The sequence below is a fragment of the Gardnerella sp. c10Ua_244 genome, from assembly GCF_055818055.1.
The window spans coordinates 230,686-572,341 of sequence record NZ_JARFVS010000002.1; the positions used below are offsets into that span (position 1 = coordinate 230,686).

The following is a 341,656-nucleotide window of genomic DNA, read 5'->3' on the forward strand; positions in this document are numbered from 1 at the left end:
GTCTTTTGGCGTAGCTTTCAGCAAACCAAGAATCTTTGTTGTATCAAACCCTTCTGCTTTAGTTGGATCGTAACGATAGATGATAGTGGTTTTCTGATCATTACTCCAAGAAATACCCTCGTCGGTGTCGCGACCATCAATTTTGGTTTTAGTCCACGAAACGTCATAATCCTTGCGGATGTCTGGAAGCTTAGTAAGCTTGCTCTCTTTTACATTAGACGTAAACTCAGCAACCGCCTTATCGGTCTTGATCTTAACGGTAATCGTATTTTCCGCCTGACCGTTCGAGATGCCCTGATTAGCTTGACCAGCTTTAGTAAAATCGCCCTTAAGATATTCAAGTGAAATCTGATCTACGCTGGTAAGGTTAAGGTCTTTATTGGTCTTATTAGCATCAAAAATAGCCTGCTTAATGCGCGCAATCTCGTCTTTCGAGTAATCGAGTGGGTTAGCAACAAAGACTGCTTTATCATCGCTTGGAACAACGTACTCGCCAGCTTTGAGATTCTTGAGGACGAGGTCTTTGAGCGCAATCTTAGGAGCGTCCTTTTCATCAACACCATCAAAGTGGATTACAGCTTCGCCTTTGTCGTTGATACTTACCTTGTCTTGGGCAACATTGTTAAGCGCCGCAAGTTTTTTGATGATGTCGGTTTTTACTTCTTGCGAAACGTTAGTTGGATCTTCAACAGTTGGCTTGTCGATACGCGTGTCGTAGCGCGCAACCGTAAGCGGAATAGCTTGCGACTTAAAGCCCAAATCCGTAACCATATAGGTGTTAAGCGTCTTCGCGCCAGCTACGTAAGTCTTATCCGTTGCGCCTTGAGCTGAGGTTTCAGTATTAATAGCATTAAATGTAGTCTTGTCGTAAGCATCATCAGACTTTACGTTAATATTTTGCGTAAACGCTCCAGAAAGCTGATCATTTACCGACTTTTTATCGCTACGCTCAGTATTAACATTGCCAGCTTCAGTAATTGCTGCTTGAACCTTTTCAGGAGTAAGCTCTTGGTTATACTTAAGCACCACAGAGCCAGAAGTCTTTGGCGGAACAAGCGTTACAGCGCGGAATACGTTTGTTTTATATGCAATAGTTTCTGTGCTACTACCATCTTTAGTTACGTACACGAAAATAGAGCGACTGGCTACATACTTCTCAGCGCCGCCATTAAGGTTGCCATCTCTGAAAAGAGTTGTCATCTTAAGATCAGCAGATCCATCGTTATTAGGAGTAAATGTATATTCACCAGAATAAGCTTGGTGTTTGTTTTGATCTTTCGAGTAAAAATCAATACCTTTCTCACTTTTTGCATTATTGAAACCATTTGTCCTAGCAGGGAAAATAGCAATACTGGTAATCTTGCTACCATCTTTTGGTGCTGCAAAGTGGAAAGTAACAGTATGCTTTTCGCCATCTACACTATACGTGTTGTCTGAGCTTCCCCAAGCATACGCATTTGGCATAGTTTCAGCGTTATTCTCGTTAATATCGATTTTGGTATTAGAGGTATCCGTTGTGTCTGGATTAATTTTATTAGGATCTTGACCTGCTGAACCACCAGAAGCGCGATCTTGAACAGTCGCAGTATGTCCAGACGGCGGATTATCTACCGAGCGCTTACCACGAATCTTTACAACAGTCGATTTATTTTCAGTACCATCAGTATTTACAGTATTCTCGGATTTCTGCTCAGCCTGCTTATTGGTATTCTCAGCCTTATACCCAGCCTCTTTATTAGCTTCAGTCTGATTCTTATCGCCAGCTTCAGCCTTCTTACCAGTCCCAGCATTCTCACCAGCAGTCACAGGCGTCTGAGCTACATCCGGCTTAGTATCAGGAGTACCACTCACCTCCGCCGCCATTGCCGGAGTTGCACCAAAAGCGAACGACGCACCAGCTAACACGCCTGCAGCGCCAACCGTAAACGCCGCCACCTTGCGAGCATCCACAGCCTTCGCAATCGCGTTACTTACTGCAGCATCCAATGTAACCTTGCGTGCGTGCTTTCCGGAATTTGAATTTATCATAATGATATCTCCTTAATATCGATTCTCTCTGAATAAGTCTTTATGAATTTATTAGTGAAGAGCTTTATGTAGTAATCAAACGCTGATTGAACTACAATCAGATACATATAAAACTTCCACTCAGCTTTCAAAAGCACGAATCCCTTGTTGAGATTTATGTTCAATAATACCTAATATATGAATATTTTGCAATGTATCTGTTATGATGCATAGCCTACTAACCCCCCCCGCGAGACTTTATTTCAACGTTTTCGGCAGGTTTTTGCAATCAAAATTAATATAGTAAATGTAAGCTAGATTACATTTTTAACGTCGATTCTAAACACATGTTTAGAATAAATTGCATTTATTTTGTGCATATATACATAGATATACATTTATATACACTCACACACTCTATGTTAAATTTCAATACTCACTGCCCTTCAGTCGTGTGGATATTAGTGTGGTAGAGATTTGAGATTTTTCGCACTGAGCGAGGACGCATGCACGTTTATGAAGTTTTGCAGTTGCGCTCTGCGCAGACGCTGATTCCTGTTGATTAGTGAACACTAACATCCGTGCTACTGCATGTGCCACTCCAAGCACTCTTCCCACCACAACAAAAAACAATTGTGAGTGAATTATAACGTGTGAGTGATAGGAATTGCTTGGTCGAGCAATATAAAAGCGGAACGATAGTAATAATATTATTGACGAATACTATTTTTGCAGAAAAAGTAAGTAAAAAAAACTAAACTTAACTACACAACCGCTAAGTCCAAATAAGGTATAAGAGCGTAGCGCTGCGAGACAAGTAATTCCTATCACTCACCTTTGCATAAAATAAAACCGCAAATAAAGAAATCCCCCAAAACTCGCAAACGCTACCACCTACCCAATCTTCGTAAACAGCGGCTTCACATTCGCCCAAATCCTGCGCGCAATGCCCGGGTGATTCATGGTATACAAGTGAATGCCATCCACACCTTCAGCAATTAAATCGTTAATCTGCTGAGAAGCAAAAATACTGCCAGCATCGCGCAAACAATCAGCATTACTCCCCCAACGATCCATCATTGCGGAAACTTGCGAAGTAATGCGAGACGCACACAAACTCGTCATGCGCTTAACTTGCGAAGCGTTCGCAACAGGCATCACGCCAGCTTCAATTGGCACATTAATACCAGCGGCACGCGCCAAATCACGGAAACGCAAAAAATCCTCGTTATCGTAAAAAAGTTGCGAAATTAAATGCGTAACACCCGCATCAACCTTGCGCTTCAAATTATCAATATCCGCTTGCAAACTTTCCGCTTCCGGATGCTTCTCCGGGTAGCAAGCACCCAAAATCGGCAAATCCGGGTGCTTTGAACGAATATAATAAACCAAGTCACTAGCGTGCTCAAAAACGCCTGCCGATTCCTGGCCAGCAATCACATCGCCGCGCAAAGCCAAAACACCGGAAACACCAGCATTATCAAACATTTCCAAAGCTTCATCAACAGCATCATAATCAAGGTATCGAGCAGTCAAATGAGCAACCGCGTCAATACCATATTCGGAGCGAATCGTATGAGCAATACGCGCAGTAGCAGTACGATCCTGCAGCTTTCCAGTGCCGTAAGTAACCGAAATAAAATCCGGGTCAAGGCCTTTCAACCCATCCAAAGTATCATAAATCGTACCGATAGGAGATGTGCGCTTAGGTGGGAAAACTTCCAGCGAAAACTTTGGCTTATATGGCATAACTCACCCCTTGCACTGAGAATTGCACTGCTGATTGCTTAGCTTGTTAGCTTGCAATTGCGCACGAACCTCTTTAGCTGCAGCAACAAGATTCTCCAAGCTTGGCCAAGTTTCAGCGTCACCTCGAGTTTTAAGACCGCAATCCGGGTTAATCCACAGCTTCTCGGCAGGCATCTTGCGCAAAATCTCGTGAATACGCTCCACAAGCTCCGTCTTACTAGGCACGCGAGGAGAATGGATGTCGTAAACGCCAGGGCCAGCCTCAGTCTCAAAATGCGCGTCGTGAATAGCGTCAAGCACAACCAAGTCACCGCGAGAAGCCTCAAAAGAAATCACATCCGCATCCATAGCGTCAATGTCACGAATAATGTCATTAAACTCCGAATAGCACATATGCGTGTGAATTTGCGTAGTCGCAGCCACAGCAGAATGAACCAGGCGGAAAGCAGAAATCGCCCAATCCAAATACTTCTTATGCCAATCAGAACGACGAAGCGGCAACTTTTCGCGCAAAGCAGCCTCATCAATCTGAATCACACGAATACCAGCTCGCTCCAAATCCAACACCTCATCGCGAATAGCAAGAGCCAACTGCTGAGTCTGCTGCTCGTGAGTAATATCCTCGCGAGGCCAAGACCAGTTAAGAATCGTCACCGGACCAGTAAGCATGCCCTTAACAATATGCTTCGTGCAGCTTTGAGCGTAAGCACTCCACTCCACAGTAATTGCAGACTCGCGAGAAACATCCGACCACACGATTGGAGGCTTCACGCAGCGAGTGCCATAAGACTGTACCCAAGCGTTCTTCGTAAACTTAAAGCCGCGCAAATGCTGGCCAAAATATTCAACCATGTCGTTTCGCTCAAACTCGCCGTGAACAAGTACATCCAAGCCAATTTGCTCCTGATGCTCAATGCACTGAGCAATGCGATTGCGCATAAACTCGTCGTAAGCTTCGCGAGTAATTTCACCCTTACGAAGATCAGCACGAGCGTTACGAATATCCTTAGTTTGTGGGAAGGATCCAATAGTTGTCGTTGGCAAATCCGGCAAGCCAAGCGATTCCTTTTGCAGACGCTGACGCTCCGCCCTCTTAGGCAATCGCACAAAATCAGAATCTTTAAGATTCGCAAGACGATTAGCAACAGCAGAATCTGCTTTCACGCGTGAACCGTCAAACAAAGCCTGATTTTTAGCCAAAACGTTACTAGATTTGCGGCTTTCGTCGCCTTCTGCAGAAAGATTGGCAATATCGCGAATCTCTTGCAACTTTTCAACAGCAAAAGCAAAATGTTGCAACACATCCGCACCCAAAGCATCCTCACCAACAGTGCTAAAAGGCACGTGAAGAAGCGAGCAAGCAGTAGAAACAGCTACGCGATCCGTAATATTCTCGCGCAAAGCGTCAACCAAACCAAGGCTTACAGCATAATCGTTGCGCCAAATATTACGGCCGTTCACAACGCCTGCAAAAAGCGTAGTTTTTTCGTTCACACCATAATGCTCAATGGCTGCAAGATTTTCTTCCTTGCCTTCCACTAAATCAACGCCAACGCCGTCAAAACCAAGATTATTCACAGTTTCGTAAGCGTCAGCAATATTGCCAAAATACGTGTTAAGAAGAAGCTTAACTTCCGCACTCCTGACTTCAAGCAAAGGCTTATACAAAGCTTCAAAAAGCTCCAAATCGCCTTGCTCTTTATCCAACGCCAAATAAGGCTCATCAAATTGCAACCAAGTTGCGTGAAGCTCGCCAAAACGCTTAACAATACTCGCATAAGCAAAAGCCAGAGCCGAAATCACAGACTCTGTTACTTCCAACTCCTGAGCTTCAGGAGTACGAGCCAACTTCAAAAAAGTGTACGGACCAATCAGCACAGGCTTCGTTTCCAAACCCTGCGCGCGCGCCTCCAAAAACTCGTCAAAAGGCTTAGTTCCAGCCAAATGCAAGCCTTCCGGATTCTCAACTTCCGGAACAATATAGTGGTAGTTCGTAGTAAACCACTTCTTCATTGGCAAAGCCGTCACATCTCCGCGCTCACCCTGGTAGCCGCGCGCGATGGCAAAAAGCGTATCCTCAGCATGCTCAAAATTCAATTTACGATAACGCTCAGGCACAGCACCAAGCAAAATAGCAGTATCGAGCATTTGGTCATAGTAGCTAAAATCATTACTTGGAATTAAATCAATCCCAGCTTCAGCTTGCAAACGCCAATGCTTAGCTCGCAAAGACTGAGCAACTTCACGCACTTCATCCAAAGAAGCATCCTGCTTCCAGTAACGTTCAATAATCTTCTTCAACTCACGATTAGCGCCAATACGTGGAAAACCGGAAACCGAAGTAAAAACCGTAGACATACATCCTCCAAAAAATTTCTTTGACTCGCTTTAGCCTAGCAAAGAAATGCTTGAATGCGGTCATTCAAGAACTTGGGGTGTCGTTATAAGATTAATTTATATGCTTAATTTCGTGCGCGTTTCTTTTCCTTGGCGAAATGTGAGCAATGGAAATTACCAGCGCGCCGAATTGATTAACGTGGCGCGAGTTTCGGGGGATTTCTTTCCTCGCACGTCCCGTCCTTCAGTCGCTTTGGTTGTTAAAGACTCTCATGTCTACTTCGTTCTCTACGAACGTTGCTCCATCAGTCCTCTTTTAGTGCTCGTAAAGAAATCCCCCAAACTCTGCATGCTAGCCTTTAATAACCGTGTCTATCGCAGAGATTTTTCGATTTTTCTTCTTCGCTTGGCGAATCAGCAGCCTGCGGCTCTGCGCGACGACCTGCCGAAGCGCTTAAAGCGTAGCGCGCGAAGGCAACTCGGAGCGGAAACTCGCTTAAGTTGGAAGTCCAATGGACTTCCAACGCGAGTTTCGTAGCAAGCGCGTTACCCGCGCGAGCGTCCGCGCTCAGTGCGAAAAATCTCAAATCTCTACCACACTGGTATTCGTGCAACTAAAGTCACGAAATTAAGCTACGGGTGGGTGCGCAGCGGGGGGATTATTTTTTGGCGTGGTGTGGGCGGCAGCACTGATGCTAGTGTGCCTTGAACAACAGAAATCAGCGCATTCTTAGCTAGGCAAAGGATTTGGGCGTAAGGATTGCGAGAGCAGTAGCACCGCGCAATCCGCAAGTCGCGAATGGACGATCAGACACAAGCACCACAACCGACGCATTAGCAAGCCCCAAACGCATCGCCCCAAGCACATCCGGATCCGAATCAGGCGAAGAAAGCCACTGCGCAGCCATCGACATCGTCGGCTCATGCCCAACAATCATCGTCGTATGAACATCGCCTCGAATCGCTTGCAACTCGTCCATAACAGATTGCATGCCGCCATCATAAAGACTTTTGCGCGACTCAACCACAGGAGAGTCGCCAAAACGCTTCAACATGCGTTTCAAAGTTTGCTCAGTGCGATTCGCACTAGAACACACAATATAATTCGGCACAAGCTTCAAAGATTCCAAGCCTTTTGCCATAATTTTCGCCTGCTTCAAGCCCTTATCAGTAAGACCACGACCCCAGTCGTCGCCCATTTCAGGAGCTTCAGCCTTCGCATGACGCATCAGCAACAAAACGTACTTACTATGATGTGCTTTCTTCATAAGCTTTTTCATTGGTGATGCCATAATGCTCTCCTACTTAGCTTGATTATGCGCTGATTGTTGTGCAGACTGCGAATCTTGCAAATCTTGCGACTGCGAATCTTCCGGCAATTGCGCAAGCTGCACGTCTAAATCACGTAAAACTTTACGCAATTTACGATCCGAAATATCGCGCAAAGACAAGTCTTCCAACTGTTCAGCGCGCTCTTCTGCTGTCATATCGTCAATATCGCTCACAGTATCTTTAGTACCGTGTTCACGCTTCTTCAAAGCACTAAAACCTTCAGCCATTGCGCGTGAAACAATCAAAAATCCAGTGTGACCAATCATCGCGTGATCCGGGCGCACAGCCAAACCTTGAGCTTTCCAAGTGCGCTCCAATGTTTCTTGAATTTCTGGCTCAGTCCACATGCCACTTTCTCGCAAAGCTTCAGCCATGCGAGACATTTGCGTAGTAGTCGTAACATACGCAATAAGCACGCCTCCAGGCACAATAACGCGATGTGCTTGTTCAAGGCGATTCCAAGGGTCAAGCATGTCTAGCATAATGCGATCCACGCTGTGCGCATCTAAGGTTTTTGCAACAGAATCAAAATCGCCAGTAAGCAAATTCCACCATTCTGGTCGCTTTCCGTAGTACAAAGTTGCGTTAGATTCAGCAATTCGTGCAAAATCCGGGCGAAGCTCAATCGTAGTAAGCTTTCCGCACTCCCCAACTGCGTCCAAAAGGCTTAAGCTCATCGCGCCAGAGCCTGCCCCCGACTCCAAAACGCGCATGCCAGAACGAATATCTCCTAAAGCGATTACTTGCGCAATATCTTTCGGATACATAATTTGCGCACCCCTAGGCATAGAAAGCACGTAGTCAACCATGCGCGGCCGCATAACTACATAATCCCAGCCACCAATAGCGCGCGCCGCCTTCCAAGGTTTGTTGGACGATTTAGAAGGATCAACAATAGTTTGTTGCGTTTCGCGCTTTGCGCTAACAGTAGTAATTACAACGCCTTCGCTTTGACCAATCACGTCGTCGTGACAAATAAGACCGTGCTCAGTTTGCGTAACCCCGCCTGCAACAAGCTGTGCAGTAATTCGCTTACCTTTACGATCGGTGAACTGAATCTTCTCACCTACTCGTAACACTCCACTACGCGAATTAACTGACTGCACAAAACACCTCACTTATTTTTAGAGCACGATTTCTTAGCGCGACTTTTATTATTTCTACTATTATAAGCTCACCGTCGTAAGCGGCATAGCAGAATCGATTGCAAAATCAGGAGCAGAAGGACGAACCCCTGCTTCTACCAAATTCACGCCTAGCATTGCAACCATCGCACCGTTATCCGTGCAAAGCTTAAGCTCTGGCAAACGCACTTCAATTCCATGCTCCTTGCCGCAAGCCAACAAATGCTCGCGAAGCTGCGAATTAGCGGAGAATCCGCCACCAATCATAAGCGTTTTAGAACCGTACTGCTCGCAGCCCATCATAGCTTTTCTAGAAAGCACTTCCGCCACAGAATTAGCCAAAGAAGCACACACGTCATCAACTGGAATTTCAAGACCCTGAGCTTCACGCGCTTCAACCCAACGAGCAACAGCAGTTTTTACACCCGAGAAGCTGAAATCGTACGGATGCTCTTTGCCGGAACGACCTTGCGTTAAACCTTGCGGAACTTTCAAAGTATTCGGATTTCCAAGCCTTCCATGCCTATCAATATGAGGACCACCCGGGTATGGGAATCCAAGCAATCGCGCAACCTTATCAAAGCACTCGCCGGCAGCATCGTCCAAAGTTGTGCCAACAACGTCAATACTTTTAGCAATATCGTTCACGTGAAGAAGCGAAGTGTGACCGCCGGAAACAATTAAAGCAAGTACATCTTCCGGCACATCGCCGAATTGCAATTGCGTTACTGCAATATGCCCAATTACATGATTAATACCATAAATCGGCTTATTTGCAGCCCAAGCTAATGCTTTAGCTCCCGAAACTCCCACAGCTAAGCAGCCAGCAAGACCAGGACCTGCGCTTACTGCAATCGCGTCAACATCGCTTAAATCCATGTTTGCGTCTGCTAAAGCTTTAGAAACAACCGGCACAAAAGCTTCAGCGTGCGCACGAGAAGCAATTTCTGGAATCACACCGCCGTAGCGCGCATGCTCTTGCATTGAAGATGCCACCACATTTGACACCAGCGTGCGTCCGCGCACAATAGCTGCGGCAGTTTCGTCACAAGTTGATTCAATTCCCAATACGATTGCTTCGCTCATTTTATTCCTCGTTATTCCTCGTTATTCCTCAGTTCCGTTATTTTTTGCGGTTAGATCAGCACACATTGTGTACGCATCCACACCTTCCGGCTGATAGTAACGTTTTCGCAAACCCATTTTCTTAAAACCAAAACGTTCATACAACGCGAGCGCAGGAACATTGTCAACTCGCACTTCTAGCAGCATGCGTTTAGCACCAATTTGTTTTGCAGTTTTAATCATTATCAACAAAAGCTTAGAGGCTATGCTTTTTCGTTGATATTGTTTTGCAACGCCAATTGTCATTATTTGCGCGTCATCGCCGTCAAACCAGTAGCCAGCATACCCGCATAACGTATGCGTATTTTCGTCGATTTGAGCGTAATACGCGCGCATAGGAGCTTGTAATTCTTGCGAAATCATGCTCTCATTCCATGAGCCTTTGCCAAACAAGTCAGCTTCAATAGGCGCTATTTTTTGCGCTAACTCATCGCAAGTAAAATCGCACTTTGGAACTATATTGCAATTCTCGGCTACTACTGGAAATTGAGAACGCGTTATATCAACAATCATAATTACTCAAATCGTTAAAACGCTTCTATTTCTCTTTTGCCTTATTCGCTTCGCCAGAGCCAAGCACATGCTTAAGCGGATTTGGCACAGACACGTCCGGACGGCGCAAATACAGCGGTTCAACAGCTTTTACGTACTCATCTTTATTTGCACATTCCAAAGAGCATTGCTCGAAAATTTGCAAACCTTGCACACCCAAGTCAAGCGCGCAAACTTCAGCAATAACGCCAACATTGGCAATATTGCGCCAATCTTCAACGTATTTTTTAGCACCGTGACCGAGCACATACACGCAATAATTTTCGCAATTTTTGCTTGCTAAATACTCATTCACACGAGCCACAACATTTTGCGGATAGTCAATATCCATATTTATCAGCGCATTGCCTTCGCCGTCATACAAGGACATGTACACTTGGCGACGGCGCGCATCATTTAGTGAAAGCACGTAGTGACGAATATTAGAGTCGCAAAAATCCACAGAATCCGGAATATTTAGTAGCAAATCCTTGCAAATAACGCCATTTTTGCGAGCTTTTTCAAACGCACCAGAGCGCATCATCAAACTTTGAGGAAGAAGACTATCACACCCCAAAATTTCAGCATTATTTGCAAACGCGATCGCTTTCGCTGCAACCAATCCCGCGCGAAGACCAGTAAAAGGAGCAGGACCTACTCCCACAACCACGCGATCAATATCCGAAGGCTTAAGTCCCGCGTCCTCCACAACTTTTGCAATATTTACTTGTAAACGCTCCACGTGAGTGCGCGAGTCGGTTTCAACAATCGGCTCATGACCCACAATTCCGACAGTAGAGCCAAATGATGTGTCAATAATCAGCGTATTACTCATATTTATTCCTCGAAATCACGTACCAGACTAGCTTACTCGCTTAGCACAACTTGCGTTATTTACTTATGTATTACTCGCGTATTACTCTGCCTATTTCTTAATTACAATTTTGCAAGTCGATTAAGCCAATCCTTGCCAACAGCTTTTAAAGTTACGATTCGCTCGCCATCGCTAGTAAAATCGTCTACTTGCGAAGAATCAATAGGTCTTGCAATATGAACTTCTAAACGCTCAGCAGCAAGCACTCCAGCCATTTGCTCACCCCACTCCATAAGCACAACAGTGCCGTCTCCCGGCTCTTCCAAAGCTTCGTCAAGCCCCAAAGATTCAAGCTCGTCAAGCAAACGCGAAACAGTATCTTGACCCGGAGCAAAATCTTCGCCACCCAAACGGTAAGCGTCAACGTGAATTAACGTCGCAGGCTTGCCATCCGCAAAAGTGCCATGCAATTCTCGCGCAATCGTAAAAGTTGGAGACACAATCGGCTCACTAATTGAAAGCCCTGCGCCAAAACCTTGCGCAAACGTTGTTTTACCAGCTCCAAGAGGGCCAGAAAGCAGCAGAACGTCGCCTTCTTTAACTAGTTTTGCCACAGCTTTACCAAGTTCGCGCATATTAGTATCCGTAGGCACAGTACAAACTTTTTGCTGTTCTGACACCGTTTCTTCTTTCATACTTAACACAATCTTTCTAATTTGCAGTTATTAATTTGCGATTCTTAATTACGATTCTTAATTTACGCTTTCTAATTTCCTCGAGCCGCAATGAGCATAATACATTTTTCAAGCGCATAATTCGCATCACTAGATCCGCCTTTGCACTGCTCATCCGCCCAAGCTAAAGATTGCAAACATTGAGAAACACCTGCACTATTCCATCCAGCAAGCTGACGCATTGCCATTTTAAGCGCCCACGGGTTTACTTTCGCTTCAGCACTAGAAATCGTGCCGTTGCGAATTGCCATTGCGAGCGCAATTACGCGTACTTTTGCAGCTAAAGCACCTATTAATGCTATGGCGTCAACTCCTTGAGCAATTGCAGTTCTTGCTGCAAGCACAGCAGAACCTGCATGACCTGCAACAGCTTTATCTGCAACAAAAAAGCCGGTAACTTGCGGATCTGCAATCAAGTATCGGTCGACAATATCAAGCGTTATTGGATTATCGTCATAGTCGAAGCATAATTGCGAGCATAATGCTGCAAGCTCCCCTGTTTTACTTCCCAAAACTGACACAAGACGTTGTGCTGCTTGAGGCTCAACGCTTCGATTGTGACGCTCAAATATGCTCATAACGAAGTTGAGCTTGGCATCGTCTTTTTTAAGATCCGGCACTGTAATTGTGTTTGCGCCAGCTTTCGTAAGGCGCGTAATAATAGACTTTCCTTTAAGCCCACCTTCGTGACGTGCAATAACCCAAGTTGCAGAAGAGTCTACAAAATTATTTTCGCTATTTTCACTATTTTGCGTTTGTTTGCAGAAATTTTCGATTGCGTCCACTAAAGACTCGTCTGCTTGTTGCAAATTATTTATTATTACAATCGTTCCGTCACCGAAAAGCGAAGGACCTACAGCTTCGTCAAATGCGTACTGATCCGCAGTTGACACATCAAGTTCAATAATTTCAGCATCCGGAGCACTTTTTTGAACTTTTTCACGCACATTTCGAGCATTTAGCTCGTTTAAGTAAGCGTCACCTCCAATTACCAGCGTAACTGGCATAACGCGTTGCGCGCGCTTATCATTTGCTGCCATAATGCTCCTTAAACCAACCAACTCTTAACCATCATAATATTGCATTCGAATATGCGTGCGTGTTTGCTACTCTTCGAAAATTTTCTCTGCTTCTCGTAACATTCGCTTTGCCGAAGCAGACCACAGTTGACCAATTATGCTAGCTCTTTGAACATAATACTTATTGCGAAAAGCTCGCAAAGCTAGCATAAACAAAGCCAATATCACAAATTCTGCACACAACATTGCCCACGCTCCTGCAGCACCTTTTATCCATGGAAACACGCCAAAAGATACTTCATCGCACCAACACGCGCACTTTTGCATAAAGCTTGTTCCAATTGATGAAGCTCTTGCGAAAATAAGCGATAATCCATCGTTAAAGCTCGCACAAACTAGTGAAATTAAGCCGCACACTGTTGCCCAATCCATAAGAGGAGCGACTATTAGATTAGCTGGCACAGACATAAAAGACACTTCCGGTTGCATAAGAATTTGCACTGGCATAGTCCAAAATTGTGCAGAAAGCGTTATAGCTAGCGCAGAAGCAACACAAGATGGCATATATTTTGCAAGCGTTTTAGAAATCGGCACTCCCATAACAACAATTCCCAAAGTTGCTGCAGAAGAAAGAGCAAAAGCATAATCCCAAGCATACGAAGGGTTTACTAGTAACACTCCAATAACAGTCCAACTTAAAGCACTAACTGACTGGTATGGACGTTTGCAACACCACGCAACAGCGGATATTATTCCCATAATTAACGCTCGAAGCACAGATGCAGAAGGGTAAACTATTGCAGCCAAAGCAATTTGCAACGTAATTTGTATTAAAGATGTAGACCAACGAGGCAACAGTAATCGTGCGCAAAACTTGCGAATAATCATACTAAGTAGCAAAAAGTGCCCACCTGAAACTGCCATAACATGCATGATTCCAGCATGTTGAAAATGTTGACGCGTCATATTCGCATAAGTTTCGTCGACCGGCTCAAGTGAACTTGCATCCTCTACTGGCACATATTCTTGCCCAAGCATGCCAACAGTTACTCCAGGAACCAACATTCTGCCTTGCATATCGAGCTTATTTGTTACGTCATAAAACGATTTCCACAAATTACTAACAGCTTTATGCCAAAAGTCTGAGTCTTGTACAACATGCAAATTTCGTTGAGTTTTTTCTACATGCAATTCAGGCTTACTACTATCAAATCTCGAAGCTTTCACGCTAACAGGAACGCTTAGGCTCGAACCATAGCTAAGTTGCTTGCATATTGGCGAATACGCATACAGTCGCGCTTGAACGTAACTTTTTTGCGCATCAAACTTATGCACTTGAACATTCGCTTGGCAATCTCCTTTAAAACTTCTAGACGAGCGCACAGGAGTAACTACTGTAAATTCTGCAAAATGTGCGCGCCCGGCATTATTTCCTCGAGAATACAGTGCTTTAGTAGGATTATTGCCGCGTATTTCTCGCATAATAACGTCACCAGATATCACATATTGAGTTATGTACGAAAGCATGAACGCAGCTACAAAAGCGTTTATTATCACTAAAACTGTTCTACGCCATATAAAAAACTTAAATTTTTTGCAAAATATAAAAATCGAAACTATAGTTGCATTGAATAAAACTATTGAAATGCAATAAATTATAGTAAAATCGCATAAGAATTTTCCAATTAAGCACCCAGCCCAGCACGCTGCAGCAACAGGAATCATACGAAAGTCACGACTTCCAGAAACGTTTTCTACTTTTTCTACGTTTTCTCGCATAATTCACCTATTTGACGTCAACATTCCCACGGAATTTATTCAAGGTTTTAGGCCCAATTCCTTTAATTTGCATCAAATCTTCTAAACTGCGAAAATAACCAACTCTTTTACGCTGAGCAATAATGCGCGCAGCAGTTTTGGGGCCGATTCCTTTTAAGGTTTGTAGTTGATCAAGCGTTGCAGTGTTTATATTGATTCTGCCAGTGTTACTTTGATGAGAAGCAGTATTCTCGTTGCTTCTGTCGCTTTTGTTGCTATTGTCGCTTTTGTTGCTTCCGTTGTTCCCTTTACTGCCGTTGTTGCCTTTACTCACATCACTTCCATCACTTCCGTTGTTTCCGTCACTTCCGCTGTTTTCGTCACTTTCATTACTTACGCTTTTTTCTTCATCATCATTTTTATTCTTATCTTTTACATTATTAAAAGAAGGCTTTTCGCGACTAGTATCGTCGTTTTCTATTGCAAACGCGTCTGCTTTTTCGTTCTGAACTCGTTGATATGTTAAGGATTGAGAAATGAGCATTGTCAGGCTTGCGCAAAGAGCTGCAACTAGTATCAGCATTAAAGCAAGCGTATGCACAGGCTTCATGTGAAATCTAGGAGAAGTTTTGCTACTTATAATTTCTTCATCAAAAGAATTACAAGCTTTTTCGCAATAATCGTCACTAAAATTTTTACCAAAATTACTGTTAGAAAATTCTTCTAAAGACGTTGCAATTCGTCTCCGAGGCAAATCAGACGCAGGCTTATTAAACCTAAAATTATACGCATAATTCTGCCCAAAATTCTGCCCAAAGTCTTCCATAAATCCCCCAACTCTTAAAGTTCTTAACTTAACTATTGGGCAACTTATAACACTTCGCAACAAAAATACGAGCCTGTGGTTAAAAGCAAAAAATTAGCAACACCGCTATCTTTTACAATCGTATTACTAACGCAGAAACCGCACTTCGCGAGTAACGTATAACCCCACTTATTCGTTACTAACGCAGAAACCTCGAAAAAAATGCTGTGAAGCACGAAAAATCGCTCGCGCGGTTAACGCGCTCGCTACGAAACTCGCGTTGGAAGTCCACTGGACTTCCAACTTAAGCGAGTTTCCGCATTGAAATGCCTACGCGCGCTATGCTTTGAGCGCTCCGGCAAGTCAATGCGCAGCTTAATTAAGCCGACTTTAACCTTGACACTCAGCTTTCATCTGGCACAATAGACACAATCTTCGGAGCCTTCACAATCACCTTGCGCGGAGCCTTACCGCCCAAGCGATCAGCTACAGCTTCTAGCGCAAGCTTTTCAAGCTCAGAAGCATCAATATTTGGATCAACTTCAAGCTTTGCACGAACCTTGCCCTTGATTTGCACAACGGCAGTAACACTATCCTCACCAACGTAGCGAGAATCCGCAACAGGCCAATCTGCGTGAGCAATCGACTTTGTGTGTCCAAGCTTGCTCCACATTTCTTCGCAAATATGCGGCGCAATTGGAGCCAACATAAGAACCAGCGGCTCAACAGCTGCTCTCGGCACGTGAGGAAGCGAAGTCAAGTGGTTGTTAAGCACAATCAGCTTAGCAATTGCAGTATTTGGACGCATTGCTTCCATTTCCACAGTCACTTCTGCAATTGTGTTGTTAAGAATCTTCAACGTCTTCTCATCCAAAGCGTCGTCAGTTACCACGCAAGCTCCGGTTTCTTCGTTCACAACGTTACGCCACAAGCGCTGCAAGAATCGCATACCACCAACAACGTTACGCGTGTTCCACGGACGAGACTCAGAAAGCGGCCCCATGCTCATTTCGTACAAGCGGAACGTATCTGCACCGTAGTTTTCGTACATGTAGTCTGGGGTCACAATATTCTTTAAGCTCTTGCCCATTTTGCCGAACTCGCGGTTCACGCTCTCGCCGTGCCATGTAAAGGTTGGCTCGCCAGCGCCGTTTGAAGCGCCTTCTTCAACCTCGTCAGCAGGAACGTACTGTCCGCGCTCATCCGTATAAGCGTAAGCCTGAATCATGCCCTGGTTAAACAAGCGGTGGAATGGCTCAGCAGAATCCACGTAACCCAAGTCGTAAAGCGCCTTATGCCAGAATCTGGAGTAAAGCAAGTGTAAAACTGCGTGCTCTACACCACCAACATAAAGGTCAACGCCGCCAGAAACATGCTCTTTGCCTGGACGGTTTGTGCCCATCCAGTAGTCATATTCATCGCTGTCAACCATATGCTCAGCGTCGTTTGGATCCAAGTAGCGCATGTAATACCAGCAAGAACCAGCCCAGTTTGGCATAGTGTTGGTGTCGCGATAGTAGGTTTTTACGCCGTCACCAAGGTCGAGCTGAACTTTTACCCAATCCTCGTTTCGGCTCAAAGGTGCTTCAGGCTCAGAATTTGCGTCGTCTGGAGCGTAAGTTTTTGGCTGATAATCAGGAACGTCCGGCAATGCAATTGGAAGCTCACTATCCGGCACTAAGTGAGCAACACCGTCCTCATCGTAAACGATTGGGAATGGTTCACCCCAGTAGCGCTGACGAGAGAACAGCCAGTCGCGAAGTCGGTAAGAAACTCTACCTTTTCCTACGCCTGCAGCTTCAAGCCAAGTCGTCACCTTTTTAATTGCTTCGTCCACACGCAAACCGTTAATAGACAATTCGTCACCGAGCTTGTGCGTATGCTCTACAGAAGAGTTGATAACAATTCCGTCGTGAGAAACAAACGGAGCTTTACCCTCGTAATCCTCCAACTTTTCTTCGGAATCAGGCAAAGGCTCAACAGTGTAAATTACTGGCAAACCGAATGCTTTTGCGAAATCATAATCGCGCTGGTCTCCGCCAGGAACTGCCATAATTGCACCTGTGCCGTAGCCCATAAGCACGTAGTCAGCAGCAAACAGTGGAAGCTTTGCTCCAGTTACAGGATTAATTGCATAAAGACCCGTAAACAAGCCTGTTTTTGCTCCTGCGTCTTCCGTGCGATCTTTAGCAGTCTTCGCGCGAGCTTGAGCTTGATACTCTGCCAAGCCTTCTTTAAGACTTGCGTAACCGCCCTTCCAGCCTTCTGGAACGTCCGCACCCCAAGCTTCTGGAACATGATCAAGAATTGGGTGATCCACAGAAACAACAGCAAAAGTTGTGCCAAAAAGCGTGTCTGGACGAGTAGTGTACACTTCCAAATCGCGCGTTTCGCCATCCGCACATGGCACTTCAAAGTGCACAGATGCACCGTGAGATTCACCAATCCAGTTTCGCTGCATAAGCTTAACTTTTTCTGGCCAATCAATAGTGTTCAAATCTTCCACCAAGCGGTGTCCATAATCGGTAATTCGCATGGACCACTGGCGAAGGTTGCGCTGGAATACTGGGAAGTTTCCGCGTTCAGATTTACCTTCTGCAGTAACTTCTTCGTTTGCGAGCACAGTTCCCAAGCCTGGGCACCAATTTACAGGAGATTTAGAAATATAAGCAATGCGGAAATTGTTTAATACATCCGCTTGCTCTACTTTATTAAGCTCTTCCCACTTTTTGCCTGCAAAACCAGGAATTTCGCGCTTTCCGCTCTTAAACTCATCAACGAGTTCAACAATCGGACGAGCAGAACCCTTTCCGCCGTCTTTGCGCACAAAATCAGTGTCATACCAAGCGTCATAAAGCTTCGAGAAAATCCATTGCGTCCAACGCACATAATTTGTGTCAATCGTTGCAAAAGACCTACGATCGTCAAAGCTCAAGCCCATGCGATGCAACTGTCTGCGCATATTAGCAATATTCGCCTCAGTGGTGATGCGCGGATGCTGACCAGTTTGAACAGCGTACTGTTCCGCCGGCAAACCAAAAGCATCGTAACCCATTGCATGAAGAACATTCTCACCCTTCATGCGATGGTAGCGGCTTACAACATCCGTTGCCAAATATCCAAGAGGATGTCCAACGTGTAAGCCTTTGCCGGAAGGATACGGGAACATGTCCATTGCAAAGAAAGAAGGACGACCGTCAGCAAGCTTGCCTTCGCCATCCTTCAAATCGCCTTTAACATTAGCAGCCCAGAACGTGCCTTGTTCATCCCAGGTTTTTTGCCAGCGCTGCTCAATATCTTGTGCGAGCTGCGCGTTGTAACGAAAAGCTGGCTCAGCAATAGTAGCTTTGTTGTCAGCTGTTGCATACTGTTGATCGTTGTCGTTCATACCCTAGGACTATAGCGTCTAATATCGTCATTACGCAACACTTTTTACAAGTTTTGTTGATATTTTATTAAGAAAATATGTGGTTTTAACGTAAGTTTTCCTAATATGCGCACAAGATTAAGATTTTATGATTATTTCGCAAAATAAATCATTACAATAGTAAATAAACTTTTTGAGCAAATAAAGATTAGAAAATTAGGTAAAATTCAATAAAACTATAAATATTAAAGAGGTTGTGAATTGAAAGTACAAAAAAATACGTTACTTCTTATTGCTTGCTTAGTTTGGGGAGCTGCTGGTTTTAATATTCTTAAGATTGGCTTATTGGCATACCCAAATTATTTGCAGCCACTAAATTACGCTTTATCGTTATTAGTTTTTGCAATATTCCAATTCCTTATTTTTGGAAAACTCGTTAAAAAACATACTCAAAGAATTAACGGCTATGTGGAAGAAAAGCAGTTTTTCCTTAAATTCTTTGACGTTAAATCTTTTATAATCATGGCTTTTATGATGACTTTTGGAATTGTTCTTCGTGCAACAAATATCGCTCCAGAACGCTTTATTGCCGTGTTTTATACGGGATTAGGCTCCGCATTAGCCTTAGCAGGATTGCTTTTTGGATATCAATTTGTTAAAACTGTATGTCCGCATTACAAAAACACTCATACTATGCAATAGTGCTTACAAACACTTGTAACACCAGCAACATTACTAAGGAATATTTGACTATCACTCTACGTAAGGAAGTTACTATGAATCATGTTATGAAACGTTATATTAATACGTCTTTGTTGTATGCTGTCCTCGCCATGATTGGCGGCGTCTTTTATCGCGAATTTACAAAATTTAATGCTTTCCATGCAAAAAGTATGCTTGCTGTAGTTCACACACACTACTTTATGCTTGGCATGGTTGTTTTTCTGTTACTTATACTAGTTGAGAAAAACTTCAGTTTTAGTAACGAAAAAACTACACGAATCTTAGTAACTTATCATATTGGACTCAACCTCACAGCACTAATGATGGTTACTCGTGGAATTGCACAAGTACTACGTCTACATCTCAGTCCATCTATAGATTTTGCCATAACTGGTTTAGCAGGAATCGGACACATCCTACTTGGCGTAAGTATTGTACTAATCTTATTGCAAATTAAACGCAGCATCGCTCATTGTGCTAATACTTCAGTAAAATAGTGAGTTTGGGAATAATTTAATTTATTAATAAATATTTTATTAAGTATGTAGCGCATGTTTCGTATGCACTACTACGATAAGAAGGCTTCTATGAACAACGCTATATATAAGAAAAGTAGATTATACGCGCCTGAGCGTTTCTTTGAATGCGAAGGTAAAGGCTTAAAATGGCTTTCTGAAGCTCACAAATACGGCGGCCCTAGAGTGGCTGAAGTATTTGATTGGGGAAACGGTTACCTTAATATTGAGCGCATTGACACTCACTCAGCAACACCACTTGCTGCATTTGAGTTTGGTGCAGCGCTCGCTCATATGCACGATTACGGTGCAAAATATTTTGGTGAAGCACCAGCAGATTACGATGGCACATGCTATTTTGGACCTTTAAGTGATCCAGTTGAAATGCCAACTGGCACTTGGAGTAACGTTATTGACTACCTTGCGGACGGACGATTGCGCCCTATGGTTGAGCTTGGTATTGCTCGCGGAGAGCTTACTCAAAGCGATTTAGATCTTACAAACGAAGTTATTAACGCGCTGCCTGATTTATTAGGAAAAGCTGCAGAAGATAAGCCTGCTCGAGTTCACGGAGACTTGTGGAGCGGAAACGTGTTATGGACTAAAAGTTCAGACGGCGAACACACTGAAGCTGTTCTTATCGACCCTGCAGCACATGGTGGGCACCGCGAAGAAGATTTAGCTATGCTTCATCTGTTTGGAATCAGCTATTTTAGGCAGATTTTAGACGGCTATCAGTCTGTTCATCCACTTAAAGCAGGTTCTGAGCAGCGCATGATTATTTGGCAGCTCTACCCTATTGCAGGACATTGCGTGTTCTTTGGCGGAGGCTACGTGAGCGAATACCGTAATATGTGCGAAAGTCTTATAAAAAGTTCTATAAGATAATTTTGCTCACTAAAATAGCAATGTAAGTATTTAGCACATGGCTATATACAATGTTAGAAGATAGTTACAAGTAGATCACATATAGACAGCAACAGATAGACCACGAAACGAGAGGTCACTACTATGATTCGTTTGTGCAACAGAACTATGCATCGTTCTTTAGTTATGCTGGCAGCATTAGTTACGATGCTTTTTGTTGTTAGCTCGTGCGCAAGTTCAACAAAAACTTCTTTAAAATCTGAAAATAAAGAACAAGCGAATCACGGTAACGTTATTGTTTTTACTCCATCAGACGGATTAGCAATAACACGCAATAAGCCTCTAAGCACGTGGGACATATTGGTTCCAGAATTAATAAAATCGTTAAAAGATAAGGGATTTGACGATAATTCTATTACTACTAAAACTTCTTCTAGCCTTTCAGAACAAAGCCGCGATGTGCAAGATTATGTAGTAAATTTGCTAAGCTCATTGAACAATGCAAAACAGAATAATTCAGGAAAGCACAATTCTGTTTCTGAAAATTCAAAAATCAAAAAACAATTAAGTAAAACGACAATTGTTATAGCTCCATGGACTAGCAAAAACGGCAATAATAACTATGGAGATTATGCAACGTTGCCTGCGTCTAATTCTGAAAATACACAAAAATCAAATACTCAGGACTTAAATTTACAAAACGACGATAACTCTCAATCATCTAAAGATGAGCTTAATGCAGAAAAACGATTGGCATCCTCACTTCGCCTAGCAAAAAAGGCGGGAATCCACGTTGTTATGCTCTCACGGAATGTTAGCGGTTTCAAACCTGATGTGATGTTCCATTTATCTGACGCAAGAACCATTGGCGAAATTCAAGCAACAACTCTGATACAAAAAATCGCTCTAGATCGTGCAACTAAAGAAAATCCACGCTATATTGAAGTTCTTTTGCCATGTCACAATCAAAAAAATATTAATGCAAACAATAACAATCAACAAAATAACAGCGACGAAGCAAGCGAAGATGATGATTCTAACAACAATACGCATGCAAATAGCGAAACAGCATTCCATGATGATTTTGCTGAAGAAGCATTCGCTGGCATTTGGAAAGTTTTGAGACCATATTTTGCTTCTGGAACATTAATAAGCACTTCTGGAAGATTGAATGTGAATAGTAGCGAAAAAGACTGGACCAATGTTGCTTTCGACGCAGATGTAGCTGACTCTGTGAAAAATGAGTTAACAAAACGAATTACGAAAAGTACAAGTCTTTTTTCACACTCAAGGCATCGCGTTGATGGAATTATTGCGCTCGATGATCAAATTGCTTTACAAGCCGTACAAGCACTAAACAATCTCGGTTATGAAGGAAGCGCAGCAGATATAAACCCATCTTTCAATTTGCCGGACGTTATCGGAAACTTCATAGGGAAACGAGATCTTAATAAAAGACCAGTTCCTGCTCCAAAAGATTCTGCAAAGAAATCCGAAAAAGAATTACGACAACAGCAGAAAAAAGATGAGGAAGAAGAATCAGAAGCAAAGAAATGGCCAGTAATAACTGGTTATGGCGCGTACAAAAATATTATGCCAAACATTGTGAGCGGAAAGCAATGGATGACAACTATAGAAAATCATAAGCAGATTGTTCAAGATCTTACTGCTACTTGTTATTCTTTGAACAGAAACGGTAAACTTGACAAAAAAATCGCTACAGTGCAAACAAAAATTGAACACGGGGAAACTGTCCCTACTGTTAACGAGCGACTAGTGGCAGTAAGCGCAACAAATCTAAAGTCACGTTTAATTGACCCAGGTTACGTATCATTAGCAGACGCAGGCTTGTAAATACAATTTTTGAACGCAAGTTATGGAACGCAAGTTGTGAAATATAAGTTGTGGAACGCAATCTGCAGCTTGAATATAGCTTCAAGCTATAGTCAAGCTATATTCCACGAATTTACACACAGCTAACGTTTGCGTGGAGCATAAATAACGTGTTCGATAAGGTCGTTATAACGCTCTACAACAACTTGACGACGCGCCTTTAAACTTGGCGTAATCAAACCGTTTGCTTGAGTAAACTCATCTGGAACTATTTCGAACTTGCGAATAGACTCAGCTCTAGAAACTAGCTCATTTGCTTTGCTAACAGCACGTTCAACTTCTGCTCGCACAATACCGTTATGTGAAGCTTCTTTTAAAGACCGTACGGGGCATGCACCACGCGAAGAAAGCCAAGTATTTACTTCTGATAAATCGAGCGCAATAATTGCTGAAACAAACGGCTTCCTGTCTCCGATAACAACAGCTTGAGAAATAATAGGTGAAGACATTAATGAAGCTTCTAACGCATTTGGAGATAAGTTCTTACCGCCAGCAGTAATAATAAGATCTTTCTTTCTGCCTGTAATACGCACAAAACCGTCATCGTCTAAAGATCCAAAATCTCCAGTATGCAACCAGCCATTTACAATCTGCTGTTTGGTAAGCTCAGGATTATTATGGTAGCCTCTGCACACTGCAGGACTTTTAATACACAATTCACCATCATCAGCAATAGCAACAGATACACCCTTTACAGGCAAACCAACGGTACCAATGCGATAACCTGTCGTAGGATTCACCATAGAAGGAGCACAAGTTTCTGTCATTCCATAGCCTTCTAGAAGAGGCAAACCAATGCCATTAAAGAAGTGTGCAATCGACAAATCTAAAGGAGCACCGCCCGAAATAGCGTATGAAACAGAGCCTCCAAATACGTGTAGTAGTGGAGCATACACTAATTTTTTACATATTGAATGGCTAAGAGCAAGCATTGGAGGAACCATTGAACTAGACTGTTGAGCGCGAGACCATTCGCGAGCAACCTTAGACGCATAAGCAAAAATAAAACCTTTTACTCCCCTGCCTGCTTTTTGAGAAGCAGCATTGTAAATCTTCTCAAAAATGCGTGGAACCCCAAGAATAAATGTTGGTTTAAAAGTTTGAAAATCAGACAATACAGTTTTCAAATTACTCGTCAAACCAAGAGTTATATTTCCAGCAAAGCAGAACAATTGCATAAACCTAGCAAAAACGTGCGCAAGAGGCAAGAACAGCAAAAGACGCGGGCTGCCTTTTAACGCAATGTCTGGCATAGAAATAACACCTGATTTAGCAATAAAGACAAAATTGCTATGAGTAAGTTCAATTCCTTTTGGCTCACCAGTTGAACCTGAAGTGTACACAATTGTTGCTATGTCACTTCCATTAACAGCGTGCACTCGCTCATAAAATTCAGCATCAGTTACTGCTTTACCGTATTCAATGCACGCGTCGATAGCACCACGATTCATCACATATACGTCGTGAAGAGTAGGACATTCTTCTTGAACAGCCTCTACTTTCGGCAACATTTCAGGAGACTCCACAAATATTGAACATACTTGAGAATCTTGAACAATATGTTGTATTTGCAACGAAGAGCTTGTTTCATAAATTGGCACTGTCAATGCGCCTATAGACATAATAGCCATATCAAGAATTGTCCATTGCCATGAAGTGTGAGCAATAATTGACACAGCGTCACCAGGCATTACCCCTCTAGCAATAAAGCCTTTAGCGACAGCTATTACTTTATCTCTAAATTCTTGAGCAGTATATGACTTCCAAACGCCGTCAGCTCCAACGTATTCAACCAAAGAACCATTAGGATTGCGCTCTGCTCGCTCTTCTAGCAGTGAGAAAACATTAACATCTGTATCAATAGACTCATCAAGTGGACGAGAATATTCTTGCATATTAGCTCCTCTATCTGCTGAATTGATGTATATCTTTACTATACGCGATTTGCAAGCCCTCGCATATGCGAATATCTACAAGATTGTAATAAATTTTGTTCATTTATCTACAAATATCTACGATACAAATATAGTATTTTGCTTATTCCACAGGCTTAAGCACAATGCGACGCTTAACAGTCATTCTTTCAGGATTAGCATATGTACGATTTTTACGTTTTAAACCCCACTGCACACAAGTTGTGCCGCAATGGTCCGAACCTCCTTCGACATGTGCAAAATTCTGGCCTCTTTTCACAAAAACACCAACGCTAAACTTTGTTACAGCAGGCTCAAAAGTGGATGTCAGTTCACCATGCCTAATAGTCACAACTGATTTGCCAGCGACTTTACCAGCAAAACTAATAACGCCATCTGCAGGCGCAAATAAAGGAGTCCCTGTGCTTGCAGCTAAATCTACGCCGCGATGCCCAGCCATCCAAGGTTTAGGCGGAGGATTAAAAGCTTTTACTATTCGTGCAGGTTTTACAGGCCATTGCATAGCTGACTTGCATGTTTTTTCGCTATAAGAGCCTTTAGAAAGAGCACACTTGTGGCAACATGTCACAGCAGATTCTACAACATAATATTTAAGATGATGACTATTTTGCGAAATTTCGGGTTGTAAAAACAGCGTATCTAATAAAATAACTGAGATTATAAAAATCCCCAAACAGGCAGATATTTTGTAATATAATTCATAATTTTTGCGAATACACATATATTCCCCATCCATATTTTTATAAAACGACTTTTATAAAAGTTTTGCAGCTAATTTGCGAAAATCATAAGCTTTTAAAGCATTGTGGATAAAACATATGCTTATAATCACTGTTTCGACACGCCAAAACACGCCATATTTGCATCTTTGAAAATTACGTGTAATATAAATGTCTTGTGCACAGCGCTTAGTTGAGTACAAGATATTCCTGCGTAGCTCAGTTGGCAGAGCGTTCGACTGTTAATCGAATGGTCGCTGGTTCAAGCCCAGCCGCAGGAGCCATGAAGCCACTGGTTTTCCAGTGGCTTTTTGCGTTAAATATTACGACTTGTATCCACAAGCAAAATCTTGATTGTTTAGTGCTCATGAGCGTGGCTAACATAAACATTTTGGCGTATTATATAAACAAGTTGCGTATTTAAATGCGCTAATGTTGAGCAGCAATAGATAACAGAGGACAAATATGAATCAACATAGCTCCGATAGTGTTGAAAAGAGTCAAAAGAAAAAGCTCATTATTCTCATTGTGGGAATTGTTGTGCTAGCTTTAGCTCTTGGCGCAGTTGGCACACTTTGGTATATGAAGCAGACTGAACGCACTAAAGCAGCTCGCAAACAGTGCGAAATAAAAGTTGCACAAGTTTCTAAAGCCAAAGCCGTATGGAAAAGTTTAGTACATAACAGCATAATAACAGATCTCACAAAAGGTGACTCTGATAACGCAAAAGAACTTGCTAAAATCATGAGCGAAAAGGTTCCTGACGCAGTATCTTGCACAGCAAACTCTCCTGAAGAACTTGGTTCCCAAAGCGTAGAAGCTTTAGCTGCTTCTGAATGGTATGCAGTCAAAGCAAAAAGAGTGCGCGAGTTGGCTGTTACATTAATCGATGAAAATAACAAAAAAGATAAAGACAAAGACAAGCAAGACGAAGAAACAAAGAAGCAAGAGATAAATGAGTCAACTGGAATTGTAATTCAGCGTTCAAATGTTGTCCCACCAAAGCCAAAGCCAACCCCAGCGCCGAAGACAAATACTCAAGACACTAAGAAACAGAAAACTGAGAAGAATAAGAATAAAGACAAAGACAAGAACAAAGACAAGGAAAAAGACAAGAAGAAGGAGCAGGAACAGGAAAAGGAAAAAGACAAAGACAAGAACAAGGAACAGGAAAAGAACAAAGAAAAAGATAAGGATCCAAAAGGCAGCGAAGACGGATTTGGCGACGGAAACCCTAAAGGAAATAGTGGTCAAGAAGATCCGAATGATAAAGCAAAAAAGGGCGACCAAGATTCCTCTGCTAAAGCGGACCTAATAGGACCTCCACCATCTTCAGAATCTCCACAAAAACCATAAAACATATTCCTCTGTTATCTAACTCAATAATAAAAGCTCCCAGCGTATATCACTGGGAGCTTTTACATTATCTAACTCTACATCGTAAACGATGTTGAACTTTATAAACTATTCATTCATTTTGCTACTCGAACATGAGTTAAATCGACTTCCTCAAGAGGAATTACTCGAGTATGATTTTTAATCTTATAACCAATGTATAGAACGATAAATAGCGGCACAGACATGTACGTGATTCCAATAGCCTGCCAGTTAAGCGTTGCAAATGAATGCAAATCCTGACCAACAATAACAAGAATACATAAGAAGAACGCAACAATAGGACCAAACGGATACCACTTTGCTCGATAAACTAATTCATCTAAGGAATGACCTTGAGCCAAGTATGCTTTACGGAAGCGATAATGAGCTGCAGCAATACCAGCCCAAGCAATAAAACCAGTCAAACCACTTGCAGCAACCAGGAACATGTAAATTTGCGAACCAAAAATACTCATAAAGAAAGTAAATAAAGCAACTACAAATGTAGCAATCAACGCAGGAACAGGAATACCACGAAGACTTACCTTGCCAAATACTTTTGGAGCATTATCTTCTTTTGCGAGCGAATAAAGCATTCTTGTTGAAGCATACATGCCGGAATTTGCTGCAGAAATAACAGAAGTCAGAATCACTGCATTCATAACTGCCGCTGCAGCTGCAAGCCCTGCACGTTGGAACACAAGCGTAAACGGACTAATAGCAATATCAGTTACATCAGAACCAAGTAAGTTCTTGTCAGTATAAGGAATAATGCAAGCAATAACGAAAATTGCAAGAATGTAGAAGAGAAGAATACGCCAGAACACTTGCTTTACAGCTTTTGGAATACTCTTTTCAGGAGTTGCAGACTCTCCAGCAGTAATACCAATAAGCTCAGTTCCTTGGAAAGAGAAGCCTGCAATAGCGAACGCACACAACACTGCAGGAACACCGCCTGCAAATGGAGCGTCCTTATGAGTGAAGTTTTGCAAGAATGGCGCTTTGCCGCCAACAATGCCAACAATCGTAAGCGAACCGATAACAAGGAATACGATTACTGCCAACACTTTAATAATAGAAAGCCAATACTCAGTTTCTCCAAAGCACTTAACTGTAAGCACATTGATAACCAAAATAAGCATAAGAACCGACAGTGAGAAAATCCATATTGGCACTGTTGGGAACCAATATTGCAGAACTATTGCTGCAGTACTAACGTCCACCGCAACCGTAATAGCCCAATTAAACCAATAGTTCCAGCCCATTGCGAAACCTAGTGCAGGATCAATAAAACGTCCAGAATACGATGCAAACGATCCACTAATAGGCATAAAAGTGGCCATTTCACCAAGGGAAGTCATAAGGAAGTACACCATAATGCCAATCGCACCATAAGCAAGCAAAGCACCACCAGGACCAGCCATATGGATTGTTGCACCACTAGCAACGAATAAGCCGGTACCAATGCTGCCACCTAAAGCAATCATGGAAATATGTCGGGTTTTTAATCCTCGATGAACATCGTTATTTTGCTGAGCATTCTGCTGAGTATTCTGTGCAGCAGTAGATGATAATGAGCTACTCATTTTTCCTCCTTTCATGACAATCAGAGGCAAAAACAAGCAAGCAAAAGCAAGCGTGTCGATAGCTCTCCGCAGCGAATGCCGACTCGCTGCGACAGTCCTTGGTATATTAAGCCAAGTCCCAGCTCACTACTTTTGGGATTAAGCAGTAAACTTCGGCGCTCTCCCCTTTTGTAAGCAATTAACGCTTTCCCTAGCTCATGCTTACTACTCTTGTCGAGCGCGACCTCTGGTCGATGGTGTTCATTATTAGTACGACTTGCAGACAAACAGTAAAAAATACGGCGTGGCGCATAAAAATTAAAAAATAATAACAAAAAACGCCACCCCAAAAAGAGGTGACGTTTAAAATTTGTGGAGCTAGGGGGATTCGAACTTGTTGGGATTCCGCCATTTCTTGTTTTTGTTGGTATTGCAACGATTATCGTTGATATTCCGCCATTCTTACGGCGTGTCACAAGCTTTCTGACTCCGGAAAACACGCGCGGAATGGGTATAATTGGTGTGTCGTTTGGTGTGTCGTTTGTGTTTCGTCGACTCATCAGTGATTAAAAGCAAGGAGCATAAAAATGGTACAAGAATTTGGGACGCTGAGCTATCGTCCCACGAAAGAGAATCCGACTAGAATAGTCGCACGATACCGTACACCAATGTACGCATTCAGCCTGTGGCAAAACTTACCTAAAGTGCAATCCAAGAGTTTCCCTACCCATCAGAAGCGCGCCGCAGAGGACTGGCTGAGAAAAGCAGAGTATGAGATAGAAGAACGAATATGGGTGCCACCTCAAGAGGTAAAAAGACGCGAAATAGCAGAACACACAACGCTAAACGCGTACTTTCCTGAATGGCTTGAAAAACGACGAGTGCGCGGCAAACCGCTTAAAGATAGCACAAAATACGCGACAACGAAAACGTATGAGAATCATATTAAACCGGTGCTTGGTAGTGTTGCGCTCGCAGACTTGAGTACGCAAATGGTAAACGATTTTAGAGACGGCTTGGACGCGGCGCAACCGGACATGGTACGCAACACTATGAAAGTATTGCGTGCTATTGTAAACAGTGCGCTGCGACCGGATATTAACGGCAATCCGCCAATCTTGAAGAATAATCCGTTTACTGTTAGTGAAGCTAAAGTTGAGCGTCGCCATGAGATAACAGTCGCAACACCTGAAGAAGTTAAAACAATATACAGTATGATGCCGGAGGCTTACGCGCCTACTGTTCTGCTAGCTTCGCTCGGAGCGTTTCGTATTGGTGAGATTTGCGCTCTCAAGGTCAGTGATATTGATTTCAAGCATAATACGGTTACTATCAGTAGGACGCGCGCGACTACCCCTAACTCGACTGTGCTGACGACCGCACCGAAAACTGAGCATAGTAATCGTAGTGAGGTGATACCAGTCTCGCTGGTTGATAGTTTGAAAGAGTTCGTGAAAAAGCAAGAGTTAAATCAGGATGATTGGCTGTTTCCTATGAGAACGGATAGGACAACGCCTATCCGTACGAATACTCTACGAGATTACTATGATAAGGCTAGGCTTGCTGCGAACCGTCCTGACTTGCATTTCCATGATTTACGCCATACGTGCTTGACGTGGCTTGCTCAGAGTGGTGCGACTGTTAAGGAACTCATGGATATGGCTGGTCATTCTGACCCGAAAATCGCGATGATATACCAGCACGCGGCGGATGAGAGACGGCGCTCGCAGGCTGAGACACTTGGCGGCAGGTTGTTTGGAGAGTAGTATTAAGTGTAACTCGCCTGCCATGTGTAGGTGGAGACTCTAGGATACGGTGTTAAAACCCGTATCCTATTTTTTTATATAAGTAAAGCGCGTTAGCAGGAAAGTTGATAAAAGACTGTTAGCGCGCTTTGGTGGTTTTGAGAACCTATTCAGTTATGCAGAGAGAAAGAGAGAAACAAGATTGTTTCGTCTTTTATTTTAGCACGAATTCGACAACTACAACAATTCGTACGGCGCGTGCCCGTTAGTCTCTATTGTACCATGCGTCGTGTGGAATTTAAGAGGAATAGTCGCTTAAATTAAGGCACGATCGCGCATATTCTTCTACTCTAATGTTTTCGATAGGCGAACCAATAGTTAGAAGCCATCCTGCATTTCGTCCTGTTCCTGCAGGCTTGATGCATTTAATAAGCTCTTGCTTTTTAAGAAAAGCCCAAGCGTCAGATATCCTCAATTTAGCCGTTGCCGCGCGACGGCGCACTGCTTCTTGCATCTCTTTGTCGTCATCCAAAAAAAGTAGCGACGGAGAGACTTGAAACATTCCAAAAGTTTTAGCTATCCCCTGCCAACCGAGAGCGTAGTAGCGGCATGGTTTGTCTAATTTTTTAGGCTGCTCGGTAGGTTGGTTCGAAGCTGAGTCCCAATCATATGTTGTAAAAGCCATGTAATTCAATACATTAAAAGCAAAGCTGTTGAGAGAAGGTTTACCATCTCGCTCGTGGTTAAGTCTTCCCGCTGAAGACAAAGCATAAACTGCTTTTTGGTTATCGTACCCCATTTGGAGCCCTTTCTGCTCCACGCTTTGCTATAATATAAAGCGTGAGGCTGCTTGTCTCATTATGCGCTCTGCTTTCTTAATCCATACTGCAGAGCGCATTTTTTTTAACTTTTGAGAGGTATATTATTCTATATCCTTGTGATATATAAAAGTATATCTCTCAATCAGTGAGAGGTATATTATTCTATATCCTTGTGATATACCACACTATACCCTGCTGATATACTCTAATATATCTACTGAGATATACTAGAGTATGACATATACAGTAATACAATCTTTTTACAGTAAATATACAATGCGCTAACGCGCTTAAAATTATGCCCCAAACTATTTAATTTCATCAGACATATCCTCTAATAATTGCTTCTGCAATTCTTCCTCCCCTTGCCTTAATAGTTGGTGAGGATACATATTAAAAACAGCTGCAATGCGCGCAAGCTGAGAGACGTTTATGTCAGATTCGCCATTAAGCATACGCAATACTGTGCGCTCGCTAATGTTTAGCTTTTTAGCAAGCTCATTATTGGTAAAGCCTTGCTTTTTCTTCTGCTCTTTTATGGCTACGATTAGTGCCATTTCTATTCTATCCATATTCACATTATATGACAAATTTGGAACAAAAAAAGCATGACAATATTGTCAGTGTGTCGCGTTGACAATGTGACAAAATTGTCATATAGTGAGAACCATGAACGATGAATTATTCGCTAAAAATGTTGCAGAAAACATACGAACTGCACTCCTTGATAAGGATTTAACCGTTACCGGTTTGGCTGACAAAATTGGCATGCCGCGCACTACTTTAGCGTATCGCCTGAATCATCCAGCCGAATCGCCTTTTAATACTCGTGAGCTTGCAAAAATCTCGACTGTTATTAAACGCTCAGTATATTCACTTCTCAAAAACAGTGTTCCAGTAAAGGAATAACAATGAGCGACAAGGAAACAAACACGACAATAATCAATCAACACGCTAAAAACATCATCTACATAACAAGCGTGAAAAACATAAACGAACTCGACAACGAAGAAGCAGAAAAGGAAAACCAATGAACAGCAAAATAAAAGAACTAAGCGAAAGACGCGACCTCGCACTAACTGAAAAATACGGAGCACTAATCGTTAAGCAAAACGCCGAAATAGACTACCGCAGAAAAACAGAAGTCTTCCACAAAATAGACGAACAGTTAAAACAAGCCTTACGAGAGGAAGCAGAAAATGACTCCCGAAATTGAAAAAGCCACACAAGACTTCATAACCGCTACACGCGACTACAACGAAGCCGAACAAGGCTTCAAAGAAATCAAAGACCTACTAACCAGCGAAAACCTAGACTACGACAAAACACAACAAAAACTAGACAAACTCAACAAACAACACGAAGCACTAGAAATGAAATGCTACAAGCTCGAAGAGCAAATAAGCATCGAAGACCGAAAAGCACGCAAAATCTTCGAAACCCTAGAAAGCAACTGGGATTACAAAATGGCGAAAAACAACCTCATAGGCGCACGAGACAAACGCGACAGCGCGCGAAACTACCTAGAACGCCTAATCGAAGAGGAAGCAGAAAAATGACACCACAGAACATTAACCACCTAATCGACGCAATAGCCGCAGTCGTTAGTGGGCTAGGCCTCTCAGGGCTTATCTTATACGTATTCATCACAATCTTCAAACACATGGAATAACCATGACACCGAAACAAAAACTCGCACGCGCAAAACAAATCGACCAACTCGCACAAAAAGAATACGAAAAAGCCGACAAACACTGGCTAACAGCAATAATCAACTACGCGCAAGCAAAAAAAGAATACGCTAACCACCCAAACATAACAAAAAAGAGAAAACTACAAGCCGCTCAAAACAAAAAACAACAAGCACTAGACGAAAAAGAATACGCAATCAACAACGCGTACGAAGCAAGACAAAACCTAATACAAGCAGAAAAGGAAAACGAAAAATGAAACACCCATACACCAAACTACTAGCAAACATAATCACATACGCTGCAAGCATCATCCTATACGCACTCAACGCAGGCAACAACATCAACGGACTCACAATCCTCAGCATCGCGCTCGCAACCATAGCAAGCATCAACATCACACGCGCACACACAACAATCGAAGAAAGAAAACAACAATGAATCGAACAACAGCAACCATAAGCATCATCATCAGCATACTAATCACCCTCAGCGGCATCACACTCATCTTTGAAACCGTAAACAACCAGACCGATAGCATCAACCTACCAATCGGCTTATTCCTCATCCTCATAGGCGTAACAGCAACCCTAAGCGTATGGAACGAGTATATGATCCAGAAAGACATTCAATGTGTGAAAAACAGTACACCATCAAAGACATCATCCACAGACTCGACCGAATCGAACAACAACTCAACAAGCAAACAGTAGTTAAAAAAGCGTACACCATCAGCGAAATAGCCAAAGCCTACAGTATGAGCGAACAAAAAGTCCGAGAACTCATACAACACGGCAAGATAAAAGCCACCAACATTACAAACGGGCGCGGCACACGCTACCTCGTCGACGCAAAAAGCGTCCACGAATGGTGGACGAAACAACTAGGAAAACCAATCAAATAATTCAAGGCGCGTTTAACGGCACTCTAGAAAAGACAGCAACCAGTTTTTGTACCGTTTCTGGTTACTCAAGCCGCTAGAGGTGCGAAGTTCGACTCTTCGCACGCGCACAAAGGGCATGATGAATGGGGGACGCTCCATGTACTTAAACTCGTCAAGCTGCATCATGCCCCCATTATGAAAGGAAAACTAATGCTCATAACACCACAAGAAGTCCGAGACGCGCAAATAAGCACGCGCTTCTTCGGCACAGGATACGACATTGAAGAAACCGACCGGTTGCTCGACAACTGCGAACAAACAATCGAAGCCGTAGGCACGCACCTAGTAGAAATGAAACGCGCCATGCTCAAGCTAACACAGTTGCTTGAAGCACACAACATTCCAATCCCACAAACAATCTGAGAGGTAAAAATGGAAAACCCAACATTCGACAAAGTCCTCGCACGCATAATTTTCGTGCTTATTCCTACTATTTTCTGCGCCATAGTATGCATTAGCACCGCGTTCACTCACGCTTTAGACGGCTGGTTACTCCCATGCGGAATATACATGGTATTCACGGCTATTCTTGAGCTAATTAGCGTGATTCTTAGTGCTGTTGTTGCTTATGTCAATAGTTAGGCATGGTGGTGAAAGTGAGCAACATCATGACAACGGACGAAGCATTAAAAGCATTCGTAGAAACATGTGACACGCCTGGCAAAACACTAGGCGAGATGACAAACGCATTCAAAGAACTAGAAGCAACCATTCCCCACCCTCTACAATGCAACTCAGAATTCGCTTACGCAACATTAAGCAAAAAAATCAGAATGTTTGCCGACTACATGAAAATGGAACGCGTTAAAAAATTCGTTAAATTTATCAACCTAAAACCGGACGAAACAGACGCGCGCGCTGAAACATTGCAAGAGATAAAAGAAACTTGCAAAACCTATCAAATAGCCTTAACGCTGGAAGCGAGTGTTAATCCGAATGAAAAATAAGAAACGCGTTCTCAAAGCGGCGAAGAAAATGCGTAAAGCATTAAAACAGCAGCACCAAAACCAGATAGGCGAAAGCGGCGTAATCGAATACTACACGCAGAAATACCAGAAAGCCTACAACAAACTACTCGACCTACTAATCGACTAAAGGAGGGAACGATGATTAGCACAGAGCTAGATGAAGCGTTAGCACAGCTTAAAAAAACAGACGGAAAACACGCGCAATTACAGAAAGAATACGATTCCGCACGAGCAAAATGTCAGCCACTCACACATGCCCAAGCTGAACTCGACAAAGCCAAACGCAAATACGAAGACGCACTCGACAAGTGGCACGAACTCGATAAACAATTCGATGATGAGCACGCTTGGCTTATAGATGCGATAGATGACGCACTCGACAAGTGGTACGAAGCAAAACAACGCGTCAACGGAATAATCCGCAAACTAACTGGAGCAAACAATGACTAAAGAAATCACAGACTTGGAAGAACAATTAAGCAACCTCAGCGACCACGACTTATACGCGTTAATCGCCACACTAACCAAGTGGGAAAAACGAATCAAAGAAACACTAGACAAAGCCAAAGATGAGTACAAGCGGCAAAGAAACTCAGGCGACAGTGACGAACTACGATTCAACAACAAAACCGTAGGAACAATCAGCATAAGCAAAGGCAGTGAAGGTTACTACATTGTGAAAGACCCGAAAGCCTACGCCGCAATCCTCAAACAAATTCAATGGACTTTAGATGACGGGCGCGACGCATGGTACACAACAATAATGCCATGCCCCGAAGCTTGTACGCCAGACTTTCTCGACGAACTAATTCGCGCTCACGATGGAGAGATCCCTAAAGGTGTCGAATACAAGAATGGTAGAGGCTCAGTCACGACAGTGAAATTAGACCGTGACTATGCTAACTCACCACTCGAACTCAAGGGCATCATAAACCCAGTCACACTACAACTCGAAGCAGGCAAAAATGAGTAGTGAACTTACTATTACTCAAGACCAAACCGACTGGACGCAGCAGCAGGTTGCCGCGCTCAAGACGCTTGGCGTATCAAACGATGTTACGCAGGCTGACCTTGCTATTTTCCTCACGCAGTCCAAGCGCACCGGTTTAGACCCGTTCAGCCGCCAAATCTACATGATAGGGCGCAAACAGAAAACAGCTAACGGTTACGAGACCAAGCAGACGATTCAAGTCGGCATTGACGGTTTGCGTGCAATCGCGCACAGAGTAGCGCAACAATGCCACGAAGTTTTCAGCATGAGTGACACACTGTGGGCTGATAAAACCGGCGTATGGCATGACGTGTGGTTATCCCCCGAACCACCATCAGCCGCAAAAGTAAGCGTCAAGCGCGGCGGCGGAGTATTCAGTGCCGTAGCAATCTTCAAAGAATACGCGCCAATATACAACGGCAAACTCAGCGGCATGTGGTCATCAAAGCCAGCCTTAATGATAGCGAAATGCGCTGAAGCGTTAGCGTTGCGTAAAGCGTTCCCATCAGATATGAGTGGCATTTACACGGACGACGAAATGAGCAGAGCTGAGGATGTGTCCGCGCCAACAGTTGTTGAAACGTCCGCGCAACAGCAAGCAGAAACAATAAGCCACAGAAGACCGCAAATATCGACACAAGAGCAGAGAGAACAGATTTTCGCAATGCTTGCAGAAGCAGGAATCAGCGACAAGCTCAAAGCAATAAACTATTTGAAACACGCAGCTCACATTCCACCGACAAAACAGGAAGCAGAATTCCTAATCGCAAACCGTGAGACTGTAATTAAAAAAGCTAGTGCGTGGGTACGTGAGCAAAGCACGAAACGCACTCAAGAACTAGCCGAACAACAACAAAAAGAAAAGGAACAGTAATGGCTGGAGAAACCACAATAACAATCGTAGGCAACCTAACTTCAGACCCTGAGTTGCGCATGATCCAATCAACCGGCGCATCCGTCGCCACATTCTCAATCGCATCCACCCCACGCACATTCGATAAAAATCAGAATCAGTGGGTAGACGGTGCCGCATTGTTCATGCGATGCCAAGCATGGCGAGACTTGGCAGAACACATTGCCACAAGCCTAGCCAAAGGCATGCGAGTAGTCGCAACCGGTAGGCTCAGTCAGCGCACTTACGATGACCAAACAGGTACGAAGCACACGGTAGTGGAAATGACCGTCGACGAAATCGGAGCAAGCCTACGATACGCCACATGCCAAGTCACAAAAACAAGCACAAGCACAGGCTTTACAGGCTCAACCCCCCAAACGGCACAAGCATCAGCCGCACCACAAGCCAACGCGTGGACGCAAGCCGCACCAAGCAAAGACCCATGGGGGAACCCAGAACCCGACCCGGAATTCTAGGATGCAAAAAATGAAACTCACACTAGGTCAACGATTCAAAATCCTCTTCACCGGCAAAATATCCGTAACGCAACCAACTTTGACACATGATCGTAAGAGTACGAGAGTAAAACGCGCGTGCGGCAAATACGCAGAATTAGCTAAAAAAAGCCGTCAAACACCAACCGAATGGGTTCAAATCGCTGTAATGCCTTTAGGTAGTGCGCACACACTCGCATCAAGAGTAAGACGCGGCGGAGTCGCAGCATTTCGCAAGCCACGCGGAGGAGTTTACGAAGCGCGCATAACACCATGCATGAGCGAATACGTCGTAGAAATGCGTTTTATACCAAACAAAAAGGAGAACAAGAAATGAAAGTAAACGAATACTATATCGATGCCATTAACGCTGACAAAGTACTGGACATACTAAAAACCAGCATAGAGCCAAAAGACAATCCACGACTCAACCTAACAAAAATTCGCTCACCATACAACGTCGCATACAAAATTGACTACACGGCGTACGTTTCAAAAGAAGAGTATAAGCAGATAAAAGCAATCGCAACAAACGAAACCTCCACCGACAACGAAACCAATTCGCCTAACTTTGCCGGGCTGCCAGAAAACGTGAAAGATGCTTTAGAAAAACAGTGCGCAATTTTTTTCGCTATCGCTAATCATGAGGACTGCGAAGAATGAGCAGGCAGAAACAGAAAGGCACGGCGTTTGAAAGCGCAATCGTAGAATACTTGCAAAACAATCTCTGCGATGACACTATCGAACGTCGCGCTTTAAACGGTACGTGCGACCGTGGCGACATCAGCGGCGTAACATTCTGCGGCAGCCGCATGGTACTCGAATGCAAAAACGAAAACCGCATGCGACTAGCCGAATACATGCGCGAAGCTGAAACCGAAGCCACCAACGATAACGCACCCTACTATGCGGTAATACACAAGAAACGCGGCGTAGGCATAAGCACAGCGCAAACCGTCGGGCAACAGTACGTAACAATGCCACTACATATTTTCGCTAGCATAATCGAAAAATCAGGCTGGTACAAAGAGGCACTCAAAAACGAAGCACTCAAAAACAAGGAGAACAAGAAATGAAAAAACAACACCTAACACAAGTAATCACCGGAGGGCACAACACAACCGCAATCCCAATATGGGCAAGGTACGGGCAACCTCACGCAATACCTACAATACCAATGCAAACCTACTTGTGTCAGCGTTTAAGCACAAGTAACGACTTGTACTCAAGCAATGACTTAAAACAGTACATGAACAAATTAACAGGCAGCACACAGCGAGCGAAGGCGAGCAAATGGTAGTAAAAAAGATGACTGATCTAATACGCAAATGGTATGCGGACGGAATGCCACTCAGCTACATATGCAAACAAACAAGATTAACAGAGCAGCAGATAAAAGCAATAATTAAAAACACGACAACCGCAGAAGAATGGAAAAGAACAATATTCAGCAACCACCGCTAGACCTAACGCGAGCATTGCGCGCGCTAGGATACACGCACCCGAGCGACCTAGACGGCGCGAGCGTAATCGCCATACGCACCAACGGTGAAATCGTCCACGACTACCTGCAAGGCGTGACAAACGCGCGCGCACAAGTAGTCACATGGCGGTTGCGCGGCAACGGCGAGCGCATCATGGAAAGCATACGCACAACAAGCGCATGGCGAACCATGCTGGATAGTAGTTGGAAAACAATAAACATACTGGAGAAATGATGAACGCAGTACAAGCTAAATTAACGGACTATGATGGATTTGTTGAAAAATTCAAGCCTAAACTAACCACAGACGACTGTTACACGCCGCCGCAAATCTATGAGATTATTAAGAATTGGGCGGTTGAAAGATACGGTTTGCAGGGGCGTACTATTTTGCGACCTTTTAAGCCCGGTGGTGACTATGAGGCGGAAGAGTATCCGGAAGGTTGTGTGGTTATTGATAATCCGCCGTTTAGTATTCTGAGGAAGATTAAAGATTTTTATATCACGCATAATGTTGATTTTGTGCTTTTCGCGCCAACGCTGACGCTTTTCAGCTCAACGGACAATGTGGTGAACTATGTTGTTGCTGATGCGCGCATTAAGTACCATAATGGCGCAGTTGTGAACACGAGCCTTGTGACTAATCTTGGCGATAATCTTATCGAAACCGCGCCAGACTTAAGACGCAGAATTATGGAGACTCAAAAAAAGTCAGGCACCAAATTAAAGCAGCTTATTAAATACGAGTACCCAGAAAATGTTGCATATACAGCCAGAATAAACATGTGCGTGCGCCATCGTAAAACATTTACATTAAAACGCAGTGAAGCGTGGCATATTAAAACACTAGACGCTCAAGCCACAACTAAAAAAGGTATTTACGGTGGGGGCTTTTTCATTAGCAGTAAAGCCGCGGAAAGACTCAAGCAATGCGAACAAAGCCCTCTAACAGAAGGCTGCACAAGCTCAGAGCACCCAACAAAATGGGAGCTAAGCGAGCGTGAAAAACAAATAATCAAAGTACTAGACGAACAGTCAGAAAAGAAACAACAATAATGGTAGTAAACGTAAGTCAGAAAGATAAGACAATTGAGCGCGTGCGTGAGCGCTTAAGTCAAGCGTACTGTGAGATAGCGCCACGCACGCCAGACAGTGCAATCCAATACTTGGACGCGTACGATGCGCTAATCCGCAAATACCTTACACAAGACTACGGATACAGTAACCCGAACATGCCACTGGAAGAACCAAACCACACGAAATAAGGAGAAGAATTATGACCACGCCAGATTATTACAAGTATGATGACGGTGAAACACATTTTGAATGCTTTGACATTAGCCGCTATTATTCAGGCGACTGGGCGCAAGTCATACAATACGTGTTCCGTTGGCAGAAAAAAGACGGCATCAAAGACCTAGAAAAAGCGTTAGCATGCGCAAAAGACGCACAAGCCAATGGCATAATTCCCAAGCCAATCACAAAAAGCCACATACTTCGCCGAACAATAAAAAGAAAACTTATAATTCTCAGTAAACAAGATTTTAGCAATGCCCACAAAGTGTGGGAAGGCATTATAATGCGCTACGACGCCACAGATGAGATTATTGCCGCGTTAGAAGAAATGATAAGGGACGCAAAAAATGTTGGATGACGATAGGCTGAAAATGCTCAGGGAAGCCATTCAAATCGACCAAAATATTCCCACAATTCTACACAACGAAGCAACAAGCGAATACATAAGCATTCCACTATGCTTAATCTACGGCAATAGCTACGAGAAAGCACTCGATAATCCATGGTGTTGGACATCGCACGCGCTAAAACAATGGCAAGATACAGTAAATAAAAGCATCGAAGAGTACAATAAGAAGAGCATCAATAAACAGAAAGAAAGGAACAGCTCATGATGGGCACAATAATGGTAATCAGCATAATACTATTCATCGCAGTGATGATATTTGGATTCGTTGCTTGGATCTACGACTTGCTCCATTGCAAACCACACAGCGAACTCGGGCAACGTATTCTACGACTCGATGAAAACAATAATCCAATCGAAGATAAGAAAAAATAGTAAAGGAAACGAATGCACGATAGTAGTGAACGCAGACTATGCCGTGAATGCCGTCACACTTACGCGAAAATAATCCGCGCGTTGCCAGCGCAGACTACTATCGTGCGTCAAATCGCTTATAAGCAGGTTAGGCTCACGCACCTTGGTCATACTCCGTCGCGTGGTATTCCACCAATGCCGTTGAACACTCGCGCGTTGAATCTCATTGACCGTATCCATGCACAGTGTTGTGTTGTGCTTGGTCAGATTGATGCGCGTTACGCGCAGTTGCCGCTTAACCCGGTGTTACGGTTGATGGTGCAAAACGTGAAAAAAATTCCGCAGTTGCCGGCGGCAGTCTACGACTTGAAAGAATGGCAAGCCATTGAGCGTGATTATGATACGCTCACGACCCCGGACGAAATTAAACACCCTATAGGGGTATGCCCGAAATGTAACATGCCAGCCGCGGCGCACACATGGGATAGAACCTACACGTGCGCACATTGCGGTTGTAGTAGTATTGTGACGGACATGGTAACAAAAGCTAAAAAAGCACTCAAAAACAATAGGGGGGGTCTTGGAATAAGTCCAAAAAAAGTCAAGAAAAACCCCGGTCATATATACAAGCCATCGAACAATTCACAGTGCTAACACACTACAAACAGCACAAAAACGTTTAAACAACAACCCATTATCAAAACATTAGAAAACTTTAGTCAAAACAATCCTAAACAAACTACTGAATTTTAAACATTCAAAAAATTACATAATTCGCCCACATCACACTCTAAAACAGTGCGCCAATCAGCCAGTAAGCCTTTAACGTATGCGCCACTAGCTTCTAAATGCCACACCAACGCGCCAATACCACCAACGCACCCAACCGTTGGAAACATTAGGGGTTCACTACACCCCACACTCTCCCCCCACCGTCCCCAGCCTTAACATGCGAACGTAGCTTATGATCCCAACAACAAGCAATACTAGAAAACACTTAACAAATACTCTAACTGTTAAAAATGCAACAACTTTTCACGCAAACAAACCAAAGCCATACAAGACAAGACACAATAGTAAAAACAGTACGCTTACCCTAAACTCGCTCGTTTATCAAAAGTACAGCACGACACAGAACGCAGCCATAATAACCAGTCAAAGCATTACGTGGCAAAAGAAAAAGCAAATCAAAATCCAAAATTTTCGCACAAAAATTCGTGAGATTATGCCATATATTTTTTTAATAAATTATGAAGCCCTTCAAAACCCCAAATCCGCCTTATTGTTAATGAGAATCATTATCAATAACTGAAAACGTTTGCAAAAAACATGATTATTGAGAAGATTCTCATTATCAATAAAAGCGAAAAGAGCCATCGGAAAGTCCCCTAATCCTTCGCGTCCTCACTAAGCTCACGCAGCAATGCTAAGCCCTCAACCTCAGACACGGGCAAGCACACGGGCGCATACGGACGGCGCGCCAGCCACTCGCGGATAGTATCATAACGCCATAGTGGTGTCTGACGTTTAAACCCTGCTAAAGCATCTGGTAGCGGCATGTCTGACGGCTTCACCGCGCCGCGCCTGTAATTCATGCGCGCATCAGTCAAATACTGACCAGCAACACGCTGCTTGACATCCATAAAGATAGCAATGTCACGCACGGTTAAATAGCAAGGTGCGTCCTTTTTTGCTCTAAAATCGTAGTTACTCATCGCACATTGGCTCCCAGTACTCTAGCGCGTCCGTCTCTACTTGTGCTTGTATCGCTTTGCGCGCCTTCTCTAGCTCTTCTTGCGCCTTATAGCATCGCTCAAAAGCCGCGCGATTTTCTTCTATGATGCGCTTTTTATGATCCGCATTTTTGCTCTAGCAGACCGCTGCGCGCTCTCTACCTATAGGCAAAATATAAAACGCTACCTCTTTACGACCAAAGACACAATCCCTCCATTCTTGCCGTACGCGCGACATGTCGCTCGTCTCTAAAATCCTTTTGAGTCCTTCCTTATAAGCTGCATTTATCCGCATTTTTTGTCCTTTCTTTTGATATGCTAAAGTGCCGCACGCCTACACGTGCAGCACTTACACTATTTTGCTATTTTAAAAGTTTTTGTAATTCTTCGGCTAGGCTTGTGCGAAAAGCCTTATCAAAAGCGAGCGCGCTATTTTCAGCAAGGCGCGTTTTAAGACTTTGCAAAGTGCTATTGTCTTGCTCTTGCTCTTGTGCCCACTTAATAAAGCTATCAAGCGCGTAGCCTAGTACTTGCGCGGCGTTATCTTCTAAAGAGTGCTTTTCAAGGTCAGCTTTACTGTATACGCGCTCAAAATCATCACCTTGTAAGAAAGACACAAAAGAAGGCAGATTGCCTTTTTTATCGTCCAAATCGTCTACGTCGTCTGCCCACTCGCAATCCTCAAGCCAGTAATATACAATTCTGCGCAGCTCATCGCCCCAGTCGGTCATGTAAAGCACAGGCATGTCATCCCCAGTGTACTTCGTAAAGTACCAGTAGTTACTAAAGCGCATCGCGGCGTTCCACACTTCCTCTTCTGTATATTTGCTCACGAGCTTAATGTCATTTAAAGCCACTGTAATAGTGGTGTCTGCGGATTCCTCACCTAAAGGCAAGGGCGCTAAACGCTCAATTGCGTACCCGACCTCGCGAAGAGCGTTTTTAGTAGTCTTAACTCCAGCTTTTTCCATTTCTTCGTACGTTGCAGGCTTGATATAGCGCAAGTGTTTAGTGTCATCTTCTTCTGCGTAAAGGTGGGACTCTTTGAAAATATCACGAGTCTCACTGATAATCTCATCACGCGCAAGCCAGCAGACGCGCGCGTCAACCTCATCCTCGCGCATCTGATACGCGTCGCTCAAGTCGTTTTGCAACGCCGCGCGCTCCTCGCTGTCGTCGCCATACGCGCTAATATCAACCCCTAAGAAAGCTGCTAAATCCTCTTCACTCAAGCCCTCAGCAGTATAATCAATATTTTCAAGATAAAGACCGTCGGTCGCATTGGTAAGCTTCCAGCTATCTTTAATGACTTTGTAAAAAGCCTTTTCATCAGGTGCGGACTCCAAATCCTTAAGGTCATCTAAAGTAACCATTTTTACTTTAATGCTTGTATCAATCATTTTATGCTCCTTTTTGCTTTACTTTTATACTACTCTGTTAAAAAAGTGCCTTAGCTTCCGCAGCCAGCTCTTCCTCGTCGCCTTCTTCATTAGAAAAAAGACTATCTCCCTTATCTTGTAGCTTCTTATAAAAAGCCTCCACTGCTGCGAGCGCTGCTTTCTCTTCGTCTAATCTTTCGCCTTTTTGTAAAACAACGCCATTGTCTAAAGTAAGGCAATCAGGCGCTACAAAATGGCTACGATGATACAAGCCATGCGCTGCGATTATGTCGCGTAACTCTGCGCACGCTGCTAGTGCGAGTTGTGGCATGATAGCAGCCCATGCGTTGCACACTTGCTCTCTGAGTAAATAACTATAGCCATTGAAGCTGAAGCCGTCCTCAGTCGCGAGCCAATGCTCACCACCGCTACACCTGATATACTCAGGCGGAACATCTACAGGCAACCACTCCGTGACCCTACGTGCAAAGCCTAGCATCTCATAGCCGAATCCATTATGCTCATCGCTCCACGCAAGAGGAAGGCAAGTTTTCATTGGAGGTGCGCCAAGCCATAGAGTATTCTCTAGCTCGTCCTTCATAATATAAGCGTATTCGTATTTGTTCATTAATATCTCCTTGTTTTGAGCTTTCGCTCTTTGTGTTGACGCTTTATACTATACGCACACCCTTGACTATAGTCAACCTCAGCGTGTCGCGTGATAAGGTAGAAAAGCCGTGACGCGAAGGGCGAGCTTTCCTTGTCGTCCTTGTTGACAATGACGCGCCACGGCACTTCTTACATAAGCTCCCACTCGATAGCTTGATACACTTGCGCAACCGCAAAAAGAATCGTGCCCCTTACCTCTTCATCAGCTACACTCTCCGGATGCCTCAAAACCCACCGAGAAAGAAAGAAAAGCTTTTCCCAAATCGGGCGAATCTGCGAATTACGTGAATTTTTTGAAGTCTTAAGAGCGCGCGCCAGCCTTTCCGCATACACGCTCACGCCACTAGCCATCCATTCCAAGCTGTCCGCATCGGTCTCAAATTCACCTTCCATGTAGCGCTCTAAGTCACTGCAATAATCTTCAATCCCTTGCATCTCGCACCCCCTAGCACACAACAGGGCAGTTAACAAAAGCAACAGCCAGAAGAACCATCATCGGCAAATAACGAGCGCAGAAAAGAGAAACAACGCCACGCAAGGCTTTGCGCCAATCGCTCCAGTCTGTCTTAAAAGCATCTGCCATAAAATAAGCAACATTCATCGCAAAAAGAATAGCGCAGAAATCCTGAGCCTGAATCATCAAAACCATTTTTATCTCCTTGTTTTGAGCTTTCGCTCTTTGTGTTGACGCTTTATACTATACGCACACCCTTGACTATAGTCAACCTCAGCGTGTCGCGTTCAAACCCGCCACATGATAGCATAGAGCAAAGCGATAATCATACCTATAACGAACCAACAAAGGGGACGGCTTTTATGCCGTCCCCTTTCTTATACCCATCGACACCCCTAAAAAAGAAAAAGCAGAGCAACGCCGCGCACTCCCACCTATTACAACTCCACTAGCCCCCTAGCCCCCCCTAGCACCACACCCACACACACAAAGCAAAGCAAAGCAAAGCAAAGCGCACACAAGCCACAAAGAAAAAGCTTTATCACCCCAACCCCACTCACTCACACACCCTATATATAGAAAGAGGCACGCCCATGCTCAAGCCATGCCCTACCCCAGGCTGCCCCACCCTCATCCCCCCCACCACCCGAGCATGCCCCAAATGCCTAAAGAAGCTAAGACACACCACCAACGCAAAGCCCTACACTAGTGCAGGACATCGCAAAGCAAGAGCCAAGCTCCTCGCACTTCATCCTTACTGTCAATGCGAAGGATGCAAAGCACACAAAGGATTATGCACACAAGAAGCCACAATCGCTGATCACTATCCTTTAGAGCGTTTCGAGCTTATCGCAGAAGGCAAAAATCCTAATTCTTTGCGCTACATGCGTGCATTGTGCAAAAGATGTCACGACATCAAAACCGCGCGCACAAGACCAGCAGGAGCCGTGCTACAGAAATACCAATAAACACCCCATAAGACATTGCAAACGTTTGCAAAAAACACCCCCCAAATACCCCAAAAATCGGTAGGGGATAGGGGTATTGGGTATCGATTTCCAAAAGCGCTGCCTAACTCTCTTTTTGTTGCGCCGGGTTCAAAAGATTTGGCAAGAATGGCTTATTTTCAACGTTTTCAGCATTTAAGAGAGTGTTACTTTAATAATTACCCCTACCTTTTCTCTAAAAATCCCGGGAGTGTCGCCATCCGGCAAAAATCGTTGGAAACGTTAGCATTTTTGGAGGTTTTATGAGTTCTGGACGTGGTGGAGCTAGAGTTCGCAGTGGTCCCGCGCCTGACCCACATTCGCGCAATAGTTTGCGAAAAGGAGTTAAAGCTCTAGTACTTTCCGCTGATGGTTTTGCTGGCGAAATCCCTAAATTCCCCTTGCCGCAGTTTCGTGTTGTTGATTCTGAAGGAGTTAGGGATACTAATGGAGAAAAGCGTTTTGCTAGTCGCGAGAAGACTGTTTGGAGACATTTGTGGAGTTTGCCACAAGCTGAAGCTTGGAGTATGCCTGAGTATTCTTACATGTTTTTTGAGATTGCTTTATATGCGCGTCAGCTTGTGATTTGTGAGCAGGCTGGCGCGAGTGCTGCTGACCGTGGCTTGTTGCCGCGTTTTGCTGATCGCATTGGTCTTAGTGAAGCTGCTATGGCTGGTTTTGGTTGGAGTATTCGCCGTGATTCCGTTGTTGATTCTGCTCGCGATTTGAGTGTGATTGATGGTGTTCGCGTGTTACCTCGTCGTATGCGTGGTGGTGATGATGCTTAGTTCTGATAATTGGCATGTTGATTTTCCTACTCTTGCTGATGTTATTGATGCGTGGATTCAAGCGCATTGCAAACAACCTGATGGCTTTAATCGCGGTAAGCCATTTGTGCTTGCTGACTGGCAGTTTTGGTTGGCAGCGAACCGTTGGCGTATTCGCGAGGATGCTAAATTCGTGCCGCCTGAAGAGGTCACGACTGATAATCCTATGGTTTTGAATCAAGCGTTTACGTATCGCCAAACATTGTGTGTTGCTCCTCAGAAGACTGGTAAAGGTCCATGCGCAGCGGCATTTGTTGCTGCTGAAGCTGTTGGCCCTACTGTTTTTAACGGTTGGGCGAAAAAGGGAGATGTTTACCGTTGCTCTGATTGGGGTTGTTCTTGTGGTTTTGAGTATGCGTACTTGCCGGGCGAACCTATGGGTAGACCTCAACCATCACCTCTTATTCAGTTGACTGCTAACAGTGAAGACCAGGTACTTAACATGTATCGTCCTTTGAAAGCTATGGTTTTGCTTGGCTCTTTGAAGGAACGTTTGCGTGTGCGTGAGGGTTTTATTCGTGTGCTTAATGGTGATAGTGATGTGAGTGATGCGGCTGACCTTGACCGTATTGATATTGTTACTTCTTCTGCTCGTAGTCGTTTGGGTAATCCTATTACTGACGCTGAACAGGATGAAGCTGGCTTATATACGTCTTCTAATGGCATGGTGCAGGTTGCTCAGACTCAGCGGCGCGGCGCGGCTGGTATGGGTGGGCGCACTCACGCGTGGACGAACGCTTATGACCCTACTGAGAATAGCTACGCTCAGCAGATTGTCGAGAGTGGTGACCCTGACGTTTTTGTGTTTTATCGTAATCCGGATTTGGCTCCTGAGTTGAGACGTGAAGATGGTTCTTTGATGTCTTTTTTGAAGCGTAGTGAACGCCGCAAAATCCTTGAATACGTATATAAGGGTTCGCCTTGGGTTGATTTGGACAGTATTGAAGCTGAAGCAGCTAGCTTGCTTAAGACTGACCCATCGCAAGCGGAACGCTTTTTTGGCAATCGTCTTGTTCAAGGTGCTGGAGCTTGGATTGAGGAAGCACAGTGGGCTGAAGCTTATGGGGGGTATCAAGATTGAGTAAAAAACATGAGTTATGGCTTGAGAACCCCCCAGCAGGCACTAGCGTGTGTGGTGGTTTTGATGGTTCTGAAAATGATGATTTTACGTGTTTTAAGCTCGAAACGTTGAGTGGTTTTATTTTCACACCTCGCTATGGGTATGATCAGCGTCCTACGATTTGGAATCCTAAAGAGTGGGGTGGGCGTATTCCTCGTGGTGAAGTTATTGCTGCTATGGATGAGCTTGCTCACAAGTATAAGTTTGTGCGTATTTATTGTGACCCGGGGTTTAAGGATGAGATGAGTTGGGAATCTCAAATTGATGCTTGGGCGCGCGCGTATGGTGAGCGTGTTTTTGTTCCGTGGGTTATGAACGGTAGTAATCGTATCACGGCTGTTTATAAGGCGTTGCGGCGGTTTGAGGAAGATTTAAGCACACACCGTATTACGCATGATGGTTGTCCTATTACTAACGCTCATATTGTGAACGCGCGGCGTATCCCTAAGACAGCTGAAAGATACGGTCTTGGTAAACCTCAGCAGGATAGAAAGATTGATGCTGCTGTTGCAACGATTCTTGCACATGAAGCAGCGTGTGACGCGCGCATGGATGGTTGGGGTGAAGAAAAGCCGAATCTTATTTATTCGCCGTCTAATATGAGGAGACTTAGATGACACTTAATATTGATGATGTAAATGTGCTTCTTCGTAGGTTGTTGATGCAGGTTATTGGTCGTCAAGCAGATATTACAAAGCATGTTGAGTATTTTCGCGGACGCCGCGGTAAACTGCCGTTTACTAGCCGTGAGTTTAAGAAGTATATGGAGAATCGTTTTAACTCGTTCTCTGATAACTGGTGCTCTACCGTGGCGCAAGCGCCGGTTGAGCGTATTCATTTTCAAGGGTTTATTACGCCTGATAGTAGTGTTGCTCCTGATTCTTTGCATCGCGTGTGGCAGGATTCTGATGCTGACCGTGGTCTTAGTGAAGCGGCACTTATGATGATGGTTGCGCGCCGCTCATATGGGTTGGTTACTCAAATGGCTGACGGTCATGCGCGTATTACTTTTGAGAATCCTGATTCTTGCGCTATGGAGTTTGACCCACGTACAGGCGCGCCTACTGTAGGCTTAACTCTTGGTGGCGAAGGCTCTGACACTGGCGTACTGTATTTTCCTGACTGGTATGTGCTTGTTCGTAAAAATGCTGATATGGCGTTTGGTTCTACTGGCGTGGAGGATTGGGCGATAGACGAGTCTACGATTCAGCCTAATCCGCTTGGTGTTGTTCCTATGGTTGAGTTTCGCAATCAGTGTATGTTGGATCGTTCTCCTATTTCTGATATTGAGCAGGTTGAAGCTATGCAGGATACTGTGAATGTTATTTGGGCTTATCTGCTTAATGCTCTTGATTATGCTTCTATGCCGGCGCGTGTGATTCTTGGTGGGGAACGCTTGCAGGAGGCTGTTTATGATACTGATGGCAATCTTGTTGGTAGTCGCCCGGCTGACCTTGAAAAGCAGATGATGGATAGGATTTATCAGATTACTGGCGAGAATGTGAAGATTGCGGAGTGGCAGCCGGCTAATTTGGACGCGTTTTTGCCGGTTATTAAGAAGGCTGTTGAGCATATTGCGGCTGAGACGCGCACGCCGTCACATTATTTGCTTACGTCTACTGAGGTGCCAGCGACTGGCTATGAGGTTGCTGAAGCAGGTTTAGTCAATAAAATTCTTGACCGTATTTCTTATTTGCGCGCTGGCGTGAAGCAGTTATGTTGGCTCGCAATGCTTACTGAAGGAGATAATGATACTGCTTTGCTTGTGCGTAATAGTACTGTGAAGTTTGCTAATCCTCAGTATCGCAGTGAAGCGCAAATGATGGACGGGCTTATTAAGATGCGCCAAGCTGGTTTCCCGTTTGAATACGTTGCTGAATATGCTGGTTTGAGTCCTCGTGATGTTGAGCGCGTACTTATGATGCGCGAGAAAGAGATGAGTGACCCTACCCTTGAGAAGATTGCAGGTCAGTTGAAGCATGGTGCGTAATCTTCAAGCAGTGGACACGTTCCATAGGCGTGTGGCTGCGCGTGAAGCTGCTGCAGTGCGCGCAGCACGTCACGCGTGGAAGCGTGTGGATAAGAATGATATTCGTGGCTCTTGGGCGCGCATTAAGCAGCCTTTAGTGAACGTGTTAAGCAATGTGCAGGAACAGGCTGTTGATGCTGGCTTGGATGCGAATGTTGACGTAATGGCGGAGATTGCCCAATATTCAACGCCTGAAGCTCTTGTAAATTCTCACGCGTTTTCGAAGTACAGTGCTAGTGGCGTGGCTTTAGACGAGTGGGTTGATCGTCCGGCTATACGCACTCTTGAACTCATTAAAGAGGGTGTCAATGCTGAGGAAGCATTAGAGCGCGTTGGTGGCTTGTTTAGTTCTAGTGTTGCCACGAATCTAGCTGACGTAATAAGGCAAGCTCAGCAAGCGGATATTACTACTCGCAGGCATATGGGGTTTATTCGTTGCTGCAATGCTGATGCGTGTAAATGGTGCATCATACTGAGTGGCAAAATATACCGTTATAACACTGGGTTTGAGCGTCATATGAATTGTCACTGCTATCACTTGCCAGTCAACTTGAATGATGTCGGTTCTGTCATGGATATTGCGCCTACCCCGATAGAAATGTTTAACAGGCTTAGCGAAGAAGAGCAGAATAAAAGATTCGGCATTCTTGGTGCTAAGAGTATTCGTGCTGGTGCTGATATTGGTCAGATTGTTAATAGCAAGCTTGATAAAACTAGTATCACTAGATCCAGTCGGTCTTATTTCGCATTACAACTTAAAGACAAAGGTTTTACTCTCCCCTCTGCTAAAGACAAGTCGCGCAAAGCATTTAGAAGACTAACCGTTGATGAATGTTGGGCATCTGGGAGTCGTAAAGAAGCCATACAGCGACTTAAGGATAACGGTTACATTCTCCCCCGCGATTTTAGGTATGAGCACAGGAAAAACATTGGCGGATTGTGGGAGTTAAACCCAGCTGTTAGACGTGCTGAGCAGATTTATCAAGAAGCTGTTAAGAGTGAAGATTTAGCGCGTATTGCGCAGGCTGAAAAAGGGTTGCGTGAAGCGTATGAAAAGATTTCCGATTCCATGTCAAACGGCATGGGTTATAGGTGACGAAAGGTCAAGGAAAGGAGAAAACCATGCCAGATGGTGAAAATAATAACGATAATAATTCTCAGCAAGATGAGGAGTTGAAGCAGAATCCTCAATTGCTTTCTCAAGAAGAAGCTAATGAGAAATACAGGGCACAACAGCATGTCAATCGTGACCTTGAGCGCAAACTTAAAGATGCGTTGAAGCAAAACGATAAGTACAAGGGCATGGAAGAGCAGTTAGCAAAACTGCAAGGTCGTGAAGCTGAGTATCAGAAGGCTGAAGAGCTTGCGAAACTTCAGCAACAAGCTATTGTAAACGCTAATCAGCGTGTTCTTAAGAGTGAAATTCGTGCCGCCGCTGCTAGTGTGCTAGAGAACCCGGCGGATGCAACACTTTTCCTTGACTTATCAAAATTCACTGTTTCCGATGATGGAGAAACCAACTCAGAGGAAATTAATAATGCTTTGGGCGCGCTTGTTAAAGAGCGTCCATATTTGGCGAAACGCCAACCAAACACTGGTGTCGTGAGTACGCCTCCTAGTGGCGCGCGTGCTCAGACTGTTCAGCAGCTTACGCGTGAGCAGCTTAAAGGCATGACACCAAGTGAGATTGTGAAAGCTGAAGCGGAAGGCAGGCTTGACAACATTCTAGAAGGCAAATAATTACTTAAGGAGAAGATATGGCTATTGATCATTTTGTCCCAGAAATATGGAGTGCTAAGATTCTTAACACTCTTAATAATTCTCTTGTGTTTGCAAACCTTGCAAACCATGATTACGAGGGGGAAATCCGCGCCTACGGCGACACCGTACATATCACTGGTGTTGGTGATATCCAGATTCAGGATTATAAAAAGTATGGCGAGTTGACGATTCAGCCTGTTACTGATGTTGACGCTGGTGTGCTTAAGATTGACCAATCTAAGGCGTTTGCTTTTGAAGTAGACGACTTGGATACTGTTCAGTCACGCAAAGATTTGCGAGGTAAGTTCCAGGAGCGTGCCGCCTATAATCTTGCAGCAGAGGTTGATAAGTATGTTGGCAGCCTTATGGTTACGGCGGCGGCTGGTAAGGCTTTGAAGAAGACTTATACAAAGCCTGAAGACGTGTATGAAAGCATTGTTTCCCTTGGTGCAAGACTGAGCAAGCAGAATATTCCAACCACTGGCAGGTTCCTTGTGGTTGACCCAGATGTTTATGGAATGCTGCTCTTGGATGACCGTTTCGTTAAGAATACTGCTGTTGAGTCTGCAACATTACACAATGGTTTCGTTGGTAATGTGAACGGTTTCACCGTGTATCAGACTAATCTTATGCCAGGCAATACTGATACGAAGCATACTATGCTTGCAGGTTCTACTATTGCTACTACTTTCGCGCAGCAAATCTCTAAGATTGATCCAGCGCGTAGAGAGAAAGGCTTTAGTGACATTGTTAAAGGCTTGCTTGTATACGGTTCTAAGGTGATTCGTCCTGAAGCTTTGGCAACATGCGAACTCACTACAACTGGCTCCGTTTCTAGGACTGCCTGATTATGAGTTTGGCGACAGTTGACGATTGCCGCCGTTTCAAAGTGCAGGTTGACGGGCGAGAAGCCGAAGCTGAAGCACTATTAGAGGTTGCCAGTAGCAGTATTACAGCCGCTGCTGGCTCTCCTATTGTGCGCGGCACTCACACGGTTATATTGCCGGGTGTTGACCGCAAACGCCTACCATTACCGTTCCGTCCGGTTGTTCAAGTTGAATCAGTTCTCATTGATGGCGCGCTTGACACTAATTGGAAGCTTATTGGGGATTCCTTATACCGTGACAATGATTGGGCATCCCCTAATGAGCCAACTAGCGTACAAGTAACATTCACAGCTGGCTTTACGAACATTCCAGAGGATATTAAACGCCTTTGTTGTTCCATGGTTGCAGCAGGCTTAGCTCAAACTGAGAACGGCGGTTTGCAAACACACACAGGCGTAGCGTATGAGCGCATTGACGACTATCAGATTGGTTACACGCAAGGTGAAAACGCTCTAATAGACGCAATGCAACTACCTGAAGCAACATGCAAAATGTTGCGCTCGCGGTTTGGTTCTCCTGGTTTGGCGGTGAGGATTATATGAGTGTTCTTGGTGTTGTTAAGCGTGCTCAACAGGCGGCTGAACGGCTCATGTTTGATACTGTGCTGGTGAAACGGGTAACAGGCTATGTTTTAGATGAGCAAACTGCTTTGCAGAAGCCATCGTATATGAAAGTGTATGAGGGCAAGTGTAAGTTGCAGGCTTACGATTCTAATGGTGCGAATAGTGCTAATAGTGCGAACGGCGTGAGGTTGAGCGATAAGGTGAATTATGGTTCTCCTATGCTTTCTTCTACGCAGGGTATTCACTTTCCTATGAGTGTGTCCGGGCTTGCTCCAGGTGACATTGTGGAAGTTAAGCATAGTGTTAATAAGGCTCTTGAGAATCGCGTGTTTAAGCTGGCTTTGAATACTAGTGCTAAAACGTTTACTTCGGCGCAACGCTGGGTATTGAACGCGAATCTTGAGACTGTAGAGGCGGTGGAGAATAATGTTTCGTCTTGAATCTTCTGAGCTTTCACGGTTCGCAGGTGCTTTGCATACGGCTTTTCGTGTGAAAGATGAGCAGGTTGAAAAAATTGTTGCTCACGCAGCACTCAATGTGAAGAAAGCTGTTAAAGCTGATTTAGCAAAATCAGACTACTGGTATTTTCGCGAAACGCCTATCACGTATGAGATTGAGAAAAAGTTTCATGAAGTTACAGCTACTGTAGCACCATTAAAAGGTAGTCCGGGTAGTGTTATTAACTTCGCTTTTTTTGGCTCTGAGCATGGTGGTGGCACACACAAATTCTACGAGTATGCTCAACCTGAGTTTGACACGATGATTGAAGAAATGAGAAAGGTTGGTGTTGAAATATGACAACTTTTCTTGAAGCTCGAAAAGAGGTTTTAAGCATCATAAAACTACCCGACGGGTGGAAACGTTACGAGGACGGGCAAGCACCGTTGTCGAAAACCACTCTCCCACCGTGGGTAATTTTTACCGTCAAACCACAAAACAGATCCCACTGTGAAGCCGGCGAAACGCGACTACGGTACGCGCTTATAGAAGCACGCATTGTAAACGCTTCACAGTTGAGCGTTGATTTGCTTGCAGAAAAACTCATAGACATGGTTGAAGCTGCAAAACTACAAAACATTGAAGGCATGAGCATCTACAGGGATTCTGGCTCATACCCGGGTGATATGAAGAATCTCAGTCAGAATATGAATTATGTTGTGCGAGTCGTCGAATGGCGGTTCGCATTTAATATTTAGGAGACATTATGACAGTTGAAATTGCTAAAGTTCCAACACATCTTGCTGCCGGCTTACACCGCACTATTTGGGTTCCGGCTGTTAATGGTATTGCTGATATTCATAAGCCTACTGTGGCTGAATTGGAGAAGTCTGGCAATATTGATTTGAGTATTTACTTGGGTTCTCATGATGCGTTTAGTCTTGACCATTCGCAGGAAACTTTTAACGATGAGCGTGAAGCTTATGCTGTAGCTGGCAAGATTAACGGCATGGAAAAGTATGAGAACGGCAAGCTGCATGTTATTGATAACACTAACACTAAGGATGCTGAGAAGTACAACGAAGCTATTAAAACGCTCACTAAGGGTGCTCGTGGTTTCTTTGTGCGCAGGCGTGGTAAGAAAGCGTCTGAGGAGTTCGTGGCAGGTGATGTTGTTAGCGTGTTCCCGGCAACTATTGGTTTGAAAACTGCGTTTAAGGATAATCGACAAATGAGTTTGATTAACTTTGCTGCTGACCCATCTTCTTCTGATGAGGAAAGTGTTGTTGTGGATTCTGCTAGTGCTGTGTCTACATCTTCTACTGTAGTGTCGAACTCAGCACAGTAGTAATAATTCTTTCTTGCCGGTTTTTGTGGTGGATTGGCAAGAAGTATAGGGGAAGCGCGTGCGAGTTTTTGTTCCTTTCCTCGCACGCGCCTTTACTTTCTAACACCACAACATACCCCACCCCCCTATTAATTGGAGTTTTATTATGCCTATTAAATACATTCAACCACAATTAACTGTTGATATCGTAACTGACCTTGTATCATTGCAAAAAACGCTCATGCTTACTCAAGAGCTTGTACTTATGCAGCAGGACGAAACAAACGCTATTCGCGATGGACGCTCAGCTGACGAAGTACTGGAAGAAATACATAAGACAAAAGAACTCGCAGACCGTAGCGTTATTACTATCACTTTACAGGGCTTAAACCACTCTAAGTGGAGTGAATACGTTATTAAAAACACAGAAAACAAAGAGGACGAAGATACTCCAACAATCAACGTTAAACAGGCTGCGCTTGAAGCGTTCCCGGCAATGATTGTTAAAGCGCAATACAAACTGAGTAAACGCAGTGTGAGTAACGATGATGTGAAAGAGTTATTGCCAAAGCTTGCTGACTCGCAGATTACAGACATTGTTACAACTATTCAAAATCTTAACGAACCAACAACCGCATTCCCAAAAGAATTAACGCAGCTTATTTAGAATATTTCCCTAGTCTCGTAGCGCAATTAAAAACTGCACGTAGGCTAGGGATTTCTTATAAGCGATTCTGCGGATGGCAGCCAACTGATGACGACCCTATCGAGTGGGATGAAACAGAACGCGCATGGATGCTCGCACTGGATGAGTATGAGAACACAGTTCTTTGCCCACTGTGCGGAATGCCGTCTAAGTTCTGCCATGATTATTTGAAAGTAAATGACACGTTTGAGCGCGCAAAAATCGAAACATGTTTCGTAAGTGCTATGCGTGAGCAGGCGATGGAAAAGTATTTGAAAGATGACCGTCCGGGCACTACGCGCTCGCAAACTACGAAGCTAGTGCCGTTTGGAGTTGAGGAGGAGTAAATGGCGCAAAACGAGAATATTACTATTCGCATGACCGCGGATATTGCTGACTACTCGGCAAAACTCCAAACGGCAGCACACTTGACTGGAAAGTTTGACAGTTTTGTAAAGAGTGCTGGTACTACTGGGGAAAAGACCGGTCGCATAATGAGGGCACTTGCTATTGGTGCTGGTGCAGTTGCTGTTGCTATTGGTGTTGATGCTACGCGTCGCTTTGCCGAGTTTGACCAAGCTATGGCGGCTGTTAGGGCTAACGTCACTGAGAATGTTGGAGAGTTAAAGAAGCTTGAGACAGCAGCGTTGGATGCTGGGCGTAGTGGCATGTTTTCTGCAACTAAAGCTGCTAATGCTATCAATGAGCTTGGTAAAGCCGGTGTGAGCGTTAAGGATATTATTGGCGGCGGTTTGAAGGGTGCTCTTGATTTGGCAGCTGCTGGTGAGATGAACGCTGCTGATGCTGCTGAATTGACGGCTTCTGCATTGAATCAGTTCGGGCTTGCTGGTTCTAAAGCGTCTCATGTTGCAGATTTGCTTGCAGCTGGTGCAAACATGGCACAGGGTGGTGTGCAAGATATGGGCGAGGCATTGAAGAACGTTGGTGTTAACGCTCACATTCTCGGAATGAGCGTTGAGGAAACTGTTGGCGCTCTAACACTGTTTGCATCTAAAGGTTTGGTTGGTTCTGACGCTGGTACAAAGTTTAATGCTATGCTTCAGAATCTTGTTGCACCGTCTATTCGAGCGCAGGGTACTATTAAGAAGCTTGGATTGCAGATTTATGATTCTCAAGGCAGATTTGTTGGCTTAGCGAGTGTTGCTCAACAGTTGCATGATAAGCTTGGGCATTTAACTCAGGCGCAACGAAATGCTGCTCTTGGACGTATTTTCTCTAACGCAGCATTGACAACCGCTAACACTTTGTATGAGCAGGGCGCAAAGGGTGTTGAAAAGTATACGAAGATGATTAACCAACAGGGGTTCGCGTCAAAAGTTGCTAACACTCAGATGGATAATCTCAAAGGTCAGCTCACTCGCCTTGGCAATGCGTGGGATACCATGCTTATTAAAATCGGCAGCGGCGGCAAAGGTATTATAAGCGGCATGATTGGGGCTGTTACCGGGCTTGTTAACGCATTCGCAGCCTTACCTCCTGAAGTTCAGCAAGCCGTCATTGCAATAACCGCGCTAGTCGGTATTGGTGCTGGACTGTATGACATGTATCGTAAAAGTTCTAGATATGGTGGCGTTGTTGCTAAGAGTTTTGACTTTATAGGCAGTAAAGCAAAGCGGCTATTTACGCTGTTGAAGAGCACAAAACTTGGTGCAGGACTTGAATCAGCCTTTAGGAGCTTAAGCAGTACTGCAACTGATACTTTTTCAAGTATTGGGTACAAGATTGCTGGGGCTAGTTCTGGGTTGAGTGTTTTTAAGGCTGGCGTTCTCGGATTAACTGCTGTCACAACAGGAGTTCTTGTTGCTGCATTAGCGGCAGCAGCGATTGGTTTTGTGATGTGGCAAGCTAAAGCTGATGCTGCCAAAAAGCAGACTGATGCACTAAAAGATACTGTGCGTAATAGTGGTGACGTATATCGTAAGCTTGCTGATGAATTAAAAAACGGCAATGATGGAGTCAGCTGGTTTACAAAAGGCACTCAGAATTTTACTGACGCTCTTAAAACTTGCGGCGTAAGCATGGACACGTTTGTTAGCGCAGTCAAAGGCAGCAAAACCGCTGTCACGTCTTTCAATAAAGCCTTAGATAAGACTTGGAAAAACTCTACTCCAGACAGGTTCGGCGGAATCACAAAACAATCTGTCAACATTCTTAAGGAAGCGTTTGATCAAGCAAAAAAGAGCGTTAAAGACGCACAAAACGCGATGAAAGAGGAACAAGCGCAGCAGAAAGCAAATGCGCTAGCTTCTTCGCAGCACGCGGACGCGCTCATGAAGGGCGCGGAAGCCGCAGCCAAAAACAGTGGTGAAATATTAAAAGTCGCTAAAGTAGAAGACATTCTTATAGCAAAATTCGGTGCTAGTAAAAACGCTATCAACGCTCAAGCAGAAGCCATCAACAATAATGTTGAAGCAATGCAAAAATACTACGGTTTCGCAATGGACGCTGACCAAGCACTCACAAACTTGGATAAAACAATACGCGAAAGTAGTAAAAGCGTTGCAGAAGCCGGTAAACATTGGATGGATAACACTGATGCTGCCGATAAAAACATGAGCGCGCTCACAAGCCTTGCTAAGCAAACATTCGAAACCGCTGAAGCGATGGCTAAAAACGGTGAAAGCGTTGAAAATGTAACCAAAGCATTCGACAAAGGCAGTGCCGCGTTCGTTGACCTTGCTCAAAAAACAGGCATGAGCAAGGATAGAGCAATTGCGCTCGCAAAAGCTTGGGGTATTAGTCATGATGCGCTCATGAAGCTGATTGGGGCTGCGAAACAGTCTAATGTTGAAGCAAAAGTTACCGCAAAAGACAACTTTAGTGAAGTGTTTAAAAAACAGAATCTATCTGTAAAAAACCTTAAAGGCGGTAAGTTTGAGATTACTGGCAACAACAAGAAGGCTCTTGATGCTATTGCTAAAGTATCAAAAGCAAAGCTTGACCCTAAAAAGCTGACTCTTACTCTTGATAAGAAACAGCTTCAGACCGCTCTTGATGCGGTTAAAAAAATGAAGCCGGTTGAAGTTAAGGCAAAAGTTAAAGCTGACACTAAGCAGGCTAAAAAAGCTATTGCGGATGTTAGTAAGGCTAAAGTGCCGGACAAGACTGTCAAACTCAAAGGTGATAAGCGTAATCTTGACTCGACTATGTCTAAAGCTAAAGCAGCTAAAGTGCCGGACAAGACTGTCAAACTCAAAGGTGATAAGCGTAATCTTGACTCGACTATGTCTAAAGCTAAAGCAGCTAAAGTGCCGGACAAGACTGTCAAACTCAAAGGTAATAAAACTGATTTCCAAAACAAGTTTAACAGCGCACAAAGCGCACGGTTAAGAGATAAAACTGTGTATTTTAGAGCGAACGCCAATGAGGTTTGGAGTGCTATAAATGCGATTAATAACGCTAGCGTACACGTCAATGCTCGAGTTCATCGCGCGAATGGTGGTGTCGTGTATGGTGCTGGTACTGGTACATCAGATAGTATTCCAGCGATGCTTTCTAACGGTGAGTACGTTATGACAGCCGCCGCGGTTCAGCGCATTGGCGTGAACATGCTTGACCGTTTAAACTACGGGAACTCTATTGCAGGATCTGAGAAACCAGCATCTAATACTGGTGGGGATATGCTCGTGAACGCTGTGAATGGGTTACGAAACGATATGCGCGCGTTAAACGACAGGCTGGTCGCGTCAGGGTGTGTGGCTAATTCTAACGTTGCTGAAGCAATGCGCAGCGTTTTTGACGATGGAGTAAAACTCAAGCTTGATGCTAACGGTCGTGAAGTAATGGCTGGGCTGCTTGCTACGCCTATGAGCCGAGAACTTTCTCACATGATAGATTTAGGAAGGTGAAAAATGAGTTTTGAAGGCGCAGTTAGAATTAACGGCTCCCCTATTGAAGAACTAGGCTTTTCAGTATGTTATCCGGGCATGCGTGTAAGCGCGCCTGAGCCTATAGTTAAATTTCAGCGCGTACCCGGCAGCAGTATTGCCGTGGACACGACGCTTCGCGACGAGGATGGTAACGCTCCGTTAAAAGAGCGTACTGTTACGCTAACAATGTGCACTATTGGGCATGTTGAAGATATTGCACGTATGCAAGCTAATCTTGCAGCGTTAACCGGAAGTCTTATGACTGTTCAGTGTGGGAGTTCTCCAACTTGGCGAGGGTATGCGACTTTTAAAAACTGGCAGCCAGTGTTCGCATTCGGCAATACGGCAAAGTATAAGTGTGATCTAGTTTTAACGGCTGAGCCGTTCGCGTACGGAGTTCCAACGACTGTGAGTGTTAGTGGTGATGTTCACATTGCTGTTGATGGTGACCGTCCTTGTTTCCCTCATTTTAAGCTCAAAGCAGCTAGTGACGAGGTTATTATTAACTGTTCTAGCTCGTCAAAACTTCTAACGTTTGAGGGGCTTTCTGACGGTGCAACACTAGAGATTGAGTCAACTCCGCAAGCACGAGTTGCAAGAATGAATGGGACTATTGTTGTTCCGACTTTGCAAAGTGACTTTTTCCCCCTCATACCGGGGATTGTGGATTTAAGTGTTACTGGTGCTAGTGGCGTGATGAGTTTCACGCCACTTTTTGTTTATGGAGTGTGATGTATGGAATTTTTCTGCAGCAAGTGTGACGGTACGCTGGTTGGTGTTCTTAATGGTGTAACTATGGCAAAACGGTGTCGTAGTGTTGACGGTTCTGACACTCTTGACATTACTTGCTCTAATTGTCCTGTTACAAAAGGTGACAGGATTGTTTTTACTGACGGTCAAGGCATTGGAGCTGAGTATTTAGTGCAGTCTGTGCAAGCTATTAGGGGTGAAGAACAGCCTACTATTACAATTCAATGCGCGAACAGTATTGCTGAACTTAACAGTGTTTATGTTGAGGATTTGCGTGGAACTGCGGCAACTGCTGAAGGTCGTTTTAAAGATTTATTAGCTGGCACACGGTGGGATGTTAAATATGTTGAAAATGGTGCGACTGAAACCGCTCAGGGGAACTACGCGTTTTATCACACTAATGTTCTTAAAGCATTACAAGCTACTTGTAAGACTTTTAACCTTGAGTTGTATACGAGTGTAGAGCTTGATGGAAATCATGTTGTTTCACGTAGCATTAATGCTGTTGAGCATCGTGGCGGTAAAACACCGGTGAAACGTTTTGAGTATTCGCGCGATTTGAAAAGCATTAAACGCACTATTAATTCTGCGAATGTTATTACACGCTTGTACGTGTGGGGCAAGAGTGTTAGTCAGGTGGAACAGAAAACAGAGAATAGTAAAACAGGTTTTGAGGACAATGAGGGGGTTGAATTATGAGTGGGTTTGATAATTGGAATCCGAATTACGTTCCTTATACTCCTCCAGCACAAGGTGGCGGCAGGAAAGCTAATGGTAGTGGTAAGAATTTTGATGCCGCTAAACGCAGGTCGGCACGGAAAGCACTGATAGCTCAGAATAAGGCTGAGCGTGCAGCACGTAAAGCTGAGAGACAACGGCGCGCTGCAGAACGTAAGGCTGCAGCAATTGTACGACGGCAGCAGGCTGCTATCAGGCGCGCTGAAAGGAAGCGCATATCAGAGCAGAAACGTTTAGAACGTTTACAAAACGCACAAATACGTAAACAAAGGGTTGAGGAGCAGCGGGAAGCTCGGCAGCAAAAACATCAGCTTGTTTTAGAACATAAGATTGAGCGCGAAAAAGCTCATCGCCTTGAGCAGGAGCGCCGCGCCGCATGTAAAGCGTTATCAGAGTTGCGTAAAAAAACTATGGGTGGCGGCGATACTCAATCTCGTGTGAGTATTGTTGATGTTAATAATGATTTACCATACGTTGAAGATGTTGCAGCTACTCGGCTATGGGGAGTTCCTGACGGGCTTGGAGGTATGCTGTCTCTTGATGGTGAAGTTATTTTTGATGATATTTCTGACGCTAACTTGTTATTTAAAAAAGGCAAAGAATGTTTAGATAAGCTGTCAAAACCTCAATTAACTTATGAAGCAGATGTGGTTTCGCTTGGTAAAATTGGGTTTAGTTCTGATGCTGTTGGCGTTGGTGACACAGTGCAAATTGTTGATGCTACGTTCACTCCTCCTATTCGTGTTGAAGGGCGCGTGCTGAAAATTGAGGAAGACTTACTCGATTCGGTTGATGCAACTCGTATTACGCTTGGTAATATTCACGAGTCTTACACACAAAAAAGACGCGCTCAGGAGCAGAAGCTTGATGCGCTTATCGCTCAGTCTAGTGAGTGGAATGCGGTTGCTGAGGGCAACGGCTTATATGTTCGTGATCTTATTGGGCGTTTGAATGAGGTTCTTAATGCTCGTGGCGGTTATACGTATTTTACTCCGGATGAGGGTATTTTTGTTTATGATAAGGGTGAGGATGCTCATCCTACTAACGCTATTCAGATTGGTGGCGGTTTTTGGCGTATAGCGGATTCTTTGAAACCTAATGGCGATTGGGATTGGAAGACTGTTTGTGATGGTCATGGACTGTTTGCTAATCGTATTTACACTGGTATTTTGAGCGATGCAGTTGGTAAGAATTTTTGGAATCTTGACACTGGCGAGTTTTCGTTGCAAGCGTCGGTGAAGATTGGTGGCAAGACGGTTCAGCAGATTGTTGATGATAGTGCTGATGGTGTGATTTCGAAGATGAACGAGTCACTAACCCAGGAAGCTATTTTCAACAAACTCACGAATGGCGGGCAAACGCAGGGTATTTATTTGAGCGGTGGTCAAGTCTATTTGAACGCGTCTTACTTGAAAACTGGCTCGCTCAACGCGGGTTTGATTAAAGCTGGGCGCATTCAGGATTATGCGAATTCGAACTGGTGGGATTTGACAACGTCTACTATTCACATATCTCGTGGTGAGATTGGTGGCATGACGATTGCCAATAATAAGATTCACAATCGCACGCTATCTTTAGAAGAAAATGGCATGCATTTCACTTCAGGCAATAACAAGTATGGTCGAATTGGCATTATCGATTACACAGATTCGCGGCATAAAGTGCTTTTCCTTGGGTCGCGAAGCGATGACTGTTTGATTGGTTTTGGCATACAGTCTAATGGAGCCGGCGCATACAAAGCAGCTTTAACTTACTCACCAACGTCTTTCGGCACCTTGGAACAAGGGCTTAACTTCAGCGCGGATTGTAGTTTTGCGCATCATAAGGTTAGTAAAGCCGGGCTTGCTAGTGACTGTGTTTATGAGGATGGCGCGAATATGGATAGTCGAACTTTTTATTTGCCTACTAGCATGGACAAAGACGGTACAGCTAGAGAATGGGTACCGGTTACTTTTGGCTTTAGAAATGGCTTCGTCATTTAGAAAGGAGGTTGAGTGGTGGATATAAAAATTGTTCCTTCAGAGCCGGCTCCAGTGTTAGCGACACGAACTATTAAGACGGAGACGCATTATGCTATAGCATCTACGGACGAGAGTCCTTGGCAAAAAGAAATGAATTTGAAGCTTGATGTGATTATGAGCGCGTTGGGCGTTGGATTAAATGATAAAGAGAAAGGTAAGTCTGATGAATCCTGAAGTGAAACAAACTATTACGAATTTGCAGTTGATGATTGCGAATTTGAGTTTGGATAATGCGCGCTTACAGGCGCGCGTTTCTATTTTAGAGACTCAAGTTAAAGAAGTGAAAGCTGAGGAGACTGATCATGAGTGATTTTCAGAATGCTACGTGGAGCGTGATCCAATTGGATTATGCGAACGCGTTTATTCCTGACGTTCGTTTGAACGGTGGCGACGAGAATGGGCGTATTATCCGCGTGCAACTTCTTGATAATGGTGTGCCAGTTGACGATTCGACTGTTGAAGTGTTCTTGTGTTGGAATCGTCAGCCGGGTGTTCTTATTGGTGACCGCGTGAAAATGGAAGCGAAGGATTCTGATGATGGTCGCATTTGGCAGGTAGCTGTTCCGGTTGCGGCTTGTCGTATGCCGGGCACGGTGACGCTTGGTTTTGAAGTAAAGCGTGATAAGACGATCGTGTGCTCTCGTAGCTTTACTGCGACGGTTGAGCAGCCGGTGTTTGATGCCGGCTCTGCTGAGGGTAAGTCGTACCGGCAAGAGCTTGAGGACGCGGCACAGGCAGCGAATGATGCCGCTAGTAAAGTCAACGCTTTAACCGACAACGTTTCACACTTAATTGAGCAGAATGAAACAACGTCACGGAATGCTCAAAATGCTACTGATGCCGCTAATAATGCGGCTAGCGCGGCACAACAGGCGGCACAACAAGCAAAGGACGCGGCAAGTGAAGCATCACAAGCTGCTCAAAACACTCAAAACGTGATTAGTCACGCTACTGAAGTTGCCCAACAGTGTGACGCTAGTAAACAGACTGCTGACCAAGCAGCAAAGCGCGCTGATGATGCTGTGAATGGGTTGAAGCAAACTGTGCAGAATGCTGCTGCTGATGCGGCTAGTAAAGTGCAGCAGGCTGTTGAGCGCGCTAACAGTGCGACTCAAGCCGTGGACGCGGTTCGTGAGAAAACAGAAGCCGCAAACAAGCAAACTGAAACCGATTTAGCAGCATTAAGAGAAGAGGTTGTTAAAGCTCAGCGCGCTGGCTTTACCGCGTCATCTAGCGCGCAAAAGTGTGATGAAGCAGCACAAGCTTATAGGAACGTGTCCGGTGAGGTAGCTCAAGCTAAACAGACTAGCGAACAGGCGGTTGAAGCAGCAAACAATGCGCTTCACACGGCTCAGGAGTCTGCTACGGCTGTGGCTCAAGCTCAGAGCGTTCTTGACCAGGTGAAAGAGGTTAGCGAGACTGCTAAGCGAGTAGTTAGTGCGGTTGAGGAGTTGAAGCAGACGAATAATGCGGCATTGGAAGCTACTCGTACGGCTAACGCTCAAGCGTCTGCAGCCGCTGATGCGGCTAGTAAGGCGAATAATGCTACTAGCGCAGCCAACAGTGCGACACAGGCGGCGAATGATGCCACGAGTAAGGCTACGCAGGCTTTGCAAGAGTCTGAAACACGTTTGAAAACTGTCGAACAGACGGCTCAAGATGCTAAAAGCGTGGCTGGTACGGCGAATAGTACGGCTGAAGCGGCGCGCTCTACAGCTGAGCAGGCTCAGAGCAAAGCTAACGACGCGGCGGGATCAGCTCAACGCGCTCAAAACACAGCTAACAGTGCTATTGAAGCTACTGATAACAATAAAAATCGCATTGACTCTATGGAGTCGGAGGTTAGTTCGTTAAAAAACTCTTGTAGCGCAGCACAGAGTAAGGCGAATGATGCGGCTCAGACTGCTAGTAAAGCACAGTCGGTAGCGGATAGTGCTAATAGTGCGGCGCAAGCAGCTGCTAGTAAAGCTGATAGCGCACAACAAGCAGTAAACAACATTCGCACACCAATAGTAAAACCCCAATCATTGACCGGTTACACGAATCCAAGTTCTTGGGATTGGACTCTAACAGATTTAAAAGAATTACCACATGGGGGGCATATTCTCATCTACCCACAAGCTGATGGTATTAAAGAGTATATGAGACAGCAGCCAGAGTTCGAGATTGAAGAACAGAATGGTGTGCGAACAGGAAAAATAACTATAACAACTCACCAGAAGAATGATAACGGTTCTGCTCTAAAGCTTGTTTTTGTTTGGTTTGCGGACTAGGAGACTGGGATGACTGTTTTTCAAATGCCGTTTTATTCTGCGTATGAGAATAAGCGCATCACACCGGATTTTGAACCAATCCCCGGGTGGAAGCCGTTCGCAAACTATGGTTCAAGCCCGGCGCAGATTATTGCTCAGTGTGTGCGTAATAAGGATTTTAGTGTTCTACACGCTGGTGATTACTTTGATGAGACTGTGAATGGTACGACTTACCGTTGGACTATTGCAGAATTTAACCACTACGGGCGCGGTGAAGCGTTGCTCGTGCCGGACAAGCTGATGCCAGACAATATGAAGTTCTCAGACGTAGATAATCTTTATATTGACTCTACATTGGATTGGAAGCTTAAAGATTTTTATCATGCGATGCCTGATTCTTTGAAGCCTTACGTGCTTAAAATGAGATTGCCATGCACGAACGTTAATGGCAAAGTAGACTACTTTGATGAGCATGTTTTCCCACCGTCTGAGATTGAAGCGTTCGGCACAGCGAAGTATTCTAATGAGTCCCCTAGAACTTACACGCAGTGGGCTTGCTTCACTGATAATCGCAGTCGCATACGCTCAAACCGATGGTATTGGTTGCGAAGCACGCACGCCAATAGTTATATCGCGATTCCGGCTGTCAACACTGATGGTTCATACGCGCCCGCTAGAATCAGCGCAGCAGGTGGCGCACTCCCGTGCTTCTGCATCGGGTAGCCGTAGGCTATGCGCATCTTTAATTCTAGGGGTCGCCTTCGTGCGACTCCGAAGCATGAACGCATATTATAAGCAGCTCAAAACAAAAAATGAGACACTTTAGGACAAACTGGACAAAAACTGGACAAAAAAGGCACTAATTTCAGAAAGTTCAGTAAAAGTACAGTAAGAGTCCAGTAAGGGCAAAACTCGGAAAGTATGATACTTTCCATCCGAAACCATCCGAATCCGTCCGAAGAATCCGGTTTTATCCGAAACCACTCGACTATAATACGCACGATTAACTCACGATTAATCGAAGTAGAAACCGCGGAAAATCAACGTTCAGTAAAATTTTTCGCACGATTAACTCACGATTAGATTTTCGAACATGTTCGAAAATTCCGAACAACTCAATTTTTAAGCCACGCAAACAGCGTGGCTTTTTTAGTAACAGGAGGGAAATATGGCATTAAACGGCATTGACATATCAAGCTGGCAAGCAGGAATAAACATTCCTCGAGTACCGGCTGATTTTGTCATAGTAAAAGCCACGGAAGGATCGTGGTATACGAGTCCGTGTTTTCGCGCTCAAGCCGACGCAACACTCAACAGCGGCAAGCTACTAGGCATCTACCATTACATTAGTGGCGGTAACGCTCAGTCTGAGATGCAATACTTTGTGAACGCGGTAAAACCTTACATTGGGCGCGCAATACTCGCACTCGATTTTGAAAGCGGCAACAACAAAGCCTATGACAATACAGCATACTTGCAACAGTGCGCGCAAACAGTCTATAACCTTACTGGCGTGCGTCCTCTTCTTTACGGCAGTCAACGCGACTACAACAGGTTAGCTCGAGTAAGCAAAGCAACAAACTGCGGACTGTGGATAGCACAATACGCTAACTCCGCTCACACAGGATATCAGAGCGAGCCTTGGAACGAAGGATCTTATAGTTGTGCAATACGCCAATATTCTAGTGCTGGAGCGTTGCCAAACTACGGCGGCAACCTTGACCTTAACAAGTTCTACGGTGACCGCACGGCGTGGAATAAATACGCTCAATCAGACCATGCAACTCCTCCACCGGCACCGAAACCAGCACCAAAACCGGACGTGTCACCGATAGAGCACGACGGGGACATTAGCAGCTTTACTATGCACATTCCATGGGGTACGAACCAAGACCAGCGCATGGGGATCACACGATGCGGCAACGTTGTCACAGTGAATGGGTGCGGTTGCGTGGTTTGCGGCGGCGGCTCATGGATACACGCGAGAGAGCAAGTCCCTGAAGGTTTCCGACCAGTTTCTTTGGCAACAATCCGCTTATCCGGCAATGGCACAGGAAGCATCATGGTAAAGCCAGACGGAAGCATCTGCTGGGATGGCGACGGTAAAAACTGTTTCACGCACATCAACGCGACGTGGATAACCAAAGACAACCAGCCAAAATAACAAATAGGAGAAGAAAAGAATGAATGACGTTGAAATATTTTTCCTCGAGCTCGCAGGCGCAGTAGTGTTGCTCGATTTTATCAGCGGATTTGCAAAAGCAGTCTATACTCACAGCGTGGCTAGTAGCAAAATGCGCGACGGATTGTTCCATAAGTTCGCGTACGTGCTAGTTATTGCCGTTTGCATCCTGTTTGACTATGCACAAGCTAAAGTTGACCTCGGTACGCACGTTCCACTTGTGCTGATCGCATGTGCGTATATCGTCATTACAGACACTGTTAGTTTCTTCGAGAATGTTACAGCGTTCAACGTGCAGATTGCGAACATGCGAGTCGTAAAAGTTATCTTATCTGTTCTTGATTGTGTAAAAACTTATGTTGATGGGCAGGCAGACAATGCTATCAACAATGGGAAGCATGCAGCCGCAACCGAAACTGACACCGAGTTGGACGGGCGCGGCAAAGAGATGAACGACACGCCTACTGAAAATAAATAGCGTGCAGTATACTCAAAGTATTCTCTAATTGAGAATACAAGTTGAAAATTAGCAATTACCCCTCGCTTCATGCGGGGGGTAATTTTTTATACTTTTAAAGAATGGTATAATAGTAGTAAGCGTGTTGAAGCTCATTGCTGAGTGGTTTAACTCGCGCTAATTGCCTATAACTATGGTGATTTGGTGTGTCGTTTGGTGTGTCGTCACTGTAAGACACACGCTGAAAACGTTGGAATAAAGCCATTCTTAACAATATTGTGGAGCTAGGGGGATTCGAACCCCCGACCCCCTCCATGCCATGGAGATGCGCTACCAGCTGCGCCATAGCCCCGTTTTTACTTATGCCGTTCAAACGAACCTTTGATAGGTTACAACAAATAGCCGTTCTATCCAAATGCGGCGTGTCGAATTCAACTTACAAATTCTAAAAATCCTGCGAATTCTACTAACAATTTAGTTGCCAATTCGGCAAACCAATTCAAGAACCAATTCGAAAATTAGTTACCATTGGCACTTCCAGATTGATCACCATTACCAGGAGAAGTTACATTGTTTGAAGAACCAGTAGATCCCGAAGATCCAGCACCTGCATCAGAACTATCAGCACCCGATCCACTATTCCCACTAGCAGCATCACCTGAATTCGTTCCTGAATCATTGTTAGTGTCACTACCTAAATCATTATCGGAATGACCACCTGTCGAACTATCTGCATTTTCATTGCCATGCTCATCATTTTCATCTTCATTACCATCTTTACTATCAGAATCATCATGAGACTTCTTATGGTCTTGATTAGTATTCGTATTAAGACGTTGCTTAGGTTGTGGCTGATTTTGCTGCTGCTCATGACTAATTTCTTCATGCTTATCAATATTGTCTGTGCCTTTTCCTTGTGTAAACAAAAGAACAGCACCTGCAGTAACAATAACAGCTATAAGAGCACTTATAACAGCAACAACAATTGTTGTACGATGATCGTTTCTATTTTGGTAAGATCCAGAAGAGTAACCGTAGTTTTCACTAACAACCTTAGATAACGGCACCGGCTCTGGAATTGTGCCTTCCGACAGTTCCATGTCTTCTTCATGCTGTTCACGTAATTTCGACAATTCCAAAATACGCGTATTTTCTAATTCTGGATTACGGACTTGCGAACTAACAGTGCGTCCAAATCTTGCATCTTGAACAGCCATATTTTTGTCATCTGAAGGATCAGTATTACATTGCAACGAATTTGATGAATATTGCATATGAATATCATCTCCAATTCTTTTAGAATCAACATTCTCTAAACCATTTGAACGCACGCTAGAATCTGACACATTACTAAAATTAGACTGTTCTGTAGAAGTATTCGGATTTACTTCCGAAAGTTTACGCGATGAAGCGTGAATAACATTCTGATACAACTGCGATGCTACTGCTGAGACAATAGAACCAATAGCTACGCCAATAACTGAACCAGCAATACCAATTTTCGAAGCAAGTAAAAACGAAGTCACTGCAGCGAGCGATCCAGCTAATACTTGCGTAAACGATATGCCTTTGAAGAAATTCTTCACTTATGCACCTTAACTATTTATGCGAATATAATGCCAAAATGCATGGCAAATATGCAAATTCCACTACCAACATCATTACAACAATGATGGTATCACTCTACGCAAAAATTGCACAGTATTGCCAGAGCATTCTTACAACAAAATCACAAGTCTTATATACATAAAACTTATCTACACAAAACTGAAATGCCTAAGACTTAGCAACCTCAAAATCTCTATCTTTATAAGAAAGCTCACAATTCGCTTTTTTACCACAATAATGCTCACCTAAGCTTGCAGTAATAATTGCAGCAAATATTAAAGCAAATCCCACAAAAGCCATGTTAGAAACATGCTCATGAAAAAGAACAGTAGAGAATAAAAGCGTGAACAAACTTTCAGTGCACATAATCACAGAAGCGTTTGCAGTAGAAAGATTCACCAAACTATAGTTTTGCATAATTTGTGCAACTACTGTTACTACTACTGTAAGGTAGAACATATTAGCAAAAATAGAGAAATGATCAGCAGCGTTAAAGTTTGGCAAAGGCTCACAAATAAGCGCACCAGCTACAAAAAGTACGCCTGAAACAACAAATTGCCCAAAAGTTAACGTAACTGGATTATATTTACGAGAATAATACGCAAGGAACGTAAGATTAAAAGCAAAAACTGCAGCACATAATAGAGTAAGAAAATCTCCATAAGACAATGTGAGCACAAGCATTCCAGGTTTTAATGCCACAAAACCTACTCCAGCAACGCACATAACTGCAGCTACTAATCCTAAAAGAGTTGGCTTTTTCTTGACGATTAACCAAGCAGAAAATGGCGTAATTACGCAATATGCTGCTGTCAAAAACGCGCTACGACCTGGATCAATTGAACGTAACCCTTCAGTTTGCAAAATTAAAGTAGCATAATACGTAATTCCAGTTAGTAAAGAAGGAACAATAAGCTTTTTTGTAAAAGTTTTACGAAGCGTACCGAAAAAAATAACAGCCATAATCATGCAAGCGCCAACCATACGAACACCCATAAGCCATTGCACAGGAAACACTTCAAGAGCATATTTTGAAGAAACATAGCTGCCACCCCAAATAGCAGCACAAATCAACAACATAATCTGAGCAGTATGAACACTTTTGCCTTGAGGCATGCCCGATTTATCCGAAAGCGGTTCAGCTATAGATTTAGCTGTTTCATATTTCACCTTCATAATGTTCCCCTTCAACTATAAAAGTTGATTCTTTAAAATTTTTCTTTTATAAAGCGTTTTAGCTTATAAAATAGACAGAATAGCCATAAAATCGTGAAAAGTACAACTTTCTGGCGTTCCTTCGTAAAATTTCCGATATACGCTTCAGAAAACAGTGGCAATCAAGTATTTTGCTGTATAAATTTCGCCCACGAAACTATTAAAGAATTGGGTGATTTATATCACAACTTACAATTTTTTTACGCTACACGCTCGTATACACTTTTAAATCAGCGTAATGTAGCAATGTAGGCTTATAAATTGCGTACGAAGAAAGTGCGCAATCTTGTTAGGAAAGGAATATTATGGCAACTCTTAGCGCAGATATGAAAGAATTTATTGCGAATAATTTGGCTTGGATTACAACAGTGAGCAAAGATGGCGAGCTTGATTTGGGACCAAAAATGTCTATGTTCGTACTCGACGACAACCATCTTGCCTACCACGAGCGCACTGCAGGTCAGCATTATAAGAACTTGCAAGACGGCAGCCAGCTGGTTGTAGCAGTTGCTAATTTGGCAGAAAAGAAGGGCTATCGCTTCCGCGGAACCGTTACCCTTCACACTGATGACGCGATTTACGAAGAGCAAGTGCGTATGGCTGAAGAAAAAGGTACGAAGAAGCCGGCTGCAGTTCCAGTTATGGAAATCACTGAGATTCAGGACTTGACTTCTGGAGCTACTGCCGGCAAAACTATTGCAAAAGATTAGTGCGTAGTTATTCAGTCGTGTGGATATTAGTGTGGTAGAGATTTGAGATTTTTCGCACTGAACGAAGGACGCTCGCTCGGTTAACGCGCTCGCTACGAAACTCGCGTTGGAAGTCCACTGGACTTCCAACTTTAGCGAGTTTCCGCTCCGACCTGCTTTCGCGCGCTACGCTCTGAGCGCGAAAGCAGGTCGTCGCGCAAAACGCCGAATTAGTACGTCTATAGTAGGCGTCATACAATATCGAGTGGCGTTCGTCCTCAACGGCGAAGATGAACACCACTCAATTCTTTACTTGATTATTTAGTTGTAACTATTTTACTTGCTTTCTTTACGCAATGCTTGCAGTCTAGTGTTCATTTCTTCCGCTTTCTTCTTCTCGAAGTAATAAATTATTGCAGCAATCGCAATCGGGAAAATAACAGTGAACGCAATCCATCCGCAAATCACAGCTGGCTCATCTTTGAACGAAATCCATCCAACAATCACCGATACAATAAATTGAATAGCAATTGGTGGTACTAGTGCAAAAACGAACTTTGCAAGATTTGACATACGCTCATTCGACCAAAAAATAGCGAATACTCCATAGCTTATGCCTATAACAAACGTTGCTACAGCATAAGATGCAATTCTGTTTCCAACCGCAGTATTTGCTAACAAGCTCGACACAAAACTGATTGCAGTAAAAATAGTGCACCCTATGCCAATGCCATTAACAATGTTTTTTACCATTGTTTTACCAAAAGTTGTAACTTGCTTTTCCATAATAATCGTTTCCTTTTTAAGTATTAAAATCTTGTATTAAAAATTAGTATTAAAAATTTTGATAGTTTTATATTCGACTACGCTTAAAACTACATTCCCAAGCGCTTTTTGAACCCAGCTAAGCAGCGGCGACTAATCCACTCAACGCTTCCGTCGTCCATTTTTACGCTCATACTTCCGCCGAATCCTGGATCGACTCGAACAATGCGATTCAAGTTCACGATTGCGGATTTAGATATGCGCACAAACGACGCGAATTGCGGATTGTCGAAATCCATTAGGCGCTTGTAAGAAACGCACTCACCTTTATCACTGTGAATGATTACGCGCGAATTTTCAACGCAAATCATAATCACATCCGGCTCGTGCATAACAATAATCGAATCGTTAATATAACCGTATATGAATGGATTATTATTGCTTAATTTATCTGAAGTATTAATTTCAGTATTATTTTCAGCACTTCTTACATTTGCATCATTTGAGTCAATGCTTTGTAACTGAGCGATAATGCGCTTAAGCTCATCGTCAATATTGTGAATTGACAACTGAACTGACTGCTCTTCCTCAGGCGGAACAATAGCAATAGTTACTTTCATCAAGCCTCCTTTCCGTGCACTACTGTTAGCGTTTGTTAGCTTTTTGTTTTGTAATTTTGACTATACGGCACTGTAAATAGTCTGTCTTTACAAAATCGCTAAACGGTAGCTTTCGGTAATTAAGCGGTAAAAAGGAGATATTACGCAGATTAAGCCGCTCCCCAAATGCGAATAAGACGCTGGCTTGTAGGGTCAGCTGCAGGACCTTGATCATAAGCATCTAAACGCCAATGAATCGAACCATCCGCGTTAAGACTTGGAATTAAGCGCGCCCAGCGACCATTTCCCATGCCGCCAATCGTCTTGTAAGAAGGATCTACTTTATCTAATCCAAGCAGCTTATGAACAGTTTGCGAAAGGCAAGAGCCATGCGAAAACACTAGCAAATCGCGGTCTGCGCCAGTTTTGCGAGTCCAATCTTCTACTGCAGTAGCAGCGCGCTCTCCTACTTCCTGCTTAGGTTCAGCACCATGACGAAGCTCTCCGCCTTTACCTTCAACCCAAGCTTTGAAATCTTCCGGCCACTGCTCGCTAATCTGCTGACGATTCAAACCTTCCCACTCGCCAAAGAAACGCTCGCGCACACCATTTTCAACATGCACATGAAGCCCAATCTTATCTGCAAAAGCATGAGCAGTCTGTTGAGCACGAATAAGTGGAGAAACAATCGCCACAAAACTCGCGTCTGCTTCTTCCGGCGTAATGCGCACGTGTTCAGCGCTGTTCGGGTCCTTTGGATCTTCTAAATCAGAAGCACCAAAAAGCACGCGCAAAGCTTTTCCAGAGCGAGTCACCTGATCCATTCCAGACTCATCCAAAGCAATATCAATCATGCCTTGCAAACGGAACTGTGCATTATACGGAGTTTGACCGTGGCGAATAAGCATAACAGAACGAGCAATTCCTTCATGCGCACTATTAATGGAATTATTTACGTTACTCGCAACATTTTCTACGAAATCAACCATGGTTTGTACCGTACTTTCTCCTTATTATTCAGTTTTGCTAGAATCTTCAGTTTCGATAGCATCTCCAGTTTCGATAGCATCTCCAGTTTCGCTAGCATGCTCTGGCAGTTGCAAATCGATTGCTGGGCAATCATTCCACAGGCGTTCCAAGCGGTAAAATGCTCGTGCTTCCTCATGCATTACATGAACCACAAAATCGCCAAAATCAAGCAAAATCCACTGTGCTAATTCCAAGCCTTCACGAGATAAAGCCTTGCGCTTGTTGTCTTTCAAGTACAAGTCTTTTTCGATTTCTTCTGCAACAGCCAATACTTGACGCTCGTTTGAAGCAGAAACAACTAACATAGCATCCGTAATACCAAGCAAATCGCTTACATCAAAAGCCTGCTCGTTCGTTGCTTTCAAACGGTCTGCAGCAGCGGCAGCAATACGAATTGCACTAATTGAGCTTTCTAAAGCTGTCATAACGTTACTACTCCTTAATTCTCCAACAAACGCTTTTTAGCGTTCCCAAGCTGGCTTCCAATTTTCGACTACATGCTGAGTATTTTCAGAGTACACCATAGAATCAGCCGGAACATCGTGACGTACCACCGATCCAGCGCCGGTAGTAACATCATCTCCCACAGTAACCGGTGCTACAAACAGGTTTCCTGCACCAACGTGAGCACCAGAACCAATCGTAGTATGATTCTTATGCACTCCGTCATAATTTGCAGTAATCGTACCGCCGCCAATATTCGTATGCTCACCCAAATCAGCATCGCCAATATAGCTTAAATGAGGTACTTTAGTGCCATTTCCAATATGAGCTTTCTTCATTTCTACGAAAGCTCCTGCCTTACTTTCCTCACCAAGTACGTTTCCTGCACGCAAATACGTCCAAGGACCAATGTTTGCAGCTCTACAAATATGCGATTCCTGTACGCGCGAACGTTCAACCACAGCATCCTCATCAATTTGCGCATCAATAAGAGTCGTGTAAGGGCCAACTACAGCACCACTTGCAACCGTAGTACGACCTTGAAGGAAGCATCCAGGAAGCACAGTAACATCTTGTGCGAGCGTAACACTATCTTCAATCCAAGTAGTATCAGGGTCGAGAATAGTTACACCTTCAAGCATCCATTTTTCGCACACACGCTTATTATGTGCTTTTGCGAGTGCAGCTAATTGCACACGATTATTTACGCCTTCTACAGTAAGCGGATCTGGAGCAGACATTGCGCCAACATGACCAAACTTTCGAGCATGTTCCAAAGCATCAGTCAAATAGAACTCACCTTGAGCATTTTGAGAGTTAAGATCTGCAATTGCGTCACATAATACAGTCGCATCGAATACATATACAGAAGTGTTCACTTCATGAATAGCAAGCTCTCCAGCATTTGCATCTTTATGCTCAACAATACGCAAAACGTCACCGTTTGCTTCGCGCACAATACGACCGTATCCAGTTGCATCGTCTAATACTGCTGTAAGAACTGTTGCCACATTGTTATTATTATTGTGAAAATCAACTAAAGACTGCAAAGTTTGCGTATCAAGTAGCGGCATATCGCTTGCGGCAATCAGCACAGCTCCTTTTAATGCTTCACCGGTTTCGTTTTTAGCAATTTCGTTAAGATCTTTAATAGCGCATTGCACTGCTCTGCCGGTTCCAGGAGTTTCGTCCTGATTTACAATATGCACATTTTCGTTATAGCTAATAGCAGCAGCAGCTACGCGTTCAGCCTGAGCATGCACAACTACAGCTAGTTTTTTAGGATTTACGCCATTCATGGCATCCATAACACGATTGAGAAATGTTTTACCAGCAAATGGATGTAGTACTTTTGGAGTTTCTGAACGCATACGCGTCCCATCGCCTGCTGCCAAAATTATTGCCGCAGTTACATCATGCTTTTCCACGCATACGCTCCTTATACTATTTCAATAAATTTCGCTGTATGTAATTCTATTACTTATTAGCAGCGTTCAAAACAAAAAACGCCACCCGATTTAACGAGTAGCGCTTCAAGTAAGCTCCCTCACCTGGATTCGAACCAAGACAAAGGGTTCCAAAGACCCGTGTGCTGCCATTACACCATGAGGGAACGGCGGAAAAACCGCCAAGTCACTATTATGCCATAATATCGAAAAACGTCAAATTGGCGTGCCGAAAAGCAAACCGTACGAAATCAATACTTAAGCAAATAAGAATCCTTGTCCGTGATGCTCAGGATAAGTGTCGAAAAGCTTAGCAACCGAACCATCCTCAAACACTGCTTTAATAGCGCTTGCAAGAAGCGGAGCAATTGAAAGAACAGTCAAACCATCCCAACGCTTCTCTTCTGGAATTGGCACAGTATCAGTCAAAACAACTTCCCTAGCACCACAAGACTTCAAACGCTCGACTGCGGGACCAGAAAGCACGCCGTGAGTTGCAACAACTGTAACAGACTTAGCTCCAGCTTCCTTCAACACATTGCAAGCTCCTGCAATAGTTCCTGCAGTATCAATCAAGTCGTCAACCATAACGCAATCGTGTCCAGCAACGTCACCAACGACGCGATTTGCAACCGTCTTATTAGGGCAAGTGATATCGCGAGTTTTGTGCACAAAAGCCAAAGGACCGCCGCCTAAGCGTTGAGCCCACTGTTCTGCTACGCGAATACGACCAGCATCAGGAGACACGACAGTCACATTAGCAAGATCATCGCGGAAACGATCACGTACGTAATCAACCAAAACTGGCATAGCAATCAAGTGATCGACAGGACCGTCGAAGAATCCTTGAGACTGAGCTGCATGCAAATCGACGCTCATAATGCGATCAGCACCAGCAGTCTTTAGCAAATCAAACATCAAGCGGCAAGAAATAGGTTCGCGACCGCGATGCTTTTTATCTTGTCGAGAATAACCAAGCAACGGGCATACTGCAGTAATTGAACGAGCAGAAGCCCTCTTCAAAGCGTCAATCATAATTAACTGTTCCATAATGGACTTGTTAACAGGATCACTGTGGCTTTGAAGCACGAATACATCTGTACCACGCACAGATTGCGTATAGCGAACATACATTTCACCATTAGCAAAATCGTATGCCGTAGTTTCAAGTACATCAATTCCAAGCTGATCAGCTACATCACGAGCAAGCTTCGGATGTGCGCGACCGGTAACGAGAACAAGGTTTTTATCTGGCTTTCCTTCAAGGACGATGCTCACCATATCTCCAAACATTAGTTCGCTTTAATTCGCGAAATGAACATAATCAATACTAACTTTTTGCACAGACGATAAACGACAAGCCTACAAAATCAATAATTACGCACGATATAAACCATGCTTAACTATGTATTGAACTACTCCATCTGGAACTAAATACCACACCGGCTCACCATGCTCAGCTCGACGACGAACATCAGTAGAAGAAATAGACAATGCTGGAATCTCTAAAATATCAACCGGCAAATGCGTAGAATCACAATGAACCATATCGTCACAATTCGCTGCAATACCAGTATCATTCGTATGCATTTGGCGAGGCATTAACGGAGAATTAGAATCTGCTAACTTTTCTGGCCTCGAATAGCCAGGACGAGTAACAGCCACGAATCGAGCCAAATTCCACATTTCGCGCGCATTTTTCCATTGCATTATTTCAGCAATAGCGTCAGCTCCAGTAATAAAGAAAAGTTCCGCATCAGGATGTTGAGCACGTATATCTCGCAAAGTATCGATAGTATAAGTAACTCCAGGGCGATCAATATCAACCCTAGAAACAGTGAACTTTGGATTTGATGCTGTTGCAATAACAGTCATTAAATAACGATCTTCTGCATTCGTAACTTTTTTATCAAGCTTAAAAACAGGCCTACCGGTAGGAACGAAAATAACTTCGTCAAGATCATAAACCCAAGCAACTTCCGAAGCCGCAACCAAGTGACCATTGTGTATTGGATCGAATGTGCCGCCCATAATTCCAATGCGTTGACGTTCATGCACATTGCCACGAGCAGAAGTACGTTTATGAACTGAATTCACAACCGCAGGAGGAGCCGCTTCTTTACCAGTAAACGCGCCATGAAATAGGTCAGACATGCGACGTTCTGCATCTTCGTGAATTTCAGGACTCATTCGCTTCAGATTCCTTGTCTTCCACTTGAGTTTCATTCACTAATCCAGATGCAACATTTGCGCTATCCGGATTAATGTTGCCCATTTCTTCATCCCACTCATCTTTTACGACACGCTGGATTTCGGCAAAAGTTGGAAGAGGGAAATCTGGTTGATATGCACCACGAATTTTCGCTACAGATTCCGAAATTTTAGCAAGCATGGATGTCATGCCATCAATATCATGATCACGTTCTAATTCGCTAAACTTAATAATATTCTTTTCCATATTGCGAACATTTTTAAGAACATTATTAAACGAAGTTTCATCAGGAATAGTCACATCATTCGAATCAGAATCTGGCCAGCCCATCAACACTGCGTCAGCATACTCAAGCGATGAACGTTGCGATGCAGAAGCAATACCATCTTCAATTTGCACCAAAAAAACATATCGCACAATGGACAAACGTTCAGCAGCAATATCAAGCGCCTCAGCTGTACTTAAATTCACGTCATTATTAGGCATACTCTTACCTTACCGCCACGTAACTATTAAAACCAGTACTACTCGCGTATCTGCCCATCTCCGTAGCCGATCCATTTGGTTGTTGTCATTTCAAGCAAACCCATAGGGCCTCTCGCATGCAATTTTTGCGTAGAAATACCAAGTTCTGCGCCGAAACCAAATTCGCCGCCATCTGTAAAGCGCGTTGAAGCATTTACCATAACTACAGCGGAATCAACACTTGCAATAAAACTTTGAATAGTTGAGTAATCTTCAGCAATAATGGTTTCAGTATGGCCAGTAGAATATTTCGCAATATGAGAAGCTGCATCAGTATAATCATCTACAACTTTCACACCCATATTCAGCGACAAATATTCTCGCTTCCAATCTTCCTCAGTGGCACGCTCAAGCTGCAATCTTTGAATATTAGCGGATTGCAAAATATCGTAAGATTTATCGTCTGCATGTAAAATTACATTATGCTCAGCTAAAGCAGCAGCGATTTTTGGCAAAAATTCTTGCGCAACAGCTTTATGCACTAATAATTTTTCAGCAGCGTTGCACACGCCTACTCGTTGCGTTTTTGCATTAATAATAATTGGTATAGCTTTTTTAATATCAGCGCTTTTATCTACATAAATATGTACGTTTCCAGCTCCAGTCTCAATAACAGGAACCGTAGATTCTTGAACAACTGCTGCAATAAGATTTGCGCTACCTCTAGGCACAAGCACATCAATATGACCGTGAGCATGCATCATTGACGTAGCTCCGTCTCTTCCTAAATCATCAACAGATTGAATCAAATCAGCACTAAAGTTAGAATTTTTAAGAACCGATTGTATAATTTCAATACTCGCCTGATTCGTATGGAGAGCCGCGCTTCCGCCTCGCAAAATCGCAGCATTTCCAGATTTAATACACAAAGCAGCTACGTCAATAGTTACGTTTGGACGAGCTTCGTAAATCATTCCCATAACGCCCATTGGAACTCGAATTTGCGAAAGTTTAATTCCATTAGGAAGAGTGTATCCGCGAACTACTTGACCTACAGGATCCTGCAATTGCGCAATTTTTCGCACGCTTTTTGCAGAAGCTTGGATTCGCTCTTCATTAAATTTAAGCCGATCGAGCTTTCCAGCATCCATTCCCTTAGCTTCAGCTTCTTTAAGATCTTTTTTGTTAGCCTCAGCAATATTTGAAGCTGCAAACTCTAAAGCATCTGCCATTTTTTCGAGAAGCGCATTTTTTGCGCGAGTATCTGCATGAGCAAAATTACGCCACGCTTTGCGCGCACAATCAGCACGAGCATCCACTAAATCATCAACAGACAACGTTCCCCCCTATAAATTATTTGCCTAATCGCCAATTAATTAATAGTAAAACAAAAGCATTTATATATATGAGATTAGCACACGCCCATTCGCCCAGCGCTTCAGGTACCATAATTTGATATAAGTTGTGTAAATAATTTACATAAATAATCTACGTAAGTAAAAAATATTCTCTATAAACAGACGGTTACGGAGTTATTATGGCATCAGATACAACTATTTTCCATAGCACTCGTTCGCTTAAGCCAACATGCACATCAAAAGAGGCAATACGTAAAGGAATTGCTGAAGATGGCGGATTATTTGTAGCTGATAGCCTTGGTAGCGAGCGTTACGATATTTCTAAATTGCAAGGCAAATCGTATCAAGAAATTGCGCAGGATATTTTGCAACTGTTACTGCCAGATTATACTTCAGAAGAGCTTTCTTCTTGCATTAAACTGGCATACGGCAATCAATGGGCTAATAACGCTATTACTCCACTCCAGCAGCTTGGAAACACTCGCGATTTTGTGATGGAACTTTTCCATGGTCCTACATGCGCGTTTAAAGACGTTGCTTTGCAAATGTTGCCACAATTAATGTCTCGCACTAAAACTCAACACGAAAACGAATCTGATATTGAAAAAAGCGTTATGATTCTAACTGCAACTTCTGGAGATACAGGTAAAGCTGCTTTGGCTGGTTTTGCTGATGTTCCAGGCACTTCTATGGTTACTTTTTATCCAGAAGGAAAAGTTAGCCGCGTTCAAGAATTGCAAATGACTACGCAGGTGGGCGAAAATGTGAAAGTTTGCGCAGTTCGAGGCAATTTTGACGATGCTCAAACTGGCGTAAAACAGATTTTCACCAATAGTGAGCTTAATAAAAATATTGAAGAATCTGCGAATACTGAATTGTCTTCTGCTAATTCAATAAATGTTGGACGACTCGTGCCGCAAGTCGTGTACTATTTTGCGGCTTATAAGCAACTTGTTGAGCGTAAAGCAATAGCTCTTGGAGACGAAGTTGAGTTTTGCGTACCAACCGGCAATTTTGGCGATATTCTTGCTGGATATTACGCAAAAATGCTTGGTCTTCCTGTAAAACATCTTATTGTTGCAAGCAATAGCAATAATGTTTTGTTTGATTTTTTGGTAAGCGGCACTTATAACCGTCAGCGCTCATTCCATCACACTGTTGCGCCTTCTATGGATATTTTGGTTTCTTCTAATTTGGAACGAATGCTTTATTACATGTGCGATAAAGACACGCGTTTAATACAAATGCTTATGAACGATTTACAGCAGTGGGGCGCTTTTGAGATTCCAGAAAATGTGCTTGCAAAGATTCGCTCACTGTTTGGCTGCGGTTGGGCAAATGAAGATCAAATTCGCGAAGCTATTTATGACTGCTGGAACAAGTACAAGTATGTAATCGATCCACATACTGCTTGCGGATTCTTCGTTATGCAAAATATTCCACACGATGAAAACCTGCCGAGAGTATTGCTAAGCACTGCAAGCCCATACAAATTCCCTCGCGTTGTTGCTGAAGCTTTGAACATTGAGCATGTGCAAGATATGGATGATTTCAAATGCATGGATGCGCTTAGTGAAATCACAGGAACTAAAGCTCCAAGCATGCTTAGGAATCTTGAGCATAAATCTCCACGCTTTAATGATGTTATTAATGTTGAAGATATGCCTGAGTATGTTTTAGCTCAAGCGCATAATTTTGCAAAGTAATCATAAAGTTTTAAGTAAAAGAGACTGGTTTACTTGTATAAGCCAGCCTCTTTTACTATTCACTCGTTATTATTTTCAAATAAGGCTGCATACACTTCATTAATAACGTTTAAATCATGACCTTTCCTTGCAGCTGCTGCGAAAAATCTTCGTCTTCGAACTAAAGGCTCAAGATTTCTCGTGCGTGAAGCCGTTTTGCGACCGAGTTCCCACGCTGCTTCAGTGAATACTCCAGAGTTTTGAGCAGAAGCTACGTTTTGTGAAATAGCAGCAGGATCAACATTTTTACGCTGCAATTCCATTCGAGTAGCTCTAGCACCAAGAAGCCTCACTGCGCAAGAGTGAATCACCATTTGAGCGTATTGATTGTCATCAAGAAGATGCAATTCAAGCAAACGATGAATAACCGCGTCAACAGCAACTTCCGTGTAGCCTTTTTCTTTAAGCCTTTTGCGCATGTTCATCACAGAGCGAGGAGCATAATCTAAAAGCCTTAAAGCAGCTTCCCTGCAATCATCTTCACTACTATTGCAAAGTTCGTCGCTTAAATCACTTACTTTAGCGTTTTTTACATACGGCATGTTTTTTGTATTATTTTTTGCGCTTAAAAGTACTGACTTATGCGATATTTTTTTGCGAGTATGTGTCACTACACTATTACTTTCGTCATTTTCTTCAGCACGCTCTACTGGATGATCGCGAAGAAAACTCTCTACACTAATAGGCATATTGCATTCGCTTTACACTGTAATCTTATTATTACTTTGATTCGGATGACTTTTGTGCAGAATTTTTAGCTACAGAATCATCATCGAATTGATCTAGTTCAGAATCTTCAGCGAATTGATCTTCAGGATGCATTAAACCTAACGAAGCTTTGACTTTTTCGCTAATTTCTTCAGTAATAGCTGGATTATCTTTCAAGAATTTACGGACGTTTTCACGACCTTGTCCAAGCTGCTCACCTTCATAAGTAAACCAAGAACCAGATTTCTTAATAACTTCAGCTTGCAGTCCCATATCGATAACAGAACCTTCAGTCGAGATGCCTTCTCCGTAAAGAACATCAAACTCAGCAGTTTTGAAAGGCGGAGCCATTTTATTCTTGACAATCTTAACTTTAGTTCGGTTACCAACAGCTTCTTCGCCCTCTTTAATAGTAGAAACTCTGCGAATATCCATGCGCACAGACGCATAGAACTTCAAAGCTTTACCACCAGTGGTAGTTTCAGGGTTACCAAAGAATACGCCAATTTTTTCACGAAGCTGATTAATAAAAATAGCAGTAGTGCCAGCTTGTGAAAGAGCACCAGTCATCTTACGCAACGCCTGACTCATTAAGCGAGCTTGTAAGCCCACATGACTATCTCCCATATCGCCATCGATTTCAGCTTTAGGAACTAATGCCGCTACAGAATCAACAACAATAACATCTAACGCACCAGAACGAATAAGCATATCAGCAATTTCCAATGCCTGCTCACCATTATCTGGCTGAGAAACAATAAGAGCATCCGTGTCTACTCCAAGCTTTCGCGCATAGACAGGATCCAACGCATGCTCAGCATCAATAAATGCCGCTACCCCACCATTTTTTTGAGCATTTGCAACAATATGCAAAGCAAGAGTTGTTTTACCAGAAGACTCAGGACCGTAGACTTCAACTATTCGCCCTCTAGGAACACCGCCAATCCCCAAAGCAGTGTCCAACGCTAATGAACCAGTAGGAATAACTTCTACATCTTGCATAGGTCTATCACCTAAGCGCATTGCAGAACCTTTTCCATATTGTCGTTCAACATTGGCTAAAGCAGTTTCTAACGCTGCTTGGCGACGTGGATCTGTTTTATCCGCATCAATAAGGCGATTAATACTGCCTTTACTTTTTGTTTGCGCCATGTATGCTACTCCTTTCGCATGCCGTTATGTATCGAACGACCTTAGTTCCATACTAGATTCAAGTACAAGCATTTTTGTGCAATGTGGATAAAACATTTAATCCAAGCACTTAAACACTTAACTCAGCTTAAATCATCTCGACAAAGATAAGTATACTACATATGCGAACATTTGTTCGATAGCGCGTGTCTTGATTACACCCCAACTACTTACAATCTTCGACATAAGCAATCAAGTCATTAGCTATTCTCAACAACTGAAATACAGTAGATTCGCGAACTTCTTGACGACTGCCAGATAATCTCAATTCAAAAACAAAAGCAGCACTTGATGGCGCAATTTTAGTTACGCTTTGACTTTCAATTTGAGCAAAATCATAATCATAGACGTTACTCACACAGCCATTTTCAAGTTCTTTACGAGCTACATCTTTAACAGAATCCATAACATCACTAACTTGAGGCAAAAATATTCCAACATAAACTAAACCTGCTGGTTTACTACCATCAGGACCAGGACCTGCGACACCAGTTGTAGACAAGCCAATAATAGGAAAATTTGCACAACACTCACAATCTTCCTCATACATCCATCCACTGCCACGATATATTTGAGCAGCTCCAATCGCCATTTGAAAAGCAACATCCTGGTAAACCGCGCCTTCAGATTGTAAAAGATTAGAATTTACGCCAAGAATTTTGGATTTAGCATGAATATCATAAGTGACAGCAGATCCACAAAAAACTCGTGACGCACCAGGAACAGAAACAAAAGCATCAGCCAAAAGCCCACCAGTTAACGACTCTGCTGAAGCAATATGCATTCCTTTAATAAAACTTTTTTCCAATAGATCCGCAGCTAAAGAAACTGTATTAAAATCTGAAGAATTATTCATAATACGCTCGATATGATTGTAGCTTACGATTTTCCAAAACATAAACCCTTTAGGGATAATCTATGAAAAACCGTAAGCTACAAACAAGAAGTTTAACTCGTTATATTTTATTTACTTCACAGGAGACAAAGGCACTGCATTTTTTGCATCATCAACTTGAGATTCGCTATTTGAAGAACCCTCAAAGAAAGCACTATAGACATACAAAACTGCAGAATAGAAAGCAAAGCCCAAAGAAATACCAAGCAAGCCAAAAGCAACTGCATAGTAAGAAACCATCCAAGAAGGCAATGGATTAGCATGAAGAGTTGCAACAAGAGGTGCAATAATCATTGCAATACCAATCGACTGCGTAAGAGTCTTATATTTTCCTGCAGAGGATGCAGCAATTACCCTTCCACGAACATGAACAACATAAATTCGCACAAGAGTAATGGCAATTTCGCGAATCATGAACAAGATGGTTATCCACCAATAAATTTCGCCGAAAACAGAAGCAATAATAAGCGCAGCTAAAATAAGAATTTTATCCGCAATTGGATCAAGCAACTTACCTAATTCTGTAACCTTATGATATTTACGAGCCATCCACCCGTCAAGCTTATCCGTAGAAGCAGCTACAACAAACAGCACAAACGCAGCCCAACGCAACGAAACTGAATCAAAACCCCATATACCTGCTTTCAAATATAAAACAATAAAAACAAGCGAAAGCAAAATACGGATATAAGTCACAATATTCGGAGCATAATTCCAGCCAGCGAAAAATGATGACTTAGCTTTTTTCTTCATACACATAACCTTCATTCTACTGCAAAGTAAAAACTTCTAGCACATCACACAACTTGGTACTGCACATAACAATACAATATCTTATAACGAATCTGACTCACCACGAATAAAAGCCAAAACTTTTGGCAAATCTTCCGGCTGAACCAAAACTTCGCGAGCTTTAGAACCTTCAGAAGGTCCCACTACTCCTCGAGATTCAAGCAAATCCATCAATCGACCTGCCTTTGCAAAGCCAACGCGCAACTTGCGCTGAAGCATTGAAGTAGAGCCAAATTGCGAGCTAACAACAAGCTCAGCAGCCTGGAGCAACTCATCCATATCGTCGCCAATATCGCTAGTTTTAAGCTTGCTTTGAGCTTGAGCATCAGCTTTTTGAGCCATTTGCTCAATATCTTCACGATACTTTGGCTTGCGCTGCGTGTGAACATACTCAACAGCCTTACGGATTTCAGATTCACTCACCCACGAACCCTGCACACGTTGAGGTTTTGCAGCACCCATTGGAAGGAACAAAGCATCACCTTGACCAATCAAAGTCTCTGCGCCAACAGTATCAAGAATAACCCTTGAATCAGTAGCAGACGAAGTAGCAAAAGCCAAACGAGAAGGAATATTTGCTTTAATCAGGCCTGTTACAACATCAACAGACGGACGCTGAGTAGCGAGAACCAAATGCACACCTGCAGCTCGAGCAAGCTGAGTAATACGCTGAATAGAACTTTCCACATCGTTCTTAGCAACCATCATCAAATCAGCCATCTCATCTACAACCACAAGCAAATACGGGTATGGAGCAACTTTTCGCTCAGATCCAGCCGGTGCGTGAACCTTTCCTTCACGAACAGCCTTGTTAAAATCTTTAACATGACGGAAACCAAAGAATTGCAAGTCATCGTAGCGAGCATCCATCTCTTTAACAACCCACTCAAGAGCCTGCGCAGCCTTCTTAGGATCCGTAATAATCGGCGTGAGCAAATGCGGAATGCCAGCATAAGCAGAAAGCTCCACGCGCTTAGGATCGACCATAATCATGCGAACTTGCTCAGGAGTTGCCCTCATAATAATCGAAGTAAGCATTGAGTTAATAAAACTCGACTTACCAGAGCCGGTAGCACCAGCAACAAGCAAATGCGGCATTTTATCGAGAGCTGCCGTTACGAAATGACCTTCAACATCTTTTCCAACGCCTGTAAGCATAGGATTAGGGTCATTCATAGCTTTTTGCGAGCGCAGAACATCTCCCAAATGCACAATTTCGCGGTCGACGTTTGGAATTTCAATACCAATAGCAGACTTTCCTGGAATTGGCGACAAAATACGCACATCCGTGCTAGCTACAGCGTATGCAATATTTTTTTGCAAATTCGTAACTTTTTCAACTTTTACACCAGGACCAAGCTCAACCTCGTACTGCGTAACAGATGGTCCTCTAAGGAATCCAATAACGTGAGCGTCGACGTCAAATTGCTCAAAAGTAGAAGTTAGCGCACGAATAACGTTATCGTTTGCTTGAGTTCTCGCAACATGAGGCTTGCCATGAGCTAAAAGATTCAAATCAGGGAGCTTGTAAGGTTCAGAGGAAGAATCAAAAGAAGGCTCATTATTATTGCCAGCACCATTTTCACTGTCGGTAGCATTTTCATTATCTGAATCTTCCTGATCCCTGCGATATTGATCCATACGTTCAGCTGGAATACTTGACCATGGATCGCTTGCAGATAAAGAGGAATCACTCATAGGAGCTTTTGGCAATATTTCTTCAGGAACAGGCTTTGACGAAGATGAAACACTTCTAGGTGTAAGTTGACTCGAATTATTATCAGCATTTTCAAATTGGGAATTATTTGCAGCATTATTATCGGAAGAGCTGCTCACAGTTCTTGCTTTACGAGGTTCAACTCTTTCAAGATTATCTGCACTATTACCGTGAGAAGCAGCATGCGAAAATGCATCATCGCCAGCGTATTCGTCAAGCAATTCCCCATTATTATTACTGTTTTTACGCTTAAAGAATGATTTAAACAGTTTCAACACAGAAGACATTTGAGAAGATCTGCTATTATTTTTCGGCAATTCTTCATTGTGAGTTGGCACACCATCTGCAAATTCCAAAGAATTGGCTTTGCTGTCAGAATCATCTTCTGCGGAGTTTCCTAAATCTTCAGAAGACTTTTTATTATTATTATACTTAGCAAGAATAGCAGCCACGACTTGAGCTATATCAGTTACATGAAGGCGAGTAATCATTAATATCGAAAAAATAGCAGCCACTACAAAAATAATAATTGCAAAAATACGAGAAAGACCCCACGATAGCGGAGATCCGAGCACAAAACCTAATAACCCACCTGACTTCTGTACAGTGTCTAAATTAAACGCTTTCCCGCGAGGTGCAGAAGAAATATCAAGAATTGAGCAAACAGACAACAATAGAATAATAAATCCGCTAATAACACGAGGATTACCAGAGCCAGCTCCACTGTTACGCATCAACCTAAAAGCAACAACGCTTAACCACACAGGCAGAACAACGCTCATAATCCCAAGCAAACTAGAAGACACAAAATGGAGGCCTACTCCAATAAATCCACTAACTCTAAACCATTCTGATGCGCAGAACAAAATCGCAAGAACAAGCATAACGAAGCACAAACCATCCCTGCGATATGCCTCATCGTATTCTCCAACACCAAAAAACGAGCGCACTAACTTTCCTAAAGTTCTAGGCACAAACAGGAGAATTGTCTCCCACAATGGTTCACTAGGTGAAGCCTTACCAGCCATAAATACTCCTTCTGTGCATTACTTCATTGCGCACGCACAATTTAAGTCGGGAAACACCCTAACCATATCAGTTTACCCTATGTACTGTTCGGCTTGAAGGGTTACAAAACTAACAAAAAACGGCTGGTCAATTACCAGCCGTTTAAGTGGGGTGGCTAACGCGGCTTGAACGCGCGACCTTCTGAACCACAATCAGATGCTCTACCGACTGAGCTATAGCCACCATGCGCGTGAAAACATACATAATCACACAACAAAGGGATACTATACACGATTTTCTAGATTTCCGCCAGAGCAACACACTTCGGCGCGTCGTAGTAACAACATCAATTATTCGACAATGGCAAATGCAACAATGGGTGTATGAGTTTTTCTGAGCAAAATCAGCGCATTTTTGGCGTAACTGAAAACAGTAACAACACAACCGCGCTTCTTCTTGGATCTGGCGAGCTTGGTAAGGAAATTGCGATTGAGCTTATGCGATTAGGCGTGCGAGTATGCGCTGCCGATAGCTACAAAAACGCTCCTGCAATGCAAATAGCTCACGAATACCACGTGCTAGATATGTCGAATCCGCAAGAATTGCAAGAACTTATTTCCAATGTGAATCCTGACATTATTATTCCAGAAGTTGAAGCTATTGCTACTGAAGTTTTGAAAGATGCTGCTAAAAAGAATATTCAAGTTGCTCCTAGCTCAGATATTGCCGCGATTGCAATGGATCGCGAGCGCTTGCGTAGAATTGCGCACGAAGATTTAGGACTGCCTACTACACCGTATTGTTTCGCTTCATCTTATGAAGAGTTAGAGGATGGAGCTAAAAAAGTTGGCTATCCTTGTGTAGTTAAGCCTGTTATGAGCTCTTCTGGTCACGGTCAATCAATAGTTCGTAGTTCTGAAAATTTGCTTGCAGCTTGGAATGAAGCTCAGCATGGCAGGCGTGCAGCAGCTGGGCATGAAAATGAGTGTTCACGCGTTATTGTTGAAGCTTTAGCTCCGCTTGATTATGAGCTTACAGTACTTACAATAAGCTCTTGCGCAGGAATTACTACTTGTGAGCCGATCGCTCAGTGTCAGCAAGACGGGGATTATAGAGAATCTTGGCAGCCTGCAAATATTCCTGAATCGATCCGCACTAATGCGAAAGATATTGCAAAGCGTGCTGTAGAAGGTTTGACTGATATTGCGCAAGAAGCTGGCGAAACAGGTTGGGGCGTTTATGGAGTCGAATTATTTGTGCTTACTGATGGCCCTTTGCTTTTTAATGAATTGTCACCTCGTCCACACGATACTGGCATGGTAACTATGATTTCACAGCACTACAGTGAATTCGCATTACACGCATTGGCTATTTTGGGAGTTCCAGTTACAGCTAGCTATACTGAGCTCTCTTTGAAAAATAATGAAGTTGCAGCAAGTCACGCCATTGTTATTAAAGCGGAAGAATCTGTTGGTTTTACGAATATTGCTCAAGCTTTGCAATCTGGCGAAAATTATCGATGCAACTTGCGTATTTTTGCTAAGCCTTCTGTGCATGGTCACAGACGCATGGCAGTTTCTTTAGCTACTGGATTAACGCAGGAAGAAGCTAGAGAAAATGCGACACGCATCGCTATGTCGCTAAAAACTACACAAACAAATGCTTAGATACATTGAGAATTAAGGCATAAGAGTTAAAAAAGATAATAATTTACGGTATGCACGAAGGGAAATTTTGTAGGTAACAATTGTTACGCTAATCGTGCTGGCAAAGGTCAGGTAAACCTACAAATATTGTTGGTTTGCGCCTACAACTGTGAATGCACATAAGAGAGGGCATATCATGGAAAAACTTGAGAAGTTGTACGAAGGCAAAGCCAAAAAACTGTATGCTACCGATGACACCAATGTGCTATGGGTTGAATACATGAACCAGGCAACAGCTGGTAACGGTCTGAAGAAAGCTCAGATTGCGGGTAAAGGCAGTTTAAATAACCGGATTACTTCGTTACTATTCCATTTACTTGAGGCGCGCGGCGTAAAAAGCCACTTCCTCGGACGAATTTCCGATACTGAACAACTTGTAAAGCGTATGCGCATGTTCCCACTGGAAATTATTATGCGAAATACTGCTGCAGGTTCTTTTGCAAAACGTTATAACGTTAAAGAAGGAACACCTTTAAAGAAGCCATTGTTGGAGTTCTGCGTAAAGTCCGATGAGCTTGGTGATCCATTTATTAATCCTGAAGGCGTTGTCGCTCTTGGATTAGCAACAGATGAAGAAATGGCGGAAGTCACTCGTCAAGCTCATGCTGTTAACAATGCTTTGTTGGATATTTTCTCCAAGATTGATGTTCAGCTTGTTGACTTCAAGATTGAAGAGGGCGTAGACGCGCAAGGTAATATTCTTCTCGCTGACGAAATAACTCCTGATACTTGCAGACTTTGGGATAAGCGCAATGCTGGTACGAACGGAGTAAGTCATTTGGACAAGGACTTGTTCAGGCGCGATTTAGGTGACATCATTCCTGCTTATGAAGAAATTCACGATAGGCTTGCATCTTTAGCTCAAAGCGAAGGTTTGGATGTTTCTGTGCGCAAACCTGACGATTGCGTAGAATGATAATGATTGTTGTGGCTCGTACCTTTAAGGGTGCGAGCCACATGCATTCTTAATGTGATTTTGAATAATTTAATATTTATAATTTAAAACCAATACAACAGTAAACACTGCATTCATACCGCACATTCAACAAGGTAGGTTTCTCGTGGTATTTCGCGTATATGTGGAAAAACGCACTGGTTTTGACGTTCAAGCGCAACAGCTTTTACATGAGCTTAGGGAGATTCTTGGCATAAGCGCGATTACTTCCGCAAGAATTATTAACCGTTATGACGTTGAAGGTATCAGCAAAGATTTGTTCGACAATGCTGTGCAAACAGTATTAAGCGAACCTCCAGTTGATAATACTTACGATTACTTGCCTATTGAAACCGACGAGCACGTATTTGCTGTAGAATTTTTGCCTGGTCAATTCGATCAGCGTGCGCAATCTGCTAGCGAATGCATTCAACTTATTAGTCAAGGCGAACGCCCAACAGTGCGCACTGCTAGAGTAATCGCTTTAAAAGGTAATCTTGACGAAAAAGCACTAAACGATATTAAACACTACGTTATTAATCCTGTTGAAGCGCGAGAAGCTTCACTTGATGAGGTAAAAAGTTTACAGCGAGAAGCAGTTGTACCATCTGATGTAGAAGTAATTAGCTCATTTAACGATTTAGACGAAGCTGGATTACAAGACTTTATTAATACTCGCGGTTTGGCAATGGATTTGGCTGACGCAAAGTTCTGCCAGAAGTATTTCTGTGAAGAACATAGAAATCCTACTATTACAGAAATTCGCGTTATTGATACGTACTGGTCCGACCACTGCCGTCACACGACTTTTGGCACCGAGCTTACAGATATTTCCATTGACGATAACACTGTTCAAGAAGCATTTAGCCGTTATCTTGATTTGCGAAAAGAACTAAATCGCGAAAATAAGCCTATTTGCCTTATGGATATGGCAACTATTGGCGCAAAATACTTAAAGCATACTGGCGAGCTTAAAAATTTGGACGAGTCAGAAGAAATCAACGCTTGCACAGTAAAAGTTAAAGTGGACGTAAACGGTCACGACGAAGATTGGCTATTCCTGTTTAAAAACGAAACACATAATCATCCTACAGAGATTGAGCCTTTCGGTGGAGCTGCAACGTGCATTGGTGGCTGCATCCGCGATCCTCTTTCTGGACGCTCTTACGTGTATCAAGCAATGCGCGTAACTGGTGCTGCAGATCCACGCACGCCTATTAGCGAGACTTTAAACGGTAAGCTTCCACAGCGAAAAATCGTAACTTCTGCCGCCGCAGGATACTCTTCTTACGGAAATCAAATTGGTTTAGCTACTGGCGAAGTGCATGAACTTTATCATCCGGGTTATGTTGCAAAACGTATGGAGGTTGGTGCGGTTGTTGCCGCTACCCCAGCCGACCATGTGCGCAGAGAAACTCCAGCTCCTGGCGATGTGATTATTCTTCTTGGCGGACGCACTGGTAGAGATGGTATTGGAGGCGCTACCGGCGCTTCTAAAGCTCAAGATGTTGAAAGTATTGAAGAGTGCGGAGCTGAAGTTCAAAAAGGTAATGCTCCTATTGAGCGAAAACTCCAACGACTTTTCCGACGCAAGGATGCTTGCCAACTTATTAAGCGTTGCAACGATTTTGGCGCTGGCGGCGTTTCTGTCGCAACTGGCGAAATTGCCGACGGCTTAACTATTAATCTCGACAAAGTTTCTAAAAAGTATGAAGGTCTCGATGGCACTGAGCTTGCTATTTCTGAATCTCAAGAGCGCATGGCTGTCGACGTTGCGTCAAGTGATGCTGAAGAATTTTTGAAGTATGCTCGTGAAGAAAATCTTGAAGCAGAAATAATAGCGACTGTTACTGAAGAAGCGCGAATGCGAATGACTTGGCGTGGAAAAACCATTGTTGACTTAAGCAGAGCATTCTTAGCTTCTAATGGCGCTCCAAAACAGCAGATATTGCATATTGAAAGTGGAGAATCTTACGAAACTCCATGGCAGAATCAGTCAGATTTGCCGTTAGAAAAGCGCATGCATAACTTAGTTTCGGATATTAATATTGCTTCAAATAAAGGCTTATCTGAACGATTTGATTCTACTATTGGCGCTGCTACTGTGCTTATGCCTTTTGGCGGTCGCCGTCAGCTTACTCCTGCTCAAGCTATGGTTGCTAAATTCCCAGTATTTGGCGAAACAAACACAGCTTCCGCAATGGCTTGGGGATTTAATCCGTATTTGATGGAAAAGAATCAGTTTACTGGAGCTTATGTTGCGGTTGTTGAATCATTGGCAAAGCTAGCAGCTAGCGGTTTCACGCGCGAACGCGCTTACTTGAGTTTGCAAGAATATTTTGGCAAGCCTCACGATATTCCAGAGCGTTGGGGAAAGCCAGCTGCAGCAGTTCTTGGTGCTTTAAGTGCACAGCTTGATTTTGGCGTTGGCGCTATTGGCGGCAAAGATTCTATGAGCGGCAGTTTTGAGAATCTGGATGTGCCACCAACTTTGATTTCGTTTGCTGTTTCTACCGGAGACGCACGTTTAACTGTTTCACCTGAATTTAAGGGTGTAAATCATAAAGTTATACGTATTGCTCCGAAGTATAAATCCGACGGAATTACTCCAGAAAAAGAAAGCTTCCTGAAAGCACTAGAAATTGTAGAAAATATTACGAAAAACAAGCAAGCTCTTGCTATATCTACTCCTAGCTACGGTGCTAGTGCAGAAAGCTTATTCAAAATGACGCTTGGAAATCATATTGGTCTTAAATTATTCAACAATTTAAGCGACGATGATTTATTTAAGCCAGCATATGGAAGCTTCTATGTTGAGCTTAAAGAAGACGCTGAAGTTCCGTCTTTAGCTAACACAAGCTTGGTTGACGTTGAGCTTGTTGGCGAAACAACTGAAAATTACGTAATTACTTCATCAAATGGCGAAGAAATTGATTTAAGTGATTTGCAAAAGGTTTGGGAAAGCGAACTTTCCTCAATCTTCCCATATAAAAAGCCTGGCGAGATTGTAGAAACTATTAATAACGAAACTAATGTTCCTACTACAGACCGCATGCACACAGGAAAACTAAAGCCGCTTTCGCATCCTCGCGTTATTATCCCAGTTTTCCCTGGAAATAATTGCGAATACGATACTCAAGCTGCTTTTGAAAAAGCTGGAGCAGACGCTCATACGCTTATTATTAATAATTTAAGCGCAAAAGATATTGCACAATCAGCTGAGAAATTGGTTGAAGAGATTAAAAAGAGTCAAATTGTAATGATTCCAGGAGGCTTCTCTGGAGGGGACGAGCCGGACGGTTCTGCAAAATTCATTACAGCATTCTTTAGGAATCCAGCAGTAACAGACGCAGTTCGTGACTTGCTTAATAATCGTGACGGTTTAATGCTTGGAATTTGCAACGGCTTCCAAGCGCTTATTAAGCTTGGTCTTGTGCCTTTTGGTGACATTATCCCAATAAATTCCGAATGCCCAACTCTTACCTACAACACTATTGGCAGACACCAAAGTAGGATTGTTCGCACTAGAATTGCTTCAAATCTTTCACCATGGTTAGCAAATACGCAAGTTGGAGACATGCATACTGTTGCAATTTCTCATGGAGAAGGTCGTTTTATTGCTACTAACGAAGTTATGGAAAAGCTTATTAACAACGGCCAAGTAGCTACGCAATACGTTGATAGCAATGGCGTTCCAAGCATGAGTTTGAATGTGAATCCAAACGGATCGATTATGTCCGTTGAAGGAATTACCAGCCCAGATGGTCGAGTTTTTGGAAAAATGGGACATTGCGAGCGCGCAGGTCGTGACTTGTATGTCAATATTCCTGATTTCCACGAGCAACCATTGTTTGAAGCTGGCGTTGAATATTTCACTGCATGAGCTTTAGTTTACAGTTGCAAGACTTGTATCAAAATAACTACAAAATTCGACGATTACAATCATCGATTATTAGGGGGGTATGAATGTCTGCAGAACTTGAAGATATTCACGAAGAATGCGGCGTATTTGGTGTGTGGGGTCATCAAGATGCAGCTAGGCTGACATATTTTGGACTTCATGCGCTACAGCATCGAGGACAAGAAGGTGCCGGCATTGTATCTAACGACAATGGCAAACTGCATGGGTATCGCGGATTGGGATTACTAACTCAAGTATTTAGCAATGAACAAGTTATGGATCGTCTTACTGGAAACAGGGCTATCGGTCACGTGCGATATGCTACTGCAGGTTCTGGAAGCGTTGATAACATTCAGCCTTTCCTATTCCGTTTCCACGATGGAGACGTAGCTCTTGCTCATAACGGAAATTTGACAAATTGCACTAGCCTACGTAATTCCTTGGAAGATAAAGGCTCAATATTCCACTCAAATTCTGATACTGAAATATTGATGCATTTAATTCGCCACTCCAGTAAAGCAACTTTTATGGATCGCCTAAAAGAAGCTTTACAAACTGTTCATGGCGGTTTTGCTTACTTATTGCTTACTCAAGATGCACTAATCGGAGCAACTGATCCAAATGGTTTCCGCCCTCTTTCGCTTGGTCGTATGAAGAACGGCGCGTACGTGCTTGCTTCTGAAACTTGTGCGCTTGATATTGTGCGAGCAGAGTTTATTCGCGATATTGAGCCTGGCGAAATCATTGTTATTAATGACGATGGCTACACTATTGAGCAATATACAAAGCACGTGCAGCATGCAGTATGCTCAATGGAATTTATTTATTTCGCTCGCCCAGATTCTAATATTTACGGTATTAATGTTCATTCTGTACGAAAGCGCATGGGTGCACGTTTGGCTAAAGAATCTCCTGTTGAAGCAGATATGGTTATTGGAGTTCCTAATTCTTCACTTTCTGCTGCTGCAGGATACGCTGAAACAAGCGGAATTCCAAACGAAATGGGATTGATTAAAAACCAGTATGTTGCACGCACTTTTATTCAACCGACGCAAGAATTACGCGAGCAAGGCGTTCGTATGAAACTTTCTGCTGTTCGTGGTGTAGTTGCAGGAAAACGCGTTATCGTTATTGACGATTCGATTGTTCGCGGAACTACTTCTAAGCGCATTGTGCAATTGCTTCGAGAAGCTGGCGCTAAAGAAGTGCATATGCGTATTTCTTCCCCTCCGCTTAAATATCCTTGCTTCTACGGTATCGATATTCAAACTACGAAGGAACTTATTGCAGCAAAGCATTCAGTTGAAGAAATTCGCGAGTATATCGATGCTGATTCCTTAGCATTTTTGTCTTTAGATGGATTAGTCGAGTCGATTGGATTAAAAAAGCCTGCTCCTTATGGCGGTTTGTGCGTTGCTTACTTTAATGGCGACTACCCTACTGCACTAGACGATTATGGCGAAGAATTCTTGGCTTCCCTTACTCCTGAAGAACGCGAACATTTGCAAGAAGTAAGGAAGCACAGTAAATATTCACACGAAAATCTTATATAACTTAATAACTTGATTATTTATTAATTAAATTGTTCATTGCAATTTATAAATAAAACTTAAGAAAATACTTATAACATTGTTACGAAAGGAACCAATATGCCACACGCATATGAAGAAGCTGGCGTAAGCGTAGAAGCAGGATACGAAGTAGTACGTCGTATTAAATCTCATGTAAATCGCACAAAGCGCCCAGGCGTTGTAGGCGGCATTGGCGGATTTGGCGGCTTATTTGATTTGGCGTCTCTTGGTTACAAAGAGCCAGTGCTGATTTCTGGCACGGATGGCGTTGGAACCAAGCTTGTGATTGCAAAAATGATGAATAAGCATAACACTATTGGCATTGATTGCGTTGCAATGTGCGTAAACGATATTGCAGCTCAAGGTGCCGAGCCGCTTTTCTTCCTCGATTATATTGCATGCGGAAAAAACAATCCTGAAATACTTGAGCAAGTAGTTTCAGGCGTTGCAGACGGTTGCGTGCAATCAGAAGCAGGTTTAATTGGCGGCGAAACTGCTGAAATGCCTGGAATGTATGACGAAGACGAGTACGATCTTGCAGGTTTTGCAGTAGGCGTTGCAGAACGTTCGAATATTGTTGATGGATCCACTATTACTGCCGGCGACGTGCTTATCGGACTTCCTTCTTCAGGAGTTCATTCAAACGGATTCTCTCTTGTTCGCAAAGCTTTGTTTGAAGAAGCAGGTTTTAGCGTTGACACCAAGCTAGATGAGCTTAATGGCAAAACACTTGGCGAAGTTCTTCTTGAACCTACTCGAATCTACGTAAAAGCTTTAAAGCCACTTTTTGCTGAACATCTTATTAAGGGAGTTGCTCATATTACAGGCGGCGGATTTATTGAAAATGTTCCGCGCATGTACGCAGATGATTTGGCTGCAAAAATTGATACCACTAGCTGGAGCGTTCCACCTATTTTTGGCGTTATTGAACAAGCAGGCAAAGTTGCTCACGCTGAAATGTTCAACGTTTTTAATATGGGCATTGGCATGGTTTTGGCAGTTGATGAAAGCCGAGCAAACGAGGCAATGCGAGTACTAAACGAGCATGACGAAACCGCTTATATTATTGGCAAAATGGCTAAGCGAGAAAACGTTGCAGTTGAGTTGTTGTAAACTACAAAACCGCAAAACCGAAAAATATAAAGCTGCAAAACAGTAGACAGCAAAATCTTAAAGCAATAAAGGATTAAAAATGAAAGTTTTAGTAGTTGGTTCTGGCGCTCGCGAACACGCTATTGCACACGCGTTACTTAAAGAAGAAAGCGTTGAAGAAGTAACTGTTGCTCCTGGAAATCCTGGTATTGCAGCAGATGGAATTCAAACTGTAAACATAAGTCAATCAGATCATGACGCTCTTATTAAGTTCGTTAAAGACAATAACTACGATTTTGCGTTCATTGGTCCTGAAGTTCCCCTTATGAATGGCATTGTTGACGATTTTGAAGCGCATGGAATTGCCGCTTTTGGTCCAAACAAAGCCGCAGCTCAAATTGAAGGCTCTAAAGATTTCGCAAAAAAGCTTATGGCTCGTCACAACGTTCCAACCGCCTCCTACAAAACATTTGACGCTTTGGAACCGGCACGCGCATACGTTCTTGAGCATGGTGCTCCAATTGTTATTAAAGCGGACGGTTTGGCTGCTGGAAAAGGCGTTACTGTTGCTATGGATGAGCAAACAGCAGTTGATGCTTTGGAGGATATTTTCGTAGATCATCGTTTTGGTCAAGCCGGAGCAAAAGTTGTTATTGAAGAATTTTTGCAAGGTCAAGAGTTTTCACTTATGAGTTTTGTAAGCGGAACTGATTTTTGGGTTATGCCTATTTCTCAAGATCACAAGCGTGCTTATGACGGAGACAAAGGGCCGAATACTGGAGGCATGGGAGCTTATAGCCCTGTACCGCAAATTAGCGACGAAACAGTTCAGCGTGCTATCGACGAAATTGTGCGCCCAACTGTTGAAGGACTAGCTAAAGAGGGTACGCCTTTTACTGGCGTGCTTTATGCTGGCTTAATTGATACAGCAACAGGTCCTAAAGTTATTGAGTTTAATGCTCGTTTTGGAGACCCAGAAACAGAAGTTGTGCTTCCTCGCCTTACTTCAGATTTTGGTGCAGCTATATGGAATATTTTGCGACATAAAAGCCCAACTTTTACTTGGAAAAATAGCGGTGTTACGCTCGGCGTGATCATTGCTAGCGAAGGCTACCCTGGCACTTTAGTTACTGGAACTCCTCTTCCTCAAATTCCTGTTGACGAAAATCAAGGTCAGCACGTGTATTATGCAGGAGTAAAAAGCGATGAAGAAAGCGGCGAACTTCTTACTTCTTCAGGTAGAGTAGCTCTTGTGCAAGTGCATGGAGATGACGTAAAAGACGCTCAAAACAACGTCTACAGCATATTAGATAAGGTTAATCTTCCACACATGTTCTTTAGGCATGATATCGCATCTAAAGCTTTAAAATAGTTTGTTAATTGATATAGTTTTCATTAACAAATTGCAAATCAATAAGCCCCTCGCTATTTGAAACATACTATGTATCAAATACAAACGAGGGGCATTGTAATAACCAAACTAGCTTTTAGCGCGGTAATTTCAGAAAATCAGTATTACGCAAATAATGCTTTCCAGCAGTAATATCGTATTGTATTAAGCGATAGTCATGAAGAAGTTGACGTGACTTCTTATCCATCTTAGACAAAATCATAGGATTACCATCGTTATCCAAATAAATTGATTGTCCCTCAGGAATTCTATCCCAGCCTTGAATAGTATTTACAACAGGAGGCTCCATAGCGCTCACATGCTCATGTAAACAAGTTAAGAAAGCAAGATACGGAGAAACTTTAGCGTTCATATGTAAAGCAGCCTGAGAAATAAAGAAGTTAGGCGAAGAATACTTATTAGTATGATCTACATCTTTATTTGTATTAGAATGCTCTACATTTTTGTTTGAAGATTTTTTCTCACTACGCTCTTTACGCTCCAAAGCAACCTTATTTGACCAAATAAAATAATCAGTCAAATGCAAAGACAATGAATTCTTTTCATCTGAACTTGCAGTGCCGTAAATTCCTGGCAAATGGTCACCATAAAACATAACAGTAATAGGCTTATTTAGTTTATCTAAACTCTTCAAAAACGCTTGTGTTGCCTCATCAGTGTGTTGCACACCCTTAGCATACGTTTCAATAGAAGTTTTTTCATCATCACCAAGATCAGCGGCACCATCTTTAGGAGACGCTTCGAATTCATTATTCGCATACCAATCCCTATAAGGCATATGGTTTTGCATAGTAACAATTTGTACGAACCTAGGTTGCTTATGCTCTTTAATCTTTTCTAACGCACTCTTATATGCTGATGCGTCAGAAACATACGGTGATTTATCTATAACATCACGGTGAGCAATAACATCAGGTCCTTGCAATGCGTAAAACTTACTAAATCCAAACTTTTTGTAATTAGTAGCGCGCAAATACATGCTCGGCTCATACGGGTGGAAAGCTATAGATTTAATAGAATTACGAGAATCATCCCAATATTGATTAATAGTTGGAGACCATTGAGCATTAGGAACCAACTGCTGATACGGGCTAGTCATTGAAGGATCAAAATTAGCCATGCTCAAACCAGTTAAAGACATGTACTCTAGATTTGCAGTACCGCCACCATAACCAGAAGAAAGCATCAAACCACTATCCGTATGCTTCTTTAAATTGCTAATAAATGGTATTGGATTCTTGTTCAACTTCAAACCAGGAACACGAGTAGGATCAGAGAACGATTCAGACAAGATAAGAATAAAAGTATTATCGTTCATATTTGTTGTACGAGAACGATTTATACGTTTAGCTTCATCGTTATAACGCTTGTATACAGCCTTCATAGTTTCTTCACTGTAATCAGCCGGTTTATCCATAATTTTAGGATTTACATTACGCAAAAATGCCACAATAGCACCATTGCGTTGAGCGTCATAAACAGAATCCCACATAGCAGGACTGTCACCAAGCATTTTAGAAAAAACATTAGCCGAAGAGTCAACTGTGCCAACGCCGCCAATATACCAGCTTAAATTCCCTATTAAAATCAACGCAATTGCAACACGAATACCAGCAGAATAACGCCAATCTTTAAATCGCACAATCTTTCCATGATTTGTATCAAATATGTGTAAGCAAACAGTTGTAACTAAAAGCAAAATAAAAACGCCTAAAGCAACACCAATGACCATAGGAGCATTATCTGGCAAAAATGAAGCGACATTACCAGTGTTACTTTTTAAAAAGTTTAAGTCCGCAGGAAGAATAGTTTCATAACGAACATTTACTTTCATATATTCAATAACAGCAATAAGCAATGAAACACTTAGAATTATTGCACTTGATATCCAAAATCGGTTACTAATCAAAAGAATTAAACCGTATATCATCGCAACAACGAGCGCACTAAGAACAATAACGAAATTAAGTTCTTTCCAGGTTTTAGTTATTAATCCCCAACGTCCACCAGACATTGCAGAAGTCATCTCAACTCTTCCAGCGCGCTGCACACCCATTTGCACAATAATTACCGACATGCCGTCAATAACAAAGAAAAGAAATGCATACAGCCAATACGGAACTTTCAAGCGCAAAAATGACTTCATACTATCCTCAATAAATCACACACGTACTAATTATTACTAATAATGTGCAAGTTTACTTATTGCTATCGTCATAAATTTTTAACAATGCATTGAAACAAGAAAAAATAGCAATTTTAATACTTAGGACTGATTACAATATATGTTTCGATATTTATTATTTAAATAGAATAAATAATAAAAAATAAAACAAATATTGAGGAAAATTTCAGATACTAGCATTACATTACTAGGTTGGGCAATTACTGTGCGTATATGTCGCTTAGATTAGTAACTGGTACGCAAATTAGACTAGAAAGTATAGGAGTCAAACATGCTGCAATTGGCAAAAGTGAGTCTTTTGCAAGGATGGCTACCAGTAAGCCTTTTTAGCGTAAATGGTATTTCTTTAGTCTTGTTGCTTTTTATGAAAACAAAACGCGGCAAGAAAATGTTCCACTTACTAATACAACTTGCAATAGGTGTCATAACATTTTTTGTCGGTGGAATAATTGCTTGGCTTATTTCTGACGTGTTTCTTGTATTCGAAGTAAGTCTTGGATGGCTCGTTATTTTTTCTATTGCATGCGGCTTCGGGCTTATAGGTTTTGCAGCAACAGCATTTGTTTTCTTACACAAATGGAGAAAACTAGTTGCAGTAATAGCTATTATCTTGACGTTAGCAAGCACAGCTCTTCATGTAGACATGATTTATGGGGAATACACGACAATAGGTTCAATATTTGGAATGGGCGGTTTTCCAAAACTAGAAGTTAATAAGCAAAAATCCGCATCCTCTAGTATTAAACAATGGAGAGAGTTAGCAGCACAACAAAAACTGCCAAAACTGCCTAAAAAAGGTATTGTTCGTTCAGTTTATATCCCTAACACTGCTTCACATTTCAATGCCAGAATAGCAAACGTATACTTGCCACCTGCTGCACTTGTTAAAAAACCACCAAAACTGCCAGTTATGGTCATGTTTGCAGGACAACCTGGTAGCCCTAATCACTTTTTTGCAGCAAGCGATATTGCAAATACTTTAGACAATTACGCGAAAAATCACTACGGTCTTGCACCTATTGTTGTAGCCCCTGACCAAAATGGTAAATCTTCGCATAATTCTCTGTGTGCGGATACACATGTGTTCGGCAAAGCAGAAACATATTTAATTAATGATGTTCCTAAATGGATACGCAAACATTTGCCAGTAAGCAAAGATCCTAAAATGTGGCTTATGGGCGGCTTCTCACAAGGAGGCACTTGCTCAACGCAACTAGTTCCATCTCACCCTGATATATTTGGAAACATTTTTTCTGCCGGAGGGGAACTAGAACCAACATATAAAAATCGCCAAGAAACAATTAATCATTATTTCAATGGAAACACATCAGAATATGAGCGACATATACCTAGCGTGATAATGCGTAAAAATGCTCCTTTGAAACAAAATTATTACGCTATTGCGGGCTCATGGGATACTAAATCTCAAGCGAATCAGGCAACCATCGCACTAAGCGCACATCGCGCTGGAATGAATGTTATAACCATGCTTTCTCAAGGCAATGGTCATGATTGGCACACAGTAAAAGCTGGATTAAAAATAGCAATTGATCAATTCTGCAAAAAAACAGGTATTTCAAGCACTGCACCAAAACTTAATACCTACCAAAATGTACAAATTCTTATCAACCAGCAAGTGAATCGAGACTAATATGATGCTGTCTTTCTTTCATAAACGTTGTAAGAAAAATGATTCTGATTCTAAACATTCAGCAATTCGGCATACAAAAATATTGATGCACGATTTCATAACCTGGATGCAACATAAAGTTTTTGCATTAACGCTTACATGCATTTTTATTGTTATAAATTGCATACACTGGCTCGTATTAGCACTTATGCATTTTTATACTTATGGCACAAGCGCTACTCTTGCACAATTGTTTATGCGACATCATCGTTCAAAAGGTCCAAGCCTATTCTTCGGGCACGGAAACGTCACAGAGCTGCTGATAAAAGTGTGCCATTCGCTTATTTTCGTAAATAATATGCCATCTCTTATGGTTAATTGTTTACTTGTTGCCGTACTTATTGGCGTTGCAGAAACTCGTATAAGTAGACTTAATATTATTTATATTGCAATATTTAGCACACTTGTTGGCATAATTGTAGGATTAACAATCATAGGTAATCTTTCAATCATTATTCGAAACATGCATTGGATTACCAAGATTCCTATTCGACTATCTCCATTCACACTGTTTATTGGCGCTTTTATGGCTTCTGCATCTTACGAATCTATTTTGTGGCGCAGAAGAACTTTAGTAATTGGATACGCTACTACTTCAGCAATGCTTCTTTATAGTGGAAATCCAGGCGATTATTGCACTATTATTGCAGCCCTTACAGGACACATCATCGGCAATATTATGAGCAAAACAAAAGGCGTTAGACGAAGTGTAAACTGGTGGGAAGGTACAGATTACGAAATTCGTAGGCTTTTTGCAGTAGCTCAGAGCATTATTGCATTAGGTCCAGTGTTGGCATTATCTTCACGCTCTCACGCAGGAATTCTTACTACTCTTGGTTTGTTTATGTCACCGCAACTAGGCTCTAAGACATGGCTTACGCGATGCATGACAAATTACAGCACAAATAATTGTTTTCTTCATTCAGGTCTACATCACGCTGCAATTGGCGAATTATGGATTCGCATTCTATTACCAAGCATCACACTGATGATTATTGCGTGGGGAATGTTACGAGGGCGTAGACTAGCTGCATTAACTTCTATATTTATAAACGCACTGACTGTGCTATATGCAGGAATGTATTTCACTGTTTTGCCTTTAATTGCCACAAAACAAAATATTTTGGAACATCAACATAATGCTGTTGCTGTTGCTTTTATGCTTACCGCTCTCCCACCATTATTGCTTACTATTTTGTTGATAATTAATTTAAAGCATTTTTCTGTTCATACGAGCAAACTACAGGCACGTTTGGGACTAATAGCAATTTTTATAGCATTGTATATAACTGGTGCTGGATATGTTGCTTTTGGTCTTATGATACCTGAAGAATTTACTCCATCTGCTGATATTTACCACTTATTGCGAGATTTACCAGGGCGCTGGATGCCTATGGGATTTGGAAACAGATCTAACGCAATGCTTCGCACTGAAACACCCCTATCTTCTTTACTAGCACAAAGCGTGGGCGTGATATTCTGGACAATATTGTTTATTGTCTGCTTTACGTGGTTCCGCAGCAGCATCTCTACAAGCGAAAACGATAGAAAAAAAGCAAGCTCATTAGTAGAACTTGGTGGAAACACAATGAGCTTTATGACGACTTGGGCGAATAACCATTATTGGTTCTCTCAAAGCGGGCAATCTGCAATTGCCTATAGACTAAATTACGGTATTGCGCTCACTCTTACAGAGCCTTTTGGAGATGAAAAAGAGTATTCACAAGATATTCGAGGATTTATTAAATTCTGCGAACAAAATTCGTGGTCTCCAGCATTCTATGCTGTGCACGATAAAACGCGTCAAGAACTAGAAAAACTTGGATTTACTTCTATTAAAGTCGGAACAGACATGCTAGTAGACCCTAATACTTGGCAGACGCGAGGGAAAAAATGGCAAGATATTCGTACAGCTATAAACAAAGCAAAACGAGATGGAATTGCCGACGTACTTACAACTTATAACGAAGCCTCTTGGGACGTACGGCAACAAATTGTAGAAATTTCAGAAGAATGGGCAGAGTTAAAAGCTCTTCCAGAAATGAAATTTACTCTCGGAGGACTTGACGAACTTCAAGATAGCCGCGTCAAAATTTTATACGCTATTAATGAAGACGGCAGAGTACTTGGAGTAACAAGCTGGATGCCAACGTATAGAAATAATCGAATTATTGGTTGGACACTTGATTTTATGCGTCACCGCACAGATAGTCCTAATGGGATTATGGAATTATTAATTGCTAGAATGGCAGAACGTTTAAGAGATGAAGGATTAGAAAACCCAGACTGTTCTGTAGAATTTATGAGCCTTTCTGCAGCACCTCTAGCTGGCATAAACGAAGACATATTGAACGAAAATGGTCAAAAATCTTCTAACGTTATTAATCATGCGCTAGAAATGATGTCTGACATTTTGGAACCAGCTTATGGGTTCAAATCGCTATATTTCTTCAAGAAAAAATTCCAGCCATCCGCAAGTTCCGTATATGTTTGCTATATGGATTCTGCAAAATTAGCTCAGATTTCACTAGCTGTAACTCACGCCTATTTACCGGAAGCTAATCCTAAACAAATACTAGAAATGGTAAAATCGTTGCGACCAAAAAGCAATGAAGCGAACAAATAATTTGTTAAGTTTTAGATAAACTTCGGCGAGTTCTCCCTAGTGTTGCGTAAAGTAACAAGTGCACGTCAGGGAGGTTCATCGTGTCAGAAGTAAAGCCAACCGTCGCTGTCGTAATGGGATCCTCAAGTGATTGGGAAACCATGCGTCATGCTTGTGAAATTCTAGATAAGTTCCAAGTTCCGTATATGAAACGAGTTATTTCCGCACATCGTACACCGGAATTAATGGCAGATTTTGCGCATAATGCTCGCTCAAACGGTTTCCACATTATTATTGCTGGAGCCGGCGGAGCCGCCCACTTGCCTGGCATGATTGCGGCACAAACCACGCTTCCTGTTATTGGAGTGCCAGTACGCTCGCATGCGCTATCAGGCTGGGATTCATTGCTTTCAATAGTACAAATGCCAGGAGGTATTCCTGTTGCAACTACTGCAGTTGGAAACTCTGGTGCGACAAATGCTGGATTGCTTGCTGTAAGCATTTTAAGTACAACTGATAATCGTCTTGCTAAAGAACTAGCAGAATATCGCAATGAACTAAAAGAAAAAGTCGAGGAATCAAATGCCAACCTTATCTGAAGTAACTAATGGCGCTGTTGAACGTTTAATGCCAGGATCCACTATTGGAATTATTGGCGGCGGCCAGTTAGGGCGCATGATGGCTATTGCAGCTCGCCATATGGGTTTTCGTATTGGTGTTCTTGACCCTACGCTTGACTGCCCTGTGTTCCAAGTAGCAGATTTGCAAGTTGAAGCTAATTACGACGATCCTGAAGGCTTGCGTGAGCTTGCTGAACGTTGCGATGTATTAACCTACGAATTTGAAAATGTTAACGCAGACGCACTTGATAAAGTTCGTCATTTAACCGCAATCCCACAAGGAACTGACCTGTTACGCGTAACTCAAGATCGCGTCAGTGAAAAAACGTTCATTAATAGTCATAAAATCGAAACAGCTCCGTGGCGTGAAGTAAATAATTTGGACGACTTAGATGCTGCTATTGACGAAATAGGCTTGCCAGCAATTCTTAAAACTCGTCGCGGCGGCTACGACGGTCATGGTCAAGATGTTTTGCGCACAGAAGAAGACGTTGCTAACATTCACCATCGCTCGGATCGCGGAGGAAAATTCCCTCCTTCAATTCTCGAGGGTTTCGTCGATTTTGCTTTTGAAGCATCAATCCTGGTTTCTGGAAATGGTAAGGATTTCGTAACTTATCCTCTAGTAAAAAACGTGCATCACAATAGTATTTTGCACATGACTTTAGCTCCTGCAGTAGTTGATCCTGAAGTTGAAAAAACAGCTCACGAATTAGCTTTGCGCTTAGCTAAAGGATTCGAACTAGCAGGAACATTAGGAATCGAGCTTTTCATCACTAAAGATAATCGCGTAGTAGTAAACGAACTTGCTCCTCGCCCTCACAATTCCGGGCATTATACGATTGAAGCTTGCGATATGGATCAATTTGAAGCACATATTCGCGGTATTGTTGGTTGGCCTTTAAAGAAGCCTAAGCTACTTTCCCCTGCTGTTATGGTAAATGTTCTTGGGCAACATGTGGCTCCTACACGTTCGCTGATTTTGGAACATCCAGAATGGCATATACATGATTATGGAAAAGCTGAAGTTCGTAAGAATCGCAAAATGGGTCATATTACTGTGCTATGCGATAATCCTGTTGACGCTGCTGCCGCATTAGATGCAACAGGCTGCTGGGACGACGAGCTAGACTAAAAACGACGAAAGGATGCGAGATGTCTAGTGAGCCTATGCGTAGACATACAAAACAAAAAGAAATAGTACTCTCCTACTTACGCGAGTCTCGTAATTTTGTTTCTGCACAAGATTTGCACCGAATACTCGCCAAAGACGGGGAGATTATTGGCTTAGCAACAGTGTATCGTCAACTTAATTCTTTAACTCAAAGCGGCGAAGTAGATACCGTGCGCTTTAATGGACAGCAATTATTCCGTATTTGCGATGAAAATACTCATCACCATCATTTAGTGTGCGAACGTTGCGGAAAAACCGTCGACATTGAGCCACCTGACGACGAAGGATGGATTCATAAAGTAGCTGAATCTCACGGGTACACTGTGGTGGATCATACGCTAGAAGTATTTGGCTTATGCGAAAGCTGCCGCGAAGAAGATAAGTAACCTGTACGCGTCTTTAAGACGCGTACAGGTTGGTTTCTGCGCTAGTAACGCTCAATGACGTTTTTTTCGTTACTGACGCAGTCAGCGTACTGCACAAGTAACACTCAATACCGTTCTTTCGTTACTCCTGCAGATTACGTTCTGCGCGAATAACGTATTTTTACGTTCTTTCGTTACTGGCGCAGATGAGTACTCTCACATCACCCTTTATTCCACATATTCATTTTTTAATTTTATTAATAAACAAATAATCCTCAATTTTATTGAAACTATGCTTTTGTAGCTTATTATATTCTGTTGCATTCAACTTAAATTTTGTATATGACTTTTACTTGCTATTTTTTAAAAATAAACCCTCTCGTTTTCCTATGCGCAAAAGCGTTTTCTTCAAACTTTTTGGAGTAATCTTTTTGATGGAATTAAATAGCAATTCTTTTTCTTCATCACTAATTGTCAAATCCGTACAATCATTTATAAGAGACTTCTTTTTAAAAATAGCTTTCACGATGTTCAAAGTATTATCATTTTTCTTAGCTTCTTCTAAAGATTTATTGACATCTTCATCCCTATAAATGATAGACAATGCACTCAAATCACTTCCTATAGTTCCAACGATTTTAACCATGTGCTCATACTCATCTTTATTGTATGGATATAATCTGCAGAGATACTTACAAGCTCCAATTATTGTTGCGTGATTACCTATAGCCTTAGCTCTTGCCAATAAACTTCTAAGTTTTCTTTTTGCACGTTTCTTTAAAAATGGAATTTTACAGTCTATTGCCAAAGACCTAAGTTCACATTCTTGTGCAATGACTTCGTTACTCTTATACAATTCTTCATCACGAATAAACATGCTATTCACAAGTGCAAAACGAATCCTAACTAAAAGCAATAAACCGTATTTTCTTCTTAATAACGGAACTTTTAAAGAAAGGCTCGATGGAACACGCATTTGCAACGAAGACACATATTCGATTTTTGAATCTGCTAAATATTGGCGCCTGTCTATAGATGACAATCCGTATTTCTTTGCTGTTTTCTTTAGTTCTTTCGCAAGTTGACGATATTTATCAAAATCCGCACTTTCTCTTGCAAGGGAAATCCTCGCTTTTAGCAATATAATTCTTTCTTTACTAGTTAATGAATTACAATCATCATCATCGTATTTTTCAGACAACTTTTCAATCATACATTTCAAATCTTTATTTTGCCCAGTTCTTTGCAAAAGCAACATCCAGAATATTTCTTTATTAAAAGATATATTTTTCGCATCAATGTTTGACTCAATTTCTTTTAAAAATTTTTCTTTTTCTTCTGTAGAAACTGAGCTGTCCTTAGTTAGTTCACGAATATGATCAACAATATCACTGCCGCCATCAAAAGTTGATAACACATTCATCAACTCATCTTTCATATTGGATGGATATCCTGTTATCTTGACTACATTATGCAATGATGAAGCATTTTCTTCTGTTAGCTTATCAATTTCAGATTCTTTAGGATTTCCAACCGTCCAGAAAAATTTTCTGTCCTCATAATGACTATTTCGCAAAATCGGAAAATAATCCACATCTCTTCCGCTATATCCCCAAATACACACGTCATGCGTCTTAATATTACTTTTTACATAATCTGCAAAATCGCTTTTTTTGGAAATACCTGGCATTGTTGTTGCAATATCATCTCTTGTTACTGCATTCCCTGAATTTTCTCTTAAATTTCCATGCAATTTACAGATTACTACTTGTGATTCAAGTGATTCATCAGTTGGACAATCAACATAAACAAGATGGGGCAGTCTAAGCTTTTCGCAAGATGATTCGAACATTTTATCATAATTCATGGTAAAAATTGGAACCTTTGCAAAATATGAATAAGCTACTATGAAATAATGTATTATATTTGGTTGCGGTTCATAGTCCTTCGTGAAATGATCTTTTTTAAGACAATTCCACATCTCTAAAACACGGTCATCCCCTGTACATTCCAGTAGTACTGAATAAAATAGCTCTGGTTGAACTATTTCACAAATATAATCTTTACGAGACATTTCTTTTTGTGGGACACACCAACCACATTTATCAAATTCCATCAAGAATTTATCACAAGTATGTTGTAAGACATCATCAACTTTTGCAACCCCAGATTCAATGCTGATTCCTGATCCAGTAAAAAATAAACCTCTTTCTTTCATCAAACAATCAAGCAATTCTTCTTTATCTTTTTTATTACTATCTTCAAATACGATATCATTCACCATCACAATCTCCTTTGAGAAAATTTTGACAATAATCTAAATATTTTAATTTTTATGAAGAATACAAAATCTATAAAAACTTCAATGTTACATATCTAAAACGTGAATTATACTCACTACTTTATTTTTCGCAAAAGTTTATATATTTATATATGTATTACAACAATGTTTGGGCTGTGCCTTATAACACAGAATATCTAGAAGCTCAGCTTTACACACTTTTGGAGTTATAGCCCAAGCTCGGTTATAAACCAAAGGTGTGTAAAAAATCTTGTCTTAGACCTTGTAATGCAAGCGTTTTGCTGTAATCGAATCTGTTTTCTGCACATTCGCCGCTAGGAAAAATGTTTTCCAAATCTGCGAAAAGCGACAGAAACTTTACAGCGTTGTAAAGAAAAATGTCGGAAAATCCCCGGCAAATGTTCCACAAAATGTCCGATAAGGCAGACTAAGCTTGCGTTGAAAGCACACAGTGCTTTCAACCATAAGCAAGCTCGGCACTCTGAAAAATCTTGAAATACACTATGCTATTTCAAGATTTCATCGTGCCCCCGACGCGACTCGAACGCGCAACCAACGGATTAGAAGGCCGTTGCTCTATCCTTTGAGCTACAGAGGCAAACAAATGGTTATTATACCAAAAAACTGTTATCAACGCGCCATAAAATTATAAATATCAAACGTTTATATAAAAATTGTTATTCAATAATCCACGCAAGTGACATCAACACTGCAAGGAAGAACACATTGACAATAGTATACGTGAGCAAATAACGCCCACGGTAATGCGAATACTGGTGTGTAATTCCCTTATAAGAAATAAGCGAAGCCATAGAAGCAATCAAAGTACCCATTCCACCAAGATTCGTGCCAATAATAAGAAGCTTCCACTGATCACAGAATCCAGAAAGCAGAATCGTCGTTGGTACATTACTAATAAATTGGCTTGAAGCAATAGAAACTTCCATCGGATGCGCACCAACCCACATTTGCGCAAGATCGCTAAATCCAGAAACTCGGCGCATATTGCCAATAAAAACAAAGAACATAATAAACGTGAGTGGCAAAGCCCAATCTAAAACACGGAATACGTGGCGGTCGCAAACAAGAAAAGCTGCAACCATAATAAGCACCATAATCCAGTCAGGAATCCATCCACTAACACCACACAAGCAAACGACAAACAGCAAACTATAAACAGCAACACGCCAGCGAGTAAAATTCATGCCGTAACCCATAACACGAATTTCATCAGGCTGCGGATGACCATGCGAAGGAGCCAACACGCTTTGTTCAATATCGTCACCATGCAAACCTGCAAACTGGTCAACTGTGCGCGACTTAAAGAATACGAATGCAAATACGATCATCAACAGTGCTGCTGTAATCGTATAAGGAGCCATAATCTTCAAAAAATCTTGCGTAGACATATGAGTCAACGCCTTTAAATACAGATTGTGAGCATTGCCAATAGGAGTGAGCATACTTCCAACATTGGCACCAATGGTCATAAGCGTAATTACAAGAATTGACTGCTTTTCAGCATTCGCCATTACGAGCACAGATAGCGCAAAAGGCACAAAAGTAACCAAAGCAACGTCGTTCGTGATCCACATTGCTGAAAAGAATGTTAACGACATAAGCACGAGCACCAAGCCGCGCTCAGTGCGCACATGCCTTAGCAAACGCGCACCAATAGATCGAAACACACCAATGCGCTGGAATCCGCACACAACCATCATAAGACACACTAATTGCGAAATAGTGTTGACATGAATATAACTCAAATATTGCGGATCTAGAGGTACAAAAAAACAAGAAATAACCGCTAAAATTGCGGCAACAATAAGAATGGTTTCACACTTGACCAGATTCAACAGCCAGCGCTTCATCATTCCTCCGTAACGCAATAGACACAATGGTTCTATTGTACTAGAAACCCAGTCCTACAATCGGGTTAAATTCCCGACAAAATCGTTGCAATAACAATAAATTAGCAACTATTAATAGCGTGATTTAGCCTAAAGTAGCTACCATAAAATTCCGCCCTTTTTTATGACACGCGCATTGCAAAAATTGCGTTTAAAGACAAGATTGCGTATATCATATTAAAACAAAGAATTTGTTGTCTACACAAGAAGCGAATTATGGCAGAAATAAACAAAACAGAAGATCAGAAGCTTGAACAAAAACTTGCTCGTCAAAAGCATCTTCGTGAAAACCACAAGCGCAATACTGCAGATTTAGTTGTTGAATGCTTGGTAAACGAAGGCGTTGAAGTAGTATTCGGTATTCCAGGTGAGGAAAATATTCCGCTTCTTGAAGCAATTGAGCGCGATGGACGAATTCGTTTTGTGCTTACTCGCCACGAGCAGGGCGCTGGTTTTATGGCAGCAACATACGCTCATATTACTGGAAAACCGGGCGTATGCTTGGCAACTCTAGGTCCTGGCGCATTGAATTTAACGCTTCCTGTAGCTCAAGCAAACGCAAGCACTACACCGCTTGTAGCGATTTGCGCACAAGGTAATGTTTCTAGGCTTTATAAGGAATCTCACCAAATTATTGATTTGGTTGCGCTCTTCCAGCCAATTACGCAATGGTCTTCTATGATGCTTGCTCCAGAATCTGCGCCGGAAATGGTTCGAAAAGCTTTCTCTATTGCCGGTCGCAACCGTCCGGGAGCCACGTGCCTTGTTATTCCGGAAGATATTAGCGAAATGCCAGCACCTGACAACGCAAAGCCTCTTCCACTTCCGCATCCGCTGCATATTATGCCAGCGCCGGACACTATTGAAGAAGCTGCGAAAATTATTAGTCAAGCAAAGCAACCTATTATTTTGGCTGGAAACGGCGTTGCGCGCTCTCACGCTGAGGCTCAGCTTCTTGCTTTTGCTGAGCAGCTTAATGTGCCAGTTGCAACTACTTTCGAAGGTAAGGGCGTTTTCCCAGATAATCATCCGAATGCACTTGGCGTAGTCGGCTTCATGCATCGCGATTACGAGAACTTCGCGTTTGATACTGCTGATTTGATTATTGCTGTCGGCTTCTCAATTCAGCAGTTCGACCCGAAGAAAATCAACCCAAATATTGATAAAACTATTATTCACATCAATACTTTTGTGGAAGATACCGACGCGCACTACCCTACTGCGCTGAATATTATGGCGAATATTGGCCAAACGCTTAAAACTCTTACAGAAGTATTAAAGACACGCAACATCACTTTCGACGTAAGCCACCCACGTATTCGACAACTGCTTACGGAAGAATTACATTCTTGCGAAAACGACGAAAGCATGCCAATGAAACCGCAGCGCGTAGTTTACGATATTCGCCGCGCTGTTCCTGAAGGCACGAAGGTACTTGTAGATACAGGCGCTTTGAAAATGTGGATGGCACGCTTGTACCCAACTATGCACCCGAATACTTGCATAATCGACAACAGTCTTTCAACTATGGCTTGGACGCTTCCGGGAGCTGTTGGAGCTTCGTTTATTCGCGATAATTCCGGCAAAATTAACACGAAACCGGTTTTGGCTGTGATGGGCGACGGAAGCTTTATGATGAACGTGCAGGAAATTGAAACTGCAGTGCGCGTTGGCAGCCGAATGGTAGTTCTTGTTTGGGAAGATAACGCTTATGGCTTAATTAAGTGGAAGATGGAACTTCATGCAGGCGAGCACGAATACGTTGATTTCCATAATCCGGATGTGCCAAAACTAGCTGAAAGCTTTGGCGCGCGCGGTCATGCTGTTAAAAAGCCGGAGGATTTGTACAACATGCTGCGTGAAGCACTGGATCAGAAAAACGGTGTCGATGTGATTTCCTGCCCAGTTGATTACAGCGAGAATATGAAGCTTATTGAAAAACTCGGCGATATTGACTTTAGTAACTAAAATATATTTATACTGAAAAAATATACGCATTAATTTATACGCATTAAATATAAATACGACCGAGAAAGTTTGTGAACAACCATAAACAAACCCGGTCGTATTTAAATGTTATTTCAATATAGAAAGCATGTTGGTAAAAATAAATTTTGCTAATCTACAACATGCAAAGTACGATAAATGTAATTTTTATATTTTTCGGGATTAAGCCTACTACATATTTCAACATTCGGAGTTTTACCAGAGAAGAAATTAGCATCAACAAGAACTGAGCCATAACTTGGTCCAGGAGTTGCATCAACTTGGCAATAATATTTTGTGCACTCGCTTATACATTCAGGATATAACGCAGCGGCAACAGCAGATGGATCAGCCATATCTAGATAAGCATCCCCAAAACGGCTAACATTCATTTCCATTAATTCCCTATTACAATCAATGACAAACTTACCGAGTTCTCCACTTTTGCGAATATTAGCAATTTCTTGTGGATTCAGCATACATTCTCCCAAGCATGCGTCCCATCCAACAAACATAATATTTTTAAGACCAGAATCAACTAATATCTTTGCAGCTTCTGCATCTTGCCAAATATTAAATTCTGCTACAGGAGAAACATTTCCACGACCTAAACCAGCAGATCCCATAACGACTATGCGACCAACTTTTTTCATCGCTTCATAATCAACCTTAATAGCTAGAGCAATGTTAGTTAATGGTCCTAATGCAATAATATCTATTTCACCATCTTCACTGTTTCTCAAAGTTTCGATCATTTTCAAAACAGCATTACCATTACTTTCTTTCAAACGATGAGGAACTAGACCAATATCACCCATTCCATCTCTACCATGAGTTTCATGAGCATAAGCCAAATCGCGTAACAGCATGCTTCTGCTTCCTTTATATACAGGTGGCTCATATGAACCAGCATGCTCGATAGTAGTAAGCGTATTAATAGTCGCTTGTTCCATGCACACGTTTCCTGATACAGTGCAAAACATTAATATCTCATATCTAGGATCATTTAAAGCCATGGCGATTGCCATAGCATCATCCGAACCACAATCTGTATCTATTATTATTTTCTTTTTAGAATAAATTCCTTTATTTTCCATAAACTCTCAACATCCTATCAATTAATAGAAACTGTAGTTTCAGATGTAACTAACTTTAGCGTGCAGCTGAAGCAACACATACTGCAAGCATTATAAAACCAAATGTTATTTATATACGCAAGCGCGTATATGCCGTATATATGTCATATACTCGCGAAAATTTATCAAAAACACTAAATATTAATTTACAAACTTTATAAAGGTATCTTATAATCCATGAAAAGATTATATTTGTAGTAATAAAATAGGAGGTAGTTGCATGAAACAGATAATTAAATCATTCAAGGAAGAATTTACTACTGCTGCAGTTGTCACAATACCATTATGTGTTGCTATTAATTATATTTCTGGCACTATAGCTGGCGTACTAAAACTACCTATCTTCCTTGATACTATAGGCACTTTATTTGCATGCATGGTTTTTGGACCACTTGTAGGAATAATAACTGGAATGCTATCTTCAATAGTTTCATCAATCACTATGCCAACCATGCTTCCATTTATAGTGGTCAATATTGCTCTGGCCTTATGCGCTGGCATTCTAGCAAAACATAAAATGTTTTCAAATTATATGAAAATTTTTATTTCTTCAATAATCATGGCAATAGTATCCATTATTATTGCGGCACCGATAGTAGTAATAGTATTTAGCGGGTTTACTGGCGGAGGATCATCTATGATAGCGGGTTTAATAACTGCATCTGGAGTGAATATTTGGATTTCTGTATTCTCTGCTGAAGGATTCTTTACTTGGGCTGATAGAATATTAACAATCATTATATGTTTAAGCGTTATAAAATGCTTGCCCAATAAATTACTGCTTCTTTTCCCATTAGGTTCACTTTACTTAAAAAATTCAGATTCTGAATAGTAAAAATTAAATCGAGTCTACTATATACAGACAAAGATAAAAGTAATTATGCACATGCATTATATAGATACTATTAATCAAGTAAAAAATACAAATACGTTTGTAACGCTGTATCCTACAACAAAATTTATATTGACCATATATTTGATAATAGTAGACATTATATTAAATACTTTTTCATTCACATTATACTATTTACGACTTTTATTGTTCCCCTATTTTCTTGCTCTACTTATTCTGATGATTCTATGCGGAATAAAAAAGAATGGATATAAACTTGTAGCAAGTATAGCCATGTTCTCATTATTTGTTGCAATATTTCAAGTTGCTTTCTATAGACAAGGAAATGCAATATTAAATCTTAATTTTTTGCAAATTACAGATACAGCATTGTCTAATTCTATAACGCTTGGAATGAATACCTTAAACATATCAACTATAGTCATATGGTTTTTCCAAATAACTGATATAGAAGATATTACAATATCTTTAAGCAAACTTGGGATGAGCAATAAAATATATTTCATAATACTTTCTACTTTCCAAACTATTGATTATTTACAAATGCAAATTAAAGCAATCATAATCTCGCAAAAAAGTCGTGGAATAAACTTTAATGGAAATTTAATACGTAGAATTGGCACATTTACTTCGATTTTGCTTCCAGCATTTATTACTTCACTAATAAACATAGAGCAGCGCATAATGATGCTTGATTCAAGAAATTTTTTTAGTTCAGAAAAAAAGACATATATTAAACAGGTTAATCATAATGGTCACGAAAAATTAGTACTAGCAATAGGAACAATTACACTAGTTTTTCTTATTCTAGGAAGAGTAATTTATGGTTATCTCATATAATATTTGCGATTTTTCATACACTTATCCACTTACTTCAAAACCAGCTTTAAGTAACATAACAATACAGATAGAATCAGGGAAAATATATGGAGTAATTGGAGCTAACGCTTCAGGTAAATCAAGTCTATGCTTATCTCTTAAGGGTTATATTCCTCATTTCTATAAGGGAGAATATTCTGGAAAAATACTATTAAACAACACGATTGATTTAGTAAAATCTGATGAAAGTGGCAGCATAGGCTTTGTATTTAGCGATCCTTTTTCACAGTTAAGTCATATTAAAAAAACCGTATTTGAAGAAATTGCATTCAGCTTAGAAAATCGCAACACCCCTACTCAACAAATAGAGAGTCGAGTTACACAAGTTATGCAATTACTTAACATAGAACAGCTTGCGCTTCAAAACCCACTAAGCCTATCTGGCGGGCAAATTCAACGCGTTGCAATCGCTTGCGTTATAGTGAATAATCCAGAAATACTAATTCTTGACGAACCTACTCTACAACTTGATCCAAAAGAAACTAAGAATATTTATAATTTTCTACAAAAATACAAAGATGAAGGACATACTGTAATAATTAGTGAACAAGATACAAATTTGTTAGCAGAATATGCAGATAATATTATTGTTCTTCAAAATGGTTTTATAACCCATTATGGGAATAAATATGATGTTTTTTATGATGAAACCTTCCCTTCTGACTGTATTGATATTCCAGAAGTCGTCAAAATTGTAAAAAAGTTACGTAATTTTGATATTCAAATAACGCCTAACATAACAGATATAAGCAAATTAATAGTTTTATTGAAGGAGAAATGCAATGAGCACCGCAATTAAATTGGACGATGTAAGTTTTCAATATCCTTCAAATGAAAAAATAAAAAATAAGAACAATAATAAACAAGAAAAATCATGCAAAATTCTAAAACACGTAAATGTAGAATTCGAAAGTGGTGAAGTATGCGCAATAATAGGTAGCAATGGAGCAGGGAAAAGCACTTTAGCCAGAATAATAGACAATTTATTACAGCCAACTTCTGGTGACATAACTATCGAAGGAAAACAATATAAAACATTAAAGCAACACGATATTACATCACTCGTTGGTTATATTTTTCAGAATCCAAATGATCAAATTTTTAACAGCACTGTGCATAAAGAGATTACATATGGGATAAAGAATATAAACAATGATCTTTACCGTCGCATTGTGAATCTTACTGGTTTAAACGATAAAGAAAATACAAACCCATTTAATTTGTCATTCTCTGAAAGAAAATTTATTAACATTGCATCTGCACTGCTAAGAGAACCACATATTATTATTATGGATGAAGTGACTGGCGGGTTGGATAAGCTACAAAAAATGCGACTTGTAAAAATACTTAATTATTTACATACGATAAATGTAACAGTATTATTTATTACCCATGACATGGAATTTGCATACAAAAATTGTCAAAATGCTCTCATACTTGATAATGGAAATGTGCTATACAAAGGGAGCATCGAATCTGCATTTCAGAATGTAGAAATAGTAAGACGCGCGCATATTGACCAACCAATCATAGTGCAGATAATGAATGCGCTCGAAATTAACTATATAAATACAGATAATCCTATATGTGCTTTAGCTAAATATATTGCAAATCGCAATAATCATTAATGTATGTGCAATCACAAGTATCAAAATATAAACAAAAATATCAATATTAAGATGCAATGTGAATGCGCAATGAGCATAGCTGAAAAGGATGTAATTCTATATTTAACACGTCATTATTCTTGTGCAAAGCTACAGGCATACCGTGCAACACGGGCATTTCCATAAGATCCACTTCTTCAATCGAAGCCGCACGCAAGATTTTATTGAGTTTTATTTGCCCACTTGCGCAGCCACCACATGGCTCGTAAATACGCAAAATTATATCTCCAGAACAATCGTCAGCTAGCTTAACCCAATCTAATGCAATTAGACCTGAGTTTCTATGAATCGTAAACAGCGGATCTACATCTGGAAGCTTATCAATAATTGGCGAATTCAAAAAATCAGCTATACTTAGCACTGAATCCATATTTGCATCAGCAATAAATGACCAAGTAAATTCATGCTTACCTTGATCCGTATTTGGATCTGGGTAAAGAGGCGCAGAAAGCAAAGATAATCTGAGCATAGTTCCACAAGATGAAACATAATCGCCAATAGGAGCAGCATCAGCGCCATAAGTAGACGAATTCGCAACTGCAACAGCATAAGAGGAATCTTCTATACGAACAAACCTATGCGTGCATGATTCAAATTTTGCGTCATCACTACGAGTATTTTTTACTATTGGACGTTCAACTAAACCATATTGACACTCATATTGCGCATTATTTGAACATATAGATGTTGGCATATCTACTTTCAAAAATTGCTCTTTAGCTTTCCAATCAACTTGTGCATGGAAATCAAGTCGTTTAACACATGGCTCTAAAATTATATTTGTTTTAATCTTTATATCTTTTTTACATGCCAAGATTTCAACAGACACACCGCCCGATAAAAGTTCTTTAACATCAGCAATTGAGGAATCATCAATCTTACGATTCCTCATAAATGCATCTCTATCAACATCCCACGCATCCCATTGATACGGCTCATCTTTTAGTATCTCGTATTGCGCCATGCGATAACCAGATGGAATTAGCTCGCGATTAAATTTAATATCTTTAACAGAAGATACTGTGCCATCGCGTTCAATAATCACACTTAAAACACTATTATTAAGAATTATTCCACCATCATTTTTGTGTTTTACAGTTGTTTTATTATTTTTACCGCTTTCATTGCATTGATATAAATTCCAAGCGACCTCATTTTTACCTGTATAAGTCAATAACTTTACATTTTCACGCATACTAATCGCGCTAATAGTGCCAGTCGCACTGTTAGCTTTTACAATCGCATGAGCAATATCTGAGATAATCTTACGTAAACAAGAAATATCTCTAGCATATTCTTCTCTAGCTTGCCTATGAACCCATGCAATAGCAGAGCCTGGAAGAATATCGTGGAACTGGTTCAGTAATAAAGTCTTCCAAATTCTAGTAAGCTCATTGCTATTAAAACGGTATTCTGGCGCATAAACTCGAGCTAAAACAACAAGATATTCAGCTACGCGCAACAATGATTCCTCCATGCGGCAATAGCGCTTCATATCTTGCTGAGAAGTAAGAGTTTTCCTATGCAACTCTAGATAAAGCTCACCTTTAAACACTGGTGTATTACCATTTGAATCGTCAACAATATCTTTTCGTATTTTTTCAAACAACTCATCAGGAGTGCCGAAATCAACTCTAGGAGCACCCTCTAAATTACAATCACGCCTAATACGAGCAGTCATTTCGCGAGTAGGTCCGCCACCGCCATCGCCAAAACCGTATAACAATATTGCGTGATCAGATAAATCTTTATCCAAAAAATTGCGTTGAGAATAAACTAACTCATGCATGCTCACAGCTGAAGCATAAGTATTAGATGGAGGAAAATGAGCTAAAATCCTAGAACCGTCTATTCCTTCCCAAAGGAATGAATGATGCGGGAATTTAGTGGTATCGTTCCAAGAAATCTTTTGAGTTAAAAACCAATCAAATCCAGCGCGGCGAGCAAGTTGAGGCAATGCTCCAGTATAGCCAAAACTGTCTGGGAGCCAAATGCCATGAGGTTCAACACCAAGATGCTCCTTAAAATAGCGCTTACCAAAAGTCATTTGGCGAATTAAAGATTCACCGCATGGCATCATTACATCGGACTCAACCCACATACCACCGACAGGTATAAAACGTCCTTCCTTAATCCTATTTTTCATACGCTCAAACAAATCGGGATGCTCGTTTTCTAGCCACTCGTATTGTTGAGCAGAACTCATAGCATAAGTAAAATCAGGATCCTCATCCATAAGAGCTAAAACGTTAGATATTGTGCGTGCAACCTTTCTATGAGTCTCGCGCACAGGCCATTGCCAAGCAGAATCAATATGAGCATGCCCGACAGCCGTATGCTTTATAGAGCTTGCTGCAGCAGGGCAACTTAATACATTAAACAACTCTTTACGAGCATTTTGAACAGTAGAAAAATCATGCTCATCATATGCGTTTAAGGAGAGCTGTAAAGCTTTAGCTAATTTCCAATAACGCGGATTATCATCATTTAATTCGCGCATCAAAGAACTTACAGTCTCAAGATCTATATAATAATCAAAAATATTACGATTAAAAACGGTAACGTCAACATACTTCAACATATATTGGCATTCGGTTTTTCCAGTAGCACAATCTCCTAAATCAGTAGGAGAAAATGGAGCAGATCCTTCAACAAATGGATTGTCTGCAGCTTCTAAATATAAAGTAAAATTACCATTTTCATCAATACTAACAGAACGATTATTATGTTCATCAATCAATGGAACCCAATGATTACAAGGGTTTACAGCTTTGATAACTCTTCCATCGAGATTATATACTAATCCTTCAGCTTGAAAACCAGGAAAAAGATTGCTAATCCAACCTAAATCAACATTTAGCTCAACTTTGCGCCCTTTTACCTTTGAAAAATCAATCGACCCTGTAACTTCAAACCATGTTGTACCCCAAGTTGTTCCCCAAACACCTGGAACATTAAATGAGCTAAACACAATATCGTTTCTTTTTAGCTTAGAAAAGAATTCGTTAGAAGAAATAGGTTCTCCAGCAATCTCATATGCTCGAATTTTACAGTGCGATAAAACAATATTTATATACGGATATAGGCGTTGTTGCATAACTCTTGTACAGCGATTCAACTGCTGCTCAGGTAATAAAAACATTGTTTCTACACTTCTTTCTTACATAGCTACACATTTATATATAAATCGCGTATCTCGGTATATAAAGACAAAACAAGTAATTGATACATCTTATAGAATTTGCGATTGTAAGTTTTTGCGAGCAGCTTCCATTGAAGTAATTTTTCCTAGAAGCTCAAGCTTTTCCTGACCATCCTTGAGTTTCGCCATACGCGCTCTAGCAGCACCGATCCTACGCATATAGCCAATATCAAGAAGGCGAATAAGCAGCTCGTTTGCATACTTACTTTCTGCACTCGTAGCTTTTCGCAAAAAATCTGAAGGAGATCCGTTTGTAACTTGCTGATTCTGTCGATTGCCGGTATCTTCCAATGTATCCGCAGGAGAAGGAAGCGGCAACGGCATTACAGAAAGTTCTGTAATAACGGATTCAAGCAAAGGACCTGCAGCTTTTGTCATCATGTGCAGCCACAATCCTTGCGAAACATTGCCAACTGGCAATCCACCTGCAGCTACAAATGCCTGAAACAGCGTACGAAATACTGGTGTAATAAAATTATTCAAAGTCAATTGCGCAAATAATTTTTCATCAAAAGCAAGCGGAACTTGCAAAAGTAACGCCATAAATTGTTGTTCGCACATAAATACAGCATCATCCACACGATAATAATGCTGATTTTTAGCAGAACTTTTAATAATTCCCATGCGAGAAGCTTTAAAACCTGCATTACGATCGTCATGAATTTGCTGACCAAAAGGCGGAATAACGTTATGCTTTTGCGCATAAGCATCGTCGTCACGCACTTTCAAACGTCTACGCGCAGACTCAACTTCATTGCGCATAACAGCTAAATCAACGCCAATTGAGCGCACGGCTTTGCGCATATACAAGTCAAGCAGCGAACGGTCTCGAATTTGCGCAATAAGAGGAGCGACAGCCTTTATAGCGCCCATTTGACCAGTAGTGTACGAAGTCTCAAAACGATTAATTACTGTGTCAATAACGAAATCGTATAGCGGACTTGCATGTGCAACAAGCGAACGCACAGCGTCGTCACCGCGCTGAATACGCAAATCGCAAGGATCGAGATTATTGTCTGCTACAGCAACAAAAGTTTGCGTCAAAAACGCAGAATCCAAACCAAAAGCGTGTAGCGCAGCCTTTTGACCTGCAGCATCACCGTCGAAAGTAAAAACGATGCGCGAACTTACAGACTGTCCATCTACCTTCAGCGGACCAACAAGCTGAATTGCACCCAAAGAATCGTCTGCAATAAGGCGGCGCACAATTTTTGCATGCTCAACGCCAAACGCAGTTCCGCAAGTTGCAACTGCAGTATCAATACCAGCTAAATGGCATGCCATAACGTCCGTGTAGCCTTCGACAATTACAACTTGACGCTTTTTTACAATATTTGCTTTAGCTAAGTCAATTCCGTACAAAACTTGCGTTTTTCGATACAGTGCAGTATCGGGAGTGTTAATATATTTTGCGCTAATGGAGTCGTCGTCATAAAGCTTTCTTGCACCAAAGCCAAGAGTTCGACCAGTCGAGTCGCGAATAGGCCAAGTTAAGCGACCGCGGAAATAGTCATATATTCCGCGCTGACCGAGTCTAGCGAGACCAGCATCAAGAAGTTCTTGACGCGTAAAACCTTTATTTGCCAAATATCTAACTAAATTATCCCAGCCTTTAGGCGCGTAACCACAAGAAAAACGCGCACTTTGTTGCGGAGTAAAGTTTCGCCCTGCAAGTAATTCGCGCGCAGGAGCTGCCTCTTTAGTGCCGAGATTTGAAACGAAAAACTTTTGCGCTTCTTCATTTGCTTCTAAAAGCCTGGCTCGTTTAGAACCGCGCGCTTGAGAATCATTATTTTGCTCCTGCTTATAATGCATCTCAATGTGATAACGATCTGCTAAAAACTCGACCGCTTCACGAAAATCAATATTCTCTTTTTGCTCAACGTACTTAAATACATCGCCGCCAGCGCCGCAACCGAAACAGTGCCATACTCCCAAGCTTGGTCGCACACTAAAACTTGGCGTTTTTTCATCGTGGAATGGGCAAAGACCTACAAAAGTGCCAGTTCCGGAAGGCTTAAGCGTCACTGTTGCAGACACAATGTCATACAAATCTGCCGCAGCGCGCACGCGCTCAATGTCTTCTTTCACAATCATTCCAACCATGCTATCTAGCTTATCGCAAATCTGCGGCGAGTGGTAAATTTCTTCGCCAGTGCTGGAAACTCCTAGTGGATTCGTTAGCACAAAGCCGCGTGAAGAGTTGTAGCAGAACCGTCTGTAAGACTTGCTACTTGGTCGATTGCAACACGAAGACGCTCATCATCGTTAGTGCACTCGTTCCAATCTCCCACGAATACTTCCTCCATTGCATCGTGCGAGCGCGGCGACTTGCTCATAAATACTTCTACTAAATCTGTCAAAATTTTCTGTTCGCGCTTATAAACTTCACGCTCTCGAGGGGCGATTATAAAGTGCACAGCTAAGCTTTTCAGCATCACAATTTCGTAGGAAGTATTTTCCGGAATCACAAGGTTTGCTCGGTAGCGAACAAGCGGACCGTTGCCATAACGCTCACGCGTAGCGTGCTCAACAGAGCTTGCAAAACGACCAATAAGAGCACTAGTAATATTTTTCAGCTGCGCTAGCGCTCGACGAGAACCGTCGAAAGAATTAGGAAACATGTGAAGCGAGCGCAAACGTTTCAAAGCATCCAAAAGTTTATCTACATCCCAACGCTCACCATACCATGCGTGGGTTTCTTCAATAACTTCATCTACAACTTTTGAATCTGCAACTAAAGCCGGATTAAAAGCGCCGGTTACAATCGCATCCTCAATATCATGCACACTGTAAGCAATGTCGTCTGAAAGATCCATTATTTGACATTCCATTGGTTTTGCTTCGCATGGAGCACCAATTTTCAGCCATTCAAACACATCTCGATCATCCGGATATACGCAGAATTTCAAATCACGCTCGCCTTTATCGTGTGCTTTTGCTTCTTCTAATCCCCACGGATACTTCACTGCAGCATCTAATGCTGCGCGCGTAAGATTTACTCCTGCACTACTGCCGTTTTCACGAAAAACTTTCGGTTCCAAGCGCGTAAGTAAGCGAAGAGTTTGTGCGTTTCCTTCAAATCCACCAATATTTTTCGCTAATTCTGCGAGCGCGCGTTCCCCGTTATGGCCAAATGGTGGGTGCCCTAAGTCGTGCGATAAACAAGCGCAATCAACAACATCCGGATCGCATCCAAGCATTGCTGCAATTTGCCTACCAATTTGCGCAACTTCCAAAGTATGTGTCAAGCGAGTGCGAGCAAAATCATCCGAGCCTGCAACTAAAACCTGGCTTTTTGCACCCAATCGACGAAGAGCAGACGAGTGTATGATTCGCGCGCGATCTCGTTCAAAAGGCGTTCTCACACGAGTGTGATGAGGCTCACTCGCCCAGCGCTCAGTATCATGCAAATCGTATTCGCCAACGATCTCATTATCCGATGCAATTACTTCGTCGCACATACAGCACCTCTTTTATTTGCAATTAAGGCTATTTTAACCTTCTAAAACAAGCAGCAACAAACTATATAAGACTTTTTGCGTCCAGTTTTGCAATATCGCTAGAAGATAGCACTTCATAAGCGTTGCGGTAAAGCCGCGGCACGCGAGGCCCAATTCCAGTCATGATTTCGTAGCTGATTGTTCCTGCAGCTTCTGCCCAATCGTCTGCAGTAGGCTCAGCAAATTCCACGCCTCTTCCAGGTCCAAAAAGCGTTACAGTATCGCCTTCTCGAACGCCTAACTCTGAAGCATCTCCTTTTAAATCGACTATGAACTGATCCATACAAACTCGCCCAGAAACGTTCAAAATTCGCGCACCTTTATTGGTTTCTACTCTAACTGGTCCGCCCGGCTTATCAATATGACGAGCACCTTGCATATCAAATCCAGAGGCAGAACGCAAAATTCCGTCAGCGTAGCCAAGCGGCACGATAGCAGTACTCGTATTATTTGGAGTTAAATACGTACGCCCGTAGGAAATTCCATGCCCTTCTTCTACAGCTTTTACAGTGCCAAGTTGCGCTTGAAGCGTCATAGCTGGTTGCAATCCATAAGTTTGCGAATCCCCCATTGCAGGATCCGGCTCGTATCCGTACAAACCAATTCCTGGACGAACAAGTTCAAAATGAATTTCAGGACGATTAAGCGTTGCAGCAGTATTCGCTAAATGGCGGATTTTAGGTGCTAAACCAGCTTCACTCATGCGATTTGTAAACTCGTGGAATTGTTGGATTTGCCGGTCGGTTGCATCTACAAATTCTGGAACGTCCGGCGAATCTGCCACAGCTAAGTGACTCCATTGACCAATAACCTCAATTACACCTTCGCTCGCATACTGCTTTAACTTTGCTAAAGCGGCACTAAAACCTTCTGGCGTAAAACCGTTTCGTCCAAAACCAGTATCGACTTTTACGTGCACGCGAGCAGACTTTGCTAAATTACGTGCAGCAAAAGCTACAGCATCAAGAGAGTCAATAGAGCCTACAGAAATATCGATATCTGCTGTAATCAAATCTGCAAATCTCGTAGTTGGAGCACTAGTAAGCCAAGTGAGAATATGACAACGGCTAGAATCAATACCAGCTGCACGCAAACGTAACGCCTCGTACGGTTGAGCTGTGCCAAGCCAAGTAGCACCTCCAGCTAAAGCCGCGAGCGCACTAGGAATAAGCCCGTGACCGTATCCATCTGCTTTTACGACTCCCATAACTTCCGGCGCATTCTGACCAGGCTGCAAATCTTGCAAAACGCGCGCAACCAAAGTGCGCATATTGTCTCGAAGCGCCTTCAAATCAACAATTACCTGCCCGGGGTATACGCTTAACGCGCGAGCATAGTTTGCTTCTAACATTGCCGCATTACTTGCACTATTACTTACCGCATTACTTAAATCTGTACTCATAACTCACCTAACCGATTTAGTATGCTTTTAATGCTACATGCTCTTTTGCATACTCTCTATAAGCTTTTTAAGAACACATGCGCATTCATATGACATGATTAAGCGTTTGCAACCATTGGTATGCAATACGTACTGCACTGTGTGCGCGATCTGGAATAACAACCAACCCACAACGACTAAACCCTGCACGCGTAATTACTTTTTGCATAATTACGTTATCTGGATGCGTGTCAATGCGTACATTATTATAGTTTTGCTGCACCCAATGCAAGCACGCTGTTGCCATTTTTGGTTTTATTCCCGAAGATGCTAAGCGGTGAATTGTTACATAGGGGGAAATATCATCAAGCCACGCACCGTCAATACTGGCATACACTTCATCAACACCTTCGCATAATGCGAATTGCGCTAGAATACGCTCGTTACATGATTCTGGGTCCTCGTCAACAATCAAATAGAAACGTTTTAAACGAATATCCTCAATAACACTTGAAACAAGTGGAAAACTATTCCCCCACTGATGAGGATTGCCTGTAACACGCATAAATTTGCGAGCATTTTCATAAATATGCTCAATATTTCGCAAGTCACCAAGAGTTGCTTTTCTCAATGTTATATCTTCCATGTCAACCTCTAAAAAGAAAGCAAATAAAACTACGCAAAATTAGCTAATTATTACTTACACAAGTTTGCGCTCAAAAGGATCCGAACTAATTCCCTTCGCTAGAATATCTTTACACCATTGACTAGCACCAAATAAACTGTGGTCTCTATAGTTGCCGCAAGATTCAATAGTTGTTGCAGGAACATCATCCCAGGTGGCATTAAACGCAATAAACTCAAGAGATTCCTTTAAAGCGCGCGCCACATCTTCTGTGCTATGTTCACCCCAAGTTAGCAGATGAAAACCAGTTCTGCAACCAAAAGGTGAGCAATCAATATAGCCATCAATACGCTCGCGAAGTAACACTGCAATCATATGCTCAATTGTGTGCAAAGCTGCAGTAGGAATCGCTTCCTCATTAGGCTGCGTTAAACGAATATCATAGTTGGAAATAACATCCCCATTAGGACCTTTTTGCGTATTGATATAGCGCACATAAGGTGCTTTTACTTTAGTATGATCTAGTTCAAAACTTTCTGGTCTAGGTCTAGACGCATCCTGCTTATTCATAAGTATTCCCTTCGCTTAACTACACAATAAACAACGTACTCTTTACGTACTAAGTACTTCTATAGTAGACGGTAGTTGCCTAATTAGTTGAAAGATTTATTAGTTGAAAGATTTATTTACATGATTGCTGCGTTTACAAGAGCACGAGTATAGTCATTTTGTGGATTATTGAGCACATCATTTACACTGCCACATTCCACAACTTTTCCTTCATTAAGAACAATAACTCGCGTTGCTAAATGCCGAATCATACCCAAATCATGACTTACAAATATGCATGACATGCTTTTACGCTCGGAGCGAATGGACGCAAAAGCGTCTAAAATGCGAGTTCTTTCAGCAACGTCAATTGCACTCATAGGCTCATCAGCAAGCAAAACTCGAGGATTATTGATTAATGCGCGAGCAATACAAACACATTGCGCTTGACCACCAGAAAGCTCGTGAGGGTGACGTTCCAAAAAATCTTCAGGCTTTAAGCCTACTAATTTCAACATTTCGCAAACACGCTGCTCAATAGTTGCATCGTCTAATTTAAGCGATTTTCGCCATATTCTAAGAGGCTCAGCAACACTTTTTTGAACTGTCCAGTGTGGATCCAATGCAGCAAACGGATGCTGAAATACAAGCGACGATTCGCGTCTCATAAGCGTACAAGCATTTTTATTTACTTCTAATAAATTTGCATTATTTACGATTTCACCGCAATAAGTAACGTTACCTTCGCAAAGAGTTTCAAGCCCCAACATAGCGCGTATAAGAGTTGTTTTGCCGGAACCAGATCCGCCAATAATCGCCAAAGATTCGCCAATATTAAGATTTAAATCTACACCGCTTAACACTTCAGCACGAGTTTTTGCTCGACCTAAAGTAACGTGAATATTTTTTGCATTTATAAGCGAATTTTCTTCACTGTTGCCAATATGGGAATTAAATTTCTTAAAATCAGCGTTTTCAGAATCAACGTTTGCAGAACCAGTATTTGCAGAACCCACTTTTGCAGAATCTAAATTTTTAGAACCCAAATTTTGCGCTCTAAAAGTCAACTTTTTAGCAGCACTCACTAATTGTTTAGTAGAAGAAATACGCGGATTATCAAGCAAATTCTTAACATTTTCACTATCGACCACACGCCCAGAATCAAGCACATAGCAACGATTAGCAGCATGCGAAAGCACAGAAAAATCGTGCGTTACAAAAAGCATTGAAGCGCCCATATCATCTACAAGTGAAGCAAGCATTCGCACAACTTCACTTTGTGTAACCGAGTCAAGCGCAGTAGTAGGCTCATCAGCCAAAATCAAACGCGGAGAGGTAATCAAAGCTGTAGCAATACCAACTCGCTGCTGTTGACCTCCAGAAAGCTCAAACGTGCGTTGAGATGCGAGATTTTTCGACAACCCTACTTTTTCAAGCATCATGCATACTCGATTGTGAATATCGTCATCATCTAGATTGTAATGTATTCGCAAAGGCAAAGAAATTTGTTTTTCAACGCTTAACATTGGATTAAGCGCTCTATTAGCTTGCTGAAATACTACACCAACGTATTTTCCACGAATAGAAGCTAAATTTTCATCTTTTGCTTTCACTGTTTGAAGATTGCCAAGCATACAAGAGCCTGAAATTTCAGCATTTGACGGCAATAATCCAGTTATAGCTCGAATTAGCATAGATTTGCCAGAGCCAGAAGAACCAACTAAGCCAACACGCTCACCGTCAGAAATCTCAATTGATACGTTGTCAAGAATTAGTTTTCCGCCAAGTTTTAGCGTGAGATTTTGAATATTTAAGCTCATTTTTCCCCTACTTTATTCGCACTTTTTGATGAAGGATCTAAAACTTTGCGCAATACGTCACCAAAAAGATTAAGAGCAACAACAACTACAGTCACAATCAAACCTGGCCAGACAACCGATAAAGGATTTACGTGAATTAACGAAACAGAAGTAGCCAACACGCGCCCCCAGCTAGGAACTCCAGCAGGAACTCCAATACCCAAGTATGTTAAGCCACTTTCAGCCAAAATAACAGTTCCTGCAGAAAGAGAAAGCTCAACAAATGCAACAGGAATAATATTTGGTAAAACATGATGAATAAGAACATATTTACGCGATGAACCTTGCAAAACAGCTGAAGTCACATAATCAGATTGCAACGCAAGCTGCGCACTCGGCCGTACAATACGTGCTAAATTCAAGCCATAGCCAGTTCCACAAGCAATAACAATCACAACAACACTAGCTCCAAACGGAACTGCAAGCATAAGCGCAATTAAAACAGTTGGAATAGAAATCAATGCGTCAACAGACATAATACTTATTGTGCGAACAATTTGTGAACTAGAAATCATAAAGCTCAAAACAATAAACCCAACACAAGCAGCAACTAGAACAGTAGAAAAAACGAGAATCAGCTCAATTCTTGAACCTGCCATAAGCCAACTAAGCATATCCGAACCAGTGCCGTCCGTACCAAGCCAATGCGAAAAAGACGGCTTCTGCCATACTTTAAAACCGTTAGTTTCTAAAAGTGAGTACGGAGTCCATAAAAGCGAAAGCAAAGCAACAAAAAACCATATTGCAAACGTTAAACACACAAATTTACCGAAAGTAGCATTCCATACGCGCTTACATAAAGTAGATTTTACTTTGATACTTTTTTTAAACATATTGCACATAAAAACTCACCTTATTCGCATGTTAGATTCAACAATAGGAAATTAATTCAAACTATCTTTAGATAACCTAGGGTCAAGTAGTCGGTGCGTAATGTCAACTACAAAGCCGATTAGTAAGAACAATGCAGCAAGCATAAAAAGCTCACCTTGCACTGCAATTAGATCGCGCAAACCAACATCTCGAACCATTCCCGTACCAATACCAGGTAAGGAAAACAGGTTTTCAATAACCATCACACCCATAACCATATGAGCGAAAGTTAAACCAATAACAGATACGAGTTGAGGAAGAGCAAGCCGCAAACCAACACGCCACACAACTTGTTTGCGAGTCATTCCGCAAGCCATAGCTTGAGAAGCTACTTCACTTTTAACAATATTTTCAACAGTTGCAGCAGTGTAACGCATAAAACTAGAGCCAACAATAAGTCCGACTGTAAGAGCCGGAATAAGAAGAGACGCAAAAGCTTCAGGAAATTCGCTCCAGCCATCTGTAGGGAAACCTTGAGTTGGCAACAAACTGAACACGCCAATACCGCGTCCTAATAGCAAAATAAGTAGCATGCAACCCCATAATGCTGGAACAGAGCCTGCTGTAATAGCCAAAAAGCGCATAATTGCCTGTGGAAGTTTGCCTTCATGAGTAATTTGCAAACATCCAAGTGAAATACCAACTACTAAAGCAATAAACAGACCCAAAAGAATCAGCGGAAAAGTAATAGAAGCACGCATCGCAATAGTTGAACTTACAGAACGACCAGTCAACATAGACACACCAAAGTCACCGCGGAAAACACCACAGATCCAGTCAACATACTGCGTAAAAAGTGGTTTATTAATACCAAGTTCTGCTCTAAGCTCCTCTACTTTTCCGCGAGGAGCGTTTAAGCCGGCCATAACTTGCGCAACATCGCCTGGAAGTACACGTAACGATATGAAAATAACTACAGAAATGCCAAGTAAAGCAAGAAGAAACAGCAATACTCTGTAGCAAATCATACGAAACATAAAATGCCTACTTTCTATGTTCTTCTAGTCGAAACACACCACAAATACACAAATTCGGACACTAGTGCAGTTTGCGCGCTGCGCGAGTGTCTTATTTTGCCCATTTTGGGACACTCACGCAGATTACATACTGCGCGAGTGTCTCTGATTAGTGGTTTTCGGACACGCGCGCAGTTTCATTTCTACATTAGAAACTAGATGGCGACTAGCAAATAAAAATCAACTAAGTCGCAGGTTGTATAGCGGCAAAATCTCTTGATTCATGTCAAAAGGCATTCCTTCAAGATTCTTCACTTTCGCAGTTACAACGCGATAGTTGAACAGCCAATCAGCAGGAGCATCCTCGCTAATAATTCGCGCAGCTTGAGCAAGCAATTTGTTTGACTCTTTAGGATCCGCACAAAGCATAGCTTTAGCATACAAATCCTGGACTTGCTTATTGTCGTATCCGTAGTAATACGTAGGATCCGCCCACTGCCCAAAATCGTGACTCTCATTGTGATCAACCATCGACAAATCATACTGCTTATTCTTATAAACATCCTGAAGCCAAGTAGTAAACTCAACAATATTAACTTTCAAATTGATTCCAATAGGCTTCAATTGCGAGCGCAGCTGATCGCCAATTTGCGTGCCGTAAATATTCGGATAAGTAAGCGTCAAATCCATAGGATGTGATTCGTCAAATCCGACTTCCTTCATTAACGCCTTAGCGCGATGCAAATCATGTGGATACAGCTTAGTTAAATCCTCATAACCAGGGTCAAGAGAAGGAATTGGACCGCCAAGAGCTAAATCCGTTCCGCCACGAGATGCAATAATTTGCTTGTGATCAATCGCGTAACGAATAGCTTTGCGCACGCGCTTATCTTTAGTACGTTCGCCTTTCATATTCATCGCTAGAACAAATTTATCTGTGCCATTACCTGCACTTACATCGTAACGCTTGGAATCATCTTTAAAAGGCTTAGCAAGTTGACCAGAAATAGGAGCCAACGCTTGCACAGAGCCGGAAGAAAGTGCGTCAACTGCTGCGTTATCGTCAACAAAGTAGCGAACTACTATCTTATTAGTTTGCGCACGATGAATACCTTTATAACGCGGATTTGCTTTTAAAACAACACGATCATTTGGCACAAATTTGTCAATTAGATACGGTCCAGAACCGACTGCTTGAGTTTTTGCATCATACTTTGCGTTTTTATCAAAAACTAAACCTGAACGACTGCAAAGTGCCCACAAAAGCTTAGCATTTGGCTCTTTAAGAGTGATTTCAAACGTGTAATCATCTTTTGCTTTAGCAGACTCAACTTTTCCAACCATGTTAGAGCCGCGATATTTTTTAGCAATAAGCTCGTTAAACGACCATTCCGCATCATGCGCAGTAAGTCTATCGCCATTAGAAAATACAGCGCCCTTACGCATGTGGAATGTGTAACGCAAACCATCTTTACTTATTTCCCAGCTTTGAGCTAACGAAGGAACTACCTGATTAATATCATTGCGAGCAACTAAGCCTTCATACACGTTACCAATAAGCAACTGGTCAAGCGATGAACCTGATTGGTTACGGATATCAAGATTCGTAGGAGCTAACTTTAGACCTATAGATACAGTTTTGTTCGAAATTTCCGATACTGAATTTGATTTATTTGGTTTATTAGATGTAGTAAGAGTTGCAAAAATTGCACTAAACACCACTACCAAAACAATAGCTAAGCTAAATAGCCATATCTTGCCCATTTTGCGTTTCGAGCCTGAATAAGCATATTTTTCAGCTTCATTCAGCGAAGAGTCAGTGCTCGCAGCGAAAGAAGTGCTTTTGTTAGCTTCATCGTTAGTTTTACCGGAGAATTTTTCAGTCGCGCCGTTTTCTTCGTGCACGCTTTCCTCAGGTTTGCTGTTAGACATACCATAAACCTTTCTTAATGGCATATAAACATTATTTATTTGTTATTATTTATTTTTTATTTATTCTTTATTTATTCTTTATTTATTCTTTATTTATTCTTTATTTATTCTTTATTTATTCTTTATTTATTTTTGTCTTATAGCTCGCCGCTTTATTGGAAATGCACATTTGCAAACATAACTATTTGCATACCACATAAACCCAAATACAAGTCGACTGCATTACTAATCGTAGTCGATTGACAAGCCAGTCTCACCTATGGCGCGTCCAAAAAATCAAATCATATTTTGTATATTTTTGTAATATTTTTATACCAATACATATGAGATATATCCTACGAATGTGGTTAAATTCCAACAGAACGTAAACTTGCAAACGTACGCAATAATCGACATAAGATTACAGCGTAGAAGCGCGCAAATTCACGAAATATTAAGATGCATACACGTATCTCATATGTTAAAACTAAAGCGAGGAATGATGGCTGAGAACTTGAATACTACGGTAACTGTGAACGAATCCTCGGATCCGCAAAATAAAAGCGGCGAAGACCGTACAGCATTGAACCGCCAATTGGCGCAAATGCTTAAGGGTGGCGTAATTATGGACGTCACCACCCCAGAGCAGGCGCGAATTGCTGAAGATTCTGGCGCATGCGCAGTTATGGCTTTGGAGCGTATTCCTGCCGATATTCGTGCAGCAGGCGGCGTTTCTCGTATGAGCGACCCGGCTATGATCCACGGCATTCAAGAGGCTGTGTCTATTCCTGTTATGGCAAAATGCCGTATCGGTCACTTTGTTGAAGCACAAGTGCTTGAGGCTATCGAGATCGACTACATCGACGAAAGCGAAGTGCTTTCTCCAGCCGACGACGTGTATCACATCAATAAGCGCGATTTTGCTGTGCCTTTCGTTTGCGGCGCTAAGGATTTGGGTGAAGCTTTGCGCAGAATCAACGAAGGCGCTTCCATGATTCGCACTAAGGGCGAGCCAGGAACTGGAGACGTGATTCAAGCTGTGCGTCACATGCGCATGATGAATTCCGCAATTCGTAAGCTTACAAGCATGCGCGAGGATGAGCTTTTTGAAGAAGCCAAAAATTTGCGCGTGCCTTTCGAACTCGTAAAATACGTTGCACAAAACGGCAAGCTCCCTGTTGTTAACTTCGCAGCCGGCGGCGTTGCTACCCCAGCCGACGCTGCTTTAATGATGCAGCTTGGTGCCGAAGGCGTATTCGTTGGCTCCGGTATCTTTAAGTCTGGAGACCCAGCAAAGCGTGCTGCAGCAATCGTTAAAGCTGTAACTAATTACAAGGACGCCAAGATGATTGCTAAGCTTTCCGAAAACTTGGGCGAAGCTATGGTTGGCATTAACGAGCAGGAAATCAAGCTTTTAATGGCTGAGCGAGGCGAGTAATTTTGTCAAACTCACCTACCAATACTGATAACTCCGCTCATACTGTAGCAGTTTTAGCTGTTCAAGGTGCTTTTCTTGAACATCGCTTAATGCTTGAAAAATTAGGCGCACACGTTATTGAACTACGTCAAGCGCGCGACTTGGAGCAGTCTTTTGACCGCTTAGTACTTCCGGGCGGCGAAAGCACTGTGCAAGCTAAGCTTCTTCGTGAGCAAAATATGCTCGAACCTTTGCGTGAGCGCATTGCAGGAGGAATGCCTGTTCTTGGCACTTGCGCAGGTTTGATTTTGCTTGCGAAAAACGTGGAAGGTGACGAAGTAAACGGTTTTGGCACTTTAGACGTAACAGTTAAGCGCAATGCTTACGGACGTCAGCTCGGAAGCTTCCATTGCAAAGCTGAGTTTGGTGAGCTAGGCAATGTGCCGATGACGTTTATTCGCGCACCTTACATTGCAGAAGTAGGCTCTAATGCCAAAGCTCTTGCAACTGTAGAAGGTCATGTTGTCGCCGCGCGCCAAGGAAAGCAAATCGGCACATCCTTCCACCCGGAGCTTGACAACGATACGCGAATCCACCAGCTTTTCCTGGATTTGTAATCTGATTCGTAAGCGCACCGATACAAAAAGCCTTCGCAGTAGCAATATCTGCGGAGGCTTTTTGATTACAGACACTCGCGCAGTGCTCAATCTGCACCAGTGCCCGAAGACCGGTAAAATCAGACACTAACGCAGAACGCATACTGCGCTAGTAACTAAAAATTGGCATTATACGTTACTCACGCAGAACGCAATCTGCAATAGCAACAAAGTTTTTAACGCGGACGTCAAAAACTTTGAATTTTATGTAATTTGCACAGTAAACGTATACATGCACGACAAACGTAATGCAATCGTAATACAGTGTAAAACGTTTATATAATATTGTATAACAGTGCAACACATTATAGAATGTAATAAAAGTTGATATATGAATATAAAAGAGCTAAAAAAACAAATCAAAATTAAACAAAATTAACGAGTCAAGAAAACTAACGCGCTTATAGAAGCAAAAATTATAAGTATAAAATCAAGGAGCATATTATGGCAATCAGCGCAACTACAACAGCAACAGCAACCCCAGCAGCAGCAAAAACCGCAGCGAAAACCGCAAGCATCAACGTGCGCGTCACCAAGGATGTTAAAGCGCAGGCAGAAGAATTATTCGCAAGCTTCGGCATAACTCTTAGCGAAGCAATAAACATGTTCTTGCACAAGTCACTTATGGTAGAAGGACTCCCCTTCGACTTAAAACAGCCAAAATACAATAAAGAAACAATCGCCGCGTTTAAGGAATACGACTACATGAAAGCACATCCAGAAGAGTACAAGCGCTACGACAATGTCACCGAAGCATTGGAGGACGCACTAAAATGAGTCTAAAAGTCGTATTATTAAATTCATTCAAAAGAGATCTTAAGCGAATCAAAAAACGAGGATACGATATAAGCCTCTTAGATAGCGTCGTGCGAATGATTGCGTCGCAAGAGAAACTTGCTGAAAGATACTGTGACCACGCACTTACAGGCAACTATTTGGGATTCCGCAATGCCATGTAAAACCAAATTGGCTTCTTATATATCGCATAGATAACGATGATGTGGTACTTGTGCTTTCTCGCACGGGAACACACTCAGACGTATTCAACGAGTAGCACTGCGAGCTGCTAAGCGTTGAAATCACAGTGTGCTTTCAACGCAAGCGAGGTCTGCCTTAGTCTCAATTGACGAAGGCAGAACAGATTTGTGTGGTAGTTCATTGGGAATTCGGTTGTGTTTTGCGTGCGCTGCGATTTAGCGCTGTTTAGTGTGCTTGCCGAAGGTGGAATCGTCACTTCGGAACCGAGCAAAGAAGCCGGTTGCTGCACTTACAGCAGGTTTAAGCATAGAACCACTTACAACAGAATGCGCGAAGCAGTGCTTAAAGCCAGACGCAATATCGAGCGCGCCGCCGCCAAAAGCCTTCGCAAACCCAGTCAAAGCAGTTCCAGAGAGCACAGACGCAACCCATCCATGACGACCAAATGCCCCAGCAACTGCGAACATTGAGAACAGTCCAATAGACAAGAACGTGAACATAATAGCCGACTGGCCGCCGGTATGAGGCAAAGGCACTGGCTGAACAAAGGTCTCCAAATAGTACATTGTAGTGAAGAACACTAAAGGCGACTTTTGATTATCAGACGCAGCAACATCTGCACCTTCGCTAAGTTCTGTCCAGTCGCAGTTAGTTCCTGTTCTGGCTGGCTTCTTAAACCAAATCTTATAAGTACTGCCCTGTTCCTCGGTACCTTCAGGTTCTCCGCTTTCTTCATCACTGCCATCACTTACAGATCGCGATTCTCTTGCGGATCGCGATTTCCCTACACGCGATTTCAACTTTGCACTACGCGAGCCAGAATCAGGTTCCTCACCACCTGATTCCTCTCCACCAGGTTCATCTCCACCTGGTTCCTCAGTACTAGTAACTTTGCCCGATTGAGAATCTATAGCGTACCGCAACTTTGAAGCGAAACTATTTTTTACAATTCTGTACGCATAATCCTGCGATTTTTCATCCTGTTTCTTCTCTAAATTACTCGAATTATACAGTGCAGGAACATAGTAAGTATAAGTAGTGCCACCCGAATCTCTATTGCAATCACATGTCATATTGTCATTTTTTATATCTCCAGGCTCCATTAGCTTGGCTTTAACAGGAATGTAGTATGCAATCTTTTTAAGATCATCATCGTTTGAAATTGTATCTAAAATCGTAATATTATTAGTTACGACTATATTATTGCTGTGACCATTCTCATCGAGGGAGAATATTTCGCCATCAGCAAAATGACTTTTGATAGGATCATCCTCAGGATTATTCTCAAAACCACTAGACTGCAAGTTATTCGCAATCAGCGTGCCTTTAAAACCACTGAACATACTATCAACAGAAAAGTAACGCTGCTTCCCTTCGTCATCCGTGTATACAGGTGTATCCGATTTTGTAAAAGCCTTATCGCTGAAATCTAATATAAGACTGTCGCCGCTTTCTGCTCCTGCATTGGAAAACATTGAACTAAGATTCGTAACTTTTGAAATATTCCACTTGCTTAAATCTGCAGCGCCAGTAAGTTTTTTGCAATATGCAAACATGCTAGACATGTCCTCAACATTGCTAACATTCCACTTACTCAATCCACTTATATCAGTCAGCTTATCAAAATCAGAACCGCTAATCTCATGGCTGAACATGCCGCTCATGTTCTTAACACTGCCAACATTCCACTTTTCTAGACTTTTAAGGTTACTCAAGTTAGTACAATCTCTGAACATGCTACTCATGTCCGTGACACTGCGAACATTCCAATCACTTAATGCACTTATATCAGCCAATCCTTTTATACCAATAGGATTAGGATCATCTCCGGAACCGTAGATATCCGTAGCGCAACCACTGAACATGCTGCTCATGTTCTTAACATTACTAACATTCCACTTTTCTAGACCTTTAAGGTCACTCAAGCTATTACAACCGCTGAACATGCTACTCATGTCCGTGACACTGCTCTTATCATTCAACCACTTACTCAAAGACTCAAGACTAGTTAAACCATTACAACCGATGAACATGCTGTTCATGTTCTTAACACTGCCAACATCCCAACCACTCAAAGGTTCAAGACCAGTAAGACTGCCGCAATTGTTAAACATGTCATGCATGTCAGTAACACTGCCAACATTCCAACCGCTCAAAGGTTGAAGATCAGAAAGAAAACTGCAGTTATAGAACATTCTATACGTGCTAGTTAATTTGCTTGTACTGCTCTTACCGCTTGTATTCCAATTAGATAATCCACTGATACTATCGAGGCTAGAGCATCCTGCAAACATGTCATCCATTTTTTTAACATTACTAACATTCCAATTTTCTAGGCCCTCAGTATTTTTAATCTTGTCGCACAGCGCAAACATTGCCATCATATATTCAACGTTCTTTACAGTCCACTTTTTCAAAAATCCAAGCGAACTAATACCCTTGCAGTATTCGAACATACCAATCATTGCCACAACGCTTTTCGTATCCCAACCTTCCAAACCAGTAAAATCTGTTATGCTGGCGCAACCCTCAAACATTCTGTTCATGTTCATAACATTGCTAACATTCCACTTACTTAAAGGTTTAACCGAATCAATCGCCATCTCACCTGCATACCCGTCTACTGGATTCAAAGCATCATGTTGATTTTGGTTCTTAATAATAGACGCGAACATTCCAGACATACTTCTAACCTTGCTCACATCCCAATCTTCCAACCCTTTAAGCGATTTCAAGCTCATGCACCCCTCGAACATGTTGCTCATGTCCGTAACATTGCTAACATTTCTAGCCGCGCTATCCTTGCTAGCCTCCCTAGCCCAACCGCTCAAACCACTAATATCATCTAAAAACGTGCACCCCTCGAACATGCTCTTCATGTTCGCAACACTGCCAACATTCCAATTAGCCAAACCGCTAATATCTTCTAAACCAGTGCACCCCTCAAACATGCTTTGCATATTCGTAACCTTGCTCACATCCCAACCGCTCAAAAAACTAAAATCAGTTAATGAGGAATCCTTAAATAGATAGGACATATCTGTAACATAACTTATATCGAAATTGTTTATGCTATCAATGTTACTAATATTTTTCCCTGAAAAAAGACCCACACCATTCTTTGACAAATGCCCGTACGCATATACTCTGCCTCTGTAAAAACCAAGCGATCCTTCTGTAGGAGAAAGTTTTTTTATTCCATTTATAATTTCACCAAACTCATCACCGTGATGATCAGCACTAACGGCACACTTGTCTGCTCCGGATGGAGGCTCGATTGAAAGAGTCTCGATTGTTTCACCTGAAGTTACCATGGCATTAGCCACGCAAGCAGGAAGCTTTTTAACTTCTTCTAGGCTTAATTTCTCACCATCACCAGCGCTGCGATCTTTGCCCTTAGCTTTGTTAGCGTCTTTGCTATCTTTTTTAGAAGCTTTGTCAGCATTTTTGTCAGATTTACCAGATTTTACAGCATCTTTACTGGCATCTTTGCCAGCACCTTTTCCAGCAATTTTACTGGCATCTTTGCCAGCATTGCTGTTATCTACAACCCCCCCCCATTAGATTCATTACCAGCTGCCCCATTAGCTGCCCCATCATTTCTCTTACCTTCTTTTTTATCTACCTCTTTAGCCTTCTTATCTCCTTTATCCCCTTTATCTCCTTTAGCAGTCTCCCCTTTAGCTCCTTCTTTTTTACCCGCTTCCCCATTAGCTGCACTGTTACCAGATCCTCCTTTAGCTCCACCTTCACCCGACTTATTTTGACCCCTATTATTCTCAACAACAGCAGACAAGACAGCAGAAAACAATGGATTCTTCGTTACGTTGGCATAAGCCATCGCTGGCAATACGGTTACACTTACAATCATAGAGACTACGCATGAAACGGCACCAATTGTCGAAAGAATACGATGTTTCCTACTACTCATCATCAAACTTCCTCTCAAATGTGAACGAATCCACAGCCAGCGCATAAACAGTATGCAAAAAAATACATACCCAAGACGGTTCACCGGCGAACGCAATCTTTACACACAACCATCCACCATTATACGCCTAAACCCGAAAGAATAATATAACAAATTTATATAACAACCTATTGCACCAAAGTCGCACTACCGCAGGTTGCGCTTATAAATTTCAGCCATACCTTTGAAAATAAGATCCGGATCGTAATAGTCAATCGATTGCACGTCATTTTCAAAAAGCCTACCCAAGCCACCAGTAGCAACTACCTTAAATGGCTCGTCTATTTCAGTTTTAAACTGTGCAATTGTACGCTCAATTCCACCCAAGAAGCTGTAATATAATCCAGCTTGCATTGCGAGTTTAGTAGATTTTGCAAGAACAGACTGCGGTCTAGCTATTTCCACTTCTGGAAGCTGAGCCGTGTTATCCCAAAGTGCCGCAGCTGCAGTACGAATACCTGTGCAAATAAGTCCGCAAGTAATAGCACCACTTTTATCTATATAGTTGTAAGTTGTTGCCGTACCAAAATCAATAACTAGTACAGATCCTCCATACTCACTAAACGCACCAACGCAATCAGCTAAACAATCCGCGCCAAGAGTTCTTGGCTCATCAATACGAATATTCATACCGGTTTTAACACCAGGGCCTACAATCATAGGATCAATATGAAGAAATTTGATAATACTAGCGCGGAATGAATGCATAACTTTCGGCACAACAGAAGCAACGATAACATCTTCAACATCATTTATTGTAAATCCGCTTAAATGCAAAAATTGCGCAATCATAATGCCATACTCGTCTGATGTATGATTAGACTTTGTTGTCATACGATAAGTGCCAACAATTCGGTTATTTTCCAAAAAACCCAGCACAATATTCGTATTACCAATGTCTACTGCTAATAACATGTGTGTCTACTTCCTATATTGGCATTTACGGATTAATTAAGTTAATCTGCAATCACGCGAGCACGTATTGTATGTGTATGTATACTATCCTATTGTATTTATACTACTTTTGCTAATAATCTTACATTTATACAAAATTAAGCTGCTTTTATGAAATCACTTAATTGTAATAAGTTACGAAATTATCTAACTACAAATCCTTGATTGTAACCATATTCTTGAAGATCTTTTTCCCACAATAAAAGACCATCTTTTAAAGAAATACGTTTACCAGGATCATCTGGAAGCCACAATTTACTTCCATCATCTTGAGTAACACCAGCATCAATCATGGCTTGCACGTTTAATCTAGCTAAAGATTTAACACTCCAGTCATATGCTTGACCCATAGTTGCTCTAAAATCACTTCGCGAGTACACTTCAAAAGGTAAATACCTGTATCCCGTATCCACGCGATTAGCGGCATCTGCAAATACACGATTAAACTTCTGACCGCCAAAATAAGGTATATCAATGCCTCGTGAATCACGAATAGTAGCTCTATCTAAAAATGACTTATCTCTAAGCGTAACAACATCTGCAGGAAACGCTCCACCATTGACACGAGTACGAATTCCATGCATATCATGGCATACAAAATTCACAAATCGCATTGCTGCTTCAGGCTTACGACTCGATTTAAGCACAGATAACGAAGAACCGCCCATTTCTGCATTACGCTTTTCTCCGCGCATAGTTGGCACATTCGTTACCTTCCACAATCCTGCAGTTCCAGGCACATTTTCCAGAAGCAAAGACGGCATCCAGGCTCCTGAGAAAACAGAAGCAATCTTGCCAGCTCCAACACCGTTCTTCCAGCGTTGACTCCAAGTTCTAGTTCTAATGTCAATCAATCCTTCATCAATCATTGATTGCCAGAACTTTGTAAACTCTTCAGTACCCTTATCTTTGCTCAATCTAACAGTAACTGTTTTCCCATCATGAGAAGTCATAAACGGGTGTCCACCTGCAAGCCAAATCATAGCGTTATAAAAACTTGCGTCACCTGAGTCTGCTGCAATATACACACCGATATCTTTAAGCTTACGAGCAGCGTGACGGTAATCTTCCCAAGTGTGTATTTTTGTGGCATCTACACCAGCCTGCTTAAACACGTCATCATTATAAAACCAAGCCATTGGGCCAGAATCCATTGGCAAACCGTAAACACGTCCACCAAGTTGCACAGAAGACCATGTTCCAGGAGTATAGAAAGTGCGAGTATTTTTCACACGATCAGTAATATCTAAAAGCTGTCCACTTACAGCATATTGCGGAAGAGCAAAATATTCTAATTGAACAATATCTGGCATACCATAGCCATCTTGAATAGCGCTATTAAGATTGCTATATCCGCTAGTATCTTTTACAGTTACATGAACATCCGGATTATGTAGTTCAAATTCTTCAGCAAGTCGCTTCATGCTTGGTTCCCAAGACCAAACACTAATTTGAGTTCTAGAATCTTTAGTTCCGCATCCGCAAGAAAATAGCAAAGAAAAAACACAAAGCATCGACAGAAGCAAGCGCGAAAAATGATTGCGTTGTTGCAAAATTCTTGCAAATGCAGACATAAGATTTGCCATCCGTTACTTTATGTTACTCAACGTTGTTATGCGATTACTCAACAGTTACAGACTTTGCAAGATTACGAGGCTTATCAACATCATAACCTTTTAACTTTGCCATATCCATTGCAAATAATTGCAATGCAACTACATCTACAAGAGGACTTAGCAAAGTCGCACATTTAGGACGCCAGAACACAATATCGGCATAGCGAGAAGCATCCGGATCACCCTCTTCGGCAACAGCTATAGTGAAAGCTCCGCGCGCTTTAACTTCTTCAATTCCAGAAATAACTTTCGCATGAAGCACATCACGACCGCGAGAAGATGGCACAATCACAACTACCGGCTCACCTTCATCTACAAGCGCAATAGGACCGTGCTTAAGCTCACCTGCAGCAAAACCTTCAGTAAAGGTATACGCAATTTCCTTAAGCTTCAACGCACCTTCTAGTGCAACAGGATAGCCAACATGTCGACCTAAGAAAAGGAAAGATTTAGCTTCCAGAGTATGCTCAGCAGCTTTCATAATTGGTTCAGATTGTGTATCAAGTACATGCTGAATTTTATCCGGCATCTCTTTTAATTGCGCAACGATTTGCTGAATTTCGTCGCGATACATAGTGCCTTTTACTTGCGCCAAAAACAGACCAAGCATATAGGCTGCAACTATTTGCGCAACAAAAGCTTTAGTAGATGCAACTGCTATTTCTGGACCTGCATGCGTGTAAAGAACTGCATCAGATTCGCGCGGAATGCTAGAACCTTGCGTATTGCAAATTGCAAGAACTCTACTACCTTGCTCGCGCGCATGGCGCAAAGCCATAAGCGTGTCCATTGTTTCGCCAGATTGCGAAATAGCAACAACCAGTGTGCGATGAGTCAAAATAGGATCGCGATATCTGAACTCATGCGCTAATTCAACTTCTACAGGCACACGAACCCAATGCTCGATAGCATATTTTGCAACCAATCCGGCATAACTTGCAGTTCCGCAAGCAACAACAATAATTTTATCTATTGAACGCAAAACATCTTGGCTAATATGCACTTCATCTAGCACAATATTTCCTTGCGCATCAAAGCGACCTCGCAAAGTGTCAGCGACAGCATGCGGATCCTCATGAATTTCCTTATCCATAAAGGAATCCCAACCGCCTTTTTCTACTGCAGAAGCATCCCAATCAACCGTAAAACAAGTAGGATTTTCAACAATATTATTGTCAAAATCAGTTAGAAGCAAAGATGCTTTGCCGCTGCCATCTACATCTCCAATGCACACAGCTTGATCTTGACCAACTTCCAAGACTCGATCCGTATAAGCAACAAAAGCTGCAACGTCAGAGCCAAGGAAATACTCACCGTCTCCAAGACCTACAACCAACGGCGAATCGTGACGAACGGCAGCCACAATACCTGGCTGACGAACGTCAACAGCAAGTAATGTGAAAGCTCCTTTTAACATTTTTGCAGTACGACGAAGAGCTGTGAATAAATCCGGCTTACCAGTTTCGTTTACAATATCATTCGCAATTTTGCCAAGTAATTTTGCAGCAACTTCAGTATCTGTTTGAGAAGAAAATTCGTATCCTTCTTCGTGAAGTTGCTCTTTTAATACAACAGCATTTTCAATAATGCCATTATGAATAAGCGCGATTTTGCCATCTGCACTAGTATGAGGATGCGCATTAATGTCACAAGGAGCACCATTAGTAGCCCAACGAGTATGACCAATAGCTGCACTCGCTTCAGGCATAGGATTTGCATCAATATCGTTGCGAAGAACAGATAAACGACCAGCTTTCTTTCGCACAGTCGCACATTTCATCCCAGGAGCAACTAAAGCTACGCCCGAAGAGTCATATCCGCGATATTCTAGACGCTCTAACCCACCTAAACAAACTTCTAAAGGTTTTGCACAAACTTTTCCAAAACCTGCGTATCCTACAATGCCACACATAATCTTCTATTGTACGTTATGCGAGCGAGCGCACGCCAGAGAAGCACACAAAAACTATGCAAAACTACATAAATAAGATACGTTTCTTACGTAAATTACAATACGTGATTTAGGAAATCTTTAAAACGATCAGTTTGCGGACTAGTAATAATATCTGCACTACCCTGCTCAACTATGACACCGCCATCCATAAACACAACCTGATCTGCAACCTCACGCGCAAAACCAATTTCGTGAGTTACTACAATCATAGTCATGCCATCTTTAGCAAGATTTCGCATAACGGTTAACACCTCACCTACAAGCTCTGGATCTAACGCGGATGTTGGCTCGTCAAATAGCATAATTTCCGGTTTCATAGCAAGAGCGCGAGCAATTGCAACGCGCTGCTGCTGACCGCCTGAAAGTTCTGCAGGATAATGGTTCATACGCTCATCCATGCCAACTCGCTTTAGTTCTTCAATAGCTAAATCGCGCGCTTCTTGAGCTTTCATATGCATAACATGAACAGGAGCTTCCATAACGTTCTCTAAAGCCGTCATATGAGGGAATAAATTAAAACGCTGGAATACCATGCCAAGCTTCGCACGCTGTTGAGCAATTTCTTTGTCGTTAAGAGCCTGCAGGCACTTCTCACCTTTATGCATTACTTGCTTTACACCGATGCGCTCGCCATAAATACTTATACTTCCTGCAGTCAAAGTTTCTAATTGATTAATTAAACGCAATAACGTCGATTTTCCAGAACCGGACGGACCCAAAATAACTGTTACGCTACCTGGGTTCACCGTCATATTAATACCGTTAAGTACATGCAATTGACCGAAAGATTTTTGCACATCGCTAATAGCAACCGCAGGAAGATTAGATTTTGCTTCTACCATTTATTCACATCCAATTTGTTTGTTTCATGCAAAATTTAAAGTTTGCAAAGAAAAATATTAAAATTTAAGCTATTATGCGCTTATTTAAGCATTAAATCCGAGCATAGCAGCATCATTTCGTCCTTTAACATTTTTCCGTTTAGCATCTAATGATTGATCGCCGCGCTGATCAGAATCAGTATTAAGTTGAGCATGTTTTACAATATCTCTTGCTTCAAAGCCTTTAGCAAAATGCTTCTCGAGCATGTATTGCAAAACCATCAAAATGGAAGTAATAATCAAATACCAAATACTCGCAACAAGAAGAAGCGGAATTGGTTTATAGATACGGTTAGCAATAGCATTTGTAGCAAATTGCAATTCAAGAGTAAACGGAACTGCAAGAACTAACGAAGTCGTTTTTAGCATACCGATTGTTTCGTTACCAAGCGGAGGAACAATAATACGCATTGCTTGAGGAAGAATTACACGCCTCATAGTTAAAGCTCTACCCATTCCAAGAGCCTTAGCAGCTTCAACTTGTCCACTATCAACGGCTTCCAATCCTGCTCGAACAATTTCCGACAAATAAGCGGATTCATTCAAAGACAAACCAACTACAGCAGCAGTAAGAGAAGTCATAATTACATTAGAATCAATAGACCAAAATTCTACAGAAGTAAAAGGAATGCCAATACTAATTCTCGGCACAAGCACTGCAAACATGCCCCAAAATACAAGCTGCGTATAAACAGGCGTACCACGGAAAAACCAAATAAAGAACCAACTTACGCCACGAAGCACAGGATTAACTGACTTGCGCATCATCGCTAAGCCTACAGCAAACACGATTGAAATTACCATAGCAATTAGCGTAAGAAGTAACGTCCAGCCAATACCAGAAAGCACGTTATCGCTTATTAAATATATTCCGACTACTTGCCATTCAAAACGAGGGTTAGTAATAATACTGTAAAGAAGCGAACATGCTATTACAGCTACAATGACTCCGGCAATAATAGGTCCTGGCTTTTTTACTGGCAAAATACGTTCAGAGTTAGTTACTCCGGACTTGCTCTTAGCAGAGTTACCAATTAAAGAATTCAAAATATGCTCCAATAAGTACGTTTATACAAAAACAGCAAAGTAAAGAAACAATCTGAGCCGAGAATTCAATCACGACTCAGATTAACAATATCATTTTAGATAATTATTCAATTATTTGATAGCTAAAGTTTCATAGCTAAAGTTTTATAGTTTTGGATTAACTACAGACTTTTCAATAGCAACATCTTCAACGCCCCACTTCTTCAAGATATCCTTGTAGACGCCGGATTTCATAAGCTTATCAATGCCAGCTTTTACAGCCTTCAGCATCGCTGCATCACCCTTTTTAACAGCCGCTCCCATTGGTTCAGAATCCTTGCTGTTTTCCAAAATTTCAAGCTTTCCAGGATTCTTAATTGAAGCGTAACCTGCAACAGGAGTATCTGCATACATAACATCAGCGCGACCGGAAAGAAGTGCGGTAGTTGCGTCAGTTTGCTCCTTGAAGCTCATGATTTCAAGAGGCTTATTTCCTTTAGCTGCGCACTGTTTCTTTGCTTCTTCCATAATAGGTTCGCCAACAGTTCCAGTTTCCAAAGTTACTTTCTTGCCACAAAGGTTCTTTGGATCTACTTTAGTAGGATTTCCCTTACGCACTTCAAAAGACAAACCTGCGTTTGCATAAGTAATAAAGTCTACAGACTTCATACGTTCAGCATTTACTGTAAAACCAGAAATACCAACATTATATTTGCTTCCTATTGCTGGAATAATTGAGTCAAACTGAGCATGCATAATTTTTGCTTTTAAGCCCATGACCTTTGCAAGGGCCTTCGAAAAATCAATTTCGTAACCTACAGGAGTTTTACCGTCTGCAGCAAAGAATTCTGCAGGGGCATAACTTACGTTTACACCAACAGTTAACTCTCCTGTTTTTGCAACTGGTGCTGGTACCAAGGCTGCAACAGCATCATCCTTTTGCACATGACTTACATCATAGCTACGAGCAACATCAGGGTCTGCTTCTTTAGAATCAGCAGGTCCACATGCAGCAATACTGCCAATCATTACTAAAGATGCAACAATAGCAACAGGCTTCATAGATTTAAACATAGTTCTTCTCCTCATGTATGTACTAAGAATCTATAATTTGCATTAATGTGTATAACTATACACGATAACCCTACAAATTCAACAGCCTTTTATACGATTATTGAATATACAAAGATACTCATGCGGTACATCTGCACAATAATTATGCTTTTCATAAACAAAAACTGCATATTATTCGCAATAATGTATAATATGTGCGTGTCGCATTACCTCACTTTTTATCACGTGCGAAGCAAGCAAGTGTTTCACAAACGCATAAAAAAAGAAGCGTCAACTCTTAATCAATACTACGAGAACGCAGATTACGGTAACGCATTTCACGCAAAGCCTCTCGCTTATCTTGCTCCTCACGCAAAGCCTGACGCTTATCAAATTCCTTTTTACCGCGCGCTAAAGCAATTTCTACTTTTACGTAGCTTCCCTTAAAATACAAACGCAAAGGCACAACAGTGTAGCCTTTCGCCTCAGTTTGCCTAGAAAGCTTAGCAATCTCAGCAGCATGAAGCAGAAGCTTACGCTTGCGCTTAGGAGCATGATTATTCCATGTGCCGTTTAAATATTCAGGAATATTTGCTCCTTCAAGCCACATTTCACCACGACGATCAATATTCACAAATGATTCAGCTAAAGAAGCACGCCCTTCGCGAAGTGACTTAACTTCAGTACCAGTAAGAGCAAGACCTGCTTCATAACAATCTTCAATTACATAATCATGATGCGCTTTACGGTTTTGTGCCACAGTAACAGTGCCATCTTGCGCAGGCTTATTTGCCATAATTCCCCTCCAGTACACATCACGCACAAAAGAAACTTGCCATAAGATACTACTATCTTATGGCAAGAACAATAAGTCGTAAACTTACAAAGTTTTCAATTTCAACAAATTGAAAACTTTGAAGTGCTTATATTTAATAATGCACATACTCGTAATCGCCTGGATTATAAATAGTTTCATAAGCAGGGAATGTCGAAAAACCAGTTCCACCTTCAGAAATAAGAACTGATCCATCAGCATTCACACGTTCCACAACCGCAACATGTCCATATTGCCAATCAGCATTCCAGTTGCCGACGCGTTGACCGCGAGCAAACACCATAACAGCACCAACATGTGGAATTCTATTAACTAAATATCCAAACCTACGACCAGTATTCGCCCACTCAGCACCATTACCCATGTAGGAGCCAACTGGCAGACCAAGTTGCGAACGACGCAAATAAGCCCATAACGTGCATTGACGAGCAGGATAAGCAGAACCACCAACAGTGTTTCCAGTATTATGCCCGTAGCAGAACTTAGAACCTTCTGCGCAATTTCCAGGAACAGTATAATTCATACCATTAGCAGCACCATTAGAAAGTTGCATCGGAGGAAGGTAAACATTCTTTCCAGAGCTTCCATTCAATTGCTGGCGATTACCAGCATTCGGATCAGCTTTAGCGAATGACTTATTAGCAAGAGCACGCGCTTGAGCATCGATGGCCGATTTCATTGCTATAATTTCTGCAGCCTCACGCGCAGACTGAGAAGTCAAACTACTCTTTTGACCTTCCAGCTGCTTACGAATCTCTTCACCATGATCTCGCAAACTTTGCAAGGACTTTTTGCGATCATTGGCGGCTTTCGCAGCGATTTGAGCACTTTGCGCTTGAACATCCGCCTGCTGCTTTAACTTGGTTATTTCTGCTTCAATAGCAGCCAAACGCTGACGACGATTCATAGAAGTATTCAACTTAATAGCAGCATCATTAGCAGCATTTGCTTCACTTCTAGCAACAGCAGCCTCGGATTGTAACTTTCCAACAAACTGTTCTGTAGTAGTTGATTTAGTCACAATATCCATAACATTAGATGCCTGAGAACCATGGAAACTCTTACGAGCAAGCTGTGCTACAGCAGCCTTAGCATCATCAAAATCTTCACCAGTTTTTTTAATTTTCTCTTCCAAATCACGCTTATCTTTTTGTGCAGACTCTAGACGCTGCTGCGTTGATTCTACAAGACTGCGCGCCTGAGAAGCTTGCTCTTCTGCTTGTTGAGCAGCTCGTATTTGATTTGGAATTTTATGCTCATTTAAATCATTCAATTCAATGATCTTATTTGCAAGTTGTTTACTTACACCAGCAAGTTGGTGCTTCAAATTCTCGTTTCGTTGTATTTTGCGCCTATATTCCTTCATGTTGACAGCACTTGCTGTAGACGCATTAAATAATGCACCAGCAACACCAGCAAACATCATTGAAATAGCAACTATTAAACTCACTACAGTGTGAGTGCGTCGAATTGCATACATGCTATGTCGATCTTCGCTCATATCACTTCCCTTTCAACATCACTATTGCGAATTATACCGTAATGCAAGGAATCACGCGAGTTTCTACTTCAAATCTTCTAAAATATTACTTTCACAATGCTCATGCGAAAATAACGCAAATAATTACGCACCTATTATTTTGCATTTTAAGCTTTTAAGTATCGCCTCAAAGCAATAGCAGAAGCAACTATAGATAACACTACTGCACCAGCTACAAGTATTGGAACGCATAGCCACACAGTTGTTTGAGTAACAAATGGCATCCAACGCACATTCTGCGCAAGCCAATCAGTTACAAAAACTTTAACTACTAAACTTAGCGCAGCACCAGCAAGTAAAGAACCCACAAACGACGCGAACGCTCCTTCAAGAAGAAACGGCATACGAATAGTCCAGTTAGAGGCACCAACTAAGCGCATAATTTCGGTTTCTTGACGACGGCTAGCAGCAGACATTCGAATCGTAGTGCCAGTAAGCATAATCGCTACAACAACCATAACTGCTGCAAGCACAATTGTCACAACAGTAGCGCGATTAAGCACACTGAAAACAGGATCAAAAATCTGACGCTGATCAACAACTTCTTCCACACCATCGCGTCCAGAAAGAACTTCTGAGACAACCTGATATTTCATAGGATTAGTAAGCTTCAAGCGCAACGAATCTTGCATGTCTGCCGCAGTTAAAGTACGTCCTTGATACATTCCGTTAGGATATTGCTTTAAGAATGTGTTTTTATAAAATTCATTGCGGCTAACATAAGTGATATTTGAAACATCATCGCCTAATTCTTGGTGAATAATATGCTCCAATTTTACAATTTCGGCATTAGTAGGTGCTTTTCCAGAAGCACAAGAAGGAGATTGGCTAGTTCCATCTGGGCACAGCCAGGCAACCACTTCTACTTTGTCATACCAGTCGCCTTTTGCCTTGGTAATCTGCGCTTGCATAAGCACTGAAACACCAATAAAAAGGAAAGAGATGAACGTTACAAGCATAACCGAAAGAATCATCGAAACATTACGACGCAAACTAATGCAAGTTTCGGAAAAAATAAATCGTAAACGCATTACTCTGCTCCTTCAGTTTTATTAATGTCATTATTGCTATCGTCAACACTAATGTTCTCATTATTAGTATTTTCAGCTGCAACAGGTGGCTTAGGCGGAGCTGGAGGCATAGGAGGAAGCTGAGATTTACGCTCAGATTCAGCATCGGATTGCAACTTACTTTCTGCTTCTGACTGCAACTCATCGCCGGTTTCGGATTGTGATTCTTCGCTCACTTCAGAGTTTTCAGTAGATTCAGTAGATTCATTAGTTTCAGCAGTTTCGTGAGATTCGTGAGATTCATTAGTTTCTGCAGTTTCGTGATTATCAGTAGTCTCAGTAGTCTCAGTAGTATTAGCAGTTTCTGCAGTTTCAGAATTTCCGGCAACTTCAGAGGATTCTTTATTATCTTCCGAAATCTCAACTTCTGAATCATTCTCTTCAACATCTTCATTATCGTTTGAAGAAATCAATCCTCGTCCCCAAGTCATCGTTGTTTCCAAAGACTGGAACACTTCGCCGTAACGACCAGTTCTGCCAGAATGAACAGACTGAGCCAAACGTGCGATTCCTTCATTTTCTGAAGTGTCACTCTTCAACGATTGCGTTACCATGTCAACAACTTCACGCGCCTGAGCAGCACGTTGAGCTTTTTTAGAAAGCCTCTTATGACGTTCAGTATGCTCAGATTGAGCAATTGACTTTTGAGCACCACGATCTGATTGATCTTGAGAATTTTCAACAGTTTGTTGTGCTTTAGAATTATGCTCAACTTCACTATCTGGGAAATACAATGCAGAATCATATGATCCTTCACGCTCATCACGCACAATTTTGCCAGCATGAAGCTCCACAACTCGCTTACGCATTGAGTTCACAATTTCCTCATTATGCGTAGCCATAACAACCGTTGTGCCAGTTCGGTTAATAGCATCCAAAACTTCCATAATTCCAAGAGAAGTAGTTGGATCCAAATTACCAGTAGGCTCATCTGCAAGAATAATTTGAGGGTGATTAACATATGCGCGAGCAATTGCAACTCGCTGCGCCTCACCACCAGAAAGCTCATGTGGGTAATTATTTTCTTTACCAGTCAAACCAACGGTTTCAAGAACACGAGGAACAAGCGAACGAATAGTCGCTCTACTTGTACCAATCACTTCCAAAGCAAAAGCAACATTTTGATAAACTGTTTTATTATTAAGCAGCTTATAATCTTGGAAAATAAAGCCAAGAGATCTACGATACTGCGGCACTTGTCGGTTAGAAAGTCTGCGCAAATCGTTACCGGCTACGTGAATTTCCCCACCATTTGCTTCTTCTTCGCGAAGCAGCAAACTAAGCAATGTGGTTTTGCCAGAACCTGAAGCGCCAACAAGAAACACAAAATCTCCGCGATCTACATGCAAAGACACATCGTCTAATGCGGGACGTGTACCTCGAGGATATATTTTTGACACATGATCTAATGAAATCAGCGACATTGTTTCAATTCCTTCCGAAGATTATGTGTAATTGTTGGTTTTTAGTTCTAGCTTTAGTTTTATTTAAGATTCTGCTTCAGCTTCTTTTTGAGCTGCAACTCGCTGCTCGTGACGCCAACGAATGCCAGCTTCAATAAAACCGTCAATATCGCCGTCAAAAACAGCTTGAGTTTGTGAAGTTTCGTAACCAGTGCGCAAATCCTTCACCATCTGATAAGGGTGAAGCACATAAGAGCGCATTTGATCTCCCCAACTTGCCTTAATATCTCCAGCAAGTTCCTTCTTTTTTGCAGCTTCCTCAGCATGCTTAAGCACAAGCAAACGCGATTGCAAAACTGCCATTGCAGCAGCACGGTTCTGGATCTGGCTTCGCTCATCTTGCATAGAAACAACCAAGCCGGTTGGCAAATGCGTAATGCGAACAGCAGAATACGTAGTGTTTACGCCCTGACCGCCAGGCCCTGAAGCTTGGAAAGTATCCACGCGAATGTCGGAATCTGGAATATCAATATGATCCGTAGCTTCAACCAAAGGAATCACTTCCACTGCACTAAAGCCGGTTTGACGACGTCCTTGATTGTCAAATGGCGAAATACGAACCATTCTGTGCGTGCCACCTTCTACAGAAAGGCGACCATACGCGTACGGTGCATCCACTTGGAAAGTAGCAGATTTAATACCAGCCTCTTCTGCATAAGACGTGTCCATCATCTTAGTTTTATAGCCGTTACGCTCCGCCCAACGCAAGTACATACGAAGAAGCATTTGTGCAAAATCAGCAGCATCCACGCCGCCAGCTCCAGAACGAATCGTAACAACCGCAGAACGAGCATCATACTCGCCGTCAAGAAGAGTCTGAACTTCCATATCGTCCAACTCGTGAGCAATAGAGCCAAGCTCTTCCTGAGCCTCACTCATAGAATCAGCATCGCCTTCTTCTTGGCCAAGCTCAATTAAAGTCTTAGTATCCTCAATGCGCTGATCTACAGCTTGCAAACGCTTCAACTGAGACTGAGCTGCAGAAAGCTTACTCGTAACCTGCTGAGCATGCTCAGAATCATCCCAAAGCCCAGGCTCTGCAGCCTGCTTTTCTAAATCAGCAATCGTAACTTTCAACGAATCAACGTCTAAAGCCTTCACAATCGAAGCATACTTTGATTCAACATCGCGTAGCGCCTGTGCAAAATCAAATTCCGCCATTTACTTAAAGTACCTCTTTACATACCTGTTTTACGCAATTACTACTCGCAAAATACTTACAAAATCAACTATTGATAAGTTTAGCGCACGGTCAAAATCTCAGGACCGTTTTCCGTAATTGCAATCGTGTGCTCGCTGTGAGCACCGCGAGAACCATCAGCAGAGCGAAGAGTCCAACCATCCTTAGGATCCTGGTAAATTTCGTCAGTAGTCTTTAAGAACCATGGCTCAATTGCAATAACTAAACCTGGGCGAAGCTTGTAGCCGCGGTGAGCAGTGCCATCGTTAGGAACGTGCGGATCGCCATGCATAATATGACCGACTCCGTGACCGCCAAACTCAAGATTTACGCTGTAGCCGTACTCGTGAGCAACGCAACCAACAGCTGCAGAAATATCGCCAAGACGGTTGCCAGGCTGAGCCATGTTAATGCCAGCCTCCAGGGCTTCCTCAGTGCACTTAATCAAGCGCAAATCCTCAGGATCTGCATGCTTTCCAACAACGAAACTAATAGCGGAATCTCCAACCCAGCCGTCTACGTTAATTGCCAAATCAAGAGTCAACAAATCGCCGTCTTTAAGGTTATAATCAAAAGGAACTCCGTGAAGAACAGCATCGTTTACAGACGTGCAAATATAATGCGCAAAAGGACCTGTACCAAAATCAGGAGCGTAATCAACATAGCAAGAAGACGCACCTTTGCGGCTCATAATTCTCTGACGAACGAAATCATCAATCTCAAGAAGATTCGTGCCAACTTTGGTCATTGCTTTCAAGTCTTTAAGAATACTACCGACAAAGCGACCTGCAGGCTTCATCGCTTCAATTTCAGATGGAGTTTTAAGTTCAATCATGCTTTAAGACTAACGCGCAGGCACGAAAATAGCACAAAATATGGCGAAAATATTGCGAAAATACTAGCTAATAGTGTCGCTTAATACTTGTAAGCTAAATTCATGCTTAATAACAATGAAAATAATAAAGAATCACAGAAGGAAATTTCTGCTGTAGATTTTGACCCAGCCTCCTTCTCGTCGGTTATTCGTCCACAAGACGACTTGTTCCGTTACATAAACGGTCCTTGGATTGACACTTACACTCTTCCAGACGACCGCCCAATGTACGGTGCTTTCCACAAGCTTGCAGAAGATGCAGAAAAGCAAATTCGAGATATTTTAGAAAGCGAAGATTGCCCAGCTAAAAAGTCGCAAACTTTATACCGTAATTATTTGGATACTGCATCTATTGAAAAAGCTGGAATTACGCCAATTAAAAGCGATTTAGACGCTGTTGATGCGGCAGAAAATAAGGAAGATTTGGTTCGCACTATTGGCGCGCTTAACCCATACGGCGGGCCTGATGCAATGTTCTATTTTGGCGTTTACGGAGATCCTAAAGATCCTAAGACGAATATTATGCATATTGAGCAGTCGGGATTGGGTCTGCCAGACGAAGCATACTATCGCGAAGATAATTATGCTCCAATCCGTACTGAATACGTAAAAATGGTAGCTTCTTTGCTGCGATTGGCAGGTTACGGAGATAGCGCTACTACCCAAGCGCAAGCCGAGCGTTTTTTGAATGTTGAAACGCAGATTGCAAGCAAGCATTGGGATAACGTAGCAACTCGCGATTCTCAAAAAACTTATAATCCTTGCAATTATGCAGATTTGGCAAAAAAGCTTGAAGCACTTAATCTCGATGCCTTCTTAGATGCTGCGCAAAAATCGTACGACACTTGCGAAGAAGCAAAGCATCAGCCAATCAATCTTCGTGAAGCTTTTAACAAAGTTGTAGTTCACGAGCCAAGCTTTATGGAAGGTTTGAATAAGATTTGGCAAGAAGCCGACTTAGAAGATTTAAAGCTTTGGGCGCGCGTGCACGTGATTTTGCGCTGGGCAAGCTTACTTAGTGAAGATTTTGCACAAGCACGATTCGACTTCTACGGCAAAGTGCTTTCTGGTGCCACAAAGCAGCGCGACCGTTGGAAGCGAGCAGTTGGAGTTGTTGACGATGCCTGCGGCGAGGAAGTTGGACGCGAATACGTGCGATTGCATTTCCCTGAGTCTTCTAAGGAATATATGCAAGGCTTAGTTGACAATCTTATTAACGCTTACCGCGAGTCGATTTCTCACAGCAGCTGGCTTGGTGAGGAAACTAAAGCGAAGGCTTTGGAAAAGATTAGTAAATTTGAGCCAAATATTGGTTACACAAACCATTGGGTTGACTACTCTGCGCTAAATATTAAGGAAGACGCTGACTTAGTTGATAATATGCGCGAAGTTTATCGATTTGGCTTTGGTAAAAATACTGCAAAAGCCGGAAATCCTGTGGATCGCGAAGAATGGCAGATGACTCCGCAAACTGTGAACGCTTACTACGATCCTCTGCTGAACGTAATCGTGTTCCCTGCTGCTATTTTGCAACCGCCATTCTTTAACCCAAGCGCTCCAGACGCAGCAAATTACGGCGCTATTGGTGCCGTGATTGGTCATGAAATCGGCCACGGTTTTGACGATCAGGGTTGCGAATACGACGGCGACGGCGTGCTTAACAATTGGTGGACTGAAGAAGACAAAGCTAACTTTGCTGAGCGCACTAAGAAGCTTATTGAACAATACAATGCTTTTACACCAACGCAGCTGATTGTTAAGTACTCTCACTTAAAGAGCAAAGAAGAGCGCAATGCGATGCCTCACGTAAACGGTGCTTTAACAATCGGCGAGAATATTGGCGATTTAAGCGGCGTGACTATTGCGCTTAAAGCATACGCTTTCGCTTTGCAAAAGAGTGAAGGGCATGAAATTGACGGAAGTGAAGATGCGATTCGCGAAACTTTGCTGAACGCTCCTGAAGTAGATGGTTTCACTGCTTTGCAGCGATTCTTCTTAAGCTACGCGTTAGTATGGCGTTCCAAGGCTCGTAATGAAATTGCGGAACAGCTGCTTCAAATCGACCCGCACTCCCCAGCCGAATGCCGCACTAACGGCATTGCTCGTAACGTAGACTTGTTCTACGATGCCTTCGACGTTAAAGAAGGCGACGAGATGTGGCTCGACCCTGCTGAGCGCGTACACATTTGGTAAGTTGCATAATGCAAATGATTGTCGCGCGCAGGTAACGCTTAAATAATTTTCTTACTATAAAGCAACATAATGGGAACGCTACATTAGTAACGTTCCCATTATGGATATATGGGGTTATATGCTAAAAGTGTGTAAAAAATAAGCTCATAACCCTTATTGCAGTAGGGCTCACAGTATATCGAATGTGGGTTATTTCTGATGAACAACGGCGTTCAAAGCATGTATTAACTGAATATAATAATAAATCGTCAAACTCTGTTACTAACGCAGTATACGTACTGCACTAGTAACGTATAACCCCGCTTATTCGTTATTAACGCAGATTACGTACTGCGCAAGTAACGATAAATCTCAATTATTCGTTATTAACGCAGTCTACTTACTGCACCAGTAACGCATGACCGTTGTTTTCTCAGCCTGCTGACTGAGTTAGTAACAGTGTTTGGGTGATTACCGTTACTTTCTCAGTTAGATAACTGAGTTAGTAACGGTGCTGAAGCTATGGTTTATGCACAGAATATTCATCAGCTTAGCTTTACACACTTTTGAGCCTATAATCCTACACATACATTCCTAGAAGACATTTTTTAGAAAACGCACACATACGTAAAGTGAAAATATTTTCAACTACGCTACCCACTAATTATATCAATATATTACTTTTTCAAATCTTTTAACAAAACTTAAAAAAAAATCACTTGTTTTCTATTTCTTAAAAATGATATATTAGAAATGCTAATTTTCAATAAGACTGGACTTGTTATCCAGTTTGATTGCTCAGCAGTTTTGATGCTTATCACTGCAGGGGAAGCTTCCCAGCTTCCCCGTTTTTATTTATTAGTTGAAAATTAGCTTCTACCATTCTTGATATAATTGAATATGATATGCACCAACGCGTCGAGTTGTTGAAAATTAGCTTCTACCATTCTTGATATAATTGCTTGCTATATTCCTAACACAATCTAAACGTTGAAAATTAGCTTCTACCATTCTTGATATAATTGCTTGCTATATTCCTAACACAATCTAAACGTTGAAAATTAGCTTCTACCATTCTTGATATAATTGCATCAGCATTACGCATGGTGTGTCCGATGTTGAAAATTAGCTTCTACCATTCTTGATATAATTGCGAGTGTCATGCGTTGACCGCAAAATGTTGTTGAAAATTAGCTTCTACCATTCTTGATATAATTGTCAGTGAGGCTCGTGAGATTTTCAAAGAGTTGAAAATTAGCTTCTACCATTCTTGATATAATTGCATACTTATCAGGCTTATTAGGCGCATTGTTGAAAATTAGCTTCTACCATTCTTGATATAATTGTATCCGCGTGCAACTTCTTGATAATGGTGTTGAAAATTAGCTTCTACCATTCTTGATATAATTGGTAACAAAAACCAGTACCAGCACAGGCTGTTGAAAATTAGCTTCTACCATTCTTGATATAATTGTTCGAAGATTGCTACTGCGCTGAATACTGTTGAAAATTAGCTTCTACCATTCTTGATATAATTGTACGCCTTGTAGGTAGTCGTGGATGATTGTTGAAAATTAGCTTCTACCATTCTTGATATAATTGATCACATGAGCATTTAATAGAATCAGTGGTTGAAAATTAGCTTCTACCATTCTTGATATAATTGACAAGGACGAAAGGATAACTCGCCCTTTGTTGAAAATTAGCTTCTACCATTCTTGATATAATTGCATATACCTATCGACCCCCCACGCACACGTTGAAAATTAGCTTCTACCATTCTTGATATAATTGGTATATCGTCAAGAATGGTAGAATTTCAACTATTATAAAGCTTTTTACGATTAAAAAAGCATAGCGATATCTGGGGTTTCTTCTTTCTTTTCTTGCCTGGCATTGTAATAACGTTGCGCAGATGACCATTGATGATCACTGACATGTAAAATGCGTATAGATCCACGCGGCGGAAGATTATCCTTAATTATTTTTACTGAAGTTCTATTTCCTGTTTGAGTGGGACTATAACGAACATATACAGAAAATTGCACCATTGCATATCCCATATCAAGCAGCATATTGCGAAATACAGTTGCAGCATGACGCTCCACTTTTGTTTTCACTGGTAAATCAAACATTACTAAACACCACATGCCACCACTGTCCTCATCGACTTTCATAATCCACTCCTTACGAATTGTGGTACTTGAAATTCTTCCACGCCTTTTTCCACATAAATACCATATGATTGAGCTAAATCAGATAAGGCACTAGGAATCGTATGTCCAGAACCATTAAACTGTTGATTAACACTGTCGATTAAATACTTTTTAACTGCTTTATCATTTGGAGTATCTGAGAATGATAATTTTGAAACAGCGTAATCAACAGCTGGTCTAAACGGTTCAATTATGTCATCTGCTAAGCAGAAATAATTAGTACCATTATGATGATTCATACCCATTGTTGGATTAAGCCCGGCAGATAGAACTGCACGAATGGAGAAACCACGCAACACCATGTAAGCATAGTCAAGTAAAGCATTCCTATCTTGACCAGACCCGGGTTTACGATAAAAATCTTCTTCCTCGGGAAAAATACGTTTCCAATATTCACGAGCAGCTTGACCTTCCCTATTCGTTACATCCCCAGAACGAACAGTATTAGATAATCCTCGTAATAATCCACCTCCCTCTTTATTTAATAAATCAAGGCAAGCCGCTTGTCCACGTATTTTCGCGCGAACAATCTGAGCCCACGCTGCTTTTCTTCGAGGAACACTCATTGTTGCCTGAGACAATTGACGAACTGTAATTCTCGTAGGAACATTTGTCCACGAATGCATAGCACTGACAGGAACGCATCGCCAATCACAGGTCATTACACAAGTACCATATTCAGCACACTGATGAAGAAGACCTGCAGAACAATTACAATGCAAACCAATAAGCAATATTGCCGTTTCAGCTAGCGGAATTTCGACTTTCTGCTCTAATGCATGATCACACACTAAAATCCTACCGCGAATATACCGTAATTCACCTTGCAAATTAGTACAATCAATCACACGCCAAGCATTCTGCATAATTCCTCTATTCTCTATTTTCTCCAGTATCCCAACTCCAAGAAATAGGTAAATGAGAACGCGATGCCCAACGAGGCTCACCTAACGCATTACGTCGAATAGTCGCTGCTTTATACTGATCCAATACATTAACCGAAATACGCCAACCTTTATCAACTAGAATCTTATCAATAGATTTTTCATAAGAAGCATAATCGAAGTTATTTCGCTCGCAATTCGAATACAACTTGTCAATTCCTTCAGAAGAAATCATCGATGGTTTAAGTATCAAAGTTGTTTTATCATCCGTACCCGCAACCACCCAATGCTTATATGCTGCACAATTTGCTCCTATCTTGTTTAAGAATTCTACAAATTCACCAATATATCCTGATAATTTAACATGACTAAAATCAACGATAATTTCATCACCAGGCACAAGATATCCGAGATAATTAGCATTACCTGTTTGCACAGCATGAGCGACTTTCGTATCAGCATATCTCATTGAGATAGATTGCTCAGGCAAATCACACGAGAATAAATCTTCATGAATATATCTATGCAAATCATTTTGAAATACACGAATCATTCCATAGGATTTTTTAACTTTCCCACTCTTTAACTTTTCAAAGTATTCATAAATGCGTAGATGATGGATAGAATTACCAATCTCTACAGAACCTTCTCGTACGAAAAGTTGTGCTGCTTTTGATTTGAAAAAAGTAATTGAATCGTCTGCATTTAACTTCTTATCATGCAACAGGATAGTTCTATCTGTATTTTCAGGAAGACCATTATTTACATCATAATCAGGATTCCTTGTCAAAGCACAATAAAGTGCAGGAGTAGAAGCACGTCGGATTGTTTCACTGTCGATTTCATCGCCGACGTGCAACTTTAATAATGCATGTACATCATCTTTGTGAACAGAAGAATTACTGTATCTCAAACGAATAGAATTAACCACAGCAATACGATCAGCTCTCATTTCTTCATTAAGAAGTTCCAATAACGCATTCATACGAACAGACCAATTAGCATATTGCTGATATCCTTGATCATTCGCCGTTGGATATTCTTTCCAATCAATACCACCGGGAACCACTTTATTACCTTGCAATAACTGTGTTTCACGCAGATTGCATTTAATTGCAAGTATTTGAGCTATTCCTGGAGTCATCATTGCAATTACTGATGCATCAACTGCATGATGTCGTCTATCAAAACGAGTTTTTCTTCTACCATCAAAGAACTCTAGTTTTCCGTCAATTCCAGACATTCTTCTTGCTATAGCAGTAAGCGATCCAGCATAAACTCCAACATTTGTTTGAGCTTTATTAGTTATATCGGAAATACCATTGTTTGTTTGATAATTCTGCGAATTATAATACCAATCAATTCTACGATGCAATTCGTTTGCCATCCATGCAACCGATTCAATAGAGCGATTATCGAACGCTTCATCACCAACTTTTTGTTTCAGGCGAGCTATAACTTCTTTTTTGAATTGGCTAGCACCGCGTTTGTCGTATGAGTTAGGAGGGAAAATAAAAGCACGAACCCGATTAATAGCGGAATCTACACTAATATCATGATTCTTGCAATATGTAGACTGTTCGCACCAAGTTGCAAAAGGAGTATTACACTTTTGCGCGTTACATGATGAGCAAGTAGCAACTAAATTCTCACGAGTATTCGTAGAACCTGGTCCCTTACGCGGAACAATATGGTCTAGCTCGCAAGTATGATAAGTAATCTCAGAGCCACAATACAAACATTGCCCATTCTGACGTTGAACAGCCTCATAACGACGTATATCTGCATCTGAAATAGAATCACTCGTGCCTAAATGCAAAGAATTCCGCATCATTGCTTTAAGATTTTCTTTGCCTTTGGTTCGTTTATCTAATAATTTCTTATATGAATTCGCCATTTTTTTAGATTGGAATCCAGAACGAACATGTTCAATATTAATACGTTCAGGATTACCCCAACGATTTTTAGCACTTATAAGGAATCGATGCACAATTTTCAATACTCGATCAACTGAAGGATTACCTGTTGGCTCTGCAATAGGAGATTCAGATGGACGCCAATTATTGGGTAAATTAAATAACTTTTTGCGCGCTTCAAATAAATCATCATCAGTTTCAAGCATTTGCTTATTGAGTTTATCTAATGTTTCCAAACTATAAGCAGCACGACCATTAGGTAATGAAATATTTTCTAATGCCGCAATTTCTGTTTCATCCATTGAATCAATAAACGCTATTACTGAACCGTACTTATCTTGATATTCAGGATTATCATGAATTGCTTCTATGTCTACCGTGTTGCTCAATATCTCAATAAAAGCTTCTTTATCTTCTTGCGTACGATTAGCAGCTAACCACCAAGTAATCAACGATTGCTTTAAAGATTTAGCATTCGCATAAAGAATAGCTAACTCACTATTCAACATTGGAGGACGATTACCAACAGATTCTCCATCTTCTATTTGCGATCCTACTCCACGCAACTTATAGCGTTCAATTCCGAGGCAATCAGCTACATCAATCCAAGTATATAATGGCGCTTCAGCGCTTTTCTCTTTTGAATACTCATCAGTCGAAGTTGTTAATAATTTATAAACACTTTGCTTTTCTTCTATTGTTAAACAACGCTCTTTTGAATTTTCTCTTATGCGCAGATTAGAAATAGTAGATATGATTCGATATTTCTGAAACGCTAACGATGCCTTTAGTGCACGCTTACCCTTTCCTGTTATAGCATCCTTGCCAACACGATTTTCTGCAGATCCACGCGGAGATTTCGCATAAAAAACAGCATTAATAATCTGCTCTCTAACATACTTGTTATCAATATGTTGCACATTGAAAATATTGAGAATCTCAAGCATGTTATCACTTTGCATTAGCTTACGTGGTAAAACAGGATCTAATGAGTTTGGATGATTTTTCCTTCTATCGTCCGTAGTTATACGTAAGCGACGCGAGGCTTTACCTTGTTGTGATAAAAGATAATCACGCACTAATTGCGCAGGCGTAGAACCTTCACAACTTACTCCCGGCGCAAACTTTTCAATATTTTTTAGCAACTCATTGTAAAATTCAGAATACTCAGTCTCTTGTGTCATTGATTTTATTGACTGATAAGGATTGCGCCAACCACGATGTCTAGCAATATGACGAATTGCAACGCTTAACATTTGTTTACGTTGTTTTTCATCCGCAATATATTCATCAGCAAGTTTTGCACGAAAAATCCATGGAGTAAACGAATCAGAAAAATCTAAATCCTTGTTTTCAACAACAGGAAAACCCAATGAATGCAATAGAAAATCAAGTTTCTGCAAACGACGTCTGCGCTGACGATACAGCCTGCGCACGCGCCGCGCGACACCAGAAATTGCTTTACGCGTATCAGATTCTTTTGCCCCATTTGGATCAATACCAGCATCATGAATAACACTCATTGCTTTAAGTATTCTTATAGGTTCACCATTATTATCCAAACGAATCGCAGCAAGACCTACTGAATTTAAACCGACGTCAATGCCGATAGCATAAGAAATATTACCTTCCATATACAGAATCATAAGCAATTATTTGTATAAATAAAATAACTATCTATAAATTTTCATGTAATAAATATCTATAACATAGAATGAGCTTAATCACGAGAATGCCAAACTAACGGCGTTGCTCTAAATGTAGACTTGTTTTGCTACGCGCAATATGCTTCACGTGCAAACTATTTTTAGAAATCATTCTTCGTCTTAAGAAAATCCAAGCTACCACTGCAATTGCGCACAAAACAAGCACGCTTAAAACCGCAGAAATAATCACAATAAATTTATACGTTGAAGCATTTTTCTTCATAGATTTCGCTAACTTTTTATGATGCTTATGCTGCAAATGCTTCTTTTTAGCCAAAGCTTTTTTCTTCTTAGCTTCCTCGTCTTTACGCTTCTGCTCTTCCTTCTTCTTTCGCTCCTCTTCAGCACGCTTTTTTTGCTCTTCGGGAGATTCTGGGCCAATCTTTCCATCCGGATAATCAATATCACCGTTATATTCCGACAGTGTCAACGCTCCAACAACACCATAAGAGCCACCCGAAGCCTCTCCGTAACCAAAAGAAATATTGCTAGGATTCAAAATCTGATACAAATGGCCATTATCTTCGTTAAAACTTCCGCCGGTTGCGCGCAAAGCCGACTCTTCATCTTGAATCCACAATTGCATAGAACCAGCAAGATCCACACCCCAACTTAAATTTTCACCCCACGCCTTTCGGCCAGTGTAATCAGGTTCACTCACACCATCTGGGCCAAAATGGCCAAACTGTCCATGCTGAGCGGTTTCTTGCGCGCGACGGAAAGCATCCTCTTCATTTGCAGAATCGTACTGAATATTATTAACATACGCTTCTTTAGTAAGGCCGTAGCGGCTCACGTAATCTTGCAAAGGAACGCCATTAAAATACGTGCTGCGATCATCGTAAAGCCTAGATCTTGCGTTTCGAATATAAGAAAGAACGTAACGCGCTACATTACTTGACTGAATAAAAGCTGCAGAAGAAGCAAAATTAGTTGTTTGAATTATTGGATTCTGATGATACTTATGATGATATTCGCGATTATACGCCTGATGATACGCCTTAGAATGTTCTAAAGTAAAATCAGCAAAATTTTGCGATATTGCGCACACAGTTAGGCATACAGCCGAAATAACAAGGATACTAACCCAACTTATGCGCATATTAGATTTATGCTTTGCATATTGCCGATTACTTTCCACCATAAATATCTTCTTCACTACATTCAATATTTTCAATACGTTTGCTCAATACTACCCTGCAATGAGAAATTATTACGCATGTACAGTTAATTGTTGAGCTTTTACTAAATATTTTGCTGTAGTCAAGAGATCAATTACATTGTGGATAAAACCTAGGTTTTAACCACAATAGAAAAGTTTGCTGGCAAAGTTGTTGCGCAAAGTTCATAGTTGTTATTACTGCGGCATTTCCTCGTGGCTGCGAAGCTCAGAGGCAATGATGGCTCTGTATTCCGGGGCTGAAATGGCTGCAGTCCATTTGTGAAAGGACTATGAAATATGGCACAACAACAGTCGACCGTGACTATTAGTGGATACGTAGGCGCTGAGCCTGTAAACTTTGGGCGAAGTGAAAATTCTCCGGCTTGTTCGCTACGAATCGCGAGCACGCAATCATATTACCGCAACGACGAACAGCAATGGCATGAGCGTCCAACTACTTGGATGACTGTGAAAGCGTATAGGACTTTGGCTTCAAACGTGCTAAAAAGCGTTCATAAAGGCGATGCAATCGTTGTATACGGCAACTTGAGTACAGAAAACTGGACGAAAGATGGAAACGATTATAATCGCGTAATTTTGGAAGCTTCTGCTATTGGGCACGATTTAAATCGCGGAACTACGCAATTTACAAAAAGAAACGCTGATTCCGCTAAAAATGATCATACGAAAGAAAGTAATCAAGTACAGCAGAAGAACAATGCACAACAAAATAACTCTAACGCAAACATTTCGAATGACGAATTTGGAGGCGAAACTGATATTTAAGGAAAATAAAATCGCAATTCGAGAAATCCACTAAACTCACAGCACAATAAATTAATATGAATACAATAAAATAATGCCGCCAAGAATCAATATTCCTGGCGGCAAATTGTAAAACAGGCCGTTACTTAAGCAAATCGTTTACGCGAGATACGATTCGAGCGGCAGCTTCGTCAACTGGAACTGCCTCAACGTTTGAGCCATCACGATTGCGGATTTCAATAGTGCCATTGTTCACTGTATCGCGACCAGCAACAGCAATCAGCGGCACGCCAACAAGCTCAGCATCCTTGAACTTTACGCCTGGAGAAACCTTTGGACGGTCGTCAAAGATTACTTCGATGCCTTGCTTGCTAAGCTCCTCAACAACCTTTTCAGCAGCATCGAAAGCAACTTGATCTTTGCCTGTTGCAACCACGTGAACTTGAGCTGGAGCAATCGCCATAGGCCATGCGAGACCAGCGTCGTCGTGATGTGTTTCTGCCAAGCATGCAATCACGCGGCTAACGCCAATACCGTAGCAACCCATCCAAACTGGCACAGCTTTACCGTTTTCGTTAAGAACACTTAAGCCCAAAGCCTTAGAATACTTTAAGCCAAGCTGGAACACCTGGCCGATTTCCACACCGCGTTCGAAGCTAAGCGGACCGGAACCATCTGGGCTCATATCACCGTCACGAACCTGGGCTGCTTCAACAACACCGTCCGCTTCAAAATCGCGACCGTAAACAGCGTTATAAACATGCTTTCCGTCTTCGTCAGCTCCTGTAATCCAAGCACTTCCCTTTGCAACGTGAGCATCCATCAAGTAGCGAACAGGATTTGCAATACCCCTACCCTCTTTGCGAGCTTGAGGACCTAATACGCTAAAGCCAATGTAGCCCTTAACAAACTCAGGATGAGACTTCAAATCTTCCTCAGTTGCTTCTTCGATTTCCGCAGGAGCAAACTGAGCCTCGAGACGCTTCATATCTACCTGGCGATCTCCCGGAATACCAATAGCAACGATTTCGCGCCATGGCTCCTCATGCTCGCCGCCTTCAGCGTCTGCCGGATGCTTAACAGCAATAATAAGGTTCTTCAAAGTGTCGGAAGCTTGCCATTCGCGACCATCTTTACACGGATGCAAGTCGTTAGAAACCTTAACCAAAGCTTCAATCGTCTTAGCGTCTGGAGTTTCGAGAGATTGCGCTGCAGGAGTTGCCGAATAATCAACATCTTGAATTTCTGGAGTGGTAAGAGCCTCAACATTCCAAGCTTTTCCTGAAGGTGCGAGCGCAAAAGTATCTTCACCAATTGGCATTGGAGCCAAGAACTCTTCGGAATCAGAGCCACCCATTGGGCCGGAAACAGCGTGAACAATCACGTATTTAATGCCCAAACGGTCGAAAATTCGAGCGTAAGCAGCGCGCTCCTCAACGTAAGCAGATCTCAAACCATCTTCGTCAATCGAGAACGAATAACCATCCTGCATAATAAACTCGCGGCCGCGAATAAGGCCAGCGCGCGGGCGGAATTCGTCGCGATACTTCGTTTGAATCTGGTACAAAGTAACAGGCAAATCCTTGTAAGAAGAATACATATCCTTAACGAGAAGCGTGAAAACTTCTTCGTGCGTTGGAGCAAGAAGATAGTCAGCCTCATGACGATCCTTAAGACGGAAGATATTGTCGCCATATTCTTCCCAACGGTTGGTAGCCTCGTAAGGCTCGCGCGGAAGAAGTGCCGGGAAGTGAACTTCCTGCGCACCGATACCGTTGATTTCGTCGCGAATAATCGCCTGAACCTTGTTCAAAACCTTAAGTCCTAGCGGAAGCCAAGTCCACACACCTGGTGCAGATTTACGAATATAGCCTGCGCGCTGCATAAGTTTTGCGGAAGTCACGTCCGCGTCTGCAGGATCCTCGCGCAGCGTACGAAGGAATAGCTGAGACATACGAAGTACATTGGAATTCATGCGTTCCAATCTATTTGCGCATGAGGACATAAACACTTGTTTACACGCATCAACAAAAGTAATACTCGATTAAATCATAACGTGCAAAAATATAACAAAGCGACCAAAACAACTCAGGTGTGAGTAGTTTATGCCGCTTCTAAGGCAAAATCCAACCAAAACGACTCAGCCGCGAGTAGTTTATGCCGTGCGCAAGGCAAAAGCTTATAGAATATTAAAACTCGTCGTCGAAAGAAAATTCGTCCGTAACGCCATCACCGGCATTTTCAAAAAGACTAAACTCCTGCTGATCCGCAAAATCACCATCTGCTTTTTTAGCAACAAACGCGGAAGCTCCATCGCTAGCAAGCAGCTCACTTGCGCACCTTGACGCCTCACGCAAAGATCCGTCTAGCAGTACAGCATCCGCCGAAACGCTAAACGCGCGCTCGTTAATACCCTCTAAGTAAAGACCTTGCAGATTTTCCACACGCGAAAGCGCAACGTAACCCATTCCGGGAGCGAAAGTTCTACGCAAATCCATTACCGCACTGTCGAGAGTCATACCTTGCGATTTATGAATCGTAATTCCCCACGCGCAACGAAGCGGCACTTGATTTACGCTGGCAAGTACCGTTTCACCATCTGTCATTTCCCACGCTGCAGGCTTAAGAGTCACAATATTGCCATTTTCAAACTCAACAATCGGCCATCCGCCCTTAGATTCAGGCGCGAATCTCAAAACACGCCCAACCGAGCCGTTTACGTACTGCTTTTCCTGATCGTTTCGCAACGCCATTACAGCAGCTCCAGCCTTTAAAACTAAACGTTCCGGAGCAAGCATATTCTTTTTTAAGCGCTCAACGAGATTTTTAGGTCCTGCTTCCGTTGCAACGAATTCGTGAGGCTCAGCATTAATTTCCGCAAGCTGCATATTATTTAAGCCATCTGCTTGCGCGTTCGTTGGGAAAAGATGTACTGCAACTTCGTCATCTTGCGGATACTCACCAAGGCGGCTAGCAAGCACTTGCTTATCGTCGTCACTCACGAGACCGCTACGAATATCCGTCAAAACTTCTAGCAACTTGCCGTCATCCTGACGATGTTGCTCAGTTAAGTAACACACAACAGGTTTCAAAGCGTCCCATGCAAACGATTCCGTAATATAGCCTTCCGGATTTTTTCCAGCTGCAGTATACTTTTCGCGCGACGAAATAAACTCCGAGCTCGGCTCGAACACGTCACGATTTCGCATAGAAGTGCTAACAGGCGGCAATTGGAAGAAGTCGCCCGAAATAACTACTTGAAGCCCGCCGAAAGGAGCGGGATTTTTGCGCACCTTCCGGCAAACTTCATCAACCATGTCAAAAAGCCACGCGTGAATCATGGAAACTTCGTCCAACACGAGCACGTCCGTGGCTTTTATGCGCTTTCCTCGCCTAGCTCTAATTGTTTTAAGAAGCGTATCCGTAAGCGCGTTTGAAACTCCAACTCCACTCCACGAGTGAATGGTTTGACCGTTTAAGTGCGTTGCCGCAATACCGGTAGAGGCAGTTACAGCAACGCTTAAACCGTTCTTTCGCATTGCGCGAATAGCTTCGTTTAATACGTAGGTTTTACCTGCACCCGGAGCGCCGGTAATGAACGCGCTCGCGCCAGCGTTGATTATGGTTAAGGCTTCGGATTGCTTCATTGGCAGTACCTTTTATTGCGTTTAGTAGTCGCGCTTTATTTAATAGTAGCGTTGTGTTTAGTAGTCGCGCTTTTCTGCGGAATTTACGTCTTCTAGCGCCTCTCCGCGACGCTCATAGTCACGAAGCAAGCTCGTGCTTTCAATGTGTTGCGCACCGGCTTTTGCTTGAGACTCGCTTGGGCCTGGAGCTGGAACGAACATCATATCGCGGTAGTAACGAAGCTCATCAATCGACTCAATAATATCCGCGAGCGCGCGGTGACCGCCGTGTTTTGCCGGCTTATTGCGGTAAACGTCCGGGTAAAGCCTGCGCGAAATTTCCTTCAACGTACTTACGTCGATTACACGATAGTGCAGATTTGCCATTAAATCTGGCATGTAACGGTCGAGGAACTTTTTGTCGGAACCAACGGAGTTTCCAGCAAGATGAGCTTTTCCGCGAGCCGGCAGGAAGCGCTTTACGTATTCAACTACCTGCTTTTGCGCTTCTTCCAAAGGCAAACCGTTTTTATTCCACTCGTCAACAAGTCCAGAAGAAGTGTGCATATTGCGCACAAAATCGTTCATATGAGCCACAGCGGCGTCGCTTGGCTTAATCACTAAATCAATTCCGTCGTCCAAAACTTTCAGATTAAAATCAGTTGGAACTACAGATACTTCGCATAATTCGTCATGGAAAATATCGAGTCCAGTCATCTCGCAATCAATCCAAATTAAGCGCGACTCTTCCGGCGTAAACGTAAGATCTTCCTTAGCTTCAGCCATTTTCGTTCCTTTCCTAATATTTTTTCGAACCCATCAGCCTACATCTTCGTACCGACGAGACGCGTATTAAAAACGACGAAAAGCAGGCAAGTTGTAGATAACTTGCTTAACTTTTCGTCGTTTAATGCAAAATTACTTGCGATTTATACGCGACTTATACGCGATTTAATCGCGCAACTTACGCACCACGCGACTTAGTTGTGGAAACCACTGTAGTTTGGTGCTTCTGCAGTCATCACAATATCGTGAGGATGAGATTCGCGAAGGCCAGCATCAGTAATGCGAATAAAGCGGCCGCGCTCTTGCATTTCCTTAATATTGTGCGCACCAACGTAGAACATTGACTGGTGCAAGCCGCCGAGGAGCTGGTAAAGCACAGCGTTAAGCGGACCGCGATATGGAACTTCGCCTTCAACGCCTTCTGGAACCACCTTATCGGAGCTGGTAACGTCTGCCTGGAAGTAACGATCCTTCGAATAAGACTTCTTACCACGAGGAGCCATTGCACCAAGCGAGCCCATGCCACGATAAAGCTTATACTGCTTGCCGTGAAGAAGAACCTTTTCGCCTGGAGCTTCCTCGCAGCCAGCCAAAGTACCGCCGAGCATAACAGTGTCCGCGCCTGCAACCAAAGCCTTAGCAATATCGCCAGAATAGTGAATACCACCGTCTGCAATGCATGGAATACCAGCAGCCTTGCAAGCCTGAGCAGCGTCGTAAACTGCAGTAAGCTGAGGTACACCAACGCCTGCAACAACACGCGTAGTGCAAATAGAGCCCGGACCAACGCCAACCTTTACAGCATCAACACCAGCGTCAATCATAGCCTGTGCGCCTTGGCGAGTTGCAATATTTCCGCCAATAATTTGCACGCCGTCGAAAGCCTTATCTGCCTTAATGCGACGAATCATGTCGAGAGCCAAGCGAGCCTCGCCGTTTGCGGTATCGACCACAAGCACGTCAACTCCAGCTTCCATAAGAGCGCACGCACGCTGCCAAGCATCACCCAAGAAGCCAATACCAGCAGCGACGCGCAAGCGACCCTGATCATCCTTAGTAGCATCCGGATACTGTTCAGTCTTCACAAAGTCCTTAACAGTAATCAAGCCTGTAAGCTTACCTTCAGCATCAACCAAAGGCAACTTTTCAATCTTGTTATCCGCAAGCAAGCGGTGAGCATCTTCCTTAGAAATATTTGAAGGACCGGTGACGAGATTTTCGCGCGTCATCACGTCCTTAACTTTCAAGCGATCGTAGTCTTCGGAAGCAATGAAACGCATATCGCGGTTGGTAATAATACCAACTAAACGATTTTCGCTATCCACTACCGGAAGACCAGAAATATGGAAACGCCCGCACAATTTATCTAAATCGGCGAGCGTAGCATCTGGGTGAACAGTAAGCGGGTCGGTAATCATACCGGATTCACTGCGCTTAACAATATCAACCTGCGCAGCTTGATCATCAATAGAAAGATTACGGTGAAGTACTCCAATGCCACCGTTACGCGCCATGGCAATAGCCATATCGGACTCGGTAACAGTATCCATAGCTGCCGAAATAGTCGGCACTTTCATGGTAATTTCGCGAGTCAGACGAGTGGAAGTATCCACTTCGGACGGAATAACATCAGTTTCGTTTGGAAGCAAAAGGACATCGTCATAAGCGAGACCGAGCTTCTCGAAAATTGGTGGAACAGGAGCATACACGGATTCCGTGTTCATATCAGTTGTAGCCATAGGGTTACTATACGTTTTTGCTATGACGTTTGCCGAAACGCACCCTCCAAACGCGGGCGCGACGACATGCTTGAGCGCAGCACAGCGCGCGCGAAAGCAATTCGGAGCGGGAACTCGCTCAAGTTGGAAGTCCAGTGGACTTCCAACGCGAGTTTCGTAGCGAGCGCTTATAGCGCGAGCGTACTCGCACGTTTTGAGCGCCACGCCACATTAAGAAAAACAAAATTAAGCAGTTGTTACGAATTGCGAAGTTCGGGCAGGCGACAACGCAAGTACGGCATCATTGTGAGCACAGTAAGTAGCGCAGCAGCAAGAATCATTCCAACAAGCACATACACAGCTTTAAAGAACAAAATCATAATAGAGCCAAACGCAATTAGCGCAGCCCATCCCCACAAAATCAGCACAGCACCCTGCACAGAATGCCCAATGCGCAGCATGCGATGATGCAAGTGCATGCGATCCGGATGCATTGGCGACTGCCCTTTAGCAACACGTCTAAAAATAGCCAAGCACATGTCAAGAACCGGCAAAAACAGCACAAGAATCGGCAACAAAATCGGCATAAATACAGGCAAATAAATACTCGTATGAACGGCGGAAGGATCCAAATGGCCGGTCATAATAATCGACGCGCAAGTAATTAAGTAGCCGATTAACATGGAGCCTGAGTCACCCATAAAAAGTTTTGCTGGATGCCAATTGTGCATAATAAATCCAACGCACATACCTACCATTGCAACGTCAATAAGAGTTGCCATTGAAGCGTAGGATGGCGACGTGCGCGCAAGCATGTATGAGTATGTTGCGAAGGCAATGCCGCCGATTGCAACGATTCCAGAAGCCAGTCCGTCCAGCCCATCTACAAAATTTACTGCATTAATTGAAGCAACGATTAGTATTGCAGTTATTGCGATTGACACGCTTGGAGATGCCGTTACGAGCGATCCTAGCGGCAAAGTTACGATTTGCAACCCTCCCCACGCTACAAAAACAGCTATAAGCAGCTGACCGGCAAGCTTTAGCATCCAATCTAGATCCCAAATGTCGTCGCATACCCCAAGCAGGCATATCATAACGGCTCCTGCTAGTACAACCCACGGCTGGTGCGTTCCTGCAAAAAGCCCGGAAATAAATGGCATAGAACTAGCGAAAGCCATCGCAACTGCGAAACCAAAAAGCATACCTACACCACCCATACGTGGCGTTGGAATAGTATGCACATCGCGCGCGCGAACTTTGCCAACAGCACCCATACGGATTGCAAGGTGACGAACAAGCGGCATAATAAGCCACGTAGCACCGCCTGCAATTGCTGCAATAAACAGGTATACCCTCATGAATGCGTCCTTTGCTATGCGATTACTTCGTTGGTTTTAGCAGCGTTTGCTAAATTTTCGCTTGCTTATTTTGATTGTAGCGATTTGTTAGTACCAGAAATTTAGTACCAGAAATAAGTTAATAAACTTACTCACTTAACGCATTACGAATTTCACTCTCCGAAATCACGCCTTCGCGCAAAATCACAATACCGTCTTTATCGCTTGAATCCGCGCCAACTACCGTGCTTGCCACGTGCGAGCGAGTCGGGCCTGCGTTCAAATACAGCGGAATTTCGTTGCCGAAAGCTGCAAATGCTTCTTCTACACTGTCTGCACTTTCGTTACCGCTGCGATTCGCGCTAGAAGCAGCCAGTGGACCGGTGACTCGCAAAATTTGCATTAATTCAGGGCAATCCGGCACGCGCACGCCTTGAGTTGCTTGAGTTTTCGCATCGTTTTGAGCATCAGTTTCATTCGTTTTGCACAGCGTTGCAAGATTTGAAGCAACTGAATCCTTCTTCGCACGCGCAATCGGAGAATATCCGCCCGGAAGGAACTTTTTGCCTAGAATATCCAGCGGAGAAGGCAAATAAAGCCCAAGTTTTTCTAAATCTCCCACTCCACTCATTAAAATTTGCAGCGCCTTTGTGCGCGGTCTGCGCTTAAGCTCGTAAATTTTTGCAACAGCAGCTTCATTGAATGGATCGCAAGCAACGCCGTACACGGTGTCAGTCGGCACTACAATCACGCCGCCTTCGTTAATAATTTGCGCTGCCGTTTGCAGGGATTCTTCGTTGATATTGCAAATTTTGCTCATTTTTGCCTCTTTTATTGCTTATTTTGCTTATTTTGCTTATTTTATTCTGTTTGAGTCAAGTTTTATTTTTGATTAAAATTTTACTTTTCCGCAAAAGTGTACCGCGGTCTGCCAGTTAAGTCGTTTCCAACGCGCGCACGCGAAAAACCTACGCTTTCCGCATACTTTTTAAGCGCATCCCCTTGCGAAATATCGTGCTCCATAACCATCGCTCCCCCAGACTTAAGCAGCGCAAAAGCCGCACGCATAATCTGCTCCGGAATAAGCAAGCCGTCCGCAGAACCGCCATAAAGCGCAAGCGGAGGATCATACTCTCGCACTTCAACCTGTTCTGGCACTTGACTTTCCGGCACGTAAGGCGGATTCGTTATTACTAAATCTACTTTGCCACAAATTGCGTGAAGTTCCGGCGTGCAATCCGAAATATGCGATTTGGTTGCGTCTGCAAGCACGGCATGATAGCGACTGAAAATCTGAATATTTTCCCACTTTTTTGCAGCTTCTTCGAAATTTTTTTGCAAATATTGGAAAGCTTCAGGAGATTTTTCTACAGCCCATACTTGCGCGTCTGCAACTTCCGCCGCAATCGACAATCCAATTGCGCCCGATCCGGCGCATAAATCGACTACCGTCGGCTTGCTAATACCAGACTCTCTAAGCCAATCCAATCCAGCTTCAACAACAATTTCCGTTTCCGGCCGCGGCACAAAAACGCCCTTACCAACTTGCAAATCCAAGTAGCGAAAAGGCGCGCGACCAACAATATGCTGCAACGGCTCACGAGAAGCACGCCTAGATACAAAATCGCTATATTTACTAGCATAATCTTGCGAAAAATCGGTTAAATCGCCAAGTATTAGCGCCTTGTTCAGCTCAGCTAAGCTTACGCCGCAAGCATGAGCCAGCAGCAAGCGTGCATCATATTCTGCTGACTCCACGCCTGCAGAATCAAGCTTTTTAACAGCATCGCGCAAAACTCGCAAAAGTTCTTGCATTTTAAGAATTGCTTGGTTATTTCAGTAATTTTACTTGACTTACTTGGCTTGCGCTAAGCGGTCAGCTTCATCCGCCTGAATATCACTGTCGATAACAGGCTGCAAATCGCCGTCAAGAACCTGATCAAGATTGTAAGCCTTGTAATTCGTGCGATGATCCACAATACGATTTTCTGGGAAATTGTACGTGCGGATTCGCTCAGAGCGGTCGAGCGAACGCACCTGTGAGTGGCGCATATCCGCCGCTTCTGCTGCCTCCTGCTCGTGCTTCATAGCGAGCAAACGAGACTTTAACACGCGAAGGGCTGCCGCACGGTTTTGAATCTGCGACTTTTCGTCTTGCATGCTAACAACAATTCCGGTTGGAATATGTGTCATGCGAACCGCAGAATAAGTAGTGTTCACGGACTGCCCACCAGGGCCGGAGCTCATGAAAATGTCGATCTTCAAATCTTTTGGATCGATTTCGATTTCGTCGTCATCTTCGTCTGCTTCTGGGAACACGATTACGCCAGCTGCGGAAGTTTGAATACGTCCCTGCGATTCCGTAACTGGGATTCGCTGCACGCGATGCACTCCGCCCTCATACTTCATGCTTGCCCACACGCCATCTTCTGGAGCAGGCGTACCTTTTGCTCGAATCGCAAGCTGCACGTCTTTTACGCCGCCAAGTTCCGTTGAATTTTCGCTTTGGATTACGGTAGTCCATCCGCGCTTTTCCGCGTAACGCATGTACATACGCAATAAATCGCCAGCAAACAAAGCCGCTTCTTCGCCGCCTGTGCCAGCTTTAATTTCCATAATCATATCGCGCGCATCATCCGGATCCCTAGGAATTAATGCAGTGCGAAGCTTTTCTTTTGCTGCTGGAATCTGCTCTTCTAAGCGCTTAGCTTCTTCAGCAAAATCTGGGTCGTCGCTTGCCATTTCGTTTGCGGCTTCAAAGTCGTCGCAAAGCTGTTTGTAATTTAGGTAAGCGTTTACGATTGATCCAAGTTCTGCGTGCCTACGACCGAGCTTACGAATAGCATCCGGATTTGACGCAACTTCCGGGCTTCCCATACGACTTTCAATATCGCGATACTCTTCTAACGCGGTAACTGCTGCCGGGAATTGTTCCTCTACTGACTCAGCCATCATATTCCTTTGTAGTCACGCTTAACGCGGATTGTAAATCAAAAATTTAAATGTCAAATGTAGAACACTAAACACACATGTTTAGCACATAAAACGCCAGCCCCGATTCCGCGAGTTACACGAAAGCAGGGCTGGCGTCACAAAAGCTACTTAGTCTTCTTACCGTAGCGCTTCTCGAAGCGAGCCACGCGACCGCCGGTGTCGAGAATCTTCTGCTTGCCGGTATAGAATGGGTGGCACTTTGAGCACACGTCAACCGTCATGTGATCGCCATCAGCGGTAGAACGAGTTACGAAAGTGCTTCCGCAAGAGCAGGTAACCTGCACTGCGTGATAGTCGGGATGAATACCCTGCTTCATAATGTCTCCTATGGAATTCGGGCGACCCGGGTCGCAAAGCCCCAATAGCTAAGCGTGAACCGGAACCTTCGTAATTCTAGTCACCACCCTCGACGCGCTTATAATCCGCATAAAAATGGAGCGCATGAAAAATTCAAACGCTCCAAATTTAAATAAATTATTTATTATTGCGACGCTTGCGATGGTGTTTGCCAGTCTTTACAACCGCGAGACCAATTGCTGCGATTGCTGCCGACAAAATACCAGCGGATGCAGAAGAAACCGTATTGCTACCAGTTTTAGCTAATTCCGGCCTTGCTTCAGCAGTTTCTTTTACATCCTTTTCTTGCTTCTTTTCATTCTCAATAGTTACGTCATATGAAGTATAAGAATCAAGAGAAGGAATAGCTTGTTCAGGCGTTGGAGCAGGTTTGCTCTCAGAAATCACATCAATTTCAACAGTAATTTCCGCTTCGCGACCATACTTGTCGGTAGTAGTAAACGTTAGCTCAACTTTCGGCTTGCCGTCAACAATCTTAGGCGTGCCAGAAATCTTGCATTCAGTACCAGCGCAATTTGCGTTAATGCCGTTTACAGAAGTTAAGCCTTGAGCAACTAACTCGTTAATAGTTACTTTCTTGCCGTCTACTGTAACCGTTGTGTTATTAACATCTCCTTCAGTCATGTTTTGCAATCTGAAGTTCGTTAAAACACCCTCGCGAGCAGAACCACTAAACTTAAACTTCATAGGAGCCATCTTCTCGAAGTTTGCAGTAATAATGGTTTCGCTTTCTGGGAATACCATTGCAATATCGGCGTCAGTAATACCAGAGTGCACAAGTAAATTCTTCAAAGCTTCAATAGTTGAGTGTTGTGAATTACGAATTATTTTTGCCGTATATGACTTTCCTAATGTTTCAGCAACAATAGCCAATCTATTACGACTTGCTTCATAACTCATATTCTCGTTATTTATAGCTTCAGCAAGAATATTCTTTATAGCCGCAAATGTAGAATTCTTAGATTTGCGGATTACATTAGCTGTAAACGACATGCCATAGCGTTCAGCAATCTTAGCTAATGTTTCACGCTCAATATCAGTTGATTTGTGGTTATCAGCACTGTTATAGATGGTATCAATATGTTTAGAGTAAGATACTTCATCCCAATTCTTGAATATGTAACCTTTGTTAGCAAGAACGTCTGGAATATAATTCTTTATTTCAGACATTCTATCTTTACGCACCCAGTATGTATGCATTGGTGACTGCATAGTTCCGCCATTGCCAGCTACATACGTTACCTTTGTGTAGTTTTCTAAAATGAACTTTCCTGCTTGACTGCCAGCTGAAGGCAAATCTCGCTCTGCAATCACATTCGGAAGCACTTGAATAGGTACATTTTCATAACGTACTATCTTTGCACCCTTCTTATTTGGATCAGATGTTTCAACCTTCACTCTAACGGTAGTAATTCCAGGCTTCGCAATTCGAACAGAATTTGCACCGGAAGAATAAACTACACCAGCACCGTGCATGCCCGCAATCTCTAGGTTATTAGGATCAACACCAGACACAAGCTCATCAGGAGCAGGAACTTCATCTCCAACACTCTTAACAAACTGAGATACATTCACAGGCATATCAGCAATCTGATTTGCAACATATACGCGAATTTGTCTATTCTTATTTGTGTCAGTTGACGGAACAGGCTTGTTGCCTGCATCATAAACTTCCCACTTGCTAAAGCCCTTAAGCTGTTGCTTTAACTCATTAGTTTTATTATTAACGTCATTTTCATATGTAGTACTATCGGACTTAAAGTAGATAACTTTCGGTTTGTATGAGCCATCATCCCACTTCCTTCCGAAAGCTGGTAAGAACACATACGGCACGTAGTTATCTGGAATTTTCTCATTACTCTTCGCGTCGATGATGTTCATCACCTTTTCATACACTGCTTGGTATGTAGTATTTTCAGAGTACTTTAATTTACGAATCTCATCATTCGATAACAACTTTTCATCATTCGCGTTTTGCACATCAACGCTAGTTGCAGATGCTGGTTCACTTACCATCAAAGTAGTGACAGGAATTTCAGGTTGATTTGCTAATCCTCTTCTTGCACTCGAACGAGCATTAGAATTATCATTATCAACAAAATTCTCAAGCTTCCTCCAGCCTTTGAACACGTAATGGTATCCACCAGCGTCATAATTCTTGCCAACAGCTTGCGGAGCTTTTACGCCCGTAACATCGTCTTTAAGAACGTAGTACAGCTTAGTAGTATCTTTATCAAGGCTGCCCTGATCTTTATGATCAACTTGATTGGCATTTATAAAGTTGACCTTAACATACTTATCCTTATTGAGAACAAGATCACGCTCTGCAGCAACACCAGTAAGAGGATTAGTATCGCCAGGCTGATGTGAAGGCTGAGTACTATCTGGTTTCGGTAGGCTCTTATCGTACATCAACTGATAAAGCACCTTTAAGCGTCCTACAAGTCTATAAGTCTTGTAATCTGCTGCATCCTTATACTTAACTGTAACTTTCAAAGGAACAGTGTACAAAGCAGGCTTCTTAAGCATCTTCTGCTTTAACTTATTTTGTTCAGCTTCAGTTGGCAAATCATATTCGACTTTTATGTCTTCTATGCCATTATTCACAGCAGCATCTGCTTTGAGCTGAGACATATTAGTTATAAAATCGGTTAACTTTGGAAGCGTGTCAGGCTTATCTTGCACAGCGACCAAGTAATCAGTCTGCACTGTTGGCTCTGTCCAAGGGGTTTGATCTGCCACGAACTCTTGGAATGGTTTATCAACTTTCCAATTCGAAACATCATCTATAGGCGTTACTTCTTCTTTGCCATTAATCATGCTGCTTCGATTCCAAGTTCCCTTAGCATTGGTTAGGTTCTCTTGAAGCCTTGTCAACGCACTAGTCTGGTCGCTAGCACTGTAAGGAATTTGCGAAAGATCAGTACCCTTCTTTACGTAGAACACCTTAGGGCCGTCTGTGCCGTCCTTCCACTTTCGTCCTGGAGCAGGCTTGAAGATTGCAACTACAGAATCTTCTGGAACTGTTCCATTGTCGGACGAGCTGGAGAAGTAGTCGATTCGCTTGTAAATAGCGTGGTAAGTTACGCCGTCTTGCAAATTTACTTTCTTGTAGCGGTCGCTTGAATTTATGTCAAACGTCTGCTCTTGTTTTGGATTTTCAGCAGTCGGCTTTACAACATTAGTCGCCCAACCCTTAAACACGTAGTGGTAATGCTGGTTGCTGTAATCATTGCCGAAAGCTTGCGGCACGCGGATTCTAACTTCCTTACCCTTATAAACGTACGCAGTAAGCGTAGTTTTTTCACCAGCAGGATGATTGGCATTATCTCCATCGTGACCAATAATAGTGCCTTCATCATTCTTGCCGGTGAAAGTAATCGGCGCATACTCGTCAATATGCGCTTTGCCGTAGTCAGTAGCTTTAAACTTATCCCACTCGCTTGCGTACACCAAATCCGGCAGCACGCGGTACAGCACTTCAGCTTCAGCAATGTTATTGCCAAGATGCACTTGCACTTTAATCTTGTGTAATCCTGGAGTGTTGTCAAACTTTTCGCCAGGCGCAAAGCTGAACGTAGCACCATCTGGATAATCACTAGCATTCGTTATAAGCTTCTTAGCATCATCACTACTTCCAGTACTAATATTCTTAAGTGGCGTAAGCACTTGCGGAGCTGCGGCAATAGGAGCCTTTAGCTTGAAGTGAGCAGTGTAAATTACCTCAGGATTGTTCTGCTCTTCGGAACGAATCGGCAAGCGATTCACACCATCGGAATACTGAAGCGTATGCGAGCCAACTTCAGACGAACCGACTTTTGAAGTCCAACCAACAAACTCAAATCCAGGCTTTGCTTTCACTGTTGGAAGTGGCATTTGATAAGCTTTTGTGCCCTTAATTGCGTCGTACACAAGAACAGAGCCGTCAGCTACATTGTTGTTCTGCCAGTCAACAACGCTGCCCATAGAGTCTTGACCATCAGCCACTTTGAACACGTAGCGCGTGTAGTGATCTGGGCGAGCTTGCTTATCGTCATTGCGTTTAAGCACGCGAACGTCTTTATATTTGAAGATGAATGTATCTTCTCTAGTCTGCTTACCTTCGCTATCAGTAGTATAAGTAATATTCTGCTGTGTACTTTCCGGCATAAAGCCTTCAATCGGCTTGTAGAATACTACGTCGTACTTTCTGTTTACAGAGCTGACTTCGCTTTCTGGAAGAAGCTCCTTACCGTTTTGATCAATATACTTTACCTTATACTTGCGCGTATTGTACGTTTGGTAAATAAACTCGCCAGTATTCTGCTTCTCATCACTCGAGGCTTCAAAGCTCGTGAACTGCTTATCTGGGAAGTGCGTTTCGTCGCTGTAGACTGCTTCCGCATTGTAGCGCAAATGCTCGCGCAAGCCGGAAACCGTTTGAGTAGAAACGTGATCCACCATCGCGGCTTTTTCTGCGTCTGAAAGACCCTCTTTCTTATAGTCAGCAAACGTTACGCCTGGCTTTAAGAATATGTGCTTAAAAGTACCGTTGTAGCGAGTATCCTTAACCCACACTGCATCAAGCTTTATATCTTCTACTACTTTATTGCCAAAAGCGTACGGCAAAGTCGTGCCGTTCTTTTTAATCTCCCAGCCGTAGAAGTCGTAGCCTTTGCGCGTTGGGGTGCTTATCTTCTTTTCGTCAATAACATGGTAGCGAGGGAACTTCTTTTCCGTAACTACGTCGGAGCCACTTATTTCATTGCCGTTGTCGTCGGTTTTCGGCATATGGTAGTCAAACGTTACAGTGTGCTGAATATCAGTTGGAAGACCCCACGCAGCGTAAAGCTTAATGCCGTTGACTGGCATTGTAATATCTTTGTTTTCGCCATTTATAAACTGAGTACCAGCCTGATCAACAGCCCAGCCTTTAAACACATAGTCTTCTGGCAAATCAGCAGGGCGAACGATGGAGTAAGTCTTGTTATTAAGCGTGAAAGTGTACTTGCCGTCGAACTGCTTAGACGTATTACCGGCATCGTCTTTAGTTACAGAAGCATCATAAGATGTATCGTTTCCGTATAGCTCTTTGTCTTCGCCCGTCAAATCTTTTTTGCCGCGCTTAGTCAAACTATACTCGAACGGCAGGCTCTCTTTAGCAGAGCCATTGCCGTCCTTTATAGCCTTGCCATCCGCATTATAAAACTGCACATCGTACGACTTGCGGTTGTACCTAAATTCAAGTAGTTTGTTAGTTTCAAATTCAGTTGCATCACCAGAATAATCTTCTTGTTCATCTACTGGAACGCCCCTATACTTTCGAAATGCTAAATGATACTTTTTAGCAAAAGCATTCTTCTCATCATCACTTAAATCATCCCAATTCCCATGACCATGAGATTCGTTATACCACTCTTCCCGATTATCTTCAAAGTCGAATGGATCTAACGAATCACCAACATTTTTCTTATCATAACCATCAGCAGGATTAAAACCTGCAATAGATGGAGCTGTATATAAATAACCCGAATTGTCAGTATCATCTTTGCTATATGAATCAGTTGAAAGCTCATAATCATTGTCGCCTATATCATCGCCACCGTTTTTAGCAGACGCAATACTTTGCTTCCTAATAATCACCTGTATAGGCGCACTTTTACTACTGATATCAGCAGTAAGCAGACGCTGATTATCTTTTAGCTCGTATTGCTGTGCACTAGGATTCGAAGGGTCATCACTAATTTTAGGCGCTTGATTATTACCTTGTACACGGAATTTAGGATCAGCAAATTCTTTTATAGTAAAACGATACGGAGGAGTGTCACGATAATTCACTTCACCTGCATATCCAAGCTGCCATCCTAAAGAGCCTATATTTTCTTCATTAAAATCTAATTCATTTATATCAGGCCAAATATCAGTAAGCTTTTGACCGTAACGAACTTTTACGCGGTAGCCCTTATGGTCAATTTTGTTGCCATCGTTATCTTCATTTTCGCTATCATACTTCGTTGAGCAATTGCCACCATCAGCATAGCAATAAATAGTTGTTTTGCCGCTTTCGTCTTTTCTTTTTATAGCAGCATTGTTACCCCTATCTACGCCAGTAGGCTTAGCAAAAATAAGCTCGTAAGTCTTGCGGTCGTAAACTAAGTTAAGAGTGTTGTTTAAGTCGTTCGCGCAAAGCTGCGATTTACTACGTTTGCCTAAATCTGGGTGACCCGGCACAAAATCATGTTGCTCAGTGTTAAGCTTTTTAGTAAGCTCCTTATTCACATGGAAGTAGCGTGTGAATATATCCTTGCCTTTGTTTGAAGCGTCACCAGGATTCGCGGTATCATACCCGTCTAAGCTTGTTACAGGCGTATCGTTCATCCAGTTGAACTTTGAAATTAAGCCGTCTTTGTAACTCTTATCCTTCGTGCCCTGCAACTCTTCTTTCGTTAAGCCAAGCTCTGGGTTTTCTACATAATTATCTTCGTTTTTACCATTAAGCTTACTAGTATCATTAGCAACGCCGGCATCATTCATCTTATTAAGCGCAACGTCACTCTCTGTCTTCACGTTCTTGCGCTCAACAAGACCAACAAAGTCGTAGTTTGCAAGCGAATCCGGATGCTCTTTGTCAACCAAATCCGCTTTTTGCACCCACACGTTCACGCGGTAGCTAGTAGTATTGTTCGCTTCCCAATTAGCGCGGAATTGCACATTGTGATCCGGCATCTTGTAGTCATCAAGAGAAACAATAGTATTCTCAGCATAAAGCGGATCACTCTCTTTGCTAGGATCTACTAAAGACCATCCTTTAAAAGTGTAACCTCGCCTAGTTGGTTTCGTAACTTGTGGCACATCTTGCTGGTAATACACTTTTTGAGCAGTAACATCCGTGCCGCCAGCAGAATCGTAAGTAACTTCATACGCCTTACGGTAGTAGCGAAGGTTCAAAACTAGCTTATCTTTTTCATCTTCAGAATCCGAAAGCGGCGAGCTAATAAGATTATGCTCCGGCTCGTAGCCTGGAATGTACAGAGCTACAGCACTCACATCTGAACCAACAGTGCCAGTAACTTCAGTGACGTGGATACGTTCTTTTTTGCCATCTTTGTAAGTTACTTCAATAGTCTTGCCAACGCCAAGATTTGGAGCATCGTGAAACTCATCCTTATGATCGAGATCCTGCACCAAGTGACGCACATAGTACTTAGCTGTTTTAGGAGCGTAGTTGATATTCAACTCGCCGTAGTACTGAATACCGTCGTCCGAACCTGACTGCGTAGACGATGGATTCTGCGAAGATTGAGCACTGTTGTTGCTTTCAACAGCCTGCCTTTTCTTTACAGCGTAATCAGTAATCAGCTTCTTGCTTAAACGCAAGTAACGCTTAGCATCCGCATCCGTACCGTCGTCAATAACAAACTTGTCTTCGCTGTTTTTAATGTAGTACTGGTAATCACCGGAGTGGTATACGGACGGACGGTATCCAGCAGCCTTTGGAAGCTCAATGTATTCCCACTTGCCATCTTTGCCTAGATTATCGAAGTCTTCTTGATCAATTGTAAGCTCATACGGCTGCACAAGCTGCTTATTCGCAGCACCACCAATCGTATAGCGAATTTTCAAATTGTAAGTGGCTTTTGGCTTTTTGTCGGTTTGTACCTGTTCGTTGGCTTGCTCTGTGTTTTCAGCAGTTGGATGCTGCTCATTCGGCTTAATTACCTGGCTGTTTGGATCAGTTGCTGCGTTATTAGTTGTTGTGCCAGCGTTCGATGTAGAAGCAGGTGAAGGATGCTCATTGTTCGAAGCAGGCGTAGTGCTTTTCTCTTCGCCTGAGACGTTTGCATTTGCACCTTGTGCAGTTGTATTTTCTGTACTTGGGTTCGCTGTAGTTCCAGCACCAGCGTTAGACGCTGTACCTGTTGAAGGTGCAGGAGCAGACGGTGCAGTCGTATTATCTACAGTGTTCGCAGTCGGAGCTGCAGACGCATTATTTGCAGACGGTGCAGTCGAGGTTGCAGGCGCACTTGTTGTAGTAGTTACACTATTCCCGTCGGAAGCACCATCGCCGCTCTCAACAGACCTACGAACACGCCCCTTTGGCGCATTTGCATTACTTAATGCAGGAGCATTTTCTGCGTGAGTGCTTGAAGATTGTGCGCTTGTATTCTGCTCGTTTGCAGGCTTTGCGCTTTCAGTATTTACAGGCTGCGTATTTGCTGGTTGTGCAGGCTGCTTATTTTCACCTGGCTTAACCTCAGCAGGCTTAACGTCACCAGCATTTTCTTCCGGTTGCTTTGCTTCCGGTTGCTTTGTTTCTGCAGGTTGCTTTGCATCTTGTTTTGCAGTTGACGTTGATTCTGGCTTTGCAGTCGGCTTCAAAGTTGGAGTCGACTCTGGCTTTACTGCTGGATGAACTGGCTGCACTGGCGCAGGCGCACTTACTGCATAAGAATGTCCGAAATTAACCTGTTCTGAAGAACTACCTAACTGCGAGTCAATTCCATCACGCTGTTGCACTTCGTGTTGTTGCGATTCGCGCTGCTTTGCTTCACTCTTATTTATTTCACGCTGCTCAATCTCACGCTGTTGTGCTTCACGCAACTTTTGCATTTGTGCATCATGGCGCGCAAGCTCTACAAACTTTTGAATTTGTGCACCCTTATTGAGTACGCCAGCACCCCACCGCTGCATATTCAATTCATCTACATCAGGCTTACCTTTGCCCATTTTTTGCGTCGTATTAGACGCATCGATAATATCTTTTTGAGTAGGCTGAAGCGCGGAAGCCACAACAGATGGAAGCATCATTGCCAAAGTTGAAGCAACAGCAACTCCAGCAACTCCCTTACGCAAAGCACGAGAACGCTTCACTGCATGAGCCTTACGAAGTGTTCTTCTTGGTGCCATATCACCATATAAATCTTTACGCTCTGCCATTATTTCTCCTCACTCCAACCATTTTCAAGTAAATCGCGCATACTTATAAATCTTCATATATATTATATATGAATACAGTATACGGGCATAAAATAAACATTTGTTATAATCTTTTATTCGTTACAAATCAACTACAACTCATATTTACACTTGGCAAATAAAATCACCTAACTAATAATATACTAATCAATACCCCCCCCCCCAAAAAAAATCATCCGAACGACTATGCCGTTAGGAATAAGCTCAGTGAGGGCGCCCATATCATCATGCGTTAGGCGAACTGCTATTCCGTGAGAAATAAGCACTCAAGCAATTCGTCGCATTAAAATATGATACAATATAAAAACGTGTGCTCTAGTGCAACGATTGTTTGAAAAATCAAAAGGGGTCGATCGGTTTCGACGGCGATCTGTTCGCCGCGGGGAAGCGTGCCGAGAATGCGGAAGTCCACTCGTAAACGTCCTTTCGCAAAAGAATAAGTGCTAAATCTAATCGCACTGAGTTCGCTCTCGCTGCCTGAGCTTCGCGCCAGGATTAACCAGTGAGCAGCTGCTCCGTTCACCCACTCACGTCTTCGGAGTGGTGCTGAACGTCATGAGAAGACTTGCTTGAATTGCCGAGCTGCAGGGCAATTCAGGGACTTTGACTGTAGATATGCTCGCCATGAATTGTCTGCTATAACATGGGGGCAGAAAAACTGCCGTGCGGCCAGCAGACTACGCACGTAGAAGACCGAGGGTACGGTCACCGGACCGGGGTTCAATTCCCCGCGACTCCACAAACGCAATAACGCCACTGCTTAAACAGTGGCGTTATTTGTAGTAAACCCCAATGTTTCCAAGATTTAAGTTAAGCTTCGAAAGCATCTCCGAGATGGTGCTGAGTAGCGTGCTCAGTAGCATCAGAACTATTGCAATCAAACTCCCCCGCATCCGCAGCAGCAACAATCGCGAGCGCAGCTTCCGCAAGATCCGGTCGCAACGCGTCCAACCAGTGGATGCGAGCATCCCTACCAAACCAACCCATTTGTTTGCGTGCAAGTCGTCGAGTTTTTTGTGCAATATCCGCAAAAGCCTCATCCTCGCTCCACACGCCATCCAAATAATCCATAATCTGCTGGTAGCCAAGAGCACGAGCTGCAGTCACACCCAATCGCTCTCGAATCGCGCGCACCTCATCCACAAAACCCTGCTCACGCATAATTTGCGTACGTAAATCCACGCGCTTATCTAAATCTTCACGACGCAAATCTAAGCCAATTTGCACGCAATCAATCACATACTTATACTTCGGAAGCGTTGCGGAATAAGGCTTTCCCGTAAGCTCAATCACTTCAAGCGCGCGAATTGTACGTCGCGGATTGCGCGCATCCATATGAGCCGCAGCAACCGGATCCTTTTGTTGCAACTCATCAAACAGCGCACTCGCTCCCTCTTTGCGCTCGCGCTCCTCCAAAGCTGCACGAATAGACTCATCCGTGCCTGGAAATGTAATATCATCCACAGCAGCACGAGCATACAATCCCGATCCTCCAACTAAAATCGGCCTCACACCACGCGATTGCAACTCACTAATACACTGCCTGGCTAAAACTTGAAATCGCGCAACCGTCATCGTTTCTTCAGGATCAATTATGTCAAGCAAATGGTGTGGTACTTCCGCCTGCTCCTGCGCACTCGCCTTAGCCGTGCCAATATCCATGTAACGATACATTTGATACGCGTCTGCGTTGATGATTTCCGCACGAATCCCACGCTCAGCTAATTTTTTCGCAAGCGCAATACCAAGACTAGTTTTGCCTGAAGCCGTAGGACCAACTATTGAAATTACTTTAGGAATATTATCCTGCTTATTTTCAGACAAAATACACTCCTCGTCAAAATACTTTGCTAGATTTTGCTTGCGCTCAATTACCTAAGATATTTATATCACGCTTTGCAAAGAATATTACATTTACATACGCACTCCCAGACGTTTAGCAGTTTTTATAGTATTATTAAAAGACGTGATACTTGATCGTCATAACCGCGTAAACGCAGCAGAACTCTATGCGCGTCTTCATAGCAACGAAGCAGCTAATGAAAGCAGCAACGTTAGCAGCAATGTTGACAATACAAAAAACCAACAAAATTGCTCCCAATGCGGCAAAACTAATTCGCTTATGCTTCCTGAAGACCAAATCGACGAATTTGTAAACATGATGCAAATTTACGAAGGAGCAATGTACGAAATAAGTACGAAGCTCGAGATTCTAGATAGCGAATTTCAGGTGCGGTTCTCTCACGACCCAATTCATCACATGGAGCGTCGTCTTAAATCAGTGCACTCAATTTTTGAGAAACTGCAAAGGCGTCATCTAGATATTTCCACACGCTCTATACGCGATAATCTTTTCGACGTAGCTGGAATTCGCGTAATTTGCAACTACTGCGACGATGTGTATTCTGTAGCGCAATATCTTTCTAAACAAACAGACATTCAAGTATTGCAAGTTAAGGATTATATTAAGAATCCAAAACCTAATGGATACCGCAGTTTGCACGTAATTTATGCAGTTCCTGTGTTCTTGTCTTCTGGAGCACACTACACGCCAGTTGAAGTGCAATTCCGAACTATTGCTATGGATTATTGGGCTAGCTTGGAGCACGCTTTAAGATACAAAGCCGGTTTGCCGGATGCAAAGTTGGCTGAGCACTCTCAAACTTTGCTCGATTGCGCGCATAGCTTGCAAAATATTGAAACACAAATGCAAGGTATTCACCGCGATATTAATGGTGCTCCTCAAGTTGAAGAAGCACCTAATAGTAAGGCATAATATCAATACGAAGCGCAAGCTTATGCCATATTAGGCGTAATCTTATGCAAGACTAAAACCAGCTTATTGTACGAACGTATAAATTATGCTGTATTTTTTTAGCATTTTCCCAGATGCTTTAATTATAATTATGTGAGAACGTTGTCTTGACAGCGTTTTATTTCATAGCTGTTAAGGAGAAATAATGACAAACTTTACTCAAGATTATTACAGAAGCGGTGCTCCTGAAGTTATTGACACTCAGGCAACATATGCTTTTGAAGAAGCAAAAAGAGTTTCAGTAGGACGCACTTATGGCGAAATGACGCTTGGATTGATTGTTACAACTCTTGTGGCACTGTTCACTCAGAGCGGTAATTTCTGGCTTAGATTTATGTTTGCAACCCGCGGATGGGGTTGGATAATGTTGGCAATTGCTCAGGTTGTGATAGCAGTTGTTCTTGGAACACGCTTAATGAAAATGAGTGAGACAACAGTACGAGTTTTGTTCTATGCTTATGCTGCTTTAACAGGATTTACTTTAAGCTCAGTCTTTCAAGTATTTAGCCTTGGATCTGTGGCATTAGTATTTGCTTTAACTGCAGGATTCTTCCTGTGCTTGACAATGCTTGCACTTACTACAAAAAAGGATTTGCTTAAAGCTGGTCCAATTTTAATGGTTGCATTACTTGTATTCGTTGTTGCGCAAATTATTATTTCGTTTATTGGGCAAGATACTGGAACAATGCGTCTTATGGCTGGAATTGGCATCGTTATTTTTGCAGGTTTAACAGCTTACGATGCTCAGCAAACTCGCGCATTACTTGCACAATATGAAAATCAGCCTGAAATGGTTAAGAAAGTATCTATTTTCTGCGCATTCCAACTGTTCTTGGACTTCATTAACATGTTCATCTACTTGCTAGAGTTGCTTGGAGATAATAGAGATTAGCAATACTAAAACTAACATACGTGTGTTAGTTGCTTAGCTATTTAACCCTGCCAGATTAGTATTTGGCAGGGTTTTATTATGCTCTCTGTACTCCAAACGCGAACGCGTTAACAGTGCCGAGCGTTACTAACACCCATCTCTCACACACTTCTCAAATCACCTACCAGAGACAGACACTAACACAGTACGCAATCTGCACCAGTGTCCCAAAACAAGCAAAATGAGACACTAACACAGAACACAAACTGCACCAGTAACGAAAAAACAGTGGCGCTCACGTGGGTAACGCGCTCGCTTACGAAACTCGCGTTGGAAGTCCCCCGGACTTCCAACCTAAGCGAGTTTCCGCTCCGAGTTGCTTTCTCGCGCTAAATCGCAGCGCTCAAGCAGGTCGTCAGCGCATACCAGTCACAGCAAATTCCTAATGAACTACCACACAAACCTGCCCTACCTTCGTCTTTATTGACGAAGGCAGACCTCGCTTGCGTTGAAAGCACACTGTGCTTTCAACCCTGAGCAAGCTCGGCGCTCCGAGTTGCTTTCGCGCGCTAAATCGTAGCGCTCAAGCAGGTCGTCGCGCTGATAAAACAAGCACATACAACAAAAGACCCCACGAGAGTTTCCTCGCGGGGTCTTTATTAAGCCTTAGCTAATATTTTTCAGTTAGAAAAATACTAGGCAAGAATCTTGGTCACACGACCGGAACCAACGGTACGGCCACCTTCACGAACTGCGAAGGTCAAGCCCTCTTCCATTGCGATTGCCTGGATCAACTCAACAGTGAAGGTTGCGTGATCGCCTGGCTGAACCATCTCAACGCCGTCTGGCAAGGTGATAACGCCGGTGACGTCGGTGGTGCGGAAGTAGAACTGTGGACGGTAGTTGGAGAAGAACGGCGAGTGACGGCCACCTTCGTCCTTGGTCAAGACGTAAACTTCGCCTTCGAACTTGGTGTGTGGGGTCACAGAACCTGGAGCAGCCACAACCTGACCACGCTCAACATCAGTACGGTTGATACCACGGAGAAGAAGACCAGTGTTATCGCCAGCCTCGGCCTCATCCATCTGCTTGTGGAAGGTTTCGATGGAGGTAACGGTGGTGGTCTGAGTTGGACGCAAACCAACGATCTCAACTGGGGTGTTGATTGGGAGCTTACCACGCTCAACACGACCGGTGACAACGGTACCACGACCGGAGATGGTGAACACATCTTCGATTGGCATCAAGAATGGCTTGTCAAGATCGTGAGTTGGGGTTGGGATGTACTCGTCAACAGCCTTCATGAGCTCCTTGACGGTCTCTACCCACTTCTCATGATCTGGAGCGTCATCGTGCAAAGCACCGTAAGCAGAGGTGCGGATGACTGGGCAGTCGCGATCGAAGCCGTTTTCTTCGAGGAGGTCACGAACCTCTTCTTCGACGAGGTCGATAAGTTCTGGATCATCAACCATATCGCACTTGTTCAAAGCAACGAGGATCTTCGGGACACCGACCTGCTTAGCGAGCAAAACGTGCTCACGGGTCTGAGCCATAGGACCATCGGTAGCAGCAACCACGAGGATTGCGCCATCCATCTGAGCAGCACCGGTGATCATGTTCTTCACGTAATCAGCGTGGCCTGGAGCGTCCACGTGAGCGTAGTGACGCTCAGCGGTCTGATACTCGATGTGTGCGATGTTAATGGTAATGCCGCGTTCCTTCTCTTCTGGAGCGGCATCAATCTGATCGAAGTCATACTGAGGGTTCAGATCTGGATACTCGCCATGCAGCACCTTAGAAATAGCCGCGGTCAAGGTAGTCTTACCGTGATCAACGTGACCAATGGTACCAATGTTAACATGCGGCTTAGTACGCTCGTACTTTTCCTTTGCCATGTGTTTGTCCTCCTGGACGTCTCGTAGTTTGCCTCACACATTTGTGAGAGGTCTTTCGCTACATATTACTGGGTTTCTGGGTTAGGTGCCACTTCGGTGCCAGAACCCAGTCAACGTAGGAAATTCTAGCGTTGACCGGGGACAGAAAACACCGAAGTAGCGTGCGCTTTATTCGCCGCGCTGAGCCTTAATAATCTCGTCCGAAACGGCCTTCGGAACCTCCGCGTAAGAGTCCATCTGCATGGTGAACATTGCGCGGCCCTGAGTCTTGGAACGAAGATCGCCAATGTAGCCGAACATTTCGCTCAGCGGCACCTTGGCGTCGATAACTTTCACGCCAGTGGCATCAGTCATAGACTGGATGTTACCGCGACGAGAGTTCAAATCGCCCATGACGTCGCCCATGTACTCTTCTGGAGTACGGACTTCGACAGCCATAATTGGTTCGAGAATTACCGGATTAGCCTTAGGAGCAGCTTCCTTGAAGCACATGGAACCTGCGATCTTGAAGGCCATTTCCGAAGAATCGACATCGTGAGTCTGACCGTCGGTGACGGTTGCCTTTACACCCACAACTGGGAAGCCAGCCAAAACGCCGGATTCCATAGCTTCCTGCACGCCTGCATCGATTGAAGGAATGAATTCCTTGGTGATGTGACCGCCGGTAACTTCGTTGACAAACTGGTAGGTTTCGCCAGATTCTGTGTCGAGAGGTTCGAAGTTCATCAAAACCTTTGCAAACTGACCAGAACCACCGGTCTGCTTCTTGTGAGTGTATTCCTGGTTCATAACAGCCTTACGAATCGTCTCACGGTAAGCAACCTGTGGCTTACCAACATTCGCTTCGACCTTGAACTCACGACGCATACGATCAACGATAATGTCAAGCTGAAGCTCGCCCATACCGGAAATCAAAGTCTGACCAGATTCCTCATCGGTCTTAACCTGGAATGTAGGATCCTCGTCAGAAAGCTTAGCCAAAGCCAAGCTCATCTTTTCCTGATCAGCCTTCGTCTTTGGCTCCACAGCAACCTCAATAACAGGATCTGGGAATGTCATGGATTCCAAAGAAATTGGGTTCTTTTCGTCGCACAAAGTATCACCAGTGCTGACGTTCTTCAAACCAACGAAGGTGTAGATGTTACCAGCTTCAGCTGAATCTACAGGATTTTCCTTATCAGCATGCATCTGGAAAATCTTACCAACGCGTTCCTTCTTGGACTTCGTGGAATCGTACACGGAATCGCCTGGCTTTACTTCGCCAGAGTAAACGCGCACGAACACGAGCTTGCCATAGAATGGATGGGTTGAAATCTTGAATACCAATGCTGCGAATGGATCTGTATTAACTGGCTTACGGTCAATTTCAACAGATTCGTCGCCTGGCTTGAAGCCCTTAATAGATGGAACATCTTCTGGGCTTGGGAGGAAGTCGACAACAGCATCCAGCATTGGCTGAACACCCTTATCCTTGAATGCAGAACCGCAAGTTACTGGGAATGCCTTACGCTCAATGGTAAGCTTACGGATACCAGCGCGCATTTCTTCTTCAGTAAGTTCGCCAGTTTCGAGGTACTTCTCAACCAGCTCATCGTCAGCTTCAGCAACCTGATCCATAAGTTCAGCACGATACTGCTCTGCACGTTCCTGCAAATCTTCAGGAATGTCAACGGTGTCATAGTGAGCACCCATATCGTCCTTAACGTCATTCCAGACGTAAGCCTTCATACGAATCAAGTCAACAACGCCAACGAAGTCGTTTTCAGCACCGATTGGAAGCTGAATAACGAGTGGAGTTGCACCGAGCTTCTCCTTGATGGTCTTGACGGAATAGTAGAAATCAGCGCCAAGCTTATCCATCTTATTGATGAAGCAGATACGTGGGACGCTATACTTATCAGCCTGACGCCACACGGTTTCAGACTGAGGTTCCACACCTTCCTTACCATCGAAGACTGCTACAGCACCATCGAGCACGCGAAGGGAACGTTCCACCTCAGCGGTGAAGTCCACGTGACCTGGGGTATCGATGATGTTGATCTGATAGCGGTCATCAACGTCATGAGTTTGACGCTTCCAGAAGCAGGTAGTTGCAGCAGACTGAATAGTAATACCGCGCTCCTGCTCCTGAGCCATGAAGTCCATGGTAGAAGCACCATCATGAGTTTCACCGATTTTGTAGTTCTTACCAGTGTAGTAAAGAATACGTTCGGTGGTAGTAGTCTTACCAGCATCAATGTGCGCCATGATGCCGATATTACGAACCATATTCAGGTCGTTAAGCACATCTTGTGCCATATTCTTATCCTTAGCTCTTTAAGATACCGATTATCTTGTGGATTACCAGCGATAGTGAGCAAAAGCCTTGTTTGCTTCTGCCATCTTGTGGGTATCCTCGCGGCGCTTCACGGAAGCACCCAAGCCATTGGAGGCATCGAGAATTTCGTTGGCCAAGCGCTCAGCCATAGTCTTTTCACGACGAGCGCGTGAGAAGTCAGTAAGCCAGCGGAGGGAAAGAGTGTTTGCGCGAGCAGGCTTAACTTCGACTGGAACCTGATAAGTTGCACCACCAACGCGGCGAGAACGAACCTCAAGATTTGGACGAATGTTATCAAGAGCGCGCTTCAATACAGAAACTGGCTCCTGCTCGGTCTTTGCCTTCACCTGCTCAAGAGCGGTGTAGACGATGTTTTCTGCGATGGACTTCTTACCATCGAGAAGGATTTTGTTAATCAACTGAGCCACGACGGTCGAGCCGTAGATTGGATCAGGAAGCAGTTGATGCTTTTTTGCAGGTCCTTTACGTGACATGTTTTACTTCGCCTTCTTTGCTCCATACAGGGAACGACCCTGCTTGCGGTCCTTGACACCCTGGGTATCTAATGCGCCACGCACGATGTGGTAACGCACACCTGGGAGATCCTTCACACGGCCACCACGCACGAGCACGATGGAGTGCTCCTGCAAGTTGTGACCTTCGCCTGGAATATAGGCGGTTACTTCAATACCAGAGCTGAGGCGCACACGAGCAACCTTACGAAGCGCGGAATTTGGCTTCTTAGGAGTGGTGGTGTATACACGGGTGCATACGCCACGACGCAGCGGGCTACCCTTCAAGGCCAAAGTCTTTGACTTTTTCGGCTTGGCCTGACGTCCTTTACGGACAAGTTGTTCAATCGTAGGCAACTTAAGTTCTCCGATTCATTGTTATCTTCTATTTGGTGAAAACCGCCACACTGCAGCACACCATAACCAAAGAATCGGTTAAAGAGTAAAAGCCACAGTCCACCGGCCCGATGGCCCTCGCACCTCCAGCCACACATTACTGCGCGCTATCTTTGGCACTTGGGATATCCCAACCAACACGCCTATAACATAAGGCATGCTGTTGGCACACACGAGTTACTATTATACACCTAATCTTGACAATGCAATTAATAAAGTTTTAAAACTCTATTTAAGAATTGGACGCACAGGAGCAGACACATCTAAGCTGCGTTTATTGCCAATTTTACTAGGATCATCAATAATCTTGGCAACAATAGCTTTCTTTAACTCAATCTGAGACGAATTGCCCCATATGATAGTTTTTTTAACATCCCCTAATTCTGTTTCGACAGAATCTTGAGTTTTTGCACTAACTTTCGTAACTCTAGCTCGCAAAGATTCCGAAAGTGAACTAACAATTTTTACAGCTTCAAGTACCGCTCTATTATTCAAACTTCTTTGCACATTTGAAACTTCGATAACAGGTATTCCTTGCGTTGGAACTTGAGCTACGGCATTTAACACGCGACCTTTAGCGTCAACAGCAGTTAATTTATTGCTATCTCGAGTTTTGAGCATTGCTGCAGGACGTTGCGCATGTACAGAAACATGCAAACCATTAGGGAAATTCTTAGAAACTTTTGCTTCAGTTACACCAGGAATATCGTTAAGTTGGTTAATTACTTCTTGAGAAGAAACTAAAAATAGCGATTTACCAACCTGAGTTGACGCAATTGAAGCAATTTTTTGCTCACTCACCCACTCGTTAGAACCAGAAATACTTATATCGTTAGACTTAAGAAGAAAAACTGGCGAGAAGAATAAAAACCAAACAATCGCTGAAACAGAAGCAATCACTGCAAGAATTGCAAGAATTCGTTTAACAGTAAATTGCAAATAAGCAGATTTACGTTCTTTCAAACGCTCTCGAAAATTAATTATTCTAGGACGAGTAATCATTCCAAGAGAACCAGAAGTTTGACTTAAAGTTTTTCTTACAAAATCAAGCTTCGGCAAAAGTCTAGCGTCAACAAACTTACCTTGATGATTTTTTTCATTGATATCAGCTACTCGTATTTGCGATGTGTTTTGGCTGATTATATGCCTTTGAAAACGCTGGTCTTTGCGCAACGACGAAGCAGATCTAGGTTTAGAAATATGAATTTTTTCATCACGCGTTTTTTTGATACTAGATTTTTTTATATTAGATTTTCCGATATTAGATTTCGCACCACGAGCTACACCACTACGCAATTCATTATTAAGCAATTCAGCACTACGAGACGCACTGCTACGAGACGTAATGCTGCTGGATTTATTACTACGAGACTCTTCAGTACGCGCAATATTAAGACTTGAAACGGTACGACGATGCGAATTATTTGCATCAGCATCGTACGATTTGCTTGACCTCACGCGACCCATAATTACCTCTCGTAATAATCTATTTATATTTTAATCGCTTAATTTCAAAGCACTACAATGCTTCTAGCATAACAGACGTCATAGCAGTAATACTTCCTGCACCAACTGTAAGCAGCACATCACCAGATTTTGCACGCGAAGCCAGTTTCAACGCAGCTTCGCGCATATCGTCAACCGCTTCAATTTTTACATCAAGATTCTGCGATTTTGCAGCTTTAACAATAGTTTCAGCATTAATATTTGGAAAATCTTCCTGCTTTTCGCGAGCTGGGAAAATTCCTGTAACAATTACATCGTCTGCAAGAGCCAAAGATTTTGCAAACTCACTAGCAAAAGCCCGCGTTCTGGAGAACAAATGAGGCTGAAACAGCACGCGAAGAGTAGAAGAAGTGTACTTTCTTCGAGCAGCGCGCAATAATGCAGCTATTTCAGTTGGATGGTGAGCATAATCGTCCACAACTGTCACACCATCAACACATCCACGAATATCAAAACGACGAGACGCACCTCGGAAGCTTTCTGCACCACGAGCCGCATCTTCTGGATTCATACCGAGCAATACTGCAGCAACAATCGCTGCAGAAGCATTAAGCGCATTATGCAAACCTGGTATTAACAAGCTAACTTGCACCTTGTTCGAACATTTAGCATGTTCATCCAAAATTTTTTCTGGCAATACAAGCGTAAACATTTCGCGACCACTTACAGCTTGCTCATTTTCATGCTCAATACTTGCGAACAGAGCTAATTTTTGTACGCGCGAGCTGACTTTTAGGCTCCAAGTATCCAAATTACCGTAAGCAATTGTTTTGTTTAAAATATTATCCGGCATAGCTTCAAGTACTTTTCTAGCACCTTCGTCTTCTGCACAAATTATTACGTTATTAACAGCGTGACTTACGTGCTCAACAAATGCTTCTCTGTATCGTCCACTAGAGCCGTAATGATCCAAGTGATCTGCTTCAGCATTTGTTACGATTGCAATACTTGGGCTGTATTTTTCAAAACTTCCGTCAGATTCGTCAGCTTCAGCAACCATAACAATTCCATTGCCAGCATGACCGCCGTCTAAAACTGTTCCGTCTGCGGCTTGAATAGATCCGCCGATTGCGTAGCTTGGATCAGCCAAATCGCCTACTGCAGCCACAGTTAATATATGAGAAAGAAGTGAGCTAGTAGTTGTTTTTCCATGCGCTCCAGCAACAGTCACGCCAGTTTTTGCAGATAATAATAACGCAAGAATATCGCTGCGATGAACAAGCTTTATGCCGCGCTCATGTGCTGCCATAATCTCCGGATTGCTCGGTTTAATAGCACTTGAATACACGAGTACATCTGCATGCTCAACGTGTGAAGCACTTTGTCCAATTTCTACTTCAATACCTAATTCTTCCAAGCGTTGAGTGTGATCATTTGCTTCGCGATCACATCCACTTACGCTTACCCCCTCTTCATGCAACATTTCTGCCAGAACACTCATTCCAGCTCCACCAATACCAATAAAATGCACTCGACCTAATTTTGAAATTGTTTGCGAATCATCAAATGCTGATTTTACTGGGTTTAAATCAATATTATTATGAAATGAAGTTGTATTGCTATTAAGATTAGTCATTACTTTCTGCCTTCTTTTGCGATTTCAAGAATATGCTTCGCCATAACGTCTGCAGCATCACGAATACCATAATTCCAAGATTTAGTACGCATAGCTTGTAATTGCTTTTTGTTTTGCAATAAAGCTAATCCTTCATCTATAAACCACTTTGCATTGAAATCAGCATCATTTACCATTACTGCTCCCCCTGCATTTACTACAGGCTCAGCATTGAAACGCTGCTCGCCGTTGCCAATAGGCAATGGCACGTATACAGCAGGTAAGCCAAGTGCAGAAATTTCTGCAACCGTTCCAGCTCCTGCACGACATATAACTAAATCTGCACAAGCAAAAGCCCAATCAATACGCTCTAGATATTCTGCAATATGATAATCGCCACAGCCAGCATGCTCTGGTTTAATATCGTTTATTTGCGATTCGCCTACTTGCTTTGCAACTATATTTCGCACTTCTTCCGCTTTTGCGCGACCAGTTAAGTGAATTACTTGCGCATGTTTTAAAATATCTCCTGCTGCTGCAGCAACAGCTTGATTTATGCTTTTTGCACCCAAAGATCCGCCGGTAACAAGAATAATTGGACGTTTAGGGTCAACGCCAAGTTTTTGCGCACCTTCAACGCGAGCGGAATCATAATCTTTTTCTAATCTTTCACACAATTGAGAAATAGCAGGTCTAAGAGGTAAACCAACTCTTTCAACTTTGACACCTTTTCGTGTGCGCAAATCAGTATTCCCATAAACTGTTCCAACAGCATCAGCCCAACTTGCACCCAAGCGATTTGCCATTCCAGATTTAGCATTCTGCTCGTGAATCACAATAGGAATATGCTGCGCATGAGCTTGAGAATATACTGGAGCAGAAGCATAGCCACCGAAGCCCACTACTATATCTGCTTTTCTAGCGGCTAGTATATTTCGCACTTTGCGTTTTTCGCGCATCCATCGAATTGGAAACTTAATTGCATCTAGATTTGGCTTACGCGGGAACGGCACTTTTTCTATAGCGTCAAGTTCGTACCCTGCATTCGGAACAAGACTTTTTTCCAAACCAACTTCTGTGCCAATTACACTAATTAACGCTTCAGGATTGAGCTTTTTAATAGCGTTTGCAACAGAAAGCAAAGGATTGACATGACCTGCAGTGCCCCCGCCTGCAAGAACAATATGCACTTCATGCTCAATAGCATTATCAAATTTCATTTCACTACCCTTGTTATAACTTTCATATTATAAAAAGTTGTAAATACTTACTACTTCGATATAGTAAGTTGCGGATTGGAACGCATAAGACCATCAGCTACGCCAATTGCGACCAAACACATAACAAGCGAAGAACCACCTGCGGACACAAACGGCATAGGCACTCCCATAACCGGAAGTATTTGCACAACAACAAGAATATTAACTAATCCTTGGCCTACAATCCACGTTGCAATACACATTAATGTGATTGAAATAAATTGCGATTTCGCTTTTAATGCTGAAGATAGTATGCACCAACCAATAATTACGTATAGCAAAATCACTGCTGCTGCAACCAAAAAGCCCATCTCTTCGCCAATAATAGCGAAAATAAAGTCATTGTGAGCGTAAGGCAAATAATTCCATTTTTCACGAGAGTTTCCGATGCCAACGCCTAATAGTCCACCAGAAGCCATTGCATATTGAGCGTGAATTGCTTGGAAACAAACGCCTTTAGCTGATTTTGCATCACATCCGTGCAAAGTAGCAAGAATACGTCGCATACGATTTTGGCTTGTTAAAACCAAAAGAGCAACCATTATGCAAGCAATAAATATGCTTCCAACAAGCCATTTTGTTGGGAATCCACCTAAGTAGAAAGCTATAAGTGCAATAAGAATAATAATTAAAGCAGTACCAAGATCCTTACCTGCAATAACAAGCAACAACGATACGCCGAGTCCTGCTGCTACAGGAATATACGCGCGCATTTGCACACGCTCATATGCTTGTTTTGCAGCAATCAAAGCTACTGGAAGCCAAATACATAATGCAAGTTTTGTAATTTCTGCAGGCTGCAAAGTCATAGGGCCGAAAGCAATCCAACCAGCATTACCATTAACTTCACGTCGTAAACCTGGAACAAATGTTAAGAACTGTGCAATAACAGAAATAATGTAAATAACAGCAACGTATCGTCTATAAACTGTAACTGGAAGTCGAGAAGCGAAAATATAGCCAATTAAGCCTAAAACGCAATACATTGTTTGGTTTACGCCTTGACCCCAAGGTGCAATTCCGTAGGTGATCATAGTTACTGAAGAACTAGAAAACACCATAAATAAGCCGAAAATCGACAGTATAACCACTGATACTCTCATGCCGTATAAGCACCACAGTGGGTTAGTTAAACTGCGCAAGCCAACGTATTTCTTTAATTCTGAATCTTGAGTTTTGCGCTCTAACGAGTTTTTTGAGTAGTCTTTTTTCGAGGAAAATATTCCAGATACAGTATGCGCTAATTTTGCGTATTTGATTGACTTTGCCGGCTTTGCTGTATTTGCTGGCTTTGCTGTATTTGCTGGCTTTGCTGTATTTGCTGGCTTTACTGTATTTGCTGGTTTCGCTAGCTTTGCTGGTTTCGCTGGTTTCGCAGCTTTCGACTTCTTTACATCTTTTACAAATTTTACAGATTCATTTAAAGAAGAACCTACAGATTTGCCAACTTTAGTAACAGAACTACTTACGGACTTACTTACAGACTTTCCTACAGATTTGCCTAATTCCTTACCCGCTTTGCTTGCATACGCTCCTGCTTTGCTTACGGACTCGCCTACTTTACTTGCTGAAGTTCTAATAGATTTTTTAAAAGATTCAAATTTTTGCTTTTGGGAAGAATGAGAAGAATCTGAATCTGTTTCAATATGATCTTCCATAATAACTTCTGAGACTTTGCACGCTAATGAACGCAAAAACTTTTTAGGCTTATTACTGTTGAATACCATGATTATGCACCCATCGTTGAGATTCTTTAGCAAAACGATTGCCGCGATCGGCGTACGAAACAAATTGATCCATAGAGGCACAAGCAGGAGCAAGCAGAACAACATCACCAGGCTTAGCATAACGCCCAGCAGCTTCTACAGTTTGACGCATAACAGTCTCACCGAATGAAGAATCAGGATTTACAAGCGAAGTATTCTCAACATACTCACAAACTAAGTCATCAACGCAATCATATGATTTAGCGCAAGAACCATCCTGTGAAACAATAGTTACTGGAATGTGAGGAGCTGAACTGTGAAGAGCTTCAACAATTGGACGTTGATCTATTCCAATAACAACAACTGCTTTAATCACATGAAGTTGGTTTGCAATTAAATCTTCAAAATGACCACCTTTAGCTAAACCGCCAGCAATCCAAACAACCGAATTATTAGCAAAACTAGCTAAAGATGCACAAGCAGCATGAGCATTAGTTGCTTTAGAATCATCTACAAATCTAATACAATGCGAAGGATTTTCATCTTCAGACATCAAAGTCGCAACTGTTTGAATGCGATGACCTCCAGGAGCAAACTCGCGTAAAGCACGAACTGAAGAATCTACGTCACCAGTTAAACCTAAAGCTAACGCTAACGCAGTAAGAGCATCAGCTAATAAATGCGGATACACACTGCCATCAGGCTCGCACAGATGTTTTAGCTCACGCAATTCGACAATAGGTTTTAGAGTGCCTTTAGTTCCTCCAGCAACACCGCTGTTATCGACAATCCAACCATCTTTTACGCCAATTTCACCATCTTTAGGCTCTTCTAACGTAAAACCAATCTTTTTACAGCCATCAGCAACTTGTGCACAATCTGCCAATTTGCTTACACGCTCATCTTGAGCATTGTAAACCAAAGCTTTTTGCACATTATTAAATACTTTTGACTTGTCACGAGCGTACGCTTCCATGCCACCATGCCAATCTAAATGATCAGCAGCAATATTAGTAATAGCAGCACAATCAAGAGCTAAAGAATCAGTGAAATGCAATTGGAAAGAGCTTAATTCAACGCATAAGGCATCATGCTCACATTCCAAAGCAGCATGTGACACAGACTTTCCAATATTTCCCACGGCTGGAGCATTTAATCCGCAAGCGGTTAGCATTGCAGAAGTCATTTCTGTAGTAGAAGTCTTACCATTTGTGCCAGTAATGCCAATCCAATAAGCAGGTTTATTCGTACGCTTAGAAGGTACGCGCAAGCGCCACGCTAATTCAACTTCGCTCATTACTGGAATATTGCGCGATGCAGCTTCTTGCAAAAATGGCGTGCGAGGGTTAAATACTGGAGATGTAACAACAGCATCGATTTTAGACCAGTCTATTGCTGAAAAATCATGTATATCGGCATCAGGCTTATTTTCGTCTGCAGTCACAAGCTCAGACCCAACAGCGCGCAAAACCTCAGCTGCACCACGACCAGAAACTCCAAGACCTGCAACTAATACACGCTTAAAAGCAAATGCTTTATCGCTTGTGCACGACTTACAAGTAGATTCAGACGAAACAGATACTTCATTGCCATCGACAATATTCATATTGAAGCCTTCCAATTTTTGAAATTAAATAAGCAAGCCAGAATGCCCTGCCCAATCGGCGTAGAACATCATAAGTGCAGAAAGCACAAACATAAGCTCAATCATCCAGAATCGCACAACAACCTTAGTTTCCGTCCAGCCGAGCAATTCAAAATGATGATGAATAGGAGCCATTTTGAACACACGCTTATGCGTAGCTTTAAAGAATCCAACTTGAATAACGTCACTTGCAGCTTCCATTACAAATAATCCACCCAAAATCACAGCCAAAAACTCTGTGTGAGTTGCAATAGAAAGAGCTGCAAATAATCCGCCTAAAGCCAACGAACCAGTATCTCCCATAAATACTTGAGCAGGATTCGAATTAAACCACAAGAATCCAAAGCAAGCAACAGCAGCACAAACAGCAATAATAGTTAAATCGAGAGGATCAGAAACAGCGTAAGAGAATCCGAAATGACCGCCTCCGCGCACATGGTAGCTTTCCCAGAAAGCAATCAAAGCGTAACCAGCAAAAGCAATCATAGAAGATCCAGAAGCTAAACCATCAAGTCCATCAGTCAAGTTTACAGCGTTAGACCAAGCAGCAATAAGGAAATTAACCCAAACAATAAATACTACAATTCCTACACCGTTGCCGAGTATAGAAAAATCAAAAAATGGTTTTTCAATAAAACTCATTCCAGGTTGAGCGCTAGCAATACCAGATTGAGTTGGCAATAGCAATGACAAAAGCGCGTAAATACTGGCAAAAATAATTTGACCAGTAAACTTCGCATGTACAGAAAGACCAAGATTCTGCTTTTTACGAACCTTAGCAAAATCATCAATAAAGCCAAGCAAACCCATTGAAAGCATTGCAAACAGCACCAAAACAGCAGACCATGAAGGCGAGCGACCAACAGAAACATATCTATAAAGAGCAGAAGCAGCCCAACCTGCTACTACAGCAAAGTTAATAACAACACCGCCCATAGTTGGCGTGCCGCGCTTTACTAAATGAGATTGTGGTCCATCTTGGCGAATGTACTGACCGTAGTGCAAACGATGCACTAAACGAATAAGCAAAGGCGTGCCAACAATCGTAACTACGAGCGACACCACAATTCCTACAATAAGCGCAATCACCGCTTAACCTCCGTTTACTGTTCCGTTTGCTATAATACTTAATTTATTAATTTCACACTTATATTGAGCATCGAGCAGTTAAATATTTGCCCAATGTTCAGCAAGCACACTCAAGCCTGAAGCATGAGAGCCTTTCAATAACACAACACTACTCGGATGCTCGGCCACAATTTTCCAAACAATATCATCAGCCTCATCCGCACTGTGCACAAAGTAGACTGCATCGTGAGAAGAAAGTAGTTTATTATTCCAAGAAGAACGTGCACCTTGAGCAATACAGTGAGCTAATTTATCTAAGTCAGAGTCCGTTTTTGAACCAACAGCAACAACTGCATCGACACTCGAATTTGCCACATATTCTCCAATATTTGTGTGCAATTCATCTTCGTTGCTGCCAAGCTCCAACATAGAACCAAGAACCGCTATACGGAAAGGTTTCGAAGATGCACTACAAGAATCATTTTCATAGGCGCACAAACCATCGATTCCTGCTTTCATAGAATCAGGATTTGCATTAAAGGAATCATCAATAAGTGTAAATTTCTCGTCATTCTTAGAAACTGTACTCAATTGCATGCGATGCGGGCTAATATGCGAAACTTTAGACAGCACAGAAGCAATATCATCTAAAGTCATTCCCAAATATCTAGCAACATTTGCTGCTGCAAGCGCATTCATAACATTATGCTCGCCTTGTATAGCAAGATGCACTTCAATATGATTCATTAGATCAGAAGAATTACTACGTTCAGTGGTAGTAAAAACTGCTTTACCAAAAGAATCTAACTTTATATTGCTAGCTGAAAGTTGGTAGTCATCTTTACTAGCTGATTCCAGCAATCCGTTTTTAACATTTCTACCGAACCAGCGCACATGCTTATTTTCTACAAGACAAGACATTGCAGAAACTCGCTTATCGTCGGAATTTAATACTGCTATGCCATGTGGCAAAAGCCCACGCACAATCTCACTTTTTGCTTGCGCAATGCGCTCAACTGAGCCAAATTCACCTAAATGAGCCACACCAACTTTAAGCACTATTGCGAGATCCGGAGGAGCAATATGAGTTAAATTGGCAATTTCGCCAACATGATTAGCTCCCATTTCTGCTATTAAAAATCGAGTATTACTGCCAACTTGCAAAGCAGTAAGAGGCAAACCAATATTATTATTAAAAGATCCAACAGGAGCAACTGTTTCGCCTAGCGTGCTCAACAAAGCCTTCAACATATCTTTCGTTGTTGTTTTGCCAACGGAACCAGTAATACCAATAATAGTGAAAGGTTTGTTAAGATTGCGGCGAAGTTCCAAATTATGTTTAGCTAGCAAGCCCAGCGCTTCTATAGAATTATTCACAACTATTTGATTGAGATTAGTGCCTTCGACAACATATTCAACAATAGCTACAACAGCTCCAGATTTTTCAGCATTCTTTACATAATCATGACCGTCAACATGTTCACCAACTATAGCTACGAACACAGAACCGTTACGGATTTGACGAGAATCACTAAAAACGGAATTTGCAACTAAATCTGTGTCATAACTATTAAACTCGTGTATTTCCCCATGAACAGCTTTAGCAATTTCGCTTATGCTCATAGGCATCATATCGGCATGATCTAAACTCTCAGCATTGCTGGCACACGAAGTTTCAACACAACTCATAACATCCTCCAAATTAGCCACATAATTAAAAGCTCTTAAACAAAACTCACGCAATTAATTTATTTGAAAACTCGAATGAAATCAGCATAATTCAGTGCAGTTCATGCGAAACTCGCAGCGCACTTTTAATAGTCCCACGACGAACACCAGCAGCTAACACCATTGCAATAGATAATGAAAGATGCCGCTGCACATCATTGCCACCAATTTGATCCGCTAATTCAGCTAATTCGTCAGACTCAGCCGATCTAGTAACACAATAAGCGTGCTCTCTTCCAGAAAAACCATAACGTTGACGCAACGCATAAAAACTCATGCCGGTTGCATATGCCGGGTAAAGCGGTGAAGAAGATGCCTTTGCACTAACTTTCACATTTGAGGCTGCATCTTTAGATTCAGAATTAGTATCAGAACTATCTTTAGACTTAGCATCAGATTGAGAATCAGACCCTGCGCCAGAATTGCTTTCATTCTGAGTTTGCTCAACGCCAAGAACATCAATACTGACGGATTGTAACGCGTTCTTAGCTAAAGTTGCAGAATTAAGTGCAATAACAACAGCTGCAGCACCATCTTCTGCACACACAGATAAAGCATGCTGTACATCTGCAATATTTAAAGGATATTGCAAAGACAATTCGCGCTGCAATGAAGTAGATCCAGCATCACTAATAACACCAACAGGATTACCTAACATATGCAAAAAATCAGCTAATCGCAAAACATTAGCATGGATCTCATCATCATCGTCACCAGCAATCGCAAATATTGCAACGCATGAAGAAGGATCTGCATTAATATCACAAGCAAGCTTGCCCAAAGCAACTGGATTAGCAGAAGAAACAAGCAAAGGCAGACCTAAATCTGCAGCCTCACCACGAAATTCTGGTGAAACTAATGCAGCATATGCCCCAGCATCACGTGCAGCTTCAAGCTGACGACGATCGATATGACCAATTGGCACAAATAATCCACCAGGACGCACATGACGCACATCATGAGCAATAGAAGTAATAGTTACCTCTGAAGCAAACGCAGGAACAACTTCAAAACCATAATTTTTTGCAGCAAAACCTAGCGTCACTCTAATTCTAGAGTATTCATCAACCGCACTCATTGCACACCCTACTTTATAGATAACAACATTGTAATGCGTACACTACCAATTCACAGGAACAGGATTTGTGCGTGGAGAAGAAGCTGGAATATCATACTTTTGCATTAAGAATTCTCCAATAGTTTTGAACAGTGGACCTGCAGTCATACCACCATAAATACCTTGTGGATCACGCAAAACAACTGTTATGACGAAGCGAGGATTATCCGCTGGTATAGCACCCGACCAGTCGCTGATTGTAGAGCTAAGTTTACCATCAGCGCCAGCAACTTCAGCTGTACCACTCTTTGCAGCAACACGATAACCATCGACACCAGCAAATCTGTGATAATGCTCACCAGAATTTTCCAAAGCATTCATCATTTGTGCAGCAACATTTTCATCCAAAACGCGCGTTCCTGCAGGACGAGGAGACTTCGTAACTCTACCATTAGAATCTATAACGGATTTAACTATTGACTGACGCAACCTAACGCCTTTATTTGCAATAGTTGCAATCGCATTAGTAAGCTGCAAAGCATTCACAGCATAACCCTGACCAAACAGAACGGTATCTTTCTTACGACCATCCCAAGCTTGAACGCTAGGAAGCAAGCCACAAGATTCTCCTTGCAAATTCAATCCCGAGTACTGACCAAGACCAAATTTATAAAGATACTCATAGCGTTTATCTATCGGATATTTTTCACCAGCCATAACCATACCGACGTTAGAAGATTCCGAAAGAATACCAGCTAATGTCCAACGCTCAACACCATGGCTAACAGCATCATGGAATGCTTGACCGTTCTTATTAAGAGTATTAGGAACAGCAAATTTATCAGTAAGCTTATGCGCACCAGTTTGTAACATTCCAGACATTGAGAAAGCTTTACCAATAGAACCAGGCTCAAAGGTTTGGCTTACAGCTCTAGAAACATTCACCTTAGCTTGCGTTGTTCCAGCTTTAATCTCATCAGTATCTTCCAAAGCAAGTATTTCGCCAGTACGAACATCTTGCACTATTGCAATACCCCAAGTTGCATGATATTTTTTCTTGCCATCAAGCAAAACTTTTTTAACATACCAATCGACATCGCTATCGATTGTGAGCTTAACATCACTTCCGTTGATTGCAGGCTTAGATTCAGTTACAGTACCAGGAATTTTCTCATTTCCTGCATTATTACCTTGATAACGCTGATATCCGTCCACGCCATTCAAAGTTGCATCTTTAGTAAATTCAAGACCAGTAACACCAACCTCACCTTTACGATCTTTAATATCTTTACGATTAACTTCATCGGCATTAGCAACAGCACCAATCACAGATCCAAGAATAGGACCGCTTGAATATACTCGTTCACTACTGTTCTCTGCGTAAATACACCCAGAAAGATTCAAATCGTCAATGGCACGTTTCATTGCAGGAGTCACGTTACGTTTCAATAAAACGTAACGACCAACGCCAGCCAGTTTTCCACCAAGTTCTACAGAACTCATGTGCAAAATCGGAGCAAGCAAACGGGCGACCGCCACAGCGCCCGTGCCTTCTACAGGCTTGCCATTAAGCATATGACAGTTATGCTCGGTTTGTTTTGTGCAAGGAGTCGGAACAAAAGCCTGAGCATTAAGTGGATCTCCAATAATATTAAATCGCTCAACACTTTGAGCCAACACAGCACCATTAGCATCAAGTATGCGCCCACGACGTGCAAGAATTGGTCGCACACGACTACGCTCAGCCTGAGCTGCTTGTGCAGTTGAGCGAGCATTAATAATCTGTATAAAACTTAGCTTTACTATTGCACCAACACCAATTAACGCAAAAACAATTGCAATTACGGTGCACTTACGCGCAAATATCTGCTGAGGAGCGAAACGTTGTTTGATTAAGTGGCGCATCAATGTTTCTCCTGTTTTGCTTTCTGTTGATATTGACGATTTTGTTGGTCTTGTTTTTGAGTTTTATTTGAGTTATTTGTTTGTTTTGAGTTATTTGTTTGTTTTGAGTTATTAGTTTGTTTTGAGTTATCGGCTTGTTTTTCGTGCTTAGTTTTCTCAGAATGACTATGTTTTCGTTTTGCTGCATAATCACTCAAGTCAATAGAAATAGAACCTTGTTGCGGAACCATTCCCATTCGTTGCGCTCTTGCAGGAAGTTCAGATTCCAAAGTATCTAATTTCGCTTGACGAGCTTCCACATCCTGATGCAAACGAGAAATACGCATCTGTACTGCAGTTTGGTCGAAGGAAATCTCTGCCATTTGCGTACGCAAAAGAAGCGAAGTCAACAACGTAACAACCATAAAAATCACAATAATCATGCAATTCACAAGAGGTACTTTGCGCGTATTGCTCCATGTCATAACCTTGCTGAATCGTTCAAGCACAGCAGAAGATTTACGTTGAGATGGGTTAAACACCGAAGGAGCAGAATTATGTACGTATTCTTTACGAGTCGAATTATCTTTAGTACGACCAGCTGGAGCTGAAGCAGAAGACGCAGAAGAGCGCAAAACACGATTTTGCATGTTCAATACCATGTCAGCGACCTCCTTTTATAGCTTTACGACCAGCCGCCTCATCTTCAAGCCTTGGAATCCAACGCTCCGGGATAGGGCGGCATAATTCGACAGCGCGCAAACGAACTGAAGAAGATCTAGTGTTATGAACAATTTCTTCTTTAGAAGCTTTCATAGCTCCGCGAGTAAGAGCTTTAAAGAACGGCTGAGCATCATCAGGAATAACAGGCATGTTTGCAGGAACATCAACTGTTAATCCTTGATTCATAAAACGTTTTACAGCTGTATCTTCCAACGAATGATAAGATTCAACAACTAAGCGACCATGCTCACGAAGATGTAAAGCAATTTTAGGAAGAGTACGGCTCAATTTATCTAATTCACCGTTCACTTCAATACGCAAAGCTTGGAACACTCGTTTTGCTGGATTTCCAGTAGCGCGATGAGCTTTCGGAATTACAGAGTCAACTAAGCTAACCAACTGACCCGAAGTAGCAATAGGCTCCGTAGCACGAACTTCAACAATACGACGAGCAATAGGAGAAGCAAAACGTTCTTCACCATACTCTCGGAAAATTCTAGTTAATTCTCGAGAATCATAAGTAGCTAAAATCGTTGCGGCAGTAGTTGCTTGCGTCGTATCCATACGCATGTCAAGTGCTGTATCGTGAGAATAAGAAAAACCGCGATCAGTTTCGTCAATTTGCAAACTTGAAAGACCCAAATCCATAAAAGCAGCATCAATACGGTCAATGCTGTTTTCTTGTAGCACTTCATCAATCTCATCGAATGCTGCATGTGCAGGAATAAAACGATTCTCGAGACCTTCGCTGCGCATTCTTTGCGTTGCTAACGAAAGTGCTTCAGAATCACGATCAATACCAATAAGTGTTGCAAAAGGCGCAGCTTTAAGAAAAGCAGTCGCATGACCAGCAAGGCCTAAAGTGCAATCTACTACTATTGCGCCTTTGTGTTGCAAAGAAGGAGTAACTAAATCAACACAATCCTGCAATAATACCGGTGCGTGAATAGCTGTAATATCTTTCATAGCATCAGTCATCACATCACCGCCGGAAGTACATCGTCAGCAATATCTGCATAACCTTGCTCACGATCGGCAAGATATTCTTCCCAAGCAGACTTATTCCAAATCTCTGCACGCGTACCAACACCAATAACAACAATTTGATCGCCCAAATTGGCGTAATCTCTTAACATTGGCGGCACAACAATGCGTCCCTGCTTATCTGGCTCTTCATCAACAGCACCAGAAAGGAACACACGAAGATAATCGCGAGCTGACTTATTGCTCATAGATGTGCGCTGAATTTGCGTTGCCATACGCTGGAACTCAACCATAGGTAGCACGTAAACACAATGCTCCTGACCGCGAGCCATAACAAAACCAGTTCCGAGCTGAGAACGGAATTTTGCAGGAAGTGCAACACGACCTTTATCGTCAATTTTTGGAGTATAAGTGCCTAACAAAATAGGTGTTGCTGGATGAGTTGACACAGCTTCTTGATATTGAGAAGCATAAAAAGGTGCAACTGGCATAGCTGCAGCTTGTGCAGACGAATCAGCAGCGCCGGACGGAGTGGAGGTGAAAACCGGTGCTGGCATATATTGCTGCATTGCTGGCATAACAGTTGAAGGCATACCATAATAACCCTGAATTGACTGCTTAGACTGTACAGGTTGAACAGGCTGAACGTATTGCTGCTGAGACACTTGTGAATCTTGCATTTGCAGTGGCATCTGCGATTGCTGAGAAACATTTGAATCAGCAGCTTGTTGAGCCTGATTTATGGAATGCGAAGAGGAAGAATTGGCGTTATTGCGCGGTTGCTTATCAGCAGCACGACGTGCCATACTCCACCTCCTTAACTCAACATGTACTATGCCATTTACACGTTGTTCACCATTTTACCCCATTCCTCCCCAAAAATCCCCACTTTTTTACAAAATTTTTGATTTTTTTGAAGCAAACCACCAATAGAAAACAAAAGACCCTAAAGCAGTATGCAATCTGCAGCAATGTCCCAAAACAACAAACAAAAGACCCTCACGCAGCGCGACGACCTGCTTGAGCGCTGCGATTTAGCGCGCGAAGGCAACTCGGAGCGCCGAGCTTGCTCAGAGTTGAAAGCACAGTGTGCTTTCACCGCAAGCGAGGTCTGCCTTCGTCTCGATTGACGAAGGCAGGGCAGAGTTGCGTGGTTGCGCTTTAAAAACTAGGTTGTGGTTAGTGTGCGCTGACGACCTGCCTGAGCGCTGACATTTAGCGCGAAGGCAACTCGGAGCGGAAACTCGCTAAAGTTGGAAGTCCAGTGGACTTCCAACGCGAGTTTCGTAAGCGAGCGCGTAATCCGCGCGAGCGCAATCTGCAGCAGTGTCCCAAAACATCAAACAAAAGACCCTAACGCAGTACAGTTTCTGCGTTAGGGCCTCTAAAGTACAAAGTCGCTCGCGCTACAAACGCGGCAAATACTTCTCAAGCTCAAAAGGCGTAACCTGACGACGGTACTCTTCCCACTCTTGATGCTTATTGCGCAAGAAGTACTCAAAAGCGTGTTCACCTAATACGCTTGCAACGAAGTCCGAGCGCTCCATAATCTTTAGTGCTTCATCCAAGGATTCCGGCAATGGCTGAATACCCATTGCTTGACGCTCAGCATCAGTAAGCTCCCAAACATCGTCGCTAGTTGGATCGCACAAAGTCATTTGCTTTTCAATACCATCCAAACCAGCAGCAAGAAGCACAGAGTAAGCAAGATACGGATTCGCCACAGGATCTAGCGCACGGAATTCCATTCGGCAAGAATTGCCTTTACCAGGCTTGTATTGTGGCACACGCAGAAGTGCAGAACGGTTGCTATGACCCCAGCAAACGTAGCTAGGAGCTTCCGCACCACCCCACAAACGCTTGTAAGAGTTCACGTATTGATCAGTTACAGCACAAATTTCTGAAGCATGATGCAAAATACCAGCCGCAAATTGACGCGCAATAAGAGACATATTAAATTCTTGACCTGCCTCATAAAAAGCGTTCGTGTCACCTTCGAACAAACTCAAATGCGTATGCATACCCGATCCAGGCTGATCAGTTAGCGGCTTTGGCATAAAGCTTGCATACATTCCGCGCTCAAGAGAAATTTCCTTAACTACAGTGCGGAAAGTCATAATATTGTCCGCGGTAGTAAGAGCATCTGCATAACGCAAGTCAATTTCGTTTTGACCAGGACCGCCCTCGTGATGCGAGTATTCTACAGAAATACCCATTTGCTCAAGCATACTAACTGCACTACGACGGAAATCCATAGCCGAACTTCTAGGAACGTGGTCAAAATAGCCACCCTCATCAATCGGCACAGGAGCTTTGGACCAATCATCTTGAGCTTCAAACAAATAAAACTCAATTTCCGGATGAACGTAGAAAGTAAATCCTTTTTCTTTCGCTTTTGCGAGCGCAGTCTTCAAAACGTGACGAGGGTCTCCCAGTGAAGGCTCTCCGTCTGGAGTTAGCACATCGCAGAACATGCGCGCTGTGCCTTCCGGACCTCCATGCCATGGAAGAATTTGGAACGTCGACGGATCCGGCTTCACAATCATATCGTCTTCTAGGACGCGAGTCATGCCTTCTATTGCTGAGCCGTCGAACCCTATTCCCTCTTCAAAAGCTGCTTCTAATTCAGCAGGGGCAATAGCAACGGATTTAAGCGTGCCTAAGACGTCCGTAAACCAGAGTCGAATAAAACGCACGTCTCGCTCTTCAACAGTACGTAGAGCAAACTCTTGTTGTCGATCCATAATAAACCCCTTGGGTATCATCCGGTTGTATGCATAGCCACGCACATATGCATATTCACGTGCAATTGTAGTGTATTATTTCGTATTGCGCTTCATATGTTGAGCTTATCTGCAATGAATTTACGTAATTGTAATGAAATTTCTACTTTCTAACGCAACTTCTTCAATTTAATATGCCAATTAATTGCTTAATTATTTTTACTTTCTTTTGCCATATTTTTGGAATAGCTCGTACGCGTTCGCATCGCTCAAATCGTCACTATTGAACATTTCTATATTTTGTTTTGAAAGAGTTTCAACTGTTTCCATGCCAATAGCTAAATCTTCTACTGTACGCGACCACACAGCTAATGCCATAGGCGCAACTATTTCTTGCGGTTCGCAATTATATTCGTAAACTTTTGCAGTTAATTTATCAGCTCTATTTGTAATGAGCATAACATCCATTCCACGGAAGAAATCAACAAATTTTTGCACTGCTTCTTCCGGCTCATTGCCGTCCAAATTTTTTAATACTGCAACAGCACCTTGCTCTTCATCGAAGCATCGTGCTGAAACACTAGCCATTTTGCAAAAAGCAGCTAGTAACTGAGCAGGCTGCACATACGTAATCATTAACGCAACTTTTGCTTTATTTCCAAGCAAACCTTGCAAATCTTCTTCAAAATTAGCTTCTTCAATATTGCGCATAGCTTGATCAAGAAAATCATTTTCTTGATTATCGTCGCTTTTTTGGTTATTTTCTAAATTTTCGCTATTTAAATTTTCTTGCGACTCTTCTTTAAATTCACGTTCAAATCCAGCGAGCGCATTATCTAATTCCGCATCAGTAAAAGAAGTGCGCACAGAATCGTCATTGTTACGCTCACCACCATTTTTACGCTTATCGTCACTGTTACGCTCGTCACCGTTGTTTAACATATTCGTTATTTCCTCCTCTTTCAATGTAATTCTTAAAGCATACCTAGTTTTATATTTTATCAAACCAGTAGTGCATATTTTCTACGCGCTAGGCAAACAACTAGATCCAAAAACAATTTTCATTTCAGCAAACAAAGAAGTATCTCGTTTTACGCGGAAACGATCTCCAAAAGTAAGAACTTGCGCCTTGCCTGTATCGTCGACAAGAGCCAAGCGCACTTCACAGCAGCCTGGATGTCGGCTCAAAATATTACTTAATTGCGCAACACGACCTTTATCTAGAACTTTACGAGGAATAACAACTGTTAAAGGTCTCTCATCCACTGATTCAAGAGTTGGTATTTCAAACTCTGTAGCACGCATGGAAACAGTTTCATCACGCACTTCAACTTGTCCACGAATACGCACAACTTGATCAATTGCAAGTTCTTGCGCTGAAGCTTCGTACACTTTGCCAAAGAACATGCATTGTATTGAACTTTCCATGTCTTCAACTGTGACAATCGCCCAAGCATTACCTTTTCGAGACACTCGCCTATCTACGCTCGTAACTAGGCCTGCAATAGTTACTTGCTGACCATCGCTCATAGTTCTTGCTCTGTCGATCAGTTGAGCGATTGACATCTCACGTAAATCTGCCAAAACTGCAGACAATCCGCTTAGTGGATGATCAGAAACGTACAATCCAAGCATTTCTCGCTCAAAATTAAGCTTTGTCTTTTTATCCCACTCTTCAACATCAGGTACAGTAATTTGCATATCTCCCATACCGTTGTCGTCATCCGAGTCAGAAGACGAATCAAGATCAGCAAATAAATCAAACTGACCCTCTGCCTGCTTGCGCTTAAGCGCAATCACAGAATCAATTGCAGGATCACAAATTTGAAACAGCGCACGACGATTTGAATCAATAGAATCAAAAGCTCCAGCTTTAATAAGCGACTCTACTAAACGTCGATTAAGTGCACTAATAGGAACACGTTGTACGAAATCCATAAAGTTTACGAAACGTCCGCGCTCACCTTCACGCTCAGTAATAATATCGTTTACTGCTTTGTCTCCAACGTTACGAATAGCACCCAAACCAAAGCGCACAACATCTCCAACTGCAGAATACTCAAGAACAGACTCGTTTACATCAGGTTGCAAAACTTGAATACCCATGCGCCTTGCCTCGCCCAAGTACAGTGCAGTTTTGTCTTTATTCGTACGTTCGTTTTGAAGCAAAGCTGCCATAAATTCCACAGGATAATGCGTTTTTAGGTATGCAGTCCAGTAAGAAATCAAGCCATAAGCTGCAGAGTGAGCTTTATTAAACGCGTAACCAGAGAACGGAACCAAAACATCCCACACAGCTTGTGCAGCTTCTTCAGAATATCCGTGAGCTTTCATACCTTCAAAGAATGGCACCTGTTCTTTTGCCAGCACTTCCGGCTTTTTCTTGCCCATTGCTCGACGTAACACATCTGCTTTACCAAGACTGTATCCTGCTAAAATACGCGCTGCAGACTGCACCTGCTCCTGGTAAACAATTAAACCGTAAGTTTCGTCCAAAACTTCCTTTAACGGCTCAGCAACTTCTGGATGAATAGGGATAATATCTTGCAAACCATTCTTGCGCTTAGCATAATTCGTATGCGAATCCATATCCATAGGACCAGGCCTGTAAAGTGCAATCAAAGCCGAAATATCGTTGAAATTATCCGGTTTCAAAGTACGTAGAAGCGCACGCATACCGTCGGAATCAAGCTGGAAAACGCCTAAAGTATCACCCCTAGAAAGCAGTTGATAAGTAGCTTTATCGTCTAACGGAATCTTAGTATAATCAATCGGATCCTTCCCATTATTTTCGATATTTCGCAAAGTATCGCGAATAACTGTCAAGTTGGAAAGACCCAAAAAGTCCATTTTTACAAGACCGAGCGTTTCACAAGTGTGATACTCAAAAGTTGTAGTAATAGTACCGTCAGTGCGCTCTAAAAGTGGCGAAGTGTTTGTGATTGGCTCCGAGCCCATGATTGTTGCACAAGCATGCACACCTGTTTGACGAATCAAACCTTCAATGCCCTTAGCTTCTTCCGTAATGCGATGAGTATCTGGATCCGTGTCGTACATTTCGCGAAACTCGCGCGCTTCAGCGTAACGCTTTGATTTTTCGTCGAAAATATCGTGCAAGCTCATATCTTTGCCGTTTTTAGCAGGAGGAAGAACTTTCGTAATTTTTTCGCCTACTGAAAACTCGTAGCCCATAATACGCGCAGAATCTTTAAGAGCTTGCTTCGTTTTAATAGTTCCGTAAATAACGCACTGAGCAACTTTATCTCTACCGTATTTTTCGCCCACGTATTCAAGAACTTTGGCCCTGCCATCCGGGTCAAAATCAACATCAATATCAGGCAAGGATACGCGCTCCGGGTTTAAGAAGCGTTCAAAAATCAGACCATGCTTCATAGGATCAAGCTCTGTGATGCCCATTGCGTACGCAACCATAGCGCCTGCAGCAGAACCACGACCAGGACCTACCATTACACCATGCGCTTTAGCCCAATTAATATAATCTGCAACAACTAAAAAGTATCCGCAGAATTGCATTTGGCAAATCACACCGCACTCGTAATCAGCCTGCTTTAAAACTTCCATTGGAATGTTGTTATTGTAACGACGCTCCAAACCTTCCTCGACTTTTTTAAGGAATAGCGAAGTCTCATCCCAACCTTCCGGGCAGTCAAATTGCGGCATAAAAGCGCCATCTTCGCCGTCGTCGAACATAACATTGCATCGACGAGCAATCTCAAGCGTGTTATCGCAAGCTTCTGGAAATTCTTTAAAAAGCTCACGCATTTGCTCAGCGGACTTCAAATAGTATCCTGAACCGTCAAACTTAAAACGGTCAGGATCGTCCAAGCGCGAGCCGGAATTAATGCAAAGCATAGCATCTTGCGCTTCACGATCTTCTTCATGAACGTAATGCAAATCGTTTGTTGCAAGAAGAGGTGCGTTAAGTTTTTTTGCAATTTCAAGCAAGTCTTTAGTTACGCGCGTTTCAATAGAAAGCCCGTGATTCATAAGCTCGATAAAGAAATTGTCACGCCCGAAAATATCTTGAAACTCACCAGCTGCTCGTAAAGCCTCTTTGAACTGACCTAAGCGAAGACGCGTCTGGATAATTCCAGAAGGGCATCCTGAAGACGCAATTACACCTTTTGAGTAGGTTGAAAGCACGTCTTTATCCATACGTGGGTAGCGCATAACTCTACCCTCAAGATTCGCCACAGACGAAGCTTTAAGAAGATTTGTTAAGCCAGTATCGTTTTCCGCCCACAAAGTCATATGCGTAATTAAACCGCCGCCAGAAACGTCATCTGCACGCTGATCTTCCGTGCCCCAATGCACGCGACTTTTGTCTTGTCTTGCTGTTTCAGGAGTAACATACGCTTCTATGCCAATAATTGGCTTAATCCCAGCTTTTACAGCCGTACTCCACATTTCGTACGCGCCGTGCATGTTGCCATGATCCGTAATAGCTACAGCCGGCATACCTAATTCTTTAGCGCGCGCTACTAAATCAGGTATTTTTGACGCACCATCTAGAAGTGAATAATGCGTGTGATTGTGCAAATGTACGAAGTTGGTTTCCGGCTGAGTCATAAAAGATATTCTATAAGCGAAAGTTGACTGAAAAAATGCAAAAACGTTACTTTAATAATGCTCGCATAGCTTCTAACGCGTGTTGCAAATCAAGAGGATAATGCGACTTAACCGTCACTGATTTACCCGTGCGAGGATGTGTAAAAGTAAGTTCCATAGAATGCAACCATTGACGTTGCAACCCAAGTTTTTGAGCCAAAACTGGGTTCGCTCCATACATTGAATCCCCAACCAAAGGGTGACCTATAGACGAAAAATGGACGCGTATTTGATGTGTACGACCAGTTTCCAAATTAACGCTTACTAACGTTGCTCGACTAAAACGCTCAAGCACATCCCAGTGCGTAACAGCAGGCTTGCCGTCAGAAGTAATAGTAAAACGAAAATCAGATACTTTTGCGCGACCTATAGGAGCATCAATAGTAGCTTTATCTTGCGCTAAATCTCCTTGAACAAGCGCATGATACGTTTTTTTAACGATATGCTTTGCAAACTGATTTTTCATTACTTCATAAGCAAAATCTGTTTTACAAACTAGCATTAATCCGCTTGTTCCAACGTCTAATCTGCTTACGATTCCTTTGCGCGATTCGTCGCACAGCGTTGTTTTTATATCTATTCCAACAGCTTCTAGGCATTCTGGAACTGTCGGCCCACTCCATCCCTTTGCTGCGTGAGAGGCAACTCCAACAGGCTTATCTATTACAACAACATCGTCGTCGTTGTAAATAATTGGAATATTACATACAGAAGATTCATTATTTTGCTCTTCTTTTTGTTCTGCACTTTCTTTTTGATCGACAACAATCGTATCGCCATCTTGCAAAATGGAGGATTTTTGCGATTTTCTACCTAAGATTTTCGCTTGGTTACGCTCAATAAGAGATATCGCACTTGCACGCGAAACTCCCATTAGTTTTGATAAGCAAACATCAAATCTGCAGCCGGAAAATTGGCTTGTAACTTTAAAGCAAATATCACTCATCGGCATGCCCGAAAAGAGGAATCCCAATCAAAATAAGGCATACAACTGCGATTCCTGCAAACATAAGCTCAATATCTGCAACGTTCCCAACAGACCAACCGTAGTTTATAAAATCTACGACTTTGCCATTCAAAAAACCTTGAGCATATTGCGTTCTATCAATGAGGTTTCCGAAAGCTCCAGCAAACGCTAGAGCAAACGCAATAGTCCAATACAAAGATTTTGTGTGCTTAATAGCCGCTATCATGGCACCACAAGCAGCACAAGCTAATACGCTAATAACCCATGTAAAAGAAGAACCTAAGCCAAATGATGCTCCAGGATTTCGTACAAGAGTTAAAGAAAGCAAGTGCGGCACAAGCTCAATGTTTTTCCCGTCACTAAGCGTCGCCAAAGCCCAAAGTTTTGTTATGCGATCTAGCACAACACCAATAAAAACAATTAGTGCAAAAACGGCTACGCGAGTACGTAGCCGTTTCACACGCACATCTCTATGCGTCAATATTTATCCGATCTTTAGTAATTCAAATAGTATCGGTGCAGTGCGCAACATTTTAAAATATCAGTCACGCACTGCTAAAAACTACTCTTGCTTACCAGATTCTTCACCCTGCTTGTTGCCTAATGCAGCATAGGTATTTTCATCAGAAACTTGAGCAACCAACTGACCAAGGAAATCAGTCAAGCGAGTACGATATTCAGTCTCAAATTGCTTGAGGCTCTGAATATTTCCTTCAATAACTTGAGTTTGCTTCTCAAGATTCTCACGTACCTGACGAGCATATGCATCAGCAGCTGTACGAGTTGTAGAATCATAGTCTGCAGCACGATGCTGTACTTCAGCTTCATACTGGTCAGCTTGATCATGCGTCTGCTTAGAGTAATCATCAGCAGCTTGACGAACCTTACCAGAGTAAGCATCAGCCTCATTGTGAGCACGAGCAGCATAAGAATCAGCATCGCCGCGAGTACGAGTAGAGTAATCGTCAGCATCAGCATGAGTCTGCTTGCTGTATTCTTCAGCTTCAGAACGAGTGCGTGCAGAATATTCATCTGCCTTAGCAACAGTTTCGTTATAACGAGCTTGGCTTTCTTCAACAATTTGTTGAGCCTTAGCCTTGCCCTTATCTACATATTGATCATGCAATTGCATAGCAAGAGTCAACATTGCAGTTGCACGCTCTGGCTCAGAACCTTGTGCTTCTGCACCAGCACCAGCAATCTTTTGCAAGCTACCAGTTTCAGTATTTGGTTCCATCTTAGCAACCTGCTTTCGAAGCTGCTCTTCACGCTGACGGGACTCTTCCAACTGCTTGGAAAGTTCCTCAATCTTAGTGTTTTCTTGCTGAGTGACAACAAGCTGCTGGCGAACAGTTTCAAGCTCGCGACCCAAGTTTTCGCTGCTTGCACGGAAGTCGTCACGCTCGCGAGTAACAGCTTCAAGCTCTTTTTGAACCTGCTTAGCATTGTCTGCTTGAGCAGTTTGAGCAGTTAACTGATCTACCTGCGCACCCAAACCATCTAACTGTTCCTTCAACTGCTGGTTTTGAGCAGTCAAAGCACGATTACTTTCTTCAGCTTCGCGCAACTTAGTTGCAGTAGCTTCAAGTTGAGAAGCAGCTTCATTTGATTCGCCCTGCTTCTTAGAAGCATCACGCAATGCCTCATTTTCTTTAGTTAAGGATTCTACCTTAGAAGTTAACTCAGCAATCTTCGTATTCAAACCCGCAACATCACGACCAAGAGATTGCGTGGAAGCCCCTAGGCCCTGCACTGCCTGCTGACCGAGTGCTTCTATTGTTTCTGTAACCTGATCGAGAAACTCGTCGACCTCGTCAACGTCATAACCTCCCTTAAAACGTACAATTTGGAAGGTATGCTCTCGAATGTCCTTAGGCGTCAACAGAGTCATATGCTTTACACCTCGCTTTTTGGGCATAGCCCTTTGATATATATCTATTCGATGCTATCACGTCCGCAGAAAATTAGTGCGGTTAATACAAAAATTTATGCAACAAAACGCCGCTTTTATAAAAATTACGCGTTAAAAAACCGTAAACTCATCTATAACCAAATTTGAAGAACGTATAGAGCAAAATATAAAAGCATATAACTTACGTCAATACTAATATTTCCACAACGAGTTGGCGGAATAAACTTGCGCAATACGCGCAATGGCGGTTCTGTTATGAAATAAATAATCCGTATTAGAAAATTAAAAGCACCTCTAGGACGCATACGAGGAACAAGCACAAATAACCAATCTGCAACCATTCGAATAATCATTATTATCAAATAAGCGCGTATAATCACACGCAATATAGATAACGCAACAAATATCATTCGAACATCACCTTACAAAATAATACAACTAACACATTCAAGTTAAGCATACGCTGCAGAATCAAAATGCGAGAATAACAGATGCTATGCAACAGATGCATATCATTAAACTTCAGTTTTACGAGATATAATCTCACTGATTGTATTGATATTATTCAAAAGGAAGGTCGACAATGACTGTTCTTGTTACAGGTGGATGCGGATACATTGGAGCACATGTAGTTCACGCCTTACATGAAACAAAGCAAAATGTCGTCGTCGTTGACGATTTAAGCTACGGAAAGCCTACAAGAATTGAAGGCGCACGTCTTTATGGTATGGATATCTCTTCTCCTGATGCAGGAAAGCGACTTGCGCAAATCATGAAGGACGAGAATGTTGATGCTGTAATTCACTTTGCTGCTAGAAAGCAAGTTGGAGAGTCCGTAGAAAAGCCACTTTGGTATTATCAACAGAATATTAACGGCATGCTTAATGTGCTTGAAGGCATGAAAGATAGCGGAGTTAAGAAGCTCGTATTTTCTTCTTCTGCAGCAACTTATGGAGTGCCTCCTGTTGAAGTTGTACCAGAAGATGTTGTGCCAATGTTGCCAATTAACCCTTATGGTCAAACCAAGCTTTTTGGCGAGTGGATGGCACGTGCTTGCGAGCACACATACGGAATTCGCTTCTGCGCACTGCGTTACTTCAACGTAGCTGGATGCGGTCCGGTGGAATTGGAAGATCCTGCGATTTTGAACTTAATTCCTATGCTTCTTGACAGACTACAGCGAGGAAAAGCACCTGCTATTTTTGGCGACGACTATCCTACTGCTGATGGCACTTGCATTCGCGACTATATTCACGTTTCTGATTTAGCAGACGCGCATATTGCGGCACTCACGTATTTGGATCGCGACGAGCGCAAGTACGATGCTTTTAACGTAGGAACTGGTAAGGGTACGTCTGTGCGCGAAATTGTTGACGAAGTGCGCAAAGTTACCGGTTTACCATTTAAAGAAACTGTTCTTGATCGCAGAGCTGGAGATCCTCCACAGCTTATTGGCAGCACGAAGCGAATTAACGAAGAAATGGGATGGCATGCTCGCTACGACGTTAAGGATATCGTAGAATCTGCTTGGGCAGCTTGGCAGGCAAATCCTGAGCATCATATTGATGTTGATTCGTGGAAGCAGCTTGACTAGCGAATAAAACAAAACGCGCGGCACAAATCGTGTCGCGCGTTTTTGTTGTGGCTCCGAGCGGGATCGATCCGCTGACCTAACGATTTTCAGTCGTTCGCTCTACCAACTGAGCTACAGAGCCATGACGAATAAAAAACCCGGCGAACCGGGTATTCTATTAATCGCGACCCCGGCCGGACTTGAACCGGTGACCTCCGCCGTGACAGGGCGGCGCTCTAACCAACTGAGCTACGGGGCCGTGGCTTTGTTCTCTCGAACAGCCGAGTCACTATCTTACAGAATCCTTAGCAAAATGCAAGTGCCGCGCGTGTTCGGCGTGTTGCCGCACAAAATCAAGCTATTATTCAAGCTCAACAGCTCCAGTGCAAAGCTGATAATACTCCCCACGTTTTGCCAATAATTCCTCATGTGAACCGCGCTCAATAATGCGACCGTGATCCAGCACCATAATCACATCAGCATTGCGCACTGTAGACAGTCTGTGAGCGATTACAAACACAGTACGCCCTACCATCAAAGAATCCATTCCATGCTGAACTAACTCTTCAGTATGCGTGTCAATCGATGAAGTTGCTTCATCGAGAATCAACACAGGAGGATTTTCTACTGCAGCACGAGCAATAGAAATAAGCTGCTTCTGACCTTGAGAAAGCCCTTCACCGCCATTGTTAAGCTGCGTATTGTATCCGTCAGGAAGATGAGAAATAAACGCGTCAGCATGAGCTAATTTTGCAGCTTGAATACAATCTTCGTCGCTAGCATCAAGATTTCCATAACGAATATTGTCCATTATTGTGCCTGTAAATAAATTCACATCTTGCAAAACAGTGCCAATAGCGTGGCGCAAATCCGTTTTGCAAATATCGCGCACGTCAATGCCATCATACAAAATTTGCCCATCATCGATGTCGTAAAAACGCGTAAGAAGGTTAGCAATAGTAGTTTTTCCAGCACCTGTAGCTCCAACAAGAGCAACTTTTTGACCAGGTTTTGCAAACCATGTAATATCGTGCAAAACTGGATGATCCTCTTTGTAACCAAACACAACATCCGTAAAGCGAACGTCGCCTCGAAGCAAAGTATAGCGGCCATCCTTAGAAGTGCGAGCATCTCGCTTTGCATGGCACACAATCTCTTGAGCCATTTCACTTAAGTTTTGAGCGCGCTTTTTAGCTTTAGTACCATTATCTTGCTTTGATCTTTTCCAAGCCCAATAAATATTGCTTCCTTCAGATTGTTCATCTACTTCTTCAAGCACATCAAATGCTGATTTTTCTTCAAAATCTTCATCAGACTGAAGTACACGCACTTTAACTAATTGCACACTGCCAGAATCAAGTTCTGGCTTTTCATCAAGTAACTCAAAAATACGAGAAGCTCCTGCAAGAGCCATCATAAGTGCGTTAGCTTGCATTGTAATTTCGCCAATAGGGTTAATAAATGCGCGCGAAAGTGCCAGCAAAGATATAAGTGTACCCAATGTAAGAGTACTAGATCCAGCTAATCCCAGCGTTGGCAGACCCGCTGAAGCAGCCCACGCACCAAGTAAAGCAATTAATACATAAAGCAAATAGCTTGCATTACTAATAACCGGCATTACATTATTTGCATAAGAATTTGCACTTGCAGAAATTTTTTGCACTTTTTCTATGCAATTATCTAATTTTTCAATAGAATCTGCCTCATGATTAAAAATTTTAATCACTTTGCTGCCTGTTGCAGATTCTTCAACAAACTCATTTAGCTCACCTAATGCATGCTGGAATTGCTCAAATAGACTGCCAGATTTCTTTAGCATAAAACGCACTAAATAAAGCAATATTGCAGTAAATATAGCTACAAAAACTGCAACCGGAAGAGATAGGCACATAATAGATATAAACGCTGCCAAAATTGACATTAGTGCAGAAAAAGAGTCCGGAAATGCCCACGAAATTGCCTCACGAAGAACCTCAGTATCGTTTGTGTAACGACTCATAATATCGCCGTAACCTTGAGAATCTAAGTAACGCAATGAAAGCTTCTGCTGATGCTTAAACATAGAATCTCGCAAATCACGCATAACACTTTCAGATATATTCGCAACAAGTCTGCTCCAAAGCCAAGAACAAAACACACCAACAGCGTAAACACTTGCCATCAGAATAATCATGCGAACAAGAGGCGTCCAATCCTGATTATGCTTACCAACAAGCGGAAGAATATACGAGTCCACAAGAGATTGCAAAAACACTGCACTTGCAGCTTGCACAATTGCGCTAACTATTATTGATGCAATAATTACGTAAATTTTAACTCGATACACCAGCACATAAGAGGCAAGTCTGCTAAGAGTTTCCCAACTAATAGCTGAATCATTTTTAGAAGAGTGAGCCGTTTTATTCTTAGCCATTGTTATTTAGCTCCTTCTTCTTTAGTTGCGCCAGTTATGCTACTTTTTTCTTGAGAAATCGCCATATTTCTGTAAAATTCACAAGACTTAAATAATTCATCATGCGAACCGTTAGCAACAACACGACCATCTTTAAGAACAACAATAATATCTGCATGTTCGATTGAAGATATGCGCTGAGCAACGATAATTTGCGTAGAATCAGGCATAAACTTTTTCAAGCCATCGCGAATTTTACTATCAGTTTTCATATCAACTGCGCTCATCGAGTCGTCAAGGATTAAAATTTTCGGCTTCCTCAAAAGTGCGCGCGCGATACACAAACGCTGTCGTTGACCACCGGAAACATTCTTACCGCCCTGATCAATATGCGTATTGTAGCCATCTGGTAAATCTTTAATAAACTCATCAGCACAAGCAATTTCGCAAGCTTGACGCAAATCATCATCGCTTGCTTCCGCTCTACCCCAGCGAAGATTTTCTGCAATTGTGCCACTAAACAAAATATTTTTTTGTAGAACAACGCCAACTTCTCCACGCAAACTAGAAGAATCATAATCGCGAATATCTTTTCCACCTACAAAAAGAGTGCCAGAAGTTACGTCATAAAGTCTTGCAATTAATTGCACTAAACTTGATTTTCCAGATCCCGTTGCACCAACAACACCAACAGTTGCTCCAGAAGGAATAGATATATTTATATCATGTAAAATTTCCTGTTCTGCTGGGGCAGATTCATCTGTATTACCTGATTGAGGATAGCGTAACGAAACATTTTCAAAACGCACAGAAGCGTCAGAAAGCTTTGTCAGCGGATGCTTGGAAACAACTTCAGTATTTCGAGATTGCAAAACATGTGAAATACGATGCATCGAAGCTCGAGCTGTTAACGACATTACAAAAACTGCAACTAAATTCGCTAAAGCAAACAAAATTTGCAAAGCATACACTACTAATGCAGCAAGATTTCCTGTTGTTAAACCAAAAGCAGGATTATTCCCCGAAGCCACAATTTCACGTGAAGCCAACCACGCAATAAGTAGCATGCCAGAATAAAAACATAAGTTAAACAAAGGAATACTACAATTTAACACATACTCAGCTTTAATAAAATAATCATAGATTTTATGTGAAATACGCGTAAAACGACTTATTTCATAATCAGAACGCACATAAGACTTTACGATGCGAATATTATGCAAATTCTCGCCAACTCTATTATTCATCTCGTCAATCATTCGATAAATTCGAGAAAATGCTGGAGCAACTATACTAGCTCCAACAGCGCCAATTGCACCAATAATAGGCACGAATGAAAGAAAAACCCACGAGATAGCAGGGCTAATTGAAAAAGTAAACCACCAAGCAGTGATGATAATCATAACGCTGCGAACACCAGAGCGAATAATCATTTGGTAAGCAAATTGCACATTTGACACATCGCTAGTCATACGCGTAACAACAGTGCCGCTAGAAAACTTATCTAAATCAGAAAAACTTAAACTTTGTAAGCGTGAAAACATGTTGTGACGTAAATTTTTACCGAAACCAGCACTAGAATGCGCGCAACAAATACCAGAAATAACGCCTGCAATCATTGCAATTGCAGCAAAAATAAGCAATTGCAAACCATAATATTGCACAGCTTCTTGAGAACGTGACATAATGCCAAAATCAATAAGATTTGACATTACTGTAGGGATCTCAATTTGCATAGCAGCTTCAACGAGAATAGTAACAGCTGTTAAGACGCCAAGAAAACGATACCTTTTTAAAGATGACAGAATCGTACGCAATGCGCGAGGAGGATTATTTTTAATTTTTCGCGAATTGTCCTTCAAATTCCCCGCCATTGTGCTCCTCCCCATATATAATGTAATGTGTAGGTTTAATAATATCACTTCTCAAATTTTAACTATTGCGCATGGAAATATTCCCGCATTGAGTTATTTAATTACCAAATGCATAAATAGATTAATCTTTGACATATTAGCATACAGACAAATCACATACGAAAAAGTGCTTCTACAGATTCAACTTACAAAAACCATTAATTTCATCTTATAAAAGTTATATACTGAAAAAATGTATATTCGCATGTATAAAGAGGTACTGTTATGAATATAAAAAAGCTATTAATAAAATGCTTGCTTGCTCAGTAGCATTATCCATGTCTTTTTTACTATCATTGCAAGCTCAAGCCAACACCCAAGAAGAAACTTATTGAGCAACACGAAGATAGTTGGCACTGTACACAGCAGAAAGGCATTTGTGTCGACTTGCAGTGAGAATTTCCATTATTAATATCAACAATTATGTGAGGAACAATATGAACAGCAAACACGTAGTTCTACTGCCAATAACGTTGCTTTGTTATATTTCGTCAGCTATTTATTTCTTTAAACAATTGAAGGAATTAAAAGACGATAACACTTGTATTAATATTGCTAGTCTCACCATTCAAGCATTCGTCCTATTAATATTAATAATCTATCTTTTATATTTATGCAAAGAAAAGACATACCAAACTATCTATCGTTTAATTACAGTATTTATGAGCATAGTTAGCATAATTCTTTTAGCAGTTTGCGATACAGATGTTACGAGATTAATTATATTTACCTTAACATGTGTATATGTATGCATTCTTATAATCGTCCGCAAACATTGTTAAATATATCGTATGAGTAGCAAATTCAATAGGATTATGAAGCATCGCCTTCGCCTTGCGCACGGTCTTTGCCGTAAATTGACGGAATAAAACGCTCCTGATCGTGAAGCTTTTCCCAAATTACAGGAGGATTTTGCGGATTTTCCAGAGACTTTGGAACATTGATAATTCGCTGATTACTAGAACCGCGGAATTGCAAAAGCGAATCATGCAAATCCTTCATATAACGGCCGTCAACAAGAATATCAATGTATTGCAGCAACTCAAGCTTATCCAAAGTCTCCCCTGGGCGCATAAGCTCTTCCCAAGTGTATCCAGTCCAACTCCAAATATCTTTTGTATTGCCAAACTCTTTTCTAATACGCTTGCAAAGAGGCAGCAAAATGCCCGTATTAAGCAAAGGCTCGCCGCCAAGCAAAGTCAATCCTTGCACATAAGGCTGCGCCAAATCTTCCATAATTTGATCTTCAAGCTTTTGAGTATAAGGATGCCCAGCGCGAAAATCCCAAATCGACTCGTTATAGCACTCAACGCAATGGAACGGGCAACCGGAGACGTAAAGCGAGCAGCGAATTCCCTCGCCGTCTGTCATCAAAAAACGCTTGTAATCGGCAACCATGCCCTGACTCATGCGCTCACTAGACCACTGTCCTGCGCGAGGGTTATTTGAAAGAGAGGTAGGAATCCACGGTCCACGATTCACATCTGCAGGCGCAAAATCGTGCAAACTCATGCGAGCCATATCCAACCCCCTTTCAAACCAAATAAACAACTAAAAATAAACAACCAAATTTGCGAAAATAAAATAAATCCAGCCGTTAGAAAGTGCAATCACAAAACGCAATACATTTCTAACGGCCAGATTATCACCAAACAACAAACACAAGAAAAGCTATTTATTTAGCTAAATTATCTAGTCATACTTATTTTACTAAGTTTCAACATAGCTAATTAGCTAAGTTTATTTTGTTTCCTCATACCATTCGCGAGACTCACCGTTGTTAAGAGTCACATGACCAGTTTCGCCAGACATGTGCTTTACGCGGTGAGCGATTTCCTCGTGACGACCGTGAACCATTGGACGCTGAACAGGATTGCCCAAGTAGCCGCAAGTACGCTTCGTAACATTGCACTTATCTGGGTCGCTGTTTCCGCACTCAGGGCAGCGGAAGCCTTCTTTAGTCGGCTCAAAATCGCCCTGGAAACCACAAACGAAGCAGTGATCGATTGGCGTATTCGTACCCAAGTAGCCGATGCCAATCTTGTAAGCGTAATCCCAAACAGCTTCCAAAGCCTTAGGATTTGCCTGCAAGCATGGGAACTCGCAGTAGTTAATAAAGCCGCCGGAAGCAAGATACGGGAAGTCAACCTCGTAGCGAAGCTTCTCCATAGGAGTTGGCTGCAACCAAACCGGGTAATGGAAGGAATTAGTGTAGAAGTCGTGATCAGTAACGCCTTCAATGCGACCGAACTTCTGGCGATCCATGCGGTTAAAGCGATCAGTCAAAGACTCAGCAGGAGTTGAGTAAACGGAGTAATGATAGCCTTCAGCCTTTGACCACTGCTGGCAAAGCTTATTCATGCGGCGAACCAAAGAAAGCGCAAATTCCTTGCCTTCCTCATTCCAGCTGTGATCTTGCATCCAATCCTTGCCGAAGAACACGGCCGTAGTTTCGTACAAACCAATGTAGCCAAGAGAAACAGTTGCGCGCTCATTACGGAACAACTGATCCACGCTTTCGTTAGCTTCCAAACGACCAAAAGCACCGTAACGGAACAGCGTTGGAGCATTTACAGGAGTTGCCTGCTTGCAACGCATAATACGGAATCGCAAAGCTTGGTGAGCTACTTCCATACGCTCGTCGAAAAGCTTCCAGAAGCGAGTCACATCGCCGTGAGATTCAAGAGCAATACGTGGCATGTTAACAGTTACAACGCCAAGATTCATACGGCCATCTTCAACGTCCTTGCCGGTCTTTGGATCAATCCAACCCTGAAGGAACGAACGGCAACCCATAGGAGCCTTGAAGGAGCCAGTAATCTTAACAATATTCTCGTAGAACACAACGTCTGGGTACATGCGCTTTGTAGAGCACTCAAGCGCAAGCTGCTTCAAATCGTAGTTCGGGTCGCCAGCGTCCGCGTTAACACCGTGCTTAATAGTAAACACAAGCTTAGGGAAGATTGCAGTATGACGATCTTTGCCGAGACCACGAATACGGTTAAGCAAAATAGCGCGCTGAATTTCACGAGCAAACCAAGAAGTACCCAAGCCAAAGCCAACAGTTACGAACGGAGTCTGACCGTTAGAAACGCGGTTAGAATTGATTTGATATTCCATTGTTTGCATAGCGTCGTAGATCGCCTTACGCGTCATAATCTTTGCGTAAACTTCACGGAGCTGATCCAACTCGCCCAAATTCTTATCAAAAGGAGTATCAGCAGGCAGTGGATCCCTGTCCAAGCAGTGGAGATTCTTAGGCTCCTGAGCCTTCAAGCCGTCAATCATATCTTTTGCGACTTGAATTGGCGTGGAATCAGGAATCATTGCGTGTGCCATAGCAAGATTCTTGTCGTAATCGCACTTAGCGTAAGGCTCAAGCATTTCGTCAGCGCGATTAACAGTCTGACCACCGTATTGCGCGCCAGCAATATCCTTAATAATTTGCGTAACCTGAGTTGCAGCAGTACCAATAGACTTTGGACTATCCATCATTGCATTACCAAGAGCAAATCCCTTAGCAAGCATATCGCCAAAATCAGGAAGCGAGCAGTTGCTCATGCAAGTAAATGGCGAATAATCAGCGTCATGGAAGTGAATATCACCCTTCATATGAGCGTTAGAAACTGCGTGAGGAAGCATAGAGAACGCAGAAGCTTTAGAAACAGCACCTGCAAGAAGATCACGCTGAGTTGCATAAACATTAGAATCCTTATTTGCGTTTTCACGAACAAGAGACTCATCACGATTTACAAGACGGTTAACAGCCTCGTTGATATCAGTAGCTCTAGCGCGGTCTATATCTCGGTTCAGTCGGTAGCTCGTGTAGCAACGAGCAACCTCATAAAGGTGATTTTCAATAAGACTATGCTCAACCAAGGTCTGAATATCTTCAATCTTCGCCGGGCCATTGTAACGATCTTGAATTTCAGCCTCAATATGATCAGAAATATTACGAATCAACTGCTCTTCTTGCGGACCGACTTCCTTGCCCAAATCCTTAAAAGCAGCCTTGATTGCCATAATGATATTCAGCGGATCAAAATCAACTACGCGACCATCGCGCTTTTCGACCTGCACGCGAGAAACTGGAATTTCAACTACATCATCCGTACAATTTTCTGCGCTTGTGACAGCAGTTTCTTCCAAAACCTGCATCGGTACAGACCTTTCTCAAACACTGTTCCTTCTAGCAAAATCTCTCGTTGCAAACATGGGAACTATTTCTAACAACTCGCTCTACTATAACCCAACTCATGCACAATATCTAGGGCAAGACGCAAAGATAACCACCTATATATAGTGATTTATGTCACAATCGCGATTTTTGCGGCGTGTCCTGGTGTGTCGTAATTGATAAACGATAAATTACTGAATACACGCCGTTAAATGTGCGCACTTCGTGACGCTTTGATATATTAAATCACGTGGAACAGATAGCTTTTCAGCATGCACAGGAATTCGGATTCCAACCAGGAGACATTGTCCAACAATGGCTCTGGGATGACGATGTTGACGAAACAATTTGCGAAAGCATCGAGAAACTTACCGGCGAAGAGTTGGTAGATGAGGATTACGACGCTGCTGTTGATGGTGTGATTATTTGGTGGCGCGACGGCGACGACGAAGATGAGCTCGCAGACACTATTATGGATGCCACAAATATGCTTGACAATGACGCTCCTATGTGGGTTCTTACTCCAAAACCAGGTCGCGAAGGTTCCCCAAGTTCTAGTACCGTTCAATCTGCAGCAAAAACAGCTGGCATGAACGCAGCCACTCCGTTAACCGTAAGCACTGACTGGAACGGCGTTCAACTGCGCGCATTTGGTAAAGGTCAATCTAAATAAGTATTTGCTAATTGGCTTAACTAGTTCAACCGACTGTTGACTTGCTTAACAGGCTGATTAACTGATTACTAAGTTGCTTATTGCTTGCCAACTTGCTACTTACTTTTGTAGTATTGCTGCTGTTTTGTCGAAAACACCAAACCAGTTGATGTTATGTATAAAACATAGGGCAATTCTGTCGAAAACACATAATCATTCGGCGAAATAGACAAAAATACAAGAATAACGCAAATAAAAAGCGCGAGGAGAAAAATATCACAGCCTCGCACCACAACAGACAAGAAAACTAAAGCGAAAACAAAAGCCGGAAAATCACTGGCGAATGTTATCAAAAGTAGTGAAAACGAAAACAAATGCTGTAAAACACACAGCATTTGTTTCTAAAACTCACGACCGAAGCGATGAACACGACTACCACGTTCGCCACGTTTACCGTGCCAACGACGTTCGCTGCGTTCACCACGTTCACCACGTTCACTGCGTTCACCACGTTCACCACGTTCACTGCGCTCACCACGTTGCCCACGTACGCGCCCGCGCCCACCGCGTCCACGACCGCGACCTTTACGCTTCTGCTGTTCCGGCTCCGGCATACTCCAGCCTTCTTGAAGCTCGGCAGCTTCACCAACAATCTCATCTAGAACTGATGAAGAAGGACTCACATCCTCAGCTTTCGCATGAATTCCAGCCTTACGAAGCATCATATGAGCAGCGCGCTTCTGATTAGGAAGCACAAGCGTTACGACATCGCCTTCTTCACCAGCTCGAGCAGTGCGACCCGAACGGTGCAAGAAAGACTTAGGATCCTCAGGAGGCTCAGTTTGCACAACCAACGCAACGTCACTAATGTCAATACCTCGCGCAGCAACGTCCGTAGCAACTAGCACACGCACCAAGCCTTCAGCAAACACAGCTAAATGGCGATCTCGCTGATTCTGCGACAAATTACCTTGCAAATCGACTGCAGGAATACCTTGCTGCACAAATTTTTTCGCCATATTTTTCGCTTGATATTTCGTGCGCGTAAAGAATATAGAACGTTTCTTTCCAGAAGCAAGCTTTCGCAAAACTTCGTACTTATCCCCTGCTGACACAGCAAAAATATGATGCGTCATAGTGTCAACTTGGCAATCAGCATCATCCACAGCATGAACGACAGCGTTTGGAAGGAAACGCTCAACTAATGTAGAAACTTGCTTATCAAGCGTTGCAGAAAACAGCATGCGTTGACCATCTGGCGCAACTTGCTCAAGAAGTCTAGTAACAGCAGGAAGGAACCCCATATCCGCCATTTCGTCTGCTTCGTCAAGCACGCTAACCATCACTTTTTCAAGCGTAAGTGCTCCCTGACGCAGCAAATCTTCCAAACGACCAGGGCAAGCAAGCACAATTTGCGCACCCTGCTTAAGTTGCGATACCTGGCGCTGGTATCTCACGCCTCCATACACTGTCACAGTACGCATGCCATAAGCTGCAGCAAGCGGTGCTATTACGTCATCAATTTGATGTACAAGTTCACGAGTTGGAGCAAGAATTATTGCTCTAGGAGCAGGAATATCGCTAGACTCGCGTGACTTACGGTTTTTATCAGAATGAATTAAATCAACAAAATTCTCAGCTAAACGCGCAACAAGTGGAATAGAAAATGCTAATGTTTTACCGCTTCCTGTGCGACCACGACCCAAAATATTTGCACCACGCAAGGAATCGGGAAGCGTTGCTTGTTGAATTGGGAATGCAGTGGTTTTCCCATCCGCACGCAACACTTCTACTAAAGGCTCTGGAACGCCAAGTTGCGCAAAAGTGACATCGTCACGGTAATTTTCACAAGATTCAATAGCAGAGTCTGGAATAATTGTTGCGTTATGAGAATCTTGATTTTGCTTTTTTGAAGTAGGACGCAAAGATATTGCAGAATTTTGTTTTGTATTATGAGATTTTGCAATATCATTTTTAACAACATTATTTTTATCAATATTATGCTTAGCAAAATTATTTTTAGCAAAATCTTGTTCAGCATCCGCAATAGCTACTTCTTCATAGCGCAAAGCTTTTTCGCGCGCTTTTTGACGAGCTTTTTCTGCTTTGCGATTGCGCTCCCTGCGCGAATTGAACTCATGATTAGAACCGTGATTTTTATGACTACCCTGATATTCAAAAGGATTGCGTTTTTCAGCTGATTTCCTAGTATTTTTGACGTTCTTGGTATTCTTCGCGCCTCGCTTTTGGGCGAACGCAGCATGATGAGTATGCGGCACAATAGCCTTTCGTAAAATATGTGTATTCAAAACTTAAATTTCAAAACGTGAACTAATCGAGCCTAGCACACGCCTGGCACAATCACGGCAAATGTTGTCAAAAAGCGCCGAGACGCTCGCACTATAAGCGCTCGCTTCTGAGCTTGCATGGAAAAAGTCCACTGAACTTTCCATGCAAGCTCACGCTCCGAGTTACTTTCGTACACTACGCTCCAAGCGCGAAAGCAGGTCGTCGCGCAAACGCCGGAAAATCACCAGCAAATGTTTCCACCAAGAAATGAAAACAAAACTCAACTAGCGAGTGAGCTTACGGTGCAAGCGATGCGGACGAGCAGCTTCCTCACCCAAGCGCGCAATCTTATTTTCTTCGTAAGCTTGGAAGTTACCTTCGAACCAGTACCACTTTGCAGGATTCTCGTCGTCGCCTTCCCAAGCAAGAATATGCGTTGCAACTCGGTCGAGGAACCAGCGATCGTGCGAAACCACAACAGCGCAGCCTGGGAAATCAAGTAAAGCGTTTTCCAAGCTTTCCAAAGTCTCAACATCCAAATCGTTAGTAGGCTCATCGAGAAGAAGCAAGTTTCCACCCTGCTTAAGAGTCAAAGCCAAGTTCAAGCGGTTACGCTCACCGCCGGAAAGCACACCAGTAAGCTTCTGCTGATCCGAACCTTTAAATCCAAAGCTTGCAACATATGCGCGAGTAGGAATCTCAACGCCTGCAACCTCAATAAAATCAAGTCCGCCGGAAACAGCTTCCCACAAGTTCTTATTAGGATCCAATCCTGCACGATTCTGATCCACGTAAGAAATCTTCACAGTATCGCCAACAATAAGCTCTCCGCCAGAAAGAGACTCCAAGCCCACAATCGTCTTGAACAGCGTAGACTTACCAACACCGTTTGGACCAATCACACCAACAATACCGTTACGAGGCAGCGTAAACGACAAGTCGTCGATAAGTACACGGTCGCCAAAAGCCTTGTGAATATGCTTCGCTTCCAAAACTTGCGAACCCAAGCGTGGACCTGCTGGAATCTGGATTTCGGAAAAATCAAGCTTCTTAGAATTGCGTGCTTCCTGCTCCATTTGATCGTAGCGTTCCAAACGAGCCTTATTCTTTGCTTGGCGAGCCTTCGGCGAACTACGCACCCAGTTAAGTTCGTTCTTCAAACGCTTAGCAAGCTTGGCATCCTTAGCGCCCTGAATTTCCATACGCTTTGCTTTAGTTTCCAAATACGTTGAGTAATTTCCCTTATATGGATAAAGCTGACCACGGTCAACTTCGCAAATCCACTCTGCTACGTTATCCATAAAGTAGCGGTCGTGCGTAACAGCAATAACAGCACCCTCGTACTTGTGCAAGAACTGTTCAAGCCACAAAATAGATTCCGCATCCAAATGGTTCGTAGGCTCATCCAAAAGCAGCAAATCTGGAGCTTCAAGAAGAAGCTTACACAATGCAACTCGACGCCTTTCACCACCAGAGCACACAGAAACAGGCGAATCCGGATCTGGGCATTGCAAAGCATCCATAGCCTGCTCAAGCTGCGAATCCAAATCCCAACCGTTTGCAGCGTCAATTTCAGTCTGAAGCTTACCCATTTCTTCCATTAACGCATCAAAATCAGCGTCTGGATTAGCCATTTCTTCGCCGATTTGGTTAAAACGCGCCACTTTTTGCGCAATCTCACCAAAAGCCATCTTAATGTTTTCGCCAACCGTCTTAGTGTCATCAAGAGGTGGTTCCTGCTGCAAAATACCTACCGTATAGCCAGGAGTCAAAGAAGCTTCACCATTGGTCACATTTTCCAAACCGGCCATAATTTTCAGCAGCGTCGACTTACCCATGCCGTTCGGACCCACAACACCAATTTTTGCGCCCGGAAGGAAGCTTAAAGTAACATCGTCGAGAATTACACGATCTCCGTACGATTTACGCGCCTTAATCATCTGATAGATAAATTCAGCCAAAGTAATATACCATCCTTACAAACGTTGAAATTCCAGCGTTTGTTGCAACTTGCGTAAAAAGCGTTTAATACTTTTACCTACTTAATTCAAGCAAGATGCAACTTACATAAAACTACGCAAACTAATAGCTAGCAAATACTAGCACGTTGCTGGCGTACGATTTGACTTATTGACAGACTCAGAATCATCTTCAGGCGGAATCTGGCAGAGCCACTCGCCCAAAATCCCAACGACCATATCAATAAAGCACACCAAGCCAGCAATAGAGCATTCACGCACAACAGAGTTATACAGAATTATTTCACTGTGCGGCAGACTCATTAACAACTGCCCAACGTACCAGCCAGACAAAATAGCACCTGCCATTCCCAATGCCTTAGACAGCATAAGAGCTGCAACAGCAAATTGAGAACTTACACGCTTCTTATTTTTATCTTTGTTAGCAACACTTTGATGAGTTTGCAACGCCATAACAAAAGTTATTAAGCCAGCAATCACCATAATTGCAACAACAACCCACGGAGCTCCTGCTAACGACATAGCACTAGACTCTGTTGACGACACTAGAAATGCGCCCAGCACAAAGCCAAACAGTAACCCTAGTACCAGATACCACCAAGGTGTGCGATACGCTTTCATTAACAACCATCCCCTATAAGCCATTGCTCTGAGTATACCCCAACAGTTTGAGCATCAAAAGCAAACGCTAATGAGTACGAAACTGAGTTGTCATCCAAAGCAGCATCCGACTCTATCTGCAGCCACGGCATAAGTTCAGGCGACTTAGGGTCAACCATCACCATTTCCGCTAGTTGTTGCGGCAATTTTTCTGCATCAACAGTTCTTGTATCAGCAGCAGAAGCACCATATGAACGCGTACCCAACACTCGCACAGTCACCTTATCTTTATACAAAGTAGCAACAGCGCGAAGCAAGCGAAGCAGTTCATACTCGTCACCGCCCGAAGACAGAATAAATACAGCCGCGTAATAATCACCTTCAAGCATATTGGCAACATATAGTGCCGATACGCCATCTACGCGAGATTCTCTATCCTGCTCAAGCATTGCAACTATTCTCAGCATAGCAGAACGCGTGTCTTGTTTCGCGACACCCTTCATAGAAATTACTGCAGTTGTCTGTAACGGAGTCGGACATATACGGAACAAAGGAGACTTAGTTTCTCTTTTAACAAGCTCACTGCCATAATTGACACTTTTAGATTCATCGACACAAGAGCACTCTGAATCTCCATTATTTTCATAATCATCCGCGAAAGAATTTGCGATATCAACGGCAGCTTTAGCAGCTGCAGCAGCGTCCTCGTCTTCTTTGCGCTGCTTTTCTTTTCTATCTTCCTCAATAAGAGAACGATAGTAATCTGCTATTTCGCCTTCCTCAAGATCGTCAACTGATACGCTTCCACTACGAACAGCAACATGCGCAAGAGAATCAGGAATTACACGCCGTTCCGAATAATTTAACTCTTCTCTAGAAACACTATTCAAAGTAACACAAATATCGTCAACAGTGCTTTTCATGCCGTAATATTCGCTTCTTAAAGCAGCATGAACAGTAATATCAGCCTCACTAATTTGCCAAGTGTGCATAGCAGAATTTAAAACAGATTTAGCAATAAGTTCTAAAGCTATAGCAGGATGCTCCTCAATCTCGCTATCTTTTTCGCAACGTTTAAGCATAAAAGCAAGACGCTCAGCAATTTGAGGAATATCTATTGCGTTAGTCTCATCTCCGTCTAATGCATTACTCAAATTAACTTTTAAAACAGCATCTATGTAAATAGAAGAATATAATCCAATGACTATTGAGTCACCGCTTGGGCGAATACCCTTCAAACTTATGGTCGTATTCATAATTTCATCTTCTACTCTCTAATAAAAACAATTTAAAATTCCAATTATTCGTTTATTTATCTTTTACTCTTACCTATAATACGCAAAACTAATATTTCGATACATTGTACTCGATATAAATCAACATGCGTAATTTTTTGCATATAACACTAATTTTTATTATTAAATTCTTAGAAAAATAAAAATAAACGCTGACAGCAATAAATTATATTGTTATCAGCGTTTATTAATGATTGTATTTTATCTGCTTTTTAGCACTGTATTTACACTATTAAGCACCAAATTGAGTGCCGTCATTTTGATTAGTAGACGGATTAACTGGTGGTTTAACAGTTCCAATAACAGTTCGAGGAGCAGGTGCAGTAGTCTGAATAGACGTATCAACAGGCATCTGATCAGACTGCTGGTTTTGTGAAGTTGCGTTATTGGAAGATTCAGAAAGTTCAGAAGCTTCACTCTGCTCATTCTTACCTTCAACGTTGCGCTTTAAACTTTCTGGAATTTCAACAGGAGGAAGATCAGAATCTGGTCTTCTATCGTCCGAAAGCCAAAGAGTACGCTCAGGAGCCTTACGAATCTTACTGAAGATTTCCTTAAGTTCCTTCTCGTTAAGAGTTTCCTTAGCGAGCAACTGACGAACCAGCTCATCTAATACGTCACGATTATTGTTAATAATCTCCCACGCTTCAGTATGAGCAGTTTCGATAAGCTTATGAACTTCTTCATCGATTACTTCAGCAGTACGATTCGAGAACTTACGAGGTTGCAAAGAATCGAGTGAACCGGAAGAATCTTCGTCAGTATCCATCCACTTAACAGCTCCAAGCTTCGCTGAGAAACCATATTCAACAACCATCTTACGAGCAATAGCAGTAGCTTTCTCAATGTCGTTAGAAGCACCAGTTGTTGGATCATGGAACACAACTTCCTCTGCTGTGCGTCCGCCCATAGCATATGCCATTTGATCCAGCAATTCGTTGCGAGACTGCGAGTAACGGTCGCTTGTTGGCATCACAGCAGTGTAGCCAAGTGCGTGACCTCGCGGCAAAATCGTTACTTTAGTAACAGGATCCGTGTGGTGCAACGCAGCAGCAACAAGCGCATGACCACCCTCATGGTAAGCAGTGTTACGCAATTCATCCAAAGCCATACCCTTAGACTTACGTCGAGGTCCTGCTTGAACACGATCAATTGCCTCATCAATAGCGCGATTATCGATATATTGAGCACCAGATCGAGCGCAAAGCAACGCAGCTTCGTTAAGCACGTTAGCTAAGTCTGCACCAGTAAAACCAGGAGTGCGCACAGCAACCATATGAAGATCAACATCCGGCACAAAAGGCTTACCCTTAGCGTGAACCTTCAAAATTGCCTCGCGACCTTCCAAATCAGGAGCCTCAACAGCCACCTGACGGTCAAAACGACCAGGACGAAGAAGTGCGGAATCAAGCACATCTGGACGGTTTGTTGCGGCAATAATAATCAAATTAGTGTCGTTGTCGAAGCCGTCCATCTCAACAAGCAGCTGATTAAGTGTCTGCTCGCGCTCATCATGACCGCCAGTCATGCCACTTCCGCGGCGACGACCAACAGCATCAATCTCATCGATAAAGATGATTGCAGGAGCATTCTTCTTAGCTTCGTCAAAAAGTTCACGAACGCGAGACGCGCCCAAGCCTACGAACATTTCCACGAAGTCAGAGCCAGCCATTGCATAGAACGGCACACCAGCTTCACCTGCAATAGCACGAGCCAACAAAGTCTTACCAGTTCCTGGAGGACCATAAAGCAGCACACCGCGCGGAATGCGAGCACCCAAAGCCTTGTAGCGCGAAGGATCCTTCAAGAAGTCTTTAATCTCTTCAACTTCTTCAACAGCAGCTTGTTCGCCAGCAACGTCAGCAAACTTAGTTTTAGGAGTCTGACCTTCAAGCAGCTTGCCACGGCCACGTCCGCCACCCATGCCAAGCATACTTCCACCGGCACCGCCTATTCTGCTAAACATGAACCAAATCATGCCAAGGAAGAACAATATTGGAGCAAGCGAAGTAATCAAATACGAAATAATGCTAGATGACTGTAAGCTAGCAGTCCAGCCGTTAGAAGGCTTCGCCTTTTCGACTTCTTGTACAATTGACCTACCTTGTGCATACGCGTAGTAGAATTGCACATCCTTGCCAAAGTCACGCTTTTGCTTACTTCGTTTATCGAACTTCTTAAACGGACTATCAAGCGTAAGCTTAACTAACTGTTTATTGTCAATAATTTCCACATAACTTGCTTTATGAGATCGCACTAACTCAATACCATCCTGAGTATCGATAGTTTGCGATCCGTTATGAACAAACATTTGGAATCCGACAACTGAAAGCAACACAAGAAGCACAATCCACGTCCATGGCGACTGCCAGAAGGAACGACGATTGTTATGGTTGTTCTCGTTATTTTTATTATTCTTGCCCTGTTGACCGTTGTTTCGCTGATTCCTAGGGTTACGTGGATTTAAAAACGGATTATTCCCGTTATTTCCACGCCCAGGACCGCCCATTGGGCCTTGCGGTGTCATAGGAGAAGCGCCCATGTAATAAGGCTCCTTTCAAACTCCTCAATTTATATAAAAATTCTGAATAGAATCTATAAAATCAAGCACCATACACTGATGGCTTTAATACCGCAATACTATTGAGATTGCGGTAGCGTTCGTCGTAGTCCATTCCGAAACCAACGACAAATGCATCAGGAATTTCAAAGCCCGAGTAGTCGATTTGTACGTCTACTTCGCGACGTGCAGGCTTACTGAGCAATGCAAAAACTTTTACACTTGCAGCACCACGACCTTTTAGCTCATCTACAAGCCAAGCTAGCGTGCGACCGGAATCAACAATGTCTTCTACAATAAGCACATCTCGACCACGCACATCAGTACTTAAATCTTCGCGAACAGTGATTTGTCCGCTAGTTTGAGTGCCACTGCCGTAACTAGACAAGCTCATAAAGTCCATTGATGCGTTAATGCTTAATTCTTGCGAAAATACAGCAAGAGTATTTACAGCACCTTTGAGAACTGCAACAAGCAAAACATTACGGTTTTTGTAATCTTCACTTACTTGTTTAGCAACTTCACGAATACGCTTCATAAGGTCTTCGTGGCTAATTAATTCATAGTCGATGTCATCTCGTATATCTGCAATTTGCATGTTCACTATCTTTGCATAAGCGAATGACGATATTGCGCGAGAGCCGAGTCGCTTCGTAATAATTTGGCAGCGAAAAAGGCTTCTGACCATGCCATTTTGTACATAGTTCGTCCACTGCCGATATGTGACTTGACGAGAAACGCAGACCAAGCTCACTTAACGCACGCACTATAATTCGTCTACGAATTGATGGATGATATTGCGCTAACTTCTCAGCTTTTAACCTAACAGTTTTCGCATTTTTATCAAATTCCATCACTTGTGAACTAGCTTCGTCAACTTGAGAATTAATATAGTCAAGATCGTCTCTAGCTATTTCAGCTCCACGAGAAAGCAAAGTAACCATATTTGCATTAAAAAATCGCGAAATATAAGGCATTAACGTGTGTCTAACTCGAGATCTCAATGGATAATTTTCTGAAAGTTCCTCATTTTGCGAAATATCGTCACCATTTGTAGGATCATCCCACCATGAAATGCCTAAATCCTCGCAAATACCAGTAGTATCTTCTCTACTAAGCTTAATAAGAGGCCTCGCAAAAAGCACGTTTTGACGCAATGTCACTGCTTTCATGCCAGCAACTGCTTCTAAACCTGCAGAATCTTTTAGCCCCATCATTACAGTTTCTGCTTGATCATTTGCAGTATGAGCTAGAAGCACGGCTGCAGCTTGCTGCTTTTTAGCGACCTCAATAATTGCTTGATACCTAGCATTTCTAGCAGCAGATTCTTCGCCTTCTCCCGAATCTTCAACGTTCACAGATTGAATATACACGTACTTTTCATCTATTCCAGATTGCAAACAATGTTTAGCAGCAGTATTGGCAATTTCAGTTGAGTGTGGCTGCAAATGGTGATCTACTATTACGACACCGCAACGAATACCCCTACTTGCGCACACAATCACGCTCAATGCTGTAAGTGCAAGAGAATCTCTACCTCCAGAGCACGCAATAAGAACCAGAGGAGCATCAACATCTGTCGCGTGATTGCCATGTTCGGAAAAACGCGCGTCTTGTGCACATAATGAAAGTTCGTCAAAACAATGCTTGATTGCGCCAATTCCTGCGCGTATGCGAGAAGAATACACCATAGCTTCTAGTGTAGCGCGCCAATAATGCTAAATTGCAACTCATAAATCATAGTTTTGGCAATTCTGCCATAAACTTATTAATCGCTACGAACGCTCCCCAAATATCAGCTGGCTGGTTCGCAACAACAGCGAAAGTTAGCACTCCACCACTTTTCCTAGATACATTACCAACCATAGAAGTAACTTCACTTAAAGAACCAGTCTTTATGCGAAGCAGGCCGGCAGAAGATTCATCCGCTAAACGCTTTCTTGCTGTTCCAACTAAACCAGGAAGAGACAATCCTTCAGCAGCTGCAGCACCTCCAGAATCGGCTTTAATATTAAACACTTGTACTTGAGCTAGCGTTGTTGCGCGCAACCTTGATTTTGGAGATAAGCCTGAGCAATCAGACATGTGCAAACCACGTATATCGATATTGAGCTTGCGCAATCCCTCTTTTACTGCCTGAACTGCACCCTCCGGAGAGTTGGATTTGTGAGTTGCAAGCGCAGTCAAACGACCAAACTCTTCCGCCAATGTGTTGTCTGAAATACGAAGCGTATATGCCATTATTTCGTTTAAAGGTGCAGAAGAAACTTGTGCAATTAAACGCGAATTAGATGATATTAACGATTTAGTTTCGCTTACTGGTATTACAAGATTTTCAGATTGTGCAGACTTATTTTCATTTTCAGAATCTTTATTGTTTTCAGAAGAATCATCTGCAGACGAGCCTGAACCGGAATTTTTTTCATCAGAAGCGGTTTTATTAGAATAATTACTTATAACTATTCCTTGTTTGCTTAATAATTTAGCAAAAACATGACCGACACTTAAAGCAGGATGAGGATCAGAAAGCGGAAAATCTGTTATAGCGTCAGCGTCAACACCTTGCACTGAAAGGTCACGCTGACGAGCATCATCTATAGCCAAAGATGACGTTTGAGCATAAAAGCGGCGTTCAACATCTGTTTCATAAATCAAATCAGGAGCACGTTTTGCGCCAAACAATGAGTCATCAACAGCTAAAGAAACTGTGTGAATATTTTCAAGCTTCAACGCGTTGGCTGTTCTTCTCGCTAATGTCGTTAAACCTGCTCTGCCATTGACATGGTGCCAATCGTTTTCTCCAACGCCAAGAAGCATGTCACCATTGCCGCGAAGCACAAGCTTTCTAGCATTCGTACTAGAAGCTCGTTCTGGTTCACCGCCTGTTTTAGGCAACAAAAATACTTGAGTATCAAGAGTTGAACCCATGTCAAGAGTGCGAGAAGCTACGCTAGCAGTTAAAGTTTTAAGCGTTGACGCTGGCTCTCTTAAAGCATTTGGCTCATGTGAAGCAACTACTCGCCCATTAGCATCCATAATTACTGCTGAAGTGCTGCTACTCATAGAAGCATCGGAAACCAACTCGTTAATAAGTTTTTGAGCTTGCGAATGATTTATTTCTTTACCATAAGTCACGCCTTTAGCTAGTGATTTAACTCGCAAAAGTGATTTAGGAGAAGAAACAGTTACAGCATAATGTTGTTTTCGCAACGTCAAAGGACCAGGAAGAATATCGTATACGTCAAGCAAAAAATAAGTAAAAATAATTGCTGCACTAACTATAACTGCTATAAATGCAATAAGCAATCGCCAACGAGAAGGATATTGGCTTCTTAAAACCATAGCAGCGTATTTACTTTTCTTCTGTGCGCTACTTGGTTTAATCTCACTGCTTGATTTAGATTCACTACTTAGTTTTTGTTCACTACTTGGTTTAGGCTCGATACTTTTGTTGGGTTCGCCGCTTTGCGCTGGCGTGCTCGCATTAGGAATATTTAAGGCATCGTTTAAGCCTTTATTACTTTCCATGCGAGCACACCTTTAAATCGATTGCAAATACCGCGCTTAACTATACATTGCGCTTGCAACAAAGCGTGCGTAAGTTACGCAGTAATAGACGCGAATCTGCGCAAGTTTTCTACAATGCGAATCATGCGCTTATCCATTACTTTGCCACCAAGAATCACGCCAACAACCAGCACAATCAAGCCGTTTACTACAAACAAAATGCTTGCAATCCACAGCAGTTGCGGCGCAAGAATCATAAACGCAATCGCAGCCGCAACCGAAGGAATCATGCAAACTACAGAAAGAAGCATAAAGCCTATAGCTGCAAAACTTCGCCCGCCAGCACTTCCTTGCGGCCTAGAAAATGGCTTTTCGATTGATGCCACAGGGTACATTGCAATGCACGAAGAAATTAAGCCAATGCCTATGGAAGCAAAAGCTATTCCAATTGGACAAAGAGTTTGGAACATAACTGCATTCACATTTTGCTTAACATTTGCTACAAAGAAAAGGAAAACGTAAACCCCTACTCCAATAATCGCAAAATAAACAGCGCAAATCACTGACCAAACTATTGCGTTCGCTAAGCGATCGTGCAAACCTTTTACTCCAATAATCGCATGCATAGTAAAAGCTGTGCCATCGTAAGCAATATTGTTTCCAACAACCATGCCCATAAGCAAAGCAGCATACATCATCCATCCAGAAACACCTAAGTTATCTGTTAGAGAATCAAATCCTTTAGCCTTAAAACTACTTCCTCCTGCAACTACCAGCATAAAAAGCGGCGCAATAAGCAAAAATAGCTGACGCATATCTCTTCTCATAACGCTAATAATTCGCGCAATAATCGCACCAACTGTGTTGTCTGGAACTGCTGCAAACAAGCCGATTCCCTTAGTTTTAACAACTGTTTTTTGCTCACCGCGAAGTAGCTTAGGCTCTAATTTTGCGCAAAATACAGAGATTGCAAAGCAAACAGCAATGGTTACAACGCAAATAAAGAAGCGAATAGCAAGAGCAAGCCAATTGCCATTAATAGCATCGAGCGGCAAAGCCATAGCTGCACTTAATGGCGTAAAAGCGGACGCAGCACAGAAACTTGTGCCTAGCGCAATTTCATTTGGTGAGCTATCATGCCTGTTCATTGACGCAACAAAAATCATGTACGCTATAAAAATGGCAAAGTAAAAAATATTTCTTGAATGCTTGTTTATTAAAATAGTATCCAAAAGTTCAATAAGCATTTTGCTTAAAGACACAATTGTTGCAATGTAAAGCGGAGCCGCTATTACGCTGACTAAAACCGGCACAATTCCAAAGTTTCTGTACGCTAAAGACCACAAAGCAAGTGCGATTGTGGAGCTTATTGAAAGCGCTCCAAAAAGAGAGCCAAGAAGCATACCTGCTTGCTGTTTTACGTAAGGAATGCCGTAAAGCGCAAAGCTACGCGATTTTAGTGTTGTGTCGCTGCCAAACATAAACACGTTTATAAACAGCGTAAAAATTGACACAATCGTCGCAACCATTATTGGAGCAAGTTGGAATTCCTGCCAATTTTTAGTATCTGCAAGCATTCCTGGATTAATGTACTTGCCAGTTTCCCAGCCAGCAAAACCAAGAGCGCATATAAGCGCAAGTCCAAAAACAATTGCTATAGCAAAGCCAATTTTTTGCCAAATTGACTTTCGCATAACAGAAAAAGTAAGCGCCCAGCGAAGGCGAACCATTGTAAAAATCATAGACATTACGGTTCTCCTTTTTAAGCGTTGAGATTGGTGGAAGGTGCAGGAGCGTTATCAGACTTGCCGCCATTAAGCCAGTCAATGCGTGCAGCAGCGTGACGTCCGCCAACAAGCTCCATAAAGCGATCTTCAAGATCTTTGCCCTGAGCCACCTCTTCAAGAGTGCCAGCAGCCGCAACATGACCTTCGTTAATAATCGCCACATGCGAGCACATTTTTTCAACCAATTCCATAACGTGCGAAGAAATAATCACCGTTCCGCCAGTAGAAACGTACTCGGCAAGAATATCCTTCAAATTCGCGCTAGAAACAGGATCCACTGCCTCAAAAGGCTCGTCCAACACAAGTACGCGAGGGCTGTGAATCATAGCTGTTGCAAGGCAAATTTTCTTCGTCATACCAGTTGAATAGTCCGAAACCATAGTGTTTGCGGCTTCTGTTAAGTCAAATGCAGAAAGCAAGTCGGTCGCGCGACGAACAGCCTCAGCGCGGCTCATCTCGCGAAGCATGCCAGCGTAAGTTAAAAGCTGAAGGCCAGTAATCGTCTTAAAAATCTCGTCGGCCTGAGGCATTAAACCGATTGCGCGCTTAGCACTATTTACGTCACTCCAAACGTCGTTGCCAAAAATCGAAGCTGAGCCAGCATCTGGCATAAGCAAGCCCGTAAGCATTTTAATCGTAGTGGTTTTGCCAGCACCGTTCGGGCCGACTAATCCATAGAAAGAGCCTGCTGGAATGCTCAACGAAAGATTATCTACAGCAACTTTCTTGCCAAAAGTCTTAACAAATCCGCTAATAGAAACCGCTGGAACATCTTCGTTAGTAGCGTCGTAAGTGTTTGCGCCAAAAACTGGAACGCTGCTAGCAAAAGTATTTCCGGACGGATACTCGGACGGATATTCAGACGGAATAGAATCTACCATAGAAACCTCGCAGTATACAGATAAACGCACGCATTGCACTACATTAATTGCGCAATCACACGCTTATATCAAGGCTTCTATTATCTCATACCCGCAATTTTTGCGCAATCGCAATGCCAGCAGCAGCCGCACACACCACCCCAAACGCGAGACAACCATCCCACATTCGGAGCAAAAACCCACCAAAACCCTCCAAACACGAGAAACCTACCCCACATTTGGAGCAAAATGACACAGACAACACTCCAAACGCGAAACAAGTTACCCATACTTGGAGCAATGCACCATATTAAACGAGAGCTTAACGACCGGTATGCTGAATCGGCTTCCACTCGCTCTTTGAGAAAATAGCTTGGAACGCAATAGGCACGTACGAAAGCATAAAAATCGGGAAGCTAAGAGCGTACGCAAATAGTTCCTTATTCGTTGCACCAAGCTTATCGTGTTCAACTAAAATAGTGAGCGACACAAATATCATCATACCTAAAACACTTGTAACAGTAGTTGTAATGAAGTTAATCATTGAATAGATTTGACTCATCCATGTTACAAATCCAAATGCAGCAAAAATAAACCCAAGTATTATTCTTGCAACAGCCAAAACCATAAATGGGAAAAGCATAAGCGTAAAATCAACCGACGAAAAATCTCTTTCGCGAATACCATGTCGAATAAGAGCTGCTCCATAGTAACGAAATACCTGCAAGAATCCCTTGCTCCAACGAAGACGCTGCCTCCAGCTCTGCCTAAACGACACAGGTTGTTCATCATACAACACTGCAGAACCGCAATATCCAACTTTGTCTCCGTGAAGAATAGCATCCATAGTAAATTCAAGATCCTCAGTAAGAAGATGGAATTTCCATCCGCTATTTCTGTGCATAATCTCACGCGAGAACATGAATCCAGTTCCACCAGCATGGCAACTCGAACCGAATAGCATTCGAGAGTTGTTAGTAAATCGCGATTCTCGAATAAACCAAAGTGCAGAGCCAGAAGAAACCCAATTATCTGAAAGATTCACGGAATTACGATAGCTGGTTAAAATTTGATATCCTGCGTGGAAACCTTTATTCATTTCCTCAAAATAATGCGGATCAAGTTTATTGTCTGCATCGAAAACAAAGTACGCGTCATAAACTTTATCCGCACCAATTTTCATAATATGATCGAGAAGATAGCTGAGCGCATAACCTTTACCAATATGCTCTTTATCAAAACGTTCAATTACGTTGCATCCGCAATTGCGGCCAACCTGCGCAGTAGAATCAGTGCAATTATCTGCAACAAGCCAAATATCAATAAAATCTTGTCTATATGTTTGAGTTTGAATGCAATGAATAAGATTACCTATAACAGCTTCCTCATTGCGCGCAGAAATAAGCACAGCATAATGCTTATCCATTGGTGCTTCAGGAAAAACAATAGGCTTAGCGAATAACGATGCAACAGCACAAACACCTTGATACACAACACCGCTTATGCCAATAAGTATTACTAGTACATCAAATATTGATAGAAGAATCATCGCTTCCATCCGCTCCGTGGATTATTTTTTACGTTACTTTTATTATTTTTTGTATTTTTTACTATTTTAGACTCGCCTACTTGCAATTTTGCTTTAGGAGAATCCTTATTTTCAGAATTTACTTTACGATTTGCAATATCTTTATTTACGGCATCTAATATTTCGCGTGAAATTGGCATTGTTGCCAATACGTCAGTTTGATCAGAATCGTTAGAAGAAACTTTGCTACCATTCGCATCGTCAGAGTCTGACACATAAGCTTGCTTATACCAATATAGAATATCCTCGTTCAGAGAAATGCGAGAGCTTGTGCCTTTCATTACACGATGAACACTTTCACTCATTGGATTCATGAACTTACGACCAATCGCCTCAACGCAACGAACAATAATAGAAGTATGATCAGGGTGAGGATCGTTCATAAGCGGAGAAGAAACTAAACTATATTGCTTCGTACATACTCTAAAAATTGCTTGCAAACTTGCAGTCACAGGCAAAGCCAAAAATGCTCCAAGAGCACCAAATACAGCGCCCATTACAAGAACTGAAATAAAAGCTACTGCAGGATTCAGGTCCATAGTCTTCTCGGAAATCTTCGGCGAAATAACCATGTTCTCAATTTGCTGATAAATCGTAATAAAAATTAATGTTGCAACAGCCGCACCAAAACCATTGGAACCCCACGCAACCAAGATAGGCAAAGCTCCACCCAAATAGCCACCAATTGTAGGCACAAACTGCGAAACAATTCCGCAGAATAAGGATAGCGGAAGCCAATACGGTATATTCATCACAATAAGGAAAATTGCGGTACCCACTGCGTTAATCGCTGCCAAAATAATTCGCGAAAATAAGAAGCTCGAAATCTGCTCTTGAACAACTGACCAAATAAATAGGAAACGACGCTGAGATTGCGGATTCATCCAACGGCACATGCTACGACGCATAGCCGGACCTGCTGCAGAAATGTAATACGTAACCATAATAATGGTAAGTAAATCAAGCAGAACAGTCATCAATCCCCATGTTGTGTTAAGTGCTTGGCCAGCAAAATCAACAACCCAAGATGTTTGCACATGCTTCAAAATTTCCATGCCAAGCTGCTCAATATTAGGCATTTTAAAACCGGTATAGTGAAGCACAAAATTTGCAAATTGATTGTATAAATCAGGCAAGCCCATAACCATTGAAACAACCTGCTGAGCAAATAAATTACCAAACAAAGCAAGTAGCAAGCTAATTACAACAAGCAAGCCCGTTAGCGTAAAGCCAGAAGCAACTCCTCGCCTCCAACCATGCTTAATTAACCGAACAACAAGCGGTTCCATTGCGAGCGCAATAAAAATAGAAATCACAACATCAAAAACAATGAATGAAATGCTATTCCAAGCGAACCATAAGAAGATAGACACAAAAGTAATAATTGCAACGTAAATAAGTGCACGACCTAGCCAATCTGGCGGCCTTCTGTCATCGCCTTTGGCTGGGAAAAGTGAAGCTAAATCTAGCTTATTTTCACTTTCCTCAATATGCTCATGCATCTTATATTCATGCATTTCTTGCTCTTGGTAATTCATAGGTACTATTGTAACTGCGCGAACTGATGAATGCGAATTAGCGGCATGTAATGGTAACTATTTTTGTAATACTTAATAGTTACGCTATTTATTACTATTTATTACAATTTTCTACTATTTCCTACTAAACGATTGCAATTATGCGCATCTACGCAACTACACGTAACATTATGTAACACAAACGTAACGAGATATTCGAGTCGCTGAAATCCAAAATGGCATTCATAGTCATAAACTCATTACTGGGTTTTTTAAGAAAGGAATGGTAACCATGACCACTTTGCAAACTAAAGAAGATGCCGCAGCCCTTATTGAAAAGGAAGGCATTGAGTACGTATCCGTACGATTTACTGATTTAATTGGCGTTCAGCAGCACTTTACTGTTCCTGCTGACGAGTTCTTACACAGCGCTTTCACTGATGGAATGGCGTTCGATGGTTCTTCAATGCAAGGCTTCCAGGCTATTAACGAATCAGATATGAAGCTTATTCCAGATGTTGACACTGCTTATATTGACCCATTCCGTAAGCATAAGACTCTGAATGTTGCTTTCTCTATTGTTGACCCTGTAACAGATGAGCCATATTCTAGGGATCCTCGTCAGGTCGCTATTAAAGCAGAATCCTATTTGAAATCAACTGGCATTGCTGACACTGCAAGCTTTGCCCCTGAAGCTGAGTTCTTCATCTTTGACAAGGTGCGTTTTGCTAACGACATGCAGCGCTCCTTCTATGAGGTTGATTCTAACGAAGCTCCTTGGAATTCTGGCATCGACACTGAAGATGACGGTAGCAACAATATTGGTTTTAAGAATCGCGTAAAGCACGGCTACTTCCCTGTGCCACCAGTAGATCACAATCAGGATTTGCGCGATGACATGGTTTACAACTTGCAAAAAGTTGGTTTGATTCTTGAGCGTTCTCACCACGAAGTCGGCGGCGCAGGTCAGCAGGAAATCAACTATCGTTACAATACGCTTGTTCATGCTGGCGACGATTTGATGAAGTACAAGTATGTGGTTCATGAGACTGCTGCTTTGGCTGGTAAGGCTGCAACCTTTATGCCTAAGCCAATTGCTGGAGATAACGGCACTGGCATGCACTGCCATCAGTCGCTTTGGAAGGACGGCAAGCCACTGTTCTATGCGGAAACCGGTTATGCTCAGCTTTCCGACATTGCGCGTTGGTATATTGGCGGCTTGATTAAGCACGCTTCTTCTGTGCTTGCATTTACGAATCCTTCGCTTAACTCTTACCATCGTTTGGTTCCAGGATACGAAGCTCCAGTCAACTTGGTTTACTCTGCTCGTAACCGTTCTGCAGCTATTCGTATCCCTCTTGCTGGTACAGAACCTGCTGCTAAGCGTATTGAGTTCCGTGCACCGGATCCTTCATGTAACCCATTCTTAGCATTCTCCGCTCAGCTTATGGCAGGTTTGGATGGTGTTATTAACCATATTGAGCCTCCTGCCCCTGTTGATAAAGATTTGTACGAGCTTCCTCCAGAGGAGCATGACGGCATTAAGCAAGTTCCTTCTTCGCTTGGTGAAGCTTTGCAATCTTTGGAAGAGGATCACGACTTCCTTATGCAAGGCGACGTATTTACTAGCGACTTGATCGAAACTTGGCTGAATTTGAAGCATGAGGAAATGGATATGGCTCGCTTGGCTCCAACGCCACTTGAGTATGAGCTTTACTTCCACATCTGATTTGTAAGCTAAGCTAAATAAGTTAAGCTAAGCTAACGAAAAAGCCGGCCCTACGATTTCGCGGGGTCGGCTTTTTTATTACTCGCGCACCTCACCTCGGATTTGTGGACTTGGGCTGGGTGCAAGTACACAAAAGCGCGCATGTTGTCCCGTGTTTGTGGACTTAAGAGGTAGGTAAGTACACAAAAGCGCGCATGTTCCCTCATGTTTGTGGACTTGGGTAGTGCATAAGTACACAAAAGCGCGCAAACCACACCACATTTGTGGACTTAAGCGATCACGCAGATTTTTGCGTTAGCTGTTTATTTTTCAGCACGTATTTTACATCAGCTTGAGAGGCGACCTTCGAATCATGAGTAACAACAATCACACATTTGCCATGCTCTTTAGCAGCATTTTTTAATATTGCAATAACTTCTTTAGTAGTAGCAGGGTCAAGACTTCCAGTAGGCTCATCAGCTAAAATTACCGGAGCAGAAGATACTAAAGCTCGTCCAATTGCAACACGCTGCTGTTGACCACCAGAAAGTTTAGTGACGTTACGATTTGCTTCTTCTTCAGTTAATCCAAGATCTATTAGCACTTGAACATCAGCATGTGAATTTACTAATCGCAAATTTTCTAATGGCGTCAAATAGTCAATAAGATTAAAATTCTGGAAAACAAGTGAAATATGTTTTTTGCGATGCTCAACATATCCTGTTTTTGCAATATTTTCACCGTTAAAAAGCACTTCGCCACTATACGGAGTATCTAATCCAGCTAAAAGTGAGAGCATAGTAGACTTTCCGGCTCCAGAAGCTCCCATGATACTGTACATGGTGCCAGCTTCAAACTCAGCATTCACGTCATTTAGTACCGCAATATTTGCAGGTCCGTAAGTGTACTTCACATTTTTTAATTGCAATAAAGCCGACATAATAAGCTCCTTATTTTTACATAATTTAAATATGATTTATACGATTTGTTTCATTTATGCGATTGCGCTTTTAGTAGAAAATTCGCGTACGCAACTATATTTCTGCTAACTCATAGCACTTAGTATTTGCCGAGGCTTCTTTATTAATATTGGCAGCACTGCAACAATCAACGCAACTATTGAAATAAGCAAACCAATAACAAAAGCAGCAAGAGTTTGCAACAATGGCAATACTGGCATACCATCCGCAATAAATGACGAATCAGCACTATGCAAAATCACAGAACCAATAACTCCAGAAAAAGCAGCACCCAAGCCCAGCGAAATGACGAATGACACAATGTTGAGTATCGCTATTTCAACAAGCAATTGACTAACTATTATTGCTCTAGATAATCCAATAGACATAAGTACGCCAATCTCGTGCATACGTCCTCTAACCCAGAACACTAATACAAGTCCAAGCACTAAAATACCAACAAAACTTAGTGCCACAAAAATCATTCGCACAAGTTGTTGCACAGAATTAACCGAGCTTATTACATCAGACAATTGCGAAGCATTCTGCTCTACATCCGCCCACTTTCCGACAATAGTTTTAGCCTGCCGTATTGCATTAGCTAATAAATCAGAACGCTCGACAACACAGCGCAAAACACCTCGCTTAGAAGAGCCAGCCAAAGACAACGCCGAACTTAAGTCAGTAAATATGCGATTTTCTGAAGTATCCGAAGGAAGTGCTCCTTTAGTTTGCAATTTGCCGGCAAAAATGCCAACAACACGAACTTTTACATTAAACCCCTGCTTAAGAATTATAGTAGAACCAATATTAAGATTATTCTTCTTAGCAAAATCACGATGCACTATTGCTCTACCAGAAGAACGATTAGTAATATGCTCACCCTGCTCTAAACGGTATAATCCCTCTTGAAAACCCTGAGACAATCGAGAATCTGTTGTGCCAGTAATTCCAGCAGCATGAGCCAAAACATCATCGTCTAGTCTTGGACCCTGCGCAGGAAGCACAAGTTGCTTTCCAACAGGCACAGCTAAAACATCGCGCTCTTCCACTACAGTTTTTACGCCCGAAATCGCAGCAAATTTACGAATTTGACTAGAGTCAATTCCTTCATTCGCGGCCAAATCTTGTGGAATTGGAGAATTATACGTAGCAACAGAATTAGAATTTGTATTACTTTGCTCTGGAAGAGTTTCACCTCGAGTTTTTGCTCGTACAGTAAAACCTAAACCAATACTGGATTGAATACGATCCCTAGCATTCTCAACAGAAGCACTGATACCAGCTTGTGAAACTAGCGCACTTAAAACAAGAGTCATAATCAGCACAATTATTGCGTTACGTCGAGGTTTGCGCAATATTGCAAGTTTCGCTCGAGCACATAAAGAAATTACTTCACCATTCATAATGTTACTCACTAACTTTTCAAATAACTTTCATACGACGAATTATGAAAACTATGCCTCCAAACAGCATAGTTTTACTTTTGCAATCCGAGGAGCTCACGAGGAGATTTGCATATAATTGGCAAATAAGACAACACAACTGCAATAACGATTACTGCACCAACAATTGTAGAAACTCCGACAAAACACTGAGCGTCTACTTGTACGCTAAGTGTTTCCAAAGTTTTTGTTGCCAAAGTTGATTCAAGATTTCCACCAGCTTGACCCATATTACTCAATTCACGGGCCGCTGATGATTGCACAGAGCCAAGAGCAACATTAGCCATCAACGGAGCTATAACTTTTGCAAAAAGGTAACCCACAATCAACGAAGGTATTGAAATAAGCACAATCTCAGCAAGATATTGACCAACTATAGATAATTTGCCAGTGCCAATTGCAACAAAAACACCAATTTCATTACGTCGCTCATTCATCCACAGCAAAAGCACTAATGCCAAAGCAATAATAGCGAATGATACAACAGCAATTGTTGTAACAGTCATTATTGAGCGCACTCCCTTTGCTGCTTTCAACAAACCAGAAACGAACTGATCGTCACGAGTTAGTTGATAATTTTGCAAATCAATAGGCAATTTCGCAGCTTGAGCCATAATATTATCCGCATCCTCACCGCGCTTTATTCTAAAACTTGCATCCTGATATATTTCTTTTCCAGGCTCATATTTGTATAATTCGCGAGTAGTTTGCAAATCCGTATACACGGTATTAGCTGTCAATTCCGCCCTAGTTGCGACTTGACGCTTATTTGCTCCGGCATAAATTCCAACAATACGAGTTTTTACTGTTGCTGTTGATTGTTGAATATTGTCAGCATCGTAAGGATTAGCGCGAAGCGTAAGAGTATCTCCTACATGTAATCCGTTAGCTTTAGCGAGATCTTCATGAATCAGTGATGCATGAACGTTATTAGCAATAAGATGCTTGCCTTTAGACATAGTTATTGCTTTTGTTTTAAAAGTATTTAAACCAGTAGAGTCATTCGTCCCTTCAATATTAACGGCATTTCCAAACTGCTGCTCGCGCTTTTGATCATAATCCTGAACGCCTGGAATTCTTGCCGCTTTAGCATTAACTAAATCCGCTGTTACATTTTGTCGAACAACGTAGGAAGCAATTCCATTTAATTTTGCAATTGCCTGTACATCTTTAGGTTTTACAGTTCCAGCTCCTCTAGGAGTTCCAGGGTTTATTTGAGGGTTATTTGCGAGCACAAAACTAGACTCTGCTTGCGCTTCAACTTTTTCTCCTTCTCTACCTGCAGCACTTGAAACTGCAGAAGTAGAAAATAACAATGTCGAAATAAGAAATACAATAATGAAAACTATCGCTGTTTTTATTCGTTTCCTCAGAATGTAGCGTATTGCACGAGAGATAAACGTCATCGACTACCTTTCTTCATTGAAAAATAACTTTATATAGTATGCGAACATACGATATGCCAGTATAGCATATACGCACTTATAATCGACATACGAAAAGCCGACCCTACGATTTTGCGGGGTCGGCTTTTTGTTACTAACACAGCATTCAGGCAGGTCGGAGTGCTGCACGAGTGTCCAAAGCGGCAACGAGTTTTATTTAATACTTATCCTTAGTAATATTGTTCTTGATATGTATTGTTCTCAAACTTAATATTTACGTCGTTGCCTTTGATTTTAAATGATCTGTTGATGTAGAATCTGCTTACAGAATTACCATCATGCCATTCGTCTTCGTTACTAGCCTGACGACGGAACTCTACAGTTTCTTCAAATCCTTCTGTAGAGAAACTTCCACTTTCTGGATCAATGGATGTAAGTTTAGGATATCCGTTAACACTTCTCTTAACATCTGAATATGAATAGTCGTAGGATGTAAAGAATCCTAAGTTCTTCTTACGCAAGGAGGTGCCAAAAACACAAATCTTTGCAGGGACTGCTGATCCATTTGATGCACTAATGCACTGCTTAATTTGCTTTTAACAGCACTGGTAATTTTCTTCTCTAGCTTCTTGCTAGCACGTTAACTTTGATTTTTTAATCCTGTTTGGAATATCTAAATACATAATGTTTACACGAGGATACAGCTTATATGACTTAAATATAAGCCACTCAGTTTTAGGATAAGAGACTTGAAGCGACATTTTATTCTCTTTCCCATTAATTCTGTAGGAGACTACACTGGAATCAAAGCTAATGTTGGTAATTACTGGATTTTCAATACGATTTTTAGTTTTGCTGCTAACTTCATTAGTCAAAAGGATGCGAGAACCTTCTTGAATATCGCTAGGAGACCAGTCAACAAGTTTGCTTGCTTCTGTAAAGTTTCCGCTTTCCAAAGCGTTCACGTATTGTTTAATTGTAGCTTCTGGAGAATAAACATAGTTTTGAATTGCATAATATGCAGCACCAAGAGCTACCATTAAAAACTCCAATTATGATAAGGATGATTTTATTCTTTTTTGCTCATCTTTACTGAAGCTATATTAGAGTTATTTGAAAAATTCGCGTTATTTACGTTATTTACGTTATTTGGCAAAACGGTGTTATTAGTTTGCGTCTGATACGTATTTACAGCAAACTGCTGCGCTTGAGATTCATACTGATTAAACTGCGCCATTGGCTGCTGTGCATTATCCTCTACTTTTGCGCCACAATTTGAGCACCACGTTGAGCCACTATCTATAGGGCTTCCACATTGAGTGCAATTCATATTAACTCCTAATATTTCACAAAAGTGCTTAGCATATTATTCATACGCTAAGCACTTTTGAAATAAAATTTTTCCAAGTTATTTTTATTTTTAAGTTATTTTGCTAAACTGACGCAAATTTTACGAAAAACACTCTATTAAAAAGCTTTTATAGAATTATTTAATTAGATTAGCAAAATTCTTTTAGTGCAATAAAGCTCCGTATATTGCGGAAGAAATAGCACTTGTTACGATTCCCATAGTGACGCAGAATACGATAATAAGAATTATCGCAGCCACCAACACGTAAATAACCCACAACCATTCGCGATCTATCTTACGCGTGCATTCAGCGTGAGATACAAAGGAGAATGGAAGAAGCATTGTCAAGAATCCTGCAAAGATTTGCAAGAACACAGACGGAGTCGAAAGAGTAAGAATGCCAAGCAATGCTGCGCAAATCTGAATTGTTACAATCGGAACCATCTTCTGAGCGAACTGAACATGCAACTGGCTGGCAGACATTGGGTCACCAAACATCTTTGCACCAATCAAAGCCACAACGAATGTCATGTAAACGCTAATCATTGCTGCGAAGAAAGCGGCAATGAATACAGAAATAGGCACGGAAACTCGTGGAGCAGAAATAGAACGCTCCGACATTGACGAAAGTAAGTTAGTGCCAACTTTAGTAAAAGAGTTGAAAATGTTGGCACCAGATTGAACCGTGAAATAAGTTTGGATTGCAGATACAAGAGCGCTAATTACAAACACAAGCACAGCGTACAAGCTAGATACATGGTACTGCTGAGAAGGCTTCTTAATTGCGCTAATAAGCCAATGGAAGAAGTCCACCATCTGTTCAGAATTAATCTGATTCATTGGCTGAGTATAGTGAGGAGCACCTTGCATTGCTGGAGCCTGCTGCATCATCGGTTGAGCCGGTTGAGTTGGGTGAGTCATTTGCGGATTCTGCTGAACAAACATTGGCTGAGCTGGCTGCTGGGACACAGGTTGCATTGGCTGCATTGGTTGAGCCATTGGCTGAGCCTGAGACACAGGTTGTACAGGCTGAGCTACTGGTTGAGCTACTGGTTGAGCGGCTTCAACATTATTACCGCAACCCTTACAGAACTTTGCGGAATCGTTGTTTGCTGTACCACATTGAGAACAAACCTTCATTTTTCTCTCCTTTATTCAATGTAGTAAATACACGCGTTTAAGCAGTAAATTACAAAAACACACATGAGTATTCTATAACTACTATTGAAATGCACAAAACGACACTGCAATAATTTTTAAAACTTTAAAATCATATTGCAAAACCGAGCGTGCGAGCAGCAGCTACAGGAACTGCTTCATCTGCCCAGTAATCCTCAAGGTTCTCATCAGTGGAAAGCGAACGCATTTCTGCACGATCAATATAAAGTTCACCACGAAGATGATCCGTTTCGTGCTGGAAAATACGCGCAGGCCAACCATGCAAACGCTCGGAATGTTGTTTGCCGTCCTCATCCTGCCAAGTAGCCTGAATATCAAGCCAACGCTGACGTACAGCCTGATAGCCGGAAACACTTAAGCAACCTTCATAAAAACTACGAGTTTGCGTACCAATAGGCTCATAATGAGGATTAATAATAGCTCTAAACGGAAGCTCTGCAATGTCACGAGGATCATCCTCATCGTCACGAACATGATCTTCAATAACAGCAATCGCAAGACCTAAACCAATCTGTGGAGCAGCCAAACCTACGCCTGGAGCCTCCAGCATTGTGCTGTGCATAAGAGAAATAAGTTTTGTGAGAGTAGCACGTGTAAGCTGGCCGTCATATGCCACAGTGCGCTGGCGAAGAACAGGCTCACCTGCTTGCACAATCGGCAAAATGCCGTCTTCTGTAGCGGAATCAAGCAAGCGCTCAACAGCGCGACTGAGCTTAGTATCAACACTTGCGTGATGCGTAAACATAGGACTCCTTTTCACCGTTTTAAGTAACGCGCACAGTAACGCGAAAACATACAAAATCTACATGCTGCGAGCAGAATTTGAAAGCCGCACTAAAGATATAAGTGTATCAAAATTATTTGCGCACTGCTAGAGCCGACTGAAATGTAAGCAAATAGCAGGCGCAAAAAATAAGTAAGCTTATAGCTTCAGATTATCGACCACAACTTGAGCAAGACGAGCACAAACCTCATCTGCCTGAGTTTGAGTTGCAGCCTCGCACATAACGCGCACAAGCGGCTCTGTGCCACTAGGACGCAAAAGCACGCGACCTGTATCTCTAAGAAGCTTCGATTCTTTCTCAACAGCTGCAAGCACAGCTGCGTTAGTTTTCGAAGCCATTTTATCTACATTTGGCACATTTACAAGAGCTTGCGGAAGCTGCGGGAAGTCTGCAGCCATTTGCGAAAGTTTCTTGCCTGAACGAACAACTTCACGGCACAAAGTCAAAGCAGTAAGCGTACCGTCACCGGTTGTTGCAAATTCGCGATTAATAACGTGACCAGACTGCTCGCCGCCGAGTGAATAATCATGCTTAAGCATTTCTTCAAGAACGTAGCGATCGCCGACGTTTGTTTGCACTGTTGAAATGCCCATATCTTTGAGCGCAAGCTTTAAGCCAAGATTGCTCATTACAGTTACAACGAGCGTATCGTGATTCAGCTTACCTTCAGCCTGCTTTGCGCGAGCAAGAATACCCATAATTTGATCGCCATTAACCATATTGCCGTTCTCGTCAACAGCTAAGCAGCGGTCGGCGTCACCGTCAAAAGCCACGCCTAAATCAGCCTTAGAAGCTTTAACCATGGCTTGCAGCTGCTCAGGATGAGTCGAGCCTGCGTGATCGTTAATATTGTAGCCGTCAGGAGAAGCGTTAATTACGATTACTTCCGCACCAGCGCGACGAAGAGCTTCAGGAGCAACAACAGAAGTAGCACCATTCGCGCAATCTGCTACAACACGCAAGCCTGCAAGAGGCTTTGGACGCGTAGTAGAACCATTGCTTAAAGGCGCAACAGCAGAAACTAAATGATCAATATACAAGTTAGTAGCTGTAGTAGTATCATGGCTGACTCGACCTACACCAGCACCAGTTGGACGCTCCCAATCTTGACCAAGCACAGTCTCAATCTCATCTTCCTTGCTATCTGGAAGCTTAAAACCTCCGCGCGCAAAGAATTTAATACCGTTATCTGGCATAGGATTATGCGACGCAGAAATAACAGCACCCATTTCAACGTTAAGCACGGAAGTGAGGAAAGCAACGCCAGGAGTTGGGATAATTCCAGCATCAATAACATCAAAACCGCCAGCACTCATGCCAGCAGCGAGAGCAGAAGCTAGAAAATCACCAGAAACACGCGTATCTCTGCCAATAAGCGCGCGACGGCGAGCGTGAGAGGAAGTCTCGCTTTCATTAGAGCTAGATGCAACCGGCGCGTGCTTATCCCCTAAAACGCGCACTGCAGCATCACCCAAATCTAACGCAAGTTGCGCTGTTAAATCTCGGTTCGCCAATCCACGCACACCGTCAGTACCAAACATTCTTGGCATAATAAAGCCTCTTTCGCAAAAATCACTTCATCCTGCGCGCAAGCAAACAACATCGCATACTAGCGCGTCACACACTGTTTGCCATCTTACTCGTAACATTACATAACGCGCTATAAAAAATTTCTCCGCACATGGTTGTGGTACAAAAGCCGGAAAAACTCCGGAAAATGTTCCACAAATTGGCCAACGCTCGCGCGGTTAACGCTCTCGCTGCTGAGCTTGCGTGGAAAGTCCACTGGACTTTCCACCTGAGCAAGCTCACGCTCCGAGTTGCTTTCGCGCGCACAATGCTGCGCGAAAGCAGGTCGTCGCGCAAAACTCGCGCCACATTAATTAAGGCACTAGCACAAGGAAGCGTTGTAATGCTGTACCTTAAGCGTGCGGCGAGAAGAATCAAGGCTGCCGAGCACCATGCGACGCAAAGCCTGATCTGCATCAGCATGAGCCTCAAGCCACTTTTCACCGTGCTTAACCAGCTCCTCAACCGGCGCATACACAGGATACAAGCCTTCGATCAAAGCTTCAGCCATGTGGAAGGTGCGGTTCTTCCAAATCCACTCAACTTCAGCAAAGTAGCGATCAACGTAAGGCTTAACCAAATCGCCTTTAGCAGTGCTTGCAAAGCCAGCAACCACAGCGCCCATTTGCATATTCGTCAAATCGAGATTACGCAAAGCCTGTTCAAAAGCCCAATCCTTAGCTTCTGCAGTTGAGCGAGCTGCACGAGCCTGGTAAGCGTATTCGCGATTCTCAGTCGTGTCGCGCTTTTGAAGTTCCGCGTCAATTCCAGCTTCGTCCAAAGCGTTCACACCTGCGAGCGCAATAAGAATGCTCCAGCGTAAGTCGTTGTCGATTCCCAAGCCTTCCAGATTCACAGAACCGTCGAGCAAACCGTTAGCTACACGCACAAACTCAGCATCTCCAACTTCGCCGTATCCAAGATAAGCCTTAACGAGCTGGAATTGTTCATCGGAACCTGCAGAAGCTGCCAAAGCCAACTGCCACAATTCGTGAGCAACATGCTTTGCGACTTCTGCTTGACGCTCTGGAACCACGTAGTGGCTTGCAGTTACTTTCACTTGACCAAGAGCATAGCGGAAAGTAGTTGATTCACGCTCGGTTGCCAAAGCTTTAAGGCTGAGTTCCACGAAGCGTTCTGCTGGGAATTCTGCGTCGCGAGTCATATCCCACAATGCGAGCCAAATAAGCGAGCGAGTCAAAGAATCCTTGAAACGATACAAGTTTTCTGCAGCAAATTCAAGCGACTTTGCGTCAAAACGTAGCTTCGTATAAGTTAAATCGTCGTCGTTTACAAGAATAAGCGCAGGCATTTTCTCGCCGCGCGCCTCAACAACTTCCGTCACTTCGCCGTCAACGTCAAGTTCGATTCGCTTTGTGCGCTTAATTTCACCAGTTGCTTCGTCTACATTGTAGAATCCAACAGCCAAACGGTGTGCGCGAAGAACAGGATGCTCAGCTGGCGCGCTCTGATGCAAACGCAAGGAAGCAATAGTGCCGTCACCTGCTTCTTCGACTTCAGTAGAAATCGTATTAATTCCAGCCTTTTCAAGCCATTGAGCACTCCAAGCCTTCAAATCGCGGCCGCTTGTAAGCTCTAACTCGTGCAACAAATCAGCCAAAGTTGCATTGCTGTATGCATGCTTACTCAAATAGTTGTGGATTCCTTCAAAGAACTTTTCGCGACCAACATACGCTACGAGTTGCTTCAATACAGAAGCACCCTTTGCATAAGTGATGCCGTCGAAGTTGACGGAAGTGTCATTCAAATCGTTGATTGGAGCCACGATTGGGTGCGTTGTTGGAAGCTGATCTTGATTAAGTGCCCAGCTTTTTTCGCCGGAATTGAAAGTGCTCCAAGCGTCATGCCATTCGGTTGCTTCAGCAGTTGCAAGAGTAGAAGTGAATTCTGCGAAGGATTCGTTAAGCCACAAATCATTCCACCACTTCATGGTCACGTAGTCGCCGAACCACATGTGTGCAAGCTCATGCAAAACTGTTACAACGCGGCGCTCAGCATAAGCGTCCGTGACTTTGGATTCAAACACGTACTGGTCGCGAATCGTGACCATACCAATGTTTTCCATAGCTCCAGCGTTATATTCTGGAACGTAAATCTGATCGTACTTTGCGTACGGATACGGCACTCCCCAAGTCTTAGCGTAGAAAGCAAAACCTTTCTTCGTAATATCGAACAAGTAGTCAACGTCTTTTGCAAAAGCGTCTTTAAGTGCCTGACGGCAGTACATTGCCATTGGAACTACGCGACCGTCTTCATTGTTGTAAGTTGTGTGCCACTGCGCGTAAGGGCCTGCGCAGATAGCAGTTAAGTAGGAGCTCATCTTTGGAGTTGACTCGAATACCCAACGCTTCATGCCTTCTACAGCGCCATTTTCCAAAGTGCCTGCTTCAGTTTCGCGGCCTTCAATCGCAGTTTCGCTTTTAACTGGCATATTGGAAGTCACAATCCAACTTTCTGGAGCGTCCACCGTAAAGTCAAAAACAGCCTTTAAATCCGGCTGATCAAACACAGCATAAACGCGGCGAGCATCCGGCACTTCGAACTGAGTATACAAATAAACGTTTCCGTCGGAAGGATCCACGCTTCTGTGCAAACCTTCGCCCGTGTTGGAATACTGGCAGTTTGCTACAACTTCTACGGTATTATGCTCAAGCAAATTTGCAAGCTCAATTCGACTGTCTGCAAAAACTTTAGAAACGTCAAGAGCGGTACCGTTTAACACCACAGATTCTACGCTGTTTGCAATTAAATCGAGGAAGCTTGCGCTACCAGCTTTAGCATCGAACTCAATCTTCGTGCGCGAAGTAAAATCACGTCCGCCTTTTCCTAAATCGAGCGCAACATCGTAGTGAATTGGCATTTGGATAGCGTCGAAACGCTCTTGAGCTTCTACGCGAGTCAGATTTGCTCCTGGCATATTTTGTACCTTCCTTATATTTTTCTTATTTTTGATTATATTTACGATTATTTTTAGCTATTTACAAATAATTGCGAATATTTTCTTTATTTTTGATTATTCTTGATTATTTTCCGAAATATCCGCAACTACCGGCACAAGCATTGGCTTCCTGCGCAAAGCGCGAGCAACCCAACTACCCAAAGTTCGTCGCATAATCTGCTGCAACTTATGAGTATCGTACTCACCGCGCATCATCGCATCCTGCAACTGTTCAACAATTTGATGACGAACCTTCTCAAAATCAGCCTCGTCTTCAGCAACAGCATTCAAGAAAATCTTTGGACCAGAAACAACGTCAGCGTGCTCTGTATCAACTACAACAAAGCTCGATACGAAACCTTCCGTGCCCAAAATTCTGCGCTTTTCAAGCTCTTCATCTGTAAGCTCACCAACAGAATCACCATCAACATACACGTAACCGCATGGTACAGAACCAACAACTGCAGCATTGCCATGATACAAATCCACAACATCGCCGTCTTCAGCAAGCACAACGTTATTTGGTTCAACGCCAGTTTTTACTGCAATCAATCCGTTTGCAACCAAGTGACGATGCTCACCATGAATTGGCATGGCGCACTTTGGCTTCACAATGTTGTACAAGTACAAAAGCTCGCCTTCATTGCAATGACCAGACACGTGAATTGCAGCGTTATCTTTGTTGATTACGCGCGCACCCAACTGCACAAGCTTGTTAATAACCTTATAAACTTCGTGCTCATTTCCTGGAATAAGCGAACTTGCAAGAATAACAGTGTCGAACTCATTAACAGTAATATCTCGGTGATTGCCATCTGCAATACGCCCGAGTGCAGCCATAGGCTCGCCTTGTGAACCAGTGCACATGTATACGAGCTTGTCGTCTTGAACATCCTTGGCCTGCTTTAAGTCCACAACCGTGTTTTCAGGAATATGCAAGTAGCCTAAATCCGCAGCAATTGACATATTGCGAACCATCGAACGGCCAACGAACACAACTTTTCTGCCAAACTTGTGAGCTGCGTCAACCACTTGCTGCACGCGATGCACGTGGCTTGAGAAACTAGCAACAATAATCTTGCGCGTAGCTTCAGCAAAAGCGCGATCCAAAGCCGGACCAATCGAAGTTTCAGGCTTTACAAATCCTGGAACTTCAGCATTAGTGGAATCAGCCATAAGCAAATCTATGCCCTGCTCACCTAAGCGACCAAACTCAACTAAATCAGTAATACGATGGTCAAGAGGAAGCTGATCGAGCTTAATATCGCCAGTATCAATCAAAGTTCCAGCAGGCGTTTTAACACAAACAGCAAGCGCGTCCGGAATCGAGTGCGTCACCGTAATAAACTCAAGATTAAACGGACCTACTTTCATCTTATCGCGGCCTTCAACGCGAGTAAGTTTCGGCTCAATATGATGCTCCTGGCACTTTGCTTCAACAAAAGCCAAAGTAAGCTTAGAACCAATCAGCGGAATATCCGGACGCATCTTAAGAAGATACGGCACACCACCAATATGATCTTCGTGACCGTGCGTCAAAACTAAAGCTTCAACCTTATCAAGTCGATCCTGAATATAGTGGAAATCAGGCAAAATCAAATCAACGCCAGGCTGCTCTTCTTCCGGAAACAGCACACCGCAATCGATAAGCAAAATATGACCGTTATATTCAATTACGTTCATATTGCGGCCGATTTCACCCAAACCGCCAAGCGGTACGATTCGCATTGATCCTTTACGATACTTTGGCGGCGCAATAAGAGCACCTTCTCTTTGATCGTTAACTACAGGAGGAAGAACATTTCCTGTTCTACGAGTTGATGACTTTGCATTTTCTGTTTTAGTTTCTTTGTTGAATTTAGCTTTTTTAGTTGATTTAGTTTTAGCAGTTTTTACATCTTTAGTAGATACTGATTTAGTTGAAGTATCAGCAGACATTTTTTTATTCACTTTTTTCACCGACTGTCGAATTTGCTTAGACGACGCAGAAGATTCTTGGTTATTAAGAGAACGCATATTATCAGCGTCAGATTGCAACGCATCGCGTACTACTTCAGCAAGAATTTCCTCAGTACGTTCATCATATTCTATTTTCATATTCATCTCACTACATCTTGCGATATTGCGCACTTCTTTCTAGTGTACCGTTAGGACTCAACTCAGCTTTTGTCACTGAAGCGGCAGAAACTTTACGCAGCTGTAAAATTTCGATCGGATTAAAGCGAGAAAACGGCAGAAACTTTACACACGTGCGCAGTTAATGTCGCTTTTTAAGCACCATTACAATAAACCAGCCAAGCGTGGCGATAGGTATAGCTGCCATTGTTGAGATCCATGGAACCATCATTCCGGCATGCGAATTCCACGAGTCGATTGCAGCTCCAGCAGCCATCGAGCCTAAAGAACAGCCAACAGCAGACGCAGTTGGTAGCCATGAAAGACCTTCCGTAAGCGATTCTTCAGGAACAGTTGCTTTCACAATAAGATTTCCAGTAGCAAAAATTGGCGAAACGCATAAGCCAGAAAGCACTTCAAAAACGCTCATAAACATAAGTCTGTCAATATTAAGACTCATAAGCATAAATCCGACAGTTAGAACAGTCAAAAATACAATCAGATGCGACCAATTAGAACCGCGGAATTTATGCGATCCAAAAATAATCGCTCCCACAAGCGAACCGCATGCAAACAATGCCAACTGCATACCAATGAAATGATCAAGCCCCTGAGCTTTCATTGCAGCTGTTACAGACACGTCAAATGCACTAAAACTCATATTAAATACAACAAACATGAGCACAAGCGGGATAATGCCGCGGTAAAGCAGCACGTTTTTACCGCGCTTTTTTGAGCGATGATTATGCAATTGCTTAAGACTAAATTTGTCTACAAATGAGCGTTTCGCTTCTTGCTTTTGAGATGCCACATAATCTTTGGAAATTTCATCTTCTTTTTGAGAAGCGATTAATACATCAACATCTTCAGCTGCAGCAGTTGGAACTTCCACTACTTTGAGCACAGCAGGTTGAGTATTTTTTAGAGAAAAGAACCAAGCTCCGCCCAATCCACTTGCAAATACTGGCACGAATAATTGCGAAACAGGGTGCACAGAAGTTGCTAACCACGCAGCCAAAATAGGTCCTAATATAAACACAATTTCATCGATACCAGATTCCAACGCATAAGCAACGTTTAATAAAGAATCGTCATCTTCTGCACGCAATGTATAAGCCCAACGAGTACGCACCAACGCGCCAAAAGCAAACTGAGTTACGCCCATCACAATTGCTAACACAAAAAGCAAAACAAGAGGAACCTTAAATAAAGCTGCAAATGCAAAAGAAATCATAGCGATTACTTGTGCACTTAGCGCAATAACTCCAACTTTACGCTGACCAAAACGGTCAAAAAGCTTAGCATACACAGGAGTTACCGCAGCTTGTGCAAGCACATACGACGCAGACATTGCTCCAGCAATAGTCCAGTTGTTATACAAATGGTTTAATGCAAGAACAATTCCCAACGCAATCATAGACATTGGCAAACGCGCAATCGCGCCTGCTACACAAAACGCTTTAGCTCCATTAAATGAAAATAATCTAGAATATTGAGAAAATACCGATGCTTTCTTAGTTGCCGTTTGGGACGACATATATTTCTTTGCTCCTTTTTGTCAAGCAAGTCACGCAACGTTATACATTTGCATATTTTTATTAACGCGTTTTAGAACGAGCATTTGCTTGCTTTGAACGAACTCTCGGCTCACCTGAGTAAATATACAAGTCATCCACCAAAGATTTCACGTTCTTAGCTTCATAAGGATGATCCGAGCGCATAAAAGAAGCATCTCTTCTAAGCCCGTGATAATCATAAAAGCTTACGTCACACGCTGAATCAGTATGCAAATAGTAACGATTTACTCCGTTATTTCTTAGCATATGCATTGTTCGCTTCCACAAGCCTCCACCGACACCATGCCCACGAGCATCTGGAGAAACAAGGAAAAGCTCCAATTCCGCTTGAGTTAAATTATTGATATGAGATTTCGCTTCAAGTTTAGTTTCCAACGCGCGCATGCCGTACGCTTCTTCTAAAGCGAGAGCATAGTTTTTGTCACAATTTTCTTTCATTGCGACTTCTTGCTCGCGAAGCATTCTCCCTACTTCTGGAAATAAAACAGGTGCGTCAAAAACTCGCGCCAAAAGCAGACCCATAAACTTACCGTCTATTTCAGCAATAGTACCATGCGTTGAAGGTTCTAAGTAATGCAACACACATCTTCGAGAAAGACTTAACGAAGCATCTTTCCCAACTTTTTGCGCAATACCCCAAGTACGTTCATATTCTTTAACCATTGCATCAATATCACTGAGTTTTACAGAACGAAATTCAACAGTCATGATTCTTCCTTACTTCATACTCAAATCGATGTTGTGCGTATGCCCGCCCACACACACTGCACGAGGAATCTGCACGTTTTCGAAGTGATTCACGATGCGTTTCAATCGCGGCGCAAAATACGTTACAGCAAACAAAAATTGCAGCAAATAAATTGCGACAAAATGATTGCAATAGCAACATTTATGCGTCATCATCATCGAGGGAGATTAACGTGTCAGAGTGTAACTCGGCAAGGATCTCATCTTTCGTTTTTTGCTCGGCATGAATTTCCCGTTCACATTCATCCGATATGTTCACATAATAAAGGGTGGCATCGATAGCATCAAGCGGAACCTTAGTCATAAGAGACAAAAGCAGACGATACCAGTCAAGCTGGCCAAGTTTAAGCGCAATATCTTGTGATTTGGTTGGTTTTCTTCCGGTTTTCCAATCGACTATCGTGTACAATTTGCTTGGATCTTCTGGATTTAAACCACCTGCAAATATTGCGTCGATTTTGCCATTAATAATTTGATCGCCTAATTCTGGAACATGAGCTACAATCGGCTGCTCTACTGCTATAGGACGGCGATGCGCCCATTTTGATGTTATTAAACGCTGCTTCCATATCAACAATTTGCGCTCCGAAGATTTTGCATTTTGCGAAATATTCTCGCAAGTTTCAGCAACGTTCTCAACAGCATTCTCATCAACGTTTTCATCAACGTCATACTGAATAGAATTTTTATTCACGCAACCAGCTTTTACAAACTGTTCAGCCCAAGCATGAAAACGCGTTCCCAAATCAGAAGCAGGCGAAGAAACGCTAGGAATAGGGCGAATAATTGCCATCCATTCCTTCCGCAAACGCTTAGCATCCGCATCATCAAAATCTTCATTCGCGCGCGAATAATCATTACGAAACATAGCGCGTCTTTGCACAGCAGTCACATTGACATTTTCAACATTAGAAAGCTGCTCTGCTCTGTTTTTCAACTCTTGAATGTTGTGATACCAATCAATTTTCGGCATTAAATCTGCATCTTGTAGCAAAGCTTGAGCTTTGTAAAGCAAAGAATTATCTTTTGAAATACCAGAAATTTGATTACTCATTTTTGAATTTACAACGTCTTGCGCAGATTTTTGCAATACACTACGTATAGCTTCACTAGATGCACTCGGCCAAGATAATTGTTTCTCATTATCTTCAGTTGGAATAGTGCTTTCCTCGCTAAATAATTGCGCAAGTTGCGAAGCTGACTCCCCTACAACATAACCTACTTGATTTGAAGAATCTGAAACCTTAGCTGTGACCTGAACCGGAGATTCTTCAGATCCGCGCATTGAATCATACATTTCCTGCCAAAAAACAGAAGGTTTTTTAACTCTAGAAGTTGAAATATTTGAAGATTCATCTACAGAAGAAGCTGCACTATTGGCAAAATTTTCTTTATTCTCAACAACGCTCATAGCATTAGACTGGCTGCAAGTGAGCAATGCTGCGAATTTAGCACGCGTCAAAGCAACATACATAAGGTGACGCTCGTCAATATGCAAAGCGCGCCCACGCTCTTCGACTTGTGAAAGAGGCAATGTGCCAGTTTTCATCACAGCGTCATACACTTTGCTAGCTTCTGAAGGAATCGCTTCTACTGGAGCCTGCTCATGCTCATGGAATTTTTCTGCCAAATCAAACATTTCTCTAGCTCTTGATCCATAAACTTCTGCGTCGATATCGTCTACAGTTAACATATTTTTCAAAGATTTTTGAGGTTCCATGCTAGTTTCAAGATCAACATCGTGAGGGAATCTTGGCAATATGTTTGCATCCACTCTCATAGAAACAGGCACTTTTGAAGCAACTTCGAGCGTTGCGTATGCCCTTTCCCTGTACACGCCACTTTGTTGCGTTGCTATTACGCGCAAATTATCGCCTTGATTACTTGGGAACGCGCCTTCATTAAGCCCAACTATCGCTACAGCAGGCCATTCCAAACCTTTCGATTGGTGAATAGTCATCAATACGACATCCGCAGCCTCATCCACTGAAGAAGGTTGATCGTTAATTTTGTCTATATTGAAAATCCAAGACATAAACCCATGCAAAGTAGGAGTTGTAAAATCGCTCATTTCTTGCAAATACGCGTCTGCTAGTAAACAAATAGAATCGACAGTAGAGTGCATATCGTCAAGAAGCGTTGCATTAGAGGAAGTATCATTCATAAGCGCACGAGATAGCGCAACGTCAATATCAACGTTAAGCGTTTCTACAGCAACGCGCATAATATCTTGCAAAGAGCCAGATTGAGCACGTTGTATTGCATGAATCATTTGCCCTATTCTTAACACTGCTACATAAGCTTTAGAGCTTAAATTATTTTTTAGCTCAGAAAGCAAATTATTGTCGTTTTTGTCGTTTTTGTCGTTATTTTTTGCTTCTTCGCTTAGTTGAGTTTCGTATGCTTCAAGCAAAACATCCGCCACAAAAACTCCACCATGAATACTATTGGTTTGCGAAGCTTGAGATTGCTGTTCTCGAACAACTTGCGACCACTTAGAGCGAGGAGTTTCAGCGTCTACTAAACCTGCTTGCACTAAAGCACGAAAAACATATTCGATATTCTTTGATGTTGCAATATTAGCTATAGCAGCCAAATCATCAGTATTAAGCGCAAAACGAGGAGTTGCAAGCAATCTCATCAAAGCTTGAGTATTTGTGTGATCTGCAACAACAGAAAGAAGAGCTAAAACATCTCGAATTTCTGGTTTTTCAAGCAATGCAGAATACCCAACAGTAAGAGTGCGTAAACCTGCTTTTTGTAATGCTTCTTCATATAACGGAATATTATTTTTACTACGGAAAAGAACTGCAACTCGAGCAGATGCAGAATTAGTATCGTCGTTTTCAGATAGCGCATTATGTTTTACATATTTTACAAAACGCACAACGGCTTCTACTTCTTGATATTGCGTAGGCATATTTAACACACTAAAAGTACCTTTTGGCGCATTATCTAAGTATTGCAAGTTTTTCACTTCTACTTCTGTAGCAAGTGAACTACTATGGCGAAGCGCAGGCACTCGCAAAGGTTTCGTAATAGAATTTGCAGCTTTTAAAATAAGCTGCGAATTGCGTCGCGTTCTAGTAAGAGAAAACTCACTTGACTGGTCGATATTTAGTGCTTGCTCAAGCTTTCTGAAAGCTCCGGAACTAGCTCCTCTAAACGAGTAAATAGCTTGGAACGGATCACCTACTGCAGCAATATGCGTTTGTTGAGTAGTTAAAAAGTCTTGATTTTCGCTAGTTTTCGCAGCAACGCTAGCTTCTTCCACACCGTTAGTTTTTTTATGAAACAGCGTTGCAATCAGCATTGCTTGAGTTGTAGAAGTATCTTGATATTCATCAAGCAAAACTTGGCTGTATTGGCGGCGATACTGCTCTGCAATAGAAGGAAAATGCGTCACCAAACGGTATGCAGCAATAGTAAAATCGCTAAATTGCGCCATATTTGCGCGCTGCTTTGCTGCGTCAAAAGCCAAAACTAATTCAAGTAATACATTGCGCTTCTCAGCAGCTTCAAGCAAGTTATTACAAGATTCATAACACTTATTTTTTAATGTAATATTCAGGTATTCTACGTATTCTTTTCCGTAATTTTCGCACTTTTCGAAATATTTTTCATCTGAATCGTTTTTTCCGCGACGCAATTTAATAGAGCTAGGCTTTTTTGCAATTATTTCAGTAGTTTCAGCACAATTAATTGCTTTTTGCAAATGCTCAATCCAAGCGTTATTCCACTTTTGAATTTCTAGAACAGCTTTAGACGTGCTATCTATAGAATCTCCCCTGCTATTTATGCCAATCATCGAGCATGAAATATCTGCTGCGAGCGCAAGCACGTCGTCAATAAGCGCATCAAAACTATACCAAGACAGCACTTCCGCATGATTAGTAACATAATCGTTTACTAGCGGTTTTATTAATTCGCGCGCACCTGCATCGCTTAAAGGTTGCGTATTTTGATCAAATCCAACAAGCAAACCATATTGGCGCACAATTGACTGGAAAAAAGCATCGTATGTCATTACTTCTGGCTTCAAAAAGCCACTTGAAGATGCGGAATTTCCGTTATTGATAAGCTTATTTATTTCGCTACTATGCTGACTTACAGCTTGAGCAACTCTTGCAAGCAGCTCAGAAGCTGCTTTATTAGTAAAAGTCAAACCCAAAATACTTTCAGGAGCAACTCCGCGCTCAATAAGGTCGATAACTCGACGAGTCATCGTATACGTTTTGCCACTTCCAGCTCCTGCAACAATAATCATGTTCTTATTTGTTGGCGCTTGAATTGCTGCAGCTTGCTCCGCACTATCGGTGTTCTTGCGAGTAAATTGCTTATTTGTTTTATCAATCATAACTACAACACCTCATATACAGTGTCTATACAACCTGCGCATGCTGGGCATACTTGTTTTCCGTTGCAATACTTCAAGTGTTCAGAAGTTGGGTGCGCAATAATCTTATGCGAACGAACTGCCGCAGCAGCATAGCAAACGCGCGAAATCATAGTAAGAGACCATTTTGCGCTTTGATTTAATGATGTAAACGACTGCCAAGCGTTTTCGCTTACATTTTCTGGACAATTCTTCGCAATATCGTCAAGCTGCGGACAATCTAACAATCTTGCCATATTTTTGAATCCAACTCGTAACTCAAGCGGATTATTATTGAAAGCATTTTTTACGCAAAGCGGCGGCTGATACACGTTTTCAGCAACGTTATGATCTTGAGCAGGATAATCGTTCTTAGCAACGTGAAATAGAACACTTCGTGAAATAATCGGCGCATTCGACGCATCAATAAGCGGATTCTCATCAGAAAAAAGTAAAGCAAGCTGATAGCAAACTAGCTGCAAATCGTTAAAAACTCCGCTTGCTGTTAAAGGTTTTCCTGTTTTGTAGTCCAGTAAACGAATATGCTCAGAACCATCTGAATTGATGCGCTTTTCCATGCGATCAATTCGACCGTGAATATGCACTTGCATATCTTCACTTGCGCCATCCGGCCATCCCCCAACTAAAGCACCCATCAATTCGTAGCAGTCATGCGTAGTAACGGTTTGCAAACTTGCATTCTTAAAAGTATTGTTCAATACGCGAGTAATATCATTAAATCCAAAATGCGCGCTTGTTTGCAATTCGCAATATGCTTGTTGCAATCTGCCTATGCTGCTTTCTAAAGATTTTTCGCTTTTTGTAAGAGATTCTAATATGCCGTTTTCTGACTTTTTTGAGTTAAGCGCATATGTTGATTGATCGTAAGAAGTGACAAAATATTGCGCAATTGCATGTAACGCACGTTTAATATTCTTCTCACGCGCAAGAGCCGAATAATGCTCCTTACTATCTCGAATATCTGCAAGTTCAGGCGCAATACTTAAGTAATACTTTTCCATAAGATTTGCGATTGCGTTACTGCGGCGCACAAGCGGAGAGTAGGGAGAATAGTCGGCTAAATTATTCGCAACTTCGGCTGAATTATTCGCTGTTTCAGTTTCATCAACTTCAGTTTCAGGCATATCGTAATGTTGATTTTCGCTTGCCCATCTTGCAGTTTCGTGAATGAGCGTGCCAAAATACGTTGCTGCACTGCCGGGTTGAGGACCTAAAAGCTGACGATTTAGCAATCCGCACACAGGGCATGCCCACAAACTATCTACAGCTGAAGGAGACAAGCTTACAACAGAACTAGCTTTTTTAGCAGAGCCAGCTTTTTCATTATATTTTTCATTATTTTTTTCATTGTCTTTTTCAACAGAAGATTTCTCATCAACATAGTCATCGACATCGCTCATAAAATCCCACTCAAAAGGATCAGCGCAAAATACTCCATTTTCTTTAAGTAATTGCAACGTTTGAGCAGCGTCAATAATCGCATTTCTAAACTTACTATTCTCACTATTGGAACTATTTACAATATCGGGACTACTTGCATTACCTGCATTATCTGCATTACCTACACTATTTCCAAACTCTTCTTTCATAGAAGAAGCACGCAAAATTTGCGAACGAGCAGCACACACTAGTCCACGAGCATCCATATCTAAACCAGCAAAAGGCGTAGTAAATTCCGTAAAAGACGTGCGCGAATTTTCATTATTGTAGTATCTTTCAGGCAAATAATAATAAAGAAAGTCGCTTGGCACAGCACTATCGCTATATTGCGCGCTTATATACAAACGCTCTGTTGCGCGCGTAATAGCTAACAAAAAACTGCGCTGTTCCGAAGCAAAAACTGCAGATTTATCATTATTCGAAAGCAGTGACGCATTCACAGTCAATTTAGAAGCAGAAATCTTAGAATGTAAAATAATATTCGCTAAACTTTCTGCGCCAAACATAGTGCTACGAGAAGCAAGATTTGGCCACACACGTTGTTGCAAAGTAGGCATCCACACAAGATTCCAATGTTTTCCAACAGAACCAGCAGGAGTAGTAAGCGTTACAGCATCTGGAACAGGTGCTACTTTAGCAAGAGAATCAGCTTCAATTTCCATGCCACGAACTTGAGCTATAAAATCTGCAATACTTACAACATTTTCTTGTCTAAAAGTATCGTCAAACGTATTCATTGAAGAAATATCAGAAGAAACATATGAAGAAACATAATCAAAAAGACGCATTGCAGCATCCAAGCGATCGTTAGCTCGATAACCTTCCGAATTATGCTGTAAAGACATACGCTGCCAACGCTCAGCAACATGACAAATATTCCAAGCCTCACCAAGAGCGTATTGAGCATTACTCAAATCAGGATTATTGTGCATACGAGAAGCGAGAATTTGCACGTTTTTCCACAGTTTTACAAAAGCTGCAACGTGCGGATTTCGAGGAGCCATATTCTGCAATATTTGCAATACAGTAGAATCATCATCTATAGAACGTGCAACATCTGCTACACAAAGCAAATAGCACGCATCGAGAGATAATGGCATAAGATCATTTGAACTGCCATCAATACGACTATTATCAACCAAAATTTGAGATTCAACGTACGCTTTGCTTTGCGCATCATGAAGCGAATTTTGCAACAAATCCCAGTTATGAACAAGATTTTGCAAAGGAGCATTAGATTCAAAGCTCTTGTTCTTTTCACCATTTTGCTCAATTAAAACAGCCGAAAGAGAAGAAAGAGAACGCATAAGCGAATCTACAGAATATAACTTCGCAGGTATTTCAACGTCTAAATCACCGTAAAATCCAGAATCGCTCTTAGTAATCGAAGCAAGTGGACTATCCATAATATTCTGAACTCGCAAACGCACCCACGAAGCCAAATTTTGCAAACTTCTACCATGTTTTACTTGCTCAACAATTCCAGAAAAACCGTGCTGCGCAAATTGAGCAAGTTCAATAAGCGCAAATAAACCTTGCACAAACGGCTCATCTTTTAATGGGCGAGTCACTGACGAGTATCGCACAGGAACCCCAGAAGCGCGAAGCTGCTCGCCAAAAAGACGAACAGTAGAATTGTCGTGCGCAATTAACGCCATATCGCTCCACTTGCGCTTATTATTTACGTGAGATTGCTTCATTTGCCAAATAACAGCATCTAATTCCTCGCGCCGTGAACGATATAACGCTGTAAAAACAGTGTCGTCTGAATTGAGATTAGAATTTTGGAGGGTTTCTATAGGCTCAATCGGTAAGGACCCTACAAATTTTGGCATTTTCCAAGGGCGATTTGGTAGCGCAACATCTGTTTTATATTGCGAAGTAAGCGAAAGAGAAACGCGTGAAGCGAGCAATTCACGCATCGAAGGTGCTTGAGTATGATTTGCAAAAGTTGGATCTGCAGAATAATTTTTAGAAGAATCGGCAGAATCGTCGGAAGAATTTTCGCAAGAATCAGCAAGACCCGTATATTCTAAAGTTTGCTCAGCAGCATTCAACTCATCCAAAGCTGCAGAAATTGCATAATCCGGGTACGCTCCTCTAAACGATTGCACAGATTCATCCGGATTCGCAAGCAAAACTAAACGCGTGCCAATCTTCGACAAAGTCTCAATAAAACTCAAACCAGCCAAAGTAATATCTTGATAATCATCGACTACAAGAAGAGCTGGAATTTCAGAAGAATTTACTAAACCATGCTCTCCTAATTCGCGCGCAGATTTTGCACCCTCAACCAACAGTTGCGAAGCATCAAGTCGGAAAGAAGACTTATAAGTGTCGGCAATTATTTTTCGATATTCAGCACGCAAAGCAAACGCCAAACGCCATTGAGTTAATCTACGTTTAATAAGCACAGACGTTTGTAAAATATCACTATTATTGGCGTAAGATTGCTCGTCACTAAGAGCGCGAAGAACTGAATTTTCGCTTTCAAAATCGCTAATACCAAGCTCATCTAAACGAGCGAGCATATCGCGCAATTGATGCATAAAAGCGTTGTTAATATCGAATCTATCTGCCAAAAATTCTGGAGACGAAGAAGTTGATTGAGCAACCGGAGTTGCGGAAGGCGCAGAAGGCACTGAAGCGGCGGAAACTGCGCAAGTTAATGGAACAACCCATTGAGACGTTTCAAAATAATCCTTAAAAAGCGCGCATATATTGCAATCACCATTATCTCCACGCATAACATGCTCAATGTGTGCGCGCAAAACTTTACGAAGCAAAGAATCCTGCTCAGCACCATTTAGCAGCTTAGGTGAAGGATTATTCTTTGACTTACAGCAAGCAGAAATGATAGTAAAAGCCAAAGAAGCCAAAGTGCCAACTGGACGAGACTGCTTACTTACACCAATTTGGCGAATAATAATATTGTCAATTTTTGAAGCAAGAACACGATTTTGCACAGCCATCGCAGTAACATTATGCGACCAACGCTTATAGCCGGAAATTGCTGCGCGCACAGCAAACTGCGTTTTACCAGTATTCGGCGCACCATACACAAGCAACGTATTAGTCACATTGCCAGAAGAATTGCGTAACGTACCGTCAAATAATGCTTGTAATGCAGTATCCTCACTCATACGTTTAATTCTAGCAATTAGGCAATAGTGGCGCGCAACAATACTATTCTTTTAATATTGCACGAGCGCGAGCATCCTTAAGCGCAAGAAATACACTGCCGACACCAATAAAAATAAGAGTAAACACAATTAACAAATACGCAACTCCAACGCCCAAAGTAGTGGCATTAAAAGTTTGCGGTGCGAAGCCGAACCAGCCAGCAGGAGCGCCATAATTGAGGAAATTATAAGGCGCGCGCATTGCATGAACACCCCAACGAACACCAGCAAACTCGCTAAGCATAGCAGCATAAGCAACATAAGCAAGAGGCGGAACAGTAGAAACATACAAATGTGCGCGAGTAGAGCGGAAACGATAATCAAAAAGCACAAAATCAGCGATTGCAAGAAGCGGCGCAACTGCGTGAACGCAAAGGCTGCTGCATCCGTTATTCATGTAAGCGCCAACGAAACCAAGCTTATTGGTAGGTGCTAAGAAACACAGGTACAAAGTGAATGTGACAGCAATTGAGATAGTCATCATGAATTTGAAAATGTACCAAGCGTTGGATTTTGAGTCGAACCATGCGCAAGATGCTGCGGAATCTTGCTGCGCTGCTGAATCTACAGAATTACGAGCACGCATAAACGCAGCTGTATCAAGCAAAAGCGATCCAGCAAGAGTTACGCAAATCATCAGGTTAGAAAGATTCGTAAAATAAGTGAAGGTCATTAAGCCTTCCCACGAAGCAGCCATACCATAAACAGATGCGATGATTGCAATCGCACGTATTGCTGTGCGCGTCGCGTATTCGCGCGCTGTGAGCGGAGTCTTTTGTTCTAGCATGGAATCGTTTGCCATGTTATCTCGCTTTCGTAACTTCTATAATCTACTATTGTTTACTTATATTTATGTTTACACAGTTGCAAGCGAAAATATGTAGAAGAAGTTGCAAAAATGCGGCGCGATTTTTGTAGATTCCTGCAAGCGCTGCGAAACGTCGGGAATTTTCCAGCAAATGCTCCACGAAACTACCAACCAGAGACACGAACGCAGAACACAAACTGCACCAGCGTCCCAAAACAAACAAAATCAGACACTAGCGCAGAAACCCATCTGCATCAGTGTCCCAAAACAAGCAAAATCAGACACTCACGCAGAAGAAAGTAAGTCACGAACAAAAGATATAGTCGAAGGATGGTTCGGAGTGCGCATTTGCCGCAAAATCGCGGGCGGCGCTGAGATTACATCCGTAAAACCTGATCTAGATAGTGCTAGCGAAGGGAAACATTATGACAACATGCAACACTGAAAAAACAACTAACTGCAACGAAGCAAACGAATACTGCACAAGCTCAACAACGCAAGTCGACACATGCTTCTCTGTACGCGCACGCCGCCGCATGTTTCTTAACGACGTGCGTCAATGTATCGAACGCGTGCGCACACAGCAGCCACTCACCCATTGCATCACGAACGTAATCGTGCAAGACATTACAGCCAACGCACTACTCGCTGCAGGAGCGTCGCCGATTATGGTAACCGACCCAGAAGAAGCGCATGCACTTGCGCAAATTGCCACAGGCGTGCTCATAAACGTTGGCACATTCCATCAGCCAGAAACTTCCGAATACATGCGCGCAGCTGTTGAAGGATGCGAAAAAGCCGATACTCCGTGGGTGCTTGACCCGGTTGGAATCGGCGTTCCAGCACTTGCTCCACGCGCGCGCTTTATACACGAAATTATTAAGCACCACCCTACCGTAATTCGCGCAAACGCTTCCGAAATCATGGCGCTTGCAGGCAAAGAGAGCAACGGCAAAGGTGTGGATTCTCACGATAACGTGAACGATGCTCTTCAAGCCGCGCGCGAATTAGCAAAAAAGTACGGCTCAGTAGTGGCAATTTCTGGCGAAAAAGACGCGATTTACGCTCACGGTTGCTTAGCTCGCGTAACCGGCGGACATAAAACTATGACTAAAGTAGTTGGAACCGGTTGCGCTTTGGGAGCGTTGGTTGCAGCATACGTTGGCGCAAACCCGGAACGTCCGCTCGCAGCAACTGTTGCAGCACACGTGCACGCAGCAGCGGCTGGAACTTGGGCAGCTCGCCAAACCACAGCTCCCGGCACTTTCCGCACATTGTGGATGGATGCGCTTTCAACTCTTAGCGTAAACGACATGTTTAGTTTGACAAATATTGAGTTTACGGTGGAGCCTGTTGATTGGACACTGTATTTGGTAACGGATCCGCGCATGGGAAGTCGCCCGGAAGAAGAAGTTGCAGTAGAGTCAGTTGAAGGCGGAGTTACAGTTGTGCAATTGCGCGATAAGTATTCCGACGACGCTGAAATTTCAGCAAAGGCGAAGAAGTTGCGTCATGCGCTTATTGATTCTGAGCACGGCGATGTGCCTGTATTCATAGACGATCATGTTGATTGCGCAGCTCAGCTTGGTTTCAACTTGCACGTTGGGCAAAAGGATACGCCGTTTGTTGAGGCTCGAAAAGCGATGCCGGCAGAGTGGATGGTTGGGCTTTCTTGCGCTCGACCGGATTTGATGGAGAAAGCTTACCGCGAGTGCAAAGAAAATGACGTTCCGCTGCCGGATGTGATTGGCATTGGTGCAGCTTTTGAAACACATACGAAAGCGCACGACGTGCCGCCGCTGGGAGTTGACGGAGTGAACGAAGTGGCGAAAGTTGCGCACTCTATGGGCGTAAAAACGTTAGCAATTGGCGGAATTCACGAGAACACAGTGTTCCCTATTCGAGGTCTTGAACTTGACGGAGTTTGCACAGTGTCGGCGCTTATGTGCGCTGAGGATGCTGGGAAAGTTGCGCGTGAGCTTAAAAGCGTGATTACTGAGTAAAGCGAACACGCAAGCATGTCGTCAGCGCACACAAAATGCAATCTGCGCCAGTAACAAAAAAACGCAAATATACGTTACTAACGCAGCGCGCCAATATCACGCAGTTTGCTGCAAGATTCGCACGGAGTGGTTTACAGGTCCATGACCGCGCTCGCCGCCGCGCCCAACATGTAATTCACTTCCAGAAGCAATCGCTTCTCGAAGCCACGCCGTTGACCATTCAAGTGCGCAAAGTACAGTATCGTGATCGCTCAAATTCTTTTCCTCGCGCAAAGCAAGCCCAATTTTCGTAGCAAGTGCGGAAGAAAGCGAGCAGCCAGTTCCGTGAGTTGTGCTTGTTTCAACTCGTTCGCTTGGTACGTGCCGCGCGTCACCATCCGGGAAAACCGCAGTATTTCCAACGTCTTCGCCAGTTAAGTGCCCACCTTTTACGATTACAACAACGCTATTTTTTGCAGCCAACTTGCGCGCCTGGTTGCAAGCTTCCTCAAAGTTTTCCGCAACTCGCGATTCGCTCAAAGCAGCCAATTCCGGCACGTTTGGCGTCACTACATCAACGCAACTTATAAAGTTTCGCATCGCATTTTCAGCACTCGCCTCAAGCAAGCGCTTCCCGGAAGTTGATATCATCACCGGGTCTAGAACACTTACAGGAACCGGGTTATCGCACATCCAGTCTCGCATTGCTTCAATATATTCTGTGCATCCAAGCATGCCGATTTTTAGTGCGTCAACTGTAACGTCGTCGTACACGCATGAAAGTTGAGTGCGGAAAAAGCTTACTGGCGGCGTGAATACTTCGCGCACTTCGCACGTGTTTTGCGCAACCAAATTAGTTGGTATGCACATGCCATAACCGCCTGCCGCCATAATTGACTTGAGATCTGCCTGTATTCCGGCTCCACCTGTTGGGTCTGTGCCAGCTATGCTTAGCACGCGCGGAATGATTGGGTCTGATTGCTGCATAGGCGATTGCGCATGCTGCAAGTCATGCTGTTTGCTTGATACTAGCGTCATAACTTTTATTATATTGCGTCGCAGGCGAATATAGTTTCATGAGAAAGTATAGTTTATATTACATTTTGTTTAACGTGGCGCGAGTTTCGGGGGATTTCTCTCCTCGCACGTCCCGTCCTTCGTGCGCTCTGGCTGCTAAAAGAGTTTAGTGTGTTCGCCTATCTTTAAAGAATGTAGCTTCTCAGTCCTCTTTTAGTGCTCGTAGAGAAATCCCCCAAACTCTGCGTGCTTAATGTTTAATAACCGTGCCTTATCGCAGAGATTTTTCGATTTTTCTTCTTCACTCGGTGAATCAGCAGCCTGCGGCTCTGACGTTCACCTCGTTCAGTGCGAAAAATCTCAAATCTCTACCACACTAATATCCACGCGACTGAATAACGCGCAATTAAGATGTATATAACCTATTGCGTCGCAGGCAAATATGTTTCGCGGGTGAGTTTGGACTTACGCAAACGCTATAAGTCCAAACTCATACGCATTTTACGCGTCAGCGTCGAAGCCACTTGAACTTGAACTTTGACTTGAGTTTGAAGAACGGCTTGCCGCTTCGAAGCACTTCTGCAGAAGCGTCGCAATGCTTGCTGTCAGTGAGTGCGCCGAATCCGTGACCACTAAGAACCGACCCAAGCCATCCGCGCCTACCGAACGCACCGGATGCCAAGAACAACGCCAACAGCACGCCAAATATGAAGCTGAACCATATTGCAGCTTGACCGCCGCTGTAAGGCAGAGCAACCGGACGAACCAAGTAACCAAAGCTGAAGTATCCGACTAAGTGGCCTCTGTTACCATTATCACCAAAGCCGTCGCTTTCATTGCTGGACTTATCTTTTGCGTGTCCATACAAAGCGTACTCAACTCCGTCACCGTCAGTCTTTAACTTCTTGAACGCCGCAGTATCCACGGAGCCATCTTTGCCCATTATTGACTTGCAGCTGTCAAAATCAGTTGCGCCGCCAGCCTTCTTGACTTTGCATGCAACCAGGCTAAAGTTGCTGAGATCACCGAAACTGTCGTAATCGTCGTGGACATCCGCAAACAGAGTCTTTCCACTCTCCTTGCTTTGAGACTTCGAAACTTTTCCGTCCTTGTATTCTACAGGATTACCCTTAACCGTGAGCTTAGCGTAGTCCTTCTCCTCCATCGTTACAACGTAAGGATTATTAGCATCCGCGTGACCACTGAGAAGCGATCCTGCAGTTGCAGCAAAAGTTGGCTTAACGTTATCAACAGGCACCAGGTACACAGGCATTACGAATTCGTAGTTGGCATCGTTATTCCAGCCGCCTTCTTTGCCTCGCGTTTTATGAGTATCACCAACCCAGCTATCGCCATATGTCATAATAACCGACAAACCATTATCTGGATTCTTAAGAACCTTATGACCAATTAAGTCAGATCCAATATTGCCAGACCTACCCCATGCGCCAACACCAGCGAAGTCGGTAAGCGAAAGACCAGTATTACTACTTTCAGACGTTACGCCAGAGCTATTAGGAATAGAATATCCACCGCCGGTACCGCCCTTTGAAATCATATCTATGACGTTTACATACCAAGTTTCTTCTTCAGCAGCAGCACCATTGTCGTTATCAGCGCCGTTAGCAGCACCGTTAGCACCAGACCTATGGTCTTCAGACGGATTATACGTATAGAAGTGCGTATTCCAATCAAAGCTGAAGCCGTTTCGACCTTTCTCACCATCAACTTTATCGCTACCTCTTACTTCTGGCAGCAAGGATGGCTGACAATCAGCAAACGCCCATTGACTTCCATCAACATAGTTTCCACACTCGTTTGCTGGGTGCAGAGTACTGTTACGCTTAAGCTTCAACACATATTGCAAATCATTAAGCGTAAAGTTGCGCTTAGTTGAAGCATTATACAGATACAGAAGAGACTTCTTATCTTTCGAAAGAACGAATCCTGGATCATACGAACGCCCAGCTACGCGCAGAGCCTTACTATTATCTTTAGTTTCTTCGAAGCTGGTAGGCGCATCAGCTAAGTAGTCTGCAGCACCCTTACTATCGCCACCATGCTCACTATCTACGTTTTCAGGCGCGCGCAATCGCACAAATCGCGTAATCTTATTTTCTCGCGGATTTGGCACAAGCACGCGACTTCTCCAGCCTCGAGTCATAACAGCTACGTCTTGTATATTCCCTACTTGGCGGCCACTATAGGTAGGCGGATTCAAAGGCTTATGCTCATCGTCCATAGCACTATAGTCATACTTCCTAAAAGTCACCATAGTTTTACCAGGCTCAAGCCTTGGATCCTCATTCGTAACGATTTCGCTATCGTTTTGAAGCCAAATTCCCTTCTTTGGTTCGCCCGCAAAGTTGTTTTCACTGTGCAAATCCATTCGTATTGCGCGCTCCTCGTGACCGCTTAGCAGCATTGGGTGTATTTGCACTATTTGACGCTTCATAGTAACACCGAAGTACACACAGTCGGACGGCTTCTTCAAACCAGACCAGTTGTCTGCGCTCCAGTAATCCGGACGGCATACTTCGCTAGGCTTTTCTTTTGCGTAAGCCATTGGCAGCACGTCAAGAGTATCTTCTGAACTAGCGTCGTCTTTGTAAGAGTTTTTACCTTTTGCAGTGCGACCTTTTGCAGCACGCGTATTTCCGCTGTTTCTGCTATTTCCGCCGCTTCGATTACTTCCACCGCTTCTTGCAGTCTTATTTCCGTCTCTATTAAGCGAATCATCGGAAAGATCTTCAGGGCTTCTAACACCAGGCATATACGTCCATGGACCAACTTCAAGACGACTGCGTGCTCGAACCACGCTTCCTGGAGCTAAGAAACCACTAGGGAATGTTATAACAGCATTACCATCATTATCGTGATTAAGCGTTACTTCATTCGGCTTGAAAGTACCAGCGCATACACTCCACGATCCATTCCAGCATACGGAAATTGTTTTACCAATGCTGGTTTCCAAGTTAGTCTCATTTGAGTTTGCAGCAGAGCCAAAAAGACCATTACTAGTAACAGGTTTCTCAAGCTCTGAAGCAGGGTGATAGTAAACTACCATTCTTTTAGCTCCATAGCCTGATTTAACGACAACTTTATAATCGCGGTTTTGTGAAGAACCATCTTTGCTGAGCCAGTCATCATACTTTGCAAATTCATTGCTTTTACCATCGTACGCAACAACAGATGGTTTCACCATGTCTGTCCACGTAGCCTTAAAGCATCCAACAACAGTTTTTGCACTTTGCTTTCCAGCACTATCCGTAGTTTCAGCATACATTGTAAATACAGTTTGCTTATTTACACTTGGATTTTCTAAATCTGTGCTTCTGTATTTTTCAACAAACCTTCTAAGCAAATGTTTATTTGTAACGCCGTTACTAACAAACTTCACCATCGGACTAGAAGTTTTACCACTAGAATCCTGAATATTATTCGCTTGAATATACACATTCAGATTATTAACCAGCACTTTACTGTTTATACTATTCGGGCACAAAGTGACGTATTGCTTATTAAATATACCGCCATGTTTCCACTCTCTTGTGCATTTGCCAGATTCGTAAGCATTGAAATCATCGTCTAGTTTTAGTGCTGCAGGTAAATTAATCGTTGCATTATCAGCCTCATACCAAGCTTTATTACCTGCATAAATTTTCTTATCAAGAGTAATAACATCATCATCAACTGTATTGCAGTTATTCACATCGCCGTTAAGCATGCATCTTCCGTGAATATCCCACGGCTTACCGTCCCACTCCTGATAACTCTTCGCACTAATCGTCGGCTTCTCATTATCAACCGGCATAAACCACACGTTTATCACGTTCGTTGTGTTATCTGGCGTCTTACCAGGCTCACGAAGCAGAAGATCGTTCGTAACCTGACCATTATTCACATAAAGTTGCGCATGCATAAACGGCCTGTTATTTGCGTATCCCTCAGGCTTCGAAGTACCCTCACCGTACGCGTCATAGTCGTTCATAGTGTCAACATCAATATTCTTAGTTATAATGTCGCCAATATTTTCGCCGTCTGCTTGACCGTTCAAATCTTCACCGCCAGGCATCAGGAAGTCCTTGTGAATAGCATATTCACTAACATACTTATCTTCGCCAGCATGCTGACTACCCTTATTTTCAATAAGCTTATCTGTAATATGTACTTCACTTCCGTTTTTCATATTTACAGAAGCATTGTAAGAGAATGAAGAAGAATCCATAATAAATTCTTTAGGCGTGTACTTCACTAAATTAAGCTTATTTCGCCACTGACACTTACCTTCTTGCGCAACACCGTTATGAGCAGCAATAGACGCAGCGCATGTATTGTCACGCACAGCGTAACCTAATCCACCAGCAACAGCCATAGGGTACGAACCATTCCATGCATCAAATTGCTTATTATCCGCCGCACTCATAGGAGTTAGCGAAGGCTGCGGCTTACTTTCTTCTTCTTGCTTATTGATATTCGGCGTACCTTTTACAAGCTTTAGCACATCCTGAAGGTTTAACGCCTTACCATTGCCGCCCTTACGGTATGAGTTTATGTTCCACTTGTACACAAAGTATTGCGTGCCAAACTTCTGATTTCCATGCAAGCCGTTTTGCAGCCCGTCAAATCCAGGATCGTTTCGCCCGTCAACACTCTTCTTGCTGTTATCTACTAATCCCCACGTATAGTCCTTACGCATATCAACGAAGCGCGTCACCTTATGCTCAATCGGGTTAAGCGTAGTCTCGTCATCAGCTTCCAACTTTTGGAAAGAAAGAGTCTTTATAGCGTACAGCATTTCGCTAAGTTTATGTTTCTCATCTAGCTTGCCAATACCAGTAACGCCATCTAAGCACAGCTTCCACTGCCAATCCGTCTTCGACTCGCATGAATATTGAGGCTTATCGTCACCATAAGCATACTTTGCTTGAGTAGTTTTCGGCTTAAAGCCACTGTCGTACTGGTCGTAAGTATCGTACTTCTTTTGCCCTTTAACGCCAATTTCTTCCTTGCGGTAACCGAAAATTCGCTCGTTACGCTTATCGTGTCTCATCCAAGAAAGCATTGCCACGATTTCGTTATTATTAAGCTCAAACGGGTTCACTTGCACTAAGCCGTTTGGCCACGCAATATCGAGCGGAAGCGGGTCAGATTCTTCGTAATCCTGAAGATTGCCTGGCTCCATAAGCTTCCAAAGTTTATCTTGACGCCAATCTGGATTATTTTCCGGCACAGAGTAAGTGTCTACGTAAATTCTCGAACCAATTTCTGCAAAGTATTCCGGAATCGTAATATTTCCAGTTACAGGATCAAAAGTAATTTCGCACCTGTCGCCGCCGTTAGCAGTGCAACCCTTGATATGATCTCCAAGCTTTGCTGTAAGAATGCGCTTACTAAATTCTTTACGCCAATCATCGTTACTTTTCGCAGTTTTTTTAGCAGAACGATCTTCTCCTTCAGCATCTCGATCCTGACCCTTAGATTCTTCTGACTTAGCATCTTCAGAATCCTTGACGTTCTTAGAGTCCTTGCTATCGTTACTGACTTTATTATCTTTGCTTGCGCTACCGTTTTCTGCAGTATTAGCAGAATCACTCTGCTTGTTACCATCACTTACTTCAGGTTTTTGTACTTCAGATTTCTGAGTATTCGCATTCTTAGAAGAATCACCTTCGTTTAGCACAGCAAATCTTACTTTACTGCGCTTTCCAGGAGCATTGCGCTTTTTAGAATTCTTCTTAGAACTATTCTTAGCTGTCTTATTCTTAGAATTCTTCTTAGTATCCTTCTTGGTTGCTTTTGAAATCTTCAAGGAAGCAGGCTTGTTGCTAGTTTGAGGCTTATTAGCTTGCTCATCCTGCTGATTTTGGGTAGAGTTCTCCCTTGGTTTGGCATTATCAGTTTTTTCGCTATCAGCTTTAGCTTTATTGTCAACTTTCGCCTTACCGTCAGCCGCCTTACCGTCAGCCGACTTGCCGTCAGCTGCCTTGTCATCAACTGCATCTCTGTCCTCTAAAGCAGCTCTATCCTCAGCAGCTCTAGACCCATCCGGGCTTGCAGCATCATTATTGTGATTAAAAGTATTAACCTGATGCCAAAGATCAGTCTTCTTATTACCGTCTCGCTGAATAACAATGCCGTAGCAACTGCCATCATTTGGACACAGCTTATCGTAGTTATGATCCTTCCTAGGCTTTTCCTTACCGCGCGCCCAAATCCTAACCATAATCGAGCGCACGCGCTTATCTTCATCCCAAGGATTCACTCGCCCAACATAATGTCCATTCGGCTTCTTATCCCACCAAACGTTTGGCAAACCATAGCCAGGAGATACAATAATCAGCTTAATTTTCTTTATTACGGAATTACCTGCAGCATCCCAACCGTGGAATATCAAATCATGCACACCGTGATTTCTATTCTGATCGCCCACTAATACTGTAGGAGAACCATCATCTTTAGAATTTTTGCTGTTAGTAACCCAGCCAACTTGATCCGTCTTACTATCAGATTCACCATTTTTATGAATGAATTGATCGTAGCTTATTGTAGTAAAATCGCCGCAACCGCGAGTATCGCAATCGTTCTTTTTGTCACGCGGAGTGGTAATCATATCGAAATCATTGCGCACAACAACTTTTTTACTATCAAAGAATCTCTTATTTTTATCGTTAGTAAAGTAGTCGGTAGCTTCCTGCGGCTTTACGCCAAGCAAAATCCTCTTATCGTCATGACCTTTAACCCAGAACTTAATTTTGCTATTGACAGGAATCTTCAAACCATCAGCTGGAGCATCAACAGGATTTCCATTATTCACGCTCACTTTTACATCCAACGTTGGCTTCTCGTAATCAACATACGGGAATACAACAGGTATAACAGTAGTCGAGTTATCCCAGAACGTAATCTTTACGTACTTTACAAACACGTAATTTGGCAAAACTTTAGGATTCTTGCCATCTTGCAGCTGAGCACTATACTTGTTGCGCATCCAAGTTCTGTAAATACGCTTGATTTTAGCCAAGACTTTGTCTTGCAAGTCTTTCTTTACAGGATCTCCAGGCTTCAACTCCTTACCGTCATCGCCCGTCTTAGGAGCATCTTTTACAAACCAAACATTACGCTTAGTAGCATTTTGCGCTTTAGGCCAGCATTCAGGCATGCTGTCTTCACGATCCTCACCCATAGCTGCACGATCGTTGTTTGCAGCGGAATTATCGTCACTATCTATGGATCTAAATGAAATAGAAGACCTAGATTGACCGGTAATTTTATCCTTGTACTCATCAAGAATCTTAGAGTGTCCGCAAGGATTTACAACGCTAACAATAGGCACTTTAGCAGCAACGCTTAAATCAGCATCCTGAAGAGTGTTCGAGCGAGACTCATCACCCCACTTATTCGTCCACTCAGCTTTATAAACAGCAAGATTCTTAAGCGGAGTATTAGAATCTCCATCCGGATTATTAGTCAAATAGTTAGCGTCAAGCGGATAATCGTTTGTCTTAGAGCCCTTCTTCTGCTTTATGGAACCATACCTATGCCTTGAACCATACTCATCTTTATTAACAGGCGGGAACAAGTTAGGATCGAAAGCCATTACCTGCCTATACAAATCAGAACGCTTGCCAACAAAATTCACAAACCCAGCATTATTATCACGATTATCAATAATAAGAGGATTAGGAAGCGGCTGATCGTAAGAATAATACTTAGGAGTCTTGTTATTTTCGTCATATTCCTCAGTTTGCAAAGGCTTAAACACGTCTGCTTGCGTAATAACCCTATACCACAAATCCTGAGTTTCACTCATATGATACGTTCTATCGTTATATCTAAGCTCAAGCTTATGCCTACCAGGCTCTGAATCCTTCGTATTATGGTCGTTCATACCAGGATTACGGAACCACTGATTACCTCGAGCATAGCCGTTATTCGGGGAATAATAATCAGGCAATAAGCGTATATCTTGGTTCTCGTTCATAAGATATGAAGTTCCCAAAGGCTGATTTACTATTCCAAGCAACACACTAGAGAATGAAATATGCCTGTGCTCAAGATAATTACCACTGTCACTGTTGTACGGACCCAAACCAGTACCCTTAAGGAAGTGGTATCTAGGAGCCTGAATATCCATAATTCGCGGCGCACCATACCACTGCTGATGCATTACAGTGTACATGTAGAAGTTAGCGTCACGACCAAAATTAGTCATGGAATATTTACTGGCTTTAGTAACACCAAACGGGTCAGTAGCACCATAAAAACCTTGGCTCTTTCTCTTACCATAGTAAGATCCTGCAGCGTAGAAGAATGAAAAGTTTTCGCAACCCGTGCCATCACCCACGTTATTAGAAGAGCAATATGAGTTGTTTTTAGTCGTAGAAGTTGTAGTAGTGAAGTGAATCTTATACGTATAAGCAATCTCGCCAGACTTAATATTGTTCACAAAACTAAATACGCGCTGCGTGTCATCTTTTATAGATCTATAAAGATTTTGCACGAGAGCAACATAAGCAGGACTATAGCCTCTGTTATAGCTTCCTTCAACTTTAGGAACAACTTTAAGATCGCCTTCATCCAAAGCACCATAGCTACTGGATCTAATGCAGTCCAAACCTTGACCATCACGGCACCAACCAATAGCGTCAGAACTACCCAAATCCTCAGTTGTTACAGCATCCGGAAGGATCCTAGAATAATTGCCATTCTTACTGTCGTCAGTGCCGCGCATCTTATTCCAAGCTGCGACTAAGTCATCTCCAGAATCAAAATCGTTACCGTCAGTTTTAATGCTGCATAAACCGTTAGGATTATCCCACGAGAATGAGCAGGTTTCGCGAGGAGGATTATTATTGCCTTGATTCTTCTTATACAAAGCAGTAGCTTCCCTGCCACTGTAAAGAACACGCTGAATATACTGCCTTCCGCCTTCGCTACCCTTGTCTAGAATCTGACCTTTTGGAATCGTAAAGTAATCAAGAGCAGCACCAGCGCCTTGAGTACGGCCGCCAGCGTTAAAAATAATATCCCACACGAAGCCACCACCGGAAAGCTTAGGGGTGCGCTTTACAAACACGAAATCTGCAGTATCATCTATAGGCAAGTTAATTCTGTCGACGCCGGAACCCTTATGGTTAAAGGCCATGTTGCGTAAACGGCCCATAATAAAAGTGCCCTTAGGATACGGAGTAAAGTAAGTTGCGCCGTAATGATCCGTGCCAGAAGGATCTTCAGGTACAGAACCGTTTTCGTAGTGGCCGCGAGGTCTCGTTGCTGCACTAGCAAATTGGTCGCTAGATTCCAAGTTGTATCCAAGGCTATTAACATCCAAATCGTGACCGTTCGTAGCGCGCAAACCAGCACCATCGCCGTCAGTAGTAATGCATGCGCCTAAAGCGTAATCCTTGTTACATCCAGGGCGATACACTTCGTAAGATTCACGAGCTGAGTAATTCTTAGCGTCGCGGTTTTGCGCTTTTGCTCTTTCTTCTTCTGCAGCGCGCTCAAAAAGTGACTTTGGTTGAGATCCGAACGGAGAACCAAATGGAGAATCAAATTGAGAACCAAATGGAGAAGCAAACGGAGAAGCAAACGGCACGCCTGCGCCAGAGCCTGCAGAAGGATTAAAAGATTGAGAGTAATTCCCTGAATCTACAGATCCTTGTGAATTGTCGAAACTCTGTAACGCAGAAGACTGAGATGATGCAGATAAGTCTGGATTAGAGTCTGGATTATTAGAATTAGAGTTAGAATCAGACTTTGGATCAGACTTTGTGGAATTATTTGCGGAATTATTAGCACTATCCAAAGCAACTGCGGTTTCAGCAGTAATGCAAATAGGTAGCAACATTGCTACCGAAAGAGAGCAAACAAGAACAGTTTTAAGAGCAGTGGCAAAAGAGCTACTGAACGCACGATATGCAAAAACAGACTCGCGTTTAGATGAGCGTTTATTCACGCAATTAGCTATACGATCATCCAAACGATTAGACACACGACTAGCTAAACGCTCAACCGCGCTCTTAGCCACACGGTACATATTCTGAGTCGTACGTTTAGCTACACGAGTTGCGCATTGAGTCAATTGACCTATACGAACAAGAACGTTTAGCATAATCGTCCAAATACTCTTCATTGTTTCCACCTGTTTTGCATTGTTTTAAACTGCTTTGCGTCGCCCCCACGGCACCACAAGTTTGTTATTAAGTTTTTCTATTAAGTTTTGTTATTGCCTATAAGCAATCGCTCATAAACCAAGGATGCTTATAAGCCAGTCGAAAGTCTTTTCGCCGTGACCACTCCGCTTGCGTTTCTTGCGCAAACTAGACTTTTTGACTTTCGGCCGTTTTTTCGGACGATTTTTAATCGCCTTAGCTTCCTCACGCGCAAGATCTTCTCTGCGTACAGCGCTATCTTTCGCGCTACTTAACTCTCTATCTTCTTCGCTACTTGCAGCACTACTTGCAGCACTACTTGCAGCACTACTTGACTCGCTATCTTTCGCACTATCTTTCGCACTATCTTTCGCACTATCTTTCGCACTATCTTCTTCGTCTTCCTTCTTTTTCTTCTTAACCGGCAGACCAGCCCACCAAACGTAGCCGCCCACAACGCACAAGCTACCAAAGCAGCCCAAAACCCACCACGGGAATCGCGGAACATCCGGCTTCTTGCCACGAAGCGCCTTATCCGCCGCAGGCGTTGGCACAACTCGCTCACCAGTCACCAAAATGCGCTGCGTGTTAATGCCGAGCGGCGTGCAAGTAATAAGTGTCACCAAATCCTTGCCAGGAACAGCTGCAATCTTCTTCGTCTCATCAGGGTTCACAACGATTTTGTCAACTACCTTGTAGGTGAGAATCTCGTCGAAAACCTCAATTGTAAAAGTGTCACCTTTTCCAACTTCGTCCAGCCTTGTGAACATTTCCGCACTTGCCAAACCTCGATGCCCCGTAATCACAGAGCGCGTGCCCTTGCCGCCAACAGGAAGCGAAGTTCCACGCAAATGACCAAGACCTTTCAGAAGAGTGGCATCTTCTGTGCCGTGATACACAGGCAAATCAAGATCAATTTTTTTGATTCGCAAACGAGCCATCAACCCGTCGTCGTTCACTTTCAACTGATCCCAATAATCCTGACTCGCATCGGAAGTAACTCCGCGAGAAGTCGGTATGTTAGTATTTGCTTCGTAAATAGCACCCGACGAAAGCTGACTGTTATACTCACGAGCGCGGCGGAGCTGCTCATGCGGAGCAGGAACAGCATGAGTTATAAGCTTCGCGTACTCAGCAGCAACTTCCGACATGTGGTATTGGCTTAGCCACATGGCGGCGTGCGGATAAATAAGCGACGCAAACGACGCAAGCAACAGCAAAGCAGGGACTATGCAAGACTTAGAGAAGTGCCAGTTTTGGGCTTTGTTGCGCGAGTTTGAGTGGTTTTCTTTTCTCACGACTTTGTTTTCGACATTCTTGAGTTTTGGCTATGAATTTTGGCTGGCGTTTGGCTGGCGGATTTCTTTGTAGGGTTGCGAGTGGTGGGGTTGCTTGTCTCGCAGCACTCCGCTCTTATACCTTATTTGGACTTAGCGGTTGCGTAGTTAAGTTTAGTTTTTTACTTACTTTTTCTGCAGAAATAGTATTCGTCAACGAGATTATTACTATCGTTCCGCTTTTATATTGCTCGACCAAGCAACACTCACCCCTCACTACTAGTAAAACCGCTAGTGTTCTTTGGTGTGGTAGGAGTGCCTGGTGTGACGCACGCAGCAGCGCTAATGCTAGTGTTCGCTGATCAACAGGAATCAGCATCTGCAGAGCATTAATGCTAAAGTTCACTAAGCAACAAATAGTCACCGTTAGCAAAGCATTGGCGCAAAGCTACAAAACCACTTTTCGCAGAAGCATTGGTTCAAAGCTTCAGACGCAACGTTTGCAAAGCACTGATGCAAAGCTTCGGAAACATTTGCTGAGGAATTTCCGGCGTTTGTTGTCGTTTTTGCGTTGTTTGGGAACATTTGCCGGAGAATTTCTTACGTTTGCGCTACACCTGACCGCGCAGCTAATCAGCTCAAACCGGTTGCACAGCTTGTTTCGAAACCAAACTGTGCAACCGGCAGAGCAAATCAACTGGAACAATCGTCCAAGCAACTCAACCAGCCGAGCGAGTTTTACTCTTGCTCCTGCTCCTTGCGACGCTTCATCACAACGTAGAAGAGCGTGCCAGCGATGCCAACAATGCCGCAAACTGTCAAAATCACCAAGCCGCGAGCACCAGTCATAGGCAAGTTGGCAAGAATCTTGTCGAGTTCGGTTGCCTGGGAGTTGACAATCTCGTGAGCGTTGTCATTATTAAGACCTGCTGCTGCCTGTTCTTTGGTTTCTACTTTAACCTCGTAGCAAGTTGGGGTTTCATTCAGTTTGAAGCCAGCAGGAGCCTTGGTCTCAACAACGCAGTAAATCTTGGAAGCAACATCGTTAGTACCAATGAACAAGTTTGCAGTGGTTACACCATTATCATCAGTTGCTTTAAGCTTGATAGCGTTGGCATCGTTTGTACCTTTATCAAGCTTTCCATCGATAGTTTCCTTAGTTACATTTTTACCTGAAACATCGGTAAACTTTGTACCTTCTTTAACTGGGTAAACAGTGAACTCTGCACCCTTTAATGGCTTCTTGCCCTTATCTTTATCAGCAGCATCATTAACCTTGGTGATCTTCAAAGTAGCAAAATGCGAAGTACCGTGAGGGTTCTTATCGCACTTCTTCGGATCTTCCTTAGTTGGAACACATGGATGCTCCGGATCACCGTTATCACCAATCTTGCTGTCATCAATCCAGCCGTTAATCGAGTTGGTAACGTTCTTGGTATCCTTAGCGACCTTCGTCTTTAAAGTAACTTTCAGAACATAAGTACTTCTACTGAAATCTTCAGAGAGCGTCTTCAGCCTAGAGTCAGAAAGACTAAACGTTACTTTTTTCTTATCGGTACCAGTCTCAACCTTGTAGTCAGTATTTTCGGTAAGAGATACATCACTTGCTGTAGAACCAGTCGCTTTCCCTTTCTTAACAAGCTTAACTTCAGCTAAGCTATCATACGTCAAACCTTCAGGAAGAGAATCGACGAATCCAATCTTCTTATAAGCTTTATTGTCAGAAGGAGGAGTCAAAGGCATAGAAATATCCCATGGGATAATAGCGTCTCCATCATCAGTATAAAGCTTGGTTGGAGTCTTTGGCGTCTTACGAGCAACGTCGTCACTGGTGTCGTTCTTTGGATACACATTGACGTCGTACAACCATTCCCATGTATTTGCAGTCTTGTGAGGCAAAGGCGTTGTAATGAAGAATGGATCAACCTTACCGGTAACAGTTACAGGCTTCCACACTCCCTGAGCATCCTTAATTTGAGCACCCTTTGTGTCAGATTCTTCAACGTAGTAAAGCGATTCGGCAAGCTTATCAAACTTTGTGGAACCATCTTCACCAGTTATTTGTTTTTTGCAATCAGTACCGACCGTTACGAATTTAGCATTATCACCTTTGAGGAATGAAGCTGCATTCTTCGTAGCAGAAGAAGGGTCAAGCTCCTGGATGTCTTTGATTTTCTTCCAGCCTTCAGCTGTAGACAAATCAATCTTCTTGGCACCAGTATCTTTGCCTTCCTTAAGAGTGACCTTGCAAACTTTGAACTCAACACCCTTAACTGGCTTCTTATCCTTAACAAGATTACTCTGATTAGATCCATCAGATCTAGTATCAGTTGCAGGACTTTGGTACTTGTGAATGGTTATAGAAGTACCATTGTCTTTTTTAGTATCATCGATGTTTCCAACATTTGCACCATCTTTACCCTGTTCACTATTCGCCCACGCGATGGATCCAGCGATGCAGCAGGTACCGAGCGTGCAGGAGACAGCTACGAGTGCCACGGCGCGTTTTAACTTTGAAGTCTGTAGACGCATATTTCCTCTCTTCAATAAGTAAACTAATCGTCTTACATCTTTATTTAGGCTCAACAGCAGGTTACAAGCTAAACAAAAGGTTATGACATACTGACAATTGTGTCGTTATGACATACTGACAATTGCATTGACGACAGCATCAGTGCAAACACACAGATGCGAACGCAGAAATACAACTGCAAACTTTCATCATTTAGCTATTTTTCGCAAATTGCGCGATAACGCTCAACCGTGAGTACATATAATATTAATCGATATTTAAACGAAAAATGAGATGTAGTATAACACAGTCAAATGTTTATGTTTCTGAGCATCTACCCCCCCCCCGGTACAAAAATCGTTGAAAAACAACGCATTTGAGGGGTGTCAAATAACCAGCTCTTTTTGTTTTTTGCGTTTTTTATTTTTTCTCAAAACTCAAACCATCGGCGTGTCGCATTGACTCGCTTTTCGCTTAAGCGTAGCGCGAAAAGCGACCCAATGCGGTAGCGCTTGCTTATTGCGTAAAGCCCAGTGGGCTTTCAACGCAAGCGAGGTCTGCCTTCGTCAACAAAGACGAAGGCAGGGCAGGCTAGTGTGGCTGTGCTTTAGAAATTATGCTGGGCTTTTCACGCAAGCGCGCACACGATTGTGCTTTCTTTATATTCCTAACGAAAAGTCAACCTGTCGGAATTTCCAACAAGTTCGTTTGGAAAGTACAAGGCAAGTTGAGCGCTAAATCGCAGCGCTAAAACACGTCAACGCGCATTCGGCACAAACTCAATCCTGCAAGTCGCATTCAAAGCATTTGCAATACGATTCAAAAGCGCAATAGTCGGATTCCTCGAACCATTTTCCAACCTGCTAATATCAGACTGACTTATACCCGTCTTCTCCGACAGCTCAGCCTGAGTCAAACCAGCCTTTTTTCTCGCCATCACAAGCGACATAGTCAAGTCTCTTTCCGGCTGAAGCGCATCATACTCTTTCTTGAACTCGGGATCCTTCATAAGCTCGTCCGTGAGTTCATGCAAATCATTTATTCGCGTTTCCTGCACTGCGTGCGCTCCCTGCACTGCGCGCATTCGCCGCAACTCTTGCTTTTCCTACAACTCTTGCTTTTTCACTGTAAAAAATCACATCAAACAATTCCCCAACCCCCTGTTTATGTTATATATAGCATAATAGTATATGCGCGTCTTGTCAAAACAAGCAACCAGAGACCCGCGCGCAGAAACAGTACAGTCAAGTCCACAAACACGAGGAAGAATGCGCACAATTGTGGACTTACACACGCTCCAAGTCCACAAACACGGGATAAAGTGCGCGCTTTTGGGGACATACACCCCACCTAAGTCCACAAACTCGCGCAACTTCACACGCACCTAAACGCATCATGCTTCTTTATCAACAAGATATAATTTTGTCAAATCAAATAGAAAAATGTGCGTATAAAAAATAACTTTTATCCACATTTCTAAAGATATATTGCAACTTGAATCATATAAAAATAGCATCATCAGCATGAAAGATTGTAAAACGTTATCAGGCATTTTGGAATCAGAAAATCAAGGCTCATGCTTTATGGCATCGTGTACTCAATCGCGCAAAATTCTGCGCAAACAATTAAAATCCGGCTATCTCGTTGAACCGTACTACGGATTGTACGCAAGGCGCGCACATTGGGAAAACTTATGGTACATAGATAAAGTGCGACACATAGCTATTACTCTCGCTAAAAAAATAAAAATAAAATCTTGGAAATATACCGGAGAATCTGGCGCAGCACTACTAGGACTAGACATAGTTGAAGAATACAAAAATCAATCAAAACAAATAAACATATACGTGTCATGTCCATATCCAAACAAAACTGCTGAATCAACAAATGAGAAAGCTGTAAGAAAGATAGAAAAACGGCAGCTTAAACGCGTCCACCTTCCAGACATTATTGAAGACGAGAATGGAATTAGGCTCGAAGAAAATCATAAGAAGCACGATGACACTCAATCGTCAGCTTCTAACGAAGCTAATAAAGATACGAATGACACTATAAAAATCCTAAAAACTTCAACATTCGGGCACATTAAAACGCCAGAAGAAAGCGCAATTGATCATGCCGCTAGTATCTACAACATTCTATTTGTTGAAGCATGGACCAAACCATTTAGAATTGCTCTGCCAACCTTTGACTCGGCATGCCGAAAAGGCTTTGATCTTGAGAAAATTCACAAAACTTGTTGCGAATTTTACGAATTTGCGCGCTATCAACAAGATGCTCAACCATTCTATAATCATCAGTATTTTGAAAAATCTCAAAACCCTTATTTTGCAAACATTGACGACACTGATATTTTTGCACGACTGCGGCTTCTTTGTAATTTTGCGTCACCAAAAAGCGAAAACGCTGGGGAATCTCTGGCAAGAGCCGCAATGCTTGAATTGGGCTTTATTAAACCTTATTTACAATATGAATTCCAAAATAACAATAATCCAGACTGGCCACTGCGCGCCGATTTTGCATGGAAGGTTAATGAGAGTCTTATAGTTGGAGAATTAGATGGAACAGATAAGTATTTAATTGGATGCGGAAAAAATTTAAATTGCGATATTAATCACAACTCTTCTGATAATTTTATTGATGGTGATTTTGGCAGCGCAAACAGAGCACTTAAATACGATCGTAATGCTGTGAAACGAGAACGCAACAGAGAACGAATTATTTACGAATGTGGAGCAAGTAAGATTGTGCGCTTCGATTTTGCAGATGTTGTAGATTCTAGAAAGCTTGAGAAAAAACTGTTATCTGCAGGTGTTCCAAAAGTGCATGTGTGAAAAAGGTGGACAATGCGAGCATTTGGGGACTTACACCCCACCCAAGTCCACAAACGCGAGGAAGTATGCTCGCTTTTGGGGACATACACCCCACCCAAGTCCACAAACCCGAGGAGGGATGCTCGCTTTTGGGGACTTACACCCCACCTAAGTCCACAAACCCGCGGAAAAACCGCCAACGCGCAACAAAAAAGGAGCTTCAAGCCCGAAAGCTTGAAGCCCCATTTTTATATCAGACTAGCGTCACTCAGCTTCGTCGCCGTAATCACCCTGACCACCCTGATCATCAAGGTAATCATCTGGATTAAAGTCGTCGCCGAGCTTCATGTCGCCAAAATCAATGTTGGAGAAGTCAACATCGCCCATATCGCTCTCACCGAAGTTCGAAGGCGTGCTATCTGCACCACCCAAACCAAAGTTCGGATAAATAGAGTCACGCACCTGAGGATCCGGCTCCACGTTAGCGTTGCGGTAACGCGCCAAACCGGTACCAGCTGGGATGAGCTTACCGATAATCACGTTCTCCTTCAAGCCCTTGAGGTCATCTTCCTTCTGGCTTAAGGCGGCCTCAGTAAGCACGCGCGTAGTCTCCTGGAACGATGCTGCAGAAAGCCAAGAATCCGTAGCCAAAGAAGCCTTGGTAATACCCATAAGCTCTGGTCGACCAGCAGCAGGCTTGCCACCGTTCTTAACGGCAGCCAAGTTTGCCTCACGGAACTTTGCCTGATCCACAAGCTCACCTGGAAGAAGATCCGTATCGCCAGAATCGATCACCGTAATACGGCGAAGCATCTGGTGCACAATAACTTCAATGTGCTTGTCGTGAATATCAACGCCCTGAGAACGGTAAACGTTGTGAACTTCTTCCACAATATTCACCTGAGCTGCGCGCGGACCAAGGATTCGCAAAATCTTCTTAGGATCCACAGAACCCTCAATCAGCTGCGTACCAACGTCAACATGCTCGCCATCCTTTACCAGCATTGGCGCACGACGCGTCACAGGGTAAACGATTGGCTCAACCGTAGTGTCGTCTGGAGTCAAAGTCACCTGACGACCATGGTCAGTATCCTCAACCTTCACAACGCCTGGGAACTCAGCGATTGGAGCCTCACCCTTAGGAGTACGAGCCTCGAAAAGCTCCGTAACACGAGGAAGACCCTGAGTAATATCAGAAGCCGAAGCGACGCCACCAGAGTGGAAGGAACGAAGCGTAAGCTGCGTACCAGGCTCACCAATGGACTGTGCTGCAACAATACCAACAGCCTCGCCAACATCCACGAGTCGGCTCGTAGCCAAGGACCATCCGTAGCACTTTGCGCAAACGCCGCGCTTAGATTCGCAAGTAAGCACAGAACGCGCCTTAACTTCCTCAACGCCGTGCGCAACCAAATCGCGCAAAACGTCCATAGAAAGCGCATCTCCGCACTTTGCCAAAACTGTAGTGCCGTCAGCAGGATCGAGCACGTCTGCAGCAAGCAAGCGCGAGTATGGACCGCCATCAGCAGCCTTAACAAGCGTCAAATTGCCGTTTTCGTCGCGATCAGCAATCTTCATCATAAGACCGCGCTTAGTGCCGCAATCTTCTTCGCGCACGATTACTTCCTGCGAAACGTCCACAAGACGACGAGTCAAGTAGCCAGATTCTGCCGTACGAAGTGCGGTATCTGCCAGGCCCTTACGAGCGCCGTGCTGGGAGATGAAGTACTCCAACACGGACAAGCCGTCGCGGTAGTTTGACTTAACAGGTCGAGGAATAATCTCGCCCTTAGGGTTTGCCACGAGACCTCGCATACCAGCAATCTGGCGAATCTGCATCCAGTTACCACGTGCACCTGACTGAACCATGATGTTCACGTTGTTGTCGTCGTGGAAGTTTTCGCGCATTGCGTCTGCAACCTTGTCGGTGCATTCAGTCCACAAGTTGATCAACTCTTGACGACGTTCTTCGTCGGTAAGAAGACCCATATCGTATTGAGAGTTGATTTTTGCAGCCTGATCCTCGTAATCTTGCGCGATTTGTTCGCGATTTGGAGGAAGCACAATGTCGGAGAATGCCATTGTTACGCCAGACCAAGGAGCACGAGTAAAGCCGAGATCCTTCAAAGCATCGAGTGTTGCTGCAACTTGAGCTGTAGAATAGCGGGTTGCGATTTCGTCGACGATCTTAGAAAGTACGCCCTTTGGCACCTGCTCGTTTACGAACGGATAGTCGACTGGCAAAGTTCCGTTGAACAAAATGCGTCCGCAAGAAGTTGCAAACAGTACAGTTCCGTCCTTAAAACGCTCTTCGCACACAACGTCCGGGCTGCCTGGCTCAGGGTCAACAACCTTAAGCTCAGCAGGCTCCCAATTCTTTGGCAATACGAAGTCTGCAGGAACTCGAATCAGCACCTTAGCTTGCATGTCAATCTCATGCTTGTCGAGAGCCATTTCAGCTTCAGCAAGCGAGGAGAAAATACGACCCTGACCCTTTGCTCCGTCAATTACGGTAGACAAGTAGTAAAGACCCAGAATCATATCCTGAGAAGGCATTGTAACGGTGTGACCGTCTGCTGGCTTCAAGATATTGTCGGAAGCCATCATCAAAGTGCGTGCTTCGGCTTGAGCTTCGGCAGAAAGCGGAAGATGCACTGCCATCTGGTCACCATCGAAGTCTGCGTTGAATGCTGCGCAGGCAAGTGGTGGCAGGTGGATTGCTTTACCTTCAACCAAAATTGGCTCAAATGCTTGAATACCCAAGCGGTGAAGTGTAGGTGCGCGGTTAAGAAGCACAGGATGCTCGGAAATAACTTCCTCCAAGACGCCCCAAACTTCGGAGTCGCCGCGATCTACCAAACGCTTTGCGCTCTTCATATTCTGAGCGAAGCCCTGATCTACCAAACGCTTAATAACGAACGGCTTGAAAAGCTCCAATGCCATTGGCTTTGGCAAACCGCACTGATGCATGCGAAGGCTTGGACCAACGACGATTACGGAACGGCCGGAGTAATCAACACGCTTACCGAGCAAGTTCTGTCGGAATCGACCTTGCTTACCCTTAAGCATGTCGGAAAGCGACTTTAATGGTCGGTTGGATGCGCCGGTTACTGGGCGTCCACGGCGACCGTTGTCGAAGAGCGAATCGACTGCTTCCTGAAGCATGCGCTTTTCGTTATTAAGCATAATCTCAGGAGCACCAAGCTCAATAAGTCGCTTCAAACGGTTGTTACGGTTGATTACGCGACGGTACAAATCGTTTAAATCGGAAGTTGCAAAACGACCACCATCGAGCTGAACCATTGGTCGCAAGTCTGGTGGGATTACTGGAATTACGTCCAAAACCATAGCTTCTGGCTTGTTTCCAGTAGTCAAGAACGCGTTTACAACCTTCAGTCGCTTCAAAGCGCGAGCCTTGCGCTGACCGGTTCCGTTGTCAATTTCTGCGCGAAGTTCTTCGGCAGCAGACTTCAAATCGAAATCTTGCAAACGCTTCTTAATAGCTTCAGCACCCATGCAGCCTTCGAAGTAATCGCCATAGCGATCTTCCATCTCGCGCCACAAGTCAACGTCGCCTTCCATATCGCCGGCACGCAAGCCCTTGAAACGATCGAATACGGCGTTCAAACGCTGAATTTGCTCGTCATAGCGAGTACGAATAGCAGACATTTCGCGTTCTGCACTAGCGCGCAACTTAGATCTTGCAGCACCTTTGCCTTCACCAGATTCTTCCAGCTCATGCAAGTCTTCTTCAACTTTCTTAGCGCGCGCTTCAATTTCGTTATCACGACGCTTGCGAAGGTTGCCGATTTCTGTATCGAATTCGTCTTGCAAATCTGGAAGATCTTGGTGACGCTGCTCTTCGTCGACTTTCGTAACCATGTAGGCTGCGAAGTAGATTACTTTTTCAAGATCCTTAGGTGCAATGTCGAGCAAGTAGCCCAAACGGCTTGGCACACCCTTGAAGAACCAAATGTGCGTTACCGGAGCTGCAAGCTCAATATGACCCATGCGTTCGCGGCGAACGCGACTGCGGGTAACTTCTACGCCGCATCGTTCGCACACGATTCCCTTAAAGCGCACGCGCTTATACTTGCCGCATGCGCACTCCCAATCGCGAGTTGGACCGAAGATCTGCTCACCGAACAGACCGTCCTTCTCTGGCTTTAGGGTACGGTAATTAATGGTTTCTGGCTTCTTTACTTCGCCGTGGCTCCAGCTACGGATATCTTCGGCGGTTGCCAGTCCAATCCTCAGTTTGTCAAATGCGTTGACGTCCAGCACTCTTATCGTCCTGTCTCATGAAATTGTTTTTAACGTTTCTTAATTTCTTAAAGTGTGTTCGTTACCGAATCACTGGTATTCAGGTTCAACAGCAATCTGATCTTCCTTGGCGGACGAATCTGGTCGAGCGCCAATATTGAAGCCAAGATCGTCGGAAGATGAAACTGGGTCGTCCTCTTCATCCTTCATGTCGATTGCAACGCCTTCAGCGTTCAACACTTCAACATTAAGGGAAAGCGACTGCATTTCCTTAAGCAACACCTTGAAGGATTCAGGAATGCCAGCTGGTGGCAGGTTATCGCCCTTGACGATAGCACCATACACGCGCACGCGACCGTCGACGTCATCAGACTTCGTAGTCATCATTTCGTGCAATGTGTAAGCAGCACCATAAGCCTCGAGCGCCCACACTTCCATTTCGCCGAAGCGCTGACCGCCGAACTGAGCCTTACCACCCAACGGCTGCTGGGTAATCATGGAGTAAGGACCAGTGGAACGTGCGTGAATCTTATCATCAACCAAGTGATGCAGCTTCAAAATGTACATGTAGCCCACAGAAATTGGCTTCGGGAATGGCTCACCAGTACGACCGTCGAATAAGGTTGCCTTACCGTCGGAGCCAACAAGCTTGTCACCATCGCGATTTGCGAGTGTTGTAGAAAGCAAGCCCTTCAAAGTTTCTGGGCGCACGCCGTCGAATACTGGTGTTGCAACTGGAGTGCATGGATCGCCATGCTCAGCACCTTGCGGCACGTACTTCTTCCAAGCTGCTTCCAAGTCTGGATCCAAGTTAATATCCCAGCCAGCGTGAGCAATCCAACCCAAGTGAAGCTCGAGCACCTGACCCAAGTTCATTCGAGAAGGCACACCCAACGGGTTAAGCATGATGTCAACTGGAGTACCATCAGCCAAGAATGGCATATCTTCTTCTGGCAAAATGCGGGAAATAACACCCTTGTTGCCGTGACGACCGGAAAGCTTATCGCCTTGCGTAATCTTACGATGCTGAGCAATGTAAACGCGAATCATTTGGTTCACGCCGTTTGGAAGCTCGTCACCGTCGTCTTCAGCGTCTTCACGAGTGATTTCCTTAACTGCAATCACAGTACCAGTCTCACCGTGTGGCACGCGCAAAGAAGTATCGCGCACTTCGCGGCTCTTTTCACCGAAGATTGCACGAAGCAAACGCTCTTCTGGAGTAAGCTCGGTTTCGCCCTTAGGAGTTACCTTACCAACCAAAATATCGCCGGCTTCGACTTCAGCGCCGATGCGAATAATGCCGCGCTCGTCAAGATTTGCAATCGCATCTTCACCAACGTTTGGCAAGTCACGAGTAATCTCTTCGGAACCAAGCTTGGTTTCACGAGCGTCGATTTCGTATTCTTCAATGTGAATAGAAGAAAGCGTATCATCTTGCACAAGACGCTGGGAAATAATCACAGCATCCTCGTAGTTGTAACCGTTCCAAGGCATGAATGCAACGAGCAAGTTCTTACCCAATGCAAGTTCGCCCTTTTCGGTTGCAGGACCGTCTGCCAAAACAGTACCAGCTTCAACACGCTCACCATCTTTAATAAGCGGCACTTGGTTGTAGCAAGTAGTCTGGTTAGAACGCTGGAACTTTGAAAGCTTGTAGCTGGACTGAGTTCCATCGTCGTTCATAACGCGAATAATATCTGCAGAAACGTAAGTTACTACGCCCGGCTTTTCAGCCAAGATTACGTCGCCAGAATCAACTGCTGCACGCCATTCAGAACCGGTACCAACAAGTGGTCGCTCCGACTTAATAAGCGGCACAGCCTGACGCTGCATGTTCGTACCCATCAATGCACGGTGACCTTCATCGTGCTCCAAGAATGGAATCAAGGAAGCACCAAGGGAAACCATCTGACGTGGGGAAACATCCATGTAATCTACAGTGCTTACAGGCACATCGACTGCTTCTTCTTCGTCCACGCGAGCAAGTGCTTGAGTGCCAACGAAGTTGCCGTTTTCGTCGAGTTCCTGGTTTGCTTGAGCAATAACGTGCTCGGCTTCGCGGTCTGCAGTCATGTATTCAACTTCGTTAGTTACGTGACCATTCACAACCTTGCGGTATGGGGTTTCGATGAAGCCGAATGGGTTGATGCGTCCGAAGGTTGCCAAAGAACCGATAAGACCGATGTTTGGACCTTCTGGGGATTCGATTGGGCACATACGTCCGAAGTGGGATGGGTGCACGTCTCGAACTTCCATAGAAGCGCGATCGCGAGAAAGACCACCAGGACCAAGTGCGGAAAGACGACGCTTGTTCGTAACTCCTGCCAAAGGATTGTTTTGATCCATAAACTGGCTGAGCTGGGAAGTTCCGAAGAATTCCTTAATAGTTGCGTTTACTGGACGAATGTTAATCAAGGACTGAGGAGTAATTGCCTCTGCATCCTGAGTTGTCATACGTTCGCGCACAACGCGCTCCATGCGGCTTAAGCCGGTACGAAGCTGATTCTGCACAAGCTCGCCAACCTGACGAATACGACGGTTGCCGAAATGATCGATATCGTCAACGTCAACGCGCAACTGCACGTCTTGACCGTCGCGCTTACCTGGGAAGGTTTTTTCGCCGGAATGCAACGTTACCAAGTACTTAATAGTTGCGATAATATCTTCGCGGTTCAAGCTACGATCGCTGTAATCTGCTTCAATGCCGAGCTTGCGGTTGATCTTATAGCGACCAACGCGAGCCAAATCGTAACGCTTTGTGTTGAAGTAGAAGGAATCGAGAAGGTTGCGACCAGCTTCTGGAGTTGCAGTATCTGCAGGGCGAATCTTACGGTACAAATCGGTAAGTGCATCGTCTTGCGTTTCGATAGGCTCTTTTGCGAGCGCATCCAAAACAAGTGGGTATCCTTGGAAAGCATCGGCAATTTCGTCTTTCGTCATGCCAATAGCCATAAGGAATACGATTGCAGACTGCTTACGCTTGCGGTCAACGCGAACGCCTAAAACGTCACGCTTGTCGATCTCAAATTCCAGCCATGCACCGCGGCTTGGAATAATCTTCGCACCGAAAACATCCTTGTCGGAAGTGCGATCCTGCGTGCGATCAAAATACACGCCTGGAGAGCGCACAAGCTGCGAAACAATTACTCGCTCGGTGCCGCCAATAATAAAAGTACCGTGTGGAGTTTGAAGTGGGAAATCACCCATGAAAACAGTTTGGCTCTTAATTTCACCAGTTTCGCCGTTTTCAAACTCAGCATTCACATAAAGTGGAGCAGAATAGGTGTAATCCTTTTCCTTGCACTCGAGCACAGTGTGGCGTGGCTCTTCAAAGTATGGATCAGAGAATGTGAGACTCATTGTCTCAGCAAAGTTCTCAATTGGGGAAATCTCCTGGAATACTTCATCGAGACCAGAAACATGAGGCACGGTGTGAGTTCCGTTTGCTTCATCTTCTGCAACGCGCTTCTTCCAGCGTTCAGAGCCGATCAACCAATCAAAGCTGTCGGTTTGCACGCCGAGGAGGTATGGCACATCAATAGGCTCACAAATGGAGCCAAAATTCACACGATCTGACGCTTTATGCAACTTAATATCATGTTCGTCAGCACGTGCGATGACTTTCGTGGTGCTCGTCATAGCTTGTTCAGCAGCCAATGGACGTTCCTTTATCACTCGCTAGTTAACTATTTAATCTTTGAAAAACTAAAGAAAATCGCGGCAAACGAAACTGCCAAATAAGCAAGTTGCGATGCGCGGGCGCCTTCTTCGGTTCCATGAGCATGCCCGCTATATGACACACCTTACACAGAACCTCTACTTTACCAAAAACTAAAGACTTCCTTATTAATAAAAAAAGTCCGCTCTAGCGCTTGCAATTTCTGGGATGCTTAATATTCTCTACTTCAGTGGAACGAATATTCGTGTGGTGAGATTTGAGATTTTTCGCACTGAGCGAGGCGAACGTCAGAGCCGTAGGCTGCTGATTCGCCGAGTGAAGAAGAAAAATCGAAAAATCTCTGCGATAAGGCACGGTTATTAACGAATTAGCATGCAGAGTTTGGGGGATTTCTTTACGAGCACTAAAAGAGGACTGCGCATTGACTTGCCGGAGCGCTTAAAGCGTAGTGCGCGGAGGCACTTCAATGCGGAAACTCGCTAAAGTTGGAAGTCCAGTGGACTTCCAACGCGAGTTTCATAAGCGAGCGTAATAAAACGCGAGCTTATCGTTAAAAAAGTTTAAGAATAGAGCGACGAAGGAACGCTCACGCGCAAAGCGCGCTCGCTACTGAGCTTGCGTTGAAAGCACACCGTGCTTTCAACTTGAGCAAGCTCACGCTCCGAGTTGCTTTCGCGCGCACAATGCTGTGTGAAAGCAGGTCGTAGCACATGCGAGGAAAGAAATCCCCCAAAACTCGCGCCACGGCAAACGATACAAGTTGCGAGTAAACTAAATACGTTACGATTACGAAGTTACGTAAAGATACTTAAAAAGCTAAGGAATAGCATGAATAACAGCGAGAATACGCAAGAAGCCGCAGCCAAAACCGAAAAGCAAACAGAAGCACACAAAGCAGCAGCAAGCCGCGTAGAGCAAATGTACGAGTACGGCTACCGCAAATCAAATTATGGCCCAGACGAGCTTGTAACCGACGCTCACGGAAATCCAATTAGCGTTATGGACGCAATGCTCAGCGCCGACGACGCAGCGCGCGCAGAAACGCACACTCCTCACCTTTGCTTCTACTCCCCTCGTATTCCAGGAAATACAGGTTCCGCAATTCGACTTTGCGCTGTAACTGGCACTATTTTGCACTTGGTTGAGCCGCTTGGTTTTAATTTGCACGATACTAAATTACGTCGCGCAGGCTTGGATTATCACGATATGGCTCACGTTGTTTTGCACCCAAATTTTGAGAATTTAGTTGAGTCAATGCCAAATTCGCGAATTATTGCGTTTACTGCGAATGCTACGAAACTTTACACTGAAATTGAATATAAGCCGAACGATATTCTGCTTTTTGGACCAGAACCAGGAGATATTCCTGATCCAATGGATGTTATGGCAGGCCCGCACGTGGCAGAGCAGGTGCGTCTTCCTATGCGCCCGTCACTTCGTAGTTTGAATCTTACAAATTGCGCTTCTATTGCAGTGTATGAAGCGTGGAGACAACTCGGTTTTACAGGCGGAAAGTAATCACAAAAGTATACGACGTTTACATAATTAAGCATGCAACAAGATTCACAATCTCTCCCCGAAGAACATCTCACCGAAGAAACTTCTCAGCCATTGCGCGAATTGGCAACACTTACGCGCGATAATGTTGCACTTTTTTGGCATAGTTGCGCACGCGATTTGCCTTGGAGGTTTGGGCACACTACCCCTTGGGGTGTGCTTGTGTGTGAAGTAATGAGCCAGCAAACGCAAATGAGCCGTGTTGTACCCTATTGGCTCACTTGGATGCAAACTTGGCCAGATGCACAATCACTAGCTCACGCTACGAGTGCTGAAATTATTACAGCTTGGGGTCGCCTCGGCTACCCTCGACGCGCGTTACGTTTACAATCTTGTGCTCAAGTTGTAGCAACAAGATATCGCAATAAGCTGCCATGCACCTATGAAGAACTTATTGCCTTGCCAGGCGTAGGCGATTACACAGCAAGTGCAATACTCAGCTTTGCTTATGGCAAGCACATTGCGGTGATTGATACAAATATTCGCCGCGTACTTATGCGCGCTTTTACTGGAACTGAATCGCATGGTGGCAGCACAACGCAATCTGACCGCGAGCTTGCTGCCGCAGTATTGCCAGAAGATAACCATGTTACTGCTGCCACTGCTAACGCTACTAACACCACCAACACTACCTGCACTTCATCCGTTTGGAATCAGGCAATTATGGAAATTGGTGCTACCATTTGCACAGCACGATCTCCGCAATGCACTGCATGTCCTTTGCAAACATGGTGCCGTTTCAAAGCTGCTGGATTTCCAGGTCTTGGCCGCCATACCCGCCCCCAGCAGCATTTTGCCGGCACTAATCGGCAAGTGCGCGGCATTATTTTGCAGGCATTGCGTGAAGCACATAAAAAACAGCAGGTATTGCAACGTTGCGAGATCAACAATTTATGGTCGAATCAAACACAACTTGGCGAATGCATTACTTCGCTCGATCATGACAGTCTTATCACTATATTGCCAGATGGCACTTTAGCATTACCTTAAGTAACTAACTCATTACGCTGCTTTTGTAACTCTTTAATTAACAGCTTAATTACTTTGTATGAGAGTCTACCTTGTGTAGTGAGTACAGTTCATCTCATCGACTTATGTATTACAATGGTAAATATGTCAATGCCAACTACGTCACCACGTGAGCCGCATCGCAATGCGAGCGCAACATCGGTTCGCAACCCGATGCGCAAACCCGTGCGTAAGACCGTACGTAACATGAGCGCAGCAAAACGAAGAATGTATCGTCGTCGCAGAATTGTTGTCGGTATTGCTTTGTTGCTTTTGATTATGTTGGCAATATTTTGTGTTATTAGCTTGAGCAAGGGTATTGCCGCTATTAGTAAAGCGATTGCTGGTCATGAAGTTACCATTGTTCGCCATTCAGTGCCAGACCCCCGTCCTGTTGGATTAACACCTCATTGCACTGATAAAGATATTCGTCTTGAGCTTTCTACTAAGTCACAAACTGTTCCTATGGGCGGTAGTGTTGAGTTGACAGAACGATTTGTGTACGAAGGAAACTCTTCTTGCCTTATTGACGCATCGGATATGAATGCTGTTCTAACTATTAATAGTAGTGAAGAAGTTACGCAAGGTAAGCAAGAAACTAAAGATAATAAAAAGAAAGATAATAAAGACAACAAAGACTTTAAAGACGCAAGTAAGAGCGTTGACTACTTATCACATGCAGTATGGCGTTCTGATAGTTGTGACACTGCATTAAAGCCGCTGCTTATGGCGAAGGGTGATCATTTCGAAAAGAAAATCACTTGGAATACCAATACTACCGTCGGAAAAGGCTGTGTTGCAGATGAAGATTTACCGAAGGTGGATCGCGGCACATACGTTGCGCGGCTTGAGCATAAGCGCGTGCCAGGGCTTCACAGCGAGCCAGTGATCATTAATGTGCAGTAGGATTTATGCGTGCGACGACCTGCCGAAGCGCTGCGCTCGTTTTTGTGGACTTATGTGGGGTGTAAGTCCCCAATTGCGCGCATACTTTCTCGTTTTTGTGGACTTATGTGGGGTGTAAGTCCCCAAAAGCGCGCATGTTCTCCGGCATTTGCGCTGACGACTGCACCAGTAACGAAAAAAACGGTGACGCTCGCGCGGGTAACGCGCTCGCTACGAAACTCGCGTTGGAAGTCCCCCGGACTTCCAACTTAAGCGAGTTTCCGCTTTGACCGAGCTTGAAATCCTGTGATTTCAAGCTCGGTCAAAGCGCACGCTAATTCTTGAAGCTGTGTACTGGAGCAGGAATACGTCCACCGCGAGTTACGAAAGCTTCGCAGCTTGTTTGGTTTACTGGCATAATCGGCGCATATCCCATTAATCCGCCGAAGTTCGCCATTTCGCCTACACCTTTTCCAATTACTGGAATAATTCGCACAGCGGTAGTTTTTTGATTAATCATACCAATTGCAGATTCATCCGCGATCATGCCAGAAATCGTTGCAGCGGAAATGTTTCCAGGAATTGCAATCATGTCAAGACCGACTGAGCAAACGCATGTCATTGCTTCAAGCTTTTCAATAGTCAAGCAGCCAGACTTTGCAGCAGCAATCATATTTGCATCTTCCGAAACGGGTATAAACGCTCCAGAAAGACCGCCAACATAGCTACTTGCCATAATGCCGCCCTTCTTAACTTGATCGTTCAGCATAGCGAGCGCTGCAGTTGTGCCGGGAGCACCAACCTGATCCAAACCGATTTTCTCAAGCACTTCGCCAACAGAATCGCCAACTGCAGGAGTTGGAGCAAGCGACAAGTCTATAATTCCAAACGGCACACCAAGCCTACGAGAAGCCTCTTGCGCAACCAACTGACCTACACGAGTAATCTTAAACGCAGTGCGCTTAATAGTTTCGCATAGAAAAGCAAAGTCTTTTCCTCTAGCAGCATCGAGTGCACTCGAAACAACGCCAGGACCAGACACGCCAACATTGATTACAGCATCGCCTTCAGTTACACCATGGAAGCCGCCTGCCATGAACGGATTGTCGTCCGGAGCATTGCAAAAAGCCACGAATTTAACACAACCGTAAGAATCGTTTCCAGCTGTAGCTTCAGCAATCTTTTTAATTGTTCGTCCGAGCAACTCTACGCAATCCATGTCTATACCAGTTCGCGTCGAGCCAACATTCACAGACGAGCACACAATTTCCGTCTCGCTTAAGGCTTGTGGAAGCGACTCAATAAGCATGCGGTCTGCTGCAGTCATCGACTTTGCAGGAAGCGCCGAATACCCACCAATTAAATCAACTCCAACAGTGTGTGCTGCTCTGTCTAATGCGTGCGCAATTTGCACAAAATCTTCAGGCTTTTTACAAGATGACGCTCCAACAAGCGAAATTGGAGTTACGGTAATTCGCTTGTTTACAATTGGAATTCCATAGTCGCGCGAAATATCGTTACCTGTTTTGACGAGATCTTTTGCAAGACGTGTGATTTTTTCCTCAACTTTGTTACAAACGTCCTGCAAGTTTTCGCAAGCGCAATCTAGCAGGTTAATTCCCATGGTGATTGTGCGAACGTCGAGCTGTTCTTGCTCAATCATCGAATTAGTTTCGCTTACTTCCATCAGGTTGAGCATTGTGTACTTCCTTACGTTTACTTAGATTGCTGCGGATTTTAGATTCTGTGCATTGCAGTGAAAATATTGCTACGCTGGCAGCGAATACGCACGCCAATTTCGTCTCCTAGCGTTTCTAATCCTGCAGCAAAGTCACCAAATTCGCAATCAACAGTAGACACGTCAACAATCATCATCATGTTGAAGAATCCGTCGACAATTGTTTGAGAAATATTCAAAATATTTACATTATGCTCGGCAGCATGTGAAGTAACTTTTGCAATAATACCAACGGTATCGCAGCCGACAACGGTAATAATCGCCCTGAAAGCATCAGATTGCAACGCTTCTTGCGATTCATTATTTTCTGCAACTGCTGTTGTGTTATTGGCGACCATATTTGCCTCCTGCCGTTTTGAACCCGCATGTTAATGCATAAAGTCTATGCATTAACGCGAATTATGCGGTTATTTGTTTTAATTTTACACATCATGCGTTTTTATATGCTCTTTATGCGCTTTTATACATTTTTTATGCGTAAATATTATGCTGCTTCATATCTTCCGGAAGTGCGTTGCGAAGCGACACAAGCGATCCAGAGCGGAACACGGAACGAATGCCAGCAGCAAGAAGCGGCGCAATCGAAAGAACCGTCATATTATCAAGACGCTTCTCTTCAGGCACAGGAACTGTATCCGTCACAATAATCTCGCGAACTCCAGCAGCTTTCAAACGCTCAACAGCAGGTCCAGAAAGCAAAGCATGCGTTGCAACCAAAGTAACAGATTTTGCTCCAGCCTCACGCAAAGTACGTACAGCTTCGCAAATAGTGCCAGCAGTATCGATCATATCGTCTACAACAATGCAATCGCGTCCTTTAATCTCACCAATGATGCCGTGAGCTTCAGCATGGTTAGGGCGCGTAATATCGCGCGTTTTATGAATAAAAGCAAGAGGCAAATTGCCAAGTTTTGCAGCCCATTGCTCAGAGACTTTGATGCGACCAGCATCAGGAGACACAATAGTTGCATTATCGAGCTTCATAGAGTTTCGCACATAATCAATAAGCACAGGCATCGCAGTCAAATGGTCAACAGGCCCGTCAAAGAAACCCTGCTCCTGAGTTGCGTGCATGTCAACAGTCAAAATGCGCGTGGCACCAGCAGCGCGGAATAAGTCAAACATGAGTCGAGCAGTAATAGGCTCACGTCCCTGATGCTTCTTATCTTGGCGAGAATATCCAAAGAACGGTGCAACCACGTTAATACTGCGAGCAGATGCGCGTCGCAAAGAATCGACCATAAGCAGCTGTTCCATAATCCAATTGTTAATAGGATTCGTGTGTGCCTGAAGCACAAACACATCCGAACCACGAACAGGCTGAGTAAAGCGCACATACATTTCGCCATTCGCAAAATCGTAGGCAGTAGTCTCAAGCACATCAATACCAAGATACTGTGCAGTCTCATTAGCAAGTTCTGGGTATGCGCGACCCGTAACTAACATCATCTGCTTTTTTGGATTGCCTTCAAGAATTGTTGACATAATTGCCTTCCCGTTTGCAAACTGGTGTTGCGCGACATAGTCGCTTTCTATTTTAGCAGCTTGTGCGCCTCGTACGACACAACAAGCGTTTTATTTTAGCGCGTTACTTTAAAATCATTAAGAACTACGCTTGCAAAGCAAAATCATCATTACGAAAATAAGCCCGAATCCCACAAAATCTGCCCATGAAAAAACAGCTCCAGTAAACATAACAGCAGTAATTGCAGCAGTAACAGGCTCGCTAGCTCCAAGCAAAGTGCCACGAACAGAACCTACTCGCATAATGCCCTCTAAGAACAGCCAATATGCTCCAAAAGTTCCAGCAATAACGGTAAAAGCAAAAAGCAGCATAGCGCGCAAATCTAATGCAGGCATCGTTTCCCACGGTCGCACAAACGGGAGCATGATACAACCAGAAATAATAAACGTAATGCCATTAACAGTCAGATTTCCCCATTTTGCAATCAATTTCACAGGCATAATAGCAAGCGCCGCTGTAGACGCAGCATCTGCAAGCCCCCAAAGCAAACCCATAACAGGCAAAGACAGTGAAGAAAGATTACCACCTGTAGCCATTAAAGCAGTTCCTGCAAAAGCTAGCACAACTCCAATAGTTTCGCGCATAGTTGGCACGCGGCGAGTGTGGAAACACGCATAAACCAAAACAAACAGTAAGTTAAGGCTTTGAAGCACAGTAGCAGTGCCAGAATTAGTCCAATCAATAGTACATAAATACGAAACTTGCGTAAGAAGAACGCACACAATTCCCGTAATAGCCATTGAAATCCAAGTACGACCAGTTTTCACAGCACCACTTAACTGCTTAGGAGTGCAAGCTGCAGCAGTAATGACAAATAACATGCCAGCAGCAATTTGACGAACGCAAGCGATTTGCAAAGGAGATACGCGATACGTCGACATGAGGATTTTCGAAACTGTTGCGTTTGCACCCCAAAATGCGCCACCTAAAAGAGTTAAAAATATTCCTACAAGAATAGCGTTTGTAGAATGATTTAACGCTGGATTAGGTTTATTTGGAGTACCTTCGATTGCTTTTGTTGCAGATTTTGATGTGTCAAAAGTCTTTGAACCTGTTGATTGCAATTTTGAAGATTGTTGCTTTTTTGTTGAAGAGGAATCAATATTTGATGAATCCAAATCATGCGCACTGCTACGCCAAGAAAACTTAACCATTATTAGATTCACCTCGCATCCCCAAAACAAGCAAACATGCAGTAATTATTGCACATCTACTCAACTAATTTGCTGGTAAACAACACTTTAGAAAAACATACTCTACTTGCACACACGAAAGAAATGTATAGTATTAAAAAATTACAATTCAAAATGCGCGCATTAAACAATAAAATCAACGAAATAAACCAAAATAACAACGTGACTTAAGCCATAAACCAACGCACTAGTCATATGAAGGCGGAAACATGCACAACTACGCATCAAACAGTAATATTTTTCAACCACACCACATTTTAGTTACTGGCGGCGCAGGTTTTATTGGATCTAATTTTGTGCATTACATAGCTAAATATCATGTAACGGTTGCTGTTACGGTACTTGATTTGCTTACTTACGCTGGGAATATGGCAAATCTTTACGACTTACCTCAAGATTTTGCAAACAACCGATACGCTTTTATTCGCGGAGATATTCGAGACGAAAATATAGTTGATCAGCTATTAGATCCGCATAATCCAATTAAAACTGCAGAAGGAACAACACTTCCTGCTATAGACGCAATCGTAAATTTTGCTGCAGAATCACACAACGATAATGCAATCGAGTTTTCTGACCCGTTTATAAGCACAAATATTTTAGGAACGCATACACTCATTAAATTTGCACACAAATATAATATTCGCTTCCATCAAGTAAGTACCGATGAAGTTTACGGAGATTTTCCTATTGACAGCGTGCTTAAATTCGACGAGTCAAGCCCATATTGTCCATCTAGTCCATATTCTGCAAGCAAAGCTGCAGGCGACCTCTTGGTAAAAGCATGGTGTAGAACTTACGGTTTGCGCGCAACTATTTCGAATAGCAGCAATAATTACGGGCCACGACAGCATATTGAAAAGTTTATTCCTCGCCAAATTACAAATATTATGTGCAATATGCCAGCAAAATTGTACGGCGCAGGAGATTCGATACGCGATTGGATTCACGTTGAAGATAATTGCGACGCAATATGGCACGTTCTAACGCGTGGAACAATCGGTGAAACATATAATATTAGTGCCAACTGTGAAATTAACAACATAAATATTTTGCGGATTTTGATGCAGATAATGGGCGTGCCAGAAACAAATATAACGTATGTAAATCCCAGAATAGGCGAGGATAGGCGTTACGCACTAAATACTACGAAAATTCGAACACAATTAAAATGGGAGCCTAAACACAATAATTTGAAGCAAGAATTGCAAGAAACAATATCGTGGTACGACTCTCACGCTGATTTATGGAAGCCTATTAAAGCGCAAGTCGAGCAGCATTACGCTGAATTAGGGCACTGAATTTGGGTGACGAAATTGCGCTCGACGACCTGCCTGAGTGATTAGAGTGTAACATGCGCGACGTCGGGTAAGCGGCAATCGGGTTTTCGGCATGAAAAAAGGGCTTCTAGCGATTGGCCAGAAGCCCTAGGCGCGGAGAATACGAGATTCGAACTCGTGAGGCTGTTACACCAACACGCTTTCCAAGCGTGCGCCATAGACCACTAGGCGAATTCTCCAAACTGCTAACTTAGCAATCAAACTGCTTGCCAAGCAAACAACTTAAATAGAATACCACAAATCGCGGATATTGCAAACTCGCGCGCGCCGACAACCTTTTTGGGGACACTCGCGCAGATTGCGTTCTGCATTAGGGCCGGATTTTGCTTGTTTTGGGACACTCGCGCAGTCAGCAAACTGCATCCGTGTCCCTGATTGCCGTTTTAGCGCGCGCTCAGGTTACGCGCTTTCAGGTTACGCGCGCGGCGGCTAATCGCAAGAACGCCCGCCAAACCACCTAAGCCAGCAACGGCGCTACTTGAGATTCGTAAGCGCGCAAAGCCATGTCGATTACGTTGTGCATATCGTAATAGCTGTAAGTGCCCAAGCGACCGCCGAAAACTGTGCGAGGCTCAGCCGCAGCAAGCTCCGCATAGCGAGCATACAAGGCTTTATCTGCATCAGTATTCACAGGATAGTAAGGCTCATCGTCGCGAGTTGCAGCGCGAGAATACTCCTGCCACACTACAGTTTCACCAGCTTTCACGCTTTTACCCGGCACGAAAGTTGCACAATCGCTAGCTTCACCGCTAGCCTCTCCGCCAACTTCTTCACGCTCTGGATTAAAGTTCTTAAACTCAATCGCACGCGTAAACGGAACGTCCGCATCCGAATAATTCATGACTGGGCAGCCAAAGTGGTCGCTCTCCTCGTAACGCACTTCCTTAAAGTCCACAGTGCGCCACTTCAACTCGCCGAGCGCATAGTCAAAATACCTATCAACCGGACCGGTATAAACAACCGGCACTCCAGCCTCCGCCAACGCGCGCTTATTAAACGGCTGCGACTCGTCGAAAAAGTCTACACCAAGCGAAACGTGAATACGCGGATCGTCAATCATGCGCTGCATCCAAGCCGTGTAGCCGTCCGTAGGCAAGCCTTCCCAAGTGTCCTTAAAGTAGCGATTATTATAGTTAAATCTCACAGGCAAGCGCTTAATAATTCCAGCAGGAAGCTCGGAAGGATCCGTCTGCCACTGCTTTGCCGTGTAGTTTTTAATAAACGCTTCATAAAGCGGACGACCAATTAAGCTAATGCCCTTATCGTTCAAATTTTGCGAATCTTTGCCAGCCAACTCCCCCGCTTGGCTTGCAATCAAAGCCTTTGCTTCCTCTGGCGTGTAGTGCGCGTGGAAGAACTGGTTAATTGTACCCAAGTTGATTGGCAGCGGATACACTTCGCCGTCGTGCGTTGCGTACACGCGATGTACGTAGTTAGTAAACGACGTAAAACGATTCACATAATCCCACACGCGCTTGTTGCTTGTGTGGAAAAGATGCGCTCCGTACTTGTGAATTTCGATTCCTGTGCGCTCGTCAAAATACGAGTAAGCGTTTCCACCGATGTGATTTCGAACGTCAATAATTTCAACGCGAGCGCCCGTATGCTCCACTGCTTGCTGAGCTACAGTTAAGCCGAACAATCCTGCTCCAACAACTACTAAATCTGGGTAAGTTGCTGATTTTGCTTTTTCGTACATTTTATTCCTTTATAAGATACGTCTATTTTGAAATTATGCTTTATATATTCCCGTTATTAAGCTATTCCAGTTATTAACCTAGCATTTCGCTTGTTGCGCTACTTATTTTTAGGAAAATCAACTTTTGGATTAAATCTAATCGCTTTTAGCATTTGACCAATCATTTTGCGGCGCAACTTTCTCTCAACATGCCCTCTTCGCATTTGACGAACTACATTTGCGCAGAAAAGCAAGTATTTTGCTTTACCTTCGTGATGCAAACGGTAAGATGCTTGATTACGCACGCCGTATGCGAATTTCCAAGCATTCTTTTTGTCAATCATTGTAAAGTTCACACCCTTGTTTGCTCCCATGTCATGCATAATTACACTATCGAGAACCTGCACGCCCGGGCATACACGCGTAATACGAAGTGTATATTCGGCATCATCGAACCAAATAAAGTATTCTTTAAATGGCAATCCGTACTTTTCTATAACCCAACGAGGAATAAGCACCGACACAAACGAACAGCTTGTAACCATAACGAGATTGTTAAATCCTTTAGCAATAAGCCTTCCCCAATCCCACGTTGGTACTGGATTGTTCATTTCGCAAATCGATCCGTCCACGAACTTCACCATTGAGCAAGCATACGGAACATCCGCACCAAGCTCACCTACGGCAGCATTAAATCCATCTAGAAGCTTTTCCAAAGCTTGTGGCTGAGGGTAGCCATCGTCGTCAAAAATCCACACGAAATCTGCGCCAAGCTCGTACCCTTTACGCATACCAGCACTAAAACCGCCTGCACCGCCAACGTTTTCTGGCAAATTTACAACAGTAAGATTTACTCGATTCTCCAAATGACCATTCGCAAAATCGCGAGTGTACTCTTCCAAATATTTATCCGTGCCATCAGTTGAAGCATTGTTGACAATGATTAGTTGATTTGGAAGTCGCGTTTGAGATTCTAACGAAGCCAATACGGTTTTTAGTTTCTCTAACCTGTTAAAAGTTACTACAACAGCCGCAACATTAACGCTATCTTTTGATTTATTAGCATCCACTACTTGAGCATTTGACATTACTTGCTCCATTCTTCAAATAACTTAGTAAATAACGTTTCTGCAGATTCGAGTTTTGCGAAATTGCGCAATTTTTCAACTTCTTCTTTTAACAATAATGAACGATATGAATCATTCTCCATAATCTTAAACAATTCCTTTACAGACGCTTTAACAAAACTAGAAGTCATTCTTGGCAATAACGCACTTTTTGCTATAACAGTTTTTTGCGATCCAACATCCGATGAAATTACTGGAACTCCATTAGAAAGTGCTTCAATAGTTGTAAGCGTAATACCCTCGTTTACAGAGCTAATAAGTAGCACGTCCGCATCATCATACGTTTTTTGAGCTGGAATTTTCATAGATCTGCGCTCAATAACGTTTTCAAGACCATACCTAGATATAAGTTCTGAAACAAATGTGTCTAATTCGCCATCTCCATGCAAAATAAAGTGGAATTTCCCTGGATATTTTTTGTTTAAAGCTTTTGCAACAAGAACAAACGCTTCTGGACGTTTTTGTCTTGCAATCCTTCCAACAAAAGCAACATTCAGAACATTTTTATTTTTTCTCGGCGATACGCAATCGTTTCCAATTCCAGCAGTAAGACCAATAAGTGGAGCGTCAACAATCTTGGAAGATTCAATACCATGCACATCATGCAACCAATTTTCAAGTTGTGGAGAAATAACATGGTGCAAATCAATCCACTTATCGTGTGTTACAGCTTCATGCGGATATCCTCCACAATTTATGTATTCAACAATATGCAGCGAATCAATAATATGTGTTTCTGGGAAGAATTGTTTAACCCACCAAATATGGTCGTAAAGCCATTGGCAATGGTGTATTGCTATTGCTTTAATGTCAAATTGCTCAAACAAAGATCTTAAAAGTGGAACATCCGCCCAATATTCTCTAATTGGTGGAGTAAGTGGTAACACAAGAGCATCATCACAGAAATCTTTCGTGATCCACGGCTGGTGACCGTCTCTATCTGTGATAACAATTGGCACAAAACCAGCTTTTTTGGCAAGTTTTATTGTTTCTACAGCCCATCTTTCTGCACCACCAGCTTGCAACCAATGCAAACCTATAATAATAGCTTTTTTAGCTCCTTCAACTCTTTTAGCAGGAGAAACACAGTCCAATCTAGCATCTTTTATATTTGATAAATCCCAATTTTCTTGTTTTGCAATTTCTCTTTGGTGAGCATTTGCAACATAATCAAACTTCTTTTTATTCCAAGGACAATACGCTTCAACAAGTTTCTTCGAATCACACTCGCGTTTTTTGCGCATTACTTCCCTAACAACATCAAACATAGAAGGTGCGTGTAATTCACACTCTTTGTAAATGTGCTGCTTTAACGTATCAGAAGCCCAGTGAGACATCACATCATCGTCGGTTGCATCATCTGGTGTCAGCAACAAATACCTAACGCCATTATCTTTAAACAGTTTGCCTTCATTCCAAAATTCTTTTGTGTATTCGCTATTAGTTTTAACAGTTGATCGTGCACTAAAAGTTGCGATTGGTTTTAATCCTTCGTTTTTTGTACAAGCACCGTCAAAAACTGAAAAATCAGCCAATCGCGGATACTGCCATTTTTGACCCATGTAAACTTGATATTGCAAAGTTCTAGACGGTGCAGTTAATGAATGATAATTTATAGCACCCACAATAAGCCTGCGTTGACGCTCGCTTAAAGAGTCTATATAAGCTTTTGCATTAACATCTAGATTAAAGAAATTCATTACTAAAACACCCTTATTTTTAGCCTTTAACACATATAAAACCAGCAATAAATAAAGCTAGCATTTATAATGCTTTAAGCAAGTAAAAGTCATTGCATTGTCATTTAAGAGCGCATACTCACGGTTTCGACTATCTCTTACAGCAAACATGCATGAATTACTGTCGTTAGTAAACGCAACCATATCTGTTAATTCAGGATCAGTTTTGCTTCTAGTACGAAGAGAGGCAACAAGCTTAAATTCGCCATTATTTAAGATTTTAAGAGGCACTTCAAATTCAACTTTTTGTCTTCCTGTTCCTTCGAGCTCAATTTTATCTGCTCCAGAATCATACGTGATTCCCCCACGTTTTATGTCGTGCATTGCTACAGCTATAAAATATTTTCCAGGCTCATTGAATTCATATTCAATAGCAAAACGGAATTTTTCTTTACAATTAAGCAACTGCTTACTCAAAGGAACAATGCGCATAAATGGCACTCGCTCATTCAAGCCAACAGCATAACTATCTTCACTTTCTCCGCCATTTTGGCTAGAAAGATTTTCTAGAGTGTAACGATTTGCAACATCGTCTTTATCTCCGTTAACAATCACTTCGCCATTCTTAATAAGAACAGCTTTATTGCAATAACGCTTTACTGCGTTCATATCGTGCGTAACAAGAATAACTGTTTTGTTAGCATCTTTTTTGACTTTTGCAAAATATTCATCGCATTTTCTTTGAAAAGCTTCATCTCCAACTGCAAGAACTTCATCAAGTACTAGAATATCTCCCTGAGCTTGAATTGCAACTGAAAATGCAAGACGCACTTGCATACCAGAAGAGTAGTTTTTAAGTTTTTGATCCATAAACTCTTCAAGTTCTGCAAAATGCACTATATCGTCATACATGTTTTCAATTTGCGAGCGCGTAAAACCTAATAGTGCTCCATTTAAAAACACGTTTTCGCGACCGGTTAGTTCTGGGTTGAAGCCTACGCCAAGCTCAATGAATGGCACGAGTTTTCCGTTGACGTGTATGCGTCCGGAGTCTGGTACGTAGATTCCAGAGATGAGTTTGAGTAGGGTTGATTTGCCACTTCCGTTGCGTCCTACGATGCCGAAGAAGTCGCCTTTGCGTACTTCAAAGTTGATATCACGCAGAACGTGCTGTTCTTTGTAGCCTTTGATACCACGCGTCCAATTAATAAACGCCTGTTTCAAACCGCTTGCTTGCTCAGTTGGTAGCTTAAAGTATTTGCCTACGTGTTCTACTGAAAGTACGACTGGTTGCAACTCTTCTTTTTCAGTATTTGTCAACTCAATCTCGCTCATTACATCACCTCAGCAAACTTACGATTGCAGTTGCGGAACACTGCGACGCCGAGCACACACAAGATTACGGTTAATACTACCGGAACCATCATCAGCAAAAGAGACCCTACTAAATTCCACACAGTAGGCTGAGTAAGAGGTGCTACAAGATTGTGGCGCAAATCTTGAATACATTGTGCAATAGGGTTAAGTAACTGCACTTTTGCAATAACCGTTCCCCATCTTCCTAAAGAATTATTACCAATCACCATGCTTAGAGGGTAAATAATTGGCATTGCGTAAAACAACACTTGTTGAACAACATCCCACAAGTGCGCAATGTCGCGAAAATACACGTACATAGTTGCTAGCAGCAGCGTTACGCCTAATGCTAATGCGTACAACTGTATACAATTCAAAGGAACTAATAGCACCCACCACGTAAATTGCACGCCTGAGCAGATGGCGAAAATGATTACTACCACAAGATTTATTGCAAAACTGATTAACGCGCCAACAGTTGCCGAAACCACCACAATATAGTTAGGAAAATGGATTTTACGCAGCAAATCTCCACGGTCTACCACCGCACGTAAACCAATCGAAGTAGCCTCGCCAAAGAACTGCCATGCGCTAATGCCAAGCAAAAGCACAACTGGATAGGTGGGCGTGCCATCCGACATTCGCAAAAACTTTGCAAACACTGCATACATTACGCAAAACAGCATAAGCGGTCGCAAAACCGACCACGCAACTCCCAAGAAAGACCCTTGGTAGCGCAATTTGAAATCAGTTTTCACCAGCTCCTTAAGAACCACCCACGAATAGTGGTATCTTGCGCGCAACTTATCTACAATGTTTTTCACAAGATATATAGTTTACCAGTTACTTACTCCATTTTGGATTGCGGATCCGTTTTGTGCACAGAACATACGCAATTGGCGACATGCTCCAAAGTTAGCGCAATTCGGTTGGAAATTGGTTTGATAACGAGATCTATTACAACTGCAACAACTGAAAGTGCTGCGTACGTACAAATTAAAGTAATTGCGTAAAGTAGCACTATGAGTGCGCTTGAGGAAGTTGTAGGAAGCATCCACGCCACGAACGTCCACAACGCTATGAAAATAAACATGTGCTCGTGAAGAAGGTACACTCCGAAAGTTGCTTTGGAAACGCGCAAAATTACAGTTCTTGCTAGTCCTTTAATTCGCAACATATTTATTCGGTGTACGAGAATGAAAATACACATTGCAATAATCATTGGCAGTATTCCAATGCCGCCGTGGACCTGCTGATCCCACGTAAGAACTCGCACAAACTTATTTCCGGACGAAGCAACATAGTCGAAAGCGAGCATAAGAACAGTAGATATTGCTATGCACGCACAAAGTCGCTTCGTAGTAAGTTTTTTTATTCCGCTACCGTACTGCGCAATAAAAGCTCCGGCTAAATATCCAAAAATTGCGTAAATAATATCGTTCCAAGTATAATTTTTGCCAAAATATAGCGGAATAAGTGAGATTGACGCAAGAAGTACCAGCAGCATAGCATGATTGCGCTGAGTCATGTGACTTATAAGAATGTTGATAAAAGGCATGAACATGAGCATGATTAAGTACGCGCTCATGAACCAATAGCTTCGGTAAGTAAATGGCGTCACATTCCACAACAGCGTGTAGACAAGTTCTTTTCCGTGAAGTAAGTTGCTCAAATTTTCCGGAAGTAAGCCAAAGCAGTCTGCTACGAAGGTTACTGCCAGCACGATAATGCAGTAGAAGAACATTTGCGCCCACGCTGCAAAAACGCGTCGGTAGCGGAAGGTTTTGCGACATAAAAAGTAGCCGGAAATAATAAAGAAGGTTGAGACACCAACTTGACCGTATTGTACGACTAAGAATTTAAGTGCTGAACGCAAGCCTGGAGCCGGCAAAAGTTCCATATTGAAACTGTGCGCACGAATGTTCAAATGTATGATCATGTGGCAGACCACAATCATAAGCATTGCAATAATTCGCAAGACTTCAACTTGCAGGTCTTTTTGCGTGCCATTTTGCAGGTCTTTGCTCGATTGTAATACCGCTTGAGCTTGTGCAGAACACGCTACTTTTTGCGCTGATTGTTTCTGTTCTACTACCATATTTTCTTCTTCAAAATTTTCTTCTTCAAATTATCTGAATTGTAATTTACTAATAGTAACCAAATTGCAACTGATTCGTCTGTTACGTAAGTGGCGAGAACCAGGATTCGATACTTCTGTATATACTCGGCCTAGTGCCTTGAAGGTCTGAGTATCGTCCGTTGGCAAGGAGGTTTAAGGAACACAAGCCCACGCTGGAAATCACCAGAATAATCAAAACTTTGTGCATTAACTTAAAGTTGGCTTTAGAAGGCGACTCCTCGCCTGTTTCGTTGACGCAACCAGAAGGAACGTCAACCGTGCGCGCGCAAGACGAGACTTTGTCTACAAGACTTGCAATCACCATAATTGCACACAACGCTAGCAGCCAGCCAAAATCACTAAAGTACCTGCTGGAAATTCCTACTACTTCCGCGTCTAATACCATAAGCAGTATCGACAATGTTAAGCCGAGCGTAAAGAATCCAGCAAGCTGCTTTTTGCGTAATTGTTGCTTTACTACCGGGTACAGTACTACGGCTGCGCATACAGGAGAGTAAGCGAGTAGGCCGCCAAAGAATGGCTCCATAATGATTTGCCCGTGGAACATTGACGGCAGCACGGATTGTTCCATAAACGGAAAAACTGGCGTAATAGTAATCGGCTGGAACAGGTACATCCATACTCCCCATGGGATTCGCGCCCAAGAGTAGGAGCGGTGAACCATGTCAAAACCGGTGAGATTGTAGGTTGCACCAAAATCGAGTGGAGAACCGAAACGCGCGTAGTTGTACCAGCAGGCGGCTAAGCCTATAAGAATCATTGGTGCGATTACGCATATAGTATTGATTACGCTGCTTCGTTTGAAGGCAAAAAATAGACGGTACTTTACGATTTCTTCCTTAAAAATTACGAAAGCAAACAGTGACGCCAGAATAAATTGCGGTCTACACCATAGGTTTAGTGCAATACATACTGCTCCCAGAATGAGTAGTGACTTCCGTAAGTACGGGGTTTCAGAAAGAGCATCTTGAGTAGTTCGCGCCTGTAGCCACAATCCCAGTCCTAAGCAGGTGAAACACAATGATGACAGCACAGGAAGCGAGTAGATTTGCGGCAGATACGCCTGAATTAGCACTCCGCTGGACATGAGCATAACGAGATGCGACAGCACAAGGAAGCCGAAGGATCGCTTTGGGAAGAAGCGTCGAAGTAATTGCACCACAAGATAGATAGAAGCAATTGCGAAAGCGACAGCAAAGAAGGCGACGGCGTAATCTGTGCGCAAATCGTGGCCGGTAAGTACTTTGAACGGCACAAAAAGTAACAGTGCAGGAAGTGCGCCGAAGTAAGTAAAGTAGTGGCTTCCGTGGAACGCATAATCCCAGTAAGTTGGTTGACCAGTTTTTATCGACATGGCGTAGCGCGCGCCTGCATCGTAAGGGTTGCTCATATTCGGCAGCCAGTCAGGAACCGGCAGATCCAAGTACAGGTGACCTTTGAGCAGGCTGTTGGCGAGATGATTGTATTGGTTGGCGTCACATATAAAGCCGCCGTTATTACATACCCCCGCTGTAAACATGTGTTGAGTACCAGTAACTTTCGTTACTCCAATAAGTATTGCGCACTGCACTAGCACTAACGCAACGAGCCACAACTGCTGCTTACGCACGCGCAAATCAAGCGCTTCTTTGTAAATGCGCGAACGAGGAGCCAACACGTATATCGCGTAAGCAATCACCAACAACATCACGACGCGAACAAGCGAAATATGCAACGGTCTACGCTGGTTCAACGCAAAGTTAGCAATTGTAAAAGAATCGCCTTTCTGAAGCTTCGTGCTCAAACGCAAACCCACAACTTTATCAACCGCATGCACGCGCACATACTTCGTATCGTTCACATTCGACGTAACCGGCTGAGACGCAACTTGAATATAAGAAGCACTGTTGCCACCATCCAACACATACACAGCAATATCGAGTGTGCGAGTATGAGGCGAACGCGTATCGACGTAAATGTTATTTATTTGAGAAGGCTGAGCGTAATGCAATTGTATGTATTGATCGTTTTTGCCGGTAACTGTATACACGTCGCCGTGACGCGTCAAACCTGCACCGGTTGAAACTCTCTGAACAGGAGTTGGATTGAATCCTGACGATTCGATTGCCGGAAAGTTGAACCATACAAGTTCCAGCAGAAGCACAATAATAAGCGGCATAATTAGCGATATGCGTCGTAAAACAGAACGCATAGCGCGAGCACAATCGCGACTGCACTGTATCGCACTGCTTATTGCACCACTTATTGTGCTACTTACTGCACTACCAACCATCGTTACGTTTCTTTCTGCCGCCACATCATTTACAGCAGTCGCATTACCGTTACTATTGCTCGTATCGCCCATATGCACACCTGTTAATTCCTTCGTACTATTGCCATTCTTAACGTTACTGTTTTGTAGAGTTACCGTTTTGTAGCGTTACATAACTCACTCAAGTCTGCCACAATCGATCGCATACGGATTTGAACGAATATCCTGCTCGATTACATCGTCAGTATGACTGCTATGCAAGGATTCGCAGTCAACATGACGGAAGTGCGTAATAATATCCGATGGCAGCTGATAAATATCACCATACACGCGTTCCAAAATATCTTCCGATAACTGCGGTATAGCAACAGAAAAATCTTCAAAAGTTGCCATTTTTACTGGAAACATTTCGGCACATTGTGCAATATACAAATTCTCAGCATCAACATTATCCAAACCATACACCACGTTGCGCGCGCAAGACTTACTCATCACAAGCCCCTGGTTTACAGCCTTCTTTTGGAAACTCTGAAAAATCTGTTCAATATCAGCAGTGTATTCGCCGCCCCGCTCAACATAACCGCGGTCAAGCCATGTGTTGAAAAAAGTCTGCGAACGCAACTCTTGCTGCAAATCCTTACGCAAAGACACAAAACTCTGCTGCTGTTCAGACGTCAAATCAGGCGCGTAATCGTAGAAGAAAATATCCAAAAAACAAGGATTACTATTATTCGCGTAGCGGAACCGCAACTGACGGCAGCACACGTACGGATCGTACACGAGCACCGCACGGTAGCGCGCGCGCAACGCGGCATCCTCGCGCAACATTGTCAGCAGCTTATCAATATCCTCTCGCATCATACCCAAGTCAACATCGTCATCCCAAGGAATAAACCCACGATGACGCACGCAACCGAGCAGCGTACCAAAATCAGCCCAATACTGAAGATTATGCTGCTGCGCAATCTGCGCAAACTCACTCAGCAGCGACGCGCAACCCCGTTGTATAACGCGCATAGAACCTGTAGCTTTCGGCAAACTAAGGAAGAAACGCTTATGCGCATCCACGCTACTTTCGCCATCTTTCCTATAGTTTGACCAAGCCATAATCGAAGACTGCTCACGATTCGTCAAAATCTCCGTGCGCAACGACTTCTCAACGTTATACTGCCCAACCTCAAGATGAGCGCAGCGAGCGTCGACACATTCTTGCAATCGAGAAATTTGCGTTTGAATAGCACTCAGCTGCTCGCGCACTTCCACAATAGAGCGTTTTGACGAAGGGAGTCTGCCTATTATCCAACTCACTATGCGACGTAACTGCGAAACCATAAGTTCATTACTCCCTCATTATTTAAAAACATACTTGCTATAGCGTACTGCTATAAACTGTTGCCACAATGCAATACAGGTTTATCATACTCCGTTGCAATTATTTTTCGGAAGCCACCACTACCGTCCCCGCAATTATCACCACGCAACAAACCCACGCAATAAGCGGCGGAATTGTTTGAGAAAGTAACGCTGCTGCAATCATGCTCCATACCGCGTACGTAATATTTCCAGCCATAGCGCGCGTCGCACCAACCTGAGCAATACCGCGGTAGTAGCACAAGTAGGAAGCAGCACCAAGTAACGCTATAAATATAGCTAACGCAATAAAGACGGCTGATTGCATAATCTTTACGCTAAAAACCGGCAGTATCGTACACAACGGCACAATGAGTAAGGCGTACGACAGTGCGGAAACAGTTTCGCGCACGTGCAGCATTACTTCGTCGTCCACGCTTTGCTTTCTGGTAGCCCACGCGCAAGTAACGGCTTCACTTCCCCAACCAATAACACTGAAAATAGCCGCAATCAAACCTAAGACTATGCTGCCCGGAGAGAAGACAGTTGCGGTTGAAGATTCCACGCAAGAACAGTAGCCAAGCACTCCTACCGCAATAAGCGTTACAGCAAAAGCACAATATTTCAACGCACTTAAGCGTTCGCGCAACACAATAGAAGACAGTACTATGCCAAAAGCCGGGTACAGTGCGGAAATCGCAGCAGCGTAACCGGCACCAATATTGCTTGCCGCAATAGCGTAACCGGTCATACCAATTGGGCCTCCAAGAAGCGAACTCAACACAATAGGCACAATCAATTTCGTACGTTTGCAAAGAGCAACAGTTTCGCGCAACTTTGAACGACAAGCCATATAAATCCACAATATTACAGCACACACAACGTCGTGAACGCAAGCGCCCACAACTCCCACATACCATACTGCAGAAGGTGTTAAGCCATGAACAGATAACGCAACCAACACCGCAAGCAAAGCAGTATCAAGTCCCCAAAACAGTCCACTTATTAAGGAATATTTCATAAATCACACCTTTGCCACAGAGCCTGCAGACCCGTCACAACCAGCAGATTCAGAGGATTCATCGGATACGGCACCATATTCGCTCGAAGCGCGGTCAACATAACGTTTCGCATAACGGTAATACAAATAACGACAGTCGCCTACAGGCTCCCCCTCAGCCTCTTTTACCAACGACCACAAATACCAACACCACCCCGCAAAACCAACGTACGCCATGCAATGACGACGTTCAGCACAAGTAGGATTGCGCTCAAAATACTCCGCTAGAACCGCGTCAAATTCCTGCTCATTAAGCGCGTCAGACACGCACAACGTACCCAAATCCTGCGCATAATCCGACATCCCCGCATACTCCCAATCAATCAGATGGTAGCGTCCAGCAATATCCACAAGCACATTCGCACCCAATATATCGTTGTGCGCCAAGCAAATTTTTTGACAAGCATCTTTACTCACGCACTCATGCAAACAATCAACCTTATGAAGCAAAGCGTCAGCACCCTCAGGCAACGCAACACGGCGAGCGCACAAATCGCGCAAATAACGCTGAGATTCCTCATAAAAATCGAACCGTCTACTCACCGTAGCGCCACTGTTGTGAAGCTTACGAATCAGACGCATACCTTCGCGCAAATCGCAAGAATCGTGAAAATCAGCGGTACGACAACCTTTCAAAAAATGCGAAATTTTCCAGCCATACTTCGGATCATCCGCAACCAACGTACCGTCCAAACCAAGGTGCTGCGCCGCACGCAAAGCCTCATCCTCAGCCTGGCGATTCACCAACACATCCGTGCCAACCCCCGGATGACGGTACACATACTCGTTAGAACCAACCATAAAATGGCAAGAAAGATTCGTCAAACCATTTTTCAACGGGTAAACGTCGCGAATATCCGACTTTTTGCAACCAAGCACCTTAACAATGCGGTCAAAAACTTCACTGTCAACATTTTCCAAAAACAGCGGATCAAACTCGCGAAGCTCATCTAACGAATCGAACTCGTGAATAATCGGCGGATCGTAGCGGCGCATGCGCATATCAAGCTCATCTAAATGCTCAATCAAAATATCTTCCCACAGCTTGCCAGCAGTCTGCGGCAAATCATATTCCGCACGCAAAATTCGCACAAACTTAGCCGAAAATTCGCTGTCAAAATACACGTGACCAATCATGTACCACGCATCACTGCCACCAATAGTTACCGACGTAATGCGATCGTGCGCACCTACACTCATACACCACTCTTTAGTGCGGCCCCGCTGATATTGCGCAGAATAGTAAGCCTTCCACACGTATGGTTCAAAAGGATTTTCGTCGAAATAATTGTCAGAAGAACAAATATACGTGTTACTTAAAAGGTGAGCAACAGCCATGATTGAACTGTTGTTGTTGCGCTCACGATATTCCTTATTTGGTACGATTTTTACGCAAAAATCGCCTTTAGTAAACTTGTCTTCCAAATAGAAGAAACGTTCCTGCTTGTATCCAACTACTACGCTAATATCGTTAATTCCTGCCGCTTGTAATTGACGAATTTGTCGTTCAATAAGCACTTCGCCGCGCACAGTGAGTAAACCTTTTGGCAATTCGTAAGAAATCGGGGAAAAGCGGGAGGAAAGGCCAGCTGCCATAATCACCGCATTGTGGACGCGATGCGGTTCGAGTGCGGTAAGACCTTTTGATGTAACTTCACCATTAACAACAAACCCATGCTGAATAGCATCGCGTAACGCACTATTTACTGTGCCTAATGAAAGCTTCGTATGCTCAGCTATAGTACGTTGATTACTTCCTGGCAAATGTTGCAATGCTGATATTACAGCAAATTCGTTATGAGTTAATGCTGAATATGCTTCCATAACAGTGTCTCCATGCACTAGTCGAGGTGCATAATGATGACTCTATACATTTTGTTGCATTAGTATAGTATGCACAAAGGTGTTCAAAAATAATTATTATTAGTTTATTTTGAACATTTGACACTGTTTGCAGCATACACTTTTATACGTATTGCATGCCACCATAACTATTCTTAATACTCACATTCATTACATAACTTGAAAAAATTACATAACACTTGCCACGCAGTATAGCAGACTATATGCGCAAGTACTACGCACAGTACTGCACACTGCCACATAAACGCAAATAGATTGTTGCACTACAATCCACAACAATAGGTAAGATAACAGTGATATGCACATAGTATAAGAACATTACTGCTCATTCCATGCGCACCATTCGCCATTATGAAGGGACATATTATGACTTCTGTCGCAGTGCTGCTGCCGTGCTATAACGAGGCAATCACCATTGGAAAAGTTGTTAAAGACTTTAAGGCGGCACTTCCAGAAGCAACGATATACGTGTACGACAACAACTCAACGGACAATACTGCAAAAATAGCCAAAGAAGCAGGTGCTGTGGTTCGTAAAGAGCCAAGACAAGGCAAAGGCAATGTGATTCGTGCAATGTTCCAAGACATAGACGCAGATGTTTACGTAATGGCAGACGGCGACGACACATATCCTGCTGAAGCGGCACCAGATATGGTTGCAAAAATCGTTGAAGGCTACGACATGGTTATTGGCGACCGTCTAAGTTCTACGTATTTCCAAGAGAATAAGCGACCATTCCACAATTTTGGAAATCGTTTAGTTAGAGGCGCAATTAACACGCTTTTCCACGCAAAAGTAACTGATATTATGACAGGCTACCGTGCTTTTTCTTTTTCATTCGTAAAGACTTATCCTGTACTTTCGCGCGGATTTGAAGTTGAAACAGAAATGACAATTCATTCGCTTAACAACAATATAAAACTGTACGAAATGCCAATTCAGTATCGTGACCGCCCAGAAGGATCAGTTAGCAAGCTAGACACAGTTGGAGACGGTATTCGAGTGCTTTCAACCATTTTTCACATGATTCGCGAATACAAACCAATGCCTTTCTTTGGAACACTTGGCGTAATAATAACACTGTGCGGAGTAGGAGCATGCATGCTTCCATTCATAGAATTTTGGCGCACACACCTAGTAACACGCTTCCCTACTCTAATTGGTGCTGTAATGCTAATTATTACAGGATTACTATTCTTTATTTCCGGAATTATTCTTGAGATTTTAGCCAAAAATGAGCGCAAACGTTTTATAGAACAAGTAAACCTTTTTGATTACATAAAAAGAAATAGAAAGTAGCAACCTGTGCGAGCCGTCATAAAAAACAATCTTAAACTAAAAACTTATTTGCCATATATAGTGTGCTTTGTTATAAGCGGACTAATAACACTAATGTTTTTTAGTAACTTATTTCAAGCATCCGAATTAGGATTTAAAACACAAAGCATAAATTTAAGCACAGTAAAAGAACTAAAAGCTGAACAAGCAGAAGACTCTACAAACGCAAGCCGTGATGAAATATATGCAAAATACAAAAATGACGGCGTACATATATCTAAAAATGGCGCAGATGTAGAATTCACAAACTTAAACACGTACAGCAAAACATTAGAGATTTCGCTACAACAAACAAAACCAGTTTATTACGTAACTGGAAGCGTAGAATTAGAAGACTTTGGTGTAGCTCCTGGATACGCTTTAGCTAGCCAATTTAAAATAACAACAGGAAAATTTAATACGACTAAAGTACGTTTAGAAAGTCACGGAAAACTAAACAAAATAAAATTACACTTTAATGAAACGCCAAACGGAATCGTTGTTAAAAATATAACAATTAATCCAAAATACAAGTTGCACATAAACTATGGAAAATGGGCTATATTATTCGTTTTTGGATCCGCGATTATAACTATACGTAAGAAAAAATGGCACAAAATAGCCTATATTCAAGGAGATCGAGCTCAAACCATAATTTTTTGGGCTTTGTGCGCAATAGTAACCGGATTCTCACTGTATATTTGGCTCCGATTAAACACTTATAATCGAATACGCGTTCCACTCTCCTACGATAAATACGATTTTATAGACGGAAACCCATATACAGAGCAGTTAAAAGCCTGGAAACAAGGATCGCTATCTTTGCTACAAGACCCACCAAATGGCTTATTGCATTCAACAAACCCATTTAGCATTGGCAAAAGAATGCAATTAGTGCGCGAGGGAACTCCTGCAATATGGGATGTTGTGCTGCATAATGGCAAATATTATTGCTACTTTGGAATAGTACCGTTTATTTTAACTTATTTGCCGTTTAACGCTTTGTTCCCAGCTTGGATGCCGAGCGCAATAATGGTCACAACATTATTTGCAGCAATTACAATACCAGCATTATTTGCATTGTGGAAAGAAATAATAACATTCTTTGAAATACGAATAAACTACTGCTCAATGCTGCTTATAGGAGCAGCCTTACCATTTGGATGCCTTGTTTTTTATCTGCAAGCATCTGCATCGATTTACTACATTCCTATGGTAAGCGCTATATTTTTCGGAACATTATTTGTTTACGCATCACTGAAAGCCGTAAGGCTTAAGACTAAATTTACTCAGTATGCATTATTTGCTTTAGCTGGATTAAGCTTAGCTTTGCAATGCGGTTGTAGACCAAATTCTTGCATTTCCACAGTTGCGTTTATAGCTCCACTGTTTATTGCTTTACTGCTTAACAACTCCAGAAGCGTAGTAAATAAAGTATCTGCAGCTTTAAGCTTCCTAACTCCTGCAATAGCTGGGTTTGCCGGAATCTTAGTATATAACTACTTGCGTTTTGGTTCATTCTTTAACTTTGGTAACGAAGAACAATTAACAAATTTTGACTTGCGATTTAATCGTATAGCATTTGACCCTCTAAAAATCAAAGACTTGTTAATAAACTTCTTTATAAAGCCACCAAGCATAGATACGGAATTCCCGTATATTACAATAACCAGCTCAAACATTTCGGATTATGGAAATAGTTTCTTTAATCACATGACATTTGGTCTGCTATCAATACCACTTATTTGGGGCATTTTCTTAATAAGACGCAAGTACATGCAAAAAATCGAATACATAATGTGCTTAAGCGGAATAACATTCTCGATTATGTTAATCTACGTAAACTACTGCTTAGGCGGCAGCCTTTACCGTTATTATTGCGATTCAATAATAATTCTTATGATTATTGCATCTATTGGTTTTGCTAGAAGAAATTGCTCAGCTAATCAAGATGCGCAGTTGCAATTAGATAAAGAAAATGCATGCAACAATATCGAATTGAATAGGAACCAAATGTCTACTCAAACTCTAATCGTTGCATGCACTACATTAACGATAGTATTAGGATTCTTGCTTGTATTTGCAAATCACACAGAAGCTGCGAATGAAATACAATACACAAATCCAGATGCTTTTATTGCATGGAGCCAAATGCTATCAGTGGGCTTCTAACACAACATTCTGGCACTTTTGATGCCATAAGCCATTGCCATCATTGTGTTCATCTTCAATAGGCGCGCCGAGCTTCTTAAAGTCACCGCGCGCATAATAATCCTTGCGAAGATTGAACATGATAACGAACTTCTTATCCTTACCATGCGTCCAAACATCACCATTCTGGCAACGCTGACGCCACCAGCCAGCACCCATATTCTCCTCATCAGCAACAGGAGCACCAAGCCAACCAGCACCACGATGCCTATAGTAAGAATCACGAAGAGCAAACATGATAACAAACTTCTTATCCTTACCATGCGTCCAAACATCACCATTCTGGCAACACTGACGCCACCAGCCGCCGCCCATGTTTTCCTCTTCGGCAACAGGAGCGCCAAGCCAAGCAGCACCGCGATGTCCTTGGTAAGAGTCGCGTAACTCAAACTGAATCACGTACTTAATGTCTCTGCCATGCGTCCAGACGTCGCCGTGCTTGCAGTGCTGACGCCACCAGCCGCCACCCATGTTTTCCTCGTCGGAAATAGGCGAGCCAAGTCGCGAATAGCTTCCGTGCTTGTAGTAGGAGTCGCGCAATTCGTACTGGATTACGTACTTCTTATCTCGGCCTTGCGTAAACACATCGCCGTGCTGGCAGTGCTGACGCCACCAGCCAGCACCCAAATTCTCCTCATCAGCAACAGGAGCACCAAGACGACCATAACCACCATGCTTGTAGTAGGAGTCACGCAATTCGTACTGGATTACGTACTTCTTATCTCGACCCTGCGTAAACACATCGCCGTGCTGGCAACGCTGACGCCACCAGCCAGCACCCATATTCTCCTCATCAGCAACAGGAGCACCAAGACGACCAGGGCCGCCATGAGCATAATATGAATCGCGAAGCTCGTACTGGAGCACAAACTTCTTGTCTCCATTAGTCCATACTTCACGACGACCAGAACTCTTTACAGTCCAGCTACCATAGTTGCGCGTTTCTCCAGAAGGCTTAGAAGAATTAGGCTTAGTAATAGTGCTACCAAACTCAGAAACACCATTGATTTCGCCGCCACCAGCCATGCCGAATGCGTTCAAATCGACGCGACCATCAATTCCGTCAACGCTGCCGTCGGAAGTGTACTGCCATCCGCGCAATGCTGTAGAAATAGGGAAGCCTACGCGAGAACCGTAGCTAGCAACCCAGCTTGTACGCTCGTGAATATACTGAGAATTTAATGGTCCTCTCAAATAATTTGCATAAGAGTAAACGCCGAGCTTATGGTAGCCTGCAGAAACTAACTGATTCCACCAGGAAGCAACAATATCCTGGTAAACGTATGGTGATGTTGGTGGTTTATGACCACTCCAGCTCCACTTTTCCAAATCGTAATAAACAGGATACGTTAAATCGTCAGGGCTTACTCCAGCACCCTTCAAAAGCTTCACAATATCGGCACCCTCAGCGGCACCATCTTCAGCTTTTTCAGCATAAGAGTACATGTAAATACCAAACGGAATACCAAGACGCTTACATTCGCTAATATTACGAAGAGCTTGCTTATCGTAACCGTTATCCCAACCGTAGCTAATACGAATAATCGCACCATCTACGCCAGAAGATTTTACAGCTTCCCAATCAATTTCTTTTTGATGCTCAGAAACATCAATAACCGCCTTAGCGTTATTAACGAACACATCATCATTTCCATCAATAAAAGCCGTAGTGCCATCAGCATCACTCCAATGCGCACCATACTCATTATCAATAAACGAGCTTTGATACACAGTGCCAGAATGTGATTGAATAATAGGCTTAACAACACTTTTGGTATGCACATTGGTATGCACATTAGCACGCACATTTGCATGCACATGTTCAATCGATGAAGATTTTTGCGGCGCAACGACATTCATAGTGAAAGCAGTAGCAGCCGACACTAATCCAGCTAATACACGTACGATAATCTGTCCCACGAGTCCTCCAGACATGTTTTTTACGTGTCTCTCCGCTATTACCATAGCAATAGCACCCTAATAGCAAGCATAAATTCAATGAAAATGTGAAAATAATATGCAAAACATGTGATTTTCACAAAAAACTGAAATAAATAAACCATTAAAAAGAAAATTGCAAAACGTAAAGCAAAAATAAAAAATGGAGCGGACGACGGGAATCGGACCCGCGTAATCAGTTTGGAAGACTGAGACTCTACCATTGAGCTACGTCCGCAATTACGCACCATATTTGCACGAAATATTCACGCACAAATATCGACTCGTTCAAGTATACAGATGCTTGTGACATCGACACAAGTGCACAAAACATATTTTTCTTATAATGTAGCTTTTCTTATAAGACTTCAAGCATTACAACAGCTGATGCAAAAGCTGAATTATCGTCTAATAATCCGTCATGACTAAGCGAAATATGCCAACGAATATTATCTATGTGCTCACTACTATCTACACACTCGCTGGACGCACTGAAAAGCGATTTTACAAGTTGCGAATGCACATCTGAGCTGAGAATAATGCGTGGGCAACCATGGGAATCGTTAAGAATCTCAATACTCGCCCATGGCATGTTATCCAGAGTATATGGATAAGGGTTATTTATTGTGCATAATGCCTCGGACCACGCTTTAATCACAGCTTCTTTGCCAGCCCAGCGTGCTGCAATATGTAAAGCTCTCTCATCATTCTTCACTTGCGCACGAAGATCACATTGTCGAAGCTCTCGCACAGAAAACAGCGCACGCCAACCATTGCCATCCTGCATCTGCTCAGCAAACTGCGCAACGTTTACCAAGTCGTGCCCTATTCCTGCAATCATACACACCTACTTTTAGTACATATACATACTTTTTTATGTTCTACGCAAAAATACTATATAAAATCTTATATAAAATATATTTAAATCAACAATCACTTACGCGCTTTTACTGCAGTAGCAAACGCCGAAAAATCACCGGCAAATGTTTTCCAAAACTACAAAAACGACAGCAAACGCCAGAAAATTACGCACGCTACGACCTGCTTAAGCATGTGCACAAGAAACGCTACAAGCGTGATTAATTCATATACGAATAAATTACTATAAAACGATAAACTTTTAGATAATTTTAAATAATTCGTCGTTATGACAATATTTTATACATAGAGCACCCCCCCCCCCCGGCAGGAAATTTTACAGTTATGGAATACTTAACAATAAAAAAATTACGACAAAATAGCAAAAATACGATATAATATTATGCAGCATGTGTATAAGCGTACTTATTGTCTACCGTTGCTTTATGTAAACACAGAATTAGTATTTGAAGAAGAACTAGACACACGTTTATATACGACGCACATTAGGGAACGCTAAATTAAAAAGCACAAGAATAAAGGATTACAGATTATTATGGCAAATAACACTCGCAAAAAGCACGCACACGAGCAAGTTGAGAGCTCGTTTAAAAACGTTGATTCATCTTCTGCGTATGCAACCATGCGAAAGGTGTCATTGAGCACACTTGCCACAGTTCTTACTGCAGCCACTTGCTTGGGCGGTCAGCCGATCCTCGCATCCTCTAATATTCTTCTTCCTCCAACTACTGCGGCATTTGCGGAAGAAGTGCGTAAGAACGACCCTAATCCTTGGCTGCATACACCAAACATTCTTGAGTATCAGCGCTACCGTTACTTAAACAGTAGAGGCGAATTTGGCTACGTTGGAGACGACAAAGTTGGCGACTGGGATAGAATCATCAACAAAACCGACATGTATGCACACGTTCAAGGCGAAGGCAATAACAAGTACTTGGTTTTCGACGTGTTCTTTAACAATGACGGCAAATCCATGGTTTCCGCATCAACAAAGCATCAATACGTGTGGCAAATTCCTTATGCAATTGCCGATTTAAGCAACGGCGGCTACAAGGGTGACACTATGCGCAATCTTAGTTTTGACTTCTACAAGCGCAATAACAAATCACCTCAAACACCTGCAAATCTTTCACACGATATTGGCTTGTTTGAACACGATGCAAGCAAATCTTTCAATCAAGACTTCTTGAAAGATAGCCAGGATCACAATAACTCAACATACCACTACTCTATAGGTGTACGCCCTGGCAGACCAGGTGATCAAGACATAAAAGATAACTTCCATGTTAACCCAGATGCTTTGGATTCTGCTATTAAAAAGGCTCTCCCACCAAACCAAAGACCTTATAACGGCTACAACTATGGCATTGGCATAACAACAACTCACGTTGATTACGCTGTTCACATGCATTGCGAGTTGAAGCTTAGACCAGACGTAACCGATGAAGAAATCAAAAATGCCTTTACTTGGGCAAATAGCAGCTCTTATGGTAGAACTACTCATTCTGCTTACACCTTTATTTCTGGTCGTACAAAAGATGAAAATGTGCCACCTACAAAAAGCGATAAAATCCCTCCAAAGCTGTATTTTAATGGCAAAGAGATTAGCGATTCCAACAACAGCATTACCGTGTATCAGGGAGATATTCCTACAATCACTTTCGGCACATCAGATGACAGCGGAAAGGTTAATAGCTTCTCAGTTAAGGGTCTTCCTAACGGTAATGGAGATGTCACTGAAAACAGTAATGGCATGGAAGCAACTGAAGCTAAGCATCACAACCATGTTGTTAATAGAGTTAAGTTTGAATATAAGAACGGCAACACGCCAGCAAATACTGACTACACGGTTACTGTCTCTGCAACCGACGCTTCTGGAAACAAAGTAGAAAAGAAAGTTACAGTACATCTTAAAAATCTGAACCAGAAGTACAAGGCTCCAACCACTACACCGATTACTGTTGATTGGGGACATAAGGCAACTAATGAAGAATTAAAGAAACATGTTTCTAATATTGAAGGCGGTGGACAACTAGATTTCAATACTTTCCCAGAGACTAAACTACCAGATATAGCTTTTAACGGGAAAGATACTGCTACAACATCCACATCAGCAAAAGTAATATATTCAGACAATTCGTACCATATTGTTACGATTCCTGTAATTGTCAGAAAGCCGCTCGCATTGCAACACAAAAGCGAGCTGAAAGATCACGAAGTTAAAGTAAATGTTGGAGACCCTCTTACTAAAGCAGGAAACAAGGTTGACGCTAAGGAATATCTTGGTATAACCGATAAGAAGGTTAAAGATAACATCAAGAGTGCAGAGTGGGTTAATGGCGAGCCTTCCACAGACGTTGCAGGAAAGAGAACTTACACTGCTAAAGTCACGTTTAATGACGGCAGCACAGCGGAAGAAAAGGTTACTTTCACGGTTCGCCCTCAAAAGCCTAAGATTGAAACTGATTTGACTGGTGTTGCAGGCGTAAAGGGCAAGGAAGTTGTAGTTAATGCAGGCCCTGGCACAGCTGGAAGCACTGTAACGCTTAAAGATAGCAAGGGCAATCAAATTGGAACTGGAAAAGTTGGCAACGATGGCAAAGTTACGATTACAGTTGCTAACGGCATTCCTGAAGGAAGCATTACTGCAGTAACTACTACTGCAGATTCCGTAAGCTCTGACGCAAGCGACGCTAAGAAGGTTACTAAGGATGACAAAGCTCCAACGCTTACTGCTGATAAAGATAGCATTACCGTAAAAGTTGGCGAAGATCTGAAGATTCAGCTTACTGCAAAAGATGATGTAAAGATTGAGTCTATTGACACAGCAACAGCAACGATGGCTTTTGCTCGAAATGATTTCAGTAAGATGATGACTGTCGCAGCGCGTGCAAAAACTGATTACACGAAGAATAGTGATAAGGAAAAGGTTTTCACTTATAGCTTCTCCGGCTTTAAGCCTGAAGAAGTTGGCACTTATACTCTTACGTTCTCCGCAACTGATGCTGCTGGTCACAAAACAGAAAAAACTGTGACCGTAAAAGTGGAGAAAAAAGAAGATCTTCAGCCTAAGAATATTACTGTTGACTTAGGTCACAAACTCACCGAGAAAGACGCCGAAAAAGCTATTGCCAACGGAAGAAAGCTTAAAAAAGCAGGTGCAACCTTCAAGTGGAGCACTGAAACTGGCGGAACTCCAGACACTTCCACTATTGGCAAGGAAAAGACTGGAAAAGTTATTGTAACTATTCCTACTAACGACAAAGATCACCCACAAGTTGAAACTGTTGCCGTTAAGGTAACTGTTAAGGATAGCGAAAGTCCTAAAGTTACGATTCAGCAAAAAGGCGATGGTGGCACATATAACACCATTAATGGTGAATATCCTGATGGGCCAAAACACGCACAAGTATTCACTATCACTACATACCGCGGCGATAAGAACGATATTAAGATTACTGCAACCGATAACAGCGGAAACGTTACAACTCTTGCTTTAACGCCTAAAACTCCAGGCGAGACAGAAAAAGATCCTACTGGAACTGGCACAACTACAGATCCTAAGACTTTGACGCTTGATGGCACTACTCCGCTCAACACTAAGCCTGGCGAGTATACGCGTACCTTAGAAGCGGTGGATCCTTCGGGCAATCTTAATAAAGTAACTGTTAAGTTTATTGTTAAGCCGCAATCCGACAAATATGGTGATGTTAAAGGCAAGCCTGTTACGTACAACATGGGCAGCGGCACAAAGTATCCAGATCCTAAGAGCGGTATTAATGCAGATGATCTAAAGAAACTACCTAGCGACGCTACCTACTCTTGGGCTAATGAACCAGATTGGAATAAGCCTGGCGAGCAGAACGCTACAGTTCGCATAACATTTAAGGACGGTTCAACTAAAGACGTTACTACAACCGTTACCGTTAAGGACGATATCGCGCCTGTTATTAACACACCTAGTACCAATAAGGCAAAGAGAGCAGATACCGATAAAACACCTGAGTACTACCAGTTCAAGGTACATAATGGCAAACCGTTCAGCATTGATATCAACGCTTATGACAACAGCGGAAAGATCAAGGGTGCAACAATAGCAACATTCCCAGGTCATGACGGAAAAATCACTATTGACAATCAAAACGGGAATTCTGCAGAAAAGCCTGCGACTATTCATATTAAAGGCACTGCTCAGCGAGATGCGAATATAACCAATTCGTCAGACAATAAGTGGTCTCGTGAACTTGTTGTTACAGACGAAGCTGGCAACGAGTCTAAGCTAAAGGTTCAGATTTCCGTATACACGGATGCTGAAGAGCATAATGCTGCTCCTAATGCTACACCAAAGAATCCTGACCAAAACGCAATTACCAACGCAATTACTATTACCAAGAAGGATGACCCGAAGAAGACCCCAATTGATAAGAAAGATTTGACTTTCACAGTTGGAAATATTCCTCAAGATGATGGTGTTCACACTGTTCCTGTAACAATTACATACCCGGATCATTCAACTACAATAGTCAATGTTCCTGTGTTGATTCATAAGGATGCTAAGGATTATGATCCAAAGGGTCAAACAGTTGAAGTTCCATGGAACACTAAGCCAGAAGAATTGACTAAGAAAATTAAGTCGTTTGGCAGTGGCAATGGCTTGAAGTGGAACGGCAACTCTCCAAAGCAAGATCCAACAGTAGAAATCGTCAACACGAAAGACGTTCCAAGCACCGATAAGCCTGGCGAGAGACAAGTACAAGTTAAAGTTACGTATAAGGATGGCTCTAGTGACGTTGCAACAGTAACTGTTAAAGTGCTGAAGCCACAAAGCGAAACTTATACGCCAGAAGGTCAAACAATTAACATTGACTACAATAAGACGCCGAATACAGGTATATCCAGCAAGATTACCGGCGTTGGCAAGGATAAAGGCATTAGCTTTGGTAAAGATAAGCAAGGCAAAGATATAACGCTTCCAGAAGGCGCAAGTATTGCTATTGACGACAAAGCTAAGACTGTTCCAGATGGCACTCATCCTGGTACTTTCGATATTCCTGTAACCATTACGTATAAGGATGGTTCTAAGGATCATGCAACGGTAAAAGTTACTGTAGGAAAGCCTCAGAGTGAAACTCATACACCAAAGGTTGACGGCGGAATCACTAAGAAGTATGGAGAAAGTGGTCCTTCTGACAATGACATCATTACTAAAGTCACTGTTCCAAACCAACCAACTGGTACAACAATTACGGTTGATAAAGGTCAAACACCTATCGACACTAAGACTCCTGGAACCGTAAACGTTAAGGTTACTGTTAAGTATCCTGACGGTTCTGAGGATCACGTGGAAGTTCCTGTAACAGTTGGCAATCCAGATAACGAAACCTACAAACCAGGCGCAGAAGCTATCAACAAGAAGCGTAATGAGAAAGCTCCTGATGCTGATGAAATCAAGAAGGCTGTAAAGACTTCTACAGTTAAGGACAAGACTGCTCCAAAGGAAACAAAAGTAGAGCTTGTAAATCCAAACAATCCTCTGCCAACTACAGACAAGACTGGCACAACTAACGTACCTGTTAAGGTCACATATCCAGATGGTTCCAGCACTGTTGTGCAAGTACCTGTAGTAGTTACAGATACCGATGCCACTGCAAACACTCCTGCAGTTGACCCTGTGGAAGAGCCGTATGGCACTGGTAAAGAAAAGACCAAGGAAGCTGTTAAGAAGGCTGTAACTGTTCCTGATTTTAAGCCAAAGAAGGAAGGCGATAAGCCAACAGTCGCCATTACAAGCGACGATAAGGATATTCCAGACGGCAATACCCCTGGCACCTATCATGTTAAGGTTAAAGTCACATACCCAGATAACACAACTGATGAAGTTACTGTTGATGTGACTATTAAGAACAAGCAGTCGGATACTTTCGAGCCAAAAGCAACGCCTGTTGTTAAGCCGTTTGGCAAGAAGGTTACATCTGATGATGTAACAGGCAATGTAACTGTTCCTAATTGGTCAAAAGATTCAAAGGAACAACCAAAGATTGAGTTGAACGAGCCTAACACAAAGCTTCCAGATGGTAAGACTCCTGGAAACTCTACTGTTAAGGTTAAAGTCACCTACCCAGATGGCACAACTGACACTGTTGACGTGCCAGTAACTATTAGCAATAAGCAGTCTGGACTTTACCCACCTAAGGCAGATAATCTTGAAAAAGATAATGGTCAAAAGCCTTCGGACGACGAAATTATCGGCAAAGTAAGTGTTCCTACCTGGCCAACGAACGAAACAAATAAGCCAACTTACTCTATTGCTGAGGGAGATAAGTCTAAGATCCCTAATGGAGATAAGGCTGGCAAGTTTGAAGTGCCTGTAACAGTTACGTATCCGGATGGATCAACAATCGTGATTAACGTGCCTGTAACTATTAAGGCTCCAACTGCTACAGCTAAAGTTGTGACTGTGCCAAAGGGCGTGGAACCTAAACCAGAAGACAGCATTGTCAATAAGGATAAGTTCCCTAATGGCACTAAGTTCGAGTGGGATAACAACGGAAAACCAGACACATCTAAGGAAGGTAACAGCGTAAAAGGCAAAGTAAAGATTACTATTCCTGGATCTGATACTCCTCAAGAAGTTGAAGTAAAGGTTAACGTTGTTGACCCAAGTGCATCTGAAGTCAACGTGCCACAGGGCAAGGATTTGCCAGAAGCTAAGGATGTTATTAAGGATTCTCACGATACTAGTAAGTTCCCTAATGGCACTACGTTCGAGTGGAAACCTGAAGATAAACCAGATACTAACAATCCTGGCGCAAAGAATGGCAAGATTATTGTTACCCTCCCAGGTCAATCCCCTGTAGAGGTGCCTGTAACAGTGAACGTTTTGCCAAAGCCAGAAGCGAATGTTGTGAACGTTCCACAAAATGGCACACTGCCAGAAGCTAAAGATGCTATTAAGGATTCTAGCGATAAGAGTAAGTTCCCTAATGGCACTACGTTCGAGTGGGAAGATAGTGGCAAACCAACTACAGATACCGTTGGAGAAAAGACAGGCGGTAAAGTAAAAGTCACCATTCCAGGCGTAAATGGCAAGTCTGGTTATACGATTGATGTTCCTGTAACAGTGAACGTAAACCCTGTGCCTATCGCGAAGGAAACCACCGTCCCACAGAACAGCAATCCTGATCCTAAGAACAGCATTGATAACAGCACCAAACTCCCTAAGGGAACCACATTCGAGTGGAAGAAAGATGCTGCCCCAAAGACCGACAAGCCAGGCACTGCTAGTGGCACAGTGATTGTCAAGATTCCAGGGCAAGCACCTCAAGAAGTGCCAGTAACAATTACTGTGACACCAGCACCTGTTGCAAACGACGTAACTGTGTTGCAAAAGAAGAATGGTGACACAACTGACACTACTCCTAAGCCAGAGGATGTTATTAAGAATCATAAGGATCTACCTAAGGATGCTAGTATTTCTTGGAAGAAGAAGCCTGATACCTCAAAGACTGGCAACCAACCAGGCGTTGTGACCGTTAAGGTGCCAGGCGAGCCAGATGTTGACATTCCAGTCAACGTGCTCGTTGTGCCAAATCCAGCCGGTAAAACGGTGAGCGTACATGTTGGTGATTCTCCAAGCGCAGAAAACAGCATTGCCAATAAGGATGAGTTACCTAACGGAACCAAGTTTGCTTGGGCAACTAACGGTACTCCAGATACCAAGACAGCTGGAAACAATAAGAGCGGCACTGTCGTGGTAACTATTCCGGGTATCACAAATCCTGTGAACGTACCAGTAACAGTAAACGTTGTGGCACAGAACAAGCCAGTTATCAACGATGGTAAAGCCGAAAACAAGCCGGGTGATAAAGGTTCTGCAGATAATGGCAAGACAACTATTACTGGTAAGGGAACTCCTGGAGCCACTATCAAGGTTCAAAACAGTAATGGCACCGCATTGAAGGATGGCGATAAAGAAATAACTGTCACTGTAGATAAAGATGGCAGCTTTACCGTTGATGTTCCTCATCAGACCCCTGGAACAACACTCAAACTTGTTCCAAACAAGGGTGGAGTTGATGGTGACGCAACTACTGTAACCGTCACTGCTAAACCACAAAAGCCAACGATTACGGTACCAACCGACAACCAGAAGAACGACGGAAACGTAACTGTAACTCCGCCAACTGATGACACAACGGTTGTAAAGATTGAAATCAATGCTAAGCCAAATTCAATCAATGGTCCAGAACAGCCAGTTCGCACAATTATTGCTAAGAAGGATAACGATGGTAAGTGGAAGATTGACGGAGACGCTCCAGAAGGCGTAATCGTTAATCCAAATACTGGCGTTGTTACTATTCCAACAAAGAATTTGGAAGACGGCAGCACTATTACTGCAGTATCTAAGAACAAGACGGACAAACCATCTGATCCTGCTACTGCTGTAACTGGCTTTAAGACTCCACAGATTAGTGAGCAAACGCTAAAAGACAATCCAGATGATTCTACTAAACAAATCATCACTGGAAAGACTCTTCCGGGCGCAACAGTAACTGTTACCGACAAAGATGGAAAGCAAATCGGAACTGGTACTGCAGATGCTCATGGCGACTTCACTATTACTATCGACAAGCAAAAGCCTGGTGCCATCGTCACCCTCACACCAACCAACGGTAAGGGTGATGGTGCAAAGACAGGCGATAGTGTAAATATTACTGTCAGCGGAAATATAACTAAGCCAAAGATTGACACTCCAGCCGAGGGTGGCGCTAGCGTGACGCCTGATCTCACGGATACGCGCGTAAACAAGGTTGTAGTTACTTACACTCCAGAAGGCAGTGAAACAACCGCAACGATTACTGTTGTTGCTAAAGGCGACAAGCATGAGTGGAAGATTGACGGAGACGCTCCAGATGGCGTGACTGTTAATCCGCAAACTGGCGTTGTTACGATTCCAGCAAACAAGATTAAGAGCGGTAGCACTATTACTGCGCAATCAGAAGACAGTAGCGATAAGACTGGCAAGAGCAAGTCAGAAGTGGTAACTGCTAAAGTTGCCGAAAAGGAGAAGCCTGCACCAGAACCAACACC

At 42.9% G+C, this 341,656-nt stretch carries 249 protein-coding genes, 9 tRNA genes, 1 other RNA gene, 1 pseudogene, 1 CRISPR repeat array and 2 riboswitches (1 of these 263 cut by a window edge); of the genes and pseudogenes, 91 read left to right on the plus strand and 169 right to left on the minus strand.

The features are described 5' to 3' along the window. From P0108_RS04135 to leuS, 13 genes are all read right to left on the minus strand, one after another. Positions 1 to 2,028 carry the 5' portion of a peptidase gene (locus P0108_RS04135; RefSeq protein ID WP_473730776.1) on the minus strand. It extends 4,899 nt beyond the left edge of the window, so the window shows 2,028 of its 6,927 coding nt (coding positions 1-2,028); the start codon lies at positions 2,026 to 2,028; its stop codon lies off the left edge, out of view. Between the two features lie 873 nt (positions 2,029 to 2,901). Further along, on the minus strand, positions 2,902 to 3,756 hold the full coding sequence (gene metF / locus P0108_RS04140; RefSeq protein ID WP_116994673.1) for a methylenetetrahydrofolate reductase [NAD(P)H]: 855 nt from the start codon (positions 3,754 to 3,756) through the stop codon (positions 2,902 to 2,904). A 3-nt stretch (positions 3,757 to 3,759) separates the two neighbouring features. Then, positions 3,760 to 6,114 carry a 5-methyltetrahydropteroyltriglutamate--homocysteine S-methyltransferase gene (metE, locus tag P0108_RS04145; RefSeq protein WP_473730777.1) on the minus strand — a complete coding sequence of 785 codons (2,355 nt, stop codon included), beginning with the start codon at positions 6,112 to 6,114 and terminating at the stop codon, positions 3,760 to 3,762. A gap of 713 nt (positions 6,115 to 6,827) precedes the next feature. Beyond that, entirely contained in the window at positions 6,828 to 7,385 is a 558-nt protein-coding gene (locus P0108_RS04150; protein ID WP_004108244.1) for a SixA phosphatase family protein, read from the minus strand. A gap of 9 nt (positions 7,386 to 7,394) precedes the next feature. Further along, positions 7,395 to 8,531 carry a tRNA (adenine-N1)-methyltransferase gene (locus tag P0108_RS04155; RefSeq protein WP_076002925.1) on the minus strand — a complete coding sequence of 379 codons (1,137 nt, stop codon included), beginning with the start codon at positions 8,529 to 8,531 and terminating at the stop codon, positions 7,395 to 7,397. A gap of 60 nt (positions 8,532 to 8,591) precedes the next feature. Then, positions 8,592 to 9,635 carry a tRNA (adenosine(37)-N6)-threonylcarbamoyltransferase complex transferase subunit TsaD gene (gene tsaD, locus P0108_RS04160; protein ID WP_076002926.1) on the minus strand — a complete coding sequence of 348 codons (1,044 nt, stop codon included), beginning with the start codon at positions 9,633 to 9,635 and terminating at the stop codon, positions 8,592 to 8,594. A gap of 21 nt (positions 9,636 to 9,656) precedes the next feature. Next, entirely contained in the window at positions 9,657 to 10,187 is a 531-nt protein-coding gene (gene rimI, locus P0108_RS04165) for a ribosomal protein S18-alanine N-acetyltransferase (RefSeq protein ID WP_473730778.1), read from the minus strand. A 25-nt stretch (positions 10,188 to 10,212) separates the two neighbouring features. Further along, a complete protein-coding gene (gene tsaB, locus P0108_RS04170) occupies positions 10,213 to 11,040 on the minus strand; it encodes a tRNA (adenosine(37)-N6)-threonylcarbamoyltransferase complex dimerization subunit type 1 TsaB (protein ID WP_410311111.1) in 828 nt (275 codons plus the stop codon). Positions 11,041 to 11,141: 101 nt separating this feature from the next. Then, positions 11,142 to 11,714: a tRNA (adenosine(37)-N6)-threonylcarbamoyltransferase complex ATPase subunit type 1 TsaE gene (tsaE, locus tag P0108_RS04175; RefSeq protein WP_116440470.1), complete on the minus strand. Its 573-nt coding sequence runs from the start codon at positions 11,712 to 11,714 to the stop codon at positions 11,142 to 11,144. A gap of 71 nt (positions 11,715 to 11,785) precedes the next feature. Then, positions 11,786 to 12,793: a DNA polymerase III subunit delta gene (gene holA, locus P0108_RS04180; RefSeq protein WP_410311110.1), complete on the minus strand. Its 1,008-nt coding sequence runs from the start codon at positions 12,791 to 12,793 to the stop codon at positions 11,786 to 11,788. A 66-nt stretch (positions 12,794 to 12,859) separates the two neighbouring features. Then, positions 12,860 to 14,551, minus strand: coding sequence for a ComEC/Rec2 family competence protein (locus tag P0108_RS04185; RefSeq protein WP_410311109.1), 1,692 nt, complete (start codon positions 14,549 to 14,551; stop codon positions 12,860 to 12,862). Between the two features lie 7 nt (positions 14,552 to 14,558). Further along, positions 14,559 to 15,356 (minus strand): ComEA family DNA-binding protein, encoded by a 798-nt coding sequence (locus P0108_RS04190; RefSeq protein WP_410311108.1) that lies wholly within the window; start codon positions 15,354 to 15,356, stop codon positions 14,559 to 14,561. Positions 15,357 to 15,738: 382 nt separating this feature from the next. After that, positions 15,739 to 18,723, minus strand: a complete 2,985-nt coding sequence (gene leuS, locus P0108_RS04195; protein ID WP_410311107.1) for a leucine--tRNA ligase — start codon at positions 18,721 to 18,723, stop codon at positions 15,739 to 15,741. 240 nt (positions 18,724 to 18,963) lie between these two features. Here leuS and P0108_RS04200 point away from each other — a divergent pair, with 240 nt between their 5' ends. The 4 genes from P0108_RS04200 to P0108_RS04215 all read left to right on the plus strand — a co-directional run bounded on the left by P0108_RS04200 (position 18,964) and on the right by P0108_RS04215 (position 22,661). Then, positions 18,964 to 19,404 (plus strand): hypothetical protein, encoded by a 441-nt coding sequence (locus P0108_RS04200; protein ID WP_012914287.1) that lies wholly within the window; start codon positions 18,964 to 18,966, stop codon positions 19,402 to 19,404. Positions 19,405 to 19,478: 74 nt separating this feature from the next. Further along, positions 19,479 to 19,922 carry a DUF2871 domain-containing protein gene (locus P0108_RS04205; protein WP_080551015.1) on the plus strand — a complete coding sequence of 148 codons (444 nt, stop codon included), beginning with the start codon at positions 19,479 to 19,481 and terminating at the stop codon, positions 19,920 to 19,922. Positions 19,923 to 20,012: 90 nt separating this feature from the next. After that, positions 20,013 to 20,828: a fructosamine kinase family protein gene (locus P0108_RS04210; protein ID WP_473730843.1), complete on the plus strand. Its 816-nt coding sequence runs from the start codon at positions 20,013 to 20,015 to the stop codon at positions 20,826 to 20,828. A 123-nt stretch (positions 20,829 to 20,951) separates the two neighbouring features. Next, positions 20,952 to 22,661 (plus strand): substrate-binding domain-containing protein, encoded by a 1,710-nt coding sequence (locus P0108_RS04215; protein WP_004108269.1) that lies wholly within the window; start codon positions 20,952 to 20,954, stop codon positions 22,659 to 22,661. Positions 22,662 to 22,783: 122 nt separating this feature from the next. Here P0108_RS04215 and P0108_RS04220 read toward each other — a convergent pair whose 3' ends face one another. Both P0108_RS04220 and P0108_RS04225 read right to left on the minus strand, forming a co-directional pair. Next, on the minus strand, positions 22,784 to 24,595 hold the full coding sequence (locus P0108_RS04220) for an AMP-dependent synthetase/ligase (RefSeq protein WP_116994664.1): 1,812 nt from the start codon (positions 24,593 to 24,595) through the stop codon (positions 22,784 to 22,786). Between the two features lie 142 nt (positions 24,596 to 24,737). Continuing rightward, on the minus strand, positions 24,738 to 25,355 hold the full coding sequence (locus tag P0108_RS04225; protein WP_012914292.1) for a M23 family metallopeptidase: 618 nt from the start codon (positions 25,353 to 25,355) through the stop codon (positions 24,738 to 24,740). 206 nt (positions 25,356 to 25,561) lie between these two features. Here P0108_RS04225 and P0108_RS04230 point away from each other — a divergent pair. Both P0108_RS04230 and P0108_RS04235 read left to right on the plus strand, forming a co-directional pair. Next, positions 25,562 to 25,637: transfer RNA gene (locus tag P0108_RS04230), tRNA-Asn, on the plus strand. 181 nt (positions 25,638 to 25,818) lie between these two features. Continuing rightward, positions 25,819 to 26,709, plus strand: coding sequence for a flagellar basal body-associated FliL family protein (locus P0108_RS04235; RefSeq protein ID WP_410311105.1), 891 nt, complete (start codon positions 25,819 to 25,821; stop codon positions 26,707 to 26,709). Between the two features lie 116 nt (positions 26,710 to 26,825). Here P0108_RS04235 and P0108_RS04240 read toward each other — a convergent pair whose 3' ends face one another. Beyond that, positions 26,826 to 28,217 (minus strand): amino acid permease, encoded by a 1,392-nt coding sequence (locus P0108_RS04240; RefSeq protein ID WP_162861137.1) that lies wholly within the window; start codon positions 28,215 to 28,217, stop codon positions 26,826 to 26,828. A 150-nt stretch (positions 28,218 to 28,367) separates the two neighbouring features. Then, positions 28,368 to 28,554: riboswitch (Lysine riboswitch) on the minus strand. 328 nt (positions 28,555 to 28,882) lie between these two features. Between P0108_RS04240 and P0108_RS04245 the strand changes: the two genes are divergently transcribed. Then, a complete protein-coding gene (locus tag P0108_RS04245) occupies positions 28,883 to 30,061 on the plus strand; it encodes a tyrosine-type recombinase/integrase (RefSeq protein WP_473730779.1) in 1,179 nt (392 codons plus the stop codon). Positions 30,062 to 30,338: 277 nt separating this feature from the next. Here the strand turns inward: P0108_RS04245 and P0108_RS04250 are convergent, their stop codons facing one another. Both P0108_RS04250 and P0108_RS04255 read right to left on the minus strand, forming a co-directional pair. Further along, the gene (locus P0108_RS04250; protein WP_473730780.1) at positions 30,339 to 30,839 is read right to left on the minus strand and encodes a hypothetical protein; all 501 of its coding nucleotides are present in this window, start codon (positions 30,837 to 30,839) and stop codon (positions 30,339 to 30,341) included. A 330-nt stretch (positions 30,840 to 31,169) separates the two neighbouring features. After that, complete coding sequence (locus P0108_RS04255; protein WP_473730781.1) at positions 31,170 to 31,418, minus strand: helix-turn-helix domain-containing protein; 249 nt, start codon at positions 31,416 to 31,418, stop codon at positions 31,170 to 31,172. Positions 31,419 to 31,530: 112 nt separating this feature from the next. Between P0108_RS04255 and P0108_RS04260 the strand changes: the two genes are divergently transcribed. From P0108_RS04260 to P0108_RS04355, 20 genes are all read left to right on the plus strand, one after another. Further along, the gene (locus P0108_RS04260) at positions 31,531 to 31,770 is read left to right on the plus strand and encodes a hypothetical protein (protein WP_473730782.1); all 240 of its coding nucleotides are present in this window, start codon (positions 31,531 to 31,533) and stop codon (positions 31,768 to 31,770) included. Between the two features lie 2 nt (positions 31,771 to 31,772). Next, on the plus strand, positions 31,773 to 31,895 hold the full coding sequence (locus P0108_RS04265) for a hypothetical protein (RefSeq protein WP_473730783.1): 123 nt from the start codon (positions 31,773 to 31,775) through the stop codon (positions 31,893 to 31,895). Then, positions 31,892 to 32,077, plus strand: coding sequence for a hypothetical protein (locus tag P0108_RS04270; RefSeq protein ID WP_473730784.1), 186 nt, complete (start codon positions 31,892 to 31,894; stop codon positions 32,075 to 32,077). The genes P0108_RS04265 and P0108_RS04270 overlap by 4 nt, the downstream gene beginning before the upstream one ends. Continuing rightward, positions 32,061 to 32,420, plus strand: a complete 360-nt coding sequence (locus P0108_RS04275) for a hypothetical protein (RefSeq protein WP_473730785.1) — start codon at positions 32,061 to 32,063, stop codon at positions 32,418 to 32,420. The genes P0108_RS04270 and P0108_RS04275 overlap by 17 nt, the downstream gene beginning before the upstream one ends. 115 nt (positions 32,421 to 32,535) lie before the next feature. Further along, complete coding sequence (locus P0108_RS04280) at positions 32,536 to 32,811, plus strand: hypothetical protein (RefSeq protein WP_473730786.1); 276 nt, start codon at positions 32,536 to 32,538, stop codon at positions 32,809 to 32,811. A 372-nt stretch (positions 32,812 to 33,183) separates the two neighbouring features. After that, positions 33,184 to 33,456 carry a helix-turn-helix domain-containing protein gene (locus P0108_RS04285; protein ID WP_473730787.1) on the plus strand — a complete coding sequence of 91 codons (273 nt, stop codon included), beginning with the start codon at positions 33,184 to 33,186 and terminating at the stop codon, positions 33,454 to 33,456. 189 nt (positions 33,457 to 33,645) lie between these two features. Next, the gene (locus tag P0108_RS04290) at positions 33,646 to 33,858 is read left to right on the plus strand and encodes a DivIVA domain-containing protein (protein WP_473730788.1); all 213 of its coding nucleotides are present in this window, start codon (positions 33,646 to 33,648) and stop codon (positions 33,856 to 33,858) included. A gap of 245 nt (positions 33,859 to 34,103) precedes the next feature. Continuing rightward, positions 34,104 to 34,442, plus strand: a complete 339-nt coding sequence (locus P0108_RS04295) for a hypothetical protein (protein WP_119522680.1) — start codon at positions 34,104 to 34,106, stop codon at positions 34,440 to 34,442. Then, positions 34,432 to 34,590: a hypothetical protein gene (locus P0108_RS04300; protein WP_288231165.1), complete on the plus strand. Its 159-nt coding sequence runs from the start codon at positions 34,432 to 34,434 to the stop codon at positions 34,588 to 34,590. Before P0108_RS04295 ends, P0108_RS04300 begins: the two co-directional genes overlap by 11 nt. An 11-nt stretch (positions 34,591 to 34,601) precedes the next feature. After that, positions 34,602 to 34,913 (plus strand): hypothetical protein, encoded by a 312-nt coding sequence (locus P0108_RS04305; RefSeq protein ID WP_473730789.1) that lies wholly within the window; start codon positions 34,602 to 34,604, stop codon positions 34,911 to 34,913. Beyond that, positions 34,906 to 35,436, plus strand: coding sequence for a hypothetical protein (locus P0108_RS04310; protein WP_119522676.1), 531 nt, complete (start codon positions 34,906 to 34,908; stop codon positions 35,434 to 35,436). Before P0108_RS04305 ends, P0108_RS04310 begins: the two co-directional genes overlap by 8 nt. After that, entirely contained in the window at positions 35,429 to 36,328 is a 900-nt protein-coding gene (bet, locus tag P0108_RS04315; RefSeq protein ID WP_119522674.1) for a phage recombination protein Bet, read from the plus strand. Before P0108_RS04310 ends, bet begins: the two co-directional genes overlap by 8 nt. Next, positions 36,328 to 36,825, plus strand: coding sequence for a single-stranded DNA-binding protein (locus tag P0108_RS04320; protein WP_119522672.1), 498 nt, complete (start codon positions 36,328 to 36,330; stop codon positions 36,823 to 36,825). Before bet ends, P0108_RS04320 begins: the two co-directional genes overlap by 1 nt. 10 nt (positions 36,826 to 36,835) lie before the next feature. Beyond that, positions 36,836 to 37,180, plus strand: a complete 345-nt coding sequence (locus P0108_RS04325) for a hypothetical protein (protein ID WP_288231163.1) — start codon at positions 36,836 to 36,838, stop codon at positions 37,178 to 37,180. Next, positions 37,177 to 37,506, plus strand: coding sequence for a hypothetical protein (locus tag P0108_RS04330; RefSeq protein WP_012914308.1), 330 nt, complete (start codon positions 37,177 to 37,179; stop codon positions 37,504 to 37,506). The genes P0108_RS04325 and P0108_RS04330 overlap by 4 nt, the downstream gene beginning before the upstream one ends. Further along, complete coding sequence (locus P0108_RS04335) at positions 37,503 to 37,919, plus strand: hypothetical protein (protein WP_473730790.1); 417 nt, start codon at positions 37,503 to 37,505, stop codon at positions 37,917 to 37,919. The genes P0108_RS04330 and P0108_RS04335 overlap by 4 nt, the downstream gene beginning before the upstream one ends. A gap of 638 nt (positions 37,920 to 38,557) precedes the next feature. Further along, the gene (locus P0108_RS04340; protein ID WP_421788788.1) at positions 38,558 to 39,382 is read left to right on the plus strand and encodes a hypothetical protein; all 825 of its coding nucleotides are present in this window, start codon (positions 38,558 to 38,560) and stop codon (positions 39,380 to 39,382) included. Positions 39,383 to 39,602: 220 nt separating this feature from the next. Then, the gene (locus P0108_RS04345; protein WP_288231161.1) at positions 39,603 to 39,980 is read left to right on the plus strand and encodes a hypothetical protein; all 378 of its coding nucleotides are present in this window, start codon (positions 39,603 to 39,605) and stop codon (positions 39,978 to 39,980) included. Next, a complete protein-coding gene (locus P0108_RS04350; RefSeq protein WP_119522664.1) occupies positions 39,970 to 40,236 on the plus strand; it encodes a hypothetical protein in 267 nt (88 codons plus the stop codon). The genes P0108_RS04345 and P0108_RS04350 overlap by 11 nt, the downstream gene beginning before the upstream one ends. 179 nt (positions 40,237 to 40,415) lie before the next feature. Next, positions 40,416 to 41,036, plus strand: coding sequence for a hypothetical protein (locus P0108_RS04355; protein ID WP_288231160.1), 621 nt, complete (start codon positions 40,416 to 40,418; stop codon positions 41,034 to 41,036). Between the two features lie 95 nt (positions 41,037 to 41,131). On the opposite strand, the gene P0108_RS04360 is transcribed toward P0108_RS04355, so the two are convergent. The 6 genes from P0108_RS04360 to P0108_RS04385 all read right to left on the minus strand — a co-directional run bounded on the left by P0108_RS04360 (position 41,132) and on the right by P0108_RS04385 (position 44,812). After that, the gene (locus P0108_RS04360; protein ID WP_012914315.1) at positions 41,132 to 41,281 is read right to left on the minus strand and encodes a hypothetical protein; all 150 of its coding nucleotides are present in this window, start codon (positions 41,279 to 41,281) and stop codon (positions 41,132 to 41,134) included. A 489-nt stretch (positions 41,282 to 41,770) separates the two neighbouring features. After that, positions 41,771 to 42,097 carry a hypothetical protein gene (locus tag P0108_RS04365; protein WP_288231159.1) on the minus strand — a complete coding sequence of 109 codons (327 nt, stop codon included), beginning with the start codon at positions 42,095 to 42,097 and terminating at the stop codon, positions 41,771 to 41,773. Positions 42,098 to 42,477: 380 nt separating this feature from the next. Further along, positions 42,478 to 43,515, minus strand: a complete 1,038-nt coding sequence (locus P0108_RS04370) for a hypothetical protein (protein WP_288231158.1) — start codon at positions 43,513 to 43,515, stop codon at positions 42,478 to 42,480. A 37-nt stretch (positions 43,516 to 43,552) separates the two neighbouring features. Further along, positions 43,553 to 44,122: a hypothetical protein gene (locus P0108_RS04375; protein ID WP_288231157.1), complete on the minus strand. Its 570-nt coding sequence runs from the start codon at positions 44,120 to 44,122 to the stop codon at positions 43,553 to 43,555. A gap of 170 nt (positions 44,123 to 44,292) precedes the next feature. Continuing rightward, entirely contained in the window at positions 44,293 to 44,598 is a 306-nt protein-coding gene (locus P0108_RS04380) for a hypothetical protein (protein ID WP_288231156.1), read from the minus strand. A 10-nt stretch (positions 44,599 to 44,608) separates the two neighbouring features. Next, entirely contained in the window at positions 44,609 to 44,812 is a 204-nt protein-coding gene (locus tag P0108_RS04385) for a hypothetical protein (protein WP_288231155.1), read from the minus strand. Between the two features lie 1,054 nt (positions 44,813 to 45,866). Here P0108_RS04385 and P0108_RS04390 point away from each other — a divergent pair. The 24 genes from P0108_RS04390 to P0108_RS04505 all read left to right on the plus strand — a co-directional run bounded on the left by P0108_RS04390 (position 45,867) and on the right by P0108_RS04505 (position 67,551). Continuing rightward, positions 45,867 to 46,391 (plus strand): hypothetical protein, encoded by a 525-nt coding sequence (locus P0108_RS04390; RefSeq protein WP_012914320.1) that lies wholly within the window; start codon positions 45,867 to 45,869, stop codon positions 46,389 to 46,391. Further along, positions 46,381 to 47,511, plus strand: a complete 1,131-nt coding sequence (locus P0108_RS04395) for a terminase (RefSeq protein WP_244261705.1) — start codon at positions 46,381 to 46,383, stop codon at positions 47,509 to 47,511. The genes P0108_RS04390 and P0108_RS04395 overlap by 11 nt, the downstream gene beginning before the upstream one ends. After that, positions 47,508 to 48,167, plus strand: a complete 660-nt coding sequence (locus tag P0108_RS04400) for a terminase (protein ID WP_041160517.1) — start codon at positions 47,508 to 47,510, stop codon at positions 48,165 to 48,167. The genes P0108_RS04395 and P0108_RS04400 overlap by 4 nt, the downstream gene beginning before the upstream one ends. Further along, entirely contained in the window at positions 48,164 to 49,540 is a 1,377-nt protein-coding gene (locus P0108_RS04405; RefSeq protein ID WP_421788789.1) for a phage portal protein, read from the plus strand. Before P0108_RS04400 ends, P0108_RS04405 begins: the two co-directional genes overlap by 4 nt. Beyond that, entirely contained in the window at positions 49,530 to 50,675 is a 1,146-nt protein-coding gene (locus P0108_RS04410; protein WP_473730791.1) for a VG15 protein, read from the plus strand. The genes P0108_RS04405 and P0108_RS04410 overlap by 11 nt, the downstream gene beginning before the upstream one ends. Positions 50,676 to 50,701: 26 nt before the next feature. Then, positions 50,702 to 51,319, plus strand: coding sequence for a hypothetical protein (locus P0108_RS04415; RefSeq protein ID WP_421788791.1), 618 nt, complete (start codon positions 50,702 to 50,704; stop codon positions 51,317 to 51,319). 17 nt (positions 51,320 to 51,336) lie between these two features. Beyond that, entirely contained in the window at positions 51,337 to 52,188 is an 852-nt protein-coding gene (locus P0108_RS04420) for a phage major capsid protein (RefSeq protein WP_473730792.1), read from the plus strand. 2 nt (positions 52,189 to 52,190) lie between these two features. After that, on the plus strand, positions 52,191 to 52,769 hold the full coding sequence (locus P0108_RS04425) for a hypothetical protein (RefSeq protein WP_421788793.1): 579 nt from the start codon (positions 52,191 to 52,193) through the stop codon (positions 52,767 to 52,769). Further along, positions 52,766 to 53,230, plus strand: a complete 465-nt coding sequence (locus P0108_RS04430; protein ID WP_473730793.1) for a DUF6093 family protein — start codon at positions 52,766 to 52,768, stop codon at positions 53,228 to 53,230. Before P0108_RS04425 ends, P0108_RS04430 begins: the two co-directional genes overlap by 4 nt. Then, on the plus strand, positions 53,217 to 53,588 hold the full coding sequence (locus P0108_RS04435; protein WP_473730794.1) for a hypothetical protein: 372 nt from the start codon (positions 53,217 to 53,219) through the stop codon (positions 53,586 to 53,588). The genes P0108_RS04430 and P0108_RS04435 overlap by 14 nt, the downstream gene beginning before the upstream one ends. Beyond that, positions 53,585 to 53,986 (plus strand): hypothetical protein, encoded by a 402-nt coding sequence (locus P0108_RS04440; protein ID WP_473730795.1) that lies wholly within the window; start codon positions 53,585 to 53,587, stop codon positions 53,984 to 53,986. The genes P0108_RS04435 and P0108_RS04440 overlap by 4 nt, the downstream gene beginning before the upstream one ends. 8 nt (positions 53,987 to 53,994) lie before the next feature. Next, on the plus strand, positions 53,995 to 54,576 hold the full coding sequence (locus P0108_RS04445; protein WP_473730796.1) for a phage tail tube protein: 582 nt from the start codon (positions 53,995 to 53,997) through the stop codon (positions 54,574 to 54,576). A gap of 145 nt (positions 54,577 to 54,721) precedes the next feature. After that, positions 54,722 to 55,222, plus strand: coding sequence for a hypothetical protein (locus P0108_RS04450; RefSeq protein ID WP_119522524.1), 501 nt, complete (start codon positions 54,722 to 54,724; stop codon positions 55,220 to 55,222). A gap of 128 nt (positions 55,223 to 55,350) precedes the next feature. Beyond that, entirely contained in the window at positions 55,351 to 55,587 is a 237-nt protein-coding gene (locus P0108_RS04455; protein WP_049762331.1) for a hypothetical protein, read from the plus strand. After that, a complete protein-coding gene (locus P0108_RS04460; protein ID WP_416090873.1) occupies positions 55,588 to 59,109 on the plus strand; it encodes a phage tail tape measure protein in 3,522 nt (1,173 codons plus the stop codon). A gap of 3 nt (positions 59,110 to 59,112) precedes the next feature. After that, a complete protein-coding gene (locus P0108_RS04465) occupies positions 59,113 to 59,862 on the plus strand; it encodes a phage distal tail protein (protein ID WP_012914334.1) in 750 nt (249 codons plus the stop codon). 3 nt (positions 59,863 to 59,865) lie between these two features. Next, positions 59,866 to 60,579 (plus strand): phage tail spike protein, encoded by a 714-nt coding sequence (locus P0108_RS04470; protein ID WP_041160520.1) that lies wholly within the window; start codon positions 59,866 to 59,868, stop codon positions 60,577 to 60,579. Continuing rightward, entirely contained in the window at positions 60,576 to 62,600 is a 2,025-nt protein-coding gene (locus P0108_RS04475) for a hypothetical protein (protein WP_473730797.1), read from the plus strand. Before P0108_RS04470 ends, P0108_RS04475 begins: the two co-directional genes overlap by 4 nt. A 12-nt stretch (positions 62,601 to 62,612) precedes the next feature. After that, positions 62,613 to 62,813 carry a hypothetical protein gene (locus P0108_RS04480; protein WP_473730798.1) on the plus strand — a complete coding sequence of 67 codons (201 nt, stop codon included), beginning with the start codon at positions 62,613 to 62,615 and terminating at the stop codon, positions 62,811 to 62,813. Continuing rightward, a complete protein-coding gene (locus tag P0108_RS04485) occupies positions 62,803 to 62,949 on the plus strand; it encodes a hypothetical protein (protein ID WP_012914336.1) in 147 nt (48 codons plus the stop codon). Before P0108_RS04480 ends, P0108_RS04485 begins: the two co-directional genes overlap by 11 nt. Next, on the plus strand, positions 62,942 to 64,912 hold the full coding sequence (locus P0108_RS04490; protein WP_473730799.1) for an alanine-zipper protein: 1,971 nt from the start codon (positions 62,942 to 62,944) through the stop codon (positions 64,910 to 64,912). Before P0108_RS04485 ends, P0108_RS04490 begins: the two co-directional genes overlap by 8 nt. A 9-nt stretch (positions 64,913 to 64,921) precedes the next feature. Next, positions 64,922 to 65,614 carry a DUF6273 domain-containing protein gene (locus P0108_RS04495; protein WP_473730800.1) on the plus strand — a complete coding sequence of 231 codons (693 nt, stop codon included), beginning with the start codon at positions 64,922 to 64,924 and terminating at the stop codon, positions 65,612 to 65,614. Between the two features lie 445 nt (positions 65,615 to 66,059). Next, a complete protein-coding gene (locus P0108_RS04500; protein ID WP_473730801.1) occupies positions 66,060 to 67,055 on the plus strand; it encodes a GH25 family lysozyme in 996 nt (331 codons plus the stop codon). 19 nt (positions 67,056 to 67,074) lie between these two features. Further along, complete coding sequence (locus tag P0108_RS04505; protein WP_119522535.1) at positions 67,075 to 67,551, plus strand: phage holin family protein; 477 nt, start codon at positions 67,075 to 67,077, stop codon at positions 67,549 to 67,551. 258 nt (positions 67,552 to 67,809) lie between these two features. Here the strand turns inward: P0108_RS04505 and P0108_RS04510 are convergent. The 3 genes from P0108_RS04510 to P0108_RS04520 form a co-directional block, all read right to left on the minus strand. After that, positions 67,810 to 67,882: transfer RNA gene (locus tag P0108_RS04510), tRNA-Ala, on the minus strand. A gap of 166 nt (positions 67,883 to 68,048) precedes the next feature. Next, a complete protein-coding gene (locus tag P0108_RS04515; protein ID WP_410311104.1) occupies positions 68,049 to 69,116 on the minus strand; it encodes an ATPase in 1,068 nt (355 codons plus the stop codon). 190 nt (positions 69,117 to 69,306) lie between these two features. Next, positions 69,307 to 70,314, minus strand: a complete 1,008-nt coding sequence (locus tag P0108_RS04520; protein WP_473730802.1) for a DMT family transporter — start codon at positions 70,312 to 70,314, stop codon at positions 69,307 to 69,309. Between the two features lie 344 nt (positions 70,315 to 70,658). Here P0108_RS04520 and P0108_RS04525 point away from each other — a divergent pair, with 344 nt between their 5' ends. After that, positions 70,659 to 71,063: a pyridoxamine 5'-phosphate oxidase family protein gene (locus tag P0108_RS04525; protein WP_064622004.1), complete on the plus strand. Its 405-nt coding sequence runs from the start codon at positions 70,659 to 70,661 to the stop codon at positions 71,061 to 71,063. A gap of 315 nt (positions 71,064 to 71,378) precedes the next feature. On the opposite strand, the gene P0108_RS04530 is transcribed toward P0108_RS04525, so the two are convergent. The 10 genes from P0108_RS04530 to P0108_RS04575 form a co-directional block, all read right to left on the minus strand. Next, the gene (locus P0108_RS04530; RefSeq protein ID WP_004108296.1) at positions 71,379 to 71,828 is read right to left on the minus strand and encodes a DUF3021 family protein; all 450 of its coding nucleotides are present in this window, start codon (positions 71,826 to 71,828) and stop codon (positions 71,379 to 71,381) included. Positions 71,829 to 71,917: 89 nt separating this feature from the next. Then, entirely contained in the window at positions 71,918 to 72,427 is a 510-nt protein-coding gene (locus tag P0108_RS04535; RefSeq protein WP_004108298.1) for a LytTR family DNA-binding domain-containing protein, read from the minus strand. A gap of 149 nt (positions 72,428 to 72,576) precedes the next feature. Then, positions 72,577 to 73,395 (minus strand): histidine phosphatase family protein, encoded by an 819-nt coding sequence (locus P0108_RS04540; RefSeq protein ID WP_416090854.1) that lies wholly within the window; start codon positions 73,393 to 73,395, stop codon positions 72,577 to 72,579. 24 nt (positions 73,396 to 73,419) lie between these two features. Next, complete coding sequence (gene rsfS / locus P0108_RS04545; protein WP_416090853.1) at positions 73,420 to 73,860, minus strand: ribosome silencing factor; 441 nt, start codon at positions 73,858 to 73,860, stop codon at positions 73,420 to 73,422. 36 nt (positions 73,861 to 73,896) lie between these two features. After that, positions 73,897 to 75,306 carry a bifunctional UDP-N-acetylglucosamine diphosphorylase/glucosamine-1-phosphate N-acetyltransferase GlmU gene (glmU, locus tag P0108_RS04550; RefSeq protein WP_102703176.1) on the minus strand — a complete coding sequence of 470 codons (1,410 nt, stop codon included), beginning with the start codon at positions 75,304 to 75,306 and terminating at the stop codon, positions 73,897 to 73,899. 114 nt (positions 75,307 to 75,420) lie between these two features. Continuing rightward, positions 75,421 to 75,491 (minus strand) — tRNA-Gln (locus P0108_RS04555). Between the two features lie 91 nt (positions 75,492 to 75,582). After that, the gene (locus P0108_RS04560) at positions 75,583 to 76,605 is read right to left on the minus strand and encodes a ribose-phosphate diphosphokinase (RefSeq protein ID WP_473730844.1); all 1,023 of its coding nucleotides are present in this window, start codon (positions 76,603 to 76,605) and stop codon (positions 75,583 to 75,585) included. Between the two features lie 96 nt (positions 76,606 to 76,701). Beyond that, the gene (nadD, locus tag P0108_RS04565; protein ID WP_416090851.1) at positions 76,702 to 77,514 is read right to left on the minus strand and encodes a nicotinate-nucleotide adenylyltransferase; all 813 of its coding nucleotides are present in this window, start codon (positions 77,512 to 77,514) and stop codon (positions 76,702 to 76,704) included. Next, positions 77,504 to 78,022: a phosphoribosylglycinamide synthetase gene (locus tag P0108_RS04570; RefSeq protein ID WP_112928724.1), complete on the minus strand. Its 519-nt coding sequence runs from the start codon at positions 78,020 to 78,022 to the stop codon at positions 77,504 to 77,506. The genes nadD and P0108_RS04570 overlap by 11 nt, the downstream gene beginning before the upstream one ends. A 38-nt stretch (positions 78,023 to 78,060) precedes the next feature. Then, positions 78,061 to 79,338: a glutamate-5-semialdehyde dehydrogenase gene (locus tag P0108_RS04575; protein WP_410311102.1), complete on the minus strand. Its 1,278-nt coding sequence runs from the start codon at positions 79,336 to 79,338 to the stop codon at positions 78,061 to 78,063. 200 nt (positions 79,339 to 79,538) lie between these two features. Between P0108_RS04575 and thrC the strand changes: the two genes are divergently transcribed. Further along, positions 79,539 to 81,065: a threonine synthase gene (gene thrC / locus P0108_RS04580; protein WP_119504472.1), complete on the plus strand. Its 1,527-nt coding sequence runs from the start codon at positions 79,539 to 79,541 to the stop codon at positions 81,063 to 81,065. A gap of 59 nt (positions 81,066 to 81,124) precedes the next feature. On the opposite strand, the gene P0108_RS04585 is transcribed toward thrC, so the two are convergent. The 6 genes from P0108_RS04585 to P0108_RS04610 all read right to left on the minus strand — a co-directional run bounded on the left by P0108_RS04585 (position 81,125) and on the right by P0108_RS04610 (position 87,658). Continuing rightward, positions 81,125 to 81,793: a regulatory protein RecX gene (locus P0108_RS04585; protein ID WP_119504473.1), complete on the minus strand. Its 669-nt coding sequence runs from the start codon at positions 81,791 to 81,793 to the stop codon at positions 81,125 to 81,127. Positions 81,794 to 81,824: 31 nt separating this feature from the next. Beyond that, complete coding sequence (gene recA / locus P0108_RS04590; protein WP_064621600.1) at positions 81,825 to 82,964, minus strand: recombinase RecA; 1,140 nt, start codon at positions 82,962 to 82,964, stop codon at positions 81,825 to 81,827. Positions 82,965 to 83,169: 205 nt separating this feature from the next. Next, positions 83,170 to 83,859: a CinA family protein gene (locus P0108_RS04595; protein WP_410311101.1), complete on the minus strand. Its 690-nt coding sequence runs from the start codon at positions 83,857 to 83,859 to the stop codon at positions 83,170 to 83,172. A 111-nt stretch (positions 83,860 to 83,970) separates the two neighbouring features. Then, the gene (pgsA, locus tag P0108_RS04600; RefSeq protein WP_004108344.1) at positions 83,971 to 84,651 is read right to left on the minus strand and encodes a CDP-diacylglycerol--glycerol-3-phosphate 3-phosphatidyltransferase; all 681 of its coding nucleotides are present in this window, start codon (positions 84,649 to 84,651) and stop codon (positions 83,971 to 83,973) included. A gap of 81 nt (positions 84,652 to 84,732) precedes the next feature. Then, entirely contained in the window at positions 84,733 to 87,435 is a 2,703-nt protein-coding gene (locus P0108_RS04605) for an FtsK/SpoIIIE family DNA translocase (RefSeq protein WP_410311100.1), read from the minus strand. Positions 87,436 to 87,582: 147 nt separating this feature from the next. Next, a tRNA-His gene (locus P0108_RS04610) sits at positions 87,583 to 87,658 on the minus strand. A 140-nt stretch (positions 87,659 to 87,798) separates the two neighbouring features. On the opposite strand from P0108_RS04610, the gene purT reads away from it, so the two are divergent. The 6 genes from purT (at position 87,799) to purD (ending at position 97,991) form a co-directional block, all read left to right on the plus strand. Next, complete coding sequence (purT, locus tag P0108_RS04615; protein ID WP_119504475.1) at positions 87,799 to 89,082, plus strand: formate-dependent phosphoribosylglycinamide formyltransferase; 1,284 nt, start codon at positions 87,799 to 87,801, stop codon at positions 89,080 to 89,082. Between the two features lie 175 nt (positions 89,083 to 89,257). After that, positions 89,258 to 90,037, plus strand: a complete 780-nt coding sequence (gene purC / locus P0108_RS04620) for a phosphoribosylaminoimidazolesuccinocarboxamide synthase (RefSeq protein WP_410311099.1) — start codon at positions 89,258 to 89,260, stop codon at positions 90,035 to 90,037. 145 nt (positions 90,038 to 90,182) lie between these two features. After that, positions 90,183 to 93,938 carry a phosphoribosylformylglycinamidine synthase gene (locus tag P0108_RS04625; protein WP_473730803.1) on the plus strand — a complete coding sequence of 1,252 codons (3,756 nt, stop codon included), beginning with the start codon at positions 90,183 to 90,185 and terminating at the stop codon, positions 93,936 to 93,938. 83 nt (positions 93,939 to 94,021) lie between these two features. Next, positions 94,022 to 95,509: an amidophosphoribosyltransferase gene (gene purF / locus P0108_RS04630; protein ID WP_004105975.1), complete on the plus strand. Its 1,488-nt coding sequence runs from the start codon at positions 94,022 to 94,024 to the stop codon at positions 95,507 to 95,509. Positions 95,510 to 95,605: 96 nt separating this feature from the next. After that, entirely contained in the window at positions 95,606 to 96,640 is a 1,035-nt protein-coding gene (purM, locus tag P0108_RS04635; protein ID WP_119504477.1) for a phosphoribosylformylglycinamidine cyclo-ligase, read from the plus strand. Positions 96,641 to 96,719: 79 nt separating this feature from the next. After that, the gene (gene purD, locus P0108_RS04640) at positions 96,720 to 97,991 is read left to right on the plus strand and encodes a phosphoribosylamine--glycine ligase (RefSeq protein WP_410311098.1); all 1,272 of its coding nucleotides are present in this window, start codon (positions 96,720 to 96,722) and stop codon (positions 97,989 to 97,991) included. A 115-nt stretch (positions 97,992 to 98,106) separates the two neighbouring features. Here purD and P0108_RS04645 read toward each other — a convergent pair whose 3' ends face one another. Further along, on the minus strand, positions 98,107 to 100,176 hold the full coding sequence (locus P0108_RS04645) for an LTA synthase family protein (protein WP_473730804.1): 2,070 nt from the start codon (positions 100,174 to 100,176) through the stop codon (positions 98,107 to 98,109). 310 nt (positions 100,177 to 100,486) lie between these two features. Between P0108_RS04645 and P0108_RS04650 the strand changes: the two genes are divergently transcribed. The 5 genes from P0108_RS04650 to P0108_RS04670 all read left to right on the plus strand — a co-directional run bounded on the left by P0108_RS04650 (position 100,487) and on the right by P0108_RS04670 (position 106,690). Next, positions 100,487 to 101,866, plus strand: coding sequence for an alpha/beta hydrolase (locus P0108_RS04650; protein ID WP_116773697.1), 1,380 nt, complete (start codon positions 100,487 to 100,489; stop codon positions 101,864 to 101,866). A 1-nt stretch (position 101,867) separates the two neighbouring features. Next, a complete protein-coding gene (locus tag P0108_RS04655) occupies positions 101,868 to 104,531 on the plus strand; it encodes a bifunctional lysylphosphatidylglycerol flippase/synthetase MprF (RefSeq protein WP_102703188.1) in 2,664 nt (887 codons plus the stop codon). 113 nt (positions 104,532 to 104,644) lie between these two features. Beyond that, entirely contained in the window at positions 104,645 to 105,109 is a 465-nt protein-coding gene (purE, locus tag P0108_RS04660; protein ID WP_004108375.1) for a 5-(carboxyamino)imidazole ribonucleotide mutase, read from the plus strand. Further along, a complete protein-coding gene (gene purK, locus P0108_RS04665; RefSeq protein WP_004108378.1) occupies positions 105,093 to 106,265 on the plus strand; it encodes a 5-(carboxyamino)imidazole ribonucleotide synthase in 1,173 nt (390 codons plus the stop codon). Before purE ends, purK begins: the two co-directional genes overlap by 17 nt. A gap of 20 nt (positions 106,266 to 106,285) precedes the next feature. Beyond that, positions 106,286 to 106,690 carry a Fur family transcriptional regulator gene (locus tag P0108_RS04670; RefSeq protein ID WP_004106002.1) on the plus strand — a complete coding sequence of 135 codons (405 nt, stop codon included), beginning with the start codon at positions 106,286 to 106,288 and terminating at the stop codon, positions 106,688 to 106,690. Positions 106,691 to 107,018: 328 nt separating this feature from the next. Here the strand turns inward: P0108_RS04670 and P0108_RS04675 are convergent, their stop codons facing one another. The 3 genes from P0108_RS04675 to P0108_RS04685 form a co-directional block, all read right to left on the minus strand. Beyond that, complete coding sequence (locus tag P0108_RS04675) at positions 107,019 to 108,953, minus strand: SIR2 family protein (protein ID WP_473730805.1); 1,935 nt, start codon at positions 108,951 to 108,953, stop codon at positions 107,019 to 107,021. 543 nt (positions 108,954 to 109,496) lie between these two features. Continuing rightward, positions 109,497 to 109,569: transfer RNA gene (locus P0108_RS04680), tRNA-Arg, on the minus strand. 79 nt (positions 109,570 to 109,648) lie between these two features. Further along, positions 109,649 to 110,842, minus strand: coding sequence for an SLC13 family permease (locus tag P0108_RS04685; RefSeq protein WP_033888456.1), 1,194 nt, complete (start codon positions 110,840 to 110,842; stop codon positions 109,649 to 109,651). Between the two features lie 255 nt (positions 110,843 to 111,097). On the opposite strand from P0108_RS04685, the gene P0108_RS04690 reads away from it, so the two are divergent. Then, on the plus strand, positions 111,098 to 112,849 hold the full coding sequence (locus tag P0108_RS04690) for an acetolactate synthase large subunit (protein WP_174182542.1): 1,752 nt from the start codon (positions 111,098 to 111,100) through the stop codon (positions 112,847 to 112,849). Between the two features lie 149 nt (positions 112,850 to 112,998). Here P0108_RS04690 and P0108_RS04695 read toward each other — a convergent pair whose 3' ends face one another. Continuing rightward, complete coding sequence (locus P0108_RS04695) at positions 112,999 to 113,964, minus strand: nucleoside hydrolase (RefSeq protein ID WP_012914360.1); 966 nt, start codon at positions 113,962 to 113,964, stop codon at positions 112,999 to 113,001. Positions 113,965 to 114,223: 259 nt separating this feature from the next. On the opposite strand from P0108_RS04695, the gene P0108_RS04700 reads away from it, so the two are divergent. From P0108_RS04700 to P0108_RS04715, 4 genes are read left to right on the plus strand one after another with little or no spacing between them, the layout of a single operon-like run. Next, positions 114,224 to 114,835 (plus strand): ECF transporter S component, encoded by a 612-nt coding sequence (locus P0108_RS04700; RefSeq protein ID WP_012914361.1) that lies wholly within the window; start codon positions 114,224 to 114,226, stop codon positions 114,833 to 114,835. Between the two features lie 54 nt (positions 114,836 to 114,889). Further along, a complete protein-coding gene (locus tag P0108_RS04705) occupies positions 114,890 to 115,696 on the plus strand; it encodes an energy-coupling factor transporter transmembrane component T (protein ID WP_473730806.1) in 807 nt (268 codons plus the stop codon). After that, positions 115,680 to 116,534, plus strand: a complete 855-nt coding sequence (locus P0108_RS04710) for an energy-coupling factor ABC transporter ATP-binding protein (RefSeq protein ID WP_041160522.1) — start codon at positions 115,680 to 115,682, stop codon at positions 116,532 to 116,534. Before P0108_RS04705 ends, P0108_RS04710 begins: the two co-directional genes overlap by 17 nt. Beyond that, complete coding sequence (locus tag P0108_RS04715) at positions 116,518 to 117,363, plus strand: energy-coupling factor ABC transporter ATP-binding protein (protein WP_012914363.1); 846 nt, start codon at positions 116,518 to 116,520, stop codon at positions 117,361 to 117,363. The genes P0108_RS04710 and P0108_RS04715 overlap by 17 nt, the downstream gene beginning before the upstream one ends. Before the next feature lie 46 nt (positions 117,364 to 117,409). Here the strand turns inward: P0108_RS04715 and P0108_RS04720 are convergent, their stop codons facing one another. From P0108_RS04720 to P0108_RS04765, 10 genes are all read right to left on the minus strand, one after another. After that, positions 117,410 to 120,544 carry an alpha-mannosidase gene (locus P0108_RS04720; protein ID WP_162863112.1) on the minus strand — a complete coding sequence of 1,045 codons (3,135 nt, stop codon included), beginning with the start codon at positions 120,542 to 120,544 and terminating at the stop codon, positions 117,410 to 117,412. 90 nt (positions 120,545 to 120,634) lie between these two features. Continuing rightward, positions 120,635 to 122,791, minus strand: coding sequence for a DNA primase (gene dnaG, locus P0108_RS04725; RefSeq protein ID WP_369827455.1), 2,157 nt, complete (start codon positions 122,789 to 122,791; stop codon positions 120,635 to 120,637). Then, positions 122,785 to 124,068, minus strand: coding sequence for a deoxyguanosinetriphosphate triphosphohydrolase (locus P0108_RS04730; RefSeq protein ID WP_102155718.1), 1,284 nt, complete (start codon positions 124,066 to 124,068; stop codon positions 122,785 to 122,787). The genes dnaG and P0108_RS04730 overlap by 7 nt, the downstream gene beginning before the upstream one ends. 61 nt (positions 124,069 to 124,129) lie before the next feature. Further along, entirely contained in the window at positions 124,130 to 125,509 is a 1,380-nt protein-coding gene (gene alr, locus P0108_RS04735; RefSeq protein WP_103013834.1) for an alanine racemase, read from the minus strand. An 85-nt stretch (positions 125,510 to 125,594) separates the two neighbouring features. Then, entirely contained in the window at positions 125,595 to 126,134 is a 540-nt protein-coding gene (locus P0108_RS04740; protein ID WP_103013833.1) for a GNAT family N-acetyltransferase, read from the minus strand. A gap of 54 nt (positions 126,135 to 126,188) precedes the next feature. Continuing rightward, positions 126,189 to 126,683, minus strand: coding sequence for an S-ribosylhomocysteine lyase (locus tag P0108_RS04745; protein WP_004118906.1), 495 nt, complete (start codon positions 126,681 to 126,683; stop codon positions 126,189 to 126,191). A gap of 116 nt (positions 126,684 to 126,799) precedes the next feature. After that, positions 126,800 to 128,482: an ABC transporter ATP-binding protein gene (locus P0108_RS04750; RefSeq protein ID WP_116440489.1), complete on the minus strand. Its 1,683-nt coding sequence runs from the start codon at positions 128,480 to 128,482 to the stop codon at positions 126,800 to 126,802. Further along, positions 128,479 to 129,363, minus strand: a complete 885-nt coding sequence (locus P0108_RS04755; RefSeq protein WP_288231147.1) for an ABC transporter permease — start codon at positions 129,361 to 129,363, stop codon at positions 128,479 to 128,481. Before P0108_RS04755 ends, P0108_RS04750 begins: the two co-directional genes overlap by 4 nt. A 42-nt stretch (positions 129,364 to 129,405) precedes the next feature. Beyond that, positions 129,406 to 130,371 (minus strand): ABC transporter permease, encoded by a 966-nt coding sequence (locus P0108_RS04760; RefSeq protein WP_076002963.1) that lies wholly within the window; start codon positions 130,369 to 130,371, stop codon positions 129,406 to 129,408. A gap of 219 nt (positions 130,372 to 130,590) precedes the next feature. Continuing rightward, positions 130,591 to 132,282: an ABC transporter substrate-binding protein gene (locus tag P0108_RS04765; protein WP_033888460.1), complete on the minus strand. Its 1,692-nt coding sequence runs from the start codon at positions 132,280 to 132,282 to the stop codon at positions 130,591 to 130,593. A 481-nt stretch (positions 132,283 to 132,763) separates the two neighbouring features. Here P0108_RS04765 and pdxS point away from each other — a divergent pair, with 481 nt between their 5' ends. The 4 genes and pseudogenes from pdxS to P0108_RS04785 all read left to right on the plus strand — a co-directional run bounded on the left by pdxS (position 132,764) and on the right by P0108_RS04785 (position 135,388). Then, positions 132,764 to 133,699, plus strand: a complete 936-nt coding sequence (gene pdxS / locus P0108_RS04770) for a pyridoxal 5'-phosphate synthase lyase subunit PdxS (protein WP_076002965.1) — start codon at positions 132,764 to 132,766, stop codon at positions 133,697 to 133,699. Between the two features lie 2 nt (positions 133,700 to 133,701). Continuing rightward, on the plus strand, positions 133,702 to 134,295 hold the full coding sequence (gene pdxT, locus P0108_RS04775) for a pyridoxal 5'-phosphate synthase glutaminase subunit PdxT (RefSeq protein WP_473730807.1): 594 nt from the start codon (positions 133,702 to 133,704) through the stop codon (positions 134,293 to 134,295). A 483-nt stretch (positions 134,296 to 134,778) separates the two neighbouring features. Beyond that, positions 134,779 to 135,111: a type II toxin-antitoxin system RelB/DinJ family antitoxin gene (locus P0108_RS04780; RefSeq protein ID WP_116440493.1), complete on the plus strand. Its 333-nt coding sequence runs from the start codon at positions 134,779 to 134,781 to the stop codon at positions 135,109 to 135,111. Continuing rightward, positions 135,108 to 135,388, plus strand: a pseudogene (locus tag P0108_RS04785) (type II toxin-antitoxin system YafQ family toxin). Before P0108_RS04780 ends, P0108_RS04785 begins: the two are co-directional and overlap by 4 nt. A gap of 139 nt (positions 135,389 to 135,527) precedes the next feature. Here the strand turns inward: P0108_RS04785 and P0108_RS04790 are convergent. Then, positions 135,528 to 138,626, minus strand: coding sequence for a BspA family leucine-rich repeat surface protein (locus tag P0108_RS04790; RefSeq protein WP_473730808.1), 3,099 nt, complete (start codon positions 138,624 to 138,626; stop codon positions 135,528 to 135,530). On the opposite strand from P0108_RS04790, the gene P0108_RS04795 reads away from it, so the two are divergent. Next, positions 138,625 to 138,876, plus strand: a complete 252-nt coding sequence (locus tag P0108_RS04795; RefSeq protein ID WP_410310331.1) for a hypothetical protein — start codon at positions 138,625 to 138,627, stop codon at positions 138,874 to 138,876. The genes P0108_RS04790 and P0108_RS04795 overlap by 2 nt on opposite strands. Here P0108_RS04795 and P0108_RS04800 read toward each other — a convergent pair. The 13 genes from P0108_RS04800 to map all read right to left on the minus strand — a co-directional run bounded on the left by P0108_RS04800 (position 138,857) and on the right by map (position 153,689). Continuing rightward, entirely contained in the window at positions 138,857 to 139,246 is a 390-nt protein-coding gene (locus P0108_RS04800) for a hypothetical protein (protein WP_473730809.1), read from the minus strand. The genes P0108_RS04795 and P0108_RS04800 overlap by 20 nt on opposite strands. Positions 139,247 to 139,429: 183 nt before the next feature. After that, complete coding sequence (locus P0108_RS04805; protein WP_012914375.1) at positions 139,430 to 140,197, minus strand: type III pantothenate kinase; 768 nt, start codon at positions 140,195 to 140,197, stop codon at positions 139,430 to 139,432. 182 nt (positions 140,198 to 140,379) lie between these two features. Continuing rightward, on the minus strand, positions 140,380 to 141,822 hold the full coding sequence (locus P0108_RS04810; RefSeq protein ID WP_102155703.1) for an ABC transporter substrate-binding protein: 1,443 nt from the start codon (positions 141,820 to 141,822) through the stop codon (positions 140,380 to 140,382). 34 nt (positions 141,823 to 141,856) lie between these two features. Then, positions 141,857 to 143,764, minus strand: coding sequence for a glutamine--fructose-6-phosphate transaminase (isomerizing) (gene glmS, locus P0108_RS04815; protein WP_102155700.1), 1,908 nt, complete (start codon positions 143,762 to 143,764; stop codon positions 141,857 to 141,859). 95 nt (positions 143,765 to 143,859) lie between these two features. After that, the gene (locus tag P0108_RS04820; protein ID WP_102155697.1) at positions 143,860 to 144,648 is read right to left on the minus strand and encodes an amino acid ABC transporter ATP-binding protein; all 789 of its coding nucleotides are present in this window, start codon (positions 144,646 to 144,648) and stop codon (positions 143,860 to 143,862) included. A gap of 84 nt (positions 144,649 to 144,732) precedes the next feature. Next, positions 144,733 to 145,734, minus strand: coding sequence for an amino acid ABC transporter permease (locus tag P0108_RS04825; protein WP_102155694.1), 1,002 nt, complete (start codon positions 145,732 to 145,734; stop codon positions 144,733 to 144,735). Positions 145,735 to 145,878: 144 nt separating this feature from the next. Next, positions 145,879 to 146,787, minus strand: a complete 909-nt coding sequence (locus P0108_RS04830; protein ID WP_004108432.1) for an ABC transporter substrate-binding protein — start codon at positions 146,785 to 146,787, stop codon at positions 145,879 to 145,881. A gap of 277 nt (positions 146,788 to 147,064) precedes the next feature. Beyond that, positions 147,065 to 147,562, minus strand: coding sequence for an SsrA-binding protein SmpB (gene smpB / locus P0108_RS04835; RefSeq protein WP_004107461.1), 498 nt, complete (start codon positions 147,560 to 147,562; stop codon positions 147,065 to 147,067). 133 nt (positions 147,563 to 147,695) lie between these two features. Then, complete coding sequence (locus tag P0108_RS04840) at positions 147,696 to 149,102, minus strand: CHAP domain-containing protein (RefSeq protein WP_012914380.1); 1,407 nt, start codon at positions 149,100 to 149,102, stop codon at positions 147,696 to 147,698. Between the two features lie 146 nt (positions 149,103 to 149,248). Then, entirely contained in the window at positions 149,249 to 150,172 is a 924-nt protein-coding gene (ftsX, locus tag P0108_RS04845) for a permease-like cell division protein FtsX (RefSeq protein WP_076002972.1), read from the minus strand. Then, positions 150,172 to 151,635, minus strand: a complete 1,464-nt coding sequence (gene ftsE, locus P0108_RS04850; RefSeq protein WP_102155689.1) for a cell division ATP-binding protein FtsE — start codon at positions 151,633 to 151,635, stop codon at positions 150,172 to 150,174. Before ftsE ends, ftsX begins: the two co-directional genes overlap by 1 nt. A 63-nt stretch (positions 151,636 to 151,698) precedes the next feature. Then, the gene (gene prfB / locus P0108_RS04855; RefSeq protein ID WP_174182816.1) at positions 151,699 to 152,835 is read right to left on the minus strand and encodes a peptide chain release factor 2; all 1,137 of its coding nucleotides are present in this window, start codon (positions 152,833 to 152,835) and stop codon (positions 151,699 to 151,701) included. 80 nt (positions 152,836 to 152,915) lie between these two features. Beyond that, positions 152,916 to 153,689, minus strand: a complete 774-nt coding sequence (gene map / locus P0108_RS04860) for a type I methionyl aminopeptidase (protein WP_102155685.1) — start codon at positions 153,687 to 153,689, stop codon at positions 152,916 to 152,918. A gap of 102 nt (positions 153,690 to 153,791) precedes the next feature. Here map and P0108_RS04865 point away from each other — a divergent pair, with 102 nt between their 5' ends. After that, entirely contained in the window at positions 153,792 to 155,921 is a 2,130-nt protein-coding gene (locus tag P0108_RS04865) for a M13 family metallopeptidase (protein ID WP_102155683.1), read from the plus strand. 840 nt (positions 155,922 to 156,761) lie between these two features. Continuing rightward, positions 156,762 to 157,694: direct repeats of the CRISPR family, unit length 36 nt; unit sequence GTTGAAAATTAGCTTCTACCATTCTTGATATAATTG. A 50-nt stretch (positions 157,695 to 157,744) separates the two neighbouring features. Here P0108_RS04865 and cas2 read toward each other — a convergent pair. From cas2 to P0108_RS04885, 4 genes are all read right to left on the minus strand, one after another. Then, complete coding sequence (gene cas2, locus P0108_RS04870; RefSeq protein ID WP_004108445.1) at positions 157,745 to 158,077, minus strand: CRISPR-associated endonuclease Cas2; 333 nt, start codon at positions 158,075 to 158,077, stop codon at positions 157,745 to 157,747. Continuing rightward, positions 158,074 to 158,982 carry a type II CRISPR-associated endonuclease Cas1 gene (gene cas1 / locus P0108_RS04875; protein ID WP_415707506.1) on the minus strand — a complete coding sequence of 303 codons (909 nt, stop codon included), beginning with the start codon at positions 158,980 to 158,982 and terminating at the stop codon, positions 158,074 to 158,076. Before cas1 ends, cas2 begins: the two co-directional genes overlap by 4 nt. 7 nt (positions 158,983 to 158,989) lie before the next feature. Further along, positions 158,990 to 162,550 carry a type II CRISPR RNA-guided endonuclease Cas9 gene (cas9, locus tag P0108_RS04880; RefSeq protein ID WP_473730810.1) on the minus strand — a complete coding sequence of 1,187 codons (3,561 nt, stop codon included), beginning with the start codon at positions 162,548 to 162,550 and terminating at the stop codon, positions 158,990 to 158,992. 106 nt (positions 162,551 to 162,656) lie between these two features. After that, entirely contained in the window at positions 162,657 to 163,766 is a 1,110-nt protein-coding gene (locus tag P0108_RS04885; RefSeq protein ID WP_473730811.1) for a CAP domain-containing protein, read from the minus strand. A 315-nt stretch (positions 163,767 to 164,081) separates the two neighbouring features. On the opposite strand from P0108_RS04885, the gene P0108_RS04890 reads away from it, so the two are divergent. Next, positions 164,082 to 164,570, plus strand: a complete 489-nt coding sequence (locus tag P0108_RS04890; protein ID WP_421793123.1) for a single-stranded DNA-binding protein — start codon at positions 164,082 to 164,084, stop codon at positions 164,568 to 164,570. A 121-nt stretch (positions 164,571 to 164,691) separates the two neighbouring features. On the opposite strand, the gene P0108_RS04895 is transcribed toward P0108_RS04890, so the two are convergent. The 10 genes from P0108_RS04895 to P0108_RS04940 form a co-directional block, all read right to left on the minus strand. Continuing rightward, positions 164,692 to 166,524: a proline--tRNA ligase gene (locus tag P0108_RS04895; protein ID WP_410311080.1), complete on the minus strand. Its 1,833-nt coding sequence runs from the start codon at positions 166,522 to 166,524 to the stop codon at positions 164,692 to 164,694. Between the two features lie 214 nt (positions 166,525 to 166,738). Next, complete coding sequence (locus tag P0108_RS04900; protein WP_410311079.1) at positions 166,739 to 168,196, minus strand: ATP-dependent DNA helicase; 1,458 nt, start codon at positions 168,194 to 168,196, stop codon at positions 166,739 to 166,741. 57 nt (positions 168,197 to 168,253) lie between these two features. Next, positions 168,254 to 168,961, minus strand: coding sequence for an oligoribonuclease (orn, locus tag P0108_RS04905; RefSeq protein ID WP_004107431.1), 708 nt, complete (start codon positions 168,959 to 168,961; stop codon positions 168,254 to 168,256). Positions 168,962 to 169,155: 194 nt separating this feature from the next. Continuing rightward, a complete protein-coding gene (guaB, locus tag P0108_RS04910) occupies positions 169,156 to 170,700 on the minus strand; it encodes an IMP dehydrogenase (protein ID WP_004108463.1) in 1,545 nt (514 codons plus the stop codon). Positions 170,701 to 170,936: 236 nt separating this feature from the next. Beyond that, on the minus strand, positions 170,937 to 172,040 hold the full coding sequence (locus P0108_RS04915; protein WP_004108465.1) for an MraY family glycosyltransferase: 1,104 nt from the start codon (positions 172,038 to 172,040) through the stop codon (positions 170,937 to 170,939). A gap of 127 nt (positions 172,041 to 172,167) precedes the next feature. Further along, entirely contained in the window at positions 172,168 to 172,839 is a 672-nt protein-coding gene (locus tag P0108_RS04920) for an L-threonylcarbamoyladenylate synthase (protein ID WP_174182530.1), read from the minus strand. 80 nt (positions 172,840 to 172,919) lie between these two features. Continuing rightward, positions 172,920 to 173,834, minus strand: a complete 915-nt coding sequence (gene prmC, locus P0108_RS04925) for a peptide chain release factor N(5)-glutamine methyltransferase (protein ID WP_102703200.1) — start codon at positions 173,832 to 173,834, stop codon at positions 172,920 to 172,922. A gap of 39 nt (positions 173,835 to 173,873) precedes the next feature. Beyond that, positions 173,874 to 174,971 carry a peptide chain release factor 1 gene (prfA, locus tag P0108_RS04930; protein WP_012914392.1) on the minus strand — a complete coding sequence of 366 codons (1,098 nt, stop codon included), beginning with the start codon at positions 174,969 to 174,971 and terminating at the stop codon, positions 173,874 to 173,876. A 146-nt stretch (positions 174,972 to 175,117) separates the two neighbouring features. After that, positions 175,118 to 175,330, minus strand: a complete 213-nt coding sequence (rpmE, locus tag P0108_RS04935; protein ID WP_004118797.1) for a 50S ribosomal protein L31 — start codon at positions 175,328 to 175,330, stop codon at positions 175,118 to 175,120. Positions 175,331 to 175,487: 157 nt separating this feature from the next. Further along, a complete protein-coding gene (locus tag P0108_RS04940; protein ID WP_473730812.1) occupies positions 175,488 to 184,286 on the minus strand; it encodes an InlB B-repeat-containing protein in 8,799 nt (2,932 codons plus the stop codon). A 384-nt stretch (positions 184,287 to 184,670) separates the two neighbouring features. Here P0108_RS04940 and ssrA point away from each other — a divergent pair. Continuing rightward, positions 184,671 to 185,067: a transfer-messenger RNA gene (ssrA, locus tag P0108_RS04945) on the plus strand. A 68-nt stretch (positions 185,068 to 185,135) separates the two neighbouring features. Here the strand turns inward: ssrA and miaA are convergent. Continuing rightward, positions 185,136 to 186,149, minus strand: coding sequence for a tRNA (adenosine(37)-N6)-dimethylallyltransferase MiaA (miaA, locus tag P0108_RS04950; protein ID WP_064621564.1), 1,014 nt, complete (start codon positions 186,147 to 186,149; stop codon positions 185,136 to 185,138). Between the two features lie 142 nt (positions 186,150 to 186,291). Here miaA and P0108_RS04955 point away from each other — a divergent pair, with 142 nt between their 5' ends. Next, positions 186,292 to 187,101 (plus strand): GTP pyrophosphokinase, encoded by an 810-nt coding sequence (locus tag P0108_RS04955; RefSeq protein ID WP_004108491.1) that lies wholly within the window; start codon positions 186,292 to 186,294, stop codon positions 187,099 to 187,101. Between the two features lie 184 nt (positions 187,102 to 187,285). After that, positions 187,286 to 188,032 carry a Bax inhibitor-1/YccA family protein gene (locus tag P0108_RS04960; protein WP_004108493.1) on the plus strand — a complete coding sequence of 249 codons (747 nt, stop codon included), beginning with the start codon at positions 187,286 to 187,288 and terminating at the stop codon, positions 188,030 to 188,032. 674 nt (positions 188,033 to 188,706) lie between these two features. Here the strand turns inward: P0108_RS04960 and tuf are convergent. The 23 genes from tuf to P0108_RS05075 all read right to left on the minus strand — a co-directional run bounded on the left by tuf (position 188,707) and on the right by P0108_RS05075 (position 218,887). Then, complete coding sequence (gene tuf, locus P0108_RS04965) at positions 188,707 to 189,906, minus strand: elongation factor Tu (protein ID WP_004118785.1); 1,200 nt, start codon at positions 189,904 to 189,906, stop codon at positions 188,707 to 188,709. Between the two features lie 168 nt (positions 189,907 to 190,074). After that, positions 190,075 to 192,204 carry an elongation factor G gene (gene fusA / locus P0108_RS04970; protein WP_004107409.1) on the minus strand — a complete coding sequence of 710 codons (2,130 nt, stop codon included), beginning with the start codon at positions 192,202 to 192,204 and terminating at the stop codon, positions 190,075 to 190,077. Positions 192,205 to 192,246: 42 nt separating this feature from the next. Continuing rightward, positions 192,247 to 192,717: a 30S ribosomal protein S7 gene (gene rpsG / locus P0108_RS04975; RefSeq protein ID WP_012914396.1), complete on the minus strand. Its 471-nt coding sequence runs from the start codon at positions 192,715 to 192,717 to the stop codon at positions 192,247 to 192,249. 3 nt (positions 192,718 to 192,720) lie between these two features. Further along, positions 192,721 to 193,092 (minus strand): 30S ribosomal protein S12, encoded by a 372-nt coding sequence (gene rpsL, locus P0108_RS04980; RefSeq protein WP_003813881.1) that lies wholly within the window; start codon positions 193,090 to 193,092, stop codon positions 192,721 to 192,723. Between the two features lie 267 nt (positions 193,093 to 193,359). Next, entirely contained in the window at positions 193,360 to 194,598 is a 1,239-nt protein-coding gene (locus P0108_RS04985; protein WP_064621565.1) for a cell division protein FtsQ/DivIB, read from the minus strand. Positions 194,599 to 194,650: 52 nt separating this feature from the next. Continuing rightward, positions 194,651 to 196,213 carry a UDP-N-acetylmuramate--L-alanine ligase gene (murC, locus tag P0108_RS04990; protein WP_473730813.1) on the minus strand — a complete coding sequence of 521 codons (1,563 nt, stop codon included), beginning with the start codon at positions 196,211 to 196,213 and terminating at the stop codon, positions 194,651 to 194,653. Beyond that, positions 196,213 to 197,412 (minus strand): UDP-N-acetylglucosamine--N-acetylmuramyl-(pentapeptide) pyrophosphoryl-undecaprenol N-acetylglucosamine transferase, encoded by a 1,200-nt coding sequence (locus P0108_RS04995; RefSeq protein ID WP_473730814.1) that lies wholly within the window; start codon positions 197,410 to 197,412, stop codon positions 196,213 to 196,215. Before P0108_RS04995 ends, murC begins: the two co-directional genes overlap by 1 nt. Before the next feature lie 50 nt (positions 197,413 to 197,462). After that, the gene (locus P0108_RS05000; protein WP_233186349.1) at positions 197,463 to 198,674 is read right to left on the minus strand and encodes a peptidoglycan glycosyltransferase FtsW; all 1,212 of its coding nucleotides are present in this window, start codon (positions 198,672 to 198,674) and stop codon (positions 197,463 to 197,465) included. Positions 198,675 to 199,161: 487 nt separating this feature from the next. Further along, positions 199,162 to 200,763 carry a UDP-N-acetylmuramoyl-L-alanine--D-glutamate ligase gene (gene murD / locus P0108_RS05005; protein WP_473730815.1) on the minus strand — a complete coding sequence of 534 codons (1,602 nt, stop codon included), beginning with the start codon at positions 200,761 to 200,763 and terminating at the stop codon, positions 199,162 to 199,164. Between the two features lie 24 nt (positions 200,764 to 200,787). Beyond that, complete coding sequence (gene mraY, locus P0108_RS05010; RefSeq protein WP_004108513.1) at positions 200,788 to 201,891, minus strand: phospho-N-acetylmuramoyl-pentapeptide-transferase; 1,104 nt, start codon at positions 201,889 to 201,891, stop codon at positions 200,788 to 200,790. Positions 201,892 to 201,969: 78 nt separating this feature from the next. Beyond that, the gene (locus P0108_RS05015) at positions 201,970 to 203,559 is read right to left on the minus strand and encodes a UDP-N-acetylmuramoyl-tripeptide--D-alanyl-D-alanine ligase (RefSeq protein ID WP_473730845.1); all 1,590 of its coding nucleotides are present in this window, start codon (positions 203,557 to 203,559) and stop codon (positions 201,970 to 201,972) included. A 91-nt stretch (positions 203,560 to 203,650) separates the two neighbouring features. Beyond that, positions 203,651 to 204,676, minus strand: coding sequence for a hypothetical protein (locus P0108_RS05020; protein ID WP_004108517.1), 1,026 nt, complete (start codon positions 204,674 to 204,676; stop codon positions 203,651 to 203,653). A 42-nt stretch (positions 204,677 to 204,718) separates the two neighbouring features. Then, positions 204,719 to 206,560 (minus strand): peptidoglycan D,D-transpeptidase FtsI family protein, encoded by a 1,842-nt coding sequence (locus tag P0108_RS05025; RefSeq protein WP_012914402.1) that lies wholly within the window; start codon positions 206,558 to 206,560, stop codon positions 204,719 to 204,721. Next, positions 206,560 to 207,201, minus strand: a complete 642-nt coding sequence (gene ftsL, locus P0108_RS05030) for a cell division protein FtsL (RefSeq protein ID WP_076003027.1) — start codon at positions 207,199 to 207,201, stop codon at positions 206,560 to 206,562. The genes P0108_RS05025 and ftsL overlap by 1 nt, the downstream gene beginning before the upstream one ends. A 1-nt stretch (position 207,202) precedes the next feature. Further along, a complete protein-coding gene (rsmH, locus tag P0108_RS05035) occupies positions 207,203 to 208,228 on the minus strand; it encodes a 16S rRNA (cytosine(1402)-N(4))-methyltransferase RsmH (RefSeq protein ID WP_033888517.1) in 1,026 nt (341 codons plus the stop codon). Between the two features lie 11 nt (positions 208,229 to 208,239). Further along, positions 208,240 to 209,052: a division/cell wall cluster transcriptional repressor MraZ gene (mraZ, locus tag P0108_RS05040; RefSeq protein WP_004108525.1), complete on the minus strand. Its 813-nt coding sequence runs from the start codon at positions 209,050 to 209,052 to the stop codon at positions 208,240 to 208,242. Between the two features lie 600 nt (positions 209,053 to 209,652). Beyond that, complete coding sequence (gene glnA, locus P0108_RS05045) at positions 209,653 to 210,990, minus strand: type I glutamate--ammonia ligase (protein ID WP_004107357.1); 1,338 nt, start codon at positions 210,988 to 210,990, stop codon at positions 209,653 to 209,655. A 198-nt stretch (positions 210,991 to 211,188) separates the two neighbouring features. Continuing rightward, entirely contained in the window at positions 211,189 to 211,911 is a 723-nt protein-coding gene (locus P0108_RS05050; RefSeq protein ID WP_473730816.1) for a hypothetical protein, read from the minus strand. A gap of 81 nt (positions 211,912 to 211,992) precedes the next feature. Continuing rightward, positions 211,993 to 215,559 carry a DNA polymerase III subunit alpha gene (gene dnaE / locus P0108_RS05055; protein ID WP_012914404.1) on the minus strand — a complete coding sequence of 1,189 codons (3,567 nt, stop codon included), beginning with the start codon at positions 215,557 to 215,559 and terminating at the stop codon, positions 211,993 to 211,995. 46 nt (positions 215,560 to 215,605) lie between these two features. Further along, on the minus strand, positions 215,606 to 216,544 hold the full coding sequence (locus tag P0108_RS05060; protein ID WP_473730817.1) for an RluA family pseudouridine synthase: 939 nt from the start codon (positions 216,542 to 216,544) through the stop codon (positions 215,606 to 215,608). Then, positions 216,537 to 217,031: a signal peptidase II gene (locus P0108_RS05065; protein ID WP_473730846.1), complete on the minus strand. Its 495-nt coding sequence runs from the start codon at positions 217,029 to 217,031 to the stop codon at positions 216,537 to 216,539. The genes P0108_RS05060 and P0108_RS05065 overlap by 8 nt, the downstream gene beginning before the upstream one ends. A gap of 96 nt (positions 217,032 to 217,127) precedes the next feature. Then, a complete protein-coding gene (locus P0108_RS05070; protein WP_473730818.1) occupies positions 217,128 to 218,456 on the minus strand; it encodes a DivIVA domain-containing protein in 1,329 nt (442 codons plus the stop codon). Between the two features lie 152 nt (positions 218,457 to 218,608). Next, positions 218,609 to 218,887 carry a YggT family protein gene (locus tag P0108_RS05075; RefSeq protein ID WP_012914408.1) on the minus strand — a complete coding sequence of 93 codons (279 nt, stop codon included), beginning with the start codon at positions 218,885 to 218,887 and terminating at the stop codon, positions 218,609 to 218,611. A 173-nt stretch (positions 218,888 to 219,060) separates the two neighbouring features. Here P0108_RS05075 and galE point away from each other — a divergent pair, with 173 nt between their 5' ends. Continuing rightward, positions 219,061 to 220,071: a UDP-glucose 4-epimerase GalE gene (galE, locus tag P0108_RS05080; RefSeq protein WP_473730819.1), complete on the plus strand. Its 1,011-nt coding sequence runs from the start codon at positions 219,061 to 219,063 to the stop codon at positions 220,069 to 220,071. 48 nt (positions 220,072 to 220,119) lie between these two features. Here galE and P0108_RS05085 read toward each other — a convergent pair. From P0108_RS05085 to nrdD, 6 genes are all read right to left on the minus strand, one after another. Then, positions 220,120 to 220,192, minus strand: a tRNA-Phe gene (locus P0108_RS05085). Positions 220,193 to 220,235: 43 nt separating this feature from the next. Continuing rightward, positions 220,236 to 220,309 (minus strand) — tRNA-Asp (locus P0108_RS05090). Between the two features lie 102 nt (positions 220,310 to 220,411). Further along, on the minus strand, positions 220,412 to 222,463 hold the full coding sequence (locus tag P0108_RS05095) for an ABC transporter ATP-binding protein (protein WP_473730820.1): 2,052 nt from the start codon (positions 222,461 to 222,463) through the stop codon (positions 220,412 to 220,414). 2 nt (positions 222,464 to 222,465) lie between these two features. Then, positions 222,466 to 224,316, minus strand: coding sequence for an ABC transporter ATP-binding protein (locus P0108_RS05100; protein WP_473730821.1), 1,851 nt, complete (start codon positions 224,314 to 224,316; stop codon positions 222,466 to 222,468). Positions 224,317 to 225,168: 852 nt separating this feature from the next. After that, positions 225,169 to 225,876 (minus strand): anaerobic ribonucleoside-triphosphate reductase activating protein, encoded by a 708-nt coding sequence (nrdG, locus tag P0108_RS05105; protein ID WP_410310318.1) that lies wholly within the window; start codon positions 225,874 to 225,876, stop codon positions 225,169 to 225,171. Positions 225,877 to 226,095: 219 nt separating this feature from the next. Continuing rightward, on the minus strand, positions 226,096 to 228,513 hold the full coding sequence (gene nrdD, locus P0108_RS05110; protein ID WP_473730822.1) for an anaerobic ribonucleoside-triphosphate reductase: 2,418 nt from the start codon (positions 228,511 to 228,513) through the stop codon (positions 226,096 to 226,098). A gap of 269 nt (positions 228,514 to 228,782) precedes the next feature. Between nrdD and P0108_RS05115 the strand changes: the two genes are divergently transcribed. Then, a complete protein-coding gene (locus P0108_RS05115) occupies positions 228,783 to 229,205 on the plus strand; it encodes a DUF3052 domain-containing protein (protein WP_012914411.1) in 423 nt (140 codons plus the stop codon). Positions 229,206 to 229,585: 380 nt separating this feature from the next. Here the strand turns inward: P0108_RS05115 and P0108_RS05120 are convergent, their stop codons facing one another. The 12 genes from P0108_RS05120 to P0108_RS05175 form a co-directional block, all read right to left on the minus strand. Continuing rightward, positions 229,586 to 231,463, minus strand: coding sequence for a DEAD/DEAH box helicase (locus P0108_RS05120; RefSeq protein ID WP_473730847.1), 1,878 nt, complete (start codon positions 231,461 to 231,463; stop codon positions 229,586 to 229,588). A 294-nt stretch (positions 231,464 to 231,757) separates the two neighbouring features. Further along, a complete protein-coding gene (gene ettA, locus P0108_RS05125) occupies positions 231,758 to 233,434 on the minus strand; it encodes an energy-dependent translational throttle protein EttA (RefSeq protein ID WP_473730823.1) in 1,677 nt (558 codons plus the stop codon). 138 nt (positions 233,435 to 233,572) lie between these two features. After that, entirely contained in the window at positions 233,573 to 234,073 is a 501-nt protein-coding gene (locus P0108_RS05130) for a DUF3180 domain-containing protein (RefSeq protein ID WP_033888467.1), read from the minus strand. Next, entirely contained in the window at positions 234,073 to 235,308 is a 1,236-nt protein-coding gene (locus P0108_RS05135; RefSeq protein WP_102703220.1) for a dihydroneopterin aldolase, read from the minus strand. Before P0108_RS05135 ends, P0108_RS05130 begins: the two co-directional genes overlap by 1 nt. Positions 235,309 to 235,579: 271 nt before the next feature. Continuing rightward, entirely contained in the window at positions 235,580 to 237,889 is a 2,310-nt protein-coding gene (gene ftsH / locus P0108_RS05140) for an ATP-dependent zinc metalloprotease FtsH (RefSeq protein ID WP_116431567.1), read from the minus strand. A 61-nt stretch (positions 237,890 to 237,950) separates the two neighbouring features. Continuing rightward, on the minus strand, positions 237,951 to 238,505 hold the full coding sequence (gene hpt, locus P0108_RS05145) for a hypoxanthine phosphoribosyltransferase (RefSeq protein ID WP_101886119.1): 555 nt from the start codon (positions 238,503 to 238,505) through the stop codon (positions 237,951 to 237,953). Then, a complete protein-coding gene (gene tilS, locus P0108_RS05150) occupies positions 238,480 to 239,598 on the minus strand; it encodes a tRNA lysidine(34) synthetase TilS (RefSeq protein ID WP_102703222.1) in 1,119 nt (372 codons plus the stop codon). Before tilS ends, hpt begins: the two co-directional genes overlap by 26 nt. A gap of 46 nt (positions 239,599 to 239,644) precedes the next feature. Beyond that, positions 239,645 to 241,435 (minus strand): D-alanyl-D-alanine carboxypeptidase, encoded by a 1,791-nt coding sequence (locus tag P0108_RS05155; protein ID WP_473730824.1) that lies wholly within the window; start codon positions 241,433 to 241,435, stop codon positions 239,645 to 239,647. A gap of 74 nt (positions 241,436 to 241,509) precedes the next feature. Beyond that, a complete protein-coding gene (locus P0108_RS05160) occupies positions 241,510 to 243,162 on the minus strand; it encodes a hypothetical protein (RefSeq protein WP_410311074.1) in 1,653 nt (550 codons plus the stop codon). Between the two features lie 14 nt (positions 243,163 to 243,176). Then, on the minus strand, positions 243,177 to 244,082 hold the full coding sequence (locus tag P0108_RS05165; protein WP_064621588.1) for an ABC transporter ATP-binding protein: 906 nt from the start codon (positions 244,080 to 244,082) through the stop codon (positions 243,177 to 243,179). Between the two features lie 301 nt (positions 244,083 to 244,383). Further along, positions 244,384 to 245,610 (minus strand): glycosyltransferase family 2 protein, encoded by a 1,227-nt coding sequence (locus P0108_RS05170; protein ID WP_033888470.1) that lies wholly within the window; start codon positions 245,608 to 245,610, stop codon positions 244,384 to 244,386. Further along, positions 245,607 to 247,187 (minus strand): AI-2E family transporter, encoded by a 1,581-nt coding sequence (locus P0108_RS05175; RefSeq protein ID WP_473730825.1) that lies wholly within the window; start codon positions 247,185 to 247,187, stop codon positions 245,607 to 245,609. Before P0108_RS05175 ends, P0108_RS05170 begins: the two co-directional genes overlap by 4 nt. Positions 247,188 to 247,458: 271 nt before the next feature. Between P0108_RS05175 and glnA (P0108_RS05180) the strand changes: the two genes are divergently transcribed. Further along, complete coding sequence (glnA, locus tag P0108_RS05180) at positions 247,459 to 248,895, plus strand: type I glutamate--ammonia ligase (RefSeq protein ID WP_004109385.1); 1,437 nt, start codon at positions 247,459 to 247,461, stop codon at positions 248,893 to 248,895. 277 nt (positions 248,896 to 249,172) lie between these two features. Here the strand turns inward: glnA (P0108_RS05180) and P0108_RS05185 are convergent, their stop codons facing one another. The 16 genes from P0108_RS05185 to P0108_RS05260 form a co-directional block, all read right to left on the minus strand. Beyond that, complete coding sequence (locus tag P0108_RS05185; protein WP_473730826.1) at positions 249,173 to 249,814, minus strand: ABC transporter ATP-binding protein; 642 nt, start codon at positions 249,812 to 249,814, stop codon at positions 249,173 to 249,175. Between the two features lie 105 nt (positions 249,815 to 249,919). Then, positions 249,920 to 251,239: an ABC transporter permease gene (locus P0108_RS05190; RefSeq protein WP_473730827.1), complete on the minus strand. Its 1,320-nt coding sequence runs from the start codon at positions 251,237 to 251,239 to the stop codon at positions 249,920 to 249,922. A 74-nt stretch (positions 251,240 to 251,313) separates the two neighbouring features. Beyond that, positions 251,314 to 252,684 (minus strand): ABC transporter permease, encoded by a 1,371-nt coding sequence (locus P0108_RS05195; protein ID WP_473730828.1) that lies wholly within the window; start codon positions 252,682 to 252,684, stop codon positions 251,314 to 251,316. Positions 252,685 to 252,893: 209 nt separating this feature from the next. Next, positions 252,894 to 253,184, minus strand: a complete 291-nt coding sequence (locus tag P0108_RS05200; protein WP_004109367.1) for a hypothetical protein — start codon at positions 253,182 to 253,184, stop codon at positions 252,894 to 252,896. A 111-nt stretch (positions 253,185 to 253,295) separates the two neighbouring features. Then, positions 253,296 to 253,703, minus strand: coding sequence for a zinc ribbon domain-containing protein (locus P0108_RS05205; RefSeq protein ID WP_004109345.1), 408 nt, complete (start codon positions 253,701 to 253,703; stop codon positions 253,296 to 253,298). 29 nt (positions 253,704 to 253,732) lie between these two features. After that, entirely contained in the window at positions 253,733 to 253,993 is a 261-nt protein-coding gene (locus P0108_RS05210; RefSeq protein ID WP_004109342.1) for a zinc-ribbon domain-containing protein, read from the minus strand. A gap of 183 nt (positions 253,994 to 254,176) precedes the next feature. Then, entirely contained in the window at positions 254,177 to 255,154 is a 978-nt protein-coding gene (locus P0108_RS05215) for a zinc ribbon domain-containing protein (protein ID WP_004109339.1), read from the minus strand. Between the two features lie 130 nt (positions 255,155 to 255,284). Next, on the minus strand, positions 255,285 to 255,938 hold the full coding sequence (locus tag P0108_RS05220; RefSeq protein WP_004107289.1) for a peptide deformylase: 654 nt from the start codon (positions 255,936 to 255,938) through the stop codon (positions 255,285 to 255,287). Positions 255,939 to 256,115: 177 nt separating this feature from the next. After that, positions 256,116 to 257,528 carry a phosphoglucosamine mutase gene (gene glmM, locus P0108_RS05225; protein WP_012914425.1) on the minus strand — a complete coding sequence of 471 codons (1,413 nt, stop codon included), beginning with the start codon at positions 257,526 to 257,528 and terminating at the stop codon, positions 256,116 to 256,118. Positions 257,529 to 257,869: 341 nt separating this feature from the next. Beyond that, positions 257,870 to 260,485, minus strand: a complete 2,616-nt coding sequence (pepN, locus tag P0108_RS05230) for an aminopeptidase N (RefSeq protein ID WP_473730829.1) — start codon at positions 260,483 to 260,485, stop codon at positions 257,870 to 257,872. 96 nt (positions 260,486 to 260,581) lie between these two features. Then, positions 260,582 to 262,609, minus strand: a complete 2,028-nt coding sequence (locus P0108_RS05235; RefSeq protein ID WP_473730830.1) for a ribonuclease J — start codon at positions 262,607 to 262,609, stop codon at positions 260,582 to 260,584. A gap of 154 nt (positions 262,610 to 262,763) precedes the next feature. Next, positions 262,764 to 264,158 carry an MFS transporter gene (locus P0108_RS05240; RefSeq protein ID WP_410309302.1) on the minus strand — a complete coding sequence of 465 codons (1,395 nt, stop codon included), beginning with the start codon at positions 264,156 to 264,158 and terminating at the stop codon, positions 262,764 to 262,766. 61 nt (positions 264,159 to 264,219) lie between these two features. Continuing rightward, the gene (locus P0108_RS05245) at positions 264,220 to 264,906 is read right to left on the minus strand and encodes a GNAT family N-acetyltransferase (RefSeq protein ID WP_416090799.1); all 687 of its coding nucleotides are present in this window, start codon (positions 264,904 to 264,906) and stop codon (positions 264,220 to 264,222) included. Positions 264,907 to 265,087: 181 nt separating this feature from the next. After that, positions 265,088 to 269,302, minus strand: coding sequence for an ATP-dependent DNA helicase (locus P0108_RS05250; protein WP_416090797.1), 4,215 nt, complete (start codon positions 269,300 to 269,302; stop codon positions 265,088 to 265,090). A 2-nt stretch (positions 269,303 to 269,304) separates the two neighbouring features. Further along, positions 269,305 to 273,924 carry a PD-(D/E)XK nuclease family protein gene (locus P0108_RS05255; protein ID WP_473730831.1) on the minus strand — a complete coding sequence of 1,540 codons (4,620 nt, stop codon included), beginning with the start codon at positions 273,922 to 273,924 and terminating at the stop codon, positions 269,305 to 269,307. A 43-nt stretch (positions 273,925 to 273,967) separates the two neighbouring features. Further along, entirely contained in the window at positions 273,968 to 274,765 is a 798-nt protein-coding gene (locus tag P0108_RS05260) for a hypothetical protein (RefSeq protein WP_473730832.1), read from the minus strand. Between the two features lie 332 nt (positions 274,766 to 275,097). Next, positions 275,098 to 275,207: riboswitch (TPP riboswitch) on the plus strand. On the opposite strand from P0108_RS05260, the gene thiM reads away from it, so the two are divergent. Beyond that, complete coding sequence (gene thiM / locus P0108_RS05265) at positions 275,197 to 276,774, plus strand: hydroxyethylthiazole kinase (protein ID WP_116431555.1); 1,578 nt, start codon at positions 275,197 to 275,199, stop codon at positions 276,772 to 276,774. It overlaps the preceding riboswitch by 11 nt. Before the next feature lie 96 nt (positions 276,775 to 276,870). Here the strand turns inward: thiM and thiD are convergent, their stop codons facing one another. The 5 genes from thiD to P0108_RS05290 all read right to left on the minus strand — a co-directional run bounded on the left by thiD (position 276,871) and on the right by P0108_RS05290 (position 292,773). Then, positions 276,871 to 277,791: a bifunctional hydroxymethylpyrimidine kinase/phosphomethylpyrimidine kinase gene (gene thiD / locus P0108_RS05270; protein ID WP_421782791.1), complete on the minus strand. Its 921-nt coding sequence runs from the start codon at positions 277,789 to 277,791 to the stop codon at positions 276,871 to 276,873. Positions 277,792 to 278,278: 487 nt separating this feature from the next. Beyond that, entirely contained in the window at positions 278,279 to 287,908 is a 9,630-nt protein-coding gene (locus tag P0108_RS05275) for a hypothetical protein (RefSeq protein ID WP_473730833.1), read from the minus strand. Between the two features lie 111 nt (positions 287,909 to 288,019). Continuing rightward, entirely contained in the window at positions 288,020 to 289,225 is a 1,206-nt protein-coding gene (locus tag P0108_RS05280) for a class C sortase (RefSeq protein ID WP_473730834.1), read from the minus strand. A 717-nt stretch (positions 289,226 to 289,942) separates the two neighbouring features. After that, positions 289,943 to 291,736, minus strand: coding sequence for a SpaH/EbpB family LPXTG-anchored major pilin (locus tag P0108_RS05285; RefSeq protein ID WP_473730835.1), 1,794 nt, complete (start codon positions 291,734 to 291,736; stop codon positions 289,943 to 289,945). 737 nt (positions 291,737 to 292,473) lie between these two features. After that, entirely contained in the window at positions 292,474 to 292,773 is a 300-nt protein-coding gene (locus P0108_RS05290; protein ID WP_231875263.1) for a helix-turn-helix domain-containing protein, read from the minus strand. Between the two features lie 526 nt (positions 292,774 to 293,299). Between P0108_RS05290 and P0108_RS05295 the strand changes: the two genes are divergently transcribed. Beyond that, positions 293,300 to 294,550, plus strand: a complete 1,251-nt coding sequence (locus P0108_RS05295) for a hypothetical protein (RefSeq protein ID WP_064621489.1) — start codon at positions 293,300 to 293,302, stop codon at positions 294,548 to 294,550. 243 nt (positions 294,551 to 294,793) lie between these two features. Here the strand turns inward: P0108_RS05295 and P0108_RS05300 are convergent, their stop codons facing one another. Next, a complete protein-coding gene (locus P0108_RS05300) occupies positions 294,794 to 298,813 on the minus strand; it encodes a DNA-directed RNA polymerase subunit beta' (protein ID WP_421782798.1) in 4,020 nt (1,339 codons plus the stop codon). 69 nt (positions 298,814 to 298,882) lie between these two features. Beyond that, entirely contained in the window at positions 298,883 to 302,431 is a 3,549-nt protein-coding gene (gene rpoB, locus P0108_RS05305) for a DNA-directed RNA polymerase subunit beta (protein WP_033888523.1), read from the minus strand. A gap of 868 nt (positions 302,432 to 303,299) precedes the next feature. Between rpoB and P0108_RS05310 the strand changes: the two genes are divergently transcribed. The 3 genes from P0108_RS05310 to P0108_RS05320 all read left to right on the plus strand — a co-directional run bounded on the left by P0108_RS05310 (position 303,300) and on the right by P0108_RS05320 (position 305,942). Continuing rightward, a complete protein-coding gene (locus P0108_RS05310) occupies positions 303,300 to 303,989 on the plus strand; it encodes a tRNA (cytidine(34)-2'-O)-methyltransferase (RefSeq protein WP_012914445.1) in 690 nt (229 codons plus the stop codon). A 33-nt stretch (positions 303,990 to 304,022) separates the two neighbouring features. Beyond that, positions 304,023 to 305,018 carry an HhH-GPD family protein gene (locus P0108_RS05315; protein ID WP_473730836.1) on the plus strand — a complete coding sequence of 332 codons (996 nt, stop codon included), beginning with the start codon at positions 304,023 to 304,025 and terminating at the stop codon, positions 305,016 to 305,018. A gap of 114 nt (positions 305,019 to 305,132) precedes the next feature. Beyond that, positions 305,133 to 305,942: a peptide ABC transporter permease gene (locus tag P0108_RS05320; protein ID WP_257994339.1), complete on the plus strand. Its 810-nt coding sequence runs from the start codon at positions 305,133 to 305,135 to the stop codon at positions 305,940 to 305,942. Positions 305,943 to 306,255: 313 nt separating this feature from the next. On the opposite strand, the gene P0108_RS05325 is transcribed toward P0108_RS05320, so the two are convergent. The 4 genes from P0108_RS05325 to P0108_RS05340 all read right to left on the minus strand — a co-directional run bounded on the left by P0108_RS05325 (position 306,256) and on the right by P0108_RS05340 (position 310,338). After that, positions 306,256 to 307,620 carry a PFL family protein gene (locus P0108_RS05325; protein WP_102703243.1) on the minus strand — a complete coding sequence of 455 codons (1,365 nt, stop codon included), beginning with the start codon at positions 307,618 to 307,620 and terminating at the stop codon, positions 306,256 to 306,258. Between the two features lie 38 nt (positions 307,621 to 307,658). Next, a complete protein-coding gene (locus tag P0108_RS05330; RefSeq protein ID WP_004118662.1) occupies positions 307,659 to 307,997 on the minus strand; it encodes an ACT domain-containing protein in 339 nt (112 codons plus the stop codon). A gap of 133 nt (positions 307,998 to 308,130) precedes the next feature. Further along, positions 308,131 to 309,144, minus strand: coding sequence for a ribose-phosphate diphosphokinase (locus P0108_RS05335; RefSeq protein ID WP_102703244.1), 1,014 nt, complete (start codon positions 309,142 to 309,144; stop codon positions 308,131 to 308,133). Between the two features lie 117 nt (positions 309,145 to 309,261). Continuing rightward, on the minus strand, positions 309,262 to 310,338 hold the full coding sequence (locus P0108_RS05340; RefSeq protein WP_004109250.1) for a DMT family transporter: 1,077 nt from the start codon (positions 310,336 to 310,338) through the stop codon (positions 309,262 to 309,264). Between the two features lie 248 nt (positions 310,339 to 310,586). Here P0108_RS05340 and rfbB point away from each other — a divergent pair, with 248 nt between their 5' ends. Beyond that, positions 310,587 to 311,678, plus strand: a complete 1,092-nt coding sequence (gene rfbB, locus P0108_RS05345) for a dTDP-glucose 4,6-dehydratase (protein ID WP_064621476.1) — start codon at positions 310,587 to 310,589, stop codon at positions 311,676 to 311,678. A 133-nt stretch (positions 311,679 to 311,811) separates the two neighbouring features. Here rfbB and P0108_RS05350 read toward each other — a convergent pair. The 11 genes from P0108_RS05350 to P0108_RS05400 form a co-directional block, all read right to left on the minus strand. Then, positions 311,812 to 311,896: transfer RNA gene (locus P0108_RS05350), tRNA-Ser, on the minus strand. A 278-nt stretch (positions 311,897 to 312,174) separates the two neighbouring features. Then, positions 312,175 to 313,416, minus strand: a complete 1,242-nt coding sequence (locus P0108_RS05355; protein ID WP_064621477.1) for a UDP-galactopyranose/dTDP-fucopyranose mutase family protein — start codon at positions 313,414 to 313,416, stop codon at positions 312,175 to 312,177. 98 nt (positions 313,417 to 313,514) lie between these two features. Next, positions 313,515 to 314,483 (minus strand): glycosyltransferase family 2 protein, encoded by a 969-nt coding sequence (locus P0108_RS05360; protein ID WP_064621478.1) that lies wholly within the window; start codon positions 314,481 to 314,483, stop codon positions 313,515 to 313,517. After that, positions 314,483 to 316,222 (minus strand): glycosyltransferase, encoded by a 1,740-nt coding sequence (locus P0108_RS05365; protein WP_064621479.1) that lies wholly within the window; start codon positions 316,220 to 316,222, stop codon positions 314,483 to 314,485. The genes P0108_RS05360 and P0108_RS05365 overlap by 1 nt, the downstream gene beginning before the upstream one ends. Before the next feature lie 57 nt (positions 316,223 to 316,279). Beyond that, the gene (locus P0108_RS05370) at positions 316,280 to 317,536 is read right to left on the minus strand and encodes an ABC transporter ATP-binding protein (RefSeq protein ID WP_064621480.1); all 1,257 of its coding nucleotides are present in this window, start codon (positions 317,534 to 317,536) and stop codon (positions 316,280 to 316,282) included. Continuing rightward, positions 317,536 to 318,381, minus strand: coding sequence for an ABC transporter permease (locus tag P0108_RS05375; protein ID WP_064621481.1), 846 nt, complete (start codon positions 318,379 to 318,381; stop codon positions 317,536 to 317,538). The genes P0108_RS05370 and P0108_RS05375 overlap by 1 nt, the downstream gene beginning before the upstream one ends. 23 nt (positions 318,382 to 318,404) lie before the next feature. Further along, the gene (locus P0108_RS05380) at positions 318,405 to 319,655 is read right to left on the minus strand and encodes an acyltransferase family protein (protein ID WP_064621482.1); all 1,251 of its coding nucleotides are present in this window, start codon (positions 319,653 to 319,655) and stop codon (positions 318,405 to 318,407) included. Positions 319,656 to 319,737: 82 nt separating this feature from the next. Beyond that, positions 319,738 to 322,041: a hypothetical protein gene (locus P0108_RS05385; protein ID WP_473730837.1), complete on the minus strand. Its 2,304-nt coding sequence runs from the start codon at positions 322,039 to 322,041 to the stop codon at positions 319,738 to 319,740. Positions 322,042 to 322,125: 84 nt separating this feature from the next. Beyond that, positions 322,126 to 323,280, minus strand: coding sequence for a LicD family protein (locus tag P0108_RS05390; protein ID WP_064621484.1), 1,155 nt, complete (start codon positions 323,278 to 323,280; stop codon positions 322,126 to 322,128). A 100-nt stretch (positions 323,281 to 323,380) separates the two neighbouring features. Beyond that, entirely contained in the window at positions 323,381 to 324,319 is a 939-nt protein-coding gene (locus P0108_RS05395; protein WP_064621485.1) for a DMT family transporter, read from the minus strand. A 3-nt stretch (positions 324,320 to 324,322) separates the two neighbouring features. After that, positions 324,323 to 326,182 carry a phosphotransferase gene (locus P0108_RS05400; protein WP_064621486.1) on the minus strand — a complete coding sequence of 620 codons (1,860 nt, stop codon included), beginning with the start codon at positions 326,180 to 326,182 and terminating at the stop codon, positions 324,323 to 324,325. Positions 326,183 to 326,587: 405 nt separating this feature from the next. Between P0108_RS05400 and P0108_RS05405 the strand changes: the two genes are divergently transcribed. Further along, positions 326,588 to 327,520 (plus strand): glycosyltransferase family 2 protein, encoded by a 933-nt coding sequence (locus P0108_RS05405; protein ID WP_410309312.1) that lies wholly within the window; start codon positions 326,588 to 326,590, stop codon positions 327,518 to 327,520. Positions 327,521 to 327,613: 93 nt separating this feature from the next. After that, on the plus strand, positions 327,614 to 329,710 hold the full coding sequence (locus P0108_RS05410) for a hypothetical protein (RefSeq protein WP_473730838.1): 2,097 nt from the start codon (positions 327,614 to 327,616) through the stop codon (positions 329,708 to 329,710). Here the strand turns inward: P0108_RS05410 and P0108_RS05415 are convergent. The 3 genes from P0108_RS05415 to P0108_RS05425 form a co-directional block, all read right to left on the minus strand. Continuing rightward, positions 329,696 to 331,714, minus strand: a complete 2,019-nt coding sequence (locus tag P0108_RS05415; RefSeq protein WP_231130954.1) for a glycoside hydrolase family 25 protein — start codon at positions 331,712 to 331,714, stop codon at positions 329,696 to 329,698. The genes P0108_RS05410 and P0108_RS05415 overlap by 15 nt on opposite strands. 137 nt (positions 331,715 to 331,851) lie before the next feature. Further along, a tRNA-Gly gene (locus P0108_RS05420) sits at positions 331,852 to 331,925 on the minus strand. Between the two features lie 120 nt (positions 331,926 to 332,045). After that, positions 332,046 to 332,528, minus strand: a complete 483-nt coding sequence (locus P0108_RS05425) for a holo-ACP synthase (RefSeq protein ID WP_004109204.1) — start codon at positions 332,526 to 332,528, stop codon at positions 332,046 to 332,048. A gap of 573 nt (positions 332,529 to 333,101) precedes the next feature. On the opposite strand from P0108_RS05425, the gene P0108_RS05430 reads away from it, so the two are divergent. Beyond that, the coding region (locus P0108_RS05430) for a Rib/alpha-like domain-containing protein (RefSeq protein ID WP_473730839.1) at positions 333,102 to 341,656 on the plus strand (8,555 nt) is incomplete at its 3' end.

Coding starts and splice junctions, on each gene's coding strand:
- metF (WP_116994673.1), bottom strand. CDS start 3,756: ATGCCATATAAGCCAAAGTTTTCGCTGGAAGTTTTCCCACCTAAGCGC.
- metE (WP_473730777.1), bottom strand. CDS start 6,114: ATGTCTACGGTTTTTACTTCGGTTTCCGGTTTTCCACGTATTGGCGCT.
- P0108_RS04150 (WP_004108244.1), bottom strand. CDS start 7,385: ATGGCATCACCAATGAAAAAGCTTATGAAGAAAGCACATCATAGTAAG.
- tsaD (WP_076002926.1), bottom strand. CDS start 9,635: ATGAGCGAAGCAATCGTATTGGGAATTGAATCAACTTGTGACGAAACT.
- rimI (WP_473730778.1), bottom strand. CDS start 10,187: ATGATTGTTGATATAACGCGTTCTCAATTTCCAGTAGTAGCCGAGAAT.
- tsaB (WP_410311111.1), bottom strand. CDS start 11,040: ATGAGTAATACGCTGATTATTGACACATCATTTGGCTCTACTGTCGGA.
- tsaE (WP_116440470.1), bottom strand. CDS start 11,714: ATGAAAGAAGAAACGGTGTCAGAACAGCAAAAAGTTTGTACTGTGCCT.
- holA (WP_410311110.1), bottom strand. CDS start 12,793: ATGGCAGCAAATGATAAGCGCGCGCAACGCGTTATGCCAGTTACGCTG.
- P0108_RS04185 (WP_410311109.1), bottom strand. CDS start 14,551: ATGCGAGAAAACGTAGAAAAAGTAGAAAACGTTTCTGGAAGTCGTGAC.
- P0108_RS04190 (WP_410311108.1), bottom strand. CDS start 15,356: ATGGAAGACTTTGGGCAGAATTTTGGGCAGAATTATGCGTATAATTTT.
- leuS (WP_410311107.1), bottom strand. CDS start 18,723: ATGAACGACAACGATCAACAGTATGCAACAGCTGACAACAAAGCTACT.
- P0108_RS04205 (WP_080551015.1), top strand. CDS start 19,479: ATGAATCATGTTATGAAACGTTATATTAATACGTCTTTGTTGTATGCT.
- P0108_RS04210 (WP_473730843.1), top strand. CDS start 20,013: ATGAACAACGCTATATATAAGAAAAGTAGATTATACGCGCCTGAGCGT.
- P0108_RS04215 (WP_004108269.1), top strand. CDS start 20,952: ATGATTCGTTTGTGCAACAGAACTATGCATCGTTCTTTAGTTATGCTG.
- P0108_RS04220 (WP_116994664.1), bottom strand. CDS start 24,595: ATGCAAGAATATTCTCGTCCACTTGATGAGTCTATTGATACAGATGTT.
- P0108_RS04225 (WP_012914292.1), bottom strand. CDS start 25,355: ATGTGTATTCGCAAAAATTATGAATTATATTACAAAATATCTGCCTGT.
- P0108_RS04235 (WP_410311105.1), top strand. CDS start 25,819: ATGAATCAACATAGCTCCGATAGTGTTGAAAAGAGTCAAAAGAAAAAG.
- P0108_RS04240 (WP_162861137.1), bottom strand. CDS start 28,217: ATGATTGCTTTAGGTGGCAGCATTGGTACCGGCTTATTCGTTGCTAGT.
- P0108_RS04245 (WP_473730779.1), top strand. CDS start 28,883: ATGGTACAAGAATTTGGGACGCTGAGCTATCGTCCCACGAAAGAGAAT.
- P0108_RS04250 (WP_473730780.1), bottom strand. CDS start 30,839: ATGGGGTACGATAACCAAAAAGCAGTTTATGCTTTGTCTTCAGCGGGA.
- P0108_RS04255 (WP_473730781.1), bottom strand. CDS start 31,418: ATGGCACTAATCGTAGCCATAAAAGAGCAGAAGAAAAAGCAAGGCTTT.
- P0108_RS04260 (WP_473730782.1), top strand. CDS start 31,531: ATGAACGATGAATTATTCGCTAAAAATGTTGCAGAAAACATACGAACT.
- P0108_RS04265 (WP_473730783.1), top strand. CDS start 31,773: ATGAGCGACAAGGAAACAAACACGACAATAATCAATCAACACGCTAAA.
- P0108_RS04270 (WP_473730784.1), top strand. CDS start 31,892: ATGAACAGCAAAATAAAAGAACTAAGCGAAAGACGCGACCTCGCACTA.
- P0108_RS04275 (WP_473730785.1), top strand. CDS start 32,061: ATGACTCCCGAAATTGAAAAAGCCACACAAGACTTCATAACCGCTACA.
- P0108_RS04280 (WP_473730786.1), top strand. CDS start 32,536: ATGACACCGAAACAAAAACTCGCACGCGCAAAACAAATCGACCAACTC.
- P0108_RS04285 (WP_473730787.1), top strand. CDS start 33,184: ATGTGTGAAAAACAGTACACCATCAAAGACATCATCCACAGACTCGAC.
- P0108_RS04290 (WP_473730788.1), top strand. CDS start 33,646: ATGCTCATAACACCACAAGAAGTCCGAGACGCGCAAATAAGCACGCGC.
- P0108_RS04295 (WP_119522680.1), top strand. CDS start 34,104: ATGACAACGGACGAAGCATTAAAAGCATTCGTAGAAACATGTGACACG.
- P0108_RS04300 (WP_288231165.1), top strand. CDS start 34,432: ATGAAAAATAAGAAACGCGTTCTCAAAGCGGCGAAGAAAATGCGTAAA.
- P0108_RS04305 (WP_473730789.1), top strand. CDS start 34,602: ATGATTAGCACAGAGCTAGATGAAGCGTTAGCACAGCTTAAAAAAACA.
- P0108_RS04310 (WP_119522676.1), top strand. CDS start 34,906: ATGACTAAAGAAATCACAGACTTGGAAGAACAATTAAGCAACCTCAGC.
- bet (WP_119522674.1), top strand. CDS start 35,429: ATGAGTAGTGAACTTACTATTACTCAAGACCAAACCGACTGGACGCAG.
- P0108_RS04320 (WP_119522672.1), top strand. CDS start 36,328: ATGGCTGGAGAAACCACAATAACAATCGTAGGCAACCTAACTTCAGAC.
- P0108_RS04325 (WP_288231163.1), top strand. CDS start 36,836: ATGAAACTCACACTAGGTCAACGATTCAAAATCCTCTTCACCGGCAAA.
- P0108_RS04330 (WP_012914308.1), top strand. CDS start 37,177: ATGAAAGTAAACGAATACTATATCGATGCCATTAACGCTGACAAAGTA.
- P0108_RS04335 (WP_473730790.1), top strand. CDS start 37,503: ATGAGCAGGCAGAAACAGAAAGGCACGGCGTTTGAAAGCGCAATCGTA.
- P0108_RS04340 (WP_421788788.1), top strand. CDS start 38,558: ATGATGAACGCAGTACAAGCTAAATTAACGGACTATGATGGATTTGTT.
- P0108_RS04345 (WP_288231161.1), top strand. CDS start 39,603: ATGACCACGCCAGATTATTACAAGTATGATGACGGTGAAACACATTTT.
- P0108_RS04350 (WP_119522664.1), top strand. CDS start 39,970: ATGTTGGATGACGATAGGCTGAAAATGCTCAGGGAAGCCATTCAAATC.
- P0108_RS04355 (WP_288231160.1), top strand. CDS start 40,416: ATGCACGATAGTAGTGAACGCAGACTATGCCGTGAATGCCGTCACACT.
- P0108_RS04360 (WP_012914315.1), bottom strand. CDS start 41,281: ATGTTTCCAACGGTTGGGTGCGTTGGTGGTATTGGCGCGTTGGTGTGG.
- P0108_RS04365 (WP_288231159.1), bottom strand. CDS start 42,097: ATGAGTAACTACGATTTTAGAGCAAAAAAGGACGCACCTTGCTATTTA.
- P0108_RS04370 (WP_288231158.1), bottom strand. CDS start 43,515: ATGATTGATACAAGCATTAAAGTAAAAATGGTTACTTTAGATGACCTT.
- P0108_RS04375 (WP_288231157.1), bottom strand. CDS start 44,122: ATGAACAAATACGAATACGCTTATATTATGAAGGACGAGCTAGAGAAT.
- P0108_RS04380 (WP_288231156.1), bottom strand. CDS start 44,598: ATGCAAGGGATTGAAGATTATTGCAGTGACTTAGAGCGCTACATGGAA.
- P0108_RS04385 (WP_288231155.1), bottom strand. CDS start 44,812: ATGGTTTTGATGATTCAGGCTCAGGATTTCTGCGCTATTCTTTTTGCG.
- P0108_RS04390 (WP_012914320.1), top strand. CDS start 45,867: ATGAGTTCTGGACGTGGTGGAGCTAGAGTTCGCAGTGGTCCCGCGCCT.
- P0108_RS04395 (WP_244261705.1), top strand. CDS start 46,381: ATGATGCTTAGTTCTGATAATTGGCATGTTGATTTTCCTACTCTTGCT.
- P0108_RS04405 (WP_421788789.1), top strand. CDS start 48,164: ATGACACTTAATATTGATGATGTAAATGTGCTTCTTCGTAGGTTGTTG.
- P0108_RS04410 (WP_473730791.1), top strand. CDS start 49,530: ATGGTGCGTAATCTTCAAGCAGTGGACACGTTCCATAGGCGTGTGGCT.
- P0108_RS04415 (WP_421788791.1), top strand. CDS start 50,702: ATGCCAGATGGTGAAAATAATAACGATAATAATTCTCAGCAAGATGAG.
- P0108_RS04420 (WP_473730792.1), top strand. CDS start 51,337: ATGGCTATTGATCATTTTGTCCCAGAAATATGGAGTGCTAAGATTCTT.
- P0108_RS04425 (WP_421788793.1), top strand. CDS start 52,191: ATGAGTTTGGCGACAGTTGACGATTGCCGCCGTTTCAAAGTGCAGGTT.
- P0108_RS04430 (WP_473730793.1), top strand. CDS start 52,766: ATGAGTGTTCTTGGTGTTGTTAAGCGTGCTCAACAGGCGGCTGAACGG.
- P0108_RS04435 (WP_473730794.1), top strand. CDS start 53,217: ATGTTTCGTCTTGAATCTTCTGAGCTTTCACGGTTCGCAGGTGCTTTG.
- P0108_RS04440 (WP_473730795.1), top strand. CDS start 53,585: ATGACAACTTTTCTTGAAGCTCGAAAAGAGGTTTTAAGCATCATAAAA.
- P0108_RS04445 (WP_473730796.1), top strand. CDS start 53,995: ATGACAGTTGAAATTGCTAAAGTTCCAACACATCTTGCTGCCGGCTTA.
- P0108_RS04450 (WP_119522524.1), top strand. CDS start 54,722: ATGCCTATTAAATACATTCAACCACAATTAACTGTTGATATCGTAACT.
- P0108_RS04455 (WP_049762331.1), top strand. CDS start 55,351: ATGCTCGCACTGGATGAGTATGAGAACACAGTTCTTTGCCCACTGTGC.
- P0108_RS04460 (WP_416090873.1), top strand. CDS start 55,588: ATGGCGCAAAACGAGAATATTACTATTCGCATGACCGCGGATATTGCT.
- P0108_RS04465 (WP_012914334.1), top strand. CDS start 59,113: ATGAGTTTTGAAGGCGCAGTTAGAATTAACGGCTCCCCTATTGAAGAA.
- P0108_RS04470 (WP_041160520.1), top strand. CDS start 59,866: ATGGAATTTTTCTGCAGCAAGTGTGACGGTACGCTGGTTGGTGTTCTT.
- P0108_RS04475 (WP_473730797.1), top strand. CDS start 60,576: ATGAGTGGGTTTGATAATTGGAATCCGAATTACGTTCCTTATACTCCT.
- P0108_RS04485 (WP_012914336.1), top strand. CDS start 62,803: ATGAATCCTGAAGTGAAACAAACTATTACGAATTTGCAGTTGATGATT.
- P0108_RS04490 (WP_473730799.1), top strand. CDS start 62,942: ATGAGTGATTTTCAGAATGCTACGTGGAGCGTGATCCAATTGGATTAT.
- P0108_RS04495 (WP_473730800.1), top strand. CDS start 64,922: ATGACTGTTTTTCAAATGCCGTTTTATTCTGCGTATGAGAATAAGCGC.
- P0108_RS04500 (WP_473730801.1), top strand. CDS start 66,060: ATGGCATTAAACGGCATTGACATATCAAGCTGGCAAGCAGGAATAAAC.
- P0108_RS04505 (WP_119522535.1), top strand. CDS start 67,075: ATGAATGACGTTGAAATATTTTTCCTCGAGCTCGCAGGCGCAGTAGTG.
- P0108_RS04520 (WP_473730802.1), bottom strand. CDS start 70,314: ATGAAGGTGAAATATGAAACAGCTAAATCTATAGCTGAACCGCTTTCG.
- P0108_RS04525 (WP_064622004.1), top strand. CDS start 70,659: ATGGCAACTCTTAGCGCAGATATGAAAGAATTTATTGCGAATAATTTG.
- P0108_RS04530 (WP_004108296.1), bottom strand. CDS start 71,828: ATGGAAAAGCAAGTTACAACTTTTGGTAAAACAATGGTAAAAAACATT.
- P0108_RS04535 (WP_004108298.1), bottom strand. CDS start 72,427: ATGAAAGTAACTATTGCTATTGTTCCGCCTGAGGAAGAGCAGTCAGTT.
- P0108_RS04540 (WP_416090854.1), bottom strand. CDS start 73,395: ATGGTTGATTTCGTAGAAAATGTTGCGAGTAACGTAAATAATTCCATT.
- rsfS (WP_416090853.1), bottom strand. CDS start 73,860: ATGACAGCTTTAGAAAGCTCAATTAGTGCAATTCGTATTGCTGCCGCT.
- P0108_RS04560 (WP_473730844.1), bottom strand. CDS start 76,605: ATGGTGAGCATCGTCCTTGAAGGAAAGCCAGATAAAAACCTTGTTCTC.
- nadD (WP_416090851.1), bottom strand. CDS start 77,514: ATGAGTCCTGAAATTCACGAAGATGCAGAACGTCGCATGTCTGACCTA.
- P0108_RS04570 (WP_112928724.1), bottom strand. CDS start 78,022: ATGCCTAATAATGACGTGAATTTAAGTACAGCTGAGGCGCTTGATATT.
- thrC (WP_119504472.1), top strand. CDS start 79,539: ATGGCATCAGATACAACTATTTTCCATAGCACTCGTTCGCTTAAGCCA.
- P0108_RS04585 (WP_119504473.1), bottom strand. CDS start 81,793: ATGCCTATTAGTGTAGAGAGTTTTCTTCGCGATCATCCAGTAGAGCGT.
- recA (WP_064621600.1), bottom strand. CDS start 82,964: ATGGCGCAAACAAAAAGTAAAGGCAGTATTAATCGCCTTATTGATGCG.
- P0108_RS04595 (WP_410311101.1), bottom strand. CDS start 83,859: ATGAATAATTCTTCAGATTTTAATACAGTTTCTTTAGCTGCGGATCTA.
- pgsA (WP_004108344.1), bottom strand. CDS start 84,651: ATGAAGAAAAAAGCTAAGTCATCATTTTTCGCTGGCTGGAATTATGCT.
- P0108_RS04605 (WP_410311100.1), bottom strand. CDS start 87,435: ATGGCTGGTAAGGCTTCACCTAGTGAACCATTGTGGGAGACAATTCTC.
- purT (WP_119504475.1), top strand. CDS start 87,799: ATGAGTTTTTCTGAGCAAAATCAGCGCATTTTTGGCGTAACTGAAAAC.
- purC (WP_410311099.1), top strand. CDS start 89,258: ATGGAAAAACTTGAGAAGTTGTACGAAGGCAAAGCCAAAAAACTGTAT.
- purF (WP_004105975.1), top strand. CDS start 94,022: ATGTCTGCAGAACTTGAAGATATTCACGAAGAATGCGGCGTATTTGGT.
- purM (WP_119504477.1), top strand. CDS start 95,606: ATGCCACACGCATATGAAGAAGCTGGCGTAAGCGTAGAAGCAGGATAC.
- purD (WP_410311098.1), top strand. CDS start 96,720: ATGAAAGTTTTAGTAGTTGGTTCTGGCGCTCGCGAACACGCTATTGCA.
- P0108_RS04645 (WP_473730804.1), bottom strand. CDS start 100,176: ATGAAGTCATTTTTGCGCTTGAAAGTTCCGTATTGGCTGTATGCATTT.
- P0108_RS04650 (WP_116773697.1), top strand. CDS start 100,487: ATGCTGCAATTGGCAAAAGTGAGTCTTTTGCAAGGATGGCTACCAGTA.
- P0108_RS04655 (WP_102703188.1), top strand. CDS start 101,868: ATGATGCTGTCTTTCTTTCATAAACGTTGTAAGAAAAATGATTCTGAT.
- purE (WP_004108375.1), top strand. CDS start 104,645: ATGGGATCCTCAAGTGATTGGGAAACCATGCGTCATGCTTGTGAAATT.
- purK (WP_004108378.1), top strand. CDS start 105,093: ATGCCAACCTTATCTGAAGTAACTAATGGCGCTGTTGAACGTTTAATG.
- P0108_RS04670 (WP_004106002.1), top strand. CDS start 106,286: ATGTCTAGTGAGCCTATGCGTAGACATACAAAACAAAAAGAAATAGTA.
- P0108_RS04675 (WP_473730805.1), bottom strand. CDS start 108,953: ATGGTGAATGATATCGTATTTGAAGATAGTAATAAAAAAGATAAAGAA.
- P0108_RS04685 (WP_033888456.1), bottom strand. CDS start 110,842: ATGAAGCGCTGGCTGTTGAATCTGGTCAAGTGTGAAACCATTCTTATT.
- P0108_RS04690 (WP_174182542.1), top strand. CDS start 111,098: ATGGCAGAAATAAACAAAACAGAAGATCAGAAGCTTGAACAAAAACTT.
- P0108_RS04695 (WP_012914360.1), bottom strand. CDS start 113,964: ATGGAAAATAAAGGAATTTATTCTAAAAAGAAAATAATAATAGATACA.
- P0108_RS04700 (WP_012914361.1), top strand. CDS start 114,224: ATGAAACAGATAATTAAATCATTCAAGGAAGAATTTACTACTGCTGCA.
- P0108_RS04705 (WP_473730806.1), top strand. CDS start 114,890: ATGCATTATATAGATACTATTAATCAAGTAAAAAATACAAATACGTTT.
- P0108_RS04710 (WP_041160522.1), top strand. CDS start 115,680: ATGGTTATCTCATATAATATTTGCGATTTTTCATACACTTATCCACTT.
- P0108_RS04715 (WP_012914363.1), top strand. CDS start 116,518: ATGAGCACCGCAATTAAATTGGACGATGTAAGTTTTCAATATCCTTCA.
- P0108_RS04720 (WP_162863112.1), bottom strand. CDS start 120,544: ATGTTTTTATTACCTGAGCAGCAGTTGAATCGCTGTACAAGAGTTATG.
- P0108_RS04730 (WP_102155718.1), bottom strand. CDS start 124,068: ATGTGCGACGAAGTAATTGCATCGGATAATGAGATCGTTGGCGAATAC.
- alr (WP_103013834.1), bottom strand. CDS start 125,509: ATGAGTACAGATTTAAGTAATGCGGTAAGTAATAGTGCAAGTAATGCG.
- P0108_RS04740 (WP_103013833.1), bottom strand. CDS start 126,134: ATGGAAGATATAACATTGAGAAAAGCAACTCTTGGTGACTTGCGAAAT.
- P0108_RS04745 (WP_004118906.1), bottom strand. CDS start 126,683: ATGAATAAGCAGGATGCGTCTAGACCTAGACCAGAAAGTTTTGAACTA.
- P0108_RS04750 (WP_116440489.1), bottom strand. CDS start 128,482: ATGAGCTTAAATATTCAAAATCTCACGCTAAAACTTGGCGGAAAACTA.
- P0108_RS04755 (WP_288231147.1), bottom strand. CDS start 129,363: ATGTGCAATATGTTTAAAAAAAGTATCAAAGTAAAATCTACTTTATGT.
- P0108_RS04760 (WP_076002963.1), bottom strand. CDS start 130,371: ATGTTTCGTATGATTTGCTACAGAGTATTGCTGTTTCTTCTTGCTTTA.
- P0108_RS04765 (WP_033888460.1), bottom strand. CDS start 132,282: ATGTCTAACAGCAAACCTGAGGAAAGCGTGCACGAAGAAAACGGCGCG.
- pdxS (WP_076002965.1), top strand. CDS start 132,764: ATGGCTGAGAACTTGAATACTACGGTAACTGTGAACGAATCCTCGGAT.
- P0108_RS04780 (WP_116440493.1), top strand. CDS start 134,779: ATGGCAATCAGCGCAACTACAACAGCAACAGCAACCCCAGCAGCAGCA.
- P0108_RS04795 (WP_410310331.1), top strand. CDS start 138,625: ATGGCATTAGCCACGCAAGCAGGAAGCTTTTTAACTTCTTCTAGGCTT.
- P0108_RS04790 (WP_473730808.1), bottom strand. CDS start 138,626: ATGGTAACTTCAGGTGAAACAATCGAGACTCTTTCAATCGAGCCTCCA.
- P0108_RS04800 (WP_473730809.1), bottom strand. CDS start 139,246: ATGATGAGTAGTAGGAAACATCGTATTCTTTCGACAATTGGTGCCGTT.
- P0108_RS04805 (WP_012914375.1), bottom strand. CDS start 140,197: ATGTTATTAGCAGTAGACATTGGTAATACGAATATTGTGCTGGGTTTT.
- P0108_RS04810 (WP_102155703.1), bottom strand. CDS start 141,822: ATGGCAAATCTTATGTCTGCATTTGCAAGAATTTTGCAACAACGCAAT.
- glmS (WP_102155700.1), bottom strand. CDS start 143,764: ATGTGTGGCATTGTAGGATACGCAGGTTTTGGAAAAGTTTGTGCAAAA.
- P0108_RS04820 (WP_102155697.1), bottom strand. CDS start 144,648: ATGGTAGAAGCAAAATCTAATCTTCCTGCGGTTGCTATTAGCGATGTG.
- P0108_RS04830 (WP_004108432.1), bottom strand. CDS start 146,787: ATGTTTAAATCTATGAAGCCTGTTGCTATTGTTGCATCTTTAGTAATG.
- smpB (WP_004107461.1), bottom strand. CDS start 147,562: ATGGCAAATAAGCCTGCGCAAGATGGCACTGTTACTGTGGCACAAAAC.
- P0108_RS04840 (WP_012914380.1), bottom strand. CDS start 149,102: ATGAGCGAAGATCGACATAGCATGTATGCAATTCGACGCACTCACACT.
- ftsX (WP_076002972.1), bottom strand. CDS start 150,172: ATGCGTTTACGATTTATTTTTTCCGAAACTTGCATTAGTTTGCGTCGT.
- ftsE (WP_102155689.1), bottom strand. CDS start 151,635: ATGTCGCTGATTTCATTAGATCATGTGTCAAAAATATATCCTCGAGGT.
- prfB (WP_174182816.1), bottom strand. CDS start 152,835: ATGGCGGAATTTGATTTTGCACAGGCGCTACGCGATGTTGAATCAAAG.
- map (WP_102155685.1), bottom strand. CDS start 153,689: ATGATTGAACTTAAAACTCCATCTGAAATTGAAGCGATGAAGCCTGCA.
- P0108_RS04865 (WP_102155683.1), top strand. CDS start 153,792: ATGCTTAATAACAATGAAAATAATAAAGAATCACAGAAGGAAATTTCT.
- cas2 (WP_004108445.1), bottom strand. CDS start 158,077: ATGAAAGTCGATGAGGACAGTGGTGGCATGTGGTGTTTAGTAATGTTT.
- cas1 (WP_415707506.1), bottom strand. CDS start 158,982: ATGCAGAATGCTTGGCGTGTGATTGATTGTACTAATTTGCAAGGTGAA.
- cas9 (WP_473730810.1), bottom strand. CDS start 162,550: ATGGAAGGTAATATTTCTTATGCTATCGGCATTGACGTCGGTTTAAAT.
- P0108_RS04885 (WP_473730811.1), bottom strand. CDS start 163,766: ATGGTGGAAAGTAATCGGCAATATGCAAAGCATAAATCTAATATGCGC.
- P0108_RS04890 (WP_421793123.1), top strand. CDS start 164,082: ATGGCACAACAACAGTCGACCGTGACTATTAGTGGATACGTAGGCGCT.
- P0108_RS04895 (WP_410311080.1), bottom strand. CDS start 166,524: ATGAATTCCAATGTACTTCGTATGTCTCAGCTATTCCTTCGTACGCTG.
- P0108_RS04900 (WP_410311079.1), bottom strand. CDS start 168,196: ATGAAGCAATCCGAAGCCTTAACCATAATCAACGCTGGCGCGAGCGCG.
- orn (WP_004107431.1), bottom strand. CDS start 168,961: ATGGCTGAAGCTAAGGAAGATCTTACGTTTACGCCGGAAGAGTCGCGC.
- guaB (WP_004108463.1), bottom strand. CDS start 170,700: ATGGCTACAACTGATATGAACACGGAATCCGTGTATGCTCCTGTTCCA.
- P0108_RS04915 (WP_004108465.1), bottom strand. CDS start 172,040: ATGAGGGTATACCTGTTTATTGCAGCAATTGCAGGCGGTGCTACGTGG.
- P0108_RS04920 (WP_174182530.1), bottom strand. CDS start 172,839: ATGAGCAAAATTTGCAATATCAACGAAGAATCCCTGCAAACGGCAGCG.
- prmC (WP_102703200.1), bottom strand. CDS start 173,834: ATGCAAGAACTTTTGCGAGTTTTGCGCGATGCTGTTAAAAAGCTTGAT.
- prfA (WP_012914392.1), bottom strand. CDS start 174,971: ATGGCTGAGTCAGTAGAGGAACAATTCCCGGCAGCAGTTACCGCGTTA.
- rpmE (WP_004118797.1), bottom strand. CDS start 175,330: ATGAAGCAGGGTATTCATCCCGACTATCACGCAGTGCAGGTTACCTGC.
- P0108_RS04940 (WP_473730812.1), bottom strand. CDS start 184,286: ATGGCAGAGCGTAAAGATTTATATGGTGATATGGCACCAAGAAGAACA.
- P0108_RS04960 (WP_004108493.1), top strand. CDS start 187,286: ATGACAAACTTTACTCAAGATTATTACAGAAGCGGTGCTCCTGAAGTT.
- tuf (WP_004118785.1), bottom strand. CDS start 189,906: ATGGCAAAGGAAAAGTACGAGCGTACTAAGCCGCATGTTAACATTGGT.
- fusA (WP_004107409.1), bottom strand. CDS start 192,204: ATGGCACAAGATGTGCTTAACGACCTGAATATGGTTCGTAATATCGGC.
- rpsG (WP_012914396.1), bottom strand. CDS start 192,717: ATGTCACGTAAAGGACCTGCAAAAAAGCATCAACTGCTTCCTGATCCA.
- P0108_RS04985 (WP_064621565.1), bottom strand. CDS start 194,598: ATGGGTCGCGTGAGGTCAAGCAAATCGTACGATGCTGATGCAAATAAT.
- murC (WP_473730813.1), bottom strand. CDS start 196,213: ATGACTAATCTTAATAGCAATACAACTTCATTTCATAATAATATTGAT.
- P0108_RS04995 (WP_473730814.1), bottom strand. CDS start 197,412: ATGAAATTTGATAATGCTATTGAGCATGAAGTGCATATTGTTCTTGCA.
- murD (WP_473730815.1), bottom strand. CDS start 200,763: ATGAATATTGTCGATGGCAATGAAGTATCTGTTTCGTCTGAATCTACT.
- P0108_RS05015 (WP_473730845.1), bottom strand. CDS start 203,559: ATGAGTTGTGTTGAAACTTCGTGTGCCAGCAATGCTGAGAGTTTAGAT.
- P0108_RS05020 (WP_004108517.1), bottom strand. CDS start 204,676: ATGAGTGCGGTTGATGAATACTCTAGAATTAGAGTGACGCTAGGTTTT.
- P0108_RS05025 (WP_012914402.1), bottom strand. CDS start 206,560: ATGCGCCACTTAATCAAACAACGTTTCGCTCCTCAGCAGATATTTGCG.
- ftsL (WP_076003027.1), bottom strand. CDS start 207,201: ATGGTATTGAACATGCAAAATCGTGTTTTGCGCTCTTCTGCGTCTTCT.
- rsmH (WP_033888517.1), bottom strand. CDS start 208,228: ATGAAAGATATTACAGCTATTCACGCACCGGTATTATTGCAGGATTGT.
- mraZ (WP_004108525.1), bottom strand. CDS start 209,052: ATGGCACGTCGTGCTGCTGATAAGCAACCGCGCAATAACGCCAATTCT.
- glnA (WP_004107357.1), bottom strand. CDS start 210,990: ATGGATCGACAACAAGAGTTTGCTCTACGTACTGTTGAAGAGCGAGAC.
- P0108_RS05050 (WP_473730816.1), bottom strand. CDS start 211,911: ATGTTAAACAACGGTGACGAGCGTAACAGTGACGATAAGCGTAAAAAT.
- dnaE (WP_012914404.1), bottom strand. CDS start 215,559: ATGACTCAGCCGGAAACCAACTTCGTACATTTGCACAATCACACGCAT.
- P0108_RS05060 (WP_473730817.1), bottom strand. CDS start 216,544: ATGAGTGATATTTGCTTTAAAGTTACAAGCCAATTTTCCGGCTGCAGA.
- P0108_RS05070 (WP_473730818.1), bottom strand. CDS start 218,456: ATGACTCTGTTGACGCCTAAGGACATTCGAGAGCATACCTTCCAAATT.
- P0108_RS05075 (WP_012914408.1), bottom strand. CDS start 218,887: ATGATATTTGTTGCGTTATCTATATTGCGTGTGATTATACGCGCTTAT.
- galE (WP_473730819.1), top strand. CDS start 219,061: ATGACTGTTCTTGTTACAGGTGGATGCGGATACATTGGAGCACATGTA.
- P0108_RS05095 (WP_473730820.1), bottom strand. CDS start 222,463: ATGGCTAAGAATAAAACGGCTCACTCTTCTAAAAATGATTCAGCTATT.
- P0108_RS05100 (WP_473730821.1), bottom strand. CDS start 224,316: ATGGCGGGGAATTTGAAGGACAATTCGCGAAAAATTAAAAATAATCCT.
- nrdG (WP_410310318.1), bottom strand. CDS start 225,876: ATGGCTCGCATGAGTTTGCACGATTTTGCGCCTGCAGATGTGAATCGT.
- nrdD (WP_473730822.1), bottom strand. CDS start 228,513: ATGCAGGTTTTGGAAGAAACTGCTGTCACAAGCGCAGAAAATTGTACG.
- P0108_RS05130 (WP_033888467.1), bottom strand. CDS start 234,073: ATGAAAGCGTATCGCACACCTTGGTGGTATCTGGTACTAGGGTTACTG.
- P0108_RS05135 (WP_102703220.1), bottom strand. CDS start 235,308: ATGAATACGACCATAAGTTTGAAGGGTATTCGCCCAAGCGGTGACTCA.
- ftsH (WP_116431567.1), bottom strand. CDS start 237,889: ATGGGCGCTTCTCCTATGACACCGCAAGGCCCAATGGGCGGTCCTGGG.
- hpt (WP_101886119.1), bottom strand. CDS start 238,505: ATGCAAATTGCAGATATACGAGATGACATCGACTATGAATTAATTAGC.
- tilS (WP_102703222.1), bottom strand. CDS start 239,598: ATGGTGTATTCTTCTCGCATACGCGCAGGAATTGGCGCAATCAAGCAT.
- P0108_RS05155 (WP_473730824.1), bottom strand. CDS start 241,435: ATGGAAAGTAATAAAGGCTTAAACGATGCCTTAAATATTCCTAATGCG.
- P0108_RS05160 (WP_410311074.1), bottom strand. CDS start 243,162: ATGTCTATGATTTTTACAATGGTTCGCCTTCGCTGGGCGCTTACTTTT.
- P0108_RS05165 (WP_064621588.1), bottom strand. CDS start 244,082: ATGGTAGATTCTATTCCGTCTGAATATCCGTCCGAGTATCCGTCCGGA.
- P0108_RS05170 (WP_033888470.1), bottom strand. CDS start 245,610: ATGATTCTTCTATCAATATTTGATGTACTAGTAATACTTATTGGCATA.
- P0108_RS05175 (WP_473730825.1), bottom strand. CDS start 247,187: ATGAATTACCAAGAGCAAGAAATGCATGAATATAAGATGCATGAGCAT.
- glnA (WP_004109385.1), top strand. CDS start 247,459: ATGACCACTTTGCAAACTAAAGAAGATGCCGCAGCCCTTATTGAAAAG.
- P0108_RS05185 (WP_473730826.1), bottom strand. CDS start 249,814: ATGTCGGCTTTATTGCAATTAAAAAATGTGAAGTACACTTACGGACCT.
- P0108_RS05190 (WP_473730827.1), bottom strand. CDS start 251,239: ATGAATGGTGAAGTAATTTCTTTATGTGCTCGAGCGAAACTTGCAATA.
- P0108_RS05195 (WP_473730828.1), bottom strand. CDS start 252,684: ATGACGTTTATCTCTCGTGCAATACGCTACATTCTGAGGAAACGAATA.
- P0108_RS05205 (WP_004109345.1), bottom strand. CDS start 253,703: ATGGTAGCTCTTGGTGCTGCATATTATGCAATTCAAAACTATGTTTAT.
- P0108_RS05210 (WP_004109342.1), bottom strand. CDS start 253,993: ATGAATTGCACTCAATGTGGAAGCCCTATAGATAGTGGCTCAACGTGG.
- P0108_RS05215 (WP_004109339.1), bottom strand. CDS start 255,154: ATGAAGGTTTGTTCTCAATGTGGTACAGCAAACAACGATTCCGCAAAG.
- P0108_RS05220 (WP_004107289.1), bottom strand. CDS start 255,938: ATGTTTACGCATCACGCAAGTGTTGATACTAAGCTCAGTCGCGCTGTT.
- glmM (WP_012914425.1), bottom strand. CDS start 257,528: ATGCCAAGAATGTTTGGTACTGACGGTGTGCGTGGATTGGCGAACCGA.
- pepN (WP_473730829.1), bottom strand. CDS start 260,485: ATGCCAGGAGCAAATCTGACTCGCGTAGAAGCTCAAGAGCGTTTCGAC.
- P0108_RS05235 (WP_473730830.1), bottom strand. CDS start 262,609: ATGAATATGAAAATAGAATATGATGAACGTACTGAGGAAATTCTTGCT.
- P0108_RS05240 (WP_410309302.1), bottom strand. CDS start 264,158: ATGTCGTCCCAAACGGCAACTAAGAAAGCATCGGTATTTTCTCAATAT.
- P0108_RS05245 (WP_416090799.1), bottom strand. CDS start 264,906: ATGACTGTTGAATTTCGTTCTGTAAAACTCAGTGATATTGATGCAATG.
- P0108_RS05250 (WP_416090797.1), bottom strand. CDS start 269,302: ATGATTGATAAAACAAATAAGCAATTTACTCGCAAGAACACCGATAGT.
- P0108_RS05255 (WP_473730831.1), bottom strand. CDS start 273,924: ATGAGTGAGGATACTGCATTACAAGCATTATTTGACGGTACGTTACGC.
- P0108_RS05260 (WP_473730832.1), bottom strand. CDS start 274,765: ATGGCAAACGATTCCATGCTAGAACAAAAGACTCCGCTCACAGCGCGC.
- thiM (WP_116431555.1), top strand. CDS start 275,197: ATGACAACATGCAACACTGAAAAAACAACTAACTGCAACGAAGCAAAC.
- thiD (WP_421782791.1), bottom strand. CDS start 277,791: ATGACGCTAGTATCAAGCAAACAGCATGACTTGCAGCATGCGCAATCG.
- P0108_RS05275 (WP_473730833.1), bottom strand. CDS start 287,908: ATGAAGAGTATTTGGACGATTATGCTAAACGTTCTTGTTCGTATAGGT.
- P0108_RS05285 (WP_473730835.1), bottom strand. CDS start 291,736: ATGCGTCTACAGACTTCAAAGTTAAAACGCGCCGTGGCACTCGTAGCT.
- P0108_RS05295 (WP_064621489.1), top strand. CDS start 293,300: ATGGCATCGTGTACTCAATCGCGCAAAATTCTGCGCAAACAATTAAAA.
- rpoB (WP_033888523.1), bottom strand. CDS start 302,431: ATGACGAGCACCACGAAAGTCATCGCACGTGCTGACGAACATGATATT.
- P0108_RS05310 (WP_012914445.1), top strand. CDS start 303,300: ATGAATAACAGCGAGAATACGCAAGAAGCCGCAGCCAAAACCGAAAAG.
- P0108_RS05315 (WP_473730836.1), top strand. CDS start 304,023: ATGCAACAAGATTCACAATCTCTCCCCGAAGAACATCTCACCGAAGAA.
- P0108_RS05320 (WP_257994339.1), top strand. CDS start 305,133: ATGGTAAATATGTCAATGCCAACTACGTCACCACGTGAGCCGCATCGC.
- P0108_RS05325 (WP_102703243.1), bottom strand. CDS start 307,620: ATGCTCAACCTGATGGAAGTAAGCGAAACTAATTCGATGATTGAGCAA.
- P0108_RS05330 (WP_004118662.1), bottom strand. CDS start 307,997: ATGGTCGCCAATAACACAACAGCAGTTGCAGAAAATAATGAATCGCAA.
- P0108_RS05335 (WP_102703244.1), bottom strand. CDS start 309,144: ATGTCAACAATTCTTGAAGGCAATCCAAAAAAGCAGATGATGTTAGTT.
- P0108_RS05340 (WP_004109250.1), bottom strand. CDS start 310,338: ATGGTTAAGTTTTCTTGGCGTAGCAGTGCGCATGATTTGGATTCATCA.
- rfbB (WP_064621476.1), top strand. CDS start 310,587: ATGCACAACTACGCATCAAACAGTAATATTTTTCAACCACACCACATT.
- P0108_RS05355 (WP_064621477.1), bottom strand. CDS start 313,416: ATGTACGAAAAAGCAAAATCAGCAACTTACCCAGATTTAGTAGTTGTT.
- P0108_RS05360 (WP_064621478.1), bottom strand. CDS start 314,483: ATGTCAAATGCTCAAGTAGTGGATGCTAATAAATCAAAAGATAGCGTT.
- P0108_RS05365 (WP_064621479.1), bottom strand. CDS start 316,222: ATGAATTTCTTTAATCTAGATGTTAATGCAAAAGCTTATATAGACTCT.
- P0108_RS05370 (WP_064621480.1), bottom strand. CDS start 317,536: ATGAGCGAGATTGAGTTGACAAATACTGAAAAAGAAGAGTTGCAACCA.
- P0108_RS05380 (WP_064621482.1), bottom strand. CDS start 319,655: ATGGTAGTAGAACAGAAACAATCAGCGCAAAAAGTAGCGTGTTCTGCA.
- P0108_RS05385 (WP_473730837.1), bottom strand. CDS start 322,041: ATGGGCGATACGAGCAATAGTAACGGTAATGCGACTGCTGTAAATGAT.
- P0108_RS05390 (WP_064621484.1), bottom strand. CDS start 323,280: ATGGTTTCGCAGTTACGTCGCATAGTGAGTTGGATAATAGGCAGACTC.
- P0108_RS05395 (WP_064621485.1), bottom strand. CDS start 324,319: ATGAAATATTCCTTAATAAGTGGACTGTTTTGGGGACTTGATACTGCT.
- P0108_RS05400 (WP_064621486.1), bottom strand. CDS start 326,182: ATGGAAGCATATTCAGCATTAACTCATAACGAATTTGCTGTAATATCA.
- P0108_RS05405 (WP_410309312.1), top strand. CDS start 326,588: ATGACTTCTGTCGCAGTGCTGCTGCCGTGCTATAACGAGGCAATCACC.
- P0108_RS05410 (WP_473730838.1), top strand. CDS start 327,614: ATGTTTTTTAGTAACTTATTTCAAGCATCCGAATTAGGATTTAAAACA.
- P0108_RS05415 (WP_231130954.1), bottom strand. CDS start 331,714: ATGGTAATAGCGGAGAGACACGTAAAAAACATGTCTGGAGGACTCGTG.
- P0108_RS05425 (WP_004109204.1), bottom strand. CDS start 332,528: ATGATTGCAGGAATAGGGCACGACTTGGTAAACGTTGCGCAGTTTGCT.